Origin of the sequence: Phenylobacterium sp., assembly GCF_041916435.1 — a bacterium.
Lineage (GTDB): Bacteria > Pseudomonadota > Alphaproteobacteria > Caulobacterales > Caulobacteraceae > Phenylobacterium.
Map to the genome: position 1 here is coordinate 54,843 of NZ_JAYRZM010000005.1, position 437,233 is coordinate 492,075.

Annotated in this window: 430 protein-coding genes, 6 tRNA genes, 1 pseudogene and 3 riboswitches (2 of these 440 only partly in view); of the genes and pseudogenes, 202 read left to right on the forward strand and 235 right to left on the reverse strand. The window is 70.7% G+C overall.

Annotated elements, in window-relative coordinates; translation table 11 throughout:
• Together ACE3TA_RS14570 and ACE3TA_RS14575 are read right to left on the reverse strand one after the other, a co-directional pair.
• Window positions 1–1,342: the 5' portion of an NADP-dependent malic enzyme gene (locus ACE3TA_RS14570; protein ID WP_374574945.1), read on the reverse strand. It extends 950 nt beyond the left edge of the window; the window shows 1,342 of its 2,292 coding nt (coding positions 1–1,342); it begins with the start codon at window positions 1,340–1,342; its stop codon lies off the left edge, out of view.
• A gap of 119 nt (window positions 1,343–1,461) precedes the next feature.
• Window positions 1,462–2,808 carry a S41 family peptidase gene (locus ACE3TA_RS14575; protein WP_374574947.1) on the reverse strand — a complete coding sequence of 449 codons (1,347 nt, stop codon included), beginning with the start codon at window positions 2,806–2,808 and terminating at the stop codon, window positions 1,462–1,464.
• Window positions 2,809–3,010: 202 nt separating this feature from the next.
• Between ACE3TA_RS14575 and dapB the strand changes: the two genes are divergently transcribed.
• Both dapB and ACE3TA_RS14585 read left to right on the forward strand, forming a co-directional pair.
• Window positions 3,011–3,790, forward strand: coding sequence for a 4-hydroxy-tetrahydrodipicolinate reductase (gene dapB / locus ACE3TA_RS14580; protein ID WP_374575457.1), 780 nt, complete (start codon window positions 3,011–3,013; stop codon window positions 3,788–3,790).
• A gap of 2 nt (window positions 3,791–3,792) precedes the next feature.
• The gene (locus ACE3TA_RS14585; RefSeq protein ID WP_374574949.1) at window positions 3,793–5,232 is read left to right on the forward strand and encodes an amidase family protein; all 1,440 of its coding nucleotides are present in this window, start codon (window positions 3,793–3,795) and stop codon (window positions 5,230–5,232) included.
• Between the two features lie 4 nt (window positions 5,233–5,236).
• On the opposite strand, the gene dut is transcribed toward ACE3TA_RS14585, so the two are convergent.
• A complete protein-coding gene (gene dut, locus ACE3TA_RS14590) occupies window positions 5,237–5,692 on the reverse strand; it encodes a dUTP diphosphatase (protein WP_374574951.1) in 456 nt (151 codons plus the stop codon).
• The gene (gene coaBC, locus ACE3TA_RS14595) at window positions 5,689–6,882 is read right to left on the reverse strand and encodes a bifunctional phosphopantothenoylcysteine decarboxylase/phosphopantothenate--cysteine ligase CoaBC (RefSeq protein ID WP_374574953.1); all 1,194 of its coding nucleotides are present in this window, start codon (window positions 6,880–6,882) and stop codon (window positions 5,689–5,691) included. The genes dut and coaBC overlap by 4 nt, the downstream gene beginning before the upstream one ends.
• A gap of 193 nt (window positions 6,883–7,075) precedes the next feature.
• On the opposite strand from coaBC, the gene ACE3TA_RS14600 reads away from it, so the two are divergent.
• On the forward strand, window positions 7,076–7,534 hold the full coding sequence (locus tag ACE3TA_RS14600; protein ID WP_374574955.1) for a hypothetical protein: 459 nt from the start codon (window positions 7,076–7,078) through the stop codon (window positions 7,532–7,534).
• A 273-nt stretch (window positions 7,535–7,807) separates the two neighbouring features.
• Here the strand turns inward: ACE3TA_RS14600 and ubiB are convergent, their stop codons facing one another.
• Together ubiB and ACE3TA_RS14610 are read right to left on the reverse strand one after the other, a co-directional pair.
• Window positions 7,808–9,313: a 2-polyprenylphenol 6-hydroxylase gene (gene ubiB / locus ACE3TA_RS14605; RefSeq protein WP_374574957.1), complete on the reverse strand. Its 1,506-nt coding sequence runs from the start codon at window positions 9,311–9,313 to the stop codon at window positions 7,808–7,810.
• A 3-nt stretch (window positions 9,314–9,316) separates the two neighbouring features.
• Complete coding sequence (locus tag ACE3TA_RS14610; protein WP_374574959.1) at window positions 9,317–10,072, reverse strand: class I SAM-dependent methyltransferase; 756 nt, start codon at window positions 10,070–10,072, stop codon at window positions 9,317–9,319.
• Window positions 10,073–10,166: 94 nt separating this feature from the next.
• Between ACE3TA_RS14610 and mutM the strand changes: the two genes are divergently transcribed.
• From mutM to dnaA, 6 genes are all read left to right on the forward strand, one after another.
• Window positions 10,167–11,030 (forward strand): bifunctional DNA-formamidopyrimidine glycosylase/DNA-(apurinic or apyrimidinic site) lyase, encoded by an 864-nt coding sequence (mutM, locus tag ACE3TA_RS14615; protein WP_374575458.1) that lies wholly within the window; start codon window positions 10,167–10,169, stop codon window positions 11,028–11,030.
• Window positions 11,031–11,038: 8 nt separating this feature from the next.
• On the forward strand, window positions 11,039–11,899 hold the full coding sequence (locus tag ACE3TA_RS14620) for a TraB/GumN family protein (RefSeq protein ID WP_374574961.1): 861 nt from the start codon (window positions 11,039–11,041) through the stop codon (window positions 11,897–11,899).
• Window positions 11,900–11,930: 31 nt separating this feature from the next.
• Window positions 11,931–12,731, forward strand: coding sequence for an enoyl-CoA hydratase (locus ACE3TA_RS14625; protein WP_374574963.1), 801 nt, complete (start codon window positions 11,931–11,933; stop codon window positions 12,729–12,731).
• A gap of 1 nt (window position 12,732) precedes the next feature.
• Window positions 12,733–13,332 (forward strand): GDSL-type esterase/lipase family protein, encoded by a 600-nt coding sequence (locus ACE3TA_RS14630; RefSeq protein WP_374574965.1) that lies wholly within the window; start codon window positions 12,733–12,735, stop codon window positions 13,330–13,332.
• An 87-nt stretch (window positions 13,333–13,419) separates the two neighbouring features.
• Window positions 13,420–13,689 carry a 30S ribosomal protein S20 gene (gene rpsT, locus ACE3TA_RS14635; protein ID WP_374574967.1) on the forward strand — a complete coding sequence of 90 codons (270 nt, stop codon included), beginning with the start codon at window positions 13,420–13,422 and terminating at the stop codon, window positions 13,687–13,689.
• Between the two features lie 426 nt (window positions 13,690–14,115).
• Entirely contained in the window at window positions 14,116–15,525 is a 1,410-nt protein-coding gene (gene dnaA / locus ACE3TA_RS14640) for a chromosomal replication initiator protein DnaA (RefSeq protein WP_374574969.1), read from the forward strand.
• A gap of 59 nt (window positions 15,526–15,584) precedes the next feature.
• Here the strand turns inward: dnaA and ACE3TA_RS14645 are convergent, their stop codons facing one another.
• The 8 genes from ACE3TA_RS14645 to ACE3TA_RS14680 form a co-directional block, all read right to left on the reverse strand.
• Window positions 15,585–16,148 carry a DUF2087 domain-containing protein gene (locus ACE3TA_RS14645; protein WP_374574971.1) on the reverse strand — a complete coding sequence of 188 codons (564 nt, stop codon included), beginning with the start codon at window positions 16,146–16,148 and terminating at the stop codon, window positions 15,585–15,587.
• Between the two features lie 190 nt (window positions 16,149–16,338).
• The gene (locus ACE3TA_RS14650; RefSeq protein WP_374574973.1) at window positions 16,339–16,791 is read right to left on the reverse strand and encodes a GFA family protein; all 453 of its coding nucleotides are present in this window, start codon (window positions 16,789–16,791) and stop codon (window positions 16,339–16,341) included.
• Between the two features lie 148 nt (window positions 16,792–16,939).
• Entirely contained in the window at window positions 16,940–19,087 is a 2,148-nt protein-coding gene (gene pnp, locus ACE3TA_RS14655; protein ID WP_374574975.1) for a polyribonucleotide nucleotidyltransferase, read from the reverse strand.
• Window positions 19,088–19,313: 226 nt separating this feature from the next.
• Complete coding sequence (gene rpsO, locus ACE3TA_RS14660; protein WP_374574977.1) at window positions 19,314–19,583, reverse strand: 30S ribosomal protein S15; 270 nt, start codon at window positions 19,581–19,583, stop codon at window positions 19,314–19,316.
• A 3-nt stretch (window positions 19,584–19,586) separates the two neighbouring features.
• On the reverse strand, window positions 19,587–20,531 hold the full coding sequence (gene truB, locus ACE3TA_RS14665; RefSeq protein WP_374574979.1) for a tRNA pseudouridine(55) synthase TruB: 945 nt from the start codon (window positions 20,529–20,531) through the stop codon (window positions 19,587–19,589).
• 4 nt (window positions 20,532–20,535) lie between these two features.
• The gene (gene rbfA / locus ACE3TA_RS14670) at window positions 20,536–20,958 is read right to left on the reverse strand and encodes a 30S ribosome-binding factor RbfA (RefSeq protein WP_374574981.1); all 423 of its coding nucleotides are present in this window, start codon (window positions 20,956–20,958) and stop codon (window positions 20,536–20,538) included.
• A 121-nt stretch (window positions 20,959–21,079) separates the two neighbouring features.
• Window positions 21,080–21,883, reverse strand: coding sequence for a dienelactone hydrolase family protein (locus ACE3TA_RS14675; protein WP_374574983.1), 804 nt, complete (start codon window positions 21,881–21,883; stop codon window positions 21,080–21,082).
• 65 nt (window positions 21,884–21,948) lie between these two features.
• Window positions 21,949–22,467, reverse strand: a complete 519-nt coding sequence (locus tag ACE3TA_RS14680; protein WP_374574985.1) for a DUF2939 domain-containing protein — start codon at window positions 22,465–22,467, stop codon at window positions 21,949–21,951.
• Between the two features lie 108 nt (window positions 22,468–22,575).
• Between ACE3TA_RS14680 and ACE3TA_RS14685 the strand changes: the two genes are divergently transcribed.
• Entirely contained in the window at window positions 22,576–23,073 is a 498-nt protein-coding gene (locus tag ACE3TA_RS14685) for a GNAT family N-acetyltransferase (protein ID WP_374574987.1), read from the forward strand.
• A gap of 60 nt (window positions 23,074–23,133) precedes the next feature.
• Here ACE3TA_RS14685 and infB read toward each other — a convergent pair whose 3' ends face one another.
• From infB to rimP, 4 genes are all read right to left on the reverse strand, one after another.
• Window positions 23,134–26,097 carry a translation initiation factor IF-2 gene (infB, locus tag ACE3TA_RS14690; protein ID WP_374574988.1) on the reverse strand — a complete coding sequence of 988 codons (2,964 nt, stop codon included), beginning with the start codon at window positions 26,095–26,097 and terminating at the stop codon, window positions 23,134–23,136.
• A gap of 93 nt (window positions 26,098–26,190) precedes the next feature.
• Window positions 26,191–26,823, reverse strand: a complete 633-nt coding sequence (locus ACE3TA_RS14695) for an RNA-binding protein (RefSeq protein WP_374574990.1) — start codon at window positions 26,821–26,823, stop codon at window positions 26,191–26,193.
• 25 nt (window positions 26,824–26,848) lie between these two features.
• Window positions 26,849–28,546 carry a transcription termination factor NusA gene (nusA, locus tag ACE3TA_RS14700; protein WP_374574992.1) on the reverse strand — a complete coding sequence of 566 codons (1,698 nt, stop codon included), beginning with the start codon at window positions 28,544–28,546 and terminating at the stop codon, window positions 26,849–26,851.
• 3 nt (window positions 28,547–28,549) lie between these two features.
• Window positions 28,550–29,101, reverse strand: coding sequence for a ribosome maturation factor RimP (gene rimP, locus ACE3TA_RS14705; RefSeq protein ID WP_374574993.1), 552 nt, complete (start codon window positions 29,099–29,101; stop codon window positions 28,550–28,552).
• A 418-nt stretch (window positions 29,102–29,519) separates the two neighbouring features.
• Between rimP and ppa the strand changes: the two genes are divergently transcribed.
• On the forward strand, window positions 29,520–30,050 hold the full coding sequence (gene ppa / locus ACE3TA_RS14710; RefSeq protein WP_374574995.1) for an inorganic diphosphatase: 531 nt from the start codon (window positions 29,520–29,522) through the stop codon (window positions 30,048–30,050).
• A 4-nt stretch (window positions 30,051–30,054) separates the two neighbouring features.
• On the opposite strand, the gene trmB is transcribed toward ppa, so the two are convergent.
• Window positions 30,055–30,726 (reverse strand): tRNA (guanosine(46)-N7)-methyltransferase TrmB, encoded by a 672-nt coding sequence (trmB, locus tag ACE3TA_RS14715; RefSeq protein ID WP_374574997.1) that lies wholly within the window; start codon window positions 30,724–30,726, stop codon window positions 30,055–30,057.
• Window positions 30,727–30,817: 91 nt separating this feature from the next.
• Between trmB and ACE3TA_RS14720 the strand changes: the two genes are divergently transcribed.
• A complete protein-coding gene (locus tag ACE3TA_RS14720) occupies window positions 30,818–31,675 on the forward strand; it encodes a dienelactone hydrolase family protein (protein WP_374574999.1) in 858 nt (285 codons plus the stop codon).
• Between the two features lie 2 nt (window positions 31,676–31,677).
• On the opposite strand, the gene metK is transcribed toward ACE3TA_RS14720, so the two are convergent.
• The 17 genes from metK to ACE3TA_RS14805 all read right to left on the reverse strand — a co-directional run bounded on the left by metK (window position 31,678) and on the right by ACE3TA_RS14805 (window position 48,320).
• Complete coding sequence (gene metK / locus ACE3TA_RS14725; protein WP_374575001.1) at window positions 31,678–32,898, reverse strand: methionine adenosyltransferase; 1,221 nt, start codon at window positions 32,896–32,898, stop codon at window positions 31,678–31,680.
• A gap of 106 nt (window positions 32,899–33,004) precedes the next feature.
• Window positions 33,005–33,433 carry a helix-turn-helix domain-containing protein gene (locus tag ACE3TA_RS14730; protein ID WP_374575003.1) on the reverse strand — a complete coding sequence of 143 codons (429 nt, stop codon included), beginning with the start codon at window positions 33,431–33,433 and terminating at the stop codon, window positions 33,005–33,007.
• A 59-nt stretch (window positions 33,434–33,492) separates the two neighbouring features.
• Window positions 33,493–35,040: an apolipoprotein N-acyltransferase gene (lnt, locus tag ACE3TA_RS14735; RefSeq protein WP_374575005.1), complete on the reverse strand. Its 1,548-nt coding sequence runs from the start codon at window positions 35,038–35,040 to the stop codon at window positions 33,493–33,495.
• Between the two features lie 36 nt (window positions 35,041–35,076).
• On the reverse strand, window positions 35,077–35,949 hold the full coding sequence (locus ACE3TA_RS14740; protein WP_374575007.1) for a hemolysin family protein: 873 nt from the start codon (window positions 35,947–35,949) through the stop codon (window positions 35,077–35,079).
• Entirely contained in the window at window positions 35,942–36,415 is a 474-nt protein-coding gene (gene ybeY / locus ACE3TA_RS14745; protein ID WP_374575009.1) for an rRNA maturation RNase YbeY, read from the reverse strand. The genes ACE3TA_RS14740 and ybeY overlap by 8 nt, the downstream gene beginning before the upstream one ends.
• On the reverse strand, window positions 36,412–37,392 hold the full coding sequence (locus ACE3TA_RS14750; protein ID WP_374575011.1) for a PhoH family protein: 981 nt from the start codon (window positions 37,390–37,392) through the stop codon (window positions 36,412–36,414). Before ACE3TA_RS14750 ends, ybeY begins: the two co-directional genes overlap by 4 nt.
• Window positions 37,392–38,732: a tRNA (N6-isopentenyl adenosine(37)-C2)-methylthiotransferase MiaB gene (miaB, locus tag ACE3TA_RS14755; protein WP_374575013.1), complete on the reverse strand. Its 1,341-nt coding sequence runs from the start codon at window positions 38,730–38,732 to the stop codon at window positions 37,392–37,394. The genes ACE3TA_RS14750 and miaB overlap by 1 nt, the downstream gene beginning before the upstream one ends.
• A 53-nt stretch (window positions 38,733–38,785) precedes the next feature.
• Window positions 38,786–39,193, reverse strand: a complete 408-nt coding sequence (locus tag ACE3TA_RS14760; protein WP_374575015.1) for a Fur family transcriptional regulator — start codon at window positions 39,191–39,193, stop codon at window positions 38,786–38,788.
• Window positions 39,194–39,227: 34 nt separating this feature from the next.
• Window positions 39,228–39,680 (reverse strand): GNAT family N-acetyltransferase, encoded by a 453-nt coding sequence (locus ACE3TA_RS14765; protein ID WP_374575018.1) that lies wholly within the window; start codon window positions 39,678–39,680, stop codon window positions 39,228–39,230.
• On the reverse strand, window positions 39,677–40,309 hold the full coding sequence (gene tsaB / locus ACE3TA_RS14770; protein ID WP_374575459.1) for a tRNA (adenosine(37)-N6)-threonylcarbamoyltransferase complex dimerization subunit type 1 TsaB: 633 nt from the start codon (window positions 40,307–40,309) through the stop codon (window positions 39,677–39,679). The genes ACE3TA_RS14765 and tsaB overlap by 4 nt, the downstream gene beginning before the upstream one ends.
• Window positions 40,310–40,342: 33 nt before the next feature.
• Window positions 40,343–40,912, reverse strand: a complete 570-nt coding sequence (locus tag ACE3TA_RS14775) for a NifU family protein (RefSeq protein WP_374575020.1) — start codon at window positions 40,910–40,912, stop codon at window positions 40,343–40,345.
• Window positions 40,913–40,962: 50 nt separating this feature from the next.
• Complete coding sequence (locus tag ACE3TA_RS14780) at window positions 40,963–41,436, reverse strand: universal stress protein (protein ID WP_374575022.1); 474 nt, start codon at window positions 41,434–41,436, stop codon at window positions 40,963–40,965.
• 43 nt (window positions 41,437–41,479) lie between these two features.
• Entirely contained in the window at window positions 41,480–42,514 is a 1,035-nt protein-coding gene (trpS, locus tag ACE3TA_RS14785; RefSeq protein WP_374575025.1) for a tryptophan--tRNA ligase, read from the reverse strand.
• A gap of 135 nt (window positions 42,515–42,649) precedes the next feature.
• Window positions 42,650–44,245 (reverse strand): murein biosynthesis integral membrane protein MurJ, encoded by a 1,596-nt coding sequence (gene murJ, locus ACE3TA_RS14790; protein WP_374575027.1) that lies wholly within the window; start codon window positions 44,243–44,245, stop codon window positions 42,650–42,652.
• Window positions 44,246–44,348: 103 nt separating this feature from the next.
• Window positions 44,349–47,171, reverse strand: coding sequence for a [protein-PII] uridylyltransferase (locus ACE3TA_RS14795; protein ID WP_374575029.1), 2,823 nt, complete (start codon window positions 47,169–47,171; stop codon window positions 44,349–44,351).
• 67 nt (window positions 47,172–47,238) lie between these two features.
• Window positions 47,239–47,694: a GNAT family N-acetyltransferase gene (locus tag ACE3TA_RS14800; protein ID WP_374575031.1), complete on the reverse strand. Its 456-nt coding sequence runs from the start codon at window positions 47,692–47,694 to the stop codon at window positions 47,239–47,241.
• Window positions 47,691–48,320 (reverse strand): HAD-IA family hydrolase, encoded by a 630-nt coding sequence (locus ACE3TA_RS14805; RefSeq protein ID WP_374575033.1) that lies wholly within the window; start codon window positions 48,318–48,320, stop codon window positions 47,691–47,693. Before ACE3TA_RS14805 ends, ACE3TA_RS14800 begins: the two co-directional genes overlap by 4 nt.
• A 221-nt stretch (window positions 48,321–48,541) precedes the next feature.
• On the opposite strand from ACE3TA_RS14805, the gene ACE3TA_RS14810 reads away from it, so the two are divergent.
• A complete protein-coding gene (locus tag ACE3TA_RS14810; protein WP_374575035.1) occupies window positions 48,542–48,910 on the forward strand; it encodes a hypothetical protein in 369 nt (122 codons plus the stop codon).
• A 376-nt stretch (window positions 48,911–49,286) separates the two neighbouring features.
• Here the strand turns inward: ACE3TA_RS14810 and mutS are convergent, their stop codons facing one another.
• On the reverse strand, window positions 49,287–51,965 hold the full coding sequence (mutS, locus tag ACE3TA_RS14815) for a DNA mismatch repair protein MutS (protein ID WP_374575037.1): 2,679 nt from the start codon (window positions 51,963–51,965) through the stop codon (window positions 49,287–49,289).
• A gap of 122 nt (window positions 51,966–52,087) precedes the next feature.
• Here mutS and ACE3TA_RS14820 point away from each other — a divergent pair, with 122 nt between their 5' ends.
• Window positions 52,088–52,609, forward strand: a complete 522-nt coding sequence (locus ACE3TA_RS14820; protein ID WP_374575039.1) for a GNAT family N-acetyltransferase — start codon at window positions 52,088–52,090, stop codon at window positions 52,607–52,609.
• Between the two features lie 6 nt (window positions 52,610–52,615).
• On the opposite strand, the gene dnaJ is transcribed toward ACE3TA_RS14820, so the two are convergent.
• The 3 genes from dnaJ to ACE3TA_RS14835 form a co-directional block, all read right to left on the reverse strand.
• Window positions 52,616–53,764, reverse strand: a complete 1,149-nt coding sequence (gene dnaJ / locus ACE3TA_RS14825; RefSeq protein ID WP_374575041.1) for a molecular chaperone DnaJ — start codon at window positions 53,762–53,764, stop codon at window positions 52,616–52,618.
• A gap of 158 nt (window positions 53,765–53,922) precedes the next feature.
• Window positions 53,923–55,908: a molecular chaperone DnaK gene (gene dnaK / locus ACE3TA_RS14830; protein WP_374575460.1), complete on the reverse strand. Its 1,986-nt coding sequence runs from the start codon at window positions 55,906–55,908 to the stop codon at window positions 53,923–53,925.
• A gap of 108 nt (window positions 55,909–56,016) precedes the next feature.
• On the reverse strand, window positions 56,017–56,505 hold the full coding sequence (locus ACE3TA_RS14835) for a hypothetical protein (RefSeq protein WP_374575043.1): 489 nt from the start codon (window positions 56,503–56,505) through the stop codon (window positions 56,017–56,019).
• A 19-nt stretch (window positions 56,506–56,524) separates the two neighbouring features.
• Here ACE3TA_RS14835 and ACE3TA_RS14840 point away from each other — a divergent pair, with 19 nt between their 5' ends.
• Window positions 56,525–57,151 (forward strand): alpha-ketoglutarate-dependent dioxygenase AlkB, encoded by a 627-nt coding sequence (locus ACE3TA_RS14840; RefSeq protein ID WP_374575045.1) that lies wholly within the window; start codon window positions 56,525–56,527, stop codon window positions 57,149–57,151.
• Here the strand turns inward: ACE3TA_RS14840 and ACE3TA_RS14845 are convergent.
• The gene (locus ACE3TA_RS14845; RefSeq protein ID WP_374575047.1) at window positions 57,148–57,534 is read right to left on the reverse strand and encodes a hypothetical protein; all 387 of its coding nucleotides are present in this window, start codon (window positions 57,532–57,534) and stop codon (window positions 57,148–57,150) included. The genes ACE3TA_RS14840 and ACE3TA_RS14845 overlap by 4 nt on opposite strands.
• Window positions 57,535–57,676: 142 nt before the next feature.
• Between ACE3TA_RS14845 and ACE3TA_RS14850 the strand changes: the two genes are divergently transcribed.
• Together ACE3TA_RS14850 and ACE3TA_RS14855 are read left to right on the forward strand one after the other, a co-directional pair.
• A complete protein-coding gene (locus ACE3TA_RS14850) occupies window positions 57,677–60,034 on the forward strand; it encodes a DNA translocase FtsK 4TM domain-containing protein (protein ID WP_374575049.1) in 2,358 nt (785 codons plus the stop codon).
• 71 nt (window positions 60,035–60,105) lie between these two features.
• Entirely contained in the window at window positions 60,106–60,909 is an 804-nt protein-coding gene (locus tag ACE3TA_RS14855; protein WP_374575051.1) for a trans-aconitate 2-methyltransferase, read from the forward strand.
• On the opposite strand, the gene hisC is transcribed toward ACE3TA_RS14855, so the two are convergent.
• From hisC to lpxA, 4 genes are all read right to left on the reverse strand, one after another.
• Window positions 60,906–61,964 carry a histidinol-phosphate transaminase gene (gene hisC, locus ACE3TA_RS14860; RefSeq protein ID WP_374575053.1) on the reverse strand — a complete coding sequence of 353 codons (1,059 nt, stop codon included), beginning with the start codon at window positions 61,962–61,964 and terminating at the stop codon, window positions 60,906–60,908. The genes ACE3TA_RS14855 and hisC overlap by 4 nt on opposite strands.
• Window positions 61,961–63,229, reverse strand: a complete 1,269-nt coding sequence (locus tag ACE3TA_RS14865) for a 3-phosphoshikimate 1-carboxyvinyltransferase (RefSeq protein ID WP_374575055.1) — start codon at window positions 63,227–63,229, stop codon at window positions 61,961–61,963. Before ACE3TA_RS14865 ends, hisC begins: the two co-directional genes overlap by 4 nt.
• A 43-nt stretch (window positions 63,230–63,272) precedes the next feature.
• Window positions 63,273–64,079: a crotonase/enoyl-CoA hydratase family protein gene (locus ACE3TA_RS14870; protein WP_374575057.1), complete on the reverse strand. Its 807-nt coding sequence runs from the start codon at window positions 64,077–64,079 to the stop codon at window positions 63,273–63,275.
• Between the two features lie 94 nt (window positions 64,080–64,173).
• A complete protein-coding gene (gene lpxA, locus ACE3TA_RS14875) occupies window positions 64,174–65,001 on the reverse strand; it encodes an acyl-ACP--UDP-N-acetylglucosamine O-acyltransferase (protein ID WP_374575059.1) in 828 nt (275 codons plus the stop codon).
• A gap of 279 nt (window positions 65,002–65,280) precedes the next feature.
• On the opposite strand from lpxA, the gene ACE3TA_RS14880 reads away from it, so the two are divergent.
• Together ACE3TA_RS14880 and xth are read left to right on the forward strand one after the other, a co-directional pair.
• Complete coding sequence (locus tag ACE3TA_RS14880) at window positions 65,281–65,931, forward strand: outer membrane lipoprotein carrier protein LolA (protein ID WP_374575062.1); 651 nt, start codon at window positions 65,281–65,283, stop codon at window positions 65,929–65,931.
• 237 nt (window positions 65,932–66,168) lie between these two features.
• Window positions 66,169–66,972, forward strand: a complete 804-nt coding sequence (xth, locus tag ACE3TA_RS14885; RefSeq protein ID WP_374575064.1) for an exodeoxyribonuclease III — start codon at window positions 66,169–66,171, stop codon at window positions 66,970–66,972.
• A gap of 268 nt (window positions 66,973–67,240) precedes the next feature.
• On the opposite strand, the gene ACE3TA_RS14890 is transcribed toward xth, so the two are convergent.
• The gene (locus tag ACE3TA_RS14890; protein ID WP_374575066.1) at window positions 67,241–68,017 is read right to left on the reverse strand and encodes an SDR family NAD(P)-dependent oxidoreductase; all 777 of its coding nucleotides are present in this window, start codon (window positions 68,015–68,017) and stop codon (window positions 67,241–67,243) included.
• Between the two features lie 2 nt (window positions 68,018–68,019).
• Entirely contained in the window at window positions 68,020–69,777 is a 1,758-nt protein-coding gene (locus tag ACE3TA_RS14895) for a thiamine pyrophosphate-binding protein (RefSeq protein WP_374575068.1), read from the reverse strand.
• Between the two features lie 82 nt (window positions 69,778–69,859).
• Between ACE3TA_RS14895 and ACE3TA_RS14900 the strand changes: the two genes are divergently transcribed.
• On the forward strand, window positions 69,860–70,558 hold the full coding sequence (locus ACE3TA_RS14900) for a TetR/AcrR family transcriptional regulator (RefSeq protein WP_374575070.1): 699 nt from the start codon (window positions 69,860–69,862) through the stop codon (window positions 70,556–70,558).
• Here the strand turns inward: ACE3TA_RS14900 and ACE3TA_RS14905 are convergent.
• A complete protein-coding gene (locus tag ACE3TA_RS14905) occupies window positions 70,524–71,210 on the reverse strand; it encodes a response regulator transcription factor (protein WP_374575461.1) in 687 nt (228 codons plus the stop codon). The genes ACE3TA_RS14900 and ACE3TA_RS14905 overlap by 35 nt on opposite strands.
• A gap of 56 nt (window positions 71,211–71,266) precedes the next feature.
• On the opposite strand from ACE3TA_RS14905, the gene ACE3TA_RS14910 reads away from it, so the two are divergent.
• On the forward strand, window positions 71,267–71,779 hold the full coding sequence (locus ACE3TA_RS14910) for a L,D-transpeptidase (protein WP_374575072.1): 513 nt from the start codon (window positions 71,267–71,269) through the stop codon (window positions 71,777–71,779).
• On the opposite strand, the gene ACE3TA_RS14915 is transcribed toward ACE3TA_RS14910, so the two are convergent.
• From ACE3TA_RS14915 to ACE3TA_RS14925, 3 genes are all read right to left on the reverse strand, one after another.
• A complete protein-coding gene (locus ACE3TA_RS14915) occupies window positions 71,776–76,641 on the reverse strand; it encodes an NAD-glutamate dehydrogenase (protein WP_374575074.1) in 4,866 nt (1,621 codons plus the stop codon). The two genes, ACE3TA_RS14910 and ACE3TA_RS14915, sit on opposite strands and share 4 nt — an antisense overlap.
• A gap of 232 nt (window positions 76,642–76,873) precedes the next feature.
• Window positions 76,874–77,977 (reverse strand): AI-2E family transporter, encoded by a 1,104-nt coding sequence (locus tag ACE3TA_RS14920; protein ID WP_374575076.1) that lies wholly within the window; start codon window positions 77,975–77,977, stop codon window positions 76,874–76,876.
• Window positions 77,978–78,100: 123 nt separating this feature from the next.
• Complete coding sequence (locus ACE3TA_RS14925; protein WP_374575078.1) at window positions 78,101–79,216, reverse strand: patatin-like phospholipase family protein; 1,116 nt, start codon at window positions 79,214–79,216, stop codon at window positions 78,101–78,103.
• Window positions 79,217–79,349: 133 nt separating this feature from the next.
• Here ACE3TA_RS14925 and ACE3TA_RS14930 point away from each other — a divergent pair, with 133 nt between their 5' ends.
• Window positions 79,350–80,882, forward strand: coding sequence for a helicase HerA-like domain-containing protein (locus ACE3TA_RS14930; protein ID WP_374575080.1), 1,533 nt, complete (start codon window positions 79,350–79,352; stop codon window positions 80,880–80,882).
• A gap of 66 nt (window positions 80,883–80,948) precedes the next feature.
• On the opposite strand, the gene ACE3TA_RS14935 is transcribed toward ACE3TA_RS14930, so the two are convergent.
• The gene (locus tag ACE3TA_RS14935) at window positions 80,949–81,731 is read right to left on the reverse strand and encodes an SDR family NAD(P)-dependent oxidoreductase (RefSeq protein ID WP_374575082.1); all 783 of its coding nucleotides are present in this window, start codon (window positions 81,729–81,731) and stop codon (window positions 80,949–80,951) included.
• Window positions 81,732–81,792: 61 nt separating this feature from the next.
• Here ACE3TA_RS14935 and ACE3TA_RS14940 point away from each other — a divergent pair, with 61 nt between their 5' ends.
• Complete coding sequence (locus ACE3TA_RS14940) at window positions 81,793–82,218, forward strand: YkvA family protein (RefSeq protein WP_374575084.1); 426 nt, start codon at window positions 81,793–81,795, stop codon at window positions 82,216–82,218.
• Here ACE3TA_RS14940 and ACE3TA_RS14945 read toward each other — a convergent pair.
• From ACE3TA_RS14945 to ACE3TA_RS14965, 5 genes are all read right to left on the reverse strand, one after another.
• Entirely contained in the window at window positions 82,215–83,069 is an 855-nt protein-coding gene (locus ACE3TA_RS14945; protein ID WP_374575462.1) for a DMT family transporter, read from the reverse strand. The genes ACE3TA_RS14940 and ACE3TA_RS14945 overlap by 4 nt on opposite strands.
• 80 nt (window positions 83,070–83,149) lie before the next feature.
• Window positions 83,150–84,007, reverse strand: coding sequence for an SDR family NAD(P)-dependent oxidoreductase (locus ACE3TA_RS14950; RefSeq protein WP_374575086.1), 858 nt, complete (start codon window positions 84,005–84,007; stop codon window positions 83,150–83,152).
• An 89-nt stretch (window positions 84,008–84,096) separates the two neighbouring features.
• A complete protein-coding gene (locus ACE3TA_RS14955; protein ID WP_374575087.1) occupies window positions 84,097–85,095 on the reverse strand; it encodes an NADPH:quinone oxidoreductase family protein in 999 nt (332 codons plus the stop codon).
• A gap of 118 nt (window positions 85,096–85,213) precedes the next feature.
• Entirely contained in the window at window positions 85,214–85,480 is a 267-nt protein-coding gene (locus tag ACE3TA_RS14960) for a metal-sensing transcriptional repressor (protein WP_374575089.1), read from the reverse strand.
• A 25-nt stretch (window positions 85,481–85,505) separates the two neighbouring features.
• Window positions 85,506–86,681 carry a nickel/cobalt efflux transporter gene (locus ACE3TA_RS14965; protein ID WP_374575091.1) on the reverse strand — a complete coding sequence of 392 codons (1,176 nt, stop codon included), beginning with the start codon at window positions 86,679–86,681 and terminating at the stop codon, window positions 85,506–85,508.
• Between the two features lie 1,134 nt (window positions 86,682–87,815).
• Here ACE3TA_RS14965 and ACE3TA_RS14970 point away from each other — a divergent pair.
• The gene (locus ACE3TA_RS14970) at window positions 87,816–87,962 is read left to right on the forward strand and encodes a DUF6471 domain-containing protein (protein WP_374575093.1); all 147 of its coding nucleotides are present in this window, start codon (window positions 87,816–87,818) and stop codon (window positions 87,960–87,962) included.
• A complete protein-coding gene (locus tag ACE3TA_RS14975) occupies window positions 87,917–88,927 on the forward strand; it encodes a hypothetical protein (RefSeq protein WP_374575471.1) in 1,011 nt (336 codons plus the stop codon). The genes ACE3TA_RS14970 and ACE3TA_RS14975 overlap by 46 nt, the downstream gene beginning before the upstream one ends.
• An 84-nt stretch (window positions 88,928–89,011) precedes the next feature.
• Here the strand turns inward: ACE3TA_RS14975 and ACE3TA_RS14980 are convergent, their stop codons facing one another.
• The gene (locus ACE3TA_RS14980; RefSeq protein WP_374575096.1) at window positions 89,012–89,995 is read right to left on the reverse strand and encodes a class I SAM-dependent methyltransferase; all 984 of its coding nucleotides are present in this window, start codon (window positions 89,993–89,995) and stop codon (window positions 89,012–89,014) included.
• 167 nt (window positions 89,996–90,162) lie between these two features.
• On the opposite strand from ACE3TA_RS14980, the gene ACE3TA_RS14985 reads away from it, so the two are divergent.
• From ACE3TA_RS14985 to ACE3TA_RS15000, 4 genes are all read left to right on the forward strand, one after another.
• A complete protein-coding gene (locus ACE3TA_RS14985) occupies window positions 90,163–90,705 on the forward strand; it encodes a TetR/AcrR family transcriptional regulator (protein WP_374575097.1) in 543 nt (180 codons plus the stop codon).
• A 66-nt stretch (window positions 90,706–90,771) separates the two neighbouring features.
• On the forward strand, window positions 90,772–91,926 hold the full coding sequence (gene rlmN / locus ACE3TA_RS14990; RefSeq protein WP_374575098.1) for a 23S rRNA (adenine(2503)-C(2))-methyltransferase RlmN: 1,155 nt from the start codon (window positions 90,772–90,774) through the stop codon (window positions 91,924–91,926).
• 30 nt (window positions 91,927–91,956) lie between these two features.
• On the forward strand, window positions 91,957–92,385 hold the full coding sequence (locus ACE3TA_RS14995; RefSeq protein ID WP_374575099.1) for a DUF350 domain-containing protein: 429 nt from the start codon (window positions 91,957–91,959) through the stop codon (window positions 92,383–92,385).
• Window positions 92,386–92,388: 3 nt separating this feature from the next.
• Complete coding sequence (locus tag ACE3TA_RS15000; RefSeq protein WP_374575100.1) at window positions 92,389–93,219, forward strand: serine protease; 831 nt, start codon at window positions 92,389–92,391, stop codon at window positions 93,217–93,219.
• Here ACE3TA_RS15000 and ACE3TA_RS15005 read toward each other — a convergent pair.
• Entirely contained in the window at window positions 93,216–94,934 is a 1,719-nt protein-coding gene (locus ACE3TA_RS15005) for an MFS transporter (protein WP_374575101.1), read from the reverse strand. The two genes, ACE3TA_RS15000 and ACE3TA_RS15005, sit on opposite strands and share 4 nt — an antisense overlap.
• Window positions 94,935–94,971: 37 nt before the next feature.
• Window positions 94,972–96,540, reverse strand: coding sequence for a response regulator (locus tag ACE3TA_RS15010; protein ID WP_374575102.1), 1,569 nt, complete (start codon window positions 96,538–96,540; stop codon window positions 94,972–94,974).
• 158 nt (window positions 96,541–96,698) lie between these two features.
• Between ACE3TA_RS15010 and ACE3TA_RS15015 the strand changes: the two genes are divergently transcribed.
• Window positions 96,699–97,268 (forward strand): sigma-70 family RNA polymerase sigma factor, encoded by a 570-nt coding sequence (locus tag ACE3TA_RS15015; RefSeq protein WP_374575103.1) that lies wholly within the window; start codon window positions 96,699–96,701, stop codon window positions 97,266–97,268.
• Between the two features lie 9 nt (window positions 97,269–97,277).
• Here ACE3TA_RS15015 and ACE3TA_RS15020 read toward each other — a convergent pair whose 3' ends face one another.
• From ACE3TA_RS15020 to rdgB, 8 genes are all read right to left on the reverse strand, one after another.
• Window positions 97,278–98,084: an SDR family oxidoreductase gene (locus ACE3TA_RS15020; protein ID WP_374575104.1), complete on the reverse strand. Its 807-nt coding sequence runs from the start codon at window positions 98,082–98,084 to the stop codon at window positions 97,278–97,280.
• 90 nt (window positions 98,085–98,174) lie between these two features.
• A complete protein-coding gene (locus ACE3TA_RS15025) occupies window positions 98,175–99,713 on the reverse strand; it encodes a YifB family Mg chelatase-like AAA ATPase (protein WP_374575105.1) in 1,539 nt (512 codons plus the stop codon).
• 169 nt (window positions 99,714–99,882) lie between these two features.
• A complete protein-coding gene (gene gshB, locus ACE3TA_RS15030) occupies window positions 99,883–100,824 on the reverse strand; it encodes a glutathione synthase (protein ID WP_374575106.1) in 942 nt (313 codons plus the stop codon).
• Window positions 100,825–100,894: 70 nt separating this feature from the next.
• The gene (locus ACE3TA_RS15035; RefSeq protein ID WP_374575463.1) at window positions 100,895–101,710 is read right to left on the reverse strand and encodes a transglutaminase family protein; all 816 of its coding nucleotides are present in this window, start codon (window positions 101,708–101,710) and stop codon (window positions 100,895–100,897) included.
• A 121-nt stretch (window positions 101,711–101,831) separates the two neighbouring features.
• Window positions 101,832–102,206 carry a YraN family protein gene (locus ACE3TA_RS15040; protein WP_374575107.1) on the reverse strand — a complete coding sequence of 125 codons (375 nt, stop codon included), beginning with the start codon at window positions 102,204–102,206 and terminating at the stop codon, window positions 101,832–101,834.
• Window positions 102,199–103,074, reverse strand: coding sequence for a 16S rRNA (cytidine(1402)-2'-O)-methyltransferase (gene rsmI / locus ACE3TA_RS15045; protein ID WP_374575108.1), 876 nt, complete (start codon window positions 103,072–103,074; stop codon window positions 102,199–102,201). The genes ACE3TA_RS15040 and rsmI overlap by 8 nt, the downstream gene beginning before the upstream one ends.
• Before the next feature lie 64 nt (window positions 103,075–103,138).
• Window positions 103,139–104,281 (reverse strand): radical SAM family heme chaperone HemW, encoded by a 1,143-nt coding sequence (gene hemW, locus ACE3TA_RS15050; protein ID WP_374575109.1) that lies wholly within the window; start codon window positions 104,279–104,281, stop codon window positions 103,139–103,141.
• On the reverse strand, window positions 104,278–104,877 hold the full coding sequence (rdgB, locus tag ACE3TA_RS15055; RefSeq protein WP_374575110.1) for an RdgB/HAM1 family non-canonical purine NTP pyrophosphatase: 600 nt from the start codon (window positions 104,875–104,877) through the stop codon (window positions 104,278–104,280). Before rdgB ends, hemW begins: the two co-directional genes overlap by 4 nt.
• A gap of 506 nt (window positions 104,878–105,383) precedes the next feature.
• On the opposite strand from rdgB, the gene ACE3TA_RS15060 reads away from it, so the two are divergent.
• Together ACE3TA_RS15060 and ACE3TA_RS15065 are read left to right on the forward strand one after the other, a co-directional pair.
• A complete protein-coding gene (locus ACE3TA_RS15060) occupies window positions 105,384–105,920 on the forward strand; it encodes a DUF2975 domain-containing protein (RefSeq protein WP_374575464.1) in 537 nt (178 codons plus the stop codon).
• A gap of 1 nt (window position 105,921) precedes the next feature.
• Window positions 105,922–106,158 (forward strand): helix-turn-helix domain-containing protein, encoded by a 237-nt coding sequence (locus tag ACE3TA_RS15065; RefSeq protein ID WP_374575111.1) that lies wholly within the window; start codon window positions 105,922–105,924, stop codon window positions 106,156–106,158.
• A gap of 269 nt (window positions 106,159–106,427) precedes the next feature.
• Here ACE3TA_RS15065 and rph read toward each other — a convergent pair whose 3' ends face one another.
• The gene (gene rph, locus ACE3TA_RS15070) at window positions 106,428–107,144 is read right to left on the reverse strand and encodes a ribonuclease PH (protein WP_374575112.1); all 717 of its coding nucleotides are present in this window, start codon (window positions 107,142–107,144) and stop codon (window positions 106,428–106,430) included.
• Between the two features lie 115 nt (window positions 107,145–107,259).
• Between rph and hrcA the strand changes: the two genes are divergently transcribed.
• The 7 genes from hrcA to ACE3TA_RS15105 all read left to right on the forward strand — a co-directional run bounded on the left by hrcA (window position 107,260) and on the right by ACE3TA_RS15105 (window position 116,201).
• On the forward strand, window positions 107,260–108,330 hold the full coding sequence (gene hrcA / locus ACE3TA_RS15075; RefSeq protein ID WP_374575113.1) for a heat-inducible transcriptional repressor HrcA: 1,071 nt from the start codon (window positions 107,260–107,262) through the stop codon (window positions 108,328–108,330).
• Between the two features lie 9 nt (window positions 108,331–108,339).
• Window positions 108,340–108,942, forward strand: coding sequence for a nucleotide exchange factor GrpE (gene grpE / locus ACE3TA_RS15080; RefSeq protein ID WP_374575114.1), 603 nt, complete (start codon window positions 108,340–108,342; stop codon window positions 108,940–108,942).
• Between the two features lie 125 nt (window positions 108,943–109,067).
• Window positions 109,068–110,186, forward strand: a complete 1,119-nt coding sequence (dnaN, locus tag ACE3TA_RS15085) for a DNA polymerase III subunit beta (RefSeq protein WP_374575115.1) — start codon at window positions 109,068–109,070, stop codon at window positions 110,184–110,186.
• Between the two features lie 62 nt (window positions 110,187–110,248).
• The gene (gene recF / locus ACE3TA_RS15090; RefSeq protein WP_374575116.1) at window positions 110,249–111,394 is read left to right on the forward strand and encodes a DNA replication/repair protein RecF; all 1,146 of its coding nucleotides are present in this window, start codon (window positions 110,249–110,251) and stop codon (window positions 111,392–111,394) included.
• On the forward strand, window positions 111,391–113,808 hold the full coding sequence (gyrB, locus tag ACE3TA_RS15095) for a DNA topoisomerase (ATP-hydrolyzing) subunit B (protein ID WP_374575117.1): 2,418 nt from the start codon (window positions 111,391–111,393) through the stop codon (window positions 113,806–113,808). Before recF ends, gyrB begins: the two co-directional genes overlap by 4 nt.
• A 318-nt stretch (window positions 113,809–114,126) precedes the next feature.
• Window positions 114,127–115,167 carry a methyl-accepting chemotaxis protein gene (locus ACE3TA_RS15100; RefSeq protein WP_374575118.1) on the forward strand — a complete coding sequence of 347 codons (1,041 nt, stop codon included), beginning with the start codon at window positions 114,127–114,129 and terminating at the stop codon, window positions 115,165–115,167.
• Between the two features lie 68 nt (window positions 115,168–115,235).
• A complete protein-coding gene (locus tag ACE3TA_RS15105; RefSeq protein ID WP_374575119.1) occupies window positions 115,236–116,201 on the forward strand; it encodes an aspartyl protease family protein in 966 nt (321 codons plus the stop codon).
• Here the strand turns inward: ACE3TA_RS15105 and ACE3TA_RS15110 are convergent.
• Window positions 116,198–116,476, reverse strand: coding sequence for a hypothetical protein (locus ACE3TA_RS15110; RefSeq protein ID WP_374575120.1), 279 nt, complete (start codon window positions 116,474–116,476; stop codon window positions 116,198–116,200). The two genes, ACE3TA_RS15105 and ACE3TA_RS15110, sit on opposite strands and share 4 nt — an antisense overlap.
• The gene (locus ACE3TA_RS15115) at window positions 116,476–116,646 is read right to left on the reverse strand and encodes a hypothetical protein (RefSeq protein ID WP_374575121.1); all 171 of its coding nucleotides are present in this window, start codon (window positions 116,644–116,646) and stop codon (window positions 116,476–116,478) included. The genes ACE3TA_RS15110 and ACE3TA_RS15115 overlap by 1 nt, the downstream gene beginning before the upstream one ends.
• Window positions 116,647–116,908: 262 nt before the next feature.
• Here ACE3TA_RS15115 and ACE3TA_RS15120 point away from each other — a divergent pair, with 262 nt between their 5' ends.
• Complete coding sequence (locus ACE3TA_RS15120; protein WP_374575122.1) at window positions 116,909–117,118, forward strand: cold-shock protein; 210 nt, start codon at window positions 116,909–116,911, stop codon at window positions 117,116–117,118.
• Window positions 117,119–117,169: 51 nt separating this feature from the next.
• Here ACE3TA_RS15120 and recQ read toward each other — a convergent pair whose 3' ends face one another.
• The 4 genes from recQ to ACE3TA_RS15140 form a co-directional block, all read right to left on the reverse strand.
• Window positions 117,170–118,987: a DNA helicase RecQ gene (gene recQ, locus ACE3TA_RS15125; RefSeq protein WP_374575123.1), complete on the reverse strand. Its 1,818-nt coding sequence runs from the start codon at window positions 118,985–118,987 to the stop codon at window positions 117,170–117,172.
• A gap of 239 nt (window positions 118,988–119,226) precedes the next feature.
• Window positions 119,227–119,319 (reverse strand) — tRNA-Leu (locus ACE3TA_RS15130).
• Window positions 119,320–119,451: 132 nt separating this feature from the next.
• A complete protein-coding gene (locus ACE3TA_RS15135; protein ID WP_374575124.1) occupies window positions 119,452–121,191 on the reverse strand; it encodes an amidohydrolase family protein in 1,740 nt (579 codons plus the stop codon).
• 213 nt (window positions 121,192–121,404) lie between these two features.
• Window positions 121,405–121,848 (reverse strand): COG3650 family protein, encoded by a 444-nt coding sequence (locus ACE3TA_RS15140; RefSeq protein WP_374575125.1) that lies wholly within the window; start codon window positions 121,846–121,848, stop codon window positions 121,405–121,407.
• A gap of 47 nt (window positions 121,849–121,895) precedes the next feature.
• Here ACE3TA_RS15140 and ACE3TA_RS15145 point away from each other — a divergent pair, with 47 nt between their 5' ends.
• The 5 genes from ACE3TA_RS15145 (at window position 121,896) to ACE3TA_RS15165 (ending at window position 125,348) form a co-directional block, all read left to right on the forward strand.
• On the forward strand, window positions 121,896–123,032 hold the full coding sequence (locus ACE3TA_RS15145; protein ID WP_374575126.1) for a DNA cytosine methyltransferase: 1,137 nt from the start codon (window positions 121,896–121,898) through the stop codon (window positions 123,030–123,032).
• Window positions 123,033–123,101: 69 nt separating this feature from the next.
• Window positions 123,102–124,091, forward strand: coding sequence for a cysteine synthase A (gene cysK, locus ACE3TA_RS15150; protein ID WP_374575127.1), 990 nt, complete (start codon window positions 123,102–123,104; stop codon window positions 124,089–124,091).
• A gap of 61 nt (window positions 124,092–124,152) precedes the next feature.
• Window positions 124,153–124,590, forward strand: coding sequence for a very short patch repair endonuclease (locus ACE3TA_RS15155; protein ID WP_374575128.1), 438 nt, complete (start codon window positions 124,153–124,155; stop codon window positions 124,588–124,590).
• A 68-nt stretch (window positions 124,591–124,658) separates the two neighbouring features.
• Window positions 124,659–124,979, forward strand: coding sequence for a hypothetical protein (locus ACE3TA_RS15160; RefSeq protein WP_374575129.1), 321 nt, complete (start codon window positions 124,659–124,661; stop codon window positions 124,977–124,979).
• Between the two features lie 111 nt (window positions 124,980–125,090).
• Window positions 125,091–125,348 carry a hypothetical protein gene (locus ACE3TA_RS15165; RefSeq protein ID WP_374575130.1) on the forward strand — a complete coding sequence of 86 codons (258 nt, stop codon included), beginning with the start codon at window positions 125,091–125,093 and terminating at the stop codon, window positions 125,346–125,348.
• A 55-nt stretch (window positions 125,349–125,403) separates the two neighbouring features.
• On the opposite strand, the gene ACE3TA_RS15170 is transcribed toward ACE3TA_RS15165, so the two are convergent.
• From ACE3TA_RS15170 to ACE3TA_RS15190, 5 genes are all read right to left on the reverse strand, one after another.
• Window positions 125,404–125,832: a DUF1810 domain-containing protein gene (locus tag ACE3TA_RS15170; protein ID WP_374575131.1), complete on the reverse strand. Its 429-nt coding sequence runs from the start codon at window positions 125,830–125,832 to the stop codon at window positions 125,404–125,406.
• Between the two features lie 50 nt (window positions 125,833–125,882).
• Window positions 125,883–127,610: an ATP-binding protein gene (locus ACE3TA_RS15175; protein ID WP_374575132.1), complete on the reverse strand. Its 1,728-nt coding sequence runs from the start codon at window positions 127,608–127,610 to the stop codon at window positions 125,883–125,885.
• Window positions 127,611–127,777: 167 nt separating this feature from the next.
• Window positions 127,778–128,239 (reverse strand): OsmC family protein, encoded by a 462-nt coding sequence (locus ACE3TA_RS15180; protein WP_374575133.1) that lies wholly within the window; start codon window positions 128,237–128,239, stop codon window positions 127,778–127,780.
• Entirely contained in the window at window positions 128,239–130,026 is a 1,788-nt protein-coding gene (locus tag ACE3TA_RS15185; protein ID WP_374575134.1) for an acyl-CoA dehydrogenase C-terminal domain-containing protein, read from the reverse strand. Before ACE3TA_RS15185 ends, ACE3TA_RS15180 begins: the two co-directional genes overlap by 1 nt.
• A 109-nt stretch (window positions 130,027–130,135) precedes the next feature.
• Window positions 130,136–130,615, reverse strand: coding sequence for a MerR family DNA-binding transcriptional regulator (locus ACE3TA_RS15190; RefSeq protein ID WP_374575135.1), 480 nt, complete (start codon window positions 130,613–130,615; stop codon window positions 130,136–130,138).
• A 187-nt stretch (window positions 130,616–130,802) separates the two neighbouring features.
• On the opposite strand from ACE3TA_RS15190, the gene ACE3TA_RS15195 reads away from it, so the two are divergent.
• Window positions 130,803–133,304 carry a zinc-dependent metalloprotease gene (locus ACE3TA_RS15195; protein WP_374575136.1) on the forward strand — a complete coding sequence of 834 codons (2,502 nt, stop codon included), beginning with the start codon at window positions 130,803–130,805 and terminating at the stop codon, window positions 133,302–133,304.
• 45 nt (window positions 133,305–133,349) lie between these two features.
• On the opposite strand, the gene ACE3TA_RS15200 is transcribed toward ACE3TA_RS15195, so the two are convergent.
• From ACE3TA_RS15200 to timA, 3 genes are all read right to left on the reverse strand, one after another.
• Window positions 133,350–133,925: a Smr/MutS family protein gene (locus ACE3TA_RS15200; RefSeq protein ID WP_374575137.1), complete on the reverse strand. Its 576-nt coding sequence runs from the start codon at window positions 133,923–133,925 to the stop codon at window positions 133,350–133,352.
• Complete coding sequence (locus ACE3TA_RS15205; protein ID WP_374575138.1) at window positions 133,922–134,923, reverse strand: MltA domain-containing protein; 1,002 nt, start codon at window positions 134,921–134,923, stop codon at window positions 133,922–133,924. Before ACE3TA_RS15205 ends, ACE3TA_RS15200 begins: the two co-directional genes overlap by 4 nt.
• Window positions 134,924–135,071: 148 nt before the next feature.
• Window positions 135,072–135,686, reverse strand: a complete 615-nt coding sequence (timA, locus tag ACE3TA_RS15210; protein WP_374575139.1) for a TIM44-related membrane protein TimA — start codon at window positions 135,684–135,686, stop codon at window positions 135,072–135,074.
• A gap of 189 nt (window positions 135,687–135,875) precedes the next feature.
• On the opposite strand from timA, the gene secB reads away from it, so the two are divergent.
• The 5 genes from secB (at window position 135,876) to ACE3TA_RS15235 (ending at window position 140,290) form a co-directional block, all read left to right on the forward strand.
• Window positions 135,876–136,367, forward strand: a complete 492-nt coding sequence (gene secB / locus ACE3TA_RS15215; protein ID WP_374575140.1) for a protein-export chaperone SecB — start codon at window positions 135,876–135,878, stop codon at window positions 136,365–136,367.
• Window positions 136,368–136,612: 245 nt separating this feature from the next.
• Window positions 136,613–138,106, forward strand: coding sequence for a flavin-containing monooxygenase (locus tag ACE3TA_RS15220; RefSeq protein ID WP_374575141.1), 1,494 nt, complete (start codon window positions 136,613–136,615; stop codon window positions 138,104–138,106).
• A gap of 298 nt (window positions 138,107–138,404) precedes the next feature.
• A complete protein-coding gene (locus ACE3TA_RS15225) occupies window positions 138,405–138,974 on the forward strand; it encodes an OmpA family protein (protein WP_374575142.1) in 570 nt (189 codons plus the stop codon).
• 117 nt (window positions 138,975–139,091) lie between these two features.
• A complete protein-coding gene (locus ACE3TA_RS15230; protein WP_374575143.1) occupies window positions 139,092–139,781 on the forward strand; it encodes a hypothetical protein in 690 nt (229 codons plus the stop codon).
• A 98-nt stretch (window positions 139,782–139,879) separates the two neighbouring features.
• The gene (locus tag ACE3TA_RS15235) at window positions 139,880–140,290 is read left to right on the forward strand and encodes a hypothetical protein (protein WP_374575144.1); all 411 of its coding nucleotides are present in this window, start codon (window positions 139,880–139,882) and stop codon (window positions 140,288–140,290) included.
• Here ACE3TA_RS15235 and dnaQ read toward each other — a convergent pair.
• Genes dnaQ through ACE3TA_RS15260 form a run of 5 tightly spaced genes read right to left on the reverse strand, consistent with a single transcriptional unit; the run spans window position 140,287 to window position 143,914 of the window.
• Entirely contained in the window at window positions 140,287–140,997 is a 711-nt protein-coding gene (gene dnaQ, locus ACE3TA_RS15240; protein WP_374575145.1) for a DNA polymerase III subunit epsilon, read from the reverse strand. The genes ACE3TA_RS15235 and dnaQ overlap by 4 nt on opposite strands.
• 31 nt (window positions 140,998–141,028) lie before the next feature.
• Entirely contained in the window at window positions 141,029–141,628 is a 600-nt protein-coding gene (gene coaE, locus ACE3TA_RS15245) for a dephospho-CoA kinase (RefSeq protein ID WP_374575146.1), read from the reverse strand.
• On the reverse strand, window positions 141,625–142,482 hold the full coding sequence (gene aroE / locus ACE3TA_RS15250; protein ID WP_374575147.1) for a shikimate dehydrogenase: 858 nt from the start codon (window positions 142,480–142,482) through the stop codon (window positions 141,625–141,627). The genes coaE and aroE overlap by 4 nt, the downstream gene beginning before the upstream one ends.
• Window positions 142,479–143,072 (reverse strand): Maf family protein, encoded by a 594-nt coding sequence (locus ACE3TA_RS15255; RefSeq protein ID WP_374575148.1) that lies wholly within the window; start codon window positions 143,070–143,072, stop codon window positions 142,479–142,481. Before ACE3TA_RS15255 ends, aroE begins: the two co-directional genes overlap by 4 nt.
• Window positions 143,069–143,914 carry a pyruvate, water dikinase regulatory protein gene (locus ACE3TA_RS15260; protein ID WP_374575149.1) on the reverse strand — a complete coding sequence of 282 codons (846 nt, stop codon included), beginning with the start codon at window positions 143,912–143,914 and terminating at the stop codon, window positions 143,069–143,071. Before ACE3TA_RS15260 ends, ACE3TA_RS15255 begins: the two co-directional genes overlap by 4 nt.
• Before the next feature lie 513 nt (window positions 143,915–144,427).
• On the opposite strand from ACE3TA_RS15260, the gene hemE reads away from it, so the two are divergent.
• From hemE to rho, 4 genes are all read left to right on the forward strand, one after another.
• Window positions 144,428–145,459, forward strand: coding sequence for a uroporphyrinogen decarboxylase (hemE, locus tag ACE3TA_RS15265; protein ID WP_374575150.1), 1,032 nt, complete (start codon window positions 144,428–144,430; stop codon window positions 145,457–145,459).
• 14 nt (window positions 145,460–145,473) lie between these two features.
• Window positions 145,474–146,520: a ferrochelatase gene (gene hemH / locus ACE3TA_RS15270; RefSeq protein ID WP_374575151.1), complete on the forward strand. Its 1,047-nt coding sequence runs from the start codon at window positions 145,474–145,476 to the stop codon at window positions 146,518–146,520.
• On the forward strand, window positions 146,517–146,963 hold the full coding sequence (gene hemJ / locus ACE3TA_RS15275; protein ID WP_374575152.1) for a protoporphyrinogen oxidase HemJ: 447 nt from the start codon (window positions 146,517–146,519) through the stop codon (window positions 146,961–146,963). Before hemH ends, hemJ begins: the two co-directional genes overlap by 4 nt.
• 273 nt (window positions 146,964–147,236) lie before the next feature.
• A complete protein-coding gene (rho, locus tag ACE3TA_RS15280; RefSeq protein ID WP_374575153.1) occupies window positions 147,237–148,631 on the forward strand; it encodes a transcription termination factor Rho in 1,395 nt (464 codons plus the stop codon).
• Between the two features lie 57 nt (window positions 148,632–148,688).
• On the opposite strand, the gene ACE3TA_RS15285 is transcribed toward rho, so the two are convergent.
• Entirely contained in the window at window positions 148,689–149,660 is a 972-nt protein-coding gene (locus tag ACE3TA_RS15285; protein WP_374575154.1) for a quinone oxidoreductase, read from the reverse strand.
• Between the two features lie 3 nt (window positions 149,661–149,663).
• Window positions 149,664–150,362: a dienelactone hydrolase family protein gene (locus tag ACE3TA_RS15290; RefSeq protein ID WP_374575155.1), complete on the reverse strand. Its 699-nt coding sequence runs from the start codon at window positions 150,360–150,362 to the stop codon at window positions 149,664–149,666.
• A 95-nt stretch (window positions 150,363–150,457) separates the two neighbouring features.
• Here ACE3TA_RS15290 and ACE3TA_RS15295 point away from each other — a divergent pair, with 95 nt between their 5' ends.
• The 8 genes from ACE3TA_RS15295 (at window position 150,458) to ACE3TA_RS15330 (ending at window position 158,559) form a co-directional block, all read left to right on the forward strand.
• Complete coding sequence (locus ACE3TA_RS15295) at window positions 150,458–150,709, forward strand: DUF6489 family protein (RefSeq protein ID WP_374575156.1); 252 nt, start codon at window positions 150,458–150,460, stop codon at window positions 150,707–150,709.
• Entirely contained in the window at window positions 150,706–152,049 is a 1,344-nt protein-coding gene (mnmE, locus tag ACE3TA_RS15300) for a tRNA uridine-5-carboxymethylaminomethyl(34) synthesis GTPase MnmE (protein WP_374575157.1), read from the forward strand. The genes ACE3TA_RS15295 and mnmE overlap by 4 nt, the downstream gene beginning before the upstream one ends.
• Before the next feature lie 164 nt (window positions 152,050–152,213).
• Entirely contained in the window at window positions 152,214–154,064 is a 1,851-nt protein-coding gene (gene mnmG, locus ACE3TA_RS15305) for a tRNA uridine-5-carboxymethylaminomethyl(34) synthesis enzyme MnmG (RefSeq protein WP_374575158.1), read from the forward strand.
• Window positions 154,042–154,698: a 16S rRNA (guanine(527)-N(7))-methyltransferase RsmG gene (rsmG, locus tag ACE3TA_RS15310; RefSeq protein WP_374575159.1), complete on the forward strand. Its 657-nt coding sequence runs from the start codon at window positions 154,042–154,044 to the stop codon at window positions 154,696–154,698. Before mnmG ends, rsmG begins: the two co-directional genes overlap by 23 nt.
• Complete coding sequence (locus ACE3TA_RS15315; protein ID WP_374575160.1) at window positions 154,682–155,494, forward strand: ParA family protein; 813 nt, start codon at window positions 154,682–154,684, stop codon at window positions 155,492–155,494. The genes rsmG and ACE3TA_RS15315 overlap by 17 nt, the downstream gene beginning before the upstream one ends.
• 9 nt (window positions 155,495–155,503) lie before the next feature.
• On the forward strand, window positions 155,504–156,409 hold the full coding sequence (locus ACE3TA_RS15320; RefSeq protein ID WP_374575161.1) for a ParB/RepB/Spo0J family partition protein: 906 nt from the start codon (window positions 155,504–155,506) through the stop codon (window positions 156,407–156,409).
• Between the two features lie 256 nt (window positions 156,410–156,665).
• The gene (locus ACE3TA_RS15325) at window positions 156,666–157,775 is read left to right on the forward strand and encodes a serine hydrolase domain-containing protein (RefSeq protein WP_374575162.1); all 1,110 of its coding nucleotides are present in this window, start codon (window positions 156,666–156,668) and stop codon (window positions 157,773–157,775) included.
• A 25-nt stretch (window positions 157,776–157,800) separates the two neighbouring features.
• On the forward strand, window positions 157,801–158,559 hold the full coding sequence (locus tag ACE3TA_RS15330; RefSeq protein WP_374575163.1) for a PIG-L deacetylase family protein: 759 nt from the start codon (window positions 157,801–157,803) through the stop codon (window positions 158,557–158,559).
• Here ACE3TA_RS15330 and ACE3TA_RS15335 read toward each other — a convergent pair.
• Entirely contained in the window at window positions 158,517–159,695 is a 1,179-nt protein-coding gene (locus tag ACE3TA_RS15335; protein WP_374575164.1) for a Gfo/Idh/MocA family protein, read from the reverse strand. The two genes, ACE3TA_RS15330 and ACE3TA_RS15335, sit on opposite strands and share 43 nt — an antisense overlap.
• On the reverse strand, window positions 159,692–161,011 hold the full coding sequence (locus ACE3TA_RS15340) for a hypothetical protein (RefSeq protein WP_374575165.1): 1,320 nt from the start codon (window positions 161,009–161,011) through the stop codon (window positions 159,692–159,694). Before ACE3TA_RS15340 ends, ACE3TA_RS15335 begins: the two co-directional genes overlap by 4 nt.
• A gap of 90 nt (window positions 161,012–161,101) precedes the next feature.
• On the opposite strand from ACE3TA_RS15340, the gene ACE3TA_RS15345 reads away from it, so the two are divergent.
• Both ACE3TA_RS15345 and ACE3TA_RS15350 read left to right on the forward strand, forming a co-directional pair.
• Entirely contained in the window at window positions 161,102–161,470 is a 369-nt protein-coding gene (locus tag ACE3TA_RS15345) for an ArsR/SmtB family transcription factor (protein WP_374575166.1), read from the forward strand.
• A complete protein-coding gene (locus tag ACE3TA_RS15350; protein ID WP_374575167.1) occupies window positions 161,463–162,350 on the forward strand; it encodes an SRPBCC family protein in 888 nt (295 codons plus the stop codon). The genes ACE3TA_RS15345 and ACE3TA_RS15350 overlap by 8 nt, the downstream gene beginning before the upstream one ends.
• Window positions 162,351–162,365: 15 nt before the next feature.
• Here the strand turns inward: ACE3TA_RS15350 and holA are convergent, their stop codons facing one another.
• From holA to ACE3TA_RS15370, 4 genes are all read right to left on the reverse strand, one after another.
• Entirely contained in the window at window positions 162,366–163,418 is a 1,053-nt protein-coding gene (gene holA, locus ACE3TA_RS15355) for a DNA polymerase III subunit delta (RefSeq protein WP_374575168.1), read from the reverse strand.
• Between the two features lie 13 nt (window positions 163,419–163,431).
• Window positions 163,432–163,935 (reverse strand): LPS assembly lipoprotein LptE, encoded by a 504-nt coding sequence (lptE, locus tag ACE3TA_RS15360; RefSeq protein ID WP_374575169.1) that lies wholly within the window; start codon window positions 163,933–163,935, stop codon window positions 163,432–163,434.
• A gap of 1 nt (window position 163,936) precedes the next feature.
• Window positions 163,937–166,519, reverse strand: a complete 2,583-nt coding sequence (leuS, locus tag ACE3TA_RS15365; protein WP_374575170.1) for a leucine--tRNA ligase — start codon at window positions 166,517–166,519, stop codon at window positions 163,937–163,939.
• 116 nt (window positions 166,520–166,635) lie between these two features.
• A complete protein-coding gene (locus tag ACE3TA_RS15370; protein WP_374575171.1) occupies window positions 166,636–167,112 on the reverse strand; it encodes a DUF3576 domain-containing protein in 477 nt (158 codons plus the stop codon).
• Window positions 167,113–167,486: 374 nt separating this feature from the next.
• On the opposite strand from ACE3TA_RS15370, the gene ACE3TA_RS15375 reads away from it, so the two are divergent.
• Entirely contained in the window at window positions 167,487–167,777 is a 291-nt protein-coding gene (locus ACE3TA_RS15375; protein WP_374575172.1) for an NtrZ family periplasmic regulatory protein, read from the forward strand.
• 6 nt (window positions 167,778–167,783) lie between these two features.
• On the opposite strand, the gene ACE3TA_RS15380 is transcribed toward ACE3TA_RS15375, so the two are convergent.
• Window positions 167,784–168,419 (reverse strand): thiamine phosphate synthase, encoded by a 636-nt coding sequence (locus ACE3TA_RS15380; protein ID WP_374575173.1) that lies wholly within the window; start codon window positions 168,417–168,419, stop codon window positions 167,784–167,786.
• On the opposite strand from ACE3TA_RS15380, the gene ACE3TA_RS15385 reads away from it, so the two are divergent.
• Window positions 168,420–169,085 carry a YggS family pyridoxal phosphate-dependent enzyme gene (locus ACE3TA_RS15385; RefSeq protein ID WP_374575174.1) on the forward strand — a complete coding sequence of 222 codons (666 nt, stop codon included), beginning with the start codon at window positions 168,420–168,422 and terminating at the stop codon, window positions 169,083–169,085.
• A 63-nt stretch (window positions 169,086–169,148) separates the two neighbouring features.
• On the opposite strand, the gene purH is transcribed toward ACE3TA_RS15385, so the two are convergent.
• The 5 genes from purH to greA all read right to left on the reverse strand — a co-directional run bounded on the left by purH (window position 169,149) and on the right by greA (window position 175,187).
• Window positions 169,149–170,741: a bifunctional phosphoribosylaminoimidazolecarboxamide formyltransferase/IMP cyclohydrolase gene (gene purH, locus ACE3TA_RS15390; protein WP_374575175.1), complete on the reverse strand. Its 1,593-nt coding sequence runs from the start codon at window positions 170,739–170,741 to the stop codon at window positions 169,149–169,151.
• Window positions 170,742–170,760: 19 nt separating this feature from the next.
• Window positions 170,761–170,841, reverse strand: a riboswitch (ZMP/ZTP riboswitch).
• A 27-nt stretch (window positions 170,842–170,868) separates the two neighbouring features.
• Window positions 170,869–172,605, reverse strand: a complete 1,737-nt coding sequence (locus ACE3TA_RS15395; protein ID WP_374575176.1) for a heparinase II/III family protein — start codon at window positions 172,603–172,605, stop codon at window positions 170,869–170,871.
• Window positions 172,606–172,624: 19 nt separating this feature from the next.
• Window positions 172,625–173,287 (reverse strand): ribulose-phosphate 3-epimerase, encoded by a 663-nt coding sequence (gene rpe, locus ACE3TA_RS15400; RefSeq protein WP_374575177.1) that lies wholly within the window; start codon window positions 173,285–173,287, stop codon window positions 172,625–172,627.
• 88 nt (window positions 173,288–173,375) lie between these two features.
• Complete coding sequence (locus tag ACE3TA_RS15405; protein WP_374575178.1) at window positions 173,376–174,668, reverse strand: RsmB/NOP family class I SAM-dependent RNA methyltransferase; 1,293 nt, start codon at window positions 174,666–174,668, stop codon at window positions 173,376–173,378.
• Between the two features lie 42 nt (window positions 174,669–174,710).
• A complete protein-coding gene (greA, locus tag ACE3TA_RS15410; protein WP_374575179.1) occupies window positions 174,711–175,187 on the reverse strand; it encodes a transcription elongation factor GreA in 477 nt (158 codons plus the stop codon).
• 84 nt (window positions 175,188–175,271) lie between these two features.
• On the opposite strand from greA, the gene ACE3TA_RS15415 reads away from it, so the two are divergent.
• Window positions 175,272–175,472, forward strand: a complete 201-nt coding sequence (locus ACE3TA_RS15415; RefSeq protein WP_374575180.1) for a DUF1674 domain-containing protein — start codon at window positions 175,272–175,274, stop codon at window positions 175,470–175,472.
• 226 nt (window positions 175,473–175,698) lie between these two features.
• Here ACE3TA_RS15415 and ACE3TA_RS15420 read toward each other — a convergent pair whose 3' ends face one another.
• Window positions 175,699–176,052, reverse strand: coding sequence for a retropepsin-like aspartic protease (locus ACE3TA_RS15420; RefSeq protein WP_374575181.1), 354 nt, complete (start codon window positions 176,050–176,052; stop codon window positions 175,699–175,701).
• Between the two features lie 60 nt (window positions 176,053–176,112).
• Window positions 176,113–176,346, reverse strand: a complete 234-nt coding sequence (locus ACE3TA_RS15425; protein WP_374575182.1) for a hypothetical protein — start codon at window positions 176,344–176,346, stop codon at window positions 176,113–176,115.
• Window positions 176,347–176,739: 393 nt separating this feature from the next.
• Between ACE3TA_RS15425 and ACE3TA_RS15430 the strand changes: the two genes are divergently transcribed.
• The gene (locus tag ACE3TA_RS15430) at window positions 176,740–177,150 is read left to right on the forward strand and encodes a hypothetical protein (RefSeq protein WP_374575183.1); all 411 of its coding nucleotides are present in this window, start codon (window positions 176,740–176,742) and stop codon (window positions 177,148–177,150) included.
• On the opposite strand, the gene pyrF is transcribed toward ACE3TA_RS15430, so the two are convergent.
• Entirely contained in the window at window positions 177,144–177,875 is a 732-nt protein-coding gene (pyrF, locus tag ACE3TA_RS15435; RefSeq protein WP_374575184.1) for an orotidine-5'-phosphate decarboxylase, read from the reverse strand. The two genes, ACE3TA_RS15430 and pyrF, sit on opposite strands and share 7 nt — an antisense overlap.
• Before the next feature lie 70 nt (window positions 177,876–177,945).
• On the opposite strand from pyrF, the gene ACE3TA_RS15440 reads away from it, so the two are divergent.
• On the forward strand, window positions 177,946–178,662 hold the full coding sequence (locus ACE3TA_RS15440) for a MarC family protein (RefSeq protein WP_374575185.1): 717 nt from the start codon (window positions 177,946–177,948) through the stop codon (window positions 178,660–178,662).
• On the opposite strand, the gene ACE3TA_RS15445 is transcribed toward ACE3TA_RS15440, so the two are convergent.
• From ACE3TA_RS15445 to ACE3TA_RS15455, 3 genes are all read right to left on the reverse strand, one after another.
• Complete coding sequence (locus ACE3TA_RS15445) at window positions 178,659–179,459, reverse strand: SDR family NAD(P)-dependent oxidoreductase (protein ID WP_374575186.1); 801 nt, start codon at window positions 179,457–179,459, stop codon at window positions 178,659–178,661. The genes ACE3TA_RS15440 and ACE3TA_RS15445 overlap by 4 nt on opposite strands.
• 80 nt (window positions 179,460–179,539) lie before the next feature.
• The gene (locus ACE3TA_RS15450) at window positions 179,540–180,139 is read right to left on the reverse strand and encodes a flavodoxin family protein (RefSeq protein ID WP_374575187.1); all 600 of its coding nucleotides are present in this window, start codon (window positions 180,137–180,139) and stop codon (window positions 179,540–179,542) included.
• A gap of 88 nt (window positions 180,140–180,227) precedes the next feature.
• Window positions 180,228–180,647: an Rrf2 family transcriptional regulator gene (locus tag ACE3TA_RS15455; protein ID WP_374575188.1), complete on the reverse strand. Its 420-nt coding sequence runs from the start codon at window positions 180,645–180,647 to the stop codon at window positions 180,228–180,230.
• Between the two features lie 172 nt (window positions 180,648–180,819).
• Between ACE3TA_RS15455 and ACE3TA_RS15460 the strand changes: the two genes are divergently transcribed.
• From ACE3TA_RS15460 to ACE3TA_RS15475, 4 genes are all read left to right on the forward strand, one after another.
• The gene (locus ACE3TA_RS15460) at window positions 180,820–182,736 is read left to right on the forward strand and encodes a potassium transporter Kup (protein ID WP_374575189.1); all 1,917 of its coding nucleotides are present in this window, start codon (window positions 180,820–180,822) and stop codon (window positions 182,734–182,736) included.
• Complete coding sequence (locus tag ACE3TA_RS15465; RefSeq protein WP_374575190.1) at window positions 182,737–183,105, forward strand: hypothetical protein; 369 nt, start codon at window positions 182,737–182,739, stop codon at window positions 183,103–183,105. It begins immediately after the preceding gene.
• A gap of 70 nt (window positions 183,106–183,175) precedes the next feature.
• On the forward strand, window positions 183,176–184,405 hold the full coding sequence (locus ACE3TA_RS15470) for an argininosuccinate synthase (RefSeq protein ID WP_374575191.1): 1,230 nt from the start codon (window positions 183,176–183,178) through the stop codon (window positions 184,403–184,405).
• A gap of 93 nt (window positions 184,406–184,498) precedes the next feature.
• Window positions 184,499–184,903, forward strand: coding sequence for an MAPEG family protein (locus tag ACE3TA_RS15475; protein ID WP_374575192.1), 405 nt, complete (start codon window positions 184,499–184,501; stop codon window positions 184,901–184,903).
• Between the two features lie 16 nt (window positions 184,904–184,919).
• On the opposite strand, the gene ACE3TA_RS15480 is transcribed toward ACE3TA_RS15475, so the two are convergent.
• Window positions 184,920–185,690 (reverse strand): sulfite exporter TauE/SafE family protein, encoded by a 771-nt coding sequence (locus tag ACE3TA_RS15480; protein WP_374575193.1) that lies wholly within the window; start codon window positions 185,688–185,690, stop codon window positions 184,920–184,922.
• Window positions 185,691–185,965: 275 nt separating this feature from the next.
• Between ACE3TA_RS15480 and ACE3TA_RS15485 the strand changes: the two genes are divergently transcribed.
• Window positions 185,966–186,550 carry a hypothetical protein gene (locus ACE3TA_RS15485; protein ID WP_374575194.1) on the forward strand — a complete coding sequence of 195 codons (585 nt, stop codon included), beginning with the start codon at window positions 185,966–185,968 and terminating at the stop codon, window positions 186,548–186,550.
• Here the strand turns inward: ACE3TA_RS15485 and ACE3TA_RS15490 are convergent.
• A complete protein-coding gene (locus tag ACE3TA_RS15490; RefSeq protein WP_374575195.1) occupies window positions 186,547–186,969 on the reverse strand; it encodes a hypothetical protein in 423 nt (140 codons plus the stop codon). The genes ACE3TA_RS15485 and ACE3TA_RS15490 overlap by 4 nt on opposite strands.
• On the opposite strand from ACE3TA_RS15490, the gene ACE3TA_RS15495 reads away from it, so the two are divergent.
• Window positions 186,929–187,492 (forward strand): EAL domain-containing protein, encoded by a 564-nt coding sequence (locus tag ACE3TA_RS15495; protein WP_374575196.1) that lies wholly within the window; start codon window positions 186,929–186,931, stop codon window positions 187,490–187,492. The genes ACE3TA_RS15490 and ACE3TA_RS15495 overlap by 41 nt on opposite strands.
• Entirely contained in the window at window positions 187,405–188,616 is a 1,212-nt protein-coding gene (locus ACE3TA_RS15500) for an acyl-CoA dehydrogenase family protein (protein ID WP_374575197.1), read from the forward strand. Before ACE3TA_RS15495 ends, ACE3TA_RS15500 begins: the two co-directional genes overlap by 88 nt.
• A 137-nt stretch (window positions 188,617–188,753) precedes the next feature.
• Here the strand turns inward: ACE3TA_RS15500 and ACE3TA_RS15505 are convergent.
• Together ACE3TA_RS15505 and ACE3TA_RS15510 are read right to left on the reverse strand one after the other, a co-directional pair.
• Window positions 188,754–188,828: transfer RNA gene (locus tag ACE3TA_RS15505), tRNA-Gly, on the reverse strand.
• A gap of 144 nt (window positions 188,829–188,972) precedes the next feature.
• A complete protein-coding gene (locus ACE3TA_RS15510) occupies window positions 188,973–189,716 on the reverse strand; it encodes a DUF6065 family protein (protein WP_374575198.1) in 744 nt (247 codons plus the stop codon).
• An 82-nt stretch (window positions 189,717–189,798) separates the two neighbouring features.
• Between ACE3TA_RS15510 and ACE3TA_RS15515 the strand changes: the two genes are divergently transcribed.
• The 4 genes from ACE3TA_RS15515 to ACE3TA_RS15530 all read left to right on the forward strand — a co-directional run bounded on the left by ACE3TA_RS15515 (window position 189,799) and on the right by ACE3TA_RS15530 (window position 192,244).
• On the forward strand, window positions 189,799–190,320 hold the full coding sequence (locus ACE3TA_RS15515; RefSeq protein ID WP_374575199.1) for a prolyl-tRNA synthetase associated domain-containing protein: 522 nt from the start codon (window positions 189,799–189,801) through the stop codon (window positions 190,318–190,320).
• 67 nt (window positions 190,321–190,387) lie between these two features.
• Window positions 190,388–191,296 (forward strand): tetratricopeptide repeat protein, encoded by a 909-nt coding sequence (locus ACE3TA_RS15520; protein ID WP_374575200.1) that lies wholly within the window; start codon window positions 190,388–190,390, stop codon window positions 191,294–191,296.
• A gap of 75 nt (window positions 191,297–191,371) precedes the next feature.
• The gene (locus ACE3TA_RS15525; RefSeq protein ID WP_374575201.1) at window positions 191,372–192,031 is read left to right on the forward strand and encodes an LON peptidase substrate-binding domain-containing protein; all 660 of its coding nucleotides are present in this window, start codon (window positions 191,372–191,374) and stop codon (window positions 192,029–192,031) included.
• A gap of 9 nt (window positions 192,032–192,040) precedes the next feature.
• A complete protein-coding gene (locus ACE3TA_RS15530; RefSeq protein ID WP_374575202.1) occupies window positions 192,041–192,244 on the forward strand; it encodes a Trm112 family protein in 204 nt (67 codons plus the stop codon).
• 120 nt (window positions 192,245–192,364) lie between these two features.
• Here the strand turns inward: ACE3TA_RS15530 and ACE3TA_RS15535 are convergent, their stop codons facing one another.
• Both ACE3TA_RS15535 and ACE3TA_RS15540 read right to left on the reverse strand, forming a co-directional pair.
• Window positions 192,365–192,667, reverse strand: a complete 303-nt coding sequence (locus ACE3TA_RS15535) for a GIY-YIG nuclease family protein (protein WP_374575203.1) — start codon at window positions 192,665–192,667, stop codon at window positions 192,365–192,367.
• A gap of 8 nt (window positions 192,668–192,675) precedes the next feature.
• Entirely contained in the window at window positions 192,676–193,929 is a 1,254-nt protein-coding gene (locus ACE3TA_RS15540; RefSeq protein ID WP_374575204.1) for a UbiH/UbiF/VisC/COQ6 family ubiquinone biosynthesis hydroxylase, read from the reverse strand.
• A 142-nt stretch (window positions 193,930–194,071) separates the two neighbouring features.
• On the opposite strand from ACE3TA_RS15540, the gene ACE3TA_RS15545 reads away from it, so the two are divergent.
• From ACE3TA_RS15545 to ACE3TA_RS15555, 3 genes are read left to right on the forward strand one after another with little or no spacing between them, the layout of a single operon-like run.
• The gene (locus tag ACE3TA_RS15545) at window positions 194,072–195,175 is read left to right on the forward strand and encodes an HlyD family secretion protein (protein WP_374575205.1); all 1,104 of its coding nucleotides are present in this window, start codon (window positions 194,072–194,074) and stop codon (window positions 195,173–195,175) included.
• A gap of 2 nt (window positions 195,176–195,177) precedes the next feature.
• Window positions 195,178–196,818, forward strand: coding sequence for a DHA2 family efflux MFS transporter permease subunit (locus tag ACE3TA_RS15550; RefSeq protein WP_374575206.1), 1,641 nt, complete (start codon window positions 195,178–195,180; stop codon window positions 196,816–196,818).
• Window positions 196,818–197,426 (forward strand): TetR/AcrR family transcriptional regulator, encoded by a 609-nt coding sequence (locus tag ACE3TA_RS15555; protein ID WP_374575207.1) that lies wholly within the window; start codon window positions 196,818–196,820, stop codon window positions 197,424–197,426. The genes ACE3TA_RS15550 and ACE3TA_RS15555 overlap by 1 nt, the downstream gene beginning before the upstream one ends.
• Here the strand turns inward: ACE3TA_RS15555 and ACE3TA_RS15560 are convergent.
• On the reverse strand, window positions 197,423–198,235 hold the full coding sequence (locus tag ACE3TA_RS15560) for an enoyl-ACP reductase (RefSeq protein WP_374575208.1): 813 nt from the start codon (window positions 198,233–198,235) through the stop codon (window positions 197,423–197,425). The genes ACE3TA_RS15555 and ACE3TA_RS15560 overlap by 4 nt on opposite strands.
• A gap of 175 nt (window positions 198,236–198,410) precedes the next feature.
• Between ACE3TA_RS15560 and ACE3TA_RS15565 the strand changes: the two genes are divergently transcribed.
• The gene (locus tag ACE3TA_RS15565) at window positions 198,411–199,187 is read left to right on the forward strand and encodes a class I SAM-dependent methyltransferase (protein WP_374575209.1); all 777 of its coding nucleotides are present in this window, start codon (window positions 198,411–198,413) and stop codon (window positions 199,185–199,187) included.
• A 7-nt stretch (window positions 199,188–199,194) separates the two neighbouring features.
• Here the strand turns inward: ACE3TA_RS15565 and fabB are convergent, their stop codons facing one another.
• The 3 genes from fabB to ACE3TA_RS15580 all read right to left on the reverse strand — a co-directional run bounded on the left by fabB (window position 199,195) and on the right by ACE3TA_RS15580 (window position 201,583).
• Window positions 199,195–200,409, reverse strand: a complete 1,215-nt coding sequence (fabB, locus tag ACE3TA_RS15570; protein WP_374575210.1) for a beta-ketoacyl-ACP synthase I — start codon at window positions 200,407–200,409, stop codon at window positions 199,195–199,197.
• Window positions 200,410–200,433: 24 nt separating this feature from the next.
• The gene (gene fabA, locus ACE3TA_RS15575; protein ID WP_374575211.1) at window positions 200,434–200,949 is read right to left on the reverse strand and encodes a 3-hydroxyacyl-[acyl-carrier-protein] dehydratase FabA; all 516 of its coding nucleotides are present in this window, start codon (window positions 200,947–200,949) and stop codon (window positions 200,434–200,436) included.
• Window positions 200,950–201,016: 67 nt separating this feature from the next.
• Window positions 201,017–201,583, reverse strand: coding sequence for an SH3 domain-containing protein (locus ACE3TA_RS15580; protein WP_374575212.1), 567 nt, complete (start codon window positions 201,581–201,583; stop codon window positions 201,017–201,019).
• 82 nt (window positions 201,584–201,665) lie between these two features.
• On the opposite strand from ACE3TA_RS15580, the gene ACE3TA_RS15585 reads away from it, so the two are divergent.
• The 3 genes from ACE3TA_RS15585 (at window position 201,666) to ACE3TA_RS15595 (ending at window position 203,609) form a co-directional block, all read left to right on the forward strand.
• Window positions 201,666–202,652, forward strand: a complete 987-nt coding sequence (locus ACE3TA_RS15585; protein WP_374575213.1) for a 2-hydroxyacid dehydrogenase — start codon at window positions 201,666–201,668, stop codon at window positions 202,650–202,652.
• 51 nt (window positions 202,653–202,703) lie between these two features.
• A riboswitch (Fluoride riboswitch) is annotated at window positions 202,704–202,764 on the forward strand.
• A gap of 105 nt (window positions 202,765–202,869) precedes the next feature.
• The gene (crcB, locus tag ACE3TA_RS15590; RefSeq protein WP_374575214.1) at window positions 202,870–203,268 is read left to right on the forward strand and encodes a fluoride efflux transporter CrcB; all 399 of its coding nucleotides are present in this window, start codon (window positions 202,870–202,872) and stop codon (window positions 203,266–203,268) included.
• Window positions 203,269–203,270: 2 nt separating this feature from the next.
• Complete coding sequence (locus ACE3TA_RS15595) at window positions 203,271–203,609, forward strand: DUF190 domain-containing protein (protein ID WP_374575215.1); 339 nt, start codon at window positions 203,271–203,273, stop codon at window positions 203,607–203,609.
• A 13-nt stretch (window positions 203,610–203,622) separates the two neighbouring features.
• Here the strand turns inward: ACE3TA_RS15595 and ACE3TA_RS15600 are convergent, their stop codons facing one another.
• Window positions 203,623–204,360 (reverse strand): ThiF family adenylyltransferase, encoded by a 738-nt coding sequence (locus tag ACE3TA_RS15600; protein WP_374575216.1) that lies wholly within the window; start codon window positions 204,358–204,360, stop codon window positions 203,623–203,625.
• Window positions 204,361–204,401: 41 nt separating this feature from the next.
• Between ACE3TA_RS15600 and hslV the strand changes: the two genes are divergently transcribed.
• Genes hslV through hslU form a run of 3 tightly spaced genes read left to right on the forward strand, consistent with a single transcriptional unit; the run spans window position 204,402 to window position 207,133 of the window.
• Entirely contained in the window at window positions 204,402–204,950 is a 549-nt protein-coding gene (gene hslV / locus ACE3TA_RS15605) for an ATP-dependent protease subunit HslV (RefSeq protein ID WP_374575217.1), read from the forward strand.
• Window positions 204,937–205,785, forward strand: a complete 849-nt coding sequence (locus ACE3TA_RS15610) for a DUF4440 domain-containing protein (protein WP_374575218.1) — start codon at window positions 204,937–204,939, stop codon at window positions 205,783–205,785. Before hslV ends, ACE3TA_RS15610 begins: the two co-directional genes overlap by 14 nt.
• 43 nt (window positions 205,786–205,828) lie before the next feature.
• Window positions 205,829–207,133, forward strand: coding sequence for an ATP-dependent protease ATPase subunit HslU (hslU, locus tag ACE3TA_RS15615; protein ID WP_374575219.1), 1,305 nt, complete (start codon window positions 205,829–205,831; stop codon window positions 207,131–207,133).
• A gap of 68 nt (window positions 207,134–207,201) precedes the next feature.
• Here the strand turns inward: hslU and ACE3TA_RS15620 are convergent, their stop codons facing one another.
• Entirely contained in the window at window positions 207,202–207,675 is a 474-nt protein-coding gene (locus tag ACE3TA_RS15620) for a DUF2244 domain-containing protein (protein ID WP_374575220.1), read from the reverse strand.
• A 64-nt stretch (window positions 207,676–207,739) separates the two neighbouring features.
• Here ACE3TA_RS15620 and nth point away from each other — a divergent pair, with 64 nt between their 5' ends.
• The 3 genes from nth to ACE3TA_RS15635 all read left to right on the forward strand — a co-directional run bounded on the left by nth (window position 207,740) and on the right by ACE3TA_RS15635 (window position 209,557).
• Window positions 207,740–208,423: an endonuclease III gene (gene nth, locus ACE3TA_RS15625; RefSeq protein WP_374575221.1), complete on the forward strand. Its 684-nt coding sequence runs from the start codon at window positions 207,740–207,742 to the stop codon at window positions 208,421–208,423.
• Window positions 208,420–209,328: a transcriptional regulator GcvA gene (gene gcvA / locus ACE3TA_RS15630; RefSeq protein ID WP_374575222.1), complete on the forward strand. Its 909-nt coding sequence runs from the start codon at window positions 208,420–208,422 to the stop codon at window positions 209,326–209,328. Before nth ends, gcvA begins: the two co-directional genes overlap by 4 nt.
• 91 nt (window positions 209,329–209,419) lie before the next feature.
• Window positions 209,420–209,557, forward strand: a complete 138-nt coding sequence (locus ACE3TA_RS15635) for a hypothetical protein (protein ID WP_374575223.1) — start codon at window positions 209,420–209,422, stop codon at window positions 209,555–209,557.
• Between the two features lie 50 nt (window positions 209,558–209,607).
• Here the strand turns inward: ACE3TA_RS15635 and ACE3TA_RS15640 are convergent, their stop codons facing one another.
• Window positions 209,608–210,417, reverse strand: a complete 810-nt coding sequence (locus ACE3TA_RS15640; RefSeq protein WP_374575224.1) for a peptidylprolyl isomerase — start codon at window positions 210,415–210,417, stop codon at window positions 209,608–209,610.
• Window positions 210,414–210,950 (reverse strand): DUF6886 family protein, encoded by a 537-nt coding sequence (locus ACE3TA_RS15645; RefSeq protein WP_374575225.1) that lies wholly within the window; start codon window positions 210,948–210,950, stop codon window positions 210,414–210,416. Before ACE3TA_RS15645 ends, ACE3TA_RS15640 begins: the two co-directional genes overlap by 4 nt.
• A gap of 128 nt (window positions 210,951–211,078) precedes the next feature.
• Here ACE3TA_RS15645 and ACE3TA_RS15650 point away from each other — a divergent pair, with 128 nt between their 5' ends.
• The 7 genes from ACE3TA_RS15650 to ACE3TA_RS15680 all read left to right on the forward strand — a co-directional run bounded on the left by ACE3TA_RS15650 (window position 211,079) and on the right by ACE3TA_RS15680 (window position 217,230).
• On the forward strand, window positions 211,079–212,068 hold the full coding sequence (locus ACE3TA_RS15650; RefSeq protein ID WP_374575226.1) for an adenosine kinase: 990 nt from the start codon (window positions 211,079–211,081) through the stop codon (window positions 212,066–212,068).
• Window positions 212,069–212,074: 6 nt separating this feature from the next.
• Complete coding sequence (gene hisB / locus ACE3TA_RS15655; RefSeq protein ID WP_374575227.1) at window positions 212,075–212,665, forward strand: imidazoleglycerol-phosphate dehydratase HisB; 591 nt, start codon at window positions 212,075–212,077, stop codon at window positions 212,663–212,665.
• A gap of 10 nt (window positions 212,666–212,675) precedes the next feature.
• Window positions 212,676–213,320: an imidazole glycerol phosphate synthase subunit HisH gene (gene hisH, locus ACE3TA_RS15660; protein ID WP_374575228.1), complete on the forward strand. Its 645-nt coding sequence runs from the start codon at window positions 212,676–212,678 to the stop codon at window positions 213,318–213,320.
• Window positions 213,317–214,039: a 1-(5-phosphoribosyl)-5-[(5-phosphoribosylamino)methylideneamino]imidazole-4-carboxamide isomerase gene (gene hisA, locus ACE3TA_RS15665; protein WP_374575229.1), complete on the forward strand. Its 723-nt coding sequence runs from the start codon at window positions 213,317–213,319 to the stop codon at window positions 214,037–214,039. The genes hisH and hisA overlap by 4 nt, the downstream gene beginning before the upstream one ends.
• Complete coding sequence (hisF, locus tag ACE3TA_RS15670; RefSeq protein WP_374575230.1) at window positions 214,039–214,818, forward strand: imidazole glycerol phosphate synthase subunit HisF; 780 nt, start codon at window positions 214,039–214,041, stop codon at window positions 214,816–214,818. The genes hisA and hisF overlap by 1 nt, the downstream gene beginning before the upstream one ends.
• A gap of 82 nt (window positions 214,819–214,900) precedes the next feature.
• Window positions 214,901–216,838 carry a pyrroloquinoline quinone-dependent dehydrogenase gene (locus ACE3TA_RS15675; RefSeq protein ID WP_374575231.1) on the forward strand — a complete coding sequence of 646 codons (1,938 nt, stop codon included), beginning with the start codon at window positions 214,901–214,903 and terminating at the stop codon, window positions 216,836–216,838.
• Between the two features lie 59 nt (window positions 216,839–216,897).
• Window positions 216,898–217,230: a phosphoribosyl-ATP diphosphatase gene (locus ACE3TA_RS15680; protein WP_374575232.1), complete on the forward strand. Its 333-nt coding sequence runs from the start codon at window positions 216,898–216,900 to the stop codon at window positions 217,228–217,230.
• Between the two features lie 4 nt (window positions 217,231–217,234).
• Here the strand turns inward: ACE3TA_RS15680 and ACE3TA_RS15685 are convergent, their stop codons facing one another.
• The gene (locus tag ACE3TA_RS15685; RefSeq protein WP_374575233.1) at window positions 217,235–218,914 is read right to left on the reverse strand and encodes a lysine--tRNA ligase; all 1,680 of its coding nucleotides are present in this window, start codon (window positions 218,912–218,914) and stop codon (window positions 217,235–217,237) included.
• Between the two features lie 135 nt (window positions 218,915–219,049).
• Between ACE3TA_RS15685 and phnD the strand changes: the two genes are divergently transcribed.
• On the forward strand, window positions 219,050–220,060 hold the full coding sequence (gene phnD, locus ACE3TA_RS15690) for a phosphate/phosphite/phosphonate ABC transporter substrate-binding protein (protein WP_374575234.1): 1,011 nt from the start codon (window positions 219,050–219,052) through the stop codon (window positions 220,058–220,060).
• A 128-nt stretch (window positions 220,061–220,188) separates the two neighbouring features.
• On the opposite strand, the gene ACE3TA_RS15695 is transcribed toward phnD, so the two are convergent.
• Window positions 220,189–220,602, reverse strand: coding sequence for a PaaI family thioesterase (locus ACE3TA_RS15695; protein WP_374575235.1), 414 nt, complete (start codon window positions 220,600–220,602; stop codon window positions 220,189–220,191).
• A complete protein-coding gene (locus ACE3TA_RS15700; RefSeq protein WP_374575236.1) occupies window positions 220,599–220,997 on the reverse strand; it encodes a PaaI family thioesterase in 399 nt (132 codons plus the stop codon). Before ACE3TA_RS15700 ends, ACE3TA_RS15695 begins: the two co-directional genes overlap by 4 nt.
• Window positions 220,998–221,344: 347 nt before the next feature.
• Here ACE3TA_RS15700 and ACE3TA_RS15705 point away from each other — a divergent pair, with 347 nt between their 5' ends.
• Window positions 221,345–222,352, forward strand: coding sequence for a ligase-associated DNA damage response exonuclease (locus ACE3TA_RS15705; protein ID WP_374575237.1), 1,008 nt, complete (start codon window positions 221,345–221,347; stop codon window positions 222,350–222,352).
• Window positions 222,352–223,971 (forward strand): cisplatin damage response ATP-dependent DNA ligase, encoded by a 1,620-nt coding sequence (locus ACE3TA_RS15710; RefSeq protein ID WP_374575238.1) that lies wholly within the window; start codon window positions 222,352–222,354, stop codon window positions 223,969–223,971. Before ACE3TA_RS15705 ends, ACE3TA_RS15710 begins: the two co-directional genes overlap by 1 nt.
• Here ACE3TA_RS15710 and ACE3TA_RS15715 read toward each other — a convergent pair.
• From ACE3TA_RS15715 to ACE3TA_RS15725, 3 genes are read right to left on the reverse strand one after another with little or no spacing between them, the layout of a single operon-like run.
• The gene (locus ACE3TA_RS15715; RefSeq protein ID WP_374575239.1) at window positions 223,928–225,280 is read right to left on the reverse strand and encodes a hypothetical protein; all 1,353 of its coding nucleotides are present in this window, start codon (window positions 225,278–225,280) and stop codon (window positions 223,928–223,930) included. The two genes, ACE3TA_RS15710 and ACE3TA_RS15715, sit on opposite strands and share 44 nt — an antisense overlap.
• Window positions 225,277–226,185 carry an ABC transporter ATP-binding protein gene (locus tag ACE3TA_RS15720; RefSeq protein ID WP_374575240.1) on the reverse strand — a complete coding sequence of 303 codons (909 nt, stop codon included), beginning with the start codon at window positions 226,183–226,185 and terminating at the stop codon, window positions 225,277–225,279. The genes ACE3TA_RS15715 and ACE3TA_RS15720 overlap by 4 nt, the downstream gene beginning before the upstream one ends.
• Window positions 226,182–226,691 (reverse strand): D-glycero-alpha-D-manno-heptose-1,7-bisphosphate 7-phosphatase, encoded by a 510-nt coding sequence (locus ACE3TA_RS15725; protein ID WP_374575241.1) that lies wholly within the window; start codon window positions 226,689–226,691, stop codon window positions 226,182–226,184. The genes ACE3TA_RS15720 and ACE3TA_RS15725 overlap by 4 nt, the downstream gene beginning before the upstream one ends.
• 110 nt (window positions 226,692–226,801) lie before the next feature.
• Here ACE3TA_RS15725 and ACE3TA_RS15730 point away from each other — a divergent pair, with 110 nt between their 5' ends.
• Window positions 226,802–228,634, forward strand: coding sequence for a dipeptide ABC transporter ATP-binding protein (locus ACE3TA_RS15730; RefSeq protein ID WP_374575242.1), 1,833 nt, complete (start codon window positions 226,802–226,804; stop codon window positions 228,632–228,634).
• Here ACE3TA_RS15730 and ACE3TA_RS15735 read toward each other — a convergent pair.
• Both ACE3TA_RS15735 and polA read right to left on the reverse strand, forming a co-directional pair.
• Window positions 228,631–230,553 carry a methyl-accepting chemotaxis protein gene (locus ACE3TA_RS15735; RefSeq protein ID WP_374575243.1) on the reverse strand — a complete coding sequence of 641 codons (1,923 nt, stop codon included), beginning with the start codon at window positions 230,551–230,553 and terminating at the stop codon, window positions 228,631–228,633. The genes ACE3TA_RS15730 and ACE3TA_RS15735 overlap by 4 nt on opposite strands.
• 175 nt (window positions 230,554–230,728) lie before the next feature.
• The gene (gene polA, locus ACE3TA_RS15740; RefSeq protein WP_374575244.1) at window positions 230,729–233,593 is read right to left on the reverse strand and encodes a DNA polymerase I; all 2,865 of its coding nucleotides are present in this window, start codon (window positions 233,591–233,593) and stop codon (window positions 230,729–230,731) included.
• A gap of 213 nt (window positions 233,594–233,806) precedes the next feature.
• On the opposite strand from polA, the gene ACE3TA_RS15745 reads away from it, so the two are divergent.
• Window positions 233,807–234,049: a hypothetical protein gene (locus tag ACE3TA_RS15745; protein WP_374575245.1), complete on the forward strand. Its 243-nt coding sequence runs from the start codon at window positions 233,807–233,809 to the stop codon at window positions 234,047–234,049.
• Window positions 234,050–234,229: 180 nt separating this feature from the next.
• On the opposite strand, the gene ACE3TA_RS15750 is transcribed toward ACE3TA_RS15745, so the two are convergent.
• The 3 genes from ACE3TA_RS15750 to ACE3TA_RS15760 form a co-directional block, all read right to left on the reverse strand.
• Window positions 234,230–235,039, reverse strand: coding sequence for an isocitrate lyase/phosphoenolpyruvate mutase family protein (locus tag ACE3TA_RS15750; RefSeq protein WP_374575246.1), 810 nt, complete (start codon window positions 235,037–235,039; stop codon window positions 234,230–234,232).
• Between the two features lie 90 nt (window positions 235,040–235,129).
• Window positions 235,130–235,657: an AAA family ATPase gene (locus tag ACE3TA_RS15755; RefSeq protein ID WP_374575248.1), complete on the reverse strand. Its 528-nt coding sequence runs from the start codon at window positions 235,655–235,657 to the stop codon at window positions 235,130–235,132.
• A gap of 9 nt (window positions 235,658–235,666) precedes the next feature.
• Window positions 235,667–235,951 carry a zinc-finger domain-containing protein gene (locus ACE3TA_RS15760; protein WP_374575249.1) on the reverse strand — a complete coding sequence of 95 codons (285 nt, stop codon included), beginning with the start codon at window positions 235,949–235,951 and terminating at the stop codon, window positions 235,667–235,669.
• A 104-nt stretch (window positions 235,952–236,055) separates the two neighbouring features.
• Between ACE3TA_RS15760 and ACE3TA_RS15765 the strand changes: the two genes are divergently transcribed.
• The gene (locus ACE3TA_RS15765; protein ID WP_374575250.1) at window positions 236,056–237,009 is read left to right on the forward strand and encodes an ABC transporter ATP-binding protein; all 954 of its coding nucleotides are present in this window, start codon (window positions 236,056–236,058) and stop codon (window positions 237,007–237,009) included.
• Between the two features lie 46 nt (window positions 237,010–237,055).
• Here the strand turns inward: ACE3TA_RS15765 and ACE3TA_RS15770 are convergent, their stop codons facing one another.
• Genes ACE3TA_RS15770 through ACE3TA_RS15790 form a run of 5 tightly spaced genes read right to left on the reverse strand, consistent with a single transcriptional unit; the run spans window position 237,056 to window position 240,502 of the window.
• The gene (locus ACE3TA_RS15770) at window positions 237,056–237,328 is read right to left on the reverse strand and encodes an HPr family phosphocarrier protein (protein WP_374575251.1); all 273 of its coding nucleotides are present in this window, start codon (window positions 237,326–237,328) and stop codon (window positions 237,056–237,058) included.
• A complete protein-coding gene (locus ACE3TA_RS15775) occupies window positions 237,325–237,729 on the reverse strand; it encodes a PTS sugar transporter subunit IIA (protein ID WP_374575252.1) in 405 nt (134 codons plus the stop codon). The genes ACE3TA_RS15770 and ACE3TA_RS15775 overlap by 4 nt, the downstream gene beginning before the upstream one ends.
• A 10-nt stretch (window positions 237,730–237,739) precedes the next feature.
• The gene (locus ACE3TA_RS15780; protein ID WP_374575253.1) at window positions 237,740–238,225 is read right to left on the reverse strand and encodes an HPr kinase/phosphorylase; all 486 of its coding nucleotides are present in this window, start codon (window positions 238,223–238,225) and stop codon (window positions 237,740–237,742) included.
• The gene (locus ACE3TA_RS15785) at window positions 238,222–239,817 is read right to left on the reverse strand and encodes a stimulus-sensing domain-containing protein (RefSeq protein ID WP_374575254.1); all 1,596 of its coding nucleotides are present in this window, start codon (window positions 239,815–239,817) and stop codon (window positions 238,222–238,224) included. The genes ACE3TA_RS15780 and ACE3TA_RS15785 overlap by 4 nt, the downstream gene beginning before the upstream one ends.
• Window positions 239,786–240,502: a response regulator transcription factor gene (locus ACE3TA_RS15790; RefSeq protein ID WP_374575255.1), complete on the reverse strand. Its 717-nt coding sequence runs from the start codon at window positions 240,500–240,502 to the stop codon at window positions 239,786–239,788. Before ACE3TA_RS15790 ends, ACE3TA_RS15785 begins: the two co-directional genes overlap by 32 nt.
• Before the next feature lie 172 nt (window positions 240,503–240,674).
• Here ACE3TA_RS15790 and ACE3TA_RS15795 point away from each other — a divergent pair, with 172 nt between their 5' ends.
• Window positions 240,675–242,387, forward strand: a complete 1,713-nt coding sequence (locus ACE3TA_RS15795) for a hypothetical protein (protein WP_374575256.1) — start codon at window positions 240,675–240,677, stop codon at window positions 242,385–242,387.
• A 66-nt stretch (window positions 242,388–242,453) separates the two neighbouring features.
• On the opposite strand, the gene pseC is transcribed toward ACE3TA_RS15795, so the two are convergent.
• Together pseC and pseB are read right to left on the reverse strand one after the other, a co-directional pair.
• Window positions 242,454–243,614: a UDP-4-amino-4,6-dideoxy-N-acetyl-beta-L-altrosamine transaminase gene (gene pseC, locus ACE3TA_RS15800; protein WP_374575257.1), complete on the reverse strand. Its 1,161-nt coding sequence runs from the start codon at window positions 243,612–243,614 to the stop codon at window positions 242,454–242,456.
• Window positions 243,607–244,638, reverse strand: a complete 1,032-nt coding sequence (gene pseB / locus ACE3TA_RS15805) for a UDP-N-acetylglucosamine 4,6-dehydratase (inverting) (RefSeq protein WP_374575258.1) — start codon at window positions 244,636–244,638, stop codon at window positions 243,607–243,609. Before pseB ends, pseC begins: the two co-directional genes overlap by 8 nt.
• A 95-nt stretch (window positions 244,639–244,733) precedes the next feature.
• Here pseB and ACE3TA_RS15810 point away from each other — a divergent pair, with 95 nt between their 5' ends.
• Entirely contained in the window at window positions 244,734–245,138 is a 405-nt protein-coding gene (locus ACE3TA_RS15810; protein ID WP_374575259.1) for a hypothetical protein, read from the forward strand.
• A 20-nt stretch (window positions 245,139–245,158) separates the two neighbouring features.
• On the opposite strand, the gene ACE3TA_RS15815 is transcribed toward ACE3TA_RS15810, so the two are convergent.
• From ACE3TA_RS15815 to ACE3TA_RS15825, 3 genes are read right to left on the reverse strand one after another with little or no spacing between them, the layout of a single operon-like run.
• Window positions 245,159–245,935, reverse strand: a complete 777-nt coding sequence (locus tag ACE3TA_RS15815) for an SDR family oxidoreductase (protein WP_374575260.1) — start codon at window positions 245,933–245,935, stop codon at window positions 245,159–245,161.
• A 21-nt stretch (window positions 245,936–245,956) separates the two neighbouring features.
• Window positions 245,957–246,262: a 4a-hydroxytetrahydrobiopterin dehydratase gene (locus ACE3TA_RS15820; protein WP_374575261.1), complete on the reverse strand. Its 306-nt coding sequence runs from the start codon at window positions 246,260–246,262 to the stop codon at window positions 245,957–245,959.
• Window positions 246,262–246,921, reverse strand: a complete 660-nt coding sequence (locus ACE3TA_RS15825) for an HAD-IA family hydrolase (RefSeq protein WP_374575262.1) — start codon at window positions 246,919–246,921, stop codon at window positions 246,262–246,264. The genes ACE3TA_RS15820 and ACE3TA_RS15825 overlap by 1 nt, the downstream gene beginning before the upstream one ends.
• Before the next feature lie 98 nt (window positions 246,922–247,019).
• On the opposite strand from ACE3TA_RS15825, the gene ACE3TA_RS15830 reads away from it, so the two are divergent.
• From ACE3TA_RS15830 to ACE3TA_RS15845, 4 genes are all read left to right on the forward strand, one after another.
• Window positions 247,020–247,376, forward strand: coding sequence for a hypothetical protein (locus ACE3TA_RS15830; RefSeq protein ID WP_374575263.1), 357 nt, complete (start codon window positions 247,020–247,022; stop codon window positions 247,374–247,376).
• Window positions 247,373–248,233: a heme-dependent oxidative N-demethylase subunit alpha family protein gene (locus tag ACE3TA_RS15835; protein ID WP_374575264.1), complete on the forward strand. Its 861-nt coding sequence runs from the start codon at window positions 247,373–247,375 to the stop codon at window positions 248,231–248,233. The genes ACE3TA_RS15830 and ACE3TA_RS15835 overlap by 4 nt, the downstream gene beginning before the upstream one ends.
• 13 nt (window positions 248,234–248,246) lie before the next feature.
• Window positions 248,247–249,167 carry a hypothetical protein gene (locus ACE3TA_RS15840; RefSeq protein WP_374575265.1) on the forward strand — a complete coding sequence of 307 codons (921 nt, stop codon included), beginning with the start codon at window positions 248,247–248,249 and terminating at the stop codon, window positions 249,165–249,167.
• A gap of 86 nt (window positions 249,168–249,253) precedes the next feature.
• Entirely contained in the window at window positions 249,254–250,288 is a 1,035-nt protein-coding gene (locus ACE3TA_RS15845; protein WP_374575266.1) for a sulfate/molybdate ABC transporter ATP-binding protein, read from the forward strand.
• Here the strand turns inward: ACE3TA_RS15845 and ACE3TA_RS15850 are convergent.
• Complete coding sequence (locus tag ACE3TA_RS15850) at window positions 250,285–251,874, reverse strand: amino acid ABC transporter ATP-binding/permease protein (RefSeq protein ID WP_374575267.1); 1,590 nt, start codon at window positions 251,872–251,874, stop codon at window positions 250,285–250,287. The two genes, ACE3TA_RS15845 and ACE3TA_RS15850, sit on opposite strands and share 4 nt — an antisense overlap.
• The gene (locus ACE3TA_RS15855) at window positions 251,874–253,499 is read right to left on the reverse strand and encodes an ATP-binding cassette domain-containing protein (RefSeq protein WP_374575268.1); all 1,626 of its coding nucleotides are present in this window, start codon (window positions 253,497–253,499) and stop codon (window positions 251,874–251,876) included. The genes ACE3TA_RS15850 and ACE3TA_RS15855 overlap by 1 nt, the downstream gene beginning before the upstream one ends.
• A 98-nt stretch (window positions 253,500–253,597) precedes the next feature.
• Here ACE3TA_RS15855 and ACE3TA_RS15860 point away from each other — a divergent pair, with 98 nt between their 5' ends.
• The 3 genes from ACE3TA_RS15860 to cydX are packed head-to-tail and all read left to right on the forward strand — an operon-like array spanning window position 253,598 to window position 256,470.
• Entirely contained in the window at window positions 253,598–255,172 is a 1,575-nt protein-coding gene (locus ACE3TA_RS15860; RefSeq protein WP_374575269.1) for a cytochrome ubiquinol oxidase subunit I, read from the forward strand.
• Between the two features lie 11 nt (window positions 255,173–255,183).
• Complete coding sequence (cydB, locus tag ACE3TA_RS15865; RefSeq protein WP_374575270.1) at window positions 255,184–256,332, forward strand: cytochrome d ubiquinol oxidase subunit II; 1,149 nt, start codon at window positions 255,184–255,186, stop codon at window positions 256,330–256,332.
• A 15-nt stretch (window positions 256,333–256,347) separates the two neighbouring features.
• Window positions 256,348–256,470, forward strand: a complete 123-nt coding sequence (cydX, locus tag ACE3TA_RS15870) for a cytochrome bd-I oxidase subunit CydX (RefSeq protein ID WP_374575271.1) — start codon at window positions 256,348–256,350, stop codon at window positions 256,468–256,470.
• Between the two features lie 9 nt (window positions 256,471–256,479).
• On the opposite strand, the gene ACE3TA_RS15875 is transcribed toward cydX, so the two are convergent.
• From ACE3TA_RS15875 to ACE3TA_RS15895, 5 genes are read right to left on the reverse strand one after another with little or no spacing between them, the layout of a single operon-like run.
• A complete protein-coding gene (locus ACE3TA_RS15875; RefSeq protein ID WP_374575272.1) occupies window positions 256,480–257,712 on the reverse strand; it encodes a hypothetical protein in 1,233 nt (410 codons plus the stop codon).
• 9 nt (window positions 257,713–257,721) lie between these two features.
• Entirely contained in the window at window positions 257,722–258,453 is a 732-nt protein-coding gene (locus ACE3TA_RS15880) for an ABC transporter ATP-binding protein (RefSeq protein WP_374575273.1), read from the reverse strand.
• The gene (locus ACE3TA_RS15885; RefSeq protein WP_374575274.1) at window positions 258,443–259,672 is read right to left on the reverse strand and encodes an ABC transporter permease; all 1,230 of its coding nucleotides are present in this window, start codon (window positions 259,670–259,672) and stop codon (window positions 258,443–258,445) included. The genes ACE3TA_RS15880 and ACE3TA_RS15885 overlap by 11 nt, the downstream gene beginning before the upstream one ends.
• Window positions 259,669–260,889 (reverse strand): ABC transporter permease, encoded by a 1,221-nt coding sequence (locus ACE3TA_RS15890; RefSeq protein ID WP_374575275.1) that lies wholly within the window; start codon window positions 260,887–260,889, stop codon window positions 259,669–259,671. Before ACE3TA_RS15890 ends, ACE3TA_RS15885 begins: the two co-directional genes overlap by 4 nt.
• 4 nt (window positions 260,890–260,893) lie before the next feature.
• Entirely contained in the window at window positions 260,894–261,670 is a 777-nt protein-coding gene (locus tag ACE3TA_RS15895; protein ID WP_374575276.1) for an outer membrane lipoprotein-sorting protein, read from the reverse strand.
• Between the two features lie 142 nt (window positions 261,671–261,812).
• Between ACE3TA_RS15895 and ACE3TA_RS15900 the strand changes: the two genes are divergently transcribed.
• The gene (locus ACE3TA_RS15900; RefSeq protein ID WP_374575277.1) at window positions 261,813–262,433 is read left to right on the forward strand and encodes a TetR/AcrR family transcriptional regulator; all 621 of its coding nucleotides are present in this window, start codon (window positions 261,813–261,815) and stop codon (window positions 262,431–262,433) included.
• A gap of 110 nt (window positions 262,434–262,543) precedes the next feature.
• Window positions 262,544–263,218: a TetR/AcrR family transcriptional regulator gene (locus ACE3TA_RS15905; protein WP_374575278.1), complete on the forward strand. Its 675-nt coding sequence runs from the start codon at window positions 262,544–262,546 to the stop codon at window positions 263,216–263,218.
• Between the two features lie 13 nt (window positions 263,219–263,231).
• Here the strand turns inward: ACE3TA_RS15905 and ACE3TA_RS15910 are convergent, their stop codons facing one another.
• From ACE3TA_RS15910 to ACE3TA_RS15925, 4 genes are read right to left on the reverse strand one after another with little or no spacing between them, the layout of a single operon-like run.
• Window positions 263,232–264,026, reverse strand: coding sequence for an SDR family NAD(P)-dependent oxidoreductase (locus ACE3TA_RS15910; protein ID WP_374575279.1), 795 nt, complete (start codon window positions 264,024–264,026; stop codon window positions 263,232–263,234).
• Between the two features lie 9 nt (window positions 264,027–264,035).
• On the reverse strand, window positions 264,036–264,467 hold the full coding sequence (locus tag ACE3TA_RS15915; protein ID WP_374575280.1) for an ester cyclase: 432 nt from the start codon (window positions 264,465–264,467) through the stop codon (window positions 264,036–264,038).
• A gap of 34 nt (window positions 264,468–264,501) precedes the next feature.
• A complete protein-coding gene (locus ACE3TA_RS15920; protein ID WP_374575281.1) occupies window positions 264,502–265,263 on the reverse strand; it encodes an N-acyl homoserine lactonase family protein in 762 nt (253 codons plus the stop codon).
• Window positions 265,263–265,880 carry a TetR/AcrR family transcriptional regulator gene (locus ACE3TA_RS15925; RefSeq protein WP_374575282.1) on the reverse strand — a complete coding sequence of 206 codons (618 nt, stop codon included), beginning with the start codon at window positions 265,878–265,880 and terminating at the stop codon, window positions 265,263–265,265. The genes ACE3TA_RS15920 and ACE3TA_RS15925 overlap by 1 nt, the downstream gene beginning before the upstream one ends.
• A gap of 74 nt (window positions 265,881–265,954) precedes the next feature.
• On the opposite strand from ACE3TA_RS15925, the gene ACE3TA_RS15930 reads away from it, so the two are divergent.
• Both ACE3TA_RS15930 and ACE3TA_RS15935 read left to right on the forward strand, forming a co-directional pair.
• On the forward strand, window positions 265,955–266,485 hold the full coding sequence (locus ACE3TA_RS15930; RefSeq protein WP_374575283.1) for a 2,4'-dihydroxyacetophenone dioxygenase family protein: 531 nt from the start codon (window positions 265,955–265,957) through the stop codon (window positions 266,483–266,485).
• Complete coding sequence (locus ACE3TA_RS15935) at window positions 266,482–267,012, forward strand: VOC family protein (protein WP_374575284.1); 531 nt, start codon at window positions 266,482–266,484, stop codon at window positions 267,010–267,012. The genes ACE3TA_RS15930 and ACE3TA_RS15935 overlap by 4 nt, the downstream gene beginning before the upstream one ends.
• A 33-nt stretch (window positions 267,013–267,045) precedes the next feature.
• Here ACE3TA_RS15935 and ACE3TA_RS15940 read toward each other — a convergent pair.
• The 5 genes from ACE3TA_RS15940 to hemC all read right to left on the reverse strand — a co-directional run bounded on the left by ACE3TA_RS15940 (window position 267,046) and on the right by hemC (window position 271,344).
• A tRNA-Thr gene (locus tag ACE3TA_RS15940) sits at window positions 267,046–267,121 on the reverse strand.
• 52 nt (window positions 267,122–267,173) lie between these two features.
• A complete protein-coding gene (locus tag ACE3TA_RS15945; RefSeq protein WP_374575285.1) occupies window positions 267,174–268,712 on the reverse strand; it encodes a heme biosynthesis protein HemY in 1,539 nt (512 codons plus the stop codon).
• A complete protein-coding gene (locus ACE3TA_RS15950) occupies window positions 268,709–269,605 on the reverse strand; it encodes a COG4223 family protein (protein ID WP_374575286.1) in 897 nt (298 codons plus the stop codon). Before ACE3TA_RS15950 ends, ACE3TA_RS15945 begins: the two co-directional genes overlap by 4 nt.
• Before the next feature lie 3 nt (window positions 269,606–269,608).
• The gene (locus ACE3TA_RS15955) at window positions 269,609–270,307 is read right to left on the reverse strand and encodes a uroporphyrinogen-III synthase (protein ID WP_374575287.1); all 699 of its coding nucleotides are present in this window, start codon (window positions 270,305–270,307) and stop codon (window positions 269,609–269,611) included.
• A gap of 86 nt (window positions 270,308–270,393) precedes the next feature.
• A complete protein-coding gene (gene hemC, locus ACE3TA_RS15960; RefSeq protein WP_374575288.1) occupies window positions 270,394–271,344 on the reverse strand; it encodes a hydroxymethylbilane synthase in 951 nt (316 codons plus the stop codon).
• A gap of 91 nt (window positions 271,345–271,435) precedes the next feature.
• Between hemC and tsaD the strand changes: the two genes are divergently transcribed.
• The 5 genes from tsaD to ACE3TA_RS15985 all read left to right on the forward strand — a co-directional run bounded on the left by tsaD (window position 271,436) and on the right by ACE3TA_RS15985 (window position 275,631).
• Entirely contained in the window at window positions 271,436–272,527 is a 1,092-nt protein-coding gene (gene tsaD / locus ACE3TA_RS15965) for a tRNA (adenosine(37)-N6)-threonylcarbamoyltransferase complex transferase subunit TsaD (RefSeq protein WP_374575465.1), read from the forward strand.
• Window positions 272,524–273,519 (forward strand): NAD(P)H-dependent glycerol-3-phosphate dehydrogenase, encoded by a 996-nt coding sequence (locus ACE3TA_RS15970; protein WP_374575289.1) that lies wholly within the window; start codon window positions 272,524–272,526, stop codon window positions 273,517–273,519. The genes tsaD and ACE3TA_RS15970 overlap by 4 nt, the downstream gene beginning before the upstream one ends.
• A gap of 8 nt (window positions 273,520–273,527) precedes the next feature.
• The gene (locus tag ACE3TA_RS15975) at window positions 273,528–273,812 is read left to right on the forward strand and encodes a YciI family protein (RefSeq protein WP_374575290.1); all 285 of its coding nucleotides are present in this window, start codon (window positions 273,528–273,530) and stop codon (window positions 273,810–273,812) included.
• Window positions 273,809–274,177, forward strand: a complete 369-nt coding sequence (locus ACE3TA_RS15980) for a Rieske (2Fe-2S) protein (protein ID WP_374575291.1) — start codon at window positions 273,809–273,811, stop codon at window positions 274,175–274,177. Before ACE3TA_RS15975 ends, ACE3TA_RS15980 begins: the two co-directional genes overlap by 4 nt.
• A 410-nt stretch (window positions 274,178–274,587) precedes the next feature.
• On the forward strand, window positions 274,588–275,631 hold the full coding sequence (locus ACE3TA_RS15985) for a cell wall hydrolase (protein WP_374575292.1): 1,044 nt from the start codon (window positions 274,588–274,590) through the stop codon (window positions 275,629–275,631).
• Between the two features lie 16 nt (window positions 275,632–275,647).
• On the opposite strand, the gene ACE3TA_RS15990 is transcribed toward ACE3TA_RS15985, so the two are convergent.
• On the reverse strand, window positions 275,648–276,397 hold the full coding sequence (locus ACE3TA_RS15990) for a creatininase family protein (RefSeq protein WP_374575293.1): 750 nt from the start codon (window positions 276,395–276,397) through the stop codon (window positions 275,648–275,650).
• A 33-nt stretch (window positions 276,398–276,430) separates the two neighbouring features.
• Entirely contained in the window at window positions 276,431–277,075 is a 645-nt protein-coding gene (locus ACE3TA_RS15995) for a TetR/AcrR family transcriptional regulator (protein ID WP_374575294.1), read from the reverse strand.
• A 75-nt stretch (window positions 277,076–277,150) separates the two neighbouring features.
• Here ACE3TA_RS15995 and ACE3TA_RS16000 point away from each other — a divergent pair, with 75 nt between their 5' ends.
• The 5 genes from ACE3TA_RS16000 to ACE3TA_RS16020 all read left to right on the forward strand — a co-directional run bounded on the left by ACE3TA_RS16000 (window position 277,151) and on the right by ACE3TA_RS16020 (window position 282,320).
• Window positions 277,151–277,498, forward strand: a complete 348-nt coding sequence (locus ACE3TA_RS16000) for a darcynin family protein (protein ID WP_374575295.1) — start codon at window positions 277,151–277,153, stop codon at window positions 277,496–277,498.
• Window positions 277,499–277,633: 135 nt separating this feature from the next.
• Window positions 277,634–279,568, forward strand: coding sequence for an acetate--CoA ligase (gene acs / locus ACE3TA_RS16005; RefSeq protein WP_374575296.1), 1,935 nt, complete (start codon window positions 277,634–277,636; stop codon window positions 279,566–279,568).
• A gap of 10 nt (window positions 279,569–279,578) precedes the next feature.
• Window positions 279,579–280,562, forward strand: coding sequence for a small ribosomal subunit Rsm22 family protein (locus ACE3TA_RS16010; protein ID WP_374575297.1), 984 nt, complete (start codon window positions 279,579–279,581; stop codon window positions 280,560–280,562).
• A gap of 218 nt (window positions 280,563–280,780) precedes the next feature.
• Window positions 280,781–281,518 (forward strand): helix-turn-helix transcriptional regulator, encoded by a 738-nt coding sequence (locus ACE3TA_RS16015; RefSeq protein WP_374575298.1) that lies wholly within the window; start codon window positions 280,781–280,783, stop codon window positions 281,516–281,518.
• A gap of 91 nt (window positions 281,519–281,609) precedes the next feature.
• On the forward strand, window positions 281,610–282,320 hold the full coding sequence (locus tag ACE3TA_RS16020; protein ID WP_374575299.1) for a hypothetical protein: 711 nt from the start codon (window positions 281,610–281,612) through the stop codon (window positions 282,318–282,320).
• Window positions 282,321–282,438: 118 nt separating this feature from the next.
• Here ACE3TA_RS16020 and leuB read toward each other — a convergent pair whose 3' ends face one another.
• Genes leuB through leuC form a run of 5 tightly spaced genes read right to left on the reverse strand, consistent with a single transcriptional unit; the run spans window position 282,439 to window position 286,695 of the window.
• Window positions 282,439–283,491, reverse strand: coding sequence for a 3-isopropylmalate dehydrogenase (gene leuB / locus ACE3TA_RS16025; RefSeq protein ID WP_374575300.1), 1,053 nt, complete (start codon window positions 283,489–283,491; stop codon window positions 282,439–282,441).
• A gap of 12 nt (window positions 283,492–283,503) precedes the next feature.
• Window positions 283,504–283,803: a putative quinol monooxygenase gene (locus tag ACE3TA_RS16030; RefSeq protein ID WP_374575301.1), complete on the reverse strand. Its 300-nt coding sequence runs from the start codon at window positions 283,801–283,803 to the stop codon at window positions 283,504–283,506.
• A complete protein-coding gene (leuD, locus tag ACE3TA_RS16035; protein WP_374575302.1) occupies window positions 283,803–284,414 on the reverse strand; it encodes a 3-isopropylmalate dehydratase small subunit in 612 nt (203 codons plus the stop codon). Before leuD ends, ACE3TA_RS16030 begins: the two co-directional genes overlap by 1 nt.
• On the reverse strand, window positions 284,414–285,286 hold the full coding sequence (locus ACE3TA_RS16040; protein WP_374575303.1) for a VOC family protein: 873 nt from the start codon (window positions 285,284–285,286) through the stop codon (window positions 284,414–284,416). Before ACE3TA_RS16040 ends, leuD begins: the two co-directional genes overlap by 1 nt.
• Window positions 285,286–286,695 carry a 3-isopropylmalate dehydratase large subunit gene (leuC, locus tag ACE3TA_RS16045; RefSeq protein ID WP_374575304.1) on the reverse strand — a complete coding sequence of 470 codons (1,410 nt, stop codon included), beginning with the start codon at window positions 286,693–286,695 and terminating at the stop codon, window positions 285,286–285,288. The genes ACE3TA_RS16040 and leuC overlap by 1 nt, the downstream gene beginning before the upstream one ends.
• 113 nt (window positions 286,696–286,808) lie before the next feature.
• On the opposite strand from leuC, the gene ACE3TA_RS16050 reads away from it, so the two are divergent.
• A complete protein-coding gene (locus ACE3TA_RS16050; RefSeq protein WP_374575305.1) occupies window positions 286,809–287,714 on the forward strand; it encodes a LysR family transcriptional regulator in 906 nt (301 codons plus the stop codon).
• An 81-nt stretch (window positions 287,715–287,795) separates the two neighbouring features.
• Here ACE3TA_RS16050 and rplS read toward each other — a convergent pair whose 3' ends face one another.
• A complete protein-coding gene (gene rplS / locus ACE3TA_RS16055; RefSeq protein ID WP_374575306.1) occupies window positions 287,796–288,191 on the reverse strand; it encodes a 50S ribosomal protein L19 in 396 nt (131 codons plus the stop codon).
• Between the two features lie 26 nt (window positions 288,192–288,217).
• Window positions 288,218–288,928, reverse strand: coding sequence for a tRNA (guanosine(37)-N1)-methyltransferase TrmD (trmD, locus tag ACE3TA_RS16060; protein WP_374575307.1), 711 nt, complete (start codon window positions 288,926–288,928; stop codon window positions 288,218–288,220).
• A gap of 130 nt (window positions 288,929–289,058) precedes the next feature.
• Between trmD and tesB the strand changes: the two genes are divergently transcribed.
• Window positions 289,059–289,916, forward strand: coding sequence for an acyl-CoA thioesterase II (gene tesB, locus ACE3TA_RS16065; RefSeq protein WP_374575308.1), 858 nt, complete (start codon window positions 289,059–289,061; stop codon window positions 289,914–289,916).
• Window positions 289,917–289,939: 23 nt separating this feature from the next.
• On the opposite strand, the gene rimM is transcribed toward tesB, so the two are convergent.
• From rimM to ACE3TA_RS16115, 10 genes are all read right to left on the reverse strand, one after another.
• Entirely contained in the window at window positions 289,940–290,446 is a 507-nt protein-coding gene (gene rimM, locus ACE3TA_RS16070) for a ribosome maturation factor RimM (protein WP_374575309.1), read from the reverse strand.
• A gap of 27 nt (window positions 290,447–290,473) precedes the next feature.
• Window positions 290,474–290,941 carry a 30S ribosomal protein S16 gene (gene rpsP / locus ACE3TA_RS16075; RefSeq protein WP_374575310.1) on the reverse strand — a complete coding sequence of 156 codons (468 nt, stop codon included), beginning with the start codon at window positions 290,939–290,941 and terminating at the stop codon, window positions 290,474–290,476.
• An 18-nt stretch (window positions 290,942–290,959) separates the two neighbouring features.
• Window positions 290,960–292,510 (reverse strand): signal recognition particle protein, encoded by a 1,551-nt coding sequence (gene ffh, locus ACE3TA_RS16080; protein WP_374575311.1) that lies wholly within the window; start codon window positions 292,508–292,510, stop codon window positions 290,960–290,962.
• A 223-nt stretch (window positions 292,511–292,733) separates the two neighbouring features.
• Window positions 292,734–293,066, reverse strand: coding sequence for a thioredoxin (gene trxA, locus ACE3TA_RS16085; RefSeq protein WP_374575312.1), 333 nt, complete (start codon window positions 293,064–293,066; stop codon window positions 292,734–292,736).
• Between the two features lie 83 nt (window positions 293,067–293,149).
• Window positions 293,150–296,623 (reverse strand): double-strand break repair helicase AddA, encoded by a 3,474-nt coding sequence (gene addA / locus ACE3TA_RS16090; protein ID WP_374575313.1) that lies wholly within the window; start codon window positions 296,621–296,623, stop codon window positions 293,150–293,152.
• Window positions 296,620–299,679: a double-strand break repair protein AddB gene (gene addB / locus ACE3TA_RS16095; RefSeq protein ID WP_374575314.1), complete on the reverse strand. Its 3,060-nt coding sequence runs from the start codon at window positions 299,677–299,679 to the stop codon at window positions 296,620–296,622. The genes addA and addB overlap by 4 nt, the downstream gene beginning before the upstream one ends.
• Window positions 299,676–300,374, reverse strand: coding sequence for a nucleotidyltransferase family protein (locus ACE3TA_RS16100; protein WP_374575466.1), 699 nt, complete (start codon window positions 300,372–300,374; stop codon window positions 299,676–299,678). The genes addB and ACE3TA_RS16100 overlap by 4 nt, the downstream gene beginning before the upstream one ends.
• Window positions 300,375–300,406: 32 nt before the next feature.
• Window positions 300,407–301,495 carry an N-acetylmuramate/N-acetylglucosamine kinase AmgK gene (gene amgK / locus ACE3TA_RS16105; RefSeq protein ID WP_374575315.1) on the reverse strand — a complete coding sequence of 363 codons (1,089 nt, stop codon included), beginning with the start codon at window positions 301,493–301,495 and terminating at the stop codon, window positions 300,407–300,409.
• Window positions 301,479–301,958 (reverse strand): tRNA (adenosine(37)-N6)-threonylcarbamoyltransferase complex ATPase subunit type 1 TsaE, encoded by a 480-nt coding sequence (gene tsaE / locus ACE3TA_RS16110; protein WP_374575316.1) that lies wholly within the window; start codon window positions 301,956–301,958, stop codon window positions 301,479–301,481. Before tsaE ends, amgK begins: the two co-directional genes overlap by 17 nt.
• On the reverse strand, window positions 301,955–302,830 hold the full coding sequence (locus ACE3TA_RS16115) for a GNAT family N-acetyltransferase (protein WP_374575317.1): 876 nt from the start codon (window positions 302,828–302,830) through the stop codon (window positions 301,955–301,957). The genes tsaE and ACE3TA_RS16115 overlap by 4 nt, the downstream gene beginning before the upstream one ends.
• 128 nt (window positions 302,831–302,958) lie before the next feature.
• On the opposite strand from ACE3TA_RS16115, the gene ACE3TA_RS16120 reads away from it, so the two are divergent.
• From ACE3TA_RS16120 to argE, 5 genes are all read left to right on the forward strand, one after another.
• The gene (locus ACE3TA_RS16120) at window positions 302,959–304,470 is read left to right on the forward strand and encodes a CoA-acylating methylmalonate-semialdehyde dehydrogenase (protein WP_374575318.1); all 1,512 of its coding nucleotides are present in this window, start codon (window positions 302,959–302,961) and stop codon (window positions 304,468–304,470) included.
• 25 nt (window positions 304,471–304,495) lie between these two features.
• On the forward strand, window positions 304,496–305,137 hold the full coding sequence (locus tag ACE3TA_RS16125) for a hypothetical protein (protein WP_374575319.1): 642 nt from the start codon (window positions 304,496–304,498) through the stop codon (window positions 305,135–305,137).
• A gap of 34 nt (window positions 305,138–305,171) precedes the next feature.
• Window positions 305,172–306,413: a lipase family protein gene (locus tag ACE3TA_RS16130; protein WP_374575320.1), complete on the forward strand. Its 1,242-nt coding sequence runs from the start codon at window positions 305,172–305,174 to the stop codon at window positions 306,411–306,413.
• Window positions 306,414–306,470: 57 nt separating this feature from the next.
• On the forward strand, window positions 306,471–307,583 hold the full coding sequence (gene zapE, locus ACE3TA_RS16135) for a cell division protein ZapE (protein WP_374575321.1): 1,113 nt from the start codon (window positions 306,471–306,473) through the stop codon (window positions 307,581–307,583).
• A gap of 80 nt (window positions 307,584–307,663) precedes the next feature.
• Window positions 307,664–308,845 carry an acetylornithine deacetylase gene (gene argE / locus ACE3TA_RS16140; protein WP_374575322.1) on the forward strand — a complete coding sequence of 394 codons (1,182 nt, stop codon included), beginning with the start codon at window positions 307,664–307,666 and terminating at the stop codon, window positions 308,843–308,845.
• On the opposite strand, the gene ACE3TA_RS16145 is transcribed toward argE, so the two are convergent.
• Entirely contained in the window at window positions 308,805–309,845 is a 1,041-nt protein-coding gene (locus ACE3TA_RS16145) for a glycosyltransferase family 2 protein (protein WP_374575323.1), read from the reverse strand. The genes argE and ACE3TA_RS16145 overlap by 41 nt on opposite strands.
• 34 nt (window positions 309,846–309,879) lie before the next feature.
• On the opposite strand from ACE3TA_RS16145, the gene rfbC reads away from it, so the two are divergent.
• The 3 genes from rfbC to ACE3TA_RS16160 are packed head-to-tail and all read left to right on the forward strand — an operon-like array spanning window position 309,880 to window position 312,983.
• Window positions 309,880–310,437 carry a dTDP-4-dehydrorhamnose 3,5-epimerase gene (rfbC, locus tag ACE3TA_RS16150; protein WP_374575324.1) on the forward strand — a complete coding sequence of 186 codons (558 nt, stop codon included), beginning with the start codon at window positions 309,880–309,882 and terminating at the stop codon, window positions 310,435–310,437.
• A 9-nt stretch (window positions 310,438–310,446) separates the two neighbouring features.
• Window positions 310,447–310,806 (forward strand): hypothetical protein, encoded by a 360-nt coding sequence (locus ACE3TA_RS16155; RefSeq protein ID WP_374575325.1) that lies wholly within the window; start codon window positions 310,447–310,449, stop codon window positions 310,804–310,806.
• Window positions 310,807–310,856: 50 nt separating this feature from the next.
• Complete coding sequence (locus ACE3TA_RS16160; RefSeq protein WP_374575326.1) at window positions 310,857–312,983, forward strand: discoidin domain-containing protein; 2,127 nt, start codon at window positions 310,857–310,859, stop codon at window positions 312,981–312,983.
• 110 nt (window positions 312,984–313,093) lie between these two features.
• Here ACE3TA_RS16160 and queG read toward each other — a convergent pair whose 3' ends face one another.
• The 4 genes from queG to ACE3TA_RS16180 form a co-directional block, all read right to left on the reverse strand.
• Window positions 313,094–314,254, reverse strand: a complete 1,161-nt coding sequence (gene queG / locus ACE3TA_RS16165; RefSeq protein ID WP_374575327.1) for a tRNA epoxyqueuosine(34) reductase QueG — start codon at window positions 314,252–314,254, stop codon at window positions 313,094–313,096.
• Window positions 314,235–314,921 carry a glutathione S-transferase family protein gene (locus ACE3TA_RS16170; RefSeq protein ID WP_374575328.1) on the reverse strand — a complete coding sequence of 229 codons (687 nt, stop codon included), beginning with the start codon at window positions 314,919–314,921 and terminating at the stop codon, window positions 314,235–314,237. The genes queG and ACE3TA_RS16170 overlap by 20 nt, the downstream gene beginning before the upstream one ends.
• A gap of 67 nt (window positions 314,922–314,988) precedes the next feature.
• Window positions 314,989–315,930 (reverse strand): cation diffusion facilitator family transporter, encoded by a 942-nt coding sequence (locus tag ACE3TA_RS16175; RefSeq protein WP_374575329.1) that lies wholly within the window; start codon window positions 315,928–315,930, stop codon window positions 314,989–314,991.
• Window positions 315,931–316,003: 73 nt separating this feature from the next.
• Window positions 316,004–317,089, reverse strand: coding sequence for a citrate synthase/methylcitrate synthase (locus ACE3TA_RS16180; protein WP_374575467.1), 1,086 nt, complete (start codon window positions 317,087–317,089; stop codon window positions 316,004–316,006).
• Window positions 317,090–317,194: 105 nt separating this feature from the next.
• Between ACE3TA_RS16180 and ACE3TA_RS16185 the strand changes: the two genes are divergently transcribed.
• Complete coding sequence (locus tag ACE3TA_RS16185) at window positions 317,195–318,346, forward strand: citrate/2-methylcitrate synthase (protein WP_374575330.1); 1,152 nt, start codon at window positions 317,195–317,197, stop codon at window positions 318,344–318,346.
• A 123-nt stretch (window positions 318,347–318,469) separates the two neighbouring features.
• On the opposite strand, the gene gltB is transcribed toward ACE3TA_RS16185, so the two are convergent.
• Window positions 318,470–323,026: a glutamate synthase large subunit gene (gene gltB / locus ACE3TA_RS16190; RefSeq protein WP_374575331.1), complete on the reverse strand. Its 4,557-nt coding sequence runs from the start codon at window positions 323,024–323,026 to the stop codon at window positions 318,470–318,472.
• A 5-nt stretch (window positions 323,027–323,031) separates the two neighbouring features.
• Window positions 323,032–324,468 carry an NAD(P)-dependent oxidoreductase gene (locus ACE3TA_RS16195; RefSeq protein WP_374575332.1) on the reverse strand — a complete coding sequence of 479 codons (1,437 nt, stop codon included), beginning with the start codon at window positions 324,466–324,468 and terminating at the stop codon, window positions 323,032–323,034.
• Window positions 324,469–324,691: 223 nt separating this feature from the next.
• Between ACE3TA_RS16195 and ACE3TA_RS16200 the strand changes: the two genes are divergently transcribed.
• Complete coding sequence (locus ACE3TA_RS16200) at window positions 324,692–325,492, forward strand: undecaprenyl-diphosphate phosphatase (protein ID WP_374575468.1); 801 nt, start codon at window positions 324,692–324,694, stop codon at window positions 325,490–325,492.
• Window position 325,493: 1 nt separating this feature from the next.
• Window positions 325,494–325,952 carry a GNAT family N-acetyltransferase gene (locus ACE3TA_RS16205; RefSeq protein WP_374575333.1) on the forward strand — a complete coding sequence of 153 codons (459 nt, stop codon included), beginning with the start codon at window positions 325,494–325,496 and terminating at the stop codon, window positions 325,950–325,952.
• Here ACE3TA_RS16205 and ACE3TA_RS16210 read toward each other — a convergent pair.
• Entirely contained in the window at window positions 325,949–326,914 is a 966-nt protein-coding gene (locus tag ACE3TA_RS16210) for a complex I NDUFA9 subunit family protein (protein WP_374575334.1), read from the reverse strand. The two genes, ACE3TA_RS16205 and ACE3TA_RS16210, sit on opposite strands and share 4 nt — an antisense overlap.
• 148 nt (window positions 326,915–327,062) lie before the next feature.
• Here ACE3TA_RS16210 and ACE3TA_RS16215 point away from each other — a divergent pair.
• Window positions 327,063–327,149 (forward strand) — tRNA-Leu (locus ACE3TA_RS16215).
• 93 nt (window positions 327,150–327,242) lie between these two features.
• Here ACE3TA_RS16215 and ACE3TA_RS16220 read toward each other — a convergent pair.
• From ACE3TA_RS16220 to ACE3TA_RS16240, 5 genes are all read right to left on the reverse strand, one after another.
• Window positions 327,243–328,832, reverse strand: coding sequence for a sulfotransferase (locus ACE3TA_RS16220; protein WP_374575335.1), 1,590 nt, complete (start codon window positions 328,830–328,832; stop codon window positions 327,243–327,245).
• 81 nt (window positions 328,833–328,913) lie between these two features.
• On the reverse strand, window positions 328,914–331,310 hold the full coding sequence (locus ACE3TA_RS16225) for a TonB-dependent receptor (RefSeq protein ID WP_374575336.1): 2,397 nt from the start codon (window positions 331,308–331,310) through the stop codon (window positions 328,914–328,916).
• 163 nt (window positions 331,311–331,473) lie between these two features.
• Entirely contained in the window at window positions 331,474–332,544 is a 1,071-nt protein-coding gene (locus tag ACE3TA_RS16230) for a hypothetical protein (RefSeq protein ID WP_374575337.1), read from the reverse strand.
• Between the two features lie 107 nt (window positions 332,545–332,651).
• Complete coding sequence (locus ACE3TA_RS16235; protein ID WP_374575338.1) at window positions 332,652–333,863, reverse strand: MFS transporter; 1,212 nt, start codon at window positions 333,861–333,863, stop codon at window positions 332,652–332,654.
• A 124-nt stretch (window positions 333,864–333,987) separates the two neighbouring features.
• Window positions 333,988–334,965: a LysR family transcriptional regulator gene (locus ACE3TA_RS16240; protein ID WP_374575339.1), complete on the reverse strand. Its 978-nt coding sequence runs from the start codon at window positions 334,963–334,965 to the stop codon at window positions 333,988–333,990.
• A gap of 244 nt (window positions 334,966–335,209) precedes the next feature.
• Here ACE3TA_RS16240 and ACE3TA_RS16245 point away from each other — a divergent pair, with 244 nt between their 5' ends.
• The 5 genes from ACE3TA_RS16245 to rpoN all read left to right on the forward strand — a co-directional run bounded on the left by ACE3TA_RS16245 (window position 335,210) and on the right by rpoN (window position 339,431).
• Window positions 335,210–335,827 carry a ribonuclease D gene (locus tag ACE3TA_RS16245; RefSeq protein ID WP_374575340.1) on the forward strand — a complete coding sequence of 206 codons (618 nt, stop codon included), beginning with the start codon at window positions 335,210–335,212 and terminating at the stop codon, window positions 335,825–335,827.
• A gap of 9 nt (window positions 335,828–335,836) precedes the next feature.
• Window positions 335,837–336,457 carry an LPS export ABC transporter periplasmic protein LptC gene (lptC, locus tag ACE3TA_RS16250; protein WP_374575341.1) on the forward strand — a complete coding sequence of 207 codons (621 nt, stop codon included), beginning with the start codon at window positions 335,837–335,839 and terminating at the stop codon, window positions 336,455–336,457.
• A 14-nt stretch (window positions 336,458–336,471) separates the two neighbouring features.
• On the forward strand, window positions 336,472–337,056 hold the full coding sequence (locus tag ACE3TA_RS16255) for an LptA/OstA family protein (RefSeq protein WP_374575342.1): 585 nt from the start codon (window positions 336,472–336,474) through the stop codon (window positions 337,054–337,056).
• Between the two features lie 5 nt (window positions 337,057–337,061).
• On the forward strand, window positions 337,062–337,826 hold the full coding sequence (gene lptB, locus ACE3TA_RS16260; protein ID WP_374575343.1) for an LPS export ABC transporter ATP-binding protein: 765 nt from the start codon (window positions 337,062–337,064) through the stop codon (window positions 337,824–337,826).
• A 111-nt stretch (window positions 337,827–337,937) separates the two neighbouring features.
• Window positions 337,938–339,431: an RNA polymerase factor sigma-54 gene (gene rpoN / locus ACE3TA_RS16265; RefSeq protein ID WP_374575344.1), complete on the forward strand. Its 1,494-nt coding sequence runs from the start codon at window positions 337,938–337,940 to the stop codon at window positions 339,429–339,431.
• Between the two features lie 35 nt (window positions 339,432–339,466).
• Here rpoN and ACE3TA_RS16270 read toward each other — a convergent pair whose 3' ends face one another.
• Both ACE3TA_RS16270 and ACE3TA_RS16275 read right to left on the reverse strand, forming a co-directional pair.
• Window positions 339,467–340,102 carry a glutathione S-transferase family protein gene (locus ACE3TA_RS16270; protein WP_374575345.1) on the reverse strand — a complete coding sequence of 212 codons (636 nt, stop codon included), beginning with the start codon at window positions 340,100–340,102 and terminating at the stop codon, window positions 339,467–339,469.
• 52 nt (window positions 340,103–340,154) lie between these two features.
• Window positions 340,155–341,201, reverse strand: coding sequence for an aspartate-semialdehyde dehydrogenase (locus tag ACE3TA_RS16275; RefSeq protein ID WP_374575346.1), 1,047 nt, complete (start codon window positions 341,199–341,201; stop codon window positions 340,155–340,157).
• Window positions 341,202–341,478: 277 nt separating this feature from the next.
• Between ACE3TA_RS16275 and ACE3TA_RS16280 the strand changes: the two genes are divergently transcribed.
• The 3 genes from ACE3TA_RS16280 (at window position 341,479) to ptsN (ending at window position 343,278) form a co-directional block, all read left to right on the forward strand.
• Complete coding sequence (locus tag ACE3TA_RS16280) at window positions 341,479–342,081, forward strand: exopolysaccharide biosynthesis protein (RefSeq protein WP_374575347.1); 603 nt, start codon at window positions 341,479–341,481, stop codon at window positions 342,079–342,081.
• A 31-nt stretch (window positions 342,082–342,112) separates the two neighbouring features.
• Window positions 342,113–342,742, forward strand: a complete 630-nt coding sequence (gene hpf / locus ACE3TA_RS16285) for a ribosome hibernation-promoting factor, HPF/YfiA family (protein ID WP_374575348.1) — start codon at window positions 342,113–342,115, stop codon at window positions 342,740–342,742.
• Between the two features lie 71 nt (window positions 342,743–342,813).
• On the forward strand, window positions 342,814–343,278 hold the full coding sequence (gene ptsN / locus ACE3TA_RS16290) for a PTS IIA-like nitrogen regulatory protein PtsN (RefSeq protein WP_374575349.1): 465 nt from the start codon (window positions 342,814–342,816) through the stop codon (window positions 343,276–343,278).
• Between the two features lie 64 nt (window positions 343,279–343,342).
• Here ptsN and ACE3TA_RS16295 read toward each other — a convergent pair whose 3' ends face one another.
• The 4 genes from ACE3TA_RS16295 to ACE3TA_RS16310 all read right to left on the reverse strand — a co-directional run bounded on the left by ACE3TA_RS16295 (window position 343,343) and on the right by ACE3TA_RS16310 (window position 345,578).
• Window positions 343,343–343,597 (reverse strand): DUF1150 family protein, encoded by a 255-nt coding sequence (locus tag ACE3TA_RS16295; RefSeq protein WP_374575469.1) that lies wholly within the window; start codon window positions 343,595–343,597, stop codon window positions 343,343–343,345.
• A 43-nt stretch (window positions 343,598–343,640) separates the two neighbouring features.
• Window positions 343,641–344,063 (reverse strand): Hsp20 family protein, encoded by a 423-nt coding sequence (locus tag ACE3TA_RS16300; protein WP_374575350.1) that lies wholly within the window; start codon window positions 344,061–344,063, stop codon window positions 343,641–343,643.
• Window positions 344,064–344,203: 140 nt separating this feature from the next.
• Complete coding sequence (locus tag ACE3TA_RS16305) at window positions 344,204–345,007, reverse strand: SDR family NAD(P)-dependent oxidoreductase (protein ID WP_374575351.1); 804 nt, start codon at window positions 345,005–345,007, stop codon at window positions 344,204–344,206.
• Between the two features lies 1 nt (window position 345,008).
• Window positions 345,009–345,578, reverse strand: coding sequence for a carboxymuconolactone decarboxylase family protein (locus tag ACE3TA_RS16310; RefSeq protein ID WP_374575352.1), 570 nt, complete (start codon window positions 345,576–345,578; stop codon window positions 345,009–345,011).
• Window positions 345,579–345,735: 157 nt separating this feature from the next.
• On the opposite strand from ACE3TA_RS16310, the gene ACE3TA_RS16315 reads away from it, so the two are divergent.
• On the forward strand, window positions 345,736–347,067 hold the full coding sequence (locus ACE3TA_RS16315; protein WP_374575353.1) for an amidohydrolase: 1,332 nt from the start codon (window positions 345,736–345,738) through the stop codon (window positions 347,065–347,067).
• A 22-nt stretch (window positions 347,068–347,089) separates the two neighbouring features.
• On the opposite strand, the gene ACE3TA_RS16320 is transcribed toward ACE3TA_RS16315, so the two are convergent.
• The 4 genes from ACE3TA_RS16320 to ACE3TA_RS16335 all read right to left on the reverse strand — a co-directional run bounded on the left by ACE3TA_RS16320 (window position 347,090) and on the right by ACE3TA_RS16335 (window position 348,762).
• Window positions 347,090–347,518: a GtrA family protein gene (locus ACE3TA_RS16320; RefSeq protein ID WP_374575354.1), complete on the reverse strand. Its 429-nt coding sequence runs from the start codon at window positions 347,516–347,518 to the stop codon at window positions 347,090–347,092.
• 91 nt (window positions 347,519–347,609) lie between these two features.
• Window positions 347,610–347,945, reverse strand: a complete 336-nt coding sequence (locus ACE3TA_RS16325; RefSeq protein ID WP_374575355.1) for a hypothetical protein — start codon at window positions 347,943–347,945, stop codon at window positions 347,610–347,612.
• Between the two features lie 142 nt (window positions 347,946–348,087).
• Window positions 348,088–348,163, reverse strand: a tRNA-Ala gene (locus tag ACE3TA_RS16330).
• Between the two features lie 119 nt (window positions 348,164–348,282).
• On the reverse strand, window positions 348,283–348,762 hold the full coding sequence (locus ACE3TA_RS16335; protein ID WP_374575356.1) for a TIGR02300 family protein: 480 nt from the start codon (window positions 348,760–348,762) through the stop codon (window positions 348,283–348,285).
• A gap of 197 nt (window positions 348,763–348,959) precedes the next feature.
• Here ACE3TA_RS16335 and cmk point away from each other — a divergent pair, with 197 nt between their 5' ends.
• The 9 genes and pseudogenes from cmk to ACE3TA_RS16380 all read left to right on the forward strand — a co-directional run bounded on the left by cmk (window position 348,960) and on the right by ACE3TA_RS16380 (window position 357,691).
• Window positions 348,960–349,625: a (d)CMP kinase gene (cmk, locus tag ACE3TA_RS16340; RefSeq protein WP_374575357.1), complete on the forward strand. Its 666-nt coding sequence runs from the start codon at window positions 348,960–348,962 to the stop codon at window positions 349,623–349,625.
• A 148-nt stretch (window positions 349,626–349,773) separates the two neighbouring features.
• Complete coding sequence (gene rpsA, locus ACE3TA_RS16345) at window positions 349,774–351,483, forward strand: 30S ribosomal protein S1 (protein ID WP_374575358.1); 1,710 nt, start codon at window positions 349,774–349,776, stop codon at window positions 351,481–351,483.
• Window positions 351,484–351,768: 285 nt separating this feature from the next.
• A complete protein-coding gene (locus ACE3TA_RS16350; protein ID WP_374575359.1) occupies window positions 351,769–352,056 on the forward strand; it encodes an integration host factor subunit beta in 288 nt (95 codons plus the stop codon).
• A gap of 35 nt (window positions 352,057–352,091) precedes the next feature.
• Window positions 352,092–352,496: pseudogene (gene mscL, locus ACE3TA_RS16355) on the forward strand (large-conductance mechanosensitive channel protein MscL); the annotation flags it as partial.
• Window positions 352,497–352,647: 151 nt separating this feature from the next.
• Entirely contained in the window at window positions 352,648–353,298 is a 651-nt protein-coding gene (locus ACE3TA_RS16360) for a phosphoribosylanthranilate isomerase (protein ID WP_374575360.1), read from the forward strand.
• A 24-nt stretch (window positions 353,299–353,322) separates the two neighbouring features.
• The gene (trpB, locus tag ACE3TA_RS16365) at window positions 353,323–354,543 is read left to right on the forward strand and encodes a tryptophan synthase subunit beta (protein ID WP_374575361.1); all 1,221 of its coding nucleotides are present in this window, start codon (window positions 353,323–353,325) and stop codon (window positions 354,541–354,543) included.
• A complete protein-coding gene (gene trpA, locus ACE3TA_RS16370) occupies window positions 354,540–355,373 on the forward strand; it encodes a tryptophan synthase subunit alpha (RefSeq protein WP_374575362.1) in 834 nt (277 codons plus the stop codon). The genes trpB and trpA overlap by 4 nt, the downstream gene beginning before the upstream one ends.
• 2 nt (window positions 355,374–355,375) lie before the next feature.
• Window positions 355,376–356,299: an acetyl-CoA carboxylase, carboxyltransferase subunit beta gene (gene accD, locus ACE3TA_RS16375; RefSeq protein WP_374575363.1), complete on the forward strand. Its 924-nt coding sequence runs from the start codon at window positions 355,376–355,378 to the stop codon at window positions 356,297–356,299.
• A 72-nt stretch (window positions 356,300–356,371) separates the two neighbouring features.
• Complete coding sequence (locus ACE3TA_RS16380; protein ID WP_374575364.1) at window positions 356,372–357,691, forward strand: folylpolyglutamate synthase/dihydrofolate synthase family protein; 1,320 nt, start codon at window positions 356,372–356,374, stop codon at window positions 357,689–357,691.
• Window positions 357,692–357,719: 28 nt separating this feature from the next.
• Here the strand turns inward: ACE3TA_RS16380 and ACE3TA_RS16385 are convergent, their stop codons facing one another.
• Both ACE3TA_RS16385 and ACE3TA_RS16390 read right to left on the reverse strand, forming a co-directional pair.
• A complete protein-coding gene (locus ACE3TA_RS16385; protein WP_374575365.1) occupies window positions 357,720–358,277 on the reverse strand; it encodes an ActR/PrrA/RegA family redox response regulator transcription factor in 558 nt (185 codons plus the stop codon).
• 112 nt (window positions 358,278–358,389) lie between these two features.
• Window positions 358,390–359,775: an ActS/PrrB/RegB family redox-sensitive histidine kinase gene (locus ACE3TA_RS16390; RefSeq protein WP_374575366.1), complete on the reverse strand. Its 1,386-nt coding sequence runs from the start codon at window positions 359,773–359,775 to the stop codon at window positions 358,390–358,392.
• A 62-nt stretch (window positions 359,776–359,837) separates the two neighbouring features.
• On the opposite strand from ACE3TA_RS16390, the gene ACE3TA_RS16395 reads away from it, so the two are divergent.
• From ACE3TA_RS16395 to ACE3TA_RS16405, 3 genes are all read left to right on the forward strand, one after another.
• Window positions 359,838–360,434, forward strand: a complete 597-nt coding sequence (locus ACE3TA_RS16395; protein ID WP_374575367.1) for an SCO family protein — start codon at window positions 359,838–359,840, stop codon at window positions 360,432–360,434.
• Between the two features lie 84 nt (window positions 360,435–360,518).
• Window positions 360,519–361,799 carry a polyhydroxyalkanoate depolymerase gene (locus ACE3TA_RS16400; protein WP_374575368.1) on the forward strand — a complete coding sequence of 427 codons (1,281 nt, stop codon included), beginning with the start codon at window positions 360,519–360,521 and terminating at the stop codon, window positions 361,797–361,799.
• A 42-nt stretch (window positions 361,800–361,841) separates the two neighbouring features.
• Window positions 361,842–362,585 carry a M48 family metallopeptidase gene (locus tag ACE3TA_RS16405; RefSeq protein WP_374575369.1) on the forward strand — a complete coding sequence of 248 codons (744 nt, stop codon included), beginning with the start codon at window positions 361,842–361,844 and terminating at the stop codon, window positions 362,583–362,585.
• A gap of 4 nt (window positions 362,586–362,589) precedes the next feature.
• Here ACE3TA_RS16405 and ACE3TA_RS16410 read toward each other — a convergent pair whose 3' ends face one another.
• Window positions 362,590–363,168, reverse strand: a complete 579-nt coding sequence (locus ACE3TA_RS16410; protein WP_374575370.1) for a cob(I)yrinic acid a,c-diamide adenosyltransferase — start codon at window positions 363,166–363,168, stop codon at window positions 362,590–362,592.
• A gap of 4 nt (window positions 363,169–363,172) precedes the next feature.
• Window positions 363,173–363,376, reverse strand: a complete 204-nt coding sequence (locus ACE3TA_RS16415; RefSeq protein WP_374575371.1) for a twin transmembrane helix small protein — start codon at window positions 363,374–363,376, stop codon at window positions 363,173–363,175.
• Between the two features lie 290 nt (window positions 363,377–363,666).
• Between ACE3TA_RS16415 and ACE3TA_RS16420 the strand changes: the two genes are divergently transcribed.
• From ACE3TA_RS16420 to ACE3TA_RS16430, 3 genes are all read left to right on the forward strand, one after another.
• A complete protein-coding gene (locus tag ACE3TA_RS16420) occupies window positions 363,667–363,882 on the forward strand; it encodes a hypothetical protein (protein WP_374575372.1) in 216 nt (71 codons plus the stop codon).
• Window positions 363,879–364,532 (forward strand): TetR/AcrR family transcriptional regulator, encoded by a 654-nt coding sequence (locus ACE3TA_RS16425; RefSeq protein ID WP_374575373.1) that lies wholly within the window; start codon window positions 363,879–363,881, stop codon window positions 364,530–364,532. Before ACE3TA_RS16420 ends, ACE3TA_RS16425 begins: the two co-directional genes overlap by 4 nt.
• Before the next feature lie 64 nt (window positions 364,533–364,596).
• Entirely contained in the window at window positions 364,597–365,214 is a 618-nt protein-coding gene (locus ACE3TA_RS16430) for a TetR/AcrR family transcriptional regulator (protein WP_374575374.1), read from the forward strand.
• A 3-nt stretch (window positions 365,215–365,217) separates the two neighbouring features.
• On the opposite strand, the gene ACE3TA_RS16435 is transcribed toward ACE3TA_RS16430, so the two are convergent.
• The gene (locus tag ACE3TA_RS16435) at window positions 365,218–366,867 is read right to left on the reverse strand and encodes an acyl-CoA dehydrogenase family protein (protein ID WP_374575375.1); all 1,650 of its coding nucleotides are present in this window, start codon (window positions 366,865–366,867) and stop codon (window positions 365,218–365,220) included.
• An 83-nt stretch (window positions 366,868–366,950) separates the two neighbouring features.
• Between ACE3TA_RS16435 and ACE3TA_RS16440 the strand changes: the two genes are divergently transcribed.
• Complete coding sequence (locus tag ACE3TA_RS16440; RefSeq protein WP_374575376.1) at window positions 366,951–367,577, forward strand: glutathione S-transferase family protein; 627 nt, start codon at window positions 366,951–366,953, stop codon at window positions 367,575–367,577.
• Here ACE3TA_RS16440 and ACE3TA_RS16445 read toward each other — a convergent pair.
• Entirely contained in the window at window positions 367,574–368,374 is an 801-nt protein-coding gene (locus tag ACE3TA_RS16445; RefSeq protein WP_374575377.1) for an alpha/beta fold hydrolase, read from the reverse strand. The genes ACE3TA_RS16440 and ACE3TA_RS16445 overlap by 4 nt on opposite strands.
• A 276-nt stretch (window positions 368,375–368,650) precedes the next feature.
• Here ACE3TA_RS16445 and ACE3TA_RS16450 point away from each other — a divergent pair, with 276 nt between their 5' ends.
• Entirely contained in the window at window positions 368,651–369,580 is a 930-nt protein-coding gene (locus ACE3TA_RS16450; RefSeq protein ID WP_374575378.1) for a hypothetical protein, read from the forward strand.
• Between the two features lie 10 nt (window positions 369,581–369,590).
• On the opposite strand, the gene ACE3TA_RS16455 is transcribed toward ACE3TA_RS16450, so the two are convergent.
• Together ACE3TA_RS16455 and ACE3TA_RS16460 are read right to left on the reverse strand one after the other, a co-directional pair.
• Window positions 369,591–370,688: a Rieske 2Fe-2S domain-containing protein gene (locus ACE3TA_RS16455; protein WP_374575379.1), complete on the reverse strand. Its 1,098-nt coding sequence runs from the start codon at window positions 370,686–370,688 to the stop codon at window positions 369,591–369,593.
• Window positions 370,689–370,783: 95 nt separating this feature from the next.
• Entirely contained in the window at window positions 370,784–371,398 is a 615-nt protein-coding gene (locus ACE3TA_RS16460; RefSeq protein WP_374575380.1) for an ATP-dependent Clp protease proteolytic subunit, read from the reverse strand.
• 166 nt (window positions 371,399–371,564) lie between these two features.
• Here ACE3TA_RS16460 and ACE3TA_RS16465 point away from each other — a divergent pair, with 166 nt between their 5' ends.
• Window positions 371,565–372,329, forward strand: coding sequence for an SDR family oxidoreductase (locus ACE3TA_RS16465; RefSeq protein WP_374575381.1), 765 nt, complete (start codon window positions 371,565–371,567; stop codon window positions 372,327–372,329).
• 19 nt (window positions 372,330–372,348) lie between these two features.
• Here the strand turns inward: ACE3TA_RS16465 and ACE3TA_RS16470 are convergent, their stop codons facing one another.
• The gene (locus tag ACE3TA_RS16470; protein WP_374575382.1) at window positions 372,349–373,515 is read right to left on the reverse strand and encodes an aminotransferase; all 1,167 of its coding nucleotides are present in this window, start codon (window positions 373,513–373,515) and stop codon (window positions 372,349–372,351) included.
• Between the two features lie 60 nt (window positions 373,516–373,575).
• Here ACE3TA_RS16470 and ACE3TA_RS16475 point away from each other — a divergent pair, with 60 nt between their 5' ends.
• Window positions 373,576–374,037 carry a GNAT family N-acetyltransferase gene (locus ACE3TA_RS16475; protein ID WP_374575383.1) on the forward strand — a complete coding sequence of 154 codons (462 nt, stop codon included), beginning with the start codon at window positions 373,576–373,578 and terminating at the stop codon, window positions 374,035–374,037.
• Here ACE3TA_RS16475 and typA read toward each other — a convergent pair.
• Together typA and ACE3TA_RS16485 are read right to left on the reverse strand one after the other, a co-directional pair.
• A complete protein-coding gene (gene typA, locus ACE3TA_RS16480; RefSeq protein WP_374575384.1) occupies window positions 374,034–375,866 on the reverse strand; it encodes a translational GTPase TypA in 1,833 nt (610 codons plus the stop codon). The genes ACE3TA_RS16475 and typA overlap by 4 nt on opposite strands.
• Before the next feature lie 403 nt (window positions 375,867–376,269).
• A complete protein-coding gene (locus ACE3TA_RS16485) occupies window positions 376,270–377,172 on the reverse strand; it encodes an N-formylglutamate amidohydrolase (protein WP_374575385.1) in 903 nt (300 codons plus the stop codon).
• A 116-nt stretch (window positions 377,173–377,288) separates the two neighbouring features.
• On the opposite strand from ACE3TA_RS16485, the gene ACE3TA_RS16490 reads away from it, so the two are divergent.
• The 5 genes from ACE3TA_RS16490 to ACE3TA_RS16510 all read left to right on the forward strand — a co-directional run bounded on the left by ACE3TA_RS16490 (window position 377,289) and on the right by ACE3TA_RS16510 (window position 385,010).
• A complete protein-coding gene (locus ACE3TA_RS16490) occupies window positions 377,289–377,648 on the forward strand; it encodes a response regulator (RefSeq protein WP_374575386.1) in 360 nt (119 codons plus the stop codon).
• 100 nt (window positions 377,649–377,748) lie between these two features.
• Window positions 377,749–377,823 (forward strand) — tRNA-Val (locus tag ACE3TA_RS16495).
• A gap of 151 nt (window positions 377,824–377,974) precedes the next feature.
• Entirely contained in the window at window positions 377,975–378,208 is a 234-nt protein-coding gene (locus ACE3TA_RS16500; protein ID WP_374575387.1) for a hypothetical protein, read from the forward strand.
• Between the two features lie 369 nt (window positions 378,209–378,577).
• The gene (locus tag ACE3TA_RS16505; RefSeq protein WP_374575388.1) at window positions 378,578–381,541 is read left to right on the forward strand and encodes a TonB-dependent receptor plug domain-containing protein; all 2,964 of its coding nucleotides are present in this window, start codon (window positions 378,578–378,580) and stop codon (window positions 381,539–381,541) included.
• Between the two features lie 451 nt (window positions 381,542–381,992).
• Window positions 381,993–385,010 (forward strand): TonB-dependent receptor plug domain-containing protein, encoded by a 3,018-nt coding sequence (locus ACE3TA_RS16510; RefSeq protein WP_374575389.1) that lies wholly within the window; start codon window positions 381,993–381,995, stop codon window positions 385,008–385,010.
• Between the two features lie 84 nt (window positions 385,011–385,094).
• Here ACE3TA_RS16510 and ACE3TA_RS16515 read toward each other — a convergent pair whose 3' ends face one another.
• The 4 genes from ACE3TA_RS16515 to motA form a co-directional block, all read right to left on the reverse strand.
• The gene (locus tag ACE3TA_RS16515) at window positions 385,095–385,502 is read right to left on the reverse strand and encodes a DUF6491 family protein (protein WP_374575390.1); all 408 of its coding nucleotides are present in this window, start codon (window positions 385,500–385,502) and stop codon (window positions 385,095–385,097) included.
• A gap of 64 nt (window positions 385,503–385,566) precedes the next feature.
• Window positions 385,567–387,372, reverse strand: a complete 1,806-nt coding sequence (gene mnmD / locus ACE3TA_RS16520; RefSeq protein WP_374575391.1) for a tRNA (5-methylaminomethyl-2-thiouridine)(34)-methyltransferase MnmD — start codon at window positions 387,370–387,372, stop codon at window positions 385,567–385,569.
• A gap of 113 nt (window positions 387,373–387,485) precedes the next feature.
• Window positions 387,486–387,749, reverse strand: a complete 264-nt coding sequence (locus tag ACE3TA_RS16525) for a hypothetical protein (protein WP_374575392.1) — start codon at window positions 387,747–387,749, stop codon at window positions 387,486–387,488.
• A 209-nt stretch (window positions 387,750–387,958) separates the two neighbouring features.
• On the reverse strand, window positions 387,959–388,828 hold the full coding sequence (gene motA / locus ACE3TA_RS16530) for a flagellar motor stator protein MotA (RefSeq protein WP_374575393.1): 870 nt from the start codon (window positions 388,826–388,828) through the stop codon (window positions 387,959–387,961).
• A 111-nt stretch (window positions 388,829–388,939) separates the two neighbouring features.
• Here motA and ACE3TA_RS16535 point away from each other — a divergent pair, with 111 nt between their 5' ends.
• A complete protein-coding gene (locus ACE3TA_RS16535; RefSeq protein WP_374575394.1) occupies window positions 388,940–390,250 on the forward strand; it encodes an MFS transporter in 1,311 nt (436 codons plus the stop codon).
• Window positions 390,251–390,257: 7 nt separating this feature from the next.
• Here the strand turns inward: ACE3TA_RS16535 and ACE3TA_RS16540 are convergent, their stop codons facing one another.
• Window positions 390,258–391,511 carry a lytic murein transglycosylase gene (locus ACE3TA_RS16540; protein ID WP_374575395.1) on the reverse strand — a complete coding sequence of 418 codons (1,254 nt, stop codon included), beginning with the start codon at window positions 391,509–391,511 and terminating at the stop codon, window positions 390,258–390,260.
• A 157-nt stretch (window positions 391,512–391,668) separates the two neighbouring features.
• On the opposite strand from ACE3TA_RS16540, the gene ykgO reads away from it, so the two are divergent.
• The 4 genes from ykgO (at window position 391,669) to ACE3TA_RS16560 (ending at window position 393,067) form a co-directional block, all read left to right on the forward strand.
• Window positions 391,669–391,794 (forward strand): type B 50S ribosomal protein L36, encoded by a 126-nt coding sequence (ykgO, locus tag ACE3TA_RS16545; protein ID WP_012523667.1) that lies wholly within the window; start codon window positions 391,669–391,671, stop codon window positions 391,792–391,794.
• Window positions 391,795–391,811: 17 nt separating this feature from the next.
• Complete coding sequence (locus tag ACE3TA_RS16550; protein ID WP_374575396.1) at window positions 391,812–392,414, forward strand: HAD family hydrolase; 603 nt, start codon at window positions 391,812–391,814, stop codon at window positions 392,412–392,414.
• Window positions 392,415–392,492: 78 nt separating this feature from the next.
• Window positions 392,493–392,759: a DUF2312 domain-containing protein gene (locus tag ACE3TA_RS16555; protein WP_374575397.1), complete on the forward strand. Its 267-nt coding sequence runs from the start codon at window positions 392,493–392,495 to the stop codon at window positions 392,757–392,759.
• Complete coding sequence (locus tag ACE3TA_RS16560; protein WP_374575398.1) at window positions 392,756–393,067, forward strand: hypothetical protein; 312 nt, start codon at window positions 392,756–392,758, stop codon at window positions 393,065–393,067. The genes ACE3TA_RS16555 and ACE3TA_RS16560 overlap by 4 nt, the downstream gene beginning before the upstream one ends.
• Window positions 393,068–393,142: 75 nt before the next feature.
• Here ACE3TA_RS16560 and ACE3TA_RS16565 read toward each other — a convergent pair whose 3' ends face one another.
• Complete coding sequence (locus ACE3TA_RS16565) at window positions 393,143–394,651, reverse strand: sigma-54-dependent transcriptional regulator (protein ID WP_374575399.1); 1,509 nt, start codon at window positions 394,649–394,651, stop codon at window positions 393,143–393,145.
• 313 nt (window positions 394,652–394,964) lie between these two features.
• Between ACE3TA_RS16565 and ACE3TA_RS16570 the strand changes: the two genes are divergently transcribed.
• From ACE3TA_RS16570 to ACE3TA_RS16585, 4 genes are all read left to right on the forward strand, one after another.
• Window positions 394,965–395,534: an OmpA family protein gene (locus ACE3TA_RS16570; protein ID WP_374575400.1), complete on the forward strand. Its 570-nt coding sequence runs from the start codon at window positions 394,965–394,967 to the stop codon at window positions 395,532–395,534.
• A 186-nt stretch (window positions 395,535–395,720) separates the two neighbouring features.
• Entirely contained in the window at window positions 395,721–396,395 is a 675-nt protein-coding gene (locus tag ACE3TA_RS16575) for a metal-dependent hydrolase (protein ID WP_374575401.1), read from the forward strand.
• 50 nt (window positions 396,396–396,445) lie between these two features.
• Window positions 396,446–398,587, forward strand: a complete 2,142-nt coding sequence (locus tag ACE3TA_RS16580; protein WP_374575402.1) for a PQQ-dependent dehydrogenase, methanol/ethanol family — start codon at window positions 396,446–396,448, stop codon at window positions 398,585–398,587.
• Between the two features lie 60 nt (window positions 398,588–398,647).
• Window positions 398,648–400,438 carry a M3 family oligoendopeptidase gene (locus ACE3TA_RS16585; protein WP_374575403.1) on the forward strand — a complete coding sequence of 597 codons (1,791 nt, stop codon included), beginning with the start codon at window positions 398,648–398,650 and terminating at the stop codon, window positions 400,436–400,438.
• On the opposite strand, the gene ACE3TA_RS16590 is transcribed toward ACE3TA_RS16585, so the two are convergent.
• Genes ACE3TA_RS16590 through ACE3TA_RS16600 form a run of 3 tightly spaced genes read right to left on the reverse strand, consistent with a single transcriptional unit; the run spans window position 400,435 to window position 404,552 of the window.
• Window positions 400,435–401,829: a PepSY-associated TM helix domain-containing protein gene (locus tag ACE3TA_RS16590; RefSeq protein ID WP_374575404.1), complete on the reverse strand. Its 1,395-nt coding sequence runs from the start codon at window positions 401,827–401,829 to the stop codon at window positions 400,435–400,437. The two genes, ACE3TA_RS16585 and ACE3TA_RS16590, sit on opposite strands and share 4 nt — an antisense overlap.
• Window positions 401,830–401,834: 5 nt before the next feature.
• Window positions 401,835–404,108 carry a TonB-dependent receptor gene (locus ACE3TA_RS16595; protein ID WP_374575405.1) on the reverse strand — a complete coding sequence of 758 codons (2,274 nt, stop codon included), beginning with the start codon at window positions 404,106–404,108 and terminating at the stop codon, window positions 401,835–401,837.
• A gap of 57 nt (window positions 404,109–404,165) precedes the next feature.
• Complete coding sequence (locus tag ACE3TA_RS16600; protein WP_374575406.1) at window positions 404,166–404,552, reverse strand: hypothetical protein; 387 nt, start codon at window positions 404,550–404,552, stop codon at window positions 404,166–404,168.
• A gap of 150 nt (window positions 404,553–404,702) precedes the next feature.
• Between ACE3TA_RS16600 and ACE3TA_RS16605 the strand changes: the two genes are divergently transcribed.
• The 8 genes from ACE3TA_RS16605 to ACE3TA_RS16640 all read left to right on the forward strand — a co-directional run bounded on the left by ACE3TA_RS16605 (window position 404,703) and on the right by ACE3TA_RS16640 (window position 411,231).
• On the forward strand, window positions 404,703–405,170 hold the full coding sequence (locus ACE3TA_RS16605; protein WP_374575407.1) for a PaaI family thioesterase: 468 nt from the start codon (window positions 404,703–404,705) through the stop codon (window positions 405,168–405,170).
• 1 nt (window position 405,171) lies between these two features.
• On the forward strand, window positions 405,172–406,215 hold the full coding sequence (locus ACE3TA_RS16610; RefSeq protein ID WP_374575408.1) for an alpha/beta fold hydrolase: 1,044 nt from the start codon (window positions 405,172–405,174) through the stop codon (window positions 406,213–406,215).
• 57 nt (window positions 406,216–406,272) lie between these two features.
• Entirely contained in the window at window positions 406,273–406,512 is a 240-nt protein-coding gene (locus ACE3TA_RS16615) for an aa3-type cytochrome c oxidase subunit IV (RefSeq protein ID WP_374575409.1), read from the forward strand.
• Window positions 406,513–406,663: 151 nt separating this feature from the next.
• Complete coding sequence (locus ACE3TA_RS16620) at window positions 406,664–407,797, forward strand: Re/Si-specific NAD(P)(+) transhydrogenase subunit alpha (protein ID WP_374575410.1); 1,134 nt, start codon at window positions 406,664–406,666, stop codon at window positions 407,795–407,797.
• A 17-nt stretch (window positions 407,798–407,814) separates the two neighbouring features.
• A complete protein-coding gene (locus tag ACE3TA_RS16625; protein WP_374575411.1) occupies window positions 407,815–408,132 on the forward strand; it encodes a proton-translocating transhydrogenase family protein in 318 nt (105 codons plus the stop codon).
• Window positions 408,133–408,154: 22 nt separating this feature from the next.
• Entirely contained in the window at window positions 408,155–409,576 is a 1,422-nt protein-coding gene (locus ACE3TA_RS16630) for an NAD(P)(+) transhydrogenase (Re/Si-specific) subunit beta (RefSeq protein ID WP_374575412.1), read from the forward strand.
• A gap of 170 nt (window positions 409,577–409,746) precedes the next feature.
• The gene (locus tag ACE3TA_RS16635) at window positions 409,747–410,232 is read left to right on the forward strand and encodes a hypothetical protein (protein ID WP_374575413.1); all 486 of its coding nucleotides are present in this window, start codon (window positions 409,747–409,749) and stop codon (window positions 410,230–410,232) included.
• A 126-nt stretch (window positions 410,233–410,358) separates the two neighbouring features.
• Complete coding sequence (locus ACE3TA_RS16640) at window positions 410,359–411,231, forward strand: alpha/beta fold hydrolase (RefSeq protein WP_374575414.1); 873 nt, start codon at window positions 410,359–410,361, stop codon at window positions 411,229–411,231.
• Here ACE3TA_RS16640 and tilS read toward each other — a convergent pair.
• From tilS to ybgC, 8 genes are all read right to left on the reverse strand, one after another.
• Window positions 411,228–412,505 carry a tRNA lysidine(34) synthetase TilS gene (gene tilS / locus ACE3TA_RS16645; RefSeq protein WP_374575415.1) on the reverse strand — a complete coding sequence of 426 codons (1,278 nt, stop codon included), beginning with the start codon at window positions 412,503–412,505 and terminating at the stop codon, window positions 411,228–411,230. The genes ACE3TA_RS16640 and tilS overlap by 4 nt on opposite strands.
• A complete protein-coding gene (locus ACE3TA_RS16650) occupies window positions 412,496–413,341 on the reverse strand; it encodes a tol-pal system protein YbgF (protein WP_374575416.1) in 846 nt (281 codons plus the stop codon). The genes tilS and ACE3TA_RS16650 overlap by 10 nt, the downstream gene beginning before the upstream one ends.
• A 165-nt stretch (window positions 413,342–413,506) precedes the next feature.
• A complete protein-coding gene (gene pal / locus ACE3TA_RS16655; protein ID WP_374575417.1) occupies window positions 413,507–414,061 on the reverse strand; it encodes a peptidoglycan-associated lipoprotein Pal in 555 nt (184 codons plus the stop codon).
• 131 nt (window positions 414,062–414,192) lie between these two features.
• Entirely contained in the window at window positions 414,193–415,479 is a 1,287-nt protein-coding gene (gene tolB / locus ACE3TA_RS16660) for a Tol-Pal system beta propeller repeat protein TolB (RefSeq protein WP_374575470.1), read from the reverse strand.
• A gap of 38 nt (window positions 415,480–415,517) precedes the next feature.
• Window positions 415,518–416,315: an energy transducer TonB gene (locus ACE3TA_RS16665; RefSeq protein ID WP_374575418.1), complete on the reverse strand. Its 798-nt coding sequence runs from the start codon at window positions 416,313–416,315 to the stop codon at window positions 415,518–415,520.
• A 7-nt stretch (window positions 416,316–416,322) separates the two neighbouring features.
• Complete coding sequence (locus tag ACE3TA_RS16670; RefSeq protein ID WP_374575419.1) at window positions 416,323–416,814, reverse strand: ExbD/TolR family protein; 492 nt, start codon at window positions 416,812–416,814, stop codon at window positions 416,323–416,325.
• A 3-nt stretch (window positions 416,815–416,817) separates the two neighbouring features.
• Window positions 416,818–417,525, reverse strand: coding sequence for a protein TolQ (gene tolQ, locus ACE3TA_RS16675; RefSeq protein ID WP_374575420.1), 708 nt, complete (start codon window positions 417,523–417,525; stop codon window positions 416,818–416,820).
• 79 nt (window positions 417,526–417,604) lie between these two features.
• Complete coding sequence (ybgC, locus tag ACE3TA_RS16680; protein ID WP_374575421.1) at window positions 417,605–418,048, reverse strand: tol-pal system-associated acyl-CoA thioesterase; 444 nt, start codon at window positions 418,046–418,048, stop codon at window positions 417,605–417,607.
• A gap of 332 nt (window positions 418,049–418,380) precedes the next feature.
• On the opposite strand from ybgC, the gene hisS reads away from it, so the two are divergent.
• The 3 genes from hisS to hisG are packed head-to-tail and all read left to right on the forward strand — an operon-like array spanning window position 418,381 to window position 421,938.
• Window positions 418,381–419,862, forward strand: a complete 1,482-nt coding sequence (gene hisS, locus ACE3TA_RS16685; protein WP_374575422.1) for a histidine--tRNA ligase — start codon at window positions 418,381–418,383, stop codon at window positions 419,860–419,862.
• The gene (locus tag ACE3TA_RS16690; protein ID WP_374575423.1) at window positions 419,852–420,985 is read left to right on the forward strand and encodes an ATP phosphoribosyltransferase regulatory subunit; all 1,134 of its coding nucleotides are present in this window, start codon (window positions 419,852–419,854) and stop codon (window positions 420,983–420,985) included. The genes hisS and ACE3TA_RS16690 overlap by 11 nt, the downstream gene beginning before the upstream one ends.
• Complete coding sequence (gene hisG, locus ACE3TA_RS16695) at window positions 420,982–421,938, forward strand: ATP phosphoribosyltransferase (protein ID WP_374575424.1); 957 nt, start codon at window positions 420,982–420,984, stop codon at window positions 421,936–421,938. Before ACE3TA_RS16690 ends, hisG begins: the two co-directional genes overlap by 4 nt.
• A gap of 327 nt (window positions 421,939–422,265) precedes the next feature.
• Here hisG and ACE3TA_RS16700 read toward each other — a convergent pair whose 3' ends face one another.
• Window positions 422,266–424,362, reverse strand: a complete 2,097-nt coding sequence (locus tag ACE3TA_RS16700; RefSeq protein WP_374575425.1) for a M13 family metallopeptidase — start codon at window positions 424,360–424,362, stop codon at window positions 422,266–422,268.
• A 74-nt stretch (window positions 424,363–424,436) separates the two neighbouring features.
• Window positions 424,437–426,074 carry an AMP-binding protein gene (locus ACE3TA_RS16705; protein WP_374575426.1) on the reverse strand — a complete coding sequence of 546 codons (1,638 nt, stop codon included), beginning with the start codon at window positions 426,072–426,074 and terminating at the stop codon, window positions 424,437–424,439.
• A gap of 161 nt (window positions 426,075–426,235) precedes the next feature.
• Here ACE3TA_RS16705 and ACE3TA_RS16710 point away from each other — a divergent pair, with 161 nt between their 5' ends.
• Both ACE3TA_RS16710 and ACE3TA_RS16715 read left to right on the forward strand, forming a co-directional pair.
• Window positions 426,236–428,020, forward strand: coding sequence for a cation:proton antiporter (locus ACE3TA_RS16710; protein ID WP_374575427.1), 1,785 nt, complete (start codon window positions 426,236–426,238; stop codon window positions 428,018–428,020).
• Between the two features lie 484 nt (window positions 428,021–428,504).
• Window positions 428,505–429,701 (forward strand): OmpA family protein, encoded by a 1,197-nt coding sequence (locus tag ACE3TA_RS16715; protein ID WP_374575428.1) that lies wholly within the window; start codon window positions 428,505–428,507, stop codon window positions 429,699–429,701.
• A gap of 434 nt (window positions 429,702–430,135) precedes the next feature.
• Here the strand turns inward: ACE3TA_RS16715 and ACE3TA_RS16720 are convergent, their stop codons facing one another.
• Complete coding sequence (locus ACE3TA_RS16720; protein ID WP_374575429.1) at window positions 430,136–430,699, reverse strand: TMEM165/GDT1 family protein; 564 nt, start codon at window positions 430,697–430,699, stop codon at window positions 430,136–430,138.
• 12 nt (window positions 430,700–430,711) lie between these two features.
• A riboswitch (yybP-ykoY riboswitch) is annotated at window positions 430,712–430,900 on the reverse strand.
• 312 nt (window positions 430,901–431,212) lie between these two features.
• On the opposite strand from ACE3TA_RS16720, the gene ACE3TA_RS16725 reads away from it, so the two are divergent.
• The gene (locus tag ACE3TA_RS16725; protein ID WP_374575430.1) at window positions 431,213–433,075 is read left to right on the forward strand and encodes a ribonucleoside-diphosphate reductase subunit alpha; all 1,863 of its coding nucleotides are present in this window, start codon (window positions 431,213–431,215) and stop codon (window positions 433,073–433,075) included.
• Between the two features lie 165 nt (window positions 433,076–433,240).
• Window positions 433,241–434,095 carry a hypothetical protein gene (locus ACE3TA_RS16730; RefSeq protein WP_374575431.1) on the forward strand — a complete coding sequence of 285 codons (855 nt, stop codon included), beginning with the start codon at window positions 433,241–433,243 and terminating at the stop codon, window positions 434,093–434,095.
• Between the two features lie 195 nt (window positions 434,096–434,290).
• On the opposite strand, the gene maiA is transcribed toward ACE3TA_RS16730, so the two are convergent.
• The gene (gene maiA, locus ACE3TA_RS16735; protein ID WP_374575432.1) at window positions 434,291–434,923 is read right to left on the reverse strand and encodes a maleylacetoacetate isomerase; all 633 of its coding nucleotides are present in this window, start codon (window positions 434,921–434,923) and stop codon (window positions 434,291–434,293) included.
• A gap of 152 nt (window positions 434,924–435,075) precedes the next feature.
• Between maiA and ACE3TA_RS16740 the strand changes: the two genes are divergently transcribed.
• On the forward strand, window positions 435,076–436,146 hold the full coding sequence (locus tag ACE3TA_RS16740) for a ribonucleotide-diphosphate reductase subunit beta (protein ID WP_374575433.1): 1,071 nt from the start codon (window positions 435,076–435,078) through the stop codon (window positions 436,144–436,146).
• Between the two features lie 3 nt (window positions 436,147–436,149).
• On the opposite strand, the gene ACE3TA_RS16745 is transcribed toward ACE3TA_RS16740, so the two are convergent.
• Together ACE3TA_RS16745 and htpX are read right to left on the reverse strand one after the other, a co-directional pair.
• Window positions 436,150–436,395 carry a hypothetical protein gene (locus ACE3TA_RS16745; protein WP_374575434.1) on the reverse strand — a complete coding sequence of 82 codons (246 nt, stop codon included), beginning with the start codon at window positions 436,393–436,395 and terminating at the stop codon, window positions 436,150–436,152.
• 113 nt (window positions 436,396–436,508) lie between these two features.
• Window positions 436,509–437,233 carry the 3' portion of a zinc metalloprotease HtpX gene (gene htpX, locus ACE3TA_RS16750; protein WP_374575435.1) on the reverse strand. 226 nt of this gene lie beyond the right edge of the window, so the window shows 725 of its 951 coding nt (coding positions 227–951); the start codon falls outside the window, past its right edge; its stop codon occupies window positions 436,509–436,511.

The window sequence follows — 437,233 nt, forward strand, 5'->3', positions numbered from 1 at the left end:
TGCGCGGGGCGGCGAGCACCGCGCCCTGCAGCTTCTGCAGGAAGCCGGCGGTGGGATCGAGCCGCTGGGCGAGCGAGGCGCGATAGGCGTCCATGTCGACGATCGGCTTGCGCGCCACGCCGGTGTCCATGGCCGCCTGGGCCACGAACGGCGGGATGTAGGAGATCAGGCGCGGGTCGAACGGCGTGGGGATGATGTAGTTGGGCCCGAAGCGAAGCTGCTGGCCCTGGTAGGCGGTGGCCACCTCGTCGGGCACGTCCTCGCGGGCGAGCTGGGCCAGGGCGTTGGCGCAGGCGATCTTCATGTCCATGTTCACCCGCCGGGCGCGCACGTCCAGGGCGCCGCGGAAGATGTAGGGGAAGCCCAGCACGTTGTTGACCTGGTTGGGATAGTCCGACCGGCCGGTGGCGACGATGGCGTCGGGCCGCACCGCGTGCACCTCCTGCGGGGTGATCTCCGGGTCCGGGTTGGCCATGGCGAAGATGATCGGGTTGGGGGCCATGGTCTTGACCATCTCCTGGGTCAGCGCCCCCTTGGCCGACAGCCCCAGGAACACGTCCGCGCCGACCACGGCCTCGGCCAGGGTGCGCCGGTCGGTGTCGACCGCGTGGGCCGACTTCCACTGGTTCATGCCCTTTTCGCGGCCGCGGTAGATGACGCCGGTGTTGTCCACCGCGATGCAGTTTTCCGACCGCACGCCCATGGCCTTGACCAGCTCCAGCGAGGCGATGCCCGCCGCGCCGGCGCCGCACAGCACCAGCTTGACGTCCTCCAGCTTGCGGCCGGTGATCTCGCAGGCGTTGATCAGGCCGGCGGCCGAGATGATCGCGGTGCCGTGCTGGTCGTCGTGGAACACCGGGATGTCGAGCAGCTCCTGCAGCTCGGTCTCGATGCGGAAGCACTCCGGAGCCTTGATGTCCTCAAGGTTGATACCGCCGTAGGTGACGCCGATGTTCTTGACGACGGTGATGATCTCGTCGGCGTCGGTGGCGGAGACCTCCACGTCGATGGAGTCCACGTCGGCGAAGCGCTTGAAGAGGACGCTCTTGCCCTCCATCACCGGCTTGGCGGCCAGGGCGCCCAGGTTGCCCAGGCCCAGGATCGCCGTGCCGTTGGTGATCACGGCCACCAAGTTGCCCTTGGAGGTGTAGTCGTAGGCCTTGTCGGCGTCCTCGGCGATCTTGAGCACCGGCACGGCCACGCCCGGCGAATAGGCCAGGCTCAGGTCGCGCTGGGTGGCCATCGGCTTTGTGGGCGCGATCGCCACCTTCCCCGGCGTGGGGTGCTTGTGGAAGCTCAGCGCCTCCTCGTCGGTGAAAGTGCGTTGCTCTGCGTCGCTCATGACGGGGGGCCGGCCTTTGAGTGCTCTGGTTATGTGAAAGGCGCGCAACCTACATAGGCGGCCCGCCGGCCACAACTGTCCGCAAGGAAAGCACTTCGACTGCGCCTTTCGCGCCTCAGTCAGTCGACGGCGCGCAAAAGACGCGTCTCTTCACCATCCGCGCTTGACTGGACGAGCGCCGCGACCTTGCCGGACGCGTCGCGCTCGAAGCGGAATCGGAGCAGGGGCTGGCCCTCCACGGTGAAGAGGTCCGGCGCCAGGCCGGCCAGGATGAGCGCCGGGCGGCGCCCGCGATGCAGGGCCAGGCGCCCGTCCTCCACCGCGATCGTGCGCGAGCCGAACTCGCCCGCATAGGCCGAGAGCGCCGCGGCGTCGGCCGGCGCCGGCGGGGCCAGCAGGGCCTCCAGCGTCCAGCGCCGCTCGACGGCGGCCTCGCCGGACGGCGCGTCGTTCAGCAGCGCCTTCAGCGCCAGCACCTCGGCGCAGGTCAGGGCCTTGGCCGCCGGGCACGGCGCGTCGGGCCGGACGCCGGCGCCGCCCCAGTTGGTCTTGGTGATCGGATTGACCGGCCGGCCCTCTGAGATGAAGACGCTCAGGCCGTCGCCCGCCGCATGCAGGTCGCCGGGATTGGCCGCCCCGGCCGTGGGCTCGCCGACGATGGTCGCCCGGCCCGCCGCCTGCAGGGTGTAGGCGAAGCTCTCGGCCGCCGAGCCCGTGCGGCCGCTCACCAGGATGTAGAGCGGCGCCTTCAGCCGGCGCGGCCCGCGCGGCTCGACGAGCGGACGCTCGTATTCGTCCGGTCCGCGGCTCTTGAAGGTGTTGTAGACGTCCGCGCCGGCGGGGACGAAGTAGCCGGCCAGATAGCCCACCATCACGGGCGAGCCGCCGCCGTTGCCGCGCAGGTCGACGATCATGGCGTCGGCGTTCGCGGTCAGCGCCATGGCCGCGTCGGCGGCGCGGCGGGCCGGGGCCTCCGGATCGGCGGCCTGGTCGAAGTCGGCGAAGTAGTCCAGCCGGACATAGCCGATCCCGCCGGGGCGGACCTCGACGGCGGAGACGCCGTAGTTGGCGCGGCGCTCCTCGCCGGCCGCCTCGGCGGGCCCGGGGCCATGCGCCTGCGCCGCCACGACAGGAGCCGAGGCGACAGGGGCCGGGGCGGAGGGCGTCCAGAGCACGACGAAGTGCGGGTCCTCAGGCTTCAACCGGTCGCTGAGCACGCCGGCCAGGTCGCGCGGATCGCGCAGGGCGTCGAAGCCGCCGCGCTGGGCCTCGGCCCGCAGGGCCTCGGCGATCCGCCGCGCCTTGGCCGGATCGAAGTAGGTCTGCTCGATCAGGTCGGCGATCCGCAGGGCGGCGGCGCGGGGATCGACGGCGGCGGGCCGCGCAGCGCCCGCCTCAGGCGCCGGCGGCCGCGACCAGGCCGGTCCGGCGGCCAGCAAGGCCGCCGCAAGGATCAGGGGTTTCATGCATGCGCCTCCCGTACGCCTGCGAAGACCCCACGGTTAGACGCAACGCGGCGGCCTCACACGTGAACTAAGCTTCACTTGCCCGCACGGATCGGGCCGGCCCGCGGCGACGCGGCGCCCACCTTCGGCAAGCTAGGCGTTGACCCGGCGCGCGGGGTGGCGAGATTAGCGGCCTCGCCTTGTTCTGCGCCGGAGACTCAACCTGTCCGCCCCCGTGAAAATCGCCATCGCCGGCGCCCTGGGCCGCATGGGCCGCGCCGTGGCCGCCGCCATCGAGCCGCGCAAGGACATGACCATCGTCGCCCGCTTCGACCGGCCGGGCGCCGAGGGACCGGACCTGGTCGACCAGGAGACCGCCCTTTCGGCGGCCCAGGTGGTGATCGACTTCACCACCGCCGCGGCCTCGGCGGCGCTGGCCACCCGCTGCATCGAGCACGGCGGCCCGGCCCTGGTGATCGGCTCCACCGGCTTCACCCCCGACGAACTGGCCGCCGTGGAGGCCGCTTCGAAGGAGCTGCCCATCGTGCGGGCGGGCAACTTCTCGCTGGGCGTCAACATGCTGGTCGGGCTGGTGGCCCAGGCGGCGCGCGCCCTGCCCACCGCCGACTACGACATCGAGGTCTTCGAGGCCCACCACCGGCGCAAGATCGACGCGCCCTCCGGCACCGCCCTGATGCTGGGCGAGGCCGCCGCCAAGGCCCGCGGCGCGGACCTGTCGGCCGTGGCCCAGCGCGGGCGCGACGGCGTGACCGGCCCGCGCAAGACCGGCGACATCGGCTTTTCGGTGATGCGCGGCGGCGACATCATCGGCGAGCACAGCGTGGTGTTCGCCGCCGACGACGAGATCCTGACCCTGTCGCACTCGGCGCGGGACCGCGACCTCTTCGCCCGGGGCGCGGTGCAGGCCGCCCTTTGGGTCCGCGGAAAGCCGCCGGGCGCCTACGACATGCAGGACGTGCTGGGTTTCACCAAGGAGAGCTAGCCATGACGGCGGCGCTGCTCGAACTCGACGCAACCGCCCAGCTCTCGGCGCTGGCCTCCAAGCGGGTCTCGGCGATGGACCTCCTGAAGGCGGCGCTGGCCCGCCACGAGGCGACCCACGCGAAGATCAACGCCGTCGTCGCCGCCGACCTGGAACGCGCCCTGGAGCGGGCCGCCGCCATCGACGACCTGCGCGCCCGGGGCGAGCCGATCGGGCCGCTGGCGGGCCTGCCGATGACCATCAAGGATACGCTGGACGTGGCCGGCATGCCGGCCTCCTCCGGCCTGGAGGGCTACCGCCGGCGGCAGGCCGAGGACGCGGTGGCCGTGGCCCACGCCCGCCACGCCGGGGCGGTGATCTGGGGCAAGACCAACACGCCGGTGCTGGCCGGCGACTGGCAGACCTACAATTCGCTCTACGGGACCAGCAACAATCCCTGGGACGCCTCGCGCACCACGGGCGGCTCCTCCGGCGGGGCGGCCGCTGCCCTGGCCGCCCGCGTCACGGCGCTGGAGATCGGCTCGGACATCGGCGGGTCGCTGCGCGTGCCGGCCTCGTTCTGCGGGGTCTTCTCGCACAAGCCCACCTGGGGACTGGTGACCCAGCACGGCCACGTGCCGCCGAGCCCCGGCTCGTGGGCGGAGCGCGACCTGAACGTGATCGGCCCCATGGCCCGCTCGGCGCGCGACCTGCGCCTGCTGCTCTCGGTGATCGCGGACTCGCCGATCGCCGCCACCGCCCCGCCCGCCGACCTGGCCGAAACGCGGCTGGCCCTTTGGCTGGACGATCCCCTGCTGCGGCTCGATCCGGAGGCGCGAGCGGTGATCGAGACCTTCGCCCGCCAGCTCGCCGACGCTGGCGCGCAGGTGGAGACGATCTCCAGCCCGGTGAACATGGATGTGCTGCTGCACGCCTATGTGACGCTGCTGGGCGGGGTGCTGGCCGAGGACATGCCGGCCGGCGCGCTGCGGGCCATGGAGCTGGTCCGCCCGCTGGCTTCGCGGGCGCTGAAGCGCGGGGCCGGGCCGTTCTCCAATCCGGCCATGGCGATGGCCTACACCTGCCGGCACAAGGAGTGGGCGGCGGCCGACGCGGTGCGCATGCGCCTGATCCACGAGTTGGAGGCCGTGTTCGACAAGTTCGACGCGATCATCGCGCCGATCACCCCGCTGCCGGCCTTCCCGCACGACCACGCGCCGATGAACCGGCGCCGGCTGCGCTTCAGCGACGGCGGGGCCGCGCCCTACGTGTCGATGCTGGGCTGGATCGGCCTGGCCACCGCCTGCCGGCTGCCGGCCACGGCGGTTCCGGCCGGCCGCACGGCCGAGGGCCTGCCCGTGGGCGTGCAGATCATCGGGCCGCACGCGGGCGACTCCCGCACCCTGTCCATCGCCCAGGCGATCGACGTGGACGTGCGCGGCTTCGAGCCGCCGGAGCTCTAGAGGCTCAATTGCCGCCGGTGGAGCCGAAGCCGCCGGCGCCGCGCACGGTCTCGTCCAGCTCGGCCACCTCGGCCCAGGCGGCCTGGACCACCGGGGCGATCACCATCTGGGCGATGCGGTCGCCCCGGCGGATGGTGAAGTCCTCGGCCCCGAGGTTGATCAGGATGACCTTCACCTCGCCGCGATAGTCGGCGTCGACGGTGCCCGGCGTGTTCAGGCAGGTGACGCCGGCCTTGGCCGCCAGCCCCGAGCGCGGCCGCACCTGGGCCTCGAAGCCGGCCGGCAGGGCGAAGGCCAAGCCGGTGGGAACCATGGCCCGCTCCATGGGCCGCAGCACCAGCGGCGCCTCGTCCTCCACGGCCGCGCGCAGGTCCATGCCGGCGGCGAGCGCGGTCTCGTAGGCGGGCAGAGGCAGGCCCGCCCCGTGGGGCAGGCGCTTAACTTCGATCACGGGTTTCACTGAAAGGCCTCTGCCATCTTCGCGGCCAGCCGCCGCGCCACTTCGCTCTTGCTCATCCGGTCCCAGCGCTCGATCCCGCCGGCGGTGACGACGGCCACGGCGTTGTCGTCGCCGCCCATGGTCCCGGCCACGCTGACGTCGTTGGCGACGATCCAGTCGCAGCCCTTCCTGGCCAGCTTGGCCTGGGCGTAGCTTTCCACCTGGTCGGTCTCGGCGGCGAAGCCGACCACCAGGGCCGGACGGTTCACGCCCCTGGACAGGGTCGCCAGGATGTCGGGGTTCTCGACCAGGGCGATGGCGGGCGGGCCCTCGCCGGTCTTCTTCATCTTGCTCGCCGCCTCGTCGCGCGGCCGCCAGTCGGAGACGGCGGCGACGCACACGGCGATGTCGGCCGGCAGGGCCGCCTCGCAGGCCGCCAGCATCTGGCGGGCGGTCTCCACGTCCACGCGCCTGACGCCGGCCGGGGTGGCGACGGCGACGGGCCCGGCGACCAGGGTCACCTCGGCGCCGAGCCTCGCCAGGGCCTCGGCGATGGCGAAGCCCTGCTTGCCGCTGGAGCGGTTGGTGAGCACGCGCACCGGATCGATCGGCTCGGCGGTGGGCCCGGCGGTGACGATCGCCCGCCGGCCCGCCAGCGGCCGCGCGGCCGGGCCGGACAGCATGGCCAGGATCGCCTCGAAGATCACGGGCGGCTCGGCCAGACGGCCGGGGCCGAACTCGCCGCAGGCCATGGCCCCCTCGTCCGGCCCGACGAAGGCGACGCCGTCGGCCTTCAGGGCCGCCAGGTTCCGCTGGGTGGCCGGATGGCCCCACATGCGCACGTTCATCGCCGGCGCCATCAGCACCGGCTTGTCGGTGGCCAGGAGCGTGGTGGAGGCCAGGTCTCCGGCCAGGCCGTTCGCCGCCTTGGCCATCAGGTCCGCGGTGGCGGGGGCGACCACCACCAGGTCCGCCGAGCGGGAGAGCTCGATGTGGCCCATCTCCGCCTCGTCGGTCAGCGAGAAGAGCTCGGAATAGACCTTGTCCTCGCAGAGCGCCGACAGGGTGAGCGGCGTGACGAACTCGGCGCCCGCCTTGGTCAGGATCGGCCGCACGCCGATCCCGGCCTTGCGCAGGAGCCGCACCAGCTCGAGCGACTTGTAGGCCGCGATGCCGCCGCCGACGATCAGGAGAATCCGCTTGTCCGACAAGGCGCGCGACCCTTTCCCATGGCTTCGCCCGCTATACGGCGGTTGCGGCCTCTGGACAAACCCGAGGTATTGTTCTTTCTTTGTTCCAAGCTTGGCCTGCACGACAGGAGAGAACGGGATGACGGGGTTCACATCAGCGTTGTGCGCGGGGGCCGCGCTCCTCTTTCTGGCCGGGTGCGAGCGCCCCTCGGCGGTGGCCCCCCGCGGGCCGGAGGCCGCCGCGCCCCAGGCGTTCGCCGACGCCGCCGGCACGGCTGCGCCCAAGGCGGCCGGGGCCGATCATCGCCAGGACGCGGCCCCGCAGGTGGACGGCAAGCCCATGTGGTCGGCCAGCCGCCGCTATTCGGCCGAGGAGAACGCCCAGCGCGCCTTCGATAAGAACGGGGCGGCGTTCGGCGCGCGCGACGTGGACGACTTCGTGCGCAAGGCCCACGCCTTCGTCGATCATCCGCCGCGCGAGGCGCTGACCCTCACCCGCAGCAACGGCGACGTCCTGATCTACGATCCGAAGGCCAACGTCTTCGCCGTGGCCACCAAGGACGGGGCGCCGCGCACCATGTTCAAGCCGGACGACGGCATGGCCTACTGGCAGGCCCAGGTCGACCGCGACGCCGCCCGCCGCCAGGCCCAGGCGGCGAAGGCGGAGGGGTAGGCGTCATCCTCCGCGATCCGGAGGACCCAAGCGGCGAGTCGGCTTGGATCGCCCGGACGAGCCGGGCGACGACGCGTGGGGGATGGGGCGGCGCCCTCACTCCCCATCGCCTTCCTAGGCCTTGTGCCTAGGATCCATCCCTCGGCCTCCCAAGACCTCTCCGAAGCACGCACAGCCCAGCCGCCCCATGGATCCCCGCCACAAGGGCGGGGAAGGCGAAACTGTGCGAGCAAGGCGCCTGCCGGACGTCTGGGATTGGCGGTTTCGGGCCCCCTACCGCAACGCCCCCATCAGGAACGCCACGCCGGCCGTGGCGGCGCCGAGGGCGAACCAGAGGAGCGGCGAGAGGCCCTCGTGCGGCTCGGGCGCCGGCGGCGGGGGCGCGGGCGGGGTCTCCAGGCGCTCGGCGAGGCCCTTGACGACCGCGGCGGCGTCCTCGGCCAGGCGGCGCGCGCGGGCCGGCGGGGCGAGTTCGCGGACCATCCAGCGGCGCACCACCGGATCGGCGGCCGCCCACAGGTCGTGGTCGGGATCGATGCGGCGGGCCACGCCCTCCACCGTCATCATGGTCTTCTGCAGGAGCACCAGCTCGGGTCGCAGGTGCATGTCGAAAAGGGCGGTGATCTCGAAAAGCTGGGTGAGCAGCCGCGCCATGGAGACCTCGCGCGCGGGCCGGCCGAAGATCGGCTGACCCACGGCCCTCAGCGCCTGGGCGAAGGCGGCCACGTCGTGGGTCTTCGGCACATAGCCGGCCTCGAAGTGGACGCGGGCGACCCGCTCGTAGTCGCGCTCCAGGAAGCCGTAAAGAATCTCGGCCAGGTAGCGCCGCTCGGCCGGGCCGAGGCGGCCGATGATGCCGAAGTCGACGGCGGTGATCTGGGCCGGCGCCTCGGCGAACAGGTTTCCCTCGTGCAGGTCGGCGTGGAACACCCCGTGGTCCAGGGCCTGGGCCAGGAAGGCGCGCACCAGGTTGTCGGCCAGGGCCTTGCGCTCCAGGCCCGGCTGCTCGAGCGCGGCCGGATCGGTCAGGGCCACGCCCCTGGCCCATTCCAGGGTGAGGACCCGCTTGGCCACCCCGTCCCACACCACCTTGGGCGCGCGCATGTAGCCGTCGCGCGCCATCACCTCGCCGAGTTCGTCGGCGCCGGCGGCCTCCAGGCGAAGGTCGAGCTCCAGCTCGGTGGCGCGGATCACCGTGGCGGCGAAGGCCTTCGGCTCCAGCCGGCGGGCCGGCGGCGCCCAGCGCTCGACGAGCCGCGCGGCGAGGGCCAGCACCTCGGCGTCCTGGGCGACCCGGCGCATGATGCCCGGGCGCAGCACCTTGACCGCCACGCGCCGGCCATCGGCCAGCACCGCCTCGTGCGCCTGGGCCAGGGACGCGGCCGCCACCGGCTCGCCGAAGCTTTCGAACAGCTCCGAGATCTTCCGGCCGAGCCCGGCCTCCACCTCGCGCCGGGCGACGTCGGTGGGGAAGGGATCGAGCTTGTCCTTCAGGTGCGAGAGATCCTCGACGAAGGCCGCGCCGAAGATGTCGGCCCGGGTGGACAGGAGCTGGCCAAGCTTGATCGCCACCGGCCCCAGCCGCTCCAGCGAACGGGCCAGCCGCTCGCCCGGCCGGCCCTGGCGCGCGCCGGCGCCGGCGAACAGCCGCAGCGTGTCGGCCGCGGCGCGCACCGCCGGCGGATAGAGATCGCCGAGTTCGCGGGGCAAGAGGGCGTCCTCGCGCACCAGGGTCAGGCCCGCGCCCAGGAGCCGGCCGAGCGCGGCGATCGTTCCCATCGGCTAGATCGCCCAGCCCTGGTGCAGGGCCGCCACCCCGCCGGTGAAGTTGGTGAAGCTGACCTTCTTGAAGCCGGCCTCGCCCATCATGGCCGCGAAGGTCCGCTGGTCAGGGAAGCGGCGGATGCTCTCCACCAGGTACTGATAGGAGGCCCGGTCCTTGGCCACCATCTCGCCGATCGCCGGGATCACCTTGAAGGAATAGGCGTCATAGGCCTTGCGCAGGGCCTCGGTGGCCGGCCGGGAGAACTCCAGGCACAGGAACCGCCCGCCCGGCTTCAGCACGCGCCGCGCCTCGCGCAGGGCCTGGGAGATGTCGGTCACGTTGCGGATGCCGAAGGAAATCACATAGGCGTCGGCGCAACGGTCCGGCAGCGGCAGGCGCTGGGCGTCGCCCACGGCCCAGGCGATCTCGGGCACGAAGTCCCGCTCGCGCCCCGCAGCGATCATCTCGGCGTTGTAGTCGATCACGAAGACCTTGGCGTCGTCGCCGCCGCGCCGCTCCTGCGCGCGCCGGGCCATGCGGGCGAACCGGCGGGCCATGTCGCCGGTGCCGCCGGCGCAGTCGACGATGGTCTCGCCGGGCTGGGGATTGAGCCGGGCGGCGACGGCGTCCTTCCAGAGCCGATGGACGCCCGCGCTCATCAGGTCGTTCATCAGGTCGTAGCGCTTGGCCACGCTGTCGAACACGCCCCGCACGAGGCGGGGCTTCTCGTCGGGCTCGACGTCGCGAAAGCCGAAGGTGGCGGAGCCGGTCATGGCCGTGGTCTTAGCCTTCCCGCCGACCTCGCGCCAGCCGCCGGGCGCGCGATGCTCCATTGATCTGATCGCCCGGCGCATGCCAAGCCGGGCCATGCCCGAGCTTCCCGAGGTGGAGACCGTTCGCCGGGGCCTTGAGCCCGTCCTCGCCGGCCGCCGCCTGGCGCGGGTGGAGGCGCGCCGGCCGGACCTGCGCTTCCCCCTGCCCGAGGGCTTCGTCCAGCGGCTGACCGGGGCGCGGATCCTGAAGCTCGACCGACGGGCGAAGTATCTCGTCGCGCCGCTGGACCGGGGGCAGACCCTGGTGATGCACCTGGGCATGAGCGGCCGTTTCGAGATCGCCCGGCCCGAGGGCGCCGAGCGGCCCGGCGAGTTCGTCTACGCCGCCGATCCGGACCCCAAGCACGCCCACGTGGTGTTCGAGACCGAGGACGGGGGGCGGGTGACCTATTACGACCCCAGGCGCTTCGGCTACATGGGCCTGATCGACACCGAGGCGCTGGCGGACCATCCCTGGTTCGCCGGCCTGGGCCCCGAGCCGCTGTCGGACGGGTTCGACGCCGGCCACCTGGCCCGCGCCTTCGCCGGCCGCGTCCAGGGGGCCAAGACGCTGCTGCTCGACCAGCGGATCGTCGCGGGCCTGGGCAACATCTATGTCTGCGAAGCGCTCAACCGCGCGCGCATCTCGCCCTTCAAGCCGGCTGGCGAGATCGGCAAGGCCAAGCTCGCCAGCCTCGTCCAGGCGATCAAGGACGTGCTCGCCGAGGCGATCGCCCAGGGCGGCTCGACCTTGCGCGACTACGCGGCCGCCGACGGCGCGCTCGGCTATTTCCAGCACCGTTTCCGGGCCTATGGCCGGGAGGGCCAGCCCTGCGCCAACACAGGCTGCCGGGGCGTGATCGCGCGCAAGGTCCAGGGCGGGCGCTCGACCTTCTATTGCCCTGTTTGCCAGAAATGATCGGCCAGATGTGGAAGTCCCTCGCCGCCGCCGCGGCCCTCGCTTTCGCCGCCGCGCCGGCCCTGGCCCAGCCGCCGGTCTGGGTGGTCTCCGACGCCGATTCCCAGCTCATGCTGTTCGGCTCGGTGCACGTGCTGCCGCCGGGCCTGGACTGGCGCCCGCCGGCGCTGGAAAAGGCGCTGAAGGGCGCCGACGACGTCTGGTTCGAGCTGCCGGTCGACGCGACCACCGACCAGGAGGTGAGCCAGCTCGCCGCCGCGCACGGCTTCCTGCCGCCGGACAAGTCGCTCACCGCCATGCTGTCGCCCGAGGCCGCCCAGCGGCTGGTCCGCATCTGCCAGGCGTTCAACCTGTCGATGGCGCAGATCGACCGGCTGGAGCCGTGGCTGGCCGAGGTGGCCCTGGCCGGGGCCACCTACAAGGCCTCGGGGGCGGATACGGCCACGGGCGTGGAGAAGACGCTGGCGGCCGAGGCGCCGCCGACGGCCCAGCGCCGCGCCTTCGAGACGCCGGCCCAGCAGATCGCCCTGTTCGACGGCGCCCCGCTGGACGAGCAGATCGCCTCGCTGGAACAGAGCCTGGAGGAGATCGAGGACGATCCGGGCGCCTACGACAAGCTGGTGAACGCCTGGATGCGCGCCGACGTGGCCGCGCTGGACACCGAGGCGCTGGAGCCCCTGCGCGAGGCCTCGCCGGACCTGTTCGACCGGCTGGTCACCGCCCGCAACGCCGCCTGGACCCGCGCCCTCGACCAGCGGCTGAAGGGCTCGGGCCGGACCGTGGTCGTCGTCGGCGTCGGCCACCTGATCGGCAAGGACGGCGTGCCGGCCCGCCTGCGCGCTCTTGGCTATTCGGTGAAGGGGCCTTAAGCCCGCTGGCGGCAAGACATCGGAGGCGCTCATGGCCGAAGCCGGCCCCTACCAGACCCTGATCGTTGAAACCGCGCCCGGCGGCGCGGCTGGCGTGACCCTGATCCGGCTGAACCGGCCGGAGGCGCTGAACGCGCTCAACAGCGAGCTGCTGGGCGAGCTCTGCGCGGCGCTGGACGCGGCCGAGGCCGACGAGGCCACGCACTGCCTGGTGCTGACCGGGTCTGAGCGCGCCTTCGCCGCCGGCGCCGACATCAAGGAGATGTCGACCAAGACCTATGCGGAGATGTTCAAGTCGAACTTCTTCGGCGCCGCCGCCGAGCGGATCGTGGCGTTCCGCAAGCCGATCATCGCCGCGGTGGCCGGCTACGCCCTGGGCGGCGGCTGCGAACTGGCCATGCTGTGCGACTTCATCATCGCCGCCGAGACCGCCAAGTTCGGCCAGCCGGAGATCAACCTGGGCGTCATGCCCGGCATCGGCGGCACCCAACGGCTGACCCGCTTCGTCGGCAAGTCCAAGGCCATGGACATGATCCTGACCGCCCGGATGATGGACGCCGCCGAGGCCGAGCGCGTGGGCCTGGTCTCCCGCGTGGTGGCGGCCGACAAGATGCTGGAAGAGGCCCTGGCCGCGGCGGCCAAGATCGCCGCCCAGTCGCCGCTGGCGGTGATGATGAACAAGGAGCTGGTGAACACCGCCTACGAGACCACCCTGTCCACCGGGGTGGCGGTGGAACGGCGCCTGTTCCACTCGCTGTTCGCCTTCGACGACCAGAAAGAGGGCATGGCCGCCTTCATCGAGAAGCGCAAACCCGACTTCAAGGGCCGCTGAGGTGCGTCTGCTCGCGTTCGGAGACAGCTTCCTCCTGGGCGTGGGCGATCCCTACCACCTGGGCTGGATCGGCCGCACGGTGCTGGGGCGCACGGACGTGACGCTCTACAACCTCGGCGTCCGGCGCGAGACCAGCGGCGACATCGCCGCGCGCTGGCGGCGCGAGGCCTCCAGCCGCATGGCCAGCCACGAACCCCTGCGTCTGGTCTTCTCCTTCGGCTGCAACGACTGCGTGCTTGAGGACGCCGGCCTGCGCGTGGGCCCGGCCGACACCTTGAAGAACACCCAGATGATCCTGGCCGAGGCGGCCGCCCTGGCGCCCACGCTGATGGTCGGGCCGCCGCCGGTGGTGGACCCGCTGCACCGGGCGCGGGTGGCCTCGGTGGGCGACGCGCTGGGCATCGTCGCCGGTCAGCTCGGCGTGCCCTACATCGACGTCTTCACCGCGCTGAGGCAGGCCGAGACCTGGGAGGCGGAGGCCGCCGCCGGCGACGGCGCCCACCCCGGAGCGGACGCCTACCAGCAGATGGCCGACCTGGTGATGAGCCATCCGGCCTGGCGCGCGTTCACAAGCGATGACAGAAGCGTGCAGGCGCATTGACCCGGGAGGGCTGTTCCCGTATATCCGCGCCTCCGATTTCACCGCCCGGGCGTCTGTCCGGGCGCGAGACTTTTTGAGAGCTGACACATGGCCAACACGCCCGGCGCCAAGAAAGCGATCCGCAAGATCGCCCGCCGCACGGAAGTCAACAAGGCGCGCCGCTCGCGCGTGCGCACCTATCTGCGCCGCTTCGAAGAGGCGGTTTCCAAGGGCGACGCCGACGCCGCCAAGACCGCCTTCATCGAGGCCCAGTCGGAGCTGATGCGGGCCGTGTCCAAGGGCGTCGTGCACAAGAACACCGGCTCGCGGAAAGTCTCGCGCCTGGCCGCTCAGCTGAAGAAGCTGTCCGCCGCCTGAGGGCCCGGTGGACACTGTCCACCGTTGATTTTATTGGACTTTTAGTAGCACCCGCGGCCCAAACGGCCCGCGGGTGTTTTTGTTGTCCAGCCCCCTGAGCGTGCGGCGCCTGCGACGAAAGTTCTCAGATGGCGGAGGGTCATCCACACTTTCCCTTGGCGCGCGAGGCGGTTCCCCGAGTCAACGAAAATATCCGCTCCGGCCCCCAAGAAATCTCGTTGACCGTCGAACCCCCCCGACTAGTCTCAGGGGTCTCAGGACGTTTTCTCCATCTGATCTCGGATGAAATCATGGTCCGGCGGGAGCGTATGTGCTCGCCGGAGGGGGGAACTGTTCTCTAAAGGAATGGCGGCTGGCCCGGGGGGGCCGGCCGGGAGGCAGGTGATGGGGTTGGCAAGCAAGATGACGAATGGGGGTGCTGCGGAGATGGCGGCAGAAGCGCCGGTCGGCGTGGTCTGGACGAAAACCTGTCAGGCCCTCAAACGTGAACTTGGCGAAGCGACCTTCGGCTCCTGGCTCGGCCAGGCGTCCCTGCGCGAGCAATCGGGGGGCGACGTGTGCCTTGTCGCCGCCACCGGCGTCGCGCGCGACTGGATCCGCCGCCACGCCTGGCGCCGCATCGGCGAGCTGTGGGCGCAGAACGACCCGCTGGGCCGGCGTCTGGACCTGAAGTCCAAGATGGAGTTCGATTCCCAGCCGGCGGCCTCCACGCCGCTGGCCAGGGCCGCCGCCGCGGTGCAGGACGACGTCCTGGTGGCCGAGGTCGAGGCCGCGCCCGTGAACGCCCGCCAGGGCCGCCAGCAGGGCCTGCAGGACCGCTTCTCGTTCGAGACCTTCGTCGCCGGCCCGCCCAACGAGTTCGCCTTCGCCGTGGCCCGCCGGGTCGCCACCTGGGCCGACGGCCACTTCAATCCGGTGGTCTTCCACGGCCCCTACGGCTTCGGCAAGACGCACCTCTTGAACGCGCTCGCCTGGGAGGCGATGCGCAACGCGCCGGACAAGCGGGTGGCCTACATCACCGCCGAGCGCTTCACCTCCACCTTCGTCAAGGCCGTGCAGGACCGGCAGACGGCGGCCTTCAAGGAGGAGATGCGCAACGCCGACCTCTTGCTGATCGACGACGCCCACTTCGTGGCCGGCAAGGCCTCCACCCAGGAGGAGCTGTTCCACACCCTGATCGCCCTGGTGGAGGACGGCCGCCGCGTGGTGATGACCGCCGACCGGCCGCCGGCGGAGATCACCGAGATGGAGCCGCGCCTGCGCTCGCACCTGCAGGCGGGCCTGGTCTGCGGCATCGAGCCGGCGGACCGCACGCTGCGGCTGGGCATCCTGGAGCGCAAGCTGGCCACCCTGGCCCATCAGGGGCGCTTCGTGCCCTCGGCCCGTTCGGACGTGCTGCAGTTCCTGGCCGACCGCTTCACCGACAGCGTGCGCGAGCTGGAGGGGGCGCTGAACACCCTGGTGGCCCGCGTGGGCGGCGACATCGCCCGCCTGAGCCTGGACGACGCCCAGGCGATCCTGCGGCCGCACCTGTCGGTCAACGAGCGCCGGGTGACGGTCGACCAGATCCAGAAGGCCGTGGCCGAGCACTACGGCCTGAAGCAGGCCGACCTGATCTCCGAGCGCCGGGCCCGCGCGGTGGCCCGCCCGCGCCAGGCGGCCATGTGGCTGGCCAAGCAGATCACCACCCGCTCGCTGCCGGACATCGGCCGCCGCTTCGGCGGACGCGACCACACCACCGTGCTGCACGCGGTGCGGCGCATCGAGGCGCTGAAGGCCGACGATCCGATGCTTTCGCACGATCTGGACGTGCTCTTGCGCAAGCTGCGCAGCTAGCCCCCAGGGCTCTGGCCTGCGCCAACGAAGGCCCGCCGCGAGGCGGGCCTTTCGCTTTTTCAGGCGTCGGCTTTCCCGCCGCCGACGGGCAGCCGCCGGATCAGGGCGAGCGCCTCGGGCGGCGGGCGGCGTTCGATGCGCCGGTAGTCGCGGCAGTCGATCGTTCGCGAGACCAGCTTGCGATTGAAGAGCTCGCGCCGCAGCAACGCATGATCGCCGAAGCCGTGGGCCTCCTTGATCAGGGCGTTGACCTCGCCTTCCGTGAACGAGCGGCCGGCCGGAATACGCGCCCACAGGCCCCACAGGCAGAGCGCCTGCAGGCTGGGCTTGGCCGGCCAGCGCGCCAGCCGCCCCCGGGCGTCGAAGCAGCGCAGGGCCGCCTCCACCCGCGCCGGGCCCATCTCGGCGGGCGCGGCCAAGGCCGCCTGCGCCGGCTCCAGGGCCTCCACGTGGGCCGCCTGGGCGCGGAAGTGCTGGAAGTTGCGGGCGCCGGCCGCGCGGGCCAGCATGTTGAGCATCTCCACATGGCCGGGCGGGCGCTCGCGCCCGGCGAGCTGGCCGCGCAGCGACTTGGCCAGGGCCGAGATGTCAGCCGCCGAATAGGGGATCTGGTCCTTCGACATCACTCATCCTCGTGAGCGCCGTTCCTGATGGGTGTCGAGGTCACCGTCTTTCGACCTGGCGCGGGACAAGCGTCAGTCTGGATGGAATGAGCAGGTTTAGCTCCCCTTTCGGGGCGGTGACGCCTGGGTGAACTGCGGACCCTGGGGCGGCTCTCTAGGCCATCGCCGGGGCGCGATCAAGTTAGGGGGCTCAGCCGGCCTCGGCGTAGGCCTTCAGGATCTCCCCATAGGCCTCCATCGGCGGGAACTCCTCGAAGCTGTAGACCGCCGGCGTGGAGACCCAGTCGAGCTTCTCCTTGGTGAAGGTCTCCATGAAGGGGCTGACCCAGGCCGCGTCGTCCAGGAGGGTGGCGCGCACGTTCACCAGCTCCGCGGCGTCTTCCGGCCGCGTGAACAACCAGCTCATGCAATAGGGGCAGAAGAAGTGGCGCGTGGGCCCGTGCAGCCCGCCGATCACCGGCTCGCCCGCGGTCACCGTGAAGGCGGCCGAGGGAACCAGCGCGCTCAGGGAGAAGGCGCTGGACGTCATCCGCTGGCAGCCGCGGCAGTGGCAGGCCATGGTGGTCAGCGGCCGCGCGTCGATGCGGAAGCGCACCTGGCCGCAGCGGCAGCCCCCCTCCATCGGCAGACCGGGCGTGGGCATCGGCGGCTCCTTCCTCTTGCGTCGGCGGATGTGACCCCAAAGGCCAGCCGCCAATCAACTGTCAGGACGCCCGGCCCGCCCGCAAAGAAAAGGGCGGCCGCGTCGCCGCGACCGCCCTTCAGAAGCTCAGGCGTTCCTGGGAGGAGCCTTAGGCCTCGGCGTCCGCCTCGGCCGGCTCGTCCTTCTTGGACAGGTCCTCGCCGGTCTCCTGGTCGACGACCTTCATGGAAAGGCGCGTCTTGCCGCGATCGTCGAAGCCGAGAAGCTTGACCTTCACGGACTGGCCTTCCTGCAGCACGTCGGAGACCTTGTTCACGCGCTCGTTGGAGATCTGGCTCACGTGGACCAGGCCGTCCTTGGCGCCGAAGAAGTTCACGAAGGCGCCGAAGTCGACGATCTTCACGACCTTGCCGGTGTAGATGTGGCCCACCTCCGGCTCGGAGGCGATCGACTTGATCCAGTCGCGGGCCGCGTCGATCTTCGACTGCTCGGAGGCGGCGATCTTGATGGTGCCGTCGTCGGAGATGTCGACCTTGGCGCCGGTCTCGGCGACGATCTCGCGGATCACCTTGCCGCCGGAGCCGATCACTTCGCGGATCTTGTCCACGGCGATCTTCATGGTCTCGATCTTCGGCGCGAATTCGCCCAGCTCGGTGCGGGGCGCCTCCATGGCCTTGTTCATCTCGCCCAGGATGTGCTGGCGGCCGGCCTTGGCCTGCTCCAGCGCCTTCTTCATGATCTCCTCGGTGATCCCGGCGATCTTGATGTCCATCTGCAGCGAGGTGATGCCCTCGGCGGTGCCGGCCACCTTGAAGTCCATGTCGCCCAGGTGGTCTTCGTCACCCAGGATGTCGGACAGGACCGCGAAGCCGTCGGATTCCAGGATCAGGCCCATGGCGATGCCGCTGACCGGCTTCTTCAGGGGCACGCCCGCGTCCATCATCGCCAGCGAGGAGCCGCAGACGGTGGCCATGGACGAGGAGCCGTTGGACTCCAGGATCTCGGAGACCAGGCGGATCGTATAGGGGAAGTCCTCGGTGGAGGGCAGCATCGGGCGCAGGGCGCGCCAGGCCAGCTTGCCGTGGCCGATCTCGCGGCGGCCGGGCGAGCCCATGCGGCCGGTCTCGCCGACGCTGAAGGGAGGGAAGTTGTAGTGGAGAAGGAACTTCTCCTTGTAGGTCCCTTCCAGGGCGTCGATGAACTGCTCGTCGTCGCCGGTGCCCAGGGTGGCGACCACCAGGGCCTGGGTCTCACCGCGGGTGAACAGCGCCGAGCCGTGGGCCCGGGGCAGCACGCCCACTTCGCCGAGGATCGGGCGAACCTTGTCCACCGTGCGGCCGTCGATGCGCAGGCCGGTGTCCAGGATGCCGCGACGCACCACGTCGGCTTCCAGCTCCTTGAAGACGCCGGCCAGCTTCAGCGGATCGGCGCCTTCCGGGTTGGCGTCGGACTTGGCCATGGCCTCCAGGGCCTTCTTCTTGGCCGCGCCGACCGCGTCCTGGCGGTCCTGCTTCTTGGTGACCTTGTAGGCCGCCGCGATGTCCGCGCCGACCAGGCCCTTCATCTGGGCCTTCAGGGCCTCGGTGTCCTCCGGCTCGAAGTCGAAGGGCTCCTTGGCCGCGTGCTCGGCCAGCTCGATGATCGCGTCGATCACCGGCTGCATGCCCTTGTGGGCGAAGGTGACGCCGCCCAGGACCTGCTCTTCGGAGAGCTCCTGGATCTCGGACTCCACCATCATCACCGCGTCGTGCGTGCCGGCCACGACGAGGTCCATGTCGGACTCCTTCATCTCGTCGAGGGTGGGGTTGAGCACGTATTCGCCGTTGATGAAGCCGACGCGCGCGCCGCCGATCGGGCCCATGAAGGGCGCGCCGGACAGCACCAGGGCGGCCGAGGAGGCGACCATGGCGACGATGTCGGGATCGTTCTCAAGGTCGTGGGCCAGCACGGTGGCGACGACCTGGACTTCGTTCTTGAAGCCCTTGACGAACAGGGGGCGGATCGGACGGTCGATCAGGCGGGAGACCAGGGTCTCCTTTTCCGAGGGACGGCCTTCGCGCTTGAAGAAGCCGCCGGGGATCTTGCCCGCGGCGTAGGTCTTCTCCTGGTAGTTCACCGTCAGCGGGAAGAAATCCTGACCCGGCTTGGCGGACTTGGCGAACACGGCGGTGGCCAGCACCACGGTCTCGCCGTAGGTGGCCAGGACGGCGCCGTCGGCCTGACGGGCCATGCGGCCGGTCTCGAGCGTCAGCGTCTTGCCGCCCCACTCGATCGTCTTTCGTTTGATGTCGAACATTTTTCTTCTTTCTCATCCCGCGGGCGTATTCCCGGCGGGGGCGGACAGGGTGCGGTTTGGCTTTTTTAGCGGACCGGAAATCCTCGTCCTTCGACAGGCTCAGGTGAGGATTTCTGTTGAACCCTCGGCGAATGTCGAGAAGCCCCTCGGGGCCTCTCCGCCGTTCCCGCCCTGAGCTTGTCGAAGGACAGGAACGGCGTTGATGCGTTGGCCGGGAGGCGCCGCCTTAGCGGCGCAGGCCCAGCGCGGCGATCAGGGCCTGATAGCGTCCTTCGTCGGACTTCTTCAGGTGATCGAGAAGCGAACGGCGCTGGGAGACGAGCTTGAGCAGGCCCCGGCGCGAGTGGTTGTCCTTCTTGTGCGTCTTGAAGTGTTCGGTGAGGTTCGAGATCCGTTCGGAAAGGATCGCCACCTGCACTTCGGCGCTGCCCGTGTCGCCCTCGGAACGGGCGTGGGTCTTGATGAGTTCCGCCTTGCGGTCGGTCGTGATCGACATCGGTCAGTCTCCGCTCTGGTTCAGATGGAAGACCCGCGCGGGTTCGAGCCGTCCCGCGCGCATCTCGCAGAGCGCCACGACCACCCCGTCCGCCATGGCTGAAACGGTTCGAGAGCCGGGCGCGAGCCTGGCCTTCAGCGCTTCAACCTGTCGGGGAACGAGAACGATCGGCCGTCCCTGCTTAAGCCGGAAGGCGTCTTCTGCGGTCACGGCCAACGCCGGGATGTCGTCCAGCGCGGTCTCGACCGGAAGCAGGGCCTCCGACAGGGCGGCCTTATGCCCGAAATCCTCCAGCTTTTCCAGCGTAATCGCCCGGGCCTCGGTGAAGCCCCCCACGCGCGTGCGGCGAAGCACGCTGACATGGCCGCACGCGCCGAGCGCCTCGGCCAGGTCGCGGACCAGGGCGCGCACATAGGTGCCCTTGCCGCAGTCCATCTCCAGCTCGACGTGATCGGCGTCGCTCGCGCCGACCAGGCGCAGCGCGTGGATGGTCACCGCGCGGGCCTTCAGCTCCACCGTCTCGCCGGCGCGGGCCAGGTCGTAGGCGCGCTCGCCGTCCACCTTCACCGCCGAATAGGCCGGCGGAACCTGCTCGATCTCGCCGACGAAGGCGGGCAGCGCCGCCGCCACCGCTTCGGGCGTCGGGCGCACGTCGGAGGTCGCGATGGTTTCGCCCTCGCGGTCGAAGGTGGCCGTGGTCCGGCCCCAGGCGATAGTGAAGCGATAGGTCTTGTCCGCGTCCATCAGGAACGGGACGGTCTTGGTGGCCTCGCCCAGCGCGATCGGCAGCACGCCGGTGGCCAGCGGATCGAGCGTGCCGGCGTGGCCGGCCTTCTGGGCGTTGAACAACCGGCGCACGCGGCTCACCGCGTGGGTGGAGGTCAGGTCGTAGGGCTTGTCCAGGCACACCCAGCCGGAGACCGGGTCGCCCTTCTTGCGGCGGGCCATGGATTCAGTCCCCGAGGTCGTCGTCGTGATCGACGTCGCGGCGCACGCGCGGATCGTCGAACAGGCGGTTCATGCGGCTGGCTTCGTCGAAGGACTCGTCGTGCAGGAACTTCAGGTCCGGCGTGTACTTCATGTCGATCATCCGCCCCAGGCGCCCGCGCAGGAACCTGGAGGCGCGGTTCAGGGCCTCGACCACCTCCGGCGCGTGGCCGCCGCCCAGCGGCTCGACGAAGCACACCGCGTGCTTCAAGTCCGGGCTCATGCGCACTTCGCTGACGGTGATCGACACGCCGGTCATGGCCGGGTCGGCGATCTCCTCCTCGCGCAGGATCTCGACCAGGGCGTGGCGCACCAGCTCGCCGGCGCGGAGCTGGCGCTGCGTGGGGCCTTGCGGGCCGCCGCGACCTTGGTGGGAATGACGTGTCATGACGAAGCCTTCGATATCCCCGGCCCGCGGCTCGAACGCCTGGCTCGGGGAAAGGGCGCGCTTCTAAAGAGGTCGCGTTTGGAAGTCCAGCGCCGCGCGGGGCCCGGCGTCAAGGCTTGCGTCAGCAGACGCCGGTCTTCTCGCGGAAGAAGGCGAGCACCCGGATCAGGGCGTCCTGGGTCTTGCCGCTGTCCTTCAGGTTGATGGTCAGCACCGAGTGGGGATGCTTCAGGGGCCCGGGCCTGGCCTGGGAGGGGTCGATGTCCCAGCGCTCGAACTTGTCGCCAAACTCGGCCTGGAGCGCGTCGAACCGCTCGCGCGGCACCAGCGGATCGCCCTCGAAGCGCAGGCCGATCATCGACAGGTCCTCATCGGCGAAGCGCCGCTTGGCGCAGGCGATCTCTTCCGGCGAGGCGTCGACGCCCCCGGCGCGCTTTGCGCCGCCCGGCCCCATGACGAGCGGCAGGGACGGCTGGCTCAGCACCGGCGCCACCACCGACGGCTCGGTCATCATCGCCAGGGCGAAGCCGCCGGTGAAGCACATGCCGATCGCGCCGACGCCCTTGCCGCCGCACTCGGCGTGGGCCTTGCGCGCCAGGGCCCGCAGCCATTCGACGATCGGGCTCGACCTGCCCGCCGCCCAGGCGTTGAACTCGCGGCTGATGCAGATGCCCTTGAACATGGTCCCCATGGCGTAGCCGTTGCTGAGCGGCCGGCCGGGGTCGCCGAACAGGCTCGGGCAGTAGACCGTCATGCCCGCCGAGACGACGCGGTTGGCGAAGGGCAGCACCTGCGGATGCAGGCCCGGCATTTCGTGGATGACGACGACGGCCGGGCCCGACCCGCGCTTGAACACCGGCCGCGTCCACGGCCCGTCGGTGAAGTCGAACCGTTCGAAGTCGGCCAGCGCCTTGTCCCAGCCCATGTCGCCCCTCCGCTGATGGATGGGGCCAGACTAGAGCATTTCGGTATCGATTTCGCCTCGGCCGCTCAGGACTTGGTGCGCAGGTCCGAAAGCTGGCCCTCGAAGCCGGAGAGCCGCCACACGCCGTTCTCGCGGGTGAAGGTGAGGAAGCACGGGCCGTTCTTCTTGCGGGTGGCGCAGACCTGGTCCTCGCCCACGGGCTTGAGCGCGCCGCCGATCGCCAGCGGCCCCGGGATCGGCTTGTCCGGGGTGTAGCCGTAGTACTCGGCCACGGTGCGGAACACACGGGGCTGGATCAGGGCGTCGCCGGCCAGTTCGGCCAGCGGCCGGGCCAGGAGCGCGCCCACGGCGTTCCAGGTGGAGTCGCCCGACGTCTTCTGCGTCTCCGCCATGAGCCGGCCTTCGATCTGCCGCTCGAGGGCCTGGCGGTCCACATGGGCCTCGAACGCCTGCTGGTCGTTGTCGCGGATGGACACCAGAAGCGCATGCACGTCGCGCGCGGCGTCGTAGCGGTCGACGGTGGCGCAGGCGGCCAGGCCCGCCAGGAGGCTGAGGACAAGACTGACGCGGACAACCAGCTTCACGGAAGGACTCCTTCTGGCGAACGCCGATCAGGTGAAACCACATGGTGGCGGAACCGAGGCCGACCGCTCACTTGGCGACGCGCCCCGGCGGGCGCAAGACTGCCGGCCATGCGCCCGATCCTGGAAACCGAGCGGCTGGTGTTCCGGCCCTTCACGGCCGAGGACTTCGACCTCCTGGCCGGCCTGCACGCCGATCCGCAGGTGCAGCGCTACATCGGCGGCCTCTGGAGCCGCGAGGTGATCCAGCGGCGGCTGGACCAGTACGTCGGCGACCAGCAGCGCCTGGGCTTTTCCAAGTGGAAGGCGTTCCTGCGCGACGGGACCTTCGTGGGCCGCGCCGGCGTGTCGCTGATGCCGGACACCGGCGAGCCGGAGATCGGCTACAGCTTCGCCAGGGCCGCCTGGGGCGAGGGCCTGGCCAGCGAAGCGGCGATCGGCGTCGTGGACTGGATGTTCGCCAACACCGACGTCGCCGGACTGATCGGCTTCGCCCACGTGGACAACGCCGCCTCGCGCCGGGTGCTGGAGAAGACCGGCATGGTCTTCGAGGGCGAGCGGGACTTCGACGGGATTCCCAACGCCTTCTATCGGCTGGCGAGGCCCTGACGCGAAAAGGCCCGCCGCGGCGAACCGGGGCGGGCTTGATCGGTTGGTCGGCGGCGCCGATCAGAGGCTGCGCTTGACCTCTTCGAGGTTGAAGCACTCGATCGTGTCGCCGGGCTTGATGTCCTGGAAGCCCTGGAAGGCCATGCCGCATTCCTGGCCGGACTGGACCTCGTTGACCTCGTCCTTGAAGCGCTTGAGCGTCTGCAGCACGCCCAGCTCCAGGATGACGACGCCGTCGCGGACGATCCGCACGCGCGAGCCCTTGCGGACCACGCCCTCGGTGACGCGGCACCCGGCCACCTTGCCGACCTTGGAGATGTCGAACACCTGCAGCACGTCGGCGTTGCCGAGGAAGGTTTCGCGCTGGATCGGCGCCAGCATGCCCGAGAGCACGCCTTTGATGTCGTCGATCAGGTCGTAGATGATCGCGTAGTAGCGGATTTCCACGCCTTCGCGCTCGGCCAGGTCGCGGGCCTGCTTGGAGGCGCGGACGTTGAAGCCGAGGATCGGCGAGCCGGCGCCCTTGGCCAGCATCACGTCGCTTTCGCTGATGGCGCCGGCGCCCGACAGGATGATGCGCGCGCGCACCTCGTCGGTGGCCAGCTTGTCGAGCGAGCCGACGATCGCCTCGGCCGAGCCCTGCACGTCGGCCTTGATGACCACCGGCAGCTCGGAGACCTTCTTGTCGGCCAGCTTGGCCATCATGTCGGCCAGGCTGGCGCCCGCCACCGGCGCGCCGGACTTCTCGCGCTTCTGACGCGTCCGGTACTCGGTGATCTCGCGGGCGCGGGCCTCGTTCTCCACCACGGCGAAGGGCTCGCCCGGATCGGGCGTGCCGTCCAGGCCGAGGATCTCGACGGGCGTCGAGGGGCCGGCTTCCTGAAGCTGTTCGTCGCGCTCGTTGAGCAGCGCGCGCACCCGGCCCCAGTTGGCGCCGGCCACGACGATGTCGCCGCGCTTCAGCGTGCCGCGCTTGACCAGCACGGTCGAGACCGCGCCGCGGCCCCGGTCGAGCTTGGCCTCGATGACGATGCCGTCGGCCGTCCGGTCCGGATTGGCCTTCAGGTCGAGCACCTCGGCCTGCAGCAGGATCGCCTCGATCAGATCGTCCAGGCCCATCTTCTGGGTCGCGGAGACCTGCACGGCCTGGGTGTCGCCGCCGAGGCTCTCGACCACGATCTCGTGCTGCAGCAGCTCGTTGATCACGCGGGTCGGGTCGGCGTCGGGTTTGTCGATCTTGTTGATCGCCACGATGATCGGGGCGCCGGCGGCCTTGGCGTGCTGGATGGCCTCGATCGTCTGCGGCATCACGCCGTCGTCGGCGGCCACCACCAGGATGACGATGTCGGTGGCGTTGGCGCCGCGGGCGCGCATGGCCGAGAAGGCCGCGTGGCCGGGCGTGTCCAGGAAGGTCACCCGCTGGCCGTCGGCCAGGCGCACCTGATAGGCGCCGATGTGCTGGGTGATGCCGCCGTGCTCGCCGCCGGCCACGTCCGTGGAGCGCAGGGCGTCGAGCAGCGAGGTCTTGCCGTGGTCGACGTGGCCCATCACGGCCACCACAGGCGGACGCGGAACCAGATGATCGTCCACGTCCTCGGCGCCGATGAAGCCTTCTTCGACGTCGGACTCGGACACGCGCTTGACGGTGTGGCCGAATTCCGTGGCCACCAGCTCGGCGGTGTCGGAATCGATCACGTCGTTGATCTTCAGCATCATGCCCTGACGCATCAGGAACTTGATGACGTCCACGCCGCGGGTGGCCATCCGGTTGGCCAGCTCGGCCACGGTGATCACGTCGGGGACCACCACCTCGCGGGCCACGCGGGCCTGCTCCTGGGCGCCGCCCTTGCGCTTCTCGCGCTCGCGTTCGCGGGCCCGGCGCACCGAGGCCAGGGAGCGCATCCGCTCGACGGCGCCCTCGTCGTCGCCGGCCACGGCCTGGATGGTCAGACGGCCTTCACGGCGCTGGGCCGCGCCCTTGACGCGGGAGATCGCCTTGGTCGGAGCGGCCGCGTTGCGGCGACGGATGCTCTCGTCCTCCTCGTCAGGACGGCGGTCCATGCTGGCCGCGCCGGGCCGCGGGGCCTGGCGGGTGGCGCGCTGAATCTCCGGCGTCGCCGGAGGGGCCGCCGCGCCCAGGCGCGGCGCGGCCCCGCGGGGACCGCCCGGACGGGGGGCGCCGTCGCGCTGCGGCGCCGGACGCGGCGCGAGCGCCGAATAGCGCACGGTGTCGCCGCCGGCCGGACGCGGCGCGCGATCGCGGTCGCCGCCCTGCGGGCGCTCGTCGCGGCGCGGGCCGCGCTCGCCTTGCGGGCGCTCGTCGCGGCGGGGCGCGCGCTGGCCGAAGCTGGAGGTGTCGAGGCGGTTGCTGGCGCGCTCGGGACGATAGGTGGTCGTCGAGGGCCGGTCGTCGCGCCGATCGGGCGAGGGCGAATAGGTGCGGGTCTGGCCCGGCGCGGTGGACGCGCGCTCGCGCTGCGGCTGAGCGGCCTGGGCGGCCGGTTCCGGGGCGCGCGGCGCGGCCGGCGCGGCGGCGGGCGCCGCCGGGGCCTGGACCTGAGCCGGCGCGGCGGGCTTGGGCGGCGGCGCTTCGGCCGCCTGGGCGGCCTTGGCCGCGGCGGCTGCGGCGGCCGCCGCTTCGGCGCGGGCGCGTTCTTCGCGGGCGCGCTGCTCGGCGGCCTGACGGACCTGTTGCTCGCGCGCGGCCTCGATGGCGCGCTGGCGGGCGCGCAGCTCCTCGCTGGACAGGCCGCCCGCGGAACCGCCGCCACCGCCGCCGCCCGAACGCGGCTGCGGGGCGCGGTGGTCGCCGGTCGCGCGGCGCTCAGCCGAAGAGGGCGCGGCCAGATTGCCGGCCTGCGGCTGATGCGTGCGCGGGCGCTTGGTCTCCACCACCACGGTCTTGGAACGGCCGTGGCTGAAGCTTTGCTTCACGGTGCCCGCGCTGACCGACCCCGCGCCGCGGGGCTTCAGGGTCAGGGGCGGGCGTCCGCCAGATCGGCCGTTGTCGTTCTCGTCGCTCATGCGCTCGCTTTACTTACCGGTCGGGACGGTCCCGGCCCTTAGTCGTCAAATAGCTCTAGGACGCGCGAAGCCCCACCAGGCCCCGCCCGCCGCCTACGGCTCCTCGCGCCAACCCTCGGGAAAGAGCGGGCGGAAGCCTGATAACCGCTGAACATCGGATGTCCAGCGGTCGGCGGCTCGCCCCGCAAGGAAGGCGGTGTGTATCACATTCTCCAGCCCCAAGGCCAAACCCAATTCCTCGGAGCGGAAAAGACCCAGCATCCGGGGTGGATTTTGCTGCCTGCGGGCGGCGGCCATCAGCTTTCGGCGGCCATCCTCGGCGCCGTCGACGGCTTCGATCAGCCACGCCGCGCGCCCCGCGGCGACCGCGGCGTGAACCTTCTCGAAGCCAGAGATAAGCTCGCCGGCCCGTCGCGCAAGCCCAAGGCCGTTCAAGACGCGCCGCGCGAGGAGATCCGCCACCTGATCGGCCAGGTCGGGCGGGGCGGAGAGCCGCGCCTTGGCCGCCCGCGAGAACAGGCCCTTGCGGGCCGCCGCCTCCACGCTCGCCCGGTCTGCCGCCACCCAAAGGCCGCGGCCCGGCAGCTTGCGGGCCAGGTCGGGCGTGACCGCCCCGTCCGGGCCGGCGACGAAGCGGATGAGCCCGGCCTCGTCCATCACCTCGCCGGAGACCAGGTCGCGGCGCGCGCGCGAGGCCTCGGCGTGGGTGGCGGCGGTCGTGCTCATCGAGGCGTCGCTACGCGCGAACGCCTCAGGCGTCGCGCGCCTCCCCCTCGGCTTCGGCGAAGGCTTCCTCGCCCTCGAGGCCCTCGAGCTCGCCTTCGAGTTCGCCTTCGAGTTCCGGCTCGAGCTCAGGTTCCGGCTCGGGCTCGGGCTCGATCCAGCCCATGGCCACGCGGGCCCGCATGATCAGCAGCTCGGCGTCGGCCGCGTCGAGGCCGAAGGCCTCCAGGTAGCCGGGCTCGCGCACCCGCTCGCCGTTCTTGGTCTCGAACCAGCCGCGCAGGTCGTCAGGCACCAGGCCGGCCAGGTCCTCGACGGTCTTCACGTCGTTCTCGCCCAGGGCCACGGCCATCGGCAGGGTGATCCCCTCGATCTCCAGCAAGGCGTCGTCGACGCCCAGCTCGCGGCGCTTGGCGTCGTACTCGGCCGCTTCCTTCTCCAGGTGCTCGCGGGCGCGGGTCTGGATCTCCTCGGCGGTGTCCTCGTCGAAGCCCTCGATGGAGGCGACCTCGGAGGAGTCCACATAGGCCACGTCCTCGACGGTGGCGAAGCCTTCGGTGACCAGGAGCTGGGCGATGACCTCGTCCACGTCCAGGGCTTCCTGGAACAGGGCCGTGCGCTCGGTGAACTCGCGCTGGCGGCGCTCGCTCTCCTGGCTCTCGGTCATGATGTCGATCTGCCAACCCGTCAGTTGGCTCGCCAGGCGCACGTTCTGGCCGCGGCGGCCGATGGCCAGGCTGAGCTGCTCGTCGGGCACCACCACCTCGACGCGCTCGTCCTCCTCGTCCATCACCACCTTGGAGACTTCCGCCGGCGCCAGGGCGTTGACGATGAACGTCGCCTCGTCCGGGCTCCACTGGATGATGTCGATCTTCTCGCCCTGCAGCTCGGCCACGACCGCCTGCACGCGGCTGCCGCGCATGCCGACGCAGGCGCCGACCGGGTCGATGGAGGCGTCGTTGGAGACCACCGCCATCTTGGCGCGGCTGCCCGGATCGCGGGCCACGGCGCGGATCTCGATCACGCCGTCGTAGACCTCGGGCACTTCCTGGGCGAACAGCTTGGCCATGAAGCCGCCGTGGGCGCGCGACAGGAGGATCTGCGGACCCTTGGTCTCGCGCCGCACGTCGTAGATGTAGCAGCGGATCCGGTCGCCGATGTTGAAGTTCTCGCGCGGGATCGACTGGTCGCGGCGCATGATGCCCTCGCCGCGGCCCAGGTCGACGACCACGTTGCCGTACTCGACCCGCTTAACCACGCCGTTGACGATCTCGCCCACGCGGTCCTTGAACTCTTCGTACTGCCGCTCGCGCTCGGCCTCGCGCACCTTGCCGGTGATGACCTGGCGGGCCATCTGGGTCTGCACCCGGCCGAATTCGAAGGGCGGCAGGATCTCTTCGTAGGTCTTGCCGACGAAGGCCTCGGGATCGGTGCGCTTGGCCTCGGACAGGCGGATGACGCCGGCGGGCTCTTCCTCGCCGGCCTCGGCGTCCCAGGTCGCGTCGTCGTCAATCACGGTGACCACGCGCTTGATGGTGGTCTCGCCGGTCTTCGGATCGATGTGCACGCGCACGTCGTGCTCGGCGCCGTAGCGGGCGCGGGCGCCCTTCTGGATCGCCTCCTCCATCGCCTCGATGACGATCTCCTTGTCGATCGACTTCTCCCGCGCGACGGCTTCCGCGATCTGCAGCAGCTCGAGCTTGTTGGCGGAAATTCCAAGGCTCATGGACTATCCCTCTTCCTCGGACGTCATGTCCGATTGCAGGCGCCGGGCTCTTTCCTCGGCCCCGCGCTTCATCAATTGATCGCTCATCACCAGCTTGGCGTCGGTGATCCACGCGAAAGGCACGAGGGCGGTGTGCTCCTCGCCCTCCAGGTCGATGGCGATGGTGGTCTCGTCCTCCACGCCGGCCAGCACGCCCTTGAAGCGCTTGCGGCCCTCGGCTAGGCGGTCGAGCTCGATCTTCGCCTCCAGGCCCTCGTAGGTCTCGAAGTCCTTCAGCCGGGTCAGCGGCCGGTCGATCCCCGGCGAGGAGACCTCCAGCACGTATTCCCCGGTAATTGGATCGGCGGCGTCCATCACTTCCGACAGGACCCGGCTGAGGCGGGCGCAGTCGTCGATGTTCATGTCGCCGTCGACGGCGCGCTCGGCCATGACCTGCAACCGGCGCTTTTCGGCGCCGCCCATCAGCCGCAGACGCACGATCTCATAGCCCGCCGCCTCGGCCACGGGGTCGAGCAGTTCGAGCAGTCGCGCGTCTTCGGCGGTCTTGCCGCGCATGGTTCGAGCCGTCCTCCGGCAAACAAAAAAGCGGCTAGGCCGCAGCCCGCCGCTCGAAAGCGCCATCCAGCGCTAACGGACGATGTAACGCCTATATAGTGGGTTTCGCGGGCCTTGTCAGCCCCGTCACGGCGCGGCCGCGACAGGGCGTCCCGCGCCGGGGCGGAGCTTAGTCCTTGGCGCCGGCGGTGTAGACAGCCGCGGCGAACAGCACGCCGATGAAGGCGACGAAGCCGGCGATGACCAGCGTCAGGAATGGGGTGATGACCATGTGGGAAGCTCCTCCGTTTCCGGTCGCTTCGCACGGGCCGGCGGGCGCGGCTTTGCGCTAGATCAATGCGCTGGGGGCTTTATCCGGGCGCGGGAATGGTCCACAGAGCGCGCCTCCTCCCCAATCCAACCTAAGGTCTCCTCCCCCATGGACCTCTCCAAGATCACCATCGGCCCCAACCCTCCCTGGGACATCCACGCCGTGATCGAGATCCCGCAGGGGGGCGAACCGGTGAAGTACGAGCTGGACAAGGATTCCGGCGCGATCTTCGTCGACCGCTTCCTGCACACGGCCATGTTCTATCCGGGCAACTACGGCTTCATTCCCCACACCCTGGCCGACGACGGCGACCCGATGGACGTGATGGTGGTGGGTCCGACGCCGGTGGTGCCGGGCGCGGTGATCCGCTGCCGCCCGGTCGGCGCGCTGATGATGGTCGACGAGGCCGGCGGCGACGAAAAGGTGCTGGCGGTGCCGGTGGACAGCCTGCACCCCTTCTATCGCGGCGTGGACTCCTGGCGCGGCCTGCCGGCGATCCTGACCGAGCAGATCGCCCACTTCTTCAAGCACTACAAGGACCTGGAGAAGGGCAAGTCCGTCGAGGTGGTCCGCTGGGCCGACGCCGACGAGACCGCCGACCTGATCCGCCAGTCGATCGAGGCGGCCAAGAAGAAGTAGGGCCTCAGGCCTTCACGAAATCGAGGAACACCGGCGCGCAGTCGCCGAGGAGCTTTTCCTCGTAGCGCGTGGTCACGTGATCGGCGGGCGGGCGACGAAAGTCGTCCGCCCGTTGCGCATTCCAGACCAGGCCGGGCGTCCTGAGCGCGCGCTCGAGCGTCCAGTCCACATAGTCGGCCCAATCGCTGGCGAAGCGCAGCCGTCCGCCGGGCCGGAGCACGCGCACGAGCTCGGCCAGCAGCTCGGACTGGACCAGCCGGCGCTTGTGGTGGCGCGCCTTGGGCCAGGGGTCCGGGAACAGGATGAAGACCCGCGCCAGGCTGGCGTCGGGCAACCGCTCGATCAGCTCGCGCACGTCGCCGTCGTGGATGCGCACGTTGGCGAGACCCTGTTCGTCGACGTGGCGCACGGCGCTCGCCACCCCGTTCAGGAAGGGCTCGGCGCCCAGCATCAGCACGTCGGGGGCGCGGGCGGCCTGGGCGGCCATGTGCTCGCCGCCGCCGAAGCCGATCTCCAGCCAGGTCTCGCGCGCGCCCGGCATGAGCCCGACCGGGTCGATCGGCCCCGCTGGGCAGCGGATCTTCGGCAGGAGCGTGTCCATCAGCGCCGCCTGGCGCGGCTTGATTGCGCGCGACTTGATGCGGCCGTAGGAGCGGAGCGGCGGATGCGTGTCCATCGCCGCCCTCTAGCCTGTCCGGGCCGCGCCGTGAATTACGACTGCAACATTGGCGCGTTTGTCTTCAGGCCCTGCGGCTTCGGAGGCGAGGATGCGACAGGACCTGATCCAGCTCTACGACGACTTCACCCACGGCCGGATGAGCCGCCGCCGGTTCATGGAGCGGCTGGCGCACGCCGCCGGCGGCGCGGCGGCCGCCACCGCGCTGCTCTCGGTGCTGGAGAACGACTACGCCCGCGCCGAGACGGTGGCCGAGACCGACCCGCGCATCACCACCGAAGCCGTCGCGATCCCCGCCGTGCAAGGGCTGACCGGCTATCTGGCCAGGCCGAAGGGCGCGGCCGGCCCCCTGCCCGCCGTGCTGGTGATCCACGAGAACCGCGGCCTCAACCCGCATATCAGGGACGTCACCCGCCGGGTGGGCGCCGAAGGCTTCCTCGCGCTGGGCCTGGACTTCCTCTCGCCGATGGGCGGCACGCCGGACGACCAGGACAAGGGCCGCGAGATGATCGGCCAGCTCAAGCCCGAGGACGCCGTCGCCTACGGCCGCGCGGCGATCGCCTGGCTGAAGGCGAACCCCGAGGCGAACGGCAAGGCCGGCGCGGCGGGCTTCTGCTGGGGCGGCGGCATGGTCAATCGCCTGGCCGTGGCCGAGCCTGCACTGGACGCGGGCGTGGCCTACTACGGAATCCAGCCGCCGGCGGACCAGGTGGGCGCGATCCATGCGGCCCTGCTGCTGCACTACGCCGGGCTGGACGAGCGGATCACCTCGGGCGCGGCGGCCTACGAAGCGGCGCTGAAAGCGGCCGGCAAGACGGTCCAGGCCTACGTCTATCCGGGCGTGAACCACGCCTTCAACAACGACACCGCCGGGCCGCGCTACGACAAGGCCGCCGCGGACCTGGCCTGGGGCCGGACGATCGCCTGGCTGCGGGAATACCTGGCCTAAACTCAGGCCAGGCGGCGCAGCTCATCCACCAGGTCGGTGCGCTCCCAGGAGAAGCCGCCCTCGTTGTCCGGCTGGCGGCCGAAGTGGCCGTAGGCGGAGGTGCGCGCGTAGATCGGCCGGTTGAGCGCCAGATGCTCGCGGATCGCGCGGGGCGTGGCGCCGCCGATCATCTCCGGCAGCACGGCTTCCAGCTTGGCCGGGTCGATCTCGCCGGTGTCGTGCAGGTCGACATAGAACGACAGCGGCTTGGCCACGCCGATGGCGTAGCTGATCTGGATGGTGCAGCGCTTGGCCAGGCCCGCGGCCACCACGTTCTTGGCCAGGTAGCGGCAGGCGTAGGCGGCCGAGCGGTCGACCTTGGTGGGATCCTTGCCCGAGAAGGCGCCGCCGCCGTGGGGCGCGGCGCCGCCGTAGGTGTCGACGATGATCTTGCGGCCGGTCAGGCCCGCGTCGCCGTCCGGCCCGCCGATCTCGAAGCGGCCGGTGGGATTGACCAGCCATTCGGTCTTCTTGGTGATCAGGCCCTGCGGGAACACGCGCTCGACGTAGGGCTGGATCAGCGCCTTGACGCGCTTGGGCGTGGCCACCTGCAGGCCGATGCGCTTCTTGTGCTGGGTGGAGACGACGATCTTCAGCACCTCGACCGGCACGCCGTTCTCGTAGCGCAGGGTCACCTGGCTCTTGGCGTCGGGCTCCAGCTCCGGCCGCTCGCCCGAGTGGCGGGCGTCGGCCAGGGTCTTCAGGATCTCGTGGGCGTACTGCAGGGTGGCCGGCATGTGGGCCGGGGTCTCGTCGCAGGCGTAGCCGAACATGATGCCCTGGTCGCCGGCGCCCTCGTCCTTCTTGTCGGAGGCGTCGACCCCCTGGGCGATATGGGCCGACTGGGCGTGCAGGTAGCAGGCGTACTTGGCCTTGGCCCAGTGGAAGCCCTTCTGCTCGTAGCCGATCTCGCGGACGGCCTGGCGCACCTTGGGCTCCAAGGAGGCGATGATCTCCTTGGTCAGGTGCTTGTTCTCGGCCTTGGAGGCGCCCGGCTTGGCGGCCCGCACCTCGCCCGCCAGGACGATGCGATTCGTGGTCACCAGCGTCTCGCACGCCACGCGCGCCTCCGGCTCGGCGGCCAGGAAGGCGTCCACCACCGTGTCCGAAATCCGGTCGGCGACCTTGTCGGGATGGCCTTCGGAGACGCTTTCGCTGGTGAAGATGTAGGAGGGACGGATCAAGGGCAGGCTCCGCAATCGGCGGCCGCGCCGGCGTGGCGCGGCGGGTTGCTGACCGGACCTATAAAGAAATCTTTATATCCCGCAAGCGCGAGCGTCGTCTCAGGACTCAGGACGCCCGCCGCGCGGCCTCCTCCTCGGCCATGGCCCGCACCAGGTCCAGCAGCCGGCGGCGCACCCGCGCGCGGCGAATCTGGGGGAACAGGGCGGCCAGCTCCATGCCTTCGGGCGTCATCAGGAACTCCTGCACGTCGCCTCCCTCCGCCTCGGGCTCGGACGGCGCGGCGACCGGATCGCCCAGGCCCTCGTAGAAGTAGGTGATCGAGGTGCGCAGCGCCTTGGCCATCTCCCACAGTTTCGAGGCGCTCACCCGGTTGGCGGCGCGCTCGTACTTCTGAATCTGCTGAAAGGTCAGACCGATGGAATCGGCGAGCCGCTCCTGGCTGACGCCGAGTTCGCGGCGTCGAAGGCGAATGCGCAAGCCAACGTGACGATCAATCGGATTGGGCGACCGCTCCAGATTTAGCTCTTTCGACATAAGACTTCCCGCAGCTCAAATAGGCCGACCACAGAATTCATTGAAGTTTTCCAAGGAACTCATTCGCGACGCATGCGCGACAGCACAGAAGTAGCGCTTGAAAGCACCAACATGAAGGCGAAAATCAAGTCACCTAGACGCGCATAGGTTGTTGTACTCAGCGCAGCCGGCAAATTGGCGTCGATCACGCCGAACGCGCCTGTATTCAATGCATCACCTGGAACGATCCGTCCGTATGCGTCGATCACCGCCGAAACCCCGGTCGGCGTGCCGCGAACCATCGGCAGGCCCTCCTCGATGGCGCGGTAGCTGGCGAGGTTCAGATGCTGCTTGGGCCCGCTGGTGGCGCCGAACCAGGCGTCGTTGGAGACGTTCAGAATCCACTTGGGCCTGAGGCCGGCGCGCTTGGCCGCGTCGGAGGTGAAGCCCGGGAACAGGGCCTCGTAGCAGATCAAGGGCTGCAGCGGCGGCAGCCCCTGCGGCGTGATCGGGCGCGGCGGCGGGCCCTGGGTGAAGTCGTCGGGCATGTGCACCAAGCTGCGGAAGCCGACCTTCCCGGCCAGGTCTCCGAGCGGCATGAATTCACCGAACGGCACCAGCCTGTACTTGTCGTAGATGCCGGTGACCTGCAGACCGAGCGGACTCTGGCGCAGCGCGATCAGACTGTTGAAGTAATCGTAGCCGCCGTTCTGGCCCAGATCCGCGCGGTTGGCGCCCAGCATCAAGGTCTGCCCCGGACGCAGCAGGGCCCGCATGCGCGGCATGTAGGGCGAGCCGGGGGCGAGGAAGTCGTCGATCACCACCGGCAAGGCGCCCTCCGGCCAGATCACCACGTCCGGAACCTTGGCGGCGGGACGGGTGGTGAGCTGCTCGTAGGCGCTGAAGACCAGATTCAGGTTCTCCGGCTTCCACTTGTCCTTCTGGTCGATGTTGGCCTGGACGACGCGCACGCGCAGGGCGTTCGCCGGGGTGGGAACGGCGTGCGCCAGCCGCCAGGCGCCGAAGCCCCACAGTCCGGCCAGGACCAGGGCCGCGCTCGCGACCATCGCGGCCCGGCGGCCGCGGGGCGCCTTGTCGAACAGCACCGCCGGGGCGGCGGCGATCGCCAGGGTGATCCAGGTCAGGCCGTAGGCGCCCACGAGGCTGGCGGTCTGCGAGAGCGCGCTTCCGGCCCGCCAGGTCTCGCCCGGCAGGTTCCAGGGAAAGCCGGTCATGACGTGGCCGCGCAGCCACTCGAAGCCGCCCAGCACGCCGGCGAAGATCAGCACCCGCAGGACGCCCCGCGGCGCGAGCGCGCGATAGGCCAGGAGCGCCGCGCCCCAGAACAGCGCCAGGCCGCCGGCCAGGAACACCAGGGCGAAGGGCGCCATCCAGCCGTAGGTCTTGGCGTCCACCAGGAACGCCTCAGTCACCCACCAGACGCTGACGGCGAAATAGCCGAGGCCGGTCAGCCAGCCGCGCAGGAAGGCCGAGCGAAGCGGGCGCGGCCCCTCGGTCTCGCCCAGGCGCATCATGACGGCGTAGCCCAAGAGGCCGGGCAGCGCCCCGAACGGCGGGTGGGCGAGCCCGGCGGCCAGGCCGGCCGCGAGCGCGGCAAGGCGAATCATCCAGGGGGACGACAAGAACTTCACGCTCGGGCGACCCTAGCCGCCGGCGCCGGGCGCGGCGGGCCGCAGCCTCACACGCTTGACCCGCCTGGGATCGGCGTCGAGCACCTGCAGCTCGAAGCCGGAGGGGTGGGCGATCAGCTCGCCGCGCTGCGGCACGCGGCCGGCGAGCGCGGTGACCAGGCCCGCAACGGTGTCGATCTCTTCCTCGAAGTCCGCCGGGACCAGGGGCGCGCCGACGGCCGCCTCCAGGTCCTCCAGCGGCGCGCGAGCGTCGGCCTCGAACACCCCGGAGGGGCGCGCGATGATGGCGGCCTCCTCCTGCTCGTCATGCTCGTCGTCGATGTCGCCGACCACGCCCTCGACCAGGTCTTCCAGGGTCACCAGGCCGTCGGTGCCGCCGAACTCGTCGATCACCAGGGCCATGTGGATGCGCTGGGCCTGCATGCGCACGAGCAGGTCGGCCGCGCGCATGGAGCCGGGCACGTAGAGCGCGTCGCGCCGCAGGCGCTGCAGGATGTGCTCGTCGTCCTTGGGCCGCCCGGTCTCGGCGGCCAGCAGGCGGAAGACGTCCTTGACGTGGACCACTCCCACCGGGTCGTCCAGGGTCTCGCGGAAGATCGGCATGCGCGAGTGTTCGGCCTCGGCGAAGCGGGCGACCACCTCGCCGAAGGCGCTGTCGAGGTCCACGGCGACGATGTCGGCCCTGGGGGTCATCACGTCCTCGACGGTCAGCGACTGGAAGGCGCGGGCCTGGCTGATCAGGTCGCCGCCCGCGCCGGCCTCCTGCGGCTCGGCGTCGTCCTCGCCCTGGGCGCGTCCGTGGCGGAGCCGCCTGAGCAGGGCCCGAAAGCCCCGGCTGGGGCGGGCCGGCGGATCCGCGGGACTTCGCTCGTCTGGGTTAGCCATGGTCTCCCTGCTCGACCGCGTACGGGTCCGGCGTTCCGAGACCGGCCAGGACGACGCGTTCCAGACCTTCCATCTCAACGGCCTCCGCGTCCGTCATGTGGTCGTATCCTACTAGATGCAGCACCCCATGCACCACCAGATGCTGCAAATGGTGTTTGAGCGGCTTCGCCTGCTCATCGGCCTCGCGCAGGCAGACGCCCAGCGCCAGGGCGATGTCGCCCAGATGGGCCTGCGGATTGTCCGGCGCCGGAAACGACAGCACGTTGGTGGGGCCGGCCTTGCCGCGGAAGCGCTCGTTGAGCTCGGCCACCGTCTCGTCGTCGGTCAGCAGGACGGCCACGTCGACCGGGCCGTCCAGGCCCTCGGGCAGGCCGGCGAGCGCCGCCTCGGCCGCGGCCAGCGCCACCGCCGCCGCATCGGGCAGGGCGGCCGTCCAGCCCTCGTCCTCGATCTCGATGTCGATCAAACCGTGCGCCCGCGCTTGGCCGCGTCGGCGTCGTAGGCCTTGACGATGCGCTCCACCAGCGGGTGGCGCACCACGTCCTCGGCGGAGAAGCGGGTGACGGCGATGCCCTTCACGCCCTCCAGCAGGCCCACGGCGTGGGCGAGGCCGGAATCGGCCGGGCTGGCCAGGTCGATCTGGGTCGGGTCGCCCGTGATGGCCATGCGCGCGCCCTCGCCCAGGCGGGTCAGCACCATTTTCATCTGCAGGCGCGAGGCGTTCTGCGCCTCGTCGACGATGACATAGGCGTGGTTCAGGGTGCGCCCGCGCATGAAGGCCAGGGGCACCACCTCGATCTCGCCCTTCTCACGCCGGCGGCGAAGCTGGTCGGGGCCGAGGATGTCGCTCAACGCCTCCCAGACCGGCGCCATGTAGGGGTCGACCTTTTCCGACAGGTCGCCGGGCAGGAAGCCCAGGCGCTCGCCCGCCTCCACCGCCGGGCGGCTGACGATCAGCCGGTCCACCTCGCCGCGCAGCAGCATGCCCGCGCCGTGCGCCACGGCCAGGAAGGTCTTGCCCGTGCCGGCGGGCCCGAGGCCGAACACCATCTCGCAGTCGGACAGCGCCTTGAGGTAGCGGGCCTGGGCGGCGGTCTTGGGCGCGACCTGGCCGCGGCGGCCCACCGGCAGGGGCGCCTCTCCGGCCACGGAAGCGCGGGCGGCGGGGGCGCGGCCGCTGACGGCGCGGGCCTGGCCGATGGCCACGCGCACGTCGGCCTCGCTGGTCTCCAGGCCCTGGTCGGCTCGCCCGGCGATCGCCTCAATCGCCCGCTTGGCCGCCGCGCGCGACTTGGCGTCGCCGCCCAGCGACACCCCGCCGCCGGGGGTCTCCAGCAGCACCCCGAAGGCGTCCTCGATGAGGGCGGCGTGACGGCTGCTGGCGCCCGCCACGGCGCGCACCGCGGCGTCGGACAGGGCGATGAATTCGGGGGCCCTGGGCATCAGGCGGCCGCCATGGCGACCTGGCCCGACAGGCTGTTCTTCGCCGACGCCTCGATGGCGACGGGAACGATCTGGCCGATCAGGCGCTCCGGCGCCTCCACGTGCACCGATTGCAGATAGGGGCTGCGGCCGACGAGCTGGCCGGGATGGCGGCCGGGCTTCTCGAACAGCACCGGCAGGGTGCGGCCGGCCTGCGCGGCGTTGAAGGCGCGCTGCTGCTCGTCCAGCAGGGCCTGCAGGCGGGCCAGGCGCTCGGCCTTGACCTCGTCGGCCACCTGGCCGGGCATGGCCGCCGCCGGCGTGCCGGGACGGCGCGAATACTTGAAGGAGAAGGCGCTGGCGTAGCCGACCTCGCGCACCAGGGCGAGCGTCGCCTCGAAGTCGGCGTCGCGCTCGCCGGGGAAGCCGACGATGAAGTCGCCGGAAAGGGCGATGTCCGGCCGCGCGGCGCGGATCTTCTCCACCAGCCGCAGATAGCTCTCGGCCGTGTGCGCCCGGTTCATCGCCTTCAGCACCTTGTCCGAGCCGGCCTGCACCGGCAGGTGCAGGTAGGGCATCAGCGCCTCGACCTCGCCGTGGGCGGCGATCAGCGCCTCGTCCATGTCGCGCGGGTGGCTGGTGGTGTAGCGGATGCGATCCAGCCCCCTGATCTTCGCCAGCCGCCGCACCAGGCCCGCCAGCCCGCCCTCGCCCGCGTAGGCGTTGACGTTCTGGCCAAGCAGGGTGACCTCGCGCACGCCCTTGGCGGCCAGGGCCTCAGCCTCGGCGACGATCGCCTCGACCGGCCGCGACCACTCCTCGCCCCGGGTGTAGGGCACCACGCAGAAGGTGCAGAACTTGTCGCAGCCTTCCTGCACCGTGAGGAAGGCGGTCACGCCCTCGGGCCGGCGCTCGGCCGGCAGGGCGTCGAACTTGTCCTCGGGCGCGAAGTCGGCGGCCAGCCGCTCGCCTCGGGCCCGGTGCGCGCGGGCGATCAGCTCGGGAAGCTGGTGATAGGCCTGCGGGCCGACCACCAGGTCCACCGCCGGCTGACGGCGCATGATCTCCTCGCCCTCGGCCTGCGCCACGCAGCCGGCCACGGCGATGGTCATGGCCCCGCCGGCCTCGGCGCGGGCGGCCTTCATGCGCTTGATCTGGCCGAGCTCGGAATAGACCTTCTCGGTGGCCTTCTCGCGGATGTGGCAGGTGTTCAGCACCACCAGGTCCGCGCCCTCGGGACTGTCGGTCACGCCATAGCCCAGCGGCGCCAGCACGTCGGCCATGCGCTCGCTGTCGTAGACGTTCATCTGACAGCCGTAGGTCTTGATGTAGAGGCGCTTCTCGGGCGCGGTCGCGGACATGTCAGGCCTTATGGGGTCGGCGGGGTCGCCGCGCAAGCCGGCCCGCCGCGGCGCTACTCCTCGGCGGGAACGCCATAGAGCTCCAGGCGGTGGTCGACGAGCTTGTAGCCCAGCTTGCGGGCGATCGCCTCCTGCAGGGCCTCGATCTCGGCGTCGACGAACTCAATCACCTTGCCGCTCTTCATGTCGATCAGGTGGTCGTGGTGGACGTCGGTGGCTTCCTCGTAGCGCGAACGGCCGTCGCGGAAGTCGTGCCGCGAGATGATCCCGGCCTCCTCGAACAGGCGGACCGTCCGGTAGACCGTGGCGATGGAGATGTGCGGGTCGATGTCGTGGGCGCGCCGATAGAGCTCTTCCACGTCGGGGTGGTCATGGGCGTTCGAGAGCACACGCGCAATCACGCGCCGCTGCTCGGTCATGCGCATGCCCTTTTCAACGCAGAGATTCTCGATGCGGTCCACCGGCAAGCTCTCCATTTTCGACACTGAAATATCTTTAAGCCGACTGTCGGCCAAGGTCGAGACGCAGGGCCAGGGCGTCCATCCATCCGGCCGGACCACGGTCATAGTAGTCCTTGCGCCGCCCGGCCTTGACGAATCCCATGCCCTCGTAGAGCGCAATCGCCGCGCGGTTGTCCACTGCAACCTCCAGGAACATGGCGTCGGCGCCCGAAGCGGCGGCGAACCGGCAGGCTTCGGACATCAGGACCCGGCCCAAGCCGGCGCGGCGCGCGGCGCGCGTGACGGCCAGGGTCAGCACCTCGGCGTCCTCGGCGACCACGCGCGCCAGGATCATGCCGGCGGCCGGATCGCCCGCCATGAGGCCGAAGACGCCCGGCCAGGACAGGACGTCGGCGATCTCGGCCTCGGTCCAGGACGGATCGAAGCCCTCGGCGTGGATCGCCGCCAGCGCCGCCACGTCCGGCGTCTCGACAAGGCGCAAGGTCATGCCTGGGGCAGGCGCGCGTCGGGCGCGCGCAGATAGAGCGGCCTGACCGGCGTCGGCGCGCGCGCCGCGGCGATCTTCGCCACGGCCACGGGGTCGCACCCCTCGCCGGGCGCCAGCCGCGCGCCGGGGACGACCTCGGCCAGCAGCGGTCCGCCCGAGCCGACCAGCACGGCCGGCTCGCCGCGATGGAACTCGGCGATCCGCGCGGCGGCGGTTCCCAGGTCCAGGACGTCGGGCGCCATCAGGGCCGCGCCGTCGCGGAACGCCTGCAGGTAGACCTGGCCGCGCCGGGCGTCGATCGCGGCGAAGGCCAGGGCTTCGGGCTCGCCGGCCGCCAGGGCCTCCAGCGCGCCGACGCCGACCAGCGGCGCGTCCAGGGCGCCGGCCAGGCCCTTGGCGAAGGCCAGGCCCACGCGCAGGCCGGTGAAGGAGCCCGGTCCCACCGTCACGCCGATCCGGTCCAGCCGGTCGAACGGCAGGCCGGCCTCAGCCATGACGTCTCGCGCCAGGGGGGCGAGCCGCTCCTGGTGGCCGCGCGCCATCGGCTCGACGGCGCGCGCCAGCACGCGGCCGTCGTCGACGACAGCGCAGGCGCAGGCGTTAAGACAGGTGTCCAGACCCAGGACGATCATGGGCGGGCGCTACACGATCCGGCGGCGCGCTTAAAGGGCCTGTTCGACGCGGGTGACCTCGGGAACGTAGTGCTTGAGCATGTTCTCCACCCCGGCCTTCAGGGTCGCGGAGGAGGAGGGGCAGCCCGAGCAGGCCCCGCGCATGTGCAGCCACACCACGCCGGTGTCCGGTTCGAAGCGATTGAACAGGATGTCGCCGCCGTCCTGGGCCACGGCCGGACGGATGCGGGTGTCCAGCAGGTCCTTGATCTCGGCGACGATCTGGGCGGTCTCGCCCTCGTAGACCTCGCCGTCGTGGCCCGCGGCCTCGCCAGCGTCCTCGAACAGGGGCCGGCCGGAGGTGAAGTGGTCCATGATGGCGGCCAGGATCGGCGCCTTCAGGTGCGGCCAGTCGTGGCCGGGGTGCTTGCCGACGGTCACGAAGTCCGGCCCGAAGAAGACGCGCACGACGCCTTCGACGTCGAACAGGTCGGCCGCCAGGGCCGAGGCCTTGGCCTCCTCGGCGTCGCGGAAATCGCGCGAGCCCTCGGCCATGACCTCGCGGCCGGGCAGGAACTTCAGCACCTCGGGGTTGGGCGTGGCTTCAGTCTGGATGAACATGGCTCTCAAATGGCCTCGGAAGGCGCGGACCGCAAGGCGCTGGCGCCGGCCTAGGCCAGGTCCTCGATCTCGTCGTCGGTGAGGTCGCCGGGCACCACCGTCACCGGCAGCTTGCGCGAGCCCCACTTGACCCCCTCCTTGGCGATGGAGGCGACGAGCGGCCCCGGCCCGCGCCCGCCGACGGCGGCGGCCAGGACGAGGATCTTGATGTCCGGGTCCTGGGCCACGATCTTGCGCAGCGCCGCGCGGGTGTTCTCGGCGTGGACGATGATGAACTCCGGCTGGCGGCCGGTCTGCTCCACAACGAACTCGGCCATGCGCTGGAGCACGCTCTCGGCCTCCTGCCGGGCCTGGCGTTCGATCTCCTCGCGCACGCCGCTCCAATGCTCGAACACGGCCGGCTCGATCACCTTGAGCAGGGCCACGTGCCCGTCGGTGGAGCGCGCACGCCGGCAGGCGAAGCGCAGCGCCGCCTGGAACTCGGCGCTGTCGTCGGCGATGACCAGGAACTTGCGTTGGCTCATGGGCGGACGGTGACCCGGCGCTGCGTCTTAGGCAAGCGTGCGCTCAGGCGCCCCAGAAGCCCACCAGCTTCTTCACCTGGGCGAGCGTGGGCGCGGCGGCGCTGCGAGCCCTCTCCGCCCCGGCGGCGAGGATCGAGTCGATTTCGCCCGGATCGGACATGTAGTCGCGCATGGCCTCGCCGACGGGACCGAGCTTGGCCACCGCCAGATCGGCGAGCTTGGGCTTGAAGGCGCCGAAGCCCTGGCCGGCGAACTCGGCCAGCACCTCGGCGTTGGAGCGTCCGTCCAGCGCCGCGTAGATGCCGACCAGGTTCATGGCCTCGGGCCGGTCCTTCAGCTCGTCCAGGGTCTCGGGCAGCGGCTCGGGGTCGGTCCGGGCCTTCCTGATCTTCTGGGCGATGGCGTCGGCGTCGTCCATCAGGTTGATCCGCGAGTAGTCCGACGGGTCGGACTTGGACATCTTCGCCGAGCCGTCGCGCAGGCTCATGATCCGCGCGCCGGGGCCCTCGATCATCGGCTCGGGCAGCGGGAAGAAGGCCGGCGCGTCGAAGTCGTGGTTGAACTTGCCGGCGATGTCGCGGGTCAGCTCCACGTGCTGCTTCTGGTCCTCGCCCACCGGCACGTGGGTGGCCTTGTAGAGCAGGATGTCGGCGGCCTGCAGCACCGGGTAGGTGTACAGGCCCACGCTCTCGCGCTCCTTGTGCTTGCCGGCCTTGTCCTTGAACTGGGTCATCCGGTCGAGCCAGCCGAGGCGGGCGACGCAGTTGAAGATCCAGGCGAGCTCGGCGTGGGCGGCCACGGCGGACTGCGGGAAGATCGTCGCCACCTTCGGGTTCAGCCCGGCGGCCAGATAGGCCGCGGTGATCTCGCGCACCTGCGAGGCGAGCTGGGCCGGGTCCTGCCACACGGTGATCGCGTGCATGTCGGCCACGAAGATGAAGGTGTCGATCTCGTGCTGCAGGCGGGTGAACTTCACCAGGGCGCCCAGGTAGTTGCCCAGGTGCAGCGCGCCGGAGGGCTGCACGCCGGAGAGCACGCGTTCGGGGCCCGCGTAGGGGGCGGGGGCTTGGTCGGTCATGATTGGATCAGGCTTCGATAAGGGGAACGACAAGGCGCGCGCGGGCGCGCCGGTACGGCGGGATCAGGCGCGGCGCCATCGCCAGGTGCTGTGTCCGCGAAAAGCCATGGCCGAGCCAATAGTCCCCGGCCGGCCTCAAGACAAGCCGGGATCGACCGGCGCGGTCTCGCCCTTCTTGCGGCGCAGGGCCGCGCGCGCCTCGGCCAGGGTGAGGCCGCCGAACGCGAACAGGATGAACGGATAGGCGACGGCGGCCAACGCGGAGACGCCGACCACGGCGATCTCCTTGGCGCCGAGCGGGCCGAGCCGCACCGCGGCCAGCGGCGCCTCGATCAGCGGACGGAAGTGCGAGGCCGCGCCGAGCAGGGCCGCCAGCAGGGCGGCGGCCGCCAGAATGCGCACGAGCCGCGAGATCGCCTTGGCGTCCGGCGTCCACAGCCCGCGCCGCAGGATCGCGACCGTCATCATCACCACGTTGAGCCAGGAGGCGAAGCTGGTCGCCGCGGCGATGCCGGCCGCGCCCATCAGCGGGAACAGGGTGACGCCGCCGGCGATGTTCGCGCCCACCGAGACGAGGGCGTAGCGCATGGGGGTCTTGGTGTCCTGGCTGGCGAAGAACACCCGGCTGGCGAGCTGGGCCAGCACGAAGGCCGGCACGCCCCAGCCGTAGTAGAACAGCGCCGCGGCGGTCTGGTGGGCGTCGACCGCGGTGAAGGCGCCGCGGGTGTAGAGGCCGTCGATCAGGAAGAACGGCATGGCGATCAGGGCCGCCGCCGCCGGCAGGGTGAGCGCCATGGAGAAGGTGACCGCCTCGTCGATGGCGCCGCTGGACTGGGCCTTGTCGCCGGCGTGCACGGCGCGCGACAGGCGCGGCAGCAGCGCCACGCCCACGGCCACGCCGACCAGCCCCTGGGGAAGCTGGTAGAGCCGGTCGCACACGGCCAGCCACGAGCGGGCGCCGTTCACCTGGCTGACCAGGATGCCGGAGATGAACACATTGATCTGGCTGGCGCTGGCGGCGATGGCGCCGGGGATGGCCAGGCTGATCAGCCGCTTGATGTCCGGCGTCAGCCGCGGCCAGCGCAGATCGACCCGCGCGCCCGACTTGCGCACGCCCCACCAGAGCAGGGCCGCCTGGGAGATCCCGGCGGCGACCACGCCGATAGAGGCCGCATAGGCCGCGCCGACCGGCGTCTTGGCCGGCAGCACGGTGGCCAGGGTCCACAGGTTGAGCAGGATCGGCGCGGCCGCCGACAGGATGAACCGGTTGCGCCCGTTCAGCACCCCGGACAGGTGGGCGTAGATCGCCATGCACGGCAGGTAGGGCATGGTGATCTGGGTGAGCACGATCGCCAGCTTGAACTTGTCCGGATTGGCCGCGAAGCCCGGCGCGATCAGGTACATCAGCCAGGGCATGGTCAGCTCGGCGACCACGGTGATGGCCAAGGTGGCCGCCGCCAGCACCGCCATGGCGTCGGCGGCCAGCACGTCGGCGGTCTCCTCGCCGTCCGTGGCCAGGGACTTCGAATAGGCCGGCACGAAGGCGGCGGCGAAGGCGCCCTCGGCGAAGATGCGGCGAAACAGGTTCGGGAAGGCGAAGGCGGTGTTGAAGGCGTCGGCCGCGAAGGTCGCGCTGGCCCCCATGCGGTAGGTGACGGCCAGGTCGCGCACGAAGCCGAACACCCGGCTGAGCAGGGTGAAGGCCGAATAGACCATCGAGGAGCGGATCATGCTCCCTCCGCGGGCGGCGGCGGGGACGGCGGGCGGTTCGGGGGCGGCCTGGCTCACCGCGCCTGTGTGCGCAGCGCCCCGCGAACCCGTCAAGCGGGCCATGCTAGCGGGCGATGCTGGCGCGGGCGCGCCGCAGGTTCACGCGCGGCCGCGCGGCGGGCTCGGCGTCCTTCAGCGCCTCCAGCAGGGCCGAGCGCAGGGCCGTGCGGCGCCTGGGGTCGGTGAATTTCCCGCGGTCCTGGTCGACCACGTAGAAGGCGTCGACGGCGCGCTCGCCGTAGCTGTCGATATGCGCGGAGATGATCGACAGGCCGGCGTCGGAGATGGCCCCGGCCAGCGCGCCCAGCAGGCCCCGGCGGTCGCGCCCGGAGGCCTCCACCACGGTGGCCTGCTCGGAGGCCTCGTTGTCCACGGTCACGGTGGGCGTGATGTCGAAGGCCGCCGCCCGGCCCAGGTCGGCGGGACGCCCGGTCTCAACCCGCGCCGGCTCGCCGCGGCCGGCGGCCTCCAGGGCCTGGGTGAGCCTGGGCAGGGCGTGGTGGGCGTCGCAGCCATAGGGCTGGCCGGCCACGTCCTGCAGGTAGAAGACGTCCAGCGCCTGGCCCGCGCGCGAGGTGTAGACCCGCGCGCCGAGCACGTTGGCGCCGACCGCCGTGATCGCCGAGGCGAGGTCCGTGAACAGCCGGTCGCGGTCGGGCGCGGCCACCACCACCTCGGCGGCGTTGAGGTCGGGGCGGATCCTGGCCTCGGCCGCGGCCCCGCCGCCGGCCTTGGCGCGCTTGGCCAGGGCCGCGTGGGCGGTGATCTCCTGGTCGGTGAAGCCGTTGAGATAGGCCTCTTCCATCGTGTCGGCCCAGGCGATCACGTCGGCGCCGGCGCTGGCCAGGCGCGAGCGCGTCTCGGCCGCCGCCGCGGCCTGATGGCGGCGCACGGCCTGGGCCGCGTCGGAGCCGCGGCCGCCGCGGAACACCGCCTCGGTGGCCGCGTAGAGCTCGCGCATGAGCTGGCCCTTCCAGCCGTTCCAGACCCCCGGCCCCACGGCGCGGATGTCGGCCACGGTCAGCACCAGGAGCAGGCGCAGCCGCTCGGGCGTCTGCACGATGCGGGCGAAGTCGGCCACGGTGCGCGGGTCGGACACGTCGCGCTTCTGGGCGAAGTCGCTCATCACCAGGTGGTGCTCCACCAGCCAGGCGACGAGCTCGATCCGCGAGCGCTCGAAGCCCAGCCGCTCGCACACCGCGCGGGCCGAGCGGGCGCCGGCCTTCTCCTGGCCGCCGGCGATGCCGCCCTTGCCGGTGTCGTGCAGCAGCATGGCCAGGAACAGCGCCTCGCGGTCGGCGATCAGCGGCATGACCGAGGTCGACAGCGGATGGTCCTCGGCGAAGCGCCCGTGGGCGATGTCGTTGATCACGCCGACGGCCCTGAGGGTGTGCTCGTCCACCGTGTAGGAGTGGTACATGTTGAACTGCATCTGGGCGACGACCCGCCCGAACTCGGGGATGAAGCGGCCGAGCACGCCGGCCTCGTTCATCAGCGTGAGGGTGCGGTAGGGCTTCTTGCCCCGCGCCATGATGTCGAGGAACACCTTGGCCGCCGCCGGGTCGCGCCGCACCTTGGAGGTGATCAGCCCGTCCATGCGCGTGGCGGCGGTGAAGGCGTCGGGGTGGACGTCCAGGTCGCGCAGGTCGGCGATCTTGAACAGCCGCAAAAGGTTGATCGGATCGGCCTCGAAGGTCTGCGGCCCGTCGATGTTCAGTCGCCCACCGTCCTCATGGAAACCGGGCGTGTCCAGCGGCTTGCGCTTGGTCTTGCGCCCGGGGATCAGGCGCGACAGGCCCTTGGGCTGGGTCTTGACCCGGTCGGCCTCGAGCTTGGCGGCGAACACCCGCGTCAGCGCGCCCACCTCCTTGGCGATCAGGAAGTAGCGGCGCATGAACCGCTCCACCGCCGGGGCGTCGCCGCGGTCGCCGTAGCCCATGCGCCGGGCGATCTCGGGCTGCAGGTCGAAGGTCAGCCGCTCCTCCGGCCGGCCGGTGGCGAAGTGCAGGTGGCTGCGCACGGCCCACAGGAAGTCGAAGGCGCGGATGAAGGCCCGCACCTCGCGCCCGTCGAACATCGACAGCTTCAGCACCCCTTCCATCTGCTCGCCGGGGTGCAGGTACTCGGCGATCCAGAACAGGGTGTTCAGGTCGCGCAGGCCGCCCTTGCCCTCCTTGACGTTGGGCTCGACCATGTAGCGGCTGACGCCGGCCCGCTCATGGCGCTCGTCGCGCTCCTTCAGCTTGGCGGTGACGAACTCGGCCTCGGTGCCCTTGATCACGTCGGCGATGAAGCGGCGCTTCAGCTCCCCGGCCAGGCGCTCGTCGCCGGCGAGCCGGCGGGCCTCCAGGATCGAGGTGCGGATGGTGAAGTCCTCGCGGGAGAGCTTGACGCACTCCTCCACGGTCCGCGAGGCGTGGCCCACTTTGAAGCCCAGGTCCCACAGGGCGTAGAGCATGTACTCGATCACGCTCTCGACGTGGGCGGTCTCCTTGTAGGGCCGCAGGAACAACAGGTCGATGTCGGAGAAGGGCGCCAGCGTGCCGCGCCCGTAGCCGCCCACCGCCATCAGCGCCAGGCGCTCGCCCTCGGTGGGGTTGCGCGCGCGGAACACGTGCACGGTGGTGAAATCGTAGAGGGCGGTGACCACCTCGTCGGTGACGCCGGAGAGCAGGCGGGCCGTCTCGATGCCGCCAGCGCCGTTCTCCAGCCGCTCCTTGGCGATCATCCGGCCACGGAACAGGGCGGCCTTCAGGATCTCCAGCGCCCGGCGGCGCTGCTCGGCCTCGTCGCCCAGGGCGTCGAGGGCGGCCGCGGAGAGCTGGGCGCGCAGGCGCACCCCGTCGACGACGTATTCCAGGCGGGTCGGGCGTAGGCGGGGCGGCATGTTTCTGACTTAGGGCCAAACGGTTAAGGAGCATATAGGTCCCGCGGTCGCGGGCGCCCATCCGCGCCTAGAGCCGGCGCTTCATGCCCGCGTGGCTGAAGGCGAATCCCAGGCGCTCGTAGAAGCGCTTGGCGTCGGTCCGCGTGAGGTGGCTCATCAGCTCCATGGCGCCGCAGCCCCGGCGGCGGGCCTCCGCCATGGCCCATTCCACCATCTGCTCGCCGATCCCGGCGCCGCGCCGGCCGCTGGCGACACGCACGGCCTCGAGCAGCGCCAGGTCCTCGCCCTGAAAGGACAGCCCCGGAATGAAGGTGAGCTGGAAGCAGCCCACCACCGCCCCGCCGTCCTCGGCCACCATCAGCAGGTTGCGCGCGTCGGCGGCGATGCGGTCGAAGGCCGCCTGATAGGCCGGAAGGGCGGCGGGCGAGACGTCCTCGCGCCCGGCGCCCAGGGGATCGTCGGCCAGCATGGCGACGATGGCCGGCACGTCCTCGCGCCGGGCCTGCCGGATCGCCAGGCTCAAAGGGATATCCCCGCCTCGCCCAGGGCCCGCTCCAGCGCGAGGCTCCCGTCCCACACCACGCCGCCCCAGCCGCAGGCGCGGGCGGAATCGACGTTCTGCGGCTTGTCGTCGATCAGCACGAGCTCGGCGGGCGCGAAGCCCGTGCGGGCGGCGACAGCCCGGAAGAACGCCGGGTCCGGCTTCTGCAGGCCGTAGTCGGCGGCGTAGTGCATGGCGTCGAAGCGATCCTTCAGGCCGAGCGTCGTCCACAGGTAGGCGGCGCGGCGATGCTCCTGCACGGTCGCCAGGTGCAGCTCAAGCCCTCGCGCGCGAAGACCGGAAAGATCGTCCAGCAGCGCGCCGTCGAGGCAGGCGTCCTTGGCGAACCAGTAGTCGGTCAGGACCTCCGGCGTCAGGTGCGGGGCGATCTTCGCCAGCACCGGCGCCAGGCGCTCGTGCAGGTCCGCCCGACCCACGGCGATGTCGTCGAAGTGCGGGACGAAGAACTGTTCCTGCAGCAAATCACCATCCAGGCCCAGGTCGGCCTGCATGTCGTGGTCCCAGCGCAGGCCCTGAGGGTGACGCACCACGACCCCGTCCACGTCGACCATCAGGGCCCGGGGTGGAGAACTGGGACGCAAGTTCACTGGAATCCGCCTCCTCATTGTTATTATTCAGGAATCTAGGAAGCCATACCGTGTTGTCCACCAAACACTCACAGAGGAGTGCACGGTATGGCGACGGTAGTCCTCAGGACGTCGCGGTATTACCAACATAAAATGTGTATTTCAAAGCGCACGTCCGAATATCTTGCGTCCTATAACGTAATTTTGTTGACCGCCTCAAGCAATTACGTTAGCTTATTAGAATGGATGGAAGCGTAGATTTTGTCGAATTATTTCAGAGCCGCTCCAATAAGAAAGAGCGAGCCATCGAGTTCTTTACTCGCGTATATGGGACTAAGGACGAATTGGTAGAGCGCCAGTTCTACGCAGATGACTTGTTGCGACGAGACGCGCCGCTTTACCGCGCCCTCGCCAACCATCAGCATCGCTCCGGCGCGACGGTTCTTGACCTGCTGCCGAGCCGCCACGGGCAACTTGGCCCCGGGCGGCCGCGGAAGGGCATGGTGCTGACGGAGGCTCAACTCGCGGAACGAATGCGGCACCAGATGGCGATGAACCGTGAAAGAAGCCGCCGATTTCAGCAGCGTCAGAAGGCATCCAGCGAGTCGTGAGAAAATGACTCGATAAAATGCCGTTTTTTAGAGACGTCCTCGACGAATCAGCGCAGATTTCACACTGAAGGCGAGCACCGCTCGCTCGATGTGGAGCTTCGTCATGCTGATAGGCAGCGAAACTGTACTTCGACTTCTCGTAACGGCGTTCTACATAAGGCATGTCTCACCAGAATTTCGGCTTCTCTGGCGCGAGTTTTATTCAGAGTTTCGACTTTCAAAAGGTCGATATGCGAGATACTTTCTTTGCATCCGCTTTGTCCTGAACATTATTATTCAAATGGCACCGATCATATACTATTCCCGGGTGGGGCATTTTGAGCGGTAGCTCAGGCGAGTTGCAGAAACTCAGCTGCAAAAGCTCGTCTTGGCGCACTCACAGAAGCCCCTTCAGCCGATAGAGCGCGTCCATCGCCTCGCGCGGGCTCATGCCGTCCGGGTCCATGGTCTTGAGCGCCTCCTCGACGGGCGAGGGGCCGTGACGCTCCGGCTCGGGGGCGCTGGCGGCGAACAGCGGCAGGTCCTGCAGGTGGGCCGGGGCGCCAGCCTCGCGCTCCAGCCGGTCCAGCACCTCGCGGGCGCGGACCACCACGGCGGGCGGCACTCCGGCGAGCTTGGCCACCTGCACCCCGTAGGAGCGATCGGCGGGACCGGGGCCGGCCTCGTGCAGGAAGATCAGGTCGCCGTTCCACTCCTTGGCCTTCAGCGACAGGTTGGAGACGTAGGCGAGACGTTCCTCCAGCACGGCCAGCTCGTGGTAGTGGGTGGCGAAAAGGGCGCGGCAGCGGTTGGTCTCGTGCAGCGCCTCGGCGCAGGCCCAGGCGATGGCCAGGCCGTCGTAGGTGGCGGTGCCGCGGCCGATCTCGTCCAGGATCACCAGGGACCGGGGCGTCGCCTGGGTGAGGATGGCGGCGGTCTCCACCATCTCCAGCATGAAGGTCGAGCGGCCGCGCGCCAGGTCGTCGCCGGCGCCCACCCGGCTGAACAGGCGGTCGACCACGCCCAGGCGCAGGCGCCTGGCCGGCACGAAGCAGCCGGCCTGGGCGAGCACGGCCAGCAGCGCGTTCTGGCGCAGGAAGGTCGACTTGCCGGCCATGTTCGGTCCGGTGACGATGGAGAGCCGCGCGGCGGCCGCGCCCGCCCCGTCCAGGCGGCAGTCGTTGGGCGTGAAGGCCTCGCCGGCGCGCCTGACCGCGGCCTCCACCACCGGATGGCGGGCGGCCTCGGCCTCGAAGGCGGCGGAGCGGTCGACCACGGGGCGGCTCGCGCCCACGTCCTCGGCCCATTCGGCCAGGCCCGCCGCCACGTCCAGCCGCGCGGCGCCCTCGGCGGCGGCCTGGATGGGGGCGGCGACCGCGCGGGCGGCCTCGCGCCAGGCCTCGAAGGTGTCGAGCTCGATGGCCAGCGCCCGCTCGGCGGCCTGGGCGATCCTGGCGTCCAGCTCGGCGAGCTCCACGGTGGTGAAGCGCACCTGGTTGGCCAGGGTCTGGCGGTGGATGAAGGTGGCGTTCAGCGGCGGGGCCATCAGCGGCTCGGCGGCCTTGGCCGTGGCCTCGACGAAATAGCCCAGGACGGCGTTGTGGCGGATCTTCAGGGCCACGCCGCTGTCGGCCGCCAGCTTCTGTTCGAGCGCGGCGATCACCCGGCGGCTGTCGTCGCGCAGGGCCCGGGCCTGGTCCAGCTCGGGGCGCACGCCCTCGGCCACGAAGCCGCCGTCGCGGGCCAGGGCCGGCAGCTCCTCGGCGAGCCCCTCGGCCAGCATCGCGCGGAAGGCGTCGAGGTCGGGCGTGTTCGCCGGATCGAGGGCCGCCAGCGCCTCGGCGATCTCGGCCGGCGGCGGATCGAGCGGCTCGGGCTGGCGAGCCGCCAGGGCGGCGATCGCCCCGCCGGCGGCGAGGCCGTCGCGCAGGCAGCCCAGGTCGCGCGGGCCGCCGCGGCCGAGCGCCAGACGGGAAAGCGCGCGGGCCATGTCGCCCATGCCCTTCAACGCCTCACGCAGCCGCTCGCGCAGGACGCGGCGCTCCAGCAGCCAGTCGACGGCGTCCAGCCGCGCGTCGATCGCGGCCGGATCGAGCAGCGGGCGGGCGAGACGCGCAGCCAGCAGGCGCGCGCCCGGCGCGCTCACCGTGCGGTCGATCGCGCCCAGGAGGCTGCCGTCGCGCGCGCCGGCCAGGCTCTTCTCGATCTCCAGGCTGGCGCGGGTCGCCGGGTCGATGGCCATGACGTCGGCCTCGCCCGCCCGGCGCGGGGCGGTGAGCGCCGGCAGCCGGCCGGCCTGGGTGTTCTCCAGATGCGCGGCGATGAGGCCGAGGGCGGAAACCTCCGCGCCGCTGAGCTGGCCGAAGCCGTCCAGGGTCTCCACCCCGTAGAGCCGCTTCAGCCGGGCCTCGGAGGCTGCCGGTTCGGCAAGCGCCTGGGGCATGGGCTGCACATAGCCGCCGACGCTCTTCAGCGCCTCGCTCAGCCCCTCGTCGGCGAACAGGCGGTCGGGAACCAGCACCTCGGAAGGACCCAGCGCGGCGAGGGTGGAGGCCAGACCCTCGCGGCCCACGGCCAGGCATTCGACCTCGCCGGTGGAGATCTCGACGCTGGCCACGGCCGCCTGGCCCGCGCGCACGGCCACGGCCGCCAGGCGGTTGGCGCCGCGCGCGTCCAGCAGGCCGTCCTCGGTGAGGGTGCCGGGGGTGACGACGCGCACGACCTCGCGCCGCACGATCGCCTTGGAACCGCGCTTCCTGGCCTCGGCGGGGTCCTCGGTCTGCTCGACCACCGCCACCTTGAAGCCGGCGCGGATCAGCTTGGACAGGTAGGCCTCGGCGGCGTGGACCGGCACGCCGGCCAGGGGTATCGGCTCGCCCTGGTGCACGCCGCGGGTGGTCAGGTTCAGGCCCAGGCTGGCCGCGCCCTTCACCGCGTCCTCGAAGAACAGCTCGTAGAAGTCGCCCATGCGGAAGAACACCAGCGCGTCGGGCTGGCGCGCCTTGGCCTCGAAGAACTGGGCCATCACCGGGCTGGCGCCGGCGGCGTCGGGGATGGGGGCGGCGGGAGCGTTCATCGAAGCGGCGAGGCTAACGGCGCCCGCGCGATCCGTCAGCCCCGGGGTGCGACCTCCAGGGGGCTTGAAGCCGGCCGCAACCGTGCCAAGTTGTGGATGACGTCTCACGCTGGAGCTCGCCCGTGACATTCGTCGTCTTTCCCGCCGGCCCCATGGACGATGAGGACCTCGCGCGGGTGCACGTGACCACCTGGCGCGAGACCTACCGCGGGCTGCTGCCGGACGCCTTCCTGAAGTCGATGTCGGAGACCGTGCACGCGCGCCGCTTCCGCCGCACGCTGATCCGGCGCGACAGCCCCGAGGTGGTGCTGGCGGCGGCCGACCCCGGCGGCCTGATCGGCTACGCCCAGGCCATGCCCTCGCGCCACGCCCGTCCGGGCGAGGCCGAGATCGCCACCCTCTACGTGCTGCGCGCGCGCCAGCGCATGGGCGTGGGCGAGGCCCTGCTACGCGCCGGCGCCCGGGCCATGGCCGCGCGCGGGGCGACGAGCCTGGTGATCTCGGTGCTGCGGGACAACCTGCCGGCGCGGAACTTCTACGAGCACCTGGGCGGCCGGGCCGACGCCCCCCGCCCCGAGCCGGGGCCCGGCGGGGTGCTCTACGAAGTGGCCTACCGCTGGCCGGACATCACCGCGCTGATCTGAGGGGCTTCAGCAGCCCGTCACGTCGTCCCAGAAACGCTTGGCCTTGTTGAGGAAGCCGGCGGACTTGGGATGCTGCTGCTCGCCGCACAGGCCGGCGAACTCGCGCATCAGCTCCTTCTGGCGCGGCGTCAGCTTGGCCGGCGTCTCGACGAAGAACTCCACGACCAGGTCGCCGCGTTCGCGCGAGCGCAGCGAAGGCATGCCGCGGCCCTTCAGGCGCTGGGTGCGGCCGGTCTGGGCGCCTTCCGGCACCTTGACCATGATCTTGCAATTGCCGTCGCAGTTCTCGCCGCCGAGCAGGCAGGGCGCCTCGATCTCGCCGCCGAGCACGGCCGTGGCCATGGGCACCGGCACGGTGCAGAGCAGGTCCAGCCCGTCGCGTTCGAACAGGTCGTGCGGCTTCACCGACAGGAAGATGTAGAGGTCGCCGCGCGGCCCGCCGCGCGCGCCCGCGTCGCCCTCGCCCGCCAGGCGGATGCGCGCGCCATCGTCCACGCCGGCGGGGATGCGCACCGAGAGCGTGCGCTCGCGGCGCACCTGGCCCTGGCCGTGGCAGTCGTCGCAGGGATCGAGGATCAGCTTGCCCGTGCCGCCGCAGCGGGGGCAGGCGCGCTCGATGGAGAAGAAGCCCTGGCTGGCGCGCACGCGGCCCTGACCGCCGCAGGCGTTGCAGGCGGTGGGGCTGGTGCCCGGCTTGGCGCCCGTGCCCTCGCAGGTCTCGCAGGTCATCGCCGAGGGCACGTCGATGGTCACCTCGGCGCCGGCGTAGGCCTGCTCCAGGGTGATCTCCAGGTCGTAGCGCAGGTCCTGGCCGCGGGCCGGACCGGAGCGCCGCTGGCGGCCGCCGCCGAACATGTCGCCGAAGACGTCGCCGAACACCTCGTTGAAGATGTCGTGCACGTCGTGGGCGCCGGCGTGGCCGGCTCCGGCGTGACCGTTCACGCCGGCATGGCCGAAGCGGTCGTAGGCCGCCCGCTTCTGCGGGTCGGACAGCACCGAATAGGCTTCGTTGATCTCTTTGAAGCGGCCCGCAGCCTCCTCGCAACCGCCGTTGCGGTCGGGGTGGTGCTGCATGGCGAGCTTGCGAAAGGCGCCCTTCAGCGCGGCTTCGTCGCAGCCGCGTTCAACGCCCAGGATCTCGTAATAGTCCCGCATATCGTCAAGCGATCAATGGCTTCAAATGATTGAGGTGGGTTGCGCCCCGCCCGGCTGCAAGAACTGCGCCGGGCGGGAGCCTGTCCGCGAAGGACGGCGGCGACGATCCCCACGGCCCTTCTCGCACCTGTCGGTTGAGCGAGCCATGGGACACGTCGTCACGCTGAGGGCTTGTCGTCGCTGACTTCCTCGAATTCGGCGTCGACAACGTCTTCGCCGCCTTCGGGCTGGGCCGCGCCGCCGCCCTCGGCCTGCTGGGCCTTGTACATGGCCTCGCCGAGCTTCATCGACGCCTGGACCAGGGCCTGGGTCTTGGCCGAGATGGCCTCGGCGTCCTCGCCCTCCAGGGCCGACTTCAGGTCGGTGAGCGCGGCTTCGATGGCCGACTTGTCGTCAGCGCCGATCTTGTCGCCGTGCTCGCCCAGGGCCTTCTCGGTCGAGTGGACCACGGCCTCGCCCTGGTTCTTGGCCTCGACCACGGCCTTGCGCTTCTCGTCCTCGGCCTTATGGGCCTCGGCGTCCTTGACCATCTGCTCGATGTCGGTGTCCGACAGCCCGCCGTTGGCCTGGATGCGGATCGACTGCTCCTTGGCGGTGGCCTTGTCGCGAGCCGACACGTTGACGATGCCGTTGGCGTCGATGTCGAAGGTGACCTCGATCTGCGGCACGCCGCGCGGGGCCGGCGGGATGCCCACCAGGTCGAACTGGCCGAGCATCTTGTTGTCCTGGGCCATCGGGCGTTCGCCCTGGAAGACCCGGATCGTCACCGCGCCCTGATTGTCGTCGGCCGTGGAGAAGGTCTGCGAACGCTTGGTCGGGATCGTGGTGTTGCGCTCGATCAGCGGGGTGAACACGCCGCCCAGGGTCTCGATGCCCAGGGTCAGCGGGGTCACGTCGAGCAGCAGCACGTCCTTGACGTCGCCCTGCAGCACGCCGGCCTGCACCGCCGCGCCCAGCGCCACCACCTCGTCGGGGTTCACCCCCTTGTGCGGCTCGCGGCCGAAGAACTCCTTCACCGCGTCGACGACCTTGGGCATGCGGGTCATGCCGCCGACCAGGACCACTTCGTCGATGTCAGACTTCTTCAGGCCCGCGTCCTTCAGCGCCTGTTCGCAGGGCGCGATCGTCCTGGCGATCAGGTCCTCGACCAGGGCCTCCAGCTTGGCGCGGGAGAGCTTGATGTTCAGGTGCAGCGGACCGGAGGCGTTCATCGAGATGAACGGCAGGTTCACTTCGTACTGCGCCGTGGAGCTGAGCTCCTTCTTGGCCTTCTCGCCTTCTTCCTTCAGGCGCTGCAAGGCCAGCTTGTCCTTGCGCAGGTCGACGCCGGTCTCCTTCTTGAACTCGTCGGCGAGGTACTCGACGATGCGCATGTCGAAGTCTTCGCCGCCCAGGAAGGTGTCGCCGTTGGTCGCCTTCACCTCGAAGACGCCGTCGCCGATCTCCAGGATCGAGATGTCGAAGGTGCCGCCGCCCAGGTCGTAGACCGCGATCTTCTTGCCGTCGCTCTTGTCGAGGCCGTAGGCCAGCGCCGCGGCGGTGGGTTCGTTGATGATCCGCAGGACCTCGAGGCCCGCGATCTTGCCCGCGTCCTTGGTGGCCTGGCGCTGGGCGTCGTTGAAGTAGGCCGGGACGGTGATGACCGCCTTTTCGACCTTCTCGCCGAGGTGCTGCTCGGCGGCTTCCTTCATCTTCTGAAGGATGAAGGCCGAGACCTGCTGCGGGGAATAGTCCTTGCCGTGGGCGCGCACCCAGGCGTCGCCGTTGGGGCCCTTGACGATGTCATAGGGCACCATGCCCTTGTCCTTCTCGACCATCGGGTCGTTGAAGGTGCGGCCGATCAGCCGCTTGATCGCGAAAAGGGTGTTCGCCGGGTTGGTGACCGCTTGGCGTTTGGCGGGCTGGCCCACCAGGCGCTCGCCGTCGTCGAGGAACGCCACGACGGACGGGGTCGTCCGCACGCCCTCCGCGTTCTCGATCACCTTCGGCTGTTTGCCGTCCATGATGGCCACGCACGAATTCGTGGTGCCGAGGTCGATGCCGATGATCTTGCTCATGTTCGAGTCTTGCTCGCTCCTTGTTGGCGGACGACGTGGGTGGGCCTTCTTATGAAGCGCCGCGTTTGACGACGTCCCCGGTTCGATAAGGTCTCGTCCAGCTAACCTTTAGGTCAACTGCCTTGCCTCGCGATATGGGGAAAATCGACAGCCCTGCAAGGGCGAATGTCCCTAAACTTGAAGGGGCATTGGCCGTCAAGCCCGCCGCCAGCCTGCTGACACCGCCGCATAGGTCGTCTCGTCGTGCGGCGCGGGCCCGCCGCGGCTGGCGATGAAGGCGTGCTCCACCACCATGGCCTGCTGCTCGATGTTCAGCTCGGCGAAGGCGCAGCCGGTCCCCAGGTCGTAGGCGTAGGCCCCGGGGCCGTCCCCGGCGCGCAGCTTGGCCGCCAGCAGGTTCACCCCGTTCTGCGCCTGCCACACGTGGGTCATCTCGTGGACGAACATGGCCTGGGCCGCCAGTCCCACGCCCTCGGCGGCGAAGTCGGCCAGGGCGGCGCGCCAGGGCCAGACCACCAGCGTGGGGCCGGCCACGAAGGCGCGGCCGGGCCAGACCAGCGGCTGGGCGAATAGCCGCACCCGGCCCGGATCGATCCCCGCGCCGAAAATCTCGGCGCACAGGCCGGCCTCGCCCGCGCTCAGCGGGCGCCAGCGGCCGCGCGGAGTGAGCGACAGGACGTCCATCGATCCTATATGAGGCCTGATGAGCGCCGCCGCGACCGAAGGATTCCGTCTCTTGCCCGGGCGGCTCGGCCCCGCCGCCCAGGCCGCCCTGCTGGACGAGGTGCTGGCGGCGATGGAAGCCGCGCCGCCCTACCGGCCGGTCACGCCCGGCGGCAAGCCGATGAGCGTGGAGATGACCAACCTCGGCCCGCTGGGCTGGGTCACCGACGCACGCGGCTATCGCTACGAGCCCGCCCATCCGGTCACCGGCGCGCCCTGGCCGGCGATCCCGCGGGCGCTCCTGGACCTGTGGACCGAGCTGGCCGATCCGACGACGCCGCCGGACGCCTGCCTGGTCAACCTCTACCGCGATGGCGCGAAGATGGGCCTGCACCAGGACCGCGACGAGGCGGACTTCGCCTTCCCCGTGCTGTCGGTTTCGCTGGGCGACACGGCGATCTTCCGCCTGGGCGGGCCGAAGCGCTCGGATCCCACCGCCTCCCTGCGGCTGTCCTCCGGCGACGTGTGCCTGCTGGCCGGCCCGGCGCGGCTGGCCCATCACGGGATCGATCGGGTGCTGGCGGGCTCATCGCGCCTCGTGCCCGACGGCGGGCGGATCAACCTGACCCTCAGGCGCGCCGCGCCCAGGGATCACGTCGCGCGCTAGTAGATCGGCGCATCCGCCGGCTGGGCCGGCGCGGCGTTGTCCGGCTTGTCGGCCGGCCTGGCGGGCTCAGGCGCGGGAACGGCCAGCGGCGGCGGGGCGACCAAGGGCTTTTCCGCCTCGGCCTGGACCGCTTCGGCCGGCTTTTCCTCGGGCTCCTCCTCGGGCGCGACGGCTTCCGGCTCCGGCGGCGGCGCTTCGGCCGCCTCGGTGATCGGCTTGGCCTCGGTCGCGGCGATGGCCGCCGCCGAGCCCTGCGCAGCATCCTCGCCCGGCAGGCGCGCGCGGCCCGGCGTGCTGCGGAAGCCCATGTAGAATCCGCCGACCGCGCAGGCCGCGATCAAGACGGCGACGATCCACAAGGTCCGGCGGGGCATGGTCCACATCGACGCGAATCCTAAAGCATTTTCCACCGAAGGGGAGACCGGATCGTCGCGGAAAATGCGCCGCCGCGGACGCCGCTGAAGCTGGGTAAACCGCGCTTAACCCTCTTGCGCGAGAAGATGGGGCGAAGAACCGGAGGGGTGCATGGCGCGGGTCGCGCGGAAGACGGGCCTTGAACTTGGACTGCACATCGCCAGCCTGGCCTGGGCGCACCCGAACACCGCCCGGCTGCGCGGCGGCGTGCTCGCCGTGGCCGGCGTGGCGCTGGCCGTCGCCTTCGCCACCTACAACGCCGCCGACCCCAGCCTGAACGCAGCCTCGGTCAACGCCCCCACCAACGCCCTGGGCGCGCCCGGCGCGATCGCCGCGGACATCGGCGTGCAGTCCCTGGGCCTGGCCGCCGGGGTGGGCTCCCTGCTGATGGTGATCTTCGGCCTGGCGCGGGTGACCTCGGCCCATCCGGACGAGACGCGCACGCTCCTGCGCCTGCGGGGCCTGGCCGCCCTGGGCGGCGTCTTGGCCCTGGCGGGCGTGCTGGCCGCGCCGGCGCCGCCGGCCGCCTGGCCGCTGGCCAAGGGCCTGGGCGGCTTCTGGGGCGACGCGCTGCTGCACGGCTTCGCCGGCCTGCTGTCCTTCGCCCACATTCCCTTGGCCGTTCCCATCGCCGCGCTGCTGCTGGCCGCCGGCGCGATCGCCGGCCTGGGCGCGGCCCTGGGCGTGGGCAGGACCGAGGTGGCGGCGATCGCCGAGTGGCTGGCCCACACCCTGGAACGCCGAGCCGCCGCGGGGCGGGCCGAGCCCGTCGCCGAGCCGGCGCCGAAGCCCGCCCGCGTGCGCCGCGCCGAGCGGGCCGAGCGCGCCGCCGAGGCGCCAGCGCCGGTCGAGGCCGCCGCCGAGCCGGCCGAACCCGCCGCGCCGCTTTCCATCAAGGCGCCGAAGCCCGCGCCCAAGGACTCCGGCCGAGAGGCGCGCGAGGCCCAGGGCGCGTTCGAGTTCGTCAAGACCGAGGGCTTCTCGCTTCCGGAACTGGCCATGCTGGCCAAGCCCAAGCCCCGCGCCAGCCAGTTCGACGAAGGCGCCCTGCGCCAGAACGCCCAACTGCTGGAAAGCGTGCTGGCCGAGTTCGGCGTGAAGGGCCGCATCGACCAGATCCGCCCCGGCCCGGTGGTCACCCTCTATGAACTGGTGCCGGCGGCCGGGGTGAAGTCGGCCCGCGTGGTCGCCCTGGCCGACGACATCGCCCGCTCGATGAGCGTCACCGCCTGCCGCGTCAGCGTGGTCTCCGGGCGCAACGCCATCGGCATCGAGCTGCCCAACGCCCGGCGCGAGACGGTCTATCTGCGCGACCTGCTGGCCAGCCAGGAATACGAGAAGTCCACCCAGGCCCTGCCCATGGCCCTGGGCGAGAACATCGGCGGCGAGCCCTATATCGCCGACCTGTCGAAGATGCCCCACCTCCTGATCGCCGGGACCACCGGCTCGGGCAAGTCGGTGGGCGTCAACGCCATGATCCTGTCGATCCTCTACCGCCTGCCGCCCGAGCAGTGCCGGTTCATCATGATCGACCCGAAGATGCTGGAACTGTCGGTGTACGACGGCATCCCGCACCTCTTGGCCCCGGTCGTGACCGATCCGAAGAAGGCCATCGTCGCGCTGAAGTGGACCGTGCGCGAGATGGAGGACCGCTATCGGCTGATGTCGAAGATCGGCGTGCGCAACGTCGCCTCCTACAACGAGCGCGCCAAGGAGGCCGCGGCCAAGGGCGAGCATTTCGAACGGACGGTTCAAACCGGGTTCGACGACAACGGCCGGCCGGTCTACGAGAGCGAGCGGATCGATCCCAAGCCGATGCCCTATCTCGTCGTGGTGATCGACGAGGTGGCCGACCTGATGCTGGTGGCCGGCAAGGACGTGGAAGGCGCGGTGCAGCGCCTGGCGCAGATGGCCCGCGCCGCCGGCATCCACCTGGTGATGGCCACCCAGCGCCCGTCGGTGGACGTGATCACCGGCACCATCAAGGCCAACTTCCCGACCCGGATCTCCTTCCAGGTCACCTCCAAGATCGACTCGCGCACCATCCTGGGCGAACAGGGCGCCGAGCAGCTGCTGGGCCAGGGCGACATGCTGTACATGGCCGGCGGCGGCCGCATCACCCGCCTGCACGGCCCGTTCGTCTCCGACGGCGAGGTCGAGGCGGTGGCGAGGTTCCTGCGCGACCAGGGGCAGCCGCAGTACCTGGAGGAAGTCACCGCCGGCGGCGACGAGGACGGCGAGGACGGCGACCTGGGCCTTGGCGGCGGCGAGGGCTCCAACGATCTCTACGACCAGGCGGTGGCCATCGTCACCCGCGACGGCAAGGCCTCGACCAGCTACGTCCAGCGCCGCCTGCAGATCGGCTACAACCGCGCCGCCTCGCTGATCGAGCGCATGGAGCAGGAAGGCGTGGTCAGCCCCGCCAACCACGCCGGCAAGCGCGAGATCCTGGCCCGCCCGCCGCCGTAGGCTCAGCCCACGAGCTTGCCCTTCTCTCCCCACGTCGCCACCTATTCGGGGCAGGCCGGGGGGAGGACGCCATGGTCGAAGACGCGCCGGTGCAGAACACCGGCACCGAGTTCGCGGACGCCGACGTCGCCCGCGCCTATCTGAACCGCACTCCCTATCCCGACGCGCTCTACGACCGTCTCGCCGAGACCGCGCCGCGCCGAGGCCGTGTGCTCGACCTGGGCTGCGGGCCGGGCAAGCTGACCCGCGGGCTCGCCGACCGGTTCGATGCGGTGGTGGCGATCGATCCCTCCGAACCGATGATCGCCCTCGGGCAAGCGCTTGGCGGCGGCGCGCGCGGCGACATCGTCTGGGTCGCCGCCAAGGCCGAGGACGCCGACTTCGGCGGACCGCTGGATCTGGCCGTGGCCGGATCGAGCATCCATTGGATGCGGTTCGGGACCGTCTTTCCCAAGCTCGCGCGGGCGCTCGCGTCCGACGCTCGTCTTGCGCTGATTGAGGGCGACGGCCCGGCGGCCGCGCCCTGGCGCGAGGCCTATCATGCGGTGATCGTCGATTGGATCGGCAAGCTCGGCCACGTCTACAACAGCCCGCAATTGCAGGCGCGGGCGGGGGCCCAGGCCGACTGGATCGATGTGACCGGCCGCGAAAGTTTCGAGGCGACGGTGCGGATGACCATCGAGGACCTGATTGACGGCGAGCATTCGCGCGCCACCTGGACGCGCGCCAAGATGGGCCCGCTGGCGGAAGCCTTCGACGCCGACCTGCGCGCGGTGCTGGAGCCCCATGCAGAGAACGGCGTGGTCGAGTTCACAACGCGGACGGACCTCGTCTGGTGCCGCCCGCGACAGCAGCCACGCGAAGCGGTCGCCTAGCCCAAAATCTCCGCCAAGGCCGCCAGCAGCCGCCCCACCTGCGCCGGCGTTCCGACCGTGATGCGCAGCCAGTCGGCGATGCGCGGCGCGCCGAAGCGGCGCACCAGGATCGCCCGCTCGCGCAGGGCGGCGGCGAGGTCCGCCCCGGCGCGGGCCGGATGGCGGGCGAAGACGAAGTTGGCGGCCGAGGGCAGGACCTCGAAGCCCAGGCCCTCCAGGCCCTCGCTCATGGTCTTGCGCGCGGCGATCACCGCTAAGCGCGCCTCTTGGAAATGCGCCTCGTCGGCGACGGAGGCGATGGCCCCGGCCTGGGCCGGCCGGCCCAAGGGGTAGGAGTTGAAGCTGTCCTTCACCCGGGTCAGTCCTTCGACCAGGTCCTCAGAGCCGATGGCGTAGCCGACGCGCAGGCCCGCCAGGCCGCGCGACTTGGACATGGTGCGCACGACCAGGAGGTTCGGATGGTCCGCCACCAGCGGGATCGCACTCTCGCCGCCGAAGTCCACATAGGCCTCGTCGATCACCACCGGGATGTCCGGATGGTCGGCCAGCAGCGATGCGATCTCGGCGCGCGACAGGGCCACGCCCGTCGGCGCGTTGGGATTGGCCAGGATGATCGCCCCGGCCGGGCGGCGGTAGTCGGCGAGCCGCACGCGCATGGCCGCGTCCAGCGCCACGGTCTCGAACGCCACGTCGAACAGCCGCGCCCAGACCGGATAGAAGCTGTAGGTCACGTCCGGGAACAGCAGCGGCGCATCGTGCTTGAGCAGGCCCGCGAAGGCGTGGGCCAGCACCTCGTCCGACCCGTTGCCGACGAACACCTGGTCCGCCGTCACGCCGTGATAGGCGCCCAGCGCCTGGCGCAGCGCGCTCGCCTGCGGGTCCGGATAGAGGCGCAGGGCCTCGCCCGCCTCGGCCACGATCGCCTCGGCCACCTTCGGCGAGGGGCCGTAGGGACTTTCGTTGGTGTTGAGCTTGATCAGGCCCTCGATGCGCGGCTGCTCGCCGGGCACGTAGGGCTCCAGCTCGTGGGTGAGCGCGCTCCAGAACCGGCTCACTCGAACTCGAGCTCCACGCCGAGGTCGGCCAGCACGTCCCAGTATTCCGGCCAGGTCTTGGCGGTGCAGGCCGGGTTCTCGATGACGATCCCGCCCACCTTCAGCCCGGCCACGGCGAAGGCCATGGCGATGCGGTGGTCGCCGCGCACGTCGATGCGGGCCGGCCGGGTCTGGCCGGCGAGGGACGGATCGGCCTGAACCACCAGCTCGTCGCCCTCCTCCCGCGCCAGGCCGGGGCGGATGGCGTTGAGCCCCATGCTGAGCGCGCTGATCCGGTCGCATTCCTTCACGCGCAGATTGGCGATGCCGGTGAAGCGCACCGGCGTTTCATTGAACGCGGCCAGCACCGCCAGGGTCGGCACGGCGTCCTGCATCTGCGAGCCGTCGATCACGGCCGGCATGTTCGGGAAGGCGGCGATCACCGCATGGGCGGCCGCGTCCGGCTGGGTGAAGGCGTCGGCCGGCACGCCCTGGTCGATGCTCCCGCCGGTGAGGGCCTCTGCGGCCCAGAGATAGGTGGCGGCCGAGGCGTCCGGCTCGATGGCTAGGTCGCAGGCGATGTAGCCGGTGGGCTCGACCCGCCAGACCCCGTTCTCCAGCGGCTCCACCTGCGCGCCGAAGCGGGCCATGGCCGCGGTGGTCAGGTCGATATAGCCGCGCGCGCCGATGTCGACGTTCTTCAGCGCCACCTCGACAGGCTTTTCCCCGCAGGCCGCGAGCATCAAGAGCGCGGAGACGTACTGGCTGGTCAGGGAGGCGTCGATCTCCACCCGCTCGCCGGAAAAGCCTCCGTGGCCCTCCACCGTCACCGGCGGCTTGCCGGCCGTGGCGCGCGCGCTCACCCCCAGCATCCCCAGCGCCTCGGCCAGGGCGCCGACTGGCCGTTCGCGCATGTAGTGGTCGCCGTCCAGCACCACGGTCCCGTCCACCAGGCTGACGGCGGCGGTCAGGAAGCGCATGGCCGTGCCGGCGTTGCCGAGGAAGAGCGGCCCGGCGGGCTTTTCCAGCCGGCCGCTGGCGTGAACCACGAAGGTCGTAGCGTCCGGCTCGTCGACGGCGACGCCCATGGCCCGAAGCGCCTCGGCCATCCGGGCGGTGTCGTCGCTCTTCAGCGCCCCGGTCAGCCGGCTCGTCCCGCGCGCCAGGGCCGCCAGCAGCAGGGCGCGGTTGGTGATCGACTTGGAGCCGGGCGGGGCGGCGCGGCCGCGCAGGGGCGCCTGCACGGGGCGCACGCGCACCCCGGCGATCTGGGTGCGGGCGGTCATGGGCGCACGCTTAGTCCGGCCCGGCCCGCAACGCCAGAGGCTGCTAGTCGGCGTAGACCGCCGCGCGCCTTTCCATGTTCGACTTCACGGCCTCGACCTGGTTCGGCGAGCCGATCAGGGCGCCCTGCTCGGCGCTCTCGGCCTTGAAGATCGCCGCGTCGCCGGCGCCCGAGGCGGCCAGGTTCAACAGGCGCTTGCCGGCGCGGATCGCGTCCGGGTTCTTGCCGGCGATCTCGGCGGCCAGGGCCAGGGCCTCGGCGCGCGGGTCCTCGCACACGCGGGTGGCCAGGCCCAGCTTGAAGGCCTCCTCGCCGGTGAAGATGCGGCCGGTGTAGGTGAGCTCGCGCGCCACGTCGTCGCGCAGGATCCCCTTCATCAGCACCAGGCCGGCCATGTCGGGCACCAGGCCCCACTTGATCTCCAGCACGGCCATCTTGGTTTCGGGGTGGACGAAGCGGATCTCCGGGCCGAGGGCCAACTGGAAGCCGCCGCCCAGCGCCACACCGTGGATCGCGCCGATCACCGGGACCGGAATCTCGCGCCAGACATAGACCGCCTGCTGGGCGTGGTTGGCGCCGGCGGGGGTGCGCGGGGTGGCGACGATGCCGGCGCCGCCCTTGCGCTCGCCCGAGGCCATCTTGCCGAAGTTGCTCATGTCGAGCCCGGCGCAGAAGGCCCGGCCCTCGCCCGACAGCACCACCGCGCGCACGTCCTTGCGCGTCTTCAGCGCCTCGCCGGTCTCGATCAGCGCGCTGAACATGGCGTCGTCCAGGGCGTTCATCTTGTCGACGCGCACCATGCGCACGTCGGCGACGCCGTTCGACACCTCGACCTTGATCCGCTCTTCCATGTTTCGTCTCCCCCGGCGCGGGCGCCTTCGTTCGGTCCGGCGTCTAGCAGCCCGACCTGACCGTGGGGAATTCAATGGGCCGGCGGCGAATTTCTCAAGCCGCGGCGCGGGCGCTCTTGCGGCGAAGAGTGGTGATGGACCCGCGGCCGTCGGCCTTCAGGAAGTCCACGAGCTGGCGCACGGCCCCTTCATCGCCCGCCCAGGCCTCGACCGCGGCGATGCGCTCGGCCATCGGCGCGGCGTCGGCGAACAGGGTGCGGAAGGCGCGGCGCAGCTCCAGGATCTGGGCGTTCTTGAAGCCGGCGCGCTTCAGGCCGGTGGTGTTGAGCGAGACCAGCTTGGCCCGGTCGCCCTGCACCAGGCAGAAGGGCGCGACGTCCTGCACGACGATCGCCCCGCCCGCCACGAAGGCGTAGTCGCCGATCCGGCAATGCTGGTGGATGGCGCAGAGCCCGCTCACCCAGGCGTGGTCGCCGATGGTCACGTGGCCCGCCAGGGTGGCGGCGTTGGCCATGTGCACGTCGTCGCCGATCACGCAGTCGTGGGCCACGTGCGAGCCGGTCATGAACAGGTTGCGCGAGCCGACCCGGGTGGGCGCCAGCACCCCGCCGTGGAGGGTGGCGAACTCGCGCACCACGTTGTCGTCGCCGATGACGAGGGGGGCGTCGCCGCCGGTCCAGGCGTCATGCTGCGGCGCGCCGCCCACGGCCGCGCCCTGGTGGAAGCGGTTGCGGTCGCCAATCACGGTGTCGCCGTCGATCACCGCGTGCGGCCCCACCTCGTTGTCGCGGCCCATGCGGACCTTCGGGCCGATCACGGCGTAGGGGCCGATGCGCACGCCTTCGCCGATCACGGCGCCGGGGGCGATGACGGCGGTCGGGTGGATCAGCGGGTCGGCGAGGGGGGACTGGGCGATATGCATGGCTTCGCCATAGGCCCGGCTTGACGCGCAGGGAACTCAACTTGCGTGTCCCAGTCTTTCAGTCCCGCGAGCGCCTGGGAGGATTGCACCCTCTTCGTCATCCTCCGGCCGCCGCCAGCGGTGGTCCGGGGGACCCAAGCTGAAACGCCGCTTGGATCGCCCGGACGAGCCGGGCGACGACGAGGCCCCCGTGGCGTCCCGGATGAGCGCGCCCTATCTGCGCCCTATTGACGACAAGCCCGTCGCGTAGTGCTGCTGGCCGAAAGGAGAGCCCGGCTCATGACTTCCCTGACGCGGCGCGGCGCCCTGGCGCTGGGCGTCGCAGCCCTTTCCGCCCCCGTGCTGACCGCCACGCGCGCCCTGGCCCAGGGCCTTTCGGCCGATGACCAGGCCCTGGTGGATCGCGCCGTCGCCTATCTGGAGGGCCTGTCCGAGGCCAAGGGCCGGTTCATGCAGATCGCGCCCAACGGCTCGGTGAGCGAAGGGGCCCTCTATATGAAGCGCCCCGGCAAGGCGCGCTTCGACTACGACCCGCCCGCCGGCCTGCTGGTGGTCTCCGACGGGGGCCGCGTCTCGATCGCCAACTCCAAGCTGAAGACCTTCGAGAGCTATCCGTTGATGGCCACGCCGCTGTCGCTGTTCCTGGCGCGGCAGATCCGCCTGGACCGCGGCGTGGTGATCAGCCGGGTCTCGCGCCTTTCCGACGGCTTCTCGATCACGGCCAAGGACGGCAAGAAGCAGGCCGAGGGCCAGATCGTGCTCGACTTCAACGACGCGCCCCTGCGTCTGGCCGGATGGACCGTGACCGACGCCCAGGGCCAGTCGACCCGCATCCGCCTGACCAAGCTGGAGAAAACCTCGGGACTGGCGCCGTCGCTGTTCGTGCTCAAGGACCCGCGGAACCTGAATCCCGGCCGGGCCAAGATGTGACAATCTCACAACAGGCAAGCGTTAACGCTTTTTCCTCTTGACTTTTCTGCCGTGCGTGGCATTAATGACACGCATGCCGCTGACGCGACGACGTTGCGTCGGCGGACCCCCGTGCCGGAACCTATCCCCTCCCGGCGGCGGCATGAGAGACAACCTTTACGCCCGGGCTTCTCCAGTGCCCGGGCGTTTTTTCTTGCGCCCCCTCCCCCTCCGCGAAACCCCCGACTACAAGGGCTCATGCGTCTTCGCCTCGCGACCTGGAACGTCAATTCCGTGCGCCTTCGGGCCGACCACGTGGCCCGCTTCGTGGAGGAACAAGCTCCCGACGTTCTGTGCCTGCAGGAGATCAAGTGCCGGGAGGAGGAGTTCCCGCGCGAGGCTTTCGAGGCGGTCGGCCTGCGCCACCTGAGGATCGCCGGCCAGAAGGGCTGGCACGGGGTGGCCATCGCCTCGCGCCTGCCGATCGAGGACGCACCCGCGCTAGACGTCTGCCGCGAGGGCCACGCCCGTTGCGTCTCGGCCAAGGTGGCCGGGGTGGAGATCCAGAACTTCTACGTGCCGGCCGGCGGCGACACGCCCGACCGGGCCGAGAACCCCAAGTTCGACCACAAGCTCGACTTCTTCGAGAAGCTGACGGCCGAGATGGGCCGGCGCGACCCCAAGGCGCCGCTGGCCATCGTCGGCGACCTCAACGTCGCGCCCGGCGAGCACGACGTCTGGAGTCACAAGCACATGTCCAAGATCGTCAGCCACACCCCGGTGGAGGTGGCGGCGATGGAGAAGCTGAAGGCCTCGCTGGGCTTCCTGGATCTGGCGCGGGAGACGACGCCGGAGCCGGAGCGGCTGTTCTCCTGGTGGAGCTACCGCGCCGCCGACTTCCGCGCCTCCAACCGCGGCCTGCGGCTCGATCACATCTGGGTCACGCCCGGCCTGGAGGGCGCCTTCCGCGCGGCCGGCTCGGCCGCCCGCGTGCACGACGACGTGCGCGCCTGGGAACGCCCCAGCGACCACGCCCCGGTCACGGCGGATTTGGTGGTCTAGGCCAGCCCGTCATCCTCCGGTCGGCCGCCGGCCGATCCGGGGGACCCAAGCCGAGCTTCCTCAGTTCTCTCCGTCACGGCCGGGCCTGTCCGGGCCATCCAGCCCGACGCCTCGCAACGAGCCGATTGGCCCGCGCGGCTTTAGATGCTCCCCCTCTGGGGGAGCTGTCCCGAAGGGACTGAGGGGGACTGCGAGTCACGGTCCCCCTCCGTCGGCTACGCCGACACCTCCCCCAGAAGGGGAGGAGATTCAAACCCAGGCGCCGCCCCTAGCCCATCAGCTTCGTGAACTGCGGCTGGCCGGTGTGGGCGGTCACGCCGCCGTCGGCGACGACGATCGAGCCGGTCACGTAGGAGGCCTCGTCAGACGCCAGGAAGCAGATCACCGCGGCCATCTCGTCCGGCTTGCCGGCGCGGCCCATGGGGATCAGCCCGGTCCAGTGCTGCTCCAGCCCCTGGATCGCCTTCAGGCCCGCCGTGAGCGGGGTGTCGATCAGGCCGGGACACAGGGCGTTGACCCGGATGGCGTCCTTGGCGTGGTCGATGGCGAGCGTGCGGGTGTAGTTGATCACGCCGGCCTTGGCCGCGTTGTAGGCGGAAAAGCCGTAGTCGCCGAAGAGGCCGGAGATCGAGGCGGTGTTGACGATCGCCCCGCCCCCGCCGCGCTTCATCAGCGGAATGGCGAAGCGGCAGGCGTGGAACACCGCGTCCAGGTCGACGGCCATCACCTGGCGCCACAGCTCCGGCGCCATGTCCGGCGTCTCGCCGAAGCTGCCGATCCCGGCGTTGTTGATCAGGATGTCGAGGCGGCCGTAGGCGGCGTCGGCCTCGGCGACCATGGCCTCGATCTGCGCCGGATCGGCCACGTCGACCTGGCGGAAGCGCGCGCCGCCGCCGACCTCGTGCGCCAGGGCCGCGCCCGCCTCGGCGTTGAGGTCGCAGATCAGCACCTTGGCGCCGCCGGCCGCCAGCCGCCGCACGGTGGCCGCGCCGATGCCGGAAGCGCCGCCGGTGACGACCGTCGCCCTGTCGTGAAAAGACGTCATGTTCAGGCTCCCACCGGCGTGCGCCGCCTTGGAATATTCTCATAGTAGGGGATGACGATCTCGTCCTCGCCGCCGCCGGCCCCGCCGAGCAGGGCCAGGGTGGCGGGCAGCACGGGCGCGCCGTCGACCATCACGTTCAGGCACGCCGGCCGGCCGGAGGCGAGCGCCCTTTCCATGGCCGCCGGCAGTTCGCTCAGGGCCTCCACCCGCTCGGCGTGGCAGCCGAAGGCGGCGGCGACGGAGTCGTAGGCGGTGTCGGCCAGTTCGGTGATCACCCGGCGGTTCGGGCCGTACATGGCGTCCTGGCCGTGGATCGACATGCCCCAGACCTGGTTGTTCAGGATCACGGTCACGATCGGCAGGCCGTGCCGCACCATGGTGTCGAACTCCTGGATATGGAAGCCGACCGCCCCGTCGCCGGTGACGTGGATCACGCGCCGGTCGGGGAAGGCGCGCTGGGCGCCGATCGCCATGCCCGGGCCGATGCCCAGGCAGCCGAGGTAGCCGTGGCCGAGGATCGAGCCCGGCCGCTGGGCGCGGATGTGGTATTCGGCCCAGCCCGCCGCCTCGCCGCCGTCGAGCACGAAGATCGGATCGCGCGATTGGGCCTGCGCGGCCTCCACCAGCGCCTTGCCGGCGAGGTAGGGGTGCATCAGCGGGGCGGCAGGGTCGGCGGCGGCGAACATCATCTGATCGGCGTGGCGCAGGGCCGCCAGGGTCCCGGCCCACGCGGACCAGTCCGGCCAGCTTCGTCCCTCGGCGGCCGCGGCGAAGGCTTCCAGCGCCGAGCCGGCGTCGGCGCAGACGGCGATCTCAACGTCGCGCACCCGGCCGATCTCCTCCGGCTCGATGTCCACCTGGGCCAGGCGCACGTCGGCGCCGAGCATTCCCGGCGAGCGCCCGCCGGTGAGCAGGCCGAGCCGCGCGCCGAGCAGCAGCACCCGATCCGCCTTCAGCCCCTTCAGCGCCGCGGCTACGCCCAGGGTGGCGAAGGCGCCGGCGTTCAACGGATGGTCCGGCGGCAGAAGGCCCCTGGCGCGGGTGTTGGCGACCACCGGGACGCCCGCCTGCTCGACGAAGCGCCTCAGGGCCTCGCCGCAGTCGGACAGGCGCGCGCCGCCGCCGATCATGATCGCCGGCCGCTCGGCGCCGGCCAGGAATTCGACCACCCGCGCGGCCTCGGCCGGCGAGGGCGAGGGCCGGGGCCGGCCCCTGGGCAGGCCGTGGGCCGGCCACACGTCCGCTGGATCGACCGGCATGTGCAGGACGTCCACCGGCAGCTCCAGCACCACCGCGCCCGGCCGGCCGGTGGTGGCCGTGCGCACGGCCTGGGCGGCGAGCACGGGAATGCGTTCGGGATTGGTGACCCGGTGCGCCCACTTCGCGGCCGGGGCGATCATCGCCATCTGGTCGAAGCCGCCCTGCAGGGGGTTGGTCTCGGCCTCGCGCAGGGGCGGGGCGCCGACGATGAACAGGGTCGGCGAGGCGTCGAGCTGGGCGTTGAGGATCGCCGTCACCGCGTTGGCGAAGCCCGGCCCGGCGGTGACCACGCAAACGCCCAGCCTGCCGGTGGTGCGCGCGTAGCCGTCCGCGGCATGGCCGGCGGCGGCCTCGTGGCGGGTGTCGGTGAGCCGGATCTGGTTGTTCACGCAGCCCTGGAACAGCGATTCCAGGTGGCCGCCGTGCAGGGCGAAGATCTCGTCCACCCCCGCCTGTTTCAGGGTCCGGGCGAGCAGCTCGCCCCCGTCCAGCATCGCCATCACCGCGTTCCTCCCCAGGATCGTCGTTCTATGCGCGAGAATTTATAGACCCCTATAAATCCGTCGGCTATGCTTGTCCACGATGAACGCTTCGACCCTCGCCGAGGCGCCCGCGCCGGCCCTCACCGGAAAGGCCGAACGCCGGGCGCGCATCATCGCCGCCGCCCGCGCGCTGATCGGCGACAGCGGCGAGGCCGGCTTCTCCATGACCGCGCTGGCGATCCGCGCAGGGGTCAGCCCCGCCACCCCCTACAACCTGGTGGGCCCGCGCACGCGGGTGCTGGAGGCCATCGTCGAACAGGAGTTCGACGCATTCCGCATACGGATGGAATCGCTCGACGCGCCGCCGGGGCTGGGCCGCGTGGTCGCCGCGGCGATGCTGGTCACCGAGCACTACGGCGCCGAGCCGGCCTTCTACCGGGGCCTCTACCACGCCATGGTCACCGCCGGCGGCGAGGAGCTGCGCCGGATGATGGGCGCCCTCGGTCAGGACCTCTGGGGACTGATGGTGCAGGCCGCCGCCGCCGAGTTCGATCCGCTGATCGCGCCGGGACCGTTCACCGACCACCTATTGCAGGTGATCTCCTCGACCACCCAGGGCTGGCTGGCCGAGGGCTGGAGCTCGGCGCGCTATCGGGCGGAGATGCGCTACGGCGTGCTGCTGGCGCTCTCGGCCGCCGCCGCGCCCGCGCGCCGCCCCGCGCTCCTGGCCGACCTTTCCGCCGCCCAGGCGGAACTCATGCGCCTCAAGGCGCCAGGCGGTAGCCTCCCGCCTCGGTGAGCAGCAGGCGGGCGTTGGCGGGGTCGGGCTCGATCTTCTGGCGCAGGCGGTAGACGTGGGTCTCCAGGGTGTGGGTCGTCACGCCCGCGTTGTAGCCCCAGACCTCGGCCAGAAGCTCCTCGCGCGAGACCGCCTTTTCGCCGGCCCGGTAGAGGTACTTCAGGATGTTGGTCTCTTTTTCCGTCAGCCGAATCTTCTTCTGGTTGGCGTCCACCAGCATCTTGGCCGCCGGGCGGAATTCGTAGCCGCCCAGGTGGAAGACCGCGCCCTCGGCGTGCTCGGCGCTGCGCAGCTGGGCGCGGATGCGGGCGAGCAGCACGGCGAACTTGAAGGGCTTGGTGACGTAGTCGTTGGCCCCGGCGTCGAGGCCCTCGATGGTGTCGCGGTCGGAATCGGCGGCCGTAAGCATGATAACCGGCGTGGCGACGCCGGCCTGGCGCAGCCGGCGGCAAGCCTCGCGGCCGTTCATGTCGGGCAGGTCGACGTCCAGCAGGATCAGGTCGGGCCGCGCCTCGCGGGCCATGCGCAGGCCCTCCTCGGCGCTGGCGGCCTCCACGGCCTCGAATTCTTCCTGCAACTGCAATTGTTCGGCGAGCGCGCCGCGCAGGTCTTCGTCGTCGTCGACGATGAGCAAGGTCTTGCGTTGTGCCATGATGGCGAACATGCACCGCGTCGCGCCCCGGCGCCAAAGACAATCGAGCGAACCGCGTGATCTTCACCGCCTACGCTGACGGCCGTTTCGACCTGGGCGATCGGATGACCCGCTGCGCCCTGGGCAAGGGCGGCGTGGTCGCCGCCGCGGACAAACGCGAGGGCGACGGCGCCTCGCCGCTGGGGGTGTGGACGATCCGGCGCGTGCTCTATCGGCCCGACCGCGAGGCGCCGCCGAAGACGGGCTTGCCGGTCCAGCCCATCGCCCCGCACGACGGCTGGTGCGACACGCCCGGCGATCCGGCCTACAACCGCCCCGTCCGCCTGCCCTATCCGGCGAGCGCGGAAGCCATGTGGCGCGACGACCACGTCTACGACCTGGTGGCGATCCTGGCGCACAACGACGACCCGCCCGTCAGCCCGATGGGCTCGGCGATCTTCCTGCACCTGGCCCGGCCGGACTACGCCCCCACCGAGGGCTGCGTGGCGCTTTCCCGCGACGATCTGCTGGCGCTGCTGGCCCACGCCGGGCCGGGTTCGGGCGTGGCGATCGCAGAGCCCCCGATCTAGCGCTTGCGCCCCTTGGCCGGGGTCGAGGCCAGCTCGCGCAGGGCCGCATTGGCGATGGTCAGCTTGGCGAAGGTCCAGGCGCCGCCGGCCGCCTCGATCTCCTCCACCGTGCGTCGGGCCGCGTCGACCGCCTCGCGCCGCAGCGCCGACCAGGAGGCCACAGCCGCGCTCGCCGCCTCGGCGCTCTCGCCGGCCTGGGCGTTACCGGCGAAGTCCATCACCGCCTTGGTCAGGACGGTCTGCTCGGCCAGCAGGTCCTCCACCAGCCGGCGCACCGCGGTGCGCTCGAAGTGGTCGCCGGCCCGATAGCCGCCCACCGCCGCGCGCAGCCGGTCGAAGGCGAAGGCCGCGCCGACCTCGTGGTAGAGGCGGGCGACCTCGGCCAGGTCCCAGCTCGAGCCGTCGGCCATGTCCACCAGGTCGGCGGTCACCGTCATCGGCTGCATCACAGCGGCGGCGCGGGCCAGCTTTTCCGGGGCGCCGGCCTCGATGAGGGTGCGGGTCGTGGTCTCCACCGCGTCGCGCTCGATATCCGACAGGATCGCCGGCATCATCGGCCCCAGCACGTCGCGCGCGGCGCCGTAGCGCTCCACCAGGGCCCCGACCTGGGCGCCGGTGCGCGCCGCGCGCCGGGCGAGCCAGAAGGTCTGGCCCCGCTGGGCCGCCGACAGCTTGCGGAACAGCAGCATCTGCGCATGGGCCGGGATCTGGCCGTCCAGGGCGGCGACCTGGCTCCACAAGGTGGGCAGGTCCAGCACCGCCTTGGCCGCCTCATAGGCGGTGATGAAGGCCCGCGCGTCGCAGGCGGCGGCCGTCATCAGGCGGTCGGCGAAGCTCGGTCCGCAGCGATTGACCACGTCGTTGGCCACCATGGTGGCGATGATCTCGCGGCGCAGGCGGTGGCGGCGGATCGCCTCGGCGTACTTGCGCAGCGGCTTGGGGAAATAGCTGTCCAGCAGGTGTTCGAAGAAGATGTCGTCGATGGCGTTGGTGGCCACCACGTCGCGGAACAGCTCGATCTTGCCGTAGGCCAGCAGCACCGACAGCTCAGGACGAGTGAGGCCCAGGCCCGCATTGGCCCGCTCGGCGATCGCCGCGGCGTCGGGCAGGCCCTCCACCACGCGGTCGAGCTTGCCCTGGGATTCCAGCCTGGCCATGAACCGGGCCTGCGGCTCCAGCTCGCCGGCGCTGTCCATCTCCAGCAGCGAGAGCGCCAGGGTCTGGTCGTAGTTGTGCGCCAGCACGTGGCGGGCCACGTCGTCGACCATCGAGCGCAGAAGCTTGTCGCGCGCCTTGCGCGTCAGCACGCCCGTGCGTTCCAGCGCGCCGGTCAGGATCTTGATGTTCACTTCGTGGTCGGAGGAATCCACGCCCGCCGAATTATCGATGGCGTCGGTCTCCACCCGGCCGCCGGCCAGGGCGAACTCGATGCGGCCAGCCTGGGTGAGCCCCAGGTTCGCCCCCTCGCCGACCACCTTGACCCGAAGGTCGCGGCCGTTGACCCGCACCGCGTCGTTGGTCTTGTCGCCGACCTCGGCGTTGGATTCGGCCTTGGCTTTCACATAGGTGCCGATGCCGCCCAGGTAGAGGAGTTCGGCCGGCGCCTTGAGGATCGCGGTGATCAGCTCGGCCGGGGTCATGGTCTCGGCCTCGACCCCGAGCATCGCGCGCACCTCGCGCGTCAGCGGGATCGACTTCTGGGTGCGCGGAAACACGCCGCCGCCGGCCGAGATCGCCGCGCGGTCGTAGTCGTCCCACGACGAGCGCGGCAGGGCGAACATGCGCTGGCGCTCGGCGTAGGAAGCGGCCTCGTCCGGATCGGGGTCGAGGAAGATGTGGCGGTGGTCGAAGGCGGCCAGGAGGCGCGTCCTGGTCGACAGGAGCATGCCGTTGCCGAACACGTCGCCGGACATGTCGCCCACGCCCACGACGGTGAAGGGCTCGGCCTGGATGTCCTTGCCCATCTCGCGGAAGTGGCGCTTGACCGCCTCCCAGGCGCCGCGGGCGGTGATGCCCATCTCCTTGTGGTCGTAGCCGGCCGAGCCGCCAGAGGCGAAGGCGTCGTCCAGCCAGAAGCCGTAGGACTGGGCGATCCCGTTGGCGATGTCGGAGAAGGTGGCCGTGCCCTTGTCGGCGGCGACCACCAGATAGGGATCGTCGCCGTCGTGCACGATCACGCCCTCGGGGCGCACCACCTCGCCCTCGGGGGTGAGGTTGTCGGTGATGTCCAGCAACCCCTGCAGGAAGGTGGTGTAGGCGCGCACGCCCTCGGCTCGGACGGCGTCGGGCGCCCCGCCCTTGGGGAGCTGCTTGGGATAGAAACCGCCCTTGGAGCCCACCGGCACGATCACCGCGTTCTTCACCTGCTGGGCCTTGGCCAGGGCCAGCACTTCGGTGCGGAAGTCGTCGCGACGGTCGGACCACCGCAGGCCGCCGCGGGCCACCGGCCCGAAGCGCAGATGCACGCCCTCCACGTGGGTGGCCCAGACGTAGATCTCGCGGAACGGCTTGGGCGCCGGCAGGTCGGCCAGCTCGCCGGAGGCCACCTTGAAGCTGATGTAGGGCTTGGGCCGGCCGTCCGCGCCCATCTGGTAGAAGTTGGTGCGCTGGATCGCGGCGACCAGCAGGGCGATGCGGCGCAGCACCCGGTCGTCGTCCAGGCTCTCGACGTGCTGCAGCGCCTCGATGATCTCGCCGAGGACCTCCTGGCTCTGGCGCTTGCGCTCGTCGATGTCGGCGTGCAGCGCCGGGTGGAAGCGGGTGCGGAACAGATCCAGGATCAGCCGCGCCACCCCCGGATGGGCCGCCAGCGCCTCTTCCTGCACCCGCTGGGAGGGATCCAGGCCGGACTGCTGGCGATAGCGCGCCAGCGCCCGCATCAGGGCCGCCTCGCGCCAGGAGATCGACAGCTCCAGCACCAGCCGGTTGAAGCCGTCGCTCTCGGTCTTGCCCTTCCAGATGGCGGCGAAGGCGTCCTCGAAGGCGTCCTTCACCTCGGCGAAGACCAGATGGTCGCCGTGCTCGTCGACCAGCTCGAACTCATGCACCCAGACCGGCGTCTGCACGCCCGGGCACACCGGGTTGCCCGTCTCCACCATGGCCTTCAGGCCCATGTGCTCCAGGATCGGCAGCACGTCGGCCAGCGGCGCGGGCTCGCCCCGCCGATAGAGCTTGAAGCGGAACTGGACGGCGGAGTCCTCGGGCCGGCGGAAGGCGCGCACGTGCACCTGTTCCTCCGGTCCCAGGTCGTCGATCACGGCAACGTCGGCCAGGGCCTCGGCGGCGTCGTAGCGGTCGCGATAGCCGGCGGAAAAGGCCTCGGCGTAGCGCGAGAGGGTCTCGGACACTTCCTCGCTGGTTCGATCGCTCATGCGCACGGCCGCCTCGAAGCGGTCGTGCCAGGTGCGGGCCAGCTCGACGATGCGGGTTTCCACCGCCAGCAGGTCGGGCTCGGCGTGCGATCCCGGCGTGAGGCCGACGATGTAGTGGATCCTGGCCAGCGGGCCTTCGAAGAACTCCGGGTTGGCCGCCGTGAGCCGGCCGCCGTAGGCTTCGACCAGCAGACGCCCGGCCTTTTCCTGCAGCTCGGAATCGTAGCGGTCGCGCGGCACGAACAGCAGCACTGAAGCGAAGCGGTCGTAGGGATCGCGCCGTTCGAACAGGCGCACCTTGGGCCGGTCGAGCAGGTGCAGCACCGCCAGCGACTGGGCGAGGAGCTCGTCCTCGTCCATCTGGAAGATCTCGTCGCGCGGATAGTTCTCCAGGATGTTCTGCAGCCGCTTGGCGTTGTGGCTGCCCGGCGCCTTGTCCGCGCGGGCCATCACATTGGCCACCTTGGCGCGCAGCAGCGGGATGTCCTCGGTGGCCTCGTCGTAGGCCTCGGAGGTGAACAGGCCCACGAAGCGCACCTCGCCGCAGGGCTTGCCGTCCTCGCCGTAGCGCTTGACCCCGACGTAATCCATGTAGGCGCGGCGGTGCACCCGCGAGCGCAGGTTGGCCTTGGCCACCGTCACCGGCGGATCCAGGTCCAGGCGCCGGCGCAGTTGCGGCGTCAGCAGCGCCGGCTCGTTGGCGCGGCGCAGCACCCGGCGCTCGGGGTCGCGCAGCACGCCCAACCCGTCCTGCGGCTGGAACAGCGGTTCCTCGGCGGCGTAGCCGCCGTCGGCCAGGCGCGGATATTCGTAGACCCGCGCGCCGAGCAGCACGAAGTGCTCGTCCTGCAGCCAGGTCAGGAAGGCGATGTCCTCGGCCCGCACCCGGGTCTTGGGCCCGGTGGTCTCCAGCTCGGCGATGGTGCGGCCGAGCAGGGCGAGCATGGCCGAGAAGTCGCCGACGGCGGCGCGCACGTCGGCCAGGGCCTCGCCCAGGCCGCCGAGGAGCGCCGGCTCGCGGTCTGCGCCCACCCGCTCGAGGATCACCTGGATCATGGATTCGGGACGGGGCGTCCCGTCGGCCGCGCGCTGGCCCTTGCGGTCGCGGCTCACGGCGAGCAGCGGGTGGAACATCGCCCGCACCGAGAAGCCCTGGGCGGCGATCTCGCCCATGACGCTGCTCACCAGGAACGGGCTGTCGTCCTGCACGATCTCCAGGCGGTCGAGGGCGGCCTCCTCGCCGCCGATGGCCGGCGCGATGCGCATCATCGGCCCGTGGCCCTTGCGCTTGGCGGCGAAGGCCCAGAAGTCGGCGAGGTTGGCCGCCAGCTCCTCGGTGGTCAGCTCCGGCGCCTCGTCCGGGGAGGCGTCCTCGGCGGCCTGGGTGATGAAGGTGCGGGCGGCGACGTCGGCTTCGTCGCCCAGCCGGGCGAGGAAGGCGTCGATCAGGGGTTGGGCGGATTGGGCCGCGCGGCGAACGGTCTTGCGCATCACGCGCTCCTCGTCACGCCGCGGGGCCCGGTCTCCGCGGCCCGCACGAGAACGCCGCCGGAGGAGAGAGTCCGGCGGCGCCTGCCTCCGCTGCGGGGGGAACAGCGGAGCACGGGGGGCTCGTGTCGTCCGCCGTCGCGGAAGGCGGACGTGGAGACATCCGGCGGGTTGGGGACCGGATGAGCAATAGATAGGAAGCGGGCGCTCAAGTTGAAGTCCCTCGCACTGAAGATCATGCAGCCGTCTTGCGGGGCGGCTCGTCCCCGGGCGGCGCGTCGGCTTTCGTCTCGCTGGTCCGGCCCAGCGGATCGCCGTCGGCGGAGAGCAGCACCGCCACCCATCGCGCCCCCTCGAACTGGGCCAGGATCACCATGGCCATGACCGTGAGCGGCGTGGACAGGAACATGCCCGGCAGGCCCCAGATCACGCCCCAGAAGGCCAGGGACAGCAGCACGACCACCGGGTCCATGTTCAGGCTCTGGCTCTGCATGCGCGGCTGCACCACGTTGCCCACCACGAACTGGATGGACTGCAACACCGCCAGCAGGATCACCGCCGGCCAGAACGAGGGGAACTCCACCAGGGCGAACAGCGGCGGGGCGGCCACGCCGATCACCCCGCCGATGATCGGCACGTAGGAGGCGATGAAGATCAGGAAGGCCCAGAAGACGGCGTTGTCCAGGCCGACCAGGGCCATGACGATCCACGAGCCCACGGCGATCATCAGGCCGGTGATGGTCTGCACCCAAAGGTACTGCTCCACCCCGTCGCGGATGCGATGGAACGCGGCCACCGCCTCGCGCCGCTCGGACGATTGCGGGAACAGGCCCACCACCTTGCGCTGGAAGCCGCTGCGCGAGGCCAGGATGAAGCCCAGGTAGATCAGCACGAAGATGGCGTTGGAGGCGAAGCCCTGCAGCCCGCGGGCCAGGCCGCCCAGATACTGCTTGGGGTTCAGCTCCATGAAGAGCTGGCCGACGGTCGGCGGCACCTTCACGCCGGCCAGGCCGGCCACCTGGGCGATCAGATCGTTGAGGCGGGGGGTGTAGGCCACCAGCCGGGCGAAGAAGTCGGTGGCGTTGTCGGCGATGATGAAGGCCGAGGCCCCGAACAGGCCGACCGCGGCGATGATCGCCATCGGCAGGGCCGAGGCCGACGGCAGCCACGGCGCGCGATGGCGGACCGAGCGCGCCATCCCGTCGATCATCACCGCCAGGAAGGCCGCCAGGGCCAGGGGCGTGAAGATGTCGCTCAATACGTGGAGCACGGCCCCGCAGGCGATCACCGCCAGGATGACCAGCGCGTTGCGGGAGACTGAGGAGGACGTGGCGGTCATGAGCCGATTGATTCTTTAGGCCATGTCCTAGAGCGAAATCATGACCGCTTGAATTGGATTTTGCCCGCGAATTGCGAAGAAGAGGGCTGCTTTTTGCGGGCGGGCCGCTCGAGCCCGCCGAATTCACTCCCCTCCCAAGGCGGGCGTCGACCATGGATCCTGCCGCCCGGCGAACGCGGCGGCTTCGTCGAAGATGCGGCGCATCGCATCGGTCTCGAAGTTGAGCATGCTCCCGTTCTCCGGCGCGTCGGGAATGGACACCACCTTCATCGGCAGGGCGTGGGCCGCGCAGAAGCCGGCCGCGACGCCCAGGGCCTGACGGTAGGAGTAGCGCAGCATGGTCTCGAAGCTGCGCACCAGGATCGAGGGCAGGTTGGCGTGGGTGGTGCGCGGCGCCTCCTCCAGCACCGTGTTGACGATCACATAGATGCAGCCGCCCGCCAGGCGGCGGCCCAGGTCGCGCCAGCGCAGCAGCGCCTCGGGCATGATGAACAGCGGCGAGGAGACGCCGCCGTCCACGTGCATCTCCTCGTAGGCCTCGCCGCCGGCCTCGCAGGAGAAACGCCGCGGCGGGAACAGGCCGGGCAGGCTGGCCGACGCGATCAGCACGTCGCGGAACAGGGCCGCCGCCTGCTCGCCCCCGCGCGAGGCGATCGCGCCCATGTCCCACATGCAGGCGGTCTGCCGGTCCAGGTCGGTGGTGGAGACGATCAGGCGCCGCCCGGCGGCGTGCTCGCGCGCGACGGCGGCGAGCAGCGCCTCGTCCACGAAGGGGTCGATGAGGCTTTCCAGCGCCTCGGCCGCGAACAGCCCGCCGCCGAAGGCCGGGGCCAGGCGCTTGAGGCTCAGCGCCTCGGCGGCGTATCCGCCGGTGTAGGCCTGGGCGAGCCGGTAGTCCCACTCCGGGCCCAGGAAGGCGAAGGGCGCGATCAGGGCGCCGGTCGACACGCCCGTGACGATGGCGAACTTCGGGCGGGCGCCGGCGCGGGAAAGGCCCGTGAGCACGCCGGCCCCGTAGGCGCCGCCGGCCGCCCCGCCCGAAATCGCCAGGATGTTGAACGCCTCGGGCGCGGCGTCGTCGGTCGGCAGGGCCAGGCGGTCGGCCGCCGCGGACAGCGAGGACTCGGCCTCGCTGACGCCCAGGCGCACACCCTCGAAGCCGGGAATCTCGGCCCGAACCCCGGCGGCGGGCGCCGGCAGGCGATCTTCGAACAGGCGGCGGCGGGGCGGCTGGCGCATGGCCTTCCAGCTTCAACACATAGGCTCGCCGAACGGAAGGCCGTTAGACCACGGATCGCAAAGCGTTCTTCCGGTGGAAGAGCGCGCCCGCCCCGGCTAGCTTCTCGGGCGTGGTGAATTAGAGGAGTCATCCATGGCGGACGATGGCGTGCTGATCGGCGCGGCCGATCAACTGGAATACCTGCGGCTCGACCGCGCCAACCGCCATGGCCTGGTGGCCGGCGCCACCGGCACCGGCAAGACCGTGACCTTGCAGATCCTCGCCCAGGGCTTGTCGGACGCCGGCGTTCCGGTGTTCGCGGCCGACGTGAAGGGCGACCTGTCGGGCGTGTCGCAGCCGGGCGGCCCCTTCAACGACAAGTTCCAGGCGCGCGCCGACAAGATGAGCCTGACGCTCGCCCCGTCCGCCGCCCCGGTGATCTTCTGGGACCTGTTCGGCGAGGAGGGCCATCCGATCCGCGCCACGGTCTCGGAGATGGGCCCGCTGCTGCTCTCGCGGATGCTGGAGCTGAACGACGTGCAGGAGGGCGTGCTCACCGTCGCCTTCCGCGTGGCCGACGACGAGCGCCTGCTGCTCCTGGACCTGAAGGACCTGCAGGCCGCCCTGACCTATGTGGGCGAGAACGCCCAGGACATCGGCGCGCGCTACGGCAACGTCTCGCCGGCCACGGTGGCCACCATCCAGCGCAAGCTCTTGGTGCTGGAAGACCAGGGCGGCGCCCACATCTTCGGCGAGCCGGCGCTCGACCTGAAGGACATGATGCGGACCGACGCCCAGGGACGCGGCTACATAAGCGTGCTGGCCGCCGACAAGCTGATCGCCTCGCCGCGGCTCTACGCCACCTTCCTGCTCTGGATGATGAGCGAGCTCTTCGAGGAGCTGCCGGAGGTGGGCGACCCGGACAAGCCGCGGCTGGCCTTCTTCTTCGACGAGGCGCACCTGCTCTTCCGCGACGCGCCCAAGAGCCTCCTGGAAAAGGTCGAGCAGGTGGTGCGGCTGATCCGCTCCAAGGGCGTGGGCGTCTACTTCGTGACGCAGAACCCGGCCGACATTCCCGACACGGTGCTGAGCCAGCTCGGCAACCGCATCCAGCACGCCCTGCGCGCCTACACCCCGACCGAGCAGCGCGGCCTGCGCGCGGCGGCCGACAGCTTCCGCCCCAACCCGGCCTTCGACACCGGCGAGGCGATCCAGGGGCTGGGCGTGGGCGAGGCGCTGGTTTCGGTGCTGGACGCCAAGGGCGCGCCGACGGTGGTGCAGAAGACCCTGGTGCGCCCGCCGGTCTCGCGCATGGGGCCGATCCTGCCGGGCGAGCGCGCCGCGGTGATGGCGGCCAGTCCGGTGAAGGGGCTCTACGACCAGGCCAAGGACCGGGAATCGGCCTTCGAGCTGCTCAAGGCCCGCGCCGAGAAGGCCGCCGACGCCAAGGAGGCGGCCGCGGCCCAGGCCAAGGCCGACAAGGAGGCCGCCGCCGAGGAGGCCGCGCGCGAGCGCGAGGCTCGGCGTTCAGAGCGCCTGCCCCCGTCCCGCGCGCCGGCCCGTCGCTCGAGCCGCCAGACGGCGGGGGAAGCCTTCGCCATCTCCATGGTGCGGACCATCGGCACGACCGTGGGCCGCGAACTGATCCGCGGCGTCCTGGGCAGCCTGAAGAAGAGCAGCCGCTAGAAACGGCGCGGTCCGAGTCTCGTCATGGCCGGGCTTGTCCCGGCCATGACGACGACAGGGAGACGTCTACCGCGGCGCCATGCGGATGGCGCCGTCGAGGCGCACGTCCTCGCCGTTGAAGTAGCCGTTGGTGATCATGGTCAGCGCGAGCTGGGCGTATTCGTTCGGATTGCCCAGGCGCTTGGGGTGCGGCACCTGCGCGCCCAGGGCGGCCTTCACCGCTTCCGGCGCGGCGGCCAGCAGCGGGGTGTTGAAGATGCCCGGCAGGATGGTGTTCACGCGGATGCCGTCGTTGGACAGGTCGCGGGCGATCGGCAGGGTCATGCCGACCACGCCGCCCTTGGACGCCGAATAGGCGGCCTGGCCGATCTGGCCGTCCTCGGCCGCCACCGAGGCGGTGTTGACGATGGCGCCGCGATCGCCGTCCGGCAGCGGGTCCAGGGTCAGCATGCCGGCCGCCGACTTGGCGATGCAGCGGAAGGTGCCGACCAGGTTGATCTGGATGATCAGGTTGAAGGCGTCGAGCGGGAAGTGCTTGATCTCGCCGGTCTGCTTGTCGCGGCTGGCGGTCTTGATGGCGTTGCCGGTGCCGGCGCAGTTCACCAGGATGCGCTCCTGGCCGATGGCCGCGCGGGCCTTGGCGAAGGCCGCGTCGACGTCTTCCTCGGAGGTGACGTTGCATTTGCAGAACACGCCGCCCAACTCTTTGGCGACGGCTTCGCCCTTGGCCTCGTTCATGTCGAAGATGGCCACCTTGACGCCATGGGCGGCCAGGGCGCGGGCGGTGGCTTCACCGAGGCCGGAGGCCCCGCCCGTGACCACGGCGGAGATAGAAGAATTCAGTTCCATGGACGCTTCGCCTCCCAATGGAGTTAAATGAGATCTAGTTGAGGAGCATGGCTTTAGCCTGATGACCGCGGACTCAAAAGCGTCACCCCACGTCAACGACGGCGGATTTGATGGGCGCGAGGCGCTGGACCCGTCGCGCGCCCTGGTTCCGGCGGTCGTGCGGGTCAACGAACGGCGCGTGGCCCGCGGCTTCTGGCCGAAGATCCGCAAGACGGCCGCCAGGATCCCCTTCGCCGCCGACGCCCTGTCGGTGTGGTACTGCGCGCGCGATCCGGCCACGCCGACGACGGCCAAGGGCCTGATGCTGGCGGCGCTGGCCTATTTCGTCCTGCCCACAGACGCGATCCCCGACGTGCTCACCTTCGTCGGCTTCACCGACGACGCGGCCGTCTTCGCCGCCATGCTGGCGCTGGTCGGCAAGCACGTGAAGCCGCGGCACAAGGAGGCCGCCCAGGAGATGCTGGCGCGGCTGGCGGAAGAAGACTAGGCCGCGGCTGACGCCGGCCGCCGGGCGAGCTGCTGTTCGCGCCAGGTGATGAACAGGGTCGAGACCACCACCACCCCCGCCCCGGCCAGGGTCCAGGCGCCGGGGACCTCATGGAACAGGAAGAAGCCCGCCGCCGTGGTGAACACCAGGCGGATGTAGTCGATCGGCGCCATGGCGCCGGCGTCGCCGATCGACATGCCCTTGATGTAGCAGCCCTGGGTGATGGTCCCCATCACGCCCATCAGGCACAGGAGCACCAGGTCCACGGGCGCGGGCCAGCGCCAGTCCAGGAAGGCGCCCGGCAAGGCGAAGAAGAGGCCGAGCGTCGCCGACCAGACCAAGAGCACCATCGGGCTGTGGTCGCGGGTCATCACCTTCATGCCGGTGACGGTCAGGGCGAACAGGAACGAAGAGGCCAGCATGGCCCCCGCCGGCAGGCCAATGGCGAAGCTACCCCCCGCGCCCGGCCGGATCATCAGGAGCACGCCCAGGAACCCCACGACCGCGGCGCCGATGCGTAGCGGGCCCACGTGTTCGCGCACCACGAACGCCGCCAGCGGCACGAGCCAGAGGGTGCGGGTGAACGACAGGGCGTTGGCGTCGGCCAGCGGCATCTTCTGGAAGGCGTAGAACGACAGGATCATGCCCAGCGTGCCGGCGCTGGCGCGGAAGATCAGGATGCCCGGCCGCGTGGTGTGGAACGCCCCCCGGCCGCGGGCGAGGATGAACGGCATGAGCACCACGAAGCCCGCCACCTGCCGGTAGAAGGTCTGCAGCGCCGCCGAATAGTCGGCGCCCAGGTACTTGATAAGCGTCGTCATCACCGTGAAGCCCACCGCCGAGGCGAGCATCCACAAGGCGCCGTGAACGTTCGGCGCCATGCCGGCGGGGTGCGCCGGCGGCTCGACGATGGTGGGCGGCTTCGGCTCGCTCACCCCTGCGCCGTCGGCATTTCGTCCAGCCCGAGGATCGTGGCGAAGGGGCTCGTCTGGCTCTGATCCCAGGCGTGACGGCCGCCCACGGTGATGCCGCCGTCGACCACCAGGTGCGTGCCCGAGACGAAGGCGGACATGTCCGAGGCCAGGTACAGGGCGGCCTGGGCGATGTCGTCCGGCAGGCCGGCCTTGGGCACGGGCTGGACGGTGGCGCCCAGCTCGGCCACGCGGGCGGCCATCTGGTCGGCCATCTCGCGGGTCGCGCCGAACGAGGCGCCGAAGATCGAGGTGGCGATCAGGCCCGGGCAGATGGCGTTGACGCGGATCTTCTGCGGCGAGAGCTGGGCGGCGGCCACCCGGCTCATGTGGATCACCGCGGCCTTGGCGCTGGAATAGGCGATCGGCCCGAAGCCGGCCTGCAGCCCGGCGATGGAGGCGGTGTTGATGATGGAGCCGCCGCCGCGCTCGATCATCAGCGGGGCGGCGTGCTTCATGCCCAGCGCCGGGCCGCGCACCAGGATCGAGTAGATCCAGTCCCAGCCTTCGACGGTCACCTCGGCGATCGAGGTCATGCGGTCGGAGATGCCGGCGTTGTTGAACAGGATGTCGAGGCCGCCGAACTCGGACTTGGCCTTCTTGAGCGCGCCTTCGATGTCGGCTTCGCTGGTGACGTCGCAGTGGGCGTAGACCACTTGGCCCGGGAAGCGCTTTTCGAGGATCGCGCCCTTCTCGTCCTGGATGTCGGCGGCGACCACCTGGGCCCCCTCCGCCACGAACAGCTCCACCGTGCCCAGGCCGATCCCCGAGCACCCGCCCGTGATCACCGCCACCTTGCCGTCCAGACGCCCCGCCATGCCGGCCTCCCCGCCGCTATCTATGTGAACGCCGATCAGTAGCGGTGGACTCGGCGCTCGTCGAGGGGCGCCTGGTCCGCCTTTTCAGCCTAGTCGACCGTCACCACCACCTTGCCCATGGCCTTGCGGCTGGCGAGGTGGGTGATCGCCTCGCCGGCGCGGGCCAGCGGGAAGCGTTCGGAGACGTAGGGCTTGATCTTGCCGGCCGCGTGCAGCTCGAACAGCTCCTTGACGTTCTGCTGGTGCTGGGCCGGATCGCGGCTCACCGCCGCGCCCCAGAAGACGCCGACGATGTCCGCGCCCTTCAAGAGCGGCAGGTTCAGCGGGATCTTCGGAATGCCGGCCGGGAAACCGACCACCAGGTAGCGGCCCTCCCAGGCGATGGAGCGGAAGGCCGGCTCGGCGTAGTCGCCGCCCACCCCATCGTAGATCACGTCCACGCCCTTGGGCCCGCAGGCGGTCTTGAACATCTCGGCCAGGGCCTTCTGGCCGTCCTTGTCGAAGGGGCCCTTGGGATAGACGACGCCGGACTCGGCGCCGTGCTTGAGGGCCAAATCCACCTTTTCCTGGCTGGAGGCGGCGGCGATCACCTTGGCGCCCATCGCCTTGCCGAGCTCGACGGCGGCGAGGCCGACGCCCCCGGCCGCGCCCAGCACCAGGAGGCTCTCGGCCGGCTGGATGTCGGCCCGTTCCTTCAGGGCGTGGTACGAGGTGCCGTAGGTCATGATGAAGGCGGCCGCCTCGTCGAACGGCATGGCGTCCGGGATCTTCTGCAGGCGGCCGGCCTCGACCGCCAGCTCCTCGGCCATGCCGCCCCAGCCGGCGTTGCCCAGCACCCGGTCGCCGGGCTTCACATTGGTCACGCCCTCGCCGACTTCCTTGACCACGCCGGCGAACTCGCCGCCGGGGCTGAACGGCCGCTCGGGCTTGAACTGGTACTTGTCCTCGATGATCAGGACGTCGGGGTAGTTGACGCCCACGGCCTTGACCGAGACCACCGCGAAGCCCTTGCCGGCCTTGGGGCTCGGCAGGTCTTCCAGAACCAGGGTCTCCGGACCGCCGACCTGTTTGCTCAGCAACGCCTTCATTGGGGGCCTCCCGCCTCTCAATCGCAAATTCGGCGCGACGCTAGCCCAGCGGCCGGCCCGGCGGAAGGCCGCGGACGAACATTTGTTTGATCGAGCGCCGGGAGCCCTGGCGCGGCCTTCAGAGGTACTTGGCGATCTCGGCCAGCCGCGCCAGTTCGGCGCGGGCCTCGCGCGAGAGCGGGCCGATCACCGCCTCCAGGTGATGCTCGATGTGGTCGCTGACCAGCGCCGTCTTGGCCTTCTCCAGGGCGCCGACCACGGCCTGCATCTGCTGGGCGATCTCCAGGCCGTCGCGGTTGTCCTCCACCATCTTGACGATGGTGGCCAGGTGGCCCTGGGCGCGCTTGAGCCGGTTCAGCAGGTCCTTGTTGTCGGTGTGGCTCATCGGCGCTCCATCTCGGCTCGCCCGACTATAGCGGCCCGTTCAAGGCCAGCCAGCCGCTCGCCGCCACATAGACGCCGATCGCCAGGATCACCGCGCCGGAGAGGTAGGGCGCCTTGCGCACCACCTCGCCGAACCCGCTCCAGCGCTTGGCGACCTGCTTGACGCTGAGGGCGGCGACCACGCCGGAGGCCACCAGGGTCAGGGCCAGGCCCACCGAGAAGCACAGAACCAGGGTCGCGCCGAGCGCGATCTTCTTCAGTTGCAGGCAGAGCAGCAGCACGGTGATGGCGCCGGGGCACGGGATCAGCCCGCCGGTCAGGCCGAACACCACGATCTGGCCGGTGGTCACCTCGCGGCCGGCGAAGCGGCGGCGGATGTCGTCGGCGTGGGCCAGCTCGTGGGCGTCCTGGTAGCCGCCGGCGGCCAGGTCCAGGCCCTTCAGCTCCTCGTGGATGGGATCGTGCGCGCCCGTCTCGCCGGGCTCGACGAAGGCGACATCATAGCGGTGCGCGTGGCCGCCGTGCGCCAGCGACAGGCGGGCGATGAAGGCGTGCGGCTCGGGGATTTCCTCGGCCGATTCCAGGAAGCCGTCCTTCTGCACGAAGCCATAGGCCTCGCGCGCGCCGTCCGGCCGCTCCGTCTCAAGGCTCACGTCGGCGGCGGGCCACGGCCGGCCCCGCTCGGCGAACAGGCGAAAGCGCGGGGGAACGCCGTCCTCGAAGATCTCCAGCCGCAGCACGCCGTGGCCGGTGTCGACGCGGCCCGCATGCGGATGGTGGTGGCCGCGCCCGTGATCATGGCCGTGGTGATGGCCGTGACCGTGGTGATGGTCGTGCTCGGCGATGGCCGCCAGCGTCTGGTCGCGGCGCGTGCGCCACAGCATCCACAGGGCCATGACGACGATCACCGCCCCGGACGCCATCTGGAAATAGGGCTCGGCGATCTCCGAATCGAAGCCGCGCCACAGGGTCATGCCGCCCAGGGCGATCGCCCAAACGATCAGGGTGTGCGAGACCGTGGCGCTCAGGCCCAGCAGCACCGCCTGCCGCACCGTGCCGCGCACGGCGATGATGAAGGCCGCCATCATCGTCTTGGAATGGCCGGGCTCCAGGCCATGCAGGGCGCCCAGGAGGATCGCGCTCGGAATGAACAGCCAGGCGTGCCCAGCCCCTTGGGCGATCAGGTCGGCGAGGGGGGTCATGCGGCCTCCAGGGGCGTCAGCGTCTAAATCCTATCCCCCTGGGGAGGATATGACCAGCCGCCTTCACGCCGCGGGCTTCTCCAGCAGCATGTAGCAAGCAGACCTAGGGCTGGGCCGTCGTCACCGGATGTGATGCTTTGCGCGTGGGATATGGCGACGTAGCGTTGTGGTGTCGGAAATGATTTCCAGGCGAGATCGCTCAAATACGGTGGTCGGTCTTATTGAAAAGCATCAGGAAATCATTATAGCGATGAAGAAATTCAACGCGCTCTCGATGCTATGGTAAGCTACTTGCCTCCCCGGAGCACTAAGTTCTACCATTTGAGCCTAGCTCATAACTAGGTCGGCCGACGCCTGTACACGGCATTCTGATGTGAGATGCGCGAGACGTGCTAGCTGCACTGAGAGCCGCCGACGGGCTGCTAGCGCGCTTGGATGTTATCAACTAGGTAATTGCAACTCGCAACCTTGATGCGAGCGCCGCTCGCATGATTGTGCATTTCGACAAACACATCGAGGTCGCTCTAGGCTTAAAGCCAAATGGTTGGTCGCCGAAATCCCTCGAAGGAGTCACAGCGAAGCTGTGGCGTCTGACCACATAAAGATATGTACATGTCTTTAGATTTAAAGAAATTCTGGGGGGATCAATTTTTATTTTGACGATTCAGTTCAAGGTGTCGCATTAACAACGGTGGCGCTCGTCGCTTTCTTTTTCCGGCTCCTGCACTCCGAAGCCCTGAATGGCACGCGGGGCGCATGGGGTGCCCCGGAGCCGCCAGGGGCTTGCCCTGGCGAACCCACGGAAAAGGAGGTGACACTATGCGTGTTGCTTGTTCGTGGCCGAAAGCGGTGAGCGTTTGCTCCTATGTCCGCTTCCGGTTTGGCCGTAGGGAAACTGTCGTTTCCCACTGCCGTCGCTATCCGTCTCGCTGAACCCGACGTCGGATAGTTGACTGAGCGGCGAGCGCCACCCGCATGTGGATAGAATCATAAATTATGAGGTGGTGTCCACCGAAGAGACGCGAGCGGCGCTCGCATCGATGGTGAGCTTGGTGCCTATTGCCGCGGTGGCGCGAAACCCGCCGTATCGCCGCCACTAGTGGGCCAGAGGGGTTCAGCTATCTGCACGGACGCTTGGTCCATCGCGGCGTAGCGACGCTTGGAATAGGCGAGACAGAGGCCAATTTGCGTAACAAGATCAGCCGGCGCGGACTCACTGGGGCTTTTCTGATCCAATGTCTGGTAGCAATAGGCATCAGACCGCTGCGGCTAGAGGATTAAGTCTTCTCGCCGCCGCCGCCATTCTCTTCGCCGGAAGCGCGTGGATTTGGAATCTCGGAGCCACTCGGATTGCGCTCGCCCAGCGTGGCTATCCAGTATCCGCACCCGATTGTAGTGGCTCCAAACCCTGCAAGCAGGACACATATATTGCTGCAAGGACCGCCGCTTCTGCCGATACGGCGCTCTATATAGCTCTCGGTCAGCTCGTCGCGAGCCTCTTGGGCCTCGGCGGTGTCGGCTATACCGTCTTTTATGCGCGGTTGGCTTGGCGAGAGGCCGAGCGGAGCGCCAACGCCGCTCATGAAGCCTTAGAGGACACGCGGAATGAAACTGCTGAACAAGCGGCTAGATTCGAATCGCAACTGAAGGCGGCCACTGAGGCAGCCGAGGCATCGCGGAGCGGTGCTGTCGAGATGGGGCGTGTCGCCGACGCTATGAGCGCCAGCGTCGAAGTAGTTCGCGAAAATTTCGAAATGTTGAAGCAGCGCACTGCTCAGCAGATGAGAGCGTATGTCACCGTGCTAGGCGGAACGGCACTCTTTCAAGACCGAAACCGCAACATTCGGTTCGAAGGGCGCCCACTCTTCCTCAACACCGGCGCCACCCCGGCCCACAAACTGCAGTACCGTGCATCTTGCGCCGTGATCGATGTTGGCGCCAATCCAGATTTTCGATTCCCCTTGGATGGGTGCGAATTTCGAGGTGCAGCCACACTTAACTCTCAACAAAATGTCACTGGGCACGTGACGCTTCAGGATTTCATTCCTGATCAGGACGTGATTCCGACCATGTCCGCCGCACCACGCGCTTTCGTCGTTTGGGGCGTTGTGACGTACGAAGATATTTTCGAAGAAGTACATGAGACCCGATTCGGAATAGTCTACTATTGGACGCCTAACATTGACCCCAACGGCCCGCCAATTGTTCAAAATCACTACACCAAGAAACACAACGAGGCCACCTAGTACTCACGTTACGCTTCGCCGTTTCCGATGACACGACATCTACACGTAGGTGTGGCATTGAAAGCCACATCTTTGGTGTGCTTGCTACGTAGCGTCGGGCTTTTCCAGCAGCACGAACCAGGTCCCGTTGAAGGCGCCCTCGTCGATCACGGCGAAGCCGGCGCCGGCCGCCATCCGCCGCCAGGCCACCTTGGACGTCAGGAGGAACGACAGCACCGAGCCGACGGCGAACATGCTCCAGCCCGGCGTCCGCACGCCCATCAGGAAGCGCGCGCCCGGCTTCAGCACGCGGAACATCTCCGCAAGGCCCGCTTGCTTGTCGCGGCCCAGGTGGTCGTAGACGTGGGTGGAGACGGCGGCGTCGAAGTCGGCTGCGGCGAACGGCAGGGCGGTCAGGTCGGCGGTCTCGATGCTCACCTTGTCGGTCAGGCCGGCCAGCGCCAGGTTCCGCTCCAGGAGGCGGCGGCCGCCCTCGTCGATATAGCCGGCGTCGAAGCGGTCGACGGCGATCACGTGACCGTCCTTCAGGACGCGCGACAGCGCGATGGTGGTGCGCCCCGAGCCGCAGCCGGCGTCCAGCACCACGTCCCGGTCGGAGCGCAACAGGTCCACCATCGGCAGCACCACATGGTCGAGCCGGCGAAAGCCGCGCATCACCAGGTTGCCGACGACGAAGACCACGCCCGCCGCCACCAGCAGGAAAGCGAGCGGCCAGAGGGCCGGCGCGGAGACCTCGACCGCCACGGCGGCGGCCAAGGCCGCCAGGGCCGCGACGCCGAGACCGTTCATCCAGCCCGGCCCCCAGCCGAAGTCGTAGCCCTTGGCCTGGCGCTCGGCCGCGTGGGTCCAGCGGCGCACCGGCCCGCGCAGCGCCGTCACCCAGAGCGTCGTCAAGAGCACCAGGCCGCCGACCACATGGAAGCCGGCGAACAGCAGAAGCGAGGTCGAGACCCCCTTAAGCGTCGGCGCATAGACCATCAGCGCCAGGCCCGCCGCCAGGCCGACAAGGCCCATCAGCCACATGTGGCTGTGCGGATGGCGCGGCTTGAGGCGGGACTGTTCGTGCATGGCGATCGGCTCCTGAGGCGGCGGGCGCGCTTCGCCGGCGTCCGCCCTTGGGCTAGGGTCTAGCGGAGCGCGCGCGGGACTTGCCGGACATGGGCGGGCGCGCCGTCCGATAGCGGACGATCGGCGTCAGATGTCCGGAAAGCCGGATGTCCGGAAAGGAGGAGCCGATGAGCGAACTCGCCATGGAGGATCGGCGGGTGCGGCGCACCAAGGCGGCCCTGTTCGACGCCTTCGTCCACCTGGTGCTCGACCGCCGCTACGACCAGATCCGCGTGGCCGACATCGTCGAGCGGGCCGGCGTCGGCCGCTCCACCTTCTACGAGCACTACGAGGGCAAGGACGAGCTGCTGCGCGAGGGACTCGCCGGCCCCTTCGCCATTCTCGCCGACGCCGTCACCGAGCCCCATGACGAGGCCCGGCTCGTCGAGGTGATCGAGCACTTCTGGGAGAACCGCCGGATCGGCGCCGTCCTTTTCAACGGCCCCACGGCGAGGATCATCACCGCCGCCCTGGCCGAGCAGATCGAGGCGCGGCTGTCCGGACAGCGCCTCCTCGCCCCCGCGCCGCTTGTCGCCGCCCAGATCGCGGCGGGCCAGATGGCCCTGCTTTCGGCCTGGCTGGCGGGGCGCGCGTCCTGCCCGGCGTCCGTGGTCGCGCGCGCCCTCGCCGCCTCCGCCCGCGGCGGCCTGGAGGCCCTGGAGGCGGGCTGATCGGCCTCATTTGGAGCCTAGGGCCGTTCGCCCTATATTCCGCGCCTTCCGTCGACGGGGATTTCCTTGGGCGTCACGCTGGACCTTTCGCGCACAGCGGCTTCGGCCGCGCCCGTGCTTCCCAACCTTTCGGGCCTCACCCGCAAGGCGCTGGCCGATGCGCTGGTGGCCGCCGAGGTGGTGCGCCCGGACAAGGCGCGGATGCGCGCGAGCCAGCTCTGGCGCTGGATCCACCACTATGGCGTCACCGACTTCGCCGCCATGACCGACGTCGCCAAGGAGACCCGCGCGGCGCTGGCCGAAAAGTTCACCCTGGCGCGGCCCGAGGTGGTCGAGCGCCAGGTGTCCAAGGACGGCACCCGCAAGTGGCTGATCCGCATGGCGCCGGGCATCGAGGTGGAGACGGTCTACATCCCCGACGTCGGCCGCTCGGGCGCGCTATGCGTCTCCAGCCAGGTGGGCTGCACGCTCAACTGCACCTTCTGCCACACCGGCACCCAGGCCCTGGTGCGCAACCTTACCGCGGCCGAGATCGTCGCCCAGGTGCAGGTGGCCCGCGACGACCTCGGCGAATGGCCCTCGCCCAAGGAGGACCGCCGGCTTTCCAACATCGTCTTCATGGGCATGGGCGAGCCGCTCTACAATCTCGACAACGTCGCCGACGCCATCGACATCATCGCCGACAACGAAGGCATCGCCATCTCGCGGCGGCGGATCACGGTCTCGACCTCCGGCGTGGTTCCCGAGCTGAAGGCGCTGGGCGAGCGCACCCAGGCCATGCTGGCCATCAGCCTGCACGCCACCAATGACGAGCTTCGCGAGAAGCTGGTGCCGCTGAACAAGAAATACCCGATCGAAGAGCTGATGGCGGGCATTCGCGGCTATCCGGGCCTGGGCAACGCCAAGCGGGTGACCTTCGAGTACGTGATGCTGAAAGGCGTCAACGACAGCCCGGCCGAGGCGAAGGCGCTGGTGCGTCTGCTCAAGGGCATCCCGTCGAAGATCAACCTGATCCCGTTCAATCCCTGGCCGGGCAGCGCCTACGAGTGCTCCGACTGGGGAACGATCGAGGCCTTCGCCGCGGTGCTGAACCGCGCCGGCTACGCCTCGCCGATCCGCACGCCGCGCGGGCGCGACATCCTGGCCGCCTGCGGCCAGCTCAAGTCCGAGAGCGAGAAGCTTCGCGCCAGCGCCCGACGGCGGGCGGCGGCGGCCGAGTAGAGTCCCTTACACACGCGAGCACCCCGCCCAATGCCCGAACAGCTTCAGTCGCCGGAAATCCAGGCCTTCGCCACGGGTTTCCCCCTCACCCTGCTGCACGCGGCGGTGACGGTGCTGATCCTGATCGCCGGCGCGGCGCTCTATGTGATGCTGACCCCGCATAAGGAGATCACCCTGATCCGCGAGGGCAACGCCGCCGCGGCGGTGTCGCTGGGCGGGGTGCTGGTGGGGCTGTCCCTGCCGCTGGCGGTGTCGATGAACGCGTCGACCTCCCTGGCGGACATCGCCCTTTGGGGCGTCTCGACGGTGGTGGTGCAGCTCCTGGTGTTCCGGCTGGTCGACCTGGTCCTGCGCGGGCTGCCCCAGCGCATCCAGGAGGGCGAGGTCGCCGCCGCCGCGCTGCTGGTGGGCGCCAAGCTGGCCACGGCGATCATCCTGGCGGCCGCCGTCGCCGGCTGAGCCATGCATTTTCCCAGGCTTCCCGACTGGCTGGTCTACGGCGCGGTGGTCTGCGCCCTGGTGATCGCCGCCATCGGCCGCCAGGAGAACGCCGACGCCCCCGAGGCGCCGCCGCCCACCCTGGAGGTCGAGGGCGCGCCGCTCGGCCCGGCCTCGCCGTTCGATCCGGCGGTGGTGGTCGATGTGCCCGAAAAGACCGAGCCGGGCGTCGGCACCGCCTTCTCCATCTCCGACAAGGGGGTGTGGGTGACCGCGCGCCACGTGGTGGAAGGCTGTCAGCGGACCGCCATCGTCGTCGGCGAAGGCCAGGGCGTGGCCGCCGAGGTGCATGTCGATCCGCGCGGCGAGGCGGCCATCCTGACCACCGAGGGCGGCGCGCCCGCCCTGCCGCTGGGGCTGGACCGCATCCTGCGGCGCGGCGACCGCGCCTTTCACCCCGGCTTCCCCCAGGGCCGGCCGGGCGAGGCCACCTCCCGCCTGCTGGGCCGTGAGAACCTGGTGGTGCACGGCCGCGGCGCGCGCTCCGAGCCGGTGCTGGTCTGGGCCGAATCCGGCCGCACGGACGGATTGAAGGGCACCTTGGCCGGGCTTTCCGGCGCGCCGGCGCTGGACAAGGCCGGCCGGGTGATCGGGGTGACCATCGCCGAAAGCCCCCGGCGCGGACGCATCTACACCACCGTGCCGGAGACCCTGCGCGCGGCGCTGCAGGCGTCGGGCCGCCATCCGTCGAGCTTCGCGGTGGGCGAGGCGATCACGCCGGACAACTACGGCCGCGTGGCCGACACCCTGCGGCGCGACCTGCGGGTGGCCGAGGTGGTCTGCCTGAGCGCCTAGGCCGCCTCGGCGGCGTCCGTCTTGGGCTGGCGCAGGGCCACGGCGAACGCCAGGACGATGCCGATCGCCCCGATCGCCGCCGAATAGAAGAAGAAGGCGACATAGCCCGCGCCCAGCGCCGCGGCGGACACGCCGGACTTGGCCACCGCGCCGGCGAAGGCGTCCGGCGGGGTATGGGCGAACAGGCCCTTCAGCGCCGCCGCCGAACCGCCCGCCTGGGCCGAGGCCGCGGCGGCCTCGACGATGCGGCCCGACTGCGAGGCCAGGAGCTTGCCCGGCAGGGAATAGAGCGAGGAGAACAGGGCGTACTGCGTGGCGGTGAAGCCCTCGCTGGTCAGGCTGGACATGTAGGCGATCAGGCAGGTGCCCGCGTAGCCGGAGGCGATGTTGTCCACGCCGATGGCCACGAACAGGGCCGAAATCTGCGGGCCCTGGGCCGCCAGCCAGGCGAACACCAGGTTCGACAGCGGCCCGGCGAAGGCGCCGATCACCAGGGCGCGGATCAGGCCGAGCCGCGCCACCGCGTAGCCGCCGGCGAACACGCCGGCCATGGACATGATCACGCCGAACACCTTCCGCACTTCGGCGATCTCGGTCTTGGTGAAGCCGAGGTCCAGGTAGAACGGGTTCATGATGTTGAGCACGAAGTCGCTCAGCCGATAGAGGCAGACCAGCGCCAGGATCAGGCCCGCGGCCTTGTGGTAGCGGGCGAAGAAGTCCTTCAGGGGATCGCCCAGCGCCGCAGCGAGATAGATGCCCGGACGGGTGCGCAGGCCCGGCGCGGGGCGGGCCGCCAGGGCGATCACCACGCCGCCGAGCGCCACGCCGGCCAGTTGCCAGAAGACGCCCCAGGGCTTGGCCGTCCAGGCCGCGGCGAGCGCCTCGCCGGCCGCGCCCTGGCCGATCGCCGACAGGCCGCCGGCCAGGAGGCTCGCATTGCCCGCCAGGCCCGAACCCAGGATCAGCGCGCCCAGGACGAAAAGGGTCAGGCGGATCAGCCACTCGGGAATCTCCGTGGCCGGCCGCGCGGCGACGCCCTCGGCGTGGATCGGCCGCACGGCGTGGGCGGCCTCGCGCGGGGCGGCCAGCACGGCGGCCACGCCGATCGCCATCAGGCAGGCCATCACCGCATAGGAGAAGTTCCAGTCGAAGGCCTCGGCGAGCACCAGGGGCGCGGCGCCGGCCACGATCATCGCGATGCGGTAGCCCCACTGGTAGGCCGCGGCCATGGCGCCCTGCTTGGCGTCGGGCGCGGCCTCGATCCGCCAGGCGTCGACCACGATGTCCTGGGTGGCCGAGGAGAAGCCGACGAACACCGCGAAGAGGGCCATCAGCCCAAGGTTGGCCTTGGGATCGCCGCCAGCGACCAGCCAGAGGCCGACGATGATCAGCGCCTGGCAGACCAGCATCCAGGAACGCCGGTGGCCGAGCCATGCGGTGAGCCCGGGGATCTTCGCCCGGTCCACCAGCGGCGCCCACAGGAACTTGAAGGAGTAGGCCAGGGTCGCCAGGCTGAAGAAGCCGATCACCTCCAGCGACAGGCCCGCGTCGCGCAGCCAGGCCGACAGGGTGTCGAAGATCAAGAGGTTCGGCAGGCCGCTGGCGAAGCCCAGCCCCAGCATCACCAGGGCGCGGCGCTCCAGGAAGACCGTCAGGGCGCCCAGGGTTCCCGCCTTGGGCGTTCCGGGCTCTCGGTCTTCGGCGTCGGACGTCACGGCGGGCCTCGCTCGGCGGAGGCACTGCCCCCTTGAATCAGCCGACCTTGGCCCGCGCCGCGGGCGCCGTAAAGCGGGCCCGGTCGAGGCGCCGGCTGAGCACCGAGCGCAGCGCTTCCGGCGAGAGCGGCTTGACCAGGAAGTCGTCCATTCCCGCCGCGAGGCAGGCGTGGCGGTCCTCCTCGAAGGCGTTCGCGGTGAGCGCGACGATCGGCGTCGTCACCCCGTCGGCCCGCAGCCGGCGGGAGGCCTCCACCCCCGACAGGCCCGGCATGCGCATGTCCATCAGGATCAGGTCGTAGGCGCCCACCTTCACCGCCGCCAGGGCTTCCTCGCCGGCGCGGGCGTGGTCCACCGCGCAGCCTTCCCGCGTCAAGAGGGTGCGGGCCAGCAGGGCGTTGATCGGGTTGTCCTCCACCAGCAGCACCCGCGCGCCCGGCGCGGTGGCGGCGCGCACGCGTTCGTCGTCGTGCGCCTGGGCCGGGGCGACCCCCTCGGCCGGATCGGCCAGCACCCGCGCGGCCAGGGACGCGCGCCGCAGCGGCTTGATCAGGTAGCCGGCGAAACCCGCCTTGCGGTAGCGGGCGATGCGGCCGCGCTCCTCGGGCGCCAGCAGGATGATCGCCCGGCGGTTCGCCGGCGGGGTCAGGTAGCGGCGGCCCTTGGCCAGGGCCTGGTCGACCAGCACCACGTCGCCGTCGCCGGTGGCGGCCACGGCGCCGGCCAGATCGGCCGCCTCCGCCGCCTGCCCGCCGCAGGCCTCGACCTGGCCCCGCGCGCCGGCGCGCACCACGCAGCTCGGGCTGGCGATGCCGACGCGCACGCCCTTCAGCGGCTGCTCGGCCTGGGCCTCGCCCGCGGCCTCGAACGGCGCCTCCAGCCAGAAGGCCGCGCCGCCAGCCGGCAAGAGGCGCGCCTCGCCCACGCCCACCTCGCCGTTCATGGCGCGGGCGAGCTGGCGGTTGATGGCCAGGCCCAGGCCGGCGCCGGCCTGCAGGGTCTCGTGGCCCTGGTCGGCCTGGGCGAAGGCTTCGAAGATGGTCTTGCGCGCGGCCTTGGACACGCCCGGGCCGGTGTCCTCCACGGTGAAGCGCAGGCGCTGGCCGTCGGTGCGCTCGGCGCGGATCAACACGCCGCCCTCCTCGGCGAACTTGGCGGCGTTGCCGGCGAAGTTCAGCAGGATCTGGCGAAGCCGGCCCTCGTCGGCCAGGATCGGCGCCAGGTCGCCGGGCGCGGACCAGGCGATCTCCAGCCCCTTTTCCCGCACCCTGGGGCTCATCAGCTCGCAGACCGTGCGCAGCAGGGCTTCCACGTCCACCGGAGCCAGGCGCAGCTCCACCTTGCCGGCGCCCAGCTTGGCGAAATCCAGCACGTCGTTGACCAGACTGAGCAAATGCTCGCCGGAGTCGCGCAGGGCCGCCACATAGGCGCGCTGCTCGGCCGACAACGGCGTGCCTTCCAGCACCCGCGCCATGCCGAGGATGCCGTTGAGCGGCGTGCGGAACTCATGGCTCAGCGAGCCCAGGGCCTCGGGGCTGATGGGCGCTGCGCCACGAACCCGCCGTGCTTTCGGCGCCTTCGGCGCGGATGATCCGGATCTGGCCATGGGCCGCAGCCTAGGGCCGGCGGCTTAACGGGCGGTCAAATCGCTTTTCTTCGGAACGCGAAGCTTGGCTGTCCGTTAATGTTCACGAGCACGGCGCTTGGGGGGCGTGCTGAGCGCATGCGCCGGTTTCGGGGGTTGAAGCGAAGACGGAGGCAGGAATGCACGACGACGACTTCAAGACCGAACTCACCGGCCTGATTCCCAGCATGCGGGCCTTCGCCCGCTCACTCTCCCACAACCCGGCGGAAGCCGACGACCTGGCCCAGGACGCCCTGCTCAAGGCCTGGAGCCACCGGGACAGCTACACCCCCGGCACCAACATGAAGGCCTGGGTCTTCATGATCCTGAGGAACCAGTTCTATTCCGAGCGCCGCCGCGCCTGGCGCCGCCAGGACCTGGATCCGGAGGTGGCCGAGCGCACGCTGATCGCGGTCAGCAACCCCGACGGGGGCCTGGCGCTGGACGAGGTGCGCCGGGCGCTGGCCATGCTGCCCGACGACCAGCGCGAGGCGCTGATCCTGATCGGCGCGGGCGGCCTGTCCTATGACGAGGCCGCGCAGATCACCGGCGCGGCGGTGGGCACGGTGAAGAGCCGCGTCTCCCGCGCCCGCGACCGTCTGGCCCGCATCCTCCACGACGGCGACTACGGCGAGGACGACGTGGCCCCCCACCGGGCCATGGCCATCATACTGGCCGAGATGGACCGGCTAAGCGGCCTGGCGGCCTGACGCCGCCGGTCAGCTGCTGACCGGCGCGAAATCGCCCAGGGCGTCGCCACTGGCGTCGCCGCAGCCGCTGCCGCCGTCCACGGGGATGATCGCGCCGTTCACATAGGCGGCCTTATCGGTGGACAGGAAGATGGCCATGTCGGCGATCTCGTCCTTCTGGCCGTAGCGGCGCAGGGGGTTGCGGCCCGTCACGCGGGCTTCGGCCTCCGCCGTCGGGGCCAGGCGCGCCATGCCCTCGGTGTCGGCGATCGGCCCCGGCGAGATCGCGTTCACCCGCACCCCGCCCGGCCCCCATTCCAGCGCCAGGCACTTCGTCAGCATGTTGATTCCGGCCTTCGCCGCGCAGACGTGGGCCTGGTAGAGGCTGGCGCGCTCGGCCTGGCCGGCGGTGATGGAGATCAGGCTCGCGCCGGGCCGCCGCAGGAACTGGAACGAGGCGCGCAGCACGTTGAAGGTGCCGATCAGGTCGATGTCGACCACCGTCTTGAAGCCGTTGGCGCTCATTCCCAGCGCCGGCGCGACGAAGTTGCCCGCCGCGCCGGAGAGCACGATGTCGATGGGGCCGAGCTCGTCGTGCGCCCGCTTCAGGGCGGCCTCCACGGCGGCGTAGTCGCGCACGTCGGCGGCCATGCCGATGGCGGGCTGACCGAAGCTGGAGACCTCCTTGGCGGCGGCCTCGATCTTTTCCGGGCTGCGGCTGATCAGGGCCACCTTGGCGCCGGCGGCGGCGAAGCGCTTGGCGATACCGAGGTTGATGCCGCTCGATCCGCCGGCGACGAAGGCCGTCTTGCCGGCCAGCTCCAGGTCTTGGGCCATGGTTTCCCCCTTTGGCTTTTCCTTGTCGGAGAGGAGCCTAGCGCGGCGCCGCTGCGTCAGTCGCGGCGAGATTTCGCAAGGCGCGCCCGCCTAGGCCCGTTCCAGCTCCGCACCGGCCTGGCGGTAGGCCAGGGCCTCGGCCACGTGCACCCGGCGGACGGCCTCGGCGCCCTCCAGGTCGGCGATGGTGCGCGACAGGCGCAGGGTGCGGGTCCAACCGCGGGCGGTCAGGCCGCCGGCCTCGGCGGCGCGGGCGAGGAGCGTGCTGGCGGGGCCATCCATGGCGCAGGCGCGCTCCAGCGCCTCGCCGGAGACTTGAGCGTTGAGGAGCGGGGCGTTGAGGAGTTGGGAGGCTCCCGCGACCCCGGCGCGCGCGGCCTGCAAGGCGCGGGCTGCGGCGACCCGGGCGGCGGCCTCGGCCGTGCCCTCGGCCGGGGCGGGCAGGGCCAGGTCGGCGGCGGTGACGGGCGGCACGTCCACGATCAGGTCGATCCGATCCATGAACGGGCCGGAGACGCGGCGCTGGTAGTCGGCCTGGCAGCGCGGGGCGCGCCCGCAGGCGCCCTTGCCCAGGCCGCCGGAGCCGCAGCGGCAGGGGTTCATGGCGGCGACGAGCTGGAAGCGGGCGGGATAGCGCACGTGGGCGTTGGCCCTGGCCACCATCACCTCGCCCGTCTCCAGCGGCTGGCGCAGGGAATCCAGCGCCTGGGCGCTGAATTCGGGCAGCTCGTCGAGGAAGAGGACGCCGTTGTGCGCCAGGCTCACCTCGCCGGGCTTGGCCTTCAGCCCGCCGCCGGTGAGCGCGGCCATGCTGGCCGAATGGTGCGGGTTGCGGAACGGCCGGGCGCGGGTGAGCGCGCCCTTGGCGATCAGGCCGGCCACCGAATGGACCATGGAAGTCTCCAGCAGCTCCTCCGGCGAGAGCGGCGGCAACAGGCCCGGCAGGCGCGCGGCCATCATCGACTTGCCCGAGCCCGGCGGGCCGCGGAACAACAGATTGTGGCCGCCGGCCGCGGCGATCTCCAGGGCGCGCTTGGCGTGCTCCTGGCCCTTGACGTCGCGCAGGTCGGGCGCGGCCTCGCCCTCCAGCATGGGGCCGGGCCTGGGCGCCGACAGGATCTGGCTGCCGCGGAAGTGGTTCACCAGGGAGATCAGCGAGGGCGCGGCCAGGACGCGCGTGTCGCCGGCCCAGGCCGCCTCCGGCCCGCACGCCTGCGGGCAGATCAATCCCAGGCCTTGCGCACCGGCGGCCATGGCGGCCGGCAGGGCGCCGGCGACCTGGACGATGCGGCCGTCCAGCGACAGCTCGCCGACGGCGGCCCAGCCGTCGAGCGCGTCGGCGGGGATCACGCCCATGGAGGCCATCAGGGCGAGGGCGATGGGCAGGTCGTAGTGGCTGCCCTCCTTGGGCAGGTCGGCCGGGGCGAGATTGGCGATGATCCGCCGGCCGGGCAGGGCCAGACCGAGGCCCGCGAAGGCCGCGCGCACCCGCTCGCGGCTCTCGGCCACGGCCTTGTCGCCCAGGCCGACGACCATGAAGGTCACCGCGCCGCCGGTGAGCTGCACCTCCACGTCCACGCGCCGCGCCTCGACGCCTTCGAAGGCGACCGTGACGATGCGCGCGACCATTCCCCGCCCCCGCTCAATCCCTGGAGATATCCACAACCCCAGCATGATCGGCGGGCCGGATCAAGAACAAATGAGGAACTTTCTGAGAAACTAATACGTTTCCTATACATAGAAACGTGTCTTTCAGTTCTGTCACAGCCTGTGGCGGCAAGCTGCGCCTTGGCCCGCCCTAGCCGCGCAGCTCGACGATACGGTCCCACATGATCTCGACCGCGTCCACGCCGGTGAAGCGCTTGAGCGGCACCACGCCGGTGGGCGAGGTGACGTTGATCTCGGTCAGGTAGTCGCCGATCACGTCGATGCCGACGAAGAGCAGGCCGCGGGCCTTCAGTTCCGGGCCGATGATGGCGCAGAGTTCGCGGTCGCGTTCGGTGAGGTCGACCGCCTCGGCGCGGCCGCCGACGCGCAGGTTGGAGCGGATTTGGCCGGGATTGGGCACCCGGTTGATCGCGCCGACCGGCTCGCCGTCGACCAGGATGATGCGCTTGTCGCCCTTGGAGACGGCGGGGATGAACTTCTGGGCGATCACCGGCTCGCGGCCGATCATCGCGTGCAGGTCGAGCATCGCGTCCAGGTTGGGATCGTCCGCCATCAGCCGGGCCACGCCCGAGCCGCCGCCGCCGTAGAGCGGCTTCAGCACGATGTCGCCGTGCCGGGCGCGGAAATCGTAGATCGCCTCGTGGTCGGACGTGATGATGGTCGGCGGCTGCACGCCGGGAAAGCCGGTGACAAACAGCTTCTCCGGCGCGTTCCTCACCTCGATGGGGTTGTTCACCACCAGGGTCTTGGGATGGATGCGTTCCAGGAAGTGGGTGGTGGAGATGTAGGCCAGGTCGAACGGCGGGTCCTGGCGCAGCAGCACCACGTCGTATTCGGCGAGGTCGACCGCGTCCCAGGGACCGAAGCTGACGTGATCGCCCTTCACCGGCTGCACCTTGCACGGCCGGCCGCGGGCGGTGACCGAGCCGTTCTCCAGGGCCAGGCGGTCGGGCGTGTAGACGAACAGCTCGAAGCCCCGCCCCTGCGCCGCCAGCATCATCTGGAAGGTCGTGTCGCCATCGATGTTGATGTGCTCGATGGGGTCCATCTGGACGGCGACCTTCAGCGTCATGGGGCAGCTCCTTGCGGCGACGCTCGTCAGATAGTCCGCCCGGCGCGCGGGCGCCAGCGCGCTCGCCGGCTCAGTTCAGCCGCATGCGCACCCGTTCGCGCTGGACGCGGGCCGCCAGGGCCGCGCCGCCGTCCAGGGCCGAGGCCCGAGCCAGGGCCTCCAGCGCGCCGGCCAGGGCGCCCTGCCCTTCCCGCGCCGCGGCCACATCCAGCCAGGGCCGATGGTCCTTGGGGTCGATCAGCGCCCGGCGCAGGGCGGCGCGCTCGGCCCGCACGAAGTCGCCGCGGGCGTGGGCGCGGGCGAAGACGTTGTTCTGCAGGCGCACCAGCACGGCCCGGTCGCTCGCCGGCGCCATCAGGTGGTCCAGCCGGTCGGCCACGTTGGGCGGCAGGCCCGCGTGCAGCGCCCGCCGCGTCAGCTCCGAGGGCAGCACCACCCGGCCCTCGCTGAACGGATCCAGGGCCAGCGGGCCTTCCAGGGTCTCGATGCGCAGCAGGAAGTGGCCGGGGAAGTCCACGCCCTGCACCGACAAGCCGCAGCGGCGCGCCACGTGCAGGTAGAAGACGCCCAGGGCCACCGGCAGGCCCTTGCGCCGCTCGGCCACGGCGATGATGTCGGTGTTGGCCAGGTCGTCGTAGGTGAGCAGGTCCCCTGCCAGGCGCAGGTCGCCGGCCAGGGTCTCGGCCAGGGCCTCTTCCGGGCTCTCCAGGATCAGCCGCTCCGACAGGCGGTCGACGCCGGTGCGCGCCAGGTCGCGCACGATCTGCGGGTCGCGGGCGGGATCGTCGTGCAGGGCGCAGGCGATCGCGGCCTCAAGCAGCGGAAAGCCGTTGTCGGGCGAGGCACCGGCCTCGATCAGCAGGAGTTCGGCGTCCTCGCGGGTCATGCCGGTCCCGATCAGCTCGACCGCCTCCAGCGTCCGCAGGACGCGCGGCCGGAAGAAGTCGGTTCTCGGACAGAATTCGATTCGACGCACCCTGGTTTCGCGTCGCACCCTCTGAGGGCGGTCAGGCGCCGCTCCAGGCGTCAGGAACGTGGCGCGGCAGGCGCCCCGGCGCCAGCGCCACGAGATCGAGCCGCACGGCCGCGTCCCGCAGGGCCGGCCGGCGCGCGGCCAGGGCCGCTCCGGCCCGGCGCAGGCGCCCCCGCTGGTCGGCGCCCACCGCCTCCAGCGCCTCCTCCAGGGTGCGCCGCCGCTTGACCTCCACCACCGCCAGCACGCGGCCGCGCTGGGCCAACAGGTCGATCTCCCCCTGCGGCGTCCTCAGGCGAAAGCCGAGGATGCGATAGCCCTTGGCCATCAGCCAAAGCGCGGCCCAGACCTCGCCGCGGCGGCCGGCCTCGCGCGCGGCCGCGCCCCGCACGCGGCGGGCCTCAGTCATCCGCCGCCTTCCGAAGCTCCATGGCGCGGCGATAGAGGTCGCGGCGGGAAAGCCCCAGCGCCTTGGCCACCTCGGCGGCGGCGGCGGCGGGCTTCAGGCGCTTGAGAGCGTCGGCGAGGGCGGCGTCGGCGTCCTCCGCCGTGGCCTGGGCTTCGCGGCCGGGGCCCACCAGCACGACGATCTCGCCCTTGGGATCGACCAGGCGCGGATCGGCGGCGAGCTCGTCCAGGGTTCCGCGCACGACGGTCTCATAGAGCTTGGTCAGCTCCCGCGCGACGGCGGCCGGGCGCGGGCCGAGCACCGCGGCCATGTCGGCCAGGCAGGCGGCCAGCCGCGAGCCGCCCTCGTAGAACACCAGCGTGGCCCGCACGCCGGCCAGCTCCTCCAGGAAGGCGCGCCGGGCCGCCGACTTGGGCGGGGGAAAGCCGGCGAACAGGAAGCGGTCGGTGGGCAGGCCGGCGACCGTGAGCGCGGCCAACAGCGCCGAGGCGCCCGGCACGGGATGCACCGCCGCGCCCGCCTCCAGCGCCTCACGCACCAGCCGGTAGCCGGGATCGGAGACCAGCGGCGTGCCCGCGTCCGACACCAGGGCCACGCGCTGGCCCTCGGCCAGGGCCTGCAGCACGCGCGGACGCGCGCGCTCGGCCGCGTGCTCGTCGTAGCGCTCCAAACGCGCGGAAATCCCGTAGGCCGACAGGAGCTTGCCGGTCACACGGGTGTCCTCGGCCAGCACGAGGTCGGCGGCGGCCAGCACGTCGAGCGCGCGAAGGGTGATGTCGCGCAGATTGCCGATGGGCGTCGCCACCAGATAGAGCCCGGACGCCAGGGGCGCGTCGGACAGGGCGGGGGCGGGCGGATGTCGGCTCATGGGCAAGGCTTCCGACGCGGCGGGCGATAAGGCAAGGGCCAGAATCCCTCGGGCCGTGGCCCCCTCAGGCGCAAAGCTCGGCGATCATCCGGTCGAGCACCAGCCGGCCCGCCGCCGTCGGCCGCAGGCGGGTGATGTCGGCTTCCAGCAGCCCCAGGGCGCGCAGCTCGGCCACCTTGTGCGCCCGCACGGTGACGCCCAGGGCCGCCACCTCGGCGAACGGCACGCCCTCGTCGATGCGCAGGCCCATCAGGAGGCGCTCCTCGGCGGCCTCGCGCGGCGTGAGCTGTTCCTCGCCGACGATCCCGGTTCCGCGCTCGGCGACGAGGGCGATGTAGTCGGCGGGCGACCTGGCGGCGACGGTGGCGTGGCGCGCGCCCTTCAGCGTCAGCCGCCCATGGGCGCCGGGGCCGACGCCCACGTAGTCCTGGCCGCGCCAGTAGACGAGGTTGTGGCGCGAGCGGGCCGCCTCGCCGCGGGCGTGGTTGGAGACCTCGTAGGCGGTGAAGCCGGCGTTCTCCAGCACCTCCTGGGTGGTCTCGTAGAGATCCGCGGCCAGATCCGGGACAGGCGGAACCAGCGCGCCGCGGCCGACGGCCCGCTCGAAGGCCGTGCCCGGCTCGATGGTGAGCTGGTAGGGCGAGACGTGCTCGGGCCCCAGGGCCAGCGCCCGGCCGAGCTCGGCGCGCCAGGCGGCCACGTCCTGGCCGGGACGGGCGTAGATCAGGTCGATCGACAGGCGCGGGAAGGCCGCGCGCGCCGCCGCCGCCGCCCGCACCGCCGCCGCCGCGTCGTGGTTGCGGCCCAGCAGCACCAGCGCCTCGTCGTCCAGCGACTGCACGCCGAGCGACAGGCGCGTCACCCCGGCCTCGGCGAAGGCCCTGAAGCGGCCGGCCTCGGCGTCGGTGGGGTTGGCCTCCAGGCTCACTTCCAGGTCATCGGCCGGCGACCACAGGCGGCGCGCCTCGGCGACGATCTCGGCGGCCCAGGCCGGGGCCATCAGCGAGGGCGTGCCGCCGCCGAAGAACACCGAGACCAGCCGGCGCGGCCCGATGCGGGCGGCCTGGGCGCGCAGGTCCTGGACGATGGCGGCGGCCAGATCGGCCTGTTCGGCGCGGCGGCCGCGATGGCGCACGACGTTGAAGTCGCAGTAGGGGCAGATGCGCGAGCAATAGGGCCAGTGGATATAGACCCCGAGCGGCGTCAAAGGACGGCGGCTTTCAGCTTGGCGAACGCGCGGGCCCGATGGCTCATGGCGTCCTTGGCGGCGGGGTCCATCTCCCCGAAGGTGAGGCGTTCGCCCTCGGGCGTGAAGATGGGATCGTAGCCGAAGCCCTTGTCGCCGCGGCCCGGGAAGGTGAGGGCGCCGTCCACGCGGCCCTCGACCACCACCGCCGGCCCCCGCGGCCAGGCGAGCGCGAGGGCGCAGGTGAACCAGGCCGACAGGTCTTCCGAGCCGGAGGCGTCCAGCCGCTCCTCGACCTTGCGCATGGCCAGGGCGAAATCCTTGTCCGGCCCGGCCCAGCGGGCGGAATAGACCCCCGGCGCGCCGTCCAGGGCGGCGACGGACAGGCCGGAATCGTCGGCCAGGGCGATCAGGCCGCTGGCGTCGGCCGCGGCGCGGGCCTTGAGCAGCGCATTGCCGCTGAAGGTCGCCTCGGTCTCCTCCGGCTCGCCAAGACCCAGGTCGCCGGCGGTGACGATCGTGAAGCGGCCGTCGAGGATCGCCGCCAGCTCGCGCGCCTTGCCCGGATTGTGCGTGGCGACCACCAGGCGGGCGCCGGGTTCGAGCTTCAGGGCCATCTGAGAAGCGCTCCAGGACGGGGAATTGCGCCGCAATAGCGCCGTCCGGGCCGCCCGTTAAGCCCCGCCGCCGGCCGCGCAATCCCTTGCCGCGCAAGGAATCGTCCTGGCACGACCTTTGCTGCATTGCGGAAAAGTAATGTATTGCGAAAGTTTAATATCGTTTTTCGATAAATTCGTTGATCGAAAAACGATGAGCCCGTATTGAATATCGACATCGGCGACGGACACGACGCCGCCCCGCATACCGCACCGCAACATAGACACACTGGAGACCTGAAATGACCGCTGCGAAGATGATGAACTGGATGGACCGCACCGCGATGACCGTCGCCGTCCTCCTGGCCAGCCTGCCGATCCTGACCGTGGTCGCCGGCGCTTCGATCCTCTAACGTGGTTCCGCCTGGAACCCGCCAGCCCGCCGCCGGCCCGCCCGCGGCGGGTTTGCGCGTGAAGGGCGTCCTGCTCCGGACGGGGAGACGGGCGGAGAGGAGAACGAGGTGATGATGCGCGCCTTGGGGCCGGGCTCGGTGTCGAGCCTTCTGAAGATCATTCTGGACGTGGTCTATGTCGCGCTGTGGATCGGCGCCGGCGGCGCGGTCGCGCTCCTGGGCCTGGCGGCCCTGCTCCTCAGCTTCAACCCGGACCTGCTCAGCCACATCACCCTGACCGCCGGCGGCCAGGAGGTGGTGGGCCATCGCGCCCCGTTCCTGTTCGTGGGCCTGCTGTCGGTGGGCCTCTACATCGGCGGCGTGCTGGTGATCGTCGACCGGCTGCGGCGCATCTTCACCACCCTGACCGCGGGCGATCCCTTCCACCCGGACAATGTGACGCGCCTGCGGGTGGTGGGGCTGATGCTGGCCATGCTCGAGCTCGGCCGCTACGCCATGTGGACCGCCGGCGCCTGGCTGTTCCCCGCGGCCAACGAGGTGAAGCCCAACTTCAGCCTGACCGCCTGGTTCTCGGTGCTGGTGGTGTTCGTGTTGGCCGAGGTGTTCCGCGAGGGCGCGCGCCTGCGCCGCGAAGCGGAGCTGACGATCTAGAATGCCGATCCGCGTAAACCTCGACCGCGTGCTCCTGGAGCGACGCATGTCGCTCACCGAGCTGGCCGACCGGGTGGGGGTGACCATCGCCAACCTGTCGATCCTGAAGACCGGCAAGGCGCGCGCCGTGCGCTTCTCCACCCTGGCGGCCCTGTGCCGCGAGCTGGACTGCCAGCCCGGCGACCTCTTGACCTACGAGCCCGGCCCAGGAGACGACGTCCTGGACGACGACGGCTGATCGTTCGCGCCGCATCGCACAAAAAGCCCGAGACATGTTGCATTGCGGCCACGCGCCGCAGCCCCTCGGCTATTGAATTGGCAAGCTTTCGCCCTTATGTGCACCGCAGCATTTATTGCGATGCACAAAGGAGTTCGCCATGGCCGCGTTCGTCGAACGCCTCGTCCAGCGCCTGGCCGCGCCCTACGCCGAAGAACTGGCCCGCATGCCCGACTCGGCCTTCCGCGCGCTGCTGGCCCGAATCTGACGCCTGAAGGCCGCGGGCGGCGTCAGCCGCCCGTCGCCGCCTTCTGGATCACGCACAATTCGCCGATGCCCTGCCGCGCCAGGGCGAACAGGGTCTCGAATTCGGCCTGGGTGAAGCCGCGCTTCTCGCCGGTCGCCTGGATCTCGACGATGTCGCCCGAGCCGGTCAGCACGAAGTTGGCGTCGGCCTCGGCGTTGGAATCCTCTTCGTACTCCAGATCCAGCACCGGCTCGCCCTCGTAGACGCCGCAGGAGATCGCCGCCACCTGGTCCAGGATCGGGTCCTTGGCGATCAGCCCCTCCTCCAGCATGTACCGGGTGGCCAGCCGCAGGGCGACCCAGGCGCCGGTGATCGCCGCCGTGCGCGTGCCGCCGTCGGCCTGGATCACGTCGCAGTCGATGCTGATCTGGCGCTCGCCGAGCGCCTTCATGTCCACCACCGCGCGCATGGACCGGCCGATCAGGCGCTGGATCTCCTGGGTGCGGCCCGACTGCTTGCCCTGGGCGGCCTCGCGCCGGCCGCGGGTGTGGGTGGCCCTGGGCAGCATGCCGTATTCGGCGGTCACCCAGCCCTGGCCGCGCCCGCGCAGGAACGGCGGCACGCCCTCCTCCAGGCTGGCGGTCACCAGCACCTTGGTGTGGCCGAAACTCGCCAGGCACGAGCCCTCCGCGTAGCGATTGACCCCGGTCTCCAGGGTGACGGGGCGCAGGGCGTCGGGACGGCGTTCGGATGGGCGCATTTAGGCTGACTTCCAGGTGCGGCGCCGCGCAGCTTGCGCGGCCGTTGGGGCGGCTTATCCTATGCGAAGAGGTCCAGTCCATGGCGCACGGCCGACGATCAACACCCCACACCACGTGACAAGCTCACCCCTGCTCCCCCGCGGCCCGTCGCTGGCCGAACTCGACGAGCGGGCCCGCGACATCTTCCGGCGGGTGGTCGAAAGCTATCTGGAGACCGGCGAGCCGGTGGGCTCGCGCACCCTGTCCAAGGGCGGCGTCAGCCTGTCCCCCGCCTCGATCCGCAACACCATGCAGGACCTGACGCAGCTCGGCCTGCTCGGCGCGCCGCACATCAGCGCCGGCCGGCTGCCGACGCACGCGGGCCTGCGGCTGTTCGTCGACGGCCTGATGGAGGTGGGCGACGTGGGCGAGGAGGAGCGGCGCTCCATCGAAGCGCGGCTGCGCGCCCATGGCCGCAGCTATGAGGACGCCCTGAACGAGGCCTCGGCCATCCTGTCCGGCCTGGCCGGCGGCGCCGGGGTGGTGGTGACGCCCTCGCGGGACGCCGGCGTCAAGCACGTGGAGTTCGTGGCCCTGGGCGGCGACCAGGCGCTGGCGATCATGGTGTTCGACGACGGGGCGGTGGAGAACCGCCTGATGCGCCTGTCCGCCGGCGTCACCCAGTCGGCGCTGCAGGAAGCCTCCAACTTCCTCAACGCGCGGCTGCGCGGCCGCACCCTGGGCGAGGCCCGCACCGAGGTGGGCGGCGAGATCGAGCGGGCCCGGCGCGACCTGGACGCCGCCGCCGCACGCCTGGTGGAGGACGGCCTGGCCGCCTGGAGCGGCGGCGAGGGCTCGGACCGGGCGCTGATCGTGCGCGGCCGCGCCAACCTGCTGGCCGACCGGGAGACGCTGGACGACCTGGAACGGGTGCGCATGCTGTTCGACGACCTGGAGGCCAAGGAGCAGCTCATCAGCCTCCTGGACGGGGTGCGCGAAGCCGAGGGCGTGCGCATATTCATCGGCGCCGAAACGCGGCTCTTTTCGCTTTCCGGTTCCGCCGTCATCGCGGCGCCCTATATGACGGGACGACAGAAGGTGCTCGGCGCGATCGGCGTGATCGGGCCGGCCCGATTGAACTATGCCCGGGTCATCCCGCTGGTGGATTACACCGCCCGCGTGCTGAGCCAGGTGATCAATACGTGAAGGAAGACCATGACCGACGATCGCACGCCGGCCGATGAAGAACTCGAAGCGACGGCCGAGGCCGCGCTCGACACCCTGGAGGCCCTGCGCGCCGAGAACTCGACGCTGAAGGACCAGGTGCTTCGCGTGGCCGCCGAGGCCGAGAACACCAAGCGCCGCGCCGAGCGCGACGCCAACGACGCGCGCGCCTACGCCATCCAGAAGTTCGCCCGCGACCTCTTGGGCGTGGCCGACAACCTGTCGCGCGCCATGGCCGCCCAGCCGGCGGACTCCGCCGACCCGGCGGTGAAGAACTTCGTGCTCGGGGTGGAGATGACCGAGAAGGCGCTGCAATCGGCCTTCGAGCAGAACGGATTGAAGAAGCTGGATCCGGCCAAGGGCGACAAGTTCGACCCCCACCTGCACCAGGCGGTGATGGAGCAGCCCTCCGACGAGGTGGCCGGCGGTTCGGTGATCCAGACCCTGCAGGCCGGCTACGAACTGTTCGGCCGCATCGTGCGCCCGGCCATGGTGGCCGTGGCCGCCAAGGGCTCCGGGCCGGCCGGCGACGGCGCCAATCCTTACACCGCGGACGGCGACGACGCGGGCGCGGCGGTGGATAGACGCGCCTGATCGGCGGCTACGGCGGCGTCGGGCCTTCCCGCCGCCGGCTTTTCGGTTAATCTCGCAGGTCCCTTCCATCAGGGGGGCGCGACCCGTAGGACACGCGGGCCGTGCAGGAGGTTCGGACAAACATTATGAAGCTGACGATTGAGCGGGCGGCGCTGTTGAAGGCGCTGGGGCACGTGCAGAGCGCCGTGGAGCGGCGCAACACCATCCCCATTCTGTCCAACGTCCTGTTGTCGGCCGAACGCGACAAGCTCACCTTCTCGGCCACCGATCTCGACATGGAGATCATCGACGAGGCCCTGGCCCAGGTGGACCAGACCGGCCAGATCACCGCGCCGGCGCACACGCTTTACGAGATCGTGCGCAAGCTGCCCGAAGGCGCGGACGTGTCGCTGAGCTTCACCGGCGAAGACCCGCGCCTGACGGTGCAGGCCGGCCGCTCGCGCTTCAACCTGCCGGTGCTGCCGGCGGGCGACTTTCCGGTGATGAGTTCGGACGGGCTGTCGGCGCCGATCGCCGTGGACGTGGGCGAGCTGATCCGCCTGATCGACAAGACCCGCTTCGCCATCTCCACCGAGGAGACCCGCTACTATCTGAACGGGCTCTACCTGCACACGGTGACCGAGGGCGGCGCGCAGAAGCTTCGCGCCGTGGCCACCGACGGCCACCGCCTGGCCCTGGCCGAGATGGCCGCGCCGGAGGGCGCGGTCGGCACGCCGGGCGTCATCGTGCCGCGCAAGACCGTGGGCGAGGCCCGCCGCCTGCTGGACGACGCCGGCGAGCAGATCGACCTGCAGATCAGCGCGCAGAAGGTGCGCTTCGAGCTGAACGGCGCGGCCCTGACCTCCAAGGTGATCGACGGCTCCTTCCCCGACTACGCGCGCGTGATCCCCAAGGACAACGACCGCGTGATGATGGTGGACAACAAGCTGTTCGCCCGCGCGGTCGACCGGGTGGCCACCATCTCGGCGGAGAAGAGCCGCTCGGTGCGCATGGCCATCGAGCCGGGCAAGGTCGTGCTGACGGTGCGCAACATGGAAGCCGGCCAGGCGGTCGAGGAGATCGAGGTCGACTATTCCGGCGAGGCGTTCGAGCTGAGCTTCAACGCCCGCTACCTGCTGGACGTGACCGACCAGATCAGCGCCGAACAGGCCGAGTTCCGCTTCGGCGGCCCGAACGACCCGGCCCTGGTGCTCGACCCCGCCGACGGCGACGTCCAGTACGTGCTGATGCCGCTGAGGGTCTAGGGCGCGCCGGGGACTGAGCTCCCGGCTTCGCCCTTCCCGGCGAAACCGGCTATGACGCAGCCGTGACGCGCACGGTGCTGACCCGCCTGACCCTGACCGACTTCCGCTCCTATGCGCGGGCGGAGCTCGCCATGGACGGGCGGCCCGTGGTGCTGGCCGGGCCCAACGGGGCGGGCAAGACCAATTTCCTGGAAGCGGTGAGCCTTCTGATCCCCGGGCGGGGCCTGAGGAACGCCTCCCTGGCCGAGTTCGGCCGCCGCCTGCCCGGCGAGGATCGCGGGCGCGCCTGGGCCGTCGCGGCCGTGCTTTCCGAGGACGGCGAGGAATTGCGCGTCGGCACCGGCGTGGAAAGCGCGGGCGCGGCACGGCGCGTGGTGCGGATCGACGGCGAGCCGGTTCCGCCGGGCCGGCTGGCCGAGCACATGCGCCAGGTGTGGCTGACCCCGGCCCAGGACCGGCTGTTCGTGGAGGGCGCGGGCGAACGGCGGCGCTTCTTCGACCGGCTGGTGTTCGCCGCCGAGCCGGCCCACGCGGCCCACGCCGCCGCCTATGAGAAGGCCATGCGCGAGCGCATGCGCCTCCTGACCGACGGGCCGGCCGACCCGGCCTGGCTCTCGGCCCTGGAGGCGCGCATGGGCGAGGCCGGTACGCTGATGGCGCAGGCGCGCGCCCGCACCCTCGCGGCCCTGCAGGCCGAGATCGATTCCCGCGGCGAGCGGCCCTTTCCCCAGGCGTTGCTGGCGCTGACCGGGGAGTGGGAGCAGATGGCCGCCCGGGACATGGACGGGACCGAGATCGAGGCGCGCCTCGTCCGCGCCCTGGCCGCCGCGCGGGAGCGCGACGCGGCCGCGGGGCGGGCGCTGACCGGCCCGCACCGGGGCGATCTGGGGGTGGTGCACGCCGAAAAACAACGTCCGGCGGCGGAATGCTCCACGGGTGAGCAGAAAGCGCTGATTCTGAACCTGGTTCTGGCCCAGGCGGCGCGTCTTTCGCGTGCAGAATCGGCTCCAATTCCTATATTATTGCTAGATGAAGTCGCAGCGCATCTGGACCGCCGCCGGCGAGCCGCGCTGTTCGACGAGATCACGGCGCTCGGCCTCCAGGCGTTCCTCACCGGGACGGACGAGCACCTCTTCGAAGACCTCAAAGGTCGAGCCCTAAGCGTGATGATGAACGCCCAGGGCTTCGCCAATCCGGACGACAAATGAGCGACGAGCACGAGACCAACGGGCAGGCCGAATACGGCGCCGATTCCATCAAGGTGCTGAAGGGCCTGGACGCGGTGCGCAAGCGCCCCGGCATGTACATCGGCGACACCGACGACGGCTCGGGCCTGCACCACATGGTCTACGAGGTGGTGGACAACGCCATCGACGAAACCCTGGCCGGCTGGGCCACCCGCGTGGAGGTGATCCTCAACGCCGACGGCTCGTGCACCGTCACCGACGACGGCCGCGGCATCCCCACCGACATCCACGAGGGCGAGGGCGTCTCGGCGGCCGAGGTCATCATGACCCAGCTCCACGCCGGCGGGAAATTCGACCAGAACAGCTACAAGGTCTCCGGCGGCCTGCACGGGGTGGGCGTGTCGGTGGTGAACGCCCTGTCCGACTGGCTGAAGCTGAAGATCTACCGCGGCGGCCAGGTCCACGAGATGGAGTTCCGCCGCGGCGACGCGGTGATCCCGCTGGCCGTCACGGGCGTCGCGCCCAAGCGCGAGAACGGCGAGTTCCTGTCGGGCACCGAAGTCACCTTCCTGCCGTCGACCGAGACCTTCGCGTTCATCGATTTCGACCGGAAGACCCTGGAGCACCGCCTGCGCGAGCTGGCCTTCCTGAACTCGGGCGTCACCATCTGGCTGAAGGACTACCGCGAGGCCGAGCCCTTCGAGGAGGTGATGAGCTACGAGGGCGGCATCGAGGCCTTCGTGCGCCACCTGGACAAGGCCAAGACCCCGCTGATCAAGGCGCCGATCGTGGTGCGGGGCCGGCGCGACGCCGTGGAGCTGGACCTGGCCCTGTGGTGGAACGACGGCTACCACGAGAACGTCCTGTGCTTCACCAACAACATCCCGCAGAAGGACGGCGGCACCCACCTGGCGGCGTTCCGCAGCGCCCTGACGCGGATCATCACCGGCTATGCGGAGAGCTCCGGCGCGGCCAAGCGCGAGAAGGTCTCGCTGTCGGGCGAGGACGCCCGCGAGGGCCTGACCTGCGTCTTGTCGGTGAAGGTGCCCGATCCGAAGTTCTCGTCCCAGACCAAGGACAAGCTGGTGTCCTCCGAGGTGCGCCCGGCCGTCGAGGGCCTGGTCTCAGAGGGCCTGTCGACCTGGTTCGAGGAGCACCCGGCCGAGGCCAAGATGATCGTGCAGAAGATCGCCGAGGCCGCCGCCGCCCGCGAGGCGGCGCGCAAGGCCCGCGAACTGACCCGCCGCAAGTCGGCGCTGGACATCACCTCCCTGCCCGGCAAGCTCGCCGACTGCCAGGAGCGCGACCCGTCCAAGTCCGAAATCTTCCTGGTGGAGGGCGACTCCGCCGGCGGCTCGGCCAAGCAGGCGCGCAATCGCGAGAACCAGGCGGTGCTGCCCCTGCGCGGCAAGATCCTGAACGTGGAGCGGGCCCGCTTCGACAAGATGCTCTCGTCGGACCAGGTGGGCACCCTGATCACCGCCCTGGGCGCCGGGATCGGCCGCGACGACTTCGACGTGGAGAAGGTGCGCTACCACAAGATCGTCATCATGACCGACGCCGACGTGGACGGCGCGCACATTCGCACCCTCCTGCTCACCTTCTTCTATCGGCAGATGCCGGAGGTGATCGAGCGGGGCTATCTCTATATCGCCCAGCCGCCGCTCTATAAGGCGTCCAAGGGCAAGTCCTCGCGCTACCTGAAGGACGACGCCGAGTACGAGGCCTACCTGATCGACGAGGGTGTCGACGGGGCGACGCTGGACCTGGCCTCCGGCGAGCGCCTGACCGGCCAGGATCTTCTGGAGCTGGTGCAGACCGCCCGCGGCGCCAAGGCCAACATCGAGCGGTTGTCGGCGCGCGCGCCCGCCTTCGCCGTCGAGCAGGCGGCCCTGGCCGGCCTGTTGGGCGAGCGCCCGGACGCGGACGCGGCGTCCAAGCGGCTGGACCTCTACGCCGAGGAAGGCGACGGGCCCTGGAGCGGCGAGAAGAGCGCGGCCGGCGGCTATGTCTTCTCGCGGGTCAAGCGGGGGGTCTCCGAGCGCATCGTGCTGGACGACCTGTTGCTGAACGCCGCCGACGCCCGGCGCCTGGCCGAGCGGGCCCAGGCCCTGGCCCAGATCTTCTCCGGCCCGGCCACCTTCACGCGGCGCGACCGCAACACCACCGTGCGCGGGCCGATCGACCTGGTGAACGCGGTGATGGACGCCGGCCGCCGGGGCCTGTCGATCCAGCGCTACAAGGGCCTGGGCGAGATGAATCCCGACCAGCTCTGGGAGACGACCCTTGACGCCGAGGCCCGCACGCTGCTGCAGGTGAAGGTGACCCACGCCGACGACGCTGACGACATGTTCACCCGGCTGATGGGCGACCTGGTCGAGCCGCGCCGTGAATTCATCCAGGAGAACGCCCTGGACGCCGAAGTGGACGTGTGACAACGCGCCGCATCGGCCAGGCCACTGCTTGAGCGTCGCCCGGCGGGCCTTTCGGCCCGCAACGGCGACTTTTTCAGCAAGAGAACGGCGCTCGCGATTACTTCGCGGCGCGGCTATCTCGTTGGCTTTTCAAGTCTTATGGCGTGACGCGCGACTTCGCGTGACCTGCGTGTCCTTGAGCGGGCCTGGTGTATTGCCGCCCTTTTGAGCACTCTTCGTGTTCGTGGGCAGTATTAAGAGTCCCCAGCTTTGCCGCGCCTATAGTCGTCGGCGCAACGAATTGCCTTGATTCGTGCGGGCGCCGGGGGAGCGTGCGCGATGTTCGACACCGAAGTCAGTGTGCGCCCGGAGCGCATCCTGGATCTGTCCGAGCGGCTGTCGGTCGTGGCCGGCGACAAGATCGGCCAGATCTCCGCGATCAACCGCGAAGCCAAGATGCTCGCGATCAACGCCCTCATCGTGGCGGCCCGCGCAGGCGAGGCCGGCAAGGGCTTCGCCATCGTCGCCGAGGAGTTCAAGCGCATCTCCGCGCGGATCGACGAAATCGCCGAGTCCCTCGAAAGCGAGGTGCGGGCCGACCTGAACGAGCTGTCGGCCGTGGGCGGGGCGATCCTGGGCCACCTGCGCGGCCAGCGCCTGGCCGACCTGGCGCTCAACGCCATCGAGATCATCGACCGCAACCTCTATGAGCGCACCTGCGACGTGCGCTGGTGGGCGACGGATTCGGCCGTGGTCGACTGCCTGGCCGGAGGCGGCTCGCCGGCCGCAGCCCGGTTCGCCTCCGAGCGCCTGAAGGTGATCCTGGACGCCTACACCGTCTATCTCGACCTGTGGATCTGCGACGCCTCCGGACGGGTGACCGCCACCGGCCGGCCCGAGCGCTATCCCCGCTGCCAGAACCTTTCGGTCGCCGACGAGACCTGGTTCCGCCAGGCCATGGAGACGGCGTCTGGCGGCGAGTTCGCCGTGGCCGACATCGCCAAGGTCGCGGCGCTCGACAATGCGCCGGTGGCCACCTACGCCACCGCGATCCGCGAGGGCGGCCGCGCCAACGGACGGCCGCTCGGCGTGCTGGGAATCCATTTCGACTGGCGTCCGCAGGCCCAGGCCGTGGTGGACGGCGTGCGTCTGACCGAGGAGGAGCGCGCCCGCTCGCGCGTGATGCTGCTCGACCGCGACGGCCTGATCCTGGCCGCGTCGGACCGCGTCGGCGAGCTGGCCGAGACCTTCGCCCTGCCCGACAACGCCGGGACGATGGGCAACTATTCCGCGGGGGACGCGACCATCGGCTACGCCCTGACGCCGGGCTACGAAACCTACGAGGGCCTGGGCTGGTACGGCTGCATCATCCAGCGCTGATCGTCCGCATACCGTCAAGGCCGAAACGGGTGTAGAAAGAACGACGTTCTTTAGGGAGGGCTCGCCCGATGAAGCCCGACAGACGCCGTTTCACCCAGCTCGCCGGGGCCGCCGGGCTGGCCGCGCTGACGCCGCTCGCCGGCGCCTGGGCGCAGACGGCCGACCCGACCCCGGCGCCCGGCGCGGAACCGGCGGACGCTCAGCCGGCCGACGACGGGCCGAGCCAGGTCGCCATGGCCCGCGACCGTTCTCTCAGGATGCTGGCGCCGGTGATGATCAACGGCCAGGGCCCTTACCAATTCCTGGTGGACACCGGCGCCAACCGCTCCTGCATTCGCAAGGACCTGGCCGAGACGCTGGCCTTGCCGCCGGGGCCCATGGCGGCGGTCTCCACCATCGCCGGCCGCTCGCTCAGGCCCACGGTGGTGATCGACGAGCTTTTCGTGGGCAGGCGCTCGCAGCGGCGGGTGAAGGTGCCGCTTCTGCGGATGACCGCCGACGACCCGGCCGACGGGGTGCTGGGCGTCGACTGGCTGAAGAACCGCCGCCTGCTGCTGGACTTCGAGGCCAAGGTGCTGGAGATCGCCGCGCCCCGGCGCGACACCAGCGGCGACAAGCGCGTGGTGGTGCCCGCGCGCCGGCGGTCCGGCCAGCTCACCCTGATCGACGCCGATTCCAGCGGCCGGCGGATCAGCGCCCTGATCGACTCCGGCTCGGAGCTGACGATCGGCAACGCGCCCATGCGCAAGCTGGTGGAGGAGAGCTCCAACGGCCTGCTTCTGCCGCCGACGACGATCACCATGGTCACGGTGGTCGGCGAGACCTTCCACGGCGAGATGCTCAACGTGCCGTTCATGCGCCTGGGCGGACTGACGCTCGGCAACGTGCCGGTGGTGTTCGCCAAGAGCCACGTGTTCAGGCTCTGGGGCCTGCAGAACAAGCCCACCGTGGTGCTGGGCATGGATCTCTTGAGCGAGTTCACCTCGGTGGCGCTGGACTTCGGCCGCTCCACCGTGCGCTTCGACATCGCCTAGGCGTCGGGCGCGTCAGCTCCGTCGCCGAGGTCGAGAACGCTGTCGGCCACGCCGCCCTGGGCGATCGCCACGCCCAGGTACCGCATGACCCCGTCTTCGAAGCTGATGTCGGCCACGGCCAAGCCCGGATCGCGGCGGAGGCGGCTGGCGTCGGTCAGGGTGAGCCTCAGGGTCATCGACGCGCGTTCGAGGCCGCCGGCCTCCGCATGCTCGATCTCCCGCCGAAATCGCGCGGCGACCGTCTCGGATCGGCCTGGAGCGGTGGAGTCTTTCATCAGACGCCGTAGAAGCCGTGCTCGCCCGTCACGCGGATCTGGCAGGGCTGGCCGCCGTCCTGCATTTCGCGCATCCGCTTGGCCGCCTCGGCCCGGGCGATCTCCTTGTCGGGAGAGTGGCCGAAGTGATCGCCGTCGTGCTCCACGGCCCACAAGCCGTTATGACGCATGATCGTGAAAACCGCACGTTCTGTCGTTGTTCGCATCTGGTCTCTTAACACATTGGAGACCGGGCGGCCGAATATTTTGAAACTAAACTTGCGCAAGCCGGCTGGAATATCTAGCTTTCCGCCGTCAAATATCGTTCTGGCTCGCGAGAAATTCCACGCTTTGTCCGTCGCGGCGTAGCTGGATTCGCAACGACCCTCTCCGAAAATTTGATCTCATCCTCCGTCCGGAGCGTGAGAATGCGTGTCCGGAAAGGGACTTCATATGCAAAGCGGCACCGTCAAGTGGTTCAACGGTCAAAAAGGCTACGGCTTCATCCAACCCGACAACGGCGGCCCCGATGTGTTCGTGCACATCTCGGCCGTTGAACGCGCGGGCCTCGGCTCGCTGCAAGAGGGCCAGAAGCTCAGCTACGAACTCGAGCGCGATCAGCGCAGCGGCAAGATGTCGGCCGGCCAGCTGCAAGCGGCCTAAGGCGTCTTCGGGAGCGGGCCGCGCGGGCGGCCCCTCCCCTTTCAATTCAGCTCAAGCCGCTTCCGCGAGCACGGCCAGCACCGCCTCGCCGTAGCGGGCGAGCTTGCCCTCCCCGACCCCCGAGACCGCGCCGAGCGCATTGAGCCCACCCGGCCGCATGCGCGCGATCTCGGCGAGCGTGCGGTCGTGGAAGATGACGTAGGGCGGCACGTGCTGGCGGGCGGCCTCGTCCTTGCGCCAGGCGCGCAGGGCCTCGAACAGGGGCGCGTCGTGCACCGACATGTCGGCCGGCGGCTCGCCCCGGCGGCGGCCCCGCCCCCGCCCGGCCGCGGGCTCGGCCTTGCGCATGGCGATGCGGCGCTCGCCGCGATAGGCCGCGCGCACCGCCTCCGGATCGCCCAGGCCGATCAGCGGGCGCCCATCGTTGGGATCCTCGCGCAGCAGACCCTCGAACAGGAGCTGGTCGATCAGGTCGCGCCAGCCGGCCGCGTCCAGCTCGGCGCCGATGCCGAAGGTGGAGAGCCCGGCCTCAAAGTCCGACACGTCCTTGGTCTTGCCCGTCAGGTGGTCCACGAGCCGGCCGCGGCCGTAGCGCCCGCCCAGGCGATGCACCGCCGACAGGGCCTTCTGCGCGGCCTGGGTCATGTCAACGCTCTCTGGCGGGCTCAGGCACAGGTCGCAGACCCCGCAGGGGGCGACGTCGGTCTCGCCGAAGTAGCGCCGCACGGCGGCGGCGCGGCAGCCGGTCCCGTCGAGCATGGCGTAGAGCTGGCGCACCTTGCGCGCCTGCACCTGCTTGACCTGTTCGCCCACCTCGCGGCCCTCGAGCCGGCGCAGCGCCCAGGCCATGTCGGCCGAGCCATAGAGGGTGATGCCCTCGGCGGGCTCGCCGTCGCGCCCCGCCCGGCCGATCTCCTGCCAGTACGCCTCGATGGAGGCCGGCGGATCGGCGTGGATGACGAAGCGCACGTCGGGCTTGTCCACCCCCATGCCGAAGGCGATGGTCGCCACCATCACCGCCGCCTCCGCTTCGAGAAAGGTCTCCAGGCGATCGGCGCGCACCTTCCTGTCCAGCCCCGCGTGATAGGCCAGCGCCGGCACGCCGGCGTCGACCAGGGCCTGGGCCAGCTTCTCGGTGCCCTCGCGCGAGCCGGCGTAAACCACGCCCGAGCGGTTCGGCCGCTCGGTGACCAGCTCGACCACCCGCTTGTGCCCGGCGCCGCGTTTCCGCTCGGCGAAGAGGGCGAGCTCGGGCCGGGCGAAGGAGGCGACGAACTCCTCGCAGCCCTCCAGGCGCAGCTCGGCGCGGATGTCCTCGCGGGTGCGCGCGTCGGCCGTGGCGGTCACCGCCAGGCGCGGCACGTCAGGGAAGAGCTCGGCCAGGCGCCCCAGCATCCGGTATTCGGGCCGGAAGTCGTGGCCCCACTGGCTGACGCAGTGGGCCTCGTCGATGGCGATCAGCGCCAGCGGCGTGCGCGCCAGCCGGTCCAGCATCGTCGGCTGCATCAGCCCTTCGGGCGAGATGTAGAGCAGGTCCAGCTCGCCGGCCTCGATCCGCCGCCAGGTGCGCGTGCGCTCGTCCAGGTCGATGTTGGAATCCAGCCGCGCGGCGGCCACGCCCGACTGCTGCAGGCCGGCCACCTGGTCGGTCATCAGGGCGATCAGCGGCGAGACCACCAGGCCGAGGCCGGGACGCAGGATGCTGGGGATCTGATAGCACAGGCTCTTGCCGCCGCCGGTAGGCAGCACGGCCATGGCGCTGCGCCCGGCCAGCGCCTCGCCGATCACCTGGGCCTGCAGCCCCCGGAATTCCGAATGGCCGAAGGTGCGGCGCAGGACCTCCCGCGCCTGGTCGAGCGAAGCGGACATGGCCCCCTTATGCGATGCGTCGCGACGGAGCGCGAGGGGGCCCAAGTTTCGCGCTTCAATTCAGTCGCGCGAAAAGCGCCGAATGATTTTCGGCCTCGCAAATTCGGCAGCTAATTTTGAACCACCAAAAATCTCGCGCTCAAAATGCGCGCGTCAAAAGCTATGAAATATGGACAGCGTGTAGCGAATGTGATTCCATAAATGCTGTCGGATGATGCGACGGTCCTACAGCCCTGGTGCGGTGGGTGAGGGATTCGAACCCTCGGAGCGATGCGCCAACATCGCTCGCCGGAACCTAAGTCCGGCGTCTTAAGCCACTCGACCAACCCACCGACAAGACAACCGACCGGGCATTCGGCCCGGTCGACTCAGGGCTGTTGGGGCAGGCTGACTCCGTTCTAGAGCTTGCGCAAGTGATCCTGGCCGGAAAAATTAACCTTCCCTAACGATGCAATCGGGTCGCCCTACTCCGCCGCCATCGCCGCCGGGACGGCCTGGGCGCCGCGCAGGAGGCGGCCCGGCAGGGCGCCGGTGGGCTCGCCGTCGCGGTAGGTGACGGCGCCGGCGACGATGGTCGCCACATAGCCCTCCGCCCGCTGGATCAGCCGCCGCCCGCCCGCCGGCAGGTCGTAGGCGACCTGCGGGGCGAAGAGCTTGAGCCTGTCGAAATCGATGACGTTGAGGTCGGCCCTGTAGCCCGGCGCGACCAGGCCGCGATCCATCAGGCCGACGGTCTCGGCGGTGCGGCGGGTCTGGCCGGCGATCAGGCTTTCCAGGCGCAGCTTCGGCCCGCGGGTGCGGTCGCGCGCCCAGTGGATCAGGTTGGAGGTGGGGAAGGAGCCGTCACAGATCAGCCCCACGTGGGCGCCGCCGTCGGACAGGCCCGGCACGCAGTCCGGGTGCTGCAGCATCTCGTAGCTGGGGGCGAGATCGCCGTAGCCGTAGTTCAGGAACGGCAGGTAGAGCATGCCCTTGCCGCCGTTGCTGAGCATGTGGTCCAGCGCCACCTCGGCCGGATCGACCCCGCGGGCGGCGGCGATCGCCTCGACCGTCCGGTCGGCCGGCGGCTCATAGTCGGGAACCTCGCCCATCAGGAACATGCGGCCCCAGTTGCGTGGGGCGACCCCGGCGAAGCCGCGGCGCACCTCGACGTCCTCGGCCAGGAGGCGGGCGCGGAACGCCGGGTCGCGCAGGCGCGCGATGCGCTGGTCGAACGGCAGGCCGGCGATCTCCTGGTAGATCTCCGACTGGCTGAAGGGGTTGAGGGTGAGCTCGAAGCCGAACAGGACGCCCACCGGCCGCCCAGCCACCTGGGCGCGGATCGGCAGGCCCGCCGCCGTCGCCTCGGAGAGCCACGTCAGCAGCCTCTTGTAGCCGTCCGGCGCGGCGTGGCCCTGCAGCAGAGAAAACGACAGCGGCCGGCCCGAACGCTCGACCAGGCGGCGCATCATGGCGAACTCGGCCTCGGCGTCGGCGAAGTCGGAGACGAATTGCAGCACGCCCCGGCCGGCGGCCGACAGGCCCATGGCGATCCCCATCAGCTCGTCCTCGGCGGCGGTGAGCGTCGGGGTCGGCTGGCCGTCGGAGGTGCGGTGGTTGAGTGTGCGCGAGGTGGAGAAGCCCAGGGCGCCGGCCTCCACCGCCCGCTTGGCGATGGCCGCCATGGCGTGGATGTCGGCCTCGGTGGCCGGCTCGCGGTTCGCCCCGCGCTCGCCCATGACGAACACCCGAAGCGCCGCGTGCGGAAGCTGGGCGCCGATGTCCACGTCGAAGGTCCGGCTTTGCAGGCTGTCCAGGTATTCCGGATAGCTTTCCCAGTTCCACGGCAGGCCCTCGGCCAGCACCGGGAAAGGAATGTCCTCCACGCCTTCCATCAGGCGGATCAGCCGGCCGTGGTCCTCGGCGCGGCAGGGGGCGAAGCCGACGCCGCAATTGCCCATGACCACCGTCGTGACCCCGTGCCAGGACGAGGGCTGCATGCGCTGGTCCCAGGTGGCCTGGCCGTCGTAGTGGGTGTGGATGTCGACGAAGCCGGGCGCGACCAGCTTGCCGCGCGCGTCGATCTCCTCGGCGCCGGCGCCGGCGATCCGGCCCACCGCGACGATGCGCCCGTCCTTGACGCCGACGTCGGCCTCGCGGGCGTCGGCGCCGGTTCCGTCGGCCAGCAGGCCGCCGCGGATCACCAGGTCATAGGCTCGATCCATGGCCGTCCTCTCCCTTGTTTTGCAGCATTAAGCCGCCCCTGACGCCGGGTCGGTCAAGGGCGTTGGCCTCGGCGCGGCCCCCTCCCCCAAGAGGGGGAGGAGAATTTGCATCAGCGCAGTTTCGATCTCCTCCCCCGCGAAGTGGGGGAGGGGGACCCCGAAGGGGTGGAGGGGGTTCAGGCCGACAGGATCGCCGCCGCTTGAACCAGCCCCCTACTCCTGCGCGCGCTCGGCGCAGCCGGTGAAGCTTTCGTCGCCGAGCTGCAGCTCGGCGGCGTAGCCGTAGACCCGATCGCTCATCCCGTCGGTGCAGTCCTGCTGGACCATGGCCACCACCAGGGGCTCGCCGTCGGCGCTCGCGGCCCACACCGCCTGGGGCCCGGCCATGTGCGGGCCGTTGTTGGGCGCGGTGGCCGGGGCGATCTGCGGCCGCATCACGGTGATGCCGTCGACGCGGATGCGCGCAGCCCAGAAGGGCTCGGCGCCATGGACGTTGAAGTCGCCGCGGAAGGCGGCCGGGGCGTCGTCCGCGCCCGCAGGGCCGTTGGCGATGTGGGTGGCGGCGGCGTCGGCCGGCGGCTGGGCGCGCGAGCCGTCCGGCGCCTGGGGGTGGCAGGCGCTGAGCAGCAGGGCGAGAACTGCGGCCGTGCGGCGCAAAGGCTCCTCCTGTCACGAACGCGGAGGCGTCGTTAATCTCCTAGCAGATGAGTCGCGCCCGTCCCCTCACCTTCTATGAATTCTTCGCCGGCGGCGGCATGGCCCGCATCGGCCTGGGGCCGGATTGGCGCTGCGCCTTCGCCAATGACTTCGATCCGGTCAAGGCGGCCGTCTATCGCGCCAACTTCGCCGACGCCGAGGCGCATTTCCGCGAGGGCGACGTCTGGGCGCTTTCGCCCGAGGACCTGCCCGGCCAGGCGGACCTGGCCTGGGCCTCCTCCCCCTGCCAGGACTTCAGCCTGGCCGGCGGCCGCGCCGGGCTGAAGGGTGGCCGTTCCTCGGCCTTCTTCGGCTTCTGGCGGCTGATCGAGGCGCTGAACGCGGACGGCCGCGCGCCGCGCGCGGTGGTGATCGAGAACGTCACCGGCCTTTTCACCTCGCACGGCGGCGCCGACTTCACGGCGCTTTGCGAGGCCCTCGCGCGCGAAGGCTACCGCTTCGGCGCCCTGGAGATCGACGCGTCGCGCTTCCTGCCGCAGTCGCGGCCGCGGGCGTTCGTCGTGGCCGTGCGCGAGGCGCCGGCGGCCGGCCTCGCCGGCGACAGCGTCTTCCATACGCGCCTGGTGCGCGAGGCGCATGGCCGCCTTCCGGCCGCGCTCGCCGAGCGCTGGGTCTGGTGGCGCGCCGAGGCGCCGCCCCGGCCCAACGCCGACCTTTCCAGCCTGATCGAGGCCGACGCGCCCTGGCGCGACGCCGGCGAGACCGACGAGATCCTCGGCCTGATGTCGCCGCTGCACCGCCAGCGCCTGGAGGCCCTGCGCGCGTCGGGCGCGCGGGCGGTGGGCGCGCTCTTCCGGCGGATGCGCGTGGAGGACGGCGTTCGCGTGCAGCGGGCCGAGGCGCGGTTCGACGGCCTGGCCGGATGCCTGCGCACGCCGCGCGGCGGCTCCTCGCGCCAGACCCTGATCATGGTGGAGGACGGCGAGGTGAGGACGCGCCTGATCACCGCCCGCGAGGGGGCGCGCCTGATGGGCCTGCCGGACGGCTACGCCCTGCCCCACTCGGCCAACCGGGGCCTGCACGTGGTGGGCGACGGGGTGGCCGTTCCGGTGGTGCGCTGGCTGGCGGCCCAGCTTCTGGAGCCGCATCTTTCCGGCCGTCCGGGCGTCTTGGCGGCCGAATAGCCCCTTACAAAACCGCTGCAAAGTCCTAGGTTCTCGCCCGGAAGGGCAATTCCAGAACAGAGGTCCGCCATGGACGCCACCCCGGACAAGACCTACGACGCGGCCCGCTACAAGAGGGCCGGGCGCGGCAAGGTCTACGACTCGATCATCGACACCATCGGCGACACCCCGCTGATCCGGCTTCCCCGCCTGACCGCGGCCCTGAAGCCGAAGGGCGAGGTGCTGGCCAAGCTGGAGTTCTTCAACCCGCTGGCCTCGGTCAAGGACCGCATCGGCGCCTCGATGATCGAATCCCTGGAAGCCAAGGGCGTTCTCAAGCCCGGCTCCAGCATCATCGAGCCCACCAGCGGCAACACCGGCATCGCGCTGGCGTTCGTCGCCGCCGCCAAGGGCTATCCGCTGACCCTGGTCATGCCCGAGAGCATGTCGATGGAGCGGCGCAAGATGCTGGCGCTGCTGGGCGCCAAGCTCGACCTGACGCCGGCCGAGCGCGGCATGGCCGGCGCGGTGGCCCGCGCCCGCGAGCTGGTGGAGGCCACGCCCGGCGCGGTCATGCCCCAGCAGTTCGACAACCCGGCCAATCCGCTGGTGCACCGGGTCTCCACCGCCGAGGAGATCTGGAACGACACCGACGGCGCCGTCGACTATGTGATCAGCGGCGTCGGCACCGGCGGCACCATCACCGGCGTCGGCCAGGTGCTGAAGGCGCGCAAGCCGTCGGTGAAGATGGTCGCCGTCGAGCCGGAAGCCTCCCCGGTGCTTTCCGGCGGCAACCCCGGCCCGCACAAGATCCAGGGCATCGGCGCGGGCTTCGTGCCCTCGATCCTGGACCGCGGGGTGATCGACGAGATCGTCCAGGTCTCCAACGACGACAGTTTCTCCATGGCTCGGCGCATCGCCCGCGAGGAAGGCGTGCCGGTGGGCATCTCGTCCGGCGCGGCGCTGACCGCGGCGTTCCACGTGGCCGCCCGCGACGAGGCCAAGGGCAAGACGATCGTGGCCATCATCCCCAGCTTCGCCGAACGCTATCTGTCGACGGCGCTGTTCGAGGGGCTGTGAACGGCCGAACCAACGAAAGCTCCCCTCTCCCCTTGCGGGAGAGGGACGCCAGACGCCGGCCATGACCGACGAGTCCACCGACGTCTTCACGCCGGACAAGCGCTCGGCGGTGATGCGGCGGGTGAAGGGGCGGGACACCACCCCCGAGCTGAAGGTTCGCAAGATCCTCTGGGGCCTGGGCGCGCGCTACCGACTGAACCGGCGCGACCTGCCCGGCTCGCCGGACATCGTCCTGCCGGGGCGCAGGCTGGCGATCTTCGTGCACGGCTGCTTCTGGCACGGCCACGACTGCGCCCGCGGCGCGCGCGTTCCCAAGGCCAACCGCGAGTACTGGACGGCCAAGATCGAGCGCAACCGCGCCCGCGACGCCCGCGCATCCGCCGCCCTCGCCGAGGCCGGCTGGCGGGTGGAGACCATCTGGGAATGCGAGATGAAGGACGAGGCCGCGCTGGCGAATCGGCTGGCCGGCCTGGTCGGGAAAAATCTTTCCAAAGCGTAACGGGGCGCAAACCATGCCCGCGGTAGGGTGCGAAAAGCCGCCCACCGGCTGCGCCTTCGGAGCGTTTGATGGAAATCGCCAGCAGCTTCGCCACCTCCAGCGGGACGGACGTGTTCGCCGCCCGCCGGCAGGACGCCGCCCAGACCAAGGACGCCCCCGCCGCCACCCCGCCCGCGGAGCCCGCCAGCCGGGGCGCGGCGGTGGTGTTCGGCGGCTCGCTCGCTAACCTGGACCAGAGCTCCAGGAGCCGCGACGCCGAGCGCCAGTCCAAGATCGAGGACAAGCGCCGCGACGAGGCCGAAACCCAGCGCAAGGCGGCCCTGGAGAAGGGCGCGGACGAGCGCCGCGAGGCGCAGGCCGACGGCCAGCAGGTCGACGTCACGGTCTGACGGGGCTCGGCCCGTCCCGAACAAGCAATCCACGCGCCGCCTGTAACCGGGCGGCCGGCTCGGCCGAACTAGGCCGTGGGGCGAAATCGCGCCCCGCATTCGGAGAGCCAGATGGAAATCGTCAATGGCTACGTTTGCCGCAACTGCACGGACGTGGCGAACGCCAAGCGTAACATCGATCCGGCCCATCCCAAGGACGGTCCCTACGGCCAGAACGCGCCGCAGGCCCAATCCACAAAAGAGGCTGAAACCCGCGGCCAGGCGGTGGTCTTCGGCGGCTCGCTCGCCCGACTGGACCACGGCTCCGCCACCCGCGACGGCGTGCGCCAGAGCAAGACCATCGGCGGACAGGTGGACGTCGCGGCCTAGAGTCCCCCCTGCCGTCGCCTCGGTCCCTTGGGCCGGGGCGGCGGCCCTTCCCGCCCTACCGGCCCGCCAGGATTTCGAGCGTCTTCGGGTCCGGCTCGCCGCCGAAGTACTTGCCGAGCGCCTCGGCGAAGGCCGGCTCGTCCGGCGCGGCCTTGGCGAACAGGGTCAGGCACGAACCGAACTTCATGTCGTCGGGAAAGCCGAAGACGTTGTGGGCGCTCGGCCCTGAAAGCCCGTTCACCGCCTGCACGCACGTAATCAGCCTTGGGCCCAGCACGGGGTCGGCGAGATAGGCCCGCGCCTCGTCCAGCGAGGCGAGGGCGTAGAACTGGGCGGTCGGGCTCGAGCCGAGGCCGGCGATCTGCGGAAACACGAACCACATCCAGTGGCTCGTCTTACGCCCGGCGCGCAGCTCGGCCAGCGCCTGCGGATAGACCCGCGCCTGGGCGTCCTTGAACCGCTGCAGATCGAAGGGGTCGTCCATGGAGCGAGCCTACGCCGGCGCCCGCCGGCCGTCGCGCCCGAAGAGCGCCGTCAGGCCGCGTCGGCCTTGGCCTGTCCGGCCGTCGCGTCGGCGGCCTCGATCGCGGCCCGCTCGTCCAAGGCCCGGGCGATGGCGCCGTGCAGCAGGGCCGCGTCGAAGGGCTTGGGCACCGAGCCGGTCATGCCGGCCTCGCGGCAGGCCTGCCAGTCGCGCTCGGCGGTGGAGGCCGTGCAGGCGATCACCGGCGTCGCCTGGTTGGGCCCCGGCGTGGAGCGCAGGCGCATGGTGGTCTCGCGCCCGTCCATCTCGGGCATGTAGAGGTCCATCAGGACCACGTCGAAGGCGGCCACCGAGGCCAGCGCCAGGGCCTGTTCGCCGGAGGCGGCCAGGGTCAGGTCGACGCCCAGCGGCTCCAGCATCAGGGCGAGCGCCCGGCGGTTGACCTCGTGGTCGTCGACGCCCAGCACCCGCACGTTGGTGACCGGCACGGCCGGCGCCGGCGGCGTCTCGACCACGCCCCCCGCGCGGGCGGCGTAGATCTGCAAGGTGAAGGTCGCTCCCTTGCCCGGCTGGCTGGCGGCGGTGAGGTCGCCGCCCATCAGGCGGGCGAGCTCGCGGCTGATGGTCAGGCCCAGGCCCGTGCCGCCATGGGTGCGCGCGGTCGAGGCCAGGGTCTGGTCGAACGGGATGAACAGACGGGCGAACTGTTCGCGGGTCATGCCGACGCCGGTGTCGGCCACCGCGAACACCAGCTTCCAGCCCTCGCCGTTGGGCGCGGCGTCCACGGCCAGGGCCACCCCGCCCCGGTCGGTGAACTTGATGGCGTTGGAGAGCAGATTGTTCAGCACCTGGCGCAGGCGCGTGGGGTCGGCGCAGACCATCGGCGGCAGGCTTTCCAGCCCCTCCACCGTCAGGGTCAGCCCCTTGGCCGTGGCCTGCGAGCCCCAGAACGACACGGTGTCGGAGACGACGGCCGTGGGGTCGAAGTCGATGTTCTCCACCCCCATGCGGCCGGCTTCGATCTTGGACAGGTCCAGGAGGTCGCCCAGCAGCGAGCGCATCATGCGGCCGGATTCGGCGATCAGGGCGGCGTTGGCGCGCAGGTCCAGCGGCGCGTGCGGCGCGTTCTGGATGGACTCGGCGCCGGCGAGGATGGCGCTGATCGGCGTGCGCAGCTCGTGGCTGACCATGGCGATGAACGCCGACTTGGCCCCCACCGCGGATTCGGCCTGCAGACGGCGGCGGTCGGCCTCCATGCGCGCGCGGCGCTGGGCCTCGAAAGCCGCCGCGCCGGAGCGCCAGAGCGCCGAGGAGGAGAACACCAAGAGCCCGCTGACCGCCACGAGGGCGATCGCCTTCGGCCCCGCGCCGGCCACCTTCGCGGCCAGATAGCACAGGGCCAGGAAGTAGCCGATGTAGGGCGCCATGGCCGCGGTGTAGGCCGCCTGCGAGCGCTGGTTGGTGACCACCGCGTTCAGCACCGCCCCGGCGAGGAACAGCGCCCCGCAGGTCACCCCCACGTATCCGCCCCACAGGGCCGCGGCGATGGACAGGGCGCCATAGAGCACGCTGTTGGCCGCCAGCAGCGCCAGCGACATGGCCGGGGTGGGCTTGGCGGCGCGCCGGTCGTCGTAGCGCCAGGCTTCGTAGACTTGCAGGACGGTGTAGACGCTCAGCCACGCCACGCTGGCGATCCAGCCGGTCATGGGCGCCAGCGCGACGGCGTAGATGGCTGCGAACGCCAGACGGCCCTGCAGGGCGTCACGACGCGCGAGCATGGTCTTGGCCAACCCTGATCGGTTGTCCTTGCTCGACGCGGCTGTCATCGGCGTCCCCCTCGGGCCGGCGGGCTCATCGTCCTGGTCAGGTGAACCGTGCTACGCCCCGAGATTGAAACAAAGGTTAAGCCAGCCCTTGCCGCACAAGGGATCGCGGACAATCGCCCCTAGCCCTGATCCTCCACGACCACCTCGGTCTTCACCGAATTGGCGATGAAGCACTCCTCGTGGGCGGCGTGGTGCAAGTCCTGGCGCTGGGCCGTGTCCGGCGCAGCGCCCTCGTAGGAGACCTTCGGGCGCAGGGTGACGCGGGTGACGGCCATGCGGCCGGGCGCGATCTCCTCCATCACGCCGAACGGCTCGTCGTGATAGGCGCCCACGGTGAAGCCGGCCAGCCGGGCCTTATGCAGGAAGGTCAGCATGTGGCAGTTGGAGAGCGCGGCCACGAACATCTCCTCCGGGTCCACCGCCTCGTTCACCGCCCACTTGCCGACCACATGCGCCGAGGCCGAGGCGGGAATCTCGATCCCGCCGTCGAAGCCGACGGTGTGGCCGCGGCTATAGCGGCCCTTCAGGAAGTCCTCGCCGTCCTTCAGCGTCCAGTCGATGGTCGCCGTGTAGCGGGCCATCAGAAGGCCTCGGCCGGCAGGGCCATCAGGCTGTCCGCGCCCGTCTTCAGCTTGGCCAGGTGCGCGGCCGCGTCCGGCAGCACGCGCTCGATGTAGTAGCGGCCCACCGCCACCTTGCCGGCGTAGAACGGGTCGGCGTCGCCCTCGGCGATCCTGGCCTGGGCCGTCTCGACCATCTGCGCCCACATGTAGGCCAGGGCCGTCAGGCCGAAGAGGTGCATGTAGTCGCTGGACGCCGCGCCGGCGTTGTCCGGGTTGGCCAGGCCGTTCTGCATCAGCCACATGGTGGCCTCCTGCAACTGCTCCTTGGCGCCGGCCAGGGCGTCGAGCCAGGGCTTCAGCCCGGCGTCCGCCTCGCGCGCCTGCACATAGGCGTCGACCTCGGCGAAGAAGGTCATCACCGCGCGCCCGCCGTTGGCCGCCAGCTTGCGGCCGACGAGGTCCAGCGCCTGCACGCCGTTGGCGCCTTCGTAGATCAGGGTGATGCGGGAATCGCGCAGGTACTGGCTGGCCGGAAAATGCTCGGTGAAGCCCGAGCCCCCGTGCACCTGCAGGGCGTCGGAACAGACCTTGAAGCCGCGGTCGGTGAGGAAGCCCTTCACCACCGGGGTCATCAGCGCCATGTAGTCGTCCGCCTTCTGCCGGACCGCCTCGTCCTGGGAGGCGTGCGCCAGGTCGCCGTGCAGCGAGGTCCAGAACAGGAAGGCGCGGCCGCCCTCGATGATCGCGCGGCAGTCCATCAGCATGCGCCGCACGTCGGGATGGACGATGATCGGATCGGCCGGCCCGTCGGGATTCTTCGGCCCGGTGAGCGAGCGGCCCTGCAGGCGCTCGCGCGCGAAGGCCACGGCGTCCTGGTAGGCGGCCTCGGCCTGGGCCACGCCCTGCAGGCCCACGCCGATGCGGGCCTCGTTCATCATCACGAACATCAGGTTGAGGCCGCGGTTCTCCTCGCCCACCAGCCAGCCGATCGACTCTTCGTGCTGGATCACGCAGGTGGCGTTGCCGTGGATGCCCATCTTCTCTTCGAGGCCGGCGCAGAACACGCTGTTGCGCTTTCCCGGCTTGCCGTCAGCGTCGGGAATGAACTTGGGCACGATGAACAGGCTGATGCCGCGGGTGCCGGCCGGCGCGCCCTCGATGCGGGCGAGCACCAGGTGGATGATGTTGTCGGCCATGTCGTGCTCGCCGCCGGAGATCCAGATCTTCTGGCCGGAGATGCGATAGGTCCCGTCGCCCTGGGGAACCGCCTTGGTGCGCAGGAGGCCCAGGTCCGTGCCGCAATGCGGCTCGGTCAGGTTCATGGTGCCGCACCATTCGCCCGAGGCGAGCTTGGGCAGGTAGAGGGCCTTCTGCGCGTCGGAGCCGCCGTTCAGGACCGCCGAATAGGCGCCGTGCGTCAGGCCCGGATACATGGAGAAGGCCATGTTGGCCGACGAGCTCATCTCGCTGAAGGCCAGGTTGACCACCGCCGGAAGGCCCTGGCCGCCATAGGCGGTCACCGCGCCCAGCGCCGGCCAGCCGCCCTCGACCAGGGCCTTGTAGGCTTCCTTGAACCCGGGCGGGGTGGTGACCGTGTTGTCGGGCTTCCACACGCAGCCCTGCTTGTCGCCCACGCTGTTCAGCGGCGCGAGCACCTCGCCGGTGAAGCGGCCCGCCTCCTCCAGGATCTGATGCACGACGTCCATCGGCGCGTCGGAAAATCCGGGCAGGTCGGCGTAGCGGTCGATCTTCAGCACCTCGCCCAGGATGAAGGCGTGGTCGCGGACGGGCGGCTGGTAGGCCATGGGTCGACTCCGGGGGACGGCCGGACGCCGCCCGGCCAAAAGACGTTGGCCCGCCGCTGGCGAACGGCGGGCTGAAAGGCAGGCGCGGCGCGCGGCGGCCGCAGCGAAGCTATTTGGCCTCGGCGTGTTCCAGGTCGCCCAGACGCTGGCCGAGCATCTGGTGGTAGTCCTCGGCCTGGGGCAGCAGGTCCGGCCGGGTCTTGGCCAGGTGGTGCTCCAGCCGCTCGCAGCCGGCCTTCAGCTCGGAGATCGCCTTGTCGATGTCCTCGCGCTGGGCTTCCAGGGCGACGATGCGTTCGCGGAACTTGCCCAGCGACTTCAGGTTTTGCGCCACGCAGTCGTCGTCGGCGTCATAGAGGTCGAGGATCTCGCGGATCTCAGCCAGGGCCAGGCCCACGCGCTTGCCGCGCAGGATCAGCACCAGGCGGGCGCGATCGCGGTAGGAATAGACCCGGTTCATCCCGTCTCGGGCGGGATTGAGCAGGCCCTTGTCTTCATAGAAGCGCAGCGCCCGGGGCGTGCATTTGAATTCCTGGCAGAGCTGACGGATCGTGAACGTGCGATGCGGCCGGCGCAGATCGATATGCATGGCGTCCTCCCTATGGACGGGTCGGGACGCTAGGCTAACTCTTACGTCAACGTCAAGCTGGGCTGCAGCGCATGGGGCGCCCGCGCCTTGGGCGATCATCCGGTTTCGGACGCCCTGCGCGCGCGGCGGTGGACCCCTGCGGCTCAAGCTCCTAACGCTCGCCCATTGTTGTTCCCCGGGGGTTTCGATGAACCGCTTCCTGACGTCCTGCGCGCTCGGCGCGCTCCTGGCCGCGGGCGCCCTTGGCGCGCCGATGACGGCCCAGCCCGCCCTTGCCGCCGCGCCGGCCGCAGCCGCCCCCGGCTCCTACGCCCAGGCGATCGCCGGGCTCGAGCGCCATGACGGCCTGCTCACCGTCTATGTCGACAAGGCCAAGGGCCGGGTGCTGCTGGCCCTGCCGGCGCCGGACAAGGACGGGGTGGCCGGCCGCTTCCTCTATCAGGCGGGCCTGCGCACCGGCTTCGGCTCGGCCTCGTCCATGCTCGACCGCGGCCGCCTGGCCGAGACCCAGGTGCTGGCCTTCCGCCGCGTGGGCGGCAAGGTGGTGGCCGAATACGAGAACCCGCGCTTCCGGGCCACGGGCGTCAGCGCCGACGAGGCCGACGCGGCGAAGAACTCCTTCGCCACCTCGCTGGTCTGGGCGGGGCCGATCGCGGCGACCGCGCCGGACGGCGGCCTGCTGGTGGACGTCACCAGCTTCCTGACCCGCGACGTGATCAACGCGCCCGAGGGGCTCAAGCACGCCGGCGAGAAGGGCTTCAAGCTCTCCGCCGACCTCTCCATGGCCGACGTCGACAAGACCAAGGTGTTCCCGGAGAACATCGAGCTCGACGCGATCGAGACCTTCACGTCCGACACCCCCGGGGCCGAGGCCCGCGACATCGCCCCCGACCCGAAGGTGATCACCCTTTCGGTGCACCATTCGCTGATCAAGCTGCCCGAGCCCGGTTTCGAGCCGCGCAAGTACGACCCGCGCACCGGCGGCCTGGGCGCGGTGATCGTCGACGACTACGGCGCGCCGCTCGGCGGCGACATCGTCTACCGCTACGCGCGCCGCTTCCGCCTGGAGAAGACCGATCCCACGGCCGCCAAGTCGCCGGTGAAGAAGCCGATCGTGTTCTATGTGGACCGCGGCGCGCCGGAAGAAGTGCGAAAGGCCCTGATCGAGGGGATCAACTGGTGGAACCAGGCGTTCGAGGCGGCCGGCTTCATCGGCGCCTTCCGCGCCGAGGAGATGCCCGAGGGCGCCGACCCGATGGACGTGCGCTACAACGTGGTCAACTGGGGCGACCGGGCCACGCGCGGCTGGTCGTACGGCCAGAGCGTGGTCGACCCGCGCACCGGCGAGATCATCCGCGGCGACGTGGTGCTGGGCGCGCTGCGCGTGCGCCAGGACATCCTGATCTTCGAGGGGCTGGCCGGCGCCGACAAGGTGGGCACGGGCGATCCGAACGATCCGGTGCAGGCGGCCCTGGCCCGCATCCGCCAGCTCGGGGCGCACGAGGTGGGCCACGCCATCGGCTTCACCCACAACTTCGCCGCCTCCACCCAGGACCGCGACTCGGTGATGGATTACCCGCCGCCGCGCATCAAGCTGACCGACGGCAAGATCGACCTGTCCGACGCCTACGCGGTCGGCATCGGCGACTGGGACAAGTTCACCGTCGACTGGCTCTACGGGACCGTGCCAGCCGGCGCGGCGGGCCAGGCGGCGCTGGATGCGAAGGCCCGCGCCATGGTGGCCTCCGGCCGGCGGTTCATCGACGACGTCGACGGCCGGCCGCTGGGCGTCGGCCAGCCCTGGGCCAGCCTGTGGGACGACGGCGTCGATCCGGCCGCCGAGCTTGACCGCATGATGAAGGTGCGCCGCGTGGCCCTGGACGGCTTCGGCCTGTCGGCGCTGAAGCCGAACGAGCCGCTGGCCAACCTGCGCCGCAAGTTCGTGCCGATCTACCTGCTGCACCGCTACCAGGTGGAGGCCGCCGCCAAGCTCGTCGGCGGGGTGGACTTCGCCTATGCGGTCAAGGGCGATCCGAAGATGACTTCCGCCCCGGTGGACGTGGCCATGCAGCGCCACGCCCTCGAGGCGATGGTCTCGGCGCTGGCGCCGGCCGAGCTGGACACGCCGCCGGGCCTGGTTCCGCTGCTCTCGGCGGGCTTCACCGGCACCTCCGACCGCCAGTTCGACATCGAGGTGTTCGACACCATGGGCGGGCCGGTGTTCGACCCGCTGGTGGCCGCCGACGTGGGTGCGGGGATCGTCTACGACCAGCTCCTGGCGCGCGACCGGCTGGCGCGGCTGGTGGAGCAGCACCGGGTCGATCCGTCCCTGCCCGGCGCCGGCGAGGTGCTGGACAAGCTGGTGGGCGCCGTCTTCCCGGCCAAGCCCGCCGCGGGACGGCTGGCGGCGATCCAGCGCCGGGAGCAGACGCGGCTGGTGATGGACATGGCCGCGGCCCTGGCCGACCCGAAGATGTCGCCGGCCGCCGCCGCCGAGATCGACGCGCGGCTGACCGGCCTTGGCCAGACGCTGAAGGCCAAGGCGTCCGATCCGGCCGAACAGGCTCATCGCCAGCGCCTGGCCGGCCTGATCTCCGACCGCGAGGCCCTGGAGAAGCTGGCCACGGCCAAGGACGCCAAGCCGGAGACGCCCCCCGGCATGCCGATCGGCGACGACGGCGACTGGTGACGGCCGGCCATCGGCGGATGCTCCCCCCGCCGGGGAGCATCCGGGTCAGTCTCTCGTCTTGCGCTTGAGCGCCACGTAGATCGCGCCCTCGCCGCCGTGACGGCGGTGGGCCTCCGAAATGCCGGCGACGACCTCGCGCAGCGCCGGATCGGCCAGCCATTCGGGCGTGCGGCGGCGCAGAACGCCGTCGCCGCCGACGCCCTTGCCGGTGATCACCAGCACGGCGCGGAAACCCTCGTCCCACGCCCGACGCAGGAAGCCGGTCAACGCCGCCTGCGCCCGGTCCTGGGTCATCCCGTGCAGGTCGATGCGCGCGCCGATGGGATCGCGCTCCTTGGCGATGCGATGCTTGCGGCGCGGCTCGATGCCCTGCGGCCCGTCGGCGGCCTGGACCGGCCGGGGCTTGGCGGCGGCGTGCTGGCCGATGGTGAAGGGCGTCAGCTCGAACCCCGCGGGCGGGGTCTTCGGCGTTTTCGGCGTCGCGGTCGGCGCCGGCTCGGCCTTGGCCGGCGCGGGCGGCGCGGTCGGAACCACGTGTTTCGCCTTGCCAGGCAGGGGATGCACCGTGGCCGCGATCGCGGACCAGAGCTTCAGCTCCTCCGGCCGCAGCGGGCGTTTCACGAGTTCGGCGCGGCCCGGGGAACCAGGCGGTACATCTTCAGACTGTGGCGCACGCGGCCGGCCTCGGCGCCCGCCTCGGGACCCAGGCCGAGATAGAGGTCCGCGCGGGCCTGGCCCTTGATCGCCCCGCCGGTGTCCAGCGCCAGCGCCAGGCGCCGATAGGCCGGGAAGGCGCCGGTGAGCACCGGCGCGGTGGCGTCGATCCAGAACACCTCGCCCATGGAATAGCGCGCCGGGTCGACCGCGATCGCGCGGCCGGGCGGCAAGGGCGCGCCGGCGGAGCCCACCGGCTGCTGGCCGTCATCCGGCGACAGCTTGAAGAACACGTAGCGCGGGTTGAGCCGCATGATCTCCTGCGCCTCGGCGCCGCGATGGGCGGCGAGCCAGCCGCGGATGGCCTCGCCGGAGGTGTCGCCCGCCGCAAGCAGCCCGCGCTCCTGCATCGGCCTGGCGATGCCGACGAAACGGCGGCCGTTGTTGCCGGCGTAGTTGGCCTTCACCCGCGCGCCGTTCTCGAAGGTCAGCACGCCAGAGCCCTGGATCTGCAGGAAGAACAGGTCCTCGGGCCGCATCCAGGCCAGCACCTTCTCGGGTCGGCGATCCTCGATGGCGGCGCGGTCGGGGTAGGGCAGGAGATCGCCCAGGACGTTCATCGCCGCGCCCTGATTGCCGGCCTGGGCCGGATCGAACATGCCGGCGTCGACGGTGACCAGATCGGCGGGCCGGGCGCGCAAGGGCGCGCTGAATTCGGCGTCGGGCTTGGAGCGGGCGTCGTACTCCGGCGCGAAGTAGGCGGTCAGCACGCCCTCCTCCGGGGCGGCCTCCACGCGGAAATTGACCTCGAAGAAGGCGCGCGCGCGGGCCTCGTCCAGAGAGCCCAGCGCCTGGGCCTTGCGGCACACCTCGGCCATGCCTGGCGCACGGGCGGCCCAGCAGGACGCGCGGAAGGCGGCGAAGGCGGCGCTATGGTCGTCGTCGTTCCAGCCAGGCAGGCCCATGAAGGCGTGTTCTTCGGCGGGAGTCGCCACGGGCGGCGGCGCGGACGGCGGGATCAAGGCCGCGCTCGGCCCGACGGACGGGGTCGCGGTGGCGCAGGCCGTGAGGCTCAGAGCCGCAAGGACGATCCCCGCATACCGGAAACGCAAGTCATGCCTCCGCGGCGTCGACGTGTACCAGCGTCCAGTTGGGGTCGCGGCTCTTAAGATTACGTTCGAACGTCCAAAGCTCGGCGGTGCGGCGGTCGTCCACGGCCTCGCCCTCGGGGCCCTTGGAGCGGTTGCGGAATTCGGCCAGGAACCGCACGGTCACCCGGGCCATGTCGCCCACGACGTCGGCGCGTTCCATGTCGGCCCGCGGCGTCTGCAGGAACTCCACCTTCTCGGTGCGGCCCTCGGCCTCGCGCTGGGCGATGGCCGCGTCGAAGCTCGACATCACCTCGCCGGACAGCAGGTTCTTCAGGGTCGCGCGGTCGCCGGCGGCGAAGGCGCGCACCACCATCTCGTAGGCGGCCCGCGCGCCGGCCAGGAACCGGCCGACGTCGAAGTTCGGGTCGGCCGCGCGCACGGCGGCCAGGCCCGTGAGCGCGACGCCGTCGTCGGCGTGATCGGCCGGCCGGTCGAGCGCAGGACCCGGCGCGGGACGACCGGCGGCGGCCGGCGTGTCTTCCGGTTGGCGTCCGACCCGGCGGCCCAGCACCGAGTAGAGCTGGTAGAGCACGATGGCGGCCAGGCCGGCGAAGATGATCAACTCGAGGACTAGCAACGCAGCTCCAGGATCACGGACCGTGTGAAAGTCTCTATATAAGACGTACAAACGCCGCCGTCAGGGGGCGGCGTTGCATCGCAATCGACCGCATGATAGCAGCCCGCGCAATGATAAGGGTGCGTAAAGGCGCGCATCCGTGCCGCGCCGCTGATCAGCGAGCCCTCCAGACCACGGAACCTGCAGTTCATGACCGACACCGACGCGGCCGACACGCTCCCGTCCAACGGCGCCGAAGAGGCCCCCGGCATCCGGATCCTCGCCCAGTTCGCCCGCGACTTCTCCTTCGAGAACCCCCGCGCGCCGGAAACCCTGCGGGGCGGGGCCGCCCAGCCGCAGATCGAGATGGGCGTGGAGATGAACGCGCGCGGCCGTGAGGATGGCTTCTTCGAGGTGGACCTGAAGCTTTCGGCCCGCGCCACCCGCGACGACGGCCCGGTGTTCCATGTCGAGCTGGTCTACGGCGGCGTCTTCCAGATCACCGGCGTCGCGCCGGACGACCTGGAGCCGGTGCTGCTGGTGGAGTGCCCGCGCTACCTGTTCCCCTTCGCCCGCCGGATGATCGCCGACGTGACCTCCGAGGGCGGCTTCCCGCCGTTCCTGCTCGAGCCGATCGACTTCGCCGGCGTCTACGCCGCGCGCAAGGCCCAGGCCGAAGGCGTCGTGGTCGGCCAGGCCTGACGGCCGACGCTTCCTGATCCTCCGCGTTTCCGAACCGCGCCGGCCACGCGCCGCGCGGCGCGTGCTTCTGCGCGCCTCAAGCTCGCCCGAGGGGCCTGATCGCGCAATTTCCGCTGGCATTGGTTATCAGCGTTCAGTTATCTTGATTTAGATCAATGAGCCGGCCGCGCCTCGGGCGAAGGTCTCGGCTGGGAAACGCATGGGCCGCACATCAGCGGCCGCCAGGAATTGGGGAGAAGAACCGAATGGCCGAAGCCGCCGTCCTCGAAAAGCCCGCCTCCACGAAGATCGAGCACTTCGACGTGCTGATCGTCGGCGCCGGCATCTCCGGCGTGGGCGCCGCCTACCACCTGCTCGAACAGTGCCCCGACAAGAGCTTCGTGATCCTGGAATCCCAGGAAAGCTTCGGCGGCACCTGGTTGACGCACAAGTATCCGGGCATCCGCTCGGACAGCGACCTCTACACCTTCGGCTACCGCTTCAAGCCGTGGACCACCGCGCCGATCGCCTCGGCCGCGGAGATCCTGAAGTACATGAACGCGGTGATCGAGGAGAACCAGCTCGGCAAGCACATCCGCTACGGCCACAAGGTGATGAAGGCGTCCTGGTCGTCCAAGGACAACCAGTGGACCATCCAGGCCGAGCGCAACGGCGAACCGGTCACCATCACCGCCAACTTCCTGTGGATGTGCCAGGGCTACTACCGCCATTCGGAGGGCTACACCCCCGAGTGGGAAGGCATGGACGACTTCAAGGGCCAGATCATCCACCCGCAGACCTGGCCGGAAGGCCTGGACGTGAAGGGCAAGAAGGTCGTGGTCATCGGTTCCGGCGCCACGGCGGCCACCCTGGTGCCGGCCATCGCCGACCAGGTCGAGCACATCACCCTGCTGCAGCGCTCGCCGACCTATTTCATTCCCGGCCGCAACGCCAACGAGCTGGCCGACATCCTGCGCGAGCTCGAGGTCGACGAGAACTGGATCCACGAGATCGTCCGCCGCAAGATCCTGCACGATCAGGCCGTCTTCACCCGCCGCTCCTTCGAGGAGCCCGATGTGGTGAAGGAGGAGCTGCTCGCCGGGGTGCGCGCCTTCCTGCCGGAAGAGACCGTGCAGGAGCATTTCATGCCGCGCTACCGGCCCTGGCGCCAGCGCATCGCCTTCATCCCCGACGGCGACCTCTTCCAGGCCGCGCGGGCCGGCAAGGCCTCGGTGGTCACCGACGAGATCGAGCGCTTCACCGAGAAGGGCATCCTGCTGAAGTCCGGCAAGGAGCTGGAGGCCGACATCATCGTCACCGCCACCGGCTTCAACCTGAACGTCCTGGGCGACATCGACTTCGCCATCGACGACAAGCCGCTGGATTTCTCCAAGAGCGTCACCTACCGCGGCATGATGTTCACCGGCGTGCCGAACATGGTGTGGATCTTCGGCTACTTCCGCGCGAGCTGGACCCTGCGGGTGGACCTGATCGCCGACTTCGTCTGCCGGCTGCTCAAGCACATGGGCGACAAGCAGGCCAAGCGCGTCGAGGTCGCCCTGCGGGACGAGGACAAGGACATGCAGCTCTCGTCCTGGATCGACCCGGAAAACTTCAATCCCGGGTATCTGATGCGTAACATGCACCTGCTTCCGCAGCGCGGCGACAAGCCGGAATGGCAGCACACCCAGGACTATTGGGCCGAGAAGAAGACCCTTCCGGAAATCGACCTGGACGACCCGGTGTTCGTCTACAACTGAGACGGCTCGGCCTCCGGAACGGGGCGGACCGCCGGTTCGCCCCGCCCCCAGGACTCCAGCAACATATTGATTTAGGCCGTGATTTTCGGCCGGCTGGCGCGGCCCTGCTCTTGCAGGCCGCGCTTTTTGCATCCGCGGCGCACAGCGCCCGCCACGGTGTTGGACGACCGCCCATTCTGGGGACATCGCGGCCGTGGTCCCGAAGACGGCGCCTACAAACCGCCTTTTTCAGACTTGAAGGAATAGGGGATCGGGTGGTTAACGGCCGTTCGAAGGAAACAGGCGGAGAGAAAGAGTCATGATCCGGCGAGCGTCGAAGATCGCGACCATGGGGGCGGTCGTGTTGGGTGTTGTCAGCCTGGGCGGCTGCGCGACCAAGAAGTACGTGAACGAACAGCTTGCGCCGCTGTCCAGCCACGTGTCCGACCAGGACACCAAGATGGACGCCATCGACAAGACGGCCCAGGACGCGCTGCAGCGCGCCGAAGCGGCCGGCAAGCTGGCGGAAGGCAAGTTCGTCTATTCGATGGTGCTGTCCGACGACAGCATGAAGTTCGACGCCGGCTCGGCGACCCTGTCGCCCGAGGCCCAGTCGCGGCTCGACGCCTTCGTCGAGAAGCTGAAGTCCGACAACCGCAACGTCTACGTCGAGATCCAGGGCTACACCGACGCCAGAGGATCCGAAGCGGCCAATGAGCAATTGGGCGCCAAGCGCGCCGAGGCCGTGCGCCGCTACCTGAACGAACACGGCGTGGCCCTGAACCGGATGAGCACGATCTCCTACGGGTCGGAAAACCCGATCGCGCCGAACGACACCGCCGAAGGCCGCGCGGCCAACCGCCGCGTCGTGCTGATCGTCCTGGCCTGAGGGGACGGGCCGCGCGGCGCGATCCGGTGAAGAGTGAGCCAGCTTAGTCACGCGTCGTCAGCCGGACCCGAGACTTCGGGGGCGCCCTCCGCGTCCCCGAATGCGCTTGACCGGGTCGTGCGCTCGCTGTCGCGGTCTCGCCGCGAGCTGGCGATCGCCTTCAGCGTGACGGTCCACGTCGGGCTGCTGGCGGCGCTGATCACCGCGCGCATGGAAACGCCGAAGCCGTACGAGCCGATCCTCATGACGGTGCAGCTCGTCGAGCCGCCGCCGCGCGTGCAGCCTTCTCCCGAACCGACGCCCGACCCCAAGCCGGCCAAGACGCCGCAGCGCAAGAACGCCTTCCGCAAGGCGCCGCCGCCGCCCGAGGTCGAACCCATGCCGGCGGGCGAGGATCACGTCGTACGCCAGGGCGTCGAGGTGAGCGATTCCGAACTGGCGGGCGCGGCGACCGCCGGGAACGGCAACGCCGGCGGGGCCTGCAACATGCCGCTGCTTATCGAAAAGGCCCTGCGCAAGAACACCTTGGTCCGTTCGGCCGTGGCGCGCGCCGACCACGGCAAGGCGATCAAGATCTGGGGCGGCGACTGGGTGCGCCGGCCCGATCAGGAAGGCGAGGGCCTGGCCGCCGTGCGCGAGGCGGTGATGTGGGAGGTCGGCTTCGCCCCGGAGGCCTGCCGCTCGCAACGGATGCGCGGCCTGGTGCTGATCTCGCTGGACGACACGCCGGGTGCGGCCCGCCTGGTCATCGGCGACGACGATTGGCGCTGGTCGGACATGTTGTACGCCCGGTCGACCCGGCGTTAAGCAAGCCGGTCCGCGCGGCCGATTCCAGCCTCGCCACGCCTTTTCATCGCCGCATCCGCGTGCCAACACGCGCCCCGACGACCACTTGGAGAGATCGGATGGCGAAACGCGCGGCCCTTGCGGTTCTGGCGACGATGATGGTGGCGGCCTGCAGCGGGCCCAAGCCCGCCAGCGACGCCGGCGGCGACAAGTTCGCCGGCCTCGATACGGAAATCCGCGCCTGGCGCGAGACCCTCATCAAGGACCGTCCCGACTGCGCCGGCGCCGCCGCCGACAAGGCCTGCCGGTCGTTCGACGTCGCCTGCAAGGCCGAGCGGGAGATCACCGCTGACGAGACGGCCAAGGGCGTGACGGCCAAGGTGGCCGCGGCCATGACCTTCGAGAGCTGGAGCGACGGCACCTCGGAATACCGGCCGAATTCCGCGTTCGCCGAGTTCGTCCATGGCAAGTCCGGCTGGTCGCGCCACGAGATCGGGCCGCTCAACCTGTCGAGCTGCGCGCCCGTCTAGTTCATGCCGTGCTTCTTCCAGAGCGCGTCCGATTTCACGACGTCGCGGATGAAGGCTTCATGCAGCGCCCGCTCGGCCTCGGTCGAGCGGAACGCCAGCGGCCGGGGACGCTGGCCGTAGGCGACCTTGCTGGCGACGGCCGCCACCGCGGCCTGAGCGGTTGACGAGGTGAGGTCGAGCTTGCGCTCGCGACCGCCCTTGAGCTCCAGATAGACGTCCGCCAGCAGGCGCGCGTCGATCAGGGCGCCGTGCTTTTCGCGGTCCGACAGGCTGATCTTGAAGCGGCGGCACAAGGCGTCCAGCGAGTTGTGCATCCCCGGAAACCGCTTGCGCGCCAGCTCCAGGGTGTCGACCCAGCGCGACTCGTGCAGGGCTTGGCGGTTCACCACGCCTAGTTCGTGGTTGATGAAGTTTCGGTCGAAGGTCGCATTGTGCGCCACCAGCGGCGCGTCGCCCACGAAGTCCAGGAAGGCGTCCACCACCTCGGCGTCGGCAAACTTGGGCTTGCCGGTCAGGAACGCCCTGGAAAGGCCGTGCACCTTCTCGGCTTCCTCCGGCATGTCGCGCTCGGGGTCGATATAGACGTGGAAGCTGCGTCCGGTGGGGATGAAGTCCTCGATCTCCAGGCAGCCAATTTCCACCAGGCGGTGGCCGAGATGGGGTTCGAAGCCGGTGGTCTCGGTGTCGAGTATGATCTCACGCGCCATGGCCGATCATTGGCGCGCTTCGCCGGCTGGTTCAACCGCACGCGCGGGCGCGCATGGTCGCAATGACCTCGGCCACCTGTTCGCGCGCGGCCTCCAATCCGCGGCCGGTGTCGATGACGAAATCGGCGCGGGCGCGTTTTTCCGCGTCGGGCGTCTGCTTGGCGAGGATCGCGTCCAGCTTCTCGGCGGTCATGCCCGCACGTTCCAGCACGCGGGCGCGCTGCATGTCGGCCGGGGCGCTCACCACCACCACCGCGTCCACGTTCTTCTGGCCGCCTGTTTCGAACAGCAGCGGAATATCCAGCACCACCATGTCGGCGCCCCTGGCCTTGGCCGCCTCGAAGAAGCCGGCGCGGGTGGCGCCCACCAGGGGATGGACGATGCCTTCGAGCCGCTTCAGGGCCGCCGGATCGCCGAGCACCTGGGCCGAGAGCGCCGTCCGGTCGACCGCCCCGTCGCGCACCGTCCCCGGGAAGGCCGCTTCGATCGGCGCCACCGCCGCGCCGCCCGGCGCGTAGAGCCGGTGCACCTCGGCGTCGGCGTCGTACACCGGCACCCCGGCCTCGGCGAACATCGCCGCCGTGGTCGACTTGCCCATGCCGATGGAGCCGGTGAGGCCAAGGATGATCATGCCTGCGCTCCTATGGCGGCGAGGGCCAGGGCGCGCACGTCCACCTCGGCCGGCGGCGCTTGCCCGAAGAAGGCTTCGAACGAGGGGACGGCCTGGCGAATCAGCATCTCCAGCCCGTCGACGGTGGCCAGGCCGAGCGCCTCGGCGCGCGCCAGGAACGGCGTCCTCAGCGGCTTGTAGACCATGTCCATGACCACGCAGGCTTTCGGCGCGGCCTCCAAGGGAAAGTCCAGGACCTGCCCGTCCGCCAGTCCGGCCGAGGTGGCGTTGACGATCGCGCCCGCGCCGTCGAACGCCGTGGCGGCCCGATCCAACCCAAGCGCGCCGACCCTCGAGCCGAGGGCCTCGGTGATCGCCTGGGCGCGGGAGAGGGTGCGGTTGACGATGCGCACTTCCGGCGCGCCGGCGTCGGCGAACGCGGCGGCCGCGCCGCGGGCCGCGCCGCCGGCGCCCAGGATCACCACCGGGCCGGCGGCCGGATCGAAGCCCGGCGCCTGCGCGGCGAAGGCGGCGAGCAGGCCGGCGCCGTCGGTGTTGTCGGCGAACACCGTCCCGTCCGCCCGGAAGACCAGCACATTTGCTGCCGCCGCCTTTGCCGCGGGAGAGCTCGCCTCGTCGGCCAGGGCGAGGGCCTGTTCCTTGAAGGGCAGGGTGACGTTCAGCCCGGCGATCGCGCCGCCGCGAAGGCCGTCGACGAAGGCGGCGAACCGCTCCGGCGGCGGGGCGAACGGCGCATAGACCGCGTCGAGCCGGGCGGCCTCGATCCAGGCGTTGTGCAGGACCGGGCTCAGGGAATGGCGCACGGGCGCGCCGACGACGCCGGCGACCAGGGCCTTGCCGGTGATCGGGCTCATCGGGTCAGCACTCCGTGGCTGCGCAACAGGTCCAGCAGCCCCAGGAGCGGCAGGCCGAGAATGGCGAAATAGTCGCCTTCGATCTTCGAGAAGAGCTGGGCGCCCACGGCCTCCAGCCGATAGCAGCCCACCGATCCCAAGGCCGCCTCGCCCTCGTCGCGCAGATAAGCGTCGAGGAAGGCTTCGCTGAACGGGCGCATGGTGAGGACGGCGGTGGAGACCTCGCGCCAGATCGGCTGGCCTTCCTTGGCCACCACCACCGCCGAGTGCAGCTTGTGCGGCTTGCCGCGCAGGGCCAGCAGGCGCTCGCGCGCCTGGTCCACCTGATCGACCTTGTCGTAGAGGCCGCCTTCGAACTCCAGGGTCTGGTCGGCGCCGACCACCAGCTCGGGCCGGCCGCGGGAGACCTTCACGGCTTTCAGCTCGGCCAGGGCCTCGGCGATCTGGCGCGGATCGGCGCCCTCCGCCAGAAGACTGGCCTTGACCGCGTCTTCGTCGACGCCGGCCGTGGCGGCCTCGAACGGCACGCCCGCGTCCTCCAGCACCTGCCGCCGCGCCGTGCTCTTGGACGCTAGGATCACGCGGCTCATCCCAGAATCTCCACCTGGCCGTGACCGCCATGCAGCAGGTTGAGCACGGCCGCGGCGGTTTCCTCGACCGAGCGGCGGGTCACGTCGATCACTGGCCAGCCATGCTTTTCGTAGAGGCGGCGGGCCTGGATCACCTCGTCGCGCACGGCGTCGGCGTCGATGTAGCTGGATTCCCGCTTCTCATTGAGGCTGAGCAGGCGGTTGCGGCGGATCTGCAGCAATCGGTCGGGCGACACCGTCAGGCCGACGATGAGCGCGTTGCGCAGCTCGAACAGGCGCTCCGGCACGGGACGGCCCGGCACCAGGGGCACGTTCGCCGCCCGCACGCCGCGGTGGGCCAGATAGATGCAGGTCGGCGTCTTGGACGTGCGCGAGACGCCGACGAGCACGACCTCGGCCGCGTCCAGGTCCTGGCCGCCCTGGCCGTCGTCGTGGCCGATGGCGTAGTTCAGCGCGTCCATCCGGTTGAAGTAGTCGTTGTCCAGGGCGTGCTGCACGCCGATACGGCTGGTCAGCGCGGCGCCGAGATAGCGCGACAGGGCCGACACCAGCGGGTCGAGCGCCGGGATGCAGGTCATGTCCAGTCGCCGGCAGCCTTCCTCCAGCGCGTGGCGCAGCTCGGCGTCGACGATGGTGTGGATCACGATCCCCGGCGCTTCCTCGATGTCGGCCAGGGCCCGGTCCAACTGCCGCTGCGACCGCACCAGGGCGTAGATGTGCTCGATCGGCAGCACGTTCTCGAAGCGCGCGCACACGGCGCGGGCCATGGCGTTCAGCGTCTCGCCGGTGGAGTCCGACACCAGGTGGACATGGAAGTAGGTGGCGAACGTCGAAGCGGTCATTCGGGCCGGGCGATTCCAGGGGTGGAAAATATCTGGGGACGAAGCAGTCGATAACTCTTTAGCGAAGGCGGACGACGAAGGGGATAGTCCCCAGCGGCGCCCGGGCCGCTTCGCCGACGGCGGACGAGCGGGGAAAACCGGATCCTGCCGCCCCGGCTTATCCACGCCCCGGTCCGGGCGTGGACGGTCTTACCGGGCGCCATGCACGCCGGTATGACCCGGTCATCCCGGCGCCCAGCCTGTCCGACGCCACAGGTTAACAAAACCTTAAGCGCTACGAAGGGCTTGGCCGGCCATCCCCGCAATTAACAGCCGCGTCGTCCAATGATTAAGGAAGTGTGAAGAACCTTCGGACAAGCCGGGGCCGACCGCTGAGCGACCGCCGGTTTCCCCATTTGCCGGCCGAGCAACTACCTCAACCGCAATCTTCAAGAATCCTATTTGAAAGAGGTTGGTGGCCAGCCCTTCACCTCGACGCTTGAGCCTGGCGGGCGAAACCGATTTAACGCAGCCATGACCGAAGCGTTTCAGCCGCTCCTTCTCCGGGCCCTGGCGGGCGAGACCCTGCCCAGGCCGCCGATCTGGTTCATGCGACAGGCGGGACGCTGCCTTCCCGAGTATCGCGAGCTGCGCAGCCGGGCGAAGGACTTCATCTCCTTCTGCCATGATCCTGAAATGGCCGCGGAGGCCACGCTTCAGCCGATGCGGCGCTTCGCGTTCGATGCAGCCATCGTCTTCGCCGACATCCTGCTGATCCCGCGGGCGCTGGGCCAGGAGGTGTGGTTCGAGGCCGGCGAGGGGCCAAGGCTCGGTCCGCTTCCCGAGATCGAGCGTCTGGCCGGCGAAGTCGAAGCCTCGACCGGGCGGCTGTCGGCCATCGGCGAGACCCTGTCGAGAGTGCGTGCGGAGCTCGAGCCGGAGCGGGCGCTGATCGGCTTTGCGGGCGGGCCGTGGACGGTGGCGACCTACATGATCGAGGGCCGGGGCAGCGATCGGACCGGAGCCAGGACCTTCGCCTACGAGCATGCCGAAAAGGTCGACCGCCTGCTGGACGTGCTGGTGGACTCCACGGCGCGCTACCTGGTGATGCAGGCCAAGGCGGGCGCGCAGGCGCTGAAGATCTTCGAGTCCTGGGCCGAAGGCCTGGCCGAGGACATGTTCGAGCGGCTCGTGATCGGGCCGCACAAGGCCATCGTGGAGAAGGTGCGCGCGGCCGGCGTCACCACGCCGTTCATCGGCTTTCCCCGCGGCGCCGGGGCGCTGGTGGAGAACTACGCCGCCAAGGTTCCGGTCGAGGCCGTGGCGCTGGACACGCAGGCGCCCTTCGCCCTGGGCCGGAAACTGCAGGCGCAGGGCAAGACCGTGCAGGGCGCGCTCGACAACCTCCTGCTGCGCGCCGGCGGGCCGGCGCTCGACGCCAGGGTCGAGGCCTATCTGGAAGCGTGGGGCCAGGGCCCCTACATCTTCAACCTCGGCCACGGAATCTTGCCCGACACGCCGATCGAGCACATCGCCCACGTCGTCGAGCGTGTGACGCGGAGCTAGGCGGAATCGGCGCAATGACCCGTCTCGCCGTCGTCCTGTTCAACCTGGGTGGACCGGATTCGCTGAAGGCGGTCCGGCCGTTCCTGTTCAACCTGTTCAAGGATCCGGCGATCATCAGTCTGCCGGCGATCGCGCGCTATCCGCTGGCGGCGCTGATCTCGACGACCAGGGAGAAGACGGCCCAAGCGAACTACAAGGTTATGGGCGGCCGCTCGCCGCTGACGCCCGAGACGGTGGCGCAAGCCGCCGCGCTGGAAGCGGCGCTCAGGACCGCGCGGCCGGATCTGGACGCCAAGGTGTTCGTCGCCATGCGCTACTGGACGCCGTTCGCCTCCGAGACCGCGCGGCAGGTAGCGGCGTTCGCGCCCGACGAAATCGTGCTTCTGCCGCTCTACCCGCAGTTCTCCACCACCACCACGGCGTCGTCGCTGAAGGACTGGGCGCGGTCATACCGGGGACCGGGACGGTCGCGGACGGTGTGCTGCTATCCGACCGAGGAGGGGCTGATCGAAGCCCACGCCCGGGCGATCGAGACGTGCTGGGACAAGGCCGGTCGTCCGAAGGGCCTGCGGCTGCTGTTTTCCGCTCACGGCCTGCCGCAGAAGGTGGTGGACGACGGCGATCCCTATCAGGCCCAGGTGGAAGCCACGGCCGCGGCCGTCGTGGCCCGGCTGCCCGGCGAGTGGGACTGGCGCATCTGCTATCAAAGCCGGGTCGGGCCGATGAAGTGGCTCGGTCCGTCGACGGACGAGGAAGTGCGGCGGGCTGGCGCGGAGGGACGCGGGGTTCTGGTCTCGCCGATCGCCTTCGTCTCGGAACATGTGGAGACGCTGGTGGAGCTCGATCACGAGTATGCGCAGCTCGCGGCCAGCGTGGGGTGCGAGCCCTATCTGCGCGTGCCGGCGCTGGGGGTCGACGCGGCGTTCATCGAGGGCCTGGCTCGTTCGGTCCTGCAGGCCCTGACCCGTCCGGGCGGCGCGCAGCCGCAAGGCGCCTGGCGCTGTCCGGCGAGCCACGGACGATGCGGCGGCGAGAGCTGTCCCGGAAAGGAAGCGGCATGAACTACGACCTGTTCAGAGGTCTGCACATCCTGTCGGTCATCGCCTGGATGGCGGGGCTGCTCTATCTGCCGCGGTTGTTCGCCTATCACGCGGAGGCCGAGGTCGGTTCGCAGATGGACCAGACCTTTCAGGTCATGGAGCGCAAGCTCTATCGGATCATCATGAACCCGGCGATGGTCGCGGCCTATGTTTTCGGTCTGGGCCTGATCTGGATCGACGGGCATGGTCGCGGCTGGGATTTTCTTCTGACGCCCTGGATGATCACCAAGCTTACGGGGGTTGTGTTCCTGACCTGGTGGCACCATTTCCTGGGTCGGGCCCGCAAGGCCTTCGCCGAGGGCCGCAACACGCGGTCGAACAAGTTCTGGCGCATGACCAACGAGCTGCCGTTCCTGGCGGCGATCGTCATGGTGCTGGCGGTGACGACCGAATTCACCTTCTGACGAAATCGTTGTTCGGCCGGGACCGCGGCGAGCGGTCTGCTTGACCGGACAGCGTTCCTGTGGTTCCGGTGAGATCACGTGTCGCGGCGATCCGCGGCGCGCCCCGCCTTTCACCGGCGCCCAGCGCGACAACCGCAGCCAGGCCCGGCCCCCGAAATCCCATTCCGCCGCCCGACGGCGGACCATCCCGATCCGGCTCCACGCCCGAAGACCGTTCAGGTCCAGGCGGGCGGAAGGGGCCTTTCCGAACAGACCGAGTCAACGAGTAGACCCATGCAAGACGAAACCCAGTCCGACATCGTCGAGACCCAGGCCGAAGAGACCGACCTGGTGACCGAGAACGCCGAAAACGACGGCGCGGACGAACCCTCAGAGGCCGCGGCGGCGATCGCCGCCATGGGCCTCACCCGCATGTCCCTGCAGGAGCTGAAGGACAAGTCGCCTGCCGACCTGCTCAGCTTCGCCGAGACGCTCGACATCGAGAACGCGAACTCGATGCGCAAGCAGGACATGATGTTCGCGATCCTGAAGACCCTCGCCGAGGAAGGCGTGGAGATCTCAGGCTCCGGCACCATGGAAGTGGTGCAGGACGGCTTCGGCTTCCTGCGCAGTCCGGAGGCCAACTACCTGCCGGGCCCCGACGACATCTACGTCAGCCCCTCGCAGATCCGGAAGTTCGGCCTGCGCACCGGCGACTCGGTGGTCGGCGCGATCCGCGCGCCGCGCGAGGGCGAGCGCTACTTCGCCCTGGTCAAGGTTGACCAGATCAACTTCGAGAACCCGGACAACGTCCGCCACAAGGTCCACTTCGACAACCTGACGCCGCTCTATCCCGACGAGCGGCTGCGCATGGAGATCGACGATCCGACCCTGAAGGACCGTTCCGGCCGGGTGATCGACATCGTCGCCCCGCTGGGCAAGGGCCAGCGCTGCCTGATCGTCGCCCCGCCGCGGGTCGGTAAGACGGTGATGCTGCAGAACATCGCCAAGTCGATCGCGGCCAACCACCCCGAATCCTACCTGATCGTGCTGCTGATCGATGAGCGGCCCGAGGAAGTCACCGACATGCAGCGCACGGTGCGCGGCGAGGTGATCAGCTCGACCTTCGACGAGCCGGCCACGCGCCACGTGCAAGTGGCTGAAATGGTTATCGAAAAGGCCAAGCGCCTGGTCGAGCACAAGCGCGACGTGATCATCCTGCTGGATTCGGTCACCCGCCTCGGCCGCGCCTACAACACCGTGGTGCCGTCTTCAGGCAAGGTGTTGACCGGCGGCGTTGACGCCAACGCCCTGCAACGGCCGAAGCGCTTCTTCGGCGCCGCGCGGAACGTGGAGGAGGGCGGCTCGCTCACCATCATCGCCACGGCGCTGATCGACACCGGCAGCCGGATGGACGAAGTGATCTTCGAAGAGTTCAAGGGCACCGGTAACTCGGAAATCGTCCTGGACCGCAAGGTCGCCGACAAGCGGATCTTCCCGGCCATCGACGTGCTCAAGTCCGGCACCCGCAAGGAAGAGCTCATCACGCCGAAGGATCAGCTGCAGAAGACCTACATCCTGCGCCGGATCCTCAACCCGATGGGCGCGCAGGACGCGATCGAGTTCCTGCTCGACAAGCTGCGCCAGTCGAAGAACAACGACGACTTCTTCCAGTCGATGAACACCTGAGGCGTTTCTCCCTCCGCCGCTCGGGACGGAGGGAGCCGCCGTTTCACGTGAAACCCGTCAGGGTATCAGCAGGCTCGCGCCAACCGTGGCGCGGGCCTCGAGCGCTTCATGCGCGGCGCGGGCTTCCGACAGCGGGAAGGTCTGGCCGATGTCGACACGCACCTTGCCCGAGCCGATCACGTCGAACAGGGCCGCGGCGCTGGCGTCCAGCTCCTCGGTGGTGGCGACGTAGTCGAACAGGGTCGGCCGCGTGAAATAGAGCGAGCCCATGCGCGACAGCCGGCCGGGCTCGACGGGCGGGGCCGGGCCGGAGGCGTTGCCGAAGCTGACGAACAGGCCGCGGCGGGCGAGGCTCGCCAACGTGCCCTCGAAGGTCGAGGCGCCGACGGAGTCATAGGCCACTGGCACGCCCTTGCCGCCGGTGATGCGGCGAACCTCGGCGGCGACGTCGGCCTCGCGATAGTCGATCACATGGTCCGCGCCCAGGGCCTTGGCGCGCTCGAGCTTCTCGGCGCCGCCGGCCGTGGCGATGACGGTCGCGCCGAGCGCCTTGGCCCACTGCACCAGGATCGAACCGACGCCGCCGGCGGCCGCGTGAACCAGGATGGTCTCGCCCGGCTGCACAGCGTGGCAACGGCGCAAGAGGAATTCGGCGGTCATGCCCTTGAGAAGGGCGGCCGCCGCCACCTCGGGCGTGACGTCCTGGGGCAGCCTGACGGCCCGGTCGGCGGCGACGGCGTTGAACTCGGCGTAGGCGCCGATCGGCCCGGAGGCGTAGGCCACGACGTCGCCCTTCGAAAAGCGGCCGACGTCAGGCCCCACAGCCTCGACCACGCCGGCCGCCTCCATGCCCAGCCCCGAAGGGAGCTTGATCGGGTAGAGGCCGGAGCGGTGGTAGGTGTCGATGAAGTTGACGCCGATCGCGGTGTGGCGGACCAGGATCTGGCCCGGGCCCGGCGTGGGGACGTCGACCTCGGCAAGCTCGAGAACCTCGGGCCCGCCCGTGCGGGAAAGACGGATGGCGCGCATGGCTCAGCTCAGGTTGGCCTGGAAGAACGCCATGGTGCGCTCGTTGGCGGTCTTGGCGTCGGCCGCGTCGTAGTGCTCGCCGCCGACCCGGGCGAAGGCGTGGTCGCGGCCCGGATAGCTGTGCATGGTGATCTGCGGGTGCGCGCCCAAGGCCTGGCGGATGAGCGCCTGCGCTTCCTTGGGCACGAACTGGTCTTCCTCGGCGATGTGCAGCATCAGCGGGCGGGCCAGTTTCTCGGCCTCGCCAGTGCGCGCCTCGATGCCCACGCCGTAGTAGGCGACGCTGGCGTCGGCGTCGGTGCGGGTCGCGGTGAGGAAGGCGAGCAGGCCGCCCAGACAGAAGCCGACCGCGCCGACCTTGCCGTTGCAGCCGGGGTCGCTACGGATGGCGTCGATGGTCGCACGGATGTCGCGCACGCCATTGTCCACGTCGAAGGCGTTGTAGAGTTCGAAGGCCTTCTTCCACTCGGCCTCGGATTGGTCGGTGATGTCGATCCCCGGCTCGATCCGCCAGAAGAGGTCCGGGCAGATGGCCAGGTAGCCGGCCGCGGCGTAGGCGTCGGTGATGTCGCGCATCACCTTGTTGACCCCGAAGATCTCCTGGATGACCACGATGGCGGCGGCCGGTGTCTTGGCGGGCCGCGCCACATAGGCGGAAAAGGCGCCGTCGGGCGTGGTGATGGTCATGGTTTCGGCGGCCATTCGTCTCTCCCGTGCGTTCGTATGGCTGAAAGGCTACTAGCGCGGAGCGTGGCGAAGCAGCCATAACAATGTCGTGGTTGAAGCGGAGCCGGGCCATGAAGATGAACGTCGAAATCGATTGCACCCCGGCGGAGGCGCGCGCCTTCCTCGGCCTGCCTGACGTCACCGGTCTGAACGACCGGCTGGTCAAGGAGATGCAGGCGCGCATGGAAGCCAACATGGCCATGCTGGCGCCCGAAGAGCTGATGAAGAACTGGGCCGCGTTCGGCGTCGGCGCGCAGGAGACCTTCCGCAAGCTGATGCAGGCGGCGACCGACGCGAGCATGGGCGCCAGCCGCTCGAAATGACCTCCACGATCTTCGCGGCGGCCACGGCGGCGGGACGCGCGGCCGTCGCCGTCGTGCGCGTTTCCGGGCCGGAGGCGGGCAGGGCGGTGGCCGAATTGACGGGCCGACGCGCGCCGAAGCCTCGGGTTGCGGCGCTTCGCGTCCTGCGCGACGAGGACGGGCGGCGGATCGACCAGGCGCTGGTGCTGTGGTTTCCCGGGCCGGAGAGCTACACCGGCGAGGACAGCGCCGAGTTTCACGTGCATGGCGGCCCGGCCGTCGTGTCCAGCCTGCTTTCCCGGCTGCAGGCGCTTGGGTTGCGGCTCGCCGAACCGGGGGAGTTCACCCGGCGGGCGTTCGAGAACGGCAAGCTCGATCTCGCCCAGGCCGAAGGGGTCGCCGATCTCATCGAGGCGGAGACCGACGCCCAGCGCCGCCAGGCCCTGGATCAGCTCGGCGGCGCGCTGGGCCGGGCGCAGGAGCGGTGGCGCGCCAGCCTCGTCGAGGCCCTGGCTGTGTTCGAGGCGGCGGTGGACTTCCCCGACGAAGAGGTGCCGGCTGACGTGGCCGAGCAGGCGCGGCCCGTTCTGGCGGGTTTGATCGGTGAACTGGAGGCGGCCGTGGAGGACGCGCGGCGCGGCGAGCGGGTGCGAGAGGGCTTCCGCATCGCCCTGGTTGGCGCGCCCAATGCGGGCAAGAGCACGCTCTTGAACGCCCTGGCCGGCCGCGATGCGGCGATCGTCACGGCGACGCCCGGCACCACGCGGGACGTGATCGAGGTCCCGATGGTGCTGGGGGGCTACAAGGCGTTGCTCGCCGATACCGCGGGCATCCGCGATGCAGAGGATGAGATCGAGGCGGAAGGCGTGCGCCGGGCGCGTGCGTGGGCCGAGGAGGCCGACCTGCGGCTCTGGGTGGTCGACGGCTCCGGTCCGGGCGCGGCGGAGATCGGCGTCGGGCTGGTGCGGGCGGGCGATCTCTGCCTGATCACCAAGGAGGACCTGGCCGAGGGTCCGGCGACAGACTGGGCTCGCGGTATGGCCGAAGCCTGGGGGCTCGCCGTCGTGCGGATGAGCGCGCACTCGGCGAAAGATATCGGGCAGCTCCGCGAGGGGTTGGCCGCGACGGTGGTCGGCGCCCTTGCAGGCTCGGAGAGCCCGACGGCCACGCGGCTGCGGCATCGGGAGCTGTTGGGCGAGGCGATCGAGCGGCTCCGCAGGGCTCTGGACGAGACCGAGCTGCCGGAACTGGCGGCCGAGGACGTGCGTCTGGCGAGCCGTGCGCTGGACCGGGTGACCGGCCGCATCCACCCCGAGGACGTGCTGGACCGGGTCTTCGCGAGCTTCTGCATCGGTAAGTGAGCCGGTGTTTCACGTGAAACACTGGCGCGCCCCCGCCGCGGCCATGCGGCGATGTTTCACGTGAAACACCCGCGCCCGCGTCGACGCCCGGCCCGCCATCGGCTATATAGAGTCCTCGATCGCCCCCGCTCGTCGGGGGCGTTGCGCTTACAGGACCCGACAGCTTGACCACCTGGGACGTCATCGTCATCGGCGGCGGACACGCCGGATGCGAGGCCGCCGCGGCCGCCGCCCGCTTCGGCGCGCGCACCCTGCTGCTCACCCACAAGATCGAGACCATCGGCGAGATGTCCTGCAACCCGGCCATCGGCGGGCTGGGCAAGGGCCACTTGGTGCGCGAGATCGACGCCCTGGACGGGGTGATGGGCCGTCTGGCCGACAAGGCCGGCATCCAGTTCCGCCTGCTCAACCGCTCCAAGGGCGCGGCCGTGCGCGGCCCGCGGTCCCAGATCGACCGGCGGCTCTACCGCGAGGCGATGCAGGCCGAGCTGGCGTCCACGCCGAACCTGACCATCAAGGCCGACGCCGTCGAGGATCTGATCGTCGAGGACGGCCGGGTCGCCGGCGCGGTGGGCCAGAGCGGCGAACGCTACGCCGCCGGCCGCGTGGTGCTGACCACGGGCACCTTCCTGAAGGGCGTGATCCACCTGGGTGAGCAGCGCATCCCGGCCGGCCGGGCGGGCGAGGCGCCGTCCATCGGCCTAGCCGACCGGCTCTACGCCCTGGGCCTGTCCATGGGGCGGCTGAAGACCGGCACGCCGGCCCGGCTCGACGGCCGCACCATCGCCTGGGATCGGCTGGAGATGCAGGCGGCGGACGACCCGCCGACCCCGTTCTCTTTCCTGACGGACCGGATCACCACCCCGCAGATTCAGTGCGGCATCACCTACACGACCGAAGAGACCCATCGGATCATCGCCGAGCGGCTCACCGAGTCGGCGGTCTACGGCGGGCGCATCAACGGGCGTGGCCCGCGCTATTGCCCCTCGATCGAGGACAAGGTCGTCCGCTTCGCCGACAAGACCAGCCACCAGGTCTTCCTGGAGCCGGAGGGGCTGGACGACGACACGGTCTACCCGAACGGCGTCTCCACCTCGGTGTCCGAGGAGACCCAGGCCCTCTTCCTGCGCACCATCCCCGGGCTCGAAGGGGTGAGGGTCAAGCGCTACGGCTACGCCATCGAGTACGACTACGTGGACCCGCGCGAACTCTATCCGACGCTGGAGGCCAAGCGCCTGCCGGGCCTCTTCCTGGCCGGGCAGATCAACGGCACCACGGGCTATGAGGAGGCCGGCGCCCAGGGGCTGATGGCCGGGCTGAACGCGGCCCGCGCCGCGTCCGGCGCCGAGCCGGCGGTGTTCGCCCGCGACGAAGCCTACATTGGGGTCCTGATCGACGACCTCGTCACGCGGGGAGTCACCGAGCCCTATCGGATGTTCACCAGCCGCGCGGAGTTCCGCCTGTTGCTGCGGGCCGACAACGCCGACCAGCGGCTGACCGCCAAGGGCGCGGCGCTCGGCGTTGTCGGTTCCGAGCGCGAACGGGCTTTCGGCGAGAAGGCCGCGGCCCTGGGCGCCGCACGCGAGCGGGCGCGGGCGCTGACGCTCACCCCGGCCGAGGCCGCGCGCCTGGGGCTGCCGGTGAAGGCCGACGGCCAGCGCCGCGACGTCACCCAGCTCCTGGCCTATCCCGATATCGACTTCGACACCCTGGCCCGCGTCTGGCCGGAGCTGGCCGACTGGCCCGAGGCGGTGCGCGAGCAGATCGCCATCGACGCGTCCTACGCCGGCTATCTCGACCGCCAGGCGGCGGACGCCGAAGCCTTCCGCCGCGACGAGAACCTGCGCCTGCCCGCCGACCTGGACTACGCCGGGGTGGGGGGTCTCTCCAACGAGGTGCGCGAGAAGCTCGCCGCCGTGCGCCCGCTCACTCTCGGCCAGGCCGGCCGTATCGAGGGCGTCACCCCAGGCGCCCTGACAGCCCTGCTCGCCCATGTCCGCCGCCGAGCCGCTTGACGCCCCCGCCGCGATGGACGCGGCCGAGTTCGCCCGGGTCAGCGGCGCGACGGACGCCCAGGTCGCCGACCTGGAGCGCTATCGCCAACTGCTCGCCGAGTGGAACGAGAAGATGAACCTGGTGGGGCCGGCGACCCTGGAGATCTTCTGGTCGCGGCACGCCTGGGACTCGGCCCAGCTCCTGAAGATCACGCCCGACGCCCTGACCTGGGCCGATCTCGGCGCCGGCGCCGGCCTGCCGGGGGTCGTCCTGGCGATCCTGGGGAAGGGGCGGCCCGGCTTCCACGTCCACCTCGTCGAGAGCATGGCCAAGCGGTGCCGCTTCCTGTCCGAGGTGGTGTCGGAGCTCGGCCTGCCGGCGACCGTTCATAACGAACGTGCGGAAAACCTGTCGCTGGATGTGGATATAGTGACGGCTCGGGCTTGTGCGCCGCTCGCGCGCCTGCTCGGGTATGCCCGGCCCTACCTGGAGCGCGGCGCTTTGGCGCTGTTCCTGAAGGGCCAAGATGTTGCGTCAGAGCTCGAAGAAGCTACAAGATATTGGAAGTTCGAGGCGGACATCCTGCCGAGCCTAAGTGACCCGCGGGGGCGGATCGTGAGAGTGAGGAGACTTGGCCGTGGCCGTAAAGTCTGACCCGGGCCTACGCATCCTGGTGATCGCCAACCAGAAGGGCGGCGTGGGCAAGACCACGACGGCCATCAACCTGGGCACGGCGCTGGCGGCGGTGGGCGAAAAGGTGCTGCTGGTCGATTCCGACCCGCAGGGCAACGCCTCCACCGGCCTCGGCATCGGCCGGGCCAAGCGCAAGAAGACGCTCTACGACGTGTTGATGGGCGAGCAGCCGATCACCGAGGCGATCGTGAAGACCGAGCTGCCGGGCCTGGACCTGGTGCCCGCCGACCCGGACCTCTCCGGCGTCGAGCTGGAGCTCGGCAATTCGCCCCGGCGCTCCTTCAAACTGCGCGACGCCTTGGATCTGATCCGGCGCGAGGGCCACTACACCTACGTGCTGATCGATTGCCCGCCGTCGCTGAACCTGCTCACGGTCAACGCCATGGCCGCGGCCGACGCGGTGCTGGTGCCGCTGCAGTGCGAGTTCTTCGCGCTCGAGGGCCTGACCCAGCTCATGCGCACCATCGAGCTCGTGCGCGGCAGCCTCAATCCGCGCCTGGAGATCCAGGGTGTGGTGCTGACCATGTACGACCGGCGCAACAGCCTGTCCGAACAGGTGGCCAACGACGTGCGCGGCCACTTCGGCGGAACGGTGTACGACACGGTCATACCGCGCAACGTGCGGGTGTCCGAGGCGCCGTCGTTCGGCAAGCCGGCGCTGGTCTACGACCTGAAGTGCGCCGGCAGCCAAGCCTATCTGAAACTCGCCCGTGAGGTCGTGGTGCGTGAGCGCGCCCGCCGGGCCCAGGCCGCCTAGGGGGACGCCATGGCCGAGAACCGCAGAGGATTGGGCCGGGGCCTGTCGGCGCTGCTGGGCGACGTGGCCGAAACGATCGAGGACGGCGGCGCTGGCGTGCCCGCCGAGCGGCGCGAAGGCGCCGGGGTGCTGGAGATCCCGATCGAGCTGATCCATCGCAACCCCGACCAGCCGCGCCGCGTGTTCGGCGACGTGGAGCTGATCGAGCTCACCGAGTCGATCCGCGAGAAGGGGGTCCTGCAGCCGATCCTGCTGCGGCCTTCGCCGAAGACGTCCGGCGAGTATGAGATCGTCGCCGGCGAGCGGCGCTGGCGCGCCGGCCAGATGGCCGGGCTCGGCGTCATGCCGGCGGTCGTGCGCGATCTCGACGACCTGCAGGTGCTCGAGATCGCCATCGTCGAGAACGTGCAGCGCGCCGACCTGAACGCCATCGAAGAGGCCCTCGGCTTCAAGGCGCTGATCGAGCGGTTCGGCCGCACCCAGGAAGCCATCGCCCAGGCGGTGGGCAAGAGCCGCAGCCACATCGCCAACACGCTTCGCCTGTTGCAACTGCCGGCCGAGGTTCAGGAGCACGTGATGCAGGGCCGCCTGTCGGCCGGCCACGCCCGCGCCATCGCCACGGCGGACGATCCGGTCGCCCTGGCCGAGCGGATCGTCGACGGCGGGCTGAGCGTGCGCGACGCCGAGGCGCTGGCGCGCAAGGGCGCCGACAAGGCCAAGGCGCCGGCCGCGCGCAAGTCGTCCGGCGGCGGCTCGAAGGACACCGACACGGCCGCGCTGGAGAACGACCTTTCCGAGGTGCTCGGCCTGGACGTCTCCATCGTCGACCGCGGCGGCGCCGGCGAGCTGCGCATCAGCTACAAGACGCTCGAACAGCTCGACGACCTCTGCCGCAGGCTCACACGGGCCGGCTGAAAATCGCCTCTCTCGCGCACGGAGGCGAGGCCGATCGACCCCCTGGACGACCGCGTTGCGACAGGGGCCTGTGGATAAGCCCGAAATCGGGCCTACCCAGTTGGTTTAGCTGATCTTTTCGGTCACTCGGCTCCGCCGTGCAATCGGCCTGATTTCGGGAGTTTTGCGGGCCGAAGCCGCAATCGCGGCCATCTTCCACAAGTCCTCTTGGCGCTCGGCCGTTCCTCGGCTCAACTGGCGGCGGGAGGATGATCGCGTGGACGATGACAACGTGAGCGGCGTCTGCGACGCCCGGTTCGAAAAGGTGCGCGAGGTGCTCGCGCGGAACCTGGCGGACGGCGAGGACGTGGGCGCGGCCTTCTGCGCCACCCTGGAGGGCGAGACCGTGGCCGACATCTGGGGCGGTTGGGCCGACGAGGCCAGGACCCGCCCGTGGTCGCGCGACACCATCATCAACGTCTACTCGACCACCAAGACCATGACGGCGCTGACGGCGCTGCTGGTGGCGGATCGCGGCGAGCTGGACTTCGATGCGCCGGTCGCGCGCTACTGGCCGGAGTTCGCGGCCAACGGAAAGGCGGACATCAAGGTCAGCCACCTGATGAGCCACTCGGCCGGCCTGTCCGACTGGGCCGCCCCGATCGTCAAGGAAGACCTCTACGATTGGGAGAAGGCGACGAGCCTCCTGGCCGCCCAGGCGCCGGAATGGGAACCGGGCACGGCCTGCGGCTATCACTCGATCACCCAGGGCTATCTGGTGGGCGAGGTGATCCGCCGGATCACGGGCCGATCCGTCGGCACGGTGTTCCGCGAGGAGATCGCCGAGCCGCTCGGCGCCGACTTCCATATCGGCCTTCCGGCCTCAGAGGACGGACGGGTGGCCGACCTGATTCCGCCGCCGGTGACGCCCCAGGTCGGCGGCAAGCCGATCCTGATCGATGTGCTGGACACCCGGACGCGAGCGTGGCGAGGCGCCGAGATTCCCGCCGCCGGCGGAACCGGCAACGCCCGCTCGGTCGCCGAGATTCACGCGATCCTCGCCAACGGCGGCGTCGCCAAGGGCAAGCGCTTCATGTCCGAGGCCGGGTGCCGCAAGGCCCTGGAGGTGCAGATCGAGGGGACCGACCGCGTGCTCGGCATGCCGGTGCGCTACGGCCTGGGCTTCGGCGTTGCGGGCGGCCGCCTGAGCTTGCCCAATCCCAATACGATTTTCTGGGGCGGCTATGGCGGGTCGCTGGCGATCATCGACATGGATGCGCGCACCACCTTCGCCTACGTCATGAACAAGATGAGCCCCACCACCACGGGCGACATGCGGGCGTTCGGCTTCGCCATGGCCATGTGGGAGGGGCTGGGCCTGATGTAGGCCCGCCGCGCGGAAACAGACATCAATGGCCGTCATCCTGGCGATCCACGCCCACCCCGACGACATCGAGCACCTGTCGGCCGGCACGCTCGCGCTCCTCGCCCGCGCCGGACATACGATCAAGATCGCCACCATGACGGCCGGCGAGTGCGGGTCGGCCGAGGCGGATCTCGCCGAGACCGCGCGCATCCGCACCCGCGAGGCCGAGACCGCGGCCGGCCTGATCGGCGCGGACTATCGCTGCGGCGGCCTGCCGGACCTGGGCGTGTTCAACGACGACGCCGGCCGGCGCGCGACGACGGAGCTGGTGCGCTGGTCGGGCGCGGACATCGTGATCACCGCCTCGCCGGCGGACTACCATCCGGACCACGAGGCCGTGAGCCTTCTGGCGCGCGACGCCTGCTTCGCCGCCAGCGCGCCCAACTACAGGACCGGCCCGGCCAAGCCGCTGGCGGCGATTCCTCATCTCTACTTCATGGATCCGATCGGCGGGCGCGACCGCGAAGGCGTCTGGATCACGCCGCACTTCGCCGTGGACGTTTCACAGACCTTCGAGACCAAGCGGGCGATGCTGGCGGCGCATGAAAGCCAGACCGCGTGGCTTGAGCGGCAGCACGGCATCACCGATCCGCTGGCGTCGATGGAGCGTTGGACCCGCCGCTGCGGCCGCGACTTCGGCGTTCCCCTGGCGGAGGGCTTTCGCCAGTACCGCCACCACCCCTATCCGGCGGACCCGGCGCTTCAGGCGTTGATCGGCTCGGCCCTGCTGCAAGCCAAGTCGTAGGCCGCCCACATCGGCGCGCAGTCGACCATCTCGCCGGCCTCCATCGCGCGGTCGATCGCCATCACCGTCAGCCCGGCCTCCATGGATTCGAACGGCGTGACGGGGAAAGCCGCCTCGCCCCGCAGGGCGGCCATCAGGTCGCGGGCCATGGCCTGGTCGGCGCCGTTGTGGCTGTCCTCGGTGCGTCCGCCGTAGTCGATCCGCTCCGGCTTGCCGCGATCCATGGCCCGGCGGACCATCAGCCGATTGCGCACCAGGTCGGCGATCAGCGTGCCCTCGGTGCCGGCCACGTACCAGCGCCGCTCGGGCAGGGCGACGTGGCTGTTGGCGTGGAACGACAACCGCACCTGGTTCTCGTATTCCAAGAGGGCGAGTTGATGGTCGGTGACGTCCATGTCCGACTGGAAGGAATCGTTGGCGCCCGCCCAGCCGGCGTCGCGCAGCGCATAGGCCGCTTCGCCGGTGGAGTAGGTCTTGGGCACGTTCGTCCGGGTGGAGACGAAGATCCGCCGCCCGCCGAAGCTGGCGATCCGGGCGGGCCGCGCCCCGGCAATTCGCCCAAAGATATCAAAGTCATGGCAGACCTTGTCGAGCAGGTACGAGCCGCCCCAGATCTGCTTGCGCCGCCAGTTGCGCGCCAGGTAGCCGCCGTGCTCGGGCGGCAGGTGCTCCGTGGCGTCGATGGAGACCACCTCGCCCAGCTCGCCGGAATCGACGCGCTTGATCACCTCGCGGACGATCGACATGGAGCGCATCACGAGGCCGATGAACAGCGGCGGAGCTCCGCCCGCCGACAGCCGCCGGGCGAGCGCATAGGTCTCCTCCTCGGTGCGCACGATGGGCTTCTCGGCGAAGATCGGCCAGCCGGCGTCCATCGCCAGGTTGAGGTGCTCGAAATGCAGATGGTTGGGCGAGCCGATCATCACCAGGTCGAAGGGACCCTGGGCGAACAGGGCCGCCGGGTCGGCCACGGCCTCGCCCATCCCGATCCCGGCCTCGGCCATGATCGGCGCGCCCACCGGCGCCGGGTCGACATGGGCCGCCACCTCCAGGCTCCAGCCCACCTCCTGCATGGCGGCCAGCACATGGGCGATGCGCTGGCCAAGGCCGATCACGCCGATCCGACAGGTCTTCATCCGATCCCCCGAAATCCGGCCACGTGGTTCAGCCGGGCCCAGCTTTGCGTATAGGCCGGCGGATTGACGCCTCGGCGCGGCGCGGGCAGGGCGGCCGCCCATCGCGCCTCCGCCTCGGCGGCCTCGCGCCAGCAGTCCTCGACCAGCGTGGCCAAGGCGTCCGGCTCGGCGCGCTGGGAAAGCTCCGCATCGAGGCGCTGGACGAAGCTCGCCTCCAGGGCGTCGCGCTCAGCCGCAAAGCCCATCAGCTCGTTGTAGTCGGCCAGGATCGCGCGGTGCAGGCGCTCGTGCCGCCACCACAGCGTGGCCGGATCATAGCGGTCGCCGGGCGCGGGCCCGCCGGGCGGCGGGCCGGCCTCGATCAGCACCGGCTTGAAGATGCCGGTGCAGGGCGCCGAGGTCGCCGTCACCCAGGCGATGGGCCGGTCCTGCCGGATCTCGCAGACCATCGAGGCCACCGACTGGCTGCGCCGCGCGCCCGCGGCGGCGTGCATGCAGATGGTGCGACCGACGGTTTCCGCCGGCGTCCAATCCTCGGCCGGGCCGTGATCGCGCAGAATCGCCATCATGCCCCACGGCGTGAGCTTTCCCTCATCACGGGCGAGCAGCGAGGCGCCGCGCGCGCACCGGCCGCGGCCGAAGCTGACCGCGTCGCGGGCATCGTCGATCAGATGGGCGGCCAGGTCGATGCGGCCGTCCGGCCCGCGCCAGTCCTCGGCGACGGCGTGATCCTCCATCGCCGGGCTGATGCGGTCGTAGCCGGCGCCGATGCTGTAGGCGTTGGAGAGGGCGCGCACGCTGGCCACCTGCTCGACCGCCCACCATTTCCCTACGGTTTCAAGCACATAGGCTTCACGTGCATCGGCGATGATGAAGCCGTTCTGATAATAGAAGCGGCCGAGATGCCCGCAGTTTCCGCCCTGGCCGTGGCGCTCCAGGAGTTCGATGATCACCTCCACCGCCTCTGCGGCGCTGGCGGCGCGTTCCAGGCCCAGCCGAACCAGGTCCATGCCGGTCAGCGCCGGCTTGCGCTGGGCGGGGAAGCGGGCGTGCAGGGCTCCGTTGCCGATCGCCACGCCCCGGTCGTTCACCCCCATCTCCGCGCCCCACATCCAGAACGGCCGGCTGATCAGGCAGGCGCGGGTCTCGGCCACGTCGGGGATCGTCAGGTATGTGAGCTTTAGCTCGCCACCGCCGCGACGGGGGCCGTGCAGCTCTAGCACCTGGGCTTCGTTGCGCTCGCGATCGCTGTTCTTGGCGAACAGCGCAAAGCCGCGCGCGGCGGCCTGGGGCAAGGCGGCGAAGGTGTCGCACATGGCCCGAGCTTAGGTGATTTCACCGGCGGCGGGAGGGGGCGTGAGCGTCCGGCTTGCCAAAAGCGCTGCGTCGGCGTTTTATGTAACCAAATGGTTACGCAACAAGACGCCCGCGACCTGGTGTTCGACGCCCTCGGCGACCGCACGCGCCGGGCGATCCTGGACCTGCTGCGCGAGGGCGAGATGCGCGCCGGCGACCTGGCCGCGCGCTTTCCCGTCAGCCGGCCGGCGATCGCCAAGCATGTGGGCGTGCTGCGCCGGGCGGGCCTCGTGCGTGAACGGCGCGAAGCCCAGGCGCGGCTCTATTCGGTGGAGCCGGCGGGCCTGGCCGAGGTGGACCGCTGGCTGGCGCCTTACAGGCTCTACTGGGCCGCCCGGCTTTCCGACCTCAAACGCGTGGTTGAGGCGGATCACGCCGCCAAGGCGTCGTCCATGAATGGGAGACCGACCGATGAGTGAGCTTGCGCACGCCTTCACCTGGACCCTGGCCGCCTCGCCGTCGGCGGTGTTCGCCGCCCTGACGGAGCCCGCGGCGCTCAGGGCCTGGTTCGCCGACGAGGTGGAGATCGAACCGCGCGCGGGGGGCGCGTTCCGCTTCTGGGGCCCGCACGTCTACGGCGCGCCGGATCGCGAGGCCGCCGACGGCCGCGTCACCCGCTTCGGGCCGGGCCGCGCGCTCGGCTTCACCTGGACGTTGGCGGACGCGCCTGGCGAGGTCGTGCTGGAGCTGGCGCAAAGTCCTGAAAAGCCTGACCAAACGCAGCTCACCGGCGTTCATCGCTTCGCCCGGACGCCGGCGATCGGCCGCGCCGCGGAGCTGGTCGACGACCTCTGGCGTATCCAGGCCGGCAACCTCATGGCCTATCTGGCGGGCGGCGAGGGAATCGTGCGGGTCGACTTCACCGATCCGAAGCCGCAGGTGCGCATGGAGGTGGTGATCGCCGCCCCCGTGGCGGCGGTCTTCAAGGCGTTCGTCGATCCAGAGCTGATGGCGCGCTGGCTGGGCGCGCCGGAGCCGGTGGCCGAGACCCGGCCCGGCGGGCGCTACAGCTATGGCTGGCGCTACGAGGTGGACGGCCGCACCGTCTCTGGCGGCCCGACCCGCATCCTCGAGTTCGAGGAGAACCGGCGCCTCGTCACCGACTGGCCCGACTGGCGCGAGACGCCGGGCGTGCCGGCGCAGACGATCACCTGGCTGTTCGACGACCTGGGCGGGTCCACGCGGGTCACCTTGATCCACGCCGGATTCGTGCGGCCGGTGGACATCAGCGACTACCCGTTCGGTTGGCCGGGTTTCGCCTCGCAGCTCAAGGCGCTGTTCGAGCCGGCGGCGGACTAGTCCGCCCCGCGCCTCTCAAAGCCCTTTGCGCTTGGCCCGGCTGGCGATGCCCAGGGCCAGGCGCTCGGCGATGAGCTGGTCGGGGGAGCCGGTCTGTTTGCACAGCCGGTCGGCGTTGAGGATTTCGGCCTGCAGCAGGTCCAGGTCGTCGAGGGTCCAGCTACGCGCCTGGCGCAGGAATTCGCGCTCGTTCTTCCAGAAGACGCCCGAAGCCTTGGCCGCTTCCTGCAAGCCCGCCCCGGCCTTGGCCAGGGTCAGGGTGCGGCGCAGGCGGCCGAGGTGAAAGCCCATGGCGCGCACGGCGGCGGGGCCGGCCTCGCCTTCCTGCGCGGCCCGGCGCAGGCTGGCCTGGGCCTCGGCCAGGCGTCCGCCGAAGGCGTCGGACGCGGCGTCGGCCAGGGAGGCCTCCGGCTCCACGCCCAGGAAATCCTCCAGGTCCTGCGGGCCGGCGGTGCGGCCGCTGCCCGGGCCGAGATAGAGCGCCAGCCGCTCGATCTCCTGGCGGGCGACGCCCCGCTCCTTGGGCAGGCGGGCGACGAACAGGGTGAGGGCCTCGGTCGACAGGGCGACATTGTCCTTGGCCAGGGTCTCGCGAACGAGCCGGGCGATATCGCCGGGCTCGTCCTCGTAGCAGGGGATGGCCGCGGCCTGGGCCGCCTTCTCCGCCGCCTTGCGCAGGTCAGAGCCGCGCCCGAGGTTCCCCGCCTCGATCACGAACATGGCGTCAGGATTGAGCCGGCCTTCGGCATGGGCCGCCAGCGCCTCGGCGGCCATCTTGTCCAGGCTGACCTTTTCCGAGGTCAGGCGCAGGCGCACCAGCCGGCGGCCGCCCATCAGCGACTGCGCCGCCAGTTCGCCCTCCAGTCGCGCGCCGTCTGAATCCAGGTCGCCGTCGGTGAGGAGCGCCACGTCGAAGGGGTCGTCCGGCCGCTCGACCACCTTGGACGCCAGGAGGTTGGCCCGGTCGCGCACCACGCCCGCGTCGCGGCCGTAGATCAGCACGGCGCGCACCTGGCCGTCCGGCTTGGCCAGGAAGCGCTCAATGTCCGGCCGGCGGCTGAGGATCATGCCGGCGCGGGCCCTAGGAGCCCCGGCCGGCGAGCCAGGTGGCCAGTTCCAGCTGTATGCGGCGGGCCGCCTCTGCGGCGGCGCGGTCCTGCACGTCCTGTTGCGCGACGACGGAGGCGTAGGGCTGGTCGGCTGAATCGTAGGTCAGCTCGACGCGCACGTTGCCCGTCTTGGCCTTGGCGCCGGAGGGCAGGGCGGTGAGCGTGTAGGTGGCGTTCAGCACGTATTCGTAGCGGGTGGCCACGTTGTCGATGCGCAGGCCCCGCGGATAGCGGCTCTCGGCGAGCTGCAGGTCCATGCGGTACTTGGCCGGAACCGACCGGTTCTTGGCGAACGCGTCGTCCAGGTGCTCGCGGATCAGGTAGCCGGCGCGGCCCTCGGGCGCGACGACGTCGACCGCTGCGAGCGGCTGGGTCACGCCGGGATCGGCGTAGAGCGGGGTGAAGCCGCAGGCGCCGAGGCCGGCGGCCGCGGCGGCGAGAAGGCCGGCGAAGACGAAGCGGCGCGCCGGTCCCACGTCAGGCCGCCACGATGTTGACGATGCGATCCTTCACCACGATCACCTTGCGGATGCTCAGGCCCTCCAGACGCCGTGCGATCTCAGGGTCGTCAAGCACGATCTTCTCCACGTCGGCCGGCTCGGCTCCGGCCGGCGCCTGGATCTCGCCCCGGCGCTTGCCGTTGATCTGCACCGGCAGGACCTTGACGCTGTCCTCGGCCAGGGCCGGATCATAGTCGGGCCAGGGGGCGGACACCACCAGACCGTCGCCGCCGATCCGCGTCCAGCACTCCTCGGCCAGGTGCGGGGTGAAGGGCGCGATCAGGCGGGCGAAGGCCGACAGCGCCTCCTGGCGGGCGGCCAGCAGCGCCGGGCTCGCCTTGTCGGCTGGACTGGCCTTGAGAACGTTCAGGAATTCGTACAGCCGGGCGATCCCGGAGTTGAACCGGAAATCCTCGATCGTCTCGGTCATGGCCTTGGTCAGGCGGTGGGTGGCGCGGCGAAGCGCCACGGCCTCCTCCTCTGCCGAGGGATCGCCCGAGACGCCCGCCGGCTGGGTGTCGAACTCGGCCCAGACCCGGTTGACGAAGCGCCAGGCGCCTTCCACGCCCGAGGCCGTCCATTGCACGTCGCGCTCCGGCGGACTGTCGGACAGGACGAACAGGCGCGCGGCGTCGACGCCGTAGACCTCGAAGATGTCGCCCGGCGCCACGGTGTTGCGCTTGGACTTGGCCATCTTCTCCACGTCGCCGATGACCACCGGCTCGCCGGTCTCCACCAGCTTGGCGCGGCGGGTGTTCCCCTCCGCCTCGATCTCGACCAGGCTGGGCTCCAGCCATTCGCCGTTCTGCCGGCGATAGGTCTCGTGGGTGACCATGCCCTGGGTGAACAGGCCGGCGAACGGCTCCTTCACGCTGAGCAGGCCCTCGTCGGCCATGGCCCGGGTGATGAAGCGCGCATAGAGCAGGTGCAGCACCGCGTGCTCGATCCCGCCGATGTACTGGTCCACCGGCAGCCAGTAGTCGGCGGCGGCCTTGTCGACGGATTCCTCGGCGTCCGGATTGGCGAAGCGCGCGAAGTACCAGGACGAATCCACGAAGGTGTCCAGGGTGTCGGTCTCGCGCTCGGCCGGCCCGCCGCAGGTCGGGCAGGTGGCATGCTTCCAGGTCGGGTGCCGCGCCAGGGCGTTGCCCGGCTTGGAAAAATCCATGTCCTCGGGCAGGGCGACCGGCAGCGCGCTCTTGGGCAGGGCGACCACGCCGCACTTTTCGCAATGGACCACAGGGATCGGGCAGCCCCAGCCGCGCTGGCGCGCCACGCCCCAGTCGCGCAGGCGATAGACCGTCGCGCCCTGGCCCTGGCCGGCGGCTTCGATGCGGGCGATGGCGGCGGCCTTGGCGGGCTCCACCTCCATGCCGTCCAGGAAGGACGAGTTGAAGATGGTTCCGGGGCCGACATAGGCCTCGTCCGCGACGGTGAAGCTCGCGGGGTCCTCGCCGGGGGGCAGGACGACGGGCTTGACTGGCAGGCCGTACTTGCGGGCGAAGTCCAGGTCGCGCTGGTCGTGCGCCGGGCAGGCGAAGATCGCGCCCGTGCCGTAGTCCATCAAGATGAAGTTGGCGATCCAGACCGGCAGTTTCCATTCCGGATCAAAGGGATGGCTCACGGTCAGGCCGGTGTCGAAACCGATCTTCTCGGCGGTCTCGATCTCGGCCTCGGAGGCGCCGCCCCGGCGGCATTCGGCGATGAAGGCCGCCGCATGCGGGTTGGCGGCGGCGATCTGCTCGGCCAGCGGATGGTCGGGCGCGACGCCCACGAAACTGGCGCCGAACAGGGTGTCGGGTCGGGTGGTGTAGACCTCCAGGCCGGCCTCGAAGCCGTCCGGCGCGGTCCCGGCGAACTGGAAGGAGAAGCGCAGGCCCTTGGAACGGCCGATCCAGTTCTCCTGCATCACCCGGACCTTGTCGGGCCAGCGGTCCAGCGTCTTCAGGCCGTCGATCAGGTCGTCGGCGTAGTCGGTGATGCGCATGAACCACTGGTTCAGCTTGCGCTTTTCCACGATCGCGCCGGAGCGCCAGCCGCGGCCGTCCACCACCTGCTCGTTGGCCAGCACGGTCTGGTCGACCGGGTCCCAGTTGACCACGCCCTCGCGGCGATAGACCAGGCCGCGCTGGAACATGTCCAGGAACCAGGCCTGTTGCTTGCCGTAGTAGGCCACGTCGCAGGTGGCGAACTCGCGGGACCAGTCGATCGACAGGCCCAGCTCCTTCAGCTCGCTGCGCATCCGCGCGATGTTGTCGTAGGTCCAGGCGCGCGCGTCGACGCCGCGCTCCATCGCCGCGTTTTCCGCCGGCAGGCCGAAGGCGTCCCAGCCCATGGGATGCAGGACGTTGAAGCCGCGGGCCCGCTTGAACCGGGCGATGACGTCGCCCAGCGAGTAGTTGCGCACATGGCCCATGTGCAGGCGCCCCGACGGATAGGGGAACATCTCCAGCACGTAGTATTTCGGCTTGTCGGCGGCTACGCCGGCCTTGAAGACCTGGGCGTCGTCCCAGGCCTTGCGCCACTTGGGCTCGGATTCTTTCGGATTGTAGCGGGCCATCGCTCAGCGCGCCTTCGAACGGAGTTGGACGGCGGCCGGCGGTTCGGATCGACGCCGGCCCTCAGGGAATGGGCGCCGTCCGTCGCTCTGTCGGAAGGATGCGCCCGATCGGGGCCTTAGCCCTTGATGTTGGAAAGTCGAAGCTGGCGCGCGCGCGTCAGGATCGCGTTTTCCAGGTCGGTTTCGGTCTGAGGCGAGGACTGGGCGTCGACCCAGCCGCCCGAACCGTCACGCACCTGCTTGAACACCGACACGTTCAGGCCGTCCGCGCGCAGCCGCGCGTCCAGGATGTAGACCGTGCACTTGAAGCGCTCGTCCGGCTTTTCCGGATTGGTGTACCAGTCGGTGATGATGATCCCGCCGTAGGGGTCGGCCGAGGCCAGCGGCATGAAGGCCAGGGTGTCCAGCGTGGCGCGCCACAGATAGCCGTTCACGCCGATCGCCGGCGCGGCCTGCGCCTTGGGCGCGCCGCCGCGGCCGAACAGGTGGAACCCGCCACGGTCCTGATTCTCGAATTCCCGCGGGCCGCTATGCGAGCAGGCGGCCAGGCCGGTGAAGCAAACGGCCAGGATCCCTGCTGAGACGCCTCGCATCCAGACTCCGCGCACAAACGGCATAATCATCCGCTCCAAGTCGTGTTTCCGCGCCACTTCGGCCACGGCGCCGCCCCGCGCCGGCGCCCTCTATAACAACGCCACGTCAGGCGCCAAACAGGAATCACGTGGCGTTCCCGCCACAGAGTTGCACGATCTGTCCGCAGAGGGGGGGTGCGGCGCTGACTCTTGTTGACCTGTGACGGCGCAGGTCCCAAATCCATTTTGACAGCGTGGCCCGGTGTGGCGACGCATGGGGCATGGGGGCCCTTTTGGTGGTTATGTCCGTTCGGACCGTGTTTTCGATGGTTGGCGCGATCGCCCTTCTGGGGGCGACGAGCGGCCTCGCACACGCAGAAACCGCCAAGCCGAAGATGGACTTCAGCGTTCGCAACGAGCCGGCCACCCTGGCCACCCAGGGCGGCAAGTCGCTGAAATGGGACAATCGCAACGGCCGCTGGGGCGTGACCCTCAGCCTCGAGGAGCCCAACAGCCGCGACGTTCAATGGAACGACGTGGAGGCCGGCGCCTATTATCGCGTCACCCCGAGCCTTCGGGTGGGCGGCGCCGTGGCCCTGGGCGACGAAACCTCGCCCACTTTCAGGAAGACCGAGCCTCAGCCGCTCACCCCGCGCGTCCGCCTGGAAACCGCGTTCAAGTTCTGATCGCCTTCAGGGCCTGGCCGTCAGGCCGTCCACCGCAGCGACACCCGCAACGCCCGCGTCGAGCAGACGGCGGGCGTTTTGATTCGTCACGCCGCCCAGGGCGTAGACGGGCAAGCCTGCGTTAGCGGCGATCCGGGCCAGGCGGCGCGGGCCGAGCGGCCGGCCCGCCGAGCGGCTGCGGCTGGGAAAGGCCGGGGAGACGATGGCCGCGTCGGCGCCGAACCGGGCCGCGCGCCTGGCTGCGGCCTCGCCATGGGCCGCGGCGGTGACGATCCATCCCGGCCGCGACCGCTTCAGCGCCCCGGCCCGATGCGCCGACCGCTCCGGCAGATGCACCCCGTGCGCGCGCGCCGCCGCCGCCAGGCCGGCGTCCGCGCCGACCAGCAGAACGAGGCCGCGCTCGGCGCACACGGTCCGCAGGCGCCTCGCACGGGCCAGGGCGTCGGGGGCGCCGAAAGCGCGATAGACCACCGCCGATCCGCGCGGCAGCCGCCGCGCCACCGCCTCCGGATCGGGCGTGCGCGCCGGGTCGGTGAAGAACATCAGGGGCGGCAGGGCCTTTCCCGGCGCGGCGCGGGCCATTAAGCAACGGGCGGTGCGCGCCAGCGTCCAAAAGCCTTCGCCGCCAACCCTTGGGCTCACATGACCCTCCCTTTCGATCCCGCCGCCGCCCGCCAGGACGTTCTCGCCCGCATCGCCCAGGCGGCCAAGGAGGCCGGACGCGAGCCCGGCGATGTGACCCTGGTGGCGGTCTCCAAGCAACAGCCGTGGGAACGGGTCGCCCCGATCCTCGATGCCGGCCAGACCGTGTTCGGCGAAAACCGGGTGCAGGAAGCCATGGGCCGCTGGGCCGACCATCGCGCCGGCCTGGAGCTGCGGCTGATCGGACCCTTGCAGACCAACAAGACGCGCGAGGCCGTGGCCTTCTTCGACGTGATCGAGACCCTGGACCGCGAACGCCTGGCCAAGGCCCTCGCCGAGGAGATCGGCAAGGCCGGCCGCGCCCCGCGGCTCTATGTGCAGGTCAACACCGGCGAGGAGCCGCAGAAGGCCGGCGTCGCCCCCGGCGAGGCCGACGCCTTCATCGCCCTGTGCCGGGAAACCTACGGCCTGCCGATCGAAGGGCTGATGTGCATTCCGCCGCACGAGGAGCCGCCGGGCCCGCACTTCGCGCTCCTGGCCAAGGTCGCCGCGCGCAATGGAGTCGGCAAGCTCTCCATGGGCATGAGCGACGACTTCGAGACCGCCGTGCGCTTCGGCGCCACCAGCGTGCGCGTGGGATCGGCCCTCTTCGGCGCCCGCGCCTGAGTCAAAAATCAGGGCGCGTTTGGCGGGCGAAGCCGCCCGCACTTTCGCTTGGGCGCGCTCGGCCTAGTGCCGGAACACCCGCACGCCGGTGAACACCATGGCGACGCCGCGCTCGTCGGCCGCCTCGATCACCTTCTGGTCGCCGATGGAGCCGCCGGGCTGGATCACCGCCGTGCAGCCGGCGTCGGCCGCCTGGATCAGCCCGTCGGGGAAGGGGAAGAAGGCCTCGGAGGCGCAGGCCGAACCCTTCAGGTCCAGGCCGAAGTCGGCGGCGCGCAGGGCGGCGATGCGGGCCGAATCCTTGCGGTTCATCTGGCCGGCGCCGATGCCCAGGGTCTGGCCCTCGCGCGCGTAGACGATGGCGTTCGACTTCACGTGCTTGGCGATGGTGAAGGCGAACAGCATGTCGCGGATCTCGGTCTCGGTCGGCGCGCGCTTGGTCACCACCTTCAGGTCCGCCGGCGTCAGGCGGGCGGTGTCGCGGCTCTGCACCAGGAAGCCGCCGGCCACCGACTTGAAGGTCTCGCCGCCCGCCAGGGGGTCGGGCAGGCCGCCGGTGGTGAGCAGGCGCACGTTCTTCTTCTTGCGGAAGAGCGCGATCGCGTCCTCATCGGCGTCCGGGGCGATCACCACCTCGGTGAGCAGCTTCAGGATCTCGGTCGCCGTGGCCGCGTCGAGCTTCTGGTTCAGGGCGATGATGCCGCCGAAGGCGCTCAAGGGGTCGCACGCGAGCGCCCGCTCATAGGCTTCCACCAGGGTCTTGCCGGCAGCTACGCCGCAGGGGTTGGCGTGCTTGATGATGGCGCAGGCCGGTCCGGCCTTGGGGTCGAACTCGGCGACCAGCTCGAAAGCGGCGTCGGTGTCGTTGATGTTGTTGTAGCTCAGCTCCTTGCCCTGGAGCTGATGGGCGTTCGCTACGCCGATGCGCGCCTCGCCCGTGCGGTAGAAGGCCGCCGCCTGATGGGGGTTCTCGCCGTAGCGCATGGTCTGGACGAGCTCGCCGGAGATGGTGCGGCGCTTGGGCGCGGTCTCGCCGAGCTGGCCGGCGAACCAGGTGGAGATCGCCGCGTCGTAGGCCGCCGTGCGGGCGTAGGCGCGCGCGGCCAGGGTCTTGCGCAGGGAAAGCGACGTGGCGCCGTCGGCCTTCAGCGCGGCCAGCACTTCCTCCAGGTCGGCCGGCTCGGTGCAGACCGCGACATAGCCGTGGTTCTTGGCGGCCGAGCGGATCATGGCGGGCCCGCCGATGTCGATGTTCTCGACGCAGGCGGCGAAGTCGCCGCCCTTCGCCACGGTGGCCTCGAACGGATAGAGGTTCACATAGACGAGATCGATGGCGCCGATGCCGTGCTCGTCCATCGCCTTCTTGTGCTCGGGCGCGTCGCGCACGCCCAGGAGCCCGCCGTGCACCACCGGGTGCAGGGTCTTCACCCGCCCGTCCATCATTTCGGGGAAGCTGGTCAGGTCGGCGACGTCCTTCACCGGCAGGCCGGCGGCGGCGATGGCGGCCTTGGTGCCGCCGGTGGAGACCAGCTCCACGCCCATGTCGGCCAGGGCCTTGGCGGCCTCGACGAGGCCGGTCTTGTCGGAAACCGAGATCAGCGCGCGTTTGACGGCGACGCGGTCGGGAGCGGGGGGAAAATCGGGGGCTGCAGGCACGGCGTCTCTCCAAGGTGCAGAAAGATGCCCAGGCGAGCGGCGGTTCAGATCCGCGCTCCCCGGTGGTCGCCCACCTTTATCGCCAGTCACGCGGATGGCGCGGAAAATACGCGCGGCGGGCCTTGAGTCAACGCGCGGGCAGGTCGGCCTTGGCCAGTTTCCAGCGCAGACGCGCGCCCTGGTCGATCCTCGCCTGGCCGTGCAGCACGATGCGCTGGGCCCGGCGCGCCTGGCCTTCGTGGAAGTGTACGGACGGCTCGACGGTCACCTCGACGGCGTCGTTGCGCAGCCACCAGCCGGCTTCCTTGCCGTCCGCCCGCAGCAGCACGCTCTTCTTGTCCATCGCCAGCGAGGCGCGCGCGTCCGGGTGGATGTGGAAGCAGACCGTGAAGGGCACGAAGCGGCGCGCCTTGTCGCCGCGGTCGGCGACCGGGCGCATGGGCGTCAGGCGGTCCTCGCCGCGCAGCTCGTCGGCGGCGAGGTTCACGAACAGGCGGCGGCGGTGCTGCAGGCGCAACCGCCCCATCCAGCCGTCGTGGGCGACCTCCAGCCACAGCGCCTCGTCGGACTCGCGCCGTTCGGCCTCCACAGGGGCGTCGGCGCCCACCAGGCGCGGCCCCAGGAGCGCCGCCGCCAGCCCGCCGAGGGGCTCGCCGCAGGCCTGGTCGGAAATCGTCAGGGTGGAGGCCGCGTCGATCAGGCGCAGCGCCGCCGGGCCCGACGCGTCCGGCGACCAGCCGCAGTTGGTGATCAGGCGCTTGCCGTTCGCCAGCACCTCCAGGGCCAGCGGCTGGGCGCAGGCGGTGACGCTAAACGGCCCGGACGCCGGGGCGGCGGCGTCCACCAGGACCTGCAGGCTGGCGGCGTCCAGGCGCTGGTAGCCGTTGCGGGCCACGGGCGTCGCGCGCGGCGCTTCTCCCTCGGGATCCTCGCTGGCCCGCGCCGCGCCGACATAGGCGCGCGACAGCTCCTCGCCGCCCTGGAACGAGGGCAGGGCGCCGTCGCCCAGGGTGAAGAAGCGCACCGCCCCGATCAGCCGGTCGATGGCGCGGGTCACTTCCTCCGGCGCCGACAGGCCGCGCTGGGCCAGGGCGTCGTCCAGGGTCTGCAGGTCGAACAGGAGCTCCAGCGCCGCCTGCGGGCTGCGCGAGGCGTGGCCGCCGTCCGGCTGCACCGTGCGCGGCAGGGCCTTGGCCAGCCGGGCCAGGGCCCGCACGCGCAGGGCCTTGCCCGCCTGACCGGAGATGGCCGCGCCGGCGACCGCCGCCACGGCCGCGCGCTCAGCCGCGCGTTCAGGACCCTCGATGGTGGCCAGCAGGTGGCGGCCCTGGCGATAGAGGTCGCGGGCGACCTGGGCCTTCTCGGCGTCGGAGGCCCGCTCGCACATGGCCTTGCCGGCGCACGCCAGGTTGAACGCCCGCCGCTCCAGCACGTCCGGGTGCCAGGAGAAGGGGTTCCAGGCGCCGAACAACCGCCGCCAGTCCAGATAGAGCCGCAGCGCCTCGGCCGCGCCCGGCTCGCCCGCGGCCATCAGGTCCGGCAGCCAGGCGAAGCGGTGCAGGGCCACGGCGAACTTGCGGTGGGGGCTCGGCCGGTCCCAGGGATCGCCCCTGGCCCCGGCCTGCAGGGTCGCGCCGGCCAGGGTGAAGGCGCCGGCCAGGATGCGCCGGCCGGATTCGGCGTCGGCGGGGCGCATGTCCTTCGGGCGTAGATCGAGCGCGTGGGCCTTGCCCCCGCCCAGCAGGGCGCGGTGCGCGGGCGAGCTCGTCCATTCCCGGCGCGCCTGACGGCCCAGGCCGGCCGTCAGGGCCAGCATGGCCGTGTAGCCCGGCGCGCGGGCCAGGCTTGCCGAGCCGGCGGCCATGAGTGCGCTCCCCTCCCGGTCAGTCGCCCCGGAGGGCGCGGATGTTGTCGGCGTAGGCCGCCGGCCCGCCTTTGAAGACGGCCGAGCCGGCCACCAGGGCCGTGGCCCCGGCGTCGATGCAGCGGCGCGCGGTCAGCGGGTTCACCCCGCCGTCGACCTCCAGCACGATCTGGTAGCCGCCCTTGTCGATCATGCCGCGCAGGCGCTCGATCTTGGCGAGCTGGCTGTCCATGAAGCTCTGGCCGCCGAAGCCCGGGTTGATCGACATCACCAGAATCAGATCGATTTCGTCCATCATCCACTCGATCACAGACGGCGAAGTGGACGGATTGAAGACCACGCCGGCCTTGGCGCCGATCTGGCGGATGCGTTTCAGGCTGCGGTTCAGGTGCGGGCCTGATTCGGGGTGCACGCTGATCCAGTCGGCGCCCGCCTCGCGGAACGCCTCCAGGTAGGGATCGGCCGGGGCGATCATCAGGTGCACGTCGAAGGGGATCGACACCAGCGGGCGCAGGGCCTTCACCACGTCCGGCCCGAAGGTGATGTTCGGCACGAAGTGGCCGTCCATGACGTCCAGGTGCAGCCAGTCGGCGCCGGCGGCGGCCACGGCCTGGGCCTCCTCGCCCAGTCGCGCGAAGTCGGCCGCCAGGATCGAGGGCGCGATGATGGTCTTGTCGGTCATGCTTCCGACTTAGAATGCGTTCGTGGAACTTGGAAACGCGTTTTGCGGCCAAAGGCGCAGGAAAAGAGTCGAAAAGAGTTAAGGCCGGTTAGGACCCGCCCTCGGATCGCACGAGCCGGGCGATGAAGAAGCCGTCGGTTCCGCCTGCACGGTGGTGCGGCAGCACCCGCAGGGTTCCGCGCGGGGTCAGGCTGGCGTCGGGCGCGCCGCCCTCGCCGGGGGCGATCGGGTCGACGGCGAAGCCGGGCGTGCGGGTGAGGAACGCCTCGACCTGGGCCTCGCCCTCCTCCGGCTCTAGCGAGCAGACGCAGTAGACCAGCCGGCCGCCAGGCCGCACCCGCCGGCCCGCCGCGTCCAGCAGCCGCGACTGGGCGCCCGCCAGGCTGGCGATGTCGCTGGGCCGCGCGGCCCACAGGACGTCCGGGTGGCGGCGGAAGGTGCCGGTGGCGCTGCAGGGCGCGTCCAGCAGCACCGCGTCGAACTGGCGCTCGTCCTCCCAGGCGCCGGCGTCGGCGCAGACCACCTCGGCGGACAGGCCCGCGCGCTCCAGGTTCTCGGACAGGCGCTTCAGCCGCGCGGCCGAGCGGTCCACCGCGGTCACCGTCGCGCCCGCGGCCGCCAGTTGCAGGGTCTTGCCGCCGGGCGCGGCGCACAGGTCGAGCACGGTCTCGCCGGCCTTGGCGCCCGTCAGGCGCGCGGGGATGGCGGCGGAGGCGTCCTGCACCCACCACCGGCCCTCGGCGTAGCCGGGCCAGCCGGCCACGTCGCCGCGCCTTTGGGTGCGCAGCATCGGCCCCGGCAGGGGTTCCGCCTCCAGCAGGGCGGCCAGGTCGGCCGCGTCCGCGTCGGCGCGGGGGGTGACGTCCGTCGCCGGCTCGCGGGCGATCTCGGCGGCGATCGCCTGCGCCGCCTCGGCGCCGAACGCCGCGCGCCAGCGGGCCAGCAGCCAGTCGGGCGCCAGGGTGTCGGGATCGTCGAGCTTGGGCGGCTCGCGCAGCAGCCCGCGCAGCACCGCGTTCACCAGACCCTTGAACGGACGCGTCTCGCGCCGGCTCGCCGCCAGGTCCACGCTGGTGGAGACCGCCGCGTGCGCCGGCTGGTCCAGCAGGAACGCCTGGACCACGCCGAGCCTCAGGATATGGCGCACGGCTTCCGGAGGCGGGCGCGACAGCTTGGCGTCCAGCGCCCGGTCGATCGGGCCCAGGTGGCGCAGGCTCGCCATCACCAGCGCCCTGGCGAAGGCGCGGTCGCGCGGCGGCAGGTCGCGAAGGGCCGGCGCGGCGAGGCCCTCCTCCAGGCCCGCGCGGCGCGAAAGCGCGGCGGCCAGGAGGTCGAGGGCCGCCAGGCGGGCGGGAAGTCCGGATTCAGTCTTTTGGGTCACCGGCGCGGCGTGCCCGGTTCCGCGCCGTCGCGCAAGCCCGCCTCAACCAAGGCCGATGATCTCGATCTCTTGGCCGGCCGCCTCGGCCGCCTCGCCCACGGCTTTGCCGAGCACCGCCCGCGCCAGCGGAGCGATGTAGGAGATCTTGCCCTTGGCCGGGTCGGCCTCGTCCTCGCCGACGATGCGGAAGGTGGAGCGCCGGCCGTCCTCGCGCTCGATGGTGACGCGCCCGCCGAACACGGCCACGGCGCTTTCGGGATCGGTCTCCACCAGTTGGGCGCTGGCGCGGCGGGCGCCGTAGTAGCGCAGGTCCCGCGTGGCGCGGGCCATGGCGGTGCGGTCGGCCTGGATGTCGCCGGCCTGGGCCGCGGCGTAGGCGGCGCGCGCCTTGGCCAGTTCCGCGTCCAGTTCGGCCAGGCCCTCCGCGGTCACCAGGTTCGGGTGCGGCGAGATCGGCCGGTCGGGCAGGTCGGCGGCCGAGGCCTCGTGGTCGGTTTCCTTGGTGAAGGCGACGCTCATGTCGCGGGTCCTTTCAGCACGCGGACCAATCTAGGCGCTTTGCGCGGGATTGCCGAGGCCGGGGCGGGAGCCTACATCGGGCCCATGGACGAGCCGCTTCCTCCCAACGCCAATCCGGACAAGCCGCTGACGCCGGCCGCCCGCCGCGCGCTGGAGGAAGCCGAGGCGCGCCACAGGGCCGAGGCCGAAGCCGCCGCGCGCGCCGCCGAGCTGGGCGGCCCCAAGGGCCCCGAGCCCACCCGCTTCGGCGACTGGGAACGCAAGGGCATCGCCGTCGACTTCTGAGGCGGTCGGCCTCTATGGGTGAGGCCCGGTGGATCGGATAAGCGGTGTGGTCGCGGGTCGGTCTCTGGCTAAGCGTGTCGCGCAGAGAGATCGGCGCACGCCGCCACGCCAAACGATCGACCTGCCGGTTCATACGCAGGCGATAGCTTGGCTGGAGGGCGACCACTGTGGGGTAGGGCTAGGTAGCTGTATCCGCGCGTCCTACTCCTCAAGCGCGCTCGTAGCGCTAGCCGTCGTGGTCTTCATAGTAAGTCGGACCTGCTCTGGACCAATGGAACCATTGGTCCGGTCCACTGTAGGTAACGTGGTATCCAGCTAAGAACGTCCTGCCGAGGAGAACTCGAGTGCTTGGATGCTGCATCTTCACGCCAAAGACTTTGAACCACTGGTCGAAGCCAAGCCCAAGTACCTTGAGTTGCACCATGAAGCCGAGCGCTGGCCGTTCCGTTCCGTCAGCCACTTTGACCGCAGTGCGATCGATCGGTTGAAGGCCAAGTTGAAAAAGGACGCTTTGGTCAAGCAGTACGCATGACGCTCCCGTATCGACTACGCCGGTTAGCTGCATTTCCTTCGAGGACATAACCGTCTCGCGCAGGGTTATGTGAATCTCGGGGCCGGACCCCCAAATCGTAGGTCCCACTTAGCTGGCGATATCTACAAACGGGGCCGTCAGTTCCCCCTCGTCAGTGTGTCGGATCAGCACTTGGTCGCCGGACAGTTCTGCGCGAGCGTACTCGGCAGCTGCTGGGAAGTCTGGGAAGGTCTGGATGAGACGCCCGTGGGCAACTAGTACCCATACCGATCCATACTCTTGCTTGATCTGAGGAAGCAGCGCTTCAAATGCCTCGATTTGCTCGTCCAGTGCATCACGCATGACATTGCCCTCGCGTATCGGGTAAAATCCGATTCGCGAGGCGGCCGATCAATGGCCGTAACGCAAGTTGATCCGAGTGGACTGCCACATCCTGCTCGAATCAGGGCTTCGCAAACCAATCGAATCATCTGGGAAGAGCTGCGACAATCCCCCAGTTGGGGGCTTACGCACCGTGGGCTATGGGCCACGAATTGGGCCGCGCCGTGCTTCCTGAACCGTTCCTTGCTCGGGTCAAACACGACAGAATTGGGGCGGACGGCGTAACGCGGCTTTGGCTGTCAGCCCGTCGCCTCGCGTGGCCGTGAGCCGCCGCTCGCGCCGCCGTTGCGCGCCCTGGCCGCTTCGGGATCGTCCGCCTAACCTGGCCGTTAAGACTTCGGTAAGGAATGGGCCATGGCTGCGCGGGCGGGCATCATCATCGGATTGGCGCTGGCCGCGGCGGCGGGGCCGACGCTGGCGGGCGAGTGCGGCTGCCGCGGCGACTACGAAGCCCAGGATCGCTACGGCCCGCCCCACGCCTATCAGGAGCGCGCCTATCGCGAGCCCTACGACCGCCAGCCGGCGCCGCCCTGCCTGGAGGCGTGCGGCGGCGAGGTGAGCCTGCCGGCCAGCTTCTTCGCCGGCGCCGGCGGGGTCGGGCCGGTCCCGGCCGGCGGCTTCTACGGCGGCGGGGTCTATGTGGTCACGTTCGGCCGCGCCCAATCCGGCGTCCGGGCCGGCGCAAGGGCCTTCGCCTGGTCCTCGGCCAGCACGCGGGCGAGCGTCAGCGTCTCAGGCGGCGGCCGCGGCGGCTGCTGTCACTGAACCGCCGACATCTCCAGCACGACGCGCTGGGCCGCGGCGCGGGGATCGTTGGCGGCGGTGATCGGCCGGCCGCAGACGATGTGCGAGGCGCCGGCCGCCAGGGCCTCGGCGGGCGTGGTGGCGCGGGCCTGGTCGTTCTTGGCCGACCAATCGGGGCGCACGCCGGGGGTCACCACCAGGAAGTCCTTGCCGCCGATGGCGCGGGCGAGCTCGGCCTCGTGCGGGCTGGCCACCACCCCGTCGCAGCCGTAGTGCAGGGCCTGGTGGATGCGCCGCTCGACCAGGTCGCGCACGTTTGAGCCATAGCCCATCTCGGTCAGGTCGGCGTCGGTCAGGCTGGTCATGACGGTGACCGCAAGCACCTTCAGGTTCGAGCGGCCCTTGCCGCGCACGGCGGCGGCCATCACCTGCGGCTCGCCGTGCACGGTGAGCAGGTCGCAGCCGGAGTCGGCCAGCACCGCGGCGGCGCGCTGCACCGTGGTGGGGATGTCGTGCAGCTTCCAGTCCAGGAACACGTCCTTGCCCTCGGCCTTCAGCGCGCGGGCCAGGTCCATGCCGCCGCCGGTGGCGAACAGCTCCAGGCCGATCTTGTAGAAGCTCACCGCGTCGCCGACGGCTTCGACCATGGCGCGGGCTTCGTCGATCGAGGGCAGGTCGAGCGGCACGATCAGCCGCGGATCGGCGGCGGTGGCGTCGTGCAGGCGGGCTTGAACGGCGGCGGCCATGGCGGGCTCCGGGGCAGGCGCGATCACGCGGGAGATCGGCGCGGGACAGGTTTTAGGCTAAGACGCCTGCATGAGCCCTCAGGACTTCGCCGTCAACTTCTTCGTCGCCCTTTTCGCCCTGATCGACCCGATCGGCAACGTGCCGCTGTTCGCCGCGGCGACGGTCGCCGACAAGGCGCGCGACCGGCGGATCGTGGCCGTCTACATCGCCCTGTTCGTGGTGGGCTTCCTCACCTTCTTCTATTTCACCGGCCTGTCGCTCCTGGCCTTCTTCGGCATCTCGCTGGCGGCCTTCCGCATCGCCGGGGGCGTGATCCTGTTCCTGCTGGGCCTGGAGATGGCCCGCGACGACTTCACCACCCAGTTCGCGGACGCCGCCGACGAGGCGGAGACCGACGCGGAGGCCGCCGGCGGCCGCAACAGCCGGGCGGGCGCGCGCCGGCGCTTCGAGCGGATGATCGTGCCCTTCGCCATGCCGCTGCTGATCGGGCCCGGCGCGATCTCCACGGTGGTGATCTACGCCAGCGAGGCCAAGAGCTTCGGCCTGTCCGGCGCGGCGATCGGCGTGGGCGTGATCTCGGCGGTGGCCCTGTGCGTGCTCCTGGCCTTCCTGGCCGCGCCGATCCTGTCGCGGATCCTCGGGCGCATCGGCATGACCATTGTCGTGCGGGTGCTGGGCCTGATCCTGTGCGCGCTCGCCGTGCAGTTCGTGCTGGTGGGGATCGCCGATTCCACCAAGGGCGTGATCCGCGCCGAGACGGCCGCGCCCTACGCCGAGGGGCGCTAGAGCTTGCGGAACCTGGGGCCCTGCCACGCCATCAGGGCGAGCGCCCAGTCGTCGGGCAGGGTCTTGGCCACGGCGGCGATCGCCTTGTTGGGCGCGCCGGGCACGGCCACCGGCCGGTTGGCCTCGGCCGCCTCGTAGCCGGCGGCGGCCACCTCGTCGGGGCCCATCCACAGCCACTGGGGCGTGGCCTTGGAGAGCTGCTCGCGCGTGCCGTTGACGTCGTGGAACTCGGAGAAGGTGAAGCCGGGGCAGAGCGCGGTCACGTGCACGCCGGTCTGCTGGTTCTCCAGGTGCAGGCTCTGGGAGAAGCGCACCAGATAGGACTTGGCCGCGCCGTAGAGCGTGTGGCCGGCCGCGCCGGGAACCAGTCCCGCCAGGGACGCGACGTTGAGAATGCGCCCGAAGCGACGCTCGACCATGCCGGGCAGGGTCTTGTGCGCCAGTTCGGTGGGCGCGTGCAGCATCACCTGCAGGAAGGCGGCCTGCTCCTCCCAGCTGGTGTCGGCGAACACGCCGGGCAGGCCGTAGCCGGCGTTGTTGACCAGGACGTCCACCACCCGGCCGTGGGCGGTCAGATGTTCCAGGATGGCGTCGACCGCGCCGGCCTGGGCGAGGTCGGCCGGAAAGCTCAGGGTCTCCACCCCGAAGCGCAGCCGGATCTCCTCGCCCAGCCGGGCCAGCCGGTCGACCCGGCGCGCGGTGAGGGCCACGTCGTAGCCGTGGCTGGCGTAGATTCTCGCCAGCGCCGCGCCGATGCCGGCGGAGGCGCCCGTCACCAGCGCGAGTCTGCGGTCCATGTGGGCCCCTTGCGATTGCCGGGGCCGAAGGTGGCGAAACGCGCGCGCCGGTTCAAGCCGCCTTGCTCAGGCGGGGTTGGTCAGGCCGCCTGGGCCAGTTCCTGCGCCCCGGCCCGCCAGCGGCGGGCGGCCTCGGCCACGCGCACGCCCAGCAGCCGGGCGGTCTCGCGGTCGCCGGACGGCGGGGTGACTTCGGGGCTGGCGTTCTCCGACTGGGTCATCACGCCGAGGAACGAGCCCAGGCGGTTGACGTCTTCCGGGCCGGTCTTGCCGGCGGCCGAGCCCGGAGGCAGGCCGGTGGAGACCCAGACCATGCCGTGCTGGGCGGCCAGCACCGACAGCGAGGCGAGCGCCTGCAGCTTGTCGCCCGACAGGCTGTGCGAGTTGGTGAAGCCGGCGGCCAGCTTGTCCTTCCAGCCCTGCACGGCCCAGACCTTGGAAGAGGCCTCGGCGAAGGCGCGGAAGGCGGCGGAGACGTCGCCCATGTAGGTGGGCGCGCCGAACACGATGGCGTCGGCGTTGCTCGCTTGGTCGAGCAGCGGGCCGAAATCCTGGGCGGCGTTCTCGATCTTCAAGAGCACCGGCTCGGCGCCGGCGGCGCGTACGCCCTCCGCGACGGACTCGGCGACGACGGCGGTGTGGCCGAAGCCGGAATGGTAGGCGATGGCGACTTTGGTCATGGGGGTCTCTCCTTTATCGCAACCGATGCAGTGTCGATTACATATGAGCGCCAGGAGCGGGCGCAAGCCGGGGCGCCAGGAGATTTTCTCAGGCCGCGTTCAGCAGGTCGGCGACGGTGATGTCCGACAGGCGCTGGGCCGCCGCCCGGTCGGCCTGGGCGATCGCCTCGTCCACGGCCTTGGGGATCCGCTCGCCCACCGGGCAGCCCTTGGCGCCGGGCGGCGCCACGCCCAGATGGGTGCAGCCGCCCACCGCGCGCAGCACTTCGTCGAGCCGGATCGCGCCCGCCGGCTTCAGCAGCCAGGCCCCGCCGCGGGCGCCGGCGCGGGTGCCGACCAGGCCCGCCTGGGCCAGCAGGCCGGTCACCCGGCGGATCACCACCGGGTTGGTGGGGATAGAGGCGGCCAGCTCCACACTGGAGACGGCCTTGTCCGAGCTCATCGCCTCTCGATGAGCCAGATAGGCCAGCGCGTGGGCCGCCACAGGAAAGCGTTGACTGTCCGACATGGGCCTTGAACCTAGGCGCAAGATTGGCGCATTCAATGGAAAAGCGGCGCTCGCGCGCGACGCGGCGCCCGATTGAACCCCGTTTGGAAAGGGTGTATCGCGCCCGCCGCGCGACGGCATGGGGCCGCCCCAAGGGAACAGCGCGTCTATATTCGGTTCCCGGAGACCTTGGATGGCTGATCAAGCCGGCGCCGCCGTGGACGTGGCGGACGAAACGTCTCACTCGCCCCAGGAAGGCTTCTGGGCGCTGGCGCTCGGGTCGGTCGGCGTCGTGTTCGGCGACATCGGCACCAGTCCGCTCTACGCCATGCGCGAGGCCCTGGCCCACTCCAAGAGCGGCGGCACGTCCGAACTGGCCGTGCTGGGCGTCGTCTCCCTGGTGATCTGGGCCCTGATCCTGATCGTGACGGTCAAGTACGTCGTCTTCCTGATGCGGGCGGACAACAAGGGCGAAGGCGGCACCCTGGCGCTGATGGCGCTGGCGCAGCGCGCGCTCGGCCACCGCTCCACCATCGTCTTCTTCCTGGGGGTGATCGGCGCGGCGCTGTTCTACGGCGACGGCATCATCACCCCGGCCGTGTCGGTGCTGGGCGCCATCGAGGGCCTGAAGGACGCGCCGGGCATCGGCCACTCCCTGGCGCCCTTCGTGGTGCTGATCTCGGCCGGAATCCTGGTGGGCCTGTTCATGGTCCAGTCGCGCGGCACCGCCAGCGTCGCCAGGTTCTTCGGGCCGATCACCGCCGTGTGGTTCCTCACCCTGGCCGCGCTCGGGGTCTACCACATCGCCGACGACCTCTCGATCTTCCGGGCCCTGTCGCCGACCTACGGCGTGGCCTTCCTCATCGAGAACGGCTTCCTGGGCTTCGTGATCCTGGGCAGCGTGTTCCTGGCGGTCACCGGGGCCGAGGCGCTCTACGCCGACATGGGCCACTTCGGCAAAGCTCCGATCCGCGCCGCCTGGCTGTTCCTGGTGCTGCCAAGCCTGGCGCTGAACTACCTGGGCCAGGGCGCCCTGGTGCTGGCCAACCATGAGGCGCGGCACAACCCGTTCTTCATGATGATCCCGGACCTGGTCTACTGGCCCGTGCAGATCCTGGCCGCGGCGGCCACCATCATCGCCAGCCAGGCGGTGATCACCGGCGCCTTCTCCATGACCCAGCAGGCCGTGCAGCTCGGCCTGTTCCCGCGCATCGACATCCGCCGCACCAGCGAGACCCAGGCCGGCCAGATCTTCGTGCCGCAGGTCAACACCTTCCTGATGCTGGGCGTCCTGGCGCTGCTGTTCACCTTCCAGACGTCGTCGCACCTGGCCGCCGCCTACGGCATCGCCGTCACCGGCTCGATGTTCGTCGACACCCTGCTGTTCTTCGTGATCATCAAGTACATGTGGAAGCGGCCGACCTGGCAGGCGGCCCTGGCGGCCGGGGCCTTCGGCTGCCTCGACATCGTGTTCATCGCCTCCAACCTGCTGAAGTTCTTCCACGGCGCCTGGCTGCCGCTGGCGCTGGGCGGCGGACTGGTGGTGGTGATGTGGACCTGGACCCGCGGGGCGCAGATCCTCACCGAGAAGACCCGTCGCGACTCCGTGCCGCTGGTCGAGTTGTCCGAGATCCTGAAGGCCCGCGCGCCGCACCGCGCGCCGGGCACGGCGATCTTCCTGACGTCCGATCCGGACGTGGCGCCCGTCGCCCTGATGCACAACCTCAAGCACAACAAGGTGCTGCACGAGAAGAACGTCATCCTCACCGTGCGCACGGCCGAGACGCCGCGCGTGAAGGAGGAGGACCGGGTGCGGATCGAGCCGATCAACGACGACTTCAAGAAGGTGTTCGTCACCTACGGCTTCATGGAAAGCCCCAACATCCCCAAGGCCCTGGGGCTGTGCCGCAAGCTCGGCCTGAAGTTCGACATCATGGCCACCAGCTTCTTCCTGGGCCGGCGCTCGGTGGTGCCCTCGGCGCAGTCGGGCATGCCGCTGTGGCAGGACAAGATCTTCATCTTCCTGATGAAGAACGCCGCCAACCCCACCGACTTCTACAAGATCCCGCCGGGCCGCGTGGTCGAGATGGGCGCGCAGGTGACGGTCTAGGTGGCGCAGATCCTCGGATACGCCGCCGACGCGCTCTGGATCCTCGCGCTCGCGATCATGGCCTCGGCCTCGCGCCAGGCCTTTCAGCGCCTGCCGGCGGGCCGTCGCATCCCCGTGGCGCTGGCGCCGGACGGCTCGACGGTCGCGGCGACCAGCCGCGGGGCGGCTGTGGCGGCCGTGCCCGTGCTGGCTTTCGTGGTCGGCGCGGGGCTCCTGGGGCTGCGCGTCTGGGCCGACCAGAACGCCCTCTACGCCATCGCGTTGTTCGCCGGCCGGGCCACCGTCGCGGCGGTCTTCGCCCTCGCCCACCTGCGCTGGCTGAGACTCGCGCTGGAGCGAGCCGGCACGGTTCGCGCGCAAGGCTCTTGAACGGCCCGGCCGTTCGCCCTTAAACGCCCGCGACCCTTCCCTTTCGCCTTACCCTAAGGACCCGCCGCCCATGGCCGCCGACAAGCCGATCAAGAAAGTTGTCCTCGCCTATTCCGGCGGCCTGGACACCTCGATCATCCTGAAGTGGCTGCAGACCGAGTACGGCGCGGAGGTGGTCACCTTCACCGCCGACCTCGGCCAGGGCGAGGAGATCGAGCCGGCCCGCGCCAAGGCCCTGGCCGCCGGGGTGAAGCCGGAGAACATCTTCATCGAGGACGTGCGCGAGGAGTTCGTCCGCGACTACGTCTTCCCGATGTTCCGGGCCAACACGGTCTACGAGGGCCAGTACCTGCTCGGCACCTCGATCGCCCGGCCGCTGATCGCCAAGAAGCAGATCGAGATCGCCCGTAAGACCGGCGCCGACGCGGTCAGTCACGGCGCCACGGGCAAGGGCAACGACCAGGTGCGCTTCGAGCTGGGCTACTACGCCCTGGAGCCCGACATCCGCGTGATCGCGCCCTGGCGCGAATGGGACTTCAAGAGCCGCGAGGCGCTGCTGGACTTCGCCGAGAAGCACCAGATCCGGATCACCAAGGACAAGCGCGGCGAAGCGCCCTTCAGCGTCGACGCCAACCTTCTGCACTCGTCCTCCGAGGGCAAGGTGCTGGAGGACCCGGCCGTGGAGGCGCCGGAGTTCGTGCACATGCGCACGATCTCGCCCGAGGATGCGCCGGACAAGCCGACCGTCATCACCATCGACTTCGAAAAGGGCGACCCGGTCGCCATCGACGGCGAGAAGCTGTCCCCGGCCGCGCTGCTGACCAAGCTGAACCAGCTCGGCCACGACAACGGGATCGGCCGCCTGGATCTGGTGGAGAACCGCTTCGTCGGCATGAAGTCGCGCGGGGTCTACGAGACCCCCGGCGGCACGATCCTGCTGGCCGCCCACCGGGGCATGGAGTCCATCACCCTCGACCGCGGGGCCATGCACCTGAAGGACGAGCTGATGCCGAAGTACGCCTCGCTCATCTACAACGGCTTCTGGTTCTCGCCGGAGCGCGAGATGCTGCAGGCGGCGATCGACCACTCCCAGGCCCTGGTCGGCGGCCAGGTGCGGGTGAAGCTCTACAAGGGCAACGTCACCGTCATCGGCCGCACCAGCCCCTACTCGCTCTACGACCAGGACCTGGTCACCTTCGAGGAAGGCAAGGTCGCCTACGACCACCGCGACGCGGCCGGCTTCATCAAGCTGAACGCCCTGCGCCTGCGCGTGCTGGCCAAGCGCGACAAGCGGGGCTGAACCTGGCGGGCCGCCCGGGGAGGTTCCCGCGCGGCCCGGGCCATGGCAACCTCAGCCCGCCGGCCGCAGCGCCGGGAACCTGGGGGAAACGTCATGCAACCGCATAGCTGGGTGGCGCTGGTCACGATCGCCGCCCTTCTCGTCTATTTCTGGATGGGTATCGGCGTCGCCGGCGCCCGCCGCAAGTCAGGCGTCGCCGCGCCGGCCATGACCGGCGATCCGATCCTGGAGCGGCATGTCCGCGTGCAGGCCAACACGCTGGAGTGGCTGCCGATCTTCCTGGCCGGCCTGTGGCTGTTCGCCATCTACTGGAACGACCTGATCGCCGCCGGCCTGGGCGTGGTCTGGATCGTCGGGCGCATCCTCTACGCCCGCGGCTATGTGGCCGACCCGGCCAAGCGGGAACTGGGCTTCGGAATCCAGAGCCTGGCCTCCGCGGCGTTGCTGCTCGGCGCGGCGGGCCGCATCGTCTGGGCGATGGCCGTCGGCGGCGCTTGAGCCGGCGAAGCGGGATCTAGCGGAACAGCACCAGCGCCTGCGAGCCGGCCAGGCCCAGCACCAGAAGGCCGACGATCCAGGTCAGCAGGCGCAGCGGCAGCACCTTGGTCATCCAGCCGGCCACCGGCGCGGCGACGACCCCGCCGGCGATCAGGCCGAGCACCGGCCAGATGTGCTGGCGAAGGCCGCCGCTCACCCAATGGCCGCTCAGGAGGGCGGCGAGGAACGAGGCCGAGATCGCCGCGGCCACGAAGAACTCCGCCGCGTTGGTGGTGCCGATGGCCTGGCGCGGATCGGCGCCGCCGCCCATCAGGGTGGAGGTCACCACCGGGCCCCAGCCGCCGCCGCCCACCGCGTCGAAGAAGCCGCCCGCCAGCCCCACCGGCAGGGGCGAGCGCCAGGAGAACGGCCGGGGCTGCACGCCCCGCCAGGCGCGGTAGAGGATCACCAGGCCCATGATGGCCAGCCAGGCCACCACATAGGGTTTCACCCGCTCGCCGTTGATCGAGGTGAGCAGGTAGGTCCCGGCGACGCCGCCGACGATGCCGCCAGCCGACAGCAGGGCGAGCAGACGCCAGCCCACGTTGCCGTGGAAGATGTGCGACAGGGCCGAGGCCGCGCCGGTGAACACCTTGGCTGCGTGCACGCTGGCCGAGGTGGTGGCGGGCGGGACGCCGGTGGCCAGCAGAATGGTCGAGCAGACGACGCCGTAGGCCATGCCCAGCGCGCCATCGACCAGTTGAGCAGCGAAGCCGACGCCCGCGAAGAGCCAGAAGTCTTGTCCCATGCGGTTTCCGCTCGCAGAACTCCGACCGCGCAGCAATCCCGATTACCTGAGGCTTGCCGAGAGCTTTTCTGAAGACCTGACGCCCTCGTGAAGGCGAACCCGCTCGCGGCGCCCGCCGCCGCGCCGATTTTTTCAGCTGTGTTTCAGCGCCGGGAGGTAGAGAGGGATTGATGGAGCTCAAGGCGTGCTTTCGCGCCCTGTAGACACCATAATCGCATCCGAACCTTGGCCGTCGGCGTTCACGCGTCGAGGGGCGCTTTGGAGTAACAGAGCCCATGAACCGTAAGTTCGCCGTCATCACCGCGCTCACGGCGGCCGCAGCCCTCCTGGCGGCCTGTACGACGGCCACGCCCTATCAGCCCAACGTTCCCGGCCAGTCGGTCAAGGGCGGCTATTCGGAGGTCAAGCTCGAGTCCGACCGCTACCGCGTGACCTTCACCGGCAACACCCTCACCTCGCGCGAGCAGGTGGAAAGCTCCCTGCTCTACCGCGCGGCGGAGCTGACGGTGAGCCAGGGGTACGACTGGTTCTCGGTCGTCGAGCGCAACACCGACCGCAAGGCCCGCACCTATGTCGAGCCTGACCCGATGTTCCAGTCCTACGGCCCGTATCCCTACTGGCATCCGGCGTGGCGCTACTACGGTCCGGCCTACGGCTGGCGTAGCTGGGACCCCTACTGGGGCGACCCCTTCTGGGCCGACCGCATGGACGTGCGCACCGTCGAGCGCTTCGAGGCCACGGCCGAGATCCAGATGCACAAGGGCCAGAAGCCGGAGGGCGACGCCCGCGCCTTCGACGCCCACGCGGTGATGGACAACCTGGGCCCGCACATCCAGCGGCCCGTCCCGAAGGCCGGCTAGAACAGCCAGCGCAGGAAGGCGACGAGCCGGGGCGTGCGGTCGTGGCTGGCTTGGCGGTCGGCGTTGAGCGGCGCGGCCGCCTCCAGGCCGAACTCGGCGTGTCCGGCCTTGCCCCGGACGCCCGCGCCGGCCGAATAGAGCGAGCCGCCGCTGGGCCCGTCGTCGATGTTGCTCACCCGGCCGCCGTCGGCGAAGGCGTAGACCTGCACGTTCTTCAGCGCGCCGCGATCCTTCAGGTCGCGGCGCAGCTCCACCGAGCCCATCAGCCCCTGGTCGCCCCAGCGCCCGGAGAAATCGAAAGCGCGGCCGAACGCCGGTCCGCCCAGGCCGATCTCCTGCGACGCCAGCAGCGAGCCCGACCTGGGCGTCTGGCTCTTGATGCTCGTGGCCGCCGCCGGGCTTGCGGCCGGCCAGCTCACGGTGGAGGTCACCGAATCGGCGGCCGTCGCCTGCGCCCAGACGGCCATCGCCACGCTGGAGCGCTTCCGCGCGGCGGGCCTGAAGGTCTCGGCCGACGACTACGGCGCCGGCCAGTCCACCTTGAGCTACCTGAAGAGCTTCCCGGCCCAGGAGATCAAGATCGACCAGTCGTTCATCGCCAACATGACGTCGGATCGGGTCGACCAGATCCTGGTGCGTTCGACGATCGAACTGGCCCACGCCCTGGGCCTCGCCGTGGTGGCGGAGGGCGTCGAGGACCAGGCCTCGCTGGACATGCTGCCGGCGTTCGGCTGCGACACCGCCCAGGGCTGGCTGATCGGCCCTGCGGGGCGTTCGTCGACGAGGGCGATTGACCTGACGCTACGTCGGCCGACGATAATCGCGCCACGAACCATGAGGGTGGAGGAAGCGACATGGCCGATTTCGGGAGCGACGTTGGGCTCGAAGAGTTCCGAACCGAGGCGCGCGCTTGGCTTGAAGCCAATTTCCCGCCTTCGCTGAAGGGCCGCACCGACCTGATGGCCGCCATGATGGACGGCCCCGCGCCGACGGGCGACCTGGCGCTGTGGAAGACGCGCATGGGCGAAAAGGGCTGGGGCACGCCCACCTGGCCGGCGGAATACGGCGGCGGCGGCCTTTCGCCGCAACAGGCCCGCGTGCTGGCCCAGGAGATGGCCCGCGCCGGCGCGTTCAACCCGCTGATGGCGGGCATGGGCGTGACCATGATCGGCCCGACCATCCTCGACTACGGCACCGAGGAGCAGAAGAAGGCGCACATCCCGCCGATCGTGCGGGGCGAGGTGCGCTGGTGCGTCGGCTATTCGGAGCCCAACGCCGGCTCCGACCTGGCCTCGCTGCAGACCAAGTGCGAGGACAAGGGCGACCACTGGCTGATCAACGGCCAGAAGATCTGGACCTCGGGGGCGCAGTATTCCGACTGGTGCGGCATGCTGGTGCGCACCGATTTCACCGCCAAGAAGCACGACGGCATCAGCTTCATGCTGGTCGACATGCACCAGCCCGGCGTCGAGACCCGGCCGATCAAGCTGATCAGCGGCGCCTCGCCCTTCTGCGAGACCTTCTTCACCGACGCCGTCGCGCCGAAGGACGCCCTGCTCGGCCAGCTCAACGTCGGCTGGACCGTGGGCAAGCGTCTCCTGCAGCATGAGCGCGCCAGCCAGACCGGCGCTTCCGGCGGCGGCCGCGCCACGCCGCTGAACGAGATCGCCAAGCGCTACGTCGAGGTGGACGAGGCCGGCCGCATCGCCGATCCGGACCTGCGCACGCGCCTGACCCAGCACCTGATGGACGCGCGCATTCACGGCCTCACCCTGGCCCGCGCCGTGGCCGAGTCCAAAGGCGCGTCGGGCGCCACCAACGCCGCCTCGGTGCTGAAGAACTCGGCCACCAACGTGGCTCAGACCCGCGCGGAGCTGACCCTGGAGATCATGGGCGCCCAGGGCCTGGGCTGGGAGGGCGAGACGTTCGACAACGACGAGATCGAGACCGTGCGCGGCTGGCTGTTCGGCAAGGCGATGTCGATCTACGGCGGATCTTTCGAGATCCAGAACAACATCATCTCCAAGCGCATCCTCGGCCTGCCGGACAACACCCAGTCGGCCTGAGGCCCGGCCGCGCGTGCGGGCCGCCCGGGCGGCCCGCATCCGTTCCCATGCTCCATCCGCATCGGCGCAGCCATGCGCAAACGCCTTCGCGCGGCCCGTCTAGGCCGCCCGAAGCGTCTGGTTTTCTTTGGAAAATTTGGAGCGGGCGATGAGATTCGAACTCACGACCCCAACCTTGGCAAGGTTGTGCTCTACCCCTGAGCTACGCCCGCGCTCCTCGAGACCGGCCTGGGTTTCAGCCGCCCCCGAAATTCGAGAGGCGGCTTATGGCAGACGGTCCGGGCCTTTGCAAGCGCCCAAAAGCGTGACGGCCGAAAGTCGTCGCCGGTTTCTGCGGCCGGCGCGCGCCCGGCCCCTCACCTTCCGAATTTGGGGGCCTTCAGCCGGCGCTTGTTGACGTGGTCGGTGCGGGCCGGGGCGATCTCCTCGGGGAACTCGCCGCGGAAGTAGTAGCGCTGCCAAGCTTCCTTGGTGGCCTCCGGGTCGCCGCGGAAGATCTTCTGGTTGAACTCCGAGCGGTGCTTTTCCCACACGTCGTACTGATCGCGCAGCTCGGGGTTGGAGCTCATCGAGCGGATCACCGGCTGGATCTCGTGCAGCGGCTTGTCCTGGATCAGGGTGATGAAGCAGAACGGCTCGCCCTTTTCGAAGCGCACGCGGCCGGGCCGGGTGAACAGCCAGTTCATGGTGAAGGGGAAGGGCAGCCAGTCGGTCTCCACCAGCCCGGCCAGGGGCTGGATGCCGTCCTTCACGTGGTTGGGCGGGCCCTGCACCATCATCGACCAGCCGGGCGGCGTGCGGAACAGGTAGCCCGGATGGAAGGTGACGACCCCGTGGCTGAAGTGCGAGGTCACGAACCGGTGGAAGTCCGGGTTCGGCCGGTCGGGGATCATCTTGATGTCTTCCTGCATCAGCCCCCCGTTCCATTCCAGGGTGAAGGCCATCGGGCAGAGGATCTCCCAGCCCGTGCAGTTGGCCATGCTGAGCGGCAGGCACCGGTAGGGGTGCCGCGCGGCGAACTTGTCCATCCAGGCCCGTTGCGGGCGGCCCGGCACGATTTCCGGCGGGCGTTCGCTGGTGGGGTAGCACTCCAGTTCCATCACGGCGGGGGACCTCGCGAAAAGCAACGGGACTGCTTAGCCAGCCCCTCGCCTCTTCGTCCAGTTCCGCTATTCAGGCCCGATGAAGACGCGCGCCGACCTGTTCGACTTTTTCGCCGCCCATGGCGTCTCCCAGTCCACCCTCGATCATCCGCCCGTCTTCCGGGTGGGCGAGGGCGAGGAGATCAAGAAGGGCCTGAAGGGCGCCCACACCAAGAACCTGTTCCTGAAGGACGCCAAGGGCCGGCTGTGGCTGATCTCGGCGGCCGACACCACGGTGATCGACCTGAAGCGCCTGCACCAGGTGATCGGCTCGGCCAGGCTCTCGTTCGGCTCGGCCGAGCTGCTGCAGGAGGCGCTCGGCGTCACGCCCGGCTCGGTGACCGCCTTCGCCCTGATCAACGATCCGGACCAGAAGGTGACCTTCGTGCTGGACCGGGTCCTGGCCGAGGCCGACCACGTCAATTTCCACCCGCTGGCCAACACCGCCACGACCACGGTGGACCGGGCGGGCTTCCGCCGCTTCCTCCAGGCGCTGGGCCGCAGCCCCATCGTCGTGGATTTTCCGGCCATGGCGGTGGTGGAGCCCGACGCTTCGCGTTGAAGCCGAGGGCGCATGCGACCATCTTAGGCGCGACGCGTTGAAGTCGCGGGACAAGGACCAAGAGCCAATGACCCTGATCGGGGAAACCGCCGGCAAGCCGGCCGGCGACATCATCAAGGACGCCACCGACGCCAGCTTCGCCGCCGACGTGATCGACGCCAGCCGCGAACAGCCGGTGATCGTCGACTTCTGGGCGACCTGGTGCGGCCCGTGCCGCCAGCTCGGCCCGGCGCTGGAAAAGGCGGTCACGGCCGCCAAGGGCGCGGTGAAGCTGGTCAAGGTCGATATCGACGCCAATCCGGCCTACGCCGGCCAACTGCGCGTGCAGTCGATCCCGGCGGTGTTCGCCTTCGTCGACGGCCGGCCGGTGGACGGATTCATGGGCGCCCTGCCCGAGAGCCAGGTGAAGGCCTTCGTCGACCGCCTGGCGGCCCAGGCCAAGGCCGGCGCGGGCCCCTCGCCCGCCGACGAGGTGCTGGAGTTCGCCAGGCAGGCGCTGGACGAGGGCGACACGGCCACGGCTTCGCGCGCCTACGCCCAGGTGCTCCAGGCCGAGCCGGACAACCTCAAGGCCATCGCCGGCCTGGCGCGCTGCTACCTGAAGGCGGGCGACCGCGAGCGGGCCGCCGAGGTGCTGGAGATGGCCGGCCCCGAGGCGAAGGACCCGGAGATCGACAGCGTGCGCGCCGCCATGGCCCTGGCCGAGGACGCGCCGAGCGAAACCGCGGCCTTCGAAAAGCGCCTGGCCGCCGATCCCGACGACCACGAGGCCCGCTTCGAGCTGGCCAAGGCGCTGGGCGGCCACGGCCAGCTCGAAGCGGCCGTCGACCATCTGCTGGCGATCATCGAGCGCGACCGCGACTGGAACGACGGGGCCGCGCGCAAGCAGATCCTGACCATCTTCGAGGCGGCCGGCGCCAGCTCCGACGTCGCCCGCCAGGGCCGCCGGCGGCTGTCGGCGATCCTGTTCTCCTGATCGCCGCAAAGGGCGTTGTCCGGCCCGGCCGGACCGGACAATACTCTGGCGAAAGGCCCAGCAAGGATGAGCGTCATGCCAGGCGGATACCGACGCGTCGCGGATCTGCCCCAAGCCATACCGATCTTCCCGCTGGACGGGGCGGTGCTGCTGCCCGGCGGCGAGCTGCCGCTGCAGATCTTCGAGCCGCGCTACCTGAACATGGTCGACGACGCCATGGCCGGCGACCGCATGATCGGCATGATCCAGACCCGGCCGGGCGGCGAGCGCGCGCGGCCGAACCTGGCGGGCGTGGGGTGCGCGGGCCGCATCACCTCCTTCGCCGAGACGGCGGACGGCCGCTACCTGATCACCCTGACCGGCGTCTGCCGCTTCCAGGCGGGCGACGAGCTGCCCGTGCGCACGCCCTATCGCCAGGTGCGCGCCCGGTTCGAGCCCTATGACCGGGACCTGGCGACGGACGAGCCGGTGCCCGAGGGCCTGGACCGCGAACGCTTCGCCCGTGCGCTCAAGCGCTACCTGAACCGCCGGGAGATGGACATCGACTGGGAGACGGCGGCCGAGGCGCCGCTCGAGGCGCTGGTCACCAGCCTCGCCATGGGCCTGCCCTTCGATCCCACCGAGAAACAGGCGCTGCTGGAGGCCAAGAGCCTCGCCGAGCGCTTCGCCGCCCTGACCGCGCTGCTGGAGATCGACGGCATGAACGGCGATGACGTTCCGTCCTCCGTGCAGTAGGAGGGGCCCATGACCACCGCCGCCGAAATCCCCGCCGCCGTCGACCCGCGCCTCCTGGAGATCCTGGTCTGCCCGGTGACCCACGGACCGCTGGAGTACGACCGCGAGAAGGGCGAACTGATCAGCCGCGGCGCGCGCCTGGCCTACCCCATCCGCGACGGCGTGCCGATCATGCTGCCCGAGGAAGCCCGCGAGCTGGGCGAAGGCGAGTAAGAGTTCCACTGCCGTCATCCCCGGGCTTGTCCCGGGGACCCAACCCGACGCCTGGCCGCTGCACGGCGTCGGGTTGGATGGCCGGGACAAGCCCGGCCATGACGGCAAGGCAGGGGCGGGTCACTGGTTGAGCTTGAAATAGAGGTCCACCCAGTGCGGGTTCATCGCCTCGATCAGCTTGATCTTCCAGGCGCGGGCGTAGCCCTTGATCTGCTTCTCGCGGCGGATCGCCTCGGCGATGTCTTCGAAGGGTTGATACCAGACCAGCGTCTTGACGCCGTATCGAGCCGTAAAGCCTGGCAAGAGCCCCTCGCGATGCTCGTAGACCCGGCGGGAGAGGTCGCTCGTCACGCCAGTGTAGAGGGTTCCATAGCGGCGATTGGCGAGAATGTAGGCCGCGATGATCCTGTCCGGATCGCGCACCGCCGGAGTTACAACGCCTCGCCCTTCAACAGCCGCGGCAGGTCGCCGAAGGCGCCGCCGGCTTCCTGCATGAACATCCGCCGCGCCGGGCCGATGCGATTGACCGCCGCCATGCCGAGGCCGCGCGCCAGGCGGATGGCCGGATTGTCGTTGGAGAACAGGTGGACGAAGGCGTCCATGCCGGCGCTGAGGATCGCCGTGTCGAACCGGCGCCAGCGGGCGTAGCGCTCCAGCACCGCCTCCGCGCCGATGTCCTCGCCCAGGCGCGCGGCCTCCACCAGGGTTTCGGCCAGGGCCGCGACGTCCTTCAGGCCCAGGTTCAACCCCTGGCCGGCGATGGGATGCACCCCGTGGGCGGCGTCGCCCAGGAGCGCGATGCGCGGGGCGTAGTAGCGCTCGGCGAGCTGCAGGCTGAGCGGATAGGTGAACACCGGCCCTTCCAGGCTCGCCCGGCCCATGCACTCGCCGAAACGCCGTTGCAGGTGGGCGTGGAAGGCCTGCGGGCTTGCCTTGGCCAGGGCCTGGGCGCGAGCGCGGCTTTCGGTCCACACCAGGCTCGCCCGGTCGTCGGTGAGCGGCAGGATGGCGAAGGGCCCGCCCGGCAGGAAGTATTCGTGCGCCACGCCCCGGTGGCCGCGTTCCAGGCGCACGGTGGCCACCACCCCGGTCTGGCGATAGTCCCAGCCCACCACGCCGATGCCGGCGGCCTGGCGCACCACCGAGCCGCGGCCCTCGGCGCCCACCACCAGCGGCGCGGAAAGCGCGCGCCCGTCGGCCAGGCGCACCGTCGCGCCGTGGGCGTCGGCCTCCACGGCTTGCGCGCGGGCGGGCGCCAGCACCTCGATCCCCGCCGCGGTCACGGCCTCGGCCAGGGCCGCGCGGGTGCGCCGGTTCTCCAGCATGTAGCCCAGGGGCTCGCCGTGGGAGCGGTCGGCGATCTCCGCCGCGTCGAAGCGCAGGAAGAACGGCGACGGCCGGCCGTTGGCTGCGCCCGGCGCGCGCCCGTCGGTCACCAGGATCTGCTCGATGCGCTGGGCGTGCGGCTCCATCAGCTCGCCCAGGCCGAGCGCGCGCCACTGGCGGAAGGCCGCATAGGCGATCGCCGAGGATCGGCCGTCGAAGGCCGGCGCGAGCTGCGTCTCGAAGGGCTGGGGATCGATCAAGATGGGCTTCAGGCCCGCCCGGTGCAGAGACACGGCGAGCGTCGCGCCCGCCATGCCTGCGCCGGCGATGATCACATCGGCGTCGAAGGTCTTGCTCATGGCGCCGATATGCCGACGAAGCGCGGCCCGCGTCCAGTGCGACGCGCCGCGGCGCCGAAGGGGCTTGCCCGGTGAGAGAGCATCAACTACCTGACCGATATATAGACCCGGCAGTCCATTTTTCATTCCAGGGCGTTCATTCATGGCCTCATTCGCAAGACGCCACATTGTTCCTATCGCCGTCTCGGCCGTCGTCGCCGTCGTCGTGGTGATCGGCGCGATCTACTGGTGGACCAACAAGCAAACCTACGAGACCACCGACAACGCCTTCGTCCAGGCCGACAAGGTGGCGGTCGCGCCGCTGGTGGAGGGCTATGTGGCCGAGGTGCTGGTGACCGACAACCAGACCGTCGCGCCCGGCCAGATCCTGGCGCGCATCGATCCGGAGACCATCAAGGCCAGGCTCGCCCAGGCCGAGGCCAACGCCGCGGCGCTGGACGCCGCCGTGCGCGGGGTCGACGACAAGGCGGCGCTGGAGCAGGCCCTGATCGCCCAGCGCGCCGCCGCCGTGCGCAGCGCCGAGGCCGAGTCCAAGTTCGCCGACGCCGAGCTGAAGCGCTACGGCTCGCTGGCTGGCGAGGGCTGGGTCTCGCCGCAGCGGGCGCAGACCGCCCGCGCCACCGCCGACCAGGCCAGCGCCGGCGTCGCCCAGGCCCAGGCGGCCCTGGAGGCCGAACGCCGCGCCGCCGAATCCCTGGGCTCCACCCGCGCCCAGACCATCGCCCAGGCCGCGGCGGCCCATGCGGCGGCCGAGCAGGCGCGCATCGACCTGACGCGCACGGAAATCCGCGCGCCGATCGGCGGCGTCGTGGGCGCCCGCGCCGTGCGCCCCGGGCAGTACGTGCGCGCCGGCACCTCGCTGCTCAGCATCGTGCCGCTCGGCAAGGCCTACATCGTGGCCAACTTCAAGGAGACGCAGGTCTCGCGCCTGCGCATCGGCCAGCCCGTGCACATCCGCGCCGACGCCTTCGGCGACAAGGCCCTGGCCGGCAAGGTGGACAGCTTCGCGCCCGCCACCGGCTCGGAGTTCGCCCTGATCCCGGTGGAGAACGCCGTGGGCAACTTCACCAAGATCGCCCAGCGCCTGCCGGTGAAGATCGTCGTCAACGCCGATGACCCGCTGGCCGCCGCCCTGCGGCCGGGCCTGTCCGTCGAGGTGAAGGTGGACGTGCGCGACGACACCGGCCCCAGCTTCGCCGAGGCCCAGCCCGTCGCCCAGCTCGCCAGCCGCGCCGCCGAGCGCTGAGCATGAGCGAGGCCGTCCTCGATCCCGCCGCGGGGCCGCCGGCCGCCGCCCCGCCGCAACCGGCGGCGGCCCACGGGCCGCTGGGCCCGGCCGATCAGGTGGACTGGACCAAGGTCTTCCTGGGCTTCGGCGGCATGGTGATCGGCCAGTTCATGGCCGTGCTGGACGTGCAGATCGTCGCCGCGTCGCTGGCCCAAATCCAGGCCGGCATCGGCGCCAGCTCCGACGAGATCAGTTGGGTGCAGACCATCTACCTCCTGGCCGAGGTGGTGATGATCCCGCTCACCGCGTACCTGTCGAAGATGTGGGGCACGCAGAAGTTCTACGTCGCCGCGGTGGTCTGCTTCATCGTCGCCTCCATCGCCACGGGCCTGTCCACCTCCATCGAGATGATGATCGTCACCCGCGCGATTCAGGGCCTGGCGGGCGGGGCGATGATTCCGGCCGTGTTCGCCACGGCCATGACCGTCTTCCCCATCGAGCGGCGGGTGCTGGCCAACGTCATCGTCGGCCTGATCGTGACCTTGGCGCCCACGGTCGGCCCCACCCTGGGCGGCCACCTCACCGAGGCCCTGGGCTGGCGCTGGCTGTTCTTCATCAACGTCATTCCCGGCCTGGCGGTGGTGTTCCTGGTCAGCCGCTACGCCGATTTCGACAAGGGCGACGCGTCCTATTCCAAGGGCATCGACTGGACCGGCCTGGTGCTGATGACCATCGCGCTGCTGTCCATGCAGTACGTGCTGGAGGAAGGCGCTGGCGACGGCTGGTTCTCCGACGACGTCATCCTCTGGCTGTCGGTGTTGAGCGCCCTGACCGGCGCGGCTTTCATCTGGCGCCAGCTCACCTACCGGCAGCCCATCGTCTCCCTGGCGCCGTTCCAGGACCGCAACTTCACCCTGGGCGCTATGATGAACTTCGTCTCGGGCATGAGCCTCTATGGCGGCACGTTCGTGCTGCCGCTCTTCCTGGCGCAGATTCGCGGCTATTCGCCGGCCCAGGTGGGCACGACCATGCTGGTCTCCGGCCTGACCATGTTCCTCGCCGCGCCCACGGCCGGCCGGGTGATCCGCACCATGGACCTGCGGGTTGGCATGGTGCTGGGCTTCGGCCTGGTGGGCGTGGGCCTCGGCCAGGGCATCCACGTCACCAAGGACTGGGGTTTCAGCGAGTTCGTCGTGCTGCAGATCCTGCGGGGCCTGGGCGCGATGATCGCCATGATCGCCGCCTCGCAGATGAGCATCAGCACCATGCCCATCTCGCTGATGAAGGACGCCTCGGGCCTGGTGAACCTGATCCGCAACGTGGGCGGCGCCGTGGGCCTGGCGCTGATCACCACCATCCTCACCCACATGCAGGCCTCGCACTTCATGGACCTGGCCTCGAGCGTGAGCAGCGCCAGCATGGAGGCCCAGAACATGATGACGGGCCTCACCAGCATGATGACCGAGGGCGGCTCCCTCGACCCGGCCGGCGCGGGGCGAAAGGCCTTCTCCTACATGCTGCACCGGCAGGCGCTGACCATGGCGTTCGGCGACGCGTTCATGTTCCTGTCCGCCGGCTGCTTCGTGGCCATCGGACTGGCGCTGTTCGCCGCGCCGACGAAGCAGGACCAGACGACGCCGTCCGGCGGCGGAGGCCGCTGATGCCGCGCGTCCCCGGCCAGATCGATCTCGCCAAGCGCGAGGCGATCCTCAACGCGGCCAGCGCGGTGATGGCCGAGCGCGGGCTCGCCGCCCCCATGGCCGAGATCGCCCGCCGCGCCGGCGTGTCGAAACAGACGATCTACAACCAGTTCGGCAGCAAGGCCGACCTGGTGGGGGCGCTCTCCGAGCGGCGCACCCAGGAGATGATCGCGCCCCTGACGACGCCGGAAGCCAGCGACCATCCGCAGGAGGCGCTCGCCGCCTTCGCCCGCTCGCTCTTGGCGGTGGTGGTCTCGCCGCGGAGCGTCGCCTTCATGCGCGTGATCATCCAGGGCGCGCCCTACATGCCCGAACTGGGCCGCGCCCTCTACGACGCCGGGCCGGCCACCAGCCGCGCGCGCCTGGCCGAATTCCTGGCCGCCGAGCACGCCGCCGGGCGGCTCAACGTGCCCGATCCGCGCCAGGCGGCGGAGTTCTTCGGCGGCATGGCCGTGGGCTCCCATCAGACCGCCGGCCTGCTGGGCGCCGGGCGCGAACTCAGCCCCGGCGAGATCGACGCGATCTCGCGCGAGGCGGCCGCCCGCTTCCTGAAAGCCTACGGCGTCTAGGCTTCGACCTCGTCGGGCAGGCCCATGATGTGGAAGCCGGCGTCCACGTGCACCACCTCGCCGGTGGTCGAGCGGCCGAGGTCCGACACGAGCCACAGGGCCGCGCCGGCGACGCCCTCCATGGAGGTGTCCTCCTTCAGCGCCGAGAACGCCCGGCCCTGGGAGACCATGCTGCGGCCGCCGGAGATGCCGGCCAGCGACAGGGTGCGCATGGCGCCGGCGGAGATGGCGTTGGCGCGGATGCCCTTGGGCCCCAGGTCGCGGGCCACGTAGCGGGTGGACGCCTCCAGCGCCGCCTTGGCCACGCCCATGGTGTTGTAGTTGGGGATCACCCGCTCCGAGCCCAGGTAGGTCAGGCACACCAGCGAGCCGCCGTTCGGCATCAGCTTGGCCGAGCGCCGGGCGCAGTCGACGAAGCTGAAGGCCGAGATGTCCATGGCCCTGAGGAACCCTTCGCGGGTGGTGTTGTCCACGAACGAGCCCTTCAGCTCGTCCTTGTTGGCGAAGGCCACGGCGTGGACGAAGAAGTCGATGGTCCCGAACGCCTTCTCAATCACCTCGAAGGCGGCGTCCATGGAGGCGTCGTCAGTCACATCGGCGGCGGTGAGCGTCTTCACGCCGATGCTTTCGGCCAGCGGCTGCACGCGCCGCTCCATGCCCGGCAGGTGCATGAAGGCCATTTCCGCGCCCTGGGCCGCCAGTTGGCTGGAGATGCCCCAGGCGATCGACTGGTGATTGGCCACGCCCATCACCACGCCCTTCTTGCCCTTCATCAGCTCGCCCTTGGGCATCTGAAAGTCTTCGGCCATTTGGAGTCCTCGCCCGGATGTCTTTGGCCGGTTGTGGCCGCGCCCGCGCCGATACGCAAGGCCATGGCGCATCATGCAATATCCTTGTGAGCCAGGCTCACAAGGACTCGGCCGGGAAGTCGTTTGACGCGGGCCTGGGCCTCGCTGACTTTTTCGTGAGCGGGAGGCATGCGCCATGCGCCATCAGCACACCTTCGACACGGTCGCCGAGCTCTACGCCGACGTGCGGCCGGGCTATCCCCACGCCCTGATCGCCGATCTGGCGCGCACGGCGGGGCTGCTGCCCGGCGACCGCATCCTGGAGGTCGGCTGCGGCGCGGGGCAGGCCACCCGCGACCTGGCGATGCTGGCCGGCTCGGTGCTGGCGCTCGATCCCGGCGGCGCGCTGATCGCCCAGGCGCGACGGCGCGTCGACGGTCTGGGCGACGTGGCGTTCGAGGCCGTCTCCTTCGAAAACTGGACGATGCGGCCGGGGGTCTTCCGGCTGGTGGCCTCGGCCCAGGCCTGGCATTGGGTCGACCCGAACGTGGCCTACGAGCGGGCCGCCGAGGCGCTGGCGCCGGACGGCTGGCTGGCGATCTTCGGCCATGTGCCGCTGCCGCCCGGCCCGAAGTTCCTGGGCGTCTTCGAGGCGGTTTTCCGCGAGGTCGCGCCCGAGCTGTGGGGCCGCCCGACGCCGGAGACCTGGTATCGCCCGGAAGGCCCGATCGCCGGCCTCGTCGCCCGCTCGGCCCTGTTCGGCCCGGTGCTGCGGCGCGGCTACGGCTGGTCGCAGGAGCTGGACGCGGCCGGCTACATCGCCCTGTGCGGCACCAAATCCTACTTCAACGTGCTGGAGCCCGACCGGCGCGCACGCCTGTTCGCCGCTCTCGCCCAGGCGATCGACGAGCGCGGCGGGCGTATCGAGGTCGGCTACGAGACCTGGCTGCACATGGCCCAAAAGCTGGACTGAGGCGTCCTCAGGCGGCCCTGGCCATGATCAGGCAGCCGTTGGTGCCGCCGAAGCCGAAGCTGTTGGACATCACCGTCTCCACCTGTCGGTCGACGCGCTGGCGCAGGATCGGCAGGTCGGCGAAGTCCGGGTCGATGTTGTCGATGTGGGCGCTCTCGGCCAGGAAGCCGTTGTTGAGCATCAGAAGGCTGTAGATCGCCTCCTGCGCCCCCGCCGCGCCCAGGCTGTGGCCGGTGAGCGACTTGGTCGAGGAGATCGCCGGGGCCTTGTCGCCGAACACGGCGCGCACCGCCTCCATCTCCTTCACGTCGCCCACGGGGGTGCCGGTGCCGTGCGGATTGAGGTAGTCGATCGTCCGCCCGCCCGCGCCGGCCATGGCCAGCTTCATGCAGCGCGCCGCGCCCTCGCCGGAGGGAGCCACCATGTCGTAGCCGTCGGAATTGGCCGCGTAGCCGACGATCTCGCCGTAGATCTTGGCCCCGCGGGCCTTGGCGCGCTCGTACTCCTCCAGCACGACGACGCCGCCGCCGCCGGCGATCACGAAGCCGTCGCGGTCCTTGTCATAGGCGCGGCTGGCCACGGCCGGCCGGTCGTTGAAGCCGGAGCTCATCGCGCCCATGGCGTCGAAGAGGACGCTCAAGGTCCAGTCCAGCTCCTCCGTGCCGCCGGCGAACATCACGTCCTGCTTGCCGAGCTGAATCTGCTCGTAGGCCGAACCGATGCAGTGGGTGGAGGTGGCGCAGGCCGAGGAGATGGAGAAGTTGAGGCCCCGGATCTTGAACCAGGTGGCCAGCGTCGCCGAGGGGCCCGAGCACATCGCCTTGGGCACGGCGAAGGGGCCCACGCGCTTGGGCCCGCGGGTCCTGGCGGTCTCGGCGGCCTCGACGATGGCCTTGGTGGACGGTCCGCCCGCGCCGACGATCAGGCCGGTCATCTCGTGGCTCACCTCGTCCGGCGCCAGGCCGGAATCGGCGATCGCCTGTTCCATGGCGATGTGGCCGTAGGCCGTGCCCTGGGCCAGGAAGCGGGCCGCGCGGCGGTCGACCATCGATTCCCATTCGATCTGCGGCGCCCCGTGCACCTGGCAGCGGAAGCCCAGCTCCGCGTATTCCGGGGCGGCGACGATGCCGGACTTGGCTTCGCGCAGGGAGGCCAGCACCTCGTTGGCGTTGTTGCCGATCGAGGAGACGATGCCCATTCCGGTGACGACGACGCGACGCATGTTTCCTTCCCGGACTGCCGGCGCTTACGGCCGCTGATAGAGGCCGACCCGCAGGTCCGCCGCTGTGTAGATGGGGTTTCCGTCGGCTTCCAGCACCCCGTCGCCGATGCCCATGACGAGGCGGCGGTTGATCACGCGCTTCATTTCGATCTTGTAGGTGACCTTCTTGATGTCCGGCGTCACTTCGCCGGCGAACTTCACCTCGCCGCAGCCCAGCGCCCGGCCGCGGCCCTTGCCGCCGATCCAGCCCAGGTAGAAGCCGACCAGCTGCCACATGGCGTCCAGGCCCAGGCTGCCGGGCATCACCGGGTCGCCCAGGAAGTGGCAGTCGAAGAACCACAGGCCCGGATTGATGTCGAACTCGGCCTCGATGTAGCCCTTGTCGTGCGCGCCGCCGTGATCGGTGATCTTGGTGATTCGATCGAACAGCAGCATCGGCGGCGCCGGCAGTTGGGCGTTGCCCGGACCAAACATCTCCCCGCGCGCGCAGGTGAGCAGTTCTTCGTAGCTGTAGTGGTCCTTCGCCTCGGGCCTTGTCATTTCGAGCCTATTTTCACTTTCGGCCTGGGGCCGGGTGGTCAGGCCGTAGCAGAGCGGGCCGCCCGGCTCAACGACATTGGGGCTTGTCGTCGGTTCCCCAGAGGGCCGCGGCCGGGGCCCAGCCGGCCACGCCGTCGGCGCGAATCCGGCACCAGCCCTTCTTGCAGTGGATCAGCGCGGCGAGCGCGCGGGGCCGCAGATAGGCCTCGACCTCGGCCTCCGGTTTGGGCGCGCGGCGCAGCGCGAGCGGCTGCGGCTGGAGCCGCATCACCATGCGCCGGCCGTCGGTGGTGCGCTTGTGCACCCAGGCCAGGCCGTGCTCGGGATCGCACACCCGCCGCCACTCGCTGGTCTCGGCCACCACCTGCACCGGCAGGCCGCGCACGCGGTAGACCCAGAGCAGCCGGTGGTCGTCGCCGGGGCCGGCGCGGGCGTTCACCTCGCCGAACTTCAGCGACACGTAGCGCGGCACCGGCAGGCCGGACGGCGTCGGCCGGTCCACCGCCGTCGCCGCGGCCGAGGCCATTTGCTCGGGCCACAGGAAGCCGATCCCGGCCGCGCAGGCCAGGGCCGCAAGGCCCAGTGCGATCCAAATGCGCCGCACGCCGCCGTTCGCCTCGCCTTGGCCGTCCATGGACCCTTTGCTACAGGTGCTGGCGCGCCTTAACTGCGGCGCGCGTTCGTTCCGCTTCGAAGTCCTCTTTTCAGACCCGGTCATGCCCGCTCGCAAGCCGAAAGTCATCGTCACACGCAAACTCCCCGATCAGGTGGAGACCCGCATGCGTGAGCTGTTCGACACAGAGCTCAACCTGACCGACACGCCGATGGACCGCGCGATGCTGGTCAAGGCGCTGCAGCGCGCCGAGGTTCTGGCGCCGACGATCACCGACAAGCTGGACGCCGGCGTGCTGGCCGCGGCCGGCGACCAGCTCAAGCTCATCGCCAATTTCGGAGCCGGCTTCGACCACATCGACGTGGCCGCCGCCAACGCCCGCGGCATCACCGTGACCAACACGCCCGGCGTGCTCACCGAGGACACCGCCGACCTGACCATGTCGCTGATCCTGGCGGTGGCGCGGCGCATCGTGGAAGGCGCGAACGTCGTGCAGGCCGGCGGCTTCACCGGCTGGTCGCCGACCTGGATGATGGGGCGGCGCATCCACGGCAAGCGCCTGGGCATCATCGGCATGGGCCGAATCGGCACCGCCCTCGCCCGCCGGGCCAAGGCGTTCGGCCTGGGCATCCACTACCACAACCGAAAGCCCGTCAGCCCGCGCATCGCCGAGGAGCTGGAGGCCACCTACTGGGACAGCCTGGACCAGATGCTGGCCCGGATGGACATCATCTCGGTGAACTGCCCGCACACGCCGGCCACCTTCCACCTGCTCTCGGCGCGGCACCTGAAGCTGCTCCAGCCGCACGCGATCATCGTCAACACCGCCCGCGGCGAGATCATCGACGAGGGCGCGCTCATCGACCTGCTCAGCAAGGGCCAGATCGCCGGGGCGGGGCTGGACGTGTTCGAGCACGAGCCGCAGATCAACCCGAAGCTCCTGAAGCTGCCCAACGCGGTGCTGCTGCCGCACATGAGCTCGGCCACCATCGAGGGCCGCATCGAGATGGGCGAGAAGGTGATCATCAACATCCGCACCTTCATGGACGGCCACAAGCCGCCGGACCGGGTGATTCCCTCGATGCTCTGAGCCCGCCCGCGGGCCGGCCCGAGCTTGACCGGCGCGAAGAGCTGGTTCATTCGACCCCTTGGGGATGGAGTTCCCCTTTAACCGCCATTCGGCTGATGACTCCTACCGTGCAAACTGCGCGGCGGGAGTCTGTCTGGGGCCCGCCGCGCTGGCCCTTCCCCTCCCGGACGTGGATTGATGTGGCCGGCCCCATGGGGCGGCGCATAGGGAGCTTGGCGTGACGACATACCTGTGGATCGCATTGGGCAGCGCCCTGGGCGGCATGGCGCGCTACGCCTGCTCCAGCGCCATCGCCAACTGGTTCGGACAGGGCTTTCCCTGGGGCACCCTGGCCGTGAACGTCGTGGGCTCGTTCATCATCGCCTTCTTCGCCACCGTGACCGGGCCCGACGGACGGATCCTGGCGCCGTCCGACGTGCGCCAGTTCGTGCTGGTCGGCGTGTGCGGCGGCTTCACGACCTTCTCCTCGTTCAGCCTGCAGACGCTCAGCCTCGCCCAGGACGGCGAGATGATGGGCGCCAGCCTCAACATCGTCGGTTCGGTGGTCCTGTGCCTCTTCGCGGCCTGGCTGGGCTATGTCGCCGCCGCGGCGTTCAATACCGTGAAAGGGAGCTGATCATGCCGAAGCGCGGTCCAGCGGTTCTCGTCCGCATCTACACCGAGGAGGGCACGCGCGACGGCGACGGCCCGCTCTACGAGGCCATCGTCATGAAGGCGCGCCAGCTTGGGCTCGCCGGGGCGACGGTGCTGCGCGGCCCCATGGGGTTCGGCCGCTCGCAACGGGTCCATACGGCCAAGATCCTGGACCTGTCCGCCAACCTGCCGCTGGTGATCGAGATCGTCGACGCGGAGGAGAAGATCGAGGCCCTGCTCGCCGCCCTGGGCGACATGCGCGACATCGGCCTGGTGACCACCGAGAAGGTGCAGGTGGTCCACTGCAAGGGCGACGCGGACTGACCGGCGGGGCGCTTCAGCCGCCGCACACCTCGCACGCGGGGTCGACGCCGACGCGGACGGTGCGGGTCTCGGCCGAAAGGGCGTCGTAGATCATCAGCCGGCCCGTCAGCGGCTCGCCAGCGCCGGTGATCAGCTTGACGGCCTCCAGCGCCATCATCGAGCCGATCACGCCGGCCAGGGCGCCGATGACCCCCACGGCCGAACAGGTCTCCGCGTCCGGCGGGATCTCGGGCACCAGGCAGCGGTAGCAGGGCTTGCCGGCGAACACGCCGATCTGGCCGGTCCAGCGGCCGATGGCGCCGGAGACCAGCGGCTTGCCGGCGGCCACGCACGCGGCGTTGACGGCGAAGCGGGTGGAAAAGTCGTCGGTGCCGTCCAGCACCAGGTCGACGCCGGCCACGAGCTCGGCCGCGTTGTCGGCCGTCAGTCTCGCCTGCACCGGCTCGACGGCGATGTTCGGATTGAGCGCCGTCAGCCGCGCGGCGGCGGCCTCGACCTTGGGCCTGCCGAGGTCGGTCTCGGCGTAGAGCACCTGCCGCTGCAGGTTGGAGCGGTCCACCACGTCCGGGTCCGCCAGCCTCAACGTCCCCACGCCGGCGGCGGCCAGATAGAGGCCGGCGGGCGCGCCGAGCCCGCCTGCGCCCACCACCAGCACCCGGGCGGCCTTCAGCTTCTGCTGGCCCGGACCGCCCACTTCGCGCAGCACCAGGTGGCGGGCGTAGCGCTCGACCTCTTCGTCCGAAAACTCCATGCGCCTTGACCTCGCCATCGTCGCTGGCCACATCGGCGACCATGTCCGATCCTACAAGCTTTCCCGACTGGCACGGCACTACGATCCTGGCGGTGCGCAAGGACGGCAAGACCGTCATCGCCGGCGATGGTCAGGTGTCGATGGGCCAGACCATCGTCAAGGGCAATGCGCGCAAGGTGCGCCGACTGGCCGGCGGCCGCGTGGTGGCCGGCTTCGCCGGGGCCACGGCCGACGCCTTCACCCTGATCGAACGGCTCGAGGCCAAGCTGGAGCAGTATCCCGAGCAGCTCGCCCGCGCCTGCGTCGACCTGGCCAAGGACTGGCGCACCGACCGCTACCTGCGCCGGCTGGAGGCCATGCTGCTGGTGGCCGATTCCAGCTCGATCTTCACGGTCACCGGCGTCGGCGACGTGCTGGAGCCGGAGACCGGGGCGGCGGCGATCGGCTCGGGCGGCAACTATGCGCTGGCGGCGGCGCTCGCCTTGATGGATTCTCCGTTGTCGGCCGAAGACGTGGCCCGCAAGGCCATGGCGATCGCGGCCAGGATTTGCGTCTACACCAACGGAGAGCTCACCGTTGAGACCCTCTAGCGCGCTCATCGCCGTGACCGCCGCCCTGGCGATTCCGCTCATAGCCCGCGCGGCCGATCCCGCCCCGGTGGTCGCCGCCGAGCGGGCCTTCGCCGCCGACGGGCTGGCCATGGGCATCAAGCGCAGCTTCCTCAAGCACGCCGCCCCCGAGGCGATCGTCTTCGCGCCGGACGCGGTGAAGGCCCATGAGTACTATGACGCGCGCCCGGACAAGCCGACGCCGCCGCTGGTCTGGTGGCCGGTGTGGGCGGGACTGTCGGCTTCCGGCGACCTGGGTTTCACCACCGGCCCCTTCACCTACGACGGCAAGCCGGGCGGGTTCTACTTCACCATCTGGCGGCGCAACGCCGACGGCGTCTGGAAGTGGGTCTACGACGGCGGCACCAACAGCGACGCCGCCGACGCGCCCGGTCCGGAGTCCGAGCCCGAAGCCCTGGCGCCGGCCACCGCCGAGAAGACGCTCACCGACATAGCCTGGGCCGGCGTCTCCGAGGCCGAGGACGCCCTGGCCAAGGCCGCCGAGCACGACACGGGCAAGGCCTATCGCGCCGCGCTGGCGCCGGACGCCCACGTGCAAGGCTCGGCCGCGCCGCCGGCGGTGACGCCCAAGGCGGTGGCCAAGGAGCTGGCCGGGCGGGCCAAGCGCATCTCGTTCTCCCACCAGGGCGGGGAAGTGTCGGCCGCCGGCGACCTGGCCTGGACCTGGGGCGATGCGCAATGGTCGGCCAAGACCGGCCCGATGCGCGGCCACTACGTGCGCGTCTGGCGGCACGACAAGGAGGGCTGGCGGCTGGTGTTCGACCAGATCCTCGACGTGCCGCCCATGAATTCCTGAGGGGCCGCCCGCGCGGCGCCAAGCGAGTGAACGACCTGATTGAATGACTGAGTTTTCCCCCCGCGAGATCGTTTCCGAGCTCGACCGCTACATCGTCGGCCATCCCGAGGCGAAGAAGGCCGTGGCCGTGGCCCTGCGCAACCGCTGGCGCCGCCGGCGCGTGCCAGAGGCCCTGCGCGACGAGGTGACGCCGAAGAACATCCTGCTCATCGGCCCCACCGGCGTCGGCAAGACCGAGATCGCCCGCCGCCTGGCGCGCCTGGCCCAGGCGCCGTTCCTGAAGGTGGAGGCCACCAAGTTCACCGAGGTCGGCTATGTCGGCCGCGACGTGGAGCAGATCGTCCGCGACCTGGTCGAAAGCGCCATGGCCATGGTGCGCGACAAGCGCCGGGCCGCCGTGCGCGCCCGGGCCGAGGCCGGCGCCGAGGAGCGCATCCTCGACGCCCTGACCGGCCCCGGCTCCACCGCCGCGCGGGAGAGCTTCCGCAAGAAGCTGCGCGCCGGCGAACTGGACGACAAGGAGGTGGAGCTGCAGCTCGCCGAGACCGGCTCGCCGTTCCCCACCATGGACATTCCCGGCCAGCCGGGGGCCTCGCTGGGCGTGCTCAACCTGTCGGAGATGATGGGCAAGGCCTTCGGCGGGCGCACCAAGACCCACAAGACCACGGTGGCCGGCGCCTGGGCGCCGCTGATCGCCGAGGAGAGCGACAAGCTCCTGGACCAGGAGGCCCTGACCCAGGAGGCCCTGGAGCTGGCGGAGAACAGCGGCATCGTCTTCCTGGACGAGATCGACAAGGTGGCCAGCCGCTCCGACCGGGGCGGCGCGGACGTCTCGCGCGAGGGGGTGCAGCGCGACCTCCTGCCGCTGATCGAGGGCACGACGGTCTCCACCAAGTACGGGCCGGTGAAGACCGACCACATCCTGTTCATCGCCTCGGGCGCCTTCCACGTGGCCAAGCCCTCGGACCTGTTGCCCGAGCTGCAGGGGCGCCTGCCGATCCGCGTGGAGCTGAAGGCCCTGACCCGCGACGATTTCCGCCGCATCCTCACCGAGCCGGAGGCCAACCTGATCCGCCAGCACCAGGCGCTCCTGGCCACCGAAGGCGTCACCCTGACCTTCACGGAAGAGGCCATCGACGCCCTGGCCGACGCGGCGGTGACGGTGAACGGGGCGGTGGAGAACATCGGCGCCCGCCGGCTGCAGACCGTGCTGGAGAAGGTGCTGGAGGAGATCAGCTTCACCGCCGCCGACCGGGCGGGCGAGACGATCGACGTGGATGCGGCCTATGTCGCCGAACGGATCGGCGAGCTGTCGCACAACGCCGACCTGTCGCGCTTCATCCTCTAGGGGCGGGGCGCCGTCTCCGCTGATCGCTCTCCCCTCGCGGGAGAAGGGCCGCCCTTGGTCGTGGTCGCCTAGCTGCGTTCCATCCGCGCTTCGCGGATCGCCCGCTCCAGGGCCACGGCGAAGGCGGCGCGCTCGCCGGGGCTGAGGGCCTGGGCGACGGCCACCTCGCGGCCGGACAGCGCCAGGCGCAGCTCCACGGCGCGGTCGTCCTCGGTCTCCAGGGCGATGCGGGTGAAGGCCGTCGGCGATTCCCAGACCAGGCGCACGTGCTTTTCGGTTTCGTAGGTGACCCGCACGTGGCGGGCGCTGACCCGGATGCGCTCGACCTGCTTGGCCGCCTGGTAGCTGGCCAGGAAGGCGACGATGATGGCCGCCAGGTCCGCGCCCAGGAACACCGGCACCCAGTGCGCGCCCATGGAGATGAACACCGCCGCCGACATACAGTTGAGCAGGGTGATGGCGGAGATGAGGATGATGAACCCCCGCTGCGACAGCGAGCGGTTGGGGGTGATCTCCGCGTCCATGTAGAGGGGCCGGCCCATGGCGGCGCAACATAGCCGTCCGCGGGCGCTTGGCGAAGCGTCTGTTGCGCGCCATGGTCCGCCCATGGCCAAGCCTGCCAAGCCCCCCGCCCGAACGCCGCGCCTGAAGCCCGCCGAGCGCGCCCGCATCGAGGAGATCTTCGCCCGGTTCCTCGCCGAGAGCGACGATCCGCGCACGGAGCTGCACTATTCCAGCCCCTACACCCTCCTGACCGCCGTCGCCCTGTCGGCCCAGGCGACCGACGTGTCGGTGAACAAGGCCACGGCGCGGCTGTTCGAGGTGGCCGACACCCCGCAGGAGATGCTGGCGCTGGGCGAGGAGGGGCTGATCCCCTACATCGCCTCCATCGGCCTGTTCCGCACCAAGGCCAAGAACGTGATCGCCACGGCGAAGATCCTGATGGAGCAGTACGGCGGCCAGGTGCCGCTGGACCGCGAGGCGCTGCAGAAGCTGCCTGGCGTTGGGCGCAAGACCGCCAGCGTGGTGCTGAACGAGCTGGGCGTGGAGCCGGCGATCGCGGTGGACACCCACGTCTTCCGCGTCTCCCACCGCCTGGGCCTGGCCAAGGGCAAGACGCCCGAACAGGTCGAGCACGAGCTGATGGCGATCATTCCGGCGCCCTACCTGACCCGCGCCCACCACTGGCTGATCCTGCACGGCCGCTACACCTGCCTGGCGCGCAAGCCGAAGTGCGAGGACTGCCCGGTGGCGGACCTGTGTCCGTCGCGCAAGCTGTTCGTGAAATGAGCGAGCGCCTGCCGCTCGGCGCGCTCCGCGTGTTCGAGACGGCCCACCGGCTGGGCAGCTTCCTGCGCGCGGCCGAGGAGCTGGGCGTCACGCCCGGCGCGGTCAGCCGCCAGATCAAGGCCCTGGAGACCGAACTCGGGACCCGCCTGTTCGACCGCTTCAACCGCGCGGTGCGGCCCACCGAGGCGGGCGAGACCCTGGCCCTCGGCGTGCGGCGCGGACTGGCCACGCTGTCCGCGGCGGTGGAGGAGGTGCGACACGCCCGCGACGCGCCCCTGGTGGTCTCGGTGATGCATTCGCTGGCCGCCCGGTGGCTGGCGCCGCGGCTGCACCATTTCGAGGCTCGCCATCCGGAGGTGCAGGTGCTGCTCTCGGCCTCGGACGTCGCGGTGGACCTGGCGCGGGACAACGTCGATCTGGCGATCCGCCACGGCAAGGGGCCGTATCCGGGCCTGCACGTCACCCCGCTGTTCCATACGGTGCTGTTTCCCGTGTGCAGCCCGAGGCTGCTGGAGGCCCTGCGGCTGGACAAGCCTTCCGACCTGGCCGGGGCCGTGCTGCTGCGCGACGTGAAGATGCGCTTTGGCGAACCCTCCTGGCGCGAATGGCTGGACGCGGCCGGGGCGGGCGAGGTCGACGCCTCGGCGGGGCCGCAGTTCTCCAACACCTACCTGGCGATCGAGGCGGCGGTGGCCGGGCGCGGCGTGGCGATGGCGGCCGAGGCCATGGCGCTTGACGACCTGGCGGCGGGCCGGCTGGTGAAGCCCTTCGATTTCACCTTCGAGAGCCCCTATTCCACCTGGGCGCTGAGCTTGCCGGAGAAGGCGGACCGGCCGGCGATCCGCAAGTTCCGCGCCTGGCTGCTGGCCCAGGCCAAGGCCGACGGCCTGACGCTTTTCGAGTGAGTTCAGATCACCCGAGCGGCGCGCTTCTCGTTTGTCGGCGGGGGGCCTGAAACGGCATTTCCACAGGCGTCAAACCCCTGTGGAGACAGCCATGCACACCGATCCCACCTGTCGCGAAGACGAGGTCCTGAGGCGCGATCCCGTGCGCCGCGCGATCTTCTTCGTGTGCGTCGCCTTGATCCTGGCGCCGTCGATGGTCGGCCTCGTCGGCATGATCCTCAACGGCTAGAGCCCATCGGGGTGACATGGACGCCGGTTCACCGTCCGGACGGGACGGCCCTAGCGCGCCAGGGACCGCGCTGGCGGAGCGACGTCGCAGACGCTGAAGTCGGCGCCGTGTTCGGCGCGCGCCTTGGCGACCAGCCTGGCGAACGCCGGCCCCGCCGTGTCCATCACCTCGATCTTCGGCTGGTCGGCCGGCGGCAGGTCGCCGGCCACGCGCACGCGGATCATCCGGTCCGGATCGGCGGGCGGCTCGCCGACGTTGATCGCGCGGATCACGTCCAGGCCGGCCACGGCGGTTCCCCAGACGGTGTAGTCGCGGTCCAGCCGCCGGGCCGCGTCGCGCATGAAGAAGATCTCGCTGTTGGCGCTGGCCTCGTCGGCCTGGCGGCCCATGCCAGCGACGCCCGGGCAATAGGCGCCCCAGGCGCGGAAGGTTCCGTCCTCGCGCCGCTTCGCGACCGCCTCGGCCTCGGCGGCGACGGGCGTGGCGCCGATGAAGCCGGCCGCTTCGTCGGTGGCGCGGCGGACCACGGCGATATCGGCGGGTTTCAGCCGCGCGGTGAACTCCGGCGGCAGGTCCGGGTGGCTGGAAGTCCCGCCGTCCTTGTTGTTCGGATTGCCGGTCTGGTCGACGAAGCCGTCGATCACCCGGTGGAACAGCAGCCCGTCGTAGACGCCCTCGCGGGCCAGGAGCTTGATCCGCGCCACCGCCAGGGGCGCCAGGTCCGGACGCATCTCCACCACGATCCGGCCCTTGGAGGTGTCGATGACCAGCGTGTTCTGCGGATCGAGCGGGCGCCAGTCCGCAGGCGCCGCGCCCATGGCCAGGACCGCGCCGGCGGCGAGGGCCAGCCGGGCGATCACGCCGCCCACTCCCTGGCGTTGCGCAGGCGGATTCCGCTGACGTGCAGGCTGGTGTCCCAGGCCCCGCGCAGGGGCGTCAGGCTGTCGACCAGGCGCAGCTCGACGCCCTGGCCTTGCAGGGCGCCGATCATGTCGTCGATGGTCTCCATGGCCGCCGGCCGCTCGGCGCGGCGCGAGACCCACATGCCCGCGTCGTCGAGATCCTCGAACCCGCCCCTTGCGAACTCGTAGCGATGGATGACGCCGGCGCGCAGCGCCTCCAGCCAGGCGTACTCCACATAGGCCAGGGTGCGCGCGCCGCTGGCGCCGAACCAGCGCTCGCGGTCCTGCGCCGTGGTCGCCTCGGTCGGCCAGAGCAGGATGCGCGGGCATTCGCGGGGGAACAGGTACATCGCCTGGCGCGCGTCCTCGATCGCCCAGACCAGCGGGCCGTTCAGCCAGTCGCGGCCCGGCGGGCGTGGCGAGGGAACCCGCACGGGGCGCGGCTCGAAGGTCTCGATCGCCGGATCGTCGCTGAAGTGGAAGAGGCGCATGGGAGGCTCCGGCGGGGGCCCGCGAGCTTGGCCCAGGCGGGCCGCCGGGAAAAGCCGCCACGTTGCCCCGGCGTCGCTTTGGCTGTAATCCCCGCGGCCTAGCCCGTCCGCGAAAGTCCCCCGCCCTGATGACCGCCCTCTACGACGTCGCCGCCATCGGCAACGCCATCGTCGACGTGATCGCTCCGGCTACAGACGAGTTCATCGTCGCCGAGGGGCTGGACAAGGGCGCCATGACCCTGATCGATCAGGCGCGGGGCGAGAGCCTCTACGGCCGCATGGCGCCCGGCATGGAGACCTCGGGCGGCTCGGCCGGCAACACGGTGGCGGGCGTCGCCAGCTTCGGCGGCCGGGCGGCCTATCTGGGCAAGGTGGCCGACGACCAGCTCGGCCGCGTCTTCATCCACGACACCCGCGCCATCGGCGTGAGCTACGACGTGCCGCCGCTCGCCGGCGGGCCGGCCTCCGGGCGCTGCCTGATCAATGTGACGCCGGACGGCCAGCGCACCATGTGCACCTTCCTGGGCGCCTCCACCGAGCTGACCCCGGACGACGTGAAGCCCGAGGTCGTCGAGGGCGCGGCGATCGTCTACCTGGAAGGCTATCTCTTCGACCCCAACGAGGCGCGGCGCGCCTTCGCCAAGGCCGCGGGCCTGGCCCGCGCCGCCGGCCGGATGATCGCCATCACCCTGTCCGACGCCTTCGTGGTGGAGCGCCACCGCGAGGCGCTGATGGACTTCATCGAGACCCAGGTCGACCTGGTGTTCGCCAACGAGGCGGAAATCACCTCGCTGTTCCGGACCAGCGATTTCGACGCGGCGATCACGGCGATGCGCGAACGCGTGCAGGTCGCCGCCGTCACACGCAGCGAAAAGGGCTCGGTGGTGCTCGCTGGAGATCAGACCCACCTGATCGCCGCCGCGCCGGTGGAAAAAGTCGTGGACACGACCGGCGCGGGCGACCAATACGCGGCCGGGTTCCTCTTCGGCCTGGCCTCTGGCCGCGCCCTGCCCATATGCGGCGGGCTCGGTTCGCTGGCGGCGGCCGAGGTGATCTCGCACTACGGCCCGCGTCCGCAGGTGAGCCTGAAGGCGCTTGCGGCCGAAAAAGGACTTTAGAGGCTGATGGCTCGAACGGCGGAAGTCGTCCGCGACACCAAGGAGACCCAGATCCGCGTGAGCGTCGATCTGGACGGCTCCGGCCGCGCAGAGGTCGCGACCGGCGTGGGGTTCTTCGACCACATGCTGGACAGCTTCGCGCGCCATGGCGGCTTCGACCTGAAGGTCGAGACCAAGGGCGACCTGCACATCGATATGCACCACACGGTCGAGGACACCGGCATCGTGCTGGGCCAGGCGATCAACAAGGCGCTGGACGGTTTCAAGGGCGTTCGCCGCTTCGGCCACGCCTACATCCCCATGGACGAGACCCTGACGCGCTGCGCCATCGACCTGTCCAACCGGCCCTACCTGATCTGGAAGGTCGACTTCACCCGTCCGAAGGTCGGCGAGATGGACACCGAGCTCTTCAAGGAATTCCACCACGCCTTCGCCATGAACGCGGGCGCCTGCGTGCACCTGGAGACGCTCTACGGCGACAACTGCCACCATATCGCTGAAAGCGGGTTCAAGGCCCTGGCCAGGGCGCTGCGCACCGCCGTGGAGCTGGACCCGAAGACCCACGGCCAGGCCCCATCCACCAAGGGCGTGCTCTAGGAACAATCCCATGCAGAGCGTCGCCCTGATCGACTACGGGTCGGGCAACCTTCGCTCGGCCGAAAAGGCGTTGGTGAAGGCCGCCGGCGCCCTCGTGTCCGGCGCGGAGATCCGTGTCACGTCCGATCCCGACGTCGTGGCCCGCGCCGACCGCGTGGTGCTGCCCGGCGTCGGCGCCTTCGCCGCCTGCCGCGCGGCCCTGGACGAGCGGCCGGGCCTGGTCGAGGCCATGACCGAGGCCGTGCAGGACCGCGGCGCGGCGTTCCTGGGCGTGTGCGTCGGCATGCAGCTCCTGGCCACCCGCGGCCTGGAATTCGGCGTCACGCCGGGGCTGGACTGGATCGCCGGAGAGGTGAAGAGGTTGGAGACCGACAATCCCGCGTGCAAGGTCCCGCACATGGGATGGAACGGACTGACCGGGCTCACAGGCCAGCCGATCCTCGCCGGAATGGCGGAGGGAACGCCGATGTACTTCACCCACTCGTTCGCCTTCTATCCGGCGAGCGACGGCGACGTGATCGCCTGGGTCGATCATGGCGGGCGTTTCCCCGCCGCCGTGGCCCGCGACAACGTCGCTGGCGTTCAATTCCACCCGGAAAAGTCGCAAGGCGCCGGGATATCCCTTTTGGCGCACTTCCTGGAGTGGCGACCGTGATCCTCTATCCCGCCATCGACCTGAAGGACGGCCAGTGCGTGCGCGTCCTGCACGGCGATCTCGACACCGCCACCGTGTTCAACGCCTCGCCCGCCGACCAGGCCGGCCAGTTCGTCGACGCCGGCTTCCACTGGATCCACGTGGTCGACCTGAACGGCGCGGTGCAGGGCAAGGCCGTCAACGCCAGGGCCGTGGAGGCGATCCTGGAGTCCGTGTCGATCCCGGTGCAGCTTGGCGGCGGCATCCGCTCGCTGGCCGACATCGAGCGCTGGATCGAGGCGGGCGTCTCCCGCGTGATCCTGGGCACGGTGGCCGTGCGCGAGCCGCAGGTGGTCAAGGAGGCCGCGCGCCGCTGGCCCGAGCAGATCGCCGTCAGCGTCGACGTGCGCAAGGGCAAGGTGGCCGTGCAGGGCTGGACCGAGGACTCGGATCTGGACGCGGTGACGGTCGCCAAGCAGTTCGAGGACGTGGGCGTCGGCGCCTTGATCATCACCGACATCGACCGCGACGGCGCGCTGATGGGCTTCAACGTCGAGGCTTTCGGCGCCATCGCCGACGCCGTGGACATCCCGGTGATCGCCGCCGGGGGCCTCGCCTCGGTGGACGACATCGTCAAGCTGCGCGCGCGCAAGGGCGTGCCGATCGCCGGCGCGATCCTGGGCCGGGCGCTCTACACCGGCGCGATCCGCCCGGCCGAGGCGCTGAAGGTGGCCGCCTGATGCTGAAGGTGCGCGTCATCCCCTGCCTGGACGTGAAGGACGGGCGCGTGGTGAAGGGCGTGCAGTTCCTGTCGCTGCGCGACGCCGGCGATCCGGTGGAGCAGGCCCGGGCCTATGACGCGGCCGGGGCCGACGAGCTGATGTTCTTGGACATCACCGCCAGCCATGAGCGGCGCGATACCATCCTGGACGTGGTGGCCCGCACGGCCGACGTCTGCTTCATGCCGCTGTCGGTGGGCGGCGGCATCCGCAAGGTGGAGGACGCGCGCCGCCTGCTGCTGGCCGGGGCCGACAAGATTTCGATCAACACTGCGGCGGTGGAGAACCGCGACCTGGTGTCGGCCTGCGCCGACGCCTTCGGCTCGCAGGCCACGGTCGTGGCCATCGACGCCAAGAAGACCGACGTGGGCGTCTGGGAGGTGTTCACCTATGGCGGGCGCCACAACACCGGCCTGGACGTTGTGGAGTACGCCGAGGACGTGGTTCGCCGGGGCGCGGGCGAAATCCTGCTCACCTCGATGGACCGCGACGGCGCCAAGACCGGCTACGACCTGGAGCTCCTGCACGCGGTGACCTCGGCCGTCGGCGTGCCGGTGATCGCCTCGGGCGGCGCCGGCAGCGCCCAGCACATGGTCGAGGCCGTGACCCGCGGCGGCGCCGATGCGGTGCTGGCCGCCTCGGTCTTCCACTTCGGCGAGCTCTCGATCGGCGAGGTCAAGCGCGCCATGGCCGACGCCGACATCCCCGTGCGCCTGGTTCCCGAGGCGACGCCGGCCTGAGCCGTCCGCCGCTCGGCCCCGCAGCCTCGCCGCTCGTCACACGGCGGTGGCGGCGCCGGGCGCCGGCGCGCTCAATCGGGGCATGCCGCGTTCCGCCCGTTCCCCCCGAGCCGCCCTGTTCGTCTCCACCGCCCTGGCGCTGGCCGCCTGCTCGCCCGCGCCCAGGACGCCGCCGGCCGCCGACGCCGGCTGGGCCTACTATGGCGGCGACCAGGGCGGGCGGCGCTTCTCCGCGGCCGCCCAGATCACGCCGGCCAACGTCAAGCGGCTGAAGCCGGCCTGGAGCTACGCCACGGGCGACCTGCAGACCAAGGGCGCGGCCCTGCGCAAGGCGTCGTTCGAGGCCACGCCGATCCTGGACGGCGGACGGCTCTACGTCTGCACGCCGTTCAACATGGCCGTGGCCCTCGATCCCGGGACCGGGCGCGAGCTGTGGCGGTTCGATCCGAAGATCGACACGTCCCTGCGCTATCCGAACAGTTTCGTCTGCCGGGGCGTGGCCTATTGGCGCGACCCCTCGGCGCCGCCCAGCGCGCCCTGCGCCGAGCGCGTCTTCATGGCCACCAACGACCGGCGCCTGTTCGCCCTGGACGCGGCCACGGGCAAGGCCTGCGCCGGCTTCGGCAAGGACGGCGCGGTGGACGCCGTGCCGGGCGCCGACCTGATCCGTCCGGCCGGCGCGCAGGTCACCTCGGCGCCGGTGGTGGCGGGCGGGGTGGTCGTGGTCGGCTCGTCGATCGACGACAACCAGCGGGTCAAGGAGACCTCGGGCGCGGTGCACGCCTTCGACGCCGTGACCGGCGCGCCGCGCTGGAGCTTCGATCCGCTGGCCTCGGCGGGGGCGGATGTCACCGCCGGCGCGGCCAACGTCTGGGCGCCGATGAGCGTGGACGCCGCGCGCGGGCTGGTGTTCCTGCCCACCTCCAGCGCCAGCCCGGATTTCTACGGCGCCCAGCGGCCTGGAAACGACGGCTACGCCAACTCCGTGGTGGCGGTGAAGGCGGCCACCGGCGAGGTCGCCTGGGCTTTCCAGACCAGCCACCACGACGTCTGGGACTACGATGTGCCGGCCCAGCCGACCCTGGGCCAGGTGACCTACAAGGGCGTCACCCGCCCGGCGGTGATCCAGACCACCAAGCAGGGCCTGATCTTCACCCTGGACCGCGACACCGGCGCGCCGATCATTCCGGTGGAGGAGCGCCCGGTTCCGCAGGGCGGCGCCATCGGCGAGCGCCTGTCGCCCACCCAGCCCTTCCCGATCGCCCCCGAGCCGCTGGCGCCCAGCCGCATCAAGCCCGACGAGGCCTTCGGGCTCACGCCCTGGGACCGCGGCGCCTGCAGGAAGGCCATCGCCGGCGCGCGCAACGAGGGGCTCTACACGCCACCATCCGTAGGCGGAACAATCCTCTACCCCTTCACCGGCGGCGGCTCCAACTGGGGCGGGATCGCCTATGACGAGGCGCGCGGGATCGCCTACGTCAACACGTCCTCGGCCCTGCACAAGGTCACCCTGATCCCGGCTGACAAGGTCGCCGCGGCGAAGGCGGCCGAGCCGCATCTGGAGATCGGCCCGAACGCCGGCGCGCGCTACGGCATGAAGCGCGAGGTGCTGCTCTCGCCGTTGGGCATGCCCTGCAATCCCCCGCCCTGGGGCGTGTTGAGCGCGGTGGACATGCACGACGGCAAGGTTCTGTGGCGGGTTCCGCTGGGCACGACGCGCGACCTGGCGCCCGGCTCGCAGCTGCTGTTGCGCGGGGTCGGCACGCCCAACTTCGGCGGGCCGATCGTCACCGCCACGGGCCTGGTCTTCATCGGCGCGGCCCTCGACGACTACCTGCGCGCCTTCGACGCGGCGACCGGCAAGGAGCTGTGGCGCGGCCGGCTGCCGGCGGGCGGGCAGGCCACGCCCATGACCTATGTGTGGAAGGGCCGCCAGTACGTGGTGATCGCCGCCGGCGGCCACGCCAAATCGGGCTCAAGGACGGGCGATCAGGTGGTGGCCTTCGCCCTGCCTGGCTAGGCGCGCTTGCCGCCGGCGGCGGCGGGCCCTATCCAGGACGGACCCAAGGAGTAACGCCCATGAGCCGCTTCGCCGAAGTCCTCGACCGCCTGGCCGCGACCATCGAAAGCCGCAAGGACGGCGATCCTTCCACGTCCTACACGGCCAAGCTGCTCTCCGAGGGGATCGACCGCGCCGCCAAGAAGCTGGGCGAGGAGGCGGTGGAGACGGTGATCGCCGCGGCCATGAAGGACAAGGACGGCCTGGCCGCCGAGAGCGCCGACCTGATCTACCACTGGCTGGTGGTGCTGGCGCACGCCGGCGTCAGCCTGGACGACGTCGCCTCCTGGCTGGAATCCCGCGAAGGGCGTTCGGGGATCGAGGAGAAGGCCTGGCGCAACCGCTCGCTTTAGCGGACTAGGCGGCGACCAGGTCTCCCGCCAGGGCCTTGTCGATCAGGGCGACGGTGCGCTCGATCCCGAAGATCGCCACGAACGAGCCGAAGCGCGGACCCTGGCTCTGGCCCAGCAGCACCTCGTAGAGGGCCTGGAACCAGGCGCGCAGGGGCTCGAAGCCCGCGGCCTTGCCCACCTCGAACACCTCGTTCTGGATCGTCTCGGCGTCGGCGCCAGCGGGCAGGGCCTTCAGCCGCGCCATGAGCTCGCTCATCGCCGCGCGCTCCTGGTCGGTCGGCGCGCGGAACGTCTTCGAGGGCTTCACGAAGTCCTCGTAGTAGTGGATCGCATAGCCCGCCAGGCGATCCAGCATCGGCTCGCTCTCGGGGCTCGCGCCCTCGATGTAGCGCGAGATGAAGCCCCACAGGATGTCCTTGGTCGAGGCGTCGGCCGCCGAGACCAGGTTCAAGAGCAGCGAGAAGCTGACCGGCGAGCCCTTTTCCGGCGGCGCGCCGCGATGGACGTGCCAGGCCGGGTTGTCGATCGCCACGGCGTTGCTCTCGCGCCGCGCCTTGTTGAAGGCGTCGAGCTGCTGCAGGTACTCGTCGGTCGCCTTGGGGATCACGTCGAAGTAGAGCCGCTTGGCCGACTTCGGCGACTGGTACATGTAGTAGGCGAGGCTCTCCGGCGCGCCGTAGCGCAGCCACTCCTCCATGGTCAGGCCGTTGCCCTTGGACTTGGAGATCTTCTGGTTGTTCTCGTCCATGAAGAGCTCGAAGTGGAAGGCCTCCGGCGGCTCGCCGCCCAGCACCTTGACGATGCGGTTGGACACGCGCACCGAGTCCACCAGGTCCTTGCCGCTCATCTCGTAGTCGACGTCCAGGGCCGTCCAGCGGGCCGCCCAGTCGGGCCGCCACTGCAGCTTCACGTGGCCGCCGGTGACCGGCACCTCGGTCAGGGTTCCGTCCTCGTCGGGGAAGACGATCGTGCCCTTGTCGAGGTTGCGCTCCACGGTGGGCGCCTGCAGCACCCGCCCGCTCCTGGGGCTGATCGGCAGGAACGGCGAATAGGTGGCGCGGCGCTCTTCGCCGAGCGTCGGCAGCATGATCGCCTGGACCTTGTCGAAGCGCTCCAGGACCCGCAGCAGGACCTCGTCGAACCGGCCAGAGGTGTAGCAGGTGGTCGACGACATGAACTCGTAGTCGAAGCCGAAGCCGTCCAGGAAGGCGCGCAGGCGCGCGTTGTTGTGGTGGCCGAAACTCTCGTGCTCGCCGAACGGGTCGCGCACCTTGGTGACCGGCTTGTCGCGGTCCTCCTCCAGCATCTGCCGGTTGGGCACGTTGTCCGGAATCTTCCTGAGCCCGTCCATGTCGTCGGAGAAGACGATCAGCTTCGACGGGATCGCGTCCTCGGTCAGGGCGCGGAAGGCGGTGCGCACCATGGTCGGCCGCGCGGCCTCGCCGAAGGTGCCCATGTGCGGCAGGCCCGAAGCGCCGAAGCCGCACTGGAAGACCACCGGCTTTCGCAGCGCCTCGAAGGCGGCGGCGGCTTCGTCGGCCTTGCCGGCGCCGATCAGGGTGGCGGCCAGATCGCGCTCGGCGTCGGACAGGCGCAGGCGCAGGATGCGGTCCAGGAGGATGCGGGCCTGTTCGAAGGGCCAGCTCTTGGCCTCGCGGGCTTGGTGGGAGAGTCCTTGCAGCATGGTCCTGGGCGGTAGCGCTCAATGCCGCCGGCCTCAAGCGCGCATTTTCACGGGCGCGCGCCGGCCTTCATCGAAACGACGCTCAATCGTGCGAGATCGGATGAAACCCTCCCCGCCTTCGACGATGGAAACGCGATGATCTCCGCCACCCGCCGCCTGGCGCTTGTCGGTCTCCTGGCCCTGGCCGCCTGCAGCAAGCCGGCGGCCAAGACCACGGAGGCGCCCGAGCCGACCGAGGTGACTTTCTCGATCCTGTCGACCGAGAACGCCCAGACCCAGATGAAGGACTGGGGCCCGTTCCTGAAGGACATGGAGACCGCCACCGGCCTGAAGGTGAAGCCGTTCTTCGGCTCCAACTACACCGGCATCATCGAAGCGATGCGCTTCAAGCAGACCGACCTGGGCTGGTTTTCCAACAACTCCGGGCTCGAAGCCGTGCGCCGCGCCGGCGGCGAGGTGTTCGCCCGCACCGCCGATCCCAACGGTCACGACGGCTATCAGTCGGTGCTGATCGTCAAGAAGGGCTCGGGGATCACGCTCGACAAGGTGCTCTCCTGCGACAAGACGCTGAACTTCGGCATGGGCGACCCGAAATCGACCTCGGGCACCCTGGCGCCGATGACCTACCTGTTCGCGCCGCGGGACATCGATCCGACGCGGTGCTTCAAGACGGTGCGCTCGGCCAACCACGAGTCCAACCTGTTCGCCGTGGGTTCGGGCGTGCTCGACGCTGCCACCAACAACACCGAATCCATCGCGCGCCTAGCCATGCAGGACTCGGCCATGGCCAGGCGGACCATGGGCGCGATCGACGTGATCTGGACCTCGCCGACCATCCCGGAGGATCCGATGATCTGGCGCAAGGACCTGGATCCGCGCACCAAGGCCAAGATCTCCAAGTTCTTTTTCAGCTACGGGGTTGGCGACGGCGACGAGGCCAAGCGCCAGCGCGCCATCCTGGCCCGCATCCTGACCGCGCCCTTCAAGCACGCCGACGACAGCCACCTGATCCCGGTGCGCGAGATGGAGGCGACCAACAACCTGATCGAGGCGAAGAACAAGGGCGACGCCGCCGAGATCGCGGCCGCCCAGAAGGCGCTCGCCGAAGTGCAGGCCGAGCGCGCGGCCCTGGAGAAGAAGGGCTAGGAGTTTCGGTCAAAGTCCCCCTCTGGCCCTCCGGGCCACCTCCCCCAGAGGGGGAGGATCTGGAGGCGCCGAGATGCTCCCCTTCTGGGGGAGCTGTCGCGAAGCGACTGAGGGGGACTTCAGTCCCGCTACGTGCCGCTCAGCAGGAAGTGGCCGCGCAGGCTGGCGACGGGCTTGTCGCGCTGGTCCTGCCAAGCCTCGACGTGGACGTTGGCGATGCGCCGGCCGATCTTGCGCAGGTCCGCCCGCGCGTAGGTGGTCATGGCCCGGCCGGGGCGCAGGTATTCGATGGTGACGTCGATCGTCTTGTGCATCCGCTCGCTGGGCTGGACGACGGAGAGCTGCGCCAGCGCCGTCATCTCCAGGAACGCGCCGATCACCCCGCCGTGCAGCGCCGGCAGCATGGTGTTGCCGATCAGGTGGTCGGCGAACGGCAGGATGGCGGTCATCTCGTCGCCCGCCAGCTCGGCGCGCATGCCCAGGAAGCGCACATAGGGCACGCGCTGCAGGAAGACGGTGAGGCGGTCGGCGGGCGAGCTCATCCGCCGGTCCCGCGATTGAGGATGAAGGCCGCCTGCGCCGTGGCGATGGGATCGTCCGGATCGGCGTCCCACGCCTTGGCCCGGACGAAGGCGATCAGCCGGGTCATCTTGTAGCAATGGGCCTCGGCCGTGACGTCGGCCTTGGAGGCCGCCGCCCGCAGGTAGTCGATGCGCAGGTCGAGGGTGGCGGTGGGGAACGGCTCCTGCGACAGGGCGTGGATCGCCAGGCCGCAGGTGTGGTCCAGGAGGCTGGTGACGACGCCGCCGGCGATGACGTCGGTGTCCGGATCGCCCACCAGGTCCTCCCGCCAGGGGACCATGATGGAGCCGCGGCCGTCGCCCACCGACACGAACTGGAAACCCAGGGCGGCGGCCTGTGGGACATTCTGCGTCATGTGGACGCCGCGCGCGTCTGGCGTGTCGCTCATACGGGCGGCGTACGGCCTCGCCGCCCGGCGGTCAACGGTTACCCGACGGCATGGGAGGACAGCGCCGCGACGACGGCGAGCAGCGGCACGGCGGCCATGATCAGGCTGGCGAGACCGGCGAAGGGAGAGATCGAGTTCGACATGGGAAACCCCGTTTGAATGTGTGGTGGACGCGACAGCCGCGTCCGATGACCGGGGGTATAGGGAATTGAGTTCGCGAATACTCGTTAAGTCTTGGTCATGACGCCGAATTCACAATATGAATACTTCGTAAGGTTGGTGAACGCCGCCAGCCGCCCATATGGCTTCAGGTGATGCGCCCGCAGGATCTGCTCCATCCCCGGCCCGAGGGGCTCTACTGCCCGGCCGGCGACTTCTTCATCGACCCGGTGCGGCCGGTGGCGCGGGCGGTGGTCACCCACGGCCATTCCGACCATGCGCGGGCCGGCCACGGCGCGGTGCTGGCCACCCAGGCCACGCTCGACATCATGGCCGAGCGCTACGGCGCCGATTTCGCCGGCGCGGCCCAGGCGGCGGCCTATGGCGAGGTCGTCCATCGCGACGGGGTGGAGGTCGTCCTGGTCCCGGCCGGCCACGTGCTGGGCTCGGCCCAGGCGGTGGTGCGCCATCGCGGCCTGACCCTGGTGGTGTCCGGCGACTACAAGCGCCGGCGCGATCCCACCTGCGCGCCCTTCGAGCCGGTCGCCTGCGACGTCTTCATCAGCGAGGCGACCTTCGGCCTGCCGGTGTTCCGCCATCCGCCGGACGCGGGAGAGATCGCAAAGCTCCTGCGCTCGGTCGCCCAGTTCCCGGAGCGCTGCCACCTGGTGGGCGCCTACGCCCTGGGCAAGGCCCAGCGGGTGATCGCCCTGTTGCGCGAGGCTGGCTGGGAGCGGCCGATCTTCGTGCATGGGGCGCTGGAGCGGCTGAACCGGCTCTATGAACGCCATGGGGTGGCGCTGGGCCCGCTGGAGCCGGCCACCAGCTCGGCGAAGACCGACTTCGCGGGCGAGATCGTCATCGGCCCGCCCTCGGCGCTGGCCGACCGCTGGGGCCGGCGCTTCCCCGATCCGGTGCTGGCCTTCGCCTCCGGCTGGATGAGCGTGCGCGCCCGCGCCCGGCAGCGCGGGGTCGAGCTGCCGCTGGTGATCTCCGACCACGCCGACTGGGACGAACTGACCGCCACCGTCGACGAGCTGCGGCCCGGCGAGCTGTGGGTCACCCATGGCCGCGAGGAGGCGCTGGTGCGCTGGTCCGGGCTGCACGGCGTGCCGGCGCGGGCGCTGGCCCTGGTCGGCTACGAGGAAGAGGAGGCCGACTGATGCGCTCCTTCGCCGAGCTCCTCGACCGGCTGTCGTTCACCGCTTCGCGCAACGCCAAGCTGACCCTGGTGCGCGACCATCTGGCCAGGACGCGCGATCCGGACCGGGGATGGGCGCTGGCGGCCCTGACCGGCGACCTGACCTTCAACGCGGCCAAGCCGGCCTTCATCCGCAAGGCGGTGGAGGAGCGGATGGACCCGATCCTGTTCCGCTGGTCCTACGACTATGTGGGCGACCTGGCCGAGACGGTGGCGCTGGTCTGGCCCGCCCGCCCCGGCGCCAACCGCGAGCCGGAGCTTGCCGAGGTGGTCGACGCGCTCGCCGGCGCCTCCCGCGGCGAGGTCCAGCGGCTGATCGAGGGCTGGCTGGACGCCCTGGACGCCACCGGCCGCTGGGCGCTCCTGAAGCTTATGACCGGGGCGCTGCGCGTCGGCGTCTCGGCGCGCCTGGCCAAACAGGCCTGCGCCGACCTGGGCGGCGTGGAGCCCTCGGCGATCGACGAGGTCTGGCACGCCCTGCATCCGCCCTACGAAGACCTCTTCGCCTGGCTGGAGGGGCGCGGCGAACGGCCCGCACCCGACGCGCCGGGCCGGTTTCGGCCGGTGATGCTGGCCCAGGCGATCGACGAAGCCGTCGATTTCGCCAGGCTCGATCCCGCCGACTACGCCGCCGAATGGAAGTGGGACGGCGTCCGCGTGCAGGCCGTCAGCGAGCGCGGCGTGCGCCGCCTCTACAGCCGCACGGGCGACGACATTTCGGCCGCCTTTCCCGACGTGGTCGAGGCGCTGGCGTTCGAGGGCGCCATCGACGGCGAACTCCTGGTGATGCGGCAGGGCGAGATCGCCAGCTTCTCGGACCTGCAGCAGCGGCTGAACCGGAAGACCGCCTCGGCCAGGCTGCTCGCCAGCCATCCGGCCGGAATCCGCGCCTACGACATCCTGGCCGAGGGCGCAGCGGATCTTCGGCCCCTGCCGTTCGTCGAGCGCCGGGCGCGGCTGGAGGCCCTTGTCGCGCGGGTGGCTTCGCCGCGCATCGACCTGTCGCCGATACAGCCGTTCGCTACCTGGGCCGAGCTCGCGGCGCTGCGGGCCGATCCGCCGGCGGGCGATCCCCAGGTCGCCGAGGGGCTGATGCTGAAGCACCGGACCTCGATCTACGAGGCCGGCCGGCCCAAGGGGCCCTGGTTCAAGTGGAAGCGCGATCCCTACCTGATCGACGCGGTGCTGATGTACGCCCAGCGCGGCCACGGCAAGCGGTCGAGCTTTTACTCGGATTACACCTTCGGCGTCTGGACGGAGGGGCCGGACGGCTCGCGCGCCCTGACGCCGGTGGGCAAGGCCTATTTCGGCTTCACCGACGAGGAGCTGCGCCAGATCGACAAGTTCGTGCGCGACAACACCACCGAGCGCTTCGGGCCGGTGCGCGCGGTGCGGGCCGAGCCTCACGCCGGCTTGGTGCTGGAGGTGGCCTTCGAGGGCCTGCAGCGCTCGACCCGGCACAAGTCGGGCGTGGCCATGCGCTTTCCGCGCATCAGCCGCCTGCGCTGGGACAAGCCGCCGGGCGAGGCGGACGAGCTTACGACGCTGGAGCGGATGCTGGCGCGGCAGGAGGCGCGCTGAGCCGGCGCGCCGCCAGGGCCCAGAGCGCGACCGCCTGGATCAGGCCGGCGACGACGCTGCCCATGCTGCCGGAGGGCGCGACCATCGCCGCCCCCTCCGCGCCGAACATCGAGGCGGCGACGATCCCGCCCACCGCATAGGCGAGGGCGAGCGCCAGGATCGCCGACAGGTCGCCCCGCTGCGGGCGCGGCCCCAGGCGGAAGATGGCGACGATGGCGAGGTCGCGGGCGACGAAGGCGACCAGGGCCGCCGTCTGCCACAGGCGCGGGCCGTGCACGTCTCCGGTCAGGACCGCCGCCAGCAGCAGGCCCGCGGCGAACAGGAGGGGGGTCAGGGCGGCGGGCGCCAGATGGGCGGCCTCGGCCAGGTCGCCCGCGCGCACGGCGGAGGCGAAGCGGCGCAGGCGCACCCGGTCCGCCGGCTCGGCGAAGGCCGCCGCGTAGACGCAGAGCGCCACGGCCAGGGCGGCGGTCAGGAGGCTGGCGCCGAGCCCGCCGTTGCGGAACGGAAAGCCCCCGGCGAACACCGCCAGGTAGACGAGGAACGCCGGCCAGACGAGCAGGGCCGAACGCATCATCAGCTCCAGCCGCATCAGCCGCCAGGCGCCGGCGACGGCGAACGCGGCGAAGCCGGCCACCGCGACAGCGCGGAAGTGGGCGGCCGGGCGGATCACGCCCCACCAGTCGACGAAGCCCTGGCCCTCGAAGATCCGGGTCGCCCAGGCCAGGCCCGTGCCGTGCTGGAAGCCGCGCGAGCCGGCCACGCCCAGCAGCAGCACCAGGCCGAGGACGAGGCCGCCGAGCACCGCGCCGCCGCGCGCCGGGCGGCCCTCCGCGCGGGCCTTGCGCACGCCGACCAGGGCCGCGGCCAGGCTCAGCCCCTGCAGCAGCAGCGCCAGCTCGATCAGGAACGCCAGCCGCCAGGGCCAGTCGGGCGCGCGCGTCTGCTGCATCAGCGGGATCATGGCGGCCAGGCCCGAGAGCGCGCAGATCCACGCCAGGCTCGAGGCGCCGAACAGCTTGCCCCAGGTCATCTGCCAGGGCGTGAGCGCCGACAGGCGCTGGAAGTCCCAGGTGCGCTCGGTGATCTCGCCCAGCACCGCGCCGCCCGCCGACCGCGCGCCCCAGAGCAGGCCGCAGACCAGGAAGACCACGAAGCCGGCCGCTGAGAGGGCGTGGGGCGCGAACTCCGGCCGCCCGCGCGTGCTGAGCAGCGCCGCCGCATAGACCAGCGCCAGGGTCACGGCCGCCCAGGTCATGCGCCGGGGCGAGGCCTCCAGCCACAGGTTGCGCCGGAATTCAGGGTTCATCGGCGCACCTCGTCGAGATAGGCGTCCTCCAGAGTCCGCCGGGCCGGCTGGAAGGCGCGCACCTTCAGGCCCGCGGCCACCAGGCGCGAAAGCACCTCGGCGTCGTCCGCGCCTTCCTCGGCGGCGATCAGGGCCTCGTCGCCCTCGCGGCGCTCCAGCTTGATCCCGATGGCGGCGAGGCGCTCGGCCAGGTTGTCCGGCGGATCGACGAAGCTCGCCTGGATGCGTGCGCCGTCGCGGGCCCCGCCGCCGGCGGCCACCACGCCGCCCGCCGCGACCCGGCCCTCGCGGATCATCAGCATCCGGGTGGAATAGTCCTCCAGCTCGGCCAGGATGTGCGAGGAGACGATGATCGTCATGCCCTCGGCTGAAAGGCGCAGGATCAGCTCCGACAGGCTGCGGCGCGCCTCAGGGTCGAGGCCGGCGGCCGGCTCGTCGAGCAGCAGCGCCTTGGGCTTGTGGACGATGGTCTGGGCGATCGCCAGCCGCTGGCGAAGGCCCCGCGAGAGCTCGCCGGCGCGGGCCTCCAAGCGGTCGGAAAGCTGCACGCGAGCGGCCGCTTCCTCCGCCGCGCGGGCCGCCTCGGCCTCGGCCACGCCGCGCGAGCGGGCCGCATAGACCAGGCAGCGGCGCACCGACAGCTCCTCGTAGACGCCGAAAAAGTCCGGCAGGTAGCCCAGGGCCGCGTGCACGCCGCGCGGATCGGTCTGGGTGTCCAGGCCGGCGACGGTGATCTTGCCCTCGGTCGGCGCGTCGAGGGCGGCGATGCAGCGGAGCAGGGTGGTCTTGCCCGCGCCGTTGGGGCCGACCAGCGCCAGCACTGCGCCGCGCTCGACGCTGAAGGACACGCCGTGCAGGGCCCGCTGGGAGGGATAGTCGTAGACGACGCCCGAGACCTCGATCATGCCAGCACGGCCTGCGCCTCGAGGAACTCGGCGAGGTTCCCCCCCTCGAACAGCAGGCCACGGATTCCGGCGCGCAGCGCCGCCTCCAGGTCGGCCGGCTTGTCGCCCACCATGATCGAGCGCTCGCGGTCCACCGGCCATTCGGCGAAGGCCTTCAGCAGCATGCCGGGATTGGGCTTGCGGTCCGGCGGGTCGGGGTGGCGGTAGGCCTCCAAGGGCGCCTCCGGATGTTGCGGGGCGAAATAGATGGCGTCGATCCGCCCGCCGCTCCTGGCCAGGTCCTCGACCATTCGATCGTGCAGGGCGTGCATGTCGCCCTCGGTGTAGTAGCCGCGGCCGACGCCCGACTGGTTGGTCACCACGAACACCAGCCAGCCGGCGCGGTTGAACGCGCCGATGGCCTCCTTGGCGCCGTCGATCCACTGGAAGTCCTCCCAGCGGTGCACGTAGCCGCGATCGACATTGATGACGCCGTCACGGTCGAGGAACAGGGCTGGACGCAGCATGGACACCGGGCGAACGGGAGAAAACGCGGGCGACTATAGCGGGCGCTGGTGGCTTCGTCAGGACCGGCGGTCTAAGCTCCGGCTTTCCCTCAGACTATCCGAGACCGTCCTTGCCCCGATCCGCCGCAACGCCCGTTCTGGCCCTGGATGATCTGAAGGTCGAGTTCGACACGTTCGACGGAACCGTGGCCGCCGTGCGGGGCGTGTCGCTCTCCATCGCCCGCGGCGAGACCCTGGGGGTCGTCGGCGAAAGCGGCTCGGGCAAGAGCCAGACCTTCATGGCGGTGATGGGCCTGCTGGCCGACAACGGCCGGGTGAGCGGATCGGCCCGCTTCCAGGGCCAGGAGCTGCTAGGGCTGAAGCCCAGGGCGCTGAACCGCATCCGCGGCTCGAAGATGACCATGATCTTCCAGGACCCGCTGACGGCGCTGACCCCGCACGTGAAGATCGGCGAGCAGATCGCCGAGCCGCTGCGCCTGCACCTGGGCCTCTCCGACGCCGAGGCCAAGGCCCGCGCGCGCCAGTGGCTGGATCACGTGCGCATCCCCGACGCGGCGCGGCGCATGGGCCAGTATCCGCATGAGCTGTCCGGCGGCATGCGCCAGCGAGTGATGATCGCCGCGGCCATGGCCGGCGGGCCCGAGCTCTTGATCGCCGACGAGCCGACCACGGCGCTGGACGTGACCGTGCAGGCCGAGATCCTCGACCTGATGGACGAGCTGAAGCGCCAGACAGGCACGGCGCTGGTGCTGATCACGCACGACATGGGCGTGATCGCGCGGCTCGCCGACCGGGTCTGCGTGATGAAAGATGGGGCCTATGTGGAGGAGGGCGCCGCCGAGGCGGTCTTCGCCGGGCCCAGGACCGACTACACCCGCGCCCTGCTGGACGCGATCCCGCGGCTGGACCGCGCCGACCGGGGCGGCCGGCCGATGCCCGCGCCGGTGCCGGCCGACGCGCCGGTGGTGGTTGAGGGTCAGGGGATCAAGGTGTGGTTCCCGGTGAGCACGGGCCTGTTCGGCGCCAAGGCCGAGCTGCGCGCCGTGGACGGCGTGGACCTTTCGGTGCGCCAGGGCGAGACCCTGGGCGTGGTGGGCGAAAGCGGCTGCGGCAAGTCCACCCTGTCGCGGGCGGTGCTGAACCTGATCCCGCCCAGCGCCGGCGCGGTGACGCTGATGGGCCGCGACATCACCCACGCCGACCAGAAGGCCATGCGCGCCGCGCGCAAGGACCTGCAGATCGTCTTCCAGGACCCGTTGGCGAGCCTCGATCCGCGCATGACCATCGGCGATTCCATCGCCGAGCCGCTGCGGGTGTTCCGGCCGGAGCTGAGCCGCGCCCAGCGCGAGACCGAGGCGCGGGCGATGATGGGCCGGGCCGGGCTCTCCGAGGCCCTGATCAACCGCTATCCGCACGAGCTGTCGGGCGGCCAGAACCAGCGCGTGGGCATCGCCCGGGCGATGATCCTGAAGCCGAAGCTGGTGATCTGCGACGAGGCGGTCTCGGCGCTGGACGTCTCCATCCGCGCCCAGATCATCGACCTCTTGATTGAGCTGCAGAAGGAAATGGGCCTGGCGATGATCTTCATCAGCCACGACCTGGCGGTGGTGCGCGAGATCAGCCACCGGGTGATGGTGCTCTATCTCGGCCGGGTGATGGAGCAGGCCGATCGCGCTCAGCTCTATGAGGACCCGCGCCACCCCTACACCCGCGCGCTGCTCTCGGCCGCGCCGATCCCCGATCCGGCGCGCGAGCGCGCCCGCAAGCGCATCAAGCTGACCGGCGAGCCGCCCAGTCCGCTGGACCCGCGCTCAGCCCTGCGCTTCCTGCCTTCAAAGCTGAGCGCGGATTCCGCCGAGCCGGTCTATGCGCCCAAGCTGGTCGAGGTCGCGCCCGGGCACCTGGTGTCGGAGTTCGATCCGCCGGCCGCCGACGCGGCCTAGAATTCTTCCCAGTCGTCGTCGGCCGCGACGGCCTGCGGCTCGACCTTGCGGGCCGTGGCGCCGGCCGAAGCGTAGGCCTGGGCGCGCGGCGGCGCGGCGGGCCTCGCCGGCTGCGCGACCACGCCGCCGCGGGAGGCGTGGGTGGTGAACTGGGCCATCAGGCGGGCCAGCTCGGCCGCCTCGTTGGCCAGGCCGTGGCTGGCGGCGGTGGACTCCTCGACCATCGCCGCGTTCTGCTGGGTCACCTGGTCCATCTGGTTCATGGCGGTGTTCACCTCGGCCAGGCCGGTGGACTGTTCCTGGGCGGAGGCGGCGATCTCGGCGACGATGTCGGTGATGCCGCTCACCTGGCCGACGATCTCCTCCAGCACCTGGCCGGCCCTGGCCACCAGATCGACGCCGCGGCTCACCTGTTCGCTGGACGAGCCGATCAGGGACTTGATGTCCTTGGCCGCCTCGGCCGAGCGCTGGGCGAGCGCGCGCACCTCGGTCGCCACCACCGCAAAGCCCTTGCCCGCTTCGCCGGCGCGGGCGGCCTCGACCCCGGCGTTCAGCGCCAGCAGGTTGGTCTGGAAGGCGATCTCGTCGATCACGCCGATGATCTGGTTGATCTGCTTGGCGGACTCCTCGATCTCGCCCATGGCCTTGATGGCGGTGGCGACGATCTCGCCGTTGCGCTCGGCGCCGTCGCGCGCCTCCAGCACCACCTTGCGAGCGTGCATGGCGCCTTCGGCCGTGCGCTTCACGGTGGTGGTGATCTCGTCCAGGGCCGCGGCGGTCTCTTCCAGGCTAGCCGCCTGCTGCTCGGTGCGGCGCGACAGGTCGTCGGAAGCCTGGCTGATCTCGCCCGCGCCGGAGCCGATGGTGTGCGCGGCCTGCACCACCGTCACCATGCTCTCCTCGAGCCGCGCCATGGCCTGGTTGAAGTTGGCCTTCAGGGGTTCGGTCTTGGGGGCGAAGGCGGCCTCGACCCGGTGGGTGAGATCGCCCTGGGCCATGGCCGCCAGCCCGCGGCCGAGTTCGGTGATCGCCTTGGCGTCCTCCTCGGCCTCCAGCCGGCGTTCTTCGGCCACCTTGGCGCGCTCGGCCTCGCCGGCGGCGCGCAGGTCGTTGGTCTCCTTCTCCAGCCGCGCGCGCTCCAGGGCGGCCCGGCGGAACTCGGCGAGGGAGGAGGCGATCTGGCCAACCTCGTCGCCGCGCTCGGTGAACGGGATCTCGGTTTCCTGATCGCCGGCCGCCAGGCCCTTGGTGCGTTCGACGATGCGGGCCATGGGCCGGGTGATGCTGCGGGCCAGGAGCCAGCCGCCGCCCAGCATGACCATGACGACGGCGAGCGCGGCGCCGCCCAGCTTCAGGCTGGCCTGGCCCACCACGCGCGCGACGTCGTCGGTGTAGACCCCGGTGCCGATCACCCAGCCCCAGGGCGCATAGCCCTTTACGTAGCTGATCTTCGGCGTGATCACGCCGTCGTCCGGCTTCTGCCACTCGTAGCGCACGAAGCCGGCCGACTTGGTCCGCACGACGTCGGCCATCTTGACGAAGATCGCCTCGCCCTTGGCGTCTTTCATGCCCGAGACGTCGGTGCCGTCCAGCTTCGGCTGCATGGGATGCATCAGCATCCGCGCCTGCATGTCGGTGATGAAGACGTAGTCGTCCTTGCCGTAGCGCAGCGCCCGCAGCGAGCGCATGGCCGCGGCCTGGGCGTCGGCGCGGCTCATCTGTCCGGCCTGCTCCTGGGCGCCGTAGTAGGCGACGATCGACTGGGCCGACTCGGTGACGTTCCTGGTCTTCGTCGCGATGTCCGAACGCATGGTCGCGTCCAGGTTCATCAGGCTCAAGGCGGCGACCAGCAAGGCGCCCGCGGCGGCGATCGCAGACAGGATGTTGATGCGACTGCGAATAGACAGGGAAGAAAGCACGGGCGAGGCCCTCCTCAGACTTCACCCATCAAGTAGTCGTCGAATGTAAATTTGCGTTTACCCGCCCAAGGCGCTCAGTCTTGCGCCCTGCGACCAAACGACCCAACTAGCTCGGCCTTGGATTGAATAGTGAAGCTTGATCCACTTCTGATGCTGCGCGCGGGAAGTCTCGAGGCTAGTGCGCGTCGTCCCAGTTGTCGGCGGCGCGGGCCTCGACCACCAGGGGGACGGTGAGGGCGACGGCCGGTTCCGCCGCGCGCTCCATCACCCGCTTGGCGGTCGCGATCAGCGCATCGGACTCCTCCGGCGCGGTCTCGAAGACCAGTTCGTCGTGCACCTGCAGCAGCATCTTGGCCGTGAGGCCCTCGGCCTTCAGGGCGGCGGGCATGCGGATCATCGCCCGGCGCATCACGTCGGCGGCGGCGCCCTGGATCGGGGCGTTGATCGCGGCGCGGTCGCCGAAGGCCCGCTCGGCCGCCGACTTGCCGTGCACCGCCGGGATGTTGACCTTGCGCCCGAAGATGGTGGTGACGAACCCCTGGGCGCGCGCGGCTTGCTTGGTGCGGTCCATGTAGGCGCGGATGCCGGGGAAGCGCTCGAAGTAGGTCTTGATATAGGCCGCCGCCTCGTCCTGCGGGATCGAGAGCTGGTTGGCCAGGCCGAAGGCCGAGATACCGTAGACGATGCCGAAGTTGATCGCCTTGGCCCGGCGGCGGGTTTCGGCGGGCATGCCCTCGATCGGCACGCCGAACATCTCCGAGGCGGTGGAGGCGTGGATGTCCAGCCCCTCGGCGAAGGCGCGCTTGAGCTGGGGAATGTCGCCGATGTGGGCCAGCAGCCGCAGCTCGATCTGGCTGTAGTCGGCGCTGACCAGCAGCTTGCCCGGCTCGGCGACGAACGCCTTGCGGATCTTGCGGCCTTCCTCGGTCCGCACGGGGATGTTCTGCAGGTTGGGGTCGGACGACGACAGCCGCCCGGTGGTGGTGGAGGCCAGCGCGAAGGAGGTGTGCACCCGCCCGGTCTGCGGCGCGATCGCGGCCACTAGGTTGTCGGTGTAGGTGCCCTTCAGCTTGGAGAGCTGGCGCCAGTCGAGGATCACGCGGGGCAGCTCGTGGCCCTGGGCGGCCAGCTCCTCGAGCATGGAGGCGTCGGTGGACGAGGCGCCGGTGGCGGTCTTGCGGCCCGAGGCCAGGCCCATCTCCTGGAACAGCACCTCGCCGATCTGCTTGGGCGAGCCCAGGTTGAACGGCCGTCCGGCCAGCTTGTGGGCCTCGGCCTCCAGCTCGCCCATGCGCACGGAGAAGTCGTTGGAGAGCTGGCGCAGGCGATCCGGATCGACCCGGATGCCGTCGATCTCCATCTGCGCCAGCACCGCCGGCATCGGCCGCTCCAGCGTCTCGTAGACGGTCAGCAGGCCCTCGGGGCCGAGACGCGGGCGCAGGCGCTGGTGGAGCCGCAGGGTGACGTCCGCGTCCTCGGCGGCGTAGGCCGTGGCCGCGTCCAACGGCACGTGCTTGAAGCTCTTCTGCGACTTGCCGGTTCCGGCCACCTGCTTGAAGGGGATCGGCGTGTGGTCGAGCCACAGCTTGGAAAGCTCGTCCATGCCGTGGTTGTGCAGCCCGGCCTCCAGCACATAGGAGACCAGCATGGTGTCGTCGATCGGCGCGACGTCGATCCCGTAGCGCGACAGGACGGCGATGTCGTACTTGGCGTTCTGCGCCACCTTCAGGACCGCCGGGTCCTCCAGCATCGGCTTCAGCGCCGCGATGGCGTCGTCCAGCAGAATCTGCTCCAGCGCCTCGGGCGCCTCGAAGGCCAGGCCTCCCGCGCCCTCGGCCTCGTGGCCCAGCGGGATGTAGCAGGCCTCGCCCGGCGAAATGGCCAGCGAAACCCCGCAGAGTCCGGCGTTGGCCGAGGACAGGGCGTCCGTCTCGGTGTCGAAGGTCACGATCCCCTTGGCCGTCGCCTTGGCGATCCAGGCCTTCAGGGTCGCAAGGTCGCGCACGCAGACGTAGCCGTTCACGTCGATGGGCGCGTTCTCGGGCGGCGCGGGCGCGGCGGCCTTGGCGGGGGCCGGCGTGGCGCTCTGGCCGTTCAGCGCCGTGTCGACCCGGCGCGCCAGGGTGCGGAACTCCATCTCGTCGAGGAACTTGGCCAGCACCTCCTTGTCGGGCGCGTCGGCGATCAGTTCGTCCAGCGGCGCGGGCAGGGGCGTTTCCACGTCCAGCCGCACCAGGTCGCGCGACAGGCGGATCTGGTCGGCGAATTCGATCAGGGTCTCGCGGCGCTTGGGCTGCTTGATCTCGCCCGCATGGGCCAGCAGCGTGTCCAGGTCGCCGTATTCGTTGATGAGCTGGGCGGCGGTCTTCACGCCGATGCCGGGCGCGCCCGGCACGTTGTCGACGGAGTCGCCGCACAGGGACTGCACGTCCACCACCTTTTCGGGCGGCACGCCGAACTTCTCGATCACCTGCTCGCGGCCGATGCGCACGTTCTTCATGGTGTCGAGCATGGAGACGCGGTCGCCGACAAGCTGCATCAGGTCCTTGTCGGAAGAGATGATCACCACCTCGCCGCCCATGTCGGAAACCTTGCGGGCGTAGGCGGCGATGATGTCGTCGGCCTCGTAGCCGGGCTGCTCCAGGCTCGGCACGCCGAAGGCGCGGGTGGCCTCGCGCACCAGGGGGAACTGCGGGATCAGGTCCTCGGGCGGCGGCGGGCGGTGCGCCTTGTACTGGTCGTAGAGATCGTTGCGGAAGGTCTTCTCGGAATGGTCGAACACCACGGCTAGGTGGGTGGGGCTCTCCGGCTCGGCCTTCATGTCCACCAGGAACTTCCACAGCATGTTGCAGAAGCCGGCGACGGCCCCCACCGGCAGGCCGTCGGACTTGCGGGTGAGCGGCGGCAGCGCGTGATAGGCGCGGAAGATGTAGCCCGAGCCGTCCACCAGATAGAGGCGCGTCCTGGCCCCCTGGGGCGCGGCGGCGTGGGACGGGTCCGGCTGGGTCGTGGGCGCTTCGGCGGCGGGGGCGTCGGTCATGGCGGGAAGATAGGGTCAAGGGGCGCGCCGGTCATCAGCCGCCTCAGATGATGCGTTGCAGCAAATTAACTGTTGCGCTGCACAATGGCTTAACTGTTGCGGTGCACAATCATGCGTGTCCGGAGGGATTGCGTCGCCGAGGCGAGCGCCCGAGGGACACGCCGCAGAAGCGGCGTCGATTCAATTCAGGAAAGATTTTTGGGGATAGTCACCATGGTTCGTTTCATCGCGCTCGCCGCCGTTTCCGCCGCCGCCCTGATCGCCGCGCCCGCCAGCGCCCAGGAGATCAGCCAGACCGTCGCCGTGGCCGGCAAGTCGCAGGCCCAGATCCAGGCCGACGTGGTCGCCGCCGCCGAGAAGGTCTGCCGCCAGGCCACCGCCGGCGAAACCTTCCGCCTGACCGCCTACAACGCGTGCGTGGGCGCCACCGTCGCGGACGCGATGAAGCGCATCTGAGTTTCTTCGGGCGCTTGACCAATGCCGGGCCGGCGGGCGACCGCCGGCCCTTTTTTGCGCCCCCGGGGCCGGCGGGCGACCGCCGGCCCTTTTTTGCGCCCCCGGGGCCGGCGGGCGACCGCCGGCCCTTTTATGCGCCCTTGGGGGGCCGGCGGGCGACCGCCAGCCTCCTTTATTGGGCTAGCGGCCGGAAAAGCGCGTGTTCAGGTCCGGCAGGCCCTGGCCCAGGGCCGCCAGCGCGGCGGCGTCGCCGGCCGTCATGAAGCCCGCCATGGCCTTGGCCAGGGCGGCGTAGGCCGCGCGAAACGGACCGGTGGCCGAACTGAGCCGCCGCACGCCCAGCGCCTCCAGCTCCGCCGCCGTAGGCGCGCCGGCCCGGCCCATCACGTTGAGCGGCGGTTCGATACCGGCGACGAGCCGCGCGATCAGCTCCGGATCGGTGGGGCCCGGCACGAAGATCCCGTCCGCGCCGGCCTTGGCGTACATCTCCGCGCGCCGCAGGGCCTCGGCCAGGGCCGCTTCGCCCTCGGCCAGCCGGTGCAGGTAGACGTCGGTGCGCGCGTTGATGAACAGATCCACCTCGGCCCGCTCGGCGGCCTCGCGCGCCGCGGCGATCTTGGCGCACAAGAGCTCCGGCTCGCGCTGGCCGTCCTCCATGTTGATCCCGACCACGCCGGCGTCGATGACCTGGGCGACCAGCGCGCCCACCTCGGCCGGATCGTCCGAATAGCCGCCCTCGATGTCGGCGCTCACCGGCGCGTCGATCGCCTCCACCACGCATTCGAGGGTGGCGATCAGCCGTTCGGCCGGCAGGGCGTCGCCGTCCGGGTAGCCGTGGCTCCAGGCCACGGCGGCGCTGGAGGTGGCCACGGCTTTGGCGCCGGCGTCGGCCATCAGGGCCGCGCTGGCCGCATCCCAGGCGTTGGGCAGGATCAGGATCTTCGGTCCCGCGTGCAGGGCGCGGAACGCCAGGGCGTCGTCTTGGCTCATGGGCGTCTCCTCGACGGTTGGAGACGATATAGCCGCTTTGTCCGTGACACGCTGGCGGCGATCGGACTTGGACCGCCGATCGCGGAGGGGTCAGCCGGCCCAGGCCGCCTCGATCTCGCGGGCCAGGGCGGCGATGTCGACGGCCGCGCCGGTGTCCACGCGGAACACCGGCCCCAGCGCCACCGGCCGGTCGTATTCGGCCAGCATCTCGTCGGAGAGCTCGGTCAGGGGGTGCGCGGCGCGGTCGTGGCTGTCCAGGCGGGCGCGGGCGGCGAAGCGCCGGGCCGTCTCCTGCGGACCGCAGTCGCAGTGGACCTCCAGGATGTCGGCGTCCAGCGCCTGCAGCCTTTCGCGCTCGTAGCCGCTCTTCGGCCGGAAATTGGCCTCCAGCACGGCGGCCGGCGCGCGTGCGGCCAGCGACCAGATCAGCTCCATCGCCGCGCCGCCGAAGCGCCGGGTGGTCTCAAGGTCGCCGCCTCCGCCGAGCGCGTCGACGAGGACTTCCTTCAGAAGGTCCTTGGAGAACAGGGGCAGGCCGAGGGCCCCGGCCAGCGGAACCGCGAGCGTCGTCTTCCCGGCGCCGGGCGCGCCCGACACGATCACCAGCCTGCGGCGCACCGTCGGCCCTCAGTGCCCGTGCGGGCCCTCGTAGACGCCGGGGGCCAGGCGCTCGTCCTCGGGGCCTTCGGAGCCGGCGGCCAGCACGAAACGGCGGTCGCAGTAGGGGCATTCGACGAAGTCGGCCTCGCCCATCTCCAGCCACACGCGCGGATGGCCGAGCGCGCCGCCGACGCCGTCGCAGGCGATCCGCTTGGAGCGCACGGTCACCGTCTCCGGCGGGGCGATGGCCGCGACGACGGCCGCTGGAGGGGTCGGCGCCTTGGCGCCCTTGGTTCGTGCTCTTGGAGCCATGCTGAAAATCTCCCGCGGCCGGAAGCTTGGCGAGACGGCCGCGCGCGCCTAGGTATGCGACCGCGGCTTTGGCCGTCAACGACCGCACGCGGCCAAGGGTGACGATGGACCTTCCTGAGTACGCGATCGAGGCGAAGAACCTCGTCAAGACCTATCCGGCGACCAAGACGACGCCGGAGATGCGGGCCCTCAAGGGGATCGACCTGGCGATTCCGCGCGGATCGATCTTCGGCCTGCTCGGCCCCAACGGGGCGGGCAAGTCGACCTTCATCAACATCCTGGCGGGTCTGACCAAGAAGACCTCCGGGACCGTGCGCATCTGGAACCGCGACATCGACGAGCGCCCGCGCGACGCGCGCGCGGCCATCGGCGTGGTGCCCCAGGAGATCGCCGCCGACCCCTTCTTCACCCCGCGCGAGGCGCTGGAGGTGCAGGCCGGCATGTACGGGGTGCCGCCGCACGAGCGGCGCACGGACGAACTCCTCGCCGCGCTGGGTCTGGCCGACAAGGCCAAGGCCTATGTGCGCCAGCTCTCCGGCGGCATGAAGCGGCGGCTGATGGTGGCCAAGGCCATGGTGCACAACCCGCCGGTGCTGATCCTCGACGAGCCGACGGCCGGCGTGGACGTGGAGCTGCGCCGCCAGCTCTGGAACTATGTGCTGGAGCTGAACGCCAAGGGCGTGACCATCGTGCTCACCACCCACTACCTGGAAGAGGCCCAGGAGCTCTGCGACCAGATCGCCATCATCAACCGCGGCCAGGTGGTGGCCTGCGAGCCCACCACCACGCTGCTGCGGCGGATGGATACCCGCAACGTCATCGTCACGCCGGCCGAGCCGGTGGCGGCGGCGCCGCATCTGGAGGGCTTCGAGACCAAGCTGCGCGGCGGCGGCGCCTTCTCGGTCAGCTACCGCACCGGCGAATCCAGCGTCGAGCAGGTGCTGGCGGCCGTGCGCGCCTCGGGCCTGCACATCAAGGACATCGCCACCGAGGATCCGGACCTGGAGGACGTGTTCGTCTCGCTCACCTACGCCGCGCCGGAGGGCGCGGAGGTTTAGCGCCCGTCCGGGCGGTGAACCGGCGCCCACTTCATCCTGACGGGCTCTAGCGATCCTCGTCGAAGCGGTTGGCGACCAGCGTGACGAGCGCCTCGAGCGCCGCCTCGGCCTCGGGCCCTTCTGCGGCGATCTCGATGGTCGAGCCCAGGCCCGCGGCCAGCATCATCAGGCCCATGATCGAGCGGGCGTCGACGGTCTGGCCCTCGCGGCTCACGGTGACCTCGGCGTCGAAGCCGGACGCCGTCTTGACGAACTTGGCCGAGGCGCGGGCGTGCAGGCCGCGCTCGTTGACGATCTCGACGATGCGGCTGGAGCTCACTTCTCGCCGGTGAGCACGTAGGACGCGACGGAGATGTACTTGCGTCCGGCTTCCTGGGCGGCGGCGACGCACTCGGCCAGGCCCAGGCGCGAGCGCACGCTCGCCAGCTTGATCAGCATCGGCAGGTTCAGTCCGGCGATCACCTCGGCCCTGGCCTGGTCCATCACCGAGATCGCCAGGTTGGAAGGGGTGCCGCCGAACATGTCGGTCAGCAGGATCACGCCCTGGCCGGAATCGACGCGCTCGCACGCCGTCAGGATGTCGCTGCGGCGGCGCTCCATGTCGTCGTCGGGCCCGATGCAGATCGCCTCCACGGCCGCTTGCGGACCGACCACGTGCTCCATGGCGAGGACGAATTCCTCCGCCAGCCGCCCGTGCGTGACGATCACGAGGCCGATCATGCCAACTCTCTCAACGGGAATCCCCACCCGGACGCGACGAGGAGAGCGTCGCGAACCCGGTTTGATACGCCCCTTCTCCGCCATGTCCAAGCCACTCAAGCGCGCGACGCATTTTCGCAGGCGCTGACGCCTCCAGGGGTTGAATCGCGACGCGCGGCAGGCGAACGCCCAGATGTTCGCAGGTTTCCGGGTCCGGCAGGCGCTCGGCCGGCCCGCAGCGGACCACGAGCGCGACCTGGCAGAACCCGAGGGCCGGGACGCGCCCCACGTCCAGTCCGCGCACCTCGATCAGGCCGTGCAGGTTGGCCGGCGCGCGGCCGAACAGGGCGCCGTCGCAGGTCCAGGCCACGACCCGGTCGTCGGCCACCAGGCGAAAGCCCGCCTCGAGCGCCCGGAGCGCCAGGTCGCTCTTGCCGCAGCCGGACGGCCCCTCGATCAGCGCGCCCTTCCAGCGCCCGCCGAGCCGCAGCGCCACCAGGCCGGCGTGCAGGATCACCGGCGCACCTCCGGCAGGGTGACGGTGAAGCGCGCGCCCAGCACCCGGCCATGCTCGTCGGCGCGGTTCTCGGCGCGGATCTCGCCGCCGTGCGCCTCGACGATCTGGCGGGCGATGGACAGGCCCAGCCCCGAGTTGCCGCCGAAGGCGGTCCCCTTGGGCCGCGAGGTGTAGAAGCGCTCGAAGATGGTCTCCAGGTTCTCCGGCGGAATGCCCGGGCCGGCGTCGTCCACCGTCGCCACGGCCCGCCCCCTGACGCGCTCGAGGCTGACCCGCACGGTTCCGCCCGGCGGGCTGAAGGAGCGGGCGTTGTCGATCAGGTTGCGGAACACCTGGCCGAGCGGGCCCTCCCGGCCGGACACCATCAGCGGATCGCCGACCGACGAGGCGAAGGCCACCTCCGGCTCGCCGTCGCGCTTGGTGGCCTGGTAGAGCGAGGCGACCTCGGCCAGGAGCCGGCCAAGGTCGAGGGCGCGCGGGTCCTCGCGCGAGAGCTCGGCGTCCAGCCGCGAGGCGTTGGAGATGTCGGTGACCAGCCGGTCCAGCCGGCCCACGTCCTGCTTGAGGATGCGCAGCAGGCGTTCGCGGGCGCCCGCGTCGCTGACCAGCTCCAGCGTCTCCACCGCCGAGCGCATGGAGGTCAGCGGGTTCTTGATCTCGTGGGCCACGTCGGCGGCGAAGCTCTCGATGGCGTCCATCCGTTCGGAGAGCGCGTCGGTCATGTCCTCCAGCGAGCGGGTCAGGTCGCCCAGCTCGTCGTCGCGCCGCGACAGGTCGGGCAGGGAGATGGCCCGCGCGCGGGCCTGGCGCACGCGGTCGGCGGCGCCGGCCAGCCGCAGCACCGGCTGGGCGATCAGCCGGTTGAGCAGCCACGAGGAGATCAGCATCACGCTGATGGCGACCAGGATGAACGGCACCAGGGCGGCGCGCTCGCGGGCGATGATCTCGTCCACGTCGCTGGCTTCCAGGGTGAGCACGCCCAGCACCGCCTGCACGTGCTGGATCGGGATGGAGACCGAGACCACCCGCTCGCCGTCGTCGGCCACGCGCATGCCGGCGATGTGGTCGCCCTTGAGCGCCAGGCTCACTTCGCGGCGCAGCGCGCGCTCGGCTTCCTCGCCCGCGGGCGGCGGCGGCTGGCCCTGGAGCTGCAGGTTGAAGCCGCCCAGGTCGTCGCGCGAGCGGGCTGGCGGCAGGGCCTTCCACTCCACCCGGTCGGCCACCCAGTAGGAATCGGCGATCAGCTTGCCGTGGGCGTCGAACAGCCGCGCGCGCTGCGAGCGCGGGTTGGACAGGATCTGCAGGATTTCGCTGGCGTAGCTGGCGTTCATCGACGGCGTCGGCTCGCCCACGGTGGCCGCGCGGTCGATGATGGTGGCGATCAGCTCGCCCTGGGTGGTGAGGCTGTCGATCCGCGCGTTGACCAACCCCCGGCGCAGCTCGTTCAACACGAGCGCGCCGGTGATCAGCACCGCCAGCCCCAGCAGGTTGAGCACGATGATCGTGCGCCCCAGCCGCGAGCCCGGCAGCCAGCTCAGCCGCGAGGGGCGCGGCTTGCGCCTAGCTCTCTCGGTATCTGTATCCGACGCCATAGAGGGTTTCGATCGCGTCGAAGGTGTTGTCGACCTCGCGGAACTTCTTGCGCATGCGCTTGATGTGGCTGTCGATCGTGCGGTCGTCCACATAGACCTGATCGTCGTAGGCCGCGTCCATCAGGTTGTCGCGGCTCTTCACGAATCCGGGCCGTTGCGCCAGCGACTGCAGCAGCAGGAACTCGGTCACGGTCAGCTTCACCGGCTTTCCGTCCCACAGGCAGTCGTGCCGGGCCGGGTCGAGCGTGAGCTTGCCGCGCTTGATCGCCCGCGAGTTGGGATCGCCCGCCTGGGGCGCGGCCGGCGCGTCCTCCTCCTCGGGCCCGCCCGCGCGGCGCAGGATCGCCTTGACCCGCTCGATCAGCAGCCGCTGGCTGAACGGCTTGTGGATGTAGTCGTCCGCGCCGAGGTTGAAGCCGAGGATCTCGTCGATCTCCTCGTCCTTGGAGGTGAGGATGATCACCGGCACGTCGGACGTGCGGCGCAGCCGGCGCAGCACCTCCATGCCGTCCATGCGGGGCATCTTGACGTCCAGGATGGCGAGGTCCGGAGGATCGGCCTCCAACGCCGCCAGGCCCGCCGCGCCGTCGTAGTAGGCGTTGACGGTGTGGCCGTGGCTTTCCAGGGCGAGACTGACCGAGGTGACGATGTTCTCGTCGTCATCCACCAGGGTGATCTTGGCCATTCGAGGTTCGCGTCTCCTTGCGAAGCTTTGCCTGCTGCTACTTGACCACCACGGTGGCCTCAATTGGGCGCGCGTCGAAATCGCCTCCGCCACGTGGCGCGGGGGTGCGACGGATCAACGCGGCTTTAACGATATTCCCTTTAACCTCCGATGCTTGGCCGGGAGGGGCCGCATGGACCGCGCGCAGATTCACTACGAGGTCTTCAGCCGTCGCAAGGCCGGCGCCCAGTGGACGCTCGAGCAGGCGACCGAAGGCCGGTCCGCCGCCATCGCATTCGCCGAAGAACTCCTCAAGGAAGGTCGCGCCATTTCTGTGCGCGTCACCAAGGAGACCCTCGACCCTGCGACGCGCGAATTCCAGTCGGTCACCATACTAAATAAGGGCGCGCCGGACACCACCAAGCCGAAGAAGGTGGCCGAGGACCGCGAGCCGCTGTGCGTCGCGCCGCAGGATCTCTACACCATCCATGCGCGCGAGCGGATCGGCCGGCTGCTGGACGGCTGGCTCGAGCGCAACCGCGCCACGCCGTTCGAGCTGCTGCACCGCCCCGACCTCGTCGAGCAGCTCGAGGCCTCCGGCGTGGAGCTGCAGCATGCGATCCAGAAGGTCGCCGTGCCCGAGGCCCAGGCCCGCAGCCTGACCGTGCATGAGCTGATCCGCACCTTCCAGGGCCTGATCGAGCGGGCGATCGAGAAGCTGCTCAAGGACTTCCGCAAGGGCGTCCTGCCGGACGTGGACAAGGAAGGCTTCGCCGCCGCGGCCGAGCGCGTGCTGCAAAATCCCGAGCGGGGCTATCTGCTGGGCGCCGGCGTCGCCGCCTCGATCGCTCCGGCGCTCAACTGGACCGACAAGGTCTCGCGCCTTCTCGACCTGGCCGACGGCGCGCCGAAGAGCGGGCCGGCCCGAGCCCTCGCCCTGCAGACGATCGAACAGCCCCTGGCCGAGATCATGGGCTCCGGCGTCGGCGTCGACGATCTGCTCGGCCGCAACCTGGACCTGGGCGAGCGGCTGGCGGCGATGACGCGCCTCACCGCCGTGGCCGAGGTCGAGGCGCTGATGAAGGTGGAGCCTTCCGTCGCCAAGATCATGCCGAAGCTGTCGGACGCGGCGCAAAGGCTGGCCGGATGGCTCAAGGGCGGAGAGTTCCGCCACGTGCGCTCGGCCATCGTGCGCCGGGTGATGCGCGAACTGACCGGCCCGCGCCGCCTGAAGCCCGGCGACGCCGAGGCCGAGATCGACGTGCTGCGGGGCCTGGCCATGGCGCTGACCGCCGCCACGGGCACGCTGCTGCCGCCGGAAGAGGTGCAGGCGGTGTTCGCCGCGCGCTCCAAGACGCTGATCACCGGCGACTTCGTCGAATCCTACCTGGGCACCGAGAAGTCGGCGGCCGAGGAGGTGGAGGCCCTGATCTGGCTGGTGGAGAACGTGATCGGCGCGGCCAACAAGCGCCAGGCGGCCCGCTACCTCGCCGCCGTGGTCATGGCCCTGCGCTTCGAGAAGGAGTTCCGCTACGGCCCGGACACCGCCGCGGCGAAGCTCGCCAGCCTGGCGCGCCTGCAGAAGGCGGCCGGGCGCGGCGGCCTGTTGCCGGAAGACTACGAGCCGATCCAGGCCAAGCTGGGCGATGTCGGCGGCATGGTCGAAGCCGACGCCAAGCTCACCTACACCGTCGCCCGCGCCCAGGCGCCGGCGCTGCATCGCCTGACCCTGCTGCTCAAGCTCGCCAACGGCGAGGCCGCCCCCCTGGGGCCGGCCGCCGACCGGGCGCGCATGGAGGCCCTGCGGCTGATGCGCGTGGATGAGACCCGCGCCGAGCTGGCCAACGCGCCGGACCGCGCGGCCGAGGTCCGCGGCCTCTTCCAGCAAGTCGGCGTGGCCGCCTAGGGCGCGACCCGCCAAGTCCCGCTCGCGTCTTCGCCCCGGACAAGCCGGGCGACGACGTCTTGAAACTCAGAGCCCCAGCGCCTCGCTGAGGGCGTCCGCCACCCGGTCCACATCCTCGTCGGCCATGCCCGGATAGAGCGGCAGCGACAGGCAGCGGGCGTACCAGGCCTCCGCGCCGGGCAGGTCCAGCGCGCCGTAGCGCTCGCGGTAGTACGGCTGGCGGTGCACCGGGATGTAGTGCACCTGGCTGCCCACGCCGCGCTCGCGCAGGGCCTCGACGACCTGCAGCCGCGTGCGGCCGGCGGCCTCGAAGTCGATCAGGGCGACCATCAGGTGCAGCGCCGGATCGCTCCATTCCGGCCGCGCCGCTGGACGGACCAGGGGCGCAAGGGGCGCCAGCCGGTCGTGGTAGCGGGCCGCCAGCGCGCGGCGGCGCTCGACGAAGCGGGGCAGCTTGGAAAGCTGCGACAGGCCAAGCGCGCAGAGCACGTCGGGCAGGCGGTAGTTGAAGCCCAGCTCCGGCATCTCGTACCACCAGGGCTCCGCGCCGGCCGGCCGCACCATGCCGTGGCTGCGCAGCGTGCGCAGGCGCTCGGCCAGGCGGGCGTCGCCGGTGGTCACCATGCCGCCCTCGCCGGTGGCGATGGTCTTCACCGGATGGAACGAGAAGGTGGCCATGGCCGAATGGCGGCAGTCGCCCACCCGCTCGGCCTGGTTGCCGAAGCGCATGGTCGAGCCCAGCGCGTGCGGGGCGTCCTCCACCAGCACCGCGCCGGCCTGGGCGGCCAGGGCCTGCAGCGCTGGCAGCTCGGCCACGTCGCCGCGCAGGTGCACGGGCAACACGGCGCGCACGCGGCCTTCGGCCCGGCCCAGGGCCTCGGCCAGGGTGTCCGGCGTCATCAGGCCGGCGTCGGGGTCCACGTCGGCGAACACCACCTCGGCGCCGACGAAACGGGCGCAGTTGGCCGTGGCCAGGAAGGTGATGGAGGGGGCGATGCACACCTCGCCCGGCTTCACGTCCAGCGCCAGCATGGCCAGGTGCAGGGCCGCCGTGCCGTTGGAGCAGGCCACCGCGTGGGCCGCGCCCACGGTCTCGGCGAAGGCCCGCTCGAAGGCCGCGACCGTCGGCCCGGTGGTCAGGAAGTCGGCGCGCAGGGCCTCGGCCACCGCGGCGATGTCGTCGTCCTCGATGGTCTGACGGCCGTAGGGCAGGACCTGGTCAGTCATGGGGTTCGTTGAGCATGGCGAGCAGGCCTTCGCCGCTCAGCCACTCGTCGTTGCTGTCGCTGGAGTAAGCGAACGACTCGTCGACCATCGGGTTGTCGGCGGCGTGGGGCTTGCGGGCGTACTCCACGAAGGTGGGCTCGATGGCGTAGCGGTCGCCGAGGTCCACCGTGGTGCGCGCGTCGTCCTGCGAGATCATCATCTCGTGCAGCTTCTCGCCGGGGCGGATGCCGATGATCTTGATCGCCGCCTCCGGCGCCATGGCGGCGGCCAGGTCGGTCATCTTCATCGACGGGATCTTGGGCACGAAGATCTCGCCGCCGCGCATCATCGACAGCGAGGAGAGCACGAAGTCGACGCCCTGGTTGAGGGTGATCCAGAACCGGGTCATCCGCTCGTCGGTGATCGGCAGTTCAGTCGCGCCCCTGTCGATCAGCCGCTGGAACAGCGGCGCCACCGACCCGCGCGAGCCCACCACGTTGCCATAGCGCACCACCGAGAAGCGCGCGCCGATGTCGCCGGACAGGTTGTTGGCGGCCACGAAGGTCTTGTCCGAGGCCAGCTTGGTCGCCCCGTAGAGGTTGATCGGGTTGCAGGCTTTGTCGGTGGACAGCGCCACCACCTGCTTCACGCGGTTGGTCAGGCAGGCCCAGACCACGTTCTCCGCGCCCAGCACGTTGGTGTGGATGCATTCGGAGGGGTTGTACTCGGCGGCCGGCACCTGCTTCAGGGCCGCGGCGTGGATGACGATGTCCACCCCGCGCAGGGCCAGCGTCAGGCGCTCGCGGTCGCGCACGTCGCCAATGAAGAAGCGCATGCAGGCGCGCCGCTCGGCCGGGAACTTCTCGGCCAGGTCGATCTGCATCTCGTGCTGCTTCAGCTCGTCGCGCGAATAGACGATCAGCTTGCGCGGCCGCGACTGCTGGAGCACGCGGTCGATGAAGCGGCGGCCGAACGAGCCCGTGCCGCCGGTGACCAGGATGACCTTGCCGTCGAGGTCGAGCGAGGTGGGCGCGAAGCGTTGCAAGAGGGCCTCCCGGACGGACCTTGGGGAATCGCCCGGGCAATCTCTCCCCCGTCGCGTAAAGAGACCGCTAACCATAGGTGCGGCAGAACGGACCCATGAGACGGCGCGCGCTCCTCGCTCTCCCGGCCTTGGCGCTGGCGGCCCTCGCCGCCCCTGCGGGCGCGGAGGAGGAGAAGAAGAAAAGCGCCGGCCCGGACTCCTCCTACATCCGCATCCAGATCCTGACGGCGACCATCAAGCGCCGCGACGGCCATCGCGGCGTCCTGACCGTGGAATCGGGGCTCGACGTGCCCGACCCCAAGCTGCGCGAATTGGCCGCCATGTCCACGCCGCGCCTGCGGGCGGCCTATTTCCAGGTGCTGCAGACCTACGCCAACGGCCTGGCGCCGGGCGAACCGCCCAACGCCGACTTCCTGGGCGCCGAGCTGCAGCGCGAGACCGACAATCTGCTCGGCCGGTCCGGCGCGAAGTTCCTGTTCGGCTCGATCATGATGAACTGAGCGGCCGCGCCGCCCGCCCGTCACATCGCCGAGATGCCGCCGTCCAGCTTCAGCTCCGCGCCGGTCATGAACTTGCTCTCGTCCGAGGCCAGGTAGACGGCGGCGTTGGCGATGTCGTCCGGCTCGCCGATGTGGCCGAGCGGGATCTGCCGGGCGAGCTTGGCCTCGGCCTTCTCCTTGCCGAACTGCTGGCGGATGCGGTCCAGGATCGGCGTGTCGATGAAGGTCGGGTGGATGGAGTTGGAGCGGATGTCCAGCCCCTGCTTGGCGCAGTGCAGGGCGATGCCCTTGGAGAGCAGCCAGACCCCGGCCTTGGAGGCGTTGTAGACCGGCGAGTTATGGGCCGCGATCAGGCCGGCGATCGAGGAGATGTTGATGATCGAGCCGGGCTGGTTCTGGCGCATGTATTTCAGCGCGTGCTTGGTTCCCAGGAACACGGAATCGACGTTGACGCTCATCACCAGCTTCCAGTCCTCGAAGCTGAGAGTCTCGATGTCGCCGCCGCGGCTGATGCCGGCGTTGTTGATCAGGACCGAGATGCCGCCCATGGCCGCGTCGGCCTCTTCCAGGGCGTAGATCCACTGGTCTTCCTTGGTCACGTCCAGCGGGAAGGCGAAGGCGGTTCCCTCGCCCTGGGCCGCGTTGATCTCGGCGGCGACCTTCTTGGCGCCCTCATGGTTGATGTCGGCCAGGGAGACCTTGGCGCCTTCCTCGGCGAGCCGCCGCCCCATGGCCGCGCCCAGGCCCTGCGCCCCGCCGGTGATGAAGGCCTTCTTGCCCGCGACGCGTCCCGCCATCTGAAACTCCCTATCGAATGATCAGTCGGCCCCGGTCTCGGCGGCGGCCTTGTCCATGAACGCGGCGAGCTGAACGTCGAGCTCGCTCACCCCGTCGGCGTCGTGGGTGGTGAGCACCACCTCGACGCGGTTGTAGACGTTGGACCATTCCGGATGGTGGTCCAGCTTGTCGGCCATCAGCGCCACGCGCGTCATGAAGCCGAAGGCGGCGTTGAAGTCGGCGAAGCGGAAGCTGCGCACGATGCAGTCGCGCCCGTTCGCCCCCGCGCGCCAGGCGGGCAGCCGCGCCAGCGCCTGCGCCGCTCCGATCCTCTCCGGCCGGGCCATCACGCCGGCTCCGCGGCGGGGAAGGAAAGGCCGGTGGCCTCGGCGAGCTCGCCGAGCGCCTGGTCGACGCCGGAGACCTTGATGGCCTTCATGCCGAGCTGGGCGGCCGGCTTGCAGTTGATCCCCAGGTCGTCGAGGTAGACGCAGGCGGCCGGCTCCACGGCCAGGAGGTCGCACATCATCATGTAGATCTTCGGGTCCGGCTTGCGCACGCCGGCCTTGGAGCTTTCGATGATGGCGTCGAACAGCGGCATGATCTGGCCCATGGCGCCGGCGGCGCGCTGGATCTCGTCCTGGCCGGGGCTGTGCATCGAGACCACGTTGTTGGTGATGCAGCCCACCTTGAAGTGCTGCTTGCAGGTCTTCAGCGCCTCGACCATGCGCGGGCGCACCTGGCCGGACAGCAGCGGCAGCACGTCGGCGCCGCGCACCGGATGGCCCAGCGCCGTGGACTCCTCCAGGAACAGCTCGTCGAAGCGGCCCGCGTCGACCTCGTTGCGCTCGAACAGCGCCCAGGCGTTGTCATGATGGTTCGTGGCGTTGATCCGGCGGATCAGGTCCTTGGGCAGGCCGCGCTCGGCCTCGAAGCGGTTGAACGCCTCGAAGGGCGATGAGGTGAACACCCCGCCGAAATCCCAGATCACCGCCTCGACCGCCATGCCCCGTCCGCTCCCGATTGAAATCCGGCGCGACGCTAGTGATGCGGCGGCGGCGGCGCAAGCGGCGAGCCGCGCGGCGATCTGCTATGGAGCGGGCCATGACTCCCGATCGCCTGCCCCTGCCGCTTCGCAGCGCCGTGTTCGGCTCGGCGGTGGCGGTCCTGCTCTGGCTTACCCTGGCGCCGAGCGATGAGCTGCCGCAGGTGAGCTTCTGGGACAAGGGCGAGCACGCCCTGGCCTTCCTGGTGCTCGCGGGGCTGGGCCTGGTCCTGTTTCCGCGCCATCCGGTCCGCATGATCGTCGGCGTGACGGCGCTCGGCGCGCTCATCGAGATTCTGCAGGCGACCATGGACCTGGGGCGCGACGGCGACTGGCGCGACCTGGCCGCCGACGTCGTCGGCGTGGCGGCGGCCCTGCTGCTGTTCGCGCTGGCGCGGCGCACGCTGCGGCGATGAGCCCGCGCCACGCGCCCTGGGCGGAAGCGGCGGACTTCGCCATCGGCCTGAAGCCCATCGCCGAGGCCGACTGGCTGGAGGGCGGCGAGGCCGATCCCGCCGCGCGCAAGGACGCGCTCTACGCGGCGCATCGGGCCCAGGTCTTCGCCCAGACGCCGGGGTCGCGGACGGGCCAGGCCGAGGTCGCCGAACTGGTGGCCGCCGCGCTCGGACCCGATCCGGCGCCGCGCTCCGACCTGCCGCCGATCTACGCCGCCGCCAGGCGCCTGTCCGACGACCTGTGCCTGATGGAAAAGACCGGCGGCGCCTGGCGCCTCGCCGCGCTCAGCCTGTCGGCCGGCAGCTTCTTCTCGGCCTCGGACGTGATCGGCCAAAGCCTTTCGGAGCTGCACGGCCCGGTGACGGGCTTCCAGGACCGGTTCCTCACCCGCGTGCAGCGCATCTTCGACGGCCTGCGGCCGGGGCTGATCCTGGAGCGTCGCAACTGGAGCGTGGTCAACTCGGCCGAGCTCTCCGCGCCCGATCCGGCGCCGATGCGCGCCCGCATCGCCGACATCGCCCCCGAGGACGTGGGCCGGGCCCTGTTCACGCGGGTGGAGCGGCAGACCCTGCGCCGGCTGCCGCGCACCGGCGGCGTGCTCTTCACCATCCGCGTGTGGCTCTCGCCGCTGGACGAAATCGCCGCCGAACCGGGCCGGCTGGCGGCTTTCGGGCGGGCCTGGCGGGCGGCGCCCGAGGCGTTTCGCGACTATAAACGACTGGATCTGTATGATCGCCTGATAGACGCGTTCCTTCGCGCACATGGAGAATCGCACAGCGTTAACGGGAATGGCTCTCCATCCTCGCGCGCCAAGTGACCCAGAGGCCGCCATGCGTTTCCGTCTGCTGATCCCCTTCGCCGCCGTGCTGGCGCTCGGCGCCTGCGGCGAGAAAACCACGCCGAAGCCGCCGCTTCCGACGGCGGTCACGGCGCCGATCGCGCCGGCCGCGCCCGGCGCGGAGACGCCCGCCACGACCACGGCGGCGGCGCCCGTCGCCGCCTGCCCGCCGCAGCCCAAGCCGGTCTGCCCGCCCGCGCCGGCGGTGCATAAGGTCTCGCTGAAGGCCAAGCCGGCCGTGCGTCACAAGGTCCACCGCAAGGCGGTCCGCCACAAGGTCACGCACGGCGCGGTCGCCCGCGTCGAGCCGGGCCTCTACCCCTACAAGCGCTACCACGGCGAGACCCGCAAGTACGGCTACGACGAGCGCTATCACGAGCATCGCGGCTATCCGCCGCCGCCGGCCGAAGACCGCTACGCCGACCGTGAGGCCGACCACTACCACGCCTATGGCCAGTCCGGCGCGGTGGAGCATTTCGCCGACCGCGGCGAGCGCTACGGCTATCGCCAGGACGACCGCCGTCAGGACGACCGCTACAGCTCCGGCGGCCGGTCCTACGAGCGCTACGAGCGGCATGACAGCTACGGTGCTTCCGACGACGCCGCGGCCCGCGCCTACGCCGAAGGCCGCGCCGAGGGCTACCGCGAAGGCGCGCGCGACCATGCCGGGGCGGCTTCGTCCTACAGCTCCTCGTCGAGCAGCTATTCCGAGCGCAGCTACTCCAGCGGCTCGTCCTCCAGCGGCTCGTCGTCCTCGAGCTACAGCGAGCGCTATGAGGACGGCGCCAGCTATCGCCGCGGCGAGGCTGGCGCGCCGGACGGCTGCTGCCAGAGGGTGTCCACCGGCGCCGCCGGCCGCGATCCCAACGGCTTCCTGACCTGGCCCGGCAAGGTTCCCGCCGCGCCCTATTGAGCCGGCTCTTGACGGGCGCCCTCGGGCGCGTGGTCGAATAGGCGCTCGCCGGGGATCGCGCCGCCGGCCCCGCCGAGCCACGCCCCATGCCGCTGATCGTCGAAGACCTGGCCAAGCGCTACGGCCCCACGGCCGCCCTGCACGACGTCTCGCTGACGGTGGACGACGGGGCGTTCCTGGCGCTGCTTGGTCCGTCCGGCTCGGGCAAGACCACGCTCCTGCGCATCCTGGCCGGTCTGGCCCAGCCCAGCTCCGGGGCGGTGCGCTACGCCGGGGAGGACTTCCTGGCGCTCAGCCCGCGGGAGCGCCGGGCCGGGATGGTTTTCCAGCACTACGCCCTGTTCCGGCACATGAGCGTGGCGGCCAACATCGGCTTCGGCCTCAGCGCCCGGCCGCGCGCCCAGCGGCCCTCCCGCGCCCGGATCGCCGCGCGGGTGGAGGAGCTCCTGGCCCTGGTGCAGCTCGAGGGGATGGGCGGGCGCTACCCCGGCCAGCTTTCCGGCGGCCAGCAGCAGCGGGTGGCCCTGGCCCGCGCCCTGGCCATCGAACCGCGCCTGCTGCTGCTCGACGAACCCTTCGGGGCCCTGGACGCCAAGGTGCGCCGCGACCTGCGCCGCTGGCTGCGGCGGGTGCATGACGAGACCGGCGTGACCACCGTGTTCGTCACCCACGACCAGGACGAGGCCCTGGACCTGGCCGACCAGGTGGCGATCCTCAGCGACGGCCGGATCGTGCAGACGGGAAGCCCGGCCGAGGTCTATGAGCGGCCGGCCAGCCCGTTCGTCTTCGATTTCCTGGGCGCGGCCAACCGGCTGGAGGGCGAGGTGCGCGCGGGCGAACTGCGGCTGCTCGGCGCGCGGCTCCCCGCGCCCGGCCGTCCGGACGGGCCGGTCCAGGTCTATTTCCGCCCGCACGACGTGGCGGTGGATCCGCCGGGCGGCGGCGGCTTTGCGGCCCGTCTCGACACGGCGGTCGTCCGCGGCCCGGCGGTGCGCCTGGAATGCTCGGCGGGCGGGCAGGCGATCGAGCTGGAGCTCGCGGCCGATCAGGTCCGTGGGCTCTCGCGCGGCCAGGATGTGCGGCTCGAGCCGCGGAAGTTCGCCCTGTTCCCCCGCGGCTAGTCCGCCGTGGCCGGCAGGCGCGCGCCGCAGAGTTCGAGCGGCGCGGGCCGGTGGCTGACCAGGATCAGGCCCTGGCCCGTGCGCGTCAGGCGCTTATCGAGAGCGTCCACCAGGGCCGTCTCGGTGGCCGCGTCCAGCCCCTCGGTGGGCTCGTCCAGCACCAGCCACGGCGCGGTGCGCAGATAGGCGCGGGCGAGGCTGAGCCGGCGCCGCTCGCCGCCGGAAAGCTGCTCGCCGCCGTCGCCGATCCAGGTGTTCAGGCCGTTCGGCAGGGCGCGCACGCGCGCTTCCAGCCGCGCGTCGGCCAGGGCGGCCCAGAGTTCGGCGTCGCCGGCCCCCGGCGCGCCGAGCAGCAGGTTCTCGCGCACCGTGCCGGTTATCAGCCGGCTGTCCTGCGGCGCATAGGCGAACAGCGGCCGCGCCGCGCCGATCGGCTGGGCCTCCAGCGGTCCGCCGGCCGTCCGGAAGTGGCCCTTGGGCGGCGTGCGCAGGCCGAGCAGGGCTTCGAGGGTGCGGGTCTTGCCGCAGCCGGAGGGGCCGACGATGGCCACGCGCCCGCCGGGCGTCAGCGGCCGGCCGTCGATCTCCAGGCTGGCGTCGACCGGCCTGGATGGCGGGGCGGCGGCCGGATCGCCGAGCAGGGCCGACAGCCGTTCGCGCGCCTCGGCCAGGGCGCCCTTCTGCTCGGCGGCGGCCAAGAGACCAGCCGCGCCTTCCACGCCCGACAGCGTCGCCAGGGCCGCCAGGGCCATCAGCGGCAGGCCGGCCTTGGCGCTCAGCGCCAGGACCGCGACCAGGGTGGCGGCCAGGATCGCCGTCTGCGCCGCGCCCAGCAGGGCCTCGCCGCGCGCCCGCCGGGCCTTGGCCTCGCCCAGCGCCCGGTCGTGGGCCATCACCGCGTCCACCGCCCGGTCCAGCAGGCCGAAGCAGTGGAGCTCGGGCGCGGCGGCGGCGTAGGCGTTGAAGCCGTCCTTCAGCCGGCCGGCGGCGCGCAGGGCCTGGCGGCCGGGCTCGGCCGAGACCCGCCGCGCCAGGGCTTCGCCGGCCCAGAGCTGGGCGGCGAGCCCGATGAGGAACGCCAGCGCCGCCCACGGCGAGGCGATGGCGATCAGGGCGGCGGCGACGCCGGCCCCCGCGGCGGCGGCCCAGGGCGCGGAGCGGCGCACGAAGACGGTCTCCACCGCCTCGACGTCCTGCACCAGCCGCGCGGCCGCCTCGCCGGACGACAGCTTCAGTGAGCGTTCCGGGTCGGCGGCGGCCAGGCTGGCGAACAGGGCTGGGCGCAGCTCGGCCAGGGCCCGCAGCGCCGCCTGGTGGCTGAACAGCCGCTCGCCGTAGCGGCCCGCGGTGCGCAGGATGGCGAAGGCGCGGATGCCGGCGCTGGGCAGGAGGTAGTTGAATCCCGTCGCCGCTGCCGCTCCGGTCGCGCCCGCCAGCGCCGCGCCGGCCAGGAACCAGCCGGAAAGCCCGAGGAGCGCGGTGGCGGCCGCGGCGGTCGTCAGGGCCGAGAGGGCGGCGACGGACAGGTCCAGCCGGCGGCGGCGGACCTGGCCGGCCAGGAAGCGGTCGAGGGGATGGTCGCGCATCAGGCCAGCCTCACGACATGGTCGGCGATGTCGGCCAGGGCCGGCGAATGGGTGGCGGCGATCACCGTGCGCGGCCCGGCGGCGGCGCGGACCAGGGCGATGATCTCGGCCTCGGCGGCGGCGTCCAGGTCGGCGGTGGGCTCGTCCAGCAGCAGCAGCGGCGCGGGCTTCAACAGCGCGCGGGCCAGCGACAGCCGCCGCCGCTCGCCGCCGGAAAGGCCGCCGCCGCGCTCGTCGATCCAGGCCTCGGCGCCGTCGGCGCGGCGCGCGAGGGCGGCGTCCAGCCCGACGGCGCGGGCCATCTCGAGGGCGGCCTCGGGGGTGACGCCCGGCGCGGCGAGGGTCAGGTTGTCGAGCAGCGAGCCGGGGACGAGGGCCGGCGCCTGGCCGGCCCAGGCGGCGACCGCCGCGAAGCCGCCGGTCTCGGCCAGGCTGAAGCCGTCCACGCGCATGTCGCCCGCCGCCAGCGGCTTCAGGCCCAGCAGCGCCTCCAGCAGGCTGGTCTTGCCCGAGCCGGTGGGGCCGAGCAGCACCGTGAGCCCGCCGGCCGGACATGTCGCCTCGACCGGACCGATCACCAGGTCGTCGAAGGCGATCTCCACCTGCTGGAAGACCACCTGCGGCGCCTGCCGGATCAGGGGCGCCGGCCGCGGCGCGGTCTCGGCCGTCTCCTCCAGCCAGCCGCCCAGGCGTCCGGCGGCGGCCTCGCCGAGCTGCTTTTCGTGATAGGCCGCGGCCAGCCGGCGCAGCGGCGCGTAGACCTCCGGCGCCAGCGCCAGGGCGTAGAAGGCGCGGGGGAAGTCGATGGTCTCGGGAACCTTGAACGGCAACAGGCCCAACAGGGAGAAGCCGGCGTAGACCGCCACCAGGGCCACCGCCAGGGCGGCGAAGAACTCCAGGGCGGCGGTGGAGACGAAGGCGATGCGCAACACGCCGAGCGTGCGTTCGCCGACTTCGCGGGCGGCCTCGCCCACGCGGGCGGTCTCGGCCGCCTCGGCCTGGAAGGCCAGCACCACCGGCAGGGCGCGCACCCGGTCGACGAACAGGCCGGACAGCCGGGCCAGGGCCTGGAACTGGCGGCGGGCTTCGCCGGCCGCCGCGCCGCCGGCCAGGATCATGACCATGACGAAGGGGACCAGCGTGGCCAGGAGGATCGCCGCGGCGATCGGGCTGGCCAGGGCCACGGCGGCGCAGATGGCCAGCGGCGCGACGGTGGCGCCCAGGCGCGCCGGGGCGTAGCGGGCGAAATAGCCGTCCAGGGCCTCGACCTCCTCGACGACCGCGCCGCCGGCCTCGCCCAGGCTGGCCGCGTCGCCCCGCCGCCGGCCGAGGGCCGCGGTCAGGACGCGTCGTCGGACGGCCGACTTCACCCGCCGGGCGTGCTCGGCGGCCAGGCGGGCGAGTCCCTGGGCGGCCAGGGCGCGCACGACGAGCGCGCCGGCCATGGCCGCCAGGGATTCGATCTGGGCTTGAGTGACGAGGGCCGCCACCAGTCCGGCGGCGAAGCCCGCCGCGGCCAGGGAGTCCAGGACAATCAGCGTCGTAAGCGGAACGCGGGGATCGCCATGCGCGCGGCCCAGGAGGGCCAGGAGCCTGCGATCGGCGGCTTCATCGGCGCGGCTCATGGGACTCGCCGATCATACATGAATACATTCACACATTCTAATATTGATTTAGCCGTCACGCGGGTGTTTAAGGGGCCCCAGCAAAGGGGTATCGAGTCATGGACCTTGGCGCCGTCGAGCTCTCTCGTCTGCAGTTCGCCCTTACGGCGATGTACCACTTTCTCTTCGTGCCGTTGACGCTGGGGCTGTCGTTCCTGCTCGTCATCATGGAGAGCGTCTATGTGATGACCGGCCGGCCGATCTGGCGAACCATAACGCGGTTCTGGGCCACGATCTTCGGCATCAATTTCGTCCTGGGCGTGGCCACCGGGCTCACCATGGAGTTCGAGTTCGGCACGAACTGGTCGTACTACTCCCACTACGTCGGCGACATCTTCGGTGCGCCCCTGGCGATCGAAGGGCTGATGGCCTTCTTCCTGGAGGCGACTTTCGTCGGCCTGATGTTCTTCGGCTGGGACCGGCTGTCCAAGCAGCAGCACCTGTTCGTCACCTTCATGGTCGCCCTGGGCTCGAACCTGTCGGCCCTGTGGATCCTGGTGGCCAACGGCTGGATGCAGAACCCGATCGGCGCGGTGTTCAATCCCGACACCATGCGCATGGAGGTCTCCAGCTTCCGCGACGTGCTGTTCAACCCGGTGGCCCAGGCCAAGTTCGTCCACACGGTCAGCGCCGGCTACACCACCGCCTCGGTGTTCGTGCTGGGGATTTCGGCCCTGATGCTCCTGTGGGGCAAGTGGCCGGGAGTGGCCAAGCGCTCCTTCGCCGTGGCCGCCGCCTTCGGCCTGGCGTCGTCGCTGTCGGTGGTCGTGCTGGGCGACGAGAGCGGCTACGCCCTGACCGACAACCAGAAAATGAAGCTCGCGGCCCTGGAGGCCATGTGGGAGACCGAGCCCGCGCCTGCCGGCCTGACCGCCTTCGGCGTTCCCGACCAGAAGACGCACACCACGCACTTCGAGGTGAAGATCCCCTACGTCCTGGGGCTGATCGCCACCCGCAGCATCGACCGGCCGGTGGAGGGCATCCTGCCGCTGGTGGCCCAGGCGCAGGACCGCATCGAGAACGGGGTGAAGGCCTACGACGCCCTGGAGCGGATCAAGGCCTCGCCTGACGACAAGGCCGCCCGCGCCGACTTCGAGATGCATCGCGCGGACCTGGGCTACGCCCTGCTCCTGAAGCGCTACGTGGCCGACCCGCGCACGGCCGACGAGGCGACGATCCGCAAGGCGGCCTTCGACACCGTGCCGAACGTGCCGGTGATGTTCTGGGTGTTCCGCGCCATGGCGGGGCTGGGCTTCTTCTTCATCGCCGTCTTCGCCACGGCCTTCGTCCTGGCCTCGATGCGGCGCTGCGACACCAAGTGGTTCCTGCGCCTGGCGGTGGCGATCATTCCGCTGCCGTGGCTCGCCGCCGAGTCCGGCTGGCTGCTGGCCGAGCTTGGCCGCCAGCCCTGGGCGGTGGACGGGGTGCTGCCCACCTTCCTGGGCGGCTCCAGCCTCACCAAGGGCCAGGTCTGGCTGACGATCATCGGCTTCACCCTGCTCTACAGCACCCTGGCGGTGGTCGAGATCGGACTGATCGTGCGCACGGTGCGGCGCGGACCCTATGCGCACCATGATCATCCCGGCGAGACCGGCGGCGAGGCCCCCGCGCCCGCTCCGCTCCCGGCCGAGTAAGGAGGCGATTGATGGACCTTCCCCTCGACTATCCGACCCTCAGGGTCATCTGGTGGGGCCTTCTGGGCGTCCTGCTGATCGGCTTCTCGCTCACCGACGGGTTCGACCTGGGCGTGGCGGCGCTGTTGCCCTTCGTCGCTCGCAACGACGGCGAACGGCGCATGGTGATCAACACCATCGGCCCGACGTGGGAAGGCAACCAGGTGTGGTTCATCCTGGGCGGCGGGGCGATCTTTGCGGCCTGGCCGTTCGTCTACGCCGTCAGCTTCTCCGGCTTCTACCTGGCGATGTTCGCCGTGCTGGCCTCGCTGATCCTCAGGCCCGTGGGCTTCAAGTACCGCTCCAAGCGGCCCAATCCGGCCTGGCGCGCGTCGTGGGACTGGGCGCTGTTCGTCGGCGGCTTCGCGCCGGCCCTGGTGTTCGGCGTGGCGGTGGGCAACGTGCTGCAAGGCATTCCCTTCCGCCTGGATAGCGACCTGCGCGCCGTCTACGAGGGCGGCTTCTTCGGCCTGTTCACCCCCTTCACCCTGGTCTGCGGCCTGCTGTCGGTCGCCATGCTGGTGCTGCACGGCTCGGCCTGGCTGACCATCAAGGCCGAGCACGGCCCGGTGCGCGACCGGGCGCGGACCTACGGCACGATCGCGGCCGCCGCGGCCATCGTCCTCTTCGCCGTGGGCTACGCCTTCGTCGCCTTCGGCGGCCTGGGCTACAGGCTGGAGGGCGCGGTGGACCCGGCCGGCCCGTCCAACCCGCTGCGCGCCATGGCCGCGGCGGCGCCGGGCGCCTGGTTGAGCAATTACTCGGCTTATCCCTGGATGTGGATCGCCCCGATCCTCGGCTTCGCCGGCGCGGCCCTGGGCCTGGTCGGCGTGCGCGCCGGGCGGGAAGCAGCGGCCTTCGCCGGTTCGTCGCTGGCGACGCTGGGCATCATCTCCACGGTGGGGCTGTCGATGTTCCCCTTCATCCTGCCCAGCTCGATCGACCCGAAGTCGAGCCTTCTGGTGTGGAACGCCTCGTCCAGCCACATGACCCTGTTCATCATGCTGCTGGTGACCCTGGTCTTCCTGCCGATCGTGCTGCTCTACACCGCCTGGGTGTTCAAGGTGCTGTGGGGCCGGGTCTCGGTGGCCGACCTGTCCACCAATCCCGACCTCTACTGAGAAAGGGCGAAAGCCATGTGGTATTTCACCTGGGTTCTCGGCCTCGGCCTCGCCGTCGCCTTCGGCGTGCTCAACGGCATGTGGCACGAGTTCTACCTGCTGGACTCCGGCGACGGCGGCGAGAACGAAGAGCCTTAGGGCCGGACCTCAGAAGTAGCGGCGTAGCTGCAGGTAGAACCGGCTGGCCGGGGCGACCCGCACGGCCGAGCCGGCGCTCAGCGGCAGGCCGCCGTACTCCGTCCCGCCCGGGCCCATCGGCGCCTGGGCGCCGGCGATCAGCACCGCGTCGTCGCTCAGCGACCAGGTGGCCTGGCCGACCAGATAGGCGCTCCCGTCGTCCAGGTTGGCGATCAGCGTGGGCGCCAGGGTGAGGAGCGGCGTCCATTCCAGCGAAATCCCGGCGGCCAGGTAGTCGCGCGACACGGTGAAAGCCTGGCCCCTGGCGATCCGCTCGGCGAGGCCGGCGGGCAGGGCGTCCAGCGCCGGCTCGCCCGACGCGCCGAAGCCGTTGCGATGGTATTCGGCGAACACCGTGGCGTTGCGCCCGGCCAGGGCCAGGGCGTCGCTGACGTTGGCCAGGAGCGACAGGCGCGCCGCCCGCCCGTCCAGCCAGGTGGGCACGATCTCCAGATTCCACACCGCCCCGCCCAGGGGGCCGCTCAGTCCGGCCGCCGCGGTCCAGTCGCCGTGGTCGCGGGCCAGCATCGCCGTGGTCCCGATGGCCCCGGCCGCGCCGTGATAGTGCAGGGCGAAGGTGCTTGCGTCGGCCTCCACGGGCCCGCCCGGCCGCGCCGGCCTTGGAGCGGCGATGAACTGAAGGTCCGAGCCGTCGGCGAACAGCTTCTGGACATAGATCATGTCCACGCCGGCCTTGTAGTCGACATCCACCGCGTCGGGCGCGAAGGGATCGACCAGGTCCATCGGATGGAACACCGTGCCCGCGCCCCAGGTCAGCGCCTGGCGGCCGACGCGCACCACCCAGTCGGGGGTGGAATAGCCCACGGCCAGCCGGTCGATGCGGTGGACGATTGTGAGCCGGTCGCGGTCGGCGACGGCGCCCGTGAGGTCGAGCAGCGTGGCCGGCGGCGCCCGCCCCAGGATCGCCGCCTCGGCCCGGCTCGTCGCCACGCCCGGTCCCGCCTCCGCGCCGAGTTCGTAGTGCACGGAAAAGTCCCAGGCGCCCGCGCGGGGCTCCCAGGTCAGGCGCAGGTCGCCCAGGGCGTCGTTCGTCGCGCGGTCGCCGAGCGCGGCGTCCAGGCTGTCGGACGAGTTGAAGGCGGCCTGGTCGGCCAGGGAGATCCGCCCGTGCAGGGGCTCGGCCAGGGCCGGCGATCCGGCGAGCGCGGCGGCGAGGCCCGCCAGGATCAGGCTGGGGCGCACCGCTTCTCCTTAAGCGAAGGCCGCGGCGCGGCGTTCGTCGGCGGTGATGCGGCCGTCGGTCATCTCGATGTGGCGGCGGGTGCGCGCGATCACGCGCGCATCGTGCGTGCCGATCAGGAAAGTGACGCCCGCCTCGTGGTTCAACCGGGCCATCAGGGCCACGAGATCCTCGGCGGTCTTGGAATCGAGGTTGGCGGTCGGTTCGTCGGCCAGCACGATGGCGGGCTTGGCCACCAGGGCGCGGGCCACGGCCACCCGCTGCTGCTGTCCGCCGGACATGTAGGCGGGCCGACGGTTCTCGAAGCCCTCAAGCCCCACGTCCTTCAGCGCGGCGACGGCTCGGCGGCGGCGCTCGGCGGCGTCCACCCCCTGGAGCTGCAGCACGAACTCCACGTTCTCCACCGCCGAGAGCACGGGGATCAGGTTGTAGGCCTGGAAGACGAAGCCGATCTTGCGCAGGCGAAGGTCGGTCAGGGCGTCCTTGTCCAGCCCGCCCAGGCGCACCCCGTCGACGATCACCTCGCCGGCCGTGGGATGGTCCAGCCCGCCGATCATGTTGAGCAGGGTCGTCTTGCCCGAGCCGGAGGGGCCGGCCAGGGTGGCGAAGTCGCCGGCGGCGATGTCCAGGTCGACGCCGTTCAGCGCCGGGGCCTCGATCGCGCCCATCCTGTAGCGTTTCACCACGCCCCGGCAGGAGACGATGGGCGCCGCCTCGCCGGCGGCTGGGGCGTCAGGCGGCATGGCTCATGACCTCCACGGGGCTGGATGCGGCCGCCTTGCGGGCCGGCCACAGGGCGACGATCACGCCGAGCACCCAGATGAGCAGCGAGATCTCAAGGACCTGCAGCGGCGCCAGGCGCGGATAGAGCACGTGGCCGACGCCGAAGAACTCCGCGCCCTGGGCTAGGAAATGCAGGTCGAGCCCGCCGGAGAGCGCCAGCACGGTCAGCACCGAAAGACCCGCGCCGATGAGGACGCCCAGGCCGATCAGCATGGCCGATTCCAGCAGCACCTCGGCCAGGATCAGCCTGGGGCGCATGCCTAGCGCCTGCAGCAGGCCGAACTCGCGCATGCGTTCGAACACGGCCATGAGCTGGGTGTTGATGATGCCGATGGCCATCAGCACGAACATGATCCACAGCCAGATGTAGACGAAGGCGCGCATGAAGCTGTCCATGGCCGCGGCCATGGGCGAGAGCGTGGTCCAGGGCCGCACGTCGAGCCCCGGCGCGGCGCGGCGCAAGCCGGCGACGACGCCCGCGAGCGCCTTGTCGTCGGCCACCTTGAAGCTGACCTCGGAAATGTCCCGGCCGATCCCCAGCATGGCCTGGGCCGTGTCGATCCCGGTGAAGGCGAACTGGTCCTCGGCGTCCAGGTTTCCGGCGAAGAGGCCGGTCACCTCGTAGCTGCGCTGGGCGAGCGCGCCGCTGTCGTCCTGCGCCATGACGATCACCCGCTTGCCCACGCGGGTCTTCAGCCGCTTGGCCAGGTGCGCGCCCAGCACCACGCCGATGTCGCCGTCGGCCTTCAGGTAGCGGCCCTGGGCGATCTCGCGGGGCAGGGTGGAAATGACCCGCTCCTGTTCGGGATGCACGCCCAGGAGGGTGACCGGCAGGGTCTTGTATTCGCTCTGGATCACCGCCGGCACGCGCACCCGGGCGGCCCAGGCGCCCACGGCCGGCGTCTTCAGGGCGGCCTCGAGCGCCCCCGCGGGCGGGGCCATGCGCCGGCCTACCGTGGCGTCTTCCAGATAGCCCTGGGCGTGGATCTGGCCCGAGCCGGTCAGCAGGTCGAGCGCGGCGTCGCGGCTGGAGCGGGCCCACGCGTCCAGCAGGGCGGCGAAGCAGAGGATGGAATAGAGCCCGGCGGCCACCACGATCAGGGTGATCACCGTGCGCCGCGGATTGCGCCACAGGCTGCGCCAGGCGAGCGGGGCCAGAAGGGCGAGGGTGTCCGTCATGCCGCCCCCATCGCCTCCACCGGCCGCAGCCTGCGGATGCGCAGGAAGGGGAACAGGCCGCCCAGCGCGATCGAGGCGATGATCGCCAGCGGGCCGGACAGGATGCTCGCCGGGCTGATCTCCGGATAGAGCCGGCCGGGCAGGCCCCATTGGGCGAGCAGGCCCTCGAGCCCGCTGAAGGCGATGCCGTGCGCGGCGAACCACAGCGAGACCGCCCCGCCGACCAGGATTCCCAGGCCGTTGCCGATGAGCGCCAGCAGCACCAGCTCGGCCCACATCATCGCCCCGATCCGGTCAGAGCGCATGCCGATGGCGAGCAGCATGCCGAACTCGCGCGTGCGCTCCAGCACCGACATCAGAAGGGTGTTGAGGATGATGAAGGCCACCACCACGACCAGGCTCGCGTACCAGAGAAGGCCGGTGGAGAAGTCGAGCGTGATCGCCTGCTTCATGCCGGGCTGCAGCGCGCCCCAGTCCTGCACCACCAGGGCGTGGGGTTCGGCGATGGCGCGCAGGGCGCCGAGCTGGCGGTTCACCGCCGGCAGGTCGCGCCCCACCAGGGCGATCAGATTGACCGCATCGCCCAGGGCGAAATCCTCCTGGAAGCGGGCGAGCGGCATCTCCGCCACCTGGCCGTCCAGCTCGGCTATGCCGGTATGGAAGACGCCGACCAGCCGCAGGCTGTCGGCGGCGATGGTTCCGTCCGCCGCCGAGCCCAGCAGCGTGATCTGGTCGCCCAGCTTCACGCCGAGGTTCTTCGCCAGCACGTCGCCCAGGATGATGGAGCCCGCGTCGCCGGATTTCAGGTAGCGGCCCTGGCGCACGGTCCCGGCGATGGTGGAGACGCGCGGCTCGCGCGCCGGATCGACGCCCGCGATAGCCGCGCCATAGCTCACCTCGCCGTTGGCCAGGATCACGTAGGAGCTCGCCCGTGGCGCGGCGGCGGTGACGCCGGGCACGGCCTCCACCTGCTTCACCAGCGCTTCGGGTGCTTCGATGGTCTTTCGCACGTCCGGGTCGTCGGCGTAGCCCTTGGGCTGGATCTGGGCGTAGCCGTCGAAGATCTTCAGCGCGTTGGACTTCATGGTGGCGTAGGAGCCGAGCTGGAACGACAGCATGAACACCAGGAGCGCGCTGGCGAACGCCATGCTGGCGACGCTCAGCCAGGTGCGCGCCGGCCGTCGCCACAGGTTGCGCCAGGCCATGGCCAGCAGCATCGCCTCAACCCCTCGGGTTCTCGAGGTTGGAGCGGGTGAAGATGTGGTCGGGCAGGCGGATGTTGAACTCGCCCGCCGTGGTCTCGATACGCGTCCAGCGGCCCGCCTCGCCCTCGGGGCGCATCACCAGCACCAGCGGATAGTCGCGCCCGCCGATGGCGCCCACCTTCTCGGTGGTCATGGTCCGCACGGGCTTCATGTCCTGGTCGAAGAAGACCTCCTTCAGGATGATGCCGTCGTCGCGCACCCGCACCACCTGCTTGCCCCAGACGATCGGCGCGCCGGGCTTGGGCGTCGCCTCGATGTCATAGGTGGTGTGGCCGCCGGCCAGCGCGGTCGCGGTGATCTTGTAGGTGTAGTCGGTGAGCAGGTCGTCGGACTTGGCCAGGTCGTCGTAGGAGAAGTCCGATCCCATCCAGGACTGCGAGAGCATCGAGGCCGGCAGCTTGATCGTCTGGCGCAGCTTCGGATTGTAGATCCAGGTCTCGTCACCGAGCTTCAGGGTGGCGTTTCCGGCGTCCTTGGCCGGCGCCGTGAAGCGCACCAGCGCCTGGTCGTCGCCCTGGGTCCAGCCGGTCATGGTCAGGCTGCGCTCCCACGACGGGCGGTGGATCGTCATGGTCACGGTCGTGCGCGAGCTCTTGGCCCGCCAGTTGTCGAAGGCCGCGCGCATCAGGGCGGCCGGATCGGCGGCGAAGGCCGGCGCGGCCGCGGCGAGCGCCAGGGCGGCCGCCAGCCAGGCGGCGGTCCCCCGGCGATTGGGGCGTCTTTCTTGTCGCATCGCGATCATCGTCTTCCTCCGCGCGTTTCGGCTCGAACGCCCAGGGCCGCCTTCGGCTGCCCGCCAGGATTGGACTATTAGTGTGGACCAGTCAGTCCACAGCTCTGGTCCATAGACCCGCCCGATGCTATAGGTCAAGGCCATGAGCCGAGCCCGCTTCGAGAATCTGGACGCCGAACGCCAGCAGCGCCTGTTCGACAGCGCCGCCGAGGAGTTCGGCGAGCGCGGTTACGACGGCGCCTCGCTCAACCGGATCCTCACGCGATCGCGTATGAGCAAAAGCTCGCTTTACTACTATTTCAACGACAAGGCCGACCTGTTCACCACCCTCGTCGAGCGCTCCATCGCCTTCCTGCTCAAGGATATCGGCGGGTTCGATCCGCAGGCCCTGACCGCCGAGACGTACTGGAGCGAGCTGGAGGCGCTTGGCCGGCGCGCCGTCGCGGTGATGAATGGCGACGCCTGGTACATAAAGCTCGGGCGCATGTTCTACCGCGTGCGCGGCGAATCCAAGGGCGGCGGGCCCACCGACCGGGTGTTCCAGGCCGGGGCCCGCTGGGTGGCCAAGGTGATCGCCCGCGGCCAGGAGCTGGGCGTCGTGCGCACGGACCTGCCCCTGTCGCTGCTGGCCGACAGCGTGATGGGCCTGGGCGAGGCGATGGACCGCTGGGCGGTGGCCCACTGGGACGAGATGGACGAGGACGCCCGGCTGCGCATCACTTTCGACATGATCGACCTGGCACGGCGGCTGGTCGCGCCCTAGCGCAAATGTGCGCGGCCGGGCCGTTTCGCCGGCCGGCGCGGCGACGTAAGGTTCGCCGTAGTGCCGCTTGAGCGCGTGGTCAGTAGAGTCGCCGGGATCAGGATCAGTTGGTGAAACCTCGTACCGGCGCATTCGCCCCCGGCCGCGCGGACCGGGCCGAAGCCTTCGTGCCCAGGCGCGGGCGGCCGACGGCGGCCCAGGTGGAGGCGATCAATCGCTCGATCCTGGCGGCCGCCACCGAGCATTTCCTGTCGGTCGGATTCGACAGCGCCTCGATGGAGGCGGTGGCGGCGCAGGCCGGCGTCTCCAAGGGCACGCTCTACGCGCGCTTCCCCATCAAGGAGGCGCTGCTGCGCGCGGTGATGGAGGCGCGCGTCGCCGCCTGGTCGGCCGAGTTCGGCCAGCCCGATCCGTCGTCGCGGGAGGGCCTGGAGGACCGCATGCGCCGCCACGCCAGGGTGATCGCCCGCGCCTTCGCCACCGAGGAGATCCGCGCCTTCGAGAAGCTGGTCCGGGGGCCCGCCGTCGCCCCGGAGATCGGCCGCGCCTTCTACGGCACGGCCATCCGCTTCGCCCTGCAGCAACTGGTCGACGACATCGTCGAGGGCACCAAGGCCGACGCCGTCCCGCCCCGCGATCCGCAGCAGGTGGCGCAGATGCTGCTGGCCATGCTCTACGGCCGTCTGCACCTGGAGGAGGGCGTCCACGCGATCTCCGAGGACGAGGCGGGCGCCTACGCCGACCAGGCCGTGGACCTTTTGTTCGCCGGGCGCTGCGCCTGGTAGCGGCCGGCCCGGCTCAGGCGATCGAGCGGGCGCCGTCGATCACCAGCTCGGTCCCGCTCACGTAGCTGCTTTCGTCGCTCGCGAGCCACAGGACGCCGGCGGCCACCTCCTCGGGCAGGCCGGGGCGGCCGAACGGCACGGCGCGTTCGGTGAAGGCGGCCAGGGTGGCGCCGCGCGGCCGCTCGTTCGACCCGTCCGGCCGGGTGCCGATCAGGCTGTCCCAGATCGCCGTCGCCACGATGCCGGGGTGCAGGGAGTTGACCCGCACGCCGTCTTTCAGCGCCGCGCACTCCAGGGCCACCGACTTGGTGAAATAGCGCACGGCCGCCTTGGTGGCGCAGTAGCCGGAGACGTTGGGCGAGGCCTTGAGCCCGGCGATGGAGGAGACGTTGACGATGCTGCCGCCCCCGCCCCGGCGCATCAGCGGCAGGGCGTGCTTCACTCCCAGGAACGTCCCGTCGAGGTTGACCGCCGTCTGCCGCCGCCAGTCGGAAAGGCTCATCTCGGTCACCGGCGCCGACAGGCCGATGCCGGCGTTGTTGACCAGCACGTCGAGGCGGCCGTGTTCGCGGTCGATGTCGGCGATCACCCCGGCCCAGGCGTCCTCGTCGGTGACGTCGTGGGCGAGGAACCGGGCCTTGCCGCCCGCCGCCTCGATCTCGGCGACGAGCTCCGCGCCCCGGTCGGCCGCCAGATCCGTGGCCACCACCAGCGCGCCTTCCCGCGCCAGGGTCAGGGCCGCGGCGCGCCCGATGCCGCCCGTCGCCCCGGTGATGCAGGCGATCTTGCCCTCGACGCGTCCTCCCATCGCCGCCTCCTAGACCAGGTCCAGGGCGCGCAGCACCATGGACTGGTCGAAGTAGGGCCGCTCGCAGATGATCTTGTCGCCGCCGGGCGGGAACTCGAAGGTCGCGGCCATGCGCACGCGAAAGCTCTTGCCGGTGGGCTCGACCACGCCCTTGGGCGTCCGCAGCGGCCCCAGGTGCGTGCCGGTGAGGAAGAACTCCACCAGCACCGTGTTGCCGGCATGGGCGATGGCGACGATCTCGTTGGCCTGGTCGGGGAAGGGCGTGCGCGAGGCGGTGAAATAGCCGCGCACCTCGGCTTCGCCGTCGAACACCGTGCCGGGGCCGTACATCTCGTAGCGCGGGTGCTGGAAGGTGGCGATCACCCCGTCCCAGTCGTTGACGCACTCCAGCGCCATGTGGTCGCGCACGGTCTTCAGGCGGCGCTCGGCGAGGTCGTCCATTTCGTCTCTCCCTAGGGGTCTTGTGCGTTCAGCGTCAGCCCAGGCGCACGGGGGCCTGGGGGATGGTGGTCCAGAAATCGGGGTCGTGGCCGAACATGATCGTCGAGCCGCGGGCCTGCATTTCGCGCAGGCGGCGGAACACGGCGAGCGCGGCCTCCTTGTCGGCGATGATCCCCGGCAGGCGCAGCTTCTCCAGGGATTCCCGAAGGTAGCAGGCGTCGCCGCACAGCACGAACTCGCCGCCGAGCTCGGTGCGCACCCGCAGCGACTGGTGGCCCGGCGTGTGGCCATAGGTCGGCAGGCAGACGACGGCGCCGTCGCCGAAGACGTCGTGCTCGCCCTCGACCTGGCGCAGGCGCTGGCCGGTGTCCCAGTCGCCGAGGAGGTAGCCGTGGGTGTTCTTCACCACCCGGGCGTGCTCGACCTCGCGCCGCTGGATCAGGATGTCGGCGTTGGGGAGCTGGGCGTTGCCGCCGCAGTGGTCGAAGTGCAGGTGCGAGTTGATGACGATGTCCACGCCCTCGGCCGCCACCTCGATCGCCGCCAGCCGCGCGCCGACCTCCTCGCCGGGATGGAACTGGAAGGCGTGGTAGCGCGCCAGGTTCTCGCCCACGTGGGCCAGCGAATCCTCCTGGATCGCATCGTGCAGGCCAGTGTCGAACAGGACCCGGCCCTTGGGATGGATGATCAGGTAGGAGGGGATCGGCACGGTGATCACCCCGTCCTCGCCGTCGAGCATGAAGGCGCGCGGAATGGTCACGAAGCCGCAGGTGAAGGCGTAGAGCTGGACGGACATCAGGCTTCGACCACGACGAGCTTGAGGAAGGCTTCCACCGTGCCCGCCAGCGCCTCGGCGATGACTTCCCGCGGCGAGGGCTCGGGCGGCATCATCAGGTGCTGCATGCGCACGAAGGTCATGCCGCCCATGAACAGGCGCGCGTAGTCGGCCGGCTCGCCGGGCCGCATGCGGCCGGCCATGATGAAGCGGCGGAAGTAGTCGGCCACCGCCACCACCTCGCGGTCGAACAGGGTCTCGACGAAGTGGGCCCGGTGATCGGCCATGCGGCTGGGCTCGGCGTTCAACAGGCCCATGAACCGCCGCTCGTTCACGTCGCACCACTGGTCCAGCCAGTCGGCCGCGTAGCGCCGGCAGAAGGCGGCCGGGTCGTCGGCCAGCGCCCTGTAGGCCGGCGAGGCCAGGCGGCTGGCGCCCCGCGCCGGGCCGTAGGCGTCGATCAGGGCGCTGAGGATCGCCTCCTTGCCGGCGAAGTGGCTGTAGAGGCTGGAGGCGCGCATCCCCACCTCGCCAGCGATCTGGCGCATGGAGGTGCCCGCGTAGCCCTGGCGGGCGAAGAGGACGAGGGCGACGTCGAGGATCCGGTCGCGCGAGCTTGCTTCCAGGGCGAGGTTCATGCATGGACTGCTACCTAACGAACAATCGTTAGGCAAGGCCCTCGCCGATCGCGGCCGGGCCGCAGGAGGACGCCATGGCGCTGCCGCAGACCACCACCCACCAGGATCGCCTGCTGACGGTGAACATCGCCGACACGCCGGCCTCTCCCGGCGAGGTCAACCTCACGCCGCTGTTCCTGGACCGGGAGAACGGGGTGTGGGTGCTCTACGGCAAGTTCGCGCCCGGCACGGTGCTGCCCAAGCACTTCCACACCGGCGTGGTGCACTTCTTCACCACCAAGGGCCGCTGGAACTACGCTGAGTATCCGGATGATCCGCAGACCGCCGGCAGCTATCTCTTCGAGCCGGCGGGCTCGATCCACACCTTCACCGTGCCGGCCGACGCGCCGGAGCCGGCCGAGGGCTTCATGGTGGTCTACGGCGCCAACGTGAACTTCGAGGGCGAGGAATTCCAGGACATCACCGACGCCGGCTCGCTGGAGGACATGTTCCAGGCCGCCGCCCAGGCGGGCCTGATGGCGCCGCCGGTCTACATCCGCCCGGGCCCGGGCGGCGCCGGCCTCAGCACGGCGCAGGCCGCGCCCCGGGCGGAGGCCGCCGAATGAGCCGCATCTTCGGACCGGTCCGCCAGAACGGCTACGTGGTGCGCGACATCGAGGCGGCCATGCGCCACTGGGTCGAGGTGATGGGCGTCGGCCCCTGGTTCTACATCGACCGGGTGCAGACCGACTGGTTCCGCCACCGGGGCGCCGATTCCGCCGTGGAGATGAGCATCGCGCTCGCCAACTCCGGCGACCTGCAGATCGAGCTCATCCAGCCGCGCAACGAGGCGCCCTCGCTCTACAAGGAGTTCCTGGACGCAGGCCGCGAGGGGCTGCAGCACCTGGCGTACTGGACCACCGACTACCAAGGCCTCTACGACCGCGCCCTCGGCCTCGGCTACACGGTGGGCCACGAGGGCCAGATCGGCGGGCCCCAGGGCCGCTTCGCCTATTTCGACACCGAGGCCCACCCCGGCACAGTGATCGAGATCTCCGACATCAGCGGCGGCAAGGGCGCCTTCTTCGACCATGTCCGCAAGGCCGCCGAGACCTGGGACGGAAGCGATCCGATCCGCGCGGTGAGACGGTGAGGCGCGCCGCCGAACCTTGGATTTGAAGGGAAGTGGTGCCGCCAGGGTGACTCGAACACCCGACCTACGCATTACGAATGCGCCGCTCTACCGGCTGAGCTATGGCGGCCCGAAGGCTTGGGGCGGGGCGGCGCGAAGGCGGCCCTGTCCCGCGGAGGCGCCTATTTAGCGGCTCTCGGCGCGCTCGCCAAGCGCCTGCGCGAGGCCGATCGCCGCGCCCCGGTGCGCGGGGGCAGCGGCGGGGTCGGGTCGTCGTCGCCCTGGGCCTCCCCCTGGGCCTCCTCGCCGGCGGGGTAGAGCACCGGCTCCACCGGCGCCCCCTCCAGGAACGGCGCGCGCTCCAGATAGGGCGTGGGCAGCTCGGGCAGCTCGGTCATCACCCGCTCGCGGCGCTCGTGGCGCGGGTGGACGAGCTCGCCGGTCTCGGCGAAGGCGGAGACCAGCCGCGCCCAGTCGGTGGGCTGGTAGGCGAAGGCGCGGCCTTCCGGGTCCAGGTCGGTCCAGTCCGGCTCCTGCGGGGCGGCCACCCCGTGGGCCATCCACATGCGGGCCTCGTCCGCGCGGCCGGCGGCGAAGGCGACCCGCGCGCGCAGGCCGGCGATGCGGGCGGTCACCGGCTCGCCGTCCAGCGCCTTGACCGCTTCTTCCGCGCCGGCCGGATCGCCGCCGATCAGCGCCTGCTCGACGAACAGGATGCGCGATTCCCGGTGCGCGGGGTTCAGGCCGGCCAGGTCGCGCAGGCGGTCGGCGCGCCGGCGCGGGGTCTCGGCGGTGACGAGATCGCGGTAGGCCAGCCACAGGGCCGGGTGCGGCTGGGCCTTCCAGGCCGCCTCCAGCATCTGCGAGGCGCGCTGGATCTTGCCGTCGGCGGCCAGCAGCCGCGCGGCCATCACCACGCCGGGGGCGAAGCCGGGCTGCAGCTTGGCGGCGGCCACCGCCTGCTCCAGCGCCATCTGCCGGCCCTTGGGCTCGACCGCGTGCTCCAGGCGCGCGGCGGAGGCGGCCAGCAGCGCCGAGCGGGCGCGGTCGGCGACGATGGGCGAGACGATCTTGCGGTCCAGGGCGTTCTGCACCAGCTCCAGCGCCCCGTCCCAGTCGCCGGCCTCCAGCCGCGCCTCCAGCACCGCGCGCCAGGCCCAGCGGGCGGTGCGGGCCAGGGCGAAGGCCTGTTCGGCGTGGCGCAGGGCGCCTTCGCGGTCGCCCTGGGCGGCGGCGAGCTGCATCAGCCCGCGGTGGCCGGCCAGGCGCATTTCCGGAAAGCCGAGCATGGCGCTGTAGGCGGCGTGGGCGGCCTGGGAATCCCCGGCGGCCTCGGCGGCCTGGGCGGCCAGCACGCGGGCCAGGCCCGGCGCCTCGTCGGCCAGGTCGGCGGCCTTGCCGGCCAGGCGGCGCGCCTCGGAGCCGTCGCCGGCGGCGGCGGCCAGGAAGCCGCGGGTCAGCACCTCGTTGGCCTGGCGGCGGCGGGCGTCGGCGCGGGCCCGCTCGGCGCGGGCGGGCGCCTCGACCACCCAGATGATCAGCCGCCAGACCGCCTGGGCGATCAGGGCCGCGATCAGGGTGATCAGCACGGCCGCGGCGGCGGTGGTGTCGGCGCGCCAGCCCAGCCAGACCACGCTGGCGCGGCCGGCGTCGCCGGTCATCGCCAGGACCGCCACGGCCGCCGCGGCGATCAGGAACAGCACCAGGCCGGCGCGGATCATGTCTTGGCCCCCGGCCGGGTCAGGCCCGCCAGGTCGGCGAGCGCCTGGGCGCGGATGGCGGCGATGCGCCGGTCGATCTCGGCGCGCCGTTCGGCCCGCGCGCGCCAGTCGGCCAGGGCCTCGCGCCCGGCGGGAGGCAGGCCGTCCAGGGTCTTCAGCGCCGAATCCAGGTCGCCGTCCTCCACCTGGCGTTCGGCGCGGGCGAGCACGGCGTCGACGCTGGAGCCGGCGACGTCGCCCACCCGGCGCAGGGTGACCACCCGCGACAGGGCGTAGCCGATGCGGGTCAGCAGGCCCGCGCCGTCGCCCGGCGTGTGGCTGGCCGAGGCGGCGCGGGCGGCGTAGTCGGGGAAGCTCTGGGCCAGCGCCGCGCGGGTCGGCGCGCCGGCCTCGGCCAGGCGGCGCACGGCGCTGAGCTCGCTCGAGGACGGCGAGATGGCTTCGAGCGCCGCCAGCTCCTGCAGGAACGGGCGCGAGGTCTGCGAGGCTTCCATCAGGGCCGCGGCCGAGAGCGCGGCGGCGGCGGCCTGGGTGATCTTGGCGTCCCGGGCCTCGAGCGAGGCCAGGCGGTCGGAGAGGGCGGCGACCTCGTCGGACCCTGCCGGCTCGGCCGCGGCCGGCGCCGGCGGCGCGGCGGGCGGCGCGGCCGCGGGCTCGATACGGGCCGGCTCGGCGGGCTCGGTGGCGTGCAGCGCGGTGTCGGCCAGTTGTCCGAGGTCCGGCTTGGCGGGCAGCAGGCTCGGCCCGAAGGTGGCGATCGCCGCCCCCGCCAGCACGCACAGCACCCCGAAGGCGACCAGCGACCAGACGCCCGGTCCACCGCGGCGGGCGGCCGAATAGCTGGCCGGGTCGCGCGGCGCGGTCAGTTCGGCGGGGTCGGGCGAGACGGTCATGGCCTAACGATCTATCAGATTCAGCAAGGCGGCTTCGAGAGGGAATGGCGCGAAGGCCTTGGCCGCCGCCGGCGTCTCGGCCAGCGGCTCCAGCACCGCGCGCGACAGGCCGAGGATCCGAAGGTTCGGCGCGGGGCGGGCGTCCAGCATCTCGGCCAGGGCCCGCGCGCCCTTGGGCGAATAGACCAGCGCCACGTCGGCCTGCTTCACCGCCTCCAGCGCCGCCGCGTCCAGGCTGACCGGCTGGGTGCCGTAGAGCACCAGGCGGCGGGCCGGCACGTTCCATTCGGCCAAGGCGCCCACGAGGTCGCCGGCCGGCTCTTCCGCGCCGGGATGCAGCACGACGCCGGCCACCTCGGCGCGGCGCGCGGCGATGCCGTGGGCCAGCGCCGCCACGTCGCCGTCGGTGGACAGAACCTTGCGAAAGCCCGCCTCGCGCGCCGCCCGGGCGGTGGCCTGGCCGACGGCGAAGACCGTCAGGTCGCGGCGCGGACTGGCGTCGGCGAAGGCGCGCACGCCGTTGGCGCTGGTGAAGGCCAGGGCGCCCACGTCGTCGAGGTCGATCCTGGGGGCCGCCACCGGCTGGACGGCCAGCAGCGGGACCACGATCGGCTCGTGGCCCAGGTCGCGCACGCGCGCGGCGGTGGCGTCCGCGCCGGGCTGGGCGCGCGTGATCCAGACGTGCTGGGGATGGTCGGTCATGAGGGCGTCGGTTGATTCCGGCTTCTTGGCTCAACCGTGGCGGGGTGTTCCACGCGGATCAATCCCAAAGCCTCCATGCCGGGGCATCATTCGGGCAGGAGGATGGCGTCGCCGGCCTCGTCGGCGATCTTCGCGCCCAGCTCCAGGCCCAGGCCGCGGGCGGCGTCGGTTCCGGCGGCCGCGTCGATCGCGCCTTCCTGGCGGAAGCGCAGCGCCCCGTCCGGGCTGAGCGCCTCGACCACCAGCTTCAGGCGCGCGCCCTCGATCACCGCATGGGCGCCGATCGGCGTGCGGCAGGACGCTTCCAGCGCGCCCATGGCGCCGCGCTCGGCCGCGACCGCCAGGGCGGTGGGGCCGTGACGCACCGCCTCCAGCCAGGGCGCGTCGAGGTCGCCCGCGCGGGTCTCGATGGCCAGCGCCCCCTGTCCCGGCGCCGGCGGGCGCTCGTAAGGATCCAGAAGGCTCTTGGGCAGATGGCCCAGGCCCAGGCGTTTCAGGCCCGACAGCGCCAGCAGGATCGCGTTGGCCTCGCCGGCCTGAAGCTTGGCCAGGCGCGTGTCGACGTTGCCGCGCAGCATCACCACGTCCAGGTCCGGCCGGTGGTGCAGCGACTGGGCCTGGCGGCGCAGCGAGGCGGTGCCCAGCCGCGCGCCCTGCGGCAGGTCCTCCATGCGCTCGGCCTTGAGGCTGAGGAAGGCGTCGCGCGGGTCCTCGCGCTCGGGGATGGCGGCGATGGCCAAGCCGTCCGGCACGATCGCCGGCATGTCCTTCATCGAGTGGATGGCGCAGTCGATGCGCCCGTCGAGCAGGGCCTCCTCGATCTCCTTGGTGAAGAGCCCCTTGCCGCCGATCTCCAGCAGGCGGCGATCCTGCACGCGGTCGCCGGTGGTGGTGATGACGATCAGCGGGGCGACGCGCTCGGCCTCTTCGGGCGGGGCGCCGAGGGCGGCGGCGATGCGGCGTTGCATCATGCCGGCCTGGGCGAGCGACAGCTTCGAGCCGCGGGCGCCGATCCGGACGGGCGGTTGCATGGGCACGGTGGGAGGGCTACCTCGGCGGTCAACGGGAGTCCGCCTGCTAGCAGGCCGGGCCTCCCCCCCGCAACGCCAGACCATCCCGGAGGGTCCCATCACCGCGCCTCAGACCGTGCTCGGCCTGGAGACCAGCTGCGACGAAACCGCCGCGGCGGTGGTGCGCCGCCATGGCGACGGGCGCGTGGAGGTGCTGTCCTCGGTGATCGCCTCCCAGATCGCCGAACACGCGCCCTATGGCGGCGTGGTGCCCGAGATCGCCGCCCGCGCCCATGTCGAGTCCATCGACGCCATCGCCGGCCAGGCCATGCGCGAGGCCGGTCTTGGCTATGGCGCGCTGAGCGGCGTGGCGGCGACGGCCGGTCCCGGCCTGGTGGGCGGGGTGATGGTGGGGCTCAGCTTCGGCAAGGCGGTGGCGCTCGCCCGCGCCCTGCCGCTGGTGGCGGTGAACCATCTGGAGGGCCATGCGGTCTCGGCCCGGCTCGGCGCGCACATCCCCTATCCGTTCCTGCTGCTGCTGGTCTCCGGCGGCCACTGCCAGCTCCTGGCGGTGGAGGGCGTCGGCGCCTGCCGCCGGCTGGGCTCGACCATGGACGACGCGGCGGGCGAGGCGTTCGACAAGATCGCCAAGGCCATGGGCCTGCCCTACCCGGGCGGGCCGGCCCTGGAGCGCCTGGCCGAGGGCGGCGACGCCGGCCGCTACGAGCTGCCCCGCGCGCTGCTGGGCCGCAAGGGCTGCGACTTCTCCTTCTCCGGCCTGAAGACCGCCGCCGCGCGGCTCGCCGAGACCGTCAGGAGCGAAGACGAGCGGCGTGATCTGGCCGCCGCGGTCCAGGGCGCGATCACCCGCCAGCTCGCCGAGCGCAGCGAACGGGCGATGAGCCTCTACGCCCACGAGCACGAAGGCCGCGACCTGCGCTTCGTGGTGGCCGGCGGCGTGGCCGCCAACAAGACGGTGCGCGCCCGGCTGGAGGCCGCGGCGGCGGCGCACGGCTTCTCCTTCGCCGCCCCGCCGCTCGCCTATTGCACCGACAACGCCGCGATGATCGCGCTGGCCGGCGCCGAGCGGCTGGCCGACGGCCTGACCGATCCGCTCGACGCCCCGGCCCGGCCGCGCTGGCCGCTGGACGAGGCCGCCGCCCTGGCCAATCCCACCCACACGCCCGGCCGCAAGGGAGCGAAGGCATGAGGAAGATGGGCGTCATCGGCGCGGGCGCCTGGGGCACGGCCCTGGCCCAGGTATGCGCCCGGGCCGGCGGCGAGGTGACGATCTGGGCCCGCGAGGCCGAGGTCGTGCAGGCGATCAACGGCCGCCACGAGAACGCGCTCTTCCTGCCGGGCTTCACCCTGGAGCCGCGGGTGCGGGCGACGGGCGAGCTGAAGGACCTGGCGGGCGCCGACGCGGTGCTGCTGGTGGCGCCGGCGCAGCACCTGCGCGCCACGCTCGCGGGCTTCGCGCCCTACGCCCGTCCCGGCCTGCCGGTGGCGCTGTGCTCCAAGGGCGTGGAGCAAGGCACGCTGAAGCTGATGACCCAGGTGCTGGCCGAGGCCCTGCCGCAGGCGGTCCCCGCGGTGCTGTCGGGGCCGAGCTTCGCCGCCGAGGTGGCGCGCGGCCTGCCCACCGCCGTCACCCTGGCCTGTCCCGATCCCGAGGTCGGCGCGCAACTGGTGGAGGCCGTGGCCCTGCCGACGTTCCGGCCCTATCTCGCCGCCGACATGATCGGCGCGGAGGTGGGCGGCTCGGTGAAGAACGTGCTGGCCATCGCCTGCGGCATCGTCGAGGGCCGCGGCCTGGGGCGCAGCGCCCATGCGGCCCTGATCACCCGCGGCTTCGCCGAGATGACGCGCCTGGCCGTGGCTCTGGGCGCCCAGGCCGAGACGGTGGCCGGGCTCTGCGGCCTGGGCGACCTGGTGCTCACCTGCTCCAGCGCCCAGTCGCGGAACATGAGCGTGGGCCTGGCGCTGGGCCAGGGGCGCACGCTGGAGGAAGCCCTGGCCGGCAAGCTCTCGGTGGCCGAGGGCGTGGCGTCGGCGCCCGCCGTCGTCGCCCTGGCGGCCAAGGTGGGCGTCGAGACGCCGATCTGCGCGGAGGTGGACGCGGTGCTGGCCGGCCGCACCGACGTGAACACCGCCATCCAGGACCTGCTTTCCCGACCGCTTCGCACCGAAGCCGACACCTAGGACCCTACATGCCGACCTATTGCCTCTACTGCGTCGACAAGCCGGACAGCCTGGAGCTGCGCCTGGCCAACCGCGAGGCCCACCTGGCCTATGCGGGCGCCCGGGCCGACCAGATCCCCTTCGCCGGCGCGCTGCTGGACGAGAAGGGCGACATGGCGGGCTCGCTGATCGTCATCGAGGCGGAGGACCTGGCCGCGGCCCAGGCCTTCAGCGCGGGCGATCCCTATGTGAAGGCGGGCCTCTTCGAGCGGGTGGAGATCCGCCCGGTGCGCCAGGCGCTGGGCCGCCGTTGAGCGCAAACCCGGCCCGGCCGCCGGCCGGCGTGGACCTTTGCGCCCTGGGCGACCTGGCCGATCCCGGCGCGAAGGGATTCCGCTTCCGCCAGGGCGAGGCGCTGTTCGCCGGCTTCGTCGTGCGCCAGGGCGAAGAGGTGCGCGGCTATGTGGATTCCTGCCCGCACGCCGGCTGGCCCCTGTCGGCGCTCGACGACCGCTATCTGACCCGCGACGGCCGGCGCCTGCTGTGCGCCGGGCACGGCGCCCTGTTCCGCCCGGCGGACGGGACGTGCGTGGCCGGCCCCTGCGCGGGCGAGGCGCTGACCCCGTGGCCCGTCACGGTCGCCGCCGGGCGGGTCGTCACCGCGACGGACGACGCCTAGCTGGCGCCCAACTTGCTGTTCGCCTGTCACGCGTGTCGGCTTGAGATAGACGCGCCGCTGGCTCCATGTACTGTTTCGCGCTGGGACAGCGGCTCGGAAACCATCAGGCGTCAGGCACGCGTTTAGGTGTTCGAGCGCGGGGGATTGCAGCCTCCGAAGACCGGCTTCGCCTGAAGCGGGAATTCTTCTTGGAGACGCTGCGATGCTGTCAGTCGTGCAGAGTATGCGTGCGGGTCGAATCTGGGCCATGTGCGCAACTGTTCTGTCGCTGACGTGCACGGACACGTTGGACATGGTTCTGAACGGGTAGTCCGATCGTGATGCATATTTCTCGGCTCCGGGCCTGGCTTGAATTGGCCACGCAGAATGCAGCCCATCGACTGGCCCAGATCGCTCGCGGTCTTGGCGAAATGTCCCACAAGACCGCCTCCGGCGCGGTCGCGCTGCAACTGGCGGGCGTGTGGCTGGCGTCCGGCCTGCTGGTGGTCGGAGCCGCGCCGGCGCCCGGCGGCGCCCCGGCGGCGCGCAGCGTCGACAAGGCGATGGTCGCCCTGACCGCGAACCACCAGGCCGAGGTGGTCAAAGCCGTGGCGGTCGACCCGCCGACGGTGCTGCGCCTGCAGGACCTGACGCCGGACCAGGCGCGGGTCTGGAACGCGTCCAACCCGGTCTCCAAGGCGCCCAATCCGGCGGCCAAGCCGTTCCACCTGGACGCGGTGGGCATGCTGGACGAAGCGCGCGCCGTCGATTGCCTGGCCGCGGCCGTCTACTACGAGGCCGGCTACGAGAGCCTGGACGGCCAACGGGCCGTGGCCCAGGTGGTGCTCAACCGCCTGCGTCATCCGGCCTATCCGAAAACCGTCTGCGGCGTCGTCTTCCAGGGCTCGGAGCGCATGACCGGCTGCCAGTTCACCTTCACCTGCGACGGCTCGCTCAAGCGCGAGCCGACCGAGGCGGGTTGGGAGCGTTCCCGCCAGGTGGCCGAGGCCGCGCTCGACGGCTACGTGATGAAGAAGGTGGGCAACGCCACGCACTATCACGCGGTTTATGTGGCCCCCTACTGGAGCCCCAACCTGGTCAAGGTGGCCACCATCGGCGCACACGTCTTCTACCGCTGGACGGGCGGCTGGGGCCTGCCGCCGGCCTTCAGCGGCAGCTACGCCGGCAACGAGGCCGACAGCGTGAAGATCGCCGCCCTCGACAGGATTTCCGGCGGCGCGACCGTGGAGATCGCCGATCCCGCGCCGGCCAGGCCCATGGCGGCCGAACCGCCCAAGGTCGACGTGCAACCGGCCGCCACCGTGGCCGCCGCCTCCAAGCCCATCGAAATGGTCTCGGCCGCCGACGTGGCCAAGGACGCGGCCGACATCGTCCCGGCCGAGGACCTGGATTGGACCGGTCAGCCCAAGGATCGCGGGCCCGCCCGGATCGCCATGCCCTCGATGTCGTTCTAGGCCGCGCGCGGACCGGTCAGTCGGGGACGACCTCGGCCGAAAACGCCGCCACGTCCTCCAGCAGCCCCTTGGCCCCCAGCGCCACCAGCTCGCCGCCCTTCTCCGCCGTCGCCTGCAGCGGGTCCGAGCCCATGCGGCCGTCCGGATAGCGGGAGCGGAAATCCAGCGCCTCGCGGATCGGCCCAGTCGGCGCGACGCGGGGGGCGTAGTTGGCGGTCTTGATGCTGTCCGGATAGGCCCACTGGGTGACCGCGATTTCCGAGGGCGTGGCGTGGCTGCCGTGGCCCACGGGGAACTGGCGGTTGGCGAGCGCGGTCACGCCCTTCAGGTCCCACCAGTTCTTCAGCTTCAGCGCGAAGCCGCGCTTGCGGCCGGAAAAGCTGGCCTCGGCGTAGAGCTCGGAGAAGGCCGCCTCGATGGTGGCCACGTTGCCGCCGTGGCCGTTCAGGAAATAGATCTTCTCGAAGCCGTGCGCGCCCAGCGAGCGGCACCAGTCGCCGATGGCGGCGATGAAGGTGGTGGGCCGCAGCGAGATCGTGCCGGGAAAGCCCAGGTGGTGCTGGGCCATGCCGATGTTGAAGGTGGGCGCCACCAGGATGTCGCCGCTCTTCTGCGCCTCGTGGGCGATGATCTCCGGGCACAGCCAGTCGGTGCCCAGAAGGCCCGTGGGGCCGTGCTGCTCGTTGGAGCCGATGGGCACCACCACCGTTTTCGACCGCTCCAGGAAGGCTTCGATCTCGGACCAGGTGGACAGGTGCAGCAGCATGGGAAGCTCCGGGGAGAGAGTATATCCAGCGTTCTAGACCCGCTCCGCCGGGGAAGGCGAGGGGGCCTCTTGGCCCGGCGCGGCGGACATGAGCTGCAGATAGCCCAGCACGGCGGCGGCCACGCGCCGCTCCAGATCCTCCACGGCGCCGCGCTCCAGCGCCCCGTCGATCAGGCCGCGGGCGATGTGCATCGCGTCCCCGGCGGCGTTGGGGCCGGAAAAGCCCCGCTCGGCGAGGAAGGCCGAAAGGATCGCGGCCACGCCGGCGTCGGCGTCCTCGGCCTCGCCGGAAAGGCCCAGGCGCCGCTCCTCGAAGTCCAGGATCCGCGCCAGGCGGGGGCGGGCGGCCTGATGGGCCACGGCTGTCGCGGCCAGGACGGCGATCGCCTCGGCCAGCGGCGGGCCGGAGGCGGCGCGGGCCGCCTCGTCCAGCCGTTCGCGAAAGGCCTGGGCCTCGCGCCGGATCAGCCCGGCCATGATCGCGTCCTTGCCCGGGAAGTACTGGTAGAGCGAGCCGACGCTGACCCCCGCCGCGCCGGCGACGGCGTTGGTGTTGAAGCCCTCCAGCCCCTCGGTCTCCAGGATGCGAGCCGCGCCCTCCAGGATCGCGGCCACGGTCTGGCGCGCGCGGCCCTGGGCCGGGCGTTTCCTTGGGGCGACGACGGGCGGAGCGGCCATGGCGGAATGCGAGCAGCGGCGATGAGTATTTACTCGTATCATAAAGCCGTTGAAAATCAAAAGATCGAGGCTCAGATGCCGGACGCCCCCGTCTTCACCTTCTTCGTCATGCTGCGCGCCGCGCCCGCCTGGCTCGCCCTGTCCCGCCCCGCGCGCGGGGGCTATGTCGACGAGGCCGTGCGGCCGCTCTTCGCGCGCTATCCGGCGGTGAGCCTGCGCTTCTTCGACGCCGAGGCGTTCAGCGGCCGCTGCAGCGACATGGCCATGTTCCAGACCGCCGACCTTCGCCAGTACTACTTCCTGATCGAGGCCCTGCGCGACGAGGCCTTCTTCGGCCTGCCCTACTTCGAGGTGCTCGACATCATTCCCGCCGTCGAGGACGGCTATGTCGACTACGAGCGCGCGGCGGCCGCGGCGGCGTGATTGTCGCGCCGCGCGACAGCGGCGTCGATTTTCCGCGTCGCCGGCCGCCCTTCGCGCGTTTGATCTGCGTCGATGCGGTTGCGCGCGGCCCCGCTTGCCGCTTAATCGCAGGCTAGCAATTAGGGAGCGCGCACCATGAGCGACGGCGAAGTTTTTCCGGTTCCCGAGGCGTGGGCCAAGCGGGCGCATATGGACGCCGCCGGCTACGACGCGGCCGTCAAGCGCGTGGAGTCCGATCCTGAAGGCTACTGGCGCGAGCTGGCGCAGCGGCTGGACTGGATCAAGTTCCCGACCCAGATCAAGGACGTCTCCTTCGACAAGGAGGACTTCCACATCCGCTGGTACGGCGACGGGGAGCTGAACGTCTCGGCCAACTGCCTGGACCGGCACCTTGAGACCCGCGGCGACCAGGTGGCGATCATCTGGGAAGCCGACGACGGCGAATACAACACCATGACCTACCGGCGGCTGCATTCAGAGACCTGCCGGATGGCCAACGTGCTGAAGGCCAAGGGGGTCAAGAAGGGCGACCGCGTCACCATCTACCTGCCGATGATCCCGCAGGCGGCCATCGCCATGCTGGCCTGCGCGCGGATCGGGGCGGTGCACTCGGTGGTGTTCGGCGGCTTCTCGCCGGATTCCATCGCCGACCGCATCAAGGACTGCGAATCGAAGATCGTCATCACCGCCGACGAGGGCCTGCGCGGCGGCCGCGTCGTGCCGCTGAAGCTCAATGTCGACGAGGCGCTGAAGTCCTGCCCGGAGGTCACCGACGTGATCGTCGTGCGCCGCACCAAGGCCGACGTGCCGATGGTCGCCGGGCGCGACGCCTTCTATTCGGACCTGAAGGCCACCGTGTCGGACGCGTGCGAGCCGGAGCCGATGGGCGCGGAGGATCCGCTGTTCATCCTCTACACCTCCGGCTCCACCGGAAAGCCCAAGGGCGTCCTGCACAGCTCCGGCGGCTACCTGACCTGGGCCAGCCACACCCATGAGCTGGTGTTCGACTACCGCCCGGGCGAGGTCTTCTGGTGCACCGCCGACATCGGCTGGGTGACGGGCCACTCCTATGTGGTCTACGGCCCGCTGGCCAACGGCGCGACCACCGTGATCTTCGAGGGCGTGCCGAACTATCCCGACAATTCCCGCTTCTGGGAGGTCGTCGACAAGCACAAGGTGGAGATCTTCTACACCGCGCCCACGGCGATCCGTTCGCTGATGCGCGACGGCGAGGAGCCGGTGAAGCGCACCTCGCGCGCCTCGCTGCGGCTGTTGGGCACGGTGGGCGAGCCGATCAATCCGGAAGCCTGGCTCTGGTACTACCGCGTGGTGGGCGAGGAGCGCTGCCCGATCGTCGACACCTATTGGCAGACCGAGACCGGCGGGTGCCTGGCCAGCCCGCTGCCGGGCGCCACGCCGATGAAGCCCGGCTCCTGCGCCAAGCCGCTGCCGGGGATCAAGTTCCAGCTGGTCGACGCCGAGGGCCGGCCGCTGGAGGGCGCGACCACCGGCAACCTGTGCATCACCGATAGCTGGCCGGGGCAGATGCGCACGGTCTATGGCGACCACGAGCGCTTCTTCAACACCTACTTCTCTACCTATCCCGGCAAGTACTTCACCGGCGACGGCTGCCGCCGCGACGAGGACGGCTACTACTGGATCACCGGCCGGGTGGACGACGTGATCAACGTCTCCGGCCACCGGCTGGGCACCGCGGAGATCGAAAGCGCGCTGGTCGAGCACCAGGCCGTGGCCGAGGCCGCGGTGGTCGGCTTCCCGCACGACATCAAGGGCCAGGCCATCTACTGCTTCGTCACGCTGAAGGCCGACGTCGAGGCCACCGACATCCTGCAGGCTGAGCTGAAGGGCTGGATCCGCCGGGAGATCGGTCCGTTCGCCGCGCCGGAGGCGGTGCAATTCGCGCCGGGCCTGCCCAAGACGCGCTCGGGCAAGATCATGCGCCGCATCCTGCGCAAGATCGCCGAGAACGACACCTCCAACCTGGGCGACACCACCACGCTCGCCGACCCGTCGGTGGTGGACGACCTGCTCAAGAACCGCCTGGGCTGATCGGCGCGCCTTGGGCCCGGAGCTTCCCGCCGCCCTGAGCGCGGCCGCCGAGGCCCTGCTCGAGGGCGCCTCGCGGCGCGACCTCGCCCAGCGCTCGGCGCGGGTGTCCACCGCCTACCGCGGGGGCAAGACCTCCGGCTCGGCCATCGTCGAGGCGGCGGACGCGGCGGCCTATGTCACCGCGCGGTTGCCGGCGACCTATGCGGCCGCGGCGGCGGCCCTCGCCGAGGCGGCCGACATGGCCCCGGATTTCGCGCCCCGCTCCCTGCTGGACGCGGGCGCCGGGCCCGGCGGGGCGAGCTGGGCCGCGCTGGGCGTATGGCCGGGGATCGAGGCCGTCACCCTGGTGGACGCCAACCCCGTGTTCCTGGACATGGCCCGGCGGCTGGCGGGAGCCGGGCCCGAGCCGCTCGCCCGGGCGGATCTGCGGCGTGCAGACCTGACCTCGCCCGGCGAGGGCTGGCCGCGCGCCGACCTGGTGGTGACCAGCTACGCCCTGGCCGAGATCGCGCCCGAGCGGCTGGAGGCGGTGGTCGCCGCCCTGTGGGAGGCTTGCGCCGGCCTCCTGGTGATCGTCGAGCCGGGAACGCCGGCCGGCGCCGCCCGGATACGCGCATCGCGCGAGTTGCTGATCCGCGCCGGCGCCGTCACCGCGGCCCCTTGTCCGCACGACCAGGCCTGTCCGATGACCGCGCCGGGCTGGTGCCATTTCTCCCGGCGGTTGCCGCGCCGGCGTGATCACCGCCTGGCGAAAGGGGCGGACGCGCCCTTCGAGGACGAGAAATACGCCTATGTGGTCCTCGCCCGGCCCGACCTCGCGATCGCGGCCCGCACGGCGCGCGTGATCGCGCCTCCGCGTTCGAGCAAGCCCGGGTTGACCTTCGATCTGTGCGGTCCGGACGGCCTGGAGCGCCGGTTCGTGGCCAAGCGCGACCGGACGGCCTTCGCCGCGAGCCGGCGACTCGGCTGGGGAGACCGTTTCGGATTTCAGTGATCTGTGAACGCGTTACACCGCGCAACTCAAGCCGCGATTTGGCCACTTGGTGCGCGCCATGCGTGTGATCAATGGGCGCCAGTTGTCGCAGGGGGTGGAAATTCGCGTCGCGGCAGATGGACAGGGCGGACATACAACCTTAACGCTAATGGCCGGCGGCAGGGGGTTGTCCGAATGCGTAACAGGGGCGGGCTGAAGTTTGCGCGCGCCGCGACGGCATGAGTCCGGCGGAGGCGGCGACCCTCAAGTTCTTTCAAGAGGCGGCCCAGGCCTCGAACCTGGAAGCGCTGGTGGAGAGCTTCGGCGAGTGCGTCACGGCGCACGGCTTCCATCGCGCCACGCTCGTGCGGCTGGCGACTCCGGGCCAGCCCGTGCAGCCGAAGCTGCTGTTCCACTGGCATGCGACCGGCTGGACCGAGCGCTACGCCAGCGAGAAGCTCTACCGGATCGATCCGACCATCCAGGCCGTGTTCAGCGCCGTCGAGCCGTTCAGCCTGGACGAGGTGGAGGCGCGGACGGGCGCCCGCGACAGGGCCGGCGTCTTCGGCGGCCTGTTCGCCACGGGCGTCAGCAACGCCCTGATCGTGCCGGTCCATGGCCCGCTGGGCGAGGTGCTGGCCGTCACCCTGGCCAGCGAGACCCTGGCCGAGTTCGCTCCGGACCTGCGCCAGCGGATGCACGTGGCCGCCAGCCTGTTCGCCACCTGCGGCCTGACCCTTATCGAGCGGGAGGAGGAGCCGGTCGCGCCGGGTCTGACGCGTCGCGAAATCCAGTGCGTCTACTGGGTGGCGGAGGGCAAGTCGGACTGGGAGATCGGCCGCATCCTCGGCATCTCCGAGGAGACCGTGGCCTGGCACGTGCAGAACGCCAAGAAGAAGCTGGGCGTGTCGCGCCGCGCCCAGATGTCCGGCGCCGCCTGGCGGCGCGGCCTGCTGCTCGACGAATCCAACGATTAAGGACCGGTCCGCGCCGGTCTCCAACCCCCCTTTCGTGTAGGTGACCGCCCTCGTCGGTAGCGCCGAACATCGCCCGCGAGGGGCGGTCTCAATGATCCACGTCGTTAATCCGGACAACCGCGAGCTCTACGCCAGGGAGTTCGAGCGCCTGTATGAGCTGGCCGGCGACGACGCCGCGCGCCGGGCGGCGCTGGAGGGCGGGCCCGGCGTCGTCCATCTGCTGGCCCTGGACGACGACGGCGCGCTGGAGTTCGCCTGCCGGCTCAGGTCCTCGAGCGTCGGCAGCACGCTCGCCGAGCGCGCGCCGTGGCTGGTCGCAGGCGGCGTGGAGGCGGTCGTGTCGCCTGAGGTGTGGGAACGCACGTCCATCTACGCCAAGCCCGGCCTCTGCGCGCCGGATCTGCGGATGCTGGAGCGCCGCGGCGAGCTGCGCCTGGCGGCTCTGGAGGAGGTGCGCGACCAGGGCGCCGAGCGCATCGTCGAGATCGTCCCCAGCGCCAGCCTGGTGACGACCTTGCGCAGCGGCTGGCGGGTGCGGCTGCTGGGACTTCCCGGCGTGCTGGACGGCGCGCCCGTCGTCGCCGTCGAGGTCGACGCCTCGCCGGCCGCCGCCGCCGACCTGCGCGAGCGTCTGGCCGGCGCGGCGGGCGGCCGGCTGCGCCTCAGCGCCGCCGCCGCGCCGTCGGTGGCCCCCAGGGAGATCGAGGCGTTCCTCAAGGCGGCCCAGCAGATCGACCCCGACAATCTGCAACCCCTGCTGATCGCCCTGCGCGCAGCCGTCGCCGACGACGCCGACGGCTGAGGCGCCTCGCCCGCCCGGCGCGCGCCATCTACGCCGCCCACGGCTTCAAGCTGGTCGAGGCGACGCCCCACACCCTGATCGGCCTGCCGCTGGTGGGCGAGACCTGGGAGCTGGAGCTCTAGAGCGCCGCCAGCACCGCATCGCCCATCTGGGCGGTGGAGAGGCCGCCGCCCAGGTCGCGGGTGCGTGCGCCGTCGGCCAGGGCCTTGTCCACCGCGGCGAACAGGCGGTCGGCCTCGGCGGGCCGGCCAAGCGACCAGCGCAGCGCCATCTCGAACGACAGGATCGCCGCCAGCGGATTGGCCAGGCCCTGGCCGGCGATGTCCGGCGCCGAACCGTGGATCGGCTCGTAGAGCCCCGGCTTGCCCGCCGCGCCCAGGGCCGCCGACGGCAGCATGCCGAGCGAGCCGGTGAGCTGGGCGGCCTCGTCCGACAGGATGTCGCCGAACAGGTTGTCGGTGACGATCACGTCGAACTGCTTGGGATTCTTGACGATCTGCATGGCCGCGTTGTCGGCCAGGATGTGCTCCAGCTCCACGTCCGCGTAGTCGCGCTTGTGCAGGTCGGTGACGACCTCGCGCCACAAAAGGCCGCTGTCCATCACGTTGGACTTCTCGGCGGAGTGGACCTTGTTGCGGCGCTTGCGGGCCAGCTCGAAGGCCACGCGCGCGACGCGCTCGATCTCGGCGGTGGTGTAGACCTGGGTGTCGACGGCGCGCTTGCCGCCGCCCGGCAGGTCCTCGATGAACCGCGGCTGGCCAAAGTAGATGCCGCCCGTCAGTTCACGGACGAACATCAGGTCCAGGCCCTCCACCAGCTCGCGCTTGAGGCTGGAGGCGTCGGCCAGCGGACCAAAGCACAGCGCCGGGCGCAGGTTGGCGAACACGTCCATCTCCGCGCGCAGGCGCAGGAGCCCGGCCTCGGGGCGCTTGTCGCGCGGAACGTCCTTCCACTTCGGGCCGCCCACCGCGCCCATCAGCACCGCCTTGGCCGCCTTGGCCGCGGCCAGCGCCTCGTCGCTCAAGGGCGTTCCGTGGGCGTCGTAGCTCGCGCCGCCGAACAGGCGCTCGTCGAGGGTCAGGTCGGGCGTCAGGCGCTCGGCCACGCGGCGCACCTGGGCCGTCACCTCCGGCCCGATGCCGTCGCCGGGCAGGAGAAGCAGGTCGGTCATGGAAAGGTCCTGTCAGAGAGCTCGCTGGGCGGCGATGTCGTAGGCGAAGAGCCGCCGGTCGGAAACCCCGAAGCCGGGCCAGGCCGCGCGCCACGTCGCCATGTGCGGGGTCTGGAAGTGCGCGTCGAGGGCGGCCTGGTCGCGCCAGGCCTCGAAGACGCGGATGAGCCCGGGCTCGGCCACGTCCTCGGCGTAGGAATATTCGATGCAGCCGTCCTCGGCCCTGCTGGCCTCCAGCATGGCCAGCATATGCGGGCGGAACCGTTCCAGGTTCTCCGGCGGCACGCGCACCGTGCCGGCGATGGCCAGCATCAGGCGTCCTCCAGCCACGGCTGGGCGATCGCCCGGCGCTCCTCGAAGACGTCGATGGCGGCGGCCTGCTGCAGGGTTTCGCCGATGGCGTCCAGGCCCTTGAGCATCTTTTCCTTGCGGGCCGGGTCGATGTCGAAGCGGAAGGTCTGGCCCGACGGCGAGACCACCTTCTGCGCCTCCAGGTCGACGGTCACCATGTGGTTGCCGCCCTTGGCCTCGTCCATCAGCGCCTGCACCTCGTCGGCCTTCAGCACCACGGGCAACAGGCCGTTCTGGAAGCAGTTGTTGTAGAAGATGTCGGCGAAGCTGGTGGAGATCACGCAATGGACGCCGAAGTCCATCAGCGCCCAGGGCGCGTGCTCGCGCGAGGAGCCGCAGCCGAAATTGTCGCCGGCCACCAGCACGCCCACGCCCTTGTACTCCGGCTTGTTGAGCACGAAGTCGGGCTTCTCGCGGCCCTGCTCGTCGAAGCGGAAGTCGTAGAACAGCCCCTTGCCCAGGCCCTCGCGCTCCACGGTCTTGAGGAACTGCTTGGGGATGATCTGGTCGGTGTCGATGTTGGCCAAGGGCAGCGGGGCCAGCTTGGCGTCCAGCTTGGTGAAGGCTTGCATCAGACGCGCTCCATCTGGGGTTCGGCGCTCAGCATGAGCGTGGGCACGCCCGCCGGGGCGTCGCGCACGGTGAAGACATGGGTGCCCGGTTTGCGGCCGACGCGCACTTCCGAGACGTTGAAGCCGGCCTCGGCCATGCGGGCCTGGGCGGCCTGCGGATCGGTCACGCGCCAGGCCAGGCCGCCGAAGCGGTCGGGCTTGTCGGCGTCGGCCGGTTTGAGGCTGGCGGCGGCCTCGATGACGGCCTCGCCGGCCTTGAAGAACATCTGCCGCGCGCCCCATTGCGGGTTCTCGCGATCCAGCCGCAGGTCCAGGCCCAGCTTCGCGCCATAGATCGCCACGGTGCGGTCGGGATGGGAGGTGCCGACCACCACGTGGTCCAGCTTCTCCACCGGCGCGGGGCCGGCGGCCTCGGAGAGCGGCCAGGCGACGCCGTCGCGGGGCTGGGCGATCAGCAGGATCTGCAGCCCGCCGGTGTCGGCCGGATCGAGGTTGGACCCCAGCCAATAGCGCTTGCGCCCGTCGTCGTGGGTGGAGCGGGTCAGGGCCGGTGCGGTTCCCTTGACGCCCCGCCGGTTCACCAGCCTGGCGAACGGCTCCAGGTCCTCGACCGTCTCGCCGACGGTGAAGGCCACGGCCCAGATCCCCTCGCCGTGCGCATCCAGGTGCGCGCGCATCTTGTCGCCGAACGCGCCCTCGCCGTGCGGGCTGATCACGTCCAGCGCCATGTTGGGGAACTGGAACCAGGCGTGGCGCGCGCCGCCGTCGCCGCCGATCCAGTTAGGCTCGACGCCCAGGAGCCGCCTGTAGCCGTCGACCGCCGCGTCGAGATCGCGGACCGCCAGGGCGACATGGTCCAGCCCCGTGATCATCAGATGAAGTCCCTGACGTCGGCGATGCGGCCGGCGATGGCGGCGGCGGCGGCCATGGCCGGGCTCATCAGGTGGGTGCGCCCGCCGCGGCCCTGCCGGCCCTCGAAGTTGCGGTTCGAGGTCGAGGCGCAGCGCTCGCCCGGCGACAGCTTGTCCGGGTTCATGCCCAGGCACATCGAGCAGCCCGGTTCGCGCCAGTCGAAGCCGGCGGCCTTGAAGATCTCGTCCAGGCCCTCTTCCTCGGCCTGGGCCTTCACCAGGCCGGAGCCCGGCACCACCATGGCCCGAACGCCGGGCGCCACTTGGCGGCCTTCTGCGATCTTGGCGGCCGAGCGCAGGTCTTCGATGCGGCTGTTGGTGCACGAGCCGATGAAGACCACGTCGATCTTGGCCTCGCTGATCGGTTGGCCGGCGGACAGGCCCATGTAGTCGAGCGCGCGCGCGGCCGAGGCGCGCTTGTCGGCGCTGGCGAAGCTTTCCGGCGCGGGCACGGCGCCGGTCACCGCGACCACGTCCTCGGGGCTGGTGCCCCAGGTGACCAGCGGGGCGATCTGGGCCGCGTCGATGGTGATCTCGCGGTCCCAGACGGCGTCCTCGTCGGAGTAGAGGCTCTTCCAGTAGTTGAGCGCCATCTCCCAGGCGCCGCCCTTGGGCGTGGCCGGCCGGCCGGCCATGTAGGCGAAGGTGGTCTCGTCCGGCGCGATCAGGCCCGCGCGCGCCCCGCCCTCGATGGTCAGGTTGCACAGGGTCATGCGCCCTTCCATGGAAAGCGCGCGCACCGCCGAGCCGGCGTATTCGATGACGTAGCCGGTGCCGCCGGCGGTGCCGATCTCGCCGATCACCGCCAGGGCGAAGTCCTTGGCGCCGACGCCGGGGGCGGGTTCGCCCTCGATGTTGACCCGGAAGTTCTTCGACTTCTTGGCGCGCAGGGTCTGGGTCGCCAGCACGTGCTCGACCTCGGAGGTGCCGATGCCGTGCGCCAGGGCGCCGAACGCGCCGTGGGTCGAGGTGTGGGAATCGCCGCAGACGATGGTCATGCCCGGCTGGGTGCGACCCTGCTCGGGACCGACCACGTGGACGATGCCGTTCCGGATGTCGCCCATCGCGAAGAATTCGATGCCGTTGTCCTTGACGTTGCGCTCCAGGGTCTGGAGCTGCAGACGCGCCTCCTCGTCGGCGACGGCCTCCACGCCCTTGGCCTGTCCCTCGGTGGGCACGTTGTGGTCGGCCACCGCGAGCGTGCGGTCCGGACGGCGCACGGGGCGATGCGCGGCGCGAAGGCCGGCGAAGGCCTGTGGCGTCGTCACCTCGTGGATCAGGTGCAGGTCGATATAGATGATGGCCTCGCCGTCCTGTTCGCCGACGACGTGGGCATCCCAGATCTTGTCATAGAGGGTCTTGCCGGACATGGATGGCATGTAGGGCGGGGACCCGGCGCAAGTCCAGTGCTGCAACGCCGCAAATTCGGTCCGACGCCGGCAAAATTTTGCCGAAGGGCGCGGCGCAGCCTATCTAAGGGCGCATGGCTGGGAGCGGTGCGGACTGGGATCTGTTTCAGAGCCTGCACGCCGTGCTGCAGGCGGGCAGCCTGTCGGCCGCCGCCCGCGGGCGCGGCCTGACCCAGCCGACGCTGGGCCGGCACATCGAAGCCCTGGAGCAGCAGCTCGGCGCGCCCCTGTTCATCCGCAGCCCCCGCGGCCTGCAGCCCACCGAGTTGGCCCTGTCCCTACGCCCGCACCTGGAGGAGATGGCCGCCGCCGCTGGCGCGGCCCAGCGCGACGCCTCGGGCGCGGCCGACCCCGCCGTGGGCTGCGTGCGGCTGACGGCCAGCAACGTTGTGGGCGCCGAGATCCTGCCGCCGATCCTGACGAGCTTCCGCCGCGATCACCCGCGCATCGACATCGAGATGGTGCTGTCCGACCGCAACGAGGACCTGTCGCGCCGGGACGCCGACATCGCCGTGCGCATGGCCCGGCCCACCCAGCAGTCGCTGGTGGCCAGGAAGATCGGCGTGCTGGGCCTGGGGTTCTACGCCACGCCCGAATATGTGGAGCGCTACGGCGCGCCGACGGACATCGAGGCCCTACGGGCGCACACGGTGATCGGCTTCGACACCTTCCCCGCCGGCCTGAAGGACGTGCTGCCGCCGGGCCTGGAGGTGAGCCGGTCCACGTTCGGCTTCCGCTCCGACAGCGACGCGGCCCAGCTCGCCGCGCTCAAGGCCGGGCTGGGCGTGGCCGCGTGCCTGCACGTCATCGGCCGCCGCAACGGCCTGGTGCGCGTCCTGCCGGACATGCAGGTGTTCGAACTGGAGATGTGGCTGGCCATGCACGAGCTGCAGCGGACCAATCCGCGCATGCGCCAGATGTTCGACCACCTGGCCGAGGGGCTCACCGCCGTGGTCGCCGAGAACAGGGCGGACGGCTGAGCGCGCGCCCACGGCCCAAACGAAAAGCGGCGGCCGGATCGCCCCGGCCGCCGCTCGCGTCTCTGCGATGGGATCGAAGCCTTAGGCTCCGGCGTCCGCCTCGCGGTCTTCCTTCTTGACCATCTGGCGTTCGGCGATCCGCGCCGACTTGCCGCGACGATCGCGCAGGTAATAGAGCTTGGCCCGGCGCACGACGCCGCGGCGCTTGACCTCGATGGATTCGATCATCGGCGAGAGCACCGGGAACACCCGCTCCACGCCTTCGCCGAAGGAAATCTTGCGGACGGTGAAGCTCTCGTTCACGCCCGAACCCTGGCGGGCGATGCACACGCCCTCATAGGCCTGGACGCGTTCGCGCTCGCCTTCCTTGATGCGCACGTTCACGCGCACGGTGTCGCCCGGCTGGAATTCCGGAACCGAACGCTTGGCCAGCAGGCGGTCGGCTTCTTCTTTCTCGAGCTCTTGAATGATGTTCATCGTCGTCGTTCCTTGAGTACTGGGCTTTACTCGCCCTTTGCCTGTTGATTGGCGAGGTGCGCCGCCCAGAGATCCGGCCGCCGCTCCCGCGTAGTTTGTTCCCGCTGCGCCTGCCGCCATTTGCGCACTTGCGCGTGGTGGCCGCTCAACAGCACCTCGGGAATGTCGCGCCCCTCGAACGTCCGCGGCCGTGTGTACTGCGGATGCTCCAGGAGCCCGTCCTCGAAGCTTTCTTCACTCAAACTCTCGGCCTGGCCGAGAACCCCCGGCACCAGCCTTACGCACGCTTCGATCGTCACCAGGGCCGCCGCCTCGCCGCCGGCGAGCACCGCGTCGCCCACGGCGACTTCCTCGAACCCGCGGGCGTCGAGCACCCGTTGGTCCACCCCCTCGAACCGGCCGCACAGGACGATCAGTCCGGGCCCTTGAGACCACTCTCGGACCCGCGCCTGGGTCAGGGGCCTGCCCCGGGCGCTCATGTACAAAAGCGGCCGCCCCCGCCGGTCCACGCTGTCCAGCGCAGCCGCGATGACGTCCGCCCGCATCACCTGTCCCGGACCGCCACCCGCAGGGGTGTCGTCGAGGAAGCCGCGCTTATCCTTGGAAAAAGCGCGAATGTCTACTGTTTCCAGCGTCCAAAGCCCCTCCTCGCGCCAGGCCGTGCCGATCAGGGACACGCCGAGCGGGCCGGGAAAGGCTTCGGGAAACATGGTCAGGACGGAGGCGTCGAAGCTCATGGCGCCTTTTGGACCAGCGCGCGGCGAAGCGGAAGGCGCCTAGGTGCGTCGGCCTGCGGGCTTGCCGCCCCCCGCCGCGCCGCGTAAAGCCCAGCGCTTTCGCATTTGCAGCATTTTTCGAGACCCGTTCATGGATACGCCCGAGAGCTTGCCCGAGACCCTGAGGCTGGAGCGGCTGGAGCTGAACCTCTTCCGCGGGACCAGCCCGCGGGGCGGCGGTCCGCGCATCTTCGGCGGCCAGGTGATCGCCCAGTCGCTGCTGGCCGCCTACGAGACGGTGGAGGAGCGGGTCTGCCACTCGCTGCACTGCTACTTCATCCGGCCGGGCGATCCGCGCATCCCGATCGTCTTCGACGTGGACCGCTCGCGCGACGGCGGCACCTTCACCACCCGCCGCGTCGTCGCCATCCAGAACGGCAAGCAGATCTTCAACCTGGCCGCCTCGTTCCAGGTGGTCGAGGACGGCTTCGAGCATCAGACGCAGATGCCCGACGTGCCCGACCCGGAGACCCTGCCGGACGAAATGGCCGAGCGCGCCAAGCATGCAGAAAAGATGCCCGAGGAGATGCGCAAGTGGGTCATGCGCCCGCGCCCGATCGAGATGCGCGGCGTCGACGGCGATCCCTACTTCGGCGACGAGGCCAGGGACCCGAAGAGCATGGTGTGGATCCGCGCCAAGGCGCCGATCGGCGACGACGCGCACATGCACCAGGTGATCCTGGCCTACGCCTCGGACATGAACCTGCTCTCCACGGCGATGCGTCCGCACAAGGTGCACTGGGACACGCCGGGCATGCAGTCGGCCAGCCTCGACCACGCCATGTGGTTCCACAAGCCGTCGAACTTCAACGACTGGCACCTCTACGTGCAGGACAGCCCCTCGGCCGCCGGCGGCCGCGGCTTCATCCTGGGCTCGATCTACGACCGGCAGGGCGTGCTGGTGGCCTCGGTGGCCCAGGAAGGCCTGATCCGGATGCGCAAGGGCTGAACGAAGCGCCGGCTCGGGGGGCCCTATTCGGTCTCCTCGGGCCGCACGGCCACGAGCTTGCCCTCGGCCAGCCGCACCTCGGGCACGGCGTCCTTGGTGAACGGCAGCCACCAGGTGGCGCCGCCCTCGGCCGGGTCGATCTCCAGGAGATCGCCGGCGCCGAAGTCCTGCACGGACTTGACCTTGCCGATCGCCTGGCCGGCGGGGTCTTCCACCGAAAGGCCGATCAGGTCGGCCAGATAGAACTCGTCCTCTTCCGGCGGCGGCAGGCTGTCGCGCGGGATGAAGAGCTGCAGGCCGCGCATCGCGTCGGCCTGCTCCTTGGTCTCGATCTCCTTGGCGCGGGCGATGATCCCGCCCTTCGCCGGGCGCGCGGAGACGATGGTCAGGGCCTTGGCCCCGTCCTTGCGCAGAAGCTCCCGATAGCGCCCCAGCGCCATCGGGTCCTCGGTGTAGGTGGTGATCCGCGTCTCGCCGCGCACGCCGAACGCGCCGGCGAGACGTCCGACCAGGATGAGGCGGTCAGCCATGACGCGGGACCGCCCCGATCACCCGGCTCAGCCTTCGGCCTGCTCTTCGGCGGCTTCGGCGGCCGGAGCCTCTTCAGCCGGAGCTTCGGCGGCGGGGGCTTCCTCGGCGGCCGGCTCTTCGGCCGGGGCGGCGGCGGCTTCAGCGGCCGCGGCGGCGCGGTCGGCTTCGCGCTGGGCGCGCTCTTCGGCGCGTTCCTTGGCCTTCTGGCCGGGCTCGGCCTTCTTCGGGTTGTTGCCGGCCTTCCACTGCACGACGCCGGCCGAACCCAGGAAGCGGGCCACGCGGTCGGTCGGCTGGGCGCCCTTGGCGATCCATTCCTGGATGCGCTCGAGCTTCAGGGTCACGCGCGCCGGATCGTCCTTCTTCAGGAGCGGGTTGTAGGCGCCGACCTTCTCGATGAAGCGGCCGTCGCGGGGCGAATGGCTGTCGGCCACCACGATCGAGTAGTAGGGACGCTTCTTGGCGCCGCCACGGGCGAGACGGATCTTCAGCATTTTAAGTCCTTGTGAGTTCTAGGATTTCTTGAAGGGATTGAAGCCGGGGGGCATGCCGCCGCCACCCAATCCAGGTAGTTGGCCGGGAAGTTTCGGAGCGCCGCCCGGGCCGCTCAGGCCCGGCAGCTTGGCGCCGCCGGCGAGCTTGCCCAGCTCCTCCAGTTGCGCCGGATCGGGCTGGGGCAGCTTGCCGCCGCCCATGGCCTTGAGCCGGCGGTCCATGCCGCCCCCGCCGAGCATGGCGGCCATCTGGGCGAAGCCCTTGCCGCCGTTGCGGCTCATCATCTTGAAGGCGTCGGACATTTGCCGGTGCTGCTTGAGCAGGCGGTTGACGTCGGCCACGTCCACGCCGGCGCCGGCCGCGATCCGCCGCTTGCGCGAGGCTTGCAGGATGTCGGGCTTCTTGCGCTCGGCCTTGGTCATGGAGGAGATGATCGCGGCCTGGCGGTCGATCGTCTTGTCCGAGACGTTGGCCTCGGCCATCTGCTTCTTGACCTTCTGCACGCCGGGCAGAAGGCCCATCAGGCCTTCCATGCCGCCCATGCGCTTCATCTGGGCGAACTGCTCGGCCATCATGTCCAGGTCGAACTGGCCCTTGGCCAGCTTCTTGGCCATGGCCTCGGCCTTGGCCTGGTCGAGCTCCTCGGCGGCCTTCTCGACCAGGGCCACCACGTCGCCGCGGCCCAGGATCCGGCCGGCCACGCGGGCGGCGTCGAACACGTCCAGGCCGTCGATCTTCTCGGAGACGCCCAGGAACTTGATCGGCAGGCCGGTGACCGCGCGCATGGAAAGCGCCGCGCCGCCGCGCCCGTCGCCGTCGGCGCGGGTCAGCACCAGGCCGGTCAGCGGCAGGCGCTCGTGGAAGGCCTTGGCCGTGCGCACCGCGTCCTGGCCGGTCAGGCTGTCGGCCACCAGCAGGGTTTCGGCGGGCGTGGAGATCTTCGCGATCTCGGCCGCCTCGGCCATCATCGCCTCGTCGATGGTGGTGCGGCCGGCGGTGTCGAGGATCAGGACGTCGTAGCCCTGCAGCTTGGCCGCGCTCATCGCCCGCCGGGCGATGTCGGGCGCCGACTGGCCGGGCACGATCGGCAGGCTCTCGACACCGGCGGCCTTGGCCAGGGTGGCGAGCTGCTCCATGGCGGCCGGACGGCGGGTGTCCAGCGAGGCCAGCAGCACCTTCTTGCGGTCCTTGGCCAGCTTCAGCGCCAGCTTGCCGGCGGTGGTGGTCTTGCCCGAGCCCTGCAGGCCGGCCATCAGGATCACGGTCGGCGGGTTGAGCGCCAGGTTCAGGCCCTCGGCCGTCTCCCCGCCCAGCATCTCCACCAGGCCGTCGTAGGTGATCTTCACCACCTGGTCGGCCGGACGCACCGAGCGCAGCACCGCCTCGCCGGTGGCGCGCTCCTTGGCCTTGGCGATGAACTCGCGCACCACCGGCAGCGCCACGTCGGCCTCGAGCAGGGCGATGCGCACCTCGCGCAGCGCCTCGTCGATGTCCTTCTCGGACAGCACCCCGCGCCCGCCGAGGCGGTCGAATACGCCGGATAGCCGCTCTGTCAGTGCGTCAAACATCAAGACTCCTGTGGCCCAAACGCGATCAACCCCCGTGGACGATCACGTCGACGGGGGGCCTCGCCGTCCTCGTCCGGATATAGGAACCGGGGTCGTGACGGTGGAGGGCGCTGACCGAAGTTGCGCCGGAAGGGCGCGCTTATGCGCCTTTCACCAGGGTCTGGTCAAGAAAAGAGGCGGATCGGGCCGGTCGCCTGCGATCCGCCTCGAAACATTCGGCCGCTCAGGCCGGCTGGACGCCGGCCTCGTTGAGCCATTCCAGGATCTTCTGCTTGGGCATGGCGCCGACCTTCATCGAGGCCATCTGGCCGCCCTTGAACAGCATCATGGTCGGGATGCCGCGCACGCCGTAACGCGAGGGCGTGGTCGGGCTTTCCTCGATGTTGAGCTTGGCGATGGTCACATGCTCGCCGAGCTCCTCGGCGATCTGCTCAAGGGCCGGGGCGATCTGCTTGCAGGGGCCGCACCACTCCGCCCAGAAATCGACGAGCACGGGCTTGTCGGCCTGAAGGACGTCCTTCTCGAAGCTTTCGTCGGTGATCTTCACGGTGCTCATGAAAAGCTCCCTTTCGCGCCGGCTCTTGCAACGCCGGCCGGCTTAGCGTCGAAGCGCGCATGTAGGCTGCCCACCCGAAGGTATCAACCGTTACGGCCCAGGTCGGCAATGGATTCAACCATCAGGAATTCTGGAACGGCCATCAGCCTCGGCCCGTCCGTCCAGACGAGCGCCGCCTCAATTTTGTGCTGCGGAAACACCTCGCCGAGCACGGCCGCATAGATCGCCATCTGTCGCAGATAGGCCGGGTCGGCCGCCTCGATGCGCTCGGGCGAGGGCCGGTTGGTCTTGAAGTCGGCCACCAGCACGCGGTCGGGCAGCACCACCAGCCGGTCGATGCGCCCGCTGATCCTCAGGCCCGCCGGCAGGCTGGGGGCCGAGCCGGCGATGGCCACCTCGGCGCGGCTGCCGGGCCCGAACACCTCGGCGAACTGCGGATCGTCCAGCACGCCGAAGGCGGCCGTGACCATCTCCGCGCGCTGGGCGTCGGTCAGGTCGCGCTCGCGGGCCAGGATCGCGCGCGCGGCGTCCGGGCGGGCGTCCGGCGGCAGGTCGGGCAGGATCTGCAGCAGCCGGTGGATCAGGTCGCCCCGGCGGAAGCGGCCCAGGCCGCCCACGGCCGACAGCGGCGAGGGGTTCGGCGCATGGTCGCTCTGGCCCAGGGTCGAGGGCGAGGCGTAGCGGGGAAAGGCGGCGGCGGCCGCTTCCAGACGCGCCCAGCCCGGCGGGGCCGGCGCCCCGGCCGGGCCGGCCGCGGCCCCCGGCCCCAGCCGCTCGGGATCGGGGCCGAAGCGGGTGGCGGTGACCTCGCCGCAGGCCGCTAGCGCGGTGTGCGGGGCCACGGTCTCATGGGCGAAGGCGTTGCGGATCAGGCCCCACCAGCCCTTCAGCGTCTCCTCGCGGCCCCGGCCGGGCAGGCGCCCGCACAGCACCAGCCGGTCGCGCGCGCGGGTCAGGGCCACATAGAGCAGGCGAAGGGCCTCTTCCTCCTCCTTGCGCTTGCGCGCTTCGCGGGCCGCGGCGGAGGCGGCGCAGTCGGCCTTGCCGCTGGCGCACCAGAGGAACCCGCCCTCCGCCGTCTGCAGCAGGGGCGAGCCCCGCGCCCCGCCCTCCAGCGTCGTTTCCGGCAGGAAGACGATCGGCGCCTCCAGGCCCTTGGCGCCGTGGGTGGTCATCACCCGCACCTCGTCGCGGCCGGCCTCCATCTCCCGCTTCACGGTGATGTCCAGGTCGGCGAACTCGGCGCACAGCCGCTCCAGGTCCTCCACCCCGCGCGCTTCGGCGGCCAGCACCTGGGCGAGGAATTCGTCCAGGGCGTCCTCGGCCTCCGAGCCCAGGCGGGTGAGCAGGCGCGCGCGCATCGACCGGCCGGCGGCGTCGGCCAGGCCCAGGACCCGGCCGTAGAATTCGAAGGGCCGCCTGGCCGCCGCTTCCGCCCTTGCTTGAGCCAGGAAGGCGAAGGCCGAGCTCCAGTCGGCGGTCTCGCCCGCCCGCGCGGCCAGCGCTGCCCACAGCGAGCCCTTCCGGTCCTTGGCCAGCGCATAGAGGCTCTCGTCCTCCACGTCGCAGAACGGGCTGCGCAGCAGGGCCGCCAGGGTCAGGTCGTCGGCCGGGAACAGGACGAAACGGGCCAGGGCCACCAGGTCGTCGAAGATGATGTGCCCCGACAGCGACAGCCGGTCGGCGCCGGCCACCGGGATCTTGGCGTGCTTCAGCGCGCGCAGGATCTCCTCGAACAGCACCCGCCGCCGCCGCACCAGGATCAGCACGTCGCCGAAGCGGGCCGGCCGCCAGGCCCCGCCTTCGCCGATCTCCTTGTCGAACACCGCGTCGCCCCGGCCGACCAGATCGGCGATCTCGCCGGCGATGGCCCTGGCCAGGCGCTTGTTGGCGCTGGCCTCGCTCTCGATGTCCAGCGGCGCGTCCCAGGCCTCGCGCTCGTCGGCCTTTTCCTCGGCGAACAGCGGCCACAGGTCCACGCAGCCGCGATGGGTCTCGCGCATGGCCAGGTGCCGCACCTTGTCCTCGCCGCTCGGCGGCGGCACCCCGGCCAGGGTGTCGGGGTCGTCGAACACCGCGTCGACGAAGCGCAGCACCTCCACCGTCGAGCGCCAGGACGCGGTGAGCGGCACGCTTTGGCCGCGCCGCCCGGCCGCGGTGATGCGCTCCAGGTGCATGCCGGTCTCCGCCAGCAGACGCTCGGGCGCCGCGCCCTGGAACGAGTAGATCGACTGCTTCTCGTCGCCGACGACGAACAGGCTGCGCTCCGGCCCGCCTCGCTTCGGCAGGCCCTCGCCGGCGAAGAACTCGGCGGTGAGCGCGCCGATGATCTCCCACTGCTCGGGGGCGGTGTCCTGGGCCTCGTCGACCAGCACGTGGTCGATGCCGTTGTCGAGCTTGTAGAGCACCCAGGCCGCGTCCGGCCGGGCCTTCACCAGGTCGCGGGTCTTCTCGATCAGGTCGGCGAAGTCGAGGGCGCCGGCGGCGGCCTTCTCGATGGCGTAGGCGTCCAGATAGGCGCTGGCCAGCACCAGGGCGTAGGCCGTGTCCCAGGCGATCCTGGCTCCGCGCAGCCGCTCGCGGGCCTCGGCCAGCCGGTCCTGCTCGGACAGCAGCGCCATGCGCAGGCCCTCGTGCGCCTTCAGGCCGCTGGTCTTGGCGACCCAGGCGGCGGGCGTCCCCTCGCCGCGCTCGGTGAACAGGCAGGCCAACGCGGCCGAGAGCGTCGCCTCCGGATCGGCCGCCACCGCGCGCAGGGCCGCCGCATTGGCCTGGTCGGTCTTGCCGCCGCCGCCAAGGGCCTCGGCGACCTCCAGCCACAGGCGCCGGTCGAGGCCGGCCATGGCCTCGGCCTCCAGCGCCTCCACGTCCGCGGCGCCGTCCGGGAAGCCGCAGGCGGCCCAGGCCGCGGCGATCGCCCCGGCGAGGCCGCCGGCCGCCTCCAGGTGGTCGCCGAGCGCGCCGCGCTGGGCCTCGAAATTGCGGAAGAGGGCGTGGAAGCTGGCGAAATCCAGGGCCACGGAGAAGCGGGCGTAGGCCTCGGCCACCGGGCCCTCGCCCTTCAGCGCGTGGCGCGCCACGGCCCTGCGCGCCGCCTCGGCCACCGCGGCGGAGGCCGCGTCGTCCATCACCCGGAAGGTGGGCGAGATGCCGGCCTCCAGCGGAAAGCGCCGCAGGAGCTTTTCGCAGAAGGCGTGGATGGTCTGGATCTTCAGCCCGCCGGGCGTCTCCAGGGCGCGGGCGAAGAGCGCGCGGGCGACGGAGAGCGCGCCGGCGTCGTAGTCGGCCTCGGGCCTACCCTCCAGTTTGGCCAGGTCGGCGCGCAGGCGCGCGTCCGGAGCCACCGTCCAGCCGCCCAGGAGGTTGAACAGCCGCCGCTGCATCTCCGCGGCCGCGGCCTTGGTGTAGGTCACGCACAGGATGGTGTCCGGTTCGGCCCCCGCCAGCAGCAGGCGCGCCACCCGGTCGATCAGGGTCTTGGTCTTGCCCGATCCGGCGTTGGCGGTGACGAAGGCGTTGACGGCCGGATTGGCGGCCAGGCGCTGCGGGTCGCTCATTCGCCCGCCTCCTCGTCGCCGCTGGTCGACCATTCGAACACGCGGGCCAGGTGGTCGTGGTCGCCGTGCCGGTCGCGCACGAACTGCGGCGCCGTGCGCGAGACGTAGGGCCGGTCGGGATCGTCGAACGCCTCGATCAGCCGGAAGAGTCCCTCCAGGGCGTGGGCGGCGGCCATCGCCGCCTCGTCGCCGGCCGTGGCGCGCACCTCCTCGCGGCCGGCGGGGCGGCGGCCGGTGATCTCCAGATAGGTCAGCTCGCCCGGCTCCAGGCGGCCGAGCTCTCGAAAGCCGCCGTGCATCAGGATCGCCGCGGTCAGGGTGAGCTGGGGCGAAAAGCCGGTCTTCACCACCTTGGGCGAAGGCGCCTTGCCGGTCTTGTAGTCCAGGATGTGGCCGAAGCCGGCCGGGTCCTTCTCGATGCGGTCGGCACGCGCGGTGACGGTGAACGGCCCGCCGGTGGTCAGGATGGTGTGCTCGCCCTCCAGCTCCACGTGGATCTCACGGCCGTCGGCGCGGCGGCGCGCCTCCAGCTCGGCGACCCAGGCGGCGGCCTCGCGGGCCAAGGCCGCTTCCCGCGCCAGGGCCTCCGGCGGCATGCCCGCCTCTTCCAGGGCCTGGAGATAGAGCGCCTCGAACCGGGCGGCCGCGTCGGGCGGCAGGGCGCTGGGAAAGGCCTCGGCAAAGCGCTCGAAGGCGCTGTGGATCGCCGTGCCGCGGGCGCGGGCCTCGACCGGTTCGTCCGGGCGGTCGAGCTTGTGCAGCTTCAGGATATCGCGCGCCCACACCGCATAGGGGTCGCGGGTCAGGGCCTCCACCCGGGTGACCGCCAGCTTGCGCGGCCGGTCCGTCGTGGGCGGGCGCGGGGCCGGCCTCTTGGCCGGGCTGTAGGCGGCCGGCGCGTCCAGGGCGCGGGCCCAGGCCAGCACGTCGGGCCGGCCGGGGATCTCCACGCCCGCGCCGCGCGCCAGGGTCTCCAGCCGCCACAGCCAGCGTGACTTCACCGCCGGCGAGCCGCCACGGCGCTCGGCGTGCAAGAGGATCACCTCGGGCGCGCAGGCGGCCTGGGCGAAGTCATGGGCCGAAAGGCCGACGCGCCGCTCCGGCGGCGGCAAGCCGAGCCGCGTGCGCATGGGCCGCGACAGGAACGGGTCCAGCGGCGCGCCCTGGGGCCAGACCCCTTCCTCCAGTCCGGCCAGGATCAGCCGGTCGGCCCGCACCAGCCGCGCCTCGATCGCGCCCAGGATGCGAATCTGCGGGTGGGTGGCGCCGCCCGTGCGCACCGTCTCGTCGGCGATCAGGCGCTGCAGCAGTTCGCAAAAGCCCCGGCGATCGACGCTGGGCAGGCCGTCGGCTTCGGCCATCAGGGCCGCGATCAGCCGGCCGAGCGCCTCGCCGCCCGGCCCGGCCCAGAGCTCGCCGACATCGCCGTCCGGGCCGGCCGCCAGGGCCTCCATGGTCTCGGCGACGGCGCGGGCGGCCTGGGCGACGGGGATCTCGTCGCCCGCGAAAGCCGTCTCCAGCGGCGCCAGCAGGGCTTTCATCCGCGCGGCCAGGGCGCTCGCGGCCTCGAAGCCGGCGGCCAGCGGCGCCCTGTCCTTCTTGAGCGCCTCGGCCCGGCCGCGGGCGAGGCGGCTCTCCAGGGCCTCCCAGCCCTCCGTGCGCGGTCCACGCAGCCCGTGGCGCTCCAGCGCCTCGATCTGGCGCGCGCGGGTCTCCGGATCGAGCCGCAGGCGCGCCATCGGGTGCTTGGCGATCGCCAGCAGGTTCACCGGATCGAGCGGGTCGAGCGCCGCCCGCGCCACGAGTTCGGCCAGCACGGCGCAGCGGGCGCCGGAGAGGGCGTAGCCGGCCGAGGAGTCCGGGACCACGCCCCAGCGGGCGAGCTTCAGGGCGACGCGCCGGGCCAGCGTCTGGTCGGGCGCCACCAGGGCGGCGGTCTTGTCCGGCGTCTCCAGGGCCTCGCGCAGCAGCAGGGCCGCGACCGTGGCGGCCTCCTCCTCGGCGCGGGCGCTCACCAGGCTCAGACCGGACAGGCCCTCGCTCAAGGGATCGACGCCGTCGGCCTCGCCCTCGGCGCGCAGCGCCTCGATGACGTTCAGCCAGTCGGCGGTGGCCTCGGGCGGGCGCAAGGCCTCGTTGACCACCCGCCGCCGCCAGCGTCCGCGGCTCTCGAAGCCGGCCGAGGCGGGCCAGTCGCGCACCGCCTCGCGCCCCACGCCGGCGCGGGCCAGCAGGCGGCGCATGGCGCCCTGCGGATGCTGTTCGCCCACCTGCGCCCAAGCCGTGTCGGCCAGGCTCTCGTCCAGGCCCGGCAGCACCACGCAGCCCTGCGGCGCGGCGGCGATCACGGCCAGGAGGTCGGCGGTGGCCGGCGCGGTGCCGGTGGAGCCGGCGGCGACCAGCACGCCCTTCGGCGGATGGTCGCGCCACTGCTCGGCCAGCCGCCGCAGCAGGGCCACGCGCCGGGCGCTGACGTCGGCCACGCCGAGCTCCGCCAGCCGTTTCGGCCAGGCCTCCAGCGCGTGCTCGAGGAACTCGCGGGAGATGCGCCAATGCTCGGCGAGGTCGGCCTCGACCAGCTCGGCGAGCCCGCCGGAGGGGTCGACCTCCTCGATCTGCAGGCTGTCGAGGAACCCGCCCAGGGCGTCGGCCAGTTCCAGCGCCGCGCTCGGGCTGAGCGAGCGGCCCAGCAGCGCCTCGCCGCCCTTCACCAGCCGGGTCAGTTCGAACCTGCGGCGCAGCGGCTCGATGGCGGAGGGCAGGTCCAGCGCCAGGTCGCCCGGTTCGAACGGCGGCTCGCCCTCGTCCAGGTCGCCGACGGGGCGGATCTGCGGCGGCAGCACCGCCCGGCCCCCGGCGGCGGCCACGAAACCGTCCGCCAGGGCCCTGGCCCCGCGCCGGGTGGGGGTGAGCACGATGGCCTGGGACAGGGCGTCCGGCCCGAGCGGCGTCAGCGCCTCGTAGAGCCCGCGCGCCAGGTCGGCGACGAACGGCCGGTGGGCGGGGATGTTGAACCAGCGCGGCCCCGGCCTGTCGAAGAGGCCGCCCGCGCTCATGGCGTCTCGGCCAGCCTCGCCTCGGCCGCCTCGCGGGCCCCGGGGTCGCCCACGTGCATCCAGAAGCCGTCCATCACCGCGCCGAACAGCCGCCCGTCGGCGGCCGTGCGCCGCCAGACCGGCACCATGGAGAAGGCGCCGTCCGGCGCGTCGTCCAGCACCTGCGGCCTGATGATCTGCACGCCGACGAAGGCGTAGGGCGTCGGCGGCTCCGGCTCGGCCGAGTGCATCAGCCGGCCCTTGGGGTCGCGGAAGAAGCCGCGCGGCCCCTCGAAGCCGATCCCCTGGCCGCGCGGCACCAGGAGCAGGCAGATGTCCATGCGCTCAGGGTCCCACAGGGCCTTCATGGCCTCCAGCGCCGGGGTCTGCCCCTCGATCCACAGGGAATCGATGTTGGCCACCCAGATGGGCTCGTCGCCCAGCAGGCCGCGGGCGTGGCGGATGCCGCCGCCGGAATCCAGCAGCTCGGCGCGCTCGTCCGAGATCAGTATGCGCGGGTGCGTGCGGCCGGCCAGGTGCGCCTCCATCTGGTCGGCGAAGTGATGGACGTTGACCACGGCGGTCTCCACCCCGGCCGCGGCCAGGCGGTCGAGCACGTGGTCGATCAGGGCCTTGCCGCCCACCTCCACCAGCGCCTTGGGCCGGGTGTCGGTCAGCGGGCGCATGCGCGTGCCCAGGCCGGCGGCCATCACCATGGCGGTCTTCGGGCCGGGCAGGCCGCCACTGCTCACCGCCGGGCCTCGGGCGGGATGTTCGCGTCGAACCAGGCCTTGATCGGCGCCAGCTCCGGATCGGCGAGGCACTGGTTCAGATAGCGCCACATGCGCGGCATGAAGGCCTCGTACTTGGGCCGCCCGAAACCGGCGACCTGCCGCGCGAAGATGAACAGGATTCGTGACACGTTGAGGGCGCCCAGCGCGTGGTAGTCGGCCAGGAACCGGGCGCGGTCCACCTCGGGGCGCAGCTCGAAATAGCGGGCCAGGGCCGCCGCCTCCCGCTCGGGCGACACGTCCCGGCGGCCGTCGTGCAGCAGCATCGACATGTCCCAGGCCGGGTGGGCGCGCAGGGCGTCCTGGAAGTCCAGCATGCCCACCCGCGCCGGACCCTTGCGGCCGGGCAGCCAGATCAGGTTCTCTGCGTGGTAGTCGCGGTGGCAGAAGACGCCGGCGCCGGCTTCGCCGCGGGCGCGGATCGGCGCCCACAGCGCGTCCCATTCGGCGACGGCCTCGGGGCTGAACGGAGCCATGCCGGCGTACTTCGGCCACCACTCCAGGAACATCTCCCCGCCGGTGGCCAGCGCCAGGTCGTCGTAGGCGAGCAGCGGCCAGCGCAGGCCGTCGACGGCCAGGATCTCGGGCGGGCGGACGGCGTGGATGGCCACCAGGGCGTCGATGGCGTCGTCGTAGAGCGGCGCCTCGTCCGCGCCGCCGGCGATCAGGTTGGCGTAGAGGTCGTCGCCCAGGTCCTCCAGCACGGCCAGGCCCGCCTCCACGTCGAAGGCGGCCACCCGCGGCGTCGACAGGCCCTGGCCGTGCAGCCAGTCCGCCGCGCAGATGAAGGCGTCCACCCGGCCGGCGGCCAGCCGGGCCATGGCGTTGTAGCCGGCCGCGCGGCGCTCGGCGGGCGTGGCCGCGGGCGGGCAGGGCGAGCTCTCCACCGGCGGCTGGTCCATGAAGATCAGGCTCGGCTTGCCCGGCCGGTGCAGGCGCTCGTAGCGGCGCGTGGAGGCGTCGCCGGCCAGCATCTCGCGCTTCGCATCGCCCAGCCCCTGGTCCGCCAGGAACGCCGTCTTCAGGGCCTCACGATCCAAACTCAAGTCCTCGTCCTGTCCACGATCCGTGCGGGGTCAGGCGGGCGCGCCGCGCCTCGCCGTCCGGTCCCGATTCGGGGGTCAAATCTATATCAAGTCGGTCGGCCGGCAGCGCGCCCTCCAGCCGCTCGGGCCACTCGATCAGGGCCGCGCCGTCCTCCAGCGCCTCGTCCAGGCCGATCTCATAGGCCTCGTCGGGCGAGGTCAGCCGGTAAAGGTCGAAATGGGCGATGTTCAGCCCGCGTCCGTCATAGAACTGCACCAGGGTGAAGGTGGGGCTGGGCACCTCCTCGTCAGGCGCGGTCAGCGCGCGGATCAGCGCCCGCGCCAGGGTCGACTTGCCCGCGCCCAGCGGGCCGGACAGGCACACCGCCTCGCCCGGGCGCAACACGCCGGCGATGGCCGCGCCCAGGCGCGCCGTGGCCGCCTCGTCGGCGAGGCGGATATCCCGCGCGGACACGAGGCTCATGCGAAGGGCCGGTCCGGGTGGCGGGGCAGGACGGTCTCCACATAGGCCTTCAGCGCCGTGGTGGCGGTCGAGCTGTCGGGGTCCAGGGCCGAGGGGGCGATCGGCGGGCCGACGATCAGCTCGAACTGGCGGCCGCGCTTGTTCAGCAGCTCGTGGAACAGGGTGATGTCGCGCAGCTCCTGGGAGAAGCGGTCGAACAGGTGGAAGAGGGTCGACCAGGGCCCGGCCAGATGCATCGGGATCACCGGCGCCTCGTAGCGGCGGGCGATGGAGAGCGCGCTGGCCATCCAGGGCGGGTCGCAGAGCTTTCCGTCCGGCTCGCGCCGGGCCAGCCGGCCGGCCGGGAAGATCGCCAGGGCCCGCTCGGCCTCCATGGCCTCCTTGGTGAGCTGCAGGGTCAGGCGCGTGCGATCGCGGGTGCGCTTCTCCTCCACCCACTCCACCGGGATCAGCACGTCGGAAAATCCGGGGGCGACGCGGTGCGCGTCGGCGTTGGCGTAGAAGCACAGGTCCGGGCGCAGCGGGCGCACCGCGTCGTAGACCGCGATCCCGTCGGCGATGCCCGTTGGGTGGTTGGAGATCAGCACCGCGCGGCCGCTGGCGGGAATGCGCTCCAAGCCCCGCGCGCGCACCTTCACCGACAGGAGCGCGGAGACGTGATCCAGGGCCGCCTGCCCGCCCATCGGCGCGATCACGTCGGCCATGCGCCGGGCCTTGGCGTAGTTCAGGAGGCGGTAGAGCGCAGGGCGCAGCAGCGGCCAGGCCGGGTGGCCCGACAGCTTCGGCGCGCGCTCGGCGATCAGCACGTCGACGATGTGGTCGTGGCCGGCCCGCGTCTGCGGCAAGGCGGCGGCCGAAGTGGCGATCGTCATGAGACGGAAGATGCTCTTGCCGTGCGCCTGTGGGCAAGAAATCCTTTTCGGCCCGCGCCCGCGGGGCTGGTCAAGCCGGGGCCCACGACCTACACACCAACCCCTGCGTCAAGCCAGGATCACCAGTCATGCGCACCATCAATCACTACATCGCCGGGGCTTCGGTCGAGAGCCGCACGGGGCGTTTCGGGGACGTGTTCGATCCCAACACCGGCCAGGTGCAGGCGCGCGTCGGTCTGGCTGACGCCGGCGAGGTGGACGCCGCGGTGCTCGCGGCCCTGAAGGCGCAGCCGGCCTGGGCGGCGGTGAATCCGCAGCGCCGGGCGCGGGTGATGTTCGCTTTCAAGCGCCTGGTGGAAGCGCGCATGCAGGAGCTGGCAGAGCTCTTGTCGAGCGAGCACGGCAAGGTCGTGGCCGACTCCAAGGGCGACGTGCAGCGCGGCCTCGAGGTGGTGGAGTTCGCCTGCGGCATCCCGCATGCGCTGAAGGGCGAATACACCGAGGGCGCGGGCCCTGGCATCGACGTCTATTCCATGCGCCAGCCCTTGGGCGTGGTCGCCGGCATCACCCCGTTCAACTTCCCGGCGATGATCCCGATGTGGATGTTCGGCGTGGCGATCGCGGTGGGCAACACCTTCATCCTGAAGCCCTCCGAGCGCGACCCGAGCGTGCCGGTGCGGCTGGGCGAGCTGTTCATGGAGGCCGGCGCCGACGTCGGCATCGACGTGACCGGCGTGCTCAACGTGGTGCACGGCGACAAGGCGGCGGTGGACGCCATCCTCGAGCACCCGGAGATCTCGGCGGTGAGCTTCGTCGGCTCCTCCGACATCGCCCACTACGTCTACCGGACCGGCGCGGCGCACGGAAAGCGCGTGCAGGCCATGGGCGGCGCCAAGAACCACGGGATCATCCTGCCCGACGCCGACCTGGACCAGGCGGTGAAGGACATCATCGGCGCGGCCTACGGCTCGGCCGGCGAGCGCTGCATGGCCTTGCCGGTGACCGTGCCGGTGGGCAAGGGCACCGCCGAGGCCCTGCGCGGCAAGCTCCTGGCCGAGATCGAGACCCTGAAGGTGGGCCTGTCCAGCGATCCGGCCGCGCAGTACGGCCCGGTGGTGACCGCCGCGCACAAGGCCAAGATCGAGGGCTACATCCAGACCGGCGTCGACGAGGGCGCCGAACTGGTGGTCGACGGGCGGGGCTTTTCGCTGCAGGGCTACGAGGACGGCTTCTTCGTCGGCCCGACCCTGTTCGACAAGGTCACCACCGACATGAAGACCTACCAGGACGAGATCTTCGGGCCGGTCCTGCAGATCGTGCGCGCCGACAGCTTCGAGGAGGCCGTCGCGCTGCCCTCCAAGCACCAGTATGGCAACGGGGTGGCGATCTTCACCCGCAACGGCCGGGCCGCCCGCGAGTTCGCCCAGAAGGTCAACGTCGGCATGGTCGGCATCAACGTGCCGATCCCGGTGCCGGTGGCCTACCACAGCTTCGGCGGCTGGAAGCGCAGCGCCTTCGGCGACGCCAACCAGCACGGCATGGAGGGCCTGCGCTTCTGGACCAAGGTCAAGACGGTCACCGCCCGCTGGCCGGAGGGCGACGTCGCCGACTCCGCTTTCGTCATCCCGACGATGAGCTGAGCCGGGGGCTCCTGGGGAAGCCGCGATGAAGAACGTGCGCCTGTGGGTGATGCTGGGCCTGTTCGCCGTGCTGCTGGGCGGCGCCTTGTGGGCGGTGTGGAACTTCGACCTGCGTTGGCGCCCGCACACCATCCACAGGGACCAGGCCGAGATCGCCAAGATCCTGGAGGAGGCCGGCTGGGTCTCCCCGGGGCTGGCCGGACCCAAGCTCTACATGGTCAGCTTCCGCTCCTGCCCGGACTGCATCCGCTTCAAGACCGAGCAGTTCCCCGACCTGCACAAGGCCGGCGTCGACACCCGCGTGATCGAGGTGGCGCGGCGTGACTACAACGGCGTGTCCAAGTCCACGCCGGAGGAGCGCTCCACCGTGGCCGAGCTGTGGGTGAACCGCTCCTGGAAGCTCGCCGAGGACTGGGACGCCACCCCCATCGAGGCCTGGAAGGCCGGCGGCATCATCCCGGCGGACGACAATGCGGCCCGCAGCGCCGTGGTCGAGGCCGGCCGCAAGATGGTCGACGACCTGCGCCCGCTGATGAAGAAGAACGGGGTCAACTTCGCCTATCCGCTGCTGGTCTGGTGGACCAAGGACGGGCGCATGCGCGCCTGCGCCTGCGAGCGGCGCGAGACCTACAAATACGTGCGCAAGGAGTTGGGGCTCGCCGACTGAGCCTTGGCGGCGTGAGGAAACGAGGGGGAGGAAGATGGTCAAGGGTCTGATGGGACGCCTGGCGGCGGGCGCGGCCGTGGCCGCGATGCTGGCGCCGACGCTGGCCTGCGCGGCGCAGCTGGACCCGGCCCAGGGCGATGGCGGGGTTCCGGCCTTCTACCAGTGGACCGAGGCGGTTCCGGCCACGCCGGGGGCCATGCTGCGCACCGAGCCCCTGCCGGCCGAGCTGGTGCTGGCCAACGCCGCCAGGGGCGTGCGCATCCTCTACGCGTCCACCAACGGCATTGACGGCAAGACGCCCACGCCGGTGTCCGGGGCCCTGTTCCTGCCCAAGGGCGCCCCGCCGGCCGGCGGCTGGCCGCTGATGGCCTGGTCGCACGGCACGGTGGGCGTGGCCGATGTCTGCGCGCCCTCCTTCGCCGGCCGCTCGCAGCGCGACATCAACTACCTCAACCACTGGCTGGCCCAGGGCTACGCCGTGGTCGCCTCCGACTACCAGGGCCTGGGCACGCCCGGCGGGCACCCCTACATGGCCTCGCGGCCGGCGGCCTACAGCGTGCTGGACAGCGTGCGCGCCGTGCAGCACGGCGATTTCGGCCTGTCCAAGGAGGTGGTGATCGTCGGCCAGTCGCAGGGCGGCGGCGCGGCCTTCGCCACCGCCGGCTACGCCTCGACCTACGCGCCGGAGCTGGACGTCCGCGGCACGGTGGCCACCGGCACGCCCTGGGTGACGCCCAGGATCTTCCAGGCGGTCACGGCGGCCGGGCGCGACAAGCCGCAGGCCACCTTCGGCTACGTGCTCCTGATGCTCTACCTGATCAGGCAGACCGACCCGTCGTTCCAGTTCGCCGACTACGTCAGCGACAAGGCCATGCCCGCGGTCAAGCTCGGCGCGACCGGCTGCCTGCAGGGGGTGGAGGAGGCGGTCGTCGACGACGGCCTGACCTACGAGAACAGCTTCATCAAGGACCCGACCGAGAAGCTGAACGCGGTGTTCGGCCTGATGGGCTACGCCACCCTGGCTCCCGCGGCCCCGGTGTTCATGGGCACCGGCGCCCTGGACAAGGACGTGCCGCCGCCGATGCAGCAGGCGCTGATCCGCTCGGCCTGCGCCGCCGGCGCGCGCATCGAGGCCCATGAGTACGAGGGCCTGGACCACTCCGGCGCCGTGAACGGCTCGCTGGGCGATTCCACCCCGTTCGTGAAGAAGGCCTTCGCCGGCGAGACGATCGGCGGCAACTGCGCCGACAACTGGGCCACGCAGCCGGCGCAGTAGCCACGGCGACGCTTCGCGCGTTGTGATCGGCGCGATCCCGCGCTAGGGGGCGGGGCGATGTCCTCCCCGCTCCAGACCGCCTACGCCGAAGCCCTCGCGGCCGGCCACATCCGACCCGATCCGATCCAGGCCAAGGCCCTGGAGGCCCTGGTGCGGCTTGAGACCGACCTGGCCGGCGACAACGGCGGCGGGCTCCTGGCGCGGTTCCGCAAGCCGCAGAGCCAGCGCGGCGTCTACCTGTGGGGTCCGGTGGGGCGCGGCAAGTCCATGCTGATGGACCTGTTCTTCGAGACCGTGGCCGTGGAGAAGAAGCGGCGCACGCACTTCCACGTCTTCATGGGCGAGATCCACCGCCTGATCGACGCCTGGCGCAAGGGCGACGCGGCCGCGCGCAAGGCCCGCTTCGGCCAGGCCAAGGGCGACGACCCGATCCCGCCGGTCGCCGACGTGGTGGCGGCCGAGGGGCGGCTGCTCTGCTTCGACGAGTTCCAGGTCACCGACATCGCCGACGCCATGATCCTGGGCCGGCTGTTCGAGGCGCTGTTCGCCCGCGGCGTCACCCTGGTGGCGACTTCCAACCGCGCGCCCGACGACCTCTACAAGGACGGGCTGAACCGCCAGCTCTTCCTGCCCTTCATCACCCTCCTGAAGGTCAACACCGACATCGTCAGCGTGGCCGGCCAGCACGACTATCGCCTGGACCGCCTGCGGGCGGCGGGGGTCTGGTTCTCGCCGATCGACCCGGACAATGAGCGCCAGTTCGAGGGGCTGTGGCGCGACATGCTCGACGGCGAGGACGAGATCGGCGAGACCCTGGAGGTGCTGGGCCGCAAGGTGCACCTGCCGCACGCCGTGGGCGGCTTCCTGCGCGCCAGCTTCGCCAGCCTGTGCTCGGTGGCGCTCGGCCCCAACGACTATCTCGCCGTTGCCGACCGGTTCCACACCGTCTTCCTGGAGGGCGTGCCGGCCATGAACCCGGCCCGGCGGGAGGAGGCGCGCCGCTTCGTCACCCTGATCGACGCCCTCTATGAGGCCCGCACCAAGCTCATCGTCCTGGCCGCCGCCGAGCCGGTGAAGCTCTATCCCGAGGGCGACGGCGCCTTCGAGTTCGAGCGCACGGCCTCGCGCCTGCAGGAAATGCGCTCGGCCGACTGGCTGGAAGACCGCTAGGCCGCCTGCCGGGCGCGCAATCGCCCGCCCGCCGGCCGGCCGCGCTTCCCCGGCCTTTGTCCAGCGCGTAGGGTCCGCCCATGTCTTCCGCAGAAACGCTCGCGCCGCGCGCGATCGAGATCCTCGAGCGGCTGGTGGCGTTCGACACCACCTCGCACCTGTCCAACCTGGCCCTCATCGAGTGGGTCGAGGCCTATCTGGCGAGTTACGGCGTGGCCTCGCGCCGGGTGCCCAACGCCGAGGGAACTAAGTCCAACCTGATGGCCACCATCGGCCCGGCGATCGAGGGCGGGGTGGTGCTGTCCGGCCATACCGACGTGGTGCCGGTGGAGGGCCAGCCCTGGGTCACCGACCCCTTCAAGCTGACCCCCAAGGACGACGGGCGCATCTACGGCCGCGGGACCTGCGACATGAAGGGCTTCCTGGCCCTGGCGCTGGCCGCCGTGCCGGACCTGGTGGCCAAGGGCGCGCGCCAGCCGGTGCACCTGGCCTTCTCCTACGACGAGGAGGTGGGCTGCCTGGGCGCGCCGGACATGATCAAGCTGATCGCCGCCGAGCTGCCGCGCCCGGCGCTGGTGGTGGTGGGCGAGCCCTCCAACATGGAGGCGGTCAGCGGCCACAAAGGCATCTCCACCTTCAAGGTGGTCGTCACCGGCCACGAGGCCCATTCCAGCCAGACCCAGCTCGGCGTCTCGGCGGTGATGCAGGCGGTCAGGCTGATGGGAAGCCTGTCGGACCTGGCCGTCCAGCTCGAGCGCAAGGCCGACCCGGACTCGCTGTTCACCCCCAAGCACGCCACCTTGACCATCGGCATGGTCAACGGCGGCACGGCGGTGAACATCCTGGCCCGCGAATGCGTCTTCTATTTCGACCTGCGCTGCCCGCCGGGCCTGTCGCCCGACGGCGTGCTCGCGGGCTTCTTCGCCGAGGCCAAGGCGATGGACATGGCGCTGGAGGCGCGCTTCCCCGAGGCCGGCGTCCAGGTGATCCGCCGCTCCAGCACGCCCGCCTTCGCCCCCGAGGCCGACGGTGCGGCCGAGGCGTTCGCCCGCCGCATGGCCGGCGACAACGGCCCCCAGCGGGTGGTGGGCTACGCCGCCGAGGCTGGGCAGTTCCAGGAGGCCGGCTTCTCCACGGTGATCTGCGGGCCGGGCTCCATCGACCAGGCCCACCAGCCCAACGAGTTCGTCGAGCGCTCGCAGATGGAGCGCGGCGCGGCCTTCATGGCTCGCCTGGTCGATTGGGCTTCAACGGACGGATGACGGGGCGGCGGCCGCGCAGGTCGGCGGGGTTCCAGGTCATGGCGCGGGCCACGGTCCAGGTCGAGGCGCGCCGCGCCGCCTGAACCGCGCGCCGGGTGCGCAGCACCTGCGGCAGTCCCTTTACGCCCGCCTTCAGCCCGCGCCACATGGCCGGGGCGCGGTCCTTGTTGGCCCGCCGCGTGGCGATCAGCGCCACGGCCAGCACGTGCAGCGGCAGGACCAGCGGCAGGAGCAGCGCCGGCGTGTCCTTCACCAGCACCCAGAAGCGGTTGCGCGTGCCGTGGAACACCGCGAAGTCCGACTTGGGGCCGCCGGACGAGGCCGAGCCCACGTGGCGCACCACCGCGTCCGGCACGATCAGGGTCGATTCCCCGGCGAGCTGCAGGCGGTAGCCCAGGTCCACGTCCTCGCAGTAGCAGAAGAAGGTCTCGTCGAAGCCGCCCAGGTCCTGGAAGAGGCGCGTCTCGATCATCATCGCCCCGCCGCAGGGCGAGAAGACCTCGCCCTCGGGCGTGTTCTTCGGATCGGGCGTCATGTAGCCGCCGCGATAGGGGATGCACGGCCCGCTCATCACGTCGCCCAGGCCGTCCAGCACGGAAGGATCGTCGTCCATCAGCTGGCGCGAGGTGAAGGAGCGGTAGTCGGACCGCCGCCGCGCCGCGCGCAGCAGCGCCTCCAGCCAGTCCGGCGCGGGGAAGGCGTCGGGGTTCAGCAGCACCAGCCAGCGGCCCCGCGCGGCCTTGGCGCCGATGTTCACTGCGGCGGCGAAGCCCAGGTTGGCGCCGTTCTCGATCAGCCGGGCCTGGGGGTGCGCGGCGGCGACCGTCTGCGCCTCGCCCTGCGGCGAGGCGTTGTCCACCAGGATCAGTTCGAAGTTGGCGAAGGTCTGCGCCATCAGCCGTTCGACGCAGGCGTTCAGGGTGTCCGCGCTGTTGTAGGCGACGATCACCACGCTTGCGGCGGGCGTCTCGGCCTTGTTTTCGTCTCCCGGCTCGTCCATGCGGAGGGCTGTTCCAATTACTTTGACGAAGGCCATGACGACGATCGTTCCGCTCGCCCTGCCCGAGGTCCTGCTTATCACGCCCAAGCGCCATGGCGATGCGCGCGGGTGGTTCTCCGAGACCTGGAGCCGCAAGACCCTGGCCGAAGCCGGGGTCGACGCCGACTTCGTGCAGGACAACCAAGCCTTCAACGCCAAGGCCGGCACGGTGCGCGGCCTGCACTTCCAGCAGGCTCCGCATCCCCAGGCCAAGCTGGTGCGCGTGCTCAAGGGCGCGATCCTGGACGTGGCGGTGGACGTGCGGCCCGGCTCGGCGACCTTCGGCCAGTGGGTGTCGGCCGAGCTCACGGCCGAGGGCGGCGAACAGCTCTTCGTGCCCCGCGGCTTCGCCCACGGCTACGCCACCCGCGTGGACGACACCATGCTCTTCTACAAGGTCGACGGCCTCTACGCGCCGCAGACCGAGGGCGGCGTCCTGTGGAACGATCCGGACCTGGCCATCGACTGGGGCGTCGGCGCCGGGGACGCGGTGCTTTCCGACAAGGACAAGATCCTGCCCCGGCTGAAGGACATGGCGCCCGCCGCCTTCTAGGATAGCGACATGGACCCCCACCTGATCACCTCCGGCGCGGCCGCCTTCGGCACCCTGGCGAGCCTGGCCCTGGCCATCGTCGTCACGCGGCGGTTCGTCGCCGGCCGCGCGCCGCGGTTCCGCTTCGCCGAGATCCTGGTCTGGATCACCCTGGCGATCGGCTTCCTGCTGGCCTGGTTCCCCGGCTTCCTGTTCGGCGGCCATTTCGGCGGGGCGGTGATGGCCGCCCTGGCCGGGCTCGTCGGCCTGCCGCCGGCGATTCCGGTGGCCCTGGGCATCGCCGTGGGCGTCACCGTCGCCCTGACCGCCCTGGCGCTGATCCTGCCGCTGCTGGCCGCCTACATGCTGCTCAGGGACAGGGCCGCCTGAGGCGGTTCTGCGGCCTCGCGTTCGCGCCGGCCGGCTGATAGTTGAGCGGCATGGTCCGCTCCCGCGTCGCCGTCGTGCTCCTCAGCCTGGCGCTGCTGCCGCTGGGTGTCGGGGCGGCGCGGCCGACGCCTACGCCTACGCCTATGACGGTGACGGTCGACCTGACGGACGCGGGCCGGCGCGGCGAGTTCCGGCCCGACCGGGCCCTCGGCGCGGGGATCGACGGCGCCCAGGCCGGCGACATCGACCGGCTCCTCACCGACCACAACATTTCGGCGATGCGCTCGGCGGGGCTCGCCTCGCTCACCTACCGCCTGCGCACCGAGCTCGGGATCGAGGCCTGGCACTGGAACGAGGCGGGAAGCTGGAGCGATCCGGCCCGTCAGCAGGGCTACTGGACCTCCAGCGACGCGCTTGGCGCGCCGATCATGCTGTCGCACGGCTACCACCTGCCCCGGCGCGGCGACACGATCGACAACGCCAACAACGCCGACTACTCGCGCCTGACCGACGGCGATCCGGCCACCTTCTGGAAGTCCAACCCCTACCTCGACCGGCGCTTCACCGGCGACCCGGCGCCGCATCCGCAATGGCTGGTCGCCCGCCTGGACGCACCCTCGCTGATCGACGCGGCCAGGATCGACTGGGCCGAACCCTACGCCACGGCCTATCGCGTGCAGTACTGGACCGGCGCCGACGAATACGACCCCGCCGGCCGCTGGGCCGACTTCCCCGGCGGCGTGGTGGAGGACGGTCATGGCGGCTCGGCCCTGCTGCGCCTGTCGCCAAAACCCGTCGTCGCGCAGTTCGTCCGTATACTGATGACAAGGGGCTCGGGAACCGCGCCGGCCGGCTCCACCGACGTGCGCGACCGGCTGGGCTATGCGGTGGGCGAAGTCGCCTTCGGGACGCTTTCGGCCGACGGCGCGCTGCACGACCTGGTGCGTCACGCGCCCTCGCACACCGCCCAGACCTTCACCCACGTCTCCTCCACCGACCCCTGGCACCGGGCGATCGACCGCGATCCGGACCTGGAGCAGGCGGGTCTGGACCGGGTGTTCCGCGGCGGCCTCGGGAACGGCCGGCCGATCATGGTCCCGGTCGGCGTGCTGTTCGACACGCCAGACAATGCCGCCGCCGAGATCCGCTACCTGAAGCGCCGCGGCTATCCGCTGGAGCGGGTCGAGCTGGGCGAGGAGCCGGACGGCCAGTACGGCGAGGCCGCCGACTACGGCGCGCTCTATCTGGAGACGCTGGACCGGCTGCGCGGCGAGGCGCCGGAGCTCGTCTTCGGCGGCCCCAGCCTGCAGAGCGCGCTCACCGACACCTGGATGGACCCCGATCCGGACAAGTCCTGGAACAGCCGTTTCATCGGCTACCTGAAAAGCCGTGGCCGCCTGGCCGACCTCGGCTTCTTCTCCTTCGAGCACTATCCGTTCGACGACATCTGCGGCGACATCCACGCGCGGCTGCTGGACCAGAACCACCTGATGGACCGGCTCATGGCCCGGCTGGCGGACGAGGGCGTGCCGCGCGCGATTCCCTGGCTGATCTCCGAGTACGGATTTTCCGCCTACTCTGGCCGCGCGATGTCGGAAATGCCGAGCGCCCTGTTGATGGCCAACATCGTCGGCCAGTTCCTGACCGAGGGCGGGGCGGGCGCCTACATGTTCGGCTACGGGCCCAACACGCCGGTCAACCAGCACCAGCCCTGCGCGGGCTATGGCAACATGATGCTGTTCATGGCCGGCGCCCAGGGCCAGGCCGCCCAGCCGATGCCGAGCTTCTACACCGCCCGCCTGCTGACCCAGGACTGGCTGGCGCCGGGCGATGCGCTCCACCGGCTCTACGTCGCCGAGGCCAAGGGTTCGCTCGGCGAGGCGGTCAAGGCCTACGCGGTTCGCAGGCCGGACGGAAAGCTCGGCCTCCTGATCCTCAACCGCAGCGCGACGCAGGACGCGGTGGTGGACGTGGCGGTGCGCACGCCCCGGCGCGGGGCTCATCCGCTGCACGGCCGCGCGGACGTCTGGAGCTACGGCCCGGCGCAGTACCAGTGGCTCGACCTGGGGCCGAAGAGCCGGCCGGGACGCGACCTGCCGCCCGCACACGCGGTGCTGTCCCGCGGCGACTGGAGGCTCATCGTCCCGGCCGACAGCCTTGCGGTGGTGGTGGGCTGAGTTCCTTGCGACGTCCGTCATCCCCGGGCGCGTCCCGGGGATCCAGCCCGACGCCTCGCCGCGGCTGCGGCGGGGGTTGGATGGCCGGGACGAGCCCGGCCATGACGGGTCTAGGGTTGAGCTGCTGAGCCAGCCGCCGAGGTCCACTCCGCGCGCACGGCCTCGTCGGTCTCCGCGGCGAGCCGCGCCTCCCGCAGCCGGCCGAACGCCGCCGCGGCCAGCAGCCGTCCCGCCGCCCAGGCCGCCGCGCCCCGCACCAGGGGCGAGGGATCGCCCAGCCGCGGCTCGACCGCCGCCATCAGCGCCGGATCGCCGGAGTTGCCGAGCGCGTAGAGCACGTTGCGCACGAACCGGTCGCGGCCGATACGCTTGACCGGGCTCTTGGCGAAGAGGGCGCGGAAGGCCGCATCGTCCAGGCCGGCCAGGTCTTCCAGCGCCGGCGCCTTCAGCGCCTCGCGGGCGGCGAGCCTGGCTTCGCGTCCGGCCTGGGCGAACTTGTTCCACGGGCAGACCGCCAGGCAGTCGTCGCAGCCGTAGATGCGGTTGCCCAGCGCCGGGCGGAACTCGGCCGGGATCGGCCCCTTCAGCTCGATGGTCAGGTATGAGATGCAGCGGCGCGCATCGAGCTGGAACGGCGCGGGGAAGGCGCTGGTCGGGCAGACGTCCAGGCACGCGTGGCAGGAGCCGCAGCTCTCCGTCGCCGCCTCGTCGGGCGTCAGGTCCAGCACCGTCAGGATCGAGCCCAGGAACAGCCAGGAGCCGAACTGGCGGCTGACCAGGTTGGTGTGCTTGCCCTGCCAGCCCAGGCCCGCGCGCTCGGCCAGCGGCTTCTCCATCAAGGGCGCGGTGTCGACGAACACCTTCAGCTCGCCGCCGAAGCTCGCCTGCAGCCAGCGGGCCAGGGCCTTCAGCCGCGGCTTGATCAGGTCGTGATAGTCGTCGCCCTGGGCGTAGGCCGAGATCACCCCGCGCTCGCGGTGGGCGAGGCCGGCCATGGGATCGGTCTCGGGGCCGTAGTTGACGCCGAGCACGATGGCCGAGCGGGCGTCGGCCCACATGGCGGCGGGATGGCCGCGGCGCTCCAGGGTCTCGGCCATCCAGGCCATCTCGCCCTGGCGGCCGGCCTCGACGAACTGCGCCAGCCGGCCCGCCGCCGGCCAGGGCGCGCGGGCGTCGGCGAAGCCGCAGACGGAAAAGCCCAGGCTGAGCGCCTCCTCGCGGATCAGCTCTTCGCGGGTCTTGGCCTTAAGCTCAGAAGTCGAGGTCGTCATAGTGGCCGGCGGGCGCCAGGCCCGGCCAGCGGTCGGCCAGAAGCGGCCTGAAGCAGGGCCTGGACTTCAGCTTCACGTACCACGTTTTCACCGAGGAGAAGTCGCGCCAGGGCACGTCGCCGAAATAGTCGATCACCGACAGGTGCGCGGCGCCGGCGAAGTCGGCCAGGCTCAGGCGCCGGCCCGCCAGCCATTCGCGCGCGGCCAGCAAGCTCTCCATGTAGACCAGGTGCGCGCGCAGCGCCTCGCGCCCCTGGCGCAGGTTGGCCAGGTCCGGCGCGCCCAAGCCCAGCAGGCGCTTTTCCATCTTCTCGTGCAGCAGATAGCCGCCGACCTCGTAGTCGAACTTGCGGTCGAACCATTGCAGCAGGCGTCGCGCCTCGGCGCGCTCCTCCGGCTCGCGGCCGAGCAGCGGCGGCTCCGGGTGCTGCTCCTCCAGGTGGTCGAGCACGGCGCGGCTTTCGCAGACGACCAGGCGGCGTCCGTTCGCCTCCTCCACCAGCACGGGCGTGAGGCCGGAGGGATTCAGCGCCACGAACTCCTTGGGGCGCTCCCAATAGCGGACGGACACCTCCTTGAACGGCAGGCGTTTTTCACCGAGCGCGAGGCGAACCTGGCGCGAGGCGGGATCCAGGGGGAAGTGGATGAGGGTGCGTTCTACACTCATGACGGGATCGCGAGAGATCGGACTCTCTTAAAGCGCTCAATCCCTTAAGGCGTATTTAAGACCCCGTTTACGACGCCGGCCGGGTCTCGGCGAAAGCGCCCCCGTGGGGCTCGGCCCGGCCGCGCGGGTCGGCGTGGATCAGGATGTCGGCCGAGGGGAAGGCTTCCAGCACCCGCTTCTCGGCCTTGACGATGGCCGCGTGGGCCGCGTCCAGCGTCAGGTCCGGGTCGAGGTCCACGTGCATCTGGATGTGGATGTAGGGGCCCGAGGCGCGGGTGCGCAGCTGGTGCACGTCGGTGAGCGAGCCGTCCTTGGTGATCAGCTCGACGATCCTTGCGCGCGCTTCTTCCGGCAGTTCGCGGTCCATGAGCTGGTTGGAGGCCTCGCGGAACACGCCGATCGCGCCCCAGAGCAGGAGCGCGGCCACCGCCAGGGCGGCCACGGCGTCCACCCCGTTCAGCCCCATCATGGCCGCCGCGGCGATGCCCACCAGGGCGATGATGTTGGACGCCAGGTCCGTGGCGTAGTGGGCGCGGTCGCCGGAGACGGCCACCGAGGAGGTCTTGCGCAGCACCTGGGTCTGGGCGGTGATCAGGAAGGCGGTGAGCACCGTGGAGACGGCCATCACCGCGATGGCCCAGCCTTCCGCCTCCAGCGGGTGCGGCTCGAACAGGTGGCGGATGGCCTCCTGGCCGATCAGGGCGGCGGAGGCGAACACCAGGCCGCCCTGCATCAGGCTGGCGAAGGCTTCGGCCTTGCCGTGGCCGAAGCGGTGCTCGGCGTCGGGCGGGGCCGCCGCGTAGCGCACCGCGAAGAAGGTCACCAGCGAGGCGATCAGGTCGAGGCCGGAGTCCGCCATCGAGGCGAGCAGGGCCACCGAGCTCGAGGCCATCCAGGCGGCGAGCTTGATGATCACCAGCACGAGCGCCGTCGCCACCGACATCAGGGTCACGCGGCGGGTCAGGGCGGCGGATTCGGCGGGCGAAAGGCCCGGGGCGGCTGACGTCATGGAGCGCTGTTTACCGCCGCCCAGGGCTCGCCCGAAGCGCGAATGACTCGCAGGCCCCCGGGCGCTCGGGCCCTCAGGCGGCCTGGCGCGGCTCGGGGCCCACGTAGCGCGACTGCGGGCGGATCAGCCGGCCGCCAGCCAGTTGCTCGCGGGCGTGGGCGACCCATCCGGCCACGCGGCCCATGGCGAAGACGCAGGTGAAGGTGGACGGCGGGAAGGCCAGCGCCTCCAGCAAGAGCGCCGTGTAGAACTCCACATTGGTGTCCAGCGCGCGGTCGGGCTTCTTCTCCTTCAGGATCGCCAGGGCCGCGGCCTCCACGGCCTCGGCGAAGGCCAGCCGTCCCGGCGCGGCGTTGGAGCCCTCGGTCAGCCGCCGCACCGCGCCCTTCAGCGCGCCGGCGCGGGGGTCGCGCACCCGATAGACCCGGTGGCCGAAGCCCATCAGCCGGTCGCCGCGGGCCAGCGCCGCCTCCAGCCAGGCCCGCGCGTTTTCCGGCGTTCCGATGCCGTCGAGCATGTCGATCACCGGGCCCGGCGCGCCGCCGTGCAGCGGCCCCTTCAGGGCGCTGATCCCGGCCAGCACCGCCGAGGTCAGGCCGGCGCGGGTGGAGGCCACCACGCGGGCGGCGAAGGTCGAGGCGTTCAGCCCGTGGTCGCAGACGGTGACGAGATACGTATCCAGCGCCTCGGCCTGGCCGGGGCCGGCCGGGCGGCCGCGCAGCATGCGCAGGATGTCGGCGGAGTGGCCGAGCCTGGGGTCCGGCGCCACCGGCGCCTCGCCGGCCTGGGCGCGGACGACGGCGGCGGTGAAGACGGCAGGGGCGGCGATCAGCCGAAGCGCCGTGGCCAGGTCGTCGCCGTCGGCCAGGCGCGCCGTCAGCGCCCGCATAGCCTCGATCGGCGACAGCTCCAGCAGCCGCGCGTCGATCGACGCGACCCCGGCGAACACCTCGGCCCGCGCCTCGCCCAGCGGGCGCGTCAGGTCGGCCGGCAGGTCGTCGAAGAAGCCGTCGAACAAGAGGTGGACCGCCTCCTCGAAGCGGGTGCGGCCGGCCAGGTCGTCCAGCGAGCGGCCGCGGATGATCAGGCGGCCGGCCTGGCCGTCCACCTCGGAAAGCACCGTGGCGGCGGCGACGACGTGTTCGAGTCCGTCGGAGATCTGAGCTTCGGACATGGGATGCGCCTCCAAAACGACTTGTCAGGCGCCATGTCTGTCGGCAGACTACCTCAGTCAATCTTGATCAACATGATCAATATATAAGCCATGGCGGACTGGATCACGGCGGAGGCGGCGCGCGAGCGCCTGGGCGTGCGGCCCCAGACGCTCTACGCCTATGTCAGCCGCGGGCGGCTGCGCGTGCGGCCCGACCCGGAGGACCCGCGGCGCAGCCTCTATCGCGCCGCCGACGTCGCCGCCCTCAACGAGCGCAAGGCCCGCGGGCGCAAGGCGGCCGACGTGGCGGCGGGCGCGATCGCCTGGGGCGAGCCGGTGCTGGACTCGGCGATCACCACCGTGGTCGGCGGGCGGCTCTACTACCGGGGCCGCGACGCGGTGGCGCTGTCGGGAACCGAGACGCTGGAAGGTGTCGCGCGCCTGCTGCGCGGCGGCGACGGGGCGGCGCTGAAGCGCACCGAGCGGCCTGTCCCGCCGCAGGCCGCCGACATGCGCGCGCGCGCCTTCGCGGCCCTCGCCGCCCGCGCGGGGCAGGACCCGCCGGCGCGGGGCCGCCATCCCCTGGCGCTGGCGGTGGAGGCGGCGACCCTGCTGGACGTGCTGGCCGACGCCGTGGCGGGCCAGGTCGGCGGCGGGGCGATCCACGACCGGCTGGCCTCGGCCTGGGGCCACCACGCCGCCGGCCGCGCCTCGGACCTGATCCGCCGCGCGCTGGTGCTCCTGGCCGACCACGAGCTTAACGCCTCGACCTTCGCAGCGCGGGTGGCGGCCTCCACCGGCGCCTCGCTGGCGGCCTCGGCGCTGGCGGGCCTGGCGGCCCTGTCCGGTCCGCGCCACGGAGGGGCGACGGCCGCCGTGCGGGGCCTCTTGGCCGAGGCGGCCGAGATCGGGCCCGCCGCCGCCATCGCCGCGCGCCTGGCCGAGGACCGGGTGATCCCCGGCTTCGGCCACCAGCTCTATCCGGAGGGCGATCCCCGGGCCGAGGCGCTGATCGACCGTCTGTCCCTGTCCAGCGACTTGCAGGACCTGCGCACGGCGGTGCTCTCCCACACCGGCATGGCTGCCAATGTGGACTTCGCCCTGGTGGCCCTGGCCGAGACCCTGGAGCTGCCACGCGACGCGCCCTTCGCCCTGTTCGCCGTGGCCCGCTGCGCCGGCTGGATCGCCCACGCCATGGAGCAGGGCCAGACCGGCCAGCTCATCCGGCCCAGGGCGCGCTACACCGGGCCGGAGCCGGGCTAGGCGGCGCCTGGAACGCCTTCGCCTCGACCGTCATCGCCCGACTTGATCGGGCGACCCATGCGGCGGCTCAGCTTGGGTCCCCCGGATCGGCTTTAGCCGACCGGAGGGTGACGGCGGGAGGGATCACGCCCGGTGGTGCACCGTCTCCTCCTCGGCCAGCGGCTGGTCGATGCGGTGGAGCATCTCCTTGGGGATCACCTGCCAGAAGCGTCCGGCGAAGCGGCCCCAGTCGCGCAGGAGGCTCTGGGCCAGGCCCGAGCCGGTCTCGCGGGCGTGCTCCTCCACCAGGGCGCGCAGCACCCCGTCCCAATGCTCGGTCGCCACCCGCTGGATCACCACGCTGTCGGGGTTGAGCATGGTCGGCAGCCGGTCGTTGAGGTCCAGCACGAAGGCCATGCCGCCGGTCATGCCGGCCGCGAAGTTGAAGCCCACCGGCCCCAGGATCACCGCCATGCCGCCGGTCATGTACTCCAGCCCGTTGGCGCCGCAGCCCTCCACCACCGCCGTCGCGCCGGAATTGCGCACGCCGAAGCGCTCGCCGGCCAGGCCCGCGGCGAACAGCCGGCCCGAGGTCGCCCCGTAGAGCACGGTGTTGCCGATGATGGCGTTGGTCTCCGGCGCGGCCAGGTGCGGCGAGGGACGGATGACGATGCTCGCCCCCGACAGGCCCTTGCCCACGTAGTCGTTGGCCTCGCCGATCAGCTCCAGGCGCAGGCCCTGCACGGCGAAGGCGCCCAGGCTCTGGCCCGCCGAGCCCTTCAGCCGGATCGTCAGGTGGCCGGGAGCGAGCCCCTCCATGCCGAAGCGGCGCACGATCAGCGAGGAGGTGCGCGCCCCGATCGCCCGGGCCGTGTTCTGCACCGTGTAGGTGAGCTGCATCTTCTCGCCCCGCTCCAGGAGAGGGGCGGCGTCGCGCACGATCTGGGCGTCCAGGGTGTCGGGCACCTCGTTGCGGCCCTGAACCGTGCAGTAGGGCTTGTTGGCGCCGGGGTCGGCCTTCACCAGCAGCGGGTTCAGGTCCAGGTCGTCCAGGTGCTCGCCGCCGCGGGAGACCTGCATCAGAAGGTCGGTGCGCCCGACGATCTCCTGCAGCGAGCGCACGCCCAGCGACGCCAGGATCTCGCGCACCTCCTCGGCGATGAAGGTGAACAGGTTCACCACCTTCTCCGGGCTGCCGGTGAACTTGCCGCGCAGCGCCTCGTCCTGGGTGCAGACCCCGACCGGGCAGGTGTTGGAGTGGCACTGGCGCACCATGATGCAGCCCATGGCGATCAGGCTGGCCGTGCCAATGCCGAACTCCTCGGCGCCCAGCATGGCGGCGATCACTACGTCGCGGCCGGTGCGCATGCCGCCGTCGGCCCGCAGCCGCACGGAGTGGCGCAGGTTGTTCAGGGTCAGCACCTGGTTGGCCTCGGAAAGGCCCATCTCCCAGGGCCCGCCCGCGTACTTGATCGAGGTCTGCGGCGAGGCGCCGGTGCCGCCCACATTGCCCGAGATCAGGATCACGTCGGCCTTGGCCTTGGCCACGCCCGCGGCGATCGCGCCGATGCCGGTCATGGCCACCAGCTTCACGCAGACCCGCGCGTCCGGGTTGATCTGCTTCAGGTCGTAGATGAGCTGGGCCAGGTCCTCGATCGAATAGATGTCGTGGTGCGGCGGCGGGCTGATCAGCATCACGCCGGGGGTGGCGTGGCGCAGCTTGGCGATCAGCTCGGTCACCTTGAAGCCGGGCAGTTGCCCGCCCTCGCCGGGCTTGGCGCCCTGGCTCACCTTGATCTCGATCTCGCGGCACTGGTTCAGGTATTCGGCGGTGACGCCGAACCGGCCCGAGGCGATCTGCTTGACCGCCGAGTTGGGGTTGTCGCCGTTGGGCAGGGGCTTGTAGCGCGCCCGGTCCTCGCCGCCCTCGCCGGAGACGCTCTTGGCCCCGATGCGGTTCATGGCGATGTTCAGGACCCCGTGCGCCTCGGGCGACAGGGCGCCCAGGCTCATGCCCGGCGTGACGAAGCGCTTCCTGATCTCGTTGACGCTCTCGACCTCGTCGACGTCGACCGCCTTGTCGGCGACGCGCCAGTCCAGGAGGTCGCGAAGCTGGATCTGCGGCAGGGTGCGCATGCCGGCGGAGAAGCGCTTGTAGATCTCGTAGTCGCCGGTGTCGCAGGCCCGCTGCAGGGTGTGCACCATGCGCGCCTCGAAGGCGTGGCTCTCGCCCGAACGGCGGGCCTTGTAGAAGCCGCCCACCGGCAGGGTCACGGCGGGCGTTCCCCAGGCCTTGCGATGCAGCTCCACGGTCTTGGCCTCGATGCCGGCCAGGCCGATGCCGGAGATGCGCGAGGGCATGCCGGGGAAGAACTCGGCCACCAGCGCCCGCGACAGGCCCACCGCCTCGAAGTTGAGCCCGCCCCGGTAGGACGAGATCACCGAGATGCCCATCTTGGCGATGATCTTCAAAAGCCCGCCCTCGATGGCGTGCTTGAAGTTCAGGCACAGCTCGCGCAGGCCGAGCTCGCCCGTCAGGCCCCGCTCGAGCCGGTCGTGGAAGCTTTCCTGGGCGAGATAGGCGTTCACCGCCGTCGCGCCGCAGCCGATCAGCACGGCGAAATAGTGGGTGTCCAGGCACTCGGCCGAGCGCACGATCAGCGACACGTAGGAGCGCAGCCCCTTGGACACGAGCCAGGAATGCACCCCGCCCACGGCCAGGATCATCGGCAGGCCCACGCGCTCGGGCCCCGAGCCCTCGTCGGTCAGCACGATGGTGGCGCAGCCGCGCAGCGCCGCGTCCTCGGCCTCGGCGCGGATGCGGTCCAGGTTGGCGCGCAGCGCGTCGCCCGGCCGCGATTCCGGCGCCGGGATCGGCATGGTGCAGTCGATGACGGCGACGTTCTTCTCGCCGATCACGCCCAGGATGCGGTGGTACATCCCGTTGGTCAGCACCGGGCTTTCCATGACGAAGACGTCGGTCTGCGCCTCGTCCTGGGCCAGGATGTTGCCGAGGTTCTTGAACCGGGTCTTCAGGCTCATCACCGCGGTCTCGCGCAGCGAGTCGATCGGCGGGTTGGTCACCTGGCTGAAGTTCTGCCGGAAGAAGTGCGACAGCGGCCGGTAGCGGTCCGACAGCACCGCCAGCGGCGCGTCGTCGCCCATCGAGCCCACGGCCTCCTTGCCGTCCTCCACGATGGGCGCGAGGATCAGCTCCAGGTCCTCCAGGCTCAGGCCGGCGGCCACCTGCCTGCGGGTCAGCTCCTCGCGGCCGTAGGCGCGCGGCTCCGGCCCCCAGACGATCTCGCCGTCCAGGTCGACCATGTTGCCCAGCCACCGGTCATAGGGGTGCTGGGCGGCCAGCCGGTCGATGATCTCGTCCTCGCCGTAGAGCCGGCCCTCGGTGAGGTCGACGGCCAGCATCCGCCCGGGCGAGATGTGCGCCTTGCGGACGATGCGGCTTTCCTCGACCCGGCACATGCCGGCCTCCGAGCCCATGATCAGAAGACCGTCGTCGGTGTAGGTCACCCGCAGGGGGCGCAGGCCGTTCCTGTCCTTGCCGGCCACCACCCAGCGGCCGTCCGTGGCGCAGATCGCCGCCGGCCCGTCCCACGGCTCCATCACCGCGTTGCAGTAGGCGTAGAGCGCCCGGTGCTCGGGCTTGAGCTGGTCGTCGGGGCGCGCGTTCCACGCCTCGGGGATCAGCAGGGTCTTGGCCATCGGCGCGTCGCGGCCGGCGCGCACCAGCACCTCGAAGGTGTTGTCGAGCGCCATGGAGTCGGAGCCGTGCGGGTCGGCGATCACCGGCTTCACGTCGTCCCCAAGGTCGCCGAACGCGTCGGCGGCCATGCGGATCTCGTGGCTCTTCATCCAGTTGACGTTGCCCTTCTTGGTGTTGATCTCGCCGTTGTGGGCGAGCATCCGGAAGGGCTGGGCCAGGCGCCACTCGGGGAAGGTGTTGGTCGAATAGCGCTGGTGGAAGATCGCCACGGCCGCGGCGAAGCGCTCGTCGGTCAGGTCCGGATAGAAGGCGTCGATGTGCTGGGCCAGGAACATGCCCTTGTAGATCAGCGAGCGGGCCGACAACGAGCAGATGTAGAACTGCAGGATGCCGGCGGCGGCCACGCGCTTTTCGATGCGCTTGCGGCACAGGTAGAGCGCGCGCTCCAGCGCCTCGCCCTCCAGGCCGGGGGGCGGGGAGAGCATGATCTGCTCGATCTCGGGCCGGGTGGCGTTGGCCTTCTCGCCGATCACCGAGGTGTCCACCGGCACCTGGCGCCAGCCGTAGATGTAGAAGCCGAACCTCAGGGCCTCGGCCTCGACGATGGTGCGGGCCGCTTCCTGGCCGCCCAGGTCGTTGCGCGGCAGGAACACCTGGCCCACGGTGATCGGGCCCGGGCGCAGCTTGTGGCCGATGCGGGCGATCTGGTCGGCGAAGAAGTCCTGCGGCACCGACACGAGCACGCCCGCGCCGTCGCCGGTCTTGCCGTCGGCGTCCACCGCGCCGCGGTGCCACACCGCCTTCAGCGCGCGGATGGCCAGCTCCACCACCTCGCGGCGCGGCTGGCCGTCGATGGCGCACACCAGGCCCACGCCGCAGGCGTCGCGCTCGTCGGCCGGGCTGTAGGCGTGGGCGTCGATCAGGCGCTGGCGGTTCTGCAGGTACCTGTCGGTTTCCCCCAGGGGGTGGTGGTCGGTCATCGGTCTTACTCCGCCGCGGCCAGCGCGGGCTGGGACAGGTAGGCGTGGATGGCGTCGGCGGCGTCGCGGCCGTCGCGGATGGCCCAGACCACCAGCGAGGCGCCGCGCACGATGTCGCCGGCGGCGAAGACGCCCGGGATCGAGGTCATCATGCTGCGCAGGTCGGCCTTCACCGTGCCCCAGCGGGTCACGGCCAGGTCCGGCGCGGCGAACGCCTCGGGCAGGTTCTCCGGGTCGAAGCCCAGGGCCTTGATCACCAGGCTGGCGGGCAGCTCGAAGTCGGCGCCCTCCACCTCCTCGGGCGTCTGCCGGCCGGAAGGATCGGGCGCGCCCAGGCGCATGCGCGCGGCGCGCACCCCCGTGGCCCGGCCGGCGTCGCCGCTCACCGCGCGGGGGGCGGCCAGCCACTCGAACACCACGCCCTCTTCCTCGGCGTGGGCCACCTCGCGCACCGAGCCCGGCATGTTGGCCCGGTCGCGGCGGTAGAGGCAGGCGACCGAGGTCGCCCCCTGGCGCACGGCGGTGCGCACGCAGTCCATGGCGGTGTCGCCGCCGCCGATCACCACCACGTCGCGGCCCTCGGCGTTCAGCGCGCCGCTGTCGAACTCGGGAACCGTGTCGCCCAGGCCCTTGCGGTTGGAGGCGATCAGGTAGTCCAGCGCGGCCGTCACGCCGGCCGAGCCGGCGCCCGGCGCGGTCAGGTCGCGCGCGGCGTAGACGCCGACGGCCAGCAGCACCGCGTCATGGCGCTCGCGCAACTCGTCCAGGGTGGCGTCGCGCCCCACCTCGAAGTTCAGGCGGAACTCCACCCCGCCTTCGGCCAGGCGCCGGGTGCGCCGATCCACCACCTCCTTCTCCAGCTTGAAGCTGGGGATGCCGTAGATCAGCAGGCCGCCGGCGCGGTCGTGGCGGTCGTAGACGGTCACCGCGTAGCCGGCCTCGCGCAGCCGCTCGGCGGCGGCCAGGCCCGCCGGGCCCGCGCCGACCACGCCCACGGACCTGCCCCGCGCCGGGCCGGGCTTCAGCGGGGCGACCCAGCCCATCTCCCAGGCCTTGTCGGTGAGATAGCGCTCGACCGCGCCGATCGTCACCGTGCCGTGGCCCGACTGTTCGATGGTGCACGAGCCCTCGCACAGGCGGTCCTGCGGGCAGATGCGGCCGCACACCTCGGGCATGGAGTTGGTGGCCTGTGACAGCTCGTAGGCTTCCTCCAGCCGGCCCTCGGCGGTCATCCGCAGCCAGTCGGGGATGTTGTTGTGCAGCGGACAATGGGTCTGACAGAACGGGATGCCGCACTGCGAGCAGCGGCTCGCCTGCTCGGCGGCCTTGGCGTCGATGAAGTCGGCGTAGATTTCGTGGAAGTCGTGGCTGCGCGTCTCGGCCGCGCGCTTGGCCGGCGTCGCCTTCGGCGTCGTCGTGAACTTCAGCATGCGTTCGGCCATGGCCGCCTCCTTCGCCCGCCTTCGGGCGCGCTCGCCTGTACCTGAACGGCGGCCTGTGGAAAAGTGTATGGTCTAGTTTTAGGACTATAGAAGAGTCGATCCGCGCAAATCGACGGCGCGTCGCTCGATCGCTGAGCATATTTAGTCCAGAAATGGGATGAACTGCTTTTTTACCATGAGCAAGTCCTTTGCTGGCCTGGAAAATCTGGTCGAAGGGGCCGTCATGTCGGACTGGGGCTACGCCGTCATCCTCGGGGTGATCGAAGGGCTGACGGAGTTCATCCCGGTCTCCTCGACGGGCCACCTGCTGCTCGCCAAGACCTTCATGGGCCTGCCAGACGGCTTCTGGGACACCTTCGCCGTGCTCATCCAGCTCGGCGCGATCCTGGGGGTCGTGGCGCTCTACTTCCACCGGCTGTGGAACGTCCTGATCGGCCTGCCGACCGACCCGGCGGCCCGCCGCTTCGCCATCTCGGTGCTGGTGGCCTTCGCGCCGGCGGTGGTGATCGGCTTCGCCCTGCACGACATCATCAAGCAGGTGCTGTTCGAAAGCCCCCGGCTGATCTGCTGGTCGCTGATCATCGGCGGGGCGATCCTCTTGGTCATCGACCGCTGGTCGCCCGCGCCGCGCCATCACGACGCGATGAAGACCCCGCTGGTCACGGCCTTCGGCGTCGGCCTCGTCCAGTGCCTGGCGATGATCCCCGGCGTGTCGCGCTCGGGCGCCACCATCGTCGGCGGGGTGATGATGGGCATGGACAAGCGCGCGGCCACGGAATTCTCGTTCTTCCTGGCCATCCCGACGATGGTCGGCGCCTTCGCCTACGACTTCTACAAGAACCGCGGCTCCATCGACCTGCACCAGGGCGAGGTGATCGCCCTGGGCTTCGCGGTCTCCTTCGTCTCCGGCCTGATCGTCGTGCGCTACATGCTGGACTTCGTGCAGAAGCGCGGCCTCGGCGCCTTCGGCTGGTGGCGCATCGCCGTCGGCGCGGCCGGCCTCATCGCCCTGGCCCTGCGCTAAGGTGGACGAGGCGGCCAGCTTCCGGCTGGCGACGGCGGTCGACGCGCCGGCGATCGCCGAGCTGACCCGGCAGGCCTACGCCAAGTGGGTTCCGCTGATCGGCCGCGAGCCCCTGCCGATGACCGTGGACTACGCCGAGGCGGTCAAGCGCCACCGCTTCGAGCTGGCCGAGGTCGGCGCGCGCCTGGCGGCCCTGATCGAGACGGTTCCCCAGCACGGCTGGCTCCTGATCCAGAACGTGGCGGTGAGCCCGGCCTTCCAGCGGCGCGGCTTGGGCGTGGCCCTCTTGAAGCGCGCCGAGGCCCTGGCGGCCGCCGAGGGACTGGCGGGAACGCGGCTCTACACCAACCAGCGCTTCTCCGAGAACGTGCGGCTCTATCTGTCGCTCGGCTACGTCGTCGAGCGCGAGGAGGCCCTGAACGGCGGCGTCGCCGTGCACATGGCCAAGCCGCGGGTCTAGGCCGCCGAGGTTTCGATCAGGTCGGCGTACTGGCCGCCCTTGCGGTAGCGGTAGAGGTAGCTGGGCAGGATCGCGTCCATCGCCGTGGGCGCGACGCCCAGGTCGGCCAGGCCCAGCGCGCCCTCGGAGACCACGTTGTCGGCCTTGAGCAGCGTCACCTGGTCGGAGGTGAGCGGCGGCGGAACCAGGCCGGCGGCGAGCTCGCAGACCGAGCCGATCAGGCCGGCCGCGAAGAACGGCAGCGGCAGCAGGGCGCGGCGGCGGCCGGTCTCGGCCAGGATCATCTCCATCAGCTCGCGGAAGCTGTGCACGCCCGGCCCGCCCAGCTCATAGGTCTTGCCCGCGCAGGCCGGATCGGTCGCCGCCCGCACCACGGCCTTGGCCACGTCGCCCACGAACACCGGCTGGAACCGCGTCGCGCCGCCGCCGATCAGCGGCAGCACCGGCGACAGGGTGGCCAGGGTGGCGAAGCGGTTGAAGAAGTCGTCCTCGGGCCCGAAGATGATCGAGGGGCGGATCACCACAGCGCCGGGGAAGGCCTGGCGCGCCGCCGCCTCGCCCAGCGCCTTGGTGCGCGCGTACTTGGAGGGCGACTGCTCGTCCGCCCCCAGGGCCGACATCTGCACCAGGGTCTTCACGCCGGCGGCCTTGGCCGCCTCGGCCACGGTCTTGGCGCCCATCACGTTCAGCGTCTGGAACTTCTGGCGGCCGTGCTCGTAGAGCGTGCTCACCAGGTTGATGGCGATGTCCGCGCCTTCCAGCGCGCGCTTCACCGAGGGGGCGTTGCGCACGTTGGCCTGGACGATCTCGATCTGGCCGACGTCGCCGTTCAGCTTGAGGTCGCCCGCCAGATGCGGTTGGCGCACGGCGACGCGAACGCGCAGGCCCTTCTTGGCGAGGGCCCGGACCACCTGGCTCCCGACGAAGCCGGAGCCCCCGAAGACGGTGACGAGATCTGGCATGGCGACCGCTTTGGCGAGTGAATATGGAACCGTCCGGATAGACGATGCCGTGCGGCGCCGCAATGCGCATGCGCGCGGATCGAAGGTCGCCGTTGACGCCCGCCCCGCTTTTCCCTATCTAGCGCGCCTCCTGATCCGGTGGACCAGGGCCCAGGTGGCGGAATTGGTAGACGCGCTGGCTTCAGGTGCCAGTGGCTTAACGGCCGTGGAGGTTCGAGTCCTCTCCTGGGCACCACCCCTTCTCACGTCGAGGACGTGAAGGGGGCGCTGGGGCCGCGCCGCGGGCCGTTTTCCGACTTTCGAATTTCGAAGATGCGCGCGGAAGGCGTCAGCCGATGTCGACGCCGTGGGCGCGCAGCGTGTCGGCGAGCGGTTGCAGCTCATCCTCGAATCGCCGCCAGCGGCCCACCGAGGCGTCGTAGATGCGCTCGCGCACCTGGCTGGCGCTGCCGGTGGTGGAAGCGGCCCGGTTCTCGTGGAACCGCAGGCAGGCGTCTTCCCAGTCCAGCCCCAGCTCCGCGATCAGCCGCCGGCTCTGCGCCTCCTGGTCGGCCACCAGGGCCTCGTAGTCCACCTCGATCAGGCGGCCCGGCGGCAAGACGCGCCGCCAATGGTCCATCAGCCGCAGGTGGGCCGCGTAGTATTCGCCAAGCTCGCGCTGGTCGTAGGAGAAGGGATAGGCGTTGCTGAACAGGAACTTGAGCATCGCATAGCAGGCGTCCATCGGATGGCGCCGCACGTGGACGATCTTCGCGTTCGGCAGGGCCAGGTGGATGTAGCCGGCGTAGAGGAAGTTCAGCGGCAGCTTGTCGATGATGCGGTCGGCCTCGCCCGCGCGCTGGCGCAGGGCCGCGACATAGGCCTCGCCCCAGTCGCGCATCGGCAGGTCCCGCGCCGCCCGCGGCAGGTCCAGGCGGTCGAGGCCGGCGGCCCCCGGCGCGGCCCTGATCAGGTGCAGCATCTGCAGGGCGAAGTCGTTCGGCTCGCCGGCCGAGGCGACCCGGCTGTGGCTGGAGATGATCCGCTCGACGAGGGTCGTGCCCGTTCGCGGCATGCCGAGCACGAAGATCGGCGTTTCGTCCGGGCAGCCGTCGCCGCGCTCGGCCGGCGGCTCGGGAAAGGCGGCCATGATCGCGTCGAACACCCGGATGTCGTCGGCCGCGTCGTAGCGGGTGTGGGCGCGGCGGGTGCGCGCGCCGAACTCGAGGTTGCGGAACGACAGCGCCCATTCGCCGAGGTCTTCGTACTCCTTGGCCAGGGCGTAGGCCGCCTGCACCGCGCCGCGCCAGTCGAGCCGGCCGGAGTTCAGGATCGCCGAAAGTTCCTCGGCGTGGTTTCGCTCGCTCGTCTGGCGGCGCAGCGACGAGCGCAGGTTCTGGATCTCGGCGTCGAAGGGGTCTTGCGCCAGCACCCGGTCGCAGGCCGCCTCGGCCTCCTCGCCGCGCCCCAGGAAGCGCAGCACGGCCGCCAGGCCGCGCCAGGCCTCGTGACTGTCGGGATCGAGCTCCAGGGCCGCCTGGAAGTTGCGGCGGGCCGCCTCGTGGGCGTCACAGCGCACGAGCAGGGCGCCGAGGGCGACGAAGTCTTCCTGGCGCGTCACGCCCGCCGTCTCGGCGCCGGTCGCGGCCGCCAGCGCCGCCGGATGGTCGTCCATCAGGCTGTGGCAGCGCGCCTTCTGGATCCAGGCGCGCGCCTCGGCCCGCGCCGAAAGGCCGACCGCCCGGTCGGCGGCCGCCAGGGCCGCCTTCAGGTCGCCGCCGCGCAGCGCGATCTCGGACTGGACAAGCCAGGCCTCCGGATCGGCCTCGTTGCGCGACAGAGCCTCGGCGGCGAGGCGCGCGGCCGTCTGGACCTGTCCGCCCGCCAGGGCCGCCTTGGCGCGGTCCAGGGGGCCGAATGATGGCCGCTCGCCGCTCAACAGACCTCGTCCCGCCTCCGCGTCTCCACCGCCGCCGCGGACGGGCGTCCGCGCGCGGGGCGATTGTGCCGAAGCCGCGGCCTAGAAGCCAAGCTTGAGCCGCAGGCCCACGGTGAGCGGCCGGATCACGCCCACCAACTGGTCTTCGGCGCCCAGGGTGTCCTTCGAATAGCCGTAGGTCGTCCCGCGCACGTTCAGCAGGTTGTTCCCGAACAGGGTGAGCGCGACCTTGTCGCGCCGCCACGTCACCGACGCGCCGACGACGGTGAAGCCCTTGAGCTGGAGGTAGTTGTCCCCGAGCGCGGTCGGCAGGTCCTTGTAGTCGGTCGTGGACTTGCCGCGATAGGACGCGTCGACGTGGAACGTCAGCTCCCCGGCGTCGCCGGGCAGGGGGGCGACATAGTCTAGGGCGCCGCTGAGCGTGTGCTTCGTCGAAGCCGGCAGGGCCGTCCCCGAGGGGATCAGCGTCGTCGGGTCGCCCTGGACATAGTCGAAGTCCGCCGTGGTCTTCGCGTCCGTGTAGGCGTAGCCGAAGCTGGCCGACAGGCGATCGGTCAACTGGCCCAGCGCCTCCAGCTCCAGGCCCTGGGAGCGCGCGCTGGGCACGTTGGCCACGTAGTTCTGGCCAAAGGCCGAATAGAGGGTGGTCTGGAAATCCTTCCAGTCGACCCGGTAGAGCGTGGCCGTATAGCTCAGCTTGCCGAACAGCCTGCCCTTGGCGCCGATCTCGTAGTTGGTCGCGGTGTCCGGGTCGTAGGTCAGGATCGCGCTGTTGTCGTTGCCGAACGGATCGATCTTGGGCAGGGCGTTGGCCCCGCCTGGGCGGAAGCCCTGGGCCCAGGTCGCGTAGAAGAGCAAGTCGTCGCTGACGTCGTAGGCGACGTTGGCCTTGAAGATCTGGTCCTTGCTCGTCCGCTCGTACGGCTCCCAGCCGCCGAGCAGATAGTCGTCGAGCGGATTGATGCCGTAGAAGTATGAGGTGGTGCGCGAGGCGAACGGCAGGGGAATGCCCGCCGTCCCCTTGGTTTTGTCGCGGAACACCCGCGCCCCGCCCGTCACCGAGAGCTTGTCGGTGACGTGGTAGGTCAGCTCGCCGAACAGCGCCAGGTCCTCGAAGGTGTCGTCGCGCCCGCCCTCGGCCAGGATGTCGGTGAAGTCCACCTGCGGCGACAGGCCCAGCAGCAGATTGGTGTATTCGCTGATGCCTTCCATCGGCTGGTAGAGCGAAAACTTGGTGTCGCGCTTGAGGTAGAAGGCGCCGAGGGTCCAGTCGACGCGGCCCCCGCCGGGCGAGACCAGCCGGATTTCCTGGGAGACCGTATTGACCTTCTGGTGGCGCGTCAGCGGCGCGTAGAGGCGCGGGAAGCCGAAGTAGTAGCTGGCCAGGTTCGTGCGCAGATAGCCCGAGGAGTCCGAGACGCTGTCGACCTTGATCTCGGAATAGGCGCTGGCGGAAGTCAGGCGCGCGAAGCCCAGGTCGACCTCGACGTCGGCGTCGACCAGATTGATCTCGGAGTCCTGCGGGTCGGTGTAGGCCCGGTAGCTGACGTACTCCTCGCCGGAGCCGTAGTAGGGGTTGTCCTCGGACCGGCCGTTCGCCTCCACCTTCTGGTAGGCGTAGTTGAGCTGGAGGTTGAGCTGGTCGGACGGCTCGTAGCGGACCGCGCCGCGGAAGAACGTCGTCGTCGCGTCGTTGTGGTCCTTGACCACCGGCCCGCGTACGACGCCGCTGCCCAGGAAGTCGTTGGGATCGGCCAGCACGGGCGCCCCCGGATGGCGGGTCGTGCCGGTCTGCTGCACCAGATTGACGGCGTCGATGTAGCCGGAATCGTACTCATAGCCGCCGACCACGCGTACCGCGACGTTGTCCGAGACCGGCGCGTTGAGCAGCACCATGCCCTGATAGCCGGTGTCGTCGGAGTGGTCGGTCAGCGATCCCTCGACCGTGGCCTCGCCGTAGAAGCCGCTGAAATCCGGATTGTTCGGGATGAAGCGGATGGTGCCGCCGACCGAGCCGGCGCCGTAGAGCGTGCCCTGCGGGCCGCGCAGCACCTCGACGCGATTGATGTCGACGAGCTTCAGCGGAAAGAAGACGGGCGTCTCGCCGAGGTAGGTCGATACCGATTCCTGGATCAGCGACGGGTTGTCGTCATTGTTGGTCGCCGCGTTGGCGTTGAGGCCGCGCAGGTTGAAGTTGTTGCGGTTGCCGGAGACGCGCGCGCCCTCGTCGAACAGGCTCAGCCCCGGAACCAGGCGCACGACGCCGCCGATGTCGCTCACGCCGGACTGCTCCAGCCTGGCGCCGGAGACGGCGGTGATGTTGGAGGGGATGCTCTGCACGCTCTCGCTGCGCCGCGTGGCGGTGACGATGATCTCCTGCAGCTCCGCGGAGTCGCTCTTGGTCTGAGCCCGCGCCATCGACGGCGCGAGCGCTTCCAGGACGATCAGGGCCGTCGAGCCCAACAACAGATTACGCATGGCGCCCCCACTTGCACGAACCGGACGCCGGCCTGGCCGGCGCGGATGGTCAAATTCCGCATTCACGATTATTGAGGCGGCCGCCTGGATGTATATTTCGCGCTGTCGAAGTTGGCTTTAGCCGAACGGCAAGGCGAACTCTTCGGCGGCCGCCGCCGATGCTTCAGACGAACTCTCCGACGACGCCGTCCTCGCAGATCCGCTGGCCGTCGATGTCGATCGTGGCGATCTGCATCTGCACGTCCCAGTGAACGATCGACCGGGACAGCGCCATCTTCTTGCGCGCGTAGTAGGGCGCCAGGATCGAGTTGTCGCCGAAGCCGCAGACCACCGCGCCGCGCACGCGCTCCCACTCCAGGTGCTCGGTCAGGCGCGCCATGCGGCTGAGGCCCAGGTTGATGTGCACCGGGCCGTTGTAGGCGTTCTCGTCATTGAGCGACTTCAGCCATTGCCGCAGCCGCGTGGCCACGTAGCGGTCGCCGGTGATCTCGCGGATGCGGCCCTTCTCCATGGTGAAGAACACCGGGTCGCGCGGAATGTGGTGGACGTTTTCGTAGAGCATGATGCCGTCCAGGGCCAAGACGCCGTCGCCGGAGCCCGCGGGCACGATGAAGCCGGGCATGCCGCCCGGCGTGATCTGATAGCTGGTCAGCAGCTCGCCGTTCTCGTCGTACATGAAGCCGTCGCCCACGTCGGCGTCGAGCCCGTCGATGTTCAGGGTGAAGTCGGTGCCGGCCGCGGAGGTCACGCGCATCACCTTGCCGGCGTCCATGATCTTGCCGATCGCCTTGGCCTCGCGCCGAACAGCCCTCGGATCCTCCAGCATGAGGCAGCGGATCAGGGAGTCCTCGATGTGCGGCGCGCCGGTGGCGTCGCCCGGCACGATGATCCGCGCGCCCTTCTTCGCCAGCTTGACCAGGAACTCGGCGTAGCCGATCGCCATGTCGATGATCAGGTCGGCTTCCTCCGCGGCGCTGATCACGAGCTGGCTCCAGACGAAGCCGGGCTGCACTGCGGGGTGCGGCGCCATCGGCGTCTTCAGCGCATAGACTTCGGCGCCCGCCTGGGCCGCGGTGCCCAGGAACGCGTCGATGACATGCTGCGGTGTGTGCGAGTCATAGATGAGCAGGACGCGCTCGCCCGACTTCAGGCCGGCCTGTTCGCGCAGGATGTACTGCGTGACCTTCAGGAACTCCGGCTTCAACTCGAAACTTACATCCGCGTAGTCGGTCATACTGGGCCTCTTGTTGGCGAGCATCGCCTTCAGAGTTTTCTACGACTGCGCAGGTTCCGGCGGCATCCCAAAGCGGCGAAGCTGGCTTTCACCACGGACGATGGCGTTCAGCCCCGGGCGTCGGCGACTGCGGTCCGGTCGAGGTTTTGCGCCCGCGCGTTGTTGAGCAGCCAGCCGCCGGCCAGGGTGAGCGCCAGGCTGACGCCGACGCCCGCCGCGGCCACGACGAAGGCGGCGTGGAAGTCGCCGCCCCGCACGAAGAAGGACAGCACCCCCGGGCCCGCGCCGTAGCCGATCATCGTCGTGACGTTGCCGAGCACGGCGGCCCGCCCCCCGTTCGCCGAGGCGCGCGAGAGCGTCGCCATGAAATACGGGGTCAGCACGATCACCGACATGTTGAGGATCAGGATCGACAGGAAGTAGCCGGACGCGCCCGGCTGCGTCAGCAGCCACAGGATGCTGGCGCCCAGCGCCGCGTGGGCGAGGACCAGGGGTTTCATCCGCCCGAAGCGGTCCTCGACGACGCTCACCACCACCGCGCCCAGCACGCCGAGCGCCATGGCCACGGCGAGCAGCCGTCCCAGCAGCACCGCGCCGAGGCCGGCCGACGCGCCGATCTGCTCGGCGTAAATCCAAACCCCGCCGTTGCAGATGAAATTCACCAGGATCGCCAGGAGGATCAGCCCGACGCCGAGGCTCTGCGCCGGGCTGGCCGCGGCCTCGTGAGCCTTCACCTCGCCCCGCGCCTCGCCGGCGCGCGGGTAGAACCACATCAGCGGCAGGCCGGCGACGAGCGCGGCGGCGTAGCCGAAGTAGACGTTCGACAGGCCGATCGTGGCCATCAGCGGCGGCGCGCACCACAGGCCGAGCGGGCCGATGACGCTCAACAGCCCGAACGAGACGGCGAAGGCGCGGTCGGGCTTCTCCAGGCTGGAGATGTAGACGGCGCCGATCGCGTTCAGCGTTCCCGCCGCCAGGCCGGCCACGACCCGCGTCGCGCCGAACGTCCAAAGGTCGCTTGTCAGGCCCGAGGCCACGTGCGCGGCCGCCAGGGCGGCGAAGCAGACCATGATCGCGTTGCGCAGGTTGACGCCCGGACGGGCCAGGACCAGCGCGGTCAGGATGCCGCCTGCGGCCGCCCCGAGCGACTCGGCCGAGGCGACGCGGCCGGCCTCGGCCACGCTGAAGTGCAGCACGTCGACATAGCCGCCGACGAACACCGGCATGGCCGCCGTCGACAGCATGCCCAGCAGGATCGACGCATAGATGATCCGCAAGGCCGGCGTGGCGATCGCGCCGCCGCGTTCCTTTTGCCGCATGCCGCCTCTCGAATGTCTGGACGCCGGGCGGAGACGCGGGACCGATTCCCGTTCGCGATGAGCTCAGGCGCTCGCGCCGGCGGGGCTCGCCGGCAGTAGGCGCGCCGCCAGCCGGGCGCGTCCATTACAGGCTGTCAAACTCGACTTCTCTCTCGCGCGAATGCGAGACCATGTAGTTGGGCGGCCGCACCTTCCTGGTGCGCGGCGCGTGCTCCAGCAGCTTGTCGACGACGCATCGCACCATCTGCGGGTGGTGGGCGCTGTCGCGCGTCATCAGGAAGAACTGCGCCTTGCTGGCGGCGATCTCCGGCAGAACGGCGCGCATCTGCCCGCACTCCTCCCACCGCTGGGCGTAGTGCGAGGGCAGGTAGGCCAGGTAGCGTCCCGACAGGATCAGATAGGTCAGCCCCTCCATGAAGGGGGACGAGGCCGTCTCCTCCACCTCGATCGGCGGCCGGTTCTCCTCGCCGAACTGAACCTCGCCCCAGCCGGCGAATTCGTACTGCTTGACCTCGTCGACGGTGATCTCGCCCGGCGGCCGGCGGAACAGGGGGTGGGCGCGGCCGCAGTAGAGGCGGTGCTCCTCGCTGAACAGCGGGATGTAGGACAGCCCTTCGATGGGCCGATAGGAGAACGCGATCGCCAGGTGCAGGCGCGAATCCAGCACCTTCTCGCCCAGGTCGGCGACGCCGCCGATCGTCAGGTTGAAATGGATGCCCGGCGCCTCGACGGCCAGCTCCGCCAGCACCCGGCTCAGCGGCGAAAGCGGATTGGTGACCATGTTGTCCAACAGGCCGATGCGCAGCTCCCCGCGCGGCTCGCCCTTGGTCTCGGCCAGCTCGCTGTGGAAGTCGTCGATCGAGGCCAGCATCTTCTGGGTCGCCGCCAGCACGCGTTCGCCCTCGGGCGTCAGGCGAAAGCGCCCGTGCCCGCGCTCGCACAGCCGCACGCCCAGGCGCGTCTCCAGCTTCGACATCTGGGTGCTGATCGTCGATTGGCTGATGTTCAGCCGGGCCTGGGCCAGGGAGAAGCCGCCGCACTGCACGATCGTGCGGAACATGCGCAGCAGCTTCAGGTCGACGTCTTGAATGGAAAGGGTCATGGCGCGCGTCCGTACAGACGGTCATGCCCGGACATTTTGCACGCCGGGGCAAGGCCCAGGGGCCTCTGGCGGGGGCTCGGCCGCCGACTCTGCTCAAAATTTAGCGCCGGCTTGGGCCTGCGCCGCCGCCTTGGGGCGGCGCGGCGATCCCAAGGAAGATGAACGCCTTTCTTTCGCTTCCGTCGAAGGATGACTAAGTAGGGGCTCGCACGGCGCGAGCCGGATTCGGCGGAGAAGACGGACCTTGGCCACCTATCTGCACAACGGCGATCTTCCCGACGGCGCCCTGGCCGGCGCGACCTCGGTCGCGGTGGACTCGGAGACGATGGGCCTGCGCCTCGGGCGCGATCCGCTGTGCGTGGTGCAGTTGTCGGCCGGCGACGGCGACGCTCACGTGGTCAGGCTCTCCCGCCCCGACTACGACGCGCCCAACCTGAAGCGGCTGCTGACCGATCCGGCGGTGACCAAGATCTTCCACTTCGGCCGCTTCGACATCGCCATGTTCCACCTCCACCTGGGGGTGCTGACCGCGCCGGTCTACTGCACCAAGATCGCCTCGAAGCTGGCGCGCACCTACACCGACCGCCACGGCCTGAAGGACGTCACCCGCGAGCTCCTCGGCGTGGACATGTCCAAGGCCCAGCAGAGTTCGGACTGGGGTGCGGCCAAGCTTTCCGACGACCAGCTCGCCTACGCCGCCAGCGACGTGCTCCACCTGCACGCCCTGCGCGCGCGGCTGGACGAGATGCTCGAGCGCGAGGGCCGCGACCATCTGGCCCGCGCCTGTTTCGACTTCCTGCCGCACCGCGCCGTCCTGGACGTGGCGGGCTGGGAGGAAGTCGACATCTTCGCCCATGCGTGAGGCGAGGCGATGACGCTGGCTCATCCCCCCGCCGAGATGCTGAAGGCCCGCCACGTCGCGGCGGTGCAATGGCGCAAGCGGGCGCGGCTGATCCACGGCCTGCGCATCGCACTGCCGGCGCTGATCGTGCTGATCTTCGCGGCCATGGGCGGCACGGTGATGGTGCGCACCCTGGACAGCGGGCGCGTGGCCGCCGGCGCCGACCTGCCGATCCGCATGGTCAACGCCCGCTTCGTCGGCCGCGACAACGACGGGCGCGATTTCGTCATCACCGCGGCGACGGCCACCCGCGACGAGGACGACTATCAGCGCGTGCTGCTCGACCATCCGGCCCTGGTGCTCGACGAGACCAGCGCCAAGCCCACCCGCATCGCCGCGCGCTCCGGCGTCTATCACGAGGGCACGCGCAAGCTTCAGCTTTCCGGCGGCGTCAAGCTGATCAGCGCCGACCAGACGTTCGACACCGCCACCTCGCTGTTCAACACCGCTACGGGAGAACTGTCAGGTTCAGGCCCCATTCAGGGCGTCGGCTCTCTTGGAGAAATCAACGCGAAGTCCTATGGCGTTTATGACAAGGGCGAGCGAATGGTCTTCAAGGGCGGCGTGCACGCCCGTATCCCAACCGATTAGGCGTCACCTCCGGCATGAGCTTCTTTGTCAAATCCAAGCGATCGGCCGCTGCGGGCGTCCTCGCCGCCCTCGTGGCCCCGGCGTTCCTGGCCGCCGCGCCGGCCCAGGCGCAGCTTGCGCAGAACTCGCACGCGCCTGTGGACATGACCGCCGACGAGCTGGAGGTGGTCAACGCCCAGTGCCTGGCCATCTGGCGCGGCTCGGTGGAGGCCCTGCAGGACAACGCGCGCCTGCGCGCCGACGTGCTGAAGATCTACAACAAGCCGGGTTCGGCGACGCGGACCAGCAGCGGCGGAAGCTCGTGCGGGACGCTTGACCGCATGGAGGCGTCCGGCTCGGTCTATTACGTCACCCCGACCCAGCGGGTGCGCGGCGACAACGCGGTCTACCAGGCCGACGCCGACACCATCACCTTCACCGGCGACGTGGTGGCCACCCAGGGCAAGAACGTGTTGCGCGGCGAGCGCCTGGTGATCCAGGTCGCCACCGGCCAGGCGCAGATGGAGACCAGCGTGAAGGGCCGCAACAAGCCCGGACGCGTGCGCGGGGTGTTCTATCCGAACGACAAGACGCAGGATCAGCCTGCGGCGCCGAAATAGGCGGAATGGGCTTGAAACAGGAGCGGTTCGAGAACCTGGAGAGCCTGGCCGGCGAGGGCCTGGTGGTCGACAACATCGGCAAGTCGTTCCGCGGCCGGCCGGTGGTCAAGGGCGTGAGCCTGCGCCTGGCCCGCGGCGAGGTGGCCGGCCTGCTGGGCCCCAACGGCGCCGGCAAGACCACCTGCTTCTACATGATCACCGGCCTGATCCCGGCCGACTACGGCGCCATCTACCTGGACGGCGAGAACATCACCGCCCAGCCCATGTACCAGCGCGCGCGCATGGGCGTGGGCTACCTGCCGCAGGAAACCTCGATCTTCCGCGGCATGACCGTCGAGCAGAACGTCATGGCCGTGGTGGAGCTGCGCGAGCACAACGCCCGCCGCGCCCGCGACACCGTGACGCAACTGCTCGGGGAGCTGCATATCGAGCATCTGCGCAACGCCCCGGCCATTTCCCTGTCGGGCGGCGAGCGCCGCCGCGTGGAGATCGCCCGCGCGCTGGCCAGCGAACCGTCGTTCATGCTGTTGGACGAGCCGTTCGCCGGGATCGACCCCCTGGCCATCGCCGACATCCGCGACGTGATCGGCTATCTCAAGCAGCGCGGCATCGGCATCCTGATCACCGACCATAACGTTCGGGAAACGCTGGATATTATCGACCGGGCCTCGATCATCCACGCCGGCGAGCTGTTGTTCGAGGGCACCCCCGACCAGATCGTCGACGATCCCGAGGTGCGCCGCGTCTACCTCGGCGACCACTTCAACTGATTCACCTGATAGGCGAAATTTCCCGCTTGCTCGCCCGGAATCCGCGGGCGGGTTAACCAATCGGTTGGGATGACACCCTAGCCTGAGCAAGAAGCAGGCCAGGAGGGTGTTTTGGCGCTCAGCGCGCGACTTGAGTTTCGGCAGGGGCAGGGCCTTGTCATCACCCCGCAGCTGCAGCAGGCGATCAAGCTGCTGCAGTTGTCGAACCTCGAGCTCGAAGCCTTCGTGGAGGCCGAGCTGGAGCGCAATCCCCTGCTCCAACGCGACGAGCGCGACTCCGAGCCCGAGGGCGACGCCTCGTCCGAAAAGCCCGAACAATACTCCACCGACGACATCCCCGTCGGCGCCGCCGAAGCCGAGATGGACACCAGCCACGACGAGGCCTCGCCTGGCGAGCGGGCCACCGGCGACGCGTCCGGCGCGGCCGACGCCGGCGGCGCGATCGACTGGTCCAAGGCCGGGCGCGGCGGCTCCTTCGACACCGACGGCGAGGACTACGAAGGCGCCGACACCCGCGCCAAGACCCTGGCCGAACATCTGCACGACCAGCTTTCCACCTCCGGCCTCTCCGGCGCGGAGGCCGCGGCCGCCAGCGTCCTGATCGACGCCGTGGACGAGGGCGGCTACCTGCGCGCCGACCTCGCCGAGGTGGCCGAGCGGCTCGGCTGCGGCGTCGACCTGCTGGAACGGGTGCTCGGCGTGCTGCAGGGCTTCGAGCCCACCGGCGTGTGCGCGCGCAGCGTGCCCGAATGCCTGGCGCTGCAGCTCAAGGACCGCAACCGCTACGACCCGGCCATGGCCGCGCTGCTCGACAACCTCGATCTCCTGGCCAAGCGCGATCTGGCGGGCCTCAAGCGCGCCTGCGGCGTCGACGACGAGGATCTGCGCGAGATGGTCGCCGAGATCCGCGCGCTGACGCCCCGCCCCGGCGCGGCCTTCGGCGGCGAGCCCGTGCAGCCTGTCGCGCCCGACGTCTATGTGCGCGAAGGCCAGGGCGGCATGTGGAACGTGGAGCTCAACTCCGACACCCTGCCCAAGGTGCTGGTGGACCAGCGCTACCACGCCCGCGTCTCGGCCGCCGCGCGCAGCGACCAGGAAAAGACCTTCGTCTCCGACTGCCTGGCCTCGGCGAGCTGGCTGGTGAAGAGCTTGGACCAGCGGGCCAAGACCATCCTGAAGGTCGCCAGCGAGATCGTGCGCCAGCAGGACGGCTTCCTGGCCTATGGCGTGGAGCACCTGCGCCCGCTGAACCTGAAGACCGTGGCCGAGGCCATCGGCATGCACGAATCCACCGTCAGCCGGGTCACCTCGAACAAGTACATGGCCACGCCCAGGGGCCTGTTCGAGATGAAGTTCTTCTTCACCTCGGCCATCGCCTCCTCCGAGGGCGGCGAGGCCCACTCCGCCGAGAGCGTGCGCCACAAGATCAAGCAGCTCATCGACGCCGAGAAGGTCGAGAAGGACGTGCACTCCGACGACCGGATCGTCGAGATCCTCAAGGAGGCCGGCGTCGACATCGCCCGCCGCACGGTGGCCAAGTACCGTGAGGCCATGCGCATCCCCTCCTCGGTGGAGCGCCGCCGGATGCTCAAGGAAGCCGTCTAGGGAAGCCGTCTAGGGAAGCCGCCCAGGCCGGCGGCCTAGACGAACGGCGCCTCCAGCCCCTCGATCTCCAGCGCCGCCCGCGCGGCCGGCCGCGTCTGCACCCGCTCGGCGAGCGCGCCCAGGGCGCCGATCTCGCGGGCCGGCGTCGGCAGGGTGCGGCCCCAGCGGATCATCAGCCACAGATAGAGGTCGGCGGCCGACACGCCGCTCTCCAGCAGCCATGGCCGCTCGCCGAGCTGGTCGGCGATCCGCTCGAACGCCGCCGTCAGCCGCCGGCCCACGGCCGTCTTCACCGCCTCGGCGCCGTCGGGGTCGGTGGTGAACTCGTGCGGATAGAACCAGGCGCGGAACTCGGCCTGCAGGGTGTTGGCGATCTGCGCCATCCATTTGTAGTAGTCGCCGCGCTCCGGCGAGCCCGGCGGCGGCGCCAGCCCCGCCGCCGGATAGGCGTCGGCCAGGTAGAGGCCGATCGCCACCGTCTCGGTGATCGCCCGGCCGTCGTGAACCAGCACCGGGATCTTGCCCGCCGGGTTGAGCGCCAGATAGGCCGCGCTGTTCTGCGCGTCGACCCGCCGGTCGACCAGCCTCAGGTCGAAGGGAACGCCCAGCTCGCGCAGCAGCATGTGCGGGAAAAGGCTGGCGTTCCCCGGGTAGTAGTGCAGCTCGATCATGGGCGCTCCCTTCAGGCTCGACCGTTCATAGGCGCGAGGTGCGAGTCGTGTCTCACAAGAGGGCTTCGGCGATCTGCACCGCGTTCAGCGCCGCGCCCTTCAGCAACTGGTCGCCGCAGACGAACATCGCCAGGGTGCGGCCCTCAGGATCGCTGAGGTCGCGGCGGACGCGGCCCACCAGCACGTCGTCCTGGCCCGACGCCTCCACCGGCATGGGGAAGTGGTTGGCGGCCGGGTCGTCCACCACCACGACGCCCGGGGCGCCGGCCAGCCATTCGCGGGCCTCGTCCGGATCGACGGGCCGGTCGAACTCCACCGTCAGGGCCATGGCGTGGGCGCGCAGCACCGGCACGCGGATGCAGGTGAACGACAGGCGCATGTCCGGCGCGCCCATGATCTTGCGCACCTCGTCCATCACCTTGGTCTCCTCGCCGTTGTAGCCGTTGTCCGGGTCCACGGTGGTGTTGTGGCTGAAGATGTTGAAGGCGTAGGGGTGGGGCAGGACCTTGGGCTCGAACGCCTCCCCGGCCAGATAGGCGGCGGTGGAGGCTTCCAGTTCGGCCATCGCCGCCGCGCCGGCGCCGGAGGCGGCCTGGTAGGTGGCGCCGATCACCCGCCGCACGGGGGCCCGGGCGTGGAGCGGCTGCAGCGCCATCACCGCGATGGCGGCCACGCAGTTGGGGTTGGCGATCACCCGCGGGTCCCCGGCCAGGGCCCGGGCGTTGACCTCGGGCACCACCAGGGGCGTGTCCGGGTCCATCCGGAAGGCCGAGGAGTTGTCCACCACCACCGCGCCGGCCGCCACCGCCAGCGGCGCGTACTGGCGTGAGATCGACGCGCCGGCCGAGAACAGGGCCACGTCCACGCCCTGGAAGCTGTCCGGGCCCAGCGCCTCGACGGTCAGCTCCCCGCCCCGGAAGGCGATCTTCTGTCCGGCCGAGCGGGGTGAGGCCAAAGGCCGCACGCTGGCCAGGGGGAAGTCGCGGCGCTCGAGGCAGGCGAGCAGTTCGCGGCCGACGGCGCCGGTCGCGCCGACCACGGCGACGTGGCGCGGCGCGGCCTTGGCGCGGGCGGCGAGGGCGGATTGGGCGGGGCTCATGGAAACGCGTCTCCTTGCAGGGTAAGCCGGAGGCGGGTCTCGTCGGTTCGGCGACCCCGTCCTGCCGGCGGGGTCGAGAGGGGCTTGCGCGCCGTTCAGGTCGCGCGCGCGCCGGCCCTCACGCCCCGAGGCGTGATGGTTTTAATGACGCGCGTAATGGCCGAAACCGACATGAGCGCCCCGATAGACCATCGGCCGGGTTCATGTAAACGGAAAGCTGAGCCGCCTTCCCCCACGGGGCCGGATGTCCGAGGACCGACCAGACCAGATGGAGCGCGTGAAACCCCTGTCGCAGATCCTGCGGGAGCTGACGGCGGCCGAGGAGGGGACCTTGAGCGTGGGCCAGATCGTCTCGGCCTTCGGTCCCCGCGCCCTGGGGGCGCTGCTGTTCCTCTTCGCCGCGCCGAACCTGCTGCCCCTGCCGCCCGGGTCGTCCACGGTGCTGGGCGCGCCCCTGGTGCTGCTCTCGCCGCAGCTCGTCCTCGGCGTGCGCCGGCTGTGGCTGCCCAGGCGCGCGGGCCAGAGCACGATCAGCGCGGCCACCCTGCATCGGGTGTTCGGCCGCATCACGCCGTGGCTGGAGCGCATCGAGCAGATCTCGCGGCCCAGGCTCAGCTTCCTGTTCAGCCCGCTGGGCGACCGGCTGCTCGGCCTGATCTGCGTGAGCCTGTCGCTGGTGCTGATCCTGCCGGTGCCGCTGGGCAATCTCCTGCCGGCCGCCGCGATCAGCGCGCTGTCGCTCTCCCTGGTGCTACGTGACGGATTTATCGCGCTTTTAGGCTACGCCCTGGCCGCCACGAGCTGGACCGTCCTGGTGCTGGCCGGCCACCTGATCATCCGCATTTTCGACCATACGCTCACGCTTTTGGGAATGGCTTGACACCTTCCGTGTGCCGGCGCGTTGTTTAGATATGCAAGTCCAAGTCACCGGCAAGCATGTCGATGTCGGAGAAGCCCTGCGGTTGCGGGTGTCCGACGAACTCACCAGCAGCATTGGCAAATATTTCGAACGCGGCGGCGGAGCCGACGTCGTGGTCGCCCGTGAAGGCTACGCCTTCAGGGTGGACTGCGCCGTCACCCTGGCCTCGGGCCAGCAGCTCCAGAGCCAGGGCGTCGGCGCCGATGCGCATTCGGCCTTCGGCGCTGCGCTGCAGAAGATCGAGACCCGGATCCGCCGCTACAAGCGGCGGCTGAAGGATCATCATCTCGCGGCCCAGGCCAAGCAGGCGGAAACGGCGGCCTATTTCGTCCTTCGCGCCCCGGAGGAGGAAGAGGAGCTCGACCACGGCCAGGAGGGCGGCCTCGACGGCGCCTTGCCCGCCGCCATGGTCATCGCCGAGACCGAGCGGCCCGTCCGAACCATGACCGTTTCCATGGCGGTCATGGACTTGGACTTGACGGAATCTCAAACAATCGTGTTTAGGAACGCCGCTCACGGCGGTTTGTCCGTGGTATATCGCCGGCCCGACGGGAATATCGGCTGGATCGACCCCGAGCGCACGAAATCGCAGAACGGGAACGGATCGACCGGATCTAGCTGATCGCTGGGCCTCCGGGCGTTCCTGTCGGTTGCGGCGTCGGGGCCGGCAGTTGAACGGGCGTTTTGAGGCTTATGCAGATCGGCGACATTCTGGACCGCGCGGCCATAGCGCCGCGCGCTAGCGCGCCATCCAAGCGCCAGGCGCTGGCGCTGGTCGCGGACGTGGCCGCGCGCTGCTTCGGGCTGGACGCGGGCGCGTTGCTGGAGGCCCTGGCCGAGCGCGAGCTGGCCGGCTCCACCGGCGTCGGCTACGGCGTGGCCGTGCCTCACGCCCGGATCGAGGGGCTGGACCGCATCCGCGGCGTGTTCGTGCGCCTGGACCAGCCGGTGGCCTTCGATTCCATCGACGACCAGCCGGTGGACCTGATCTTCGCCCTGTTCGCGCCGGCGAAGGCCGGCGCCGAGCATCTGCGGGCCCTGGCTCGGGTGTCGCGGCTGCTGCGCCAGTCGGACCTGCGCGAGCAGCTTCGTCAGGCGCGCACGGCGGACGCCATCCACGCCCTTCTGGTGCAGGAAGCCCGTTCCTCGGCCGCCTGAGGCGCGGGGCTCGTCAGGCGGCCGTACTTGCGGGCCGGGGTCTTCCCTTGGCGGGCTTGCTTTCCTAGTGGACGGACACCGGCGCGAGTTCGTGCGCCAGGGCGGCTGCGACGGCCGCATCCCTGTCGGACATCACCGCCAGCCGCTCGCCGTCGGCGCGGTGCACCGCATAGAGCGTCTGCTCGGGGTCCAGGTGGAAGCTTTCGATCTGTTGGGCCGGCACGCTGGCGATGATCTCGGCCGCCTTGATCGGGCGGACGTACACCAGGTTCGGCGCGCCAAGATTGGCGAATGCTTCGGTCGTTAGAACGGGCGTCATCATGACCACCTCCAAATACTCAACGCTGTGAACGGTCGCCGGTTCAGCCGGCCGTTCGGATTGGGATTCGCCTGATCAGCTTCTCCGGCTCAGGCCGGACCAGGTCGATGTGCAACAGGCCGTGCTCCAGGAGCGCGCCGTCCACCTCCATGCCGTCGGCCAGCACGAAGCTCCGGATGAAGCCCCGCGCGGCGATGCCGCGGTGCAGGTAGCTCTCGTCGGCTCGGCCCCCGCCGTTCTCACGCCGGCCGGCGATGATCAGTTGCCTGTCCTCGACGGTGATGTGGAGCTGGTCGGGCGCGAAACCCGCCACGGCGAGCGTGATGCGCAAGGCCCCGTCGCCGCGATCCTCCACATTGTAGGGCGGATAGCTTTCGGCGGCCGCCTTGGCGGCCCGTTCGGCCAGAGCACGGGTGTGCTCGAAACCGAGCAGGAAGGGGCTGTCGAACAGGATCGTCCGGGTCATTCCAAAAGAGTCCTCGCTAGAAGCGACTCCCCGGCCGAACGCCCGAAATCGGCGCGTCCCGCCGGTTGTCCTTAAGATGGAAACGCGGCGCCCGGTTTTCAATGCCGCAGCGCAACAAGGCGGCGGTGCGCGGACGGATCTCAGCCGATCCGGCTGGACATGCCCCCGTCCACGTGGAGCACGACGCCGGTGACGAACCGGGCCTCGTCGGAGGCCAGGAACAGGGCGGCGTAGGCCGTGTCCCAGGCCGTGCCCATCTTGCCGCCAAGGGGCACGCGGGCGTTGCGGGCCTGGCGCACGGCCTCGGGGTCCTGGCCGGTGGCCTCGGCGATGCCGGCCACGGCCATGGGCGTGTCCATCAGCCCCATGGCCACGGCGTTGCAGCGCACGCCCTTGGACGCGTTGGCCTGGGCGGTGCTGGTGGTCAGCCGGTTCACGCCGGCCTTGCTCACCTCGTAGGCGGTCTGGCTCCCGCCGGCGATCCCGGCCAGCGACGAGATGTTGACGATCGCCCCCGCGCCGGCCTCGCGCATCATCGGCAGGAAAGCGCGGATCGACAGCCAGCATCCCTTCAGGTTGACCGAGATGATGCGGTCGAAGGCGGCCTCGGTCAGCCGGTGCGCCGGGCCGTCGCCGCCGCCGCCGATCCCGACGTTGTTCACCAGGATGTCCACGCCGCCGAACCGCGCCTGGGCGGCCGCGGCCATGGCCTCGCAGGCGTCGGCCTTGCGGATGTCGGCCTGGTGGGCGAAGGCCTCGCCGCCCTCGGCCGCGATCATCGCCGCGGTTTCCTCGGCGCTGGCGAGGTCGCGGTCCACGCACATCACGCGTGCGCCTTCGCGGGCGAACAGCACGGCCATGGCCCGGCCGTTGCCGATGGTCTCGCCGGGGGTCTGGCCCGCCCCGACCACGACCGCGCGCTTGCCCGCGAGCCGGCCGGCCATCTCAGAAGCCCTTCAGGTCGGGGTCCAGGGTCTGGCCCGGATCGAGCTGCACCCCGAAGGTGTTCAGCATCATCGACACCTGGGTGTACTGGCCGGCGGTGAAGACCACGTCCATCCGCTGCTTGTCGTCGAAGTGCTCGCCCAGCGCGGCCCAGGTGGCGTCGGTGATGAACTGGTCCTGATGCAGCTCGTCGCTGGCGCGGATCAGGGCCTGGTCGGCGGCGCTCCAGCCCGGCGCGTCCGCCCCCGCCTTCAGGCGCTCGACCTCGGCCTCCGTCAGGCCCGAGCGCAGGCCGATCTCGGCGTGCTGGGTCCATTCGTAGCCGGAGCGGCAAAGAAAGCCGGTGCGCAGGATCACGATCTCGCGCTCCCGGGCGCTCAGGCCGTTGCGCCGCGACAGCACGTAGTTGCCCCAGGCCAGGAACGCCTTCAGCGCCTTGGGCGCCCGCGCCAGGGTGCGGAAGATGTTCAGCACCCGGCCGGTTTCCAGCATCGGCCCCAGCGCGTCCTTCTGCTCTTCGCCGAACTCGGCGTCGGCGAGCGGCGCGATGCGCGCGGTCTTCAGTCTCATGGCGTCTCCCCAAGGGCGTTTGTCGCGCGGCGCATTGTCCTGGCCGGCTTGCTGGCGCAGTGTGGCGCGCCTGGGGCGCGGCGGCCAGTCCGCCGGCGGGGCCCAAGTTCTGATTTTATCCCTGGAGGCAGGCGCGGACGCGCCTGGAGTTTGCAGCATGTCCCATCGTTCGTCCGCCCTTCTGTGCTCGGCGCTCGCGCTCACCGCCCTGGCCGCCGCCCCGGACCGCGCGGCCGCGCTGGACGTGCCCGTGGCCAAGGCGGCGATCACCACCGAGCTGGACCACGACTACCCCAAGCTCGATGCGCTCTATAAGGACATCCACGCCCATCCGGAGCTGGGCTTCCAGGAGACCGCCACCGCGGCCAAGCTCGCCAAGGCCATGCGCGCCCTGGGCTTCACCGTGACCGAGGGCGTCGGCAAGACCGGGATCGTGGCCATCTACCACAACGGCCCGGGGCCGACGGTGCTGGTGCGCACTGAACTCGACGCCCTGCCGATGGAAGAGAAGACCGGCCTGCCCTACGCCAGCACGGCCAAGCAGACGTGGAACGGCAAGGAGACCTTCGTCGACCACTCCTGCGGCCACGACATCCACATGGCGACCTGGGTGGGCACGGCCACCGCGCTGCTTTCGATGAAGGACAAGTGGAGCGGCACCCTGATGTTCGTCGGCCAGCCCTCCGAGGAGCTGGTCTCCGGCGCCAAGGCCATGATCGACGACGGCCTCTTCACGCGCTTCCCCAAGCCCGACTACGGCTTCGCCCTGCACGTCGGCCCCGGCCCCTACGGCGGGGTGGCCTACAAGCCCGGCGTGATCAGCTCCAACTCCGACGCCCTGGAGATCGACTTCAAGGGCCGCGGCGGCCACGGCTCCATGCCCTCGCTCACCATCGACCCGGTGATGGAGGCCGCCCGCTTCGTCGTCGACGTGCAGAGCGTGATCAGCCGCGAGAAGGACCCGGCCGCCTTCGGCGTGGTCACCGTGGGCGCGCTGCAGGCCGGCAGCGCCGGCAACATCATCCCCGACCACGCCCTGCTGCGCGGCACCATCCGCACCTATGACCCCAAGGTCCGCGAGAAGATCCTGGCCGGCGTGCGCCGCACCGCCGAGGCCGTGGCCGCCATGGCCGGCGCGCCCGAGCCCGACGTGACGATCGACGAGGGCGGCAAGGCGGTGGTCAACGACGCCGACCTCACCGCCAGGACCGGCGCGGTGTTCAAGGCCGCCTTCGGCGACAAGGCGGTCGAGGAGACCTCGCCCGGCGCGGCCAGCGAGGACTATTCGGAGTTCATCCTCGCCGGCGTGCCGTCGGTCTATTTCTCGCTCGGCGGGCTGGACCCGCAGATGCTGGCCGATGCGCGCAAGGCCGGAAAGCCGGTGCCCGCCAACCACTCGCCCTTCTTCGCCCCTGTGCCCGAGCCGACCATCCGCACGGGCGTGACGGCCATGACCCTGGCCGTGCTCGACGTGATGGAGAAGAAGTAGGCGCTCGGCCGCGCGCCGGGGCCTAGGCCGCCTTCGGCGCGCGGAACACCACCAGGCGCGCGACGGTGAAGTTCCAGAACAGCACCGTGCCCGTGGCGATCATCTGGGCGATCAGATAGGGCAGGCCGGCGTGCGCCAGCCCGCCCACGATCAGGGCGTTCAGCGACAGGCCCACCAGACCCACCGCGACGAACTTCACCAGGCCTTTGGCGAAGTGCGGCTGGTGGGCGAAGGTGATGCGCCGGTTCAGCGTGTAGCTGGTCACCGCGCCGCAGACGAAGCCGGCGCTGGTGGCCGGCACCAGGGCGGCGTGGGCCAGCTCCTTCAGCCCGATCAGCACCGAATAGTGCACGCAGGTCGCCGCCAGGCCGACGGCCAGGAAGCGGGAGAACTCTCCGGCCAGCCGGCGCAGGCGCGGGTTTGCGGCGAGGGTGCGGGCGATCGCGTCCATGGGGCGCGACCCTACGGGCCAGAGCTTGCCGAAGGGTTCATCCGGTCGCGGTTGGCCCCGTTGCGGTTGGCCCCATTGCGGTTCGCCGATGTCAGGCGGTCGGGATCGGCATCAACTCCATGATCTCCACCGAGTCCCCGGGGAAGATCGAGAAGTGCGGATGGCCCTCGAACAGGCGCGCGGCCGCCTCATGACTGTCCGCCTCGACCACCACATAGCCCGTCACATGATTGCGGGTGTCGGCGACGCCCTCGGCCGAGGTCTTCTTGGTCTTGCCCAGCGGGCCACCGGCATCGACGATCCGGGCGGCGTTGGCCTGCATCCAGCCGCCCCAGGCGGCCATGCCGCGGGCGATGTCTTCTTCCGTCAGATCCGCGCGCGTCCCGCCGCCCGGCGCGCCCATGTACAGCGCCACGAACTTGCCCATCGTTCCTCGCCTTTTCGTTGGCGGCCCCTCGTTCGGGGCCGTCCCTAGGACGCACGAAGCGGCCGGGCGCCGACAAGTTCAATCAGGATTTTCCAGGAGGCCGGAAAAGGAGAAGGCCCGCCGGTCTCCCGGCGGGCCTCCATGGTGGAGCTAAGCGGAGTCGAACCGCTGACCTCTTGAATGCCATTCAAGCGCTCTACCAGCTGAGCTATAGCCCCGAGGTCTTTCGCCTCTCCGTTCCGGCGGGCCGGCCCGAAGAGGCGCGGAACCTAGTCTGACAGTTTCGCGTGATCAAGCCGCCTTGAAGCGAATTTTTTCACGCGATTGTCGCGCCGGCTCAGTCCTCGTCGTCGCCGCCTCCGAGGCCGTCGATTTCGGAGTCGTCGAAGTCGTCGTCCTCTTCCTCCAGGAAGGGCACGTCGTCCTCGTCGTCGTCCGACATTTCGTCGTCGTCGGAGAACTCGCCGAGGTCGTCGTCGCCGACGGGGCTGACGCCGGCCTTGCCGTCGTCTTCGTCCTCGTCCTCGTCGCCGCTGATGGGCGGCTCGTCGGCCACTTCATCGATTTCGGGCGCGTCGGCGTCTTCTTCCTCGTCCTCGTCGGCGCTGGCGCCGCCGCGGACTTGATCCTCGGCCTCTTCGTCGGCCTCGACCTCCGGCGGCGCGGCCCGAGCCCGGATGCGGCGGCTGCGGACCGCCTCTTCAGGGTCGAACTCGGTATGGCACTTCGGGCACACGGCCGGACGGCGGCCGAGGTCGTAGAATTTGGCTTGGCAGTTAGGGCAGACCTGCTTGGCGCCCAGCTCGGGATTGGCCAATGCGGCGATCCTCTGAAAGAGCAGTATTGCGGGAGCCGCGTCCCTTGCCACGCAGGAAGGCGACTGTCAAAAGCAATCCAACCGGGAAATCGACGGGCGTCCGGACGGCGTCTTCGTCCCGCGGCGACAAGGCCCTCGGCCGCGTCGCGCGGCGGCCCCTCGGGGCCCCGGCCGAGCCTTGAGATCGGAGCCCGAAGTTGACCCCGCCGAACGGTTTCGTCATCGCCGTGGACGGCCCCGCCGCGTCGGGCAAGGGCACGCTGGCGACCCGCCTCGGCGCGCTGTACGGCCTGCCCGTGCTGGATACGGGCCTGCTCTACCGCGCGGTCGGTGTCGGCCTGGAACGCGCGGGCGGCGACCTGGACGACGCCGGCCAGGCCGAGGCGGTCGCCCGCGCCCTCAGGCCCGAGGATCTGGACGACCCGGCGTTCCGCACCCGCGGCGCCGGCGAGGCCGCCAGCCGGGTGGCCGTGCACGGTCCGGTGCGCGCCGCGCTCCTGGCCTTGCAGCGCGGCTTCGCGGCCCAGCCGGCCGGGGCCGTGCTGGACGGGCGCGACATGGGCACGGTGATCTGCCCGGCGGCGCCGGCCAAGCTCTATGTCACCGCCAGCCCGGAGGTGCGCGCCGAGCGCCGCTGGAAACAGCTCCAGGCCCAGGGCGAGGCGGTGGCCTATGAGGACGTGCTCGCCGACATCCGCCGCCGCGACGCCCGCGACGCCGGCCGCGACGCCGCGCCGATGAAGCCGGCCGAGGACGCCGTCTTGCTGGATACGTCCGAAATGACTATAGAGCAGGCCACCGATGCGGCCCGCCGCATCGTCGAGGCGGCGCGCGCCCGCTGGGAAAACTCCCGGCCAGGCTAATCCAACCGCGCCATTTCCTCGGCAGCCGCGGGCGATTTCACCTGCGGGGCAAGCGCTCCGCCTTCGGTCAAACCCCTAACCGACGCGTGGACTCCGTCCGACCGCTGTGCGGCGCGGCGCCTGCGTCATTTGAAGACGAAAGATCACTATGGCTGACGATATGAGCCTCAATCCCACGCGCGACGATTTCGCCGCGCTGCTCGACCAATCCATGGGCGGGCGCGATTTCATGGAAGGCTCGGTGGTCCACGGCAAGATCGTGGGCGTCGAGAAGGACTTCGCGATCATCGACGTCGGTCTGAAGACCGAAGGCCGCGTGCAGCTGAAGGAATTCGGCCTCGATGAGAACGGCAAGCCCACGGTGAAGACCGGCGACACCGTCGAGGTGTTCCTGGAGCGCGTCGAGAACGCCATGGGCGAAGCGGTCATCAGCCGCGACAAGGCCCGCCGCGAGGAAGCCTGGACGCGCCTGGAAGGCGTCTACGAGAAGAACGAGCCGGTGATGGGCGCCATCGTCGGCCGCGTGAAGGGCGGCTTCACCGTCGACCTGGGCGGCGCCTCGGCCTTCCTGCCGGGCAGCCAGGTGGACATCCGCCCGGTGCGCGACGTCGGCCCGCTGATGGGCAAGGAACAGCCCTTCGCGATCCTGAAGATGGACCGCCCGCGCGGCAACATCGTGGTCTCGCGCCGCGCCATCCTGGAAGAAGCCCGCGCCGAGCAGCGCACCGAGCTGGTCAGCCAGCTGCAGGAAGGCGAAGTCCGCGAAGGCGTGGTCAAGAACATCACCGACTACGGCGCGTTCGTGGACCTGGGCGGCATCGACGGCCTGCTGCACGTCACCGACATGAGCTGGAAGCGCGTCAACCACCCGAGCCAGGTGCTGGCGGTGGGCGACACCGTCAAGGTGCAGATCGTCAAGATCAACCCCGACACCCAGCGCATCTCGCTCGGCATGAAGCAGCTCCAGTCCGACCCGTGGGACGGCGTGGAGGCCAAGTATCCGGTCGGCGCCAAGTTCACCGGCCGCATCACCAACATCACCGACTACGGCGCCTTCGTGGAGCTGGAGCCGGGGGTCGAGGGCCTGGTCCACGTCTCGGAAATGTCCTGGACCAAGAAGAACGTCCACCCCGGCAAGATCGTCTCCACCAGCCAGGAAGTCGAAGTGGTGGTGCTGGACGTCGATCCGTCCAAGCGCCGCGTGTCGCTGGGCCTGAAGCAGGCCATGGCCAACCCGTGGGACGCCTTCCTCGAAGCCCATCCGATCGGCTCGACCGTCGAGGGCGAGGTCAAGAACGCCACCGAGTTCGGCCTGTTCATCGGCCTGGAGAACGACATCGACGGCATGGTGCACCTGTCCGACCTCGACTGGTCGGCGCCGGGTGAGGAAGCCATCGCGCGCTACCACAAGGGCGAGGTCGTCAAGGCCAAGGTGCTCGACGTGGACGTCGAGAAGGAACGCATCAGCCTGGGCATCAAGCAGCTCGCGGGCGACCCGATGCAGGGCGACACCTTCCGCAAGGGCCAGACCGTGACCGTCACGGTGACCGAGGTCACCTCGGGCGGCATCGAAGTGCGCTTCGGCGAGGACGACGCGCCGATGACGGCCTTCATCCGCAAGTCGGACCTGTCGCGCGACCGCGCCGACCAGCGGCCTGAGCGCTTCGCCGTCGGCGATCGCGTGGACGCCCAGGTCACCAACATCGACAAGGCCGCCCGCCGGGTGTCTCTGTCGATCAAGGCCCTGGAGATGGCCGAGGAGAAGGAGGCGATCGAGCAATTCGGTTCGTCCGACTCCGGCGCATCGCTTGGCGATATCCTGGGCGCCGCCCTGCGCGAAAAGGCGTCGAAGGAATAGGGACGAAACGTCGCACTTCGCCGCCCGCGCCATCGTGCGCGGGCGGCCGCCGAGACGGCGGATCGGGCGACCGGTCCGCCGTTTTTCTTAATGGTCAAATGCCTATCTGCAGTTGAGCGTCGTTCGAATGCCCGCGTTATCCGGAAAATTACGTGATCACAGTTCAGTTCACGGCCCGGCGGCGGGAAATTTCGTTGCCCAAATGGCTCGTCAACCATCTTCGGGCCTTGAACATCCAACGGGAGTCGCCCATGGTCCGGGCGCCCAAAGGACCGGAAAGGCAGCATGATCAAGTCAGAACTGATCACCCGGCTGGCCGAGGAAAATCCGCACCTCACCCAGCGCGATGTCGAACGCGTGGTGGGCGTGATTTTGGAGCGAATGATTCAGGCTCTCGAGGCGGGCGGCCGCGTGGAGCTGCGTGGTTTCGGCGCCCTGTCGGTGCGCTCGCGCGACGCCCGCGCCGGCCGTAATCCGCGCACGGGCGCGCCGGTCGAAGTGCGCGCCAAGCACGTGCCGTTCTTCAAGAGCGGCAAGGAGCTGCGCGAAAGGCTTAACGCCAGCGACGAATAGGCTAGGCTCGCTCCCTCGCAATCGCAGAGGGCCCCATGAGCATCGGATCCGAATTCAAGGAATTCATCGCCCGCGGCAACGTGGTCGATCTGGCTGTCGGCGTGATCATCGGCGGAGCGTTCGGCGCGATCACCAAGAGCCTGGTGGACCAGGTGATCATGCCGCCCATCGGCCTGCTCCTGGGCGGCGTCGACTTCTCGACCCTGCAGATCGTGTTGAAGCCCGACGATCCGGCCACCGAGGCGGTGGAGACGGTGGCGATCCAGTACGGCGCCTTCATCAACACCATCATCCAGTTCCTGATCATCGCCTTCGTGGTCTTCCTGCTGGTCAAGGGCGTGAACGCCCTGCGCCGCCACGAGGAGCCCGCGCCCGAGCCCGAGGCGCCGCCCGCGCCGACGCCCACCGAGGCCCTGCTCACCGAGATCCGCGACCTGTTGAAGGCGCCGCCCGCGCCGTCGGCCGCCCCCGCCGCGGCCAAGACCACGGCGGCCCGCAAGCCCGCCGCGAGCAAGCCGAAGACCGCCTAGCCGCCGACGGCGGCCCGGGCGGGCCTTGCGTTTGGGCCGCCGAGCGCCCTAATGCCCGCCCATGAGCGGCGTTCAGGCCAAGATCTGCGGACTGTCCACGCCCGAGGCCGTGCGCGCGGCTCTCGACGGCGGCGCGCGGCACGTGGGGTTCAACTTCTTCGAGAAGAGCCCGCGCTACGTGACGGCGGAGGCCGCCGCGCGCCTGGCCGAGCCCGTGCGCGCCAAGGGCGGCGTGGGCGTCGTGGCGATCACCGTCGATCCTGACGATGCGCTCCTCGACCGGCTGGCGGCGGTGCTCAAGCCGGACTTCATCCAGTTGCACGGCAAGGAGACGCCGGCCCGCGCCCGCGAAGTCGCCGCCAGGACCGGCGCCGGCGTCATCAAGGTGCTGTCGGTGTCGGACGCCGACGACCTGGCCGGGGCCGCCGCCTTCGAGCCGGTGGTCGACCACCTGATGTTCGACGCCAAGACGCCGAAGGGCTCCGACCTGCCCGGCGGCATGGGCGCCAAGTTCGACTGGACCCTGCTCGCCGGACGGCGATTCAACCGGCCGTGGTTCCTGGCCGGCGGGCTCGACCCCTGGAACGTAGCCGAGGCCGTGCGGCTGTCCGGCGCGCCCATCGTGGACGTTTCTTCTGGCGTGGAGCGCGGTCCCGGACTAAAGGACCCCGCTCTGATCACGGCGTTTCTGGACGCCGTCCGTCGCGCCTGACCTCAAGCCGCCACAGATCGTCCCGTGAACGCACCCGCCAAGCCCAACGATTATTCCGCCTATCCCGACGCCCAGGGCCGCTTCGGCGACTATGGCGGCCGCTACGTCGCCGAAACCCTGATGCCGCTGGTCCTGGACCTGGACGCGGCCTATGCGGCGGCCAAGGCCGACGAAGGCTTCCAGGCCGAGCTCGCCGGCTTCATGACCCATTACGTGGGCCGGCCCTCGCCGCTCTATTTCGCCGAGCGGCTTACGCAGCACTTCGGCGGCGCGAAGATCTATCTCAAGCGCGAGGAGCTGAATCACACCGGCGCGCACAAGATCAACAATTGCATGGGCCAGATCCTGCTGGCCCAGCGGATGGGCAAGACCCGGATCATCGCCGAGACCGGCGCCGGCCAGCACGGGGTGGCCACGGCCACGGTCTGCGCCCGCTTCGGCCTGCCCTGCATCGTCTACATGGGCCAGACCGACGTGGAGCGGCAGAAGCCCAACGTGTTCCGCATGAACCTCCTGGGCGCGGAGGTGCGTCCGGTGACCAGCGGCACCGGCACGCTGAAGGACGCCATGAACGAGGCCATGCGCGACTGGGTCACCAACGTGCATGACACCTACTACCTGATCGGCACGGCCGCCGGCCCGCACCCCTATCCGGCGATGGTGCGCGACTTCCAGTCGGTGATCGGGATCGAGACCAAGGCCCAGGTGGTGGAGGCCGAAGGCCGCCTGCCCGACGCGGTGGTGGCCTGCATCGGCGGCGGCTCCAACGCCATCGGCATGTTCCATCCGTTCCTGGCCGACGAGGGCGTGCGCCTGATCGGCGTCGAGGCCGCCGGCCACGGGCTGTCCAGCGGCGAGCACGCCGCCTCGCTCACCGGCGGCCGGCCGGGCGTGCTGCACGGCAACAAGACCTACCTGCTGCAGGACGACGACGGCCAGATCAAGGACGCCCACTCCATCTCCGCGGGGCTGGACTATCCCGGCATCGGCCCCGAGCACGCCTGGCTGCACGACGTCGGCCGGGCCGAGTACGTGTCGGCCACCGACGACGAGGCGCTCGCCGCCTTCCAGCTCTGCGCCGAGCTCGAAGGCATCATTCCGGCGCTCGAGCCGGCCCACGCCCTGGCCCGGCTTTCGGATATCGTTAAGCAAATCGGCCCAGACGGGGTGGTTGTCCTGCTGATGTCCGGCCGTGGGGACAAGGACATCTTCACCGTCGCCGAGCACCTGGGACGCAAGATTTGACGACCTCGCGTATCGACGCCCGCTTCGCCGCCCTCAAGGCGGAGGGCCGCGCGGCCTTCGTGGCCTACGTCATGGCCGGCGATCCCGACGAGGCGACCGCCCTGGAGATCCTGAAGGGCCTGCCCGCCGCCGGCGCCGACGTGATCGAGCTGGGCTTTCCCTTCTCCGACCCGATGGCCGAGGGCCCGCCGATCCAGCGCGCCGCCCAAAGGGCGCTGGCCGCGGGCATGACCCTTCGCAAGACGCTGGCCATGGTCCGCGCCTTCCGCCAGGGCGAAACGGCCACGCCCGTGATCCTGATGGGCTACCTCAACCCGGTGCTGACCTACGGCTACGAGGCGTTCGCCCGCGACGCGGCCGAGGCCGGCGTCGACGGGCTGATCATCGTCGACTGCCCGCCGGAAGAAGCCGACCCGCTGACCGACGCCCTGGAAGCGGCGCACGTCTCGCTGATCCGCCTGGCCGCGCCCACCACCGACGACAGGCGCCTGCCGGCGGTGCTGCGGCGCACGTCGGGCTTCGTCTACTACGTCTCCGTCGCCGGCGTGACCGGCGTGAAGGAGGCCGACGCCGAGGCGGTCGCTCCCGCCGTGGCCCGCATCCGCAAGGCCTCGGGCCTGCCGGTGGCGGTCGGCTTCGGCATCAAGACCCCCGAACGCGCGGCGGCCATCGCCCGGGTCGCCGACGCCGCCGTGGTGGGTTCGGCCCTGGTCGAGGAGGTCGCCCAGGGCCTGGCGGGCAACGAAACCGTGACCGCGCGGGTTCTTTCCAAAGTCGAAACCTTAGCTAAGGCTGTGCGATCCGCGCGTGCGGAAAGCCTGACGGTGTGACCATGGCGATGGCTGAGCAAAGAAACGACAAGCCTGGCCGGCCCCAAGCGTCCCGTGAGCGGGGCGGCTGGCTGGCCCGCATCGCGCCCGGCGTGCGCAACGCCTTCGCCAAGCGCGAGACGCCGGACAATCTGTGGGTCAAGTGCCCCGACACCGGCGAGATGATCTACCGGCCCGACCTGGAGGCCTCCCTCTGGGTCACGCCGGCCGGCAGCCACATGCGCATCGGCACGGAGCTGCGGTTCAAGTACACCTTCGACGACGGCAAGTACGAGCGCATCGCCTCGCCGGTCACGCCGGACGACCCGCTGAAGTTTCCGGACGACAAGCCCTATCCCGAGCGTCTGAAGGCGGCCCGCAAGGCCACCGGCGAGCAGGACTCGATCGCCATCGCCTTCGGCCAGATCCAGGGCGTGCCGGCCGTGGTGGCGGTGCAGGACTTCGCCTTCATGGGCGGATCGCTGAGCATGGCGGCGGGCGAGGCTTTCATCAAGGCGGCCCACGAGGCGATCGCCCGCGACTGCCCGTTCGTGATCTTCACCGCCGCCGGCGGCGCGCGCATGCAGGAGGGCACGCTCTCCCTCATGCAGATGGCGCGCACGACCCTGGCGCTGAACGAGGTGAAGGCCAAGGGCCTGCCCTACATCGTCGTGCTCACCGACCCGACCACCGGCGGGGTGACGGCCTCCTACGCCATGCTGGGCGACATCCATCTGGCCGAGCCCAACGCCATGATCGCCTTCGCCGGCCGCCGCGTGATCGAGCAGACGATCCGCGAGACCCTGCCGCCGGGCTTCCAGCGCGCCGAGTTCCTGATGGAGCGCGGCCAGGTGGACCGGGTGGTCGTCCGCAAGGAGATCCCGGCCGTCCTGGGCTCCATCCTGAAGACCCTGATGATGGGGCGCGCGCGTTCGAAGGCGGCCTGATCGACTTCACCAGTCTGGTTTCCTTTTCCCTTCGCCGTCCGGGCGCAGGGAGCTTTGTGCTGGCGCACCCGCATGTTTGATCCGATCCGCGCGTCCGACGAGATCATCCAGCGCCTGCGCGCCAACCATCCCAGCCTCATCGACCTGACCACCGGCCGCGTGCAGCGGCTGCTGGCGGTGATGGGCCACCCGGAACGCAAGCTGCCGCCGGTGGTGCATGTGGCCGGCACCAACGGCAAAGGCTCCACCGTCGCCTATGTGCGCGCCATCGGCGAGGCGGCCGGACTGAAGGTCCACGCCCTGACCTCGCCCCACCTGGTGCGCTTCGCCGAGCGCATCCGCATCGCCGGCGAGCTGATCGGCGACGCGCAGCTTTCGGCCCTGGTGGACGAGCTGGAGGCGGCCAACGCCGGCGAGCCCATCAGCTTCTTCGAGATCTCGACGGTGCTGGCGCTCACCGCCTTCGCCCGCACGCCGGCGGATCTGTGCGTGATCGAGGTGGGCCTGGGCGGGCGCTTCGACGCCACCAACATCTTCGAGGCCCCGGCGGTCAGCGTCATCACGCCGGTGGACTACGACCATCTCGAGTTCCTCGGCCCGGAGCTGTCGAAGATCGCCTGGGAGAAGGCCGGGATCATGCGACCCGGCCGGCCGGTCGTCGTCGCCCGCCAGATGGACGAGGCCCTGGAGGTGATCGAGGCCGAGGCCGAGCAGACCGGCGCGTCGATGAGCCTCATGGGTCGCGACTTCGACGCCTGGGAGGAGCGCGGCCGGCTGATGGTGCAGATGCAGGATCGGCTCTACGACCTGCCCGCGCCCAGCCTGTTCGGCGGCTATCAGTACGCCAACGCCGGCCTGGCCGTTGCCGCGGCGCTGGCGTTGGGCGACCCGCGCATCGACGAGGCGGCGCTGGCCCGCGGGGTGTCCTCGGCGGTATGGCCCGCGCGTTTCCAGCGGCTGACGGCCGGCCCGCTCGGGCGCATGGCCGCGGCGCGGGGCAGCGACCTGTGGCTGGACGGCGGGCACAATCCCCACGCCGGGCGCGCCCTGGCCGAGGCCGCCGGCCGGCTGCTGGCGCGCGATCCGCGGCCCCTGACGCTGGTGGTCGGCATGTTCGCCCGCAAGGACGCGGCCGGCTTCCTCGCCCCGTTCCGCCAGATGGCGCCGCGGGTCATCGTCACCACCTTCGATTCGCCGACCGCCGCCTCGACGGACGAGTTGGCCGCCGCGGCGCGTCAGAACGGTCTGGAGCCGGAGATCGCGCCCGACGTGGGCGCGGCCGTGGAGCTGGCCCTGGCCGGGGGCGGCCCGCCGCCGCACGTGCTGGTCTGCGGCGGCCTGCATTTCGCCGGCGAGGTCCTGGCCATGAGCCCGGAGACCTGGCCGGTCTGAGGGAGCGTCCGCCTCGGCGAGGAGCCTCTCAGCGGGGGGCGCGCTTGGCCAGGATGCGCTGCAGGGTGCGCCGGTGCATGTTCAGTCGCCGCGCCGTTTCCGAGACGTTGTGGCCGCACAGTTCATAGACCCGCTGGATGTGCTCCCAGCGGACGCGGTCGGCGCTCATCGGGTTGTCGGGCGGCGGCGGGGCCTCGTCCCTGCGGGCGAGGAGCGCGCGGGCCACGTCGTCGGCGTCGGCGGGCTTGGACAGATAGTCCACCGCCCCGGCCTTCACCGCGGCTACGGCCGTGGCGATGTTCCCATAGCCGGTCAGCATGATGATCTTGGCGTCGGGCCGCGCGTCGCGCACCGCTTCCACCACCTTCAGGCCCGAACCGTCGTCCAGGCGCATGTCGAGCACGGCGTAGGCGGGCGCAGTGCTCTTCACCGCCTCCAGGGCTTCGGCGACGCTGCCCACCAGGGTGGGCTCGAATCCGCGTTGCTCCAACGCGCGCCCGAGCCGGGTCCGCATCGGCGCGTCGTCGTCCAGGACGAGCAGCGACTTGTCGGGCAGTTGGGCGATTTCCGAGGACAAATCGGTCATGAGACTAAGCCCTTTTAGGGCTTCCTCCTCCGCGTATGCGACATCATGTCGCTGCTTCTGGCTGTGGTGCAAGCCTCTGAATTCAAGGCCGTGAGTCTGTTCAAGATTTTTGTCACTCCTGGCGCACTTCGATCCGTGCACGGGGCCATCTGGCCGACACCACCGCGCCGCGCGGCCGCGCGTTCTGGAACTTCACCTGCGCGCCGGTGCGCTCCAGCAGCGTCTTGGAGATGAAGAAGCCCAGGCCCATGCCCACGTGGCCGCTGCGCGAACCCTCCGCGCCCGGGCGGGTGGTGACATAGGGCTCGCCCAGCTTGGCCAGCACCTCCGGGGCGAAGCCGGGACCGTCGTCGCGCACCTCCACCGAGATCGCCTGGGCGTCGAAGCGGGCGGTGACCAGCACCTCGGAGGTGGCGAAGTCGACGGCGTTCTCAACGAACGAGGTCATGGCGTGCATCACTTCGGGCATGCGCCAGATGTCCGGCGCCTTCACGCCGGGGGCCCCGGTGACGATCGCCTCCACCCGCACCTCGGTGGAGGCGGCGTGCGGCTCGATCACCTCGTGGACGAACTGCAGCAGGCTCATGCGCTCGTGCACCTCGTCCTGGGCGTCGGGCGTCTCGGCCAGGCGGCGCAGGATCTCGCGGCAGCGCTCGGCCTGGGCGATCAGCAGGGCCGCGTCCTCCTTCACCTCCTGGGTGGGCGCCTCGCGGGACATCTCCTTGGCGACGATCGAGATGGTGGCGAGCGGCGTGCCCAGCTCGTGCGCGGCGGCGGCGGCCAGGGCGCCCAGGGCCGACAGCCGCTGCTCGCGCGCCAGGACCGCCTGGGTCACGTCCAGCGCCAGCGCCATGCGCGAGGCGTCCTCGGCGGCCTGGCGCACGTAGCTGGCGATCAGCATCACCGCCACGATCGCCGCGGCCGCCGCGCTCAGGCGGAAGCCCAGGCTCATGGTTCCGGCGGGCGGCGGGGCCCAGGGCTGCGGCCAGGCGAAGAAGGCCAGCGCCAGCGCCGTGGCGATGGCCAGCGCGCCGAGGGGCGCCAGCACCGGCAGCGGCTGGGTGGCGGCCGCCAGCACGACCGGGGCGACCAGCATCACCATGAACGGGTTGCCCGCGCCGCCGGTCAGATAGACCAGCCCGCCGATCTGGATCACGTCGAAGCCGAGCTGGACGGCCGCCTCCAGCTCGCTCGTCAGGCGCTGGCCGGGCGAGGCCACGCCGGTGAGCAGGTTGATCCAGGCCGCCAGCCCGACGAGGCCGAAACAGAGCAGGTAGGGCGCCTCCAGGTTCAGCGCCGTGCGGGCGATCGCCAGGATCACCACCTCGCCCATGATCACCAGCCACCTGGAGGCGGTGAGGGTGCGCACGCGCAACCGCCCCCGCCGGGCCATGCCCATGTCCCAGGCCGGCCGCGCTTGCGCGGCGTCGGCGCCCGCCCTATCGAGGTCGGCGAGCGTCTTGGAGTCGGCTTGTTCCTGTGCGGCCGCCTGCGCCATGGTTGCAGGATCGACGAGTTCGCGTCGCCTGACGAGCCTCAATGCGACGAAAGGCGGAGGATATGCGAACCCGGTCGGCCATCTTCCTGGCGCTAGGCGTGGCGGCGGCGGTGACGCTGGCGGTGCTGTTCGCCCGCAGCGGCGGTTTCGCGCCGCCCGGCTCGGGCGCCGGCGCGGTGGGCGGACCGTTCCAGATGGTCGACCAGAACGGCCGCCGGGTGGACGAAGGCGTGCTCAAGGGCAAGTGGAGCGCGGTGTTCTTCGGCTACACCTACTGTCCGGACGTCTGTCCCCAGACGCTGCAGGCCCTGGCCGCCGCCGAGGATCAGCTCGGCCCCAAGGGGCGCGACTTCCAGGTGGTCTTCGTCACGGTCGATCCCAAGCGCGACACGCCCGACCAGCTCAAGGCCTATCTGTCGGCCGATTCCTTCCCCAGGGGCGCGATCGGCCTGACCGGGACGGCCGAGCAGACCGCGGCCATCGCCAAGGCCTACCACGTGTTCTACGAGGCGAGCGGCGAGGGCGACAGCTACGTCGTCAGCCACTCCACCCCGACCTACCTGATGGACCCCAAGGGCCGGTTCAACCGCGTCATCCCCTACAACCTGCCGCCCGACGAGGTGGCCCGGCAGATCGCCAAGGCCATGCGGGCGGGATGACGCAGGGCGCGATTTCCCCGACGGAAACTGGACTTCGTTAATACGCCTTGTGCTATGCTGCGGCGCACAAGGAACCCATGTGCCATGCTCTATTCGCTCTATGAGACCGGCTACTACGGATCGACGCCGCTGCGCCTGGGCGCGCTGCTGACGCGCGAGTTCTGGAGTTCGCCGCTCAATCCCGCCAAGGATTCCGGCGTCGGGCGCCGCCTGTTCGCCGGCGCCGACCTGTTCGCCAACCTCACCCGCCGCTACGGCCGCCCCGACTGGGGCATCGACACCGTCGAGATCGACGGCGAGCCCGTGCGCGTGCGCAGGAACGAGGTGTGGCGCAGCCCCTGGGTGCGCCTGCTGCACTTCTCCCGCAGCATGGCCGACATGCGCAAGGCCGGCCGGACGTCGGTGGAGCCGCCGGTGCTGATCGTGGCGCCGTTGTCCGGCCACTACGCCACCCTGCTGCGCGGCACCGTGCAGACCTTCCTGCAGAACCACGAGGTGTTCGTCACCGACTGGTCCAACGCCCGCGACGTGCCGGTGCTGGAAGGCCGCTTCGACTTCCACGACTACATCGACCACGTCCGCGAGATGCTGCGCGTGCTGGGCCCGCGCCCGCACGTGGTGGCCGTCTGCCAGCCGGGTCCGCCGGTGCTGGCCGCCGCGGCCCTGATGGCCGAGGACGGCGAGCCGTCGCGTCCGGGCACCATGACCTTCATGGGCTCGCCGATCGATGCGCGCCTGTCGCCGACGGTGACCAACAAGCTGGCCGAGGAGCGGCCCTTCTCCTGGTTCGCCTCGAACATGATCTACACCGTGCCCGCGCCCTACCCGGGCATGGGCCGGCGGGTCTACCCGGGCTTCGTGCAGCTCTACAGCTTCATGTCCATGAACCTGGACCGCCACCAGCAGGCGCACATGCGCTACCTGGAGGACCTGATGAAGGGCGACGGCGATTCCGCCGAAAAGCACCTGGAGTTCTACGACGAGTATCTGTCGGCCCTGGACCTGACCGAGGAGTTCTACCTGCAGACGGTCAAGAACGTGTTCCAGGACTACCTGCTGCCCCGGGGCGAGCTCGCCCATCGCGGCCGCCAGGTGCGCCCCGACAAGATCCGCGATATCGGCCTTCTGACCGTCGAGGGCGAGAACGACGACATCTCCGGCATCGGCCAGACCCAGGCCGCGCACGCGATCTGCTCGCAACTGCCCGAGAGCCTGAAGGAAGACTACGTGCAGCCCCACGTGGGCCACTACGGCGTCTTCAACGGCCGCCGGTTCCGCGAGGAGATCTACCCGCGCGTGACCAACTTCATCCGCCGCTTCGAGGCGCGGATGGACCACCGGGCCGCCGCCAACGCCGCCGAATAGCCGGCCTCGCGGGCGCGGAGAAAACACGCTAGGTCAGCGTCCATGAAGCCCTTCGGCCGCGCTCCCGCCGACGGCGACCGGCTCGACGTCGCCGGGGCCGTGGTCCGCCTCAAGGTCAACGCCCGCGCCCGGCGCGTGTCGCTGCGCGTGGACCGCGCCAAGCGCGAGGTGATCGCCGTGGCGCCGTCGGCGCGGCGCCTGTCCGAGGCCGCCGCCTTCGCCCGCGACCGCGCCGAATGGATCGCCGCGCGCCTGGCCGAGCTGCCCCGGCCCCTCGCACTCGCGCCCGGCCAGACGCTGCAGGTGTTCGGCGAGACCTGCCGGCTCGAGACCGCATCCGCGCGGGCGCGGTGGGTCGAGGCGGCCGACGGCGCCGGCGCGCGGCTGCTGGCCGCCGGCGAGGGCGAGGTCTTCGCCATGGGCGTGGTGCGGGTGATCAAGCGCCGGGCGCTGCAGGTGTTCACCGAGCGCACGGCCGTCCACGCCGCGGCCCTGGGCTGTCCCATGCCCAGCGTGGCGGTGATGGACGCCAAGGCCCGCTGGGGGTCGTGCAAGGTCGACCCGCGGGGCGGCCCGGCGGCGATCCGCTACTCCTGGCGGCTGGCGCTCGCGCCCTTCGAGGTGGCCGACTACGTGGCCGTCCACGAGTGCGCGCACCTGCTCGAACAGAACCACGGCCCCCGCTTCTGGGCCCATGTGCGGGCGCTTTCCGGCGACGAGAAGGCCCATCGCGCCTGGCTGCGCGCCGAGGGGGCGCGGCTGCACGCCTTCGGCCGGGCCGCCTAGGGCGCTACCGCGTCGCGCCGGATCGCCACAACACCTCCGAACGCCCCTGGTCGTTGGCGTGGCGCGCGGCCACGAACAACAGGTCCGACAGCCGGTTGAGATACTTCACCGCCTGCGGGCTCACCGGCTCGCCGCCCTCGTCGCGCAGGCGGATCGCCGCCCGCTCCGCCCGCCGGCAGACGGTGCGCGCCAGGTGCAGGTGGGCGGCCGCGGGGGCGCCGCCCGGCAGGATGAACGACTCCAGCGCCGGCAGCGCGCCGTTCAGGGCGTCGATCTCGGCCTCCAGCCGCGAAACCTGGCTGTCGATGATGCGCAGCGCCTGGCCCGGCGCCTCGTCCGGCCGCTCGGGCGTGGCCAGATCCGCGCCCAGGTCGAAGAGCTCGTTCTGCACGCGGCCGAGGATGGCGTCGAGCAGCACGTCGGCGCCGGTGTGCAGGCGCGCCAGGCCGACGCAGGCGTTGGTCTCGTCCACCGCGCCGTAGGCCTCCACCCGCAGGCTGGCCTTGCTGACCGGCGCGCCGGTGGCCAGGCGCGTGGTCCCGTCGTCGCCGGTCCGCGTGTAGATGCGGTTCAGCGTGACCATCGGCCTAGAGGTGGCCGCGGGTGAACCAGACCGAGGCGACGAGGATCGCGATGGCGATCGCCTGCAGCAGCACGCGCAGCCGCATCAGCTTGTTGGAATAGGAGCGGCCGAATTCCCCCCCGCGGAACAGGGCGTAGATGCCCACGCCGAGCGTCACCGTCACGGCGAGAAGGGAAAGCGGGATGAGCACGTGGAAAAGAGTGGCCATGGCGCCAGTCTATTCGGCGCCGGGGCCGCGCGCCACACTCGTTGACGTTTCCGATATTGCGTTGGGTGAATCTGCTCAGTAAGCACATCACCGAACGCATTGATTGGCGCGGCTTTGTAATGCGCGCCAAGGGTGCGGACAGGCCGCGCTGCGACGGTCGGTCGCAATGCAACCAATGATCACCTGCGATACTGGGCGTCGCCTCCGTATCGCGTAACGGAGTGCACTGAACACGATCAACGAACGTCATCGCCTGGACGCGCCGCGGCGATGAGTCAGAGGGCCTCCCCATGAACGCGAACCGCTCCGCCATCGCCCAGAGCCCGGAAGCGACCGATCAGGAGGAGGAGATCCGCCAACTCATCACCGACCTGAGGGACGCGGCCCATGACGGGCGCCGGCTGGCGCGACGCTACGCCGAGCTGCTCGAGAAGATCGTCGACGAATACTGCGTCGAATTCGAGAAACGCGCCGAAGCGGCGCTAGCAAGGCTCAATGATAAATGAAACATCTGACCGGAAATATTCTGCCGGCGGGCGAGACCGAGGTGCGGGTGCCTACCCGGCGCGCGCTCGCCAAGCAACAAACCCGCGCCAAGGTGCTGGCGGCGGCCCGCCGCCTCTTCAGCGAGCAGGGCTTCGACGGGGCGACGATCCGCGACATCGCCGCGGCCGCCGGCATGTCCACCGGGGCGGTGTTCGCCAACTTCGCGGACAAGACCGACCTGTTCCACGAGATCATGATCGCCGACATCGCCATGCTGGCCGAGGAGATGCGGGCGGCCGCGTCGCGGGGCAAGACGGTCGATGAGGCGCTGCTGAAGATCTTCATGGCCGGCTACAGCTTCTACAAGGGCCAGTTGCCGCTCGCGCGCGCCGCCTTCAGCGTCTCCTGGACCTCCGACCACGGCCGCGTGCTGCGCAAGATCGAGCCGGCCCAGGTGCTGATCGAGCTGATCGCCGACGAACTGAACGCCGGCGCGGCCCGCGGCGAGCTGTCCCGCGAATGCGAGGTCCGCCTGCGCAGCCAGATGCTGTTCGACTGCTATCTGTCGAACTACCCGCAGGCGATCTTCGACGGCTGGAGCCTGGATGCGCTGCAGACCCGTTCGCGCGACCAGATCCGGGTGGTCCTGGCTGGCGCCCGGCGGGGGTGAGGCGAGCCCGCGTCAGACGGGCCGCCAAAGACAAGCCGGAATCGGCTGAACAGGGGGAGGGTGGATGCGGAAGGCGCAAAAGGAGGCCACGCGACAGCGCGTGCTCGACGCGGCGCGGAGCCTGTTCGAGAGCCGGGGCTACGAGGAGACCACCGTGCGGGCCATCGCCAAGGAGGCGGGCGTCGCGGTCGGCAGCGTCTTCACCAGCTTCGCCTCCAAGAGCGAGATCCTCAGCCAGGTGATGGCCGACCGGCTGGAGGGGCTCTACGCGGAGCTGGACCGCCTGGCGCCCTGCCTGCGCGGCTCCACGGCCGACCGGCTGCGCACGATCTTCGCGTTCCACTTCTCGTTCGAGACGCGCCGCACGCGCCTGTTCCTGGCCCATATCGCAGCGGCCTACGACTGGACGCGCAGCGCCGCCTCGATGCCCTACGGGCGCAATCCCCAGCTCAAGCAGATCATCTTCGACTGCCTGGCCGAAGGCGCGGCGCGGGGCGACGTCGATCCGACCGTCGACCTGGAGATGGTGGTGGACCTGTTGATGGCGGCCTACGCCTGGATCTACCGGCTGGCGGCCTGGGAAGGCGCCGACGCCGACACCATGAGCGCGGTGATGGATCGCCAGATCGGCCTCATCGCCCGCGGCTTCCTGCCCCGCGGCCAGGCGTCCTCGCTGCTCTGAGGATCAGTTGGCGCCTTCCAGCAGGCGTCGCGCGATCACCTGGGCCTGGATCTCGCCGGCGCCCTCGAAGATGTTGAGGATGCGCGCGTCGGCCAGCACGCGGCTCACCGGCTGCTCGGTGGCGAACCCGGTTCCGCCGTGGATCTGCACGGCGTTGTCGGCGGCGGCCCAGGCGACGCGGGCTGCGACCAGCTTGGCCATGCCGGCCTCCAGGTCGCAGCGCCGGCCTTCGTCCTTGGCGCGGGCGGCGAACCAGGCCAGCCGCCTGGCGCCCACCAGCTCGGCGGCCATCATCGCCAGCTTGTTGGCCACCCGCGGGAACTCGGCGATCGGCTGGCCGAACTGGCGCCGCTCCAGGGCGTAGTCCAGCGCCAGGTCCAGCGCGTTCTGCGCCACGCCGATGGCCCGGGCGGCGGTCTGGATGCGCGCCGATTCGAAGGTCGCCATGAGCTGGATGAAGCCCTGGCCCTCCTGGCCGCCCAGCAGGTTCTCGGCCGGCACGGCGAAGCCGTCGAAGGCGAGCTCGTACTCCTTCATGCCGCGATAGCCGATCACGCCGATCTCGCCGCCGGTCAGGCCCTCCACGGGGAAGGGGTCGGCGTCGGTTCCCCGCGGCTTTTCCGCCAGCAGCATGGAAAGGCCGCGGTGGTCCTTCGAGGCCGGGTCGGTGCGCGCCAAGAGGGTCATCAGGTCGGCCCGCGCGGCGTGGGTGATCCAGGTCTTGGCCCCGGTCACGCGCCACGCCTCGCCCTGGAGCACGGCGCGCGTGCGCAGCGAGCCCAGGTCCGAGCCGGCCTCGGGCTCGGTGAACACCGCTGTGGGCAGCACCTTCCCGGCCGCGATCGCCGGCAGCCAGCGCGCCTTTTGCTCGGCGGTGCCGTGCGCCAGGATCAGCTCGCCGGCGATCTCCGAGCGGGTGCCCAGCGAGCCGACGCCGATGTAGCCCCGCGACAGGGCCTCGGAGACCACGCACATGGCGGTCTTGCCCATGCCCGAGCCGCCGAACGCCTCCGGGATCGTCAGGCCGAACACGCCCAGCGCCCCCAGCTCCTCCACCAGCGGCAGGGGGATCAGCTCGTCGGCCAGGTGCCAGCCGTGGGCGAAGGGGGTGATCTTCTCGGCGGCGAAGGCGTGGAACTGGTCGCGCACCTGGTCGAGCGTCTCGTCCAGGCCGCTGGCCTCCAGCGAGGGCCGGCCCCGCGCGTCTTCCAGCAGGCGCACGATCCGCGCCTTCACCGCCTGGCCCGCGCCGGGCCGCAGGCGCGCGATCGCCGGCTCCAGGCGCTCGGCGGTCAGGCCGAAGTCGCCGGGGCGCACGGTCTCGCCCTGGTTCATCGGCAGGCCGCCGGCGAGCTGGGAGAGGTATTCGAAGGCCAGGAGCTGGGCGGGCAGGGCCTCGGCCTCGCCGAAGCGGCCCTCCGCCTCCAGCGCCGCGGCCCAGGCCGCCGTCTGCGCCAGGGTCTCGGCGTAGGTGGTCGCCCAGGCCAGGCCGTGGGCCAGATGCTGCTCGGCGTCGACCGCCGCCCGATCGAGCCGGCCGTCGCGGCTGGTGCGCTCGGCCAGCGCGGCGCGCATGTTCGCGCAAAGGCCCTGGGCCGCGTCGGCGGCCTCACGCAGCAGGGCGACGAGGTCTTGAAGGACGAGAGCGCTCATGCGCCGATGTCTTAGACGCCGCACCTTGCGTCAGGCTACAGGCCTTGAATATACATCGTAAATCAAAAGCGAGGGAGCCCACCATGATCGTCGTCCACCACCTGAACGACTCGCGCTCGCAGCGCATCCTCTGGCTCCTGGAGGAGCTGGGCGTCCCCTACGAGATCAAGCCCTACCAGCGCGACGCGGCCACGCGCCTGGCGCCGCCGGAGCTGATGGAGGTCCATCCGCTCGGCAAGTCGCCGGTGATCACCGACGACGGGATCACGGTCCACGAGTCCGGGGCGATCATCGACTACCTGATCCGCAAGCACGGCGGCGGACGCCTGCAGCCGGCGCCGGGAAGCGCCGACCACGAGACCTATCTGCAGTGGCTGCACTACGCCGAGGGCTCGGCGATGCTGCCGCTGATGCTGTTCATGTACGTCGCGCGCCTGGGCGAGGCGGGCGCGCCGCTCATGCCGCGGATCGACAGCGAGATGGCCAACCACCTGGGCTATGTCGACCGCGCCCTGGAAGGCCGCCAGTTCCTGGTGGGCGAGGACCTGACCGGGGCCGACGTGCAGATGAGCTTCGTCGGCGAGGTCGCCGGCGCCTTCGGCCGCCTGCCCAGCTATCCGAACCTGGCCGCGTGGACCGGCCGGCTGCACGCCCGGCCGGCCTTCAAGGCCTCGATCGAAAAGGGCGGCGTCTACGGCCTGGCGGGCTAGAAGCGCCCCTCGAAGGGGTCGTCCAGCAGGCCGTCCAGGAAGTCGAACACCGCCGCCTTGGTCAGCGCGTGCGGGATCGCCGAGAAGTGGTCGCAGCCGGCCACCGTCAGCGCGCGCCCGTGCGGGAAGATCTGCGCCAGGCCCTCCGGATCGCCGGCCAGCGAGTCCCTCTGGCCGGCCAGCACCAGCACCGGAACCGGCAGGGCGGCCATGGCGTCGCGGTCGAGCGGCGGGTTGTCGGCGGCCGTGCAGGCCGCCAGGGCCTGGCGGTCCTCGCCCTGTTCGTCGGCGAAGTGGCGGAAGCTGCGCAGCATCGGCTCCTCGATCGTCTCCGGATCGTCGGCCAGGAGCGCCTTGGCCATCGGCCGCTCCATGCCCGCGGGCCCCTCGCGCTCGCCCAGCAGCTTGTCGCCCACGCCGCCGAGGATCAGGTTCGACACCCGGTCCGGCGCCTTCAGGGCCGCCGCCAGGGCCACGCGCGCGCCCATGGAGTAGCCGAACAGGTCCACGCGCCCCAGCCCCAGGTGGTCCATCAGGGCGATCACGTCGCCGGCCAGGGCGTCGCGGCCGTAGGCGGCCGGATCGTGCGGCTTGGCGCTCTCGCCGTGGCCCCGCTGGTCGAAGGCGACGCAGCGCATCCGCCGCCGCTCGAACGCGCCGTACCAGCCGGTCCGCCGCCAGCCCTCGGCGCGGTTCGAGGTGAAGCCGTGCACCAGAAGGATCGTGCGCTCGCCCCCGCCCGCGGGCGCGACGTCGTCATAGGCCAGGTCGAAGGCGCCGGAAGAGAAGCTGGGCATGGGCGGAGGCTCGTGAAGCGATGCTTAATCCAAGCTTCACCCTAAAGCGGCGTTACGCCTATTGGAAAATATACGACGGTAGAAAAATCGACGCTCGCCTGACGGTAGAGTCAAATGCAGCTTAAGCGTTGGTAAAAAGGCGTGTCACATTAAGGTCGCGATAATCGCGACATGTCAAAAATCTCGGCGTGGCGAATCGTCGCGACTGGGGGAAATGCGATGACTGATCAAAAACCCACGCGGTCTATGACCATACCCTCCACGCGGGTCGAACGCGTGGCCAAGCGTCTCGCGCGCGACAAGGCGCGGCACGATCGCGCGGCCCTGCGCGCCGAAAGCGTGAATGCGTCGTCGTCCGACGTCTCCGAGCTGCGCACGCGGATCGCCGCGCTGACCGAATGCCACCACATCGACTACGACCCCACCGACTGGGCGGCCGTGGCGGCCCGTGGCGAGGTCGAGCGCCCGGTGCGCGCCAGCATCAACGAAGCGGCCGCGCGCAAGGCTCTGGCCGGCTATCGGCCGAGCCTGATCGAGCGGCTGTTCGGCCTGGACCAGGATCGCCGCCGCGCCCTCACCGCGCGGGTGGCCGAGGCCGCCTCCAAGGACGAGGCCGCCTACCGCGCCGCCCGCAAGGTCGCCGACGACCACAACGCCGAGGTTCAGTTCGCCGTGCGCCTGCTCGAGCTCGACGTGAGGACCATCAACACGTCGCTGGCCGAGAACACCTCGCTCGACGACGTCGGCCCGGCCATCGAGGGCCTGCGCCTGCACGTGCCCACCCGCGGCCGGCTCGTGGCCGTGGTGTCGGGCCTGGAGCTGGAGGATATGCCCGACGAGGAGATCGTGGTCTCCGCCGCCCGGGCGGTGTTTCGTCCGCTGTCGCGGTCGGCCATGGCCGAGCTGCATCGGCGCAACCTGTGCTCGGCCGCCCTGCGCGTGGCCGCCGAGGTGCTGTCGGCCTGCCCGGTCGAATGGGTCGAGGTCGTGCTGGAGTGCGACATCACCGACCGCATCAACCAGCAGGTGGAACGCGCGCCGGTGCTGCACGTCAAAATCGGCCACAGGGCCCTGGTCGACATGGCGCTGGAGACGGTGGACCCGGTGCAGGCCGTGACCGATTTCGGCGCCCGGATGAACTGGTCGCCGGCGGAGGGCTGCGAGCCCATCGAGACGCCGGACCTGGCCCTGCCCGTCGCGGCCTAGGGCTCGTCGCCTAGCTGCGCCACTTCAGGACGGCCGGCTCCACCGGATTGGCGAAGGCCCGGCCCTCGCGGCGGCTGGCGGCCCATTCGCGCTTCAACTGCTGATACCACTTGGCCTGACGGTCGGCGTCGTCGATCCACAGCAGCGAGGAGTCGTACCGCAGCCCCTCGTTCTGCAGGTTCACCATGTCGCCGTCCTGGCGCAGGAACGCCCGCGCCCCGGCGGCGATGAACGGCTTGAGCAGCACGAACGCCGGATGGTCGGACCAGACGATCTGGGTGATCCGCGTCTTCTTCTCATGGATCGGCGTCAGGCAGGTCAGCGACAGCACCTGGCGCTTGCCGACGGTCACGTGCTCCCAGCGCAGGCCGGGAATGCGGAAGGTGATCTCGGTCAGCGGCTCGCCGCCCAGGATCACATAGGCGCGGCTGTTCTTCGACGGCTCGTGGCGCACCATGGCGAAGCCGGCCTCGCGCGGCTCGAACTTCTTGCTCTTCTCGTGCTGGCTCTTCGACGAGCGCCACCACCACTGCTGATGCACGTAGGGGCCGTGCGCCGGGTCCATCAGCCCCACCACCGCGTGGTCGATGTGGGAATCGAAGTCCATCCGGTCGACCAGCTTGGGTCCCCCGCCGACCACGCCGGGGAACACCGGCGGCGGCTCGGTCGGTTCGGCCGCGCCGCGCGCGTCCGAGGCCATCCAGATGAAGACCAGCCCCTGGCTCTCGGCCACCGGATAGCGCCGCACCTTGATGCGCGAGACGTCCATCGCCTGGTCGGCCACCAGCGAGGGGATCGCCGTGCACGCCCCGTCGGTTCCGAAGCGCCAGCCGTGATAGGGGCACTCGATCGTCTCGCGCCCGTCGGCCTCGGCGACCAGCCGCCCGGCCGAGAAGGGCGCGGCCCGGTGCGGGCACACGTCGCGGATGGCGTAGGCCTCGCCCTTGCGCGTGCGGCCCAGGAGCACCGGCTCGCCCAGGATCTCGTAGCGCTGAAGCTTGCCGGGCTTCAGGTCGTCCGCCAGGGCGGCGAAATACCAGATGTCGGTGAGGAAGCCCTCGCCGAAGCGGGTCTCGGAACGGGCGGGGCGGGCGTCGCCTTCGGGCATGGCGCGAATCTATCCGTTGCGGCGGCGCGAGCCTAGAGCACGCGCCGCCTGGCGGGTCTGATCTGGATCAAACGCCGGCCCCGGCCGGACGCGCCTCAGACTTCCGAGGCGCTGGCGACGATCTTGGAGACGATGCCGTACTCGATCGCCGCCTCGGCCGAGAGCCAGAAGTTGCGCTGGGTGTCGGCGACGATCTTCTCGTAGGGCTGGCCGGTCTCGCGCGAGATCATGCGGTTCACCCGCTCGCGCATCTTCACGATCTCCTCGGCCTCGATCTGGATGTCCGAGGCCTGGCCGCGCACGCCGCCCATCGGCTGGTGCAGCAGGAAGCGGGTGTTGGGCAGGCACAGCCGGTTTTCCTTCGGCGCGGCCAGATAGATGTGGGCGCCGGCGCTCGCCACCCAGCCGGTGCCGATCACCTTCACCTGCGGGCCGCAGAAGCGGATCATGTCGTGGATCGTGTCGCCGCTCTCCACGTGGCCGCCGGGCGAGTTGATGATCACCTTGATCGGCTTGTCGGCGCTCTCCGACGCCAGCGCCAGGAGCTGGGCGCTCACCCGCTCGGCCAGGCGCATGTCGATCTCGCCGAAGATCAGCACGGTGCGCGCCTTGAACAGCGCGTTCTGGACGGGGCCGGCCGTCATCGGCATGTCCGGCTTGCGCTCGCCCTCTTCGCCGTCTTCGTCGTCCATGCGGCCGTATTCGATCACGCTCGTCTCCTGGTTCGTTCAGCGTAGGCCGGAACGTGCGTCGCCCGGGCTCCGACCGCAAGGGGGTAGGCCATCAAAGTCGCCGGGCCGACGCGGCGCTTGACCGGGCGGCGCCCTCGTTTCAAATGGCCGCATTCAATCAAACAGCCGTTTTAAGGGGAGCGCCATGGGCGAGCTTTTCGATCTTACGGGCAAGGTGGCGGTGATCACGGGCTCGACCCGCGGCATCGGCAAGGCCATCGCCGAACGCATGGCCGAGCACGGCGCCAAGGTGACCATCTCCTCGCGCAAGGCCGGCCCCTGCGACGAGGTGGCGGCCGAGATCAACGCCAAGCATCCGGGCTCGGCCATCGCCGTGCCGGCCAACATCTCGTCCAAGGACGACCTGCAGCACCTGGTCGACGAGACGCGCAAGGCGTTCGGCAAGATCGACATCGTGGTCTGCAACGCCGCCTCCAACCCCTACTACGGGCCGATGAGCGGGATCGGCGACGACCAGTTCCGCAAGATCCTGGAAAACAACATCATCGCCAACAACTGGCTGATCAACATGGTCTCGCCCGAGATGCGCGAGCGCAAGGACGGGGCGATCGTGATCATCTCGTCCATCGGCGGTCTGCGCGGCACGCCGGTGATCGGCGCCTACGCCATCTCCAAGGCGGCCGACATGCAGCTCGCGCGCAACCTCGCCCAGGAGCTCAGCCCCGACAACATCCGGATCAACTGCATCGCCCCGGGCCTGGTGAAGACCGACTTCGCCCGCGCCCTGTGGGACACGCCGGAAGGCGAGAAGCGCGCCAGCTCCGGCACGCCGCTGCGCCGTCTGGGCGAGCCCGACGACATCGCCGGCGCGGCCGTGTTCCTGGCCTCCAAGGCCGGCGGCTGGATGACCGGCCAGACCATCGTCGTCGACGGCGGCTCGACCTGCTGATGACGCTCGCGGGCGCGCTTCAGCGCGCCCGCGACAGCTCCCGCGCCTTGGCCAGGCGCGCGACGCCTTCGTCCAGGGTGGCGTCGGCCTTGGCGAAGCACAGGCGCATGATGGTGGTCACCGGGTCGGCCTCGTAGAGCGCCGAGACCGGGATCGCCGCCACGCCCGCTTCCTTGACGGCCCTGAGGCAGAAGTCGCGGTCGGGCTCGTCGATCCCCGAGGCCGGAAGGTCCACGTTCAGGAAGTAGGTGCCCTGGGAATCCAGCACCGAGAAGCCCTCGCGGCGCAGGCCCTCGGCGAGCCGCGCCTGGCTGGCGGCCAGCGCCGCCGGCATCGCCTCGAACCAGTCGCCGGGCTCGTTCAGGCCGAAGGCGACGGCGGTCTGCAGGTTCGGCGGGGTGGTGAAGGTCAGGAACTGGTGGGCCTTGCCGAGCGCCCGCGACAGCTCAGCCCCGGCGCAGAGAAAGCCGACCTTCCAGCCGGTCAGGCCGAACATCTTGCCCGCCGAGCCGATCTTCACGCAGCGCTCGCGCATGCCCGGATAGGCGATCAGCGGCCGGTGGACGGCGGGGGCGAACACCACCTGTTCCCAGACCTCGTCGCAGATGGCGATCAGGTCGTGCGCGACGCACAGCTCGGCCAGCAGGGCGAGGTCCTCGTCAGGCAGCACGGCCCCGGCCGGATTGATCGGGTTGTTCAGCACCACGAAGCGCGTGCGCGGGCCGATCGCCGCCTCCAGCATGTCCCGGGTGAAGCGCCAGTGCGGCGGCGACAGGTTCACCAGCTTCGGCGTTCCGCCCGCCCGGCGGATCAGCGGCAGATAGGCGTCGTAGACCGGCTGGAAGACGATCGCCTCGTCGCCCGGCTCGATCAGGGCGAAGAAGGCCGAGGCCAGGGCCTCCGTCGCGCCGGAGGTGATCGTCACCTCGCGCGCCCAGTCCAGGTCCAGCCCCTGGGTCCGCGCATAGTGGCCCGCCACCGCCTGGCGCAGCTCGGCTAGGCCCGCCATCGGCGGATACTGGTTGTAGCCGTTCAGCACCGCGTCGGCGGCCTTGCGGCGGATCTCCAGCGGCCCCGGATCGTCGGGGAAGCCCTGTCCCAGGTTCACGGCGCCCAGCTCACGGGCGAGGCCGCTCATTTCCTCGAAGACGGTGGTCGGCAGGGCGGCGAAGATCGGATTGGCCATGGCGATGCTTTGCGGCGCTCACTACCTTCCTGGCAAGCGCTTTGCCGGAGGGCCGCGTCCATGGAGATCGTCGACTACCGCCCCGAGCACGCCAGGGCCTTCCATGACCTGAACCTGGCCTGGATCTCCAAGCTCTTCGAGGTGGAGGCCAAGGACCTGGAGGTGATCGAGGATCCCGAGGGCAAGATCATCGCCAAGGGCGGGAAGATCTTCATGGCCGTGGACGGCGGGCGGGCCGTCGGCTGCGTGGCCATGATCGCCATGGCCGACGGCGGCTACGAGGTGGCCAAGATGACGGTCGACGAGAGCCTGCGGGGCGCGGGCCTGGGCCGGCTGCTGATGCAGCGCTGCATCGACGAGGCCGACGCCCTCGGCGCGCCGCGCCTCTACCTGGAGACCAACTCCAGCCTGGGGCCGGCGCTCGGCCTCTACCGCGCCATGGGCTTCCGCGAACTGGTGGGCGACGAGCGCCCGGCCAGCCCCTATGCGCGTTGCGACGTGTGGATGGAGCGGCGCGCCTAGTCCTCGCGCACGCGCTTCTTGCGGAAGGACGGGTTCAGCACCTGCTTGCGCAGGCGGATCGACTTGGGCGTCACCTCCACCAGCTCGTCCTCCTCGATGTAGGCGATGGCCTGTTCGAGGGTCAGCCGCCGCGGCGGGGTCAGGCGCACGGCCTCGTCCTTGCCCGAGGCGCGCACGTTGGTGAGCTGCTTGGCCTTCATCGGATTGACGTCCAGGTCGTCGGACCGGGCGTTCTCGCCGATGATCATGCCCTGGTAGGTCTTCTCGCCGGCGCCGACGAACATCACGCCGCGCTCCTCCAGGTTCCACAGGGCGTAGGCCGCGGTCTCCCCGTCGGAGTTGGAGACCAGGACGCCCTTGCGGCCGGCGTCGATCGCGCCCTTGTAGGGCTCGTAGTGGCTGAACACGCGGTTCAGCACGCCCGAGCCGCGGGTGTCGGTCAGGAACTCGCCCTGGTAGCCGATCAGCGAGCGCGAGGGCGCCATCAGGCTGATGCGCGTCTTGCCCGCGCCGGAGGGACCCATGTCCTTCAGCTCGGCCTTGCGGGCCGACAGCTTCTCGATGACGACGCCGGTGAACTCGTCGTCCACGTCGATCATCACGTCCTCGATCGGCTCCAGCCGCTCGCCGGTCTCCTCGTGCTTCTGGAACACCACGCGCGGGCGGCTGATGGAGAGCTCGAAGCCTTCGCGGCGCATGCCCTCGATCAGCACGCCGAGCTGCAGCTCGCCGCGGCCGGCGACCTCGTAGGCGTCCTTCTCGCTGGTCTCGGTGACGCGGATGGCGACGTTGGACTCGGCTTCCTTGAGCAGGCGCGCGGCGATCACCCGGCTCTGCACCTTGTCGCCCTCGCGGCCGGCCAGCGGGCTGTCGTTGACCGACACGGTCATGGAGATGGTCGGCGGGTCGATCGGCTGGGCCGGCAGGGCCTCGGAGACCTCCAGCGCGCACAGGGTGTCGGCCACAGTCGCCTTGGAAAGCCCGGCGATGGCGACGATGTCGCCGGCCTCGGCCTCGTCGATCGGCTGGCGCTTCAGCCCGCGGAAGGCCAGCACCTTGGTGATGCGGCCGCGCTCGATCTCCTTGCCGTCGCGCGACAGGGCCTTGATCGCCAGGCCGGGAACCGCCTTGCCGGCCTCGATGCGGCCGGTCAGCAGCCGGCCCAGGAACGGATCGCTCTCGATCAGCACCGACAGCATCTGGAAGGGCTCGGCCTTGCGGCTCTCCGCCTTCGGCGGCGGCACGTGGTCGACGATCAGGTCGAACAGCGGGGCCAGGTCGTCGTTCGGCTGGTTCAGGTCCAGCGTCGCCCAGCCGTTCTTGCCCGAGGCGTAGATGTGCGGGAAGTCGAGCTGCTCGTCGGTCGCGCCCATGGCGGCGAACAGGTCGAAGGCCTCGTTGTGCACCCGGTCGGGGTCGGCGTGGGGCCGGTCCACCTTGTTCAGGCACAGGATCGGGCGCAGGCCCATCTTCAGCGCCTTGCCCAGCACGAACTTGGTCTGGGGCATGACCCCTTCCTCGGCGTCCACCAGGAGGACGCAGCCGTCCACCATGCCGAGGATGCGCTCCACCTCGCCGCCGAAGTCGGCGTGGCCGGGGGTGTCGATGATGTTGATGCGGGTCTCGCCGGCCTTGCCGTGCCACAGCACGCTGGTGCACTTGGCCAGGATGGTGATGCCGCGCTCACGCTCCTGGTCGTTGGAGTCCATGGCGCGTTCCACCGTCGCCTCATTGGCGCGGAAGACGCCCGACTGGGCCAGGAGTTGGTCGACAAGCGTCGTCTTGCCGTGGTCGACGTGGGCGATGATTGCGATGTTGCGCAGCGACATGGAACGGATCAGGACCTATTTGGGGAGGCGCGCGCTTTTAGGCGAGGCGGCCGGATTGCGCCAGGGCCTTATGCCCTTTGGATTCCCCGCGGGCCTGGGGCGTCTTGGCGCATGTTGCACCGCCTTGTACGCGATTTCCTCCGCATGCACGACTATGTTGTGCGCCGCAACAAAATGTGACGCCCTGTCGCACCCAAATATCCAATTGAAAAAACGGCGGATTTTAGAAAATCGCCCGAAGTCGTGCGATAAGCCCGCAAAGGGCGCTTGCTGTTTTGTGCGCCGCACCGTATATGTCCATTTGTGAAGCGTCGCTGACGCTTCTGCCCTTCCTGGGCGTTTCCTCCCTAATGAACTAGCCGCGCCTTCGGGCGCGGCTTTTTTTTGCGCCGCGCGCGGCGGCTCAGGCCAGGGCGCTCCAATCGGCGCTGACCAGCATCCGAGTCAAGGCCTCCATGTCCGTCTTCAGCCGCGCGAAGCCGGCCGTCGGCGTGAGCGAGGCCTCGTCGAGATAGAGGGCGCGGTTGATCTCGATCTGCAGGGCGTGGACGCGGCGCGCCGGCCGGCCGTAGTGCTCGGTGGTGTAGCCGCCGGCGTAGGGGGTGTTGCGCGCCACCCGGTAGCCCAGGTCCTCCAGCGCCTCCTCCACGCGCGCGGTCAAGAGGTCGGCGCAGGAGGCGCCGAAGCGGTCGCCCAGCACGACGTCGCAGCCGCCCCGCCGCCCGCCGGTGCGGGCCGCGGCGGCGGGCATGGAGTGCCAGTCGACCAGCACGGCGAAGCCGTGCGCCGCCCGCGCCTGGGCCAGCAGGGCCTCCAGCGCGGCGTGGTAGGGCCGGTGCGCGCCGTCGATGCGGGCCTGGGCCTCGGCGTAGGTGAGCTTGCGCGAATAGATCTCCTGGCCCTCGGAGACCACCCGGGCGATCGCGCCCAGGCCGGCCGCCACGCGGGCGGTGCGCGCGCGGGCGAACTCGGGCAGCTCGTCGGCGAACATCGCCGGGTCCAGCTCGAACGGCTCGCGGTTCACGTCGATATAGGCTCTGGCCAGACGCGCGCGGATCACCGCCACGCCCAGCTCCGGCGCGGCCTCGATCAGGTCGTCGACGAAGGCGTCCTCGGAGCGGCGGATGGTCATGGCGTCCAGCGCCGAGGCGGCCATCATGTCGGCGGGGTAGACGCGGCCGGAGTGGGGCGAGGCGAAGATCAGGGGGCTGGGCGCCGGCCGGCCCTCGGCCGCCGCGGCGATCACGTCGAAGGCTTCGTCCTCGGACCTCGCCTCGCTCGCCGTCATGGGCTCCCACGCGTTCATGCGAATCACTATGACAGGGGTGTGATGGCCGGGGAACGGCTCACGATGGGTTCATCGCGGGTTTACGAACGCGGCGCTAGCATGATCATCGTTAAACCCTCTGACGCGGAGCCCCCATGCCTCGTATCCTGCTGGCCGAAGACGACGATTCCCTGAGGGGGTTCCTCGCCAGGGCCTTGGAGCGCGCGGGCTATGAGGTGCTGGCCTGTCCCGACGGCGAGACCGCCGCGGCCGCGCTCGACGAGGTGTGGGATCTTCTGCTGACCGACATCGTCATGCCCGGCATCGACGGCATCGAGGTGGCCCGCCAGGCGGCGGCCAAGCATCCCGGGCTCCGCATCATGTTCATCACCGGCTTCGCCGCCGTGGCCCTGGCCGCGGGCGAGAGCGCGCCGCCCGGCGCCAAGGTGCTGTCCAAGCCCATCCACCTGCGCGAGATCGTCTCGGAGGTGGAGCGGATGATGGCGGCGGCCTGATCGCGCCGCCCTCGCGCGCTCTGGCGCTTGCGCGGCCCCGGCCGCCCCGTTATATCCCCGCCTTCCCGCTTGCGGCCTCCGGGCCGCGAGACGAATGAGCGGACGCGTAGCTCAGCGGGAGAGCACTACGTTGACATCGTAGGGGTCGCTGGTTCAATCCCAGCCGCGTCCACCATTCCCCCCATCTTGAAGCGCCGAACGCGGGTTTCCGCGTTGCGCCGTCGCGCCCGTTGCGGCTCGCGCGGGCGCCCGGAACGGGCGCCCGGGCCCGCGCGGCGGCCTTTTCCCGCGGCTAGAAGGGACGGGCGTCCGCCCGGAGACCCGCCTTGCCGATCCACGAATCCGAACGCCATGAGCCGGCGCCCGTCGACGCCGCGGTCCAGGCCCAGGTGGCGCTCAGGCTTCTCGCCGGCCTCTTCGACCATCTCGTCGAGAAGGGGCTGATGGAGCCGGGCGCGGCCGCCAGGATCGCCGAATCCGCCGCGCGCCTCGCCGAAGCGGGCGATCACAGCCAGCGCGCGGAGATCGCCGAGGCCCTTCGCAGGATCATTGTCGCCTGAACCGGCCCCTCGCCCGGAAACGTCCGCAGGCTGCGGATCGGGGGCGGCGTTTGAGTCAGCGGTACGGAGCTTCGGCGAATTGTTGCTGAAGGTGAACATTGATCATGCTGTTGAAATATCTCTGTTAGCTGAACGATGATCGAATTTGCTCGCCCATGTTGCCGAGTCGAGTATGGGTTCCTGACCCTCAAGTTCAAAAAACCCTTGTCTTGCAATGTGTTGCATAGGCGCCTCTATGCCCTGCGGCGTGTGCGCGCATGGCCGATAAACGCTTGCCTGCGGGCCGATCCCTAGAAAGAAATCCAGAAAACGACTGTTGCGACCTCGTCACAAACCGGGGCGCTGGGTTTCATTTGGGGAAGGAAACAGATGTCCAAGAGCAGATTTCTCTGCAGCGCTTCCGCCGTCGCGGTGGCGTTCTCGTTCGCAGCCGCCTCCGAGGCGCTCGCGCAAGAGCCCAGCACCGTACAGGAGGTCGTCGTCACCGGCTCGTTCATCAAGGGCACGCCGGAAGACGCGGCCCTGCCGGTGGATGTGATCTCGCAGGAGGACCTGGCCAAACAGGGCTCGCCCTCCACGGTGGAGCTCCTGAAGTCGCTGTCGGTGTCCAGCGGCGTGCTCGGCGACACCAACCAGTTCGACCCCCGCGCCCAGGGCTCCGAAGGCTCCGGCTCGGTGAACCTGCGCGGCCTCGGCGCCCAGCGGACCCTGGTGCTGATCAACGGCCGGCGGATGTCGGCCAACCCGTTCGGCCAGGCCGGCGCGGGCATCGTCGACACCAACATCATCCCGGTGGGCGCGATCGGTCGGGTGGAAGTGCTGAAGGACGGCGCGGCCGCCACCTACGGCTCGGACGCCATCGGCGGCGTGGTCAACTTCATCACGCGCAAGAACTTCAACGGGCTGGAGGCCAACGCTAGCTTCCGGGCGATCGACGGCTCCGACGGCGACTACGACGGCAGCGTGATCTGGGGTTGGGCCGGCGACAACGGCGACGTGCTGCTGTCGGCCTCCTACCAGCACCAGTCGCCGCTCTCCACGCGCGAGCGTAGCTGGGCGTTGCGGGACTACACCCAGGATCCGGAAGGCGGCTGGTCGGGCGGCAGCTCGGTGGCGCCGTTCATCCCGATCTATCAGACGGCGACGGGCGCCTGGGCGCCGGCCGCGGCCTTCCAGGCGCAGACGGCCGACTGTTCGGCCCTGGGCGGCGTGCCCATCGGCGGCGCCCTGCCGGCCTGCAACTTCCGCTACACCGACTATGACAACCTGGTCGAGAAGACCAACCGCTTCCAGCTCTACGGCGAAGCCAACGCCTCGCTCAGCGATTCCATCGACGCGCACTTCGAGGCCTTCTACGCCGAGACGGACGTGCCCGAGTGGCACACCTCGCCGTCCTACCTGGCGCTGCAGACCCCGACCGTGGCCACCAACCCCACGGTGGGCAGCCTGACCAGCGCGGTGCTGCAGGGCTTCTTCGTGCCCTCCACCAACCCGGGCTTCATCGCCTACCAGGCGGCCAACCCGACGCAGATCCCGGCCTTCGCCACCGGCGTGCACATCCCCGGCGTGCGCTACCGGCCCTATGCGTTCGGCGGCAACCCGATGTTCTCGGACGGCTCCTCGCTGGGCCGGCGCCACTATGAGGCCTACCGCGTGTCCGGCGGGCTGAAGGGCGAGTTCTCCAACGGCATCGGCTGGGATCTCGCCCTGACCTACGGCCAGGAGACCGGCGAGCGCACCGGCTACGACACCGACGTGTCGCGCTTCCAGCTCGCCCTGCGCGGCTACGGCACGCTGGTGACGGCCACCGACGGCGGGTGCACCGCGGCCAAGACCAACAACTACACCACCGGCGCCGGCGACGCCTCGCTCGGCTGCTACTACTTCAACCCCTTCGGCAATTCGGTCCCGGGCAGCACGGGCTACAGCGCGGCCACGGCCAACAATGTCGACCTCGTCCGCTGGTTCTTCCGCCAGAGCGGCACCAAGCAGACCCAGCGCCTGTTCGTGGCCGACCTCGTGTTCAACGGCGAGACCGGCATCGAGCTGCCGGGCGGCAAGGTGGCCTGGGCCGCCGGCGGCCAGTTCCGCCGCGACGGCTTCACCTCCAGCTATGACGACCTGAACAACCGCGCGATCACCTCGTGCGTCGACACGACGGTGACCGGCAACATCGCGTGCGCCAGCCGCAACGGGCCCTACTTCTTCCTGGGCGTGGGTGAAGACGCCGACCTGGAATCGGACGTCTACGCCCTCTTCACCGAATGGAGCGTGCCGGCGACCGACAGCCTGCAGATCCAGCTCGCCGCCCGCTACGAGAACTATCCCACCAACGGCGTGGGCTCGACGCTCAACCCGAAGATCGCGCTGCGCTGGCAGCTCAACGACCACTTCGCGCTGCGCGCCTCGGCCGGCACCACCTTCCGCGGCCCGCCGCTGACCCAGCTGACCAACAGCAACGTCACGGCCCTGAGCTTCATCGCCGGCTCGTTCCGCGCGATCGACCTGTTCGGCAACCCCGACCTGAAGCCGGAAAAGGCCAAGACCTACAGCGCCGGCATCCTCTTCAAGGGCGGCGGCCTGAAGGCCAGCATCGACTACTGGGCCTTCGACTTCGACAACCCGATCATCGCCGAGCCCTCGGCCTCGATCGTGAGCGCGATGTTCCCGGGCGGATCTACGGCCAACTGCGGCCTGGCGGACTACGCCGGCCTGCAGGCGCGCTTCTCGTTCCAGGGCGCCTGCTCGCTGTCCACCATCGCTCGCGTGCGGACCGAGTATGTGAACGGTCCGAAGGTCAAGACGTCCGGCGTCGACTTCATGGCCGACTACGACTTCGGCGAGGTCCTGGGCGGCGACCTGACGGTCGGCGGCACGGCGACCTACACGCGCGAGTACAAGATCGACAACTTCGTGATCGAGGGCGTCACGGTGGAAGAGGCCTACGACGCGGCCGGCTTCCTGAACTACCAACTCGCCGCCACCTCGTTGCCGCAGTGGAAGGGCCAGGCCTACCTCCAGTACAACCGCGGCCCGCATAACCTGCGTCTGACGCTGAACTACATCGGCGACTACACCGATCAGCGGACCTCGATCCTGACGCCCAACGCGGTCAGCGGCCAGGTGGTCAGCGCCGGCAAGACGATCGACTCCACCCTCACGGCCGACCTGGCCTATCAGGCCCAACTGCCGTGGGACACGCGGGTGACCCTCACCATCAACAACCTCACCGACCAGGATCCGTCGTTCGCGCGGCTCGACCTGAACTACGATCCGTTCACCGGCAACCCGCTGGGCCGCACCTACAAGATCGCGATCTCCAAGCGGTTCTGACCATTCCCTGGCGCGTTCGCGCGCGTCTTTAAGCCTCTTAGCGGCGTCGCCAGCTTGCTGGCGGCGCCCTTTTTTTGCCGGGCGCGGCGTTTGCGCAACACGGCTGTTACGCCCCATGGCCATCCGAACATTGGCCGCATTTGAGCGGCGGGCATGATCCAGACGCTGTTCGGATTTGACGAAATAGTCAAAAATTCAATGAATCCGGTCGTCTAGCGAGATGTGTCGAGTCCTCTAGCATCTGCATACGCAGCGGTATGCTCAGCATCGTCCGCGTGCACTCGAAATACTCGCGTAGATTGATGTGCATTGTATCGATCTACTTCCATTTCAACAGAGATTCGCCTCTGGCGCGGAAGCGACCGCCCGCCGATGATCGCCATACTCGGCACTAGAAAGCTCGACGTATTTCAGATCGAGCGACGGTCGCCGAGAGGGAAAGGAAACATAGATGTCCAAGAGCAGATATTTCTGCAGCGGTTCAGCGATCGTGGCCGCCATCGTCATAGGCGGGGCGGGGCAGGCCGCGGCCCAGGATAAGGCCGCCACCGTCGAGGAAGTCGTCGTCACCGGCTCATTCATCGCCGGCACCCCGGAAGATGCGGCCCTGCCGGTCGACGTGATGAGCGCCAACGAACTGGCCAAGCAGGGCGCGCCCAGCGTCGTGCAGCTGGTCAAGTCGATCAGCGCGTCCCAGTCGGCGCTCGGCGAAAGCAACCGCTACAACGGCGGCGCGGGCACCGCGACGATCAATCTGCGCGGCTTCGGCGCCTCTCGCACGCTCGTGCTGATGAACGGCCGCCGGCTCGCCGACACGACCGCGACCGCCTACCAGGGCGGCGGCCAGGATCTGAACTTCATTCCCAGCGCCGCGATCGGGCGCATTGAAATCCTGAAGGACGGCGCGGCGGCCACCTACGGCTCGGACGCGGTCGCCGGGGTGGTCAACTTCATCACCCGCAAGGACCTCGACGGCTTCGAGGTCAACACCGACTACTCGGCCATCAAGGGGTCGGACGGCGACTACGACGGCAGCATCGCCTGGGGCAAGCTGTACGACGGCGGCAACCTGCTGTTCACCGCCGACTACAAGCACCGCAGCCGCCTGGACATCCGCGAGCGCGACTGGGCCCTGACGCCCTTCGAGTCGGTCTTCTACGGCGGCTGGTCGGGCTCGGCCAACCCGGGCACCTATCTGTCGCCCAGCGGCGGCGCCCCCAGCTTCGTCGACAACGGCTGTAACCAGCTCGGCGGCCAGTTGCTCACCGCCACCTACCTGCCGACCACCGGCGCCGGCGGAACCCAGTGCCGCTATCAGTTCACGCCATTCAACGACCTGGTGAACGAAGAGGACACCTACCAGCTCTACGGCGAGGTCAACTTCGACATCACCGACAATCTGGAGTTCCACGGCGAGGTCGCCTGGCACCGCGACAACACGCCCGAGCAGCGGATCTCGCCGGCCAACCTGACCACCCAGTTCCCGACGTCGAGCGCCACCGGCGGGCTTTCCGACTCCACGGCCCCGATCGGCTTCAACAACCAGACCCGCTTCTTCGTGCCGGCGAACAACCCGGGTCTGATCGCGCTCTACACCACCTGCGCCGCGCCGCTCACCGCGACCCAGTGCGCGGCCATGGTCAACGGCGTGACGCCCAGCCAGACGGCCTGGCGCGCCATCGGCGTGGCCGGCCATCCGATCAATCCCGACGGCGCCGACTATCAGGCCATCGAGCGCACCGCCTTCCGCATCTCCGGCGACCTGAAGGGCAACTTCAGCAACGGGATCTCCTGGGACGGCGCGCTCACCTACATGGAGAACAAGGGCACGGTGGTGACCCACGACCTGTTGGTCGACCGCCTGCAAGCGGCCCTGAACGGCCTGGGCGGGGAGGGTTGCGACATCCTCACCGGAACCCCCGGCGTGGGCGCCTGCAAGTTCTTCAACCCGTTCACCAACGCCATCGCGGTGAGCAAGGCGAACGGCGCGACCAATCCCTATTACGACGCCTCGGTGGCCAACGACCCGGCGCTCGTGAACTGGATGTACGGCACCTACACCAACGTGAACACCAACTCGATCTTCGTGGCCGACCTGGTGTTCAACGGCGACATGCCGCTGGAGCTGCCGGGCGGCAAGGTGCAGTGGGCGGCCGGCGCGCAGTACCGCTTCACCCACACCATCCAGGACTGGGAAGGCCTGGGCGACGTGGGCGCCACCCCGTGCGTCGACTCCATCTATCCGCAGCTCCAGGTTCCGACCTGCTCCAACCCGGTGGGGCCGTTCGTCTTCTTCGGGGCGCAGTCGGACTTCGACGCCGACAGCCGGGTCGGCGCGGCCTTCGCCGAGTTCCGCTTGCCGGCGACCGACAATCTGGAGTTCACCCTGGCCGTGCGCCACGAGGACTTCGGCGGCAATGTCGGCTCCACGACCAATCCGAAGTTCGCCGCCCGCTGGCAGGCCCTGAACTGGCTGGCCTTCCGGGCCTCGGCCGGCTCCACCTTCCGCGCGCCGGGCGAGGCGATCCTGTCGCCCAGCACCAGCAAGGGCGTCAGCAACATTGGCGGCAGCTACCGGGCCGTGGTCACGGCCAACAACCCGGCCCTGCAGCCGGAGACGGCCAAGACCTACAACCTCGGCGTCCTCATCAAGGCCGGCGGCTTCTCGGGGTCGATCGACTACTACCACTTCGACTTCAAGGATGAGCTGGAACTGGAGAACAGCTCGTCGATCTACGCGGCCATCGCCAACACGGCCGCCGGCCAGGGCTGCGACAACGCCGCCCTCGTCGCGCGGTTCGTCTTCGTCAACAACGTCTGCAGCCAGGCCAACGTGCTGCAGCTCACCCGCAAGTGGGTGAACGGGCCGGAGACCAAGACCTCGGGCTTCGACTTCAAGGGCCAGTACGACTTCGACAACTTCTTCGGGTTCGAGTTCCACGACATCCGCGCCTCGGTCGGCGTCGAGGGATCCCTCCTGAAGCAGGTCAAGCGCGGCGAGGAGACCCTTGGCGAGGACTCCTCGGTCATCCTGTCCGCGCCCATCGACCGGGCCGGCCTGCACGACCTGGGCGGCGGGGACTTCTTCTCCTATCCCAAGCTGCGGGCGTCCGGCTTCGTCAATCTGCGCGGCGAGAACTGGAACCTGCGCTGGCAGGTGCTCTATCACGAGGGCACCACCAACGTGGGCGCCAAGTGCACCGGGGCCTTCCCGAACTACGTGCAGACCGCGGACTGCCGCTACAACTACGCCACGCAGACCTATGAGAGCGTGGGGCAGACCGACGCCTACTGGCAGCACGACCTGGTCGCCAACATCGACCTGCCTTGGGACACCAACGTCACGGTGAGCGTGCTGAACGTGTTCGACGCCGACCCGTCGTTCGCGCAGAGCTTCTACAATTACGACGTCACCAACGGGAACCCGCTCGGCCGGGTCTTCAAGCTGGGCGTCAAGAAGAAGTTCTGATTTGAGCGCGGCCTGAACCGGCCGTGGTCAGGGCGTCGTCGGTCCCCGGCGACGCCCTTTCTTTTTCGCCCCGGCTCGTTCGCGTCAGGGCTTGTCCTTGGCGGGCATGGCGGCGACCTCCTCGGGCGTCAGCTTGCGTATGGTCTTGACCATGCAGCGCTGCGGACCGATCGGGCTCGGCGAGATGACCACCGCGTCCAGGCCCGAGCAGATCCAGGAGCTGCCGCGCGATTCCAGGGCGATCTTCTCGGTCCAGTCGACGTTGTCGCAGGGGCCGAACAGCTTCAGCTCGTAGACGTCCTTCACGCCGACCCGCAGGTTGACGGTCTCCCTGTCGACGGCGTGGAAGCTGGTCACGCTGCGCGACCAGAAGCACTGGCGCGAGGCGGATTCCGGTTTGGGCTTGGCCTGGTCGGCCGACGCGCAGGCGGCGGTCGACGCGAGGAGCAGGACCGCGCCCAGCGATGCGGCGCTGCGGATGGTGGTCGGCATTCTTCGGTTCCCTAGGTGAGGGGCGTCCCCCGAAGCTTCACCAATATAGAGCCATGCGCCCGCCTTAGGAACGGCCCCGTCGCGCCGCCCGGCGGCCGAAGCGCGCGGGATCCACCAGCTCCGCCAGGGCGGCCGGCAGGGGCGAGGGCGCCTCCAGCGCCAGGGCGGCCACGTGCTCGGCCAGCAGCGGCGCCGTGGCGAAGCCGCGCCCGCCCAGCGCCGTCAAGACGAACAGGCCGCCCGCGCCGGGCGCGGCGCCGGCCAGCGGCAGGTGGTCCGGGCTGGTCGCGCGCACCGAGGCGCGGCCCTCCAGGGCCTGGCCCTCGGTCGCGCCGGCCAGCCGCGGCCGGCCCGCCGCCAGCGTCTTCAGATTGCGCAGGTGGTCCTGTTCGCGCACGTCCTCGCCCGCCTCGTCGCGGTCGTGCGTCGCGCCGAAGACGAAGCCGTCGCGCATCGGCGCGACATAGCCGCCCCAGGCCGAGGCGGCCGGCGGCTCGGCGCCCCGCCGCCAGCTCACCTGGCCCCGCACAGGCTGCAGCGGCAGGCCCGCCACGAGGTCGGCGCTCCTATGCCCGGCGCAGACGATGACTGCGTCCGCCAGGCCCACGAAGCCGCCGGCCGCGTCGAGCAGCCGCCAGCCGCCGCCGGCGTCCGGCTCGACCGCCGCCACCCGCGCGATCCCGGGCGTCCCGGCCCAGGCCTGGAGCGCCACGGCCGGTTCGATCACCAGGGCCGTCTCCATCATCAGGCCGCCCGGCGCGTCCGGCTCGGCGAGACGCTCGGCCGCCTCGGCGGCGTCGATCAGGCGCAGGTCGCCCGCCTCGAAGGCGTTTCCGTCGGCCACCCTGGCGAAGCGCGGCCCGTCGCGCTCGCTCGCGGGGGCCTGCACCACGCCGCGCGCGATCACCGCCCGCGGCGTCGCCGCATAGATCTGGTTCGCCCGCTCCAGGGCCTGGGCGAACAGGCGCGCGATCGGCCCGCCGCCGGCGTCCAGCCGGGGGGTGACCAGGGCGGCCGGATTGCCCGAGGCGCCTGCGCCAAGTCGTTCGATATCGAACAAGTCCGCCTGCGCACCCAGGGCCCGCGCCGCCCGCACGGTCGCGCAGCCGGCCACCCCGGCGCCGATCACGGCCACGCGCCCGGCCCCCGCCGCGGCCGGCTCGCCGGGCAGGCGCGCCTCCAGCCGCTCGCGCTTGCGCCCGAAGCCAGGCTGCTTCTCCACCGTGAACCCGGCCTCGGCGAGGCCTCGCCGCACTGCGCCGGCCACGGTGAAGGTGGCCGCCCGCGCGCCGGGCGCCGACCGGGCGGCCACCAGGTCCAGCACCTCCTGGCGCCACATGGCCGGATTGAGCGCCGGCGAGAAGCCGTCGAGGAACCAGGCGTCGGCGCGCCCGCGCCATTGCCGCAGCGCCTCGCCCGCCTCCATCACCGCCAGGTCGAGGATGACGTCGGCCTCCTCGAAGGCCAGGCGGTGGAAGCCCGGCGCGCGGCCCGGCCAGCGTTCGGTGAGCGCGCCCGCCAGGTCGGCCAGTTCGGGCCAGGCCGCCAGGGCGCGGGCGGCCTCGGCCGCCTGCAGGGGATGGGCTTCGATGGAGAAGACGTGGAGCCGGGCGCCGGCGGGCCGTTCGCGCCGCCAAAGCTCGATCAGCGCCAGGATGTTCAGGCCGGTGCCGAAGCCGAGCTCGCCCACGGTGAAGCGGCTGCGGCCCTTCCAGGCGTCCGGCAGTCCGCAGCCCTGGAGGAACACCGCCCGGGTCTCCGCCAGGCCGTCGACGGCCGAGAAATAGACGTCGTCATAAAGGCGCGAGCGCGGCCGGCCGTCCTCGGTCCAGACCAGCGGCGACGCGCCCGCCTCGGGCGGTTCGCTCATGGCGCCAATTAGCGCCTCGCGGCGGGGTCGAAAAGCCCGCGCCGCACCCCCCAAATGAAAAGGGCCGCCCTGACGGACGGCCCTTCCCGAAAACGCTGTGAAGCGTCTTCGACTTACTTCGACTCTTCGGCCGGAGCAGCAGCAGCGTCGGCGGCCGGAGCGGCGGCGTCGGCGGCCGGAGCCATCGCGGCGTCGCTGGCGGCGGCGGCGTCGGTCGCGTTCGCGTCGGCGGCCGGAGCTTCGGCGGCCGGAGCTTCAGCGGCCGGGGCTTCCGGCGCGGCTTCGGTGGTCGCGGCGGGCTTGCTGCAGGCGGCGACGGAGAGCGCGGCGACAGCGGCGCCGGCGACGAGCAGCTTACGGAGAAGTTCGGAGGTCATGTCCCTGGTCCCCTAGATCGGAGGTTACGCGCCCGGCGATTACGCCGTCTCGACAGCCTGTTTCCAGGATGGCGAAGCGGGGAGCACCTCAAGCGCGAGTCAGGAATATGCCGTGGTTTAGGCGACTGGCAAGGGCTTTATTCACGCCCTCGTGATCAAGGCGATCACAATTCGCTCGCGGAGCGATAAAGGTGTGGACGGCTCGCCGCCTAGGCCTCGTTCGGAATGGCCGAAAGCGCCTCTTCCAGCTCCACGAACGAGGGCTGGGCCGCCGAGGGCACGTTGCCGCGGCCGATCTCCACCGAGATCTGGGCGGCGTTGCCGTGCAGGTGGGCCACCAGCACCGACTGGATGATCTTGTAGAACGAGCCGTCCTCCTCGATCACCGCCTGCAGGCGACCGGCCATCGGCGCGACGAGGCCGTAGGCGAGGAACACGCCCAGGAAGGTGCCGACCAGGGCGCCGCCGATCATGCCGCCCAGCACTTCGGGCGGCTCGGTGATCGAGCCCATGGTCTTGATGACGCCCAGCACGGCGGCGACGATGCCGAGCGCCGGCAGGCCGTCGGCCATGGTGGTGAGCGCGTGGGCGGGCGCTAGCGCCTCGTGGTGGTGCTTTTCGAGCTGCTTCTCCATGGCGTCTTCCACCTGGTGGGGATCCTCCAGGTTCATGGTCATCATCCGCAGGGTGTCGCAGATGAAGTCCACGGCGAAGTGGTCCTTCATGATCTTGGGGAAGCGCGAGAAGATGGTGCTCTCGCCGGGGTTCTCGATGTGGCTTTCCAGGGCGATCACGCCCTTGGACTTCATGGTCTTGGTCAAGAGGAAGAGCAGGCTGAGCAGGTCGCGGTAGTCGCTGGCCTTCCACTTGGGGCCGCCGAAGATCTTGCTGAAGCCGGCCCCCGTGGCCTTGATCACCGTGAGCGAGTTGCTGATCAGGAACGCGGCGACCGCGGCGCCGCCGATGGCCATCAGCTCGTGCGGCGCGGCCTCGATGATCACCTCCATCTTGCCGCCGGACATGATGAAGCTGCCGAACACCAGGGCGAACAGCAACACGATGCCGATGATCTGAAACATACGAAAGACGCCCCACCGAGAATGGCGGCCAGGATCGGTGTTAATGCTTAATGGGCCGTGAGCACGCTTGCCGTTTGCGCCGGAACGCGCCGCGGCTTAACAGCGCGATTCATGACCGGCTCCGCTTCCGCGCCGTCCGGCCTGCCGCGCAGGTCGTTCGCGATCATCTTCTGCGTTTCGCTGGCGACGGCGATGGGCAACACCGGCCTGATCTCGGTGTTGCCCGCGATCGGCCGCTCCACCGGCATCCCGGACCCGTGGGTCGCGGCGATCTTCTCGCTCTCGGCGCTGCTCTGGGCCTTCTCCTCGCCCATGTGGGCGCGCGCGTCCGACCGCTACGGGCGCAAGCCGCTGATGATGGTGGGCCTTTCGGGCTTCATGATCTCGATGACCTGCTGCGGCCTGGTGGTCAGCGCGGGCCTGCGCCACCTGGCCGCCTGGCCGGTGATCTTCGGCCTGTTCCTGGTGGCCCGCGCCCTGTTCGGCTTCTTCGGCGCCTCGTCCAACCCGGCCACCCAGGCCTATGTGGCCGAATACACCCCGGCCGAGCGGCGCACCCAGGCGATGTCGAGCCTGGCCGGCGCCTTCGGCCTCGGCACGGTGATCGGCCCGTTCCTGGCCCCGCTGTTCGTCCTGCCCGTGGTCGGCCTGGCCGGCCCCCTGTTCAGCTTCGCCCTGATCGCGGGGGTGATGCTGTTCATCGTCATCCGCTTCCTGCCGGAGAGCGAGCACCGGCCGACGGCCGAGGCGGTCGCCGTGCGCCAGGCGACCAAGGAAGCGCCGATGTGGCGCGATCCGCGCATCACGCCCTTCCTGATCTACGGCTTCATCGTCGCGGTCAGCCAGACCGCCCAGGGCCAGACCCTGGGCTTCCTGATCATCGACCAGCTCAAGATGTCGCCCGCCCAGGCCCAGGGCTTCATCGCCATCGCCATGATGTTCGGCGCCATGGCCGGCCTGCTCGCCCAGTGGGGCCTGATCCGCATGTTCGAGATGACCCCGCGCGAGCTGTTGCGCTGGGGCGTCGGCGTGGCGGCCCTCGGCAACCTGATCGTCGCGCTCGCGCCCAACTACTGGGCGGTGGTGGCGGGCTACGCCATCTCCAGCCTGGGCTTCGGCTTCGCCCGGCCGGGCTTCACCGCCGGCTCGTCCCTGGCCGTGGACATGAACGAACAGGCCCGCGTGGCGGGCGCCATCGCCGCGGTCAACGGCGTCAACGTGGTGCTCGCGCCGTTCTTCGTGTGGCTCTACGAGAAGATCCACCCGGCGCCGTTCATCCTCAACGCCACCCTGATGCTGACGCTGCTCGTCTACGCCTTCCGCAACCCGCAGCTCCGCAACGCCGATCCCCAGCCGGCCACCCGCGCCGACGCCGCGCTCGCCACCCTGGAGGAGCGCGACGAGGCCGGCGGCGCGCCCTGAGCGGGCCTCAGAGCTGGGCCGGGTCCGGCGATTCAGCGCGCAGGCGCCGCACCATCTCCATCGACAGATAGCCGTCCGCCGTCAGGCCGCGGGCCTGCTGCCAGGCGCGCAGGGCCGAGCGGGTGTTCACGCCCACCAGGCCGTCCGGCGCGCCGGGGTCGAAGCCGAGCCTGGCCAGCGCCTTCTGGGCGTCGATCCGGTCGGCCAGCGCCAGCGGGGTCTCGGCCGGCCAGGCCGCGATCAGCGGGCCGCCGCCGGCGAAGCGGTCGGCCAGCAGGCCCACGCCCAGCGCATAGGCGGTGGAGTTGTTGTACTTGCGGATCGCGAAGTGGTTGGGGAAGGCCAGGAACAGCGGGCCCGCCGCGCCCGACGGGGCGATCAGCGTGGCCTCTATCGTCTGGTCCTGCGCGGCCCAGCCGCCGCCGTCGGCGCGCCTCAGGCCGGCCAGCTCCCAGGCCGCCGGCGCCATGCTCGGCCCCTCGGTCAGGGCGTAGTCGAAGCCGGGATTGGCCAGCACCTCTCGCGCCCAGCTCTGTCCGGGCGCCCAGCCGCCCTGGCTCAACAGGTTCGCCGCCGAGGCCAGGGCGTCGGCGGCAGAGCCCCAGATGTCGCGCCGGCCGTCGCCGTCCTCGTCCACCGCCGTGGTCTGGAAGGTGGTGGGGATGAACTGGGTCTGGCCCATGGCGCCCGCCCACGAGCCGGTCAGGCGGCTTCGGGGGAATTCTCCCGAGGCGATGATCTGCAGGGCGGCGATGAGCTGGGTCTCGGCGAAGGCGCGGCGCCGTCCGTCGGCCGCCAGGGTCGCCATCGAGCGGACCACGTCATAGTTCCCCTGGATCGCGCCGAAGGCCGATTCCATGGCCCATACGGCGATCAGGATGTCGCGCGGCACGCCGTAGCGGGCCTCCACGTCGCCGAGGAACGTCAGCTCCTGGCGCTTCTGGCGGCCCATGGCGATGCGCTGGTCGGTGACCACGCCCTTGATGTAGTCGCCCACCGGCTTGGAGAACTCCGGCTGGCGTCCGTCGGCGGCCGAGACCCGGTCGTCCGGCGTCAGGCCCGCCAGCTCCCGGTCCAGCACCACGGCGGGCACGCCGGCCGCCGCCGCGCGGCCGTAGAAGCCCTGCAGCCAGGCGTCGAACGCCGGGCTGCCCGAGGGCGAGGCGCCGGCCAGGGGTTGGGCGGTCGGGTCGGCGGTCTGGGCGGCGGAGGCGCCGGGCAGGGCGGCCAGCAGCAATGAGAGGAAGGCGCGACGATGCATTCGGGTGAATCTAGTCGGCGTCGCCCCCCGGCCTCAATCACAAGCCCGCGAAAGTCCCCGAGGTTCCAACGGCGTTGACTCAAAGGGCTCCGGCCCGTATATGCGCCCGCTCCAATCGCAACCCGGCGGCGCGTCCGCGCGCCAAGAAGAAACGGTCATGAAGGTCAGAAGCTCGCTCAAGTCGCTCAAGACTCGCCATCGCGACTGCAAGCTCGTGCGCCGCAAGGGCCGGGTTTACGTGATCAACAAGACCGATCCGCGCTTCAAGGCCAAGCAGGGCTGATCCGCGGGGTCCCGGGAATGGCGAAAGCGGTTCTCTGGGACATCGGCAATGTCATCGTGCGCTGGAACCCGCGCACGCTCTTCTCGAAGATCTTCCCCGATCCGGCCGAATGCGACCGGTTCCTGTCGTCCGTCTGCACGATGGACTGGCACCTGGCGCATGACCGCGGCGTGTCCTTCGAGGACAACCGCAAGGGCCTGATCGCCCGTTTCCCCGAACACGAGGCGGCGATCCGCGCCTGGGGCGACCGCTGGTGGGAGATGTTCTCCGGCGCGATCCCGCAGACCGAGGCCGCCATCGAGGCCCTGCATGAGGCCGGCGTGCCGCAGTACGGCCTGTCCAACATCAACCAGGACACCGTGGCCGGCACCGTGGCCATGAGCCCGGCCTTCCGGCGGCTGAAGGGCATCGTCGTTTCGGGCGAGGAGGGGGTCATCAAGCCGGACCCGGCGATCTTCCACCTGGCCGCCGAGCGCTTCGGCCACGCCCCCGCCGACATCCTCTTCGTCGACGACAGCGAAAAGAACATCGCGGCCGCCCGCGCCCTCGGTTTCGACGTGCACCACTTCACCGATCCGGCCGCGTTGCGCCCGGCGCTGGAAGCCCGCGGATTGCTGTAAGCTGCGGATGACAGCGGCCGGCCGGCTCGCTAGTTTCCGCGCCTTTCCACGATCCACGACTCGCAAGAGGCTCCTTCCATGGCCGACGACATCGCCCACGCCGACGTGCTCAACGTCACGGCCCAGAGCCAGCTCAAGAGCGTCATCGAGCGCATCGAGCGGCTCGAGCAGGAGAAGTCCGAGATCGCCGAGCAGATCAAGGAGATCTTCGCCGAGGCCAAGGGCAACGGCTTCGACGTGAAGATCCTGCGCAAGGTCGTGCGCCTGCGCAAACAGGACCGGGCCAAGCGGCAGGAAGAGGACGCGATCCTCGACCTTTACCTGTCCGCCCTCGGAGAGATTTGAAGCGGGGCCCGCCAGATCGTAAGGCGCAGGCCAAGCGGGCCGCGCTGAACGCCCTCAAGCGCGCGCGGCGCCAGGCCGACCGCGCCGGCGTCGAGCTTTCCGACTGGGAGGGCGAGTTCCTGGGCAGCGTCGAGGAACGCCTGAAGACCTACGGCCGCGCCTTCGGCGATCCGGAGAAGGGCGGCGCGGGCGAGGCGCTCAGCGTGCGCCAGCACGTCAAGCTCAAGGAGATCGGCGCCAAGGCCAAGGGCGAGAAGCCGGCCATGGCGCGCAAGGGCTTCAGGCGAAAGCCGAAGGCCGAGGGCTAGCCCTCGCGCAGGGCCTGGGCGGCCGCGCGCCGGGCGGCGAGCCGCGCGGCCTTGATCAGCGCCGCCAGGCGCGCCTCACGCGACCTGGGACGCAGGATCATGGTCGCCATCGGCGCCGCCCTTGACTACGTCTTCCAGCCCCTGCTCGCGCACCTTGCGATAGAGGGTGGAGCGGCCGATGCCGAGGCGGCGGGCCACCTCGCTCATGTGGCCGGCGTAGATCTCGATGGCCAGTTGGATCAGGTCGCGCTCGATCTCTTCGAGGGTGCGCAGGTGGCCGCGCTCGTCCAGCACGCGCACGGGCGCTTCCTTGGGCATCTCGCCGGCCAGCTCGGCGGCCGTAGGCGTCGCCGCCAGGGCGGGCCGAGCCGCCGGCGCGGGCGCCGGGATCGCCTCGGGCGGCGGCGGGGCCACGCCCGAGATCGACGGGAAATCGTAGGGCTGCAGATAGGGCGAGTCGGCCAGCACGATGGCGCGATAGACCGCGTTCTCGAGCTGGCGCACGTTGCCGGGCCAGTCGAACTCGGTCAGGCAGGCCAGGGTCTCGGGCGAGGCGCCCATCACCTGCTTGCCCTCCTCCACGTTGAAGCGGCGGATGAACGTCTCAACCAGGGCCGGGATGTCGCCCTTGCGCTCGCGCAGCGACGGCGCCTCGATCGGGAAGACGTTCAGCCGGTAGAACAGGTCCTCGCGGAAGCGGCCCTCGGCCACGCTCTGCGACAGGTCGCGGTTGGTGGCCGAGACGATCCGCACGTCCACCTTGATCGAGCGCTTGGAGCCGATCGGGTCGATCTCGCTCTCCTGCAGCGCGCGCAGCAGCTTGACCTGCATGTCCAGCGGCAGCTCGCCCACCTCGTCCAGGAACAGGGTGCCGCCGTTGGCCTCCTGGAACTTGCCCAGGTGCTTGTCTGTCGCCCCGGTGAAGCTGCCCTTCTCGTGGCCGAACAGGATCGACTCCACGAGGTTCTCCGGCAGGGCGCCGCAGTTGACCGCCACGAACGGCTTGCCGGCCCGGTCGGACGAGCCGTGCACGGCCCGCGCGATCACTTCCTTGCCGACGCCGCTTTCGCCGGTGATCAGGATCGGGATCGACGACTTGGCCGCCCGCTCGCCCAGGCGCTTGACCATGATCATCGCCGGGGTCTCGCCGATCAGGTCGTCGAAGGTGGTGCGCCCGCTCGTCTTCTTCTTCAGGCGGTCCACCTCGCCCTTCAGGGCGCCCATGGACAGCACGTTGCGGATCGACACGATGATCCGTTCCGGCGAGGCCGGCTTGACGAAGAAGTCGCTGGCGCCGGCCTGCATGGCCTGCACCACCGTCTCGATCCCGCCCTGGGCGGTCAGCACGATCACCGGCTGGGAGAAGCCGCGCGCGCGCATCTCCCTGAGGGTGTCGATGCCGTTGGTCCCCGGCATCACCAGATCCAGGATCACCACGTCGGCGCTGCCGCCCGCGGTCAGGCGCGACAGGGCCGCGTCGCCCGTCTCGGCCTGGGCCACGGCGAAGCCCTCACGCTCCAGGACGGCCTGGATAAGCCTGCGTTGCGTCGGATCGTCGTCGACGACAAGGACCGTCTTGGTCATTCGAATACACCCACCTCAATCGGCCGTTCGCCTCGTAGGGCGAAGCTCTTTGTGGCCCGGATTGATACAGGGGCGGGGTAAAGGCGGGGTTTCGGAGACCTGAGTCGGGAGTTAACGCGCCCGATTCCGTCTTGAGCGGCCGCAGCCGGGCGGTGATGCATTCGCGCCACGGTGGGGCGGCGCCCGGCGAAGGCTATTGTTCCGCCTAGAAATGGCCCTTTTGCGCCGCCATCGGAACCGGCGCGGTAATACACATTAACCCTGTGTAATGTGCAGGCGACCGCGACAGGCAAGACATGGAAGGAGGTCTCGCATGGGAGGCCGTAACAAGAGCGTTTTGATTGCGGGGGCGCTTCTGCTGGGTGCGGTCAGCCTCGGCGGCTGCGCGACCAAGAAGTACGTGAATGAGCAGGTCGGCGCCGTCGACACGCGGGTTTCGGCGCACGACACCCGCATCGCGGACTTGGACAAGACTTCGCGCGAAGCCCTGGAGCGGGCCACGGCGGCCGGCAAGCTGGCCGAGGGCAAGTTCCTCTATGAAGTCGTGCTGTCCGACGACTCGGTGAAGTTCCCGCTCAACAAGTGGGCCCTGTCGCCCGAAGCCCAGTCCCGGCTCGACGCCCTGGCTGAGAAGCTGAAGGGCGAGAACAAGAACGTCTACGTCGAAATCCAGGGCCACACCGACGCGACCGGCTCTGAAGAGTACAACGAACAGCTTGGCGCCGAGCGCGCCGAAGCCGTCCGCAAGTACCTGAACCGCCAGGGCATCGCGCTCAACCGTCTGGGCACGATCTCCTACGGCGAGGACGAGCCGGTGGCTCCCAACGACACCCGCGAGGGCCGCGCGGCCAACCGCCGGGTCGTGCTGGTGGTTCTGTCCTAGTTCCATCTCTGCGTTCTGGGCGGCTCGCGCGACGCGCCGCCCACGAGGCAAGAGGCTCCGCGGCGTGCGCCGCGGAGCCTTTTTCATTGGGCCCGGCCCCGCGCCGAGGGCCGGTCTTCGCGCCGGCCCGTTTTGCGCCTAGCCTGGCCCTGGCTGATCAGGCGCAGCCTCGGGGGAGGGATCGGGATGTTCGCAGGCCACTACGCCGCCGCCATGGCCGCCAAGGCCGCCGAGCCGCGCGCGCCGCTTTGGACCTATGTCGTCGGCTGCCAGCTCATGGACATCGGCTGGGGCGCGCTGATCGCCACCGGGGTCGAGCGGATCAAGGTCGATCCCAGCCTGCCGGGCAGCGCCCTGGTGCTGGAGCACATGCCCTACACCCACAGCCTGCCGGCCTCGATCCTGTGGTCGCTGGCCGCCGCGCTCGCCGTGCGCGGGGCGCTGAAGCTGCCCTGGCGGGCCGCCGTCTTCGTCGGCCTGGCGGTCTTTTCCCACTGGCTGGCCGACCTGCTGGTGCACAGGCCCGACCTGGAGCTCTGGTTCGGCGGGCCGAAGGTGGGCTTCGGCCTGTGGAACTACCCTGTGCCGGAAGAGGCGGTCGAGATCGGCCTGCTGGCCGTCTCGGGCGCGGCCTGGGCCTGGACGCGGGGCCGCGCGGGCGAGGGGCCGTGGGCCGCCCCGGCGTTCCTGACGCTCCTGCTGGCGGTGCAGATCCTCAACCTGGTGCTGCCGGCCAATCCCGACCCGGCGGGCATCGGCGTCATGGCCATCGCCGTCTATCTGATCTTCGGCGCGGTCGCCTGGTGGATCGACCGCAAATCGCGGCCGCGGGCCTTGCCGGCCGCTGCGTCAACAGCGTAGTCCTGGCCTGAGCGAAGCCGCGCCGTAAGAACGCGGCATGGGAGGCCGAGATGAAATCCACCAAGCTTGTTCTGGCGCTGGCGTGCGCCGCTCTGCTCGCGGGCTGCCAGAAGCCGCCGGCCAAGCCCGGCCAGGTCGACGGGGCCCGGATCCAGGCCGCCGAGACCAACGGCGAATGGCTTTCCTACGGGCGCACCTATTCGGAGCAGCGCTTCAGCCCGCTCACCAAGGTCGACACCAAGACCGTCGGCGACCTGGGGCTGGCCTGGTACCACCAGTTCGACACCGACCGCGGCCAGGAGGCCACGCCCATCGAGGTGGACGGCGTCCTCTACACCACCACCGCCTGGTCCAAGGTCTACGCCCTGGACGCCAAGACCGGCGAGCTGAAGTGGTCCTATGATCCCAAGGTCGACGGCTCCAAGGGCTTCGACGCCTGCTGCGACGTGGTCAACCGCGGCGTCGCCGTCTGGAAGGGCAAGGTCTACGTCGGCGCCCTCGACGGGCGGCTGATCGCCCTCGACGCCGGCACCGGCAAGGTGCTGTGGTCGGTGCAGACCACCGACACCTCCAAGCCCTACACCGTCACCGGCGCGCCCCGCGTGGTGAAGGACAAGGTGCTGATCGGCAACGGCGGCGCCGAATACGGCGTGCGCGGCTACATGTCCGCCTACGACGCCGACTCGGGCAAGCTGGTCTGGCGCTTCTACATGACGCCCAATCCGGACGGGAAGCCCGACGGGGCCGCCTCCGACAAGGCGCTGGCCGAGATCGCCGCGCCCACCTGGTACGGCGACGGTTGGAAGAAGTCGGGCGGCGGCGCCACGCCCTGGGACGCCATCGCCTACGATCCCGACCTCGACATCCTCTACATCGGCGTCGGCAATGGCGCGCCCTGGAACCGCATCGACCGCTCGGCCGACAACGGCGACAACCTGTTCGTCTCCTCGATCCTGGCGCTCAAGCCCGACACTGGCGAGTACGTCTGGCACTATCAGACCACGCCCGGCGACAGCTGGGACTACACGGCCACCCAGCAGATCACGCTGGCGGACCTGACCATCGACGGCAAGCCGCGCAAGGTCTTGATGCAGGCGCCGAAGAACGGCTTCTTCTACGTGCTCGACCGCAAGACCGGCGAGCTGCTCTCGGCCACGCCCTATTCGCAGATCAACTGGGCGAGCGGCGTGGACATGAAGACCGGCCGTCCGATCGAGGCGCCCGGCGTCCACTATGAAAAGAAGCCCTCGCTGCAGTTCCCCGCGCCGTTCGGCGCCCACAACTGGCACCCGATGGCCTTCAATCCGCAGACGGGCCTCGTCTACATCCCGACGCAGGAAGTGCCGTTCGCCTACACCAACGACGACAAGTACAGCTACCGCGACGGGGCCTGGAACACGGGGGTCGACTTCCTGGCCAACGCCCTGCCCAGCGACAAGGCCCAGCTCGCCGCCATCAAGGCGATGGTCAAGGGCGAGCTGGTCGCCTGGGACCCGGTGGCCAAGAAGGCCCGCTGGAAGGTGGAGCATCCCTACTTCTGGAACGCGGGCGTGCTGACCACCGCCGGCGGCCTGGTGTTCCAGGGCGCGGCCGAGGGCCTGTTCAGCGCCTACGACGCCGCCGACGGCAAGAAGCTGTGGAGCTACAAGACCGAGAACGGGATCATCGCCGCGCCGATGACCTACGAGCTCGATGGCGAGCAGTACGTCGCCGTGATGGTGGGCTACGGCGGCGCCGGGGCCCTGTCCTCGCCCAGCTTCCTGCCTGACCGGCCGCGCCTGCCGGGCCGGCTGATGGTCTTCAAGCTCGGCGGCAAGGCGACCGCGCCGGCCTATGAGATCCCCGAGAAGATCGACATCGACCTGACCGGCGTGACCTCCGGCGGGAACGTCCAGCACGGCTTCGCCCTGTTCCACCAGAACTGCCAGGTCTGCCACGGGCCCAACGCCTCGGGCGCCTACCTGCCCGACCTGAAGCGCTCGCAGATGCTGCTCACGGCCGACGCCTTCAAGTCGGTGGTGATCGACGGCGTGCGCAAGGACTTCGGCATGGCCAGCTTCAGCCGGTTCCTGAACGCCGCCGACGCCGAGGACATCCGCGCCTACATCCTCACCGAGGCGCGCAAGGCCCAAGCTGAAGCCAAGACGGCCGACGCCAAGGCAGGCCAGGCCAAGGCCGCATCGGCCGGCTGATCCGGAAACCCGCCGCGCGCCGTCTCGCGCGCGCGGCGGGAACGGTCTAAATCACGGGGCATGAACGCTCCCGTGAAACTCGACACCCTGCCCGAGTGGCGCCTCGACGACCTCTATTCGGGGCGCGACGACCCGCGCATCGAGGCCGATCTCGCCGCGGCCAAGCAGGCCAACGACACGCTGGCGGCGATGAAGGGCCGCTTCGTGGCCGCCGCGGCCGATCCGGTCGCCCTGGGCGCCCTGCTGGACGAGGGCATCCACCTCTATGAGCAGGCCACCAACGGCCTGTGGAGCGTCGGCGCCTACGCCTCGCTGGCGGCCTCCACCGCCCGGGACGATCCGGCCTGGGCCAAGTTCGAGGCCGACTTCCGCGCCCGCTCGGCGCTGATCGCCGCCGAGAGCCTGTTCTTCACCCTGGAGATCAACGAGCTCGATGACGCCCGCATCGAGGCGGCCTTCGACGCCTTCCGGGCGCTCGGCCGCTGGCGGCCGTGGATCCGCCGGGTGCGCCTGGCCCGCCCGCACGAGCTGACGCCGGACCTGGAGCGCATCCTGGTCGACCGCGGCCCGGCGGTCGCCAACTGGGTGCGGCTCTACGACGAGACCCTGGCCAAGCTGTCGGTGACGGCGGGCCGCACGCGCCTGACCCTGCCCGAGGCGCTCAACCGCCTCTCCGATCCGGACCCCGCCCGCCGCAAGCAGGCCGGACAGGGCCTGGCCAAGGCGCTGGAGGAGTGCGCGCCGATCCAGGCCCTGTGCCTGAACACCCTGGCCTTTGAAAAGCAGGTCGAGGACCGCTGGCGCAAATATCCCAACCCGGCGGCCTCCCGCCACCTGGCCAACGAAGTGGACGCCGACGCCGTGGCCGCCCTGGAAGGCGCCGTGGTCGAGGCCTATCCGAGCGTCAGCCACCGCTACTATGCGCTCAAGGCCAAGGCGATGGGGCTGAAGGCGCTCAACTACTGGGACCGCAACGCGCCCTTGGACACGGCCGCGCCGCGCACCTACGGCTGGGACGAGGCCCGCGCCATGGTGCTGGACAGCTTCGCCGCCCTGGCCCCGCGTTTCGCCGACACCGCGCGCGCCTTCTTCGCCCAGCCCTGGATCGACGCGCGACCGCGCGCCGGCAAGCAGTCGGGCGCCTATTCCCACCCGGTCACCTCCGAGCGCCACCCCTACGTCTTCCTCAACTACATGGGCGAGCGGCGCGACGTGCTGACCCTGGCCCACGAGCTCGGCCACGCCGTGCACCAGACCCTGTGCGCGCCGCTCGGCACGCTCCTGGCCGACACGCCGCTGACCCTGGCCGAAACCGCCTCGATCTTCGGCGAGGGCCTGGTCTTCGAGCGGCTCCTGGCCAACGCCTCGAAAGAGGAGCGCCGGGGCCTCCTGGCCGGCAAGATCGAGGACGGCCTCAACACGGTGGTGCGCCAGATCGCCTTCCACCGCTTCGAGACCCGCTTCCACGCCGCGCGCCTGGGCGGGGAGCTCTCGCCCGACGCCATCGGCGAGATGTGGTGCGAGATCATGGCCGAGAGCCTCGGCCCGGCGGTGAAGCTCAACGCCGGCTACGAGCACTACTGGGCCTATGTCAGCCACTTCGTGCACGCGCCCTTCTATGTCTACGCCTACGCCTTCGGCGATCTCCTGGTGCGGGGCCTGATGGAGAAGCGCCGCCAGGACCCGGCCGGCTTCGCCCCGCTCTACGAGGATCTGCTTGCCGCCGGCGGCACGCGCACCTACGTCGAGGCGCTCAAGCCCTTCGGCCTCAACCCGCGGGAGAAGGCGTTCTGGGCCGCCGGCATGACCCAGCTCGAGCGCCTGGTCGACGAGTTCGAGGAACTGGTCTAGGCCGGCGCCAGCCCCAGCCAGACGCGCACGCCGGGCAGCCGGCGCAGCACCAGGGTCTCGACCAGGCCGATCGCGATCAGCGAGACCCCGAGGGTGGGCAGGAACAGGCCCAGCGCCACCACCAGGGCGATCCAGCCGCGGGCGACCTGGCCCTCGCCCAGCCGCTCGGGCGCGCCCAGCACGCCTTCGGGCCGGCGTCGCCACCAGGCCATCGCCCCCGCCGCGCTCAGCGTCACCAGCCCGGCCGCGGCGATCACGCCCAGGGCCTGGTTCAGCGGCCCGAACAACTGGCCTTCGTGGGCGGCGATCGCCACGCCTACCACCTTGTCGATCGGATGCTTGGCCGCGAAGGTCTCGCGGCGCGCCACCGCCCCGGTCGCCGGGTCGAGCTCCAGGCTCACCCTCAGCGGCCGGTCCTGGGTCTCCGAGCTCACCCGCCACATGGGCGAGCCGCCGGAGGGCGGACGCACCATCACCGGGGGCGGCAGGTCCATGGCGCGCACGATCCCGGCGATCCGGTCGTAGCCCAGCGTCGGGCCGGTCATCGCCGCGTGGTCCATTCCGGCGTGGTCCATGCGGCCCATCGCCATGTGGTCCTCGGCCATCGCCTCGGCCCGGTGCTCGGCGTGCTCCTCCTTGCGGCTGATGGTCCAGTCCTGGTGGACCGCCGCCGTGCCGGTCAGTTTGCGGGCCTCCTTGAAGGCCGCGCCCCAGACGTTGGTCCAGGGCAGCCCCGTCACCAGGAGGAAGAGCGCCAGGCCCGAGATCCAGAAGCCGGTCACCGCATGCAGGTCGCGCCACATCAGCCGCCCGCCGCGGCCGAGGCGCGGGACAAGCGTGCCGGCCAGGCCCGCCCGGCCCCTGGGCCACCACAGGTAAAGCCCGCTCACCACCATCAGGATGGCCCAGGAGGCGGCCAGCTCCACCACCACCGAGCCGCGATCGCCCATCAGGAGTTCGCCGTGGATGGTCTTGACCTGCTGCATGAAGCGGTCGTCCTCGCGGACCACCTTGAGGATCGACAGGTCGTCGGGCCGCACATAGACGCGCGTGGCCTCGCCCTCGGCGTCGCGCACGACGATGCGGGCCGCGTCGGTCGGATCGGCGCGAAGCTCGATCGCCTTCAGCCGCGCCCCTGCCTCGGCCGCCAGGGCCGCCTTCACCTGGGCCTCCAGCGGCGCGGCCGGCCCCTTCAGCGCCAGGTGGTCGTAGGGCCGGTCGATCGCCGCCTCCACCTGCGGCTTGAACAGGTAGATCGAGCCGGTGATCGCCAGGACGATCATGAAGGGGATCAGCACGACCCCCGCATAGAAGTGCCAGCGCCAGATCGTCCGATGATCGATCCAGCGGCGGCGCGCGGCCCTGCGGGCGCGGTCGATGGTTGCGGTCATGGCGCTCACCACCGGGTCTTCAGGTCGACGACGAAGGTCCGCTGCGGCAGCGGGTGCGAGACGTAGGCCTGGTCGTTGAACAGGTTGTCCACGCCGATGCTGAGCTGGGCCTTCTTCGTCACGTCCCAGGAGGCGCGGGCGTCGACGGTGAAGTACTCGCTCTGGAAGCCGTAGGCGTCGCCGCGCACCTGGCCGAACAGGTCGGAGTTGGGCCGCGTGGCGTAGCGCCAGCCGGCGGACAGCTTCAGCCGGTCGTTCACCCGGTAGCGGACGTTTCCGTTGGAGCGCCAGCGCGGGATGCGCGGGAACATCACCCCTTCGGCCGCCGGGGCCGAGGCGTTCTTCACCGTCACCGCGTCGATCCAGGCGACGTTGGCGTCCACGTCCAGGCCGTCGATCAGCACGTCCTTGGCTTCGACGATCACTTCGGCGCCGTACTGGCGCACCTCATCGACGTTCTTGTAGGAGCTGACGACCGAGCCGTACTGGTTCAACCCGCTGAAGCTGAAGATCGCATCGTCGATGTCCTGGTAGAACAGGCTGGTGGTCAGCTTCACGTCGCCGAAGCTGCGCCGGGCGACCAGGCTCGCATCCTTCGACTTCTCGGGCTTCAGGTTCGGATCGAAGCTCTGCGGATCCAGCTCGTGGGTCACGTCGTCGATCTTGCCCTGGAAGAGCTCGCCCACCGTGGGAAAGCGCGTGGCGGTCCCCAGGCTCAGCTGCAGCTCCCAGTCGCCGGCCTTGCCCTGCACGCTGAGCTTGGGGCTGAACGAGGAGTCCTCCCGGGTCGGATAGGCGTCGAACACCGCCGTCCCGCCGCTCAGCTTGCCGATCCCGCCGTCGAAGGCCCGCCACTTGTCGTAGCGCGCGCCGAGCGTGAGGGAGACCGCGCCCAGGTCCATCTCGTCCTCGGCGAACACGCCCACAAGGCTCGTCTTGCCATAGGTGGCCGAGGAGAAGACGCGGCCGCTCGCCTCTTTCCAGTGCGTGGTGGAGTAGGCGGTCTGCGAGGTCTCATAGCGGTTGGCGTTGAGGCCCATGGCCAGGTGGTGGGCGCCGAACCCGCGCTCAAGCGTCGCGTCCAGGGTCACCCAGGCCGGCGTGCCCGTCAGGGTCTGCGTCCCCGCGCCGTCCGCTGCGCCGGTCAGATAGTCCTTGGAGGCGCGGGCGTCCTGCTTGGCGATCCAGTAGCGCGACAGGTTCACCCGGCTGTCCCAGCCGGCGAGCGGCCCGGCCAGCTTCACGCCGGTCAGATATTCGGTGCGGTTGGTCTGGGTCTGGGTCAGTCCCGTGGCGTTGTAGGTGACCCCGCCGAAGGAGACCTTGCCCTGGTAGACCGGGTTTCCCGCCGCGTCCTTCAGGAAGGTCCGCGCGTCGGTTCCGTCCTGGTCGGTCAGCCAGACGAAGCCCAGGGCCTCGGCCCGCCAGCCGCCGGAAAAGTCGTAGCCGACGCGCAGCCGCGCCTGGTCCTGGATGACGTGGGTGGGCGAGGCCGCGCCGAACACCGGGTTGGCCAGCCGCTTGTCGGCGAAGGCGCCGGTCACCGCCGTCCCGCTTCCCGTCGTGGGTGTCAGGAGGGTGTAGCTCATCGGCTGGCCGATGTTGTCGAAGTGGCGGAATCCGGTGCGCAGGCTCCAGGGGCCGTCGTCGCTTTTCCACGACAGGCCGCCCTCGGCGGCGTAGCCGGTGAAGGTCTCGTCCACGCCGTACTCGCGCCAGGGCGCCACCATGGTCTGGGCGGTGGCGTAGGCCTCCTTGCCCTCGGGCTCACGGGTGGTCACCGAGATCACCCCGCCCATGGAGTTGCCGCCGTAGCGGGCCGAGTAGGGGCCGTAGACGATGTCGAACTGGCGCACCTCGGCGGGGCCGACCACGTTCCATTTGGGCGGATAGTCCCAGCGGTTGCCCAGGAAGTTGGACACCACGAAGCCGTCGACCATCACGATGGTCCGCGCGCTCTGGATGGTGTTGGCGCCGCGCAGGGCGACCACGGCGTTGTCGTCGCCGGCGTAGCGTTTGCGCACGAAGAAGTCCGGCGCGTACTTCATCAGGTCTTCGACATTGACCGCGTTGATCGCCTCGAACTCGGTCGGGCCGAGAGAGGCCGAAAGGCCCCGTGGAACCACGGTGATCGGCTTGTCGCCTTGGCCGATGACGATCAGCTCGCTGACGTCGGCGGCGCTGTCGGCGGCGTGGGCGGTGGCGGGCAGGAGGGCGCAGGCCGCGAGGGCCGCGCAAAGGGCGCGCGGCGAGGCGCCGGCGCGAAAATCGGCAAACATGGAGTTGGCTCTTCATCCAAACGACGACGTTCCGGCGCAGGCCGGGGGCGAATTCGTTCAGGCGAGAGCAGGTGGTCCGGTGGTCGGCGGCGGCGGCGCGGCCAAGCCCAGGCCGGGGCGCTGATGCGCCGGCAGGAGCGTGACGAGGGCGGCTTCGGCGACCGCGGGGGCGGCGGCCAGGGCCAGCAGCGGCGCTTCAAGCGGGGTGGCCGCGCCGGCGAAGGCGCAGGGGTGGTGATCGCCGCTGGGATCGGACTTGTTCGGCTGGTTGTCGTCGAGCGGCGCATTGTGCGTCACGCCATGGGCGTCGACCGCCACCTGCAGCGGGCCGTGGCCGGTGCAGATCACGATCGCCGGGGCGCCGTTCGCCGTGGCCGCGGCCATGTAGCCGCCCGGCACGACGATGCGCACGAGCAGGGCCAGCGCCACGAGGACCAGCCCCATGCGGCGCGGCGTCCCCATCTCGCCCAAGCCCCTCAGCATGGGCGAGCGGATAGACCCGGCCGTCGCCCGTGTCCATTGGTCTCGCGGCCGGGGGCGCCGGGCGTCATCAAGGCTTGCCATTTTTCAAACGGCCGTTAGTCACCTTGACCCATGTCCGATGATCTCACACCGGCGCAGGCCGCCGTCGTGCCCGACGGCTATGTGATCAACCTCTGGCAGCGGGGCTTCGGCCGCGCGGTCGGGCCGTTCTATTCGCGTCGCGACGCTGACGACAACGAGACCATGGCGTTCCGCGTGGAGGAGCACCACGCCAACGGAATGGGCAATTGCCACGGCGGGATGCTGATGAGCTTCGCCGACATGGCGTGGGGCCGCGTGATCTCCAACAAGCGTGAGATCGGCTGGGTGACGGTGCGCCTGACCACCGATTTCCTGTCGGGCGCGCACATGGACGACTGGGTGGAAGGCTCGAGCGAGATCATCGCCGAGCAGGACGACGTCTTCACCGTCCGGGGCCGGATCTGGTGCGCCGATCGCACGCTGATGACCGGCACGGGCGTCTACAAGGGCATCCGCTCGATCGTGCGTAAGCCCGGCTATCGGGAGGAGCGGAAGTAGCATGGCGGACGACAAGGCCAAGGGCGCGGCGGAGACCTACGACGACCGGCCGATCCACGCCGAGCCGGGAGAGCTGCCGCCCGAGGTGCAGGCGCCGTTGGCGCCGTTCGCCGGGGCCGAGCCGCCCGCGCCGCAGTGGTTCAAGGACGCCATCGCCCAGGAGCCGGAGCGCGGCTTCGTCACCTCCCTCGGCACGAAGATCGAGATGCTGACCTGGGGCGAGGTCGGCAAGCCGGGCCTGCTCTTGGCCCACGGCAACTCGGCCCACGCCGACTGGTGGAGCTTCATCGCCCCCTATCTGGCCCAGGACTACCGCGTCGCCTCCATGTCGCTGGCCGGCATGGGCGCCTCGGACTGGCGCGACAGCTATTCCTTCACCGATTTCGCCGAGGACGCCGAGGCGGTGGCCCGCGCCGCCGGGCTCTACGAGGGCGGGCGCAAGCCGGTCTACATCGGCCACTCCTTCGGCGGCTCGCAGGTGTTCTTCGCTGCGGCCAGCCATCCGGAGCGGATGCACGCGGCGATCCTGGTGGACACCGGCTTCGGCGGCCCGCCGCCGGACTCCCCGGAAGGCAAGCGCCTGGCCCAGGTGCGCAACATTCCCACCGCCGACCGGGCGAGCCGGGTCTATCCGACGCTGGAGGCCGCGCTTGCGCGCTTCCGCTTCATGCCGCCGCAGGCGGCCGGCAACCTCTTCGTGGCCGACTTCATCGCCCGCCGCTCGCTCAAGCGCGCGCCGCTCGAGGACGGCTCGGGCGAGGGCTGGACCTGGCGGTTCGACCCCAACATGTGGAACAAGCTCGACCGCAGCGCGATGGAGTCGATCGCCGGCGGCGAGCGGCCGCACGTGAGCGTCCCCCTGGCGCACGTCTACGGCGACCGGTCGGCGATCATCAGCCGGCGCTTCACCTCGCAGTTCCCTTCGCCGTTCCCCGACGACATGCTCAGCATCGCCATCCCGGATTCGGCGCACCACGTGATGGTGGACCAGCCATTGGCGCTGGTGGCGGCGCTGCGCGCATTGCTCGCAGTCTGGCCGGCTTGAGCCCCGGCCCCGTCTCGTGTAGCACCCGACCCAAAGACCGAGCCTTCAGGAAACGACATGGCTGACCACGCTTCCGAGTATCACCGCGGCGATATGGACATCCACGAGCAGACCGCGACCTACGATCTGTTCATGGGCATGACCAAGTGGGGCTCGCTGGCCCTTGCGGCGCTGCTGCTGCTGCTGGTCATCTGGTTCTGCACGCCGGGCGGCTTCCTGCCGGGCTTCGTCGCCTCGGCCGTCCTGGTCGGCCTGGGCGTCCTCCTCCTGCGCGAAAAGCCCGCCGCGGCGCACTGATCCCGCGAACCTTTGCGACGGACGCCGCCCGGCGTCCGTTTTCGCGCGCCGCGTATTCAAACAAACGTTCGAAAGGCCGCGTTCGGCCGCTGGACGGAGTCGGCGCCTTTCCGTAAGGTCGCGGCTCCGCGCATAAGGGGGGACCTGCGGCATGGCCGTCATCGCCGTCACCAAGGAGAGCCGGGCGGGTGAGACGCGGGTGGCCGCGACGCCCGAGTCGGTGAAGAAGCTGGCGGGGGCCGGCTTTTCGGTGGTGATCGAGGCCGGCGCCGGCGTGGCCGCCGCCTATCCCGACGCCGACTACGCCGCCGCCGGCGCCGAGGTGGTGAAGACCGCCAAGGACGCCCTGGCCAAGGCCGACATCCTCTTCAAGGTCCGCGCCCCCTCCGACGCCGAGATCGCGACGCTCAAGCCCGGAACCATCGTCGCGGCCAGCCTCAATCCGTACCAGGACAAGGCCGCCCTGGAGGCCCTGGCGGCCAAGGGCGCGACCGCCTTCGCCATGGAGTTCATCCCGCGCATCACCCGCGCCCAGGTGATGGACGTGCTCTCCTCCCAGGCCAACCTCGCCGGCTATCGCGCCGTGATCGAGGCGGCCGAGGCCTACGGCCGGGCCCTGCCGATGATGATGACCGCCGCCGGCACCGTGGCCGCGGCCAAGGTGTTCATCATGGGCGTCGGCGTGGCCGGCCTGCAGGCCATCGCCACCGCGCGCCGCCTGGGCGCGGTGGTCACCGCCACCGACGTGCGGCCCGCCACCAAGGAGCAGGTGGAAAGCCTCGGCGCCAAGTTCATCGCCGTCGAGGACGAGGAGTTCAAGAACGCCCAGACCGCCGGCGGCTACGCCAAGGAGATGAGCGCCGAGTATCAGGCCAAGCAGGCCGAGCTCATCACCGGCCACATCGGCAAGCAGGACATCGTCATCACCACCGCGCTCATCCCCGGCCGGCCGGCGCCGCGCCTGGTCAGCGCCGCCCAGGTGGCCTCGATGAAGCCCGGCTCGGTGATCGTCGACCTGGCCGTCGAGCAGGGCGGCAACGTCGAGGGCGTCAAGCTCGGCGAGACGGCGGTCACGGCCAACGGCGTGAAGATTCTGGGCGCGCCCAACCTGCCCGGCCGCATCGCCACCGACGCCTCGGCGCTCTACGCGCGCAACCTCTTCGCCTTCGCCGGCCTGCTCCTGGACAAGGAAGGCCAGCTCGCGCCCGACTACGAGGACGAGATCCTCAAGGCCGCCCTCGTCGCCCAGGGCGGCGCGATCGTTCACCCGGCCCTGAAGGCCTGATCCCGCTGGAGGACTGAATGGAAGCCGTCGACCCCACTGTCTTCCGCCTGGCGATCTTCGTGCTGGCGATCTTCGTGGGCTACTACGTGGTCTGGAGCGTCACGCCGGCGCTGCACACCCCGCTCATGGCCGTCACCAACGCCATCTCCTCGGTGATCATCGTCGGCGCCCTGCTGGCCGTGGCGGCCCATGGGCAGGGCGGGGAGATGACCCACAACGTGATGATCTCCAAGGGGGCCGGCGCCGTCGCCGCGGGCTTCGCCGCGGTGAACATCTTCGGCGGGTTCCTCGTCACCCAGCGCATGCTGGCCATGTACAAGAAGAAGCAGAAGTAGGCCGGGGCTCGGGGGCACGACCATGAACGCCAATATCGCCGCCATCGCCTACCTCGTTTCGGGCGTCCTGTTCATCCTGGCGCTGCGCGGGCTCTCCAGCCCCGAAACCAGCCGCACCGGCAACCGCAACGGCATGATCGGCATGGCCATCGCCGTGGGCACGGCGCTGATCACCCTGTGGGGCCAGGGCGCGCTCGACCTGCTGACCGTCGGCCTGATCGCCGGCGGCGTCGCCATCGGCGGCGCGGTCGGGGCGGTCATCGCCCGGCGCGTGGCCATGACCTCGATGCCGCAGCTCGTGGCCGCCTTCCACAGCCTGGTCGGCATGGCCGCCTGCCTGGTGGCGGTGGCCGCCATCCACACGCCCGCCGCCTACGGCATCCTCGGCGCGGACGGCCACGTCCACCTGAATTCGCTGATCGAGCTTTCCCTGGGCCTGGCCATCGGCGCCATCACCTTCACCGGCTCGGTCATCGCCTTCGCCAAGCTGAACGGCAACATGAGCGGCGCGCCGATCCTGCTGCCCGCCCGCCACCTGATCAACATCGTCATCGCCCTGGCGATCGTCGCCCTGATCGTCATCCTGGTGTCCAGCGGCGGCTCGGCGCTGTGGGCCTTCTGGGGCGTCTTCGCCCTGTCGCTGCTGATCGGCGTGACCCTGATCGTCCCGATCGGCGGGGCGGACATGCCGGTCGTGGTCTCCATGCTGAACAGCTACTCGGGCTGGGCGGCGGCCGCGCTCGGCTTCACGCTGGAGAACATCACCCTGATCATCACCGGGGCGCTGGTCGGCTCCTCGGGCGCGATCCTCTCCTACATCATGTGCAAGGGGATGAACCGCTCCTTCATCTCGGTGATCCTGGGCGGCTTCGGCGCCGACGACTCCGCGGCCGCCGCCGGCGGCGGCAAGGTGGAGACGCGTCCGGTCAAGCAGGGCAGCGCCGACGACGCGGCCTTCATCATGAAGAACGCCTCCAAGGTGATCATCGTCCCCGGCTACGGCATGGCCGTCTCCCAGGCCCAGCACGCGCTGCGCGAGATGGCCGACGTGCTGAAGGAAGAGGGCGTGGAGGTGAAGTACGCCATCCACCCCGTCGCCGGACGCATGCCGGGCCACATGAACGTGCTGCTGGCCGAGGCCAACGTGCCCTACGACGAGGTCTTCGAGCTGGAGGACATCAACTCCGAGTTCTCCACCGCCGACGTCGCCTTCGTCATCGGGGCCAACGACGTGACCAACCCGGCGGCCAAGACCGACCCGCAATCGCCGATCTTCGGCATGCCGATCCTGGACGTGGAGAAGGCGCGCACCGTGCTGTTCGTGAAGCGCGGCATGTCCTCCGGCTACGCCGGCGTGGAGAACGAGCTCTTCTTCCGCGACAACACCATGATGCTGTTCGGCGACGCCAAGAAGATGGTCGAAGGCATCATCAAGGCGCTGTAGGCGGCTCGTCCGCCTGCGGCTGATTCGGCGTCCCGAACTGGTCGCGCGCCGGACCAACCGCCCTTGAGGGCAGGGTTTTTCGCCAAGCCTTGTACCGCCCGCCGCATGGGCCCATGGTTTCCGTAACAAAGATACGGGAGGCGTCCATGCGTTCAGGTGCAGGCGGAGCCATGCTCGCGTCAGTTCTCGCCCTGTCGAGTTTGGGGATTTCCAGTTGCAGTGAGAAGCCCGCGGCGCCGGAAGCGCCGCCCGCGTTCGGCCTGTCGACGGCCGAGCATTCCAACGGCGTGCTCGACTCGCGGACCGTCAAGGTGACCAGCAAGGACGGCTACGCCGCCGACGTCACCCTGACGCCGAGCTGGCGGGTCAGCGGCCGCAAGCTGGACATCAACTGGTACGCCGGGCTCAGCCAGACCAAGCGGTTCTTCCAGATCGCCAACGAATCCGGCGACGCGGCCAAGAAGCCCAACTGGCTGGTCAATCCGGACCAGGGCGTGCGCGGGGTCCGCGTCGCCTTCGACGGCGGTGAACTCCAGGCGAACAAGCCCACCACCACGCGGTCGGTCTTCGACGTGCCGGAGGGGGCCAAGACGGTCACCGAGGTCCAGTTCGACTTCGGCGATCCCGACGCCCCGGTCACCGCCACCTGGAAGTAGGCGCCCTCGGGGCGCGGCGAGCGCCTCGAACGCGGGCAGGCGCGGCCGAAATTCGGCCCCAAGGCGGCGGATAGTCTCGACGCGTCCTTAGGTCCTGCCCATATGCGGGGCGTCGAGGAGTAGGAGATGTCCGGCGCTCAGCGTTTCCACCCGGTCCGGGGCGAGCTGATCGATATCGGCGGCCGTCGCATGCGGCTGGTCCGCGCGGGCCGGCCGAGCGGCCGCCCGACGATCCTGTGCGAGCACGGCGCCTTCGGCTGCGCCGCCGACTGGGCCAGCGTCCAGTCGCGCCTGGCGGCCAAGGGGCTCTACAGCCTGGCCTACGACCGGGCGGGCCTGGGCCTGTCCGATCCCGGACCCAAGCCGCGCGACGGCCGCGCCATCGTCGCCGACCTGGAGGCCCTGCTCGCCCACGCCGGCGAGACCGGCCCCTTCGTGCTGGTCGGCCACTCCATGGGCGGGCTGATGGTGCGCCTGTTCGCCCACGCCGACCTCGAGCGGGTCAAGGGCGTGGTGCTGGTCGACGCGGTGACGCCCGAGGCGCTGGACATGCGTTTCGCGCGCCAGGCCGTCGCCCTGTTCGGCGGCGGGCTGCGGCTGGCGGGCCTGGGCGCCAAGGCCGGCCTGATGCGGCCGGTGGCGCGGTTCTCGGGCAATCTCATCGGCCTCACCGGCGAGGCGGCGATCGAAAAGCGCCGCATCTACGCCAGCGCCGTCCACGCCAAGTGGGCCGCCGAGGAAGTCGCCCAGTGGCCGGCCACCTCGGAGATGGCCCGCGCCGAACCCTTCGCGCCCAACCTGCCGATCGCGGTGATCACCGCCGGAAGCGAGGCGCAGAATCCCCGCCTGAAGGGGGTGCAGTCCCTGGCCGCCGAGGCCTCGCGCCACGGCTATGTCGAGCATGTGGAAGGCGCAAACCACGCCAGCCTGCTGGGCGAACGCTTCGCCGATCCGATCGTGCGCGGCGTGGAGCACGTGCTGAAGGCGGCGCGCGCCTAGCCCGGCTCGGTCTGGACCAGGCCGCAGGCGGCGGCGAACCGATCCGCCGCCAACGCCTTGACCGACAGCCCCGCCACCGGCCTGGCCAGCGGGCAGGCCGGGCCGTCCGCGTCCCCCAGGACCATCGGAAGGCCGCCGCGGGCCGAGGCCGGAACCGTCGCCAGCGCCCGCCGCTGCGCCTCGTCCAGGCGCGACAGTCCGCCGTGCAGCGGCCGGACCACCAGCCCCGGCAGCGAGGCCGTCAGCTCGAACCGGCCGTCCCACACCGTCGCCTCGCCGGGCGCCAGCGCCGCCTCGCCCAGGCCGCCGCGGGCCAGTTCGCCGGTTTCGCGCAGGACCAGCGCCGTCTCGCCATGGGTCTCGATCCGCGCGCCGGCCAGGGTCGCCACCACCTCGCCCTCGGCCGTCAGGGCGGCGGTCAGCCGGTCCAGCCGGTCGGCGCGGGGCGGGCGGCTGGTGCCGGCCGCGCAGAGGCAGGCGGCCGCCACGACGGCGCGCGCGGCCTGCGGCGGGGCCTCGCGCAGCGCCCGCCGGTCGAGCGCCAGGCCGCCCCAGGGTTCGGCCCGCACGGCGGCGGCGAGGCCGCCCATGTCCGGCGCGGGCTCCGGCGTCGCCGGCCTCGCCTGGCCGCCGGCCGCCAGGGCGGCGCGGGCCCGCGCGCGGGCGTAGGCCGGATTGTCGTTGGCCGGATCCTCGATCCAGCTTCGTCCCTGCGCGGTCAGCCAGGCGCGCAGCCCGGCCCGCCCCAGGCCGAGCATCGGCCGCAGCAGGAACAGGCCCCGGCCCTGCGGCCAGGCGGGGGAGGGCGCCCATTCGCGCGGCGCGGGCGTGGTCGAGCCGGCCGCCCGCATGGCCTGGGCCTCGGCCACGTCGTCGGCCGTGTGGCCCAGCAGGATCACCCGCGCCCCGGCCCGCCGCGCGGCCTCGGCCAACAGCCGGTGGCGCGCCGCCCGCGCGGCGGCGGGCAGCCCCCGGCTGGGCTTCGGGCCGGTCCATTCCAGCGCGGCGAACGGGCGGCCGAGACCGGCGGCGACCTCGCCGCACGCCGTCGTCCAGGCCGCGCTCTGCGCCTGCAGCCGATGGTCGAGGGTCAGCACCGCCAGCTCGCGCCCGTGCGCGCGGGCCCAGCGGTCGGCGGCCAGCAACAGGGCCAGCGAGTCGCCGCCGCCGGAGAAGCCGATGGCGATGGGTGCGGAATGCTCCGTCCGCAGACGGGCGTCGAGCCGCCGGGCGATCTCGGCGGCCGGGTCCGGCGTTTCGTCCGTCAGCCGCACTTGGCCTGGGCGGCGGTCGCGGCCGCCCGCGAGCGCACGTTGGACGGCGCCTTCGGATAGCGCTTGGAGAACTGGTCCAGCGCCTGGCAGGCTTGCGGCCCCTTCTTCAGGGCGACCAGCTCGCGGGCCAGCTCGACGGTGGCGTCCGGCGCCCAGCTCGTCTTCGGCCAGCCGCGGACCGCGCCGATATAGGCGGTCGCCGCGTCCGCGTGCGCGCCGCGGGCCGACAGGGTCTTGCCGTACCAGTACTGCCCCTCGGGCCCCTTGTCGGTGTCGCCATAGGCGTGGACGAAGGCGCTCCACGCCCGTTCGGCGGCGTCATAGTCGCCGTTCAGCATCAGTTGCCGGGCCTCGGAGAACGCCTCGCCGGGCGATGCGTTGGTCGCCGCGGCGGCCTGGCCGCCATCGGCCTCGCCGCCGCCGTCGTCCGCGGGCGGCGCCAGGCGCTGCTCCAGCGCCGTCACCCGGTCGGTCAGCGACTGTTCCTGAGCCTGCGAGGCCTGCAGCGCCCGGCGCGCTTCGTCCAGGTCGTGCGAGGTGGTCTCGAGCTGGCCGTTCAGCCGGGTGATCACCTGCTCCAGGTCGTTCACCCGCCGGGTCAGCTCCTGGATCTGGAAGTCGGTCTCGGCCGGCTGCACCACCACCGGCTTTCCGCTGTCGCGCCCCTGGTAGACGATGGCGCGCAGCTCGCGCACCACCTTCTCCATCTTGTCCAGGCGCCGCGCGTCGCGCGCGTCCAGCGGATCGTCCATCGGCGTCTGCGCGATCGAGGGCGCGGCGGTCGCCAGGACCAGGACGAGCGCGGCGGCGCTGGAAAGAAGGCGGCGGTGCGGCATGGCGATGGTCATCTGCAACGGGATGGGAATGAAGCGAAGGCTGGAGCGGCGGCGAAATTGCGGCCTGGAGCGCAAAAGGAAAAGGGGCGCGCAAAAGGAAAAGGGCCCCCAAACGAAAAGAGGGGACCGCGAACGGTCCCCTCCTCCTAGCCGGTCTGGTCCGGATCAGCGCGCGCCGGAGGTGATCGCCGTGTGGGCGTTCCGGTTGCGCTGGTAGGCGTCCTCGGTGGTGCCCGGATCGATCGGGCGTTCCTTGCCGTAGGACACGGTGGAGATGCGCGAGGCCGACACGCCGCGGTTCACCAGATAGTCGCGCACGGCGTTGGCGCGGCGCGCGCCCAGGCCGAGGTTGTATTCGCGGGTGCCGCGTTCGTCGGCGTTGCCTTCGATGCGCACCATCACGGCCGGATACTTGTTCAGCCAGGCCGCCTGGGCGTCCAGCACCGGCGCGGCGTCGGCGCGCACCGAATAGCTGTCGAAGTCGAAGTAGACGCGGTCGCCGACGTTGATCACGAAGTCCTGCTCGGTGCCCGGCAGCGGCCCTTGGGCGACGGGCGGCGGCGGCGGCGGGGTTTCCGGCGGGGCCGTGGCGGCCGGCGGCGGCGGCGTCGGGGCGGTCGGGGCGGGCTTCGGCCGCGTGCAGGCGGCTAGCGACGCGGCGGCGGCGGCGACGAGCGCCAGTCGAAGGGCGTGGCTGGTGTTGAAGCTCGTGGTCGGCACGCGGGCCTCTCCTCATCTGCAGGTTACATCACGCGCCGCAAATGGCGCTCTCGTCCAAACTCTACCTGACCCCCGTCCCGCGCAAGATTACTCAGGCCCTTTTGCGGCGAAGGTTTGACCTCACAAGACTGTCAGTCGAGCAAGGGCGACCATGCCGGGTCGGACCCCGATCCAGGATAGGGCGCCGGACGTTCAATACGTCCGGTTACGTCAACACTCCACAAACGCGGAGACCCGCCGGGCGTTTCCCGGTCGAACATCAAAACGCGGCCGTTGGGCGCCCAGGTCGGGCCCTCGTCCAGGTAGCTGGTGGTCAGGATCCGCTCGGCGGTGCCGTCCGAGCGCATGACGCCGATGTGGAACTGGTTGCCGGTCTGCTTGGTGAAGGCGATGAAGTCGCCGCGCGGGCTCCACACCGGCGTGGTGTAGCGGCCCGAGCCGTAGGAGATGCGGTGCACGTCCGAACCGTCGGCGTTCATCACATAGAGCTGCGGGCTGCCGCCGCGGTCGGAGTTGAAGGCGATCCGCCGTCCGTCCGGCGAGAAGGAGGGCGAGGTGTCGATCGCCGGGTCGACCGTCAGCCGCTTGGTCGAGTGGTCGTGCAGGTCCATCAGGTAGATGTCGCTGTTGCCGCCGCGCTCCACCGAGAAGGCCACCTTGGTCCCGTCCGGCGAGAAGCGCGGCGCATAGACCATGCCGTTGAAGTTCCCCAGGCTCTCGCGGCGGCCGGTCTCCAGGTTGAACAGGTACACGGACGATCCGTCCGGCCGCAGCACCATGTAGGTGATCTCCTGGCTCGTGGAGGAGAAGCGCGGCGTCATGACGATGTAGGCGCCGTCGGTCAGGTAGCTGGGGTTGGCGCCGTCCTGGTCCATGATGGCCAGGCGCTTGACCCGGGCGGTCTTGGGTCCGCTCTCGGCGACGAACACGACGCGGGTGTCGAAATAGCCCTTCTCGCCGGTCAGGCGCTCATAGATGGCGTCGGAGATTTTGTGCGCCACCCGCCGCCAGTTTTCCGGCGAGGCGGTGAACTGCGCGCCCAGCAGTTGCTGGCCGGCGTAGACGTCCCACAGGCGGAAATCCACGTGCATCCGCCCGTCCGGCTCGATCGTCACCTGGCCGTTCACCAGGGCCTGGGCGTTGATCGCCTTCCAGTCGTCGAAGCGCGGCTGCATCTTGATGTCGAGGTCGCGCTCGATGAAGGCCTTCGGGTCGATCGGCCGGAACAGGCCCGAGCGCTCCAGGTTGTTGGTGATCACCTTGGCGATGTCGGCGCCCTGCTCGCCGCCGAACAGCGGGATGGCGATCGGCAGGGGCTGGATGTCGCCGCGATTGACGTCGACCTCGATCTCCGCGCGGGCGGGCGGGGCCACGGCGGCGGCGGCCGTGACGGCGAACACCGCCGCGAAGGCGGCCATCCAGGTGGTGAAGCGCATGGGACGCATCTCCTCTTGCCTCAGGAACACGCTTCGCGCGCGTTGAAGTTCACCGCGATCTTCTGGCCGTAGAGCTCGCGCGGCAGGCTGCGGAACGGGGCGGCGGCGTAGACCGCGCGGCGCGCCCGGTCGGCGGCGGCGCGGGCCACGGCGGGGTCGGCCCCGGAGCGCACGTCCAGCTTCACGTCGCCGATCACCTGGCCGGTGGAGCCCAGGGTGAAGGTGGCGCGGATCATCACGTTCTGCGCGCCCTCCACCTCGCAGTTGGGGTTCCAGCGGCGCTGCAACTCGTCCGCCAGGCCGTTGAGCGCGCTGGCCGACAGGCCCGAGCCCAGGTCCGGCCGCGCCTCGGTGGCGGTTTCGGCCTGGGAGGCGCCCTTCTTGGCGTTGGCGCGCTCGGCCCCGGCGGACTTGCCCGATTTGCTGATGCTGGCCAGCAGCGAGTCGAAGTCCAGGTCCGAGGAGGCCTTCTTGGACGGCGGCTTCTTGGCCACGGGCGAGGTCTGCTCGGCCTTGGCCACGGCGGCGGGGGCGGTCTTGGCGGTGGGCGGCGCGGGCGTGGTCTCCGGCTGCGGCGTCACCGTCTCCACCGGCGCGTCGGGCGCGGGCACCTCGGTCTGGGCCTCCTGCACCTCGGGCGCCTTCACCGCGGGGCGAAGGTTGGTCGTCGGCGCGTTGGCCACGATGGTCACGGGCACGGCCGCGCCGATGCGGATCTCCTTGGCCCACGGCCAGGAGATCAGCAGCGCCAGCGCCACCAGCAGGTGCAGCGCCGCCGAGCCGGCCATCGCCGGCGAGAAGATCCGCGAGCTGGTCACGCCGACCTCACTGCGCAGGCGCCTCCGCGCGCTTGCCCTCGCCGGACGAGGGGCCGCCGGTGTCGGTGATCAGGTTGATCGAGGAAAAGCCCGAGGTGGACAACGCGGCCATCACCCGGGCCACCACCTCGTAGGACGCCCGCCCGTCCGCGCGCACGTAGATCGGCTTGGACAGGCCCTCGCCGGCCATGGCGGTCAGCCGCGGCGACAGCTCCGAGAACGGCACGGCGGAGTCCTGGATGTAGATCGAGCCGTCCTGGCTGATCGACACGGTCAGGGGCTCGCTCTGGTCCTGCACCGCCGAGGCCTCGGTCTTGGGCAGCTCCAGCGGCACGCCGGCGGTCAGCAGCGGCGCGGAGATCATGAAGATGATCAGCAGCACCAACATCACGTCGACCAGCGGGGTGACGTTGATCTCCGACAGCGCGCCGCGCCGGGCCCGCCTGCGCCGGCCGCGCCGCCCGCCCGCGGCGAAGGCGTCGTGGGTGGAAAGCGCCATGGTTCAGCCCGTCCGGTCGGCCAGGCGGCGCTGGATCGCCGTCGACAGGTCGTCGGCGAAGCCTTCCAGCCGGGCGGCGTACTTGCCCGCGTCGGTGGAGAACTTGTTGTAGGCGATATAGGCCGGGATGGCGGCGATCAGGCCCATGGCCGTGGCGAACAGCGCCTCGGCGATGGAGGGCGCCACCACCGCCAGGTTGGTGTTCTTCTGCAGGGCGATCCCCTGGAAGGCGTGCATGATCCCCCAGACCGTGCCGAACAGGCCGATGAACGGCGAGGCGGTGGCCACGATCGCCAGGGTGCCCAGCCCGTCCTCGGCCCGGCCGGACTCGCGGGCGATGATGGTGTCCAGGAGCCGGTCGATGCGGTGGGCCAGGAGCGCGATCTGGGTCTCGCTGGTCTGGCCCTTGGCGCGGGCGTCGCGCCATTCCTTCAGCGCCGCCTGCAGCATGCGGGGCAGGGGATGGGTCGGCCGCTCGCCGGCCTCCTGGGCGATCTCCTCCAGCGGCCGGCCCGAGGAGACCTTGTCCTCGAAGGCGTTGGCCGCGCGGTTCAGCCGCGTGAAGCGGAAGCCCTTGTCCAGGATCACCGCCCAGGACAACAGCGAGGCGAAGCCGAGGCCCAGCATCACCCCTTTCACCACCCAGCCGGCGCTCATGAACAGGGCGATGAACGAAAAGCTTTCAGGCGTGAGGCTGGCTGACGGGTCCATGCGGCCGGGGCTCCGGTAGTGGCTGGGGTCGAAGACGGCGTTTGAATCGCGGTGGTGGTGAAACTAAGGCGCTTCGCGGTCAGCCGAACAGGGGGCGCAGGGCTTCAACCAATCCTGATGGCGGTTTGCGCGGCCGGCCCGACAAATCGATGCAGGCGGCCTCCACCTGCGCCGTGCAGATCAGCGTCTGGCCGCGCAGGATGCGCTGGCTGATGAACAGGCGCGGGCCCTTCACGCGCTCGTAGATCGTGCGCACCTCCAGGGCGTCGTCGATCCGCGCGGGCGCCTTGAACTCGATCTCCAGCTTGACCACGGTGAAGGCCGCCGGGTCGGGCCGGTCCAGGAGTTCGGCGTGGCCGATCCCGATCAGGCGCAGGAAGTCCGAGCGGCCCCGCTCGAAGTAGCGCACGTAGTTGGCGTGATAGACCACGCCGGTGAAGTCGGTGTCCTCGTAGTAGATGCGCACCGGCAGGACGTGCTCGCGTCCCTCCAGCCAGCCGCCAATGGGATAGGCCTCGGTCATGGTCTTCGTGAATCGTGGTTGGCCGGTCCGGTCAAGGGTTCAGACGGCTCCATGACTCGCCTTCCGCGCCGAGCTCGGCTATAGGGGCGCCGCAATGTCCAGGACCGCGCACCACCACGGCCATCACCATTCGATCTCGCATGGCGGGATCGGCCGGGATCGCTTGGCCTGACGCGATCTTCCCAGCCGACGCCCCGCCGACGGGGCGCCATGGCTGACGCGCCCCGTCGCCGCCCTCCAAGGACCCGACGATGGACCCCGCAAATGCCCCTTCAAGCCTTCAACGCGCCCGCCGCCTTGCCGCGCCCGGCCGCAACCGCTAAGCGCGCGCCATGACCAGCGACGCCCCCCGCCCCGAAGCGCGCGCCCCGCGCGGCTTCGCCGACCGCAGAGCCCGCGACCTGGCCGCCGAGCGCGCCATCCTGGCCTCCGTCTCGGCCGTCTACGAGCGCTACGGCTTCGAGGCGCTGGACACCGGCGCCATGGAATACGCCGACGCCCTGGGCAAGTTCCTGCCCGACGCCGACCGTCCCAACGAGGGCGTCTTCGCCCTGCAGGACGACGACGAACAGTGGATGGCGCTGCGCTACGACCTCACCGCGCCGCTCGCCCGCTTCGTCGCGCAGAACTGGGAGACCCTGCCCAAGCCGTTCCGCCGCTACGCCTTCGGCTCGGTCTGGCGCAATGAAAAGCCCGGCCCCGGCCGCTTCCGCGAATTCACCCAGTGCGACGCTGACACCGTGGGCTCGGCCCGGCCCGAGGCCGACGCCGAGATCATCGCCATGGCCGCCGAGGGCTTCCAGGCGGCGGGCCTGGCCCGCGGCCAGGCGGTGCTGAAGATCAACAACCGCAAGCTGCTCGACGGCCTTCTGGCCGAGCAGGGCGTCGACGAGCGGCGCAAGCTCACCGTGCTGCGCGCCATCGACAAGTACGACCGCCTGGGCTGGGACGGCGTCGTCCACCTCCTGGGCAAGGGCCGGCTCGACGAGTCCGGCGACTTCACCAAGGGCGCGGAGCTTTCGGCGGGCGCCATCGCCGCCGTCGAGGGTTTCCTGAATTCGGCGTCCTCGCCGGACCTGACCCGCGCCCAGGTGATCGACGCCCTGGGCCGGCTGTCGCTCGGCGCGGCGGGCCAGGAGGCGCTCGCCGAGCTGGCGGCGATCGATACCGCCCTTCGCGCCCTCGGCGTCGGCGACGACCTGGCCAAGGTCGATCCCACCGTCGTGCGCGGCCTGGAGTACTACACCGGCCCGGTGTTCGAGGCCGAGCTCCTGCTGCAGACCGTCGACGACAAGGGCCAGGCCGTGCGCTTCGGCTCCGTTGGCGGCGGCGGCCGCTACGACGACCTGGTCGCCCGCTTCACCGGCCAGCCGGTGCCGGCCACCGGCTTCTCCTTCGGCGTCTCGCGCCTGGCCGCGGCCCTGCGCGCGGCCGGCCGCGACCTGGGCCGCCAGGCCCGCGGCCCGGTGGTGGTGATCGCCTTCGACGCCGCCCACATGGCCGAATACTACGCCGCCGCCGGCGAGCTGCGCGCCGCCGGGATCGCCGCGGAGGTCTATCTCGGCTCCTCCGGCATGAAGGCGCAGATGAAGTACGCCGACCGCCGCCTGGCCCCCGCCGCGATCATGCTGGGCGGCGACGAGATCGCCGCCGGCACGGTGACGGTGAAGGATCTCGACCTCGGCCGCGAACTGGCCGCCGGCGTCTCCGACAACAGCCAGTGGCGCGCCGAGCGCCCCGGCCAGGCCACCATCCCGCGCGGCGAGCTGGTGAGCTTCGTGCGGCGCATCGTCGGAGGCGGCGATGAAGGCTGAGCCCCGCGTCCCCGATGAGGCCCTGGCGGCGATCCGCGCCCCCTTCGCCGAGGCCGGCGCCGAGGCCGTCGATCCGCCGATCCTGCAGCCGCTCGGCGCGCTTCTGGACCTGGCCGGCGAGGCGCTGCGCGCGCGGCTGTTCATCGTCCAGGCCGAGGGCGGCGCCGAGGCCTGCCTGCGCCCGGACTTCACCGTCCCGGTCGCCCGCCTGCACCTGGAGCGGGGGGCCGGCGAGGGGCGCTACTACTATGAGGGCCGCGCCTTCCGCGCCGCGCCGGAGCAGTCCGGCCGCGCCGAGGAGTTCCTGCAGATCGGCCTGGAGCTCTATTCGCCGGCCGACGCGCCGGTGATCGAGGCCGACGCCGAGATCGCCGCCCTGGCCTGGGCCACCGCCCTGGCCGGCGGGCGCGAGGACCTGGCCCTCTGGCTCGGCGACGTGGCGCTGTTTTCCGCCTTCGTCGACTCCCTGGGCCTGGCCGGCCCCCTGGCCGACCGGCTGAAGCGCGCCGCCGCGCGCCCGCGCCTGCTGCAGGCCGAGCTCGCCCGCGCCGGCGCCGTCGAGGCGCCGGTCCAGGGCGGCCAGCTCGCCGCCACCCTGGCGGCCCTGCCGCCCGACGCGGCCGCCGCCCTTCTGGAGGAGGTCTGGTCCCTGGCCGGCGTGGAGCGGGTGGGCGGCCGCGGCGCCGCCGAGATCGCCCAGCGGCTGGTCAGCCGGGCCGAGGCCGCCCGCGCCCCGGCCCTGACCGAGACCCAGGCCGAGGCGATCCGCCGGTTCCTGGCCATCGACGCCGCGCCCGCCGAGGCCCTGGTCCAGCTTTCCGAGCTGGGCGGGGCCGATCCCGCCTTCGCCGCGGCGCTGGACGGCTGGCGCGCGCGCCTGGCGCGCCTGGCCGCCGCCGGCGTGCCCGCCGCGGCCATCCGCTTCGCCGCCGGCCTCGGCCACACCTTCGACTACTACGACGGCCTGACCTTCGAGGTGCGCAGCGCCGCCCTGGGCGCCGGCCGGCCGGTGGCCGTGGGCGGCCGCTACGACGGCCTGTCGGCGCGCCTGGGCGGCCCGTCCGCCCGCGCCGTGGGCGCCATGGCGCGGCCCTGGCGCGCCTTTGCGGGAGGCGAGGCATGAGCGCGCCCTTGATCATCGCTGTACCGTCCAAGGGCCGCCTGAAGGAACAGGTGGAGGAGTGGCTGGCCGACTGCGGTCTGGACCTGAAGGCCTCCGGCGGATCGCGCGGCTATTCGGCGGCGTTGAAGGGCCAGGCCGGCGTGCAGGTGCGCCTGCTTTCGGCCGGCGACATCGCCGAGGCGCTGGACGCCGGCGAAGTCCACCTCGGCGTCACCGGCGAGGACCTGCTGCGCGAGCGCGGCGGCGACCTGGACGCGCGCGTGCTCCTGCTGCGCGCCCTGGGCTTCGGCCGCGCCGACCTTGTCGTGGCCGTGCCCAAGTCCTGGCTCGACGTGGACACCATGGCCGACCTGGAGGCGGTGGCGCACGAGGCGGTGGCCCGCACCGGCCGGCGCATGCGCGTGGCCACCAAGTACCTGGCGCAGACGCGGGCCTTCTTCGCCCGCCACGGCCTGGCCGACTACCGCATCACCGAGTCCAGCGGCGCCACCGAGGGCGCGCCGGCCGCCGGCGCCGCCGAGCTGATCGTCGACATCACCACCACCGGGGCCACCCTGGCCGCCAACGGCCTGAAGGTGCTGTCCGACGGGCTGATCCTGTCCAGCCAGGCGCAGTTCGCCGCCAGCCTGCGCGCCGACTGGAGCGGCGGCCAGCTCGCCGTGGCCGAGCGGCTCCTGCGAATCATCGAGGCCCGCGCCGCCGCGCACGAGACCGCCACCCTGGTCTGGCCGGCGGAGGCCGGTGATTCTGACGCCGTTGTCGAACGTCTGGTGGCCGAGGGCGCGGTCCGGCGGCCCAACGGCCTGCTGGTCGCCGCTCGCGACCTGGCGCGGGCGTCTCTGGAGCTCTCGGCGGCGGGATTCGGCCCCGTCACGGTCTCCAGGCCCGATTTCGTGTTCGATCTGACCTGCCGGCCGTTCGAGCAATTGCGTCTTAGAACGCGCAATAATTGACGTTGATGTAAAAAATAGGTGGGCGAAGTGCGAAAAAATGCGCCCGCTCTCGGAAATCTGATCAGATTCTGCCTCTTTCTGGCGGCGCCCTCCATTGACTTGGGCACAAATTTGCCGTTCTCTCAAAACCGCGAGAGACAAGACGGCGACCAAGTCCTGAAGTCTCCGGCGTTTCGGGGAGGAAACGCCCTCTAAATAAGAGCGACAGCTCAAAAAAATTGGCCCGCCGCGATTATCCCCCGCGGCGGGCCGAAACTTTTCTGGGGTATTTGACTCGATTGTCAAAAGTAAGGGCGGCGCGGCGGCCGCCCTCGCCGGACCCGCGCGTCACCAGATTCGCACGCGATCCTCGGGCTTCACGTACATCGCATCGCCCGGCTTGACGCCGAACGCCGCGTACCAGGCGTCGATGTTCTTCACCGGCACGTCCACCCGGTACTTGGGCGGCGAGTGCGGATCGGAGACGAGCTGGCGCTTGGTCGCGTCGTCGCGGTACTTGCCCCGCCACACCTGGGCCCAGCCCAGGAACACCCGCTGGTCGCCGGTCAGGCCGTCGATCACCGGCGCGGGCTGGCCGTGCAGCGACACGTGATAGGCGTCCAGCGCCAAAAGCAGGCCGCCCAGGTCTGCGATGTTCTCGCCCATGGTCAGGTCGCCGTTGATGTGCGCGCCCGGCAGCACCTCCACGGCCGAGTACTGGGCGCCCAGCTTGGCGGCCTGGACCTGGAACTTGGCCGCGTCCTCGGCCGTCCACCAGTCGCTGAGCCGGCCGTCGCCGTCGGACTTGCGGCCCTGGTCGTCGAAGCCGTGGGTGATCTCGTGGCCGATCACCCCGCCGATCCCGCCGTAGTTCACCGCCGGGTCCGCGTCCGGGTCGAAGAACGGCGGCTGCAGGATCGCCGCCGGGAAGACGATTTCGTTCTTGGTCGAAGAATAATAGGCGTTGATGGTCGGCGGGGTCATGCCCCACTCGCTGCGGTCCACCGGCCCGCCCAGGCGGCCCACCCGGAAGTCCCAGTCGAAGGCGATGGCCCGCTCCACGTTGCCGTAGAGGTCGGCCTCGTCGACCTTCAGGCCCGTGTAGTCCCGCCACTTGTCGGGATAGCCGATCTTCACGTTGAACTTGGCCAGCTTCTCCAGGGCCTTGGTCTTGGTTTCCGGGCTCATCCAGGTGAGCTTCTCGATCCGGCCGTGCATGGCCGTCAGGATGTCGCCCACCAGGGCTTCCATCTTGGCCTTGCTCTCCGGCGGGAAGTAGGCCGCCACATAGACCTTGCCCAGCGCCTCGCCGATCTGATTGTCCACCAGCGAGACCCCGCGCTTCCAGCGCGGCCGCTGCTCGGGCTGGCCCGAGAGCGTGCGGTTGTGGAAGTCGAAGTGCGCCTCGTCGAAATCCTTGGACAGGTACGGCGCGGCGTTGTCGGCCAGGGCGAAGGCCTCCCAGGCCTGCAGCGTGTCCACCGGGGTCGCGGCGAAGATCGCCGCGATCTTCGGGAAGGCGGTGTTCTCCGCGGCGATCACCCGGTCCACCTTGGAAAGCCCCGCCCCGTCCATGAAGGCGGCCCAGTCGAAGCCGGGCGCATAGGCCATCAGGGCCTTCACGTCATAGGGGTTGTAGGTCTTGTCGTCGTCGCGGCTCTCGGCGCGGGTCCAGGAGGCCTTGGCGATCTTGGTCTCCATCTCGACGATCGCCTTGGCGTTGGCTTCCGGATCGGACCAGCCCACCAGGGTCAGCATCTTGGCCACATAGGCCTCGTACTTGGCCTTCTGGTCGGCGAAGCGGGCCTCCAGATAGTAGTCGCGGTCCGGCATGCCGAGCCCGGCCTGGAGCAGATAGACCGCGTAGTGCTGCGGGTCCTTGGCGTCGTCGGACACATAGGCCCCGAAGAAGGCCCCGCCGAAGGCGTGTTGCGACACGCCCATCAGCCGGGCCAGGTCGATGTGGGTCTTGGCCGCGCGGATCGCATCCAGCTCGCCGGCCAGCGGCTTGGCGCCCAGGGCCTCGACGCGGCCCTCGTCCATGAAGCTCTTGTAGAAGGCGCCGATCTTGGCGTTGTCGCCGGTGGCCGCCGGGTCGGCCGCGGCCTTCTCGACCACCGCGCGCATGCGGTTCACCGACAGCTCGTTGAGCGCGTCGAACACCCCGTAGCGCGAGCGGTCGGACGGGATCGTCAGCTTCTGCACATAGGCGCCGTCGGCGTAGGTGTAGAAGTCCTGGCCCGGCGCGACGGCCGTGTCGCGGCCGGCGAGGTCGAAGCCCCAGGTTCCCATGCGCGGGGCCTGGGTGAGGTCGGTGGTGGGGGCCGCTCCGCCGCCGGCCGGCGCGTCGGCCGCCGATTGGGTCGGGCGCGGCTGGAAGGCCATGGCCGGGGCCGCGGCGGCCAGGACGGTGGCGGCGGCCGCCGCGAACCAGAGCTGCTTCATGGATCTGAGCCTTCAGAATTGGGACGTGGCCGGACCATGCCCGCCACGCCCCCTTTAGGCTCATTACAATTTCGTTAGGCCGCGCCCTGGCCCAGGGCGTCCAGCGCCTGGGCGCGCACGGCCTTGTAGTCGAGCTTGCCGTTGGGCGCGCGGCCCACCGGCGCCAGCACCAGTTCGCGCGGCGCCTTGTAGTCGGCCAGGTGCTCGCGCACGTGGGCGGCCAGGTCGGCGAGGCTGGGCTCGGCGTCGCCGCCATAGTCCACCACCGCGCAGATCCGCTCGCCGAAGCGCTTGTCCGGCACGCCGACCACCGCGGCGTCGCGCACGCCGGGGAAGCGCTTGAGCGCCTCCTCCACCTCTTCGGGGAAGACCTTCTCGCCGCCGGTGTTGATCACCTGCGAGCCGCGGCCCAGGAGGGTGATCGAGCCGTCCGCCTCCAGCGTGGCCCAGTCGCCGGGCACCGACCAGCGCCGCCCCTCGAAGGTGCGGAAGGTCTTGGCCGACTTTTCCGGGTCCTTGTAGTAGCCGACCGGCGTGAAGCCGCCCACGGCCACCAGGCCCCGCTCGCCAGAGCCGGCCGCCACGCGCCGGCCGTCCTCGGTGAACACCGCCGCGTTGGGCCCGGCCATGAACTTGGCGGTCTTGGCCGCCTCGCCGCCGCCCGAGGTCGATCCGGCCAGGCCGAGCGCCTCCGACGAGCCCAGGCTGTCGATCAGCATCACCTGCGGCAGGTGTTTCAGGAGGCCCTGCTTGTTCTCCGCGCCCCACATGGCGCCCGACGAGACGATCCGCTGCAGGCTGGGCATTTTCCAGCGGCCGGGATTGGCCTCCAGCGTCTCCAGCATCGGCGCGGCGAAGGCGGGCCCGACGATGATCAGGCCGCTGGCGCCCAGGCGCTCGACCTCGTCGAACAGGGCGGCCGGGTCGAACCGGCGCTGGGGCAGGGTGGCGATCGCCGAGCCGGCGGTGAGCTGGCCGAACGAGATGAACTGGCCGGTGGCGTGCATCAGCGGCGCGACGGGGATGGTGATCTGCTGCGGCGCGCCGGCCGCGGCGGCGGCCTTGGCCCGCTCGCCCGCCTGGGCCACCGTCTCCAGCGGCGGCAGGCCGGCCAGGAGGTTGCCGCCTCCGCCCAGCGCCCTGAACAGGTCCTCCTGGCGCCACATCACGCCCTTGGGCATGCCGGTGGTGCCGCCGGTGTACATGAAGAGCAGGTCGTCGCCCGAGCGGCCCCAGGGCGCTTCGGTGCGGTCGGCTCCGGCGGCGACGATCGCCGCATAGTCCTCGGCCCAGTCAGGGATGGCGTGGCCGTCCTCGGCCACCGCGATCCAGACCTTCACCTTGGGCAGGCGCCCGCGCACCTTGTCGGCGGTCTCGGCGAAGGCGGCGTTGAACACCACCGCCTCGGCGTCGGCGTTGTCGAACAGGTAGATCAGTTCTTCGTCGGCGTAGCGGTAGTTGGTGTTGAACGGGACCAGCCCGGCCTTGAAGGCGGCGAAGTAGGTCTCCAGGTACTCGGGCCCGTTATAGAGGTAGGCTGCGACCTTGGACTGGCGCTGAAGCCCGGCGGCCAGCAGGCGCGCGGCCAGCGCGTCGGCGCGGCGGTCGAACTGGCTCCAGGTGATCACCCGCTCGCCGTGGATCAGGGCGGGGCGCTCCGGAATCGCCGCAGCGACGGACTCCCACAGGTTCGCGTAATTCCATGCCTCCATGGGCCTATCTCCATTCATAAAATATGGGCGGCATATGGGGGCGGGCCGGCGGCGGGTGTCAACGCCGAGGCGCCTGCGCGCGCGGCGCCGTTTTCTCGCGGCGCGAGATTCTCGCCGGCCGTTCCAACTGGCATAGTGGCCGCGCGCGACTAGGAGACCTGATGGAGAGCCACGTATCGCCCGGCGAATACAAGGACTTGGTCCTGTTCCTGGCCACGGCCGGGGTCGTCGTCCCGCTCTTCCGTCGCTGGCGCATCAGCCCGATCCTCGGCTTCCTCGGCGCGGGCGTCGCGCTGGGGCCCTACGGCCTGGGCGCCTTGGCCGACCGCGCGCGCTGGCTCAACGCCCTCACCGTCGACAAGCCCGAGGAGATCGCCCAGCTCGCCGAGCTGGGGGTGGTGTTCCTGCTCTTCACCATCGGCCTGGAGCTGTCCTGGGAGCGGCTTCGGCTGATGCGCCGCTACGTCTTCGGCCTCGGCGCGGCCCAGGTGGGCGTCTCCATCGCCGCCATCGCCGCCGTGGCCATGGCGTTCGGCCAGTCGGCCCTGGCGGCCGCGGCGATCGGCGCGGCGCTGGCCCTGTCGTCCACCGCGATCGTCATGCCGGCCCTGGTGGAGAACAAGCGCCAGCATTCCCTGGCGGGGCGCGCGGCCTTCTCGGTCCTGCTGTTCCAGGACCTCGCGGTGGCCCCGATCCTGGTGACGCTGTCGATCCTCGGCGGGCGTCAGGCCGAGGCCCTGTCGCCGCGGCTGCTGCTCACCTTCGCGCCGGCCGCCCTGGGCGTGCTCCTGCTGCTGGTCGTCGGCCGGCTCTTCCTGAGGCCCATGCTGCGCTCGGTGGCCAAGGCCAAGAGCGAGGAGCTGTTCATGGCCGCCTGCCTCTTGGTGGTGATCGGCGCGGGCCTGGTCAGCGCGCTCGCCGGCCTGTCCATGGCCATCGGCGCCTTCATCGCCGGGCTGCTGCTGGCCGAGACCGAGTTCCGCCACGAGGTCGAGGTGACGATCGAGCCCTTCAAGGGGCTGCTGCTGGGGCTCTTCTTCCTGTCCGTCGGCATCAGCCTGAACCTGTCGCTGCTCGCCGCCCAGCCGCTGTTCATCCTCGGCGTGGCGCTCGGCCTGATCGGGCTCACCGGCGCGGTGGTCTACGTCCTGGCGCGCCTGTTCGGCCTGCCGCGCACCGCGGCGCTGGAGGCGGGCCTGCTCCTCGCCGGCGGCGGGGAGTTCGCCTTCGTCATCCTCAGCTCGGCGATGGACGCCGGCATCGTCGATCGGCCCCTGGGCCAGAGCGTGGTGGTGGCCGCCACCCTGTCGATGATGGCCATCCCGTTCCTGGCGGGGCTGGGCGCGCGCCTGGCCGGCCGCCGGCCCGAGCCCAGCGAGGCGCCGCCGGAGACCGATCCCGGCGACGCGCCCGCCGAGGCCCAGGTGCTGATCGTCGGCTACGGCCGGGTCGGCCGGCTGGTGGGCGAGATGCTGGACCGCCACCAGGCGTCGTGGATCGCCGCCGAGCGCGACGCCAAGCTGGTGCAGACGGCCCGCCGCGACGGACGCGCGGTCTACTTCGGCGACGCCGCGCGGCCGGAGTTCCTGCGCCGCTGCGGCCTGGCCGAGGCGCGGGCGCTGGTGGTCACCATGGACAATCCCGACGCCGCCGAGGCGGTGGTGGGCCTGGCCCGGACGATGAATCCCCGCCTCGCCATCGTCGCCCGCGCCCGTGACGCGCGCCACGCCCAGCGGCTCTACGAGCTGGGCGCCACCGACGCCGTGCCCGAGACCGTCGAGGCCAGCCTGCAGCTTTCGGAGACCATCCTGGTCGAGATCGGCGTGCCCATGGGCCTGGTGATCGCCTCGATCCACGAGCGCCGCGACGAGTTCCGCGCCGAGCTCAACCGGCCCGAGGCGCTGGGCGGGCGGGCGCGCCGGTTCCGCAAGCAGGACGCGAGCTGAGCCTCTCGGCCGCCCGCGTCCGGAACCAAGCCAGGGCCCGGGGCGTTGGGAGCTTTGGCGCGGCAGGGGCGCCGGGCGTAGAGGGGGCGGCATGCGATTCGATCCGGCGCGATCTGCGGGCCCGGCGCGCCGCGCCGCCGATTCGTGCGGCGCCCCGTCTCATTCACAAGTCTTCCCAAGAACTCGTCGCCGCACGTTGCTTTCCGAACGTCGATACGCGGTTGAGCTGTTCAGACGGGCGCGAAACCTTGCGAACGCCGCGGATTCTCCGAAACGCCCGCAGAACGCCGGCGAACGCCGCCGTGTTCCTCAACCGATCGTTGATTCGTCTCGGCTTTATTGTGTAGCGTCCACGGCCAAGCCGCGACGGCCGGGGAGAATGCAAGCGAGGTGTGGCTTCGGCGCACTTCCGCGCCGCTTCGGCATTGATATAACGACGCTGGGTCAATGGGCCGCAGCAGACGGCAAGAAAGGGCTCTAAACTATGAAGTTCAAGCTATTGGCGGGTGCTGCGCTGGCTGCGGTCTTCGCCGCGTCGGGCGCGTCCGCCCAAACCACCGGTTGGTACGGCGCTGTCGACCTCGGTTATCACTGGCCGGACAGCCTGGAAGGCAAGTCCGCCAACAACGCCGCGAACAACGCGCCCTACATCTGGAACTTCAACCAGGATGACGACTGGGCCGGCTTCGCGCGTCTCGGCTATCAGCTGAACCCGCACTGGCGCGTCGAGCTCGAGGGCGGCTATCGCCCCGGCGACATCAATTCCGTCCAGGGCGGCAGCAACCAGGTGGTGTACGGGCTCTGCACGCCCGGCGTCGTCCGCTCCGCCGCCAACGCGGCCTGCGGCTCGCCCTCCGGGAACCTCGAAGCCTGGACCGTGATGGGCAATGTCATCTACGACTTCATGCCCGAATCGGCGATCAACCCGTTCCTCGGCGCGGGCATCGGCATCAACCACGTCAAGGCTGACATCCTCGGTCAGTTCTCGAACGTGACCGGCACGATCTCCACGGCCAACCCGGCGATCCAGAACCTGACCATCGACGACAGCGACACCGCTTTCGCCTGGCAGATCCTGGCCGGCTTCGCCTGGAAGGCGACCGATCGCCTGAACGTGGACCTGACCTACCGCTATCTGGACGGCTCGGACCTGAGCTTCTCGTCCACCGGCAGCGGCGCGCTGCAGCCGGGCGCCTTCAGCGGCGACTACAAGGACAACTCGGTGACGCTCGGCCTGCGCTACTCGTTCGCTGCGCCGCCGCCGCCGCCGCCTCCCCCGCCGCCGCCGCCGCCCCCGCCGCCTCCCCCGCCGCCTCCGCCTCCGCCGCCGCCTCCGCCGGCCTATGAGGCGAAGCAGTTCATCGTCTACTTCCCGTTCGATCAGTACGTGCTGACGCCGGAAGCCCAGGCGGTGGTGCAGGAAGCCGCGAACTACGCCACCCAGGGCCATGCGACCCAGGTGGTGGTGGTCGGCCACACCGACACGTCCGGTTCGCCGGCCTACAACGTGCGTCTGTCGGAACGCCGCGCGAAGGCCGTGGCCGACGCGCTGGTGGGCCTGGGTGTCGACCAAGGCACCCTGCAGGTCGACTGGAAGGGTGAATCCGAACCGGCCGTCGACACTGGCGACGGCGTGAAGGAACCGCTGAACCGTCGTTCGACGATCGACATCAACTTCTGATCTCGGTCGAACGGCTCAGCCGTCTGAATGGGAGCCCGGCCGCAAGGCCGGGCTCCTTTCTTTTGCGCTGTGCTTCGCTGAGCCGTGAGGGTCCGCGCTCAAGTCCGCTGCATCGACTCTGGCGTTTGCCGCACTGATTGGACGCCCCTTCAGCAAGGGCTCCGGCTTTTTGTGATCCGTGCGATCAGCGCGTCCAGCTCGCGCTGCATCCGTGTGTGCTTGCGGCTTCCAACGACCGTCGCCCAACTCCCCTTCGTATGGAGATCGGTGCAATACTTCCGAAGTCTGGCGCGGAACGCCTTGCCGTTTGGAAGGCCGGCTTCACGCGCCATTTCTTCGGCGTTGGTGATGCGCTCTTTCACACCAAGCACGATAGGCGTTCGCGTCGGCCCACGCCATGTTGTTCGGCGGGGCCGACCCTCTCGCCCGCCCGCCTATCCGGCGATCAGGATCCACGCGCCGATGGCGGCGAAGCACGCCGCCGCCGTCCAGCGCACCAGCTTCAGCGGGATCTTGCCGGCCACGGCGTCGCCGGCCAGCACCACCGGCGCATTGGCGATCATCATCCCCAGCGTCGTGCCGGCCGCCACCATCAGCACCTGATGGAAGCGCGCGGCGAGCGCCACGGTCGCCACCTGGGTCTTGTCGCCCATCTCCACGAAGAAGAACGCCACCGCCGTCGTCCAGAAGATCGAGGCGCCCGGCCGGTCCTTGGGGTGTTCGTCCTCCTCGAAGGTGTCGGGAATCAGCGCCCAGGCGGCGAAGCCCAGGAAGGCCAGGCCCAGCACCCATTTCATCCAGGGGCCTTGCAGGAACGCGCCCGCGGCCGCGCCGACGCCGGCCGCCATCAGGTGGTTGGCGATGGTCGAGACCAGGATGCCGGCGATGATCGGGACGGGCTTGCGAAAGCGGGCGGCGAGCAACAGGGCCAGAAGTTGGGTCTTGTCGCCGATCTCGGCGACGGCCACGAGGCCCGTGGAGACGAGGAGGGGTTCCATGAACTGTCCGGGCGGGGTCGCGCATGACCAAAGGCTCTCCGCGCCGCCGACCCCGCATTTGATCGACGCGCGAAAGCCAAAGGTCTCGCCAAGCTCACGCCGGATGCGCCATGCCGCCCTCCGCGTCGCGCTTCGGGCCTGCAAGTCTGTTGACGCACCCCCCGCTGAACGCGCGGGCGGCTACTCCCCAGTGACGGTTAAGGCCAATAGCGGCGCGCCGCTCGCCGCGCAAGCCCAGGGCTTGGGCGCCGTCGCGCCGGTCGTTTTGTCACAGTCGCGTGACAGGGGAATCGGCGAGCCGCGGCAATCCCTTGTGCAACTTGGCCCCGTCCGCCGTGTTAACCTCTCGTTTACGAAAAACTCTGGGGACGGAGGCGATCGCCCCGTTGACGAGTCATTAGGGTTAGCCCCCATATCGTGGGTGCGGGCTTGGCGAGCCCACTAGATGTAGTCATCCAGGCGCCAAATCGGGCGGGGGGCCCGAAGCGCCGGTCAGTAAATGGATATTGGGGCATGAGCAGCAGCGAAGCGGTCAGGCGGACGGTTTCTGAAGGCGCCCAAGGCGCTCAGACGAGGGTCGAACGACCGCAATTGCAGCTTGTTCGAAAGGTCGAGGTCGACCGTTCGCGCGACGCCCTGCTCACCGAGTTCGGCAAGACCACCCTGGAGGACCGTTACCTCCTGGCCGGCGAATCCTACCAGGACATGTTCGCCCGGGTGGCCACGGCCTACGCCGACGACGCCGAGCACGCTCAGCGCATCTACGACTACATCTCCAACCTCTGGTTCATGCCGGCGACGCCGGTGCTCTCCAACGGCGGCGCCGGGCGCGGCCTGCCGATCTCCTGCTTCCTCAACGCCGTGCCGGACAGCCTGGAAGGCATCCAGGGCGTCTGGAACGAGAACGTGGCGCTGGCCTCCAACGGCGGCGGCATCGGCACCTACTGGGGCGGCGTGCGCTCCATCGGCGAGAAGGTGAAGGGCGCGGGCCAGACCAGCGGCATCATCCCCTTCATCCGCGTGATGGACTCGCTGACCCTCGCCATCAGCCAGGGTTCCCTGCGCCGCGGTTCGGCGGCGGTCTACCTCGACATCCACCACCCGGAGATCGAGGAGTTCCTGGAGATCCGCAAGCCGTCGGGCGACTTCAACCGCAAGTCCCTGAACCTGCACCACGGCATCTCGATCACCGACGAGTTCATGGAGGCCGTGCGCGACGGGGCCATGTTCGGCCTGCGCTCGCCCAAGAACAACGAGGTGATCCGCGAGATCGACGCGCGCACCCTGTGGCAGAAGATCCTGGAGATCCGCCTGCAGACCGGCGAGCCCTACCTGATCTTCGCCGACACCGTGAACCGCGCCATGCCGCAGCATCAGCGCGAACTGGGCCTTTCCGTGCGCCAGTCGAACCTGTGCTCGGAGATCATGCTGCACACCGGCAAGGACCACATGGGCAAGGAGCGGACCGCGGTCTGCTGCCTGTCCTCGGTCAACGCCGAGAAGTTCCTGGAATGGCGCGACCATCCCACCTTCGTCGAGGACGTGATGCGCTTCCTCGACAACGTGCTGCAGGACTTCATCGACCGCGCCCCGGCGCAGATGGAGCATGCGGTCTACGCGGCCCTGCGCGAGCGTTCGGTGGGTCTGGGCCTGATGGGCTTCCACTCGTTCCTGCAAAGCCAGAACGTGCCCTTCGAGAGCGCCCTGGCCAAGAGCTGGAACATGCGGCTCTTCAAGCACCTGCGCCGCGAATGCGACAAGGCCAGCCGCACCCTGGCCGCCGAGCGCGGCGCCTGCCCGGACGCGGCCGACCGCGGGGTGATGGAGCGCTTCAGCCACAAGCTGGCGATCGCGCCGACCGCCTCGATCTCGATCATCTGCGGCGGCACCAGCGCCGGCATCGAGCCGATCCCGGCCAACATCTACATGCACAAGACGCTGTCCGGCTCCTTCGCCGTGCGCAACACCTACCTGGAGGCGCTGCTTGAGCGCCACGGGAAGAACACGCCGGCGGTGTGGGACTCGATCCTGCAGAACGAGGGCTCGGTGCAGCACCTCGACTTCCTGACCCAGGACGACAAGGACGTCTTCAAGACCGCCTTCGAGATCGACCAGCGCTGGATCGTCGAACTGGCCGCCGACCGCACGCCGGACGTCTGCCAGAGCCAGTCGGTGAACATCTTCCTGCCCGGCGACGTCGATAAGTGGGACCTGCACATGCTGCACTGGCAGGCCTGGGAGCGCGGCTGCAAGTCGCTCTACTACCTGCGCTCCAAGTCGGTGCAGCGCGCCGCCCACGCCGGCGGCGAGGGCGCTCAGGCCCAGGTGGTGGTCGCCGAGCGCACCGACTATGAAGAGTGCCTCGCCTGCCAATAGGCGGGGCGCTTTTCCTCCAAACTGACCCGAAACGCCGTTCTGCGACCGCTCCAGGCGAATTTCCGCTCGCCTGGAACCGGATTCATCTCCCAACCATTCCAAATATTTGGGAAGATGCGACTAGGATCGAACGATCCGGGGCGTAGACGGGAGAACCCTCGGACCATGCGGCTTTGGGCGGTCATAGCCACGGCCCTGGCGACCGGCGCGAGCGCGGCTCCCGCCGTGGCTGGCGAGTCCGCGGCGCTGGCCCGGCTCCTGGAAAAGACCGTTCCCGTCACTGACGCCGAGCCCGCTTCCGGCTGGGTGCGGGACGATGCGGCCGCCAACCTGATCGAGCGCATCACCCGCGTCTCGCCGGCCGCCGGGCGGCTGGACGTCGACTGGAACACCCGCTTCATCCCGCTGGGCCGCGCCGACGGCGGCGGCGCCAACTTCCTGCAACTGTCCGTGGGCCGTTCCCTGCGCACGCCCGCGGCCCTGCCGCTCAGCCTGGACCGCGCCGTCTACGAGACCGACGCCTACGAGGTGGCGCTGCGCCGCGACTGGTCCTTCGCCCGGTTCGACGCCGGCGCCTACGACGTGGACATCACCCCGCACGCGGGCCTCGGCTGGTCCAACCAGGACGGGGCCACCGCCGAGGCCGGCGCCACGCTCAGCCTGACCCAGCGCGCGGACCACGGCGTGCGCGACGCGCTCAACGGCCTGGGCGTGCGCGACGGCGCCGACTTCGGCGAGCGCGGGCGCTGGTACATGTTCGCCGCCGCCAGCGGCCGGGCGGTGGGCCTCAACATGATGCGCGAGCCGGGGCGCTGGAACGACGCCGGCTGGTCCACCGATTCGGCCAGCGCGCTCGTCGGCGACGCCCATGTGGGCGTGGGCTGGCGCAAGGGCCCGCTGCAGACCTCGCTGGGCTACATCCACCGCGAGGTGAAGGGCCAGAACATGATCTGGGGCCAGCGCACCAAGGACGACTCCCTGGTCGCCTTCTCCCTGACCATCAAGCCTGACGAAGAATAGCCCCGGCGCGGAGGCGATCTTCCCAGCGAAGGCCGGAATCCAAGCCGACAATTCCGCGCCGCCCCCTCCCCCACTTCGCGGGGGAGGAGATCGAAACTGCGCCGCTGCAAATTCTCCTCCCCCTCTGGGGGAGGGGGACCGCGAAGCGGTGGAGGGGGCTCCGCCGATCCCGCGTCGGCGGCCAGGCCCGCAAGCTCACGCTCCCGTATAGTCCGGCTGGTTCTCGGGGCGGGCGCGGATGAAGGCGTCCAGCGCCGCGCAGCGCGCCTCCACGGCCAGCAGCAGCGGGTAGGGGGAAAGGTCGCAGCCGAATCGGCGGCCGTTGCGCAGTTGCGGCACGAGGTGCAGGTCGGCCCATCCCGGCGTCTCGGAAAAGCAGAACGGCCAGTCCGCCGGCCGCTGCGCCAGCGCCGCTTCCAGGGCGGTGAAGCCCTCGGTCATCCAGTGGCGCAGCCAGCGTTCGACGCCGGCCTCGTCCACGGCGAGCTCCTCGGCCAGGAACCTGCGCACCCGGTTCACCGTCAGGGCGTGCATCTCGGCGGCGATGTGCTGGGCGAAGGCGCGGGCCTGGCCGCGGACGATCGGATCGGCCGGCAGCAGCGGCGGCTCGGGCCAGCCTTCCTCCAGATAGGCCAGGATCGCGCCGGACTGGGCGATCACCTGGCCGTCCACCTCCAGCGCCGGCATCAGCCCCTGCGGGTTGATCCTCCGGTATTCGCCGGGCGCCAGGCTCGGGACCGAGACGTAGTCGTAGGCGATCCCCTTCAGGTTCAGCGCGATGCGCACCCGTTCGCCCGCCGAGTTGCGCTGGTTGGTGTAGAGCTTCACGATCCGGCCCTCCCTGGTCCGCCGCGGCCACGGTCGGCCCGGCGCGCCAGTGTCGCATCGAAATGCGTCACCACGGATTCATCCCCAGGCCGTTCACAACATCTTGGGCGCCTGCGTTAACTCGCCGCTAGATGTTGTCCGTTTCATTGTTAATGTCATCGCCAGCATCTCGCCTCGGAGTCGCTCCCGTGTCCGCCAAATCCCTGCCCGGCCTGCTCACCCCGTCCTACGCCTACAAGCCCTTCCGCTATCCGTGGGCCTACGACTTCTGGAAGAAGCAGCAGCAGGTGCACTGGATGCCCGAGGAGGTCCCGCTCGGCGAGGACTGCAAGGACTGGGCGGCCAAGCTCAACGACAAGGAGCGCAACCTCCTCACCCAGATCTTCCGGTTCTTCACCCAGTCGGACGTCGAGGTGAACGACAACTACATGGAGCGCTACGGCCGGGTCTTCAAACCGACCGAGGTGAAGATGATGCTGGCGGCGTTCTCCAACATGGAGACGATCCACATCGCCGCCTACGCCCTGCTGCTCGAGACGATCGGCATGCCCGATTCGGAGTTCACGGCGTTCCTCGACTACCAGGCGATGCGCGACAAGCACGACTACATGCAGACCTTCGGCGTCGATAGCGAGGCCGACATCTGCCGCACGCTGGCCATGTTCGGCGGCTTCACCGAAGGGCTGCAGCTCTTCGCGTCCTTCGCCATGCTGCTGAACTTCCCGCGCCACAACAAGATGAAGGGCATGGGCCAGATCGTCTCCTGGTCGGTGCGCGACGAGAGCCTGCACTGCGAAGGGATCATCAAGCTCTACCACGCCTTCAACGCCGAGACCGGCGCGGTGACCAAGGCCGTGGCCGACGACATCGTCGACTGCTGCAAGACGGTCGTGGGGCTGGAGGACAAGTTCATCGACCTGGCCTTCGAGGCCGGCGAGGTCCAGGGCATGACCCCCGAGGACATCAAGAGCTACATCCGCTTCATCGCCGACTGGCGCCTGCGCCAGCTCGCCCTGCCGGAAGTCTACGGGGTGAAGGAAAACCCGCTGCCCTGGCTGCAGGCCATGCTGTCGGGCGTGGAGCACGCCAACTTCTTCGAGGCCCGCTCCACCGAGTACTCCAAGGCCGCCACCAAGGGCCAATGGCACGGCGAAGCCGGCGTCTGGGCCGAGTTCGACCGCCTGCTGGTCAAGCGGTCGGAGAACACGCTGCCGGCGGAGTAGGGCTCAGGCCGGGCTCGGCGGCGCCTCGAGCGCCGGCGGCCTGGCGGAGAAGCGCTGGCTGGTCAGCTCGCCGAACGGGCCCTGCACCAGCAGCTCCACGTCGTGGCCGGCCTTGACCGCCTCGCGCGCCAGGCTGGCGCCCACGCGGCTGGCCTCGCTGATGTTGGCGAACGGACCCATGCGGCGGCGCTCGCCCACCAGCCGCCACGACGCGCCCAGCCGAAGAATCGCGTACCTGAAAATGGACATTTCAGCCTCCCGTCAGGACTGGTCCGCGGCGGCGATGGCGCGCCGTTTACGACTCCTGGTGGAGGATTGCGCCGATTTTGGGGCTCAAGGTTGCGCGCCGTGAGGCGGGCGGCCTAGCCCCACGGGCCCTTGCGCGGCCCGTCCTGCCCACCGGTCACCGGCACGGCGGTGCCGCGGGCGCGCGGTTTGGCCGGCGCGGTCCAGCCGCCGCCGCTTCCGCCCGCCAGCTTCATCAGCGCCTCGACGCGGTTGCGCGTCGCCGGGTGGGTGGAGAACAGGTTGTCCGCGCCCTGGCCCGACAGCGGGTTGATGATGAACATGTGGCTGGTCGCCGGATTGCGCTCGGCGTCCACGTTCACCACGCCCTTGGCGTAGGCCTCGATCTTGGCCAGCGCCGAGGCCAGCGCCTGCGGATCGCCGCTGATCTCGGCGCCGCCCCGGTCGGCCTCGTACTCGCGTCCGCGGCTGATGGCCATCTGCACCAGGGCAGCGGCGATGGGCGCCAGCAGGGCCAGCGCGATCGTGCCGATCAGGCCGGCCCCGCGCTCGCGGCTTCCGCCGAAGAAGAAGGCGATGTTGGCCAGCGCCGAGATCGCCCCGGCGATGGTCGCCGTCACCGTCATGGTCAGGGTGTCGCGGTGCTTCACGTGCGCCAGCTCGTGGCCCATCACCCCGCGGATCTCGCGCCGGTCGAGCATCTGCAAAAGGCCCGTGGTGGCGCAGACGGCCGCGTGCTGCGGGTCGCGCCCGGTGGCGAAGGCGTTGGGTTGGGGATTGTCGACGATGTAGACCGCCGGCCGCGGCAAGCCCGCGCCCTCGGCCATCGCCGTGACGTCGG

Bases quoted from the DNA above. Each gene is read 5' to 3' on its own strand.
- ACE3TA_RS14575 (WP_374574947.1), bottom strand. From the start codon at position 2,808: ATGAAACCCCTGATCCTTGCGGCGGCCTTGCTGGCCGCCGGACCGGCC.
- ACE3TA_RS14585 (WP_374574949.1), top strand. From the start codon at position 3,793: ATGACGGCGGCGCTGCTCGAACTCGACGCAACCGCCCAGCTCTCGGCG.
- ubiB (WP_374574957.1), bottom strand. From the start codon at position 9,313: ATGGGAACGATCGCCGCGCTCGGCCGGCTCCTGGGCGCGGGCCTGACC.
- ACE3TA_RS14610 (WP_374574959.1), bottom strand. From the start codon at position 10,072: ATGACCGGCTCCGCCACCTTCGGCTTTCGCGACGTCGAGCCCGACGAG.
- mutM (WP_374575458.1), top strand. From the start codon at position 10,167: ATGCCCGAGCTTCCCGAGGTGGAGACCGTTCGCCGGGGCCTTGAGCCC.
- ACE3TA_RS14620 (WP_374574961.1), top strand. From the start codon at position 11,039: ATGTGGAAGTCCCTCGCCGCCGCCGCGGCCCTCGCTTTCGCCGCCGCG.
- ACE3TA_RS14625 (WP_374574963.1), top strand. From the start codon at position 11,931: ATGGCCGAAGCCGGCCCCTACCAGACCCTGATCGTTGAAACCGCGCCC.
- rpsT (WP_374574967.1), top strand. From the start codon at position 13,420: ATGGCCAACACGCCCGGCGCCAAGAAAGCGATCCGCAAGATCGCCCGC.
- dnaA (WP_374574969.1), top strand. From the start codon at position 14,116: ATGGCGGCAGAAGCGCCGGTCGGCGTGGTCTGGACGAAAACCTGTCAG.
- ACE3TA_RS14645 (WP_374574971.1), bottom strand. From the start codon at position 16,148: ATGTCGAAGGACCAGATCCCCTATTCGGCGGCTGACATCTCGGCCCTG.
- ACE3TA_RS14650 (WP_374574973.1), bottom strand. From the start codon at position 16,791: ATGCCCACGCCCGGTCTGCCGATGGAGGGGGGCTGCCGCTGCGGCCAG.
- pnp (WP_374574975.1), bottom strand. From the start codon at position 19,087: ATGTTCGACATCAAACGAAAGACGATCGAGTGGGGCGGCAAGACGCTG.
- rpsO (WP_374574977.1), bottom strand. From the start codon at position 19,583: ATGTCGATCACGACCGACCGCAAGGCGGAACTCATCAAGACCCACGCC.
- truB (WP_374574979.1), bottom strand. From the start codon at position 20,531: ATGGCCCGCCGCAAGAAGGGCGACCCGGTCTCCGGCTGGGTGTGCCTG.
- rbfA (WP_374574981.1), bottom strand. From the start codon at position 20,958: ATGACACGTCATTCCCACCAAGGTCGCGGCGGCCCGCAAGGCCCCACG.
- ACE3TA_RS14675 (WP_374574983.1), bottom strand. From the start codon at position 21,883: ATGGGCTGGGACAAGGCGCTGGCCGACTTCGAACGGTTCGACTTCACC.
- ACE3TA_RS14685 (WP_374574987.1), top strand. From the start codon at position 22,576: ATGCGCCCGATCCTGGAAACCGAGCGGCTGGTGTTCCGGCCCTTCACG.
- infB (WP_374574988.1), bottom strand. From the start codon at position 26,097: ATGAGCGACGAGAACGACAACGGCCGATCTGGCGGACGCCCGCCCCTG.
- ACE3TA_RS14695 (WP_374574990.1), bottom strand. From the start codon at position 26,823: ATGAGCACGACCGCCGCCACCCACGCCGAGGCCTCGCGCGCGCGCCGC.
- nusA (WP_374574992.1), bottom strand. From the start codon at position 28,546: ATGAGCCTTGGAATTTCCGCCAACAAGCTCGAGCTGCTGCAGATCGCG.
- rimP (WP_374574993.1), bottom strand. From the start codon at position 29,101: ATGCGCGGCAAGACCGCCGAAGACGCGCGACTGCTCGAACTGCTCGAC.
- ppa (WP_374574995.1), top strand. From the start codon at position 29,520: ATGGACCTCTCCAAGATCACCATCGGCCCCAACCCTCCCTGGGACATC.
- trmB (WP_374574997.1), bottom strand. From the start codon at position 30,726: ATGGACACGCATCCGCCGCTCCGCTCCTACGGCCGCATCAAGTCGCGC.
- ACE3TA_RS14720 (WP_374574999.1), top strand. From the start codon at position 30,818: ATGCGACAGGACCTGATCCAGCTCTACGACGACTTCACCCACGGCCGG.
- ACE3TA_RS14730 (WP_374575003.1), bottom strand. From the start codon at position 33,433: ATGTCGAAAGAGCTAAATCTGGAGCGGTCGCCCAATCCGATTGATCGT.
- lnt (WP_374575005.1), bottom strand. From the start codon at position 35,040: ATGATTCGCCTTGCCGCGCTCGCGGCCGGCCTGGCCGCCGGGCTCGCC.
- ACE3TA_RS14740 (WP_374575007.1), bottom strand. From the start codon at position 35,949: ATGGCTAACCCAGACGAGCGAAGTCCCGCGGATCCGCCGGCCCGCCCC.
- ACE3TA_RS14750 (WP_374575011.1), bottom strand. From the start codon at position 37,392: ATGCCCAGGGCCCCCGAATTCATCGCCCTGTCCGACGCCGCGGTGCGC.
- miaB (WP_374575013.1), bottom strand. From the start codon at position 38,732: ATGTCCGCGACCGCGCCCGAGAAGCGCCTCTACATCAAGACCTACGGC.
- ACE3TA_RS14765 (WP_374575018.1), bottom strand. From the start codon at position 39,680: ATGACCTTGCGCCTTGTCGAGACGCCGGACGTGGCGGCGCTGGCGGCG.
- ACE3TA_RS14775 (WP_374575020.1), bottom strand. From the start codon at position 40,912: ATGTTCATCCAGACTGAAGCCACGCCCAACCCCGAGGTGCTGAAGTTC.
- ACE3TA_RS14780 (WP_374575022.1), bottom strand. From the start codon at position 41,436: ATGAGCCAACGCAAGTTCCTGGTCATCGCCGACGACAGCGCCGAGTTC.
- trpS (WP_374575025.1), bottom strand. From the start codon at position 42,514: ATGACCGACCAAGCCCCCGCCCCCTACGCGGGCCCCGAACGCGTGCTC.
- murJ (WP_374575027.1), bottom strand. From the start codon at position 44,245: ATGATCCGCTCCTCGATGGTCTATTCGGCCTTCACCCTGCTCAGCCGG.
- ACE3TA_RS14795 (WP_374575029.1), bottom strand. From the start codon at position 47,171: ATGCCGCCCCGCCTACGCCCGACCCGCCTGGAATACGTCGTCGACGGG.
- ACE3TA_RS14810 (WP_374575035.1), top strand. From the start codon at position 48,542: ATGGATGGAAGCGTAGATTTTGTCGAATTATTTCAGAGCCGCTCCAAT.
- mutS (WP_374575037.1), bottom strand. From the start codon at position 51,965: ATGAACGCTCCCGCCGCCCCCATCCCCGACGCCGCCGGCGCCAGCCCG.
- dnaJ (WP_374575041.1), bottom strand. From the start codon at position 53,764: ATGCGGGACTATTACGAGATCCTGGGCGTTGAACGCGGCTGCGACGAA.
- ACE3TA_RS14835 (WP_374575043.1), bottom strand. From the start codon at position 56,505: ATGGACGTCCTGTCGCTCACTCCGCGCGGCCGCTGGCGCCCGCTGAGC.
- ACE3TA_RS14840 (WP_374575045.1), top strand. From the start codon at position 56,525: ATGAGCGCCGCCGCGACCGAAGGATTCCGTCTCTTGCCCGGGCGGCTC.
- ACE3TA_RS14845 (WP_374575047.1), bottom strand. From the start codon at position 57,534: ATGTGGACCATGCCCCGCCGGACCTTGTGGATCGTCGCCGTCTTGATC.
- ACE3TA_RS14850 (WP_374575049.1), top strand. From the start codon at position 57,677: ATGGCGCGGGTCGCGCGGAAGACGGGCCTTGAACTTGGACTGCACATC.
- ACE3TA_RS14855 (WP_374575051.1), top strand. From the start codon at position 60,106: ATGGTCGAAGACGCGCCGGTGCAGAACACCGGCACCGAGTTCGCGGAC.
- ACE3TA_RS14865 (WP_374575055.1), bottom strand. From the start codon at position 63,229: ATGACCGCCCGCACCCAGATCGCCGGGGTGCGCGTGCGCCCCGTGCAG.
- ACE3TA_RS14870 (WP_374575057.1), bottom strand. From the start codon at position 64,079: ATGGAAGAGCGGATCAAGGTCGAGGTGTCGAACGGCGTCGCCGACGTG.
- lpxA (WP_374575059.1), bottom strand. From the start codon at position 65,001: ATGCATATCGCCCAGTCCCCCCTCGCCGACCCGCTGATCCACCCGACC.
- ACE3TA_RS14880 (WP_374575062.1), top strand. From the start codon at position 65,281: ATGACTTCCCTGACGCGGCGCGGCGCCCTGGCGCTGGGCGTCGCAGCC.
- xth (WP_374575064.1), top strand. From the start codon at position 66,169: ATGCGTCTTCGCCTCGCGACCTGGAACGTCAATTCCGTGCGCCTTCGG.
- ACE3TA_RS14890 (WP_374575066.1), bottom strand. From the start codon at position 68,017: ATGACGTCTTTTCACGACAGGGCGACGGTCGTCACCGGCGGCGCTTCC.
- ACE3TA_RS14895 (WP_374575068.1), bottom strand. From the start codon at position 69,777: ATGGCGATGCTGGACGGGGGCGAGCTGCTCGCCCGGACCCTGAAACAG.
- ACE3TA_RS14900 (WP_374575070.1), top strand. From the start codon at position 69,860: ATGAACGCTTCGACCCTCGCCGAGGCGCCCGCGCCGGCCCTCACCGGA.
- ACE3TA_RS14905 (WP_374575461.1), bottom strand. From the start codon at position 71,210: ATGGCACAACGCAAGACCTTGCTCATCGTCGACGACGACGAAGACCTG.
- ACE3TA_RS14915 (WP_374575074.1), bottom strand. From the start codon at position 76,641: ATGCGCAAGACCGTTCGCCGCGCGGCCCAATCCGCCCAACCCCTGATC.
- ACE3TA_RS14920 (WP_374575076.1), bottom strand. From the start codon at position 77,977: ATGACCGCCACGTCCTCCTCAGTCTCCCGCAACGCGCTGGTCATCCTG.
- ACE3TA_RS14925 (WP_374575078.1), bottom strand. From the start codon at position 79,216: ATGCGCCAGCCGCCCCGCCGCCGCCTGTTCGAAGATCGCCTGCCGGCG.
- ACE3TA_RS14930 (WP_374575080.1), top strand. From the start codon at position 79,350: ATGGCGGACGATGGCGTGCTGATCGGCGCGGCCGATCAACTGGAATAC.
- ACE3TA_RS14935 (WP_374575082.1), bottom strand. From the start codon at position 81,731: ATGGAACTGAATTCTTCTATCTCCGCCGTGGTCACGGGCGGGGCCTCC.
- ACE3TA_RS14940 (WP_374575084.1), top strand. From the start codon at position 81,793: ATGACCGCGGACTCAAAAGCGTCACCCCACGTCAACGACGGCGGATTT.
- ACE3TA_RS14945 (WP_374575462.1), bottom strand. From the start codon at position 83,069: ATGCTCGCCTCGGCGGTGGGCTTCACGGTGATGACGACGCTTATCAAG.
- ACE3TA_RS14950 (WP_374575086.1), bottom strand. From the start codon at position 84,007: ATGGCGGGGCGTCTGGACGGCAAGGTGGCGGTGATCACGGGCGGGTGC.
- ACE3TA_RS14955 (WP_374575087.1), bottom strand. From the start codon at position 85,095: ATGAAGGCGTTGCTGAGCAAACAGGTCGGCGGTCCGGAGACCCTGGTT.
- ACE3TA_RS14960 (WP_374575089.1), bottom strand. From the start codon at position 85,480: ATGAGCCACACCGACAACAAGGACCTGCTGAACCGGCTCAAGCGCGCC.
- ACE3TA_RS14965 (WP_374575091.1), bottom strand. From the start codon at position 86,681: ATGACCCCCCTCGCCGACCTGATCGCCCAAGGGGCTGGGCACGCCTGG.
- ACE3TA_RS14975 (WP_374575471.1), top strand. From the start codon at position 87,917: ATGTCTGGTAGCAATAGGCATCAGACCGCTGCGGCTAGAGGATTAAGT.
- ACE3TA_RS14980 (WP_374575096.1), bottom strand. From the start codon at position 89,995: ATGCACGAACAGTCCCGCCTCAAGCCGCGCCATCCGCACAGCCACATG.
- ACE3TA_RS14985 (WP_374575097.1), top strand. From the start codon at position 90,163: ATGAGCGAACTCGCCATGGAGGATCGGCGGGTGCGGCGCACCAAGGCG.
- ACE3TA_RS14995 (WP_374575099.1), top strand. From the start codon at position 91,957: ATGCCCGAACAGCTTCAGTCGCCGGAAATCCAGGCCTTCGCCACGGGT.
- ACE3TA_RS15000 (WP_374575100.1), top strand. From the start codon at position 92,389: ATGCATTTTCCCAGGCTTCCCGACTGGCTGGTCTACGGCGCGGTGGTC.
- ACE3TA_RS15010 (WP_374575102.1), bottom strand. From the start codon at position 96,540: ATGGCCAGATCCGGATCATCCGCGCCGAAGGCGCCGAAAGCACGGCGG.
- ACE3TA_RS15015 (WP_374575103.1), top strand. From the start codon at position 96,699: ATGCACGACGACGACTTCAAGACCGAACTCACCGGCCTGATTCCCAGC.
- ACE3TA_RS15020 (WP_374575104.1), bottom strand. From the start codon at position 98,084: ATGGCCCAAGACCTGGAGCTGGCCGGCAAGACGGCCTTCGTCGCCGGC.
- ACE3TA_RS15025 (WP_374575105.1), bottom strand. From the start codon at position 99,713: ATGGTCGCGCGCATCGTCACGGTCGCCTTCGAAGGCGTCGAGGCGCGG.
- gshB (WP_374575106.1), bottom strand. From the start codon at position 100,824: ATGACGCTGAAGGTCGCCGTCCAGATGGACCCCATCGAGCACATCAAC.
- ACE3TA_RS15035 (WP_374575463.1), bottom strand. From the start codon at position 101,710: ATGACCCGCGAGGACGCCGAACTCCTGCTGATCGAGGCCGGTGCCTCG.
- ACE3TA_RS15040 (WP_374575107.1), bottom strand. From the start codon at position 102,206: ATGACTGAGGCCCGCCGCGTGCGGGGCGCGGCCGCGCGCGAGGCCGGC.
- rsmI (WP_374575108.1), bottom strand. From the start codon at position 103,074: ATGAGCCGACATCCGCCCGCCCCCGCCCTGTCCGACGCGCCCCTGGCG.
- rdgB (WP_374575110.1), bottom strand. From the start codon at position 104,877: ATGGCCCTGAAGCTCGAACCCGGCGCCCGCCTGGTGGTCGCCACGCAC.
- ACE3TA_RS15060 (WP_374575464.1), top strand. From the start codon at position 105,384: ATGCGCGCCTTGGGGCCGGGCTCGGTGTCGAGCCTTCTGAAGATCATT.
- ACE3TA_RS15065 (WP_374575111.1), top strand. From the start codon at position 105,922: ATGCCGATCCGCGTAAACCTCGACCGCGTGCTCCTGGAGCGACGCATG.
- rph (WP_374575112.1), bottom strand. From the start codon at position 107,144: ATGCGCCCATCCGAACGCCGTCCCGACGCCCTGCGCCCCGTCACCCTG.
- grpE (WP_374575114.1), top strand. From the start codon at position 108,340: ATGACCGACGATCGCACGCCGGCCGATGAAGAACTCGAAGCGACGGCC.
- dnaN (WP_374575115.1), top strand. From the start codon at position 109,068: ATGAAGCTGACGATTGAGCGGGCGGCGCTGTTGAAGGCGCTGGGGCAC.
- gyrB (WP_374575117.1), top strand. From the start codon at position 111,391: ATGAGCGACGAGCACGAGACCAACGGGCAGGCCGAATACGGCGCCGAT.
- ACE3TA_RS15100 (WP_374575118.1), top strand. From the start codon at position 114,127: ATGTTCGACACCGAAGTCAGTGTGCGCCCGGAGCGCATCCTGGATCTG.
- ACE3TA_RS15105 (WP_374575119.1), top strand. From the start codon at position 115,236: ATGAAGCCCGACAGACGCCGTTTCACCCAGCTCGCCGGGGCCGCCGGG.
- ACE3TA_RS15110 (WP_374575120.1), bottom strand. From the start codon at position 116,476: ATGAAAGACTCCACCGCTCCAGGCCGATCCGAGACGGTCGCCGCGCGA.
- ACE3TA_RS15115 (WP_374575121.1), bottom strand. From the start codon at position 116,646: ATGCGTCATAACGGCTTGTGGGCCGTGGAGCACGACGGCGATCACTTC.
- ACE3TA_RS15120 (WP_374575122.1), top strand. From the start codon at position 116,909: ATGCAAAGCGGCACCGTCAAGTGGTTCAACGGTCAAAAAGGCTACGGC.
- recQ (WP_374575123.1), bottom strand. From the start codon at position 118,987: ATGTCCGCTTCGCTCGACCAGGCGCGGGAGGTCCTGCGCCGCACCTTC.
- ACE3TA_RS15135 (WP_374575124.1), bottom strand. From the start codon at position 121,191: ATGGATCGAGCCTATGACCTGGTGATCCGCGGCGGCCTGCTGGCCGAC.
- ACE3TA_RS15145 (WP_374575126.1), top strand. From the start codon at position 121,896: ATGAGTCGCGCCCGTCCCCTCACCTTCTATGAATTCTTCGCCGGCGGC.
- cysK (WP_374575127.1), top strand. From the start codon at position 123,102: ATGGACGCCACCCCGGACAAGACCTACGACGCGGCCCGCTACAAGAGG.
- ACE3TA_RS15155 (WP_374575128.1), top strand. From the start codon at position 124,153: ATGACCGACGAGTCCACCGACGTCTTCACGCCGGACAAGCGCTCGGCG.
- ACE3TA_RS15160 (WP_374575129.1), top strand. From the start codon at position 124,659: ATGGAAATCGCCAGCAGCTTCGCCACCTCCAGCGGGACGGACGTGTTC.
- ACE3TA_RS15165 (WP_374575130.1), top strand. From the start codon at position 125,091: ATGGAAATCGTCAATGGCTACGTTTGCCGCAACTGCACGGACGTGGCG.
- ACE3TA_RS15170 (WP_374575131.1), bottom strand. From the start codon at position 125,832: ATGGACGACCCCTTCGATCTGCAGCGGTTCAAGGACGCCCAGGCGCGG.
- ACE3TA_RS15175 (WP_374575132.1), bottom strand. From the start codon at position 127,610: ATGCTCGCGCGTCGTGACGCCCTGCAGGGCCGTCTGGCGTTCGCAGCC.
- ACE3TA_RS15180 (WP_374575133.1), bottom strand. From the start codon at position 128,239: ATGGCCCGCTACACGGCGACCATCGACTGGACGCTGAAGGACGGCGAG.
- ACE3TA_RS15185 (WP_374575134.1), bottom strand. From the start codon at position 130,026: ATGGCCTACCAGCCGCCCGTCCGCGACCACGCCTTCATCCTGGGCGAG.
- ACE3TA_RS15190 (WP_374575135.1), bottom strand. From the start codon at position 130,615: ATGCATATCGATCTGCGCCGGCCGCATCGCACGTTCACGATCCGTCAG.
- ACE3TA_RS15195 (WP_374575136.1), top strand. From the start codon at position 130,803: ATGAACCGCTTCCTGACGTCCTGCGCGCTCGGCGCGCTCCTGGCCGCG.
- ACE3TA_RS15205 (WP_374575138.1), bottom strand. From the start codon at position 134,923: ATGGGCCTGCCTGGCTGGAACGACGACGACCATAGCGCCGCCTTCGCC.
- secB (WP_374575140.1), top strand. From the start codon at position 135,876: ATGACCGACACCGACGCGGCCGACACGCTCCCGTCCAACGGCGCCGAA.
- ACE3TA_RS15220 (WP_374575141.1), top strand. From the start codon at position 136,613: ATGGCCGAAGCCGCCGTCCTCGAAAAGCCCGCCTCCACGAAGATCGAG.
- ACE3TA_RS15225 (WP_374575142.1), top strand. From the start codon at position 138,405: ATGATCCGGCGAGCGTCGAAGATCGCGACCATGGGGGCGGTCGTGTTG.
- ACE3TA_RS15235 (WP_374575144.1), top strand. From the start codon at position 139,880: ATGGCGAAACGCGCGGCCCTTGCGGTTCTGGCGACGATGATGGTGGCG.
- dnaQ (WP_374575145.1), bottom strand. From the start codon at position 140,997: ATGGCGCGTGAGATCATACTCGACACCGAGACCACCGGCTTCGAACCC.
- coaE (WP_374575146.1), bottom strand. From the start codon at position 141,628: ATGATCATCCTTGGCCTCACCGGCTCCATCGGCATGGGCAAGTCGACC.
- aroE (WP_374575147.1), bottom strand. From the start codon at position 142,482: ATGAGCCCGATCACCGGCAAGGCCCTGGTCGCCGGCGTCGTCGGCGCG.
- ACE3TA_RS15255 (WP_374575148.1), bottom strand. From the start codon at position 143,072: ATGAGCCGCGTGATCCTAGCGTCCAAGAGCACGGCGCGGCGGCAGGTG.
- ACE3TA_RS15260 (WP_374575149.1), bottom strand. From the start codon at position 143,914: ATGACCGCTTCGACGTTCGCCACCTACTTCCATGTCCACCTGGTGTCG.
- hemE (WP_374575150.1), top strand. From the start codon at position 144,428: ATGACCGAAGCGTTTCAGCCGCTCCTTCTCCGGGCCCTGGCGGGCGAG.
- hemH (WP_374575151.1), top strand. From the start codon at position 145,474: ATGACCCGTCTCGCCGTCGTCCTGTTCAACCTGGGTGGACCGGATTCG.
- hemJ (WP_374575152.1), top strand. From the start codon at position 146,517: ATGAACTACGACCTGTTCAGAGGTCTGCACATCCTGTCGGTCATCGCC.
- rho (WP_374575153.1), top strand. From the start codon at position 147,237: ATGCAAGACGAAACCCAGTCCGACATCGTCGAGACCCAGGCCGAAGAG.
- ACE3TA_RS15285 (WP_374575154.1), bottom strand. From the start codon at position 149,660: ATGCGCGCCATCCGTCTTTCCCGCACGGGCGGGCCCGAGGTTCTCGAG.
- ACE3TA_RS15290 (WP_374575155.1), bottom strand. From the start codon at position 150,362: ATGGCCGCCGAAACCATGACCATCACCACGCCCGACGGCGCCTTTTCC.
- ACE3TA_RS15295 (WP_374575156.1), top strand. From the start codon at position 150,458: ATGAAGATGAACGTCGAAATCGATTGCACCCCGGCGGAGGCGCGCGCC.
- mnmE (WP_374575157.1), top strand. From the start codon at position 150,706: ATGACCTCCACGATCTTCGCGGCGGCCACGGCGGCGGGACGCGCGGCC.
- rsmG (WP_374575159.1), top strand. From the start codon at position 154,042: ATGTCCGCCGCCGAGCCGCTTGACGCCCCCGCCGCGATGGACGCGGCC.
- ACE3TA_RS15320 (WP_374575161.1), top strand. From the start codon at position 155,504: ATGGCCGAGAACCGCAGAGGATTGGGCCGGGGCCTGTCGGCGCTGCTG.
- ACE3TA_RS15330 (WP_374575163.1), top strand. From the start codon at position 157,801: ATGGCCGTCATCCTGGCGATCCACGCCCACCCCGACGACATCGAGCAC.
- ACE3TA_RS15335 (WP_374575164.1), bottom strand. From the start codon at position 159,695: ATGAAGACCTGTCGGATCGGCGTGATCGGCCTTGGCCAGCGCATCGCC.
- ACE3TA_RS15340 (WP_374575165.1), bottom strand. From the start codon at position 161,011: ATGTGCGACACCTTCGCCGCCTTGCCCCAGGCCGCCGCGCGCGGCTTT.
- ACE3TA_RS15345 (WP_374575166.1), top strand. From the start codon at position 161,102: ATGGTTACGCAACAAGACGCCCGCGACCTGGTGTTCGACGCCCTCGGC.
- ACE3TA_RS15350 (WP_374575167.1), top strand. From the start codon at position 161,463: ATGAGTGAGCTTGCGCACGCCTTCACCTGGACCCTGGCCGCCTCGCCG.
- holA (WP_374575168.1), bottom strand. From the start codon at position 163,418: ATGATCCTCAGCCGCCGGCCGGACATTGAGCGCTTCCTGGCCAAGCCG.
- leuS (WP_374575170.1), bottom strand. From the start codon at position 166,519: ATGGCCCGCTACAATCCGAAAGAATCCGAGCCCAAGTGGCGCAAGGCC.
- ACE3TA_RS15370 (WP_374575171.1), bottom strand. From the start codon at position 167,112: ATGCGAGGCGTCTCAGCAGGGATCCTGGCCGTTTGCTTCACCGGCCTG.
- ACE3TA_RS15375 (WP_374575172.1), top strand. From the start codon at position 167,487: ATGGACTTCAGCGTTCGCAACGAGCCGGCCACCCTGGCCACCCAGGGC.
- ACE3TA_RS15385 (WP_374575174.1), top strand. From the start codon at position 168,420: ATGACCCTCCCTTTCGATCCCGCCGCCGCCCGCCAGGACGTTCTCGCC.
- ACE3TA_RS15395 (WP_374575176.1), bottom strand. From the start codon at position 172,605: ATGGCCGCCGGCTCGGCAAGCCTGGCCCGCGCGCCGGGCTACACGGCC.
- rpe (WP_374575177.1), bottom strand. From the start codon at position 173,287: ATGACCGACAAGACCATCATCGCGCCCTCGATCCTGGCGGCCGACTTC.
- greA (WP_374575179.1), bottom strand. From the start codon at position 175,187: ATGAGCGTCGCCTTCACCAAGGAAACCGACCACGAGGCCTCGGCCGCC.
- ACE3TA_RS15415 (WP_374575180.1), top strand. From the start codon at position 175,272: ATGGACGAGCCGCTTCCTCCCAACGCCAATCCGGACAAGCCGCTGACG.
- ACE3TA_RS15420 (WP_374575181.1), bottom strand. From the start codon at position 176,052: ATGTCCTCGAAGGAAATGCAGCTAACCGGCGTAGTCGATACGGGAGCG.
- ACE3TA_RS15425 (WP_374575182.1), bottom strand. From the start codon at position 176,346: ATGCGTGATGCACTGGACGAGCAAATCGAGGCATTTGAAGCGCTGCTT.
- ACE3TA_RS15430 (WP_374575183.1), top strand. From the start codon at position 176,740: ATGGCTGCGCGGGCGGGCATCATCATCGGATTGGCGCTGGCCGCGGCG.
- pyrF (WP_374575184.1), bottom strand. From the start codon at position 177,875: ATGGCCGCCGCCGTTCAAGCCCGCCTGCACGACGCCACCGCCGCCGAT.
- ACE3TA_RS15440 (WP_374575185.1), top strand. From the start codon at position 177,946: ATGAGCCCTCAGGACTTCGCCGTCAACTTCTTCGTCGCCCTTTTCGCC.
- ACE3TA_RS15445 (WP_374575186.1), bottom strand. From the start codon at position 179,459: ATGGACCGCAGACTCGCGCTGGTGACGGGCGCCTCCGCCGGCATCGGC.
- ACE3TA_RS15450 (WP_374575187.1), bottom strand. From the start codon at position 180,139: ATGACCAAAGTCGCCATCGCCTACCATTCCGGCTTCGGCCACACCGCC.
- ACE3TA_RS15455 (WP_374575188.1), bottom strand. From the start codon at position 180,647: ATGTCGGACAGTCAACGCTTTCCTGTGGCGGCCCACGCGCTGGCCTAT.
- ACE3TA_RS15460 (WP_374575189.1), top strand. From the start codon at position 180,820: ATGGCTGATCAAGCCGGCGCCGCCGTGGACGTGGCGGACGAAACGTCT.
- ACE3TA_RS15470 (WP_374575191.1), top strand. From the start codon at position 183,176: ATGGCCGCCGACAAGCCGATCAAGAAAGTTGTCCTCGCCTATTCCGGC.
- ACE3TA_RS15475 (WP_374575192.1), top strand. From the start codon at position 184,499: ATGCAACCGCATAGCTGGGTGGCGCTGGTCACGATCGCCGCCCTTCTC.
- ACE3TA_RS15480 (WP_374575193.1), bottom strand. From the start codon at position 185,690: ATGGGACAAGACTTCTGGCTCTTCGCGGGCGTCGGCTTCGCTGCTCAA.
- ACE3TA_RS15485 (WP_374575194.1), top strand. From the start codon at position 185,966: ATGAACCGTAAGTTCGCCGTCATCACCGCGCTCACGGCGGCCGCAGCC.
- ACE3TA_RS15495 (WP_374575196.1), top strand. From the start codon at position 186,929: ATGCTCGTGGCCGCCGCCGGGCTTGCGGCCGGCCAGCTCACGGTGGAG.
- ACE3TA_RS15500 (WP_374575197.1), top strand. From the start codon at position 187,405: ATGGCCGATTTCGGGAGCGACGTTGGGCTCGAAGAGTTCCGAACCGAG.
- ACE3TA_RS15510 (WP_374575198.1), bottom strand. From the start codon at position 189,716: ATGGAACTGGAGTGCTACCCCACCAGCGAACGCCCGCCGGAAATCGTG.
- ACE3TA_RS15515 (WP_374575199.1), top strand. From the start codon at position 189,799: ATGAAGACGCGCGCCGACCTGTTCGACTTTTTCGCCGCCCATGGCGTC.
- ACE3TA_RS15520 (WP_374575200.1), top strand. From the start codon at position 190,388: ATGACCCTGATCGGGGAAACCGCCGGCAAGCCGGCCGGCGACATCATC.
- ACE3TA_RS15525 (WP_374575201.1), top strand. From the start codon at position 191,372: ATGCCAGGCGGATACCGACGCGTCGCGGATCTGCCCCAAGCCATACCG.
- ACE3TA_RS15530 (WP_374575202.1), top strand. From the start codon at position 192,041: ATGACCACCGCCGCCGAAATCCCCGCCGCCGTCGACCCGCGCCTCCTG.
- ACE3TA_RS15540 (WP_374575204.1), bottom strand. From the start codon at position 193,929: ATGAGCAAGACCTTCGACGCCGATGTGATCATCGCCGGCGCAGGCATG.
- ACE3TA_RS15545 (WP_374575205.1), top strand. From the start codon at position 194,072: ATGGCCTCATTCGCAAGACGCCACATTGTTCCTATCGCCGTCTCGGCC.
- ACE3TA_RS15550 (WP_374575206.1), top strand. From the start codon at position 195,178: ATGAGCGAGGCCGTCCTCGATCCCGCCGCGGGGCCGCCGGCCGCCGCC.
- ACE3TA_RS15555 (WP_374575207.1), top strand. From the start codon at position 196,818: ATGCCGCGCGTCCCCGGCCAGATCGATCTCGCCAAGCGCGAGGCGATC.
- ACE3TA_RS15560 (WP_374575208.1), bottom strand. From the start codon at position 198,235: ATGGCCGAAGACTTTCAGATGCCCAAGGGCGAGCTGATGAAGGGCAAG.
- ACE3TA_RS15565 (WP_374575209.1), top strand. From the start codon at position 198,411: ATGCGCCATCAGCACACCTTCGACACGGTCGCCGAGCTCTACGCCGAC.
- fabB (WP_374575210.1), bottom strand. From the start codon at position 200,409: ATGCGTCGCGTCGTCGTCACCGGAATGGGCATCGTCTCCTCGATCGGC.
- fabA (WP_374575211.1), bottom strand. From the start codon at position 200,949: ATGACAAGGCCCGAGGCGAAGGACCACTACAGCTACGAAGAACTGCTC.
- ACE3TA_RS15580 (WP_374575212.1), bottom strand. From the start codon at position 201,583: ATGGACGGCCAAGGCGAGGCGAACGGCGGCGTGCGGCGCATTTGGATC.
- ACE3TA_RS15585 (WP_374575213.1), top strand. From the start codon at position 201,666: ATGCCCGCTCGCAAGCCGAAAGTCATCGTCACACGCAAACTCCCCGAT.
- ACE3TA_RS15595 (WP_374575215.1), top strand. From the start codon at position 203,271: ATGCCGAAGCGCGGTCCAGCGGTTCTCGTCCGCATCTACACCGAGGAG.
- ACE3TA_RS15600 (WP_374575216.1), bottom strand. From the start codon at position 204,360: ATGGAGTTTTCGGACGAAGAGGTCGAGCGCTACGCCCGCCACCTGGTG.
- hslV (WP_374575217.1), top strand. From the start codon at position 204,402: ATGTCCGATCCTACAAGCTTTCCCGACTGGCACGGCACTACGATCCTG.
- hslU (WP_374575219.1), top strand. From the start codon at position 205,829: ATGACTGAGTTTTCCCCCCGCGAGATCGTTTCCGAGCTCGACCGCTAC.
- ACE3TA_RS15620 (WP_374575220.1), bottom strand. From the start codon at position 207,675: ATGGGCCGGCCCCTCTACATGGACGCGGAGATCACCCCCAACCGCTCG.
- nth (WP_374575221.1), top strand. From the start codon at position 207,740: ATGGCCAAGCCTGCCAAGCCCCCCGCCCGAACGCCGCGCCTGAAGCCC.
- gcvA (WP_374575222.1), top strand. From the start codon at position 208,420: ATGAGCGAGCGCCTGCCGCTCGGCGCGCTCCGCGTGTTCGAGACGGCC.
- ACE3TA_RS15635 (WP_374575223.1), top strand. From the start codon at position 209,420: ATGCACACCGATCCCACCTGTCGCGAAGACGAGGTCCTGAGGCGCGAT.
- ACE3TA_RS15645 (WP_374575225.1), bottom strand. From the start codon at position 210,950: ATGCGCCTCTTCCACTTCAGCGACGATCCGGCGATCGAGACCTTCGAG.
- ACE3TA_RS15650 (WP_374575226.1), top strand. From the start codon at position 211,079: ATGACCGCCCTCTACGACGTCGCCGCCATCGGCAACGCCATCGTCGAC.
- hisB (WP_374575227.1), top strand. From the start codon at position 212,075: ATGGCTCGAACGGCGGAAGTCGTCCGCGACACCAAGGAGACCCAGATC.
- hisH (WP_374575228.1), top strand. From the start codon at position 212,676: ATGCAGAGCGTCGCCCTGATCGACTACGGGTCGGGCAACCTTCGCTCG.
- hisF (WP_374575230.1), top strand. From the start codon at position 214,039: ATGCTGAAGGTGCGCGTCATCCCCTGCCTGGACGTGAAGGACGGGCGC.
- ACE3TA_RS15675 (WP_374575231.1), top strand. From the start codon at position 214,901: ATGCCGCGTTCCGCCCGTTCCCCCCGAGCCGCCCTGTTCGTCTCCACC.
- ACE3TA_RS15680 (WP_374575232.1), top strand. From the start codon at position 216,898: ATGAGCCGCTTCGCCGAAGTCCTCGACCGCCTGGCCGCGACCATCGAA.
- ACE3TA_RS15685 (WP_374575233.1), bottom strand. From the start codon at position 218,914: ATGCTGCAAGGACTCTCCCACCAAGCCCGCGAGGCCAAGAGCTGGCCC.
- phnD (WP_374575234.1), top strand. From the start codon at position 219,050: ATGATCTCCGCCACCCGCCGCCTGGCGCTTGTCGGTCTCCTGGCCCTG.
- ACE3TA_RS15695 (WP_374575235.1), bottom strand. From the start codon at position 220,602: ATGAGCTCGCCCGCCGACCGCCTCACCGTCTTCCTGCAGCGCGTGCCC.
- ACE3TA_RS15700 (WP_374575236.1), bottom strand. From the start codon at position 220,997: ATGACGCAGAATGTCCCACAGGCCGCCGCCCTGGGTTTCCAGTTCGTG.
- ACE3TA_RS15705 (WP_374575237.1), top strand. From the start codon at position 221,345: ATGCGCCCGCAGGATCTGCTCCATCCCCGGCCCGAGGGGCTCTACTGC.
- ACE3TA_RS15710 (WP_374575238.1), top strand. From the start codon at position 222,352: ATGCGCTCCTTCGCCGAGCTCCTCGACCGGCTGTCGTTCACCGCTTCG.
- ACE3TA_RS15715 (WP_374575239.1), bottom strand. From the start codon at position 225,280: ATGAACCCTGAATTCCGGCGCAACCTGTGGCTGGAGGCCTCGCCCCGG.
- ACE3TA_RS15720 (WP_374575240.1), bottom strand. From the start codon at position 226,185: ATGATCGAGGTCTCGGGCGTCGTCTACGACTATCCCTCCCAGCGGGCC.
- ACE3TA_RS15725 (WP_374575241.1), bottom strand. From the start codon at position 226,691: ATGCTGCGTCCAGCCCTGTTCCTCGACCGTGACGGCGTCATCAATGTC.
- polA (WP_374575244.1), bottom strand. From the start codon at position 233,593: ATGACCGACGCCCCCGCCGCCGAAGCGCCCACGACCCAGCCGGACCCG.
- ACE3TA_RS15745 (WP_374575245.1), top strand. From the start codon at position 233,807: ATGGTTCGTTTCATCGCGCTCGCCGCCGTTTCCGCCGCCGCCCTGATC.
- ACE3TA_RS15750 (WP_374575246.1), bottom strand. From the start codon at position 235,039: ATGAGCCAAGACGACGCCCTGGCGTTCCGCGCCCTGCACGCGGGACCG.
- ACE3TA_RS15760 (WP_374575249.1), bottom strand. From the start codon at position 235,951: ATGGCTCCAAGAGCACGAACCAAGGGCGCCAAGGCGCCGACCCCTCCA.
- ACE3TA_RS15765 (WP_374575250.1), top strand. From the start codon at position 236,056: ATGGACCTTCCTGAGTACGCGATCGAGGCGAAGAACCTCGTCAAGACC.
- ACE3TA_RS15775 (WP_374575252.1), bottom strand. From the start codon at position 237,729: ATGATCGGCCTCGTGATCGTCACGCACGGGCGGCTGGCGGAGGAATTC.
- ACE3TA_RS15785 (WP_374575254.1), bottom strand. From the start codon at position 239,817: ATGGCGTCGGATACAGATACCGAGAGAGCTAGGCGCAAGCCGCGCCCC.
- ACE3TA_RS15790 (WP_374575255.1), bottom strand. From the start codon at position 240,502: ATGGCCAAGATCACCCTGGTGGATGACGACGAGAACATCGTCACCTCG.
- ACE3TA_RS15795 (WP_374575256.1), top strand. From the start codon at position 240,675: ATGGACCGCGCGCAGATTCACTACGAGGTCTTCAGCCGTCGCAAGGCC.
- pseC (WP_374575257.1), bottom strand. From the start codon at position 243,614: ATGACTGACCAGGTCCTGCCCTACGGCCGTCAGACCATCGAGGACGAC.
- ACE3TA_RS15810 (WP_374575259.1), top strand. From the start codon at position 244,734: ATGAGACGGCGCGCGCTCCTCGCTCTCCCGGCCTTGGCGCTGGCGGCC.
- ACE3TA_RS15815 (WP_374575260.1), bottom strand. From the start codon at position 245,935: ATGGCGGGACGCGTCGCGGGCAAGAAGGCCTTCATCACCGGCGGGGCG.
- ACE3TA_RS15820 (WP_374575261.1), bottom strand. From the start codon at position 246,262: ATGGCCCGGCCGGAGAGGATCGGAGCGGCGCAGGCGCTGGCGCGGCTG.
- ACE3TA_RS15825 (WP_374575262.1), bottom strand. From the start codon at position 246,921: ATGGCGGTCGAGGCGGTGATCTGGGATTTCGGCGGGGTGTTCACCTCA.
- ACE3TA_RS15830 (WP_374575263.1), top strand. From the start codon at position 247,020: ATGACTCCCGATCGCCTGCCCCTGCCGCTTCGCAGCGCCGTGTTCGGC.
- ACE3TA_RS15835 (WP_374575264.1), top strand. From the start codon at position 247,373: ATGAGCCCGCGCCACGCGCCCTGGGCGGAAGCGGCGGACTTCGCCATC.
- ACE3TA_RS15840 (WP_374575265.1), top strand. From the start codon at position 248,247: ATGCGTTTCCGTCTGCTGATCCCCTTCGCCGCCGTGCTGGCGCTCGGC.
- ACE3TA_RS15845 (WP_374575266.1), top strand. From the start codon at position 249,254: ATGCCGCTGATCGTCGAAGACCTGGCCAAGCGCTACGGCCCCACGGCC.
- ACE3TA_RS15850 (WP_374575267.1), bottom strand. From the start codon at position 251,874: ATGCGCGACCATCCCCTCGACCGCTTCCTGGCCGGCCAGGTCCGCCGC.
- ACE3TA_RS15855 (WP_374575268.1), bottom strand. From the start codon at position 253,499: ATGAGCCGCGCCGATGAAGCCGCCGATCGCAGGCTCCTGGCCCTCCTG.
- ACE3TA_RS15860 (WP_374575269.1), top strand. From the start codon at position 253,598: ATGGACCTTGGCGCCGTCGAGCTCTCTCGTCTGCAGTTCGCCCTTACG.
- cydB (WP_374575270.1), top strand. From the start codon at position 255,184: ATGGACCTTCCCCTCGACTATCCGACCCTCAGGGTCATCTGGTGGGGC.
- cydX (WP_374575271.1), top strand. From the start codon at position 256,348: ATGTGGTATTTCACCTGGGTTCTCGGCCTCGGCCTCGCCGTCGCCTTC.
- ACE3TA_RS15880 (WP_374575273.1), bottom strand. From the start codon at position 258,453: ATGCCGCCTGACGCCCCAGCCGCCGGCGAGGCGGCGCCCATCGTCTCC.
- ACE3TA_RS15885 (WP_374575274.1), bottom strand. From the start codon at position 259,672: ATGACGGACACCCTCGCCCTTCTGGCCCCGCTCGCCTGGCGCAGCCTG.
- ACE3TA_RS15890 (WP_374575275.1), bottom strand. From the start codon at position 260,889: ATGCTGCTGGCCATGGCCTGGCGCAACCTGTGGCGACGGCCGGCGCGC.
- ACE3TA_RS15895 (WP_374575276.1), bottom strand. From the start codon at position 261,670: ATGCGACAAGAAAGACGCCCCAATCGCCGGGGGACCGCCGCCTGGCTG.
- ACE3TA_RS15900 (WP_374575277.1), top strand. From the start codon at position 261,813: ATGAGCCGAGCCCGCTTCGAGAATCTGGACGCCGAACGCCAGCAGCGC.
- ACE3TA_RS15910 (WP_374575279.1), bottom strand. From the start codon at position 264,026: ATGGGAGGACGCGTCGAGGGCAAGATCGCCTGCATCACCGGGGCGACG.
- ACE3TA_RS15915 (WP_374575280.1), bottom strand. From the start codon at position 264,467: ATGGACGACCTCGCCGAGCGCCGCCTGAAGACCGTGCGCGACCACATG.
- ACE3TA_RS15920 (WP_374575281.1), bottom strand. From the start codon at position 265,263: ATGTCCGTCCAGCTCTACGCCTTCACCTGCGGCTTCGTGACCATTCCG.
- ACE3TA_RS15925 (WP_374575282.1), bottom strand. From the start codon at position 265,880: ATGAACCTCGCCCTGGAAGCAAGCTCGCGCGACCGGATCCTCGACGTC.
- ACE3TA_RS15930 (WP_374575283.1), top strand. From the start codon at position 265,955: ATGGCGCTGCCGCAGACCACCACCCACCAGGATCGCCTGCTGACGGTG.
- ACE3TA_RS15935 (WP_374575284.1), top strand. From the start codon at position 266,482: ATGAGCCGCATCTTCGGACCGGTCCGCCAGAACGGCTACGTGGTGCGC.
- ACE3TA_RS15945 (WP_374575285.1), bottom strand. From the start codon at position 268,712: ATGATCCGCGCCGGCCTGGTGCTGTTCCTGATCGCCGCGGCGGCCGTG.
- ACE3TA_RS15950 (WP_374575286.1), bottom strand. From the start codon at position 269,605: ATGACCGTCTCGCCCGACCCCGCCGAACTGACCGCGCCGCGCGACCCG.
- ACE3TA_RS15955 (WP_374575287.1), bottom strand. From the start codon at position 270,307: ATGACCGACCATCCCCAGCACGTCTGGATCACGCGCGCCCAGCCCGGC.
- ACE3TA_RS15970 (WP_374575289.1), top strand. From the start codon at position 272,524: ATGAGGAAGATGGGCGTCATCGGCGCGGGCGCCTGGGGCACGGCCCTG.
- ACE3TA_RS15975 (WP_374575290.1), top strand. From the start codon at position 273,528: ATGCCGACCTATTGCCTCTACTGCGTCGACAAGCCGGACAGCCTGGAG.
- ACE3TA_RS15985 (WP_374575292.1), top strand. From the start codon at position 274,588: ATGTCCCACAAGACCGCCTCCGGCGCGGTCGCGCTGCAACTGGCGGGC.
- ACE3TA_RS15990 (WP_374575293.1), bottom strand. From the start codon at position 276,397: ATGCTGCTGCACCTGTCCACCTGGTCCGAGATCGAAGCCTTCCTGGAG.
- ACE3TA_RS15995 (WP_374575294.1), bottom strand. From the start codon at position 277,075: ATGGCCGCTCCGCCCGTCGTCGCCCCAAGGAAACGCCCGGCCCAGGGC.
- ACE3TA_RS16000 (WP_374575295.1), top strand. From the start codon at position 277,151: ATGCCGGACGCCCCCGTCTTCACCTTCTTCGTCATGCTGCGCGCCGCG.
- acs (WP_374575296.1), top strand. From the start codon at position 277,634: ATGAGCGACGGCGAAGTTTTTCCGGTTCCCGAGGCGTGGGCCAAGCGG.
- ACE3TA_RS16015 (WP_374575298.1), top strand. From the start codon at position 280,781: ATGAGTCCGGCGGAGGCGGCGACCCTCAAGTTCTTTCAAGAGGCGGCC.
- ACE3TA_RS16020 (WP_374575299.1), top strand. From the start codon at position 281,610: ATGATCCACGTCGTTAATCCGGACAACCGCGAGCTCTACGCCAGGGAG.
- leuB (WP_374575300.1), bottom strand. From the start codon at position 283,491: ATGACCGACCTGCTTCTCCTGCCCGGCGACGGCATCGGGCCGGAGGTG.
- ACE3TA_RS16030 (WP_374575301.1), bottom strand. From the start codon at position 283,803: ATGCTGGCCATCGCCGGCACGGTGCGCGTGCCGCCGGAGAACCTGGAA.
- leuD (WP_374575302.1), bottom strand. From the start codon at position 284,414: ATGCAAGCCTTCACCAAGCTGGACGCCAAGCTGGCCCCGCTGCCCTTG.
- ACE3TA_RS16040 (WP_374575303.1), bottom strand. From the start codon at position 285,286: ATGATCACGGGGCTGGACCATGTCGCCCTGGCGGTCCGCGATCTCGAC.
- leuC (WP_374575304.1), bottom strand. From the start codon at position 286,695: ATGTCCGGCAAGACCCTCTATGACAAGATCTGGGATGCCCACGTCGTC.
- ACE3TA_RS16050 (WP_374575305.1), top strand. From the start codon at position 286,809: ATGGCTGGGAGCGGTGCGGACTGGGATCTGTTTCAGAGCCTGCACGCC.
- rplS (WP_374575306.1), bottom strand. From the start codon at position 288,191: ATGAACATCATTCAAGAGCTCGAGAAAGAAGAAGCCGACCGCCTGCTG.
- trmD (WP_374575307.1), bottom strand. From the start codon at position 288,928: ATGAGCTTCGACGCCTCCGTCCTGACCATGTTTCCCGAAGCCTTTCCC.
- tesB (WP_374575308.1), top strand. From the start codon at position 289,059: ATGGATACGCCCGAGAGCTTGCCCGAGACCCTGAGGCTGGAGCGGCTG.
- rimM (WP_374575309.1), bottom strand. From the start codon at position 290,446: ATGGCTGACCGCCTCATCCTGGTCGGACGTCTCGCCGGCGCGTTCGGC.
- rpsP (WP_374575310.1), bottom strand. From the start codon at position 290,941: ATGCTGAAGATCCGTCTCGCCCGTGGCGGCGCCAAGAAGCGTCCCTAC.
- ffh (WP_374575311.1), bottom strand. From the start codon at position 292,510: ATGTTTGACGCACTGACAGAGCGGCTATCCGGCGTATTCGACCGCCTC.
- trxA (WP_374575312.1), bottom strand. From the start codon at position 293,066: ATGAGCACCGTGAAGATCACCGACGAAAGCTTCGAGAAGGACGTCCTT.
- addA (WP_374575313.1), bottom strand. From the start codon at position 296,623: ATGAGCGACCCGCAGCGCCTGGCCGCCAATCCGGCCGTCAACGCCTTC.
- addB (WP_374575314.1), bottom strand. From the start codon at position 299,679: ATGAGCGCGGGCGGCCTCTTCGACAGGCCGGGGCCGCGCTGGTTCAAC.
- ACE3TA_RS16100 (WP_374575466.1), bottom strand. From the start codon at position 300,374: ATGGTGATGGCCGCCGGCCTGGGCACGCGCATGCGCCCGCTGACCGAC.
- tsaE (WP_374575316.1), bottom strand. From the start codon at position 301,958: ATGAGCCTCGTGTCCGCGCGGGATATCCGCCTCGCCGACGAGGCGGCC.
- ACE3TA_RS16115 (WP_374575317.1), bottom strand. From the start codon at position 302,830: ATGACGATCGCCACTTCGGCCGCCGCCTTGCCGCAGACGCGGGCCGGC.
- ACE3TA_RS16120 (WP_374575318.1), top strand. From the start codon at position 302,959: ATGCGCACCATCAATCACTACATCGCCGGGGCTTCGGTCGAGAGCCGC.
- ACE3TA_RS16125 (WP_374575319.1), top strand. From the start codon at position 304,496: ATGAAGAACGTGCGCCTGTGGGTGATGCTGGGCCTGTTCGCCGTGCTG.
- ACE3TA_RS16130 (WP_374575320.1), top strand. From the start codon at position 305,172: ATGGTCAAGGGTCTGATGGGACGCCTGGCGGCGGGCGCGGCCGTGGCC.
- zapE (WP_374575321.1), top strand. From the start codon at position 306,471: ATGTCCTCCCCGCTCCAGACCGCCTACGCCGAAGCCCTCGCGGCCGGC.
- argE (WP_374575322.1), top strand. From the start codon at position 307,664: ATGTCTTCCGCAGAAACGCTCGCGCCGCGCGCGATCGAGATCCTCGAG.
- ACE3TA_RS16145 (WP_374575323.1), bottom strand. From the start codon at position 309,845: ATGGACGAGCCGGGAGACGAAAACAAGGCCGAGACGCCCGCCGCAAGC.
- rfbC (WP_374575324.1), top strand. From the start codon at position 309,880: ATGACGACGATCGTTCCGCTCGCCCTGCCCGAGGTCCTGCTTATCACG.
- ACE3TA_RS16155 (WP_374575325.1), top strand. From the start codon at position 310,447: ATGGACCCCCACCTGATCACCTCCGGCGCGGCCGCCTTCGGCACCCTG.
- ACE3TA_RS16160 (WP_374575326.1), top strand. From the start codon at position 310,857: ATGGTCCGCTCCCGCGTCGCCGTCGTGCTCCTCAGCCTGGCGCTGCTG.
- queG (WP_374575327.1), bottom strand. From the start codon at position 314,254: ATGACGACCTCGACTTCTGAGCTTAAGGCCAAGACCCGCGAAGAGCTG.
- ACE3TA_RS16170 (WP_374575328.1), bottom strand. From the start codon at position 314,921: ATGAGTGTAGAACGCACCCTCATCCACTTCCCCCTGGATCCCGCCTCG.
- ACE3TA_RS16175 (WP_374575329.1), bottom strand. From the start codon at position 315,930: ATGACGTCAGCCGCCCCGGGCCTTTCGCCCGCCGAATCCGCCGCCCTG.
- ACE3TA_RS16185 (WP_374575330.1), top strand. From the start codon at position 317,195: ATGGCGGACTGGATCACGGCGGAGGCGGCGCGCGAGCGCCTGGGCGTG.
- gltB (WP_374575331.1), bottom strand. From the start codon at position 323,026: ATGACCGACCACCACCCCCTGGGGGAAACCGACAGGTACCTGCAGAAC.
- ACE3TA_RS16195 (WP_374575332.1), bottom strand. From the start codon at position 324,468: ATGGCCGAACGCATGCTGAAGTTCACGACGACGCCGAAGGCGACGCCG.
- ACE3TA_RS16200 (WP_374575468.1), top strand. From the start codon at position 324,692: ATGTCGGACTGGGGCTACGCCGTCATCCTCGGGGTGATCGAAGGGCTG.
- ACE3TA_RS16210 (WP_374575334.1), bottom strand. From the start codon at position 326,914: ATGCCAGATCTCGTCACCGTCTTCGGGGGCTCCGGCTTCGTCGGGAGC.
- ACE3TA_RS16225 (WP_374575336.1), bottom strand. From the start codon at position 331,310: ATGCGTAATCTGTTGTTGGGCTCGACGGCCCTGATCGTCCTGGAAGCG.
- ACE3TA_RS16230 (WP_374575337.1), bottom strand. From the start codon at position 332,544: ATGACCGACTACGCGGATGTAAGTTTCGAGTTGAAGCCGGAGTTCCTG.
- ACE3TA_RS16235 (WP_374575338.1), bottom strand. From the start codon at position 333,863: ATGCGGCAAAAGGAACGCGGCGGCGCGATCGCCACGCCGGCCTTGCGG.
- ACE3TA_RS16240 (WP_374575339.1), bottom strand. From the start codon at position 334,965: ATGACCCTTTCCATTCAAGACGTCGACCTGAAGCTGCTGCGCATGTTC.
- lptC (WP_374575341.1), top strand. From the start codon at position 335,837: ATGACGCTGGCTCATCCCCCCGCCGAGATGCTGAAGGCCCGCCACGTC.
- ACE3TA_RS16255 (WP_374575342.1), top strand. From the start codon at position 336,472: ATGAGCTTCTTTGTCAAATCCAAGCGATCGGCCGCTGCGGGCGTCCTC.
- lptB (WP_374575343.1), top strand. From the start codon at position 337,062: ATGGGCTTGAAACAGGAGCGGTTCGAGAACCTGGAGAGCCTGGCCGGC.
- ACE3TA_RS16270 (WP_374575345.1), bottom strand. From the start codon at position 340,102: ATGATCGAGCTGCACTACTACCCGGGGAACGCCAGCCTTTTCCCGCAC.
- ACE3TA_RS16275 (WP_374575346.1), bottom strand. From the start codon at position 341,201: ATGAGCCCCGCCCAATCCGCCCTCGCCGCCCGCGCCAAGGCCGCGCCG.
- hpf (WP_374575348.1), top strand. From the start codon at position 342,113: ATGCAAGTCCAAGTCACCGGCAAGCATGTCGATGTCGGAGAAGCCCTG.
- ptsN (WP_374575349.1), top strand. From the start codon at position 342,814: ATGCAGATCGGCGACATTCTGGACCGCGCGGCCATAGCGCCGCGCGCT.
- ACE3TA_RS16295 (WP_374575469.1), bottom strand. From the start codon at position 343,597: ATGACGCCCGTTCTAACGACCGAAGCATTCGCCAATCTTGGCGCGCCG.
- ACE3TA_RS16300 (WP_374575350.1), bottom strand. From the start codon at position 344,063: ATGACCCGGACGATCCTGTTCGACAGCCCCTTCCTGCTCGGTTTCGAG.
- ACE3TA_RS16305 (WP_374575351.1), bottom strand. From the start codon at position 345,007: ATGGCCGGCCGGCTCGCGGGCAAGCGCGCGGTCGTGGTCGGGGCGGGC.
- ACE3TA_RS16310 (WP_374575352.1), bottom strand. From the start codon at position 345,578: ATGAGACTGAAGACCGCGCGCATCGCGCCGCTCGCCGACGCCGAGTTC.
- ACE3TA_RS16315 (WP_374575353.1), top strand. From the start codon at position 345,736: ATGTCCCATCGTTCGTCCGCCCTTCTGTGCTCGGCGCTCGCGCTCACC.
- ACE3TA_RS16320 (WP_374575354.1), bottom strand. From the start codon at position 347,518: ATGGACGCGATCGCCCGCACCCTCGCCGCAAACCCGCGCCTGCGCCGG.
- ACE3TA_RS16325 (WP_374575355.1), bottom strand. From the start codon at position 347,945: ATGGGCAAGTTCGTGGCGCTGTACATGGGCGCGCCGGGCGGCGGGACG.
- rpsA (WP_374575358.1), top strand. From the start codon at position 349,774: ATGGCTGACGATATGAGCCTCAATCCCACGCGCGACGATTTCGCCGCG.
- ACE3TA_RS16350 (WP_374575359.1), top strand. From the start codon at position 351,769: ATGATCAAGTCAGAACTGATCACCCGGCTGGCCGAGGAAAATCCGCAC.
- ACE3TA_RS16360 (WP_374575360.1), top strand. From the start codon at position 352,648: ATGAGCGGCGTTCAGGCCAAGATCTGCGGACTGTCCACGCCCGAGGCC.
- accD (WP_374575363.1), top strand. From the start codon at position 355,376: ATGGCGATGGCTGAGCAAAGAAACGACAAGCCTGGCCGGCCCCAAGCG.
- ACE3TA_RS16380 (WP_374575364.1), top strand. From the start codon at position 356,372: ATGTTTGATCCGATCCGCGCGTCCGACGAGATCATCCAGCGCCTGCGC.
- ACE3TA_RS16385 (WP_374575365.1), bottom strand. From the start codon at position 358,277: ATGACCGATTTGTCCTCGGAAATCGCCCAACTGCCCGACAAGTCGCTG.
- ACE3TA_RS16390 (WP_374575366.1), bottom strand. From the start codon at position 359,775: ATGGCGCAGGCGGCCGCACAGGAACAAGCCGACTCCAAGACGCTCGCC.
- ACE3TA_RS16395 (WP_374575367.1), top strand. From the start codon at position 359,838: ATGCGAACCCGGTCGGCCATCTTCCTGGCGCTAGGCGTGGCGGCGGCG.
- ACE3TA_RS16400 (WP_374575368.1), top strand. From the start codon at position 360,519: ATGCTCTATTCGCTCTATGAGACCGGCTACTACGGATCGACGCCGCTG.
- ACE3TA_RS16405 (WP_374575369.1), top strand. From the start codon at position 361,842: ATGAAGCCCTTCGGCCGCGCTCCCGCCGACGGCGACCGGCTCGACGTC.
- ACE3TA_RS16410 (WP_374575370.1), bottom strand. From the start codon at position 363,168: ATGGTCACGCTGAACCGCATCTACACGCGGACCGGCGACGACGGGACC.
- ACE3TA_RS16415 (WP_374575371.1), bottom strand. From the start codon at position 363,376: ATGGCCACTCTTTTCCACGTGCTCATCCCGCTTTCCCTTCTCGCCGTG.
- ACE3TA_RS16420 (WP_374575372.1), top strand. From the start codon at position 363,667: ATGAACGCGAACCGCTCCGCCATCGCCCAGAGCCCGGAAGCGACCGAT.
- ACE3TA_RS16425 (WP_374575373.1), top strand. From the start codon at position 363,879: ATGAAACATCTGACCGGAAATATTCTGCCGGCGGGCGAGACCGAGGTG.
- ACE3TA_RS16430 (WP_374575374.1), top strand. From the start codon at position 364,597: ATGCGGAAGGCGCAAAAGGAGGCCACGCGACAGCGCGTGCTCGACGCG.
- ACE3TA_RS16435 (WP_374575375.1), bottom strand. From the start codon at position 366,867: ATGAGCGCTCTCGTCCTTCAAGACCTCGTCGCCCTGCTGCGTGAGGCC.
- ACE3TA_RS16440 (WP_374575376.1), top strand. From the start codon at position 366,951: ATGATCGTCGTCCACCACCTGAACGACTCGCGCTCGCAGCGCATCCTC.
- ACE3TA_RS16445 (WP_374575377.1), bottom strand. From the start codon at position 368,374: ATGCCCAGCTTCTCTTCCGGCGCCTTCGACCTGGCCTATGACGACGTC.
- ACE3TA_RS16455 (WP_374575379.1), bottom strand. From the start codon at position 370,688: ATGCCCGAAGGCGACGCCCGCCCCGCCCGTTCCGAGACCCGCTTCGGC.
- ACE3TA_RS16465 (WP_374575381.1), top strand. From the start codon at position 371,565: ATGGGCGAGCTTTTCGATCTTACGGGCAAGGTGGCGGTGATCACGGGC.
- ACE3TA_RS16470 (WP_374575382.1), bottom strand. From the start codon at position 373,515: ATGGCCAATCCGATCTTCGCCGCCCTGCCGACCACCGTCTTCGAGGAA.
- ACE3TA_RS16475 (WP_374575383.1), top strand. From the start codon at position 373,576: ATGGAGATCGTCGACTACCGCCCCGAGCACGCCAGGGCCTTCCATGAC.
- typA (WP_374575384.1), bottom strand. From the start codon at position 375,866: ATGTCGCTGCGCAACATCGCAATCATCGCCCACGTCGACCACGGCAAG.
- ACE3TA_RS16485 (WP_374575385.1), bottom strand. From the start codon at position 377,172: ATGAACGCGTGGGAGCCCATGACGGCGAGCGAGGCGAGGTCCGAGGAC.
- ACE3TA_RS16490 (WP_374575386.1), top strand. From the start codon at position 377,289: ATGCCTCGTATCCTGCTGGCCGAAGACGACGATTCCCTGAGGGGGTTC.
- ACE3TA_RS16505 (WP_374575388.1), top strand. From the start codon at position 378,578: ATGTCCAAGAGCAGATTTCTCTGCAGCGCTTCCGCCGTCGCGGTGGCG.
- ACE3TA_RS16510 (WP_374575389.1), top strand. From the start codon at position 381,993: ATGTCCAAGAGCAGATATTTCTGCAGCGGTTCAGCGATCGTGGCCGCC.
- ACE3TA_RS16515 (WP_374575390.1), bottom strand. From the start codon at position 385,502: ATGCCGACCACCATCCGCAGCGCCGCATCGCTGGGCGCGGTCCTGCTC.
- mnmD (WP_374575391.1), bottom strand. From the start codon at position 387,372: ATGAGCGAACCGCCCGAGGCGGGCGCGTCGCCGCTGGTCTGGACCGAG.
- ACE3TA_RS16525 (WP_374575392.1), bottom strand. From the start codon at position 387,749: ATGACCTCCGAACTTCTCCGTAAGCTGCTCGTCGCCGGCGCCGCTGTC.
- motA (WP_374575393.1), bottom strand. From the start codon at position 388,828: ATGTTTCAGATCATCGGCATCGTGTTGCTGTTCGCCCTGGTGTTCGGC.
- ACE3TA_RS16535 (WP_374575394.1), top strand. From the start codon at position 388,940: ATGACCGGCTCCGCTTCCGCGCCGTCCGGCCTGCCGCGCAGGTCGTTC.
- ACE3TA_RS16540 (WP_374575395.1), bottom strand. From the start codon at position 391,511: ATGCATCGTCGCGCCTTCCTCTCATTGCTGCTGGCCGCCCTGCCCGGC.
- ykgO (WP_012523667.1), top strand. From the start codon at position 391,669: ATGAAGGTCAGAAGCTCGCTCAAGTCGCTCAAGACTCGCCATCGCGAC.
- ACE3TA_RS16550 (WP_374575396.1), top strand. From the start codon at position 391,812: ATGGCGAAAGCGGTTCTCTGGGACATCGGCAATGTCATCGTGCGCTGG.
- ACE3TA_RS16555 (WP_374575397.1), top strand. From the start codon at position 392,493: ATGGCCGACGACATCGCCCACGCCGACGTGCTCAACGTCACGGCCCAG.
- ACE3TA_RS16565 (WP_374575399.1), bottom strand. From the start codon at position 394,651: ATGACCAAGACGGTCCTTGTCGTCGACGACGATCCGACGCAACGCAGG.
- ACE3TA_RS16570 (WP_374575400.1), top strand. From the start codon at position 394,965: ATGGGAGGCCGTAACAAGAGCGTTTTGATTGCGGGGGCGCTTCTGCTG.
- ACE3TA_RS16575 (WP_374575401.1), top strand. From the start codon at position 395,721: ATGTTCGCAGGCCACTACGCCGCCGCCATGGCCGCCAAGGCCGCCGAG.
- ACE3TA_RS16580 (WP_374575402.1), top strand. From the start codon at position 396,446: ATGAAATCCACCAAGCTTGTTCTGGCGCTGGCGTGCGCCGCTCTGCTC.
- ACE3TA_RS16585 (WP_374575403.1), top strand. From the start codon at position 398,648: ATGAACGCTCCCGTGAAACTCGACACCCTGCCCGAGTGGCGCCTCGAC.
- ACE3TA_RS16590 (WP_374575404.1), bottom strand. From the start codon at position 401,829: ATGACCGCAACCATCGACCGCGCCCGCAGGGCCGCGCGCCGCCGCTGG.
- ACE3TA_RS16595 (WP_374575405.1), bottom strand. From the start codon at position 404,108: ATGTTTGCCGATTTTCGCGCCGGCGCCTCGCCGCGCGCCCTTTGCGCG.
- ACE3TA_RS16600 (WP_374575406.1), bottom strand. From the start codon at position 404,552: ATGGGGCTGGTCCTCGTGGCGCTGGCCCTGCTCGTGCGCATCGTCGTG.
- ACE3TA_RS16605 (WP_374575407.1), top strand. From the start codon at position 404,703: ATGTCCGATGATCTCACACCGGCGCAGGCCGCCGTCGTGCCCGACGGC.
- ACE3TA_RS16610 (WP_374575408.1), top strand. From the start codon at position 405,172: ATGGCGGACGACAAGGCCAAGGGCGCGGCGGAGACCTACGACGACCGG.
- ACE3TA_RS16615 (WP_374575409.1), top strand. From the start codon at position 406,273: ATGGCTGACCACGCTTCCGAGTATCACCGCGGCGATATGGACATCCAC.
- ACE3TA_RS16620 (WP_374575410.1), top strand. From the start codon at position 406,664: ATGGCCGTCATCGCCGTCACCAAGGAGAGCCGGGCGGGTGAGACGCGG.
- ACE3TA_RS16625 (WP_374575411.1), top strand. From the start codon at position 407,815: ATGGAAGCCGTCGACCCCACTGTCTTCCGCCTGGCGATCTTCGTGCTG.
- ACE3TA_RS16630 (WP_374575412.1), top strand. From the start codon at position 408,155: ATGAACGCCAATATCGCCGCCATCGCCTACCTCGTTTCGGGCGTCCTG.
- ACE3TA_RS16635 (WP_374575413.1), top strand. From the start codon at position 409,747: ATGCTCGCGTCAGTTCTCGCCCTGTCGAGTTTGGGGATTTCCAGTTGC.
- ACE3TA_RS16640 (WP_374575414.1), top strand. From the start codon at position 410,359: ATGTCCGGCGCTCAGCGTTTCCACCCGGTCCGGGGCGAGCTGATCGAT.
- ACE3TA_RS16650 (WP_374575416.1), bottom strand. From the start codon at position 413,341: ATGCCGCACCGCCGCCTTCTTTCCAGCGCCGCCGCGCTCGTCCTGGTC.
- tolB (WP_374575470.1), bottom strand. From the start codon at position 415,479: ATGGCCGCCTTCGCGGCGGTGTTCGCCGTCACGGCCGCCGCCGCCGTG.
- ACE3TA_RS16670 (WP_374575419.1), bottom strand. From the start codon at position 416,814: ATGGCGCTTTCCACCCACGACGCCTTCGCCGCGGGCGGGCGGCGCGGC.
- tolQ (WP_374575420.1), bottom strand. From the start codon at position 417,525: ATGGACCCGTCAGCCAGCCTCACGCCTGAAAGCTTTTCGTTCATCGCC.
- ybgC (WP_374575421.1), bottom strand. From the start codon at position 418,048: ATGACCGAGGCCTATCCCATTGGCGGCTGGCTGGAGGGACGCGAGCAC.
- hisS (WP_374575422.1), top strand. From the start codon at position 418,381: ATGACCAGCGACGCCCCCCGCCCCGAAGCGCGCGCCCCGCGCGGCTTC.
- ACE3TA_RS16690 (WP_374575423.1), top strand. From the start codon at position 419,852: ATGAAGGCTGAGCCCCGCGTCCCCGATGAGGCCCTGGCGGCGATCCGC.
- hisG (WP_374575424.1), top strand. From the start codon at position 420,982: ATGAGCGCGCCCTTGATCATCGCTGTACCGTCCAAGGGCCGCCTGAAG.
- ACE3TA_RS16700 (WP_374575425.1), bottom strand. From the start codon at position 424,362: ATGAAGCAGCTCTGGTTCGCGGCGGCCGCCGCCACCGTCCTGGCCGCC.
- ACE3TA_RS16705 (WP_374575426.1), bottom strand. From the start codon at position 426,074: ATGGAGGCATGGAATTACGCGAACCTGTGGGAGTCCGTCGCTGCGGCG.
- ACE3TA_RS16710 (WP_374575427.1), top strand. From the start codon at position 426,236: ATGGAGAGCCACGTATCGCCCGGCGAATACAAGGACTTGGTCCTGTTC.
- ACE3TA_RS16715 (WP_374575428.1), top strand. From the start codon at position 428,505: ATGAAGTTCAAGCTATTGGCGGGTGCTGCGCTGGCTGCGGTCTTCGCC.
- ACE3TA_RS16720 (WP_374575429.1), bottom strand. From the start codon at position 430,699: ATGGAACCCCTCCTCGTCTCCACGGGCCTCGTGGCCGTCGCCGAGATC.
- ACE3TA_RS16725 (WP_374575430.1), top strand. From the start codon at position 431,213: ATGAGCAGCAGCGAAGCGGTCAGGCGGACGGTTTCTGAAGGCGCCCAA.
- ACE3TA_RS16730 (WP_374575431.1), top strand. From the start codon at position 433,241: ATGCGGCTTTGGGCGGTCATAGCCACGGCCCTGGCGACCGGCGCGAGC.
- ACE3TA_RS16740 (WP_374575433.1), top strand. From the start codon at position 435,076: ATGTCATCGCCAGCATCTCGCCTCGGAGTCGCTCCCGTGTCCGCCAAA.
- ACE3TA_RS16745 (WP_374575434.1), bottom strand. From the start codon at position 436,395: ATGTCCATTTTCAGGTACGCGATTCTTCGGCTGGGCGCGTCGTGGCGG.